A 456,312-nucleotide genomic window follows, 5' to 3' on the forward strand; every position below is an offset into this window, starting at 1 on the left:
AACTTAGAACTCCAGCCCAGCTTCACGAGCAGCATCAGCCAGCGCTTTAACGCGGCCGTGGTACTTGAAGCCAGAGCGGTCGAAAGCCACCTGCGAGACGCCAGCGGCCTTAGCACGCGTAGCGACCAGCTGGCCAACCTTAGTGGCCGCGTCGATGTTGCCAGTGGCGCCATCACGCAGTTCTTTATCCAAAGTCGAGGCGCTTGCCAGGACTTTGTTGCCGTCGGCCGAAATGACCTGGGCGTAGATGTGCTGCGAAGAGCGGAACACGCAGAGACGCACGACTTCGAGTTCGTGCATTTTCAGGCGTGCTTTGCGAGCGCGACGCAGTCGAGTAACTTTTTTGTCGGTCATTTGCTATGCCCTACTTCTTCTTGGCTTCTTTACGACGGACGACTTCGTCCGCGTAGCGCACACCTTTGCCTTTGTACGGCTCTGGTGGACGGAAGTCGCGGATCTCGGCGGCCACTTGACCTACCAGCTGCTTGTCGATGCCCTTGATCAGGATATCGGTCTGGCTAGGAGTCTCAGCGGTGATGCCTTCCGGCAGTTCGTAATCCACTGGGTGCGAGAAGCCAAGAGCCAGGTTCAGCACCTGACCTTTTGCTTGCGCTTTGTAACCAACACCGACCAGCTGGAGCTTGCGCTCGAAGCCTTGGCTTACGCCCTGGACCATGTTGTTTACCAACGCACGAGTGGTACCGGCCATTGCGCGAGTCTGTTGATCGCCATTGCGAGCAGCAAAACGCAGCTCACCGGCTTCTTCAACGACTTCAACGGACGAATGGACGTTCAGTTCAAGAGTACCCTTGGCACCCTTCACCGAAAGCTGTTGGCCTGCGAATTTTACTTCGACACCGGCTGGCAGCTTAACGGGGTTCTTAGCGACGCGAGACATGCTTATCCCCCCTTAGAACACAGTGCAAAGAACTTCGCCGCCGACACCGGCAGCGCGCGCAGCACGATCAGTCATCACACCTTTGTTGGTGGAGACGATAGACACACCGAGGCCGCCACGTACTTTTGGCAGATCTTCGACGGACTTGTACTGACGCAGGCCTGGACGGCTAACGCGCTTCACTTCCTCGATGACCGGACGGCCTTCGAAGTATTTCAGCTCGATGGACAGCAGCGGCTTGGTTTCGCTGCTGATCTGATAACCCGCGATGTAACCTTCGTCCTTCAGGACTTTTGCTACAGCCACCTTCAACGTGGAAGACGGCATGCTTACGACGGACTTTTCAGCCATCTGGGCATTACGGATTCGAGTTAGCATGTCCGCTAACGGGTCCTGCATACTCATGGGCTAGACGCTCCTAATACAGAAAAATTAGCCTTGCGGCTACTACTTGTCGCCGAGGAATTCCGGGCGTAAAAAACACGGGCTCAGGCGAGCCGATCATTCTAGACACACCCCAGAAATGAATCAAGCCCCAAAAGGGGCTTGATTCAAGTTCAAGGCCACCGATGGTCAGGTTCTTGCGACCCCGACCATCAAGGCTTTGACAGCAATTACCAGCTGGCTTTAACCAGACCTGGTACGTCACCACGCATTGCCGCTTCACGCAGTTTGTTACGGCCGAGGCCGAACTTGCGGTAAACGCCGTGCGGACGACCGGTCAGACGGCAACGGTTACGCATGCGCGAAGCGCTTGCGTCACGCGGTTGCTTCTGCAGAGCTACGGTAGCTTCCCAACGCGCTTCTGGACTTGCGTTCAGATCGACGATGATAGCTTTCAGCGCTGCACGCTTGACGGCGTATTTGGCAACAGTGAGCTGACGCTTCAGCTCACGGTTTTTCATGCTCTTCTTGGCCATTTTCCTACTCCAATCAGTTGCGGAACGGGAATTTGAAAGCACGCAGCAGAGCGCGGCCTTCGTCATCGTTCTTGGCAGTGGTGGTCAGGGTAATGTCCAGACCGCGGAGAGCATCGATCTTGTCGTAGTCGATTTCCGGGAAAATGATCTGCTCTTTCACGCCCATGCTGTAGTTGCCACGACCATCAAAGGACTTGGCATTCAGGCCGCGGAAGTCGCGAACCCGAGGCAGGGAGATCGACAGCAGACGATCCAGGAACTCATACATACGCTCACGGCGCAAGGTCACTTTGACGCCGATCGGCCAACCTTCACGGACTTTAAAGCCAGCGATGGATTTGCGAGCGTAGGTCACAACGACTTTCTGGCCGGTGATCTTTTCCAGGTCAGCAACAGCGTGCTCGATGACTTTTTTGTCGCCGATCGCTTCGCCCAGACCCATGTTCAGGGTGATCTTGGTAACGCGCGGAACTTCCATCACGTTCGAAAGCTTAAGTTCTTCCTTAAGTTTCGGAGCGATTTCCTTCCGGTAAATCTCTTTTAGTCGTGCCATGGTCTTCTACCTAGCAGTGTTCAAGCATCAACCGCTTTTTGGGTCGACTTGAAGACACGAATTTTCTTACCGTCTTCTACTTTGAAACCAACGCGGTCAGCCTTGTTGGTTTCGCCGTTGAAGATGGCGACGTTGGAAGCGTGCAGTGGCGCTTCTTTCTCGACGATACCGCCCTGTACGCCCGACATCGGGTTAGGCTTGGTATGACGCTTGACCAGGTTCAGACCACCAACAACCAGACGGTTGTCAGCAAGAACCTTCAGCACCTTACCGCGCTTACCTTTGTCTTTGCCGGCGATCACGATGATCTCGTCGTCACGACGAATCTTTTGCATGTCGGATCTCCTTACAGCACTTCTGGGGCGAGCGAGACGATCTTCATGAACTTCTCGGTACGAAGTTCACGGGTCACTGGCCCAAAGATACGGGTGCCGATCGGCTCTTGCTTGTTGTTCAGAAGAACAGCAGCGTTGCCATCAAAGCGGATAATGGAGCCATCAGCACGACGTACGCCGTGACGAGTGCGGACTACAACAGCAGTCATCACTTGGCCTTTTTTCACCTTACCGCGAGGAATTGCTTCCTTCACGGTAACTTTGATGATGTCACCGATACCAGCGTAACGACGATGGGAGCCACCCAGCACCTTGATGCACATAACACGGCGAGCGCCGCTGTTATCGGCCACATCGAGCATGGATTGAGTCTGAATCATATAATTTCTCCGACCCCTAGCCCTTAGACTTCCACAGCGCGTTCGAGAACATCAACCAGCGCCCAAGACTTGGTCTTGGCCATCGGACGAGTTTCACGAATAGTGACTTTGTCGCCGATGTGGCACTGATTGGTTTCGTCGTGCGCGTGCAGCTTAGTCGAACGCTTAACGTATTTACCGTAGATCGGGTGCTTAACGCGACGCTCGATCAGAACGGTGATGGTTTTGTCCATCTTGTCGCTGACAACACGGCCAGTCAGCGTACGGACAGTTTTTTCGGCTTCAGCCATGATCACTTACCTGCCTGCTGGTTGAGCACAGTCTTCACGCGAGCAATGTCACGCTTAACTTGCGAGAGCAGATGAGACTGCCCCAACTGGCCAGTTGCTTTCTGCATGCGCAGATTGAACTGGTCGCGCAGCAAGCCGAGCAGTTGCTCGTTCAGCTGCTGTGCGGATTTTTCACGAAGTTCATTCGCTTTCATCACATCACCGTCCGTTTAACAAAGGAGGTGGCGAGCGGCAGCTTTGCAGCAGCCAGGGCGAAAGCCTCACGCGCCAGCTCTTCAGAAACACCCTCGATTTCATACAGGACTTTGCCTGGCTGAATCTGGGCAACCCAGTACTCCACGTTACCCTTACCTTTACCCATACGAACCTCGAGAGGCTTCTTGGAGATCGGCTTGTCCGGGAATACACGGATCCAGATCTTGCCGCCACGTTTTACGTGACGGGTCAGTGCACGACGCGCTGACTCGATCTGACGAGCGGTGAGACGACCACGAGCTACAGACTTCAGCGCGAACTCGCCGAAGCTGACTTTGCTACCGCGCAGTGCCAGACCACGGTTGTGGCCGGTCATCTGCTTGCGGAACTTCGTACGCTTAGGTTGCAACATTTGGCGTACCCCTTACTTAGCAGCTTTTTTACGAGGCGCTGGTGCTTGTGGCTTCAGCTCTTCTTGGCGACCACCAATTACTTCGCCTTTGAAGATCCAAACCTTTACACCGATCACACCGTAAGTGGTGTGAGCTTCGTAGTTGGCATAGTCGATGTCGGCACGCAGGGTGTGCAGTGGCACACGACCTTCGCGATACCATTCAGTACGTGCAATTTCAGCACCGCCGAGACGACCGCTCACTTGGATTTTGATGCCTTTGGCACCAATGCGCATGGCGTTCTGTACAGCGCGCTTCATGGCGCGACGGAACATTACACGACGCTCCAGCTGCTGAGCTACGCTCTGCGCAACCAGCATACCGTCGAGCTCCGGCTTGCGGATCTCTTCGATATTGATGTGCACAGGCACACCCATTTGCTTGGTCAGGTCCTGACGCAGTTTCTCAACATCTTCACCTTTCTTCCCGATAACAATACCTGGACGAGCGGTGTGGATGGTGATGCGTGCAGTTTGAGCCGGACGATGGATATCGATACGGCTTACGGACGCGCTTTTTAGTTTGTCTTGGAGGTATTCACGCACCTTCAGATCAGCGAACAAGTAGTCCGCATAAGTCCGACCGTCTGCGTACCAGACGGAGGTGTGCTCCTTGACGATTCCCAGGCGAATGCCAATGGGATGTACTTTCTGACCCATCTCTTCGACTCCGTTACTTGTCAGCAACCTTGACAGTGATATGGCAAGACCGCTTGACGATGCGATCAGCACGGCCTTTGGCACGTGGCATGATGCGCTTCAGCGAACGCCCTTCGTTGACGAAAACGGTGCTGACCTTCAGGTCATCAACGTCTGCGCCTTCGTTATGCTCGGCGTTGGCTACGGCCGACTCCAGCACTTTTTTCATGATCTCGGCGGCTTTCTTACTGCTGAAAGCCAACAGGTTGAGCGCTTCGCCCACCTTCTTCCCGCGGATCTGGTCGGCGACCAAGCGGGCTTTCTGGGCGGAGATTCGAGCGCCCGACAACTTAGCGGCTACTTCCATTTCCTTACCCCTTAACGCTTGGCTTTCTTGTCTGCCACGTGCCCGCGATAGTTGCGGGTACCGGCGAACTCGCCCAGTTTGTGGCCGACCATGTCTTCGTTAACGAGAACTGGGACGTGCTGACGACCGTTGTGTACTGCGATGGTCAGACCGACCATTTGTGGCAGGATCATCGAACGACGCGACCAAGTCTTAATTGGTTTGCGATCGTTCTTTTCCGCCGCCACTTCGATCTTCTTCAGTAGGTGAAGATCAATAAAAGGACCTTTTTTCAGAGAACGTGGCACTGTCGTATCCCTCTATTTACTTGCGACGACGGACGATCATTTTGTCGGTACGCTTATTACCACGAGTCTTCGCGCCCTTAGTCGGGAAGCCCCATGGCGATACCGGATGACGACCACCAGAGGTACGACCTTCACCACCACCATGTGGGTGGTCAACCGGGTTCATGGCAACACCACGAACGGTTGGGCGAACGCCACGCCAGCGCTTGGCACCAGCTTTACCCAGCGAACGCAGGCTGTGCTCGGAGTTCGAGACTTCGCCCAGGGTCGCACGGCACTCAGCCAGTACTTTACGCATTTCACCGGAACGCAGACGCAGGGTCACGTAAACGCCTTCACGAGCGATCAGCTGAGCCGAAGCGCCAGCGGAACGAGCGATTTGCGCGCCTTTACCTGGCTTCAGTTCAATGCCGTGTACGGTGCTACCAACTGGAATGTTGCGCAGTTGCAGAGCGTTGCCCGGCTTGATCGGTGCCAGAGCACCTGCGATCAGCTGGTCGCCAGCGCTCACGCCTTTAGGGGCGATGATGTAGCGACGCTCGCCATCTGCGTACAGCAGCAGAGCGATGTGAGCAGTACGGTTTGGATCGTATTCGATACGCTCGACAGTGGCAGCGATGCCATCTTTGTCGTTGCGACGGAAGTCGACCAGACGATAATGCTGCTTATGACCACCACCGATGTGACGAGTGGTAATACGGCCATTGTTGTTACGACCACCAGACTTCGATTTTTTCTCGAGCAGCGGTGCGTGAGGAGCGCCTTTATGCAGCTCCTGGTTGACCACCTTGACCACAAAACGGCGGCCAGGGGAAGTCGGTTTGCATTTAACGATTGCCATGATGCACCCCTTCCTTACTCAGCACTGCTGCTGAAATCGAGATCTTGGCCTGGCTGAAGGGAGATAACTGCCTTCTTCCAGTCATTACGCTTGCCCAGACCGCGAGCGGTGCGCTTGCTCTTACCCAGAACATTCAGGGTAGTAACACGCTCAACTTTCACGCTGAACAGGCTTTCGACGGCCTTCTTGATTTCCAGCTTGGTTGCATCAGTAGCAACCTTGAAAACGAACTGGCCTTTCTTGTCTGCCAGAACCGTAGCCTTCTCGGAAACGTGCGGGCCAAGCAGAACTTTAAATACGCGTTCCTGGTTCATCCCAGCAGCTCCTCGAATTTCTTCACGGCCGACACGGTGATCAACACCTTGTCGTATGCGATCAGACTAACTGGATCGGAACCTTGCACGTCACGTACATCAACGTGTGGCAGGTTGCGAGCAGCCAGGTACAGGTTCTGATCAACAGCGTCCGACACGATCAGAACATCGGTCAGGCTCATGTTGTTCAGTTTGCCCAGCAGGTCTTTGGTTTTCGGAGTTTCAACTGCGAAATCCTGAACCACGACCAGACGATCAGTACGCACCAGCTCAGCAAGGATGGAACGCATTGCTGCGCGATACATCTTCTTGTTCAGCTTCTGGGAGTGATCCTGTGGACGAGCTGCAAAGGTGGTGCCGCCGCCGCGCCAGATTGGGCTGCGGATAGTACCGGCACGAGCACGGCCAGTACCTTTCTGACGCCATGGGCGCTTGCCGCCACCACGAACGTCGGAACGGGTCTTCTGCTGCTTGCTACCCTGACGGCCGCCTGCCATGTAGGCCACGACTGCTTGGTGAACCAGCGTCTCGTTGAACTCGCCGCCAAATGTCAGTTCGGAAACTTCGATCGCTTGAGCGTCATTTACATTTAATTGCATGTCAGCTTCCCCTTAACCGCGAGCCTTGGCTGCCGGACGTACAACCAGGTTGCCGCCAGTAGCGCCAGGTACAGCGCCCTTGACCAACAACAGATTGCGTTCAGCGTCCACGCGCACTACTTCCAGGGACTGCACGGTCACGCGCTCAGCGCCCATATGACCGGACATTTTTTTGCCCTTGAATACACGACCAGGAGTCTGGCACTGGCCGATAGAGCCTGGGACGCGGTGGGATACGGAGTTACCGTGGGTGTTATCTTGCCCGCGGAAGTTCCAACGCTTGATCGTACCCTGGAAGCCTTTACCTTTGGACTGACCGGTTACATCAACCAGTTGACCAGCAGCGAAGATTTCAGCGTTGATCAGATCGCCGGCCTGGTACTCGCCTTCTTCAAGACGGAATTCCATTACGGTACGACCAGCGGCAACGTTCGCCTTGGCGAAGTGGCCAGCTTGAGCAGCTGTAACACGGGAAGCACGACGCTCGCCGACAGTGACTTGCACTGCACGATAGCCATCGGTTTCTTCAGTTTTGAACTGGGTGACGCGATTCGGCTCGATCTCAATGACCGTGACCGGAATGGAGACACCTTCTTCGGTGAAAATACGGGTCATACCCGCTTTACGACCGACTACACCAATAGTCATGTTGTAAACCTCATGAGTGTACGGGGCTTTCACCCGCTATGGCCGCCCATTTCAGAGCGTTACACGACCAAGACCGAGTCTTAGCCGAGGCTGATCTGCACTTCCACACCGGCCGCAAGATCAAGCTTCATAAGTGCATCAACGGTTTTATCCGTTGGCTGGACGATGTCCAGAACGCGCTTATGAGTGCGGATCTCGTACTGGTCACGCGCGTCTTTGTTGACGTGCGGAGAAACCAGAACGGTGAACCGCTCTTTACGGGTAGGCAGTGGAATTGGACCACGCACTTGAGCACCAGTACGTTTCGCGGTTTCCACGATTTCCTGGGTTGATTGGTCGATCAGGCGATGGTCAAAAGCCTTCAACCTGATACGGATTTGCTGATTTTGCATTGGATTTCAGACTCCGGCTGCTATTCCCACCGGGCGCAATACGCCCGTTAAAAGGAGGCGCAATTCTATAGACGCCCCAGATAGGTGTCAACCCAATAAAAAAGCCCCCGCTAAGCGGGGGCTTTTTCAACTCATCAAAGCTGACTCAATAAAGAGATCACTCGATGATTTTAGCTACGACGCCAGCACCAACGGTACGGCCGCCTTCACGGATTGCGAAACGCAGACCGTCTTCCATCGCGATGGTTTTGATCAGGGTAACAGTCATCTGAATGTTGTCACCTGGCATTACCATTTCAACGCCTTCTGGCAGCTCGCAGTTACCAGTCACGTCAGTAGTACGGAAGTAGAACTGTGGACGGTAGCCTTTGAAGAACGGAGTGTGACGGCCGCCTTCTTCCTTGCTCAGAACGTAAACCTCTGCGGTGAACTTGGTGTGCGGCTTAACCGAACCCGGCTTAACCAGAACCTGACCACGCTCAACGTCGTCACGCTTGGTACCACGCAGCAGAACGCCGCAGTTCTCGCCAGCACGACCTTCGTCCAGCAGCTTGCGGAACATCTCAACACCAGTGCAGGTGGTGGTGGTGGTGTCACGCAGACCAACGATTTCCAGGGCGTCTTGCACGCGAACGATACCGCGCTCGATACGACCGGTCACAACAGTACCGCGACCCGAGATCGAGAACACGTCTTCGATTGGCATCAGGAACGGCTTGTCGATAGCACGCTCTGGCTCTGGGATGTAGCTGTCCAGAGTTTCCACCAGCTTCTTAACAGCGGTGGTGCCCATTTCGTTGTCGTCTTTGCCTTCCAGCGCCATACGAGCAGAACCGATGATGATCGGAGTGTCGTCGCCTGGGAAGTCATAGGTGGACAGCAGGTCGCGAACTTCCATCTCAACCAGTTCCAGCAGCTCAGCGTCGTCTACCAGGTCAGCCTTGTTCAGGAAAACCACGATGTACGGAACGCCTACCTGACGGGACAGCAGGATGTGCTCACGGGTTTGCGGCATCGGACCATCAGCGGCCGAGCAAACCAGGATCGCGCCGTCCATCTGCGCAGCACCAGTGATCATGTTCTTCACGTAGTCAGCGTGACCTGGGCAGTCAACGTGAGCGTAGTGACGAATGTTCGAGTTGTACTCAACGTGCGCGGTGTTGATGGTGATACCGCGAGCTTTTTCTTCTGGTGCGCTGTCGATCTTGTCGAATTCAACTACGGCCGAACCGAAAACTTCGGAGCAGACGCGAGTCAGAGCAGCGGTCAGAGTGGTTTTACCGTGGTCAACGTGGCCGATGGTGCCAACGTTTACGTGCGGTAGGGAACGATCAAATTTTTCTTTAGCCACGACAATTAACTCCTAGCCTAAAGGGGCTGAATCAGCCTTGTTTTTTGGTAACGGATTCGACGATGTGCGACGGAGCCGTATCGTATTTTTTGAATTCCATAGAGTAGCTTGCGCGACCCTGGGACATGGAACGAACGTCGGTCGCATAACCGAACATCTCACCCAGTGGAACCTCGGCACGGATAACCTTGCCGGACACTGTGTCTTCCATACCCTGGATCATGCCGCGACGACGGTTAAGGTCGCCCATCACATCACCCATATAGTCTTCAGGCGTAACAACCTCTACCGCCATGATCGGCTCGAGCAACTCACCACCGCCCTTCTGGGCCAGTTGCTTGGTCGCCATGGAAGCAGCCACTTTAAACGCCATCTCGTTGGAGTCGACGTCGTGGTAAGAACCATCGAACACGGTAGCCTTCAGGCCGATCAGCGGATAGCCGGCAACAACGCCGTTCTTCATCTGCTCTTCGATACCCTTCTGGATAGCCGGGATGTATTCCTTAGGAACCACACCACCCACTACTTCGTTCAGGAATTGCAGACCTTCCTGACCTTCGTCAGCAGGAGCAAAGCGAATCCAGCAGTGACCGAACTGGCCACGACCGCCGGACTGACGAACGAACTTGCCTTCGATTTCGCAGTTCTTCGTGATGCGCTCACGGTACGAAACCTGTGGCTTGCCGATGTTGGCTTCGACGTTGAACTCACGGCGCATCCGGTCAACCAGGATGTCCAGGTGCAGCTCGCCCATGCCGGAGATGATCGTTTGACCAGTCTCTTCATCAGTTTTAACGCGGAAAGACGGGTCTTCCTGAGCAAGCTTGCCCAGAGCGATACCCATTTTTTCCTGGTCATCCTTGGTCTTAGGCTCTACGGCAACCGAAATAACCGGCTCCGGGAAGTCCATGCGAACCAGGATGATTGGCTTGTCAGCGTTGCAGAGGGTTTCACCAGTGGTGACGTCCTTCATGCCGATCAGGGCCGCGATGTCGCCAGCGCGTACTTCCTTGATCTCTTCACGGGCGTTTGCGTGCATTTGCACCATACGACCCACGCGCTCTTTCTTGCCTTTAACCGAGTTGATCACGCCGTCGCCGGAGTTCAACACGCCCGAGTAAACGCGGACGAAGGTCAAGGTACCCACGAATGGGTCGGTAGCGATCTTGAACGCCAAGGCCGCGAACGGCTCGTCGTCGCTTGCATGACGCTCCATCTCTTCTTCCTCGTTATCAGGGTTGGAACCCTTGATAGCAGGAATGTCGGTCGGAGCAGGCAGGAAGTCGATAACGGCGTCGAGAACCAGGGGAACACCCTTGTTCTTGAACGAAGAACCGCAAACAGCCAGAACGATTTCGCCGGCGATAGTACGTGCACGCAAAGCAGCCTTGATCTCTTCGATCGACAGCTCTTCACCTTCCAGGTACTTGTTCATCAACTCTTCGCTGGCTTCGGCGGCGGCTTCAACCATGTTGTTGCGCCATTCTTCAGCCAGTTCAAGCATGTCCGCAGGGATTTCCTTGCGAACCGGAACCATACCCTTGTCAGAGTCGTTCCAGTAGACAGCTTGCATGTTGATCAGGTCGATCTGGCCCTGGAAGTTATCTTCCGAACCGATAGCCAGCTGGATCGGCACCGGAGTGTGACCCAGACGCTGTTTGATCTGACCGATCACGCGCAGGAAGTTGGCACCAGCACGGTCCATCTTGTTTACGTAAACAAGACGTGGAACGCCGTATTTGTTGGCCTGACGCCATACGGTTTCCGACTGAGGCTCAACACCCGAAGTACCGCAGAACACAACGACAGCGCCGTCGAGTACACGCAGGGAACGCTCTACTTCAATAGTGAAGTCTACGTGGCCCGGGGTATCGATTACGTTGAAGCGATGCTCGTGTGGGTACTGCTTCTCGGAACCTTTCCAGAAGGCGGTAATGGCAGCAGAAGTAATGGTAATACCACGCTCCTGCTCCTGAACCATCCAGTCTGTGGTCGCGGCGCCATCATGCACCTCGCCCATTTTGTGACTTTTGCCAGTGTAAAAAAGGACGCGCTCGGTGGTGGTGGTTTTACCAGCATCCACGTGAGCGACGATACCGATGTTACGGTAGCGACTAATCGGAGTAGTACGAGCCATAAAGCCCTCGCAAAATTAGTGAAGCTAAAATTAGAAGCGGTAGTGCGAGAAAGCTTTGTTAGCTTCGGCCATACGGTGCACGTCTTCACGCTTCTTAACAGCAGCACCTTTACCTTCAGCAGCATCCAGCAGCTCGCCAGCCAAGCGCAGAGCCATAGACTTCTCGCCACGCTTGCGGGCGAAGTCTACCAACCAGCGCATTGCCAGAGCGTTACGACGGGACGGACGAACCTCGACCGGAACCTGGTAAGTAGCACCACCAACGCGGCGCGACTTCACTTCGACCAGCGGAGCGATGGCGTCGAGTGCTTTTTCGAAGAGTTCCAGGGGATCGGTGCCGGTCTTGCGAGCCGCAACGGTTTCCAGGGCACCATAAACGATACGCTCGGCAACGGCTTTCTTGCCGCTTTCCATAACGTGGTTCATGAATTTGGCGAGGATTTGGCTTCCGTATTTCGGATCGTCCAGAATCTCACGCTTTGCTGCTACGCGACGTCTTGGCATTGATAAGCCCTCAAACGGTCTTCAGGTTAGCTCGGGACAGATCCAGTGGATGCGCGCCCGACCTTACTCTTATCGACTCAATAAAATGAAAATCTGCAAAACGGCCGATTACTTCGGACGCTTGGTACCGTACTTCGAACGACCCTGGTTACGGCCTTTAACGCCGGAAGTATCCAAGGAGCCGCGAACGGTGTGGTAACGAACACCTGGCAAGTCTTTTACACGACCGCCGCGGATCAGTACCACGCTGTGCTCTTGCAGGTTGTGGCCTTCACCACCGATGTACGAGGAAACCTCGAAACCGTTGGTCAGACGCACACGGCATACTTTACGCAGTGCCGAGTTAGGTTTTTTCGGCGTAGTGGTGTACACACGGGTGCACACGCCACGACGTTGCGGGCAGTTCTGCAGCGCAGGCACGTCGGATTTCTCGACGATACGCTTACGCGGCTGACGTACCAGCTGGTTGATAGTTGCCATCTACTAGCTCCACTGTTGTCTTGCGACGCTATTGTCTTGCAAGAAAAGCAAAATGGCAGGAACGAATTCCCGCCAAATTTAGGGGATCAAGAGTCTAAAGAGGATCTTGTCCCCAGTCAAGGCAAGGCCCCGACCTCCCCGCTCGTCGAACCTCGACAAATTGTCTCGATTCGATGAACGGCTTGATCAGGGCCTCAGCTCATTTTTCGCAGAACTCAGTTACCGCTCGAGTTCAGCGCTTCGGTCAGTGCAGCTTCCACTTCACTGGCGCTTACGCGCAACGGCTTGTCTGCATCACGACGACGCTTGCGCTCGCTGTGATAAGCCAGACCGGTACCGGCCGGGATCAGACGACCCACAACCACGTTTTCTTTCAGGCCGCGCAGGTAATCGCGCTTGCCGGTTACCGCTGCTTCGGTCAGTACGCGAGTGGTCTCCTGGAAGGAGGCCGCCGAGATGAACGATTCAGTCGACAACGACGCCTTGGTGATACCCAGCAGCACGCGAGTGAACTTGGACACGAATTTGTCTTCGGTCGCCAAGCGCTCGTTTTCAACCAGTACGTGAGTCAGTTCCATCTGGTCACCCTTGATGAAGCTGGAGTCGCCGGACTCGGAGATCTCAACTTTACGCAGCATCTGACGCAGGATGGTCTCGATGTGCTTGTCGTTGATCTTCACGCCTTGCAGGCGGTAAACGTCCTGGATCTCGTTGACGATGTACTTGGCCAACGCGCTTACACCCAGCAGACGCAGGATGTCGTGCGGATCGCTCGGACCGTCGGAGATAACTTCGCCGCGGTTTACCTGTTCGCCTTCGAACACGTTCAGGTGACGCCACTTCGGAATCAGCTCTTCGTACGGATCGCTACCGTCGTTCGGGGTAATGACCAGACGGCGCTTGCCCTTGGTCTCTTTACCGAACGCGATGGTGCCGCTGACCTCAGCCAGAATCGACGCTTCTTTCGGACGACGGGCTTCGAACAGGTCGGCAACACGCGGCAGACCACCGGTGATGTCACGGGTTTTCGAAGTTTCTTGCGGGATACGAGCGATAACGTCACCGATCGCAATCTTCGCACCGTCCGCAACACCGACCAGGGCGTTGGCTGGCAGGAAGTACTGAGCGATAACGTCAGTGCCTGGCAGCAACAGATCCTTGCCGTTGTCATCGACCATCTTCACCGCAGGACGGATGTCCTTGCCGGCGGCCGGACGGTCTTTGGCATCGAGTACTTCAATGTTGGTCATACCGGTCAATTCGTCAGTCTGACGCTTGATCGTGATGCCTTCTTCCATGCCCACGTAGGTCACGGTACCTTTCATTTCGGTAACGATCGGGTGAGTGTGCGGATCCCACTTGGCCACGATTGCGCCAGCGTCGACCTTGTCACCTTCTTTAACCGAAATCACGGCACCGTACGGCAGCTTGTAACGCTCGCGCTCACGACCGAAGTCGTCAGCGATTGCCAGCTCACCGGAACGAGACACGGCAACCAGGTTGCCATCCACACGCTCAACGTGTTTCAGGTTGTGCAGACGGACGGTACCGCCATTCTTCACCTGAACGCTGTCGGCTGCGGAAGTACGGCTTGCCGCACCACCGATGTGGAACGTACGCATCGTCAGCTGGGTACCCGGCTCACCGATGGACTGGGCAGCGATAACGCCGACCGCTTCACCGATGTTCACCTGGTGACCACGAGCCAGGTCACGGCCGTAGCACTTGGCGCAAATGCCATAGCGGGTTTCGCAGCTGATCGGCGAACGCACGATTACTTCGTCGATGCTGTTCAGCTCGATGAACTCAACCCACTTCTCGTCTACCAGAGTGCCTGCAGGAACGATAACGTCCTCGGTACCCGGCTTGAATACGTCACGGGCGATGACACGACCCAATACGCGCTCACCCAACGGTTCTACAACGTCACCGCCTTCAATGTGCGGAGTCATCAGCAGACCGTGTTCGGTGCCGCAATCGATCTCGGTCACGACCAGATCCTGCGCCACGTCTACCAGACGACGAGTCAGGTAACCGGAGTTCGCAGTTTTCAACGCGGTATCCGCCAGACCTTTACGAGCACCGTGAGTCGAGATGAAGTACTGGAGTACGCTCAGACCTTCACGGAAGTTCGCAGTAATCGGCGTTTCAATGATGGAACCGTCCGGCTTGGCCATCAGACCACGCATACCGGCCAGCTGACGAATCTGTGCTGCGGAACCCCGCGCACCCGAGTCGGCCATCATGTACATCGAGTTGAACGATTCTTGCTCGACTTCGTCGCCGTGACGGTCGATGACTTTCTCTTTCGAGAGATTGGCCATCATCGCCTTGGAGACTTCGTCGTTCGCTTTCGACCAAAGGTCGATCACTTTGTTGTACTTCTCGCCCTGGGTTACCAGGCCGGAGGCGTACTGGCTCTCGATCTCTTTCACTTCGTCGGTGGCAGCACCGATGATGCGGGCTTTTTCATCCGGGATAACGAAGTCGTTAACACCGATGGAAACGCCGGAGATGGTCGAGTAGGCAAAACCGGTGTACATCAACTGGTCAGCGAAGATCACGGTCTCTTTCAGACCAACCACGCGGTAGCACTGGTTGATCAGCTTGGAGATCGCCTTTTTCTTCATCGGCAGGTTGACGACGTCGAACGACAGACCTTTTGGCACAACCTGGAACAGCAGCGCACGGCCGACAGTGGTGTCGACGATACGGGTGTTGTTCACGCTGTTGCCGTCACGATCGTTCACGGTTTCGTTGATACGAACCTTGATCTTGGCGTGCAGTGCGGCTTCGCCGGCACGGAACACACGGTCAACTTCCTGCAGATCCGCGAACACACGACCTTCGCCCTTGGCGTTGATCGCTTCACGAGTCATGTAGTACAGACCCAATACAACGTCCTGCGACGGAACGATGATTGGCTCACCGTTGGCTGGCGACAGAATGTTGTTGGTCGACATCATCAACGCACGCGCTTCGAGCTGGGCTTCCAGCGTCAGCGGTACGTGCACGGCCATTTGGTCGCCGTCAAAGTCGGCGTTGTACGCGGCGCAGACCAGAGGGTGCAGCTGGATAGCCTTACCTTCGATCAGTACCGGTTCAAACGCCTGGATACCCAGACGGTGAAGGGTCGGTGCACGGTTGAGAAGAACCGGGTGTTCGCGAATCACTTCCGCGAGAACGTCCCAAACCTCTGGCAGTTCGCGCTCGACCATTTTCTTGGCCGCTTTGATGGTGGTCGCCAGACCACGCATTTCCAGCTTGCCGAAAATGAACGGCTTGAACAGCTCGAGAGCCATCTTCTTCGGCAGACCGCACTGGTGCAGACGCAGGGTCGGACCAACGGTAATTACCGAACGACCGGAGTAGTCAACACGCTTACCGAGCAAGTTCTGACGGAAACGACCTTGCTTACCCTTGATCATGTCAGCCAGGGATTTCAGAGGACGCTTGTTCGAACCGGTGATAGCGCGGCCACGACGACCGTTGTCGAGCAGTGCATCGACAGCTTCCTGCAACATACGCTTTTCGTTGCGCACGATGATGTCCGGAGCGGACAGATCCAGCAGGCGCTTCAAACGGTTGTTACGGTTGATCACTCGACGATACAGATCGTTGAGGTCGGAAGTCGCGAAACGACCGCCATCCAGCGGGACCAGTGGACGCAGATCTGGCGGCAGAACCGGCAGAACGGTCAGCACCATCCACTCTGGCAGGTTGCCGGAACCCTGGAAGGCTTCCATCAACTTCAGACGCTTGGACAGCTTCTTGATCTTGGTTTCGGAGTTGGTTTGCGGAATCTCTTCACGCAGACGGCCAATCTCGTGTTCCAGGTCGATAGCGTGCAGCAGTTCACGGACAGCTTCGGCACCCATGCGGGCGTCGAAATCGTCACCGAACTCTTCCAGCGCTTCGAAGTACTGCTCGTCGTTCAGCAGCTGACCTTTTTCAAGAGTGGTCATGCCCGGATCGATAACGACATAGCTCTCGAAGTAGAGAACGCGTTCGATATCACGCAGGGTCATATCCATCAGCAGGCCGATACGGGACGGCAGCGACTTCAGGAACCAGATGTGGGCAACTGGCGAAGCCAGTTCGATGTGCGCCATGCGCTCACGACGAACCTTGGCCAGTGCAACTTCAACGCCGCACTTCTCGCAGATCACACCACGGTGCTTCAAGCGCTTGTACTTACCGCACAGGCACTCGTAATCCTTTACCGGGCCAAAGATCTTGGCGCAGAACAGACCGTCACGCTCAGGTTTGAACGTACGGTAGTTGATGGTTTCCGGCTTTTTAACTTCACCGAACGACCACGAGCGGATCATCTCAGGCGAGGCCAATCCGATACGGATGGCGTCGAACTCTTCGACTTGACCCTGGTTTTTCAGCAAATTCAGTAGGTCTTTCAAGGCCTTTCCTCCTGGCGGAGCAGAGAGCGGGCAATCCTGCCCCGCTCTCGATCGCGTCACGTGTTATTCGGTTTCCAGATCGATATCGATGCCGAGGGAACGAATTTCCTTGATCAACACGTTGAAGGACTCGGGCATGCCCGGCTCCATACGGTGATCGCCGTCCACGATGTTTTTGTACATCTTGGTCCGGCCGTTCACATCGTCCGACTTCACTGTGAGCATTTCTTGCAGAGTGTAAGCAGCACCGTATGCTTCCAGTGCCCAGACCTCCATCTCCCCGAAACGCTGACCACCGAACTGCGCCTTACCACCCAGCGGCTGCTGGGTAACCAGGCTGTACGAACCGGTAGAACGCGCGTGCATCTTGTCGTCTACCAAGTGGTTCAGCTTCAGCATGTACATGTAGCCAACGGTAACTGGACGCTCGAACTTGTTGCCGGTACGGCCGTCGGTCAGCTGCATCTGGCCGCTTTCTGGCAGGTCTGCCAGTTTCAGCATGGCCTTGATTTCGCTTTCCTTGGCACCGTCGAACACTGGAGTGGCCATTGGAACACCGCCACGCAGGTTCTTCGCCAGATCCAGGATTTCCTGATCGGAGAAGCTGTCCAGATCTTCGTTACGACCGCCGATCTGGTTGTAGATCTCGTCCAAGAAAGTGCGCAGTTCAGCGACTTTACGCTGCTCTTCGACCATCCGGTTGATCTTCTCGCCCAGACCTTTGGCCGCGAGGCCGAGGTGGGTTTCAAGGATCTGACCAACGTTCATACGCGAAGGTACGCCCAGCGGGTTGAGGACGACGTCGACCGGTGTGCCATTAGCATCGTGCGGCATGTCTTCAACCGGCATGATCACGGAGACCACACCTTTGTTACCGTGACGACCGGCCATCTTGTCGCCCGGCTGGATGCGACGACGGATTGCCAGGTAAACCTTGACGATTTTCAGCACACCTGGAGCCAGGTCATCGCCCTGCTGCAGTTTGCGCTTCTTGTCTTCGAACTTGTCGTCCAGCAGACGGCGACGATCAACGATGTAGGCCTGGGCCTTCTCGAGCTGCTCGTTCAGAGCATCTTCAGCCATGCGCAGTTTGAACCACTGACCATGCTCAAGACCGTCGAGTACTTCGTCGGTGATGTCCTGACCTTTCTTCAGGCCCGCGCCGCCTTCAGCCTTGTGGCCTACCAGAGCGGAACGCAGACGCTCGAAGGTCGCGCCTTCAACGATGCGGAACTCTTCGTTCAGATCCTTGCGGATCTCGTCCAGCTGGGACTTCTCGATCGACAGTGCACGAGCATCACGCTCAACGCCGTCACGAGTGAAGACCTGTACGTCGATGACAGTACCTTTGGTGCCGGTTGGCACACGCAGGGAAGTGTCTTTAACGTCGCTGGCTTTCTCACCGAAGATTGCGCGCAGCAGTTTTTCTTCCGGAGTGAGTTGGGTCTCGCCTTTCGGAGTGACCTTACCTACCAGGATGTCGCCTGCGCCGACTTCAGCACCTACGTAAACGATACCGGCTTCGTCCAGCTTGTTCAGTGCAGCTTCACCCACGTTAGGGATGTCCGCAGTGATTTCCTCTGGGCCAAGCTTGGTGTCACGAGCCACACAGGTCAGTTCCTGAATGTGGATCGTGGTGAAACGGTCTTCCTGAACCACACGCTCGGACAGGCAGATGGAGTCTTCGAAGTTGAAGCCGTTCCATGCCATGAACGCGATGCGCATGTTCTGACCCAGAGCCAGTTCACCCATGTCGGTGGACGGACCGTCTGCCATGATGTCGCCACGCTGAACACGATCACCCTTGCTCACCAGCGGACGCTGGTTGATGCAGGTGTTCTGGTTCGAGCGGGTGTATTTGGTCAGGTTGTAGATGTCGACACCAGCTTCGCCGGTTTCAACTTCGTCATCGGCAACGCGAACCACGATACGGCTGGCATCAACAGAGTCGATCACGCCGCCACGACGAGCCACGACGCAAACGCCGGAGTCGCGAGCCACGTTACGCTCCATGCCGGTACCGACCAGGGGCTTGTCAGCGCGCAGGGTTGGTACAGCTTGACGCTGCATGTTCGAACCCATCAACGCACGGTTGGCGTCGTCGTGCTCGAGGAACGGAATCAGCGACGCTGCAACCGAAACTACCTGCTTCGGCGAAACGTCCATCAAGGTGACGTCTTCCGGCGCCTTGACGGTAAATTCGTTCAGGTGACGTACGGCTACCAGTTCGTCGATCAGGACTTTCTGCTCGTTCATGGTCGCCGAAGCCTGCGCGATCACGTGATCGGCTTCTTCAATGGCGGACAGGAACACGATGTCGTCGGTGACCACACCCTCTTTCACCACGCGGTACGGGCTCTCGAGGAAGCCGTACTGGTTGGTGCGAGCGTAAGCAGCCAGGGAGTTGATCAGACCGATGTTCGGACCTTCCGGCGTTTCGATCGGGCAGACACGACCGTAATGAGTCGGGTGTACGTCACGGACTTCGAAGCCCGCGCGCTCACGAGTCAGACCGCCAGGGCCGAGTGCAGAGACACGACGCTTGTGGGTGATCTCGGACAGCGGGTTGTTCTGGTCCATGAACTGCGACAGCTGGCTGGAACCGAAGAACTCTTTCACCGCCGCAGCCACTGGCTTGGCGTTGATCAGGTCTTGCGGCATCAGACCTTCGCTTTCAGCCATCGACAGACGCTCTTTGACCGCACGCTCAACACGTACCAGGCCAACGCGGAACTGGTTCTCTGCCATCTCGCCTACACAGCGAACACGACGGTTACCCAGGTGGTCGATGTCGTCGACGATGCCTTTACCGTTACGGATGTCGACCAGAGTCTTCAGTACCGCGACGATGTCTTCCTTGCACAGCACGCCCGAACCTTCGATCTCGGTACGACCGATACGACGGTTGAACTTCATCCGGCCGACCGCAGACAGGTCATAGCGCTCAGGGCTGAAGAACAGGTTGTTGAACAGGGTCTCGGCAGCGTCCTTGGTTGGCGGCTCGCCTGGACGCATCATGCGATAGATCTCGACCAGCGCTTCCAATTGGTTGCTGGTGGAGTCGATCTTCAGCGTGTCGGAGACGAACGGACCGCAGTCGATGTCGTTGGTGTACAGAGTTTCGATGCGTACGACGCCGGCCTTGGCGATTTTCGCCAGGATCTCGGTCGACAGCTCGGTGTTGCACTCTGCCAGGATCTCACCGGTAGCCGGGTGCACGATGGCCTTGGCGGTGGTACGACCCAGAACGTAATCCAGAGGCACGTCCAGCTCTTTGATCCCGGCTTTTTCCAGCTGGTTGATGTGGCGGGCAGTAATACGACGGCCCTGCTCAACGATCACCTTGCCTTTGTCATCCTGGATGTCGAGAACAGCAACTTCACCACGCAGGCGCTGAGGCACCAGCTCCAGGCTCAGGCCTTCGCCTTTCACGTGGAATACGTTGGTGGTGTAGAACGCGTCCAGCACTTCCTCGGTGGTATAACCGAGCGCGCGCAGCAGTACCGAGGCCGGCAGCTTGCGACGACGGTCGATACGCACGAATACGCAGTCTTTCGGGTCGAACTCGAAGTCCAGCCACGAACCGCGGTAAGGAATGATGCGCGCGGAGTACAGCAGCTTGCCGGAGCTGTGCGTCTTGCCACGGTCGTGGTCGAAGAACACGCCCGGGGAACGGTGCAGCTGGGAAACGATAACACGCTCGGTACCGTTGATTACGAAGGTACCGTTCTCAGTCATCAATGGGATTTCACCCATGTAGACTTCTTGCTCTTTGATGTCCTTGATCGCTTTGTTCGACGATTCTTTGTCGAAAATGATCAGGCGCACTTTTACCCGCAAAGGTACGGCGAAAGTTACACCGCGCAATACGCATTCTTTGACATCAAATGCCGGTTCGCCCAAGCGATAACCGACGTACTCCAGCGCAGCATTGCCGGAGTAGCTGATGATCGGGAAAACGGATTTGAAGGCCGCATGCAGGCCCACGTCGCGGAACTGATCTTTAGTCGCTCCCGCTTGCAAGAATTCACGATACGAATCCAGCTGGATGGCCAGGAGGTAAGGCACATCCATGACGTCCGGCAACTTGCTAAAGTCCTTGCGGATACGTTTTTTCTCAGTATATGAGTAAGCCATCAGCGTTCCCCAGCTTGGTCACCTGCTTGTTTGGCCCCTCCCGACGGGAGCAGCCAGAAAATCGTGCAAACCCCATGGTTTGCGCCACCGCATCGGGTGGTTGCAGCTCGCTATCGACACCGACCCAGTCGGCTGCCAATAACGGAAAAAGGCCGGTGGCAAGAGCCACCAGCCATCAGCCTGTCGCTTGACGCTCGGGCTGGAGGTGCAAAGTCGATGCTTACTTCAGCTCGACTTTAGCGCCTGCTTCTTCCAGCTTCTTCTTAGCGTCTTCAGCCGCTTCTTTCGAAACGCCTTCAGCTACAACCTGAGGAGCGCCGTCTACTTTCTCTTTGGCTTCTTTCAGGCCCAGACCGGTCAGTTCACGAACTGCCTTGATCACGTTTACTTTCTTCTCGCCGGCTTCAACCAGAACAACGTTGAACTCGGTTTGCTCTTCAACAACAGCGGCAGCAGCAGCTGGACCAGCAGCAGCAACAGCAGCGGTCACGCCGAAGGTTTCTTCCATTGCTTTGATCAGCTCAACAACTTCCAGAACGGTTTTCTGGCCGATTGCTTCGATGATTTGTTCGTTAGTCAGAGACATGACTCAATTCCTGATTTGGTGGACAGCCTGTACGGCCGTCGAAATAAACAAAAATACGCGAGAGTGGAAACGCTCAGCCTCAGGCTGCAGCAGCTTCTTTCTGATCGCGAATTGCCGCCAGAGTACGAGCCAGCTTGCTGGTAGCGCCTTGAATCACGCTCATCAGTTTCGCAATAGCTTCGTCGCGAGTTGGCAGGCTTGCCAGCACGTCGATCTCATTCGCTGCGAGGAACTTGCCCTCGAACGAAGCTGCCTTGATCTCGAACTTGTCCTGACCCTTGGCAAATTCCTTGAACAGACGAGCAGCAGCGCCCGGGTGTTCGTTGGAGAATGCGATCAGGGTCGGGCCGGTGAACGCGTCGTTCAGCACTTCGTACGAAGTGCCAGCAACAGCGCGCTTGAGCAGGGTGTTACGTACAACACGTACGTAAACGCCAGCTTCACGAGCCTCTTTACGGAGTCCGGTCATTGCGCCTACTGTTACGCCACGGGCATCAACCACGACAGCGGACAGAGCGACTTTGGCAGCCTCGTTGACTTCAGCGACGATGGCCTTCTTGTCTTCGAGATTAATTGCCACGGGTTTAACTCCTGCTTGTTACCGTTTCATTCGATCGAAACCGAATGTCGTTTTGGTGTCTGATTCGGTAAGGAACCGGGAGCACCATCTGCGTAGGCTTGAGGTTTAAGACTTGCGTCGCCTACGGTCTTGGATAGCCCCCGCCAGGCAGGGACCCCAATCTTTCAATTGGCGCAGTCAACTGCGCCAATTTTTGTCTTACGCGTCCAGCGAGCTCTGGTCGATAACCAGACCTGGGCCCATAGTGGTGCTCAGGGTAACGCGCTTGACGTAGATACCTTTCGAAGAAGCTGGCTTGATACGCTTCAGATCAGCGATCAGGGCTTCGACGTTTTCCTTCAGCTTGACGGCATCGAAGCCGATCTTGCCAACGGAAGTGTGGATGATGCCGTTTTTGTCGGTGCGATAACGAACCTGACCAGCCTTGGCATTTTTAACCGCGGTAGCGACGTCTGGGGTAACAGTGCCGACTTTCGGGTTAGGCATCAGACCACGTGGACCGAGGATCTGACCCAGTTGACCTACAACGCGCATGGCATCCGGGGATGCGATCACTACGTCATAGTTCAGGTCGCCGCCTTTCATTTCGGCAGCCAGGTCGTCCATACCTACACGGTCAGCGCCGGCAGCCAGAGCGGCCTCAGCAGCTGGACCCTGGGTGAACACAGCAACGCGAACAGTCTTGCCAGTGCCGTGTGGCAGCACAGTAGCGCTACGAACAACCTGGTCGGATTTACGCGGGTCTACGCCCAGGTTTACAGCTACGTCGAACGACTCGCTGAACTTGACAGTCGACAGCTCGGCCAGCAGTGCAGCGGCGTCTACAATGTTGTAGGCCTTGCCTGCTTCGATTTTGCCGGCGATAGCCTTTTGACGCTTGGTCAGCTTAGCCATTACACACCCTCCACGTTAAGGCCCATGCTACGAGCAGAACCGGCGATAGTACGCACGGCTGCATCCATATCAGCTGCAGTCAGATCCGCGTTTTTGGTTTTCGCGATTTCTTCCAGCTGAGCACGGGTAACAGTGCCAACCTTAACGGTGTTCGGACGAGCGGAACCGCTGGTCAGACCGGCCGCCTTCTTCAGCAGAACCGAAGCAGGGGTGGATTTGGTTTCGAAAGTGAAGCTACGGTCGCTGTAGACAGTGATGATCACTGGAGTCGGCAGACCAGCTTCCAGACCCTGGGTACGGGCGTTGAAAGCTTTGCAGAATTCCATGATGTTCACGCCGTGCTGACCCAGAGCAGGACCAACAGGTGGGCTTGGGTTAGCCTGAGCGGCCTTCACTTGCAGCTTGATGTAAGCGGTAATCTTCTTGGCCATGAGGCACTCCAATTACGGGTTCGAACGCCTCGAAAGGCTCCCCGGTTACTTGCGCGTTTATCCCAGTGACGACAAAACCCCACAGCCTAGGGCTGCGGGGTTGGGATGCTTGCTCAGCTAGACCTTTTCGACCTGACTGAACTCCAACTCTACCGGAGTAGAGCGTCCGAAAATGAGCACTGCCACTTGGATCCGGCTCTTTTCGTAGTTAACTTCTTCAACAACGCCGTTAAAGTCAGCGAACGGCCCGTCATTGACTCGAACGGTTTCGCCTGGCTCGAACAACGTCTTCGGCTTCGGCTTGTCGCTACCATCGGCAACGCGACGCAAAATCGCCTCAGCTTCTTTATCGGTGATTGGTGCCGGCTTATCAGCAGTACCGCCGATAAAACCCATCACCCGAGGAGTATCCTTGACCAAGTGCCAAGTACCCTCGTTCATATCCATCTGAACCAGCACATAACCTGGGAAGAATTTGCGCTCGCTTTTGCGTTTCTGGCCATTACGCATTTCAACCACTTCTTCAGTGGGAACCAGAATTTCGCCGAAGCCATCTTCCATGCCAGCCAGCTTTACACGCTCGATCAACGAACGCATGACATGCTTCTCGTAACCCGAGTAAGCATGCACAACGTACCAACGCTTAGCCACGGGACACCCTTAGCCGACAATCAAGGAAACAAGCCAACCGAGCAGGGAATCAAGCCCCCACAACAGCAACGCCATAACCAGGACAACAGCCACAACAATCAGTGTGGTCTGCGTGGTTTCTTGGCGAGTTGGCCATACGACTTTACGAATCTCGGTGCGAGCTTCCTTAACCAGTACAAAGAAAGACTTGCCCTTGGCAGTCTGCAGGCCTACAAAGGCAGCTACAGCAGCAATGACAAGCAATACGAGTACACGGTACAGGATCGGCGAAGCAGCGTAATACTGATTACCGACAACGCCAACAATTACCAAAGCGACTACTACAAGCCACTTGAGCAAATCGAAGCGAGAGCCTTGAGCTTCAGCTTTAGGAGTCATCTATGAAGATCCTGTGAAAAGAAAGCCAGACACACCAAGTTAATCTGGCAGGTCAGGAGGGAATCGAACCCCCAACCTACGGTTTTGGAGACCGTCGCTCTGCCAATTGAGCTACTGACCTAAAACAAAATCAGGCCGACCATTATGCCGGCCTAAAAAAGACATTACAACTGTTTACTCGATGATCTTGGCCACTACGCCAGCACCAACGGTACGACCGCCTTCACGGATTGCGAAACGCAGACCGTCTTCCATCGCGATGGTTTTGATCAGGGTAACAGTCATCTGAATGTTGTCACCTGGCATTACCATTTCAACGCCTTCTGGCAGCTCGCAGTTACCAGTCACGTCAGTAGTACGGAAGTAGAACTGCGGACGGTAGCCCTTGAAGAACGGAGTGTGACGACCGCCTTCTTCCTTGCTCAGAACGTAAACTTCTGCGGTGAACTTGGTGTGTGGCTTAACCGAACCCGGCTTAACCAGAACCTGACCACGCTCAACGTCGTCACGCTTGGTACCACGCAGCAGAACGCCGCAGTTCTCGCCAGCACGACCTTCGTCCAGCAGCTTGCGGAACATCTCAACACCAGTGCAGGTGGTGGTGGTGGTGTCACGCAGACCAACGATTTCCAGGGCGTCTTGCACGCGAACGATACCGCGCTCGATACGACCGGTCACAACAGTACCGCGACCCGAGATCGAGAACACGTCTTCGATTGGCATCAGGAACGGCTTGTCGATAGCACGCTCTGGCTCTGGGATGTAGCTGTCCAGAGTTTCCACCAGCTTCTTAACAGCGGTGGTGCCCATTTCGTTGTCGTCTTTGCCTTCCAGCGCCATACGAGCAGAACCGATGATGATCGGAGTGTCGTCGCCTGGGAAGTCATAGGTGGACAGCAGGTCGCGAACTTCCATCTCAACCAGTTCCAGCAGCTCAGCGTCGTCTACCAGGTCAGCCTTGTTCAGGAAAACCACGATGTACGGAACACCTACCTGACGGGACAGCAGGATGTGCTCACGGGTTTGCGGCATCGGACCATCAGCGGCCGAGCAAACCAGGATCGCGCCGTCCATCTGCGCAGCACCAGTGATCATGTTCTTCACGTAGTCAGCGTGACCTGGGCAGTCAACGTGAGCGTAGTGACGAATGTTCGAGTTGTACTCAACGTGCGCGGTGTTGATGGTGATACCGCGAGCTTTTTCTTCTGGTGCGCTGTCGATCTTGTCGAATTCAACTACGGCCGAACCGAAAACTTCGGAGCAGACGCGAGTCAGAGCAGCGGTCAGCGTGGTTTTACCGTGGTCTACGTGACCGATGGTGCCAACGTTGACGTGCGGCAGGGAACGATCAAATTTTTCCTTAGCCATCGATATCACCCCTAACAGAAGAAATTGAGCAAACAACACAAGCCATTAAAACAAAGGCAGATATTTTCATATCTGCCTTGTTATATGGAGCTCTTGAGCGGATTTGAACCGCTGACCTCACCCTTACCAAGGGTGTGCTCTACCAACTGAGCTACAAGAGCGTAACACTTTGCACAACCTGCAAACTTGGAGCGGGTAGCGGGAATCGAACCCGCATCATCAGCTTGGAAGGCTGAGGTTCTACCACTAAACTATACCCGCGGAGCCTGCAGCTCACGCTAAAATCTGGTGGAGGGAGAAGGATTCGAACCTTCGAAGTCGTAGACGTCAGATTTACAGTCTGATCCCTTTGGCCGCTCGGGAACCCCTCCTAATCAGGCCGGCATTCTATACTATGCCAAACCCCTGTCAAGCATTTTCTCATTTAAAAACCTGAGGTTAGCTGCATTGACACCACCCCGCTGCTGCTACCTTTTCAGGTCTTCGCTGTGGAGCGGGCGCCATTCTATGCAAACTATTCAGTAGGTGCAACCCCCTCGCACAGCATTATTTTATGTTTTAACTCATTGAATTCCTTGGAAAGGTTTTGCAGCTGAGCATCACCCAACAAACGCTGGGTTTCGGGCGTAACCTGGAACCAATATGAGCCGCCGGAAGACTCTTTTGACGAAGGAAGAACTTTTGCACCAAGCTCCGCCAAACGCTGCTCCAACGCCTGAGCGGACTCGGGGCGCGCCAAACCACCCACATAAAGGCACTGCCCATCAGGCTTTCCTCCAGTCCTTTTTTCACGGGAAGCATCACCACCAGCCTCACTCAGCAAGCGAATATCCTGTTGCGAGCCACGATAAAGACTGAGCGGCGTGACATCCTTTGCGCGTAGCGGGGCCTCCTGCTGATGCCAGACGTAATAAAAAACATTGAGTACCAGAAGCAGAAGGAACAACCAACGCATACAAACCTCAGGACAAAGGACACGCCATAGCCAAACCCACGAACACCAGATCGGAAACAACCCGAGCGTCAGGCGCAACATCCGAGACCAGTTCGGCATCACCACCCGTAATGAAGACACTGTAGTCATCACCCCAATAGGAATGCGCCATCTCCAGCTGCGTCAATACGAACCCTCTGAGCATCAACGAACAGCCACGCTCTACAGCCTCAGCCGTGTTGCGCCCAGGAGCCTGACTCGCCAATGCCCGCTCCGCCGCCAGATCCCCATAGCGAATTTTCCGAGTATGCGTACGCAACTGATTACGCATCAGCGGCATGCCAGGACAAATGAAGCCTCCCAGATGTTCACCGTCCGCGGAGACAAAGTCCGCGGTCACCGCCGTCCCGAAATCAAGAACCAGACAAGCACCTTTAGCCAGGTGAAAACCACCAAGCATCGCCAGCCAGCGATCGAGACCGAGGCGCTCATAGTCGTCGTAACCGTTCGTTACGCCAGACATCTCACGAGCGGGCGACGCACAGACAACGGAAATGCCGAACTCGCGCCTGAGCAAGCCAATAAGCAAATTGGTCTCATCTTCAGTTCTTACGCTGACAAGGCGACATTTACCGAGAGATATCTTCTCAAGCGACCGAAGACTATCGACCAAGGCGCCATCAGAGTCGACCACACCTTCTGCGACCAAGGCGCCCAACTCTGCACTCAGCACCCGCCATTTGATAAAACTGTTTCCACAATCGAGCTCAAGAATCATGACGCAACCTCAAGCTGAGCTCACCACCACTAAAGACCTTTTCCACACCATCTACCTTTAGCCGCAGCGCGCCTTGATTATCGATTCCCAGCACCACACCCTCTACCTGATTGACACCGGCAGTGAGAGAAACCTGCTGCCCCTGCCACAAATGGCTCGCCTCCCACTCCGCCTGAAGCGCAGAGAAGCCGTCTGACTGGTGACGTCGCAGATAGAGTTGCAGCTGCTTACTCAGCTCAACCGCCAGAATATTGCGATCACAAGATTTACCCGACTCTAGACGCAGTGAAGTCCATTGCTGATCGACTTCGTCTGTAGCCTGCATGTTCACATTAATGCCCACGCCCAACACTACATGACAAACGTCCGCTGGATCTCCGACGAGCTCCAGCAGGATGCCTGCAATTTTTTTTCGCCCGACCAAAACATCATTGGGCCATTTCAGTCCCGCACCTGGCACCCCAAACGCGCGCAGGGTCTGCATGACCGCGAGACCGACAACGAGACTTAACCCCTCGAGCTGACGCATCCCTCCATCGATACACAACACGAGGCTGTAATAAAGGTTTTCAGCAAACGGGCTTACCCATTTACGCCCCCTGCGCCCGCGCCCGGAACTCTGACGCTCAGCCAGTATTAGAAAAGGCGCAACCCGCCCTCGATCTACCGCTCGCAACGATTCAGCATTAGTTGAGTCGATGGAATCGAAGACACTGACAGACCAGCCGGCAAGACCTTCCTCTATTGCGAGCGAGTCAAGCAACGCCAGCGGCGAAGCCAATTGATAGCCCCGCCCTCGAACTTTATGTATGGATAACCCAAGCTCCGTCTCCAGATGCTGAAGCTGCTTCCACACCGCACTTCGACTAATTCCCAGAGCAACGCCCAGGGCCTGACCGGAATGGAATCGACCATCCTTCAGAAGGTTCAACAACGTCAGCATGCAGGTCTCGCCTCAGAATGAGGCCCGAATAATAGCCATGCACCGGGCCGCTGCATAGAATTCAAACAACCCATTTTCTTGCGGACAAAACAAAACCCCAACTGCTTTCGCAATTGGGGTTTCGGAATTTAATCTTGACGATGACCTACTCTCACATGGGGAAACCCCACACTACCATCGGCGATGCATCGTTTCACTTCTGAGTTCGGGATGGGATCAGGTGGTTCCAACGCTCTATGGTCGTCAAGAAATTCGGGTACTGACTCGTGACCAGATGGCCTCGCTTCAGCAAATTGGGTATGTGACAGCTAGGTGTTTTGTGAGCATCGAACTTTCGGTTCATTGCGTCTTCACACACCGCAATCTGGTCTCTTTCGAGTCTACAGATTGCTTGGGTGTTATATGGTCAAGCCTCACGGGCAATTAGTATTGGTTAGCTCAACGCCTCACAGCGCTTACACACCCAACCTATCAACGTCGTAGTCTTCGACGGCCCTTCAGGGAACTCAAGGTTCCAGTGAGATCTCATCTTGAGGCAAGTTTCCCGCTTAGATGCTTTCAGCGGTTATCTTTCCCGAACATAGCTACCCGGCAATGCCACTGGCGTGACAACCGGAACACCAGAGGTTCGTCCACTCCGGTCCTCTCGTACTAGGAGCAGCCCCTCTCAAATCTCAAACGTCCACGGCAGATAGGGACCGAACTGTCTCACGACGTTCTAAACCCAGCTCGCGTACCACTTTAAATGGCGAACAGCCATACCCTTGGGACCGGCTTCAGCCCCAGGATGTGATGAGCCGACATCGAGGTGCCAAACACCGCCGTCGATATGAACTCTTGGGCGGTATCAGCCTGTTATCCCCGGAGTACCTTTTATCCGTTGAGCGATGGCCCTTCCATACAGAACCACCGGATCACTAAGACCTACTTTCGTACCTGCTCGACGTGTCTGTCTCGCAGTCAAGCGCGCTTTTGCCTTTATACTCTACGACCGATTTCCGACCGGTCTGAGCGCACCTTCGTACTCCTCCGTTACTCTTTAGGAGGAGACCGCCCCAGTCAAACTACCCACCATACACTGTCCTCGATCCGGATGACGGACCTGAGTTAGAACCTCAAAGTTGCCAGGGTGGTATTTCAAGGATGGCTCCACGCGAACTGGCGTCCACGCTTCAAAGCCTCCCACCTATCCTACACAAGCAAATTCAAAGTCCAGTGCAAAGCTATAGTAAAGGTTCACGGGGTCTTTCCGTCTAGCCGCGGATACACTGCATCTTCACAGCGATTTCAATTTCACTGAGTCTCGGGTGGAGACAGCGCCGCCATCGTTACGCCATTCGTGCAGGTCGGAACTTACCCGACAAGGAATTTCGCTACCTTAGGACCGTTATAGTTACGGCCGCCGTTTACCGGGGCTTCGATCAAGAGCTTCGCGTTAGCTAACCCCATCAATTAACCTTCCGGCACCGGGCAGGCGTCACACCCTATACGTCCACTTTCGTGTTTGCAGAGTGCTGTGTTTTTAATAAACAGTCGCAGCGGCCTGGTATCTTCGACCGGCGTGGGCTTACGCAGCAAGTGCTTCACCCTCACCGGCGCACCTTCTCCCGAAGTTACGGTGCCATTTTGCCTAGTTCCTTCACCCGAGTTCTCTCAAGCGCCTTGGTATTCTCTACCCAACCACCTGTGTCGGTTTGGGGTACGGTTCCTGGTTATCTGAAGCTTAGAAGCTTTTCTTGGAAGCATGGCATCAACCACTTCGTCGCCTAAAGGCAACTCGTCATCAGCTCTCGGCCTTGAAACCCCGGATTTACCTAAGATTTCAGCCTACCACCTTAAACTTGGACAACCAACGCCAAGCTGGCCTAGCCTTCTCCGTCCCTCCATCGCAATAACCAGAAGTACAGGAATATTAACCTGTTTTCCATCGACTACGCTTTTCAGCCTCGCCTTAGGGACCGACTAACCCTGCGTCGATTAACGTTGCGCAGGAAACCTTGGTCTTTCGGCGTGGGTGTTTTTCACACCCATTGTCGTTACTCATGTCAGCATTCGCACTTCTGATACCTCCAGCAAGCTTCTCAACTCACCTTCACAGGCTTACAGAACGCTCCTCTACCGCATCACTTGCGTGATACCCGTAGCTTCGGTGTATGGTTTGAGCCCCGTTACATCTTCCGCGCAGGCCGACTCGACTAGTGAGCTATTACGCTTTCTTTAAAGGGTGGCTGCTTCTAAGCCAACCTCCTAGCTGTCTAAGCCTTCCCACATCGTTTCCCACTTAACCATAACTTTGGGACCTTAGCTGACGGTCTGGGTTGTTTCCCTTTTCACGACGGACGTTAGCACCCGCCGTGTGTCTCCCATGCTCGGCACTTGTAGGTATTCGGAGTTTGCATCGGTTTGGTAAGTCGGGATGACCCCCTAGCCGAAACAGTGCTCTACCCCCTACAGTGATACATGAGGCGCTACCTAAATAGCTTTCGAGGAGAACCAGCTATCTCCGAGCTTGATTAGCCTTTCACTCCGATCCACAGGTCATCCGCTAACTTTTCAACGGTAGTCGGTTCGGTCCTCCAGTCAGTGTTACCTAACCTTCAACCTGCCCATGGATAGATCGCCCGGTTTCGGGTCTATTCCCAGCGACTAGACGCCCTATTAAGACTCGCTTTCGCTACGCCTCCCCTATTCGGTTAAGCTCGCCACTGAAAATAAGTCGCTGACCCATTATACAAAAGGTACGCAGTCACAGAACAAAGTCTGCTCCCACTGCTTGTACGCATACGGTTTCAGGATCTATTTCACTCCCCTCTCCGGGGTTCTTTTCGCCTTTCCCTCACGGTACTAGTTCACTATCGGTCAGTCAGTAGTATTTAGCCTTGGAGGATGGTCCCCCCATATTCAGACAAAGTTTCTCGTGCTCCGTCCTACTCGATTTCATGACTAAGAGACTTTCGCGTACAGGGCTATCACCCACTATGGCCGCACTTTCCAGAGCGTTCCGCTAATCTCAAAGCCACTTAAGGGCTAGTCCCCGTTCGCTCGCCACTACTAAGGGAATCTCGGTTGATTTCTTTTCCTCAGGGTACTTAGATGTTTCAGTTCCCCTGGTTCGCCTCTTGCACCTATGTATTCAGTACAAGATAACCATCTTGTGATGGCTGGGTTCCCCCATTCAGACATCTCCGGATCAAAGTCTGTTTGCCGACTCCCCGAAGCTTTTCGCAGGCTACCACGTCTTTCATCGCCTCTGACTGCCAAGGCATCCACCGTATGCGCTTCTTCACTTGACCATATAACCCCAAGCAATCTGGTTATACTGTGAAGACGACATTCGCCGAAAATTCGAATTTCTCAACTAAGAGAACTCACAAATTTTACCTTAGCCTGATCACCACCAGTGAAAGTGGCCATCAGTCTATCTTTCTATCACATACCCAAATTTTTAAAGAACGATCTAATCAAAAGACTAGAAATCAATATTCAACTCGAATATTCATTTCTAAACTCTCAAACTTTCGAAGCAGTTTATGGTGGAGCCAAGCGGGATCGAACCGCTGACCTCCTGCGTGCAAGGCAGGCGCTCTCCCAGCTGAGCTATGGCCCCATAACAAAATTGGTGGGTCTGGGCAGATTCGAACTGCCGACCTCACCCTTATCAGGGGTGCGCTCTAACCAACTGAGCTACAGACCCAATTTCGAGCTTGTAACTGCTAGCTGTGAGCTATCAGCTTGGAGCTTAAAGCTGCTTCTATCGTCTTCTTCAATGAATCAAGCAATTCGTGTGGGAACTTATGGAGCAGCTGATGTCGTCGATTAAGGAGGTGATCCAGCCGCAGGTTCCCCTACGGCTACCTTGTTACGACTTCACCCCAGTCATGAATCACACCGTGGTAACCGTCCTCCCGAAGGTTAGACTAGCTACTTCTGGTGCAACCCACTCCCATGGTGTGACGGGCGGTGTGTACAAGGCCCGGGAACGTATTCACCGCGACATTCTGATTCGCGATTACTAGCGATTCCGACTTCACGCAGTCGAGTTGCAGACTGCGATCCGGACTACGATCGGTTTTATGGGATTAGCTCCACCTCGCGGCTTGGCAACCCTTTGTACCGACCATTGTAGCACGTGTGTAGCCCAGGCCGTAAGGGCCATGATGACTTGACGTCATCCCCACCTTCCTCCGGTTTGTCACCGGCAGTCTCCTTAGAGTGCCCACCATAACGTGCTGGTAACTAAGGACAAGGGTTGCGCTCGTTACGGGACTTAACCCAACATCTCACGACACGAGCTGACGACAGCCATGCAGCACCTGTCTCAATGTTCCCGAAGGCACCAATCCATCTCTGGAAAGTTCATTGGATGTCAAGGCCTGGTAAGGTTCTTCGCGTTGCTTCGAATTAAACCACATGCTCCACCGCTTGTGCGGGCCCCCGTCAATTCATTTGAGTTTTAACCTTGCGGCCGTACTCCCCAGGCGGTCAACTTAATGCGTTAGCTGCGCCACTAAGAGCTCAAGGCTCCCAACGGCTAGTTGACATCGTTTACGGCGTGGACTACCAGGGTATCTAATCCTGTTTGCTCCCCACGCTTTCGCACCTCAGTGTCAGTATCAGTCCAGGTGGTCGCCTTCGCCACTGGTGTTCCTTCCTATATCTACGCATTTCACCGCTACACAGGAAATTCCACCACCCTCTACCATACTCTAGCTCGCCAGTTTTGGATGCAGTTCCCAGGTTGAGCCCGGGGATTTCACATCCAACTTAACGAACCACCTACGCGCGCTTTACGCCCAGTAATTCCGATTAACGCTTGCACCCTCTGTATTACCGCGGCTGCTGGCACAGAGTTAGCCGGTGCTTATTCTGTCGGTAACGTCAAAATTGCAGAGTATTAATCTACAACCCTTCCTCCCAACTTAAAGTGCTTTACAATCCGAAGACCTTCTTCACACACGCGGCATGGCTGGATCAGGCTTTCGCCCATTGTCCAATATTCCCCACTGCTGCCTCCCGTAGGAGTCTGGACCGTGTCTCAGTTCCAGTGTGACTGATCATCCTCTCAGACCAGTTACGGATCGTCGCCTTGGTGAGCCATTACCTCACCAACTAGCTAATCCGACCTAGGCTCATCTGATAGCGCAAGGCCCGAAGGTCCCCTGCTTTCTCCCGTAGGACGTATGCGGTATTAGCGTTCCTTTCGAAACGTTGTCCCCCACTACCAGGCAGATTCCTAGGCATTACTCACCCGTCCGCCGCTGAATTCAGGAGCAAGCTCCCTTCATCCGCTCGACTTGCATGTGTTAGGCCTGCCGCCAGCGTTCAATCTGAGCCATGATCAAACTCTTCAGTTCAAACATCTTTGGGTTTTTAAGAAACCCTAAACTTGGCTCAGCAATCGTTGGTTACATCTTTGATTTCTCGCGGAGTAACTTGTGATGCTGATAATCTTTCTGACTATCAGTCTGACTCCACAAGCACCCACACGAATTGCTTGATTCAGTTGTTAAAGAGCGGTTGGTTAAGATCTTTCGTCTCAACCGAGGCGCGCATTCTACAGCAGCCTCATTTACTGTCAAGTGATTATTTTCAGAAGTTTTCGAAGATTTCTTCAACAACTTCAACCACTTGCGCTTCCGATCTCTCGTTAGCGGGAGGCGAATTCTACAGCGTTACACGCTGCTGTCAACACCTCTTTTTCTCCGCTTTCGACCGAGAAGATCGAACCGTTGAAAGCACCCAACAAACCGGCATCTCCAACTCCTTCCAGGCTTCGATGAACTGAAGCAATCCACTATCGAAACCTACTTAACTCATTGAATTTCAAAGAGTTTTCCGTTTCGACTGCGCCGGAAGTGGGGCGAATTATAGAGACTCAGAATTCGCCGTCAACCCCTTATTTCAACTTTACTCAGATTTCAGCGTAATCCGTGCAAAAGCCTTCTTGCCCGCCTGGCAAACGTGGGTTGCGCCCAGTACATATATAAAGGAACGATCAACCACCTCACCATCTACACGCACACCACCGGAAGCCAACAGATCACGAGCAGCCGCAGAGTTCTTCACCAGTCCTGCCTTATTAAGGACAGCAGCAATCGGCATATCCTCGGCAGCAGTCAGTTCGACCTCTGGGAGATCATCCGGCAACTCACCATCCTTCATACGGTTACCCGCACCACGGTGAGCATTGGCCGCAGCCTCTTCACCATGGAAGCGCGCAACAATCTCTTCGGCCAGCTTGATCTTGATATCACGCGGGTTGGCACCCGTTTCAACATCAGCACGGAAAGCATTGATCTCATCCATCGAACGGAAGCTGAGCAACTCGAAGTAGCGCCACATCAACGCATCAGGAATCGAGACCAGCTTACTGTACATGACGCCCGGCGCTTCCTGGATACCAACGTAGTTGCCCAGCGACTTGGACATCTTCTTCACGCCATCCAGACCTTCAAGCAACGGCATCGTCAGGATGCACTGCGCTTCCTGGCCATAACCTCGCTGCAGCTCACGCCCCATCAGTAGGTTGAACTTCTGATCGGTGCCACCCAGCTCAACGTCAGCGCGCAAAGCAACCGAGTCATAACCCTGCACCAGCGGATAGAGGAATTCGTGAATGGCAATCGGCTGATTGGTGGTGTAGCGCTTGTCGAAGTCATCACGCTCGAGCATACGAGCAACGGTGTACTGCGAAGTCAGACGAATAAAGTCCGCAGGCCCCATCTGATCCATCCAGGTAGAGTTGAACGCGACTTCGGTTTTCGCCGGATCAAGAATCTTGAACACCTGAGTCTTGTAGGTCTCGGCGTTTTCCAGAACCTGCTCACGAGTCAATGGAGGGCGAGTGGCGCTCTTGCCGCTCGGATCACCGATCATTCCGGTGAAATCACCAATAAGGAAGATCACCTGATGCCCCAACTCCTGGAACTGGCGCAGCTTATTAATAAGCACAGTGTGACCAAGGTGCAGGTCCGGCGCAGTTGGATCGAAGCCGGCCTTGATTCGCAGCGGCTGGCCACGCTTGAGCTTTTCGATCAGCTCGGACTCGACCAACAGTTCTTCCGCACCACGTTTAATCAGCGCTAGCTGCTCTTCAACCGACTTCATAACAGACCCGCAAGGCTCAGATTCAAAGGGAACCAACCATACAAGATCGCGCACCAAATACAAGTTTTGCCCGGCACACGGACACCAATCCACGGACAGGGCGTCCGCAGACTTGCTTCAGAGATGATTTGGTTATATTTTATACAGTTATTTCATCTTCATCATGTCATTCATCTTTTCCAATTCATCTTTTTCAAAGTCAAATTACTTATGACCACTGAGCCGTCTAAAGCGCCACCGCTTTACCCGAAGACCCACCTGCTCGCCGCAAGTGGTATCGCCGCCCTTCTCAGCCTGGCGCTCCTGGTGTTTCCATCCAGTGATGTTGAAGCCAAAAAGACAACGCTGAGCCTTGAACTGGAAAGTCCTGCTGAACAACTGACACAAGATCAAGACGCTGCCGACGCAGCTCAAGCCACAAATGAGTCCGTAGCTTCCCCTTTCGCGCAGATCGAAAACAGCGCCGAAGAGACGCAGGAAACCGCTCAGGCTGCACCAGCGCCGACACCGGTAGCTGAAGAAAAGAAGGCCCCAAATCACAGGGAAGTGATCGTCTCCAAGGGCGATACGCTTTCTACACTGTTCGAGAAAGTCGGCCTCCCGGCCGCGGCCGTCCATGAAGTGCTGGCCAGCGATAAACAAGCCAAGCAGTTCAGTCAGCTCAAACATGGCCAGAAACTCGAATTCGAATTGAATCCACAAGGTCATCTGACCAACCTGCACAGCAAGATCAGCGACGTTGAAACCATCACCCTGACCAAGAATGACAAGGGTTATGTGTTCAACCGCGTTACCGCTAAACCGACTGTTCGCACCGCTTATGTACACGGTGTGATCAACAGCTCGCTGTCGCAGTCCGCCGCCCGTGCAGGCCTGTCCCACAGCCTGACCATGGACATGGCCAGTGTCTTTGGCTACGACGTCGACTTCGCCCAGGATATCCGCCAGGGTGACGAGTTCGATGTGATCTATGAGCAGAAAGTGGTCAACGGCAAAGCCGTTGGCAACGGTCCGATCCTGTCCGCCCGCTTCACCAACCGCGGCAAGACTTACACCGCCGTGCGTTACACCAACAAGCAGGGCAACAGCAGCTACTACACCGCAGATGGCAACAGCATGCGCAAGGCGTTCATCCGTACACCGGTGGACTTCGCCCGCATCAGCTCTAAATTTTCCATGGGCCGCAAACACCCGATCCTCAACAAGATCCGTGCCCACAAAGGCGTCGACTACGCCGCCCCGCGCGGTACGCCGATCAAGGCTGCCGGCGACGGCAAAGTGCTGCTGGCCGGCCGTCGCGGCGGTTACGGCAACACCGTGATCATCCAGCACGGCAACACTTACCGTACGCTGTATGGACACATGCAGGGCTTCGCCAAGGGCGTGAAGACCGGCGGCACAGTTAAACAGGGCCAGGTGATCGGTTACATCGGCACCACCGGCCTGTCCACCGGCCCGCACCTGCACTATGAGTTCCAGGTCAACGGTGTCCACGTCGATCCATTGGGCCAGAAGCTGCCGATGGCCGACCCGATCGCCAAATCCGAACGCGCTCGCTTCCTGGCGCAGAGCCAGCCACTGATGGCTCGTATGGATCAGGAAAAAGCCACCATGCTGGCTTCGAGCAAACGTTAACCCATGGCTCTGTATATCGGCGTGATGTCCGGCACCAGTCTCGACGGGCTGGACATCGCCCTGATCGAGCAATCCTCGGCGATCAATCTGGTCGCCACGCACTACATCCCCATGCCTGACACCCTGCGCGCCGAGCTGCTTGGCTTGTGCGCCAGCGGCCCTGACGAAATCGCCCGCTCGGCGATTGCCCAGCAGAATTGGGTGAAGCTCGCCGCGCAAGGGATCCATACCCTCCTCGAACAGCAACAGCTCAAGCCTGAAGCCATTCGCGCGATCGGCAGCCACGGCCAGACCATTCGCCATGAACCGGCGCGCGGTTTCACCGTACAGATCGGTAACCCCGCCCTGCTCACTGAACTGACCGGCATCACCGTCGTCAGCGACTTCCGTAGCCGCGATGTAGCCGCCGGTGGCCAGGGGGCCCCGCTGGTTCCGGCCTTTCATGAAGCGTTGTTCGAAGAGCGTACCGGTAACCGTGCGGTCCTGAATGTCGGCGGTTTCAGCAATCTCAGTCTGATCGAGCCGAACAAGCCTGTAGCCGGTTTCGACTGTGGGCCGGGGAATGTGCTGATGGATGCCTGGATTCATCAGCGCCGGGGCGAGAACTACGACCGCAACGGGCAATGGGCAGCCAGCGGCAAAGCTGAGCCCACCCTGCTGAAAGCCCTGCTCAGCGATCCGTTTTTCGTGACGCAAGGCCCGAAGAGCACCGGTCGCGAAGTCTTCAACCTGCCCTGGCTGGAGCAACACCTTTCGCGCCTGCCAGTGTTCCCGGCGGAGAACGTGCAAGCGACGCTGCTGGAGCTCACCGCACTGACTATTGTCGACTCACTGCAAAGCGCTCAGTCCGACACTCGGGAACTGCTGGTCTGCGGCGGTGGCGCTCACAACGCCACACTGATGAATCGTCTGGCCGGGTTGCTGCCGAACGCCAAGGTCGCCAGTACGTCGACTCATGGCGTTGATCCGGACTGGGTCGAGGCCATGGCCTTCGCCTGGCTGGCTCACTGCTGTCTGGAAGGCATCGCCGCCAATCGCCCGAGCGTCACCGGCGCCAAAGGCCTGCGTGTACTCGGCGCCATCTACCCCAACTGACAAATTGCAGATAACAAAACGCCGCAGAACCGTGAGGCTCTGCGGCGTTTTATTGTGTTCGGTGAAACGCGATCAGATCGAGAACGAGGAGCCGCAACCACAAGTGGTGGTGGCATTCGGGTTCTTGATCACGAAACGCGAACCTTCCAGACCTTCCTGATAATCCACCTCGGCACCTGCCAGGTACTGGAAGCTCATCGGATCAACCACCAGACTGACGCCTTCGCGCTCGACGATGGTGTCGTCCTCGGCCACATCCTCATCGAAGGTGAAGCCGTACTGAAACCCTGAACAACCGCCGCCCGTAACGAATACGCGCAGCTTCAAGCGATCATTCCCCTCTTCATCGACCAGGCTCTTCACCTTGTGCGCGGCACCTTGAGTGAATTGCAAAGCCGTGGGGGTGAAGGATTCGACGCTCATGCTGACTATCTCCCGGCGTTACGCCGCCATAATGCGTGATGACGCGCATTATCCGCTTGTCCTAGAAAATCGGTCAACTATTGTTACGGTATATCAATAAAGCTGATCCACTCACCAGAATGCAAAAAGGCCCGTTAGACGGGCCTTTTTACCAAGCAAGATCGGTCGTTACGGCAGCATGCCAGCGTGGGACAGGCCCAGACGCTCATCCAGCCCGAACAGGATGTTCATGTTCTGCACGGCCTGACCCGACGCGCCCTTGACCAGATTGTCGATCACAGAAAGCACCACCACCAGATCGCCATCCTGCGGACGGTGAACCGCGATGCGGCAGACGTTGGCGCCACGCACGCTACGGGTTTCCGGGTGGCTGCCGGCCGGCATCACGTCGACGAACGGCTCATTGGCATAACGCTTCTCGAACAGCGCCTGCAGATCCACCGAGCGATCCACCACCGTCGCGTAGAGCGTGGAGTGAATGCCACGGATCATCGGCGTCAGGTGCGGCACAAAAGTCAGACCGACATCCTTGCCCGCCGCACGACGCAGCCCCTGACGAATTTCCGGCAGATGACGGTGACCTTTGACCGCATAGGCCTTCATGCTTTCCGACGTCTCGGAGTACAGCGAGCCTACGGCAGCACCACGACCGGCACCGCTGACACCGGATTTGCAGTCGGCGATCAGGTGCGAAGCATCGGCAATGCCCGCCTCAAGCAACGGCAGGAAACCCAGCTGCGTCGCGGTCGGATAGCAACCCGGCACCGCGATCAGGCGTGCTTTCTTGATTTGCTCACGATTGACTTCCGGCAAGCCGTAAACCGCCTCGTCCAGCAGCTCCGGCGCGCCGTGCGGCTGGCCGTACCACTTGGCCCATTCATCGGCGTCCTGCAGACGGAAATCAGCCGACAGGTCGATGACCTTGGTGCCGGCCGCCAGCAGTTCGCCAGCCAGTGCGTGGGCAACGCCGTGGGGAGTGGCGAAGAACACCACGTCGCAAGCGCCCAGGGTCTTGATGTCCGGCACGCTGAATGCCAGACCGTCGTAGTGACCGCGCAGGTTCGGGTACATGTCAGCCACGGCCAGACCGGCCTCGGATCGGGAAGTGATGACCACCACTTCTGCCTGCGGATGCTGTGCCAACAGACGCAGCAGTTCGACACCGGTGTAACCCGTGCCGCCGACGATACCGACCTTGACCATAAACCTGCCCTCAACGAACCCACTGGAAAGCCGTCGATAATAGGGGCCGCGCGCCCCTGCGACAACCGCCAAGGTGACGTGCGGACGCTCAAGCCTCTACTATCCGGCCTACCGTGAATCAGGGAATAACCAAAAATGCTCTATCTGTGGATCAAAGCGCTACATATCGTCAGCATCGTGTGCTGGTTTGCCGGGCTGTTCTATCTTCCGCGACTGTTCGTTTATCACGCGCAAAGTGAAGACACGATCAGCAAGGAACGCTTCAGCATCATGGAGCGCAAACTCTATCGCGGCATCATGGGCCCGGCGATGATCGCCGCGCTGATCTTCGGCGGCTGGCTGATCTACCTGAACCCGAGCATCTTCAGCAGCGGTGGCTGGATCCACGCCAAACTGACCCTGGTCGTGCTGCTGATCGGTTACCACCACATGTGCGGCGCGCAGGTAAAACGTTTTGCCCGTGGCGAGAACACCCGCAGCCATGTCTTTTATCGCTGGTTCAATGAAGTGCCGGTTCTGCTATTGCTGGCTATCGTAATTCTGGTCGTGGTCAAGCCGTTCTAACTTCAACAAATACAACTTTCCGGGGTACTTCCGATGTCGCTGCCCGCACTGCTCGAACAACGTCTGCGTCTGCCTGTGGTGGCGGCGCCGATGTTCCTGATCTCCAACCCCGAACTGGTGCTGGCGTGCTGTCGCAACGGCGTGGTCGGCAGCTTTCCGGCGCTGAATCAACGCGAAAGCAGCGGATTCAAGGCCTGGCTGGAGCAGATCGAAGCAGGACTGGCGACACTGGATAACCCGGCGCCGTATGCCGTGAACCTGATCGTCCACCACAGCAACCCGCGCCTGCAGGCGGATCTGAACATCTGCGTCGAGCACAAGGTGCCCATCGTCATCACCAGCCTCGGCGCAGTGAAGGAAGTGGTAGACGCCGTACACAGTTACGGCGGCCTGGTCTTCCACGACGTGACGACCCGCCGCCATGCCGAGAAAGCCGCCGAGGCCGGTGTCGATGGCTTGATCGCCGTCGCGGCCGGTGCCGGTGGGCACGCCGGGACCTGGAGCCCGTTCTCGCTGATCGCCGAGATCCGCGAGTTCTTCGAAAAGACCCTGTTGCTTGCAGGATGTTTGAACCATGGGCACGAGATTCTCGCCGCACAACTGCTCGGCGCGGATCTGGCCTACTTCGGCACGCGATTTATCGGCACCACTGAAAGTCATGCGCCTGACGCCTACAAGCAGATGCTGCTGACTGCCAAAGCCGCCGACATCATTCATACTCCTGCCGTGTCCGGTGTTCCGGCCAGTTTCATGCGTCAAAGCCTGGAGGCCGCCGGTTTCGACATGGCAGCCCTGCAGGGCAAGGGTGAGGTGAACTTCGGCGACAAACTCAAGCCGATCAATGACGAAGCCAAGGCCTGGAAAACCGTGTGGTCGGCGGGTCAAGGCGTCGGGCAGATCGACGATCTGCCAAGCGTGGATCAACTGGTGGCGCGTCTTGATGCGGAATATCGCCAAGCCCTGGAGCACGCAGCGCAACTGCCGAAACGCTGGCCGCGCTGAATGAAACCTGGCCGGTCGCTGTCTGACTGGCCTTAGACTCAATTTATCTCGCGACAAGGATGCCTCGGCCATGAGCGAACCCCGTTACAAGATCGTTTTCGACGGCGCGCTCCAGCCCGGCGTCGATGTCACCACGGCCAAGCTCAACCTGGCCGATCTGTTCAAAAGCGATGTCGCCGCCATCGAGCGTCTGTTCAATGGCCGCACCGTCGCACTCAAGCGTGATCTGTCCCACAGCGATGCGCAGACCTATCTGCAAGCGCTGGGCAAGACCGGAATCGATGCCCGGATCGAAACGGAAACACCCATCGAACTGAATCTTTCGGATGTCCACGAGCAAAGTGCCGCTGTGACGGAGCCCGACTCGCCTTACGCGCCTCCTCGCGCCGCCGTCGGTGAAAGCCTGCCGGCATTCGCGCCTCTTAAACCGTTCAGTGTTGAAGGCCGGATCGGCCGTTTGCGTTATCTGGCATGGTCGATGGTGTTGAGCCTGGTCGCCCTGCCAATCGTCAGCGTGTTCGCACTGATCGGTCTGGGCCTGGTGAGCGCCGACTCGACGACCGGCCTGATCATCGGCGGCCTCCTCGCCTTCTTCCTGTTTTTGGCCTTCGCGATTGTCGGGATCCTGTTCAGCATCCAGCGCCTTCACGATATTGGCTGGTCCGGCTGGCTCTGGCTGCTGACGCTGGTGCCTTTCGTGGGCAGCTTCTTCCCGCTGGTGATCATGGTCGTGCCGGGCAATACCGGCGCCAATCGCTACGGTCCACCCCCTCCGCCGAACAGTACGGCAGTCAAAGTGCTGTGCTCTTTGTGGATCGTGTTTATCGGGCTGTTTTTCATGGGCGGCATGCTGGGCGGGATTACCGCCATCCAGGAAGAGTACGAAAGCAATCTTGAAAGCAGCTATGAGAGCGGTTCGGTGACCACCGATGAAATCGAGGTCGAAGTCGAACCCGCCGCGAATTCGGCAGACGATGCAGCCGAAGCCGCCCTCGCCCCTGTAGACTCTGCGAAAGAATGAACAACGCTCCCCGCCGTGACACCTGCGTCGACGGCGCGGCGCTGTTGCGATGGAGATTTGCATGACCCGTTACGCTCTGATCACCGGCGCCTCCAGTGGCATCGGCCTGGCCATGGCCGAAGCCCTGGCGCGCCGTGGCCGCAGCCTGATTCTGGTGGCCCGCCAGCGTGATCAGCTGGAAAGCATTGCGATTGAACTGACCCAACGCTTCGGCGTGGAGGTGCTGTTCCGCGCCTGCGACCTCGGTGAGCCGCTGCGCCTGTCCGGTTTCCTGCTGGAGCTGGAAGAAGGCGACCGGCAGATCGATCTGCTGGTCAATTGCGCCGGCATCGGTACTTGCGGCCCGTTTCTGGCCCAGGACTGGATGACCGAACAGGACCTGATCGAAGTGAACATCCTCGCCCTCACCCGCCTCTGCCATGCCATCGGCAACAGCATGGCGTTGCAGGGCGGCGGGCAGATTCTCAATGTCGCGTCGGTGGCGGCCTTCAACCCCGGGCCCTGGATGAGCACCTACTACGCCAGCAAGGCGTATGTTCTGCACTTCTCGGAAGCACTGCGGGTGGAATTGAAGAAGTGTGCGGTCAAAGTGTCGGTGCTCTGCCCCGGTCCGACCCGCACCGCGTTCTTTCGCACCGCGCAACTGAACAACGACAAACTCAACGCCAGCAAATTGCTGATGAGCCCCGAGGAGGTCGCGCTGTATACCGTGCGCGCCCTGGAGAAAAACCGCGCAATCATCATTCCCGGACGCCGAAACCGTTGGTTCGCCTTTCTGCCACGGCTCGGTTCGCGCTGGCTCAATCGCACGATTATCGGCATGGTCAACAAGGCTTACTGCCCGCGCTGAAAAGTCCTACGGCAAAACACTGGGCGGCCTTATCACCCTATGAGTACACTCAGGCCAGCCCAAACAACGGAGAAAACAGCTGTGGATACTCTGTTCACCAAAATCATCAACCGGGAAATCCCGGCGAAGATCATTTACGAGGACGACCAGGTTCTGGCGTTCCACGATATCGCCCCACAGGCACCGGTGCATTTTCTGGTGATCCCGAAGAAACCGGTGCGCACCCTCAATGACCTGACCGAAGACGACAAGGCACTGGCCGGGCATATCCTGTTCACCGCCCAGCGTCTGGCGCTGGAGCTGGGCTGCGAGGAAGGCTTCCGGGTGGTGATGAACTGCAATGAAATGGGCGGGCAGACGGTCTACCACATTCACATGCACGTGCTCGGTCAACGCCAGATGAACTGGCCGCCGGGCTGATTGAACCCAGAGATCGGTGGGAGCGCCCCGCTCCCACATGACCCAGCGCAAACCTTCCCCGGCCGATTCGGTTAAACTGGCCGCCGAGATTCTTCCCGGAGGTCAGCATGACTACCCAACGTCACTACTCGCCCATTGATCGTCTTCTGCTGCAAGCCGATGCCGCGATGCGTACCTTGCTGCCCTTCAGCGGCCAGCCGTACCGTCCGTCGCCAGCGATCGTGCAGCCCGATGTGCAGATGAGCGATGAAGACACCCGCCACGTCGCCGGTCTGATGCGCATCAACCACACCGGCGAAGTCTGCGCCCAGGCGCTGTATCAGGGCCAGGCGCTGACCGCCAAGCTGCCGCAGGTGCGCGAGGCCATGGAGCATGCGGCTGAAGAAGAGATCGATCATCTGGTCTGGTGCGAACAGCGCATTCACCAGTTGGGCAGTCACACCAGCGTGCTCAACCCACTGTTCTACGGCATGTCGTTCGGGATCGGCGCAGTCGCCGGGCTGATCAGCGACAAGGTCAGCCTCGGATTTGTCGCGGCGACCGAGCATCAGGTCTGCAAGCATCTGAACGAGCATCTGGAGCAACTGCCGGCCGAGGACGAAAAATCCCGGGCGATTCTGGAACAGATGCGCATAGATGAAGAACATCACGCGGAAAGCGCACTGGAGGCCGGCGGCTTCCGCTTCCCGGCGCCGGTGAAGTTCGGCATGAGCCTGTTGGCCAAAGTGATGACCAAGAGCACTTACCGGATCTGAAAGACGCCCACAAAAAAGGCGACTGCCGCAAAGCAGTCGCCTTTTTTTGTGCCCGGATTTCTTAGCTCGGCATATTGCGCGCGTAGAAGATTTCCAGCATTTCGTGCTTCACACGCTCGGTCACCTGAGCGCGTTGCTCGGAAGACAGGTTGCTGGTGGCATCGCCGAACAGGTAGTTGTCCAGTTCGAAGTTCTTCAGCAGCATTTTGGTGTGGAACAGGTTTTCCTGGTACACGTTCACGTCGGTCATCTGGTACGCGTCGCGGGTGTCTTCGGAGAGGTAGTTCTGGATCGAGTTGATCTCGTGGTCAATGAAGTGCTTGTTACCTTCAACGTCACGGGTGAAGCCGCGCACACGGTAATCCACGGTCACGATGTCCGAATCGAACTGGTGAATGAGGAAGTTGAGCGCTTTGAGCGGTGAAATGACACCACAGGTCGACACATCGATGTCCACACGGAAGGTCGCAATACCGGCGTCCGGATGGATTTCCGGGTAGGTGTGCACCGTGATATGGCTCTTGTCGAGGTGGGCCAGGATGATTTCGGGCAATGGGCCCGGGGACTCTTCGATCTGGCTTTCGGTGGGGGTCACCGGCTCTTCCGAGATCAGAATCGTGACGCTGGCACCCTGAGGCTCATAGTTCTGACTCGCAATGTTCAGAATGTTGGCACCAATGATTTCGACAACTTCCGTGAGGATCTGCGTCAGGCGTTCGGCGTTGTACTCTTGATTGATGTACTCGACGTAAGCCTGCTGGTCTTGCGGGGTTTCCGCGTAGCAGATGTCATAGATGTTGAAGCTCAAGGTCTTTGTCAGGTTATTGAACCCGTGGAGCTTGAGTTTGCTTTTCACCGTTAAAAACTCTCTATGTATGCGGCACGGCCGCGTGATCAAGCATGCCCGTCAAGTGCGAACAACGCACCTGCGTAGGACGGTTAACACCTCTTCGCGATGGCGATTTTGGTTATCTGTTCAGGCGGATGACCCGTCGATTGACTGATCACGGCCCTGAAAAAAGTGGCGCATTATGCAGACGTCAGCGGGGGATCGCCAGAGTCTGCACTGCTTTTATGATAGTTGAATGTCGGCTCAGCCGAGTTCAACGATTTCGTAGTCGTGGGTGATCGCTACGCCAGCCGCGCCGAGCATGATCGAGGCCGAGCAATACTTCTCCGCAGACAGTTCGATGGCGCGTTTGACCTGGGCTTCTTTCAAACCCCGACCCTTGACCACGAAGTGCATGTGGATCTTGGTGAACACTTTCGGATCTTCGGTCGCGCGTTCGGCATCCAGAAAGGCTTCGCAGCTTTCAACGGCCTGACGGGACTTCTTCAAAATGCTGACCACGTCGAAATTGCTGCAACCGCCGACACCCAGCAGGAGCATTTCCATCGGGCGGACACCCAGGTTACGACCACCGGCGTCCGGCGGACCGTCCATGACCACGACATGACCGCTGCCGGATTCGCCGAGGAACATGGCTTCGCCAGCCCATTGGATGCGTGCCTTCATCGCCAAGACTCCACTGTAGAAAAAAGGGTCGCCAGCTTAGCACAGGGCCCTGCCCGGACAGCGAGCAGGTTCCTAGGACGAATGCACCTTTAACGTAGGTGATTTCTCGAAATTTCGACGAAGTGTCTGGTAAGCTGGCGCCAATTCACTGGCGCCTTCGCCAGACTGTGTAGCGACCGCCTCAGCGCCTCATATAAAAACCAAATATAACCGTGCAGTCTTTTCGGGATACAACCATGGTTGGTATTACCCCCACACCCAAAATCAAGAACCTCGACAAGCTGCTGATGCATTGCCAGCGCCGCCGTCACGCGGCCAAGAGCAACATCATCTGCGCCGGGGATCGTTCCGACACGCTGTACTTCATCATCCGCGGTTCGGTCACGATCCTGATCGAGGATGACGACGGCCGCGAGATGATCATCGCCTACCTGAATGCCGGGGACTTCTTCGGCGAGCTGGGTTTGTTCGAAGAAGCCGGCCAGGAACAGCAGCGCAGCGCCTGGGTGCGGGCAAAGGTTGAATGCGAAGTCGCGGAAATCAGCTACGCCAAGTTCCGAGAACTGTCGCAGCAGGATCCGGACATTCTTTACGTGCTCAGCGGACAAATCGCACAACGTCTGCGCAACACCACACGCAAGGTCGGCGACCTGGCATTCTTTGACGTCACCGGTCGTGTCGCTCGCTGCCTGCTGGAACTGTGCAAGCAACCCGACGCGATGACTCACCCGGACGGCATGCAGATCAAGGTGACCCGTCAGGAAATCGGCCGGATTGTCGGTTGTTCGCGAGAGATGGTCGGTCGCGTGCTCAAGGATCTTGAGGAACGCAACCTGGTGGATGTGAAAGGCAAGACCATGGTGGTCTTCGGCACTCGCTGAGTTCCAAAGCTCAGCCGGCGTAGACCTGCGCCAGCATCAAACGGAAGAGTTCATCGAGACGCGCCAGTGCATGGGGCGCCGGGAATTTTTCATGCAGAGCGATGTGGCTGGCGGCACGAACCCGCTGCTCCAGACCACACGCTTCGTTGAAGCGGTTGACCGCCGCGACCATCGACTCACGTTCGTCATCCACCAGCATCGCCCCGTGAACCAACCCCACCGGACGCTGACCACCCTGACTCTGGCGCCAGCGCTGCGCGGTGCCGACCATCTTGCGACCGTCGAGATTGACGTTGAAGCGACCGTCGCAGAACGCACCGTCGATTTCACCCAACGACGAAGTCCCACCCAACTCATCCAGCAACTCGCAGATCGGATCGCACAACCGCCGGTAGCCGGTTTCGATGCGGTTCAAATCGCCTTCGCTGCGAGGCGGTGCGTAGACCAGTGCAATGTTGATGGTGGAAGCCGATTGCGGAACCGGTTCGCCGCCGGTTTCACGCAGCAACACCGGCCAACCGGCAGCAGCGGAGACTTCGCAGGCGTGATCGAATCCGGGCAAGCGGTTCAAACGGCGCGGCATGACCAAAGCGCGATCGCTGGGCTGCCAGAACAGCAAGCCAAATTCGGCATCACCGGCGCAGACCGAGGCCAGCAGATCCTGTTCGGCTTGCAGGCCGGCTTCGATGGTCAGGGAAGTGGGGATCATAAGGTTTCCATAGGACGTTGAGTCTGAGGTGAATCTTATGCCGCCTTCGCGGGCAAGCCCGCTCCCACAAGGGGACGGGCGCCTGCGAAGACTCGATCAGTCGAGGGTCGAACCGCTCACCGGAACGCCGCGCTCCGGGAAGAACAGACGCTGCAGTTCAATGCCCGGGCTTTCGGCGCGCATGAACGCTTCGCCGACCAGGAACGCATAGACATCGCTGATTTCCATCAACTCGACATCGGCACGATTGAGGATGCCGCTCTCAGTGATGACCAGGCGATCACGCGGAATGCGCGGCAGCAAGTCGAGGGTGGTTTCCAGACTCACGTCAAAGGTGTGCAGATTGCGGTTGTTGACTCCGACCAGCGGCGTGTCGAGGGTTTTCAACGCGCGTTCCAGCTCATCGCCGTCGTGCACTTCCACCAGCACATCGAGGCCGACATCTTTGGCCACCGACGCCAGTTCGGCCATTTTCACGTCATCCAGCGCGGAGACGATCAACAACACGCAATCGGCGCCCAAGGCACGGGCTTCGACGATCTGGTACGGATCGATCATGAAATCCTTGCGGATCACCGGCAGCGAGCACGCAGCGCGGGCCTGTTGCAGGTAGGCATCGGCGCCCTGGAAATAGTCGATATCGGTCAGCACCGACAGGCAGGTCGCCCCGCCCTTCTCGTAGCTTTTGGCGATCTCGGCGGGAACGAAGTTCTCGCGGATCACGCCTTTGCTCGGCGACGCCTTCTTGATTTCGGCGATCACTGCCGGTTGTTTCTTCTTGGCCTGCGCCAGCAATGCCTGGGCAAAACCACGGGGTGCATCGGCCGCCTTGGCCAGACTTTCCAGCTCGCTCAGGCTCACACGAGCGCTACGCTCGGCGACTTCCTGAACCTTGCGGGCCAGAATGTTTTCCAGAACCGTCGGTACACTCATCCCTCATTCTCCACTTTGAATACCGCGGTAAAGGCACCCAACTCCTCGAGTTTTTCCCGAGCAAGACCGGTGTGCAGAGCGTCGTGGGCCAGTGCCACGCCCTCTTTCAGACTTGTCGCCAGGTCGGCGGCGTACAGCGCCGCACCGGCATTGAGCACGATCATTTCGGCAGCCTTCTGGCCGTTCTCGGTCTTGCGCTTGCCCAGTGCATCGCGGATCAGCGCCAGCGACGCTTCCGGGCCTTCGACCGACAGGCCATGCAGGCTCTGGCTCTTCATGCCCAGATCTTCCGGCTCGACCCAATACTCGGAGATCTGATCGTCTTTCAGCTCGGCGACAAAGGTCGGCGCCGCCAGGCTGAATTCGTCCAGACCGTCCTTCGAATGCACCACCAGCACGTGCTTGCTGCCCAGACGCTGCAAGACTTCAGCCAACGGCCGGCACAGCGCCGGGGTGAACACGCCCACCACCTGATGTTTCACACCGGCCGGATTCGTAAGCGGGCCGAGCATGTTGAACAGGGTGCGCAGACCGAGATCGCGACGCGGGCCGGCGGCGTACTTCATGGCTTTGTGGTGAGTCTGGGCAAACATAAAACCGATGCCGACGTTATCGATGCAGCGCGCCACCTGAACCGGGGTCAGGTTGAGGTAGATGCCGGCGGCTTCCAGCAGGTCGGCACTGCCGCTCTTGCCCGACACCGCACGGTTACCGTGCTTGGCCACGGTGCAACCGGCCGCAGCGACCACAAAGGAAGACGCGGTCGACACGTTGAAAATGTTTGCCCCGTCACCGCCGGTGCCGACCACATCGACCACGCCGTCGAGGGTCTTGAGTTCGACCTTGTCCGCCAGTTCGCGCATCACCGACACGGCGCCGACGATTTCGTCGATGCTCTCGCTCTTCATGCGCATGGCCATCATGAACGCGCCGATCTGCGCATCCGTGCATTGGCCGGTCATGATTTCGCGCATCACGTCGCGCATTTCATCGGTGCTGAGGTCGAGATGATCGACGATACGGCTCAGGGCTGTCTTGATATTCATGGAAAGTCCTTAGCGCGTGCCGCCGGTTTGTTTGAGGAAGTTGGCGAACAGTTCATGGCCCTGCTCGGTGAGGATCGATTCCGGGTGGAACTGTACGCCCTCGATGTTCAGGGTCTTGTGACGCAGGCCCATGATTTCGTCGACCGAACCGTCATCGTGCTGGGTCCACGCGGTCAGCTCCAGGCAATCGGGCAACGTTTCGTGTTTGACGATCAGGGAATGATAGCGGGTGACGGTCAGCGGACGGTTCAGACCGGCAAACACGCCCTTGTCCTCGTGGAATACCGGGCTAGTCTTACCGTGCATCACCTGGCGGGCGCGGACGACATCGCCGCCAAAAGCCTGGCCGATGGACTGATGGCCGAGGCAGACGCCGAGGATCGGCAGTTTGCCGGCGAAATGCTTGATGGCTTCGATGGAGATGCCGGCTTCGGTCGGTGTGCACGGGCCCGGGGAAACCACGATCCGCTCAGGGTTGAGCGCTTCGATTTCGGCGATGGTCAGTTCGTCGTTGCGCACCACCTTGACCTCGGCACCCAGCTCGCCGAGGTATTGCACAACGTTATAAGTAAAGGAGTCGTAGTTGTCGATCATCAGCAACATGGCGTTTCGAACCTCTTGAATTCTGACTTGAAGACAGCCTTCGGATGACTTGCCAGGGCGCTGCACACGGTCAGACGCGCAGGTCGCGTCGGCACAGCGGCATTTCAAACGGGCAAGGAAGGCAAAGCGATACAGATCCGGCGGGGCCGGCAGAATAGATTCAGGCGCGCCAACGCCAGCGGGCGTGTGCCTTGATGACTTGATCCAGAAGTTTGCTGGTGATCAACACGGGGAAGGTCTCGTTCATACGTTTCGGCACAGTAACTTAGCTGGGCGGAGCGTGCAATATGGCCGGGGCCGTGGGGGATAAAACAATGGGAGGGTTGACGACCGATGGCAAATCGCCGGAAGTTTTTGGTACTGTCGTTTCGTTCACTACAACAATAAATAAACGGACTTGCTCATGATCAAACAGACGTTGTTTGTACCGCTCGCCGGATGCCTGCTCGCGATGGCCTGCGCCCAGGCGAACGCCGCACCCAATCCTTATTCGAATTTCGTGGTCTTCGGTGACAGCCTGAGCGATGCCGGGACTTTCACTGACAGCGGCGGCCCGGCCGGCGCCACGCAGCGCTACACCAACCGCACCGGCCCGGTCTATCTGGACGGCAGCGGTGAACTCCGCTCGCTGAACTCGACGCAACTGCTCGGTGGCCGACTTGGCTTCACACCGGATCAAACCGCCTCCTCGTCCTCAGCGGTACGTGCCGGCCAAGGCCAGCCGGACGGTAACAACTGGGCCGTGGGCGGCTATCGTACCGACCAGATTCTCGACTCGATCACCAGCCAGTCCGCCACTGGTGAACGTACCCGCGCCGGTTATCTGCCGTCGAACGGTTTCCGTGCCGACCCGAATGCCCTGTATTACCTGACCGGGGGCGGCAACGATTTCCTCCAGGGCCGCGTCACCAGCCTGACTCAGGCGAATGCCGCCGCTGATCGACTGGTCGACAGCGTACGCACACTGCAAGGCGCCGGCGCCCGTTACATCATGGTCTGGCTGTTGCCGGACATCGGCCTGACGCCAGCCATCAACGGTTCGCCGCTGCAAGCGTTCACTTCGCAACTCAGCGCCCAGTTCAACACCGAACTGGTCAGCCAGTTGCAGAGCGTCAATGCCAACGTCATCCCGCTGAACGTCCCGGTTCTGCTCAAAGAGGCATTCGCCAATCCGGCGCAGTTCGGCCTGGCGACCGACCAGAATCTGGTCGGCACCTGCTTCAGCGGCAACAGCTGCACGGAGAACGCGCGGTACGGGATCAACAGCGCCACCCCGGATCCGACCAAGCTGATTTACAACGACGCCGTTCACCCAACGGAAGCCGGGCAACGCCTGATTGCCGATTACGCCTACTCGCTGCTGGCCGCACCATGGGAAGCGACCCTGTTGCCGCAAATGGCCCAAGGCACCCTGCGCTCGCATCAGGATGAACTGCGCAACCAGTGGCTGGCGGATTGGCAAAACTGGCAGGCCGTTGGCCAATGGCGGGCGATTGTCGCCGGTGGCGGCCAGCATCAGGACTTCGACAGCCAGCGCAGCGGCGCCAGCGCCGACGGCAACGGTTACAACCTGAACATCGGCGGCAGCTACCGCCTCAACGACGCATGGCGCGTGGGCGTGGCGGCCGGTTTCTACAATCAGAAACTCGAGGCCGGCGACAACGACTCGGACTACAAGCTGAACACTTATCTGGGCACCGCATTCGCCCAGTACCAGCAGAACCGCTGGTGGGGTGACGCCGCCGTGACCGCCGGGCATCTGGATTACGACAGCCTCAAACGCAAATTCCAGCTGGGAGTCAACGAACGCGGCGAGAAAGGCGATACCGACGGCTATGTTCTGGCCTTCAGCGGACGCGTGGGTTACGACATTGCGCCAGAAGCGAGCAGCCCATGGCACCTGTCGCCATTCGTCAGTGCCGACTTTGCCAAGGTTGAAGTCGATGGCTATTCGGAAAACGGCGCCGACTCCACCGCGCTGACGTTCGATGACCAGTCGCGCATTTCCCGCCGTCTCGGCCTCGGGATCCAGGGCAAGTACCAGATCACCTCGCAGACCCAGGTGTTCGGCGAACTGGCCCATGAGCGCGAGTACAACGACGACACCCAGCATGTGACGATGAACCTCAATAGCCTGCCGAACAACCGCTATACCCTGGCCGGCTATGCCCCTCAAACCAACCTCAACCGCCTGAACCTCGGCGTGAGCCACAACCTCACCAAGGATCTGGCATTGCGCGCCAGCTACGACATCCGCAAGGATGACGACTTCACCCAGCAAGGGATCAACGTCGGCGTAGCGCTCGACTTCTGATTCGCAGGCCATAAAAAAACGCGGCGCCCTCACAGGCGCCGCGTTTTTTTTGGCTGAATCAGCAATCACTCAGTCCGGGGTTTGCTCGGCCAGTGCAACAGCGCGGAACATCGCCCGGCGCTTGTTGATGGTTTCTTCCCATTCCAGCGCCGGCACCGAGTCGGCGACGATGCCGCCACCGGCCTGCACGTGCAGTTCGCCGTTCTTGATCACTGCGGTACGGATCGCAATCGCGGTGTCCATGTTGCCGTTCCAGGCGAAGTACCCGACCGCGCCGCCATACACGCCACGCTTGACCGGCTCCAGCTCGTCGATGATTTCCATCGCCCGGATCTTCGGCGCGCCGGACAAGGTGCCCGCCGGCAGAATCGCTCGCAGCGCATCCATCGCCGTCAGCCCGGCTTTCAACTGGCCGGTGACGTTGGACACGATGTGCATCACGTTGGAATAACGCTCGATGACCATTTTCTCGGTGAGCTTCACCGAGCCGATCTCCGATACGCGCCCGGTGTCGTTGCGACCGAGGTCGATCAGCATCAGGTGCTCGGCGATCTCCTTGTCGTCGGACAGCAGGTCTTCTTCCAGCGCCACGTCCGCCTCTTCGGTGGCCCCGCGAGGACGGGTGCCGGCAATCGGGCGCACGGTGATCAGGTTGTCTTCGACCCGCACCAGCACTTCGGGCGAACTGCCGACGACGTGGAAATCGCCGAAGTTGAAGAAGTACATGTACGGCGTCGGGTTGAAGCAACGCAGTGCGCGGTACAGATCGATCGGCGCCGCCTTGAAGTCGATCGACATGCGCTGGGACGGCACCACCTGCATGCAGTCACCGGCGAGGATGTATTCCTTGATGGTGTCGACGGCTTTTTCGTAGTCGTCCTGAGTGAAACTGGAGCGGAACAACGGCTCGGCCGCCTGCTGCTTGCTGAAATCCAGGCCACGGCGCGGGGTGATCGGCTGACGCAGTTTTTCCAGCAGTTGCTGCAATTGCGCCTGGCCCTGCTCGTAGGCATCGGCCTGTGCCGGGTCGGCCAGCACGATCGCGTGCATCTTGCCGGCGAGGTTGTCGAACACCACCACCGCATCGGAGACCATCAGCAGAATGTCCGGCACGCCCAGCGGATCCGGATTCGGGCATTTGCCGAGGCGCTTCTCTACATAACGCACGCAGTCGTAACCGAAGTAACCCACCAGACCGCCGTTGAAGCGCGGCAGACCGGCAATGGTCGGCACGTTGTAGCGGGCCTTGAAGGTTTCGACGAAGGCCAGCGGATCTTCGACGTCATGGCTTTCGGTCTCGACGCCATCGACGGTGATACTCACGTGATGGTCGTGAACCCGCAGCACGGTGCGGCACGGCAGGCCGATGATCGAGTAACGGCCCCATTTCTCGCCGCCCTGCACCGATTCGAGCAGGTAGGAGTTGGGCTGGTCGGCCAGTTTCAGGTAGATCGACAGCGGGGTGTCGAAGTCGGCCAGGGTTTCGCAGGCCAGCGGAATGCGGTTGTAGCCGTCAGCGGCCAGACGCAGGAATTCTTCGCGGATCATAGGGTGCCTCGTGGTGTGAGGGGCAAATCAGTCAGGTGTGCAAACGCGCCGGCAGGCCGGCCAGGAACAAGTCAGGCGCGCCAACGCCAGCGGGCCAGGGCCTTGATGACTTTCATCCAGAGTTTGCGGGTGACCACCACGATGGCGTTTCCAGAAGGGGATTGAGAAGCGTCGGGCAACGTTATCTCAGCGGCCGTATCCAGGCAACCGGGAATTAGCTTGCGCAGATCGTCGATTACCAGCGCCGGGGATTCCTCGGCAATCGGCCGGCCATGGTTGTAGCCATAACTGAGCCCAACGCATTTGACCCCCGCCGCTTTCGCCGCCAGCACGTCGCTGCGCGAATCGCCGACGAACAGCGATTGCGAGGCCGGAATGCCGGACATCTTCATGACGAAGAACAGCGCCGCCGGGTCAGGCTTCTTCTGCGGCAGGGTATCGCCGCCGATGATCCACTTGAAGTAGCGGCCGATCTTCATCTGATCCAGCAGCGGCGCGACGAAGCGCTCCGGCTTGTTGGTGATCAGCGCCATGGCCACGCCCTGCTTGTGCAGCCATTTCAGGGTGTCGCGCACGCCGGGATAGACCACGGTCAGCTCATGGCTGGCGCCGTAGGCTTCCATGAAAACCTCCAGCGCATGCTCGGCTTCGACGTCATCCACGGAGGAATGATCGATACCGCCGGCCAATGCGCGGCGCACCAGCACCGGCGCACCGTTGCCGACCCACTCGCGTACCGACTCGATACCGGCAGGCTTGCGCCCGAGCGAGAGCAGCATGTTATCCACAGCCGCCGCCAGGTCGGGTACCGAATCGATCAGCGTGCCATCCAGATCGAACATCACCAACCGCGGCAGTTGCCCCGGGAACAGCTGCTCAAAACCGCTCATGGGCGAGCCAGCGCCAATTCGGAACGCATCTTGTCGATGACGTCCTGATAGTTCGGCGCATTGAAGATCGCCGAGCCGGCCACGAAGGTGTCGGCGCCAGCGGCAGCGATTTCACGGATGTTGTTGACGTTGACGCCGCCGTCGATTTCCAGGCGGATGTCACGGCCCGAGGCATCGATGATCGCCCGCGCTTCGCGCAGCTTGTCGAGGGTGCCGGGGATGAATTTCTGCCCGCCGAAGCCCGGGTTGACGCTCATCAGCAAGACCATGTCGACCTTGTCGATCACGTACTTGAGCACGTCCAGCGGGGTCGCCGGGTTGAACACCAGGCCGGATTTGCAGCCGCCTTCACGGATCAGTTGCAGCGAACGATCGACATGCAGCGTAGCTTCCGGGTGGAAGGTGATGTAGGTGGCGCCGGCCTCGATGAAGTCGCCGACGATGCGATCCACCGGGCTGACCATCAGGTGGGCGTCGATCGGCGCGGTCACGCCGTACTTGCGCAGCGCGGCGCAGACCATCGGGCCGATGGTCAGGTTCGGCACATAGTGGTTGTCCATGACATCGAAGTGGACGAAGTCGGCACCGGCGGCCAGAACGTTGTCCACTTCCTCGCCCAGGCGGGCGAAGTCGGCGGAGAGAATCGACGGAGCAATAACGAAGGGCTGCATGACGCACCTTTTCTGAGCTAAATCACGATGGCGCGCATTGTATACCTCAAGTTTCCGCGCGCGCACCGTGACCGCGATGATTGGGTTGTGCCATGACCGATGACCGGCGGGTTCTCAGTACGCCGCCCGGTAGATCTTCTCGATGTCGGCGGCGCTGAGCTTGCGCGGGTTGTTGCGCATCAGGCGCTCGATTCCCGCGGCCTCTACGGCCATGGCCGGGATCGCTTCTTCAGGCACGCCGAAACTGCGCAGACCCAGCGGGATTTCCACCGCCGCGCACAGTTCGGTCATCGCCGCGACGGCGCTATCGGCGGCTTCATTGAGACTCAGATGAGCGGTCTTCACTCCCATGGCTTCGGCAATATCCTGCATCCGTTCGACGCAGGCCATCTTGTTCCAGGTCATGACATACGGCAGCAGCAAGGCGTTGCTGACACCATGGGCAATGTTGAAGCGCCCGCCCAGCGGATACGCCAACGCATGCACCGCGCCGACCCCGGCATTGCCGAACGCCATGCCGGCCATCAGGCTGGCGGTGGCCATGTCCTCTCGGGCTTGCAGGTTGGAGGGATTGGCGTAGGCCTTGGGCAAGGACCGGGCGATCAACTTGATCGCGCCGATGGCCAGCGAATCGGTGATCGGCGAGGCATTCAGCGACAGGTAGGACTCGATGGCATGCACCAGCGCATCGACGCCGCTGGCGGCGGTGACGCTGCGCGGACAGGTCAGGGTCATCTGCGGACTGACCAGCGCCACATCCGGCAACAGGTAGTTGCTGACGATGCCCTTCTTCAGTTGGGCGACCTTGTCCGAAAGAATCGCGACGTTGGTCACTTCAGAACCGGTGCCGGCCGTGGTCGGGATGGCGATCAGCGGCGGGCCTTTGCGCGGCACCTGATCGACGCCGAACAGATCCTCCAGCGCGCCGTGATAACCGGCGTACGCCGCGACGCTCTTGGCGATGTCGATGGCACTGCCGCCACCGAGGCCGATCAGCCCGTCATGCCCGCCTTCGCGGTAGACACGCATACAGTCCTCGACGATGGCGATTTCAGGATCGGGCAACACGCGGTCGAAGATTTCATATTCACGCTGGCCGATCTGCGCCAGCGCCAGCTCTACAGTCCCGGACTTGACCAGCGCGGCATCGGTGACGATCAGCGGGTTGTCTATATCCAGCCGCGTTAGCTCGGCCGCCAGTTGCTCGATGGCCCCGGCGCCGGTGATCAGTTTGTGAGCAATCTTGAACGAGGAAAGACTCATCGTGCGCAGCCTCTTATAGATGTGGGAGCTGAGCACAAGCGTAGCTGGGGAAATCGGGTTGTCTGGTATTCAGGGTGTGAATGACTGAAGCAGGATCAAGAGCGCCCTCACCCTAACCCTCCCGAAACGTCGGACCGCCCGTAGGGAGAGGGGACTGACCGTGGTGAGTTTTCGCTATAACCGACCTGAATTACCGAGTCGAACTCAGGTTTTGAAAAGCGTGTAGATCAGCTCCCTTCCTCAAGTCGAACACAGATTCTGAACTGCACGAATATCTGCTCCCTTTCCCCTCGCCCCCTTGGGGGAGAGGGTTGGGGTGAGGGGGTAACGATCTCAAGCCGAACACTAAACCTGAGCAGTACGCAGTTTTTCACTCCGCCCACGCAACCATTCCAGCGTCAGCAACAGAATCACCGAGAAGGCAATCAACAACGTCGCAGCCGCCGCAATCGTCGGACTCAGGTTCTCGCGAATCCCGCTGAACATCTGCCGTGGCAGCGTCGCCTGCTCGGGACCTGCAAGAAACAACGTCACCACCACTTCATCGAACGAGGTTGCGAAGGCAAACAGCGCCCCGGAAATTACCCCCGGCGCAATCAGCGGCAAAGTCACCCGGCGGAACGTGGTCAATGGCGAAGCACCAAGGCTGGCCGCCGCCCGCACCAGATTATGGTTGAAACCCTGCAACGTCGCCGACACCGTGATGATCACGAACGGCACACCGAGCACCGCGTGCACCACAATCAGCGAGAAGAAACTGTTGCCCAGGCCCAGCGGCGCGAAGAACAGGTAACTGGCCACACCGATGATCACCACCGGCACCACCATCGGTGAAATCACCAGCGCCATCACCAGCGGCTTGCCGGGGAAGTCGCCACGGGTCAGGCCGATGGCCGCCAGCGTGCCGAACACCATCGCCAGCACGGTCGCGGCCGGGGCGACGATGATGCTGTTCTTCAGCGAGCGCATCCATTCCGCCGAGGCGAAGAAGTCCTGATACCAGTGCAGCGAAAAGCCCTGCAGCGGGTACACCAGAAAACTGCCCGAGTTGAACGACAGCGGCACGATCACCAGCACCGGCAGGATCAGAAACAACAGGATCAAGCCGCAGAGGATCCGCAAGCTGTAGAACCACACCCGCTCGACGGGCGACATATAAGGACTCAGCATTTCAAATTCCCCTTAGCTCAGGCGCAGGCGACTGGCGCCTACCAGCCAGCTGTAGATCAGATAAAGCACCACAGTCGCCAGCAGCAACAGCCCGCCCAGTGCGGTGGCCATGCCCCAATTGATGCTGGTGTTGGTGTAGAACGCGACGAAGTAGCTGACCATCTGATCGTTCGGGCTGCCGAGCAGCGCCGGGGTGATGTAGTAGCCGATGGCGAGGATGAACACCAACAGGCAACCGGCGCCGACACCTGCGTAAGTCTGCGGGAAGTACACCCGCCAGAAACTGGCGAACGGATGGCAGCCGAGGGAAATCGCGGCACGCATGTAAGTCGGCGAGATGCCTTTCATCACGCTGTAGATCGGCAGGATCATGAACGGCAGCAGGATGTGCACCATCGAGATGTAAACCCCGGTGCGGTTAAACACCAGCTCCAGCGGTTTATCGATGATCCCCATCGCCATCAGCGCGCTGTTGATCAATCCGCCGGATTGCAGCAACACGATCCACGCGGCGACTCGCACCAGGATCGAGGTCCAGAACGGCAGCAACACCAGAATCATCAGCAGGTTGCTTTGACGCGACGGCAGGTTGGCCAGCAGGTACGCCAGCGGATAAGCGAGCACCAGGCAGATCACGGTGATGATCAGGCCCATCCAGAAAGTCCGGGCGAAGATGTCGAGGTAGATCGCCTGATCCGGGGTCGCCGGAGCAATTTCGCCGAGGTCGTCGATGCGATGATCCACCGCCGCCAGCAGATAGAACGGGGTGATGCTGCTGGTGTTGCGCTTCACCGCTTGCCAGTAGGCCGGATCGCCCCAACGCTCGTCGAGGCCTTCCAGTGCTTCTTTATAAGAGGCCGGTTCGCTGGCGAATGGCAGCGAGCGGGCGGTTTTGGTCAGCAGGCTGCGATAGCCGGCCAACTCCATGTTCAGGCGCTTGGACAGATCGCCCAGGGTCTGGTTTTTCCGCGCTTCGGCGAGGTCTTCGCTGGCAGCTTTATAGACCGGTTCGGCGGGCAGGCCTCGGCCGTCCCACGCAGCAATCGCGGTCACGGTGCGCGGCATGCCGCCGACCACTTCCGGGTTGCCGACGCTTTTATAGAGCAGCGCCACGATCGGCACCAGGAACACCAGCAACAGAAACAGCACCAGCGGCGCGATCAGCGCCTGGGCCTTCCAGCGGTTGACCCGCTCGGCGTGCTTGAGCCGCTGCTTCAAGGTGGGGCTGTTGCCCTCGTTCAGGGGAACGGCGATGGCCATGACGTACTCCGCAAATCTTTGATCGTTACAGAGGCGGCAAGCCACCTCGAACTTTTAATGTGGGAGCGGGCTTGCTCGCGAAGGCGGCGTGTCAGTCGACATCAAGGTGAATGTGCTGACGCTTTCGCGAGCAAGCTCGCTCCCACAGGAGGGCGAGCCCTCTGGTTACTTCGCAGCCCAGGAGTTGAAGCGCTGCTCCAGTTGCTCACCGTTGTCAGCCCAGAAGCTGACGTCGATCTGCACCTGGTTGGCGATGTTTTCCGGGGTGGTCGGCATGTCTTTCAGGATTGCCTTGTCCAGCAACGGCACAGCCTGGGAGTTGGCCGGGCCGTAGGCGATGTTTTCCGAGTAGGTCTTCTGCTGTTGCGGCTGCACCGAGAACGCGATGAATTTCTTCGCCGCTTCGGCACGCTTGGCGTCCAGACCTTTCGGGATGGCCCACGCATCGAAGTCGTAGATACCGCCGTTCCACACCACTTTCAGATTGGATTCTTTCTGCACGGCAGCAATACGACCGTTGTAGGCCGAGCTCATGACCACGTCACCGGAAGCGAGGTATTGCGGCGGCTGGGCGCCGGCTTCCCACCACTGGATGTTCGGTTTCAACTCATCCAGTTTCTTGAATGCGCGATCCTGACCGCCCTTGCTGGCCAGTTCCTTGTACACGTCTTTCGGCGCTACGCCGTCGGCCATCAGTGCGAATTCGAGGGTGTACTTGGCGCCTTTGCGCAGGCCGCGCTTGCCCGGGAATTTTTTCGTGTCCCAGAAATCCGCCCAGCTGGTCGGTGCGGTTTTCAGCTTGTCGGCGTTGTAGGCCAGCACGGTCGACCACACGAAGAAGCCCACGCCGCACGGCTGGATCGCGCCTTTGACGTAGTCTTCGGATTTGCCGAACAGCGCAGGATCGAGTTGCTCGAACATGTCTTCGTCGCAGCCACGGGACAGCTCCGGCGATTCAACCTCGACCAGATCCCAGGACACGCTCTTGGTGTCGACCATGGCTTTGACCTTGGCCATCTCGCCGTTGTACTCGCCGGCGACGATCTTGCCGTTGCCCGCCGCTTCCCACGGTGCGTAGAAGGCTTTGACTTGCGCCGCCTTGTTCGCCCCGCCAAACGACACCACGGTCAGATCCGGGCCGGCGGCCATTGCGCTTGCCGCACCCATCAGGCCCAGGGTCAGGGCTGTGAACTTCAGGGATCTCAACATTTATTGTTCTCTCCACGTGCAGGGTTGGTGTTGGTATTGCGGGGCGTTTCAGTGCGCCTCATGGGGACGCCCTCACTTAGTTTCCTCACCGCGTTGTCGCCTTAAAGCGGGCCAGGCAAGGCGCAGGCCGAAGGGAATGGTGTTCCCTTTCCAAGGCCTGCAACGCAGCATGGCCCGCTTTAAGGCACAACCCGAAGGGCCGGGCCTGCTGTTGTGCAGGGCTGCGTTGCTCGAAGCTTATTTGGAATGACCAAACCACGCTTCTCGCGCCTTGCCCTGCACAACAGCAGACCCGGCGCGGTGTGGAAACTAAGTGAGGGCGTCCCCTAGTGGATCGAGCGCGCGAACGTGCTCGACCTGCCAGCCAAGCGGAACCACGTCGCCGACCGCGAGCGCTGGATCGAGCTCGGCAATCGGTTGTTTCACGAAGAAGTCGGTCTTGCCGCAGACTTCCAGGCGCACCCGGACGTGGTCGCCCAGATAGATGAATTCGGCCACCCGCCCGGAGAAGCGGTTGACGCATTGGTCGCTCGAACCGTTGAGGCTGACGCGCTCGGGGCGGATCGACAGGGTGACCGGTTCGCCGGTCTGGCCGATGTTGACCGCCAGCGCCTCGACCTTTTCCCCGCGCCCCAGCTCGACCACGCAGCGCTCGCCGCTCTGGCTGAGCAGGCGACCGTTGAGGCGGTTGTTCTCGCCGATGAAGTTGGCGACGAAAGTGTTTTTCGGTTCTTCGTAGAGGGTGCGCGGCGGGGCGATCTGCTGGATCTCGCCCTGATGGAACACGGCAACGCGGTCGGACATGGTCAGGGCTTCGCCCTGGTCGTGGGTCACGTAGACCACGGTCACGCCAAGGCGCTGGTGCAGGTGTTTGATTTCCATCTGCATGTGTTCACGCAGTTGCTTGTCGAGGGCGCCGAGCGGTTCGTCCATCAGCACCAGTTGCGGCTCGAACACCAGCGCGCGGGCCAAGGCCACACGTTGTTGCTGACCGCCGGACAATTGCGCCGGATAACGCGATGCGAACGCATCAAGCTGGACCATGCTCAGGACTTTCTTGACCTTGTCGCTGACGTCGCTTTTGTTCAGGCCACGCACGGTCAGCGGAAACGCCAGGTTTTCAGCGACGGTCATGTGCGGGAACAGCGCGTAGTTCTGGAACACCATGCCGATGTCGCGTTTGTGCGGCGGCACGTTGTTGATCGCCCGCCCGGCGAGGAGGATTTCACCGGCGGTCGGCGTTTCGAAACCGGCGAGCATCATCAGGCTGGTGGTCTTGCCCGAGCCGGACGGCCCGAGCAAGGTGAGGAATTCGCCCTTGCGAATGTCCAGGTTGAGGTCTTTGACGATCAGGTTCTCGCCGTCGTAGCTCTTCTGCACTCCACGAAAGCTGACCAGCACATCGCTGGCCCCTGCGTTTGATTCGACCTGGCTCATACCCACACCTTTGTTATTGATGACTGCTGTGGGATTAAGCCTAGTGGCTGCTTGCAGTCACGCAAATCGGGGCGCAGGAGAGAATCGCCTCAGCCGGATGGAAGGCCGGGCGTAGGGATTGCCCTACAAGGATGGCGCGTTTTGGCAAACCCGCCGCATGGGTCGGGGCTCAAGCCGTCAGAACCGGCAAAAGCGCCTGTCGCTATTGGATATGTCGCTCAGAGGAGCTTGTGTTCCATCGCGTACTTCACCAGCTCGGCGAGCGAAGTGATGTTGAGTTTCTGCATCAGCCGCGCCTTGTGGGTGCTGATGGTCTTGCTGCTCAGGGCCAGTTGCTGGGCGATGTCGTTGACGTTAGCGCCTTGCGCCAGGCGTTCGAACACCGAGAATTCGCGCTCCGACAGCAACGAGTGCAGTGGTCGCGCATCGGTCAGGCCGACTTCGAAGACCATGCGGTCGGCCAGCTCCGGGTCGATGTAGCGCCCGCCCGCCGCCACTTTGCGAATGGCCGTCAGCAGCAGCGCCGGATCGCTGTCCTTGGTGGCATAACCGGCGGCGCCGACCTTCAGCGCCCGGGCGGCCATCTGTGCTTCGTCGTGCATCGACAGCACCAGAATCGCCGGCGGATGGTTCAGCGCGCGGATTCGTGGAATCGCTTCGAGCCCGTTGACGCCGGGCATCGAGATGTCCAGCAACACCACTTCGCAGGGCACATTGCGCAGGGTTTCCAGCAATTGCTCGCCGTTGCTCGCCTCCCCCACCACTTGCAGATCCTTGGCCAGGCCGATCAATTGCTTGATGCCTTCGCGAACGATGGTGTGGTCTTCGGCTACCAGTACACGGATCACTTACTTCTCCTCATCCAGTGGCACCCGCACGCTCAGCGTGGTGCCCTCGCCCGGCTCGCTGTCGAGTGACAGCTGCCCGCCCATGATCAACACCCGCTCGCGCATGCCCACCAGTCCAAAGGATGTCGGCCTGCCGGCAGCGGCGACAAATCCTACGCCATCATCGCTGACCGTCAGACACAATTCGTTGCCTTCCTGCGTCAGCGTCAGTTCCACAGTATGCGCCTGAGCATGGCGCATGACGTTGGTCAACGCCTCCTGAAGAATACGGAACAGGCCGATGGCCTTGGCGTCGCTGAGGGGCGCAAGGTTGTCCGGCACCTGCACCAGACACGGAATCTGCGTGCGCGCCTCGAACCGCCGCGCCTGCCACTCGATGGCCGAGGCGATCCCGGCATCGAGAATCGGCGGGCGCAGCGCCGTCGCCACATCCCGCACCAGCTGGAACAACTGGGCAATCAGGCGCTTCATGCTGTTCAAGCGCTCGTTCAGACCCGGGTCGAGTTGCGCGTAGGCCAGTTCGCACATCGACGTTTCCAGTTTCAGCACCGTCAGCATCTGCCCCAGTTCATCGTGAACCTCCCGGGCGATGCGCGCCTTTTCCTCTTCCCGCACGCTTTCCAGGTGCGCCGACAGTTCGCGCAGTTGTTCGCGGGAGGCCGCCAGCTCCAGTTCGATGCGTTTACTTTCGGTGATGTCCCAGACAATGCCGTCCCAGACATAGGCACCGCCCTCCAGCTGACGGGTGATGGCCTTGATCTCAGCCCAGCGCTGCTCGCCCTGGCGCGTGAGAATCCGGCCCTGCCACGACCAGTCGCTGTCGGTGTCCAGCGCCTGGTCCTGAGTCTGGTGATAAGCGGCCCGGTCATCCGGATGCACCAGACTGCGAAGTCCCATGTCGCGATGGGCGATGGCGGCCGGCGCGTAGCCGACCAGACTTTCGCTGCCCTCGCTGATGTAGGCAAAGTCGATCTGCCCGGTCACCGGTGCGCGCTCAAGGCGGAATACCAGCCCCGGCACGTTAGCCGCGATGCCTTGCAGCCGCGCCTCGCTTTCCTGCAACGCAGCCAAGGCACGACGACGCTCGGTGACATCGGTGAGATAGACCACCAGATACTCGCCATCGCGAAAACGCAGGAAGCTCAGCGACACGTCCGCCGGCAGCACACTGCCATCGGCCCGCACACAGTTGGCTTCAAAACTAAGTGGCCCTTCTTCGCTGGCTCGGGCGCGTTTCCACAGGTTGAGCCAGCGATCCATGTGCAGCCCCGGCTCAAAGTCGATCAACGGCCGGTCGATGATCGCGCCCTGTGGATAACCAAGCATGTTTTCTGCCGCGCGATTGGCGTAGCGCACATGGCTGTCCCAATTGACCCAGAGAATGCCGACGGTGCTCTGATCGATGGAAAACTGGGTCAGGCGCAAGGCCTCTTCGCTGGCGGCGCGCAGGGCGATGTCTTCACGCGCGTCGAGCAGGCGCTGTTCAAGACTGCGATGCTGGCGGCGCTGCCAGAACACGATGGCCACGCAACTGAGCAGCAGCACCGCGAACAACAGACTCAGGTTCTGCCAGAAGCCCGGCGATTCGGAGAGTCGCGGATATTTGGGTTGCAGCCATTGCGCATGCAGGCGCTCCAGATCCTTGGCCGGGATTGCGCGCAAGGCACTCTCGACGATCCCGGCCAGCTCCGGCCAGTCACGACGGGTGCCGATGCGCAGCAGTTGCGGCAGACCGATGTCGCCGACCACCACCAGCCCGGCAAACTCCGGTTCCGCCGACAGCCGCCCGAGCTGCGCCTCATCGACCACCGCGTAGGACGCCTGCTGACTCAGCAACAGTTGCAGCGCCTGACGCTCCATCGGTACGCCTTGCAGATTCAGGTGCGGATAGTTGCCGCGCAGATAATCGGCGGTTACGCCGGGCATACGCACGGCGACGCGGGTCTGGCTGTCGAGTTTTTCCAGCTCCACGGTCGCGCTGCTTTTCTGGTCGCTGACCACCAGTTGCGGCACGCGCATGTACGGATCGGAAAACTGCCACAGACGCAGCCCGCCCGGAGTCTGGGTCAGGCCTGGGGCGATGTCGATTTCGCCGTCCCGGGCAGCGGCCTCGAGTTGTGCCAGATCCTGAAAGTTGCGCCAGCTCAGCTCGACATTCAGCGCACGGGCCAAGGCTTTCATCACTTCGACGTTGGCCCCCGACAGCCGCTGCAACCGCCGGTCGTATTGCGCGTACGGCGCCTGCAGCACCAGGCCCACGCGCAATTCATTGTGCTGTGCGAGCCACTGTTGTTCGCTGGCCGACAACCGCGCGAGGTGGCTCGGTGGCGCAGGCGCCGCCCAGCCCATCAAGGGAAACGCCAGACAGCCGATAACCCACAGGCAGCAAAAACGCATCATTGAAGTCTCATACACTGACAAATTCTGACCAACCCATTAGGCTGCCGGGATAACTTCTGGCCTGGAATAACCGATGCCCCCTGTCTATCGCCTGGCAATGCCAGCATTGTGCCTGTCGCTGATCCTGCCTTGTGCGTTTTCCGTCGAAGCCGCGGATCCGGCACCCGCCCCCGCCGCAGAAAAAGCCGCCGAAGAAAAACCGGTCGAACGCCAGCCACTGCTTGAGCGTAGTCAGGAAGAAGCCGCGGCACTCGAACGCAAGGTTCCAGCCCAGGAACAACAGCAACTGCAAGCGGGCAGCGACACCTTCCTTGCCCTGTGGAAACCGGCCAACACCGCCGAACCCAAAGGCGCGGTGATCCTCATTCCCGGTGCCGGCGAAACCGCTGACTGGCCCCAGGCGATCGGCCCGTTGCGCCGCAAGTTGCCGGACGTCGAGTGGAGCAGCCTGAGTATCACCCTGCCCGATCTGCAAAGCGATGCCATCGCGCCGCGCGTGGTCGAAGCACCCGCCGCAGCGAAAACCGCCGACCCGGGCAGCAAGGATTCGACCACCGCCGAGCCGATCGAACAAGCCGCCGGCGGCGAAGCCGATGTGGCCGACAAGGTCGTTGCCGAATCCACCGAGGAACAGTCCAAGGCCGACGCCGAGCGAATTTTCGCCCGCATCGACGCCGCGCTGGCCTACGCCGAACAACAGAGCGCGCGCAGCATTGTCGTACTTGGTCATGGCACCGGTGCTTACTGGGCGGCGCGCTACATGAGCGAGCGACAAAACTCGCAGGTCGAGAAGCTGGTCCTGGTAGCCGCGCAGACCCCGGCCAAGGCCCAACCGCAACTGGTGGAACTGACGCCGACCCTGAAGCTGCCGACCGCGGACATTTTCTACATGGATAAAGCGCTGGACCGCAACGCGGCACTGGAGCGCATGCAGGCGAGCAAGCGACTGAAGACCTCCGCGTTCAGTCAGGTTGCACTCAAGGCTTTGCCGGACAACAAGGCCGAGCAGGAGCAGTTGTTCCGCCGGGTGCGTGGCTGGTTGAATCCGCAGAGCCCGGACTGACAAAGCGCAGAAAAAAAATCGCAGCCCAACGCTGCGATTTTTTTATGCCTAGCGAAAGTCCCGCCGTTCGCGAATCAACGTGTAGGCATTGTGCAATTCGCGGGTCCTCTCGGTGGCCTCGCGCACCTGCGCCGGCGTGGCCCCCGTCCCGGCCACCTTGTCCGGGTGATGCCGGCTGAGCAGACGCCGATAGGCGCGTTTGATCTGTGCCGGTTCGCTGGTGGCTGAGACGCCGAGCAGGCGCATCGCTTCCTGATAGCTCACCGCCGCGCTGACGATCGGACGCTTGTGTGGCTCGTAGTCCGCCGCCAGCGCCTGGATCTGCTGGGTCGTCCAGCCCAGCCACTTGCCCCACTGCGCCAGCAATTCCCGCTCGCTGACGCCGGCCCGACCATCGGCGAAGACCATTCGCCAGCAGGCGCGCAATACACCTTCAGCCGCGTGAGGTTGAGTGCTCAATCGACGCAGATAACCGCGCAGATTGTCGTTGCCGGACTTGCCACGATTGAACGCGGCAATCGCCCGGCGCTGCGCCGGCTCGCTCATTTCCAGCGCGCGCATCTCATGCCGCGCCTGCTGGATGTGACCGTCCGTGACCCGCCCGTCGCTCTTGGCCAGACGCCCGAGCAACACGAATAACAGTTCGTCGTTGCGCAGCATCGGCCGGCCGCCGAGTTTTTCCCGCAAATGCCCCCAGCTCTGCAAATGCAGGCGCCGATCCAGCGCCTGCCCCAACAAAGCCCCAAGCATGGCCCCCGGAATGCTCGCGATAGCAAAACCCGCTCCGGCTCCAATCAGAGTCCCTGGCCACAACATATCAGCGACTCGCTTCTATCAAGGCTTCGGCTTCGGCCAGACGCTCGTGGGTACCGACATCGACCCAGTGACCTTTCAGTCGCTCGCCGGTCACCTGCCCCTCCGCCATGGCTTTACGCAGCAGCGGCGCCAGTTTGAAGGCACCGTTGCTGCAGCCATCGAACAACTGCGGGTGCAGCACGGCGATGCCGCTATAGGTCAGGGTCGCCGCGTCGGCCTGGCCATCACGCACCTGGCCGTCGGTCAGGGTGAAGTCGCCTGACGGATGATGGGCCGGGTTGTCCGCCAGCACCAGATGCGCCAGCCCGGTGATCGGCTGATGCAGCACGCTGAAGTCGTAATCCGTCCAGATGTCACCGTTGACCACCAGAAACGCGTCGTCGCCCAACAGCGGCAAGGCGCGGAAAATGCCGCCGCCGGTTTCCAGTGGCTCGCCCTCCGGCGAGTACTGGATCGACACGCCGAACTGCGAACCATCACCCAGATGATCTTCGATCTGCTGGCCGAGCCAGGCATGGTTGATCACGATCTCATTGAAACCGGCTGCGGCCAGGGCACGCAGGTGATATTCAATCAGCGGCACCCCACCGGCTCGCACCAGCGGTTTGGGGGTGGTCAGGGTCAGCGGGCGCATGCGCTCGCCTTTGCCGGCCGCCAGAATCATTGCCTTCATGCCGTCACTCCACCACGCAGGCTGGCGAGCAGTGCCTGCAGATCCGCCAGCTCGGGACGGCGGGCGACGACCGCTTCTATATAAGAGAAGAAACGCGGCACATCACCGAGGTAACGCGGCTTGCCGTCGCGATGGCAGATACGGGCGAAGATGCCGATGACTTTCAGATGACGCTGCACGCCCATCAGATCGCTGGCGCGCAGAAACTCTTCGAAGTCCGGCTGCACCGGGATGTTCAGTGCTGACGCCTGCTGCCAGTAGCTTTCCAGCCAGCCGCGCACACGCTCTTCTGGCCAGCTGAGGAAGGCGTCCTTGAACAGGCAGGTCACGTCGTAGGTCACCGGGCCATACACCGCGTCCTGGAAATCCAGCACGCCGGGATTCGGCTCGCTGAGCATCAGGTTGCGCGGCATGTAGTCGCGGTGCACCAGCACTTTCGGCTGGGCCAGGGCGCTGTCGATCAGCAGCTCGCTGACCTTTTGCCACTGCTGCTGTTGGGTGGCATCGAACTCGACGCCCAACTCGCGTTTCACGTACCACTCGGGAAACAGTTCCAGCTCGCGGCGCAACAACGCGACGTCATAGCTCGGCAGCGGTGCCACCATCGGCAACTGCTGAAAAGCCAGCAGCGCTTGCAGGGCATCACTGAATAACGCGTCGGCATTTTCGCTGTCGATCACGTCCAGATAGGTCTGGTTGCCCAGGTCATTGAGCAAAAGAAAGCCACGTTCGAGGTCTTCGGCATAAATTTTCGGCACGTTGATACCGGATTTCGCCAGCAAAAAGGCGATATCCACGAACGGTTTGCAGTTTTCCTGAGGCGGCGGCGCATCCATCACGACGAAGCTGCGACCCGCGCCTTCCCAACGGAAATACCGGCGGAAACTCGCGTCGCTGCTGGCCGCGGTCAACGTGGCCGGGGGTACGGCTCCCCAGCCCTGATCTGCAAAAAGGGTTGCCAACTGTTCATCGAGCCAAACTTTCAGGTGTTGCAAGCGTACATCTTGATCAGGCATTGCAAGGGTCTCCGACGGCGCTAGCCGTCAAGCGGGTCATGCTTTATTATCCAGCATCTTTTTCAGACCATCGAGAGGCGTGCGGCCCACACCGCGGGCAGATGGCACGCAGGAAGCCCGGACTAATAAGATGGCATTGAAATCCCCCGCGTTTCGTAAAAAATTTCCGTTGTTGGTAACCGGCAGTCTGCTGGCTATGCAACCTCTGGCCAGTTCATTCGTTGTTGCCGCCGAGCAGTATGACTGCGCCGTCTCGGCAACGGGTGGCTGGGCCTGCTCGCCGAAGACGCCGGCCGCTGCCTTGCCGCCGCGTCCCGTGCATGACGGCAGTGCCGTCAGCGCCGCTGGCGAAGCCCCGGCCCAGAGCGGCTCCACTGCGGAGTCCGGGCCCAAGCCGGTACTGGTTACCGAGTCCAAGGGCCGCGGCCTGAAATCCCGTAGCGAAGACTACAGTCACCTCGACTGGGTTCCGCGCGAGAAGCTCACCGCCGCCCAACTGGCCGAGACCGGTCCTTACTGCTCTGGTTCCTATATCGAACCGATTCGTCCTGGCATGAATGACAAGACGAATAAAAGTGACGCCCCGACCTTCATCGGCGCCAAGGCATCGCGTTATCAGCAGGATTCGCAAGTCGCGAGTCTGGCCGGTGACGTGGTCATGCGTCAGGGAAGCATGCAGGTCGAAGCCGACGAGGCCAACCTGTATCAGGCCGAAAGCCGTGGCGAACTGGCGGGCAACGTGCGCATTCGCGACAACGGCGCGCTGATCGTCGGCGACCACGCCGACGTGCAGCTCGACACCGGTGAAGCCAAGGTCGACAACGCCGAATACGTGATGCACAAGTCGCGCATTCGCGGTAACGCGCTGTACGCCAAGCGTGCCGAAAACGCGATCATCCGTCTGAAGGACGGCACGTACACCACGTGCGAACCGAACAGCAACGCCTGGCAGCTCAAGGGCAACAACATCACCCTGAACCCTGCCACCGGCTTCGGTACCGCGACCAACGTGACGCTGCGGGTCAAGGACATTCCGGTCCTTTACACGCCGTACATCTATTTCCCGATCGACGATCGTCGTCAGTCGGGTTTCCTGCCGCCGACCATCGGCACCGGCAGCGACACCGGCTTCATGCTGGTCACCCCGTACTACTTCAACCTGGCGCCGAACTACGATGCCACGTTGTATCCACGTTACATGGCTAAACGCGGCCTGTTGATGGAAGGCGAATTCCGCTACCTCACCAAGTCCAGCGAAGGTCAGTTCGGTGCGGCGTACCTCAACGACGAGGAAACCGAGCGCAGCAAACAGACCGACTACCAAAAGAATCGCTACATGTACAACTGGCAACACAAGGGCGGTCTCGACTCCCGCGTGTTCACCCAGGTGGATTACACCAAGATCAGCGATCCGTATTACTTCCAGGATCTGCAGACCGACCAGATCGGCGTGAAAAGTGCCGACTACGTGAACCAGCAGGGCTCGGTCACTTATCGTGGCGACAGCTACACCGCCCGTTTGAATGCCCAGGCGTACCAGCTGGCAACCGTATCGAACATCACACCGTATGACCGCCTGCCGCAGATCACCTTCAATGGTCAGCTGCCGTATCACCCGCAAGGTCTGAAATTCGATTACGAAACCGAGATCGTACGGTTTGATCGCGACCTGAAAAACGGCGACTTTGTAAACGAAGACGGCACTGTCTCGCCACGTCTGGATAGCAACGTGGCCGGACTGGCCCGTGCCAACGGTGACCGCCTGAACCTGAAGCCAGGTGTCAGCCTGCCTATGAACTGGACTTACGGGTTCTTGAAGCCGTCGCTCAAGTACCAATACACCCAGTACCAGCTTGATCTGGATCAGCAAGGCAAAAACACTCTGCTGGCCGGCGAAAAATTCAGCAGCAGCCAAAACCGTGGTGTGCCAATCGCCAGTATCGACAGCGGCCTGTACTTTGACCGCAATACTCAATGGTTCGGCAAGAACTACCGTCAGACACTGGAACCGCGCCTTTTCTATCTCTATGTCCCCGAGAAAGACCAGTCGGACATTCCAGTCTTCGACACCAGCGAATACACCTTCAACTATGCATCGCTGTTCCGCGACAACCGCTTCTCCGGCTCCGACCGTGTCGGCGACGAGAACAAACTGTCGCTGGGCGTGACCAATCGCTGGATCGAAGACGACGGATTCGAGCGTCAACGCATCAGCGTTGGCCAGGCTCTGTACTTCAAGGACCGCAAGGTTCAGCTCCCGGGTATTGCGTTCAACGATCGGGATGATGCCAAGTCCGATGTTTCGCCTTACGCACTGGAATACGAATACCGCTGGAACCGCGACTGGCGCACCACGGCCGACTACAACTGGGATCCGGACAGCCGCAGCCCGCGTTCCGGTAGCGCCATGTTCCACTACCAGCCGGAAGACAACCCGAACAAGGTGGTCAACGTCGGCTATCGCTATCGCAACGACCAGGTCCGTTACGACCAGAACACCGGTAAATGGTCGGTGGGTGGTGGAGACTACGGCACCCCGGGCCAGCCTGGCTACGTGAAGGACTACTACAAGATCCAGCAGCATGACTTCTCGGTCATCTGGCCGATCGTTCCACAGTGGAGCGCGATCAGCCGCTGGCAGTACGACTACAACCGCAACCGTACACTGGAAGCCTTCGGTGGTTTCGAGTACGACAACTGCTGCTGGAAACTGCGCCTGATCAACCGTTACTGGGTTTCCTACGACGAATTCAGTCAGGAAGCTCCGCAAAACGAAAAAGGCGACCACGGCGTCTTCCTCCAAATTGTTCTGAAGGGACTCGGCGGCCTCACCGGCGCCAAGGTAGAGAGCTTCCTCGACAAAGGCATCCAAGGTTATCGTCAACGTGAAGACCAAGCTTTCTGATTGTCTGCGCCCGCTGATGCTGGGCGCGCTGTTCCTGGGTACCGCGGCCAACGCCGCGGTGCAGTCCATCGATAAAGTGGTGGCCATCGTCGACAACGACGTGGTCATGCAGAGCCAGCTGGATCAACGCGTCCACGAAGTTCAGCAAACCATCGCCAAGCGCGGCGGCGGCTTGCCGCCTCCGGGCGTACTGGATCAACAGGTGCTCGAGCGCCTGATCGTCGAAAACCTGCAATTGCAGATCGGCGAACGTTCCGGTATCCGCATCACCGATGAAGAGCTGAACCAGGCGGTCGGCACCATTGCCCAGCGCAACAACATGACCCCGGAGCAGTTCCGCATCGCCCTGTCCCGCGATGGCCTGTCCTATGAGGACGCTCGCGAGCAGATCCGTCGTGAAATGATCATCAGCCGTGTACGCCAGCGTCGTGTGGCCGAACGCATTCAGGTCTCGGAACAGGAAGTGAAGAACTTCCTCGCCTCCGATCTGGGCAAGATGCAACTGTCCGAAGAGCTGCATCTGGCCAACATCCTGATTCCGACCCCGGAAAGCGCCAATTCCGAAGCGATTCAGAGTGCTGCTCGCAAGGCAATGGACGTTTACCAGCAGCTCAAACAAGGTGCCGACTTCGGCCAGATGGCCGTGGCCAACTCCGCCAGTGACAACGCCCTGGAAGGCGGCGATATGGGCTGGCGTAAAGCCGCTCAACTGCCACCGCCGTTCGACCGTGAACTGAGCAGCATGACGGCTGGCGACATCACTCAACCGGCACGCACCCCAGGTGGTTTCATCATCCTGAAGCTGCTGGAAAAGCGTGGTGGCGAGAGCCAGATGCGCGACGAAGTGCATGTGCGCCACATCCTGGTCAAGCCGAGTCCGGTTCGCGACGAAGCCAAGACCAAGGAACTGGCTCAGTCGCTCTACAACCGCATCGAAGCCGGTGAAGATTTCGCCGAACTGGCCAAGAAGTATTCGGAAGACCCGGGCTCTGCCCTCAACGGCGGCGACCTGAACTGGATCGACCCGAACGCACTGGTACCGGAATTCCGCGCCGTGATGGCCAAGTCCCCGCAGGGTCAGCTGTCCAAGCCGTTCCAGACCCAGTACGGCTGGCACGTTCTGGAAGTCCTTGGCCGTCGCGCCACCGACAGCACCGAACAGGCCCGTGAGCAGCAAGCAATGACCGTACTGCGTAACCGTAAATACGACGAAGAGCTGCAAACCTGGCTGCGTCAGATCCGTGACGAAGCGTACGTAGAGATCAAACTCCCTGGTGCAGACCAGGCAGCGCAGTGAAACCCAAGCGTTTCGCGCTGACACCCGGCGAACCGGCCGGCATCGGTCCCGACCTGTGCCTGCTGCTCGCCTCGCAAGCCCAGCCACACCCCCTGATTGCCATCACCAGCCGCGACCTGCTCCAAGAGCGGGCCGCGCAGCTGAGGCTGGCCGTCAGTCTGCTGGAAGTCGCACCGGGCAATTGGCCGGACGCTCCGGCGCCCGCCAACAGCCTGTACGTCTGGGACACCCCGCTCAGCGCCCCGGTGGTCGCCGGGCAACTGGACAAGGCCAACGCCGCATTCGTCCTCGAAACCCTGACCCGCGCCGGCAATGGCTGCATGAGCGGCGACTTCGCCGGGATGATCACCGCTCCGGTTCACAAGGGCGTGATCAACGAATCGGGCATCGCGTTTTCCGGTCACACCGAATTTCTCGCCGACCTGACCCACACCGCCCAAGTGGTAATGATGCTCGCCACCCGCGGTTTGCGCGTGGCGCTGGTCACCACTCACCTGCCCTTGCGCGACATCGCCGATGCGATCACACCGGAGCGGCTGGAACGGGTCACGCGGATTCTGCACGCCGACCTGCAACAAAAATTCGGCATCGCCCAACCGCGCATCCTGGTCTGCGGGCTCAATCCGCACGCCGGTGAAGGCGGACACCTGGGCCATGAAGAAATCGACATCATCGAACCCACATTGGAGCGCCTGCGCGGCGAGGGCATGGACCTTCGTGGCCCGCTGCCTGCCGACACTCTGTTTACCCCCAAATATCTGGAGCACTGCGACGCGGTGCTGGCGATGTACCACGACCAGGGCCTGCCCGTGCTGAAATACAAAGGCTTCGGCGCTGCGGTCAACGTGACCCTGGGCCTGCCGATCATCCGCACATCGGTCGACCACGGCACCGCCCTGGATCTGGCCGGCAGCGGCAGGATCGACACCGGCAGCCTGCAAGTCGCCCTGGAAACCGCCTACCAGATGGCCGAGACCCGTTTATGACCGAGCAATACCAACACAAGGCGCGCAAACGCTTTGGCCAGAACTTCCTGCACGATGCCGGCGTCATCGACCGCATCCTGCGCTCCATCAGTGCCAAGGCCGGCGACCGCATGCTGGAGATCGGGCCGGGCCAGGGCGCATTGACCGCCGGCATCCTCAACTCCGGCGCACAGCTGGACGTGGTGGAGCTGGACAAGGACCTGATCCCGATCCTCAACCAGCAGTTCGCCGGCAAGAGCAATTTCAACCTGCATCAGGGCGATGCGCTGAAGTTCGACTTCAACAGCCTGAACGCTGCGCCGAACAGCCTGCGCGTGGTCGGCAACCTGCCGTACAACATCTCCACGCCGCTGATTTTCCACCTGCTGAACAACGCCGGCATCATTCGCGACATGCACTTCATGCTGCAGAAAGAAGTGGTCGAGCGTCTGGCCGCAGGTCCGGGTGGTGGTGACTGGGGTCGGTTGTCGATCATGGTTCAGTACCATTGCCGCGTAGAACATCTGTTCAACGTGGGGCCGGGCGCATTCAACCCGCCACCGAAAGTCGACTCGGCCATCGTTCGCCTGGTGCCACACGCGGTTCTGCCACACCCGGCCAAGGACCATCGCCTGCTCGAACGCGTGGTTCGCGAAGCTTTCAACCAGCGCCGCAAAACCCTGCGCAACACCCTCAAACAACTGCTCAGCAACGCTGAAATCGAAGCCGCCGGCGTTGATGGCAGTCTGCGTCCCGAGCAACTGGATCTGGCGGCATTCGTACGTCTGGCCGACCAGCTCGCGGTACAGGTCCCGGCAACCCCCGCCGCCGACTGACAGCCGATGAACGCTATCGGGCAGGACGCCACTCTGGTTTACTGCCCGATACTTGCCTAGACTGATTCCCCATCAGCTACGCCTCGCGTTCCGCTTCGTTTAAGGCCCTTTTGCATGTCCGATCCTCGTTATCAGGTCGATGTCAGCGTCGTTACCCACTATCTGGCAGACCAATCGCAACCCGAGCACGACCGCTTCGCCTTCGCCTACACCATCACCGTACAGAATAATGGCGAGCAGCCCGCACGCCTGATGTCGCGTCACTGGGTGATCACTGACGGCGACGGCCATGTCGAAGAAGTCCGCGGCGCCGGTGTCGTTGGCCAGCAACCACTGATCGACTCAGGCAAAAGCCACACCTACAGCAGCGGCACGGTCATGACTACCAAGGTCGGCACCATGCAAGGCACTTACGAAATGGTTGCCAGCGACGGCAAACATTTCGACGCAATCATCAAGCCCTTCCGCCTCGCCGTCCCCGGAGCCCTGCACTGATGGCGACGTATGCCGTGGGGGACCTGCAAGGCTGCCTCGAACCGCTGAAATGCCTGCTCAAGCAGGTTGCGTTCGATCCGGCGATCGATCGGCTGTGGCTGGTCGGCGACCTGGTCAACCGTGGCCCGCAATCGCTGGAAACCCTGCGTTTTCTATATGGCATGCGTGAATCGCTGGTTTGCGTGCTGGGCAATCACGACCTGCACCTGCTGGCGGCCGCTAAAAAGATCGAGCGCCTGAAAAAGTCCGACACCCTGCGAGAGATTATCGAAGCCCCCGACGGCCCGGTGCTGATGGAGTGGTTGCGTCAGCAAAAGCTGATGCACTACGACGAAGTGCGTGATGTCGCCATGGCCCACGCCGGCATCCCGCCGCAATGGTCGCTGCGGCGCGCTCTGAAGTGCGCCGCCGAAGTCGAAACCGCCCTGCGCGACGACAATCTGTTTCCCGCCTACCTCGACGGCATGTACGGCAACGAACCGGCGAAGTGGGACAACGATCTCAAAGGCGTCACCCGCCTGCGAGTCATCACCAACTATTTCACGCGCATGCGCTTCTGCACCGCCGAAGGCAAGCTTGACCTCAAGAGCAAGGAAGGCCTCGACACCGCGCCACCGGGGTATAAGCCCTGGTTCCAGCACAAGGAGCGCAAGACCAAAGGTCTGCGGATCATCTTCGGTCACTGGGCGGCGCTGGAAGGCAATGTCCATGAGCCAGGCATCTGCGCACTGGACACCGGTTGTGTCTGGGGCGGCAGTCTGACCCTGATGAACGTCGACAGCGGCGAACGCCTGTCATGCAAATGCGATGAGCATGGAGGCATTGCCCCAACCGTCGCACCACTTATCCCCGAAACTTCGCCAGTCAGCGTCCCGCGTTAGACTGCGCTATCAGCCGAGCAACAGGAACCCGCCATGAGCGAATTCAAACGTATTCCCCCGGAGCAGGCCCAGGCCCTGCGCGAGCAAGGTGCAGTCGTGGTCGACGTTCGCGACCCGGCGACCTTCGCCGCCCTGCACATCAGCGGCTCGAAGCATCTGGATAATCATTCCCTGCATGCGTTCATCCAGGGCGCCGACCTCGATGCTCCGACCGTCGTGGTCTGCTATCACGGCAACTCGAGCCAGGGTGCTGCGGCGTACCTGGTGAGCCAGGGCTTCTCCGACGTCTACAGCATGGACGGCGGCTTCGAACTGTGGCGTACGACTTTTCCTTCGGAAACCGCGCAAGGCACCTCCGAATAATTTTTTTGTAACGCGCAGGCCCCGGCTCCCGTGGGCCTGCGCCGGCAGACGAACGGTCTTGCCACAACTAATTACGTATCTCGCCTTTACCTCCCGAATTCCCAACTATCCTTAAGCCCAGGCCATCCAAAACAGGGGAGAGCCGGTACACCGGCGCACGGGTCATCGGGAGTGACTTTCAAGGTTGTCGACCGCGAAAGTGTTCTGGGGGGTAAACAATCAGCTGCCACAGCGGCTGCTTGCCAGCATCGACTGAGTGATCCGGCGTCGGCTCCACGTATCGAGCGAGGTGACGTCATGAGTATCTTTAGCCACTTCCAACAACGCTTCGAGTCCACACGCCAGGAAGAATTCTCCCTGCAGGAGTACCTGGAACTGTGCAAAAAGGATCGCAGTGCCTACGTTTCCGCCGCCGAGCGTCTGTTAATGGCCATCGGCGAACCGGAACTGCTCGACACCTCGACCAACTCGAGGCTGTCACGAATCTTTTCCAACAAGGTGATCCGCCGCTATCCGGCCTTTGAAGACTTCCACGGGATGGAAGAATGCATCGACCAGATCGTGTCGTATTTCCGGCATGCGGCCCAGGGCCTGGAAGAGAAGAAACAGATCCTTTACCTGCTCGGCCCCGTCGGCGGTGGTAAATCGTCCCTGGCCGAGAAGCTGAAACAACTGATGGAAAAAGTGCCCTTCTATGCCATCAAGGGCTCGCCGGTATTCGAATCGCCTCTGGGCCTGTTCAACGCCACCGAAGATGGCGCGATCCTCGAGGAAGACTTCGGCATTCCACGGCGCTACCTGAACACCATCATGTCGCCATGGGCCACCAAGCGCCTGGCCGAATTCGGCGGCGACATCAGCCAGTTCCGCGTGGTCAAGTTGTACCCGTCGATCCTCAACCAGATCGCCGTGGCCAAGACCGAACCGGGTGACGAAAACAACCAGGACATCTCCGCACTGGTGGGCAAGGTCGATATCCGCAAACTCGAAGAGTTTCCGCAGAACGACGCCGACGCCTACAGCTACTCAGGTGCGCTGTGCCGGGCCAACCAGGGCCTGATGGAATTCGTCGAGATGTTCAAGGCACCGATCAAGGTGCTGCATCCGTTGCTGACCGCCACCCAAGAAGGCAACTACAACAGTACCGAAGGCCTGGGAGCGATTCCTTTCACCGGGATTTTGCTGGCTCACTCCAACGAGTCGGAATGGCACACCTTCCGCAACAACAAGAACAACGAAGCCTTCATCGACCGGATCTACATCGTCAAGGTGCCGTACTGCCTGCGGGTCAGTGACGAAGTGAAGATCTACGACAAGCTGCTGTTCAACAGCTCCCTGTCCAAGGCCCATTGCGCGCCGGACACCCTGAAGATGCTGGCGCAGTTCACCGTGCTGTCACGCCTGAAAGAGCCGGAAAACTCCAACATCTACTCCAAGATGCGCGTGTATGACGGCGAAAACCTCAAGGACACCGATCCGAAGGCCAAGTCGATCCAGGAGTACCGCGATGCAGCGGGCGTCGACGAGGGCATGAACGGTCTGTCGACCCGGTTCGCGTTCAAGATCCTGTCCAAGGTCTTCAACTTCGACCCGCACGAAATCGCCGCCAACCCGGTGCACCTGCTCTATGTGCTGGAGCAGCAGATCGAACAGGAACAGTTCCAGGCAGAAACCCGCGAACGCTATCTGCGCTACCTGAAAGAGTACCTGGCACCGCGTTATATCGAATTCATCGGCAAGGAGATCCAGACCGCCTACCTCGAGTCTTACAGCGAGTACGGCCAGAACATCTTCGACCGCTACGTGCTGTATGCGGACTTCTGGATTCAGGATCAGGAATACCGCGATCCGGAAACCGGCGAGATCCTCAACCGCGTCGCCCTCAACGAGGAGCTGGAAAAGATCGAAAAACCGGCCGGCATCAGCAATCCGAAGGATTTCCGCAACGAGATCGTCAACTTCGTGTTGCGCGCCAGGGCCAACAACAACGGCAAGAACCCGACCTGGCTCAGCTACGAAAAACTGCGGGTGGTCATCGAGAAGAAAATGTTCTCGAACACCGAGGACCTGCTGCCAGTCATCAGCTTCAATGCCAAGGCCAGCAAAGAGGATCAACAGAAACATAACGACTTCGTTACACGAATGGTCGAACGCGGCTACACCGACAAACAGGTACGACTGCTCTCCGAGTGGTATCTGCGGGTCCGGAAATCGCAGTAAAGCAGCTGCAAGCTACAAGCTTCGAGCTGCAAGTAAAAAGCGCATGAGCCTGATGCCAGGGCATATGCCTGCACTTGCGGCTCGCAGCTCACTACTTGAAGCTGCCCGGAGGGCCTCCTATGAGCTATGTGATCGACCGACGTCTCAATGGCAAGAACAAGAGCACGGTGAACCGTCAGCGCTTCCTGCGGCGTTACCGTGACCACATCAAGAAGGCTGTCGAAGAGGCGGTCAGCCGGCGTTCCATTACCGATATGGAGCACGGTGAGCAGATCAGCATTCCCGGTCGCGATATCGACGAGCCGGTGCTTCACCATGGTCGCGGCGGCAAGCAGACCGTGGTCCATCCCGGCAACAAGGAGTTCACCGCCGGCGAACATATTGCCCGTCCGCCGGGAGGCGGAGGTGGCCGTGGGCCAGGCAAGGCCGGCAACTCCGGCGAAGGCATGGACGAGTTCGTCTTCCAGATCACCCAGGAAGAATTCCTCGAATTCATGTTCGAGGACCTCGAACTGCCCAACCTGGTCAAGCGCAACCTGACCGGCACCGACACCTTCAAGACGGTACGTGCGGGGATCAGCAACGAGGGCAACCCGTCGCGGATCAACATCATCCGTACCCTGCGTTCGGCTCATGCACGGCGCATTGCGTTGTCGGGCAGCAGCCGCGCCAAATTGCGGGAAGCCAAAGAGGAGTTGGCTCGGCTGAAACGGGAAGAGCCGGACAACTTCGGCGATATCCAGGATCTTGAAGCAGAAATCGAGCGACTCAGTGCGCGTATCCATCGCGTGCCTTTTCTCGATACCTTCGATTTGAAATACAACCTGCTGGTCAAGCAACCCAATCCCAGCTCCAAAGCCGTGATGTTCTGCCTGATGGACGTTTCCGGCTCCATGACCCAGGCGACCAAGGACATCGCCAAGCGCTTCTTCATCCTGTTGTACCTGTTCCTCAAGCGGAACTACGACAAGATCGACGTGGTGTTCATCCGCCACCACACCAGCGCCCGGGAAGTGGACGAAGAAGAGTTTTTCTATTCCCGCGAGACCGGCGGCACCATCGTTTCCAGTGCACTCAAGCTGATGCAGGAGATCATGGCCGAGCGCTACCCGAGCAACGAGTGGAACATTTACGCCGCCCAGGCTTCCGACGGCGACAACTGGAACGACGACTCGCCGATCTGCCGCGACATCCTGATCAACCAGATCATGCCATTCGTGCAGTACTACACTTACGTGGAGATCACCCCGCGCGAACATCAGGCCTTGTGGTACGAGTACGAGCGCATCGCCGAAGCCTTTTCCGACACTTTTGCCCAGCAACAACTGGTCTCGGCCGGGGATATCTATCCGGTCTTCCGTGAACTCTTCCAGCGCAGGTTAGTGACATGACCGCCAAAGAGCAGAAGCGCCAACCCATTTCCACCGGCTCGGAATGGACATTCGAGCTGATCCAGACGTACGACCGTGAAATCGCCCGTATCGCGGCCCGCTATGCCCTGGATACCTATCCCAACCAGATCGAAGTGATCACCGCCGAACAGATGATGGACGCCTATGCGTCGGTCGGCATGCCGCTGGGCTATCACCATTGGTCCTACGGCAAGCACTTCCTCAGCACCGAAAAATCCTACAGTCGCGGACAAATGGGGCTGGCGTACGAGATCGTGATCAACTCGGACCCGTGCATCGCCTACCTGATGGAAGAAAACACCATCTGCATGCAGGCGCTGGTGGTTGCGCATGCCTGCTACGGCCACAACAGCTTCTTCAAGGGCAACTATCTGTTCCGCACCTGGACCGACGCCAGTTCGATCATCGATTACCTGGTGTTCGCCAAGCAGTACATCATGCAGTGCGAAGAGCGCCACGGCATCGATGCCGTGGAGGATCTGCTCGACTCCTGCCATGCCCTGATGAACTACGGCGTCGACCGCTACAAGCGTCCGTATCCGATTTCCGCCGAGGAAGAGCGGCGCCGGCAGAAGGATCGCGAGGAGCACTTGCAGAAACAGATCAACGACCTGTGGCGCACCATCCCCAAAGGCGCGGACAAATATAGCGACAAGGACAACGCACGCTTCCCGGCCGAACCGCAGGAAAACATTCTGTATTTCATCGAGAAACACGCCCCGCTGCTGGAACCCTGGCAGCGCGAGATCGTGCGGATCGTGCGCAAGATCGCCCAGTATTTCTATCCACAGCGCCAGACCCAGGTGATGAACGAAGGCTGGGCGACGTTCTGGCACTACACGCTGATGAACGACCTGTACGACGAAGGCCTGGTGACGGACGGCTTCATGATGGAGTTCCTGACGTCCCACACCAGCGTGGTGTTCCAGCCGGGGTTCGACAGCCCGTATTACAACGGCATCAACCCCTATGCCCTGGGCTTTGCGATGTATCGAGACATTCGGCGCATGTGCGAAGAACCTACGGAAGAAGACCGTCGCTGGTTCCCGGACATCGCCGGCAGCGATTGGTTATCGACCATCAAGTTCGCCATGAGCAGCTTCAAGGATGAGAGTTTCATCCTGCAGTACCTGTCCCCGAAGGTGATCCGCGACCTGAAGCTGTTCAGCATCCTCGATGACGACCAGAAGGACGATCTGCTGGTACCGGCGATCCATGACGAGGGTGGTTACCGGATCATTCGCGAAACGCTCGCCGCGCAATACAACCTGGGTAACCGCGAGCCGAACGTGCAGATCTACAGCATCGATCGCCGCGGCGACCGCTCGCTGACCCTGCGCCACCAGCAACACGACCGCAAACCGCTGGGCGATTCCACCGAAGAGGTCCTCAAACACCTGCACCGACTGTGGGGCTTCGACATTCACCTGGAGACCCTGCAGGGCGACCAGATCATGAAGACCCATCATGTTCCGCCCCGCAGCGAGCACAGCGAGGGGGACTACGGTCGACTCGACCTGGCCGTCATTCATCTTTGATCCCGTTCAGGCCTCCGAAAGTCCGGCGCAAGGGTTATCCTGTCGGGCCAACGGAGGTTTTTTATGCAGATTTACAAGGTCGGCGGTGCGGTACGTGATCGCCTGCTGGGCAAACCGGTCACCGATATCGATTGGGTGGTGGTCGGCGCGACCACGGAAGAAATGCTTGCCAAGGGATTTCGCCCGGTCGGCGCGGATTTCCCGGTGTTTCTTCACCCGAAAAGCGGCGAGGAGTACGCCCTTGCCCGCACCGAGCGCAAGAGCGGTCGCGGTTATGGTGGCTTCACCTTTCACGCCAGCCCGGAGGTCACGCTTGAAGAAGACCTGATCCGCCGTGACCTTACGATCAACGCCATGGCCGAAGACGATCAGCAAAACCTGACGGATCCCTATCATGGCCAGCGCGATCTCGAAGAACGGATTCTGCGTCATATTTCCCCGGCGTTTGCCGAAGATCCACTCAGGGTTCTGCGTGTTGCGCGCTTTGCTGCCCGCTACGCGGAGCTCGGTTTCAAGGTGGCGCCCGAGACCCTGGAGCTGATGCGTCAGCTCAGCGAATCGGGCGAACTGGAAGCTCTTACCGCCGAACGCAGCTGGAAAGAGATTTCCCGCGCACTGATGGAAGATCAGCCCCAGGTATTCATTCAGGTACTGCGCGATTGCGGCGCCTTGAAGGTGCTGATGCCAGAAGTCGACGCCTTGTTCGGCGTACCACAGCCGGAAGCCCATCACCCGGAGATCGACAGCGGCATTCACACCCTGAGCGTGCTCGAGCAATCGGGCCTGCACAAGCAACCGCTGACCGTGCGCTGGGCCTGCCTGCTGCACGACCTCGGCAAAGGCCTGACGCCAGAGGCGGAATGGCCACGACATATCGCCCATGAGCACAAAGGCCTGATATTGATCAAAGCGGTCAACGAACGCTTCAAGGCACCGAAGGACTGTCAGGAGTTGGCCTTGCTGGTCGGCCAATATCACACCCACGGGCATCGCGCCCTGGAGTTGAAAGCGTCGACTTTGCTTGAGTTGCTGCAAAGCTTTGACATTTACCGTCGACCACAGCGTTTCGAAGAATTTATCGCCGCGTGCGAGATGGACGCCCGAGGCCGCAAAGGGCTTGAGCAGCGCAGTTATCCACAGGCCGATTACCTGCGCGGTGCGGCCAATGTGGCGCGCAGCGTGGCGGTACAGCCGTTGCTGGAGAAGGGATTCAAGGGCCCGGAACTGGGCGAGGCACTCAAGCGCGAACGGCTCAAGGCGTTGAAGGCTTACAAGGAGTCGGCAGCTTCTTGATATCAGGTGATCCGCCCTCGTGAGGACGGATCAGGCAGTTCAACGCATGCCCAAAGGCGTGAGCTGAGCACCGCGCCACTCAAATCCGACCGGTACAAGCACCTGATCGATCTGAGCCTCGGCCCACAATGTCGCAAAGCTTTTTCCCACACCAGGATGCACCCGATCCGGCGCAATCAAAGACAGCGGCCACAGCACAAAGGCATTTTTCAGGATTTCAGCCCGAGGCAGGACCAGTCCATCGAAGTTGCCCGCCAGATCGCCGTACAGCAGCACGTCGATATCCAGCGGCAAGCCCTTGCGATCCGGCGCATAACGGCCATTGTCCGCTTCAATGAATTTCAAGCGGCGATCCAGTTCGATCAACGGCAGATCCGTAAAAGCCGACACCACGAAGTTGAAGAACGGCCCGCTCTTGATCCCCACCGGCTGGCTTTCGAACACAGGCGAACAGCGGATATCCACCAGAAACGTGGACAAGGCATCCAGACCGGCCTGCAAATGGGTTTCGCGCTCGATATTGCTACCGAGCCCGAGATAGACCTGGGTCAGCGACATCCGCGCTCGATCTCCACACCCACGCCACCCTTGGCGGCCGGTACGGCACCTGGCTTGGTCAGCTTCAGGCGCACCCAGGTGATCTTGAATTCACTCATCAGCACTTCAACCAGACGTTCGGCGAAAGTCTCGACCAGTTGATACTGGGATTGCTCGGCAAAGGCCTGGATCCGCGTGGACACACTGGCGTAATCGAGCGCCAGGGTCAGGTCGTCACCGGCGGCGGCCGGCCGATTGTCCCAGGCGAAGCTCAGATCAAGACGCAGGCACTGTCGGATGCCGCGCTCCCAGTCGTAGGCACCGATCACGGTGTCGACTTCCAGGCCCTCGATAAACACTCTGTCCAAGCACTTCTCTCCGCTGCACGACAAGGGCGCAATGCGCCGTTAGAATCAGGGCGTCCTCGCCCGGAATAGTTAGCATGTTTTGGTTACTGGCGATCCTCGCCTACCTGCTCGGCTCTCTGTCCTTCGCCATTTTGCTCAGCCGCCTGACCGGAAATCCGGATCCGCGAATGAGTGGCTCGGGTAATGCCGGCGCCACCAACATGCTGCGCCTGGCCGGACGCAAACTCGCGATCCTGACCCTGCTGGGTGATCTGTGCAAAGGCCTGCTGCCGGTGCTGATCGCTTCGGCTGTAGGCCTTTCGCTGCAGGATCAGGCGTGGATCGGCGTCTGCGCCGTGATCGGTCACCTGTTCCCGTTGTACTTCCGTTTTCGCGGCGGCAAGGGCGTCGCTACAGCGGCCGGCATGTTGCTGGGCCTTTATCCACCCGCCGCGCTGTTGGCCGTGTGCGCCTGGCTGCTGACGTTCTATCTGACCCGCACCAGTTCGCTGGCGGCGCTGATCGCCACACCCCTGACTCTGCCACTGCTGGCGTGGCAGGAACCGGCAGCGTTGTTGCCGATGAGCACGCTGACACTGCTGATCGTCTGGCGCCACCGGGGCAATCTACGCGACCTGTTCGCCGGGCGCGAACGGCATTTTTAAATACCGCACGTGAGCGCCGCTCATTACAGCGCCGACAGTTGCTCCATTGGCCAGCGCGCCTGCACGCTGATCGCCAGGCTTTCCTGCTGACCGGCCTGCAAACGCTGGCAGCCGGCAAACGCGATCATCGCGCCGTTATCGGTGCAAAACTCGGGACGGGCATAAAACACATCGCCCTTCATGTCGCCGAGCATTTTCTCCAGCGACACACGCAGGGCCTTGTTGGCACTGACGCCGCCGGCGATCACCAGACGCTTCATGCCGGCCTGCTTCAAGGCCCGTTTGCACTTGATGGTCAAAGTCTCCACCACGGCCTGCTGGAACGCCAGCGCGATGTCGCAACGGGCTTGCTCGCTGTCGTCCCCGGCGCTGACGCATTGCTGCCAGGTGTTGAGAGCGAAGGTCTTCAGGCCGCTGAAGCTGAAATCCAGGCCCGGGCGATCACACATCGGACGCGGGAAGGTGAAACGTCCTGCGACGCCCTTCTCTGCGAGCTTGGCGATTTCCGGTCCGCCAGGATAATTCAGGCCCATCATTTTGGCAGTCTTGTCGAAAGCTTCGCCCGCCGCATCGTCCAGCGTCTCGCCGAGGAGGCTGTATTGGCCGATGCCATCGACCTGAACCAGCTGCGTATGACCACCGGACACCAACAAAGCGACGAACGGGAACTCCGGCGGTTTTGGCTCCAGCATCGGCGCCAGCAGGTGGCCTTCCATATGGTGCACGCCGAGCGCCGGAATGCCCCAGGCAAACGCCAGCGCCTGGGCGCAGGAAGCCCCCACCAGCAGCGCCCCAACCAGGCCGGGACCCGCGGTGTAGGCGATGGCGTCGATCTCGGTCGGTACGCAGTCAGCCTCGGCCAGCACCTGACGAATCAGGGGCAGCATGCGCTTGACGTGATCGCGCGAGGCGAGCTCCGGCACCACGCCGCCATAGACGCGGTGCAGGTCGATCTGGCTGAACAGCGCGTCGGCCAGCAGACCGCGCTCACTGTCGTACAAAGCGACGCCGGTTTCGTCGCAGGAAGTTTCTAATCCCAGTACTAGCATGGGTTTGCGCCTTGTTTAGGCTGAATTCGAAGGCGCGCATAATAGTCGCCGCGTGATGCCCCGACCAGCGGTTTTCGATCAGAGGCTTTGCATTCCGAGCGATGAGGGGTTAACATCCGCAACCCTTAAAAACCGACGTCTTCAAGTGCTCTTTTGCCGCGAGGATGTTGACCCCGGTAATGAATGAAGGTAGCTCTGGATGCCAGCCGTCAAAGTTAAAGAGAACGAACCCTTCGACGTAGCTCTGCGTCGTTTCAAGCGCTCCTGCGAAAAAGCCGGTGTACTGGCTGAAGTTCGTAGCCGCGAATTTTACGAGAAGCCAACTTCTGAGCGTAAGCGCAAGGCAGCTGCTGCTGTTAAGCGTCACGCCAAGAAAGTTCAGCGCGAACAGCGCCGCGCCGTTCGTCTGTACTAATACACAGACGATCGTAGCAAGCTTCTGCCAAGCCCGGCCCTCAGCCGGGCTAATGGCATTTGCGTAAAACGCTTGATGCTTCACCGTCGAAGCCGCAGATGCGACCGAGACAAACCCGCTTCACCGCGTCAGGCCTGGCTCTTTTGCCAGCGGTGCACGTCTTTTCTGACGAGCCTTTCAAGGCTACTGACGAGCACACCCACTGATTCCTCTTTCGACGATCAGCCCAAGGCACCTGCTTGCGTGCCCGCTTCATGAGCTATCCGAGGCCGATTACCAGCCGTCAGCGGATTCAGCGCAACATTTTCGAATAGTCGAAGACTGATGATTACTAACGTCAGTGGATTTTCGGCAGATACACTTCCCGACAGCGATTACGCAAACGACACCGGTCGAGCCGCCCCACGTGCGCGCATCACTCATTGACCCGCGTCTGGCCGCCTTTCGCATCGGATCCATTACAGCGCAGACGAGAACGCCATGGCCGGGCTGATTCCCCAGAGCTTCATTGACGACCTTCTGAACCGCACCGACATCGTCGACGTGGTCAGCTCGCGCGTGCAATTGAAGAAGGCCGGCAAAAACTACACCGCCTGCTGCCCGTTCCATAAAGAGAAAACCCCGTCGTTCAGCGTCAGCCCCGACAAACAGTTCTATTACTGTTTCGGCTGCGGCGCCGGCGGTAACGCCCTCGGTTTTCTGATGGATCACGATAACCTGGACTTCCCCCAGGCCGTCGAAGACCTCGCCAAAGCCGCCGGCATGGAAGTCCCACGGGAAGAAGGCGGTCGCACGAACAAACCGCGCCAGCCGACCGACTCGCCACTTTATCCACTGCTCACCGCCGCCGCCGACTTTTATCGACAGGCGCTCAAGAGCCATCCGGCACGCAAGGCGGCAGTGGATTACCTCAAGGGGCGCGGCCTGACCGGCGAAATCGCCCGGGACTTCGGCCTCGGATTCGCCCCACCGGGTTGGGACAACCTGTTCAAACACTTGAGCAGCGACACCTTGCAGCAGAAAGCCATGATCGATGCCGGCCTGCTGATCGAAAACGCCGAAACCGGCAAACGCTACGACCGCTTTCGCGATCGCGTGATGTTCCCGATCCGCGACACCCGTGGACGGATCATCGCTTTCGGTGGACGAGTGCTCGGTGACGACAAGCCGAAATACCTGAACTCGCCGGAAACCCCCGTGTTCCATAAAGGCCAGGAACTCTACGGCCTCTACGAAGCACGCAAGAACAATCGCAACCTCGACGAAATCATCGTCGTCGAGGGCTATATGGACGTCATCGCCCTGGCCCAGCAAGGCCTGCGCAATGCCGTCGCGACATTGGGCACCGCCACCAGCGAAGAACACCTCAAGCGCCTGTTTCGCGTCGTGCCGAACGTACTGTTTTGCTTTGACGGCGACCAGGCTGGCCGCAATGCCGCCTGGCGCGCACTGGAAGCCACACTGCCCTGCCTGCAGGACGGGCGCCGTGCACGCTTTCTGTTTCTGCCTGAAGGCGAAGACCCGGATACGTTGATTCGCGCCGAGGGCACTGACGCCTTCCGCGCCCGGATCAATCAGCATGCACAGCCGCTGGCGGACTACTTCTTCCAGCAACTGACCGAAGAAGCCGACCCGCGCTCGCTGGAGGGCAAGGCCCACATGGCCACCCTCGCAGCACCACTGATCGACAAGGTCCCCGGCGCCAATCTGCGCATCCTGATGCGCCAGCGCCTGAGCGAGATCACCGGCCTGAGCAGTGAAAGCGTCAGCCAGCTGGCCCAGAGCGCGCCGCAGGAAGCACCGCCCGCCTACGACCCGGGCATCGACTATGACGCCATGCCGGACTACAGCGACTACCATCAGCCGCAGGCACAGGACATGTATGTGCCGCAGCAGGAATGGACGCCGAAGAAACCCGGTGCCGGCGGCAAGAAATGGGACAAGAAACCGTGGGACAAGAATGGCAAGCGTGGCGGCGATCGCGACCAGCCCCGTGCCCCGCGCGTGCCGGCCGCCGTCGAACCACCGACCCTGGCCGCCCTGAGAACCTTGCTGCATCACCCGCAACTGGCGGAGAAAGTCGAGGACGCCGGGCACTTCGCGGACGAGAACCAGACCAACGCACAACTGCTGGTGGCACTGCTCGAAGCCGTACAGAAGAATCCCAAGCTAAACTCATTTCAGTTGATCGCGCGATGGCACGGAACCGAACAGGGCCGCTTGCTAAAGGCGCTGGCGGAAAAGGAATGGCTGATTGACGGAGACAACCTTGAACAACAGTTTTTCGACACCATTACTAGCTTGTCAGCCCGCCAACGCGAGCGAAATCTGGAACAACTGCTCAGGAAAGCGCGTCAAAGCGAACTGAGCGCCGAAGAGAAAAATCAACTGCGCGACCTTTTAAGTCGCAATGTTTCCGCATCAAACCCGACCTCAACTGGCGCGTGAGGTCATAGCTCAGGTATAATCCTCGGCTTGTTTTTTGCCCGCCAAGACCTTCAGTGGATAGGGTGTTATGTCCGGAAAAGCGCAACAGCAGTCTCGTATTATTGAGTTGATCAAACTGGGTCGTGAGCAGAAGTATCTGACTTACGCCGAGGTCAACGACCACCTGCCCGAGGATATTTCAGATCCGGAGCAGGTGGAAGACATCATCCGCATGATTAACGACATGGGGATCCCCGTACACGAGAGTGCTCCGGATGCGGACGCCCTTATGCTGGCCGACGCCGATACCGACGAGGCCGCTGCGGAAGAAGCAGCCGCTGCGTTGGCGGCGGTGGAGACCGATATCGGTCGCACCACCGACCCGGTGCGCATGTACATGCGTGAAATGGGTACGGTCGAGCTTCTGACTCGTGAAGGCGAAATCGAAATCGCCAAACGCATCGAGGAAGGCATCCGTGAAGTGATGAGCGCCATCGCGCACTTCCCTGGCACGGTTGACCATATTCTCTCCGAGTACACTCGCGTCACTACCGAGGGCGGTCGCCTGTCCGACGTTCTGAGCGGTTACATCGACCCGGACGACGGCATTGCGCCGCCTGCCGCCGAAGTGCCGCCGCCGATCGACGCGAAAGCGGCGAAAGCCGAAGAATCCGACGACGATGACGACGCCGAAGCTTCCGATGACGAAGAAGAAGCCGAAAGCGGTCCGGATCCGGTCATTGCCGCACAGCGCTTCGGTGCTGTCGCCGACCAGATGGAAATCACCCGCAAGGCCCTGAAAAAGCACGGTCGTCACAACAAGGCGGCAATTGCCGAACTGTTGGCCCTGGCCGAGCTGTTCATGCCGATCAAACTGGTGCCGAAGCAATTCGAAGCCCTGGTCGAGCGTGTTCGCAGTGCCCTGGATCGTCTGCGTCAGCAAGAGCGCGCGATCATGCAACTCTGCGTACGTGATGCACGTATGCCTCGCGCCGACTTCCTGCGCCAGTTCCCGGGCAACGAAGTCGACGAAAGCTGGTCCGACGCCCTGGCCAAAGGCAAGAGCAAGTACGCCGAAGCCATTGCTCGCGTGCAACCGGACATCATCCGTTGCCAGCAGAAGCTGACCGCGCTGGAAACCGAGACCGGTTTGACCATCGCCGAGATCAAGGACATCAACCGTCGCATGTCGATCGGTGAGGCAAAAGCCCGCCGCGCGAAGAAAGAAATGGTTGAAGCAAACTTGCGTCTGGTGATCTCCATCGCCAAGAAGTACACCAACCGTGGCCTGCAATTCCTCGATCTGATCCAGGAAGGCAACATCGGTCTGATGAAAGCGGTGGACAAGTTCGAATACCGTCGTGGTTACAAGTTCTCGACTTATGCCACCTGGTGGATCCGTCAGGCGATCACTCGCTCGATCGCCGACCAGGCCCGCACCATCCGTATTCCGGTGCACATGATCGAGACGATCAACAAGCTCAACCGCATTTCCCGCCAGATGCTGCAGGAAATGGGTCGCGAACCGACCCCGGAAGAGCTGGGTGAACGCATGGAAATGCCTGAGGACAAGATCCGCAAGGTATTGAAGATCGCCAAAGAGCCGATCTCCATGGAAACCCCGATCGGTGATGACGAAGACTCCCATCTGGGTGACTTCATCGAAGACTCGACCATGCAGTCGCCAATCGATGTCGCCACTGTTGAGAGCCTGAAAGAAGCGACCCGCGAAGTGCTGTCCGGCCTTACTGCCCGTGAAGCCAAGGTACTGCGCATGCGTTTCGGTATCGACATGAACACCGACCATACGCTCGAAGAAGTCGGCAAACAGTTTGACGTGACCCGCGAGCGGATCCGTCAGATCGAAGCCAAGGCGCTGCGCAAGCTGCGCCACCCGACGCGAAGCGAGCATCTGCGCTCCTTCCTCGACGAGTGATACCAGAACCCCCGGCCCAGGCCGGGGGTTTTGTTTATATGGCAGATTAAATACTCAGCTCCGCCCTCCCCCGCGCACAGCCCGTCTACACTCGAAACATTCCCCCCGAGCCATAACGAGACCGTTATGCCCAGACTGGCGTCCGTGCTTTTTTTGCTGCCACTGATGATCTGGACCGCAACGGCTGACGCGCTGACTCTGAACGATGAAGAACGTAGCTGGCTGGCGGCTCACCCGGACCTGCGCCTGGGTGTCGATGCATCGTGGCCACCCTTCGAGTTCCGCGACGACCAGAATCGCTACCAGGGCCTGGCGGCGGACTATATCGATGTGATTCGCCAACGCCTGGCGATCAAACTCACGCCCATTGAGCCGGTGAGCTGGACCGTAGTGCTCGAACAAGCGAAAAACGGCAAGATCGACCTGTTGCCGGGCATCATGTCCACCCCGGAACGCCAGAGCTACCTGTCGTTCACCCGCCCTTATCTTGACTTTCCGATCGTCATCCTCGCCCACGTCGGCGGCCCGCAACCGCGCAAGCTCGAGGAGCTTTACGGCCTGAAAATCGCCGTAGTGGAAAACTACGCGCCCCACGAACTGCTGCGCACCCATCATCCCGACCTGAACCTGGTGGCGATGCCCAATGTCAGCTCTGCGCTGCAGGCCCTGGCCACCGATGAAGTGGACGCCGTGGTCGGCGATCTGGCCTCCAGCGTCTGGAGCCTGCGCCAGCTCAAACTGGATGGTTTGTATGTCAGCGGCGAAACCCCTTATCGCTACCAACTGGCGATGGGCGTTCCTCGGGAAAACAAAATGCTGGTGGGGATTCTGGACAAGGTGCTTGCCGATATGTCCCCGGAGGAAATCAGCAGCATTCAGGAACATTGGGTGGGCAACGTCCTCGATCACCGGACATTCTGGTCGGATCTGCTGGTTTACGGTGTACCGGGGCTCTCGCTTCTGGTCATCGTGCTGGCGGTGGTGATCCGCATCAACCGCCGCCTCAGTTCGGAAATCGCCCGGCGTATCGACCTCGAACAGGAACTGCGCAGTAGCGAATACCACTATCGCGGACTGGTGGAGAGTCTTTCGGCCATCGCCTGGGAAGCGCGGATCAGTGACTTCACCTACAGCTATGTTTCGCCCCACGCCGAAGATCTGCTCGGTTATCCGCTGTCTCACTGGCTGATTCCGGGCTTCTGGCGCAACATCATTCACCCGGCGGATCTGACCCGCGCCCAGAGCTTCTGCGATCACGAAGTCTTGGCTGGACGCGACCACAGCCTCGATTACCGGGTGATCACCGCTGACGGCCGCTGCCTGTGGGTGCGCGACATCGTCAGCCTGATCGAACACGGCCACGAACCGGTGATGCGCGGTCTGATGATCGACATCAGTGAAACCAAACGCACTGAAGAGGCGCTGCGCCTGTCGGAACAGAAGTTCGCGTCGGTATTCCAGCAATGCCCGGACATCCTGGTCATTGCACGGCTCTCCGACGGCTGCCTGCTGGAGGTCAACGAAGCCTTTGAGGAGCAGATCGGGCTCAAGGCCGAAGAAGTCATCGGCCAGACCGCCACCGAACTCAACATCTGGGGCATTCCCGGTGTTGGTCCCGGCCTGCTTCAGCGGCTGCAGGCCGGTAGCATTCGCAACCTGGAGATGCCCTTTCGCCGCAACAATGGCCAGGTGTTCACCGGGCTGATTTCCGCTGAACCCTTCGAGCTCGACACCACACCGGCACTGGTCGTGGTGGTGCGCGACATCACCCAGCTCAAGGAAACCCAGCAGCAACTGCAAACCTCCGAAGAGAAGTTCGCCAAGGCCTTCCACGCCTCGCCGGACGGTCTGCTGCTGTCGCGCCAGAGCGATGGTCTGCTGCTGGAGGTCAACGAAGGTTTCAGTCGCATCACCGGTTTCAACAGCGCCATGTCGGTGGATCGCTCGGCGCTGGACCTGGGCATCTGGGTCAACCTCAACGAACGCAAGCAAATGCTCGATCTGCTGCACCGCGACGGGTTCGTTCGCGACTTCAGCTGCCACATCCGCCGCAGCGACGGGCAGATCCGGCTCTGCGAGGTGTCCAGCCGTCCACTGCCGATCGGCGACGAAGACTGCATGCTGACCATCGCCCGGGACATCACCGAACGCCACTTGATGCAGGAAAAACTGCAGCAAGCTGCGACCGTGTTCGAGAGCACTGCCGAAGGCGTGCTGATCACCGACACCCAGCAACATATCAGTGCCGTGAACCGCGCCTTCACCGAAATCACCGGTTACAGCGAAAGCGAAGCACTGGGTCACACTCCGCGCCTGCTGGCCTCCGGACTGCACGACAGCGCGTTTTACGCGGCGATGTGGCATCAATTGACCGACGAAGGCCACTGGCAGGGCGAAATCTCCAACCGGCGCAAGAACGGTGAGCTCTACCCGAGCTGGCTGACCATCAGCGCCGTGCGCAACCGCGACAAGTTCATCACCCACTTCGTCGCGGTGTTCGCCGATATCTCCAGCCTGAAGCACGCCCAGGCCAAACTCGACTACCAAGCCCATCACGACCCGCTCACAGGCCTGCCAAACCGCACGCTGTTCGAAAGCCGCCTGTTGATGGCACTCAACAGTCAGCAGGAAAACGGCGGCCAGGGCGCGGTGTTGTTCCTCGACCTCGACCGTTTCAAACACATCAACGACAGCCTCGGTCACCCGGTCGGCGATTTGCTGCTCAAGGGCATCGCCGTACGCCTCAAGGAGCAACTGCGAGACATCGACACCGTCGCGCGGCTGGGGGGCGACGAATTCATCATTCTGCTGCCCGGCCTGCAGCAACCCGGCGATGCCGACAACATCGCCACCAAACTGCTGAACTGCTTTGGCGCGCCGTTCCAGGCCGGCGAGCATGAGTTCTTCATCAGCGCCAGCATCGGCACCAGCCTTTACCCGCGCGACGGCTGCGATGTCGCGACCCTGATCAAGAACGCAGACGCGGCGATGTACCGCTCCAAGGCCAAGGGCCGCAACCGGGTCGAAAGCTACACCCGCGACCTCACCGCCCAGGCCAGCGAACGCGTAGCACTGGAACACGAACTTCGCCGGGCCATCGAGCGCGAGGAGTTGTACCTTTATTACCAGCCGAAAATCAGCCTCGACGATCACAATCTGGTCGGCGCCGAAGCCCTGATCCGCTGGCGCCACCCGAACTTCGGCGAAGTGCCGCCAGAGCATTTCATTCCGCTGGCAGAAGAGAACGGCATGATTCTGCAAATCGGCGACTGGGTGCTGGAAACCGCCTGCCGGCAAATGTTCGAGTGGGGCCAGATCTATGAATCCCTCGGCCCGCTGTCGGTGAACCTCGCCGGCGCACAACTGCGCCAACCGAACCTGCTGGGACGCATCGAGCAACTGCTCAAGGACAACCGCCTGCAACCGGAATTACTGCAACTGGAAATTACCGAAAACTTCATCATGAGCCAGGCTGAAGAGGCGCTGGCAGTGCTGCACCAGCTCAAACACCTCGGCGTGCAACTGGCCATTGATGACTTCGGCACCGGTTATTCCTCGCTGAGTTACCTCAAACGGCTGCCACTGGACATTCTCAAGATCGACCAGTCTTTTGTCCGCGGCCTGCCCGATGACCCGCACGACGCGGCGATTGTCCGCGCCATTATCGCTCTCGGCCGCAGCATGCAATTCACAGTAATTGCCGAAGGCGTGGAAACCCAGGCCCAGCAACAGTTCCTCGCCGTCGAAGGCTGCGAACAGATTCAGGGCTACATCGTCAGCCTGCCGCTGCCACCAGAAGAGTTCGCCGCGACGTTTCTTCGTATAGCCGTATCAGATTTTTCGGATAGCACAGCCGAGAAACCGTCGCTATAATCCGCGGCCTACTGAGGGCCTATAGCTCAGTTGGTTAGAGCAGAGGACTCATAATCCTTTGGTCCACGGTTCAAGTCCGTGTGGGCCCACCAAACATGAAAAAGCCGCGCATTCGCGCGGCTTTTTCGTTTCTGCCATTCCGGCCCGGGGGCAGTCGTTCCATCTCCCTCAAAACATGCGACTTCCGAAAGCGTGAACAGGGCTTGCCTCGTGCCTGTTTAAATCGACAACTAACCATTTCGTTACACTTTTGTCCTGGCACCCAAAGCCGAGGCACATCTGATGATTCGAAAAAGGAATTTTTATGGTTGATGTCACTCGCCGCTCGCTCATGGGAATCGCCGCAGCACTCCCCCTGCTCGCGCAGTCATCCTGGGGACAGGCGCAACGTCAGGATGTACCGGCACCGGTACCCGGCGATGAGGTACTGATCAATTTCAACGAGAGCCCCTGGGGACCGGCACTCACCGCCCGACAGGCGATGCAGGAAGGCATTGCACTGTGCGGGCGTTATCCCTACAAGATCCAGTACCGACTCAACGCTCTATTTGCCCGCCAACAAGGCATACCGGAGGAGTATGTTCAGACCTTCTGCGGCTCCAAAATGGCCTTGCAGCATGCGGTTCACGCCTTCACTCGACGGGGCAGTCTGGTCGTCGCGTCGCCCTCTTATGAAGACCCTGTCGAGGCGGCGCGTGGCAGCCAGGTCGCGGTCCACGAAATAGCGCTGAATCCTGATCACGCCCATGATCTGCCACGCATGCTGGCAGCCGACCCGCAGGCGGGACTGATCTACGTCTGCAATCCGAATAATCCGACCGGTACGGTGACGCCCCACGCAGATATCCTGCTCGCGCTGGCGAACAAGCCAAAGGGAACGATTCTGTTGGTGGACGAGGCCTATATCGACTTCTCGAATGCGCCAACCTGCATCCCGTTGGTCAAGGACCATCCCGAACTGATGGTGCTGCGAACCTTCTCGAAAATCTATGGCATGGCGGGCGCTCGCCTGGGTATCGCGATAGCCAACCCGACCCTGCTGGAGCAACTGGAGGTGTTCGGCAACTATAACGTGCCGGCGGCTCCGTCACTTTTGGGCGGCATAGCCAGTCTCGAGGACACGCAGTTGCTGCCACAACGCAAGCACACCAACACGAAGCTGCGTGACGAGACGATCACCTGGCTGGCCGCTCGTGGTTTTCGCTGCACGGCGTCGCAGGCCAACTGCTTCATGGTCGACGTGAAACGTCCTGCCACGGAAGTGGTGCAGGCGTTGGCCGATCGCCGGGTAAAGGTCGGCCGCGTATGGAAAGAGTGGCCGACCTGGATTCGGGTCAGCGTTGGCACGGAAGACGACATGCGACGGTTTCGCGAGGCATTTGCCAGCGTCTGATATCAAGACAGTCTCTATGGAAAACCGCGCGAGTGTCGCCCACAAGCTTACCGCCGGCCGAGCCTGTAACATGCGCAGCCAAAGATCCGCGCCCATGGAGACGCCCCTTGTCCGACATCCGCCCACCCGTGCTCGATGAAATCGACCGCCAGCTGATCGCTGCCCTGCAAATCAACGCCCGCGAAAGCGTGGCGATGCTGGCGCGGCAATTGGGGATTGCCCGCACCACCGTGACTTCGCGATTGGCGCGACTGGAAAAGGCCAAGGTCATCACCGGGTATGGTGTGCGTCTGGGACAGCGCGTGGTGGACGGTGGCTTGCAGGCCTACGTCGGGATCAAGGTGCAGCCACGCTCCGGCAAAGAGGTGCTGCGCCGGTTGAGCGCGATGGCCCAGGTGCAGCAATTGTGCGCGGTGAGTGGTGAATTTGATTACGTAGCCTGGCTGCGAACCGATTCCCCGGAGCAGCTCGATCAGCTTCTGGATCAGATCGGCAGCGTAGACGGCGTGGAGAAGACCACGACGTCGATCATCCTAAGCAGCAAGATTGATCGCGGACATCCAGTTTGATCATCACCATCGTCATATTGCAGCTCAAACACTCAAAACGACGGCACATTGCGTCTTATTAACGTGTTCTACGCTCCCTAGAATGGCTGGCATCTTTTCCTATACTCAGACGCGCATCCAGCGTCGGGTCGCCAGCAAGGTCAGCCATGAACAAGAACAATCGCCATCCTGCAGACGGTAAGAAACCCGTCACCATTTTCGGCCCGGACTTTCCTTTCGCCTTCGACGACTGGATCGAACACCCGGCCGGTCTGGGCAGCATTCCCGAGCACAACCACGGCGCCGAAGTGGCCATCGTCGGTGCCGGCATCGCCGGTCTGGTGGCGGCTTATGAGCTGATGAAACTCGGCTTGAAACCCGTCGTGTATGAGGCCTCGAAGCTTGGCGGTCGTCTGCGTTCGCAAGCGTTCAACGGTACCGACGGCATCGTCGCCGAGCTCGGCGGCATGCGCTTCCCGGTGTCCTCCACCGCGTTCTATCACTACGTCGACAAACTCGGACTCGAGACCAAGCCCTTCCCCAACCCGCTGACGCCGGCCTCCGGCAGCACCGTGATCGACCTGGAAGGCAAAACCCATTACGCACAGAGCCTGAAGGATCTTCCTGCGCTGTTCCAGGAAGTGGCTGACGCTTGGGCCGATGCTCTGGAGGCCGGCTCGCAGTTCGCCGATATCCAGCAGGCGATCCGCGACCGCGACGTGCCACGCCTCAAGGAACTGTGGAACACCCTCGTACCGCTGTGGGACGACCGCACGTTCTACGATTTCGTTGCCACATCGAAAGCCTTCGCCAAACTGTCGTTCCATCACCGTGAAGTGTTCGGTCAGGTCGGTTTTGGTACCGGCGGCTGGGACTCGGACTTCCCCAACTCGATGCTGGAAATCTTCCGTGTGGTGATGACCAACTGCGACGATCACCAGCATCTGGTGGTCGGCGGTGTGGAACAAGTGCCGCAAGGCATCTGGCGTCATGCGCCGGAACGCTGCGTACACTGGCCGCAAGGCACCAGCCTGAAATCGCTGCACCACGGCGCCCCGCGCTCCGGGGTGAAGAAAATCGCCCACGCGCCTGACGGACGTTTCGCAGTCACCGACAACAACGGCGACACCCGCGAATATGCCGCCGTGCTCACCACCTGCCAGAGCTGGCTGCTGACCACCCAGATCGAATGCGACGAAAGCCTGTTCTCGCAAAAGATGTGGATGGCGCTGGACCGTACGCGCTACATGCAATCGTCGAAAACTTTTGTGATGGTCGACCGTCCATTCTGGAAGGACAAGGATCCGGAAACCGGTCGCGACCTGATGAGCATGACCCTCACCGATCGCCTGACCCGGGGCACCTATCTGTTCGACAACGGCGACGACAAACCGGGCGTGATCTGCCTGTCGTACTCGTGGATGAGCGATGCGCTCAAGATGCTCCCGCACCCGGTGGAAAAACGCGTGAAACTGGCGCTGGATGCGTTGAAGAAGATCTACCCGAAGGTCGACATCGCCGCGCGGATCATCGGCGATCCGATCACCGTGTCCTGGGAAGCCGACCCGCACTTCCTCGGCGCGTTCAAGGGCGCCCTGCCCGGCCACTATCGCTACAACCAGCGCATGTACGCGCACTTCATGCAGGACGACATGCCGCCGGAGCAGCGCGGGATTTTCATCGCCGGCGACGACGTGTCGTGGACGCCGGCCTGGGTCGAAGGCGCGGTACAGACCTCGCTCAACGCGGTGTGGGGAATCATGAAGCACTTCGGCGGGTCCACACATAAAGAGAACCCCGGCCCGGGTGATGTGTTCAAAGACATCGGCCCGATCGCCCTGCCCGAGTAAGAGGAATCTTCGATGCGTGTAGCCCTTTACCAATGTCCGCCGCTGCCACTGGAACCCGCCGCCAACCTTCAGCGCTTGCATCAACTGGCGATGGAGGCCAAAGGCGCCGACCTGCTGGTGGTGCCGGAGATGTTCCTGACCGGCTACAACATCGGCAAGGAGGCGGTCGCGACATTGGCCGAGGTCTATAACGGCGAATGGGCGCAGCAGGTTGGACGAATCGCCAAAGCTGCCGGCCTGGCGATTCTCTACGGTTATCCTGAGCGCACCGCCGAAGGACAGATCTACAACGCTGTGCAGTTGATCGATTCGAACGGCGAGCGCCTGTGCAATTACCGCAAGACGCATCTGTTCGGCGATCTGGACCGTTCGATGTTCAGCCCCGGCGATGGCGAGTTTCCCATCGTCGAGCTCAACGGCTGGAAGCTCGGGTTCCTGGTCTGCTACGACCTGGAGTTCCCGGAAAACGCCCGGCGCCTGGCCCTTGAAGGTGCCGAACTGATTCTGGTGCCGACAGCGAACATGATTCCTTTCGATTTCATTGCCGACGTCTCCGTGCGCTCCCGGGCTTTCGAAAACCAGTGCTACGTGGCGTACGCCAACTACTGCGGCCACGAGGGCGACATCCATTACTGCGGGCAAAGCAGCATCGCCGCGCCGGATGGCAGCCGCATTGCTCAGGCCGGACTGGACGAAGCCTTGATCGTCGGTGAGCTGGATCGCCAGTTGATGGTCGACTCGCGCAACGCCAACCGCTACTTCAACGACCGCCGCCCCGAACTTTACGACGCGCTCAACAAGCGCTAATCCGCTAGCATTGGCACTTCACTGTTCTGGAAGTGCCCATGCCTGCGTCGACTCACCCCCGCCCCCACACCGAAACCCTGGCCAACGGCTTGCGCGTGACCCTGCGCCACATGCCCGGTCTGAAGCGCAACGCCGCCGCGTTGCGGGTGGCTGCCGGCAGTCATGACGTGCCGTTGGCGTGGCCGGGGCTGGCGCACTTCCTTGAGCATCTGCTGTTTCTCGGCACCGAGCGATTTCCTGCACAGCAAGGGCTGATGGCCTACGTGCAAGGTCACGGCGGCCAGGTGAATGCCAGCACCCGCGAGCGCACCACCGATTTCTTCTTTGAATTGCCGCCAGCGTCGTTCAGCGCCGGGCTGGAGCGTCTGTCAGACATGCTCGCCCATCCGCGTATGAATCCGGACGATCAGTTGCGGGAACGGGAAGTGTTGCAGGCGGAGTTTGTCGCGTGGACGCAGGATGCTGCGGCTCAGCAGAAAGAAGCGCTGTTCGAAGGGTTGTCAGCGGAACATCCGTTGCGCGGTTTCCACGCCGGAAACCGCGACAGCCTGCCGGTGGAGCAAGCGGACTTTCAACAGGCATTGAAAGACTTCCACCAGCAGTTCTACCGCACCGGGCAAATGACCCTGAGCCTGGTCGGGCCGCAGAGTGTTGAAGAGCTGCGCACGCTGGCCGAACAGTTTGCCGCCACGCTGACGCCTGGGGATAAAACTGCACAGACAGCCCCCGTTCGCTTGATGGGCAACGCTGAGGAGAGTTATCAACAGGCCGGCGAGCATCGCGGCAATCTGCTGTTTGCGTTGGAGGAGTTACCGGAGTCGTCAGCCGAAGCGCTGGCGTTTCTCTGCCACTGGTTGAACAGCGCCAAACCCGGTGGCTTGCTCGCCCATTTGCAGCAGCAGGGTCTGGCGGAAGGTTTGCAGGCCTGTGTCCTGTATCAGTTTGCCGAGCAAGCTTTGCTGCACCTTCAATTCACGACGCCATCCGGTCCACTCGACGCCATCCGCGCACAGTTTCTCGACTGGTTGAGCTTCTTCGCAGCCCAGCAGGACTGGCCGACTTTGCGGGAGGAATATTCGGCACAGCTTCAGCGCCAGCAGCAGGTCAGCGGCGCGCTGCAACGGGCGCGACTCGACAGCGAACAACTCGAGAGCGGCCTGCCCGATTCGGCCGTGATGGCGCTCAAAGTAATTCTCGGCAAAATCGGCACTGTGGATAACTTCAGCAGTCACTGGCATCTGCCCGCTGCCAACCCGCTTCTGCGCGCAGCCGAGCCGCTGGCCAACGCCGGTCTGATCCGCGGCCAGACCAGCGCCCACCGAGGCCTGCGCACGTTTGCTCAGGATCGCTCGCGCAGCCGTCGCGAACGCTCGCCGATGCAATTCAGCCAGGCGCTGCCGGATAACGGTGACGAAGGTGCGGTGTATGTGCGCTGGCAGACGGAAGCGGCGGCCACGGCCGAGCTGCAAGCGAAACTGCAACGCAGCCTGCGGGAGGTGTCTGACGACGCGCGTCAGGCCGGGGTGGAGTTGTCCTTCAGCACTAGGGGTAATCAGTGGCTGCTGAAATTGACCGGCCTGCAGGACACGCTGCCCGTAGTGCTGGAACATGCGCTGAAATATCTGACGCAGGTCGATGCCGACTCGCCAAGCGGTGAGCCGCCAGTGCCGTCGATGCTGATCCGTCAATTGCTCAAGGCATGGCCCGAGCGTTGCCTGCCCGTGGTTGCGCAATCCGATGATGCCAAGCAGCTGTGGACAACTTCCCGATGGGATGGTCTGGCGCTGGGTCTCGATGCCCACACCCAATCGGCCATGGGACTGGCCCTGAGCCGCATTCCCGGTAAGCCATCCAATGAATTACCAACCCTGCCGGCATTCCACGCACAACTTCGCTGGGATCAGTTCGACACCGCCTCCAGCGAACACGCATTACTGCTGTTCTGCCCGACCGCCAGACCGGACATTCCCAGCGAAGCCGCGTGGCGCTTCCTTGCGCACCTGTGCCACACGCCGTTCTATCAGCTGCTACGAGGTGAATTGCAACTGGGATACGCGGTGTTCAGTGCTTTCAGACAGGTACACGGTCAAGGTGGATGGCAGTTCGGCGTGCAATCGCCGACCGCCACTCCCGCGCAACTGCTCGATCACGTTCAACAGTTCATCGAAGGCATCCCCGCGCTGGTCGAAAACATTGACGATGCCTTCCTCGTCGAGCAGCGCCAGATCCTCGCCGTACACCTGGATGCCGGCATCCTGTCCGGCAAGGAGGCTGCCGAACTTCTGTGGCAGGCAAAACTCGCCGGCCACTCGTCGGATTACCTGATTCAACTGAGCAATGCCATAAGTCAGCTTGACCGCGAGGCATTGCTGGGCGCCGCACACTGTTTAATCCGCGCCGAAGGCGGCTGGCACGTCCTGGCCAACAGCCCTTCGCCGGGCGCACCGTGGCAAGCGGCAAATTGATCATTACCGGGGCTGCAAGGAGCTTTCTCAAAGATTCACGGGCAAACCCCCTGAAATTTTGAGTAACATAGCCACCTAACTATTTGGAACATCCCTGCGCTGCCGTGGACTATACCTATGGATAGCGCTATCCCACCCACCTGAAAAAGGAGTCACCCGATGGCCTGGACCAAACCTGCTTACACCGACCTGCGCATCGGCTTCGAAGTCACCATGTACTTCGCCAGCCGCTGAGTCCTGCCTTAAGCAGAACATTGCAGTGCAACGCCTCGGCTCGCCGGGGCGTTTTATTTTCAGCGTTGAAATGATGGAGCGTTCATGTTCGTCCAGATTCTGGGTTCGGCCGCCGGTGGCGGTTTTCCGCAGTGGAACTGCAACTGCGTCAACTGCGCAGGCTTTCGCGACGGCAGCCTGAATGCCAAGGCCCGCACCCAATCGTCCATCGCCATTTCCGATGACGGCGTGAACTGGGTGCTGTGCAACGCCTCGCCGGACATCCGCGCGCAGCTTCAGAGCTTCGCCCCGATGCAGCCGGGCCGTGCCCTGCGTGATACCGGCATCAGCGCGATCATTCTGATGGACAGCCAGATCGACCACACCACCGGCCTGCTCAGCCTGCGCGAAGGCTGCCCGCATCAGGTCTGGTGCACGGACATGGTCCACGAAGACCTGAGCACCGGTTTCCCGCTGTTTACCATGCTCAAGCACTGGAACGGCGGGCTGGACTGGAACCGCATCGAACTCGACCAGAGCTTCACCGTCGCCGCGTGCCCGAACCTGCGCTTCACCCCGCTGCCTCTGCGCAGCGCCGCACCGCCTTACTCGCCGCACCGCTTCGACCCGCACCCGGGCGACAACATCGGCCTGATCGTCGAAGACCTCAGCACCGGCGGCAAACTGTTCTATGCGCCAGGCCTGGGCAAGGTCGATGCGCCGTTGCTGGAAATCATGGCCGGCAGCGACTGCGTGCTGGTGGACGGGACGATGTGGGATGACGATGAAATGCAGCGTCGTGGCGTCGGCACACGCACCGGCCGCGAAATGGGCCACCTGGCGCAGAACGGCCCCGGCGGCATGCTCGAAGTGCTGGAACAGCTTCCCGAGCAGCGCAAGGTGCTTATCCACATCAACAACACCAATCCGATTCTCGATGAGGACTCGCCGGAGCGCGCGGAGCTGGTGCGGCGCAATGTTGAAGTGGCGTATGACGGCATGAGCATCGTCCTGTAACGAATGGCCCGGAGAACCGCAATGACCGACACCCCGCTGTCCCCCGCCGAATTCGAAGCGGCCCTGCGCGCCAAGGGCGCCTATTACCACATTCATCACCCGTATCACGTGGCGATGTATGAAGGCCGGGCCACCCGCGAGCAGATTCAGGGCTGGGTCGCCAACCGTTTCTACTATCAGGTGAACATTCCCCTGAAAGACGCGGCGATCCTCGCCAATTGCCCGGATCGCGAGATCCGCCGCGAATGGATTCAGCGCCTGCTCGACCACGACGGCGCGCCCGGTGAGGACGGCGGCATCGAAGCCTGGCTGCGTCTGGGCCAGGCCGTCGGTCTCGATCCGGATCAATTGCGCTCCCAGGAACTGGTGCTGCCCGGCGTGCGTTTCGCCGTCGATGCCTACGTCAACTTCGCCCGCCGCGCCAGTTGGCAGGAAGCTGCCAGCAGCTCTTTGACCGAACTGTTCGCGCCGCAGATCCACCAGTCGCGTCTCGACAGTTGGCCGCAGCATTACCCGTGGATCGACCCGGCCGGCTACGAATATTTCCGCACCCGTCTCGGTCAGGCCCGCCGCGATGTCGAGCATGGTCTGGCGATTACGCTGGAGCACTACAGGACCCGCGAAGGTCAGGAGCGCATGCTGGAAATTCTCCAGTTCAAACTGGACATTCTTTGGAGCATGCTCGATGCCATGAGCATGGCTTACGAACTGAACCGCCCGCCGTATCACAGCGTCACCGATCAACGGGTCTGGCATAAAGGAATCGCCTTATGAGTTTCGACCGCAGCAAGACCCCGACCTGGCGTCCCGGCTACCGTTTCCAGTACGAACCGGCCCAGAAAGGCCACGTGCTGCTGTACCCGGAAGGCATGATCAAGCTCAATGAAAGTGCCGCGCTGATCGGCGGCCTGATCGACGGTGAGCGGGACGTCGCGGCAATCATTGCCGAACTCGACAGACAGTTTCCCGGCGTGCCCGAGCTCGGTGACGACATCGAGCAATTCATGGAGGTTGCCCGTGCGCAACACTGGATCGAACTTGCCTGAGTCATCGGTGCAAGTCCCGGCCAAACCGGAAGTCGGCCTGCCGCTATGGCTGCTCGCCGAGCTGACCTACCGTTGCCCGCTGCAATGCCCGTACTGCTCCAATCCGCTGGATTTCGCCGAGCAGGGCAAAGAACTGAGCACCGAGCAGTGGATCAAGGTGTTCCGCGAAGCGCGGGAGATGGGCGCAGCGCAATTGGGCTTCTCAGGTGGCGAACCGCTGGTACGCCAGGACCTTGCCGAGCTGATCCACGAAGCGCGCCAGTTGGGTTTCTACACCAACCTGATCACCTCCGGCATCGGCCTGACCGAACAGAAGATCAGCGACTTCAAGAAGGCTGGCCTCGACCACATCCAGATCAGTTTCCAGGCCAGCGACGAGCAAGTGAATAACCTGCTCGCCGGCTCGACAAAGGCCTTCGCGCAGAAACTGGAAATGGCTCGCGCCGTAAAGGCCCACGGCTATCCGATGGTGCTGAACTTCGTCACCCATCGGCACAACATCGACAAGATCGACCGCATCATCGAGCTGTGCATCGCGCTGGAGGCCGACTTCGTAGAACTCGCCACCTGCCAGTTCTACGGTTGGGCGCAGCTCAATCGTGTCGGCCTGTTGCCGACCAAGGAACAACTGGTTCGCGCCGAACGCATCACCAACGAATACCGCGCCAAGCTGGAAGCCGAAGGGCATCCGTGCAAGCTGATTTTCGTCACCCCGGACTATTACGAAGAACGCCCGAAAGCCTGCATGAATGGCTGGGGCAGCCTGTTTCTGACAGTCACCCCGGACGGCACCGCCCTGCCCTGTCATGGCGCCCGACAGCTGCCGGTACAATTTCCCAATGTGCGCGACCACAGCATGCAGCACATCTGGTACGACTCGTTCGGCTTCAACCGCTTTCGCGGTTATGACTGGATGCCCGAGCCGTGCCGCTCCTGCGACGAAAAAGAACAGGATTTTGGCGGCTGCCGTTGCCAGGCCTTCATGCTCACGGGCGACGCGAGCAATGCCGACCCGGTGTGCAGCAAGTCCGATCATCACGGCGTGATCCTCAAGGCCCGCGAAGAAGCCGAGCACGCCACCCAGACCATCGAACAACTGGCCTTTCGCAATGAACGAAACTCGCGCCTCATCGCCAAAGGCTGAGCCTTTCAGCGCCACCGCCGCGGTTGCCGCCGGCGTGGACTTCGCCGAATTGCAGCTCGGCGCCCAGGGTTTGTTCTGGAATGAATATCGCCCGACAGACGCCGCCTGCCGGATCTGGCATTGGTGCGATGGCGTGGCGAAATGTCTGACACCTGCGGGTTTCAGCGTGCGCAGCCGGGTGTACGAATATGGCGGTGGGGCGTTTTGCCTGACGCCTGACGGGGTGGTTTTTGTCAACGAGGCGGATCAGCAGCTGTATCGCCAGACGCTGAATGGCGAGCCCGTGGCATTGTCGTCTGGCGAGTGTCGCTATGGCGATCTGAACTACGCCGACGGGCAGGTGCTGGCCGTTGAAGAGAACGGTGATCGCCATCGTCTGGTGGCTATCGATCTGGCGAATGGCGACCGCCAAATGCTGGTTGAAGGCGCGGATTTTTACGCGTCGCCGATCATCAGTCCGGACGGCCAGCGCCTGACGTGGATCGAGTGGAGCCGTCCGCATCAGCCGTGGACATCCACACGACTGATGCTCGCCGAGCGCTCGGATAACGGGATTTCCGTCCCACACTGTGTGGCGGGTGAAACCCTTGAAGAGTCGATCCAGCAACCGCGTTTCGATGCCGATGGCCGACTGGGCTGTCTGACCGATCGTGCTGGTTATTGGCAACCGTGGGTCGAATCGGCAAACGGCTTGCAACCGTTAGCCAGCGCCGAAGCCGATCACGCTCCAGCCCCATGGCAACTTGGCGGCTGCACCTGGCTGCCCACCGACGAAGGTTTCTTGGCGAGCTGGAGCGAAGGCGGTTTCGGTCGTCTGGCGCTCAACGGCGAAGACTTCACCGGTGATTACAGCCGCTTCCGTCATCTGGCTGTCGATGATCAGTTCATTTACTGCATTGCCGCCTCACCGATCAGCCCTTCAGCGGTGATCGCCATTGATCGCAAATCGCGTGAAGTGAATGTCCTGGCCGGCGGTGTCGCACCGCTGCCCGCCGAGCGCATCAGCCGCCCGCAAACCCTGCGCTACCCCAGCGGTTCGGGTGAAGCACACGGATTCTTTTACCCGGCCACGAATGGCGATGCGAAACCGCCGCTGGTGGTGTTCATCCACGGTGGCCCGACGTCGGCCTGCTACCCGATGCTCGACCCGCGCATTCAGTACTGGACACAACGCGGGTTCGCCGTCGCCGATCTCAACTACCGAGGCAGCAGCGGCTATGGCCGAGAGTATCGACAGGCCCTGCATCTGAGTTGGGGAGTGGTGGATGTAGAGGATGCTTGCGCAGTGGTGGCCTATCTGGCCGAACGCGGCATGATCGATGGCGACCGTGCGTTTGTCCGTGGCGGCAGCGCCGGCGGTTACACGACGCTGTGCGCACTGGCGTTCCATCAGGTATTCCGCGCTGGCGCCAGTCTTTACGGTGTCAGCGACCCGGTGGCCCTGGCCCGTGCTACGCACAAATTCGAAGGCGATTACCTGGATTGGCTGATCGGCGATCCAGAGAAGGACGCCGACCGCTACGCCGCCCGCACGCCGTTGCTGCATGCAGGCAACATCCGCGTACCGGTGATCTTCTTTCAAGGTGAGCTGGACGCCGTGGTCGTACCGCAACAGACCCGCGACATGGTCGCGGCCCTGGAGCAAAACGGCATTGAGGTCGAGGCGCATTACTACGCCGACGAACGCCACGGCTTCCGCCGGGCCGCCAATCAGGCCCATGCGCTGGAGCAGGAATGGCGGTTCTACCAGCGAGTGATGGGCCTGACGGATTGAGACTCAGCGCTTGGCGATGATGTACACCGCGTGCACGATTCCCGGGATGTAACCGCACAACGTCAGCAGAATGTTCAGCCAGAACGCGCCGCCGAACCCGACCTGCAGAAACACACCCAGTGGCGGCAACAGAATGGCGATGATGATGCGGATAAAGTCCATGGGGCAGCTCCTGATTGGGGGTTGGCTCACCTGAGCCATACAAGCTAATCGACCTGTGCCGTTTGTCAGGGTTCAGTGCAAACCGCAATCTCGCCATCTGATTGCCATTACCCGGCCACAAAAAAACGCCCCACGCCAAAAGAATCAGGCGTGGGGCGTGCGTTATACCGCGAGACGGTTCTTGAATTCGGGTGGGAAACTTCAGCTCAGACGGCAATCCCTTTGCGGCATTGCAGCTGCGCGGTGCGTACCCGGGAGAAGGCGCGGGCCAGACGCAGGAGCATTTCGTCGATGTTGGCCTTGCTGACGTTGAGCGCCGGGGTGAAACGCAGGCAGTTGGCTTGCGGGGCGTTGAGCAGCAAACCTTCGTGAAGTGCGGCTTTGACGACGGCCTCGGCGGAGTCTTCCGACAGGGTCAGTCCCCAGAACAGCCCTTGCCCGCGCAACTCGCCATGTTCATAACGATGGGCCAGACGGGCGAGCCCTTCGCGCAGATGCTGGCCGTTGTCCCGGATCTGTTCGAGGAAGGCGCGGTCCTGCACGCTGTCGAGCACCACCAGGCCGGCGGCGGTCATCAGTGCGTTGCCATGATGCGTACCGCCCAATTCCCCAGGTTCGAAACAGCAGGCCTTGCCTCGCGCCAGCAGCGCCGCCAGTGGAACACCGCCGCCGAGGCCTTTGCCGAGCACGACGATATCGGCGCGCACTCCGTAGGACTGTTCGGCGAGCAAGGTGCCGCAGCGGCCGATGCCGGTCTGCACCTCATCGAGAATCAGCAGAATCCCCAGCTCACGGCACAGACGTTCGACACCCTTGAGGTAATGCTCGGTCGCAGGGATTACTCCGGCATCGCTCTGGATCGGTTCGAGCATGATCGCCACGGTTTGTGCGTCGACCGCTGCATGCAACGCCGGCAGGTCGTTAAACGGCACCAGATCGAACCCCGGCAGCAATGGCGCGAAGCGGTTGTGCAGGTTGCAACTGTCCGACGCCGAAATCGTCGCCAGACTACGTCCGTGGCAGCCTTGTCTGGCGACAATGATCCGCGAAGCGCCACCGCGATGCAGTTGACCCCATTTGCGCGCCAGTTTGATCGCCGCTTCACAGGCCTCACTGCCGCTGTTGAGCAGGTACGCCTGATCGCTGGCAGTGCTGGCACACAGGCGCTCGGCAAGGCTGAGCATGCCACGGTTGTGCAGATTGAAGCCGGGATTGATCAGGGCCTGGGCCTGGCTGGCGATGGCCTTGACCAGCGCCGAAGGGCTGTGGCCAAGGCTGTTGGCGCCGCCGGCCTGGGAAAAGTCCAGGTAGGCGCGGTCATTGCTGTCCCATAGCCAGGAGCCTTGGCCGCGAACGAATACCTGCCGCGGGCGCTCGACGCTGGGCATCAGACGCTCGGCATTCAGGCCATCAGTGGCGTCCGATTCTTGGGTTTCAAAAGCCAGGTCATCGAGGCTCGGCGTCTGGCGCCGCAAACTGAACAGATTCATTGAAAAAAACCTCGATCGAGGTTTTTTGAACTGCCTATGTAAAGACTTTCGAAACAAACGCTGGTCATGGCGCTTTCCGGCCCTGTAAGCCTTGTGAATGCGGTTAGACTAGGCCGGTTCACGGCGTCGAGCCATTTCGATTTCTCAGCATTTTCGATAAGTGTTACTTATGGATTTCAAACAACTGCGTTATTTCGTCGCGGTCTACGAAGAAGGGCATGTCGGACGCGCCGCCGAGCGCCTGTCGATCTCTCAGCCCGCGCTGTCCCAGCAGATTCGCCACCTGGAACAAAACCTCGACGTCACCCTGTTCGAACGCAGCAGCAAACGCCTGTTGCCGACCCTCGCCGCCCATACCTTGTACAACCACGCCCTGCCGCTGCTCGACGGCATGCAGCGGGCGCGTGAGGCGCTGGGCAACTTCAAGGGTCAGGCACTGCGCACATTGGCGATAGGCGTGCTACAGACCGTGCACACCAGCCTGGTGCCGCAAATGCTCGAGCGGGTGCGCAAGGCCCAGCCGCATCTGGTGGTGCAGATTTATGAACTGACGGGGCTTGAGATCGAGCGGCGACTGCTCAACGGCTCGCTGGATATCGGCATCAGCTATTTGCCGCCACGTCAGCCGGGGCTGCACGGCGTAATGCTGTACGAAGATGAACTGACGCTGGTCATCCCGGCGGATCATCCGCTGCGGGAATTCAAGAAAGTCTCGATGAGTCAGGCGGCCGAATTGCCGATGTTGCTATTGGGCGAAGAATTTCAGATCCGTCAGATCTGGCAGGCGCAATTGGCCAGCCTCGGACGACGCCCGCAAGTGCAGGCCGAATTGAACAATATGGTCGGGATTCTAGACAGCCTGCCGCATACGCGTCTGGCGACGGTGCTACCCGGTCGTTCGCAAAAGGAGTACGACGATCAGGATCTGTTGTGGAAACCGTTGAGTGAGCCGCGTGTACCGTTGAAGGTCGGGCTGGTGTGTCGCGATGTGCAGCGCCAGCAGGCGCCATTGGCCTTGCTGCGAACGTTGCTGGAAGAGGTGATGCAGCGTGAGGACAAACCGCTGAAAGGTGCACCACCGCTGGACGCGCTGAGCTGAAAACTTTTCTGCGGGCAATAAGAAAACCCCGCCGAAGCGGGGCTTTGCAGACTGTTTCCCTGACATCCATTTCACTCCGCCACCCTGGCAGAATCCTACGTGTCCGTGTTGTTGCTTTGCGCTTCCTGCGCGACGTCCATGGAAAGTAGATTAGCTCTGGATCCAATCTACGCCTATGGGAGAACAGCAGCACGTCATGTAAGAGATCGCTTACATGACGTTACATCATCAGAACTGCGCAGCGTCCAGCAGGAACAGCGACTCGCTGCCGGCCTTGACCGACGCGCTCAACGAGTGAATCCGCGGCAGCAGACGGGCGAAATAGAACCGCGCCGTGCCGAGTTTGCTCGCGTAGAAATCGTCCTGCGCTTCTTTGCCCAGCGATGCCTTGGCCATCAGCGCCCACATGTAGGCGTAAGCGGTGTAGCCGAACGCTTGCAGATACTCGACCGATGCCGCACCGATTTCGTTCGGGTTGGTTTTCGCCCGGTCCAGCAGCCACGAGGTCAGCTCGTCGAGGGTGTCGACAGCATCATTCAGCGGCTTGGTGAACTCGCCCAGATCGGCACTGGCGGTCGCGGTGAAATGGCGGATCTCGTCGGCGAACAGCTTGTAGAACGCGCCGCCGCTGCCGACGATCTTGCGACCTACCAGGTCCAGCGCCTGAATGCCGTTGGTGCCTTCGTAGATCTGGGTGATGCGCACGTCGCGCACCAGCTGCTCCTGACCCCACTCGCGAATGTAGCCGTGGCCGCCAAAAATCTGCTGGCCGTGGACGGTGGTTTCCAGACCCAGATCGGTCAGGAACGCCTTGGCCACAGGTGTCAGCAAGGCCACCAGATCTTCCGCACGCTTGCGGGTCGCGGCGTCTTCGCTGAACTTGGCGGTGTCGAGTTGCATCGCCACGTAGGTGGAGAACGCACGGCCGCCTTCGTTCGAGGCTTTCATGGTCAGCAGCATGCGACGTACGTCCGGGTGGACGATGATCGGGTCGGCCACCTTGTCTTTGTTCTGCGCGCCGGTCGGCGAACGGCTCTGCAGGCGGTCGCGGGCGTATTCGATGGCGTTCTGGTACGAGCGCTCGCCGGTGGCCAGGCCCTGGATGCCGACGCCCAGACGCTCGTAGTTCATCATGGTGAACATCGCGGCCAGGCCCTTGTTCGGCTCGCCGACCAGATAACCCACCGCTTCGTCGAAGTTCATCACACAGGTGGCCGAGGCCTGGATGCCCATCTTGTGTTCGATCGAACCGCAATTCGCAGGGTTGCGTGCGCCCAGGCTGCCATCGGCATTGACCATGAACTTCGGCACCAGGAACAGCGAAATGCCCTTCGGCCCAGCCGGTGCGTCAGGCAGCTTGGCCAGCACCAGGTGAATGATGTTTTCGGTCAGGTCGTGCTCGCCACCGGTGATGAAGATCTTGGTGCCGCTGACCTTGTAGGAGCCGTCGGCCTGAGGCTCGGCCTTGGTGCGGATGATGCCCAGGTCGGTGCCAGCGTGCGGCTCGGTCAGGCACATGGAACCGGCCCAGATACCGGCGTACATGTTCGGCAGGTAAGCGGCTTTCAGCTCTTCGCTGGCGTGAGCGTTGATCGACAGGCAGGCGCCGGCGGTCAGCATCGGATAAAGACCGAAGGCCAAGCTGGCGGAGTTGACCATCTCTTCGACCTGGGCCGATACGGCTTTTGGCATGCCCATGCCGCCGTAAGCCGGATCACCGCCAACACCGACCCAGCCGCCTTCGGCGTAAGTCTGATAGGCCTGTGGGAAACCGGCCGGCGTGGTGACGGCACCGTCGGCCCAGTGACAGCCTTCTTCGTCGGCGGCACGGCTCAGGGGCGCGATGCTTTTGCTGGTGACCTTGCCGGCTTCTTCGAGAATGGCTTCGACGGTTTCCGCGTCCACGGTCTCAGCCAGCGCCGGCAGTTCGGCCCAGAGTTTGGCGACTTCGAACACTTCATTGAGGACGAAGCGCATATCGCGCAGCGGCGCTTTGTAGTCAGCCATGGCAAACCTCGCAAAGATCTAAACAGGTGATTCGTGGAAGGGTGTTTTCGTTGAGCTGGAGTGTAACCCAACAACTTTTGTGACACATAGGGTCAGGCAGTGACTGTTTTGTTATTTTTAGTCACCAGCCATCCAGCATAAAGAAGCCCGCAATCAGCGGGCTCTTTTGTTTAACAGGCGCGCGTTACAGCGCAAACAACTGGGCCGGCAGCTTCATCAGGCAATCGCTGCCCGCCTCGATCGCCGCACGATGCGCAGCGGTACGCGGCAACAGACGCTTGAAGTAAAACTCGCACGTCGCCAGTTTGCCCTGGCAGAAATCGCCATCACCCTCGCCCGACTCCAGCTGCGCCTGAGCGACCAGCGCCATGCGCAGCCACAGATAGCCGAGAACGATGTAACCGCTGTACATCAGGTAATCCACCGACGCGGCGCCGACTTCATCCGGGTTCTTCATCGCGGCCATACCGACCTTCATGGTCAGCTCGCCCCACTGCTGGTTGAGGCCATCAAGCTGCGCGACAAATTCACCCAGTTGCGCATGCCCGGCATTGGCCGCGCAGAACTTGTGGACGATTTTGGTGAAGTTTCGCAGCAGCTTGCCCTGGCTGCCGAGCACCTTGCGCCCGAGCAGATCCAGCGCCTGAATGCCGTTGGTGCCCTCGTAGATCGGCGCGATCCGGCAATCGCGAACCAGTTGCTCCATGCCCCACTCGCGGATAAATCCGTGGCCGCCGAACACCTGCATGCCGTGGTTGGTCACCTCCAGGCCGGTGTCGGTCATGAACGCTTTGCAGATCGGCGTCAGGAACGCCAACAGGTCTTCGGCTTCCTGACGCGCCTCGGCGTCCGGGCTCAGGTGCGCAACATCGAGCATTTGCGCGGTGAAATAGGTCAGCGCGCGGTTGCCTTCGTTGAAGGCTTTCATGGTCAGCAGCATGCGTCGCACGTCCGGGTGGACGATGATCGGGTCGGCGGGTTTGTCCGGAGCTTTGGCGCCGGTCAGGGCACGCATCTGCAAGCGATCGTTGGCGTATTTGATTGCGCCCTGGAAGCTTGCCTCGCCCAGACACAGGCCCTGCATTCCGGTGCCGAGACGCGCGTGGTTCATCATGGTGAACATGCAGTTCAGGCCCTTGTTCGGCTCGCCGATCAGGAAGCCTTTGGCGTCGTCAAAGTTCAGCACGCAGGTGGCCGAGGCCTTGATGCCCATCTTGTGCTCGATCGAGCCGCAGGAAACGCCGTTGCGCTCGCCCGCCTCACCGGATGCGTCCGGGAGAAATTTCGGCACGATGAACAGCGAAATCCCTTTGGTCCCGGCCGGTGCGTCCGGCAGTTTGGCCAGCACCAGATGAATGATGTTGTCGCTCATGTCGTGCTCGCCGGCGGAGATGAAAATCTTGCTGCCGGTCACTGCATAACTGCCGTCGGCCTGAGGCACCGCGCGGGTCTTGATGATGCCCAGGTCGGTGCCGCAATGGGCTTCGGTCAGGCACATGGTGCCGGTCCACTGGCCGGCGGTGAGTTTGCGCAGATAGGTGTTTTTCTGTTCCTCGGTGCCGTGGGCATGGATCGCCGACATGGCGCCGTGGGTCAGGCCCGGGTACATGCCCCACGAGGTGTTGCTGGAGGCGACCATTTCGCTGATCACCAGCCCCAGCGAACTCGGCAGGCCCTGGCCGCCGTAAGCCGGATCTGCCGCCAGACCGTGCCAGCCTCCTTCCACGTATTGTGCGAAGGCTTGCTTGAAGCCTGTAGGCGTTGTCACCACGCCATTGTCGAAATGGCAGCCCTCTTCGTCGCCGCTGCGATTGAGCGGTGCCAGCACGTTCTCACAGAACTTCGCGCCCTCGTCGAGGATCGCGTTGATCATGTCCGGGCTGGCGTCGTGGGCGCCGAGGGCCGCGTACTGAGTGTGGAAGTCAAAGACGTGGTCGATCAGAAAGCGCATGTCGCGCAAGGGAGCTTTGTACTCGGGCATGGTGGCTTCTCCTTCAGCAGATTGCTTCAACCTACTGCCGGCCACCCTGCCCCACAATCACTGTCCAGACGCTGAATGCGCCGTCATCACTCAACCTGCGGCGCTGTCCATGCGCACCGCGCCACGGCGGTTCTGCCCGAACGCCATCACGCAGTTACGGCCTGCGCCCTTGGCGCTGTAGAGCGCCTGGTCGGCGGATTTCAGTACCTCTTCCGGAGTGCGCTGTTCCAGACGTTCGGCCACGCCGATGCTGACCGTGACCGACACGCTGGACGCGCCCGAACCCGAACGCCGCTGGCGGCCCTGCTGATCATCCTGCGGGCGGCTTTCCTGATTACGCAGCTGAATGTTGTAGGACGCAATCGACTCGCGAATGACTTCCAGGTGCGGCATGCACTCTTCAAGAGTCTTACCCGCAAACACCAGGGCGAATTCCTCACCGCCATAGCGATATGCCCTACCGCCGCCGCTGATTTTGGACAGCTTGCTGGCGACCAGACGCAAGACCTGATCCCCAACGTCGTGGCCGTGGGTGTCGTTGAATTTCTTGAAGTGATCGACGTCGCTCATCGCCAGCACATAGTTGCGACCCAGACGCTGCATGCGCTCGTTTAGTGCGCGGCGGCCGGGCAGGCCGGTGAGCTCGTCGCGGAAGGCCATTTGGTACGCCTCGTGCGCTACCGCTGCAGCAATCATCAGCATCACCTGGCTGCACATGATGTTCAGGGTGAATGGCAGGATGAAGGTTTTCGGCAGCATCCAGAACACCCCGAGCAACCCCACCAGTTGCGCCGCGTGCAGCGGACGCGGGTTGCGCCAGTATTGCCAGGCCAGAAGCAGAAACGCCGAGATGAACACCGGATACGACAACTGGATCAGGCTCATCCACGCGCCGTGCAGCGCTGGCCAACGGATCTCGGAAAGCCACATCAGCAAGGCCTGCGGGTAGCTTTGCTCAAGCCCCAGCGCCACGCTGCCAAAGGCCAGCAGCACGGCAAAGCGCGCGACCATGTCCTGAAACAGGTGCGTGCGTTCCTGCCACGCGGCGAACAGACCGAACAGCAAGGGCAACAGCAGACAGACCAGATGGAACACCACAGCCGCGTCTTCGCGCACCTTGCCGTTGTCGCGGTAATAGTCGGTCTGGGTATCGAGCAGGAAGTAGGCGATGTACACCGTGACCATCAGAAACAGCTCGCGCTGGCGTCGGTAAACCGCACAGTACGAACCGCCCAACAGCAGCACCAAGGTTGGCAATACGTTAAACAGCGAGGTGAAGAACACGTTGAGGTCTTTGACGTACGCAGCCGCCAACCCCGCGAGCAACAACAGCAGTGAAGGCAGGAAATGACTGAAACGTACAGCGGAAGAACGCGGCAAGGGTAAAAGCTCCGACCCGTCATGGCAAAGAGATGGCATTGTGCCTGCAATGTGGCCAGTTAAGCACACATAATGTGATCCAGATCACAGGCTGTCTCTTTAACGGCCGAAATCTGAAGTTACTGAGGGATTTAGTAAGGTTTTTTGCGCAATGGCTGCTAGACGGCCACCATGGCCATCATTCTTGATGGCCATGGTGTGTTTTTCTGCTCAGAGATCGTTGTAGAACGGCTGCAACGCCCCCTCCGCCGCCGGCCGGCCTTCAGCACCGTAAGGCTTGAGATAGAGCGATGCGTCCATCGCCTGACGGGTCGTGACTTTCGGACTGGCCGGACGCTGGGTCACGGCGTTTTCATCGCCGATGTGGCCCTGCGGAATCACCAGCGACGGATGATCGAACGGTGCGCGCTCCCACGCCACGCGCGGATCGGTCAGGCCGACCTCCATGAATTTCACCAACGCGTCGATTTCATCGGGCGTCAGGTTCAGCGCTGTCATGTCCGGGTCGAGATTGGAGGTGTTGTGCTGATTCACCGCCGGATGCTCGAAACCGCTGGTGTTGTTGGCGTCTTCGCCGCGCCGGTCACCGCCACGGTTGTAGAACTCCATCACCTGTTTGAGCGTCGAGCGGCTGCCGTTGTGGAAGTACGGGCCGGTCAGGGCGATGTTGCGCAGGGTCGGGGTCTTGAACGCGCCGTCGACCGAATCGCGGAAACCGACGTTCGGCTTGAGCGTGGCATCGCATGGAATCGCCGCACTCAACGGCGCTTCGAACGTGCAGACATCGACATCCAGCGGATCGACCGAGCGGCCGCCCTGCAACACACTGTTGTACTGCCGGGTGAACGACCATGGATTGCCCCAAGCATCCGCGCCGCCGAGGGCCAGGTCTTCCGAGGTCGGGCGCACACCGGTGTTGTAGAAGCCGTTGTCGTAAAGAGTGGTCAGGTTGTCGGCCATTACCATGCGCTCGATGCGTTCACGCGGATGCATCAGCAGGCGGCTGGCGGCGTTGGTCAGCTCCGGACCGCCGTGGCAATTGACGCATTTGCCCTTGCCGAGAAACAGGTTCATGCCCTCCACCTGTTGCGCGTTCATTGCCGTGTGATCGCCTTGCAAATAGGCATCGATCGGCGCCTGATCGGACACCAGCGTGGCCTCATACATCTGGATCGCCAGGCCGAAGAACAGCGGGAAATTGGCCTCCATCTGGGTGTACGGCGCACCTCCCACCAGAACGTTTTGCGTGGCGTTCCACAGCCGGGGCTGGAAGGCGTTCTTGATCAGCTCGCGATAGGTCGGACGCCGTGCGCCGGACACTGGAGCCAGCACCGAGTCGGTGGACGAAATCCGCTGCTGCTTGAGCATCAACGTGTCGAGCATCCTGCGGCCAATGTCGGCAAACGTACGGCCACCGCAGGACATTTCCACCGGACTGCCGGGCGGGCCGACGGCTTGCGAGGCGGCAGACGCATCGTTGAGCGCCAGCCGCACTTTGGTCGCGACTGTGCTGCGTTCGCTGGTCACGTAGATCCCGGCATCCGGATCGCGATTACCGAACGGCGAGAAGCCGTTGAACACGTTGTTGGCCCGACCGTCCCAGAAGTTGCGCACGTTGAACGCGGCGTTGATTACCGACGGCGCGTTGCGTCCGGTGCTGCGGCGAACGTTGATGCCGCCGACCTGAAACAGGCCGTCCGGCTGCTGGGTACATTTATCGAAACGCGGCTGATTGGGCTTGACGAAGTTGGCGTCAAACACGCCTTGCGAGCCGACCACATCGTCCGTCGAGTACACGATGGGCGAGTTGCGCTCCAGCGGATTGCTCAGCACGTGGGTGGGGAAGTCGGTTTTCTTCAGCGTGTAGTTCGGGCCGCCCTTGCCACCGGACAATGTCGCGTAGGACGCCACGTCACCGGGAATGTCCGACGCCACAAACGGTTTGTTGAAGATCGACGCGACGTTGGCGTTGGTGTGCGCCTGGCCGGGGTTGAGTTGGTTGGTGATGCGGTGATCCACGCCAGCGTGGTAGTGGCAGGACGCGCAGGCCGTGGAGCCATCGCTGCCGATCTCCATGTCCCAGAAGAGCGCCTTGCCCAGCAGGATCGCAGCCTGGCGATTGAGCACGTAGTCGGTCATCAGGTCGACCTTGCGTCCGCCTTCGGTCCCGGACGGATCAGGGGGCACCATTCCGCGCAACGATTGCAGCGAGGGAACCTCCGGCACGGGAGGATCGACTTCGGCGGGGTCGGCGGCCCATGCGCTGTGGACTGATAGCGCGATGGGTAACCAGAAGGTCAAACGAGCGAGTCGACTGATGTTCATAGGCTTCACCCTGACTGTTGTTGTTAAGTGCCGGGCGTCTTGCTTCTTTGAGCAGGCAGTTCTGGTTAGCACCGGTAAATCGGGCAGTGCAATTAATTGGCCATTCTTCTGGAAACATTTTGAATCAATAAGCGCAGGGATTCGGCCGAGCAGTGGCTTCATCAATGCTGGGGAATCAGCCCCGGGATTGGGGAAATCCGGGCACAAAAAAACCGCTGCCCCCGAGGGAGCAGCGGTTTTTTGAAAGACCGCGTTAAGGCTTAGTAGCCCAGTGCGAAGTCTTCTTCTTTCATGTCCATCAGGTTGTTGGCGCCCGACAGCATGGTGGCCACGTGCGTACGGGTACGCGGCAGGATGCGCTGGAAGTAGAAGCGCGCGGTTTGCAGCTTGGCGGTGTAGAACGCCTCGTCGCTGGTGCCGGCAGCCAGTTTTTCAGCAGCCAGACGCGCCATGTCAGCCCAGAAGTAGGCCAGGCAGGCGTAACCGGAGTACATCAGGTAGTCCACGGAGGCCGCGCCGACTTCTTCGCGATCTTTCATGGCGGCCATACCGACCTTCATGGTCAGTTCGCCCCACTCTTTGTTCAGTGCAGCCAACGGTGCGACGAATTCTTTAACAGCTTCGTTGCCTTCGTTGTTCTGGCAGAACTTGTGGACGATCTTGGTGAAGCCTTTGAGCGCCTCGCCTTGAGTCATCAGCACTTTACGGCCCAGCAGGTCGAGAGCCTGGATGCCGGTGGTGCCTTCGTACAGCATCGAGATGCGGCTGTCGCGAACGTTCTGCTCCATGCCCCACTCGGCGATGAAGCCGTGGCCGCCGTAGATCTGTACGCCGTGGTTGGCGGATTCGAAACCGACTTCGGTCATGAACGCTTTGGCGATCGGAGTCATGAAGGCCAGCAATGCGTCGGCTTTCTTCTTCTCTTCTTCGTCCACGCCGTATTTGACGATGTCGACCTGTTTGGCGGTGAAGTACACCATCGCACGGTTGCCTTCGGCGAATGCCTTCATGGTCAACAGCATGCGGCGTACGTCTGGGTGAACGATGATCGGGTCAGCGGCCTTGTCCGGCGCTTTCGGGCCAGTCAGGGAACGCATCTGCAGGCGATCGCGAGCGTATTTCAGGCCGCCCTGGAAGCCGATTTCGGCGTGAGCCAGACCTTGCAGTGCGGTACCCAGACGTGCGGTGTTCATGAAGGTGAACATGCAGTTCAGGCCTTTGTTCGCCGGGCCGATCAGGAAACCGGTCGCGCCGTCGAAGTTCATCACGCAGGTCGCGTTGCCGTGGATGCCCATCTTGTGTTCGATCGAACCGCAGGTCACAGCGTTGCGTGCACCGACGGTGCCATCAGCATTCGGCATGAACTTGGGAACGATAAACAGCGAGATGCCTTTGGTGCCGGCCGGTGCGTCCGGCAGGCGGGCCAGTACGATGTGGACGATATTGTCGGCCATGTCGTGTTCACCGGCCGAGATGAAGATCTTGGTGCCGGAAACTTTGTAGGAACCGTCGGCCTGAGGTTCGGCCTTGGTGCGCAGCATGCCCAGGTCGGTGCCGCAGTGCGGTTCGGTCAGGCACATGGTGCCGGTCCATTCGCCGGAGACCAGTTTGGTCAGATAGGCTTCCTGCTGCTCTGGGGTGCCGTGCTCGGAGATGGTGTTCATCGCGCCGTGCGACAGGCCCGGGTACATGCCCCACGACCAGTTGGCTTCGCCGACCATCTCGCTGACAGCCAGACCCAGCGACTCAGGCAGACCCTGACCGCCGTGCTCGACGTCATGGGCGAGGCTCGGCCAGCCGCCTTCGACGAATTGCTTGTAGGCCTCTTTGAAGCCGGTCGGGGTTTTCACGCCGGACTCGCTCCAGGTGCAGCCTTCGGTGTCACCCACGCGGTTCAGCGGTGCCAGCACCTGCTCACAAAACTTGGCGCCCTCTTCGAGAATGGCGTCAACCATGTCCGGCGTTGCTTCTGCACACGCTGGAAGGCTCTGATAGTGCGCTTCATAGCCGAGCAGTTCGTCACGAACGAAGCGAATATCACGCAAGGGGGCCTTGTAGTCAGGCATAGCGATAAACCTCTGCTGATGTAACCGGGAATGAACGACCGCGTTGATTTGTTATGACGGTCAAACAGTTGTTTGAAACATACGTTTACGCCGAAATCTTGTCAAGCGTCGATCTTTTGCCGTTCGTCATGATGTTCCCTCCAGGCGCGCGCCTGCTGAGGGCTGGCCGCCAAGGTCAGTCATTTGGCTCGCAATGAACAAAGAACTGTCATTTCTGACAGGTGCGCAAAAAACGGCGCTTCTATGAAATGAAGGTGCAGAGCAGCGGACGAATTGTTCAACCGCATGTTTGGAGTGAAGCGCTATGAACCAGCAATCAGATAACAGCAATCTGCCCAGGACAGCAGGTTTTCCCGACCGCAGCTTTGGCGACGACGGTGCTATTTCCATTGGAGGAAGAGGCACTGCCAACGCAATTGCGTCTGACAAGGACGGTAATCTTTATGTGGCTTACGCGATTGATAAAAAAATGCGACTGGCTCGCTACCTTGTCGATGGGGCCAGGGACGAGTCATTCCAGGAAACGACCTGGCAATATGATCAATACGATGAAACGCGCCCTACGCGCCTTCTGCTGGAAGAAGGCAGCGGAAAAATCATCGTGATCGGGGAATCCTTCAAGAACAACTTGACCCGGCCCGCAGTCACCCGCTTCAATCAGAACGGTAGCCCGGACCTCGTGTTTGGAAATCGGGTCATGTCGATTGACGCAGAAACAGATATCAATTGGGTCAGAGTCAAACTAGTAGATGGGTGCCTGCAAAAGGATGGAAAAATCCTCATTGCCGCAAACTTCCAAATTATTAGCTCAAGTCCGCTGAACAGATTGTATCGGCTACAAAACAGCGGCCAACCGGACGAAACTTTTGGCGACGGTGCCGGGTTCATCGATATCAATCTGCAGGGTTTCCCGAGTAACGTCTGCAATGTTGCGACGCAGGCTGACGGGAAGATCGTGGTGGCGGGCCATCAGCACGTGAATTTACTCAGAAGGGTAGCACGCTACCACACCACCGGGACTTTGGACCTCACTTTCGGTCGGGGCGGTTATGCCGATATCGAACTGGCGGAAGAGCCGCTGCCCGAAAAACAAGAGCCCAACACGTTCACTGTAAGCCTTGTCAGCCGGATCGTCATACAGAGCGACGATAAAATCCTGGTCGCAGGCGTCGGCCGTGATGCCAATAAGAGGGAACGCGGGCTGCTTACCCGGCTCGAGGCCAACGGCGAAGCGCTGGACCCTGCATTCAATTCAGGTAAACCGCTACTGATTTCGCGCTCCGAGGACAGAATCAGTTTCAATTCAATCGCCGTTCAACCAGACCAGAAAATCGTCACGGTGGGTAGTTCCCTACTGGCCCACACCTGGATGGTGGAATATCAACGATTCAGTGAAAACGGGGTCATTGAACCTTTCTGGAGCGGGTACAGGGTAGGCGATTGCATTGACGTGGTGATTCAACCCAAAGGTCGGGTGGTCGTGGCCGGGAGTAGTAGCGATAAATTTGGCTCTCCACGCATCTGCGGTTTCCTCGGTTCCTGACAAGCGCTGACATCAATGCCGAAGTGCGCCGGGGCTCGCTCACCGGCGCTCTCCTGACCGTTCAGGCGTAGGTATCGATCAAGGTGCCCAATACTTCATCGGAGGCCTTGGCCACCTTCACACCCAGCTCTGCCTGGATCTTGCCCTGCGACAGCTCGACGATATTGCTCGTCAGATCCGACTCCTGCGCGCGGTCCACACCGCGCAGGCGATTGACCTGTACTTCCGAAGACTGGCTGGTGACCGAACGCTCGATGGTGTTGCTGGCGATCTGGCTGGCGGCCTGATCGACGCGGTTCTGCCCGGTCTGAATAGTGCTCAGACCTGCATAAAAAGCTGTGTTTCCGGAGATTTCCATGGGAGCTCTCATCCTTGGGAAGGATCAATGGGTGCCATTGAACCAGAGGCGTCAGAAAAACACCCGTCAAAAACACTAATGGCACAGTGCCTTGCCATAGCCAAAATCAGTCGAGCAGATCCAGTTGCAAATGATCGGCAACCGCTTCGGCGCTGACCGCCTTGAGTTTCGGCACCCGACCCAGGCAGGGAGCCGGAATCCGCTCGGCCAGTGTCGCGAGGTTTTCTTCGAGCCGCGACGTCTTCGGATCAATGATGTTCGCCACCCATCCGGCCAATTGCAGCCCGTCCCGGGCAATTGCCTCGGCAGTCAACAGCGCGTGGCTGATGCAACCCAGGCGCACACCGACCACCAGAATCACCGGCAGCTTCAGCGCAATCGCCAGATCCGACAGATTGTCCTGATCCGCCAACGGCACCCGCCAACCGCCCGCGCCTTCGATCAGCGTGAAGTCGGCGTTCATGGCCAGAATCTCGCGCATCGGCGCCAGCAACGATTGCACGGTCAGCGCCACACCCGCCTCACGCGCTGCCAGATGCGGCGCGATGGCCGGCTCGAACGCCACCGGGTTGACCTGTTGATAGGTCAACGGCAAGGAGCATTCGGCCTGCAACGCCAGCGCGTCGGAATTGCGCAAACCTCTGGGCGTCACCACACAACCGGACGCCACCGGTTTGCCCGCTGCCGTGCTCAATCCTGCCGACCGCGCAGCGTGCAGCAACCCGGCGGCAACGGTGGTCTTGCCGACGTCAGTGTCGGTTCCGGTGATGAAATAGGCTGCGCTCATAAGGGTTTCTCCAACACGGCGTAGACCACCTGATAGGTCGCTGGCAGCCCTTGAGGCTGACGGAACTGCTCGTAAGCCTCGACCAGCCCCAGAATCCGCGCCCGCCCGGTCAATCCACCCGGCCGGCCAGGGTTCAGGTTATGCGCGCCCAGTGCCTTGAGTTCGTGGGTCAGGCTGCGCACATCCGGGTAATGCAGCACATGCGGCCGATTCTCCAGACTGGCCGTACGCAAACCACTGGCCGCGCACAATTGCTCATAGCGGGCGAACTCGCGGAAGCGGTTGACGTGCACCAGGCCATCGACCTGACGCCAGCTGTCGCGCAATTCGTACAGCGTCCCTACACAAAGACTAGCAAACGCGAAAATCCCCCCCGGTTTCAGCACCCGAAACGCTTCACCGAGCACCGCTTCGAAGTCCGCGCACCACTGCACGGCGAGGCTGGAGAAGATCAGATCGCAGGTCGAATCCTGCAACGGCAATCGTTCGGCATCGCCAGCGATAAAGTGCGTGGCCCCGCCCAGCGGCCGCGCGTGATGGAGCATGCCTTCAGCGATATCCAGCGCCAGCCCCTCACCAAATCGCTCGGCCAGCGCCCGGGTGAAATACCCGGTGCCGCAGCCCAGATCCAGCCAGCGTGCCGGCCGAAACGCCATCGGCAAGCGATTCATCAACTGCGTACCGACATCGCGCTGCAACTCGGCGACGCTGTCGTAGCTGGCCGCTGCGCGAGAAAAAGAAGCTGCGACCTGGCGCTTGTCAGGCAAGCCGCCGGGCAACGCCGCAACAGACAAATCAGTCATCACCGCACTCACTCAAAAACGCCTGGATCGCACCCGCCACACCGTGGGGGTCTTCCAGAAGAAACGCATGGCTGGCCTGCTCGATCAGACCAACTTCGACATCTGCCAGCAAGGCGAACAACTCACCCGCGGCTTCCGCAGGCACCAACCCGTCCAGCCCGCCAAACAGATGCAATTGCGGGCCGCGAAACGCCTGCAAGGCTTCACGCGTATCGATCTGCGCCAACAATTCAAGACCGGCCATCAAAGCGGCCGGCGAGGTATTCGGCGCGCCGCCGAGCAAGAGCCGCGACAAGCCGCGCGCATCTTGCGCGCCCTGGGCGCACAGCAGCGAGAATCGCTTGAGGGTCGTGCGCGGGTCGGCGCTGCAGCCGGCCAGAAACGCATCGAAGGTTTCGCCGGGCATCGCGCTCGGCCATTGTTCATGGGCGACAAACGAAGGGTTGCTCGCCAGGGTCAGCAAGCCGCAGCAATGTTCGCCACGCCGGGCCGCCAGCTCGGACGCGAGCATGCCGCCCAGCGACCAGCCGCCAAGCCAGGCATCTTCGGGGACGCGCTCATCGAGCTCGTCGAGCCAGTCGTTCAGATCGCTGGAGTCCAGCTCCGGCAGCGGCTCGATGTCGACCTGCAGGTGCTCGTCGAGTCCGCGCAGTGCAGCGGCCAGCGGCTCCAGCGGCGAAACGCCGAGCCCCCAACCCGGTAACAGAATCAGGCGATCACGCATGGCTTGGCTCCGACGTCAGTTGAGCAAAGCAATCGGCCAGTCCTTCTAACAATAGCTGCACCTGTGCCTCGCTGTGGGCGGCGGTCAGCGTGACCCGCAACCGCGCACTGCCGGCAGGCACGGTCGGCGGCCGGATTGCGGTGACCATCAACCCACGCTCGCGCAGCATCTGCGATAGACGCACGGCGCGACCGGCATCGCCGATCAGGATCGGCTGGATCGGCGTGAAGCTGTCCATCAGCTCCAGACCGATCTGCTCAGCGCCGTGGCGGAACTGGCGGATCAGCGTCTGCAAATGCTCGCGACGCCAGTGCTCGCTGCGCAGCAGTTCCAGACTTTTCAAGGTTGCGCAGGCCAGCGCCGGCGGTTGGCTGGTGGTGTAGATGTACGGGCGGGCGAACTGGATCAGGCTTTCGATCAGCTCTTCACTCCCGGCCACAAAGGCGCCAGCCGTACCGAACGCTTTCCCGAGGGTGCCGACCAGCACCGGCACGTCCTCCTGGCTCAAACCGAAATGCTCGACGATCCCGCCACCGTTTGCCCCCAGCGGACCGAAACCGTGAGCGTCATCGACCATCAGCCACGCGCCTTTGGCCTTGGCTTCCCGGGCCAGCGCCGGCAGATCGGCAAGGTCGCCGTCCATGCTGAATACGCCGTCAGTGACCACCAGCGTATTGCCGGCGGCTTTTTCCAGACGTTTGGCGAGGCTGTCGGCGTCGTTGTGCAGATAACGATTGAAGCGCGCGCCGGACAACAATCCGGCATCCAGTAACGAGGCATGGTTGAGCCGGTCTTCCAGCACCGTGTCGCCCTGCCCGACCAGCGCCGTGACCGCGCCGAGGTTGGCCATGTAACCGGTGGTGAACAACAGCGCACGCGGCCGTCCGGTGAGGTCAGCCAGGGCTTCTTCCAATTCGTGATGCGGGCCGCTGTGGCCGATCACCAGATGCGAAGCACCGCCACCGACGCCCCACTTCGAGGCACCGGCGCGCCAGGCTTCGATCACTTGCGGATGGTTGGCCAGGCCCAGGTAATCGTTGTTGCAGAACGCCAGCAACGGCTGACCGTCGACCACTACTTCCGGCCCTTGTGAGCTTTCAAGCAGCGGTCGCTGGCGGTAGAGATTTTCGGCACGACGGGCAGCAAGGCGTGCGGCGAGATCAAAAGACATGCAAGCCTCGAACAGTCAAATCACATGAATCAGGATGGACACCGACCTTGTGGGAGCTGGCTTGCCAGCGATGGCGGCGCCACATTCAACATCAGTGTCGACTGTCAGTCCGCTATCGCTGGCAAGCCAGCTCCCACAGGGGAGTGTTCCTTCAGCAAATCGGGGCGAGTTTCAGACCGCCGCGTTGTAGAACTGCTCGCTGCTCTTCTGCTCCACCAGCGCCTGCTCGATGGCGGCCTGGTGGACTTCGTCGGCATGCTCTTCGCGGGCTTCCGGCTGAATGCCCAGGCGCGCGAACAGTTGCATGTCCTTGTCGGCCTGCGGGTTGGCCGTGGTCAGCAGTTTGTCGCCGTAGAAGATCGAGTTGGCGCCGGCGAAGAATGCCAGGGCCTGCATCTGCTCGTTCATCGCTTCGCGGCCGGCGGACAGGCGTACGTGGGATTGCGGCATGAGGATGCGCGCCACGGCGAGCATGCGGATGAAATCGAACGGATCTACGTCGTCGGCGTTTTCCAGCGGCGTGCCGGCCACTTTCACCAGCATGTTGATCGGCACCGATTCCGGATGCTCCGGCAGGTTGGCCAGCTGGATCAGCAGGTTGGCGCGGTCATCGAGGGACTCGCCCATGCCGAGAATGCCGCCGGAGCAGATTTTCATCCCCGCATCGCGCACATAGGCCAGGGTCTGCAGACGCTCGGCATAGGTGCGGGTGGTGATGATGCTGCCGTAGAACTCCGGCGAGGTATCGAGGTTATGGTTGTAGTAGTCGAGCCCGGCCTTGGCCAGGGCTTCGGTCTGGTCCTGATCGAGACGGCCGAGGGTCATGCAGGTTTCCAGGCCCATGGCCTTCACGCCTTCGACCATCTTCAGCACGTAAGGCATGTCCTTGGCCGACGGGTGCTTCCACGCCGCGCCCATGCAGAATCGGGTCGAACCGATGGCCCTGGCGCGGGCAGCCTCTTCGAGGACTTTCTGCACTTCCATGAGCTTTTCTTTTTCCAGCCCGGTGTTGTAGTGACCGGACTGCGGACAATATTTGCAATCTTCCGGACAGGCCCCGGTCTTGATCGACAACAGGGTGGAAACCTGAACGCGGTTGGCGTCGAAATGCGCGCGGTGCACCGTCTGCGCCTGGAACAGCAAGTCGTTGAATGGCTGAACGAAGAGTGCTTTGACTTCGGCCAAAGTCCAGTCGTGACGCAGGGTGGCAGTGGTGCTGGCGCTCATGGGCGTTTCCTTGGTTATGCTTGGCTGGCGCCTGGGGAAACGGAATACCCACAGGCACGACACGGATGTTCGGCATATTTAAGGAAGAGTCATGCGCTGTCAACCACACTACGAAAGGCCGGTTTACATCTGGTTAAAAAACAAACAGAACTGCTTGTTGTGCGACGAACCGGCAGACGCGCAAATCCCGATCTGCACCGCCTGCGAAACCGATTTGCCGTGGCTGGGCGATCAATGCCTGACCTGCGCCCTGCCCCTCGCAGCCGGCCTGACTTGTGGTGGCTGCCTGCAGGATCCACCGGCCTTCGAACAGGTGGCTGTGCCCTGGGTTTATGGCTTTCCGGTGGACACGCTGATCACCCGTTTCAAGCACAACGCCAAATGGCCGCTTGGCCACTTGCTCGCCGACGTTCTCGGCGAGTTTCTGCAACATCGCTTCGAAGAAGACCTGCCTCGCCCGGACGCCCTGCTACCGGTGCCGCTTGCGCCGAAACGCTTGCGCCAGCGCGGCTTCAACCAAGCGGCGATGCTCGCGCAGTGGCTGGGCAAGTCACTCGACCTGCCTTGCGAGGAACACTGTCTTTTGCGGGTGCAGGATACTGACGCCCAGCAGGCGCTGAACGCCAAGGCGCGGAAACACAATCTGCGTCACGCCTTCGCCTTGAGCCCCGATGCCCAGGTGAAAGGCCGGCACCTTGCCCTGGTCGACGACGTGCTGACCACCGGCGCCACCGCCCAGGCGCTGGCCCGTTTGCTGATGGACGCCGGCGCCGCGCGGGTGGATGTGTACTGCCTGGCCCGCACGCCAAAACCCGGCGACGCGGCTTGACGGATACGCCATGAGCCGCCAACGTCCTCCCTCAACCCTTCAGTACAAAGCGTCCGCCATGTCCCTGCCCAGTCTGTTGTCCCAGCACATCGTCCGCCGTCCGCAGCGCATCGCCTTGCTGCAACACATCGCCGAACAGGGTTCGATCACCCGCGCCGCGAAGAGCGCCGGCCTGAGTTACAAGGCGGCCTGGGATGCCATCGATGAGCTGAACAACCTCGCGCAAAAGCCGCTGGTCGAGCGCGCGGTCGGCGGCAAGGGTGGCGGTGGCGCCAGATTGTCGAGCGAAGGCGAGCGAGTGCTGCGCCTCTATCAAAAGCTGCAAGCCTTGCAGGCCCAGGTACTGGAGGCGGCCGAGGATGCCAGCGATCTGGATCTGCTCGGTCGGCTGATGCTCAGGACCAGCGCACGCAATCAGCTGCACGGCAAAGTCGTGCTGATCGAAGGTCAGGGCCGCAACGACCTGATCCGCCTCGAACTGGCCGAGGGCCTGTCGATCAACGCGCAGATCACCCACGACAGCACCGTCCATCTGGAACTGCAACCGGGCACCGAAGTGGTGGCGCTGATCAAGGCCGGCTGGCTCGAACTGCTCGCTCCACAGGCCACGCCTGCGGTCGGCCACAACCTGTTGAACGGTCGGATCGAGGCGATTCTCGACGCCGAAGACGGCCCGAGCGAAGTGCGCATCGCCCTGCCCAATGGCCAGACCCTGTGCGCGCTGGCCGAACCCCTGGATTTACGCACCCGTGGCCTGACGGTCGAGCAAGCGGTGCAGGTGCAGTTTTCCCCGTCCAATGTGCTGCTCGGAACACCGCTCTAAACAGCACTGCAACGAAAGCGTCATCGACCCGCATTAAGGTGGCTGCCAAAACCATGCAGGGAGCCTGATGTGAGCCTATTAGAAGAAAACCAATCCACAGACCTGGAAAAAATGGTCGGCCTGAGCCGTCGCGGTTTCATCAGCGCCGGCGCGCTGTGCGGCGCGGCGATGTTCCTCGGCGGCAACCTGCTGAGTCGCAGCGTGCTGGCCGCCAGTGTCAGCGCCGGCAACAGCCGTCTGCTCGGCTTCGACAGCATTCCAGCCGCCACCACTGACACCATCAGCCTGCCCAAAGGCTACAAGTCGTCGGTGCTGATCAGCTGGGGTCAACCGCTGCACAAGAACGGCCCGGCCTTCGACCCGAGCGGCAATGGCACCGCGGCTGCACAGGAGGTGCAATTCGGCGACAACAACGACGGCATGAGCCTGTTCGAATTCCCGGGCGAGAAAAACCGTGCGTTGATGGCGATCAACAACGAATACACCAACTACCGCTACCTCTATCCGCACGGCGGCATGCCGCAATCGGCCGAGGACGTGCGCAAGGCCCTGGCCTGCGAAGGCGTGTCGGTGATCGAAGTGCAGCGCAAGAACGGCCAGTGGCAGTTCGTCCAGGGCTCGCGCTACAACCGGCGCATTCACGGCAACTCGCCGCTGCGCATCAGCGGCCCGGCCGCCGGTCACGATCTGATGAAAACCAGCGCCGACAAGCACGGCAAAAAAGTCCTCGGCACTTTCCAGAACTGCGCCAACGGCAAGACACCGTGGGGCACTTATCTGACCTGCGAAGAGAACTTCACCGACTGCTTCGGCAGCAGCAACGCCCAGCAACAGTTCGACCCGGCGCAAAAGCGCTACGGCGTATCGGCCGCCAGCCGTGAGATCAACTGGCATCCGTTCGATCCGCGCTTCGACATGGCGAAGAACCCGAACGAGCTCAACCGTCACGGCTGGGTCGTGGAGATCGACCCGTTCGACCCGCAATCGACCCCGGTCAAACGCACTGCGCTGGGCCGCTTCAAACATGAAAACGCCGCGCTGGCCGAGACCGACGACGGTCGCGCCGTGGTGTACATGGGCGACGACGAACGCGGCGAGTTCATCTACAAATTCGTCAGCCGCGACAAGATCAATCACCGCAACGCCAAGGCCAACCGCGACATCCTCGATCACGGCACGCTGTACGTGGCCAAGTTCGATGCGGGCGACGGCAACCCGGACCACCCGAAAGGCCAAGGCCAGTGGATCGAACTGACCCACGGCAAGAACGGCATCGACGCCAGCAGCGGTTTCGCCGATCAGGCCGAAGTGCTGATTCACGCTCGTCTCGCCGCCAGTGTGGTCGGCGCCACGCGCATGGACCGTCCGGAGTGGATCGTGGTCAGCCCGAAAGACGGCCAGGTCTATTGCACCCTGACCAACAACGCCAAGCGCGGCGAAGACGGCCAACCGGTGGGCGGGCCGAACCCGCGCGAGAAGAACGTCTACGGGCAGATCCTGCGCTGGCGCACCGACCGCGACGATCACGCGGCGAAAACTTTCGCCTGGGATCTGTTCGTGGTCGCCGGCAACCCGGGCGTCCATGCCGGTACACCGAAGGGCGGTTCGTCGAATATCACCCCGCAGAACATGTTCAACAGCCCCGACGGCCTCGGCTTCGACAAGGCCGGACGGTTGTGGATTCTCACCGACGGCGACTCGAGCAACGCCGGTGATTTCGCCGGGATGGGCAACAACCAGATGCTCTGCGCCGATCCTGCCACCGGGGAAATTCGCCGGTTCATGGTCGGGCCGATCGGCTGTGAAGTCACCGGGATCAGCTTCTCGCCGGATCAGAAAACCCTGTTCGTCGGGATTCAGCACCCGGGCGAGAACGGCGGTTCGACCTTCCCCGAGCATTTGCCGAACGGCAAGCCGCGGTCATCGGTGATGGCGATTACCCGTGAGGATGGCGGGATCGTTGGCGCCTGATCGGGCGACACTCTGATCGTTCCCGTGCACTGCACGGGAACGATCCCACTCAAGACAGCCCGTCTGCGCTACCATGCTGAGCCGGACGCGGCAGCCTGCTGCGCGCAGGAGTCAGCATGGCCCACCCGTTTGAAACCCTCACCCCAGACCTCGTGCTCGATGCCGTCGAAAGCATCGGCTTCCTGAGCGACGCGCGCATTCTGGCGCTCAACAGTTATGAAAACCGCGTCTATCAGGTCGGCATCGAAGACTCGGAACCGCTGATCGCCAAGTTCTATCGCCCGCAGCGCTGGACCAACGAAGCCATTCTCGAAGAACACCAGTTCACCTTCGAACTGGCCGACGTCGAGATCCCGGTGGTGGCGCCACTGATCCACAACGGCGAAACCCTGCACGAACACGCCGGTTTTCGTTTCACCCTGTTTCCCCGTCGCGGTGGCCGGGCGCCGGAGCCGGGCAATCTCGACCAGTTGTATCGCCTCGGCCAGTTGCTCGGGCGCATGCACGCAGTCGGCGGGACCAAACCGTTCGAACACCGCGAAGCGCTGGCGGTGAAGAATTTCGGCCATGACTCGCTGGCCACCCTGCTGGAAGGCAACTTCATTCCCAAGAGCCTGCTGCCGGCCTACGAGTCCGTCGCCCGTGACCTGCTCAAGCGTGTGGAAGACGTCTACGCCAGCACGCCGCACCAGAACATCCGCATGCACGGCGACTGCCACCCCGGCAACATGATGTGCCGCGACGAGATGTTCCACATCGTCGACCTCGACGACTGCCGCATGGGTCCGGCGGTGCAGGACATCTGGATGATGCTCGCCGGCGACCGTCAGGATTGTCTGGGACAACTGTCGGAATTGATGGACGGCTACAACGAATTCCATGACTTCGACCCGCGCGAACTGGCGCTGATCGAACCGCTGCGCGCCCTGCGCCTGATGCATTACAGCGCCTGGCTGGCGCGGCGCTGGGACGATCCGGCATTCCCGCGCAGCTTTCCGTGGTTCGGCAGCGAGCGGTATTGGGGCGATCAGGTGCTGGCGCTACGTGAGCAACTGGCGGCACTGAACGAAGAGCCGTTGAAGCTTTTCTGACACGACACGTCTATACAACTGCCCGTACAATCGCTGCTTTGTTAGCTGCCTAAGCAAGGATTCTGCATGCAAGCCGCCAACCCGCGTCGCGGGTACATTCTGGGCCTGAGCGCCTACATCATCTGGGGACTGTTCCCGCTCTACTTCAAAGCCATCGCCGAAGTGCCGGCGGTGGAAATCATCATTCACCGGGTGCTGTGGTCAGCGCTGTTCGGCGCGCTGCTGTTGATGGTGTGGAAGCATCCCGGCTGGTGGCAGGAACTGCGCGACAACCCGAAACGCCTGGCGATTCTTGCGCTCAGCGGCACCTTGATCGCGGCCAACTGGCTGACCTACGTCTGGTCGGTGAACAACGGCCGGATGCTGGAGGCGAGCCTCGGTTACTACATCAACCCACTGGTGAACGTGCTGCTGGGCATGCTGATCCTCGGCGAACGCTTGCGGCGCATGCAGTGGCTGGCGGTTGGTCTGGCGGCGGTCGGTGTTGCGCAGCAGGTGTGGCAGGTCGGCAGTCTGCCGTGGGTATCGCTGGTGCTGGCGCTGACCTTCGGTTTCTACGGGCTGATCCGCAAGCAGGCGCCGGTCAAGGCGTTGCCGGGGCTGGTGGTGGAAACCTGGATGCTGGTGCCGATCGCCCTCGCGTGGCTGCTGATCAATCCGACCGCCACCAGCGCCCAGGCCGAGTTCTGGACCACCTCCGAAGCCTGGTGGCTGGTGGCGGCCGGCCCGGTGACGCTGGTGCCGCTGGTGTGCTTCAACGCGGCCGCGCGGTATCTGCCCTACACCACCCTCGGTTTCCTGCAATACCTGGCGCCGACGTTGGTACTGCTGCAAGCCGTGCTGCTGTTCGGCGAGCACTTGTCGTCCAGCACGCTGATCGCCTTCATGTTTATCTGGGCCGGTCTGGCGGTGTACAGCGTCGATGCATGGATGAGCTTGCGCCGGCGCAGCTGATCAAAAAACGCACAAACCTCCACAGGCCACGGTTCTCGTGGCCTGTATCGTTCCTTCCCAAGGTTATCCACAGCGTGATCCCCGCCGTTTGTGCGCAAGTCACTGAATGCTGGCGGTTTTTTGATCAATCTTCGCCAAGCCACAGCGGACGTGGCCTGGCGCTCAGTCTCTACAGGTTATCCACAGGCAGGTGCACGCTAAAACTGGATAACCCATTCCGCTCTCATGGATCAGTGCGCAGCACCAGTTCCACCATCAAGTCATCGGCCAGGGTTTCCAGGCGCGATTGCAGCACGTCCAGCGACAGGGTCAGCGGCACCGCCAGGATCGCCTCGGCGTGGAACAGCGGTTCACTGCTCATTGGCGCCGGGCGCACTTCGGTCACCAGCCGTTCGAGGTTGACGCCCTGCTCGCTCAGCAGTCGAGTAATGTCGCGCACGATGCCGGGACGATCATTGCCTACCAACTCCATGGCGATCGGTTTCCAGGTGCAGGCCTGTTCGATACCGCTTTCCGCCACCAACACGCGAATGCCCTGTGCCGACAGTGCTTGTAAGGCATCGACTAATTCGTCGTAAGCCTCCGCCGGCACGCCCACCCGCAGGATCCCGGCGAACTGCCCGGCCATCCGTGACAGGCGGCTTTCCAGCCAGTTGCCGCCGTGTTCGGCGATGCATTGGGCGATGCGCTCGGCCTGCCCGGGCTTGTCCGGTGCGAAGACGGTGAGTACGAGGTGATCCATGGCGCAGCCCTCTTGTCATGACTTTTGTTATAGAAAAGCAAGTATAGGCAAGCGTTCCACAGACGCCTCAGACGCTCGAAGTCACAAATCGTGTACAACTTTTTATATTTAACTGGAACAATCCATTGGTTTTCTGAGAACATCCCGTTCCGCGCCGTGACCGCAATGCGTCATGGGGTCGCAGAACGACGTAATTAGTCCGATTTTCACAACCGCAACTCATCATGTAGTATGCCGCAGCGCGCACTACATAACGCTGGATCGATGTCTGCCCAAGGCACGTTCGCAACCCTGAAAGCCCCGTCAGCAAGGCCCCCAAGCCGTTGATTGGTCCCAGCCCAGCCGCCAGCGATGGCATGTACTGGTCGAGGGGTTTGTGGTTTAAATGGCCAGAGGCTTCATTGTTAAATTGACGAGCTGAAAAGCGAAATAGCTGAGCAGAGTGAGGCAAGCAATGACTGAACACGTTCAAGTCGGTGGCCTGCAGGTCGCCAAAGTCCTGTTCGACTTCGTGAACAACGAAGCCATTCCCGGTACCGGCCTCACCGCCGACAAATTCTGGGAAGGTGCCGACAAGGTCATTCACGACCTGGCGCCGAAGAACAAAGCCCTACTCGCCAAACGCGATGACTTCCAGGCTCGTATCGATGGCTGGCACCAGAGCCGTGCCGGTCAGCCCCACGACGCCGTGGCCTATAAAGCCTTCCTGCAAGAGATCGGTTATCTGCTGCCAGAAGCGGCTGATTTCCAGGCAACGACGCAAAACGTCGATGACGAAATCGCCCGTACCGCCGGCCCGCAACTCGTGGTGCCGGTGATGAACGCCCGCTTCGCCCTCAACGCCTCGAACGCCCGCTGGGGTTCGCTGTACGACGCCCTGTATGGCACCGATGCCATCAGCGAAGCCGGCGGCGCGGAAAAAGGCAAAGGCTACAACAAGGTGCGTGGCGACAAAGTCATCGCCTTCGCCCGTGCATTTCTCGACGAAGCCGCGCCACTGGCGACCGGCTCTCACGTCGATTCCACCGGCTACAAGATCGCTGGCGGCAAACTGGTCGTCACCCTCAAGGGCGGCAGCACCAGCGGCCTGCGCAACGACGCTCAACTGATCGGTTTCCAGGGCGACGCCAATGCGCCGATCGCGATCCTGCTGAAGAACAACGGCCTGCACTTCGAAATCCAGATCGACGCCAGCACCCCGGTCGGCCAGACCGATGCCGCCGGCGTCAAAGACATCCTGATGGAAGCGGCCCTGACCACCATCATGGACTGCGAAGACTCCGTGGCTGCTGTCGATGCCGACGACAAAGTGGTGATTTACCGCAACTGGCTGGGCCTGATGAAAGGCGACCTGGCGGAATCCGTGTCCAAGGGCGGCCAGACCTTCACCCGCACCATGAACCCGGATCGCACCTACACCAAGGTCGACGGCAGCGAACTGACCCTGCACGGCCGCTCGCTGCTGTTCGTGCGCAACGTCGGTCACCTGATGACCATCGACGCGATCCTCGACAAGCACGGCAACGAAGTGCCAGAAGGCATCCTCGACGGTCTGGTGACTTGCCTCGCGGCGATGCACAACCTGAACGGCAACACTTCGCGCAAGAACACCCGCACCGGTTCCGTCTACATCGTCAAACCGAAGATGCACGGCCCGGAAGAAGCGGCGTTCACTAACGAGCTGTTCGGTCGCATCGAAGACGTACTGGGCCTCAAACGCAACACCCTGAAAGTCGGGATCATGGACGAGGAACGCCGTACCACGGTCAACCTCAAAGCCTGCATCCAGGCTGCCAGCGAGCGCGTGGTGTTCATCAACACCGGTTTCCTCGACCGCACCGGCGACGAAATCCACACCTCCATGGAAGCCGGCCCGGTGGTTCGCAAGGCTGACATGAAGGCCGAGAAGTGGATCGGCGCCTACGAAAACTGGAACGTCGATATCGGTCTGAGCACCGGCCTGCAAGGTCGTGCGCAAATCGGTAAAGGCATGTGGGCGATGCCCGACCTGATGGCGGCGATGCTCGAACAGAAAATCGCTCACCCGATGGCCGGCGCCAACACTGCCTGGGTTCCGTCGCCGACCGCCGCTGCGCTGCACGCGCTGCACTACCACAAGGTCGACGTGTTCGCCCGTCAGGCCGAGCTGGCCAAACGTGCCCGCGCTTCGGTCGATGACATCCTGACCATCCCGCTGGCGGTCAACCCGACCTGGACCCCGGAGCAGATCAAGAACGAACTGGACAACAACGCCCAGGGCATTCTCGGTTACGTGGTGCGCTGGATCGATCAGGGCGTGGGCTGCTCGAAAGTGCCGGACATCAACGACGTCGGCCTGATGGAAGACCGTGCGACGCTGCGTATCTCCAGCCAGCACATCGCCAACTGGCTGCGCCACGGCGTGGTGACCGAAGCGCAAGTGATGGAAAGCCTCAAGCGCATGGCGCCGGTGGTAGACCGTCAGAACGCCAACGACCCGCTGTACCGTCCGCTGGCCCCGAACTTCGACAGCAACATCGCCTTCCAGGCGGCGGTCGAACTGGTGATCGAGGGCACCAAACAGCCGAACGGCTACACCGAGCCGGTCCTGCACCGTCGTCGTCGCGAGTTCAAGGCTGCCAACGGCCTGTAACCTGCGCGGATGCCGGACATGAAAAAGCCCTGATCTTTCGATCAGGGCTTTTTTGTTTGTGATGTCTGCCTGAGTTTTGAGTAGGGCTTGAGATCCATCCCCCTCACCCCAGCCCTCCCGAAACGTCGGACCGCCCCCAAGGGGGGCGAGGGGAAAGGGAGCAGATAGGGGCTTTTCAGAACCTGAGTTCGACTCAATATTTCAGGTCGGTGTATCTCGAACATTCACCTCGGTCAGTCCCCTCTCCCTCCGGGAGAGGGTTAGGGTGAGGGGGCTTCGGCGTTAAGGTTCAATCCCCAACTCATGTCTGACGAGACCGAGCAACTTGGCGGTATCAATCGGTTTGAGCAGGAAATCCACCACGCTCAGATGCATCGCCGCAATCGCGTCCTTCACGTCGGCATCGCCCGAAACAATGATGATCGGCATCGCCGCCCGTACCGATTCACGCACCTGACGAATCAGGTCCAGGCCATCGACATTGCCCATCCGCAGATCGGTGATCACCAGGCCGATGGAGGGCCTTTCCTCGAGCATCTTCAGCGCGGACTCACCGCTGGCCGCGGTCATGCAACGAATACCGTCCAACCCGAGAATCTCCGACAACAGCTCCCGGGCGTCCTTGTCGTCATCGACGATCAATACACGCTGCGGTGGCAGATCGGGTTCGAGCATTACAGCGCTGAGCGCTTCGCGCTCGGCGTCGCTCAAAATATCGTGGTCGGACATGGCGTTCTCTACGTTTTCAATTCGATCCCCTGGCACAGTGGTCAGACATCGCTGGGCAGAGCTTCAATGTGCACTTCGTCGGATTTTTTTCCAAGGGGCGAACCGAAGAATTTCCGACTGATTTTGTAGGGCATATCCGAAAATTCCCCAACGGCATGCCCAACCTAGACTTACGTCCAATGGGCACCCCGCGCGATGGGGTCGACCATGGCTGCAACGATCCGACAACAACAATTCGAAAAAGACTGCGGTAATGGTTATGAGTAAAGCGGACGCCTTCACCCAGGCAGGGAAAACCGCGGTGTTGCAGAACATTCAGGGCACTTTGCAATTCCTCCAGCGCTTCCCCCCTTTCAATCAAATGGAACACGCCCACCTGGCCTACCTGGTGGAGCAATGCCAGCTGCGCTTCTACGGTCAGGGCGAAAGCATCATCAAACCCGCCGACGGGCCGGTCGAACACTTCTATATCGTCAAGCAGGGCCGAGTGGTCGGCGAGCGTCCGCACACGGCCAAGGGCGGCACCGAAACCACGTTTGAAATCACCACCGGCGAGTGTTTTCCCCTCGCTGCGCTGCTCGGCGAACGGGCGACCCGCACCGAACACCTGGCCGGCGAAGACACCTTCTGCCTGCAACTGAACAAACTGGCGTTCATCAAGCTGTTCGCCCTTTCCAGCACCTTCCGCGACTTCGCCCTGCGCGGAGTCAGCAGCCTGCTGGATCAGGTCAATCAGCAAGTCCAGCAGAAAGCCGTGGAAACCCTCGGCACCCAATACTCGCTGAACACCCGTCTCGGCGAATTGGCCATGCGCCATCCGGTGACCTGCAACCCCTCCACCCCACTGCGCGAAGCGGTGAAGTTGATGCACGAACAACAGGTCGGCAGCATCGTCGCGGTGGACGAACACAAGGCCCCGCTGGGGATTTTCACCCTGCGCGACCTGCGCCATGTCGTGGCTGAAGGGGTTGATGATTTCAGCGAGCCGATCGAACGGCACATGACCCGCTCGCCGTTCCATCTGTCGCCGGATCACAGCGCCTTCGACGCGGCGATTGCCATGACCGAGCGGCATATCGCCCACGTGTGTCTGGTCAAGGATCGACGCCTGTGCGGCGTGGTTTCCGAACGGGATCTGTTCTCGCTGCAACGGGTCGATCTGGTGCACCTGGCGCGGACCATTCGCAGCGCCCAGCGGGTCGAACAACTGGTGACCCTGCGCGGCGAGATCGGCCAACTGGTGGAGCGCATGCTGGCTCACGGTGCCTCGTCGACCCAGATCACCCACATCATCACCCTGCTCAACGATCACACCGTGTGCCGGGTAATCGAACTGACCCTTGCCGAAAAAGGCGATCCCGGCGTGCCGTTCAGCTGGCTGTGCTTCGGCAGCGAAGGCCGGCGCGAGCAGACCCTGCACACCGATCAGGACAACGGCATTCTGTTCGACGCGCGGGATGCGGCCCATGCGGCGGAGATTCGCGGCAAGCTGCTGCCCATCGCCCAGCAGATCAATACCAGCCTGGCGCAATGCGGTTTCACCCTGTGCAAGGGCAACGTCATGGCCGGCAATCCGCAGCTGTGCCTGTCCCGCGCCGAATGGGCCCGACGCTTTGCCGCGTTCATTCGCGAGGCGACGCCGGAGAACCTGCTGGGCTCCAGCATCTATTTCGACCTGCGCGTGGTCTGGGGTGATGAACAGGGCTGCGAGCAATTGCGCCGCGGGATTCTCGATCAGGTCGGCGACAATCGTCTGTTCCAGCGGATGATGGCCGAGAACGCCTTGCGCAACCGTCCGCCGGTTGGGCGATTCCGTGAGTTCGTGCTGACCCGCAAGAACGGCGAGAAAGCCACGCTGGACCTGAAAATCCAGGGCCTGACACCCTTTGTCGACGGCGCACGTTTGCTCGCACTGGCCCATGGCATCGACGCCAACAACACCCTCGAACGCTTTCGCCAACTGGTGGATAAAGAAGTCATCGACCGGCTGGATGGCGCAGCGTACGAAGAGGCCTACCACTTCATCCAGCAGACGCGCATGCAGCAGCATCAACTGCAGACCCGGGAAAACCAGCCGTACTCGAACCGGGTCGATCCCGACAGCCTCAATCATCTGGACCGGCGCATCCTGCGTGAATCCCTGCGCCAGGCCCAGCGCCTGCAAAGCAGCCTGACCTTGCGGTATCAGCTATGAGCCTGTTTTCGTGGCTGCGCCCGGCCAGCCCCGTTGTGCCGGACGACCTGCAACAGCGCCTGACGAAACTCCCGGCCATCGGCGAGCTGCGCGAGTGCAGCCTGCGCGAACAGCGTTGGGTGGTGCTGGATCTGGAAACCACCGGGCTGAACCTGAACAAGGACCGGGTGCTGTCGATCGGCGCGGTGGTGATCGAGGATGGAGCGATCGACTTCAGTCAGCAGTTCGAACGCACCCTGCAATGCCGCGAGCTGAAACTCGGCCCGAGCGTGTTGATTCACGGTCTGGCACCGAGCGCGATTGCCGCCGGCAGCGAGCCCACCGAAGCCCTGGTCGAGCTGCTGGAGTTTATCGGCGACAGTCCGGTGCTGGCGTTTCACGCCTCCTTCGACCAGCACATGCTCGGCCGCGCGCTGAAAGAACATCTGGGGCACAAGTTGCAGACGGTGTTCCTCGATGTGGCGCAGATCGCCCCGCTGGTTTGCCCCCAGGCGCACATTCGCGAGGCGGGGCTGGACGAGTGGATCGACTGGTTCAAGCTCGAAGTGTTCGAACGTCACCATGCGAGCGCCGATGCTCTGGCCACGGCGGAACTGGCGCTGATCCTGTTCAGCCGGGCACGCCAGCAGCAGATCCACAGCCCGCTGAATCTGCAGCAACGCTTGAGTCAGTGGAAACGCCGCCAGCAGACGCATTCGTTCTGAATCCGGGTTGTCGCCCGACAACCCGACCGGTGGCCAATTGCTAACCATTCCCACCTCTGCCACAATCGCGAACAATTCTCGTTAGTTAACACTTCCCAGTCGGTGTCGTCGTGTCTTCAGCCCAAAGCCCTCACAGTGAGCTCGTCGGTGCGTTGTATCGCGACCACCGCGGCTGGCTGCTGGCCTGGCTGCGGCGCAACGTGGCTTGCCCGCAACGCGCCGAAGACCTGAGCCAGGACACCTTCGTCCGCCTGCTCGGGCGCGACGAGTTGCTGACACCCCGCGAACCCCGGGCGTTTCTGGTGGCGATCGCCAAAGGGTTGCTGTTCGACTACTTCCGCAGGGCCGCGCTGGAACAGGCGTATCTGACCGAACTGATGCTGATCCCCGAGGGCGAACAGCCCTCGGTCGAAGAACAGCAACTGATCCTCGAAGACCTCAAGGCCATCGACCGCATGCTCGGCAAGCTGTCGACCAAGGCCCGCGCCGCTTTCCTCTATAACCGCCTCGATGGCCTGACCCACGCCGAGATCGCCGACAAACTCGGCGTGTCGGTCCCGCGCGTACGCCAGTATCTGGCCCAGGGTATCCGCCAGTGCTACATCGCGCTGTACGGTGAGCCAACATGAGCCCGGCCAGTTCTAGACCGGTCCCGGCCCATGTGCTGGACGCAGCGATTGCCTGGCAATTGACCCTCGATTCCAGCACGCCACTGGAGCGCGAAGAGTTCGCCAAGTGGCACGCGGCCAACGAAGAACACGCTCGCGCCTGGCGCCAGTTGGGCATGCTCGACCAGCGTTTCAGCGTGGCCAAGGGCCCGGCACGCAACGCGTTGCTGCAATCGCGCGAAGGTATCCGCCGCCGGGTGCGCAAGCTGGGCAGCGGGCTGGCCAGTGTCGTGGCGGTGGTCGGGCTGGCGTTGTTTGCCAGCGAACGTTATCTGCCGCTGGATTACTGGCTCGCCGATCAACGCACCGCCACCGGCGAACAGCGCACCGTGCGCCTGGCCGACGGCACCGTACTCAACCTCAACACCCACAGCGCGGTGGATGTCCGTTTCGATGAAAAACAACGCCTGATCGTGTTGCAGGAAGGCGAAATCCTTGTCGAAACCGGTCACGGCGATGCGCGGCCATTCATCGTCGAAACCGCCGAGGGCAGCATGCGCGCCCTGGGCACGCGGTTCCTGGTCAAACGCGAAGACGCCGGCACGCGCCTGAGCGTTCTGCAGTCGGCGGTGGCGGCGCATCCGCAATCCGATCCGCAGGAACAGATCCTGCGCGAAGGCCAGCAAGTGCTGATCCGCCACAACGGTCTGGATTCGGTGGTGGCGCTCAACCCCGGCGCCGATGCCTGGACCCGCGGCATGCTGGTGGTGGACAACGCGCGCCTGGAAGACCTGGTGCATGAACTTGGCCGCTATCGTCGCGGCCATCTGGGCATCGCGCCGGAAGTCGCCGACCTGCGCATCACCGGCAGCTTCCCGCTGCACGACACCGACAAGGCGTTGAATGCCCTGTTGCCGACCTTGCCGGTGCAGATCGAGCAGCACACGCCATGGTGGGTGACCGTGGCCAAGGCTGATCCGAAGCCCTGACATTCAGCACTGCCTGCCCACGACAGGCCGCCTGCCACACCCCTGAAAACGGACTTTCTGCTGACTTGCGCAGCCATGTCGTTCGTTAATCGAAATTATTTTCATCCAGCCCTATCACTTTTCGAATCTCGTCCGGCACACAGGCAATTGAGAAATATTTCCATTCAGGAGCCGCCGTATGTCCCGTTCGCTAGACACCTTGTTGCGCCCCAGTTTGCTGGCGGTCGCCATTGCCCTCTGCACCCCGCTGGCCAGCAGCCAACTGATCGCCGCTGAACAGGCGTCGAGCGTACGCGCCTACAACCTGCCGGCGGCTCCGTTGTCGACCACCCTGAACCAGATCGCCAGCCAGGGCGGCCTCACGCTGTCGCTGAACCCGTCGCTGGCGGCGGGCAAGACCTCGGCGCCGGTCAACGGCCAATATGACGCGGCCGGCGCCCTGCGCGCGGCGCTGCGTGGCACCGGTCTGCAACTGGAACAGAGCGGCGCCGGCACCTACACCCTGGTCGCCGTGCCGGAAGGCGCGATGGCCCTGCCGGAAACCTCGGTGATCGGCGTGGAAAACTTCGAAAGCGCCTGGGGCCCGGTCGAAGGCTACACCGCCACCCGCACCGCCGCCGGCACCAAGACCGACACCGCACTGGTCGAAGCGCCGCGTTCGATTTCGGTCGCCACGCGCCAGCAAATGGAAAACCGAGGCGTGCACAGCCTCGATGACGCCGTGCGCTACATGCCGGGCATTACCGCCAGCAGCTACGGCAGCGACACCCGCGCCGACTGGCTGCGCGTGCGCGGCTTCGAACCGACCCAGTTCCTCGACGGCCTGCCCCTGCCAAAAGGCGTGTACGCCAACCCGAAACAGGAAACCTGGAACCTCGACCGCCTCGCCCTGCTGCGCGGCCCGGCCTCGTCCGTCTACGGCCAGACCCCGCCGGGCGGCCTGCTGGACATGGTCAGCCGTCGTCCGAGCGATGTGCAGAGCAGCGAAATCCAGCTGCAATACGGCAGCGACAACCACCGCCAGATCAACTTCGCCAGCACCGGCAAGATCGACGACGCCGGCCAGTTTCTCTACGGCCTCAGCGGTGTGGTACGTGACAGCGGCACGCAGATCGACCACGTCGACAACAAGCGCTACAACATCGCGCCGAGCCTGACCTGGAACATCGACGACGACACAAAATTCACCCTGCTGACCCAATTCACCCGCGACGATACCGGCATCACCAGCCAGTTCCTGCCGGTGCAGGGCACCAAGATCGACATGCCGTTCGGCAAGGTTTCCCACCACAAGAACCTCGGCGATCCGGACTGGGAATACTACGACCGCACCTATTACGCGCTGGGCTATGCCTTCGAACATCGCCTGAACGATACCTGGCAGTTCAAGCAGAACCTGCGTTACACCAAGTCGGATCTGTCGTTCCAGGGCATCACCGTCGGCTCGTATCCGTTCACTCAAGTGGACAATGACGGTAACGTCGGCCGTACCACGACCATCGTCGACGAAGACATCAGCCAGTTCGCCGTGGACAACAACTTCCAGGCTGACTTCGCCACCGGCGACATCCGCCACACCCTGCTGCTGGGTCTGGACCACCAGCGCAGCAATACCAACTACACCTCGATCTTCGGCAGCGCGCCGGAGATCAACGTGAACAATCCGATCCATGGTCAGCCGATCGTGCGCCCGGCGCGTTCCACCGCCTTCTATGACTACAACCAGAAGACCTACCAGACCGGCCTCTACGTTCAGGACCAAATGGCCCTGGACCAATGGCGCCTGACCCTAGGCGGTCGTGAAGACTGGGTGCACACCAACACTCAATTCATCAACAAGGGCGACGCCACCAACACCCAGCGTGACAAGGCGTTCAGCGGTAACGCGGCGATCAGCTATGTCTTCGACTCCGGTTTCGTGCCGTACCTGTCCTACGCCGAATCGTTCCAGCCGACCACTGGCGCCGACGCCTCGTCGACCGAATCGCTCAAACCCACCGAAGGCAAGCAGTGGGAACTGGGCATCAAGTACCAGCCACCGGGCAGCAAGACCCTGCTGACTGCGGCCGTGTATGACCTGACCCAGAAAAACGTCTCGGTCAGCTCGTTCGTCAACGGCGTATCGATCACCAGCCAGACCGGTGAAGTCAAAGTCAAAGGCCTGGAGCTGGAAGCCGTCTCCGACGTTACCGACAACCTGAAGGTCATCGCCGCGTACACCCTGGCCAAGTCCGAAGTGCAGAACGGCGCCGACAAGGGCAACCGCCTGCAACTGATGCCGAATCAGCAAGCCTCACTGTGGGCCGATTACACCTGGCACAGCGGCGTGCTCGACGGCTTCGGCATCGGTGCCGGCGCGCGCTACACCGGCAACACTTACGGCGACAAAGCCAACACCTGGCTGGGCAAGGCGGACGCCTACACCGTGTTCGACGCCGCCGTGCATTACGACCTCGGCCGTCTGGACAACAGCCTCAAAGGCGCGTCGCTGGCACTCAACGCCACCAACCTGCTGGACAAGGATTACATTTCCACTTGCGACAGCTTCTACTGCTACTACGGCGACCAGCGCAGCGTCGTCGCCAGCGCCACTTACAAGTGGTAAGCGCCTGAGCTGAAACAGGCCCTGCAACCAGGCCGTCCCTCGTGGACGGCTTGGGTGTTTTTGAAGGTCATGAAATGAAAAGTAAAACAATTCGCCGCTGGTCCTTCGTCCACACCTGGACCAGCCTGATCTGCACCGTGTTTTTGCTGCTGCTGGCCCTGACCGGCCTGCCGCTGATTTTCCATCACGAGATCGACCACCTGCTGGGCGATGCGCCCGAGTTGCGGGTGATGCCGGCGGGCACGCCGCATCTGAACCTGGCGCAACTGGTCGAAGCGGCGGAAAAGCATCGGCCCGGCGAGGTGGTGCAGTATTTCGGCTTCGAAGACGACGAACCGAATGCCGTGCTGACGATCATGGCCAGGACCGCCGGTACCGAGCCCAACTCCTCGCACACCTTCATGCTCGACGCGCGCACCGGCGAAGCCCTGGAAATGCCGTCGGCCAACGGCGGGCTGATGCTGTTTATCCTGCGCCTGCACGTCGACATGTTCGCCGGGCTGCCGGGCAAGCTGCTGCTGGCGTTCATGGGTTTGCTGTTCGTGGTCGCGATCGTGTCCGGCACGGTGTTGTACCTGCCGTTCATGCGCCGCTTGAAGTTCGGCACGGTGCGCCAGGACAAATCCACCCGCCTGCGCTGGCTCGACCTGCATAACCTGATCGGCGTGGTGACCCTGACCTGGGCGCTGGTGGTCGGCGTGACCGGTGTCATCAGCGCCTGCGCCGATCTGCTGATCGCCGCGTGGCGGGCCGAAGCCCTGACGACCCTGATCGCGCCCTACCGCGATGCCCCGCCGCTGACGCAACTGGCCCCGGCGACCCGTGTGCTGGAGATTGCCAGTGACGTCACACCGGGGATGAAACCGGACTTCATCGCCTTCCCCGGCACGCGCTTCTCCAGCGAGCACCATTACTCGGTGTTCATGAAGGGCGGCACCCACCTGACCTCGCACCTGCTGACCCCGGTGCTGATCGACGCCAGCACCCTGCAAGTCACGGCGGTGGCAGAGCGACCGTGGTACATGGACGCCATGGGCATGTCGCAGCCGCTGCACTTTGGTGACTACGGCGGCATGCCGATGAAAATCCTCTGGGCCACGCTGGACGTGCTGACCATCATCGTCCTCGCCAGCGGCGTGTACCTGTGGGTGGTGCGGCGCAAGGCCGCGAAACCGGTGTTGGAAACGGCGGAGGCCGCTGCATGAAACCGCGTCAGTCGAATTTCTGGAAAGTCTTCAGCACGCCGCTGGTGATCGCGCTTCTGAGTGCGGCGGGCCTGTTCGCGGCGCTGCTGGGCGACGGGATCTGGGATGGATTGAGCTGGGTGGGGCTCGGAGTGCCGGCAATTCTGGGATTGAAGGGATTACTGCAGCGAAGCTGAAAACCTGTGGGAGCGAGCCTGCTCGCGATAGCGTCTGTTCATTCACAATCCAGTTGACTGACAGTCCGCTATCGCGAGCAGGCTCGCTCCCACAAAAGGCTTGAGCCAAGGCGCTGACAGGCTATGCTGCCCGTCTTGCCCCTGACCGAGACCCTGCCAATGTCCGCTCCCAGCATGACCCTGTTCCACAACACCCTGTCCCCGTTCGTGCGCAAAGTCATGGTGCTGTTGCACGAGACCGGCCAGCAGGATCGCGTCGCGCTGCAGGATTGCGTGCTCAGCCCTGTCAGCCCGGACGCCGCCCTCAACGAAGACAACCCGCTGGGCAAGATTCCGGCCCTGCGCCTGGCCGACGGCAATGTCATCCATGACAGCCGGGTGATCCTCGATTACCTCGACCACCAGCACGTCGGCAACCCGCTGATTCCCCGCGACGGCTCGGCCCGCTGGCGGCGCCTGACCCTGGCCTCGATGGCCGACGGGATCATGGACGCCTCGGTCATGGTGCGTTACGAGCAAGTGTTGCGCGCCCCGGAAAAACACTGGGACGAATGGCTCGAGGCCCAGCGCGAGAAGATCCGCCGCGCCCTCGCCCTGCTGGAACGCGACGCGATTGCCGAACTGACCTGCCACTTCGACGTCGCCGCGATCAGCGTGGCCTGTGCACTGGGTTATCTCGACCTGCGCTTCCCGGATCTGGGCTGGCGTGACGCCAATCCGCAACTGGCCAACTGGTTCTTTGAAGTGAGCCAGCGGCCGTCGATGATTGCGACGATGCCGAAGGTTTGATGTGCCGGGCGGGAGGCAGCGAGGCAAAGATCAGCGTCATCAACAACTCGGCCTCCCGCTGCTCCTCACGCAGCCCCACGAACCGGCTCATTGCACCGCTCCGATATCGAATTCCAGCGGTTTGGCCGGTTTCTGGCCGATCCCGTACCAGTCCAGATTGCGGGTCAGCACCATGAACACACCGAGCAGACCGAACAGCAGCAGCGAGCCCATCAGCAGCGCGTAATCCTCGGCGCTCAGCAGGCCGTAGAGCAAGCCATACAACGCCGCCAGCCCCGCCGAAAAACTCAAGCCATGACGTACGCTGCGCAGCACGTGGCAGACGTAGAACCCGATCAACAGCACACAACCGCTGGCCGACAACAGATACGCCAGGGCAAACCCGATGTGCTCCGACAACGACAGCAGCAACAGATAAAAGAACGCCAGCGCCACACCCACCAGCGCGTATTGCACAGGGTGCACCGCCAGGCTTTTCAGCACTTCGAACAGGAAGAAACCGGCGAACGTCAGAACGATGAACAGCAGCGCATATTTGATCGCCCGGTCGCTCTTCAGATACTGATCCACCGGATCGATGAAGCTCACGCCGAAACTGCGCCCGTTGAACGCCTCGCAATCATTGCCCGACACACAACGGCTCATCGCTTCTTGCAAATTGGTGGAGAAAAACGAGGTCTGCCAGTCAGCGGTAAAACCCTGATCGTTGATCTCGCGCCTGGCCGGCAGGAAGTTACCGATGAAGCTTGGGTGCGGCCAGTTGGCGGCGAGGTTTACCCGGCTGGTCTTGCCCACCGGCAGCACCTGCAACGAACCGGTGCCTTGCAGGCGCAAGTCGAAACCGAAGGCCAGTTCCGTGGTCTTGCCCGTGTCCAGCGCCGGCAGCGTCACTCGCACACCCTCGCCCAGCCAGCCAACCTGAGTACCGGGCACGAAGTCCAGGCGTTGCGCGCCCAGTTCCAGCTTCAGCGCATTTTCGATCCCGCGAATGTCACTGATGCCGACCGCCAGGAACGGCGCATCGAATGTGTAATCGGCAAAATCCTCCTTGATCCCCAACTGCGCCGGCAGCGAGAAATGCCCACTGATGCGGTTGTCGGCATGGAACAGCCGCGCCTCGTAAATGCCCCGGGCACGCAGCTCGGTCTGCACCTGGCCGTCGAGTTCAAAACGCTCCGGCAGGAAATACAAACGTCCGCGCTCCTCGCCGATTTCCTGGTAACGCTCGTCGCTCTTCTCTTTGGTTTTCCAGGTGCGCACCACCTTGCGATACGGCACAACCATCACCGGCCCGCTGAGTTGCTGGCTGTAGCTTGAGCTTCTGGCAATGTCTTCCAGCACACCGTCACGCAGTTGCTGGCGATCATCGATGATGCCGTCGATCATCAACAGCGGCACCAGCAACACCAGGATCAGCAGGGCAATGGCCCCGAGTTTTATCGTCAGACTTTTGTTCATGGGACTCTCCCTGTTTCGATGGGCAGAGTCTGCGAAGGGGATGTGGGGGTTTTGTGGGAGGAATGTGGAGTTTGTGTGGAGACTACAACTGCAGGACGACTTCCACCCCACGTTCGACGTTGCCGATGCGCATCGAACCACCGTGCAACTTGATCACCTCTTCGACAAAATTGAGCCCGAGACCGGTGCTTTTACGTCCGCTGTCCGGGCGTGGCAGGGAGTAGAAGCGCTCGCTCAAGCGCGGTAAGGCGTAGTCGGGAATCGGCGTGGTTTCGTTGAACAGGCGAAGCTCGACCTTCTCGCCGATCCGCTCGGCACTGAAGCGCAGCAAACCGTTTTGCGACGTGAAATCCAGCGCATTTTCCAGCAGATTGCCCAATGCCTGACGCAGCAGAAACGGCTCGCCGATCAACGCCAGATCCGGCGCGATGGTTTGTTCGATCCGCAGTTGCCGGCCTTCGATGCGCGCCATCTGTGCCTGTAGCAGCTCACTCAGCAGCGCCGCCAACGGCACGGCGACACGCTCCTCAAGGCCCTGCCGCTGTTCAACTTGTGCAAGGTTCAGCAGGCGTTCGATCAACTGCTGCATCCGGGCACCTTCACTGTCGATGTTGCCGGCAAAACGCAATCGCTGATCCGCCGGCATCTCGTCCTGCAGCAGCTCGGCCGCACCGCGAATCGCCGCCAGCGGGCTTTTCAGTTCGTGGGTCAAGGTGTGCACATAGCGCTCGACGTAGGCTTTGCCTTCGAGCTGGGTGCGCATCTGTTCTACGGCGGTCGCCAACTGCTCCAGCTCGCCGCCGCGATAGTGCGGCACCGCCACCCGACGGCCCTCGCTCACCGCCTGGGCGTACACGGTCAAGCGGTGCAACGCGCGGCTCAGCCACCACGACAGCACGGCGCCGAGCAGCAGGCCGAGGACGATCAATCCGGCGCCGTAACCGAGCAAGCGGCGCTCGGTGCGATCGACATAGGGCTGCAGTGAACTGTTGGGTTTGGCCACGGTGACCACGCCGATGATCGCGCCGTTGTCGCGGATCGGCGCACCGACGTGCATCACTGAAGAATTCGGATCATTAGGGTCACTGCGGCTGGAGCGTGCGCCGTATTCGCCGCGCAGGGTCAGGTAGACGTCGTTCCAGCGCGAGTAGTCCTGACCGACGGCCAGACCGCTGGAGTCCAGCACCACGATGCCCTTGGCGTCGGTAACGTAGATCCGGTGGTTGACCTGGTTTTTCGCCAGGCCCCAGATCGTTGCCTTCGGCTGGCGTTCGCCATAGGCGCGGAGCAGCTCCGGCCAGCGATTCTGGTTGAGGGTGCCGGCCTTGAAATCGTCCCGCAGGATTTCCGCCATCAGGTTGGCGGTGTCGACCAGGGTTTCTTCGGTGGACTGGCGCACGCCGGGGCGAATTTCTTCCATCACGGTGTTGAGCACGAAATACCCGGTGAGGCCGATGAACAGCACGTACACCAGGAAAATCCGCAGCCCCAGCGACATCAGCTGTGCCCCGGGCTGTAGCTGTAGCCGAGGCCGCGATGGGTCTGGATCGGCTCGGCCTCGGCGCGCACCAGACGCAATTTGGCGCGTACGCTTTTGATATGGCTGTCGATGCTGCGCTCGTAACCGGCATCCGCCGCCACGCCCAGCGCATCGAGCAATTGCTCGCGGCTGAACACCCGCTCGGGTTGTTCGAGCAGGCATTGCAGTAGCCGGAATTCGTGGCGGGTCAGGCTCAGGGGCTGGCCGCGATAGCTGATCTGTACGCGCTCGGGATCGATGCGAAACAGCGCCGAGGACGCCTCGATGACCGGACGTGGCGCCATGCGCTTGAGAATCGCCCGGACCCGCGCCGCCACTTCCCGTGGGCTGAACGGTTTGACCACATAATCATCGGCACCGATTTCCAGGCCCACCACCCGGTCGATCTCGGCGTTGCGCGCGCTGAGAAACAGCACCGGCACTTCACTGAAGCGACGCAGCTGCTTGCAGGTTTCGAAGCCGCTGATGTCCGGCAGACCGATGTCGAGGATGATCAGGTCCGCCGGGGTCTGGCGCTGATGCTCCAGCGCCGCCACGCCCAGGCTCAGCCAGGTCGTGGTGAAGCCCTCGCCCTGTAAGGCAAAAATCAGCGTGTCGGCAATCGCCGCTTCGTCTTCGACAATCAGGATATGAGGCATGGCGTCCGAGCCTGTGGGTTAAGTGCGCGAACGGTGCCCCAAGCCCGGCGTTACGTCAATGAGACCACTTGTTTCAGCAATCAGGTTTGTCAGCGGTGAAGCGTCGTGCCGGGTTCACCGCCGCGCCGAACTCGCGCAAGGCCTTGGCGCCGATCAGCAACGGATAATTGAAGTTGCTGCGGTCGGTCAGGTTGACCTCCACGGTACGCTTGACGTCGCCCAGGCACAGCTCCAGATCGACCACCGGGCGCTTGGCCACTTCGGTGCTTTCGCCCTCGTCTTCTTCATCCGAGCGACTCTTGATCTTGCTGATCCGCGCGACCTTGTGCTCGTACACCTTGTTGCTGGCGTCCTTGGTGGCCAGGCGGAAACGCACCCAGTCTTCGCCGTCGCGGGTGAAGGTCTCGATGTCCTTGGCCGACAGCGAGGCGGTCAGCGCGCCGGTGTCCATCTTGGCCTTGAGCACTTCTCCGCCGATTTCCGGCAGCGCGATGTATTCGTAACGACCGTACAGGGTCGGTTCGGCGGCGAGCACCGGCAGGGCGACGAGGGAAAGCAGTGCAAGGAGGGATTTCACGTAAGGGGCTTCCTTGGGAAATGGGGGCGTCAGACGCGAGATTTTAGACCGTTGTTCGCATGAACGTTCCCGGCAGGTTATCGCGCCACAGGTGAAACATTCGTCACCGGCGGATTTGGCCTGCCGGCCGAAGCCACTTATCATGGCGCGCCCATCCGTTTTCCAAGAGTTGCTTATGCGCCGCCTGCTCACCGGCTGTTTCGTCACCCTGCTGCTGTTGTCCAACACCCTGGTATTGTTCGGCCCGCTGATGGTGTTCGCCGTGCTCAAGCTGATCCTGCCCGGGCGCTTTCGCGACTATGCCTCGTGGGCGGTGATGTGGATCGCCGAAACCTGGGCGGAGATCGACAAACTGATATTCCGCCTGTGCATTCCCACGCAATGGGACATTCGCGGCGGCGAAGACCTGCGCAGCGACACTTCCTACCTGGTGATCAGCAACCATCAGTCCTGGGTCGATATCCCGGCGCTGATCCAGACTCTCAACCGGCGCACGCCGTTCTTCAAGTTCTTCCTCAAGAAAGAGCTGATCTGGGTGCCGTTCCTGGGCCTGGCCTGGTGGGCGCTGGATTACCCGTTCATGAAGCGCTACACCAAGGCTTTCCTGGCGAAGAACCCCGAGCTGGCCGGCAAGGATCTGGAAATCACCAAGGCCGCCTGCGAGCTGTTCAAGCGCCAGCCGGTGACGGTGGTGAATTATCTGGAAGGCACGCGTTACACCGCTGCCAAAAGCACTCAGCAGCAGTCACCGTTCAGCCATCTGCTCAAGCCCAAGGCCGGCGGCGTGGCGTTCGTACTGGCGGCGATGGGCGAACAGCTGGACGCGATTCTCGATGTGACCGTGGTTTATCCACAGCAGAAGATTCCGGGCTTCTGGGACCTGATCAGCGGCAACGTGCCACGCGTGATCGTCGACATCCAGACTCGCGAACTGGACCCGGCCCTGTGGCAGGGCGATTACGAAAACGATCCGGCGTTTCGCGAGAAGGTCCAGAACTGGGTCAACCAGCTCTGGACCCTCAAGGATCAGCGCATCGCCGAACTCAAGGGCGAGCGCCGCTGAGTCAACCGTTGGTGCCGGTGCCCCAGATGCTGCCCAGGCTTTGCAGCAGCGAACCACCGACACCCTGCTGACCGAGGTATTGCAATAGGATCGGGGCAAACTGGCCGACCATCCCGCTGTCCATGCCCAACGCACCGAAGGCGTTGTTCAGGTCATTGGTGTCCTTGACGTTGCCCAGCGCATTTTCCAGCCCGGCGGACTTGCCCGACGAGCCGAGCAAGCCGCTCAACGCCGCCAGATTACCGCTGCCGCCCGACAGTTTGTCGATGCCCGGCACTTCCTTGGCCAGCTCGGAATAATCCGTGTTGCTGAGCTGGTTTTTCGCCAACCCCAGCATGGCACTGGTGCCGCCGACCGCTTGCTGCGGCGTGACGTTCAGCGCGCTCAGGGCACTCAACAGACCGGCGGTTTCCGACGTCGGCGCCGCAGCGGCGGCCTTGTCCCCACCCTGCATGCCCGATACCGCACCGGCCACGTCATTCAAACTGAAACCGGCAAACACCGGCCCTGCCGCCAGGGTCAGGAGCGATGCCAGGGCAAAACCGCGTGAAATCTTCATTCAGACATCCTCTTGTGGCGTGAAAACCCTTCGTCGACGAAGGGTAAAACTGCCGGTTTGACCGAGTGACCGTCAGCATGTTCCAGCCGAAAAAATCAATTTTCTTTTATGAAACGTCAAAAGTTAAAAGCCTTTAGCACATTTGCCTCTGAACTCGAACACCGTTATTTCGAAACAAGCTCAACGACTGTCATTTATGACAGTTACCAAATAAATCATGAGCAGAGATTATTGCGACTCGCCCCCCCCCCCCCCTTAAAGGAGTACGGGTAATGTTGAAAAAATCCTTTGCTGCTGCGCTGATCACCGTTGCTCTCACGAGTGCTGCCTATGCCGATTGCCCCAACGCCACAGCCATTACAAAACAGCCGGACGGCAGTTTCATCGTGACAACCCCCGAAGGAAAGTTTCCGGTTGAAGTTGATCCTGACAATGCCAATCAAGCGGACGTCCAGAACCTTTTATTCACAGCTGTACGCCTGAAGGAAAAAGATCAGGCAACTGCCAGAGCCGTGTGCCAGTACGAAGATGGGAAGAAACCTTCCTTACTCGGGGCATCGTTGGTATGGAAATCCGGGAAAGCCATTACTTCTTCCGGTTCGAACTGGCAGGGCGATGATTGTGCGACCAAAAACGGGAACGTTAAGGACTGCCCGTTCCAGTAACGAGCAAAACAACTTGCCTTTTCCAAGCGCCTATAACGAAAAAGGGCAACCCGACGGGTTGCCCTTTTTTCATCTACGCAACTTACGCCGCACTGAACAACTTATGCGGATCAATCACAAACTTCTTCGGCACGCCTGCATCGAACTCGCCGTAACCTTCCGGCGCCTGGTCGAGGCTGATGACCTGCACGCCCACCACTTCGGCGATGTTGATGCGGTCCCACATGATCGCCTGCATCAGCTGGCGGTTGTACTTCATTACCGGGGTCTGGCCGGTGTGGAAGCTGTGGGATTTGGCCCAGCCCAGACCAAAGCGGATGCTCAGGCTGCCCATTTTCGCGGCGGCATCGACAGCACCCGGATCTTCGGTCACGTACAGGCCCGGAATACCGATCTTGCCGGCGACGCGCACCACGCCCATCAGCGAGTTGAGCACGGTGGCCGGGGCTTCGGATTTGACGCCGTCGTGACCATGACCACGGGCTTCGAAGCCGACGCAGTCCACCGCGCAATCCACTTCAGGCTCGCCCAGCAGCGCGGCGATCTGTTCGTGCAGCGGGGTGTCTTTCGACAGGTCGACAATTTCAAAACCCTGCGCCTTGGCGTGGGCCAGGCGGATGGTGTTGACGTCGCCGACGATCACCACCGCAGCGCCGAGCAAACGGGCGGAGGCGGCAGCGGCCAGACCGACCGGGCCTGCGCCGGCAATGTAAACGGTGCTGCCCGGACCAACGCCAGCGGTAACGGCGCCGTGGTAACCGGTCGGCAGAATGTCGGAGAGGCAGGTCAGGTCACGGATCTTCTCCATGGCCTTGTCGCGGTCCGGCAGTTTCAGCAGGTTGAAGTCGGCGTACGGCACCAGCACGTACTCGGCCTGGCCGCCGGTCCAGTCGCCCATGTCGACGTAACCGTAGGCACCGCCGGCACGGGCCGGGTTGACGGTCAGGCAGACGCCGGTGTGTTGCTCCTTGCAGGAACGGCAGCGCCCGCAAGCCACGTTGAACGGAACGGAGACCAGATCGCCGATTTTCAGGCTTTCGACGTCGCTGCCCTTCTCGATCACTTCACCGGTGATCTCGTGCCCCAGCACCAGACCGACCTGAGCGGTGGTTCGGCCGCGCACCATGTGCTGGTCGGAGCCGCAAATGTTGGTTGAAACCACACGCAGGATGACACCGTGCTCGATCTTCCTGCCGCGCGGATCCTGCATTTTCGGATAGTCGATTTTCTGTACTTCGACCTTGCCAGCGCCGAGATACACCACACCACGATTGCCAGACATGCTTTCACCTCGCTGTTGTTTTTATGGAACCGCGTTGCCCAGGCAGGCAGCGCGTAAATGCTCGGGTTATTGCTTGTTGGTTTTGCGTTGTCAGTTATGACTCTTTCGCGGGCAAGCCCGCTCCCACATTGGCTCTCTTGGGTGCATGCCATCTTGCTCAAACCACAAATCCCCTGTGGGAGCGGGCTTGCTCGCGAAAGCGATCTAAAGAACGACGGTTCTGTTGGCGTTCAAAAAAACCCTTCTTTCAATGTGATACCCGACAGCCCGGGCCAGGGTCAGGCCTTCGATGTCGCGGCCCTTGGCGATCAGGTCCTCGGGGTAATGACTGTGATCCACCGCCTCGACGCCCTGGGCGATGATCGGCCCTTCGTCGAGGTCGTTGTTGATGTAGTGCGCGGTGGCGCCCACCAGCTTCACGCCCTTGTTGTAGGCCTGGTGATACGGTTTTGCGCCCTTGAAGCCCGGCAGCAGCGAGTGGTGAATGTTGATCGCCTTGCCATCGAGCTTGCGGCACAGCTCCGGCGACAACACCTGCATGTAGCGAGCAAGGATCACCAGTTCGGCGCCGGCCTCCTCGATCACCTGCCACACCTGCCGCTCCTGGGCCGGTTTATCGTTCGGATCGAGGGGAAAATGGTAGTAGGGAATCTGGTGCCAGTCGGCCAGCGGCTTGAGGTCCGGGTGATTCGACACCACCGCCGCCACGTCCATCGACAACTGGCCGATGCGCTGGCGGTAGAGCAAGTCGTTGAGGCAGTGATCGGCCTTGGAGACCATGATCACCACTTTTGGCCGGTAGTTCGGCGCGGTCAGCTCGAAGATCATGCCGAACGCCTGTCCGCGTTCGGCGAGGCCGGCGCGGAAGGACTGCTCGTCAAAACCGTCGGGCTGACGGAATTCCACGCGAATGAAGAAACGCCCCGAGAGCCGGTCATCGAACGAGTGGTGCTCGGTGACGTAGCAACCCTGCTCGAACAGAAAACGCGTCACCGCGTCCACGGTGCCGAGAACGCTGGGGCAGTCGGCGGTCAGAATCCATGTGTCTGGGGCGCGGCTCATGGTGCGGTGACTCCTGTTCTTTGTGCGGGGTGTCAGGGAGTTTCCCCTCACCCTAGCCCTCTCCCCGAGGGAGAGGGGACTGACCGGGTTGTTCTTTCGAGCTACGCCGACGTGAGAAACCGAGTCGAACTCAGGCTTTGAAACCAACCGAGATCAGCTCCCTTTCCCCCTCGCCCCCTTGGGGGAGAGGGTTGGGGTGAGGGGGCAAAAATCTCAGGCCCTACACGCAAGCAAGATCGACGCAATTCACCTCAAGCCTGAACGCTAAGGCCGTATTCGGCGGACGCATCCTGCAACCACAACCACCAGTAATCCGAGAAGCTGCGACGAATAAGCAGCTCCCAGGTGTCTTCGGCGGTGTGGCGGATCATCAGCTGCGACTTGGCGAACACCGTGCCAACAGCCTTGCCGACCGGGAAGTTGTTCGGGTGCACGTCGTAGCTGGTGGATTTCATCAGCACCTGACGCACGTTCGGGCCGCTCAATTCCAGCACCTGCTGGCCGCCGCTGACGTTGACGATTGCGATGTGCAGATCGCCCAGCGCTTCGCGCAGTTTCTGCTCGGCGGCGAACTCTTCACCGCTCGGCACGATCAGCAGCCACTCGTCCGGGCCCATCCATTGCAGGCTGGTTTCACCTTTGACGATGACGCTCAGGGCGCCCGGCAACTCGATGCCCAGCGCTTTGTGCACACCGGCGGCGAACGCGGCATCGTGGCCGTCGCCGCGGATGGTCAGATGGCCGAGGAGTTTCTTTTCGCGCACGGTCACGCCGGCGGTCTTGCGGCCTTTGCCGACCAGGCTGGCGAGGTCGGCGTGATGCAGCGACGACTCGGCCTTGGCCCCGGTGGTCGGGCGTTGTTGGTAAACGTTGGCTGCGGTCATAAAGCACCCTTCCTGAATTCGGTGTCGCTCCCGCGCCAGGCGCGGGAGCGATCAGTTAGATGTTCTGGCGATCGCCTTTCGGATCGAAGAACACCGAAGAAACGATTTCCGCCTCGATCACGCTGCCATCCGCCAGCGGTGCGAACACCCGCTCGCCCATGCGCTTGAGACCGCCCTTCACCACGCCCATGGCAAACGAATAACCGAGGGAGTTGTGCGCGTAACTGGAGGTCACGTGGCCGACCATGGTCATCGGGATCGACTGCTTGGTGTTGAACACCAGTTGTGCACCTTCCGGCAGCCAGACGTTCGGATCGATCGGCTTCAGGCCCACCAGCTGTTTACGCTGGTCACGCACGCAGTCTTCACGGTTCATGCCGCGCTGGCCGATCCACGAGAACGGTTTGGTGCGACCGACACACCAGCCCATGTTCAGGTCGTCCGGGGTCATCGAGCCGTCGGTGTCCTGGCCGACGATGATGAAGCCCTTCTCCGCCCGCAGAACGTGCATGGTTTCGGTGCCGTACGGGGTCAGGTTGTACTGTTTGCCCGCCTCGACGATTTTTTCCAGCACGCCCATCGCGTAATCGGCCTGGACGTTGACTTCGTACGACAGCTCACCGGTGAACGAGATGCGGAACACCCGCGCCGGCACACCGCCGACCAGACCTTCTTTCCAGGTCATGAACGGAAACGCTTCGTTGGCCAGGTCGATGTCGGTCACGGCGCTGAGCAGCTTGCGGCTGTTCGGACCGGACAGGGTCATGGTCGCCCAGTGGTCGGTGACGGAAGTGAAGTAGACCTTCATCTCTGGCCATTCGGTCTGGTGGTACAGCTCCAGCCACTGCAGTACGCGAGCCGCGCCGCCGGTGGTGGTGGTCATGACGAAATGGTTGTCGGCCAGACACGCCGTCACCCCGTCGTCGAAGACCATGCCGTCTTCCTTGCACATCAGGCCGTAACGGGCCTTGCCCACGTCGAGCTTGGTCCAGGCGTTGGTGTACACGCGGTTGAGGAACTCACGGGCGTCCGGGCCCTGGATGTCGATCTTGCCCAGGGTCGAAGCGTCCAGCAGACCGACGCTGTCGCGCACAGCCTTGCATTCGCGTTTGACGGCGGCATGCATGTCTTCGCCGTTTTTCGGGAAGTACCACGGACGTTTCCACTGGCCGACGTCTTCGAACTCGGCGCCGTTTTTCAGGTGCCATTGATGCAGTGCGGTGTAACGCACCGGTTCAAAGATGTGCCCGCAGTGACGGCCGGCCACCGCGCCAAACGTCACCGGCGTGTAGTTCGGACGGAACATCGTGGTGCCCATCTGCGGGATGGTCACGTTCAGCGAGCGGGCGGCAATCGCCAGGCCGTTGACGTTGCCGAGCTTGCCCTGATCGGTGCCGAAGCCCAGCGCCGTGTAGCGTTTGACGTGCTCGACCGACTCGAAACCTTCGCGGGTCGCCAGTTCGATGGCGGCGGCGGTCACGTCGTTCTGCAGGTCGACGAATTGCTTCGGCGCCCGGGAAGTGCCCTTCTCGTGGGGCACCTGGAACAGCGCCAGGGTTGGTTCTTCGAGACGGCTCAGGGCTTTCGGCAACACGGCTTCAACGGCCTGGAAACCGGCTTCGGACGCAGCGCGCACGCCGCCTTCAAAACCGTCAGCCAGAGAATCGCCGAGACCGTAGACGCCGTTGATGCCACCGACGCACACGCGTTTCTGCGGTGCTTCGCCCGGTACGAAACCGAGGATGTCTTCGCGCCAGATCGGCTTGCCGCCCAGGTGCGACGCCAGGTGAACCACCGGACTGTAACCGCCGGAGCTGGCGATCAGGTCGCAGTCGAGCCATTCGCCCGGGCTGGTGACCTTGTGGCCTTTGACATCGATCGCCGCCACGCGGGCAGCGGTCACGTGCTTGCTGCCACGGGCCTCGATCACGGCGCTGCCGGTGAGGATGCGAATGCCTTTGGCGCGCGCCTCTTCAACCAGTGCGCCACGCGGATTGCTGCGGGCGTCGGCGATGGCGACCACTTGCAGGCTGGCGTCGAGCCAGTCCAGCGCCACGCGATAGGCGTGATCGTTGTTGGTCGACAGTACCAGCTTTTTGCCCGGTGCCACGCCGTAACGGCGCACGTAAGTCGAGACCGCGCCGGCGAGCATGTTGCCCGGCACGTCGTTGTTGCCGTAGACCAGCGGACGCTCGTGAGCGCCGGTCGCCAGCACCACACGCTTGGCGCGGACGCGGTGGATGCGCTGACGCACCTGGCCGATCGGCGCGCGGTCACCGAGGTGATCGGTGAGGCGTTCATGAATGGTCAGGAAGTTGTGGTCGTGGTAGCCGTTGACCGTGGCGCGCGGCAACAGCAGCACGTCCGGAGTGCTCTTCAATTCAGCGATGACGCCGGCCACCCATTCCATCGCCGGTTTGCCGTCGAGGCTTTCGCGGGAATCGAGCAGGCTGCCGCCGAACTCTTCCTGCTCGTCGGCGATGATCACCCGCGCACCGCTGCGCGCAGCCGCCAGTGCAGCGGCCAGACCGGCCGGGCCGGCGCCGACGATCAGCACGTCGCAGTGCTGGTTCATGTAGTCGTAGGTGTCCGGATCGACTTCGGTCGGCGAACGACCAAGACCTGCGGCCTTACGTATGTATTTCTCGTAAGTCATCCAGAACGATTGCGGGTACATGAAGGTTTTGTAGTAGAAACCCGGCGGCATCAGCTTGCCGCCGACCTTGCCGAGAATCCCCATCATGTCGTTGTTGACGCTCGGCCAGCCGTTGGTGCTGGTGGCGACCAGGCCCTGGTACAACGCCTGTTGCGTGGCGCGCACGTTAGGGATCTGGGTGGCTTCGGTAGCACCGATCTGCAGCACCGCGTTCGGCTCTTCGGCACCGGCGGCGAAGATGCCGCGCGGACGTGAATACTTGAAGCTGCGGCCAATGATGTCGACGCCGTTGGCCAGCAGAGCTGCGGCCAGCGAGTCGCCTTCAAACCCTTTGTAGGTCTGGCCGTTGAAGGTGAAGCTCAGCACTTTGTTGCGGTCGATCCGTCCACCGTTGGACAGGCGATTGGTCTGGCTCATACCTTCTCTCCCAGCGCCGTCGTGGCTGTTTTCGCAGTGTCAGCCTTGTCGGTGAATTGCGGCTTGGTGCCGATCTTGTAGGTTTCGAGAATCTCGTAGGTCACGGTGTCGCGGGTGACGTTGAAGTACTGGCGGCAACCGGCGACGTGATCCCACAACTCGTGGTGCAGACCGCGCGGGTTGTCGCGGAAGAACATGTAGTCGCCCCACTCCTCGTCGGTGCAGCTGTTCGGATCCAGCGGACGCGGGATGTGCGCCTGGCCGGATGCGTGGAATTCCTCTTCGGAGCGCAGTTCGCCGCAGTGAGGACAGAAGATGTGCAACATGGGGATTTCTCCTGTTAGTGGGCGACAGCCGCAGCGCCGTGTTCGTCGATCAACGCACCGTTGTGGAAACGGTCGATGGAGAAAGGTGCGGCCAGCGGGTGCATTTCACCCTTGGCCAGGCTTGCGGCAAACACGTTGCCCGAGCCAGGTGTGGCCTTGAAGCCACCAGTGCCCCAACCGCAGTTGAAGAACATGTTCGGGACCGGGGTTTTCGAAATGATCGGGCAGGCGTCCGGCGTGGTGTCGACGATGCCGCCCCACTGACGGTTCATGCGCACCCGCGACAGCACCGGGAACATCTCGACGATGGCCTGGATGGTGTGCTCGATCACCGGGTACGAACCGCGCTGGCCGTAGCCGTTGTAGCCGTCGATACCGGCGCCGATCACCAGGTCGCCCTTGTCGGACTGGCTGATGTAACCGTGCACGGCGTTGGACATGATCACGCTGTCGATGATCGGCTTGATCGGCTCGGACACCAGCGCCTGCAACGGGTGGGACTCGATCGGCAGACGGAAACCGGCGAGCTTGGCCATGTGCCCGGAGTTACCGGCGGTGACCACGCCGACGCGCTTGGCGCCGATGAAGCCCTTGTTGGTTTCAACACCGATGCACACGCCGTTTTCCTTGCGGAAACCGATCACTTCGGTCTGCTGGATCAAGTCCACGCCGAGGGCGTCGGCGGCACGGGCAAAGCCCCAGGCCACGGCATCGTGACGGGCCACGCCGCCGCGGCGCTGAACGGTTGCGCCCATCACCGGGTAGCGGGTGTTTTTCGAGCAGTCGAGGTACGGAATTTCATCCGCGACTTGCTTGGCGTTGAGCAGTTCGCCGTCGACGCCGTTGAGGCGGTTGGCGCTGACCCGACGCTCGGAATCACGGATGTCCTGCAGGGTGTGGCACAGGTTGTAGACACCGCGCTGGGAGAACATCACGTTGTAGTTCAGGTCTTGCGACAGGCCTTCCCACAGTTTCATCGCGTGTTCGTACAGGTGCGCCGACTCGTCCCACAGGTAGTTGGAGCGAACGATGGTGGTGTTGCGCGCGGTGTTACCGCCGCCCAGCCAGCCCTTCTCGACCACGGCCACGTTGGTGATACCGTGCTCCTTGGCCAGATAGTAGGCCGTCGCCAGACCGTGCCCGCCGCCGCCGACGATGACCACGTCGTAGACCTTTTTCGGGGTCGGCGTGCGCCACATGCGCTGCCAGTTTTCGTGGTGGCTGAGGGAGTGTTTGAAGAGGCCGAAGCCCGAATAGCGTTGCATAGTCATGTACTCCAGAACGCTCAGCGATAAACCGGGAAGTCAGCGCACAGGGCCGAAACCTGCTGGGCGACGTTGGCCTCGACATCGGCATCGCCGAGGTTGTCGAGGATGTCGCAGATCCAGCCGGCCAGCGTCACGCACTGGGTCACCTTGAAGCCGCGAGTGGTCACCGCCGGGGTGCCGATGCGCAGGCCCGAGGTCACGAACGGCGACTGCGGGTCGTTCGGTACGGCGTTCTTGTTGACGGTGATGTGCGCGCGACCGAGGGCAGCGTCGGCGTCCTTACCGGTGAGGCCCTGACGGATCAGGCTGACCAGGAACAGGTGGTTGTCGGTGCCGCCGGACACTACATCGTAGCCACGTTTGATAAAGACGCTCGCCATCGCCTGGGCGTTGTCGATCACTTGTTGCTGATAGGCCTTGAAGCCCGGCTCCAGCGCTTCCTTGAAGCACACGGCCTTGCCGGCGATGACGTGCATCAGCGGGCCGCCCTGGGCGCCGGGGAATACCGCCGCGTTGAGCTTCTTCTCGATTTCTTCGTTGGACTTGGCCAGGATCAGCCCGCCACGCGGACCGCGCAGGGTCTTGTGGGTGGTGGTGGTGACCACGTCGGCATACGGCAGCGGGTTCGGGTACAGACCGGCAGCCACCAGACCGGCAACGTGGGCCATGTCGACGAACAGCAGCGCACCGACCTTGTCGGCGATCTGACGGAAGCGCGGGAAGTCGAGGGTTTTCGAGTAGGCCGAGAAACCGGCGACGATCATTTTCGGTTTGCACTCGACGGCCAGACGCTCGACTTCGTCGTAATCGATCAGACCGGTCTTGGTGTCGATGCCGTACTGCACGGCGTTGTACAGCTTGCCCGAGGACGAAACCTTGGCGCCGTGGGTCAGGTGACCGCCGTGGGCCAGGCTCATGCCGAGAATGGTGTCGCCCGCTTGCAGCAGGGCCAGGTACACGGCGCTGTTGGCCGAGGAACCGGAGTGCGGCTGGACGTTGGCGTAATCGGCGCCGAACAGTTGCTTGGCGCGTTCGATGGCCAGCGCTTCGACCTTGTCGACGTGCTCGCAGCCACCGTAGTAGCGCTTGCCCGGATAGCCTTCGGCGTATTTGTTGGTCAGGCCGCTGCCTTGCGCTTGCATCACGCGTTTGCTGGTGTAGTTCTCCGACGCGATCAGCTCGATGTGATCTTCCTGACGTTGCTCCTCGGCATTCATCGCCGCCAGCAGTGCATCGTCGTAACCCTGGATCTGGTCTTGCTTGCTGAACATCGCGTCTCTCCCAGCGGCATCTGTGCGCCATTCGTCTCGGTAAGGCACGGCGTTCAGCCAGTGCCCTTTGATGCGATGGTATGGCCGGCGCAGGGAGGTCAAATGCCTACGGACGCCACGCAAAGGTGCGTTTACGACATGGCGGCGGCGACGGACTCAAACAAGCAGCTGGCGCAAGGCCAGAAGAACCATGAAATGCGCGGGATAGAGCGCATACGCCCAGCGCCGCATGGGTGGCGCGTGGAGGCAAGTGGCGTGTCGCAACAGGAACATTCCGAGCAGTGGCGCGATCAGACAGGTCGCAATCCCGAGGATGGCGACGATGTTGCCGAACTGCGCGGATTCGTAGAGCACCCGCCATTGATTAGCGGCCAGACACAGCAGGCCCGGCAACAGGCTGAAAAACCAGGGTTTGCGAAACACCAGCAACATCGCCAGCGGCAGCAGGACACCGAACAAACCGAACATCAGTCGCTCCGGGAACAGCGCGGCCACCAGCAAAGCACTGACGCCCAGCAGTCGCGAAATCAGCGCTCGATCCTGCCAGCCCCGCGACACCAGCAGGCCCAGCGCCAGCGTCGGCATCACGTTCAACGTGTCGGGCTCTGGAATGTACAAACGGTAGGGAATCTCGCTGAGCAGACTGAACAGCAACAACCAGCCCAGATAACGCCATTCGGTCTTGCGCGCGCCGTCTCGGGCCAGATTCGCCGCCATCGCCAGGCAGAACCACGGGAACGCCAGCCGTCCCGGCACATACAGCCAATCGGCGCTGATCCCGACATATCGCAGGTGATCGAGCAGCATGCTCAGCAACGCCAGCCACTTGAGCAGATCGAGTGCTCCGTCACGCTGGCTCAGGTGCATAATCGGCTCGCATCCTTGTAAAGTTCTGACAGCGACATCCCGTGTGCTCCCCGGATGATCTTCGGTACAGTGCGCACCATCATTGACCCCACGAAGCGCCACAAGCGCCTCGATCACGGAAGCCGGCCATGACCGACAAGAGCCAACAATTCGCCAGCGACAACTACTCCGGTATCTGCCCCGAAGCCTGGGCTGCCATGGAACAGGCCAACCACGGCCACCAGCGCGCCTATGGCGACGATGAGTGGACAGCCCGCGCCTCCGATTATTTCCGCAAGCTGTTCGAGACCGACTGCGAAGTGTTCTTCGCCTTCAACGGCACCGCCGCCAACTCCCTCGCGCTGTCGTCGCTGTGCCAGAGTTACCACAGCGTGATCTGCTCGGAAACCGCCCACGTCGAAACCGACGAATGCGGCGCGCCGGAATTCTTCTCCAACGGTTCGAAACTGCTGATCGCCGGCACCGAAAACGGCAAGATCACCCCGGCCTCGATCCGCGAAGTCGCACTCAAGCGCCAGGACATCCACTACCCGAAACCGCGCGTCGTGACCCTGACCCAGGCCACCGAAGTCGGCAGCGTCTACACCCCGGAAGAAGTCCGCGCCATCAGCGACACCTGCAAGGAGCTGGGCCTGAACCTGCACATGGACGGCGCGCGTTTCTCCAACGCCTGCGCCTTCCTCGGCTGCTCGCCGGCAGACCTGACCTGGAAGGCCGGCGTCGACGTGCTGTGCTTCGGCGGCACGAAAAACGGCATGGCGGTGGGTGAAGCGATCCTGTTCTTCAACCACAAACTGGCCGAAGACTTCGACTACCGCTGCAAACAGGCCGGGCAGCTGGCCTCGAAAATGCGCTTCCTGTCGGCCCCGTGGGTCGGCATTCTGGAAAATGACGCATGGCTCAAATACGCCCGCCACGCCAACCACTGCGCGCAACTGCTGGCCGAACTGGTCAGCGACATCCCGGGCGTGGAACTGATGTTTCCGGTCCAGGCCAACGGCGTGTTCCTGCAACTCTCGGAACCGGCCATCGCCGCCCTGACCGCCAGGAACTGGCGCTTCTACACCTTCATCGGCAAGGGCGGCGCCCGCTTCATGTGCTCGTGGGACACCGAAGAAGAACGCGTTCGTGAACTGGCGCGCGACATCCGCGAAGTCATGTCTCACTAAAGTCCCGGCTTATACAGCCCCCCCTGTGGGAGCGAGCCTGCTCGCGATGAGGCCAGCACATCCAACATGGATGCAAGCTGATATTCCGCCATCGCGAGCAGGCTCGCTCCCACCAAAGCCCACCTGATCGCCCCTCACCTTCTGCGCCTGAAGACTTGGTCTACATTGTCTGTCGAGCCATCGCTCACATAACAATAAGCAGGAGCTTGCGCATGTCGCTAAAAGGCAAAACCTTGTTCATCACCGGCGCCAGCCGTGGCATCGGGCGCGAGATTGCGCTGCGGGCTGCACAGGACGGGGCCAATATCGTGATCGCGGCCAAGAGCGCCGAGCCGCACGCCAAGTTGCCCGGCACCATCCACAGCGTCGCCGCTGAAGTCGAAGCGGCCGGCGGCAAGGCTTTGGCGCTGCAACTGGATGTGCGTGATGAAGACGCGGTGCGTCAGGCGCTGGCCCAGGCCAACGAACACTTCGGCGGAATCGACGCACTGGTGAACAACGCCGGGGCGATCAAGTTGACCGGTGTGCAGCACATCGAACTCAAGCGTTTCGACCTGATGCATCAGATCAACACCCGCGCGGTGTTGCTGTGCAGCCAGGCCGCCCTGCCCTACCTGAAGAAATCCTCCGGGCACATCCTTAACCTGTCACCGCCGCTGAATCTGGCCAGCAAATGGTTCGCGCAATACAGCCCCTACACCGTGACCAAGTACGGCATGAGCATGCTGACGGTCGGGATGAGCGAGGAGTTCGCCAACTACGGGATCAGCGTCAATTCGCTGTGGCCGCAAACCATGATCGCCACGGCGGCGATCGAGTTTCAGCTGGGCAATCGCGAGTCGTTCAAGCATGCGCGCACGCCAGCGATCATGGCGGATGCGGCGCATGTGATTTTGAGCAGCAGCGGGCGGCGGATTACCGGGCGGTTGTTGATTGATGAGGAGATTTTGCGGGAGAGCGGTGTGACCGAATTTGATCGTTACCGCTTTGAACCGGGGAGTGATGCGAGGTTGATGACGGATTTGTTTGTGGATTGATCAGTGTGTCTGTGAGCCCCCCCTCACCCTAGCCCTCTCCCGGAGGGAGAGGGGACTGATTGGGGGATGCTCAAGAAACACGCCGACCTGAATCTGCTTTGCCGAATCCATAATCGCCACGTTTCATCAGGTCGATGTATAGCGCAAGACACCTCGGTCAGCTCCCTCTCCCTCCGGGAGAGGGCTGGGGTGAGGGGCAAGCCTGGCGCAGGGGGCTGCCCCACCTCCGATCAGTAGTCGATCCGAACATCCCCCTTCGGCACACTGCAGCAAGAAAGAATGTACCCCTCCGCCTCGTCGTCCTCGGTGATCCCGCCGTTGTGATCCATCTCCACCTCGCCGCCCAGCTTAAGTACCTTGCACGTCCCGCAGATCCCCATGCCGCAGGCTTTCGGGATCATCAGGCCGACCTTGGCAGCCGCCGCATGCACGGTCTCGCCCGGCGCAACACGGATGCTCTTGTCCGAAGAGGTGAATTCCACCAGGTGCAGATCCGCCGCCGGGACTTCCGGTGCTTCCGCTGCTTGTTCGGCCTGTTCCACCGCGTCGGCACGAGCTTCCGGCGGCGTGGCGCCGAAGGATTCCTCGTGATAGCGCTTCATGTCATAGCCGGCGTTTTCCAGCAGGCGCTTGACCGCGGTCATGTACGGCGTCGGGCCGCAGCAGAAGACTTCGCGCTCGAGGAAGTCCGGCACCATCAGTTCCAGCATCTTGTGGTTGAGGTAGCCGCGATAGCCGGCCCACGGCTCACCCAAACCGTGCTTTTCGCAGATCAGGTGCAGGCTGAAGTTGTCGATCCGCGACGCCATGTGTTCCAGCTCGCGGTGGTAAATGATGTCTTTCGGCGAGCGGGCGCTGTGGATAAACGTCATGTCGACGTTGCCGTTGGTGTCGTAGAACCAGCGCGCCATCGACATCACTGGGGTGATACCGACGCCACCGCTCAGGTACAGCACTTTCGGGCTCGGGAAGTCGATGGCGTTGAACAGCCCGACCGGCCCGTGTACCGCCAGCTCCTGGCCTTCATGCAGCGTGTCGTGCAGCCAGTTGGAGACCTTGCCCCCCGGCACGCGTTTGATGGTCACCGAAAAGCTGTACGGCACCGATGGCGAGCTGGAGATGGTGTACGAACGCATGATCGGCTGGCCTTCGATCTCCAGCTCCAGGGTCACGAACTGTCCGGGCTTGAAGAAGAACAGGATCGGCTGGTCGGCCATGAAGCAGAAGGTGCGCACATCCCAGGTTTCCTGGATGACTTTGACGCAACGGACGATGTGTCGGCCATTGGCCCAGGTCTGGGTGGTGACCGGATTCAGGAAGCTGTTCGACATGCTGTTCTCCACGGCCGACTGTCGGCCTTCATGTGGCGATTCTGCGTATAGCGCGAACGCCCCGTTTACCTATCCGCGACATTCACATACTTATCGCGACCAGCCCCCAACCACCGGGGGTTGCGCGTCGGGAACAGATTGCACCATGTCGCCCATGGATAAGGTTCACGCCTGCGCCGGCCCCACACTCGCCCTCAACACAAACAGATTCTTTACACCTTGCGCTGCAACCCTGATCAGCCACTTTCGCGGCCACGCAGATGGCCTTGAGGAATTCATCGATGGACACCGCAAAAATCAGCCTGGGCGACCCGCTGGAACCCGCACGCAAGGCCACCGCACAAATGCTGCAGGAACGCGAGCGCACCTATTCGCTGCCGCAGCCGTTCTACAGTGACGAGCGCCTGTTCGATATCGACATGCAGGAGATCTTCCAGAAGGAGTGGTTGATCGCCGGCATGACCTGCGAAATCCCGGCCAAGGGCAACTACATCACCCTGCAGATCGGCAAGAACCCGATCATCGTCATTCGCGGTGCCGAAGGCGTGGTGCATGCGTTCCACAACGTCTGCCGCCACCGTGGCTCGCGCCTGTGCACCAGCGACAAGGGCAAGGTCGCCAAACTGGTCTGCCACTACCACCAGTGGACGTATGAGCTGGACGGTCGCCTGCTGTTCGCCGGCACCGAGATGGGCGCCGACTTCGACATGAAGCAGTACGGCCTCAAACCGGTGAACGTGAAGACTGCCGGCGGCTACATCTTCATCAGCCTGGCGGAGAACCCGCCGGCCATCGATGACTTCCTGTCGACGCTGAACCACTACATGGAACCGTACGACATGGAAAACACCAAGGTGGCGGTGCAAACCACCTTGATGGAAAAGGCCAACTGGAAACTGGTGCTGGAAAACAACCGCGAGTGCTACCACTGCAACGGCTCCCACCCTGAACTGCTGAAAACCCTGCTGGAATGGGACGACGTCACCGACCCGCGCGCCGATCAGGCGTTCAAGGATCACGTCGCCGCCTCCGCCGCTGCCTGGGAAGCCGAGAAAATCCCTTACGCCCACGCCAGTTTCGGCCTGCGCAACCGCATCGTGCGCATGCCGCTGCTCAAGGGCACCGTATCGATGACCATGGACGGCAAACAGGGCTGCGCCAAGCTGATGGGCCGGATCAAGAACCCCGATCTGGGCTCGATGCGCATCCTGCACCTGCCGCACTCGTGGAACCACTGCATGGGCGACCACATTATCGTGTTCACGGTGTGGCCGATCAGCGCTCAGGAAACCATGGTCACCACCAAGTGGCTGGTGCACAAGGATGCCGTCGAAGGCGTGGATTACGACGTCGAACGCATGCGCCAGGTGTGGGATGCGACCAACGATCAGGACCGTCGTCTGGCCGAAGAGAACCAGCGCGGGATCAACTCCACGGCGTACCAGCCGGGCCCGTACTCCAAGACCTATGAGTTCGGCGTGGTCAACTTCGTGGATTGGTACAGCGAGCGGATGCTGAGCAACCTCGGCGCCGAGCCTGCGCCGTACCTCAAAGGCGTGCCGGTCCAAGGCTAAAAGCAAAAGCATCGCCAGCAGGCTGGCTCCCACAGGGGATTTCTGTGCACCGGAGATCCAGTGTGGGAGCTAGCCTGCTAGCGATGGCGTCATCACTCTCATCACATCACTGGGATGACCACCTGACCGAGCCATCCTCACCAATAAACTCCTCGAAAATCTCCTCCCCCACCAACCTGATCTTGGCGTAGCCGTTCAACACCCGCAGCGGATAGTCCGGATCGTTGGCATCCTGCGTCTCCGAAAACAGTACCCGCGAATGTCCGTTCAGCTCGCTGGTAGTCCCGTAGGGAATCGCTCCATGCCCGGCACAGCGCGCGTGCAGCCCACCCTGCGGCGCATAGACGATGCCATTGTGCAGATGCCCCCAGTACCAGTAATCCGGCTCGCGCCCCAGTGCATCGCACACCGGTTGATACAGCGCGGTCTTGTTGTGTCCGGTGATGTCGAAGCCCTGATGGTGGCTGAGCACCATGAGCTTCTTGCGTTTGGGCAGGCTTTTCATCCAGTCGATCTGCGGTTTGTTGAGTGTGCCGTCCATGTACAAGTTCATGACGTCCGAGGCGTACGCGGTGTCCAGACCGACAATCAGCCAGTCGTCATTGATCAGGGCAAAGTAGCTGGTGCCCTGCTGCCCCGGAAAACGCGCGGCCAGTTCCTTGAAATAACCATGGGCGCCGCTGTACATCTCGTGATTGGAGTTGAGGGTGAACGAACCGTGGGTGCCCATCGGCCACCCGGCCATGTCGGTGTCCTCCTGGGAGTGGGTGCCGGCGTAATAAACGTCCCCCAGGTGAATGGTGAAATCGGCATTAGCCAATTGCATCTGGTTGGCCACCGACACCGCCGGCGCATGGCTGTTGAACGGCCCGGTGCCCCAGTCGCCGGCAATCGCCAGCGTCACCTCGCGCTCCATGGTCACCAGCGCCGGATCGGTGCCGAAGGTCGCGTGATGGCGCAGGTTCTCGATCCACTTCAGCAGCGCCTCGCTCCACAGCAGATCCAGCAGCTCCCATTTGCGGCAGCCCAGCAGCGTGCCGTCCTTGAGCACCTTGGTCTGCAGTTGATCGGGCGATTGCGGCAACGGCGTCGCATTGCCGATGCGCAGGATCGACAGGCCGTGGGACAACTCCCACGGCACCGCCGGTTCGTCGTCCGGCAGCTCGCCGTGCTTGAGCACGTATTGCGCCTGATCGTGACCGCGCTGGAGCAACTTGATGATGGCTTGAAACTCCTGCGGCTCCAGCTCGCTGATGAGCTTCATCCAGGCCATTTCGATGCGCGTGAACAAGCCGTGCAGGCGCAGCTTGACCTTGTCGTATTCGTGTTTCAGATGACCGACCGCTGACATGGCGTAATCCTCTATCCGTAGGGGTTCACAGGGTTTTCATGAATTCGATCAGCGCACGCTTGTCGTCGTCCGACAGCGTCGTGCCGTACAGGTGACCGCTGTTGTGGTTGCCCTCCAGGCGCGTGTCGTAGGTGAAATCCGCCGAGGCTTTGGCCTGGGCGCCACTGGTCACGAAGCCAACGTTGACCGGGTCGTAGACATCGGAGCCGGTGATGAACACCTGTGGACGTTTTTCCGGCGGTTGCAGCAAGTCCCACAGGGTCGGCACCGAGCCGTTGTGCAGATACGGCGCGCGCAGCCAGATGCCGTCGGTGGGCGTGTTGCTGTAGCTCTGGGTCTTGCGGTAGGCGCCGAAATCGAACGGCGGTTTCTTGAAGGTGTGGAACGCCGCCACCAGCCCGGTGGTGAACGAGTTCAGCCGGTGCGGATCGGTGCCGAGCTGGTCGATATTGGTGGTCACCTGCCCGGTGTCGACGCGACCGAAATCGTGACAACCCGCGCAGTTAGCCTCCCACACCGGTTTGCCCTGAGCGACCTTGGCCTGATCCAGTGCCCACGGCCACGCCGGCGCCTTGTGCCCGAGCAGCCAGTTGGTCACCCGATTGAAGCTCGGCGGCAGCACTGACTCCGGCGTCGCGCCCACGGCCATCGCGGCGGCGTAGTTGCGCTCGTGGATCTTGTTGTTATTGCCGTCCCAGTGCAGGTACATCGATTCCCGGGGTTTCTGGTTCCACACTTGCGGCAGGTCGACGGTGCCGATGGTCGAGTCATCCGGGAAGCCGAACACCACCATCTTCGTCGGGTTGAAGGTGTCGGTTCGCCCGGGTCCCTGTTGCGGGCGCAGCTTCTGCCAGGCGTAGGCCTGCTTCTGTTTGAGCAGCGCGCTCTTGGCCATCGGGATGATCAGGTAACGGTTGTAGAGCTTCTCGAAAAAGCCGAGCTGGAACTTGCTGTTGATCGCCACCATCACCGCGTCGGTGGTGAATTTCGGATCGCTGGCGCAATCGTAGGCGAACCACTGGAAGGCTTGCAGTTGCAGGGTGTTGGCCGGTGCGCTCGGCACATTCACCGCGACGTCGCTGGCATTCGCCCGGTAGGAACCGGTGTGGCACAGCGCGCAGTTCGGCTCGACGGTCGGGTAGCCGATCTGCCGCTTGGCCATGCCGATCGGCAGGTCCTTGCCGTTCTCGAACAGGAAACCGAAGACTTCCCAGCCACCGGGTTTCGGCAGCTTTTCCGGGCACATCTGCGGCAGCACCGAGAACAGGTAATAGGGAATCCGCGCTTCGATGCCCAGGCCAATCGCGGCGTATTTGTAGTGATCTTCGTCGGAGGCGTAGTCCTGCTCCGGCACCACGCGCAGCATCTGATACCAGGTCTGGTAACCGATGAACGCCAGCAGCGCCACCACGACCAGCGTGCCGACCTTGAACGCATGACTTTGCCAGTGCCGCGCCCACGCCGCCCGCCATTCGCGCCAGCCGTCACAGAGCAGCGCCAAGGGTCGGTTTTCAGGAGGGGTGCCGAGGTACAGCAGGATGCCGAGGATCAGGAAAAAGCTCAGGTCGCCCATCAGCATCGGCACGAACACCGAGCCCTGGCTGCTGGTGTTGATCAGGTAGATCCAGAACGCCACGGCGATCAACCGCGTCAGCACGCACAGCCAGGAATGCACCACATAGCGCGGCGCGTTGAAGCCCGACGGCATGTAGAACACGCTGATGCCCACCAGCAGCATCCCGGCGTTTTCCAGCCACGGGTCGGAGAGTTGCGGCGGCAGGCCGACCACCGATGTCAGCAACCCCGGCGCGAACAGCGCCGGGATCGCGAACACCATGTTCATCGCAATGCCGAGCCAGATGAAGCGTTGAAACCAGCGGATGTAGCTGTCCATGTCTTCCATTTCCTTGTGCAGACCGGAGAGATATAGCGCCCGACACCCCGCCATCGCTGGCAGGCCAGCTCCCACCAATGCGCATCGCATTCCAATGTGGGAGCGAGCCTGCTCGCGATTGCAGTCGACTCGGTTTCAAGTCAACCGAGGGCCGTTTTCTCCAGGTGTTCAAGGATGATCGGATACACATCGACCACCGCGTTCTTGCCGAACATGCAGTCGATGTGGCCGTAACCCGGCACCACATGCCGGCTGTAGCGTTCCGGCCCGTGCTTCTCGCAAACCCGCTGATAGGTCTTGAGCGTGCTTTCCGGCAGATAACACTGGTTGTCGGCACCGCTGATGAAGCAGATCGGCATGGTCAGCCGATCAAAGTGCGGCATGTACACGTCGTGCCCTTTGAAATCCACCAGATGCCCTTTGCGCACGATCAGCGCCAGGTGCTCGAAGGTCTCGATGTTCGACTCGCCGAACAGCTCGTGCAGGTTGTCGTGCAGCGTTTCATTGAGGGTGTCGTGGCGATACAGCGAGGCGTACATGAAGGTGATGCGGTGGCACACCGGATTGGTGCAATAGCCCTGGGCTTCGATTCGCGCGTAGCCGTTGAGCGCCTTGTCGTAGAGCCGGTTGAACCAGTTCTCCTTGCTGTCGGCGTAGGCGGTCATGGATTTGATGCCGATCGCGTCGAGCATTCCCGGCAAGTGCAGACCGGCCTTCAACCCCGTTGCGGTCGCGACCACCGTGTCGGCGGCAATCTGCGAGCAGACCACCGAACGCACGCCCTGCAAGCCGGCGAGCAATGACATGAAGAACGTGGTCGCGCCATAGCAATGCACCACGCACTGCACGTCCTTGGCTTTGGTTTCCTGCTGGATCTGCGCGATGGCGGCCTTGAAGTCGTACTGGGCGATCTGGTCGCCGTTCCATTCTTTCTTGCTTGCCGGCAGCAGGATGCTCACCCGGAAATCCAGCAGCCACACGTCGTAGTCGTGCTTGCACAGAAACTCCAAAAGGTTGGTCTGGATCGTATCGGTGGAAAAGATATTTGAGCCCACCCCCAGACCATGCACCAGCATCACCGGGCCTTTGCTGCCGGCCTGATAACGGGTCAGACGCAACTGCACGCCATCTTCGGTGGAGAAGAAATGCACGGCCGGCGTCGGCGCATCCAGCGGCCGTTTCAGCCGTGGCGGCGCGTCGGGGTTGAAGTATTTGTCACCGGCGAACACTCCGCCGTAACTCTCCCAGAGAATCCCGGCGAAGAACTTGCCGAACCGCGCCAGCCCTTCGATGCGCTCACGCTCGTTGCGCGCATTGAGGACTTTCATGGTGGTCATCTGCTTGGCGAAATCGGTCGGTTTGATGTGCATCACTCCGGAGCCGATCACCTCGCCGGTCTTGTCCGGCCCGCGATACAGCGTGACGTAGAGGGTGCTGGTGTCATGCCAGATATTCAGCACGCCGTTGTCTTCCGGCACGGTCTTGAAGGCGCTGAAGAAGTAGTCGTTGCCGTCCTCGGCGGTCAGTTTCATGTCGTACTTCATGTGGCGCGTATCGACCTGCTGTTCGAATTGCTCGAACAGGTTGAACACACCGTTGCTGGCGGTCAGCGGTTCTGGCGACAGCGCCGGAGCGATCACCGTGCCGACGATGGTCGCGGCGTGTTCCGGCTCCTTGATCATCCGGTTGAGGTCGTTGGCGGTGATGGTCAGGGTGAAGTCGATCGGCGAGTTGTCCGCCTCGCCGCGTTTGGCGGCCGCCTCGTAAACCTTCAGGTCGGTGCTTTGCGCGGCGGTGAAGGCGCGGGAGAAGTAGCCTTTCATGGTTTCAGTGAACTGCACGCCAAGGGTCGGCGGCGCGGTCTGTTTGCGCGGCGCCGACGGCAGCGTGTAGTCGATCGTCCAGCCTCGGTCTGCCGCCAGCAGGCCCATGTTGCGCTCGCTCACGGCGGAGATGGTCAGCAGCGGATTGACCGCCAGTGACGTCGGGATCACCGCGCCGTCGGTCACGTACAGGTTGGCGTAGACATCGGTGCCGCTGGCGCCGCTGAACACCTGGCCCTTGTGGTTGACCACGCCTTGCGCGGCGTCTTCACCCATCACGCAACCGCCCAGCGGATGCACCGAGACGATGCTGTGCTTGAGCAGCTTGGTCCAGATCGGATTCTCGACCCAGATCCCGCCCAGGGCCTTGGTGCTCTGGTACAGGCGTTGGTTGCCGATCTTGAAGTTTTCCTGCTCGCCGACGCCCGGCCAGTCGATGCGCAGTTGATCCTTGCTGTCGAGAACCATGCGTCCCTGACCGCTGTCGTGGCTCATGATCAGATAGGTCTGCATGTTGTGCAGCGCCCCGTGATACGGGCCGCGCAGGAAGCTTTCGGCTTCGCGCTCCTTGTACTTCACCTTGCCACTGAAGCTGTCGTCGGTGGGCTTGCCGATCATTTCGGCGAACCCGGCCATCGCCGGCACCATCGGCCGGCCGAGCGCGCCGGGGATCGAGCCTTCCTCGATGACCATGCGACTGCTGCGGTCACCCTCGGTGCGCATGTCGATGATCGAGGTGATGCACGGGCCGACCGGTTGCAGTTCCTTGGCCGAATGCGCGCCGAAACCGATGCCGTTGATGGTCTGCTCGCAGTTGTGGCCGAAGCCGAGGATGTCGCCGTTGCCGCTCATGTTCTCGCCGAGCTGGCCGGACATCGCCAGGCCTTTGTCCCGTGAGCGCAGCAGAATTTCGGTAGAGCCGAGGGTGCCGGCGGACACCACGACGATGTCAGCCTTCACGAACAAGGTCGGCGCGTCGAATTTCTCGCGACCGCTGTCCAGATACTGGAAGTGCACGATCCAGCCATTGCCGTCCCGCTCCAGATGCCGCACCTGGGCCTGACAGAAAATCTCCGCGCCGTGATTGGTGGCGTCCGGCAGGTAGTTCATCAGCGTGGTGTTCTTGGCCTTGTTGTTACAGCCCGAAACGCAGTCGCCACAGTGGTTGCACGGCAGTTGCTCGACGCCGACGTGGTTGAGGTTGTTCGGCAGTTTGTCGAAGGTCACGTTGATCGGCGGCTTGTAGAAATGCGCACCTTGCTTGAGGAAGTCCGCAGATTTTTTATTGGCATCGAGTTTCGGCAGGTTCGGCGCGGTGCGCGGGTAGGGATTGGGTTTGAGCATCTCCCGGGCCCTGGCGTAACCCGCCTTGAGCAAGCCGTCGTGGTCCTCGCGTACCGCCAGGGGCCAGCGCGGATCCTGAAACACATCGACAGTCGGCTCCAGGGAAACGTTGGCATTGATCAATGACGTGCCGCCGAGGCCGCAACCGACCACCACGTTCTGCTGCGCGTTGACGTGCAGGTCGAACAACCCGGTACGCGAGCCGATGTGGCCGTCCGGGTCGTGCACCTGCAATTCTTCGGTCGCGGCGATCATGGTGTTGGGGTATTCGCCGGGCTGGATCTCCCGACCGCGTTCCAGCAGACAGACCCTTTTACCGGCCCGGGACAGGCGCGAAGCGGCAATGCCGCCGCCGTACCCGGAGCCGATGACGATCACGTCGTAGTGTTCCTTGATTTCGCTGATGGGCGTTGCGATCCGTGTCATGAGGTGGTTCCTCTCTCAGGCAGATGGGGCAACTCTGCGGTTGCCTGCAATCGATGGGCGAACGGGCACCTGGCCTTCGGGTAATCCCGACGGCAGTACAGCGGTTTGGGCAGGAATCAGGCGCTACAGACGGGCGTGCTGATTGGCGGCACGACGCAACGTGCGCTTGCGCGGCGAAGGTGCCGGCAGAGCACGGAGCGTGCAGGGATTGAGGGGTAAGCGGTGGGGCCGGGTATCCATCACGCGTTCTCCCTGAACCAGATGTGGATAAGTGACAGCTGTCCTTGTGCCATTGCAGTGAAGACAGGCACCGAATCGAAGTCAAGGAAGCCTCTTAGAACTGTATGAAATCTGATCAATCGCCTTTTGGACTAAGCCCGCCGGGGGTTGCAGGGTTTAGCGAACAAGTTATCCACATAGCCACCCACAGCTAATGGGGACAACTGTGGATGACCTGGAAAAATAATCGAGGTTTTGTGAAGAAAAACCGTGACTTATCCAGAAGCAGGGTTTCCATTAGCGATTGACTGTTTTTTGATCAAGTCGCTACATGGCACGGATTACGTGGCTTGCAGAGGATGGCGAACACCTTATCCACAGAAGCGCCAACAGAGTTCGGGGGTAACTTGGCGGATGCTGTGGAAAAGCGCTGGGGGCGTTGATAAATCGGGGTTTGCGTGGGGATCGGTGGTTTAAAAAGCTGAATTGAACGTTTTTTGATCAGATCCTTGTAAGCCACGGTTTATAGGGCTCTTAGCGGATAGCGAACATCTTATCCACAGAAGCGCCAACAGAGATTGGGGGCAAGTCCGGGAGTTGTTCTGGAGAAAAACTCAGAAAAAACCGCTAGTTAGACTGGTTGTTTTTTGATCTGGGGGCTGGAGAGCTTGATTGGCGTGGGGTGCAGGGAGGGGCGAACACGTTATCCACAGATCCGCCAACAGAGATTGGGGGTAATTAACAGATTGTGGAGGGCCGCTGCCCTCACCCCAGCCCTCTCCCGAAGGGAGAGGGAGCCTACGGTGGTGATCTCGCGGGATACATCGACCTGAGCGTTTACCGCGACCTCAGGTTTAATCAAGCTAACGCCATATCAAGTGGTTAATGCTTGGCGAACCAAGGTCACCGCCGGGTCGCAGGTCGATGTAAATGGCCAATACTTCTCGGTCAGTCCCCTCTCCCCCCGGGAGAGGGCTAGGGTGAGGGGGCTTCTAGCGGACAACACCCTCTTCAATCAGCAACTTCAAAATCGCTTCCGCACCAGCCTGCGCCGTCACGCCCTTAAGCACTTGCCCACCACCGCCACTGGCCTTGGCCGTCGCCGCCTTCATCCGGTCCGCCCCGCTCTTGGCCTTGATCACCTTCAACCGTTTCGGCCGGGGCTTGGCCGGTTGCAGGGTCGCCACCGCGAGCAGTTCGTCATCCACCACTTCCACGTCTTTCGCCTGAAGAACACCACGCCGCGCCGGACCGTAAGCACTCTGCCGAGGCTTGGGCGCAGCGTTATCCACAGTCGCCAGAAACGGCAGGCGCACCTTCAACCGGCGCCGCTGCCCGCGAGGCAACGCTTGCAGCACCAGCGCCGAGCCGTCGTTGATCGACTCGACCTGCGCCAGACCCACCACCAGCGGCCAGCCCAGTCCTTCGGCCAGCAGAAACGGCAGCATCCCCGAACCTTCTCCGGTTTCCGCCTGACTGCCGGTCAATACGACCTGGGCGCCAGCATCACGCAGATAGTCGGTCAACGCCGGCAGCGCATCGGCGCCCGCCGGTTGTTCCAGCACATGCATCTGCGCAAGCCCCATGCCCAGATAGGCGCGCAGCGCCGGTTCCGCGATGTCGCCGGCGTGCAGCACTTGCAGGTTGTCCCCCGCCAGTTGCAGGCCGAGTTCTACCGCGCGAGCGTCCTGATCGGCGCGTCGCGGGCGGCCGGAGGTCGGGTGGGCGCCGATTGAAACCAGACTGATGATCTTTGTGCTCATAACCGTTCCTTAAGCCGCATCGCGCTTGGCTTCGTTGCGGTAAGCCTCTACCGCCGCGATCAAGGCCTGAAGAATTTCCGCGCTTTCGCCGATCACCGACAGGTCGGCACGCTTGATCATGTCGCAGCCCGGATCGAGGTTGATCGCCACGACCTTGTCGCAGGCACCGATGCCTTGCAGGTGCTGGATCGCCCCGGAAATCCCCACGGCCACGTAAACCCGCGCCGTCACCCAGGTGCCGGACGCGCCGACCTGGCGGTCGCGGGCCATGAAGCCGTCGTCCACTGCCACCCGCGAGGCGCCTTCGGTGGCGCCGAGAGCGGCGGCGGTCCTGTGGAAAAGCTCCCAGTCCTTGACCCCGTTACCACCTGAGAAGATGAACTCGGCTTCGGCCATCGGAATCGCCGCCGGATCCACCGCCACCGCACCCAGATCCTCGATCCGCGACAGGCTGCGTGCGACGGGTGTGGATAACTCCACCGGCAGCGCTTCGTGACGGGTTTCGCTGACCGGTTCGGCACATTCGGCGGACGCCAGAATCAACCGCGCCACCGGGCGGGCCAGATCCTGCAACCCGGCACCGGCGCGGCCGATGCACTCCTGATCCTTGACCTGCCACACCCGTGTCGCCGGGCGTTCACCCAGTGCAGCGGCAAAGCGCCGACCGAGTTCGCCGCCACCGCTGCGACTGTCCGGCAGCAGCCAGTGACGCGGGTTGAACTGGTTATCCACAGCCCGCAGACCCTGGATCCGTTGCTCCGGTGCATAACCGCTGAATTCTTCGCCTTCCAGCACCAGCAAGCGGTCAACGCCTGCGGTGGCGAAAGCGTTTTCCTTGTGCTCGCCGAACACCACGGCCAGCACCGCGCCGTCGCTGCCGGCCAGTTGATGAGCCAGACCAAGCAGGTCACGGTCGTGGCTGCTCAAGCGGCCGCCGACCATGTCCGGCACCACGCTGATATAGAACGCCGGGGCCGGCACCTGATGCAGCGGCAATTGCACTTCGACCGCGGCCGAGCGTTTGACCGCCCCGCCCTGTTGAGCGCCGCTGCGGTCGATGCGCTTGATGCCGTTCGGTCCGATGAAGCCGATGCCGTGCAGGTTCTTGCGGATGATCCCGTTGGGGCCCATCCAGCTGTGTTGCGCCGGTTGCATGGCCGCGTGCAGCGGGTGCAGGCGGTTGCGTGCGATCCATTCGGCGCGGGGGTCGCGGCGGATAATGTCGCTCATCAGTGGGCCTCCGCGGGTTCACGTTTGGCCGGAGTGGCAGGCTTGTTCGGCGCGGCGTCTTCGAGCAGCGCGTCGGCCACCAGTTCGGCGATGTCCTTGATCAGCGGGCGCGGTTCGACCACGCCTTCGAGCATCGCCGTGCACTGTGGACAACCCACGGCCACCAGTTCGGCACCGGTCTCGCGAATGTCTTCCATGCGCATGTCGGGGATCCGCTGCTTGCCCGGAATGTCAGTGATCGGCGCCCCGCCACCGCCGCCGCAGCAGCGCGAACGGAAGCCGGAACGTTGCATTTCCTTGATCTCGATGCCGAGGGCGCGCAGCACTTCGCGCGGCGCTTCGTACTCGCCGTTGTAGCGGCCGAGGTAGCACGGATCGTGATAGGTCACGCTGTTGCCTTTGTGCTGACCGAGGTTCAGCGCGCCGGCCTGAATGATTTCCGCCAGATAAGTGCTGTGGTGCTGCACGAGGTAGTTGCCATCGAACGCGCCGTACTCGTTTTTCAACACGTGGAAACTGTGCGGATCGCAGGTGACGATGCGGTTGAAGCTGTATTTGGCCAGGGTCTGGATATTGCGTTTGGCGAGCAACTGGAAAGTCGCTTCATCACCCAGACGGCGAGCCACGTCGCCGCTGTCGCGCTCTTCCAGCCCCAGTACCGCGAAGTCGACCTTGGCCGCTTTCAGCACTTTGACGAACGCACGCAGAGTGCGCTGGTTGCGCATGTCGAAGGCACCGTCGCCGACCCAGAACAGCACGTCGGTGGACTTCTTCTCGCTGAGCAGATTGAGGTTCAGGTCCGCCGCCCAGTTCATCCGCCCGCCCGGGGCGAAACCGCCCGGGTTGTCGGTGGCGATCAGGTTTTCCAGGACTTCGGCGCCCTTGTTCGGGGTCGCGCCTTTTTCCAGGGTCAGGTGCCGGCGCATGTCGACGATGGCATCGACGTGCTCGATCATCATCGGGCATTCCTCGACGCAGGCGCGGCAGGTGGTGCACGACCACAGGGTTTCGGCATCGACCAGACCGTTGACGATCGGTTGATGCGGATTGCCGCTGTGTTCGCCCACCGGTTTGCCCGGATACGGGCTGCCGGCAAACTTGGCATCGGTGCCGCCGGCGAGGCCGACCACCATGTCCTGAATCAGTTTTTTCGGGTTCAGCGGCTGGCCGGCGGCGAACGCCGGGCACGCCGCTTCGCACTTGCCGCACTGCACGCAGGCGTCGAAACCGAGCAATTGGTTCCAAGTGAAATCCTTGGGTTTCTCCACGCCCAATGGCGCGGTTGGATCACTCAGGTCCAGCGGTTTCAAACCAGTGGAACGGCCGCCACCAAAACGTTCGGCGCGGCGGTGCCAGGCCAGGTGCAACGCACCGGCGAAGGCGTGTTTCATCGGCCCGCCCCAGGTCATGCCGAAGAACAGTTCCGACACGCCCCACAACACACCGATGCCGAGAATCGCTGCAAGCACCCAGCCGCCGAAGTTCTCCGGCAGGATCCCGGCCACCGGCAAGGTCACCAGGAAGAACGAGGCCGAGAACGCCAGCAGGCTTTTCGGCAGGCGCATCCACGGGCCTTTCGACAGCCGCGCCGGCGGGTTGAGCCGGCGCCGATAAACGAAGACCGCCCCGACGAACATCACCGCCGTCATCAGCAGCAACGCGTAGCCGAGAATGCGGTTATGCAGGCCGAAACCGTGCACCAGAATCGCCAGCACGATCGACGCCACCGCACCGCCCGCCGTGGCGACGTGGGTGTTGGCGATGTATTTGTCCCGCGCCACCACGTGGTGCAGATCGACCATGTAACGCTTGGGCATGGCGAACAGGCCGCCGATCAGATCGACCTTCGAGGCCCGGCCCCGGCGCCACATGGCCACCCGCCGCAACGCTCCCAGCACCGCGAGGGCCAGGGCTGCGAACAACAGGATTGGAAGAAGGGTGTTCAACATGGTGAAGCTCCCACCAGTACAGCCTGGAGAAACACGTTCGGCGTGTTCCTGTGGGAGCGAGCTTGCTCGCGAAAGCGCCGGGTCAGTCGATGCAACGGTGACTGACAGAATGCATTCGCGGGCAAGCCCGCTCCCACAGGGTCTTGTGCAAGCTTTTAGAAATCCTTGCAGAGGCGCAGGGCGTCGTAGATGGCGGCGTGGGTATTACGCTGCGCCACGCAGTCACCGATGCGGAACAGCAAGTAACCGTCGCCGGTGCTGCTCAACGAAGGTTGCGGCTGGATCGCGAACAGCGCCTCGACGTCGATCTGGCCCTTGTTGCGCGAGCCGTCCTTGAGGGCGTAGTAGATTTCCTCGTCCGGGCGCACGCCGTTCTCGACGACCACCTGATCCACCACCCGCTCCTCTTTGGCGCCGGTGTATTCGTTCTCCAGCACCGCGACGAGCTTGTCGCCTTCGCGGTAGACCTTCTCCAGCATCATGTCGCCGGTCATGATCACTTCTTTCGGGTACATGCTGCGGTAGTAGGTCGGGAACGACGTACCGCCGATGGCCACGCCCGGCTTGATGTCGTCGGTGACGATCTCGACCTGGCTGCCCTTGTCGGCGAGGAAGTCGGCCACCGACATCCCGGTGAACTCGCAAATGGTGTCGTAGACCAGCACGTTCTTGCCCGGCGCAACCTTGCCGTCGAGCACGTCCCAACTGCTGACCACCAGCCCTTCGGCGGCGCCCCAGTGTTCGTTCTGTTCCAGGTACGGGTGACCGCCGACCGCCAGCACCACGATGTCCGGACGCAGGTCCATGATGGTGTCGGCGTCTGCGGCAGTGCCCAGGCGCAGATCGACTTTCAGGCGTGCCAGTTCCAGCTGGAACCAGCGGGTGATGCCGGCGATCTGGTCACGCTGCGGCGCTTTCGAAGCGGTGGTGATCTGGCCGCCGATGAATTCCTTCTTCTCGAACAGGGTCACGTCGTGGCCACGTTCGGCCGCCACACGGGCAGCTTCCATCCCCGCCGGGCCGGCACCGACGATCACCACCTTGCGTTTCGGCCCGGTGGATTTCTCGATGATGTGCGGCACGCCCATGTATTCACGGGAGGTCGCGGCGTTCTGGATGCACAGCACGTCCAGACCCTGGTACTGACGGTCGATGCAATAGTTGGCGCCGACGCACTGTTTGATCTGGTCGACCTGGCCCATCTTGATCTTGGCGATCAGGTGCGGGTCGGCGATGTGGGCGCGGGTCATGCCGACCATGTCGACGTAACCGCCCTCCAGAATCCGCGTGGCCTGGTTCGGGTCCTTGATGTTCTGCGCGTGCAGCACCGGAACCTTGACCACTTCCTTGATCCCGGCCGCCAGGTGCAGGAACGGCTCCGGCGGATAACTCATGTTCGGAATCACGTTGGCCAGGGTGTTGTGGGTATCGCAACCCGAGCCGACGACGCCGATGAAATCGAGCATGCCGGTGTCGTCGTAATACTTGGCGATCTGCTTCATGTCTTCGTGGGACAGACCGTCCGGGTGGAACTCGTCACCGCAGATGCGCATGCCGACGCAGAAGTCGTCACCGACTTCGGCACGCACGGCTTTCAGGACTTCCAGACCGAACTTCATCCGGCCCTCGAAAGTGCCGCCCCATTCGTCGGTCCGCTTGTTGACGCGCGGGCTCCAGAACTGGTCGATCATGTGCTGGTGCACGGCCGACAGTTCGACCCCGTCCAGGCCACCGGCCTTGGCGCGGCGCGCGGCTTGCGCGTAGTTGCCGATCACCCGCCAGATTTCTTCCGGCTCGATGGTCTTGCAGGTGGCGCGGTGCACCGGTTCGCGGATGCCCGACGGCGACATCAGGGTCGGCCAGTGGAAACCGTCCCAACGGGAGCGACGGCCCATGTGGGTAATCTGGATCATGATCTTGGCGCCATGCTTGTGCATGGCGTCGGCGAGATTCTGGAAGTGCGGGATGATCCGGTCGGTGGACAGGTTCACCGAACTCCACCATTGCTGCGGGCTGTCGATCGCCACCACGGACGAACCGCCACAGATCGCCAGGCCGATGCCGCCCTTGGCTTTCTCTTCGTAATACTTGACGTACCGCTCGGTGGTCATGCCGCCGTCGGTCGCGTAGACCTCGGCGTGCGCGGTGCTGAGCACGCGGTTGCGGATGGTCAGTTTGCCGATCTGGATCGGCTGGAACATTGCTTCGAAAGCCATGGCGGGTTCCTCGACTTACAACGGCTTGACGGTGAACAGGCCGTCGTCGTGGCCTTCTTCGGAGCCACCGTAAACCTGCTCGGCCACGGTGCGGATCTGGCTGCCGCGCGCGGCGAGGATCTGGTCCATGGCACCGGCAAACCAGCCGGTGAACATGTAGTCGACCTTGCGCCCGACCTTGCCGTAGACGTAGACGAACGCCGAGTGTTCGAGCTTGACGCTGGCGGTGCCTTTGTCGAGGTCGATGTCCTGGATCTTGAACAGGCCCCAGCCGCGCTGCGACAGGCGCTTCATGTAGTGTTCGAACACCGCGACGCCTTCGAGGCCGTGGCACTCGGCTTCTTTTTCACACCAATGCCAGGCGGACTTGTAGCCAGCCTTGTAGAGGATTTCGGCATAGGCGTCAGCGCCCAGCACTTCCTCGATGCCCATGTGGTTGTTGACGAAGAAATGGCGCGGCACGTACAGCATTGGCAGGGCGTCGGAGGTCCAGACACCGGTCTCGCTGTCGACTTCGATTGGCAATTGCGGGGCGATCTTGGCCATGGAAACTTAACTCCAGAAAAATTTTGGTGTTGCCCCCGGCGCGGACGGCCGGGGGAAAGTATTCGGGAAGCGGCGGCTTATTCGCCCCAGACGTCTTTCAGGACGTTCACCCAGTTTTCGCCCATGATCTTGCGTACCACGCGCTCGGAGTGGCCGCGCTTGAGCAGGGTTTCGGTCAGGTTCGGGAACTCGCCGACGGTGCGGATGCCCAGCGGGTTGATGATCTTGCCGAAGTTGGTCAGACGGCGGGCGTAGCCCTTGTCGTGGGTCAGGTATTCGAAGAAGTCCTGGCCGTGACCCTGGGTGAAGTCGGTGCCGATGCCGATGGCGTCTTCGCCGACCAGGTTCATGGTGTATTCGATGGCTTCGGCGTAGTCGTCGATGGTCGAATCGATGCCCTTGGCCAGGAACGGCGCGAACATGGTCACGCCGACGAAACCGCCGTGGTCAGCAATAAACTTAAGCTCTTCATCGGATTTGTTGCGCGGGTGCTCTTTCAGCCCCGACGGCAGGCAGTGGGAGTAGCAGACCGGTTTTTTCGATTCGAGGATGACTTCCTCGGAGGTCTTGGAGCCGACGTGGGACAGGTCGCACATGACACCGACGCGGTTCATCTCGGCGACGATTTCGCGACCGAAACCCGACAGGCCGCCGTCACGTTCGTAGCAACCGGTGCCCACCAGGTTCTGGGTGTTGTAGCACATCTGCACGATGCCGACGCCGAGCTGCTTGAACACCTCGACATAGCCGATCTGGTCTTCGAACGCGTGGGCGTTCTGGAAGCCGAAGAGGATGCCGGTCTTGCCCTGCTCCTTGGCCTTGCGGATGTCGGCGGTGGTGCGGACGGGGATCACCAGGTCGCTGTTTTCACGAATCAGTTTCTGGCTGGCGGCGATGTTGTTGACCGTGGCCTGAAAGCCCTCCCACACCGACACGGTGCAGTTGGCCGCCGTCAGACCGCCCTTGCGCATGTCTTCGAACAGCTCGCGGTTCCATTTGGCAATGATCAGACCGTCGATAACGATGCTGTCGGCGTGTAATTCGGCTGGGCTCATCAGGCGTCCCCTTATTGGCGATTCATGCGCCGAATCGTCTGCCGGCGCTTTGGGGCCAGCATATGCCTCGGTGCGCGACCAGCCGGGTGCAAAAACGACAGGGGAATTGCCGAAAGCGTCAATCCGCGACAAAGGGTCGCCAACCGGTCCGACCGGCCACCTGTTCAAGCCCGCGAGCTTGAGCCAGAATCTGCCGCATCCCGGAAACACCACTGGATTAGAGCGGCGACATCAATGAAATCGATCTTCCTGGCCCTGGCCCTGATTGCGACCGGCGTACACGCCGCCGAAGAGTCCGACAACAACCCGTGCGACGCGGTGGAAAACGACATCCAGACCCTGGAATGCTCGGCCTACAGCCGCACCACCGCCGAAGACCTGCTCAAGGACAACTACGCCAGCCTCAACGAACGCATGCAGACCGCCTACGGCAAGAACCCGGCGCAACTGGCGGACATCACCGCCAAACTCAAGACCGCCCAGCAACAATGGCTGAAAACCCGCGACGCCGACTGCGCCGTCGAAGCCTTCCCGGCGACGGACGGCAGCAAGGCGTTCAAGATTGCGCAGAATGACTGCGTGGCGCGGATGAGTGACGAGCGGTCGGAGTTTTTGGAGTCGATTGGACAGGAGTGAGGGCTTGAGCTGTAAGCTGCACCTCTTCAGCCAATCAAGGGATTCACATGAATATCTGCGGTATCGAAATCAAAGGCAGTGAAGCGATCATCGCCGTGGCGTCCCTCGACGGTTCGGTGTTGAGCCATGTCGCGCTGAACACCAAGAAAATCGCGCTGGACGATGACGACGAGGCGGCCAACGTCAAACTGTTCGCCGCTCAGGTGGCGTCGTTCGTGCGCGAGAACTCCATCGATCGCATCGCGATCAAGAAGCGCAGCAAGAAGGGCGAGTTTGCCGGTGGGCCGACCACGTTCAAGATCGAGGGCGTGTTTCAGTTGCTGGACGGTTGCGAGGTGACGCTGCTGTCGCCGCAGACGATCAATGCCCAGGCCAAGAAGCACAATTTCGAGCTGCCGGGCACGCTGAACAAGTATCAGCATGAAGCCTACAAGGCAGCGTGTTCGGCATTGGTGAAGAAGTAACTAGCCCTTTTTACGCGCGCTCAGCCAGTCGCCAAAGGACTTGTCTTCCAGCGCATAGCCACCACGGCTCGACTTCCACACCAGTTCCTTGTCGCGCAGGGCATCGATGCAGGCCTGAATGGTCTGGGTGCCCGGCACCACGTCGCTGCCCATGTTTTCCAGTGCCTTGCCGACTGCCATGAGTGTGCTGTCGGTGAAAGGGGCAAAAGGCTCGTTGTTCTGTGAGCGCTCCACCATCACCTCCAGCACGGCGCGCTGAGGGATGGTCAGAGCGTTCCAGGCGCTCTCGAACTCGGTCCACACGCCTGCGCGCAACAATTCGGCACGGCTCTGCAGCAACTGCCCCAGATTGCTGGCCTCGCCCAGCTCCAGTGCCACTTCGCCGATGATGGTGCGCAACATTTCCGGGCGCCGCCCCACCAATTCAAAGGCGTCGTCGATATCGGCCGCACTGAACTGGTTGGTCTCGGCCAGATGGGCGTTGAGGTGCAAGGTGTACGCCTGGGTGAACTCTTTTCCCAACAATGGAAAGGGCGTGATGCTCGAGCCGAAGAACGGTTGGCTCTTGCCCAGCACCAGATGGGCGAGTTTGTCGCGATTGGAACCGGTGAACACCAGATGCAAACCGCTGCCCTCGCCTTCACGTCCCTGATTGAGCTGGTCCCGTGCGGCCTTCAGGGCAAACATTGCGTTAATGCCTGCGGCGGTGGTGAGCGCGTGCTGGGCCTCGTCGATCACCAGCACTACGGATTTTTCGGCGGCGCTGTGAAGCAGCTCCAGCGCTTGCGTCAGGGTCGCGCCCGCCGGCAGTTGCGGCTTGGTGAAATCCCAGGACAAGGTGCGCAGAAAGCTGAGTTTTTCGATGCCGATATTCTTTGCCAGTTTGCGGATGCCCTTTTCAAAGGGGACCAACGCGCCTGCAATGGCGCTGGCGATCAAGTCAGCAGGGTCTTTTTCCTTGTCGGCCCACAGGTCGACGTAAACCGTCAGCCAGCCTCGGGCCTGGCATTCCGGGATCAGGTCCTCGCGCAGAAAGGTGCTTTTGCCGGTGCGGCGCGGCGCTGCCAGAAAAAGACCGGAGGTGAAATCCTGCAGACCTGCACCCACCAGACCATCGGCAACGCTGCGGGCCAGAGCGGGGCGGCGGAAAACGAAGCCGTTGTTTCGGGACATGGTTTTACACTCAATTATTCAAACGACTGTAATTTATACCTGAAAGTATAATTAACTATAATCGTCCGTCAAACGGCCTCCCGTCGCCGATCCTCCCGCGGACACCGGGCAAACTTCGCCCGGTAGCTGCGGGTGAAATACGACGGGGATTCAAACCCGCAGGCGATGCTGACTTCCAGCACGCTCATGTCGGTCTGGCGCAACAGCTGCCGGGCCTTTTCCAGTCTTAGGCGCAGATAGAAATTGCTCGGTGTGTCGTTCAGGTGCAGGCGGAACAGGCGCTCCAGTTGCCGCCTTGTCACCTTGATCGATTCCGCCAGTTCCAGGGTGGTCAGCGGCGGTTCGCTGTGCTGCTCCATCTCGCCAATCACATGCACCAGCTTCTTGTTGCTGATGCCGTAGCGCGTGGCGACTTCCATGCGCTGGTGGTCTTTGCGCGGACGAATCCGCCCCAATACAAACTGCTCGCTGACCTGGATCGCCAGCTGCGGGCCGTGGGCCTGGGCGATCAGGTCGAGCATCAGGTCGATGGACGCGGTGCCGCCGGCCGAAGTGATGCGCCGACGGTCGATCTCAAACAGCTCCTGGGTGACGCTGAGCTGTGGATAAGATTCCTTGAAGGCGTCGATGGCCTCCCAGTGCAGGGTCAGGCGATGACCATCGAGCAGGCCGGCCTCGGCGAGGACGAAGCTGCCAGTGTCGATGGCGCCGAGGGTCACGCCTTCGTTGTCCAGCCGTCGCAGCCAGTGCTCCAGCGCCGGGGTGGCGAACTTCAGCGGTTCAAAACCGGCGACCACCAGCAGCGTCGCCCCTTTCTTCAGCGGCTCCAGCGCCGCATCGGCGTTGACCGACATCCCGTTGCTCGCCAGCACCGCCCCGCCATCGGCGCTCAACACGTGCCAGCGGTACAGCTCGCCGCGAAAGCGGTTGGCCACCCGCAGCGGTTCGATCGCAGAGATGAAACCGATGGCGGAAAAACCCGGCATCAACAGAAAGTAGAAATCCTGGGACATGGCGCGCACTCGGTCAGCGGGTAGCGTGCAACGTTGATACGCCAGTTGTCGGCGGCATTCAAGAGCACAGGTCGCTGCAGTGCAAGAGCTGGTCGCCGCAGTGCGCTTTTACGGGGGCATTGCTGCGTAATTTGAGCATCACCGGCGCATCAGACACCGGAACCCACAATAACGACCTGCCGAGGAACCCGACATGAAACGACTGATCAGCAGCTGTGTTCTCGCACTCAGCGGTACCGCGTTTTTAAGCGCCAGTGTCATGGCGGCCGATTCCGCATCGTGTCAGAACGTGCGCATGGGCGTGGTGAACTGGACCGACGTGATCGCCACCAGCGCCATGGCCCAGGTTCTGCTCGACGGCCTCGGCTACAGCACCAAACAGACCAGCGCCTCCCAGCAGATCGTCTTCGCCGGCATCCGCGACCAGCGTCTGGATCTGTTCCTCGGCTACTGGAACCCGTTGATGACCCAGACCATCACCCCGTTCGTCGACGCCAACCAGGTCAAGGTGCTTGAAGCGCCAAGTCTCAAGGACGCCCGCGCCACCCTCGCCGTGCCGACCTATCTGGCGGACAAGGGCCTGAAAACCTTTGCCGACATCGCCAAGTTCGAGAAAGAGCTGGGCGGCAAGATCTACGGCATCGAGCCAGGCTCGGGCGCCAATACCCAGATCAAGGCGATGATCGCCAAGAACCAGTTTGGCCTCGGCAAGTTCCAGCTCGTGGAGTCGAGCGAGGCCGGCATGCTCGCCGCCGTCGATCGCGCGGTGCGCCGCAAGGAAGCCGTGGTGTTCTTCGGCTGGGCGCCGCACCCGATGAACGTCAACGTGCAGATGACCTATCTGACCGGCAGCGACGACGCCCTCGGCCCGAACGAAGGCATGGCCACCGTGTGGACCGTCACCGCACCGAAATACGCCGAACAATGCCCGAACGTCAGCCGCCTGCTGAGCAACCTGACGTTCACCGCCGAAGACGAGAGCCGGATGATGCAGCCGCTGCTCGATCACAAGGACGCTTTCGAATCGGCCAAACAATGGCTCAAGGATCACCCGCAGGACAAACAGCGCTGGCTCGAAGGCGTTACCACTTTCGATGGCAAACCGGCGGCTGAAAACCTCCAGCTCACCAGCAAATAAACCGCAACGAATGAACCACTTCGCAGCCCGCACGGGCTGCGAACAGACCCATCACGCCTGAAGGAAAACGCACCATGAATCACGACGTCATCATCACCTGCGCACTCACCGGTGCTGGCGACACGACCGCCAAAAGCCCACACGTGCCGGTCACCCCGAAACAGATCGCCGCAGCTGCGGTGGAAGCGGCCAAGGCCGGCGCCACGGTCGTGCACTGCCACGTTCGTGACCCGCAGACCGGCAAGTTCAGCCGTGACGTGGCGCTGTACCGCGAAGTCATGGAGCGCATCCGCGAATCCGACGTCGACATCATCGTCAACCTCACCGCCGGCATGGGCGGCGACCTGGAAATCGGCCCTGGCGAGAGCCCGATGGAGTTCGGCCCGAACACCGATCTGGTCGGCCCGCTGACCCGTCTGGCCCACGTCGAAGAACTGCTTCCGGAAATCTGCACCCTGGATTGCGGCACCCTGAACTTCGGCGACGGCGACACCATTTACGTTTCCACCCCGGCCCAACTGCGGGCCGGCGCCAAACGCATCACCGAGCTGGGCGTGAAGGCGGAGCTGGAGATTTTCGACACCGGTCACCTGTGGTTCGCCAAACAGATGATCAAGGAAGGCCTGCTCGACAATCCGCTGTTCCAGCTGTGCCTGGGCATCCCGTGGGGTGCGCCGGCCGACACCACCACCATGAAAGCCATGGTCGACAACCTGCCCGCCGACGCGGTGTGGGCCGGCTTCGGCATCGGCCGGATGCAGATGCCGATGGCCGCGCAAGCGGTACTGCTCGGCGGTAACGTGCGGGTCGGTCTGGAAGACAACCTGTGGCTGGACAAAGGCGTGCTGGCGACCAACGGCCAACTGGTCGAACGTGCCAGCGAGATCCTCAGCCGCCTCGGCGCCCGCGTGCTGACCCCGGCTGAAGGTCGCAAGAAGATGGGCCTGACCCAGCGCGGCTGAAATCACCCTTTCCCCCGGTGGGCGGGCCATTGACGCCCACCGTTTTTTTGCCTCATTCCAGGAAGTGACCATGAGCTTTATCACCGAAATCAAAACCTTCGCAGCACTGGGCAGCGGCGTCATCGGCAGCGGCTGGGTCGCCCGCGCCCTCGCCCACGGCCTCGACGTGGTGGCCTGGGATCCGGCGCCGGGTGCCGAAGCAGCGCTGCGCAAACGCGTGGCCAATGCCTGGGGCGCGCTGGAGAAAAACGGTCTGGCGCCGGGCGCGTCGCAGGATCGCCTACGCTTTGTGGCGACTATTGAGGAGTGCGTGCGCGATGCGGATTTCATTCAGGAAAGCGCCCCCGAACGCCTCGAACTGAAACTGGATCTGCACAGCAAAATCAGCGCGGCGGCCAAGCCGAATGCGTTGATCGGTTCCAGCACTTCCGGCCTGTTGCCAAGCGAGTTCTACGAGAGCTCGACCCACCCGGAACGCTGCGTGGTCGGTCACCCGTTCAACCCGGTTTACCTGCTGCCGCTGGTGGAAGTCGTCGGTGGCAAAAACACCGCGCCGGAAGCCGTGCAGGCCGCGATGAAAGTCTACGAATCCCTCGGCATGCGCCCGCTGCATGTGCGCAAGGAAGTGCCGGGATTCATCGCCGACCGCCTGCTCGAAGCGCTGTGGCGCGAGGCGCTGCATCTGGTCAACGACGGGGTGGCAACCACCGGTGAAATCGACGACGCGATCCGCTTTGGCGCCGGTCTGCGCTGGTCGTTCATGGGCACGTTCTTGACCTACACCCTGGCCGGTGGCGATGCCGGTATGCGCCACTTCATGTCGCAGTTCGGCCCGGCGCTGCAGTTGCCGTGGACGTACCTGCCGGCACCGGAACTGACCGACAAGTTGATCGACGATGTGGTGGACGGCACCAGCGATCAACTGGGCCGGCACAGTATTTCGGCGCTGGAGCGCTATCGTGATGATTGCTTGCTGGCGGTGCTTGAGGCGGTGAAGACCACCAAAGAGAAGCATGGGATGAGTTTCAGCGAGTGATGTGTCTGGCTTGAAACTGCTGCCCTCACCCTCGCCCTCTCCCGGGGGGAGAGGGGACTGACCGAGGTGAATGTACGAGCTACACCGACCTGAAAGTCCCAAGTCGAACTCAGCTCTCGAAAAGCTTGAAGATCGGCTCCCTTTCCCCCTCTCCCTGAGGGAGAGGGCTGGGGTGAGGGGGTAGCTTTTGATCTTGAACACCAACTTCCAGCGGAACCCAATCATGCCCACCCTCACCACCTACCAAACCCGCATCATCCCCGACTGGGTCGACTACAACGGCCACCTGCGCGACGCCTTCTATCTGCTGATTTTCAGCTACGCCACCGACGCCCTGATGGATCGCCTCGGTATGGACAGCAACAACCGCGAAGCCAGCGGTCACTCGCTGTTCACTCTCGAACTGCACCTCAACTACCTGCACGAAGTGAAGCTCGATGCCGAAGTCGAAGTGCGCACGCAGATCATCGGTCACGACCAGAAGCGCCTGCACCTCTATCACAGCCTGCATCTGGCCGGCGGTGACAAGGAGCTGGCCGGCAACGAACAGATGCTGCTGCACGTCGATCTGGCCGGGCCGCGTTCCGCGCCGTTTACCCCGGACACCCTGGGCCGTCTGCAAGCCATCGTCGCCGAGCAGGCCGACCTGCCCGCCCCGGCTTACATCGGCCGGGTCATCGCCCTGCCCCCAGCCCGGTAAACTCATCCATCGCAAGGAGCCACCATGCAAACCGCCGCCGCAGTTGCCGATTTTCGTACTTATCCGTTGATCAGCGCGCTGAACGGCGTGCAGAACCTGGCGGATCGCGTCCTGATTGAATGGGCCGACGGGCGCGTCAGCACCTTCCACCACGTGTGGCTGCGGGACAACTGTCCGTGTCCGCACTGCGTCTACAGCGTCACCCGTGAGCAGGTGTTCGAGATCATCGATGCGGCTCCCGACCTGACGCCATCCGCGGTGCACATCGACACCGATGGCTGCCTGCGTATCGACTGGCAGGACGGCCACCTCAGCCGCTTCGACGCAGGCTGGCTGCGGGCCCACGCCTATGACGACGAATCCCGCGCCGAACGCCTCGCCACCAAGCCGAAACCCTTCCTGTGGCGCAGCGATTTGCAGTTGCCGGTGTTCGACTATTCAGCCCTGATGAACGACAACGCCGCGTTGCTGCAATGGTTGCTGGCGGTACGCGACATCGGCCTGACCCAAGTGCGCGGCGTACCCACCGAACCCGGTTCGCTGAAGCTGGTCGCCCAGCGCATTTCGTTCATCCGCGAGAGCAACTTCGGCGTGCTGTTCAACGTGCAATCCAAGGCCGACGCCGACAGCAATGCCTACACCGCTTTCAACCTGCCATTGCACACCGACCTGCCGACCCGCGAGCTGCAACCGGGCCTGCAATTTCTGCATTGCCTGGTGAACGACGCCGAGGGTGGCGAGAGCATTTTCGTCGACGGCTTTGCGACAGCCGAAGCGTTGCGCCAGGAAGATCCCGCGTCGTTTCAGGCGCTGTGCGAAATCCCGGTGGAGTTTCGCAACAAGGACCGCCACAGCGACTATCGCTGCCTCGCACCGATCATCGCCCTGGATGCCTTGGGCCGGGTCGCGGAAATCCGCATGGCCAACTTCCTGCGCGGGGCGTTCGACACGTCCGTGGAGCAGATGCCCCTGCTGTATCGCGCTTATCGGCGCTTCATCGCCATGACCCGCGAGCCACGTTTCCGGGTCATGCAGCGGCTCAATCCGGGCGAGTTGTGGTGCTTCGACAACCGCCGCACTTTGCACGCGCGCAATGCGTTCGACCCGACCACCGGGGCCCGGCATTTTCAGGGCTGCTACATCGACCGGGATGAATTGCTGTCGCGGATTCTGGTGTTGCAGCGCTAGACCGCGTCATCGTTCATCGCCAGCAGGCTGGCTCCCACAAAGAGCGCATTTCAATGTGGGAGCCAGCCTGCTGGCGATGAATGCACCTCGATTTACCTGACACACAGGCAAAAAAAGCCCCGATACAAGCCGTGACAGGATCGGGGCGAGGGTACTGTTGAGGAGCTGCCGTGGCGAGGGTGACCAAACCTTCGTGAAGCGAGCTGAGGCCAGTGTGCCCACTCCCCTTGACGGCGAGTTAGCCGAAAACGACCTGTTCATAGCCGTCGCGGCCACTGCGACAAATCGCCCTTGCCGTGCCTGGGCAGGCCTACCAGAATCGAGCCACGACCTCCGTTGCCGAAGAAGGATTCGCGTCATGATGTATGCCGATTTGATCGATCAGGAAGACCTGTTGGGCCAACTCAAGTCGTTGGGTTTTCAAGTGCCGAGCGGTTCAACTGCCGAGCAGGCCTGTGAGTATGCGGTGCGCGGTCTGGATAACGTTCGCGCCTTTGAACTGCGCAAGATGGTCAAGGACATGTACACCAGCGGCGCCAGCATCCAGCCTGCAGTGCGTCAGGCCATCGACAAACAATTGTTGCCGGCATTGGCGCAATACCAACAAACCCATAGCGCCTGAAAAATTCATTCGCGAGCAGGCTCGCTCCCACATTGGAATGCATTTCTGTGTGGGAGCGAGCCTGCTCGCGAAAAACGATGACGCGGTCTACAGCCTTACACTGGCGAATGTGGATTCGTTGCGTGCCTGGCTCAGCGCCGACATTGGCCCGGACAGCGGCGACATCACAATGGCCTGCGGCAGCGGCATCATCGCCACCTGCTGGGTGGTGTTGGAGCCGACGCGCTCGTCACGCGGCGGAATGCCGAAGTACTCGCGATAGCACTTGGAGAAGTGCGGCGTCGACACAAACCCGCAGACCGACGCCACTTCGATGATCGACATCGGCGTCTGCTTGAGCAGTTGCCGCGCGCGGATCAGGCGCAGCTTGAGGTAGTAGCGCGACGGCGAGCAGTGCAGGTATTTCTGGAACAGGCGCTCGAGCTGGCGACGGGACACGGCGACGTACACCGCCAGTTCGTCGAGGTCGATCGGTTCTTCCAGGTTGGCTTCCATCAGCGCAACGATTTCCTGCAGTTTCGGCTGGTTGGTGCCGAGCATGTGCTTGAGCGGTACGCGCTGGTGATCCTGCTCGTTGCGGATGCGTTCGTAGACGAACATCTCGGAGATCGCGGCGGACAGTTCACGGCCGTGATCGCGGCTGATCAGGTGCAGCATCATGTCCAGCGGTGCGGTGCCGCCGGAGCTGGTGAAACGGTTGCGGTCGAGGGTGAACAGACGGGTGCTCATCGCAACGCGCGGGAAAGCTTCCTGCATCGCCGCCAGACATTCCCAGTGCACGCTGCAATCGAAGCCGTCGAGCAGGCCGGCGCAAGCCAGGGCCCAGCTGCCGGTGCACACGGCGCCGAGGCGGCGCGACTGGCGCGCCTGGCTTTGCAGCCACGACACGTGTTCACGGGTAACGGTGCGTTGAATGCCGATCCCGCCGCACACGATAACGGTGTCGAGGGCCGGGGCTTTGTGCATGGAAGCGTCGGGGGTGATCTGCAGACCGTCACTGGCCCAGACCTGGCCGCCGTCGACGGTGAGGGTGGTCCAGCGATACAGCTCGCGACCGGACAACTGGTTGGCCATGCGCAGGGGTTCGACTGCGGAAGCCAGGGAAATCAGCGTGAAATTGTCCAGCAGCAGAAAGCCGATGGATTGAGGCGCACGGTTCTGGGGTTGAGCCCCGGAGTTGAACGACGTCATCGCGGTATCTCCTCACACAAAGCGGGTGATGGCCTCAGGCGGAGGCTCTTGTTATTGCCATCGTTCTCTTGCGTGAGACGGGCTTTGTTATGACAGAGCAATTGCCATGCCTAAAATTGAATGGCTGTTCAATAACTCCTGAAAACGACGTCGCGACGCGTCTATACAAGCGCTCCGCCGGAGGGTAATTCGAAGTGCCATCAGCGGCCGCGAAAGCCCTGCCCCGGAGCGTGTGAGCAAATCGGTAGCACTTGTGGGAACTGGCCTGCGCGCGATTGTCCTACAGTGTCACCGCAGGCACGGGTGACGGACGGTAGCGCCTGCGAATCAGGCGCTGGAGGCAGGAAAGACTCTTATCCGATAGCGACGCGCCAAAAGGTGGCGCGTTTGATATCCGGTGCTCACTTGGTGCGCAGTTTTGACTGGTCCGGCCTCATCGCCAGCAGGCTGGCGATAGGAGGCAACTCGGAATCAGCACTCCACCGCGCTGACCGCCAACCCGCCCCGCGATGTCTCTTTATATTTGTCATGCATGTCGGCGCCGGTATCGCGCATGGTGCGGATCACCCGGTCCAGCGAGATGAAGTGCTGACCGTCCCCACGCAAGGCCATCTGCGCGGCATTGATCGCCTTCACCGCCGCAATCGCATTGCGTTCGATGCACGGCACTTGCACCAGGCCGCCCACCGGATCGCAGGTCAGACCCAGGTTGTGTTCCAGGCCGATTTCCGCCGCGTTGCACAATTGCTCCGGACTTGCGCCGAGAATTTCCGCCAGCCCTGCCGCCGCCATCGCACAGGCCGATCCAACCTCTCCCTGGCAACCCACTTCAGCACCGGAGATCGAGGCGTTCTTCTTGCACAGAATCCCCACCGCCGCCGCCCCGAGGAAGTAGTCGACCACGTTGGCGTCGGTCACTGCCTCGCTGAATTTCATGAAGTAATGCAGCACCGCCGGAATGATCCCCGCCGCGCCGTTGGTGGGCGCCGTGACCATGCGCCCGCCGGCGGCGTTTTCCTCGTTCACCGCCAGGGCGAACAGGTTGACCCACTCCATCGCGCTGAGGGTCGAGCCGATCACGTTGGGCTTGTTCAGTTCCTGAAGGCTGCGGTGCAACTTCGCCGCGCGGCGGCGCACGTTGAGACCGCCGGGCAGGATGCCTTCGTGCTTGAGGCCCTGCTCGACGCAATCCTGCATCGCCCGCCAGAGCTTCATCAGGCCGGCGCGAATTTCCTCTTCGCTGCGCCAGACCTTCTCGTTGGCCATCATCAATTCGGCCACGCGCAGGTTGTGGGTCTTGCACAGCTCCAGCAGCTCCACCGCGCTGGAAAAGTCGTAAGGCAACTCGGTGCGATCCAGATCCACCACGCCGCTGGAGGCCTGCGCCTCGTCCACCACAAAACCGCCGCCGACCGAATAGTAGGTGTCGCGATGCAACTCGCCGTGATCGCCTTCGGCAACCAGGGTCATGGCGTTGGGGTGGAACGGCAGGTTCTCGTCGATCAGGCGCATGTCGCGGGCCCATATAAAGGGCACCGACAAACGACTGTCGAGCAACAGCGTGTGGGTTTCACGCAAGGCCTGGATCCGCGGGCCGATCTGCGACGGGTCGATCGCGTCCGGCCACTCGCCCATCAGGCCCATGATCACCGCGTTGTCGCTGCCGTGACCGACACCGGTGGCCGACAGCGAACCGAACAGCTGCACCTCGATGCGACGCACCTGCTCCAGCAAATGTTTGTCGCGCAATGACTCGACAAACAGGGCGGCGGCGCGCATGGGCCCGACGGTGTGGGAACTGGAAGGGCCAATGCCGATTTTGAACAGGTCGAAAACGCTGATAGCCATTGCTGCAGAGCTCCTGAGAGTGCCGGTCCGGGGCGTGAAGCGCCCGCTGGCGGAGCTGCTACGCTCAAGCTGCGATCCGCCGGAATGCCCGCATCATCAGGCTTTTCCCCGGTCGCTCGGCGTCTGACACCGACGCACTCATGCCCACTAACGCCGTGCCGGTTTCAGCCCGTGTTTTCGCCGTTTTTATGCGGTTCAGATGGCCAGAAAGGGCAGAAAAAAGCTGTAAACGACGTCACTGACACTGGATGCGACCATCCCTGTACTGGATACGACGCACCCTGTAGGCGTCAGATTTTCACTGGTACATGATCGTATCGACTCGATTGCAAGGCGCTGCGGTAGAGCTGTCTCCAGAACGCCATCCAACCGCAACCCATAAGTGCGGTGGTCCAATCGGAACACTGCCAAAAAAAACACCAAGGAGTCCATTCATGAAAGGTTCCCCGTCGTTGTTGTTGGCCGCCATGCTGAGTCTGCCGTTACTGGCTCAAGCCGCAGAACCGGCGCAGTGCAGTACCGTGAACTTCTCCGATGTCGGCTGGACCGACATCACCGCAACCACCGCCACCACCTCCGTCGTGCTTCAGGCCCTCGGCTACAAGACCAAGACCACCATGATCTCCGTACCCGTGACCTACAAGTCGCTGGCCGACGGCAAGAACATGGACGTGTTCCTCGGCAACTGGATGCCGACCATGGAAAACGACATCAAGGCCTACCGCGACGCCGGCACCGTGGAAACCGTGCGCACCAACCTCAAGGGCGCCAAGTACACCCTCGCCGTTCCGCAAGCCTTGTATGACAAAGGCCTGCACGACTTCGCCGACATCGCCAAATTCAAGAAAGAACTCGACGGCAAGATCTACGGGATCGAGCCGGGCAACGACGGCAACCGCCTGATCCAGAGCATGATCGACAAGAACGCCTTCGGCCTGAAAGACGCCGGCTTCAAGGTCGTCGAATCCAGCGAGGCGGGCATGCTGTCGCAGGTCGACCGCGCGCAGAAACGCGACACCGCCGTGGTGTTCCTCGGCTGGGCGCCGCACCCGATGAACAAGCGCTTCAAGATTCAGTACCTGACCGGTGGTGACGATTTCTTCGGCCCGGATTTCGGCGCCGCCACCGTGGCGACCAACACCCGCAAGGGCTACGCCGAGGAATGCAGCAACGTTGGCCAACTGCTGAAAAACCTGGAGTTCACCGTCGACATGGAAAGCGAACTGATGGGCAACATCCTGGACGACAAGATGAAGCCTGACGCGGCCGCCAAGGCCTGGCTGAAAAAGAATCCACAGGTGCTCGATACCTGGCTCGCTGGCGTGACCACCATTGACGGTAAACCTGGCCTGGAGGCCGTGAAAGCCAAGCTTGCCCAGCCTTGAATTAAGGAGCATCGCTTATGCCGGGCGGCGTACGCCGTCCGGGCTGTTTATTTCCTTGCATGCGGACGTTCACTACCATGCTGATTGATCAGAAAATCCCTTTAGGCCAGTACATCGCGGGCTTCGTTGAATGGTTGACGCAACACGGCGCCAACACCTTCGACGCAATCGCCGTGACCCTGGAAACGATGATCCACGGCGTGACGTTTGCGCTGACCTGGTTCAACCCGCTGGTGCTGATCGGCCTCATCGCCCTGCTGGCCCACTTCATTCAACGCAAATGGGGCCTGACCGCGTTCGTGGTCGCCTCCTTCCTGCTGATCCTCAACCTGGGGTACTGGCAGGAAACCATGGAAACCCTCGCCCAGGTCATGTTCGCAACCCTGGTCTGCGTGGTCATCGGCGTGCCGCTGGGCATCGTCGCCGCGCACAAACCGATGTTCTACACTTTGATGAGACCGGTACTCGATCTGATGCAGACCGTACCGACCTTCGTTTACCTCATTCCTACCCTGACCCTCTTCGGGCTGGGTGTGGTGCCGGGCCTGATCTCGACAGTGGTGTTCGCCATCGCCGCGCCGATCCGCCTGACCTACCTGGGCATCCGCGATGTCCCGCAAGAACTGATGGACGCCGGCAAGGCCTTCGGCTGCTCGCGTCGCCAACTGCTTTCACGGATCGAACTGCCTCACGCCATGCCGAGCATCGCGGCCGGCATCACCCAGTGCATCATGCTGTCGCTGTCGATGGTGGTGATCGCGGCACTGGTGGGCGCCGACGGACTCGGCAAACCGGTGGTCAACGCACTGAACACTGCTGATATCGCCCTGGGCTTCGAAGCGGGCCTGGCGATCGTACTGCTGGCGATCATGCTCGACCGTATCTGCAAACAACCCGACGCCAAAGTAGGGGGTGACGCATGAGCATAATTCGCTTCGATAACGTTGACGTGATCTTCACCAAGGATCCGCGCGAAGCACTGAAACTTCTCGATCAGGGCCTGACCCGCAGTGAGATCCTGAAAAAGACCGGGCAGATCGTCGGCGTTGAAAAGGCCAGCCTGGACATCAACAAAGGCGAGATCTGCGTGCTGATGGGCCTGTCCGGCTCCGGCAAGTCGAGCCTGCTGCGCTGCATCAACGGCCTCAACACCGTGAGCCGCGGCAAGCTGTTCGTCGAACACGAAGGCAAGCAGATCGACATCGCCTCCTGCTCCCCGGCCGAGCTGAAAATGATGCGCACCAAACGCATCGCAATGGTGTTCCAGAAGTTCGCCCTGATGCCCTGGCTGACGGTGCGCGAGAACATCAGTTTCGGTCTGGAAATGCAGGGCCGTCCGGAGAAGGAACGGCGCAAACTGGTCGATGACAAACTCGAACTGGTGGGCCTGACCCAATGGCGCAACAAGAAGCCCGACGAACTGTCCGGCGGCATGCAGCAGCGTGTCGGCCTGGCCCGCGCGCTGGCGATGGACGCCGACATTCTGCTGATGGACGAACCCTTCTCCGCGCTCGACCCGCTGATCCGTCAGGGCCTGCAGGATGAACTGCTGGAACTGCAACGCAAGCTGAGCAAGACCATCGTATTCGTGAGCCACGACCTCGACGAGGCGCTGAAACTCGGTAGCCGCATCGCGATCATGAAGGACGGCCGGATCATCCAGTACAGCGTGCCGGAAGAGATCGTGCTCAACCCTGCGGACGATTACGTGCGCACCTTCGTCGCCCACACCAACCCGCTGAACGTGCTGTGCGGTCGCAGCCTGATGCGTACCCTGGACAACTGCAAACGCATCAACGGTTCGGTGTGCCTGGATCCGGGCGGCGATTCGTGGCTGGACCTGGCCGAGGGCAACACCATCAAGGGTGCGCGGCAGAACGGTTCGGTGCTGAACCTGCAGAATTGGGCACCGGGGCAAGCCGTGGAAGGGTTGGAGCGCAAACCAACGCTGGTGGACTCGAACATCGGCATGCGCGACGCCTTGCAGATCCGTTACCAGACCGGCAACAAACTGGTGCTGCATGACAACAATCATGTGGTGGGGATTCTTGGCGACAGCGAGCTGTATCACGCGCTGCTCGGCAAGAACCTGGGGTAAGGCGGGATGAAAAAAAGGGATCGCGGTGAGCGATCCCTTTTTTATTGGGTCAGGGAAAAGAGCCCCTCACCCTAGCCCTCTCCCGGAGGGAGAGGGAACTGATTGGGGGATGCTGCAGATATACGTCGACCTGATCTTGCTTCACCGAATCCATAATCGACTCGATTTTTCAGGTCGATGTACAACGCCAGACACCTCGGTCGGCTCCCTCTCCCCCCGGGAGAGGGCTGGGGTGAGGGAGCTTTTGACTTTAGCTATAAACCCGGCCAAGGAGCTGCCGATGGCTTTCAAACTGATCGAGCACATCACGCGTGATCTGATCCTGTGTGAAGCCCATCAGGTCGTAGTCCTGGCTGCCGTTGTGCAGGTACACCTCGGCGCGGTAGAAACGCTGACGCGCTTCATCGGACTGGACCGACTCGCTCGGGGTGGCCAGGTAGCCGTCCAGGCTCACTTCGTAAACAAAAGGGTTGCCCTCTTCCATCTCGACCCGCACGCCCATGCAGCGCTTGGATTTGCCCAGCAGCGTCTGCACTTCCAGACCCTGTGCACGCATTTGCGCCGCGGCATCTTCCAGCGCCGGGCTGACGTGTTTGTCCATGAAGCGCTGCACCACCGACTGGCTCGGTTGCAGATCCAGCTGGGTCAGGCGCTCGCTGAAACCACGACGACCGCGTTCAGCCAGTTGCGCCTGCTCCTGTTCGATCTGCATGTCCTGGCGCATCGCCTTGTGCAGGCCGAACATGAAGCACACCAGCACCACCGAGAACGGCAGACCGGCCAGCACCACCATGGTCTGCATGGCTTCGAAGTTACCGGCGAACAGCAGGCCGATGGTCACCAGCGTGATCACGACCGACCAGAAGATCCGCAGCCAGTGCGGGGCGTCTTCGTCGACGTTACCGCCCTTGCAGGACAGGTTCGCCATCATCACCGCACCGGAGTCGGCCGGGGTCAGGAACAGCACGAAACCAACGAAGATCGACACGCCGATCACGACTTTCGACGCCGGGTAGTGTTCCAGCAACTGATAGATCGCCATCGACGGCTGTTCCAGCGCCGTCTTGCCGAGTTCCACCGCGCCCTGGTTCATCACCAGATCCAGCGCCGAGTTACCGAAGATCGACAGCCACGCCAGGGTGAAACCCAGCGGAATCAGCAGCACTCCGGCCACCAGTTCACGCACGGTACGACCACGGGAAATACGCGCGATGAACATGCCGACGAATGGGGCCCAGGAAATCCACCAGGCCCAGTAGAACAGCGTCCACAGACCCAGCCAGCGGTCGGACTTCTCGCTGTCGCCTTCATAGACGTACAGGTCGAAAGTCTTCAGCACCACGCCGTTAAGGTAGTCGCCGATGTTCTGCACGAAGCCGTTGAGCAAGTGCAGGGTCGGGCCGAACAGCAGGACGAAAATCAGCAGGCCGCTGAACAGGATGATGTTGAGGTTGGACAGACGACGGATGCCATTTTCCACACCCGACACGGCAGCGATGGTCGCCACGGTGCTCATCACGATGATCACGATCAGCAGGTTGGTGTTGCTGTGTTCCATGCCGAACAGGTTTTCCAGGCCCGAAGACACTTGCAGCGAGCCGATCCCCAGGTTGGTCACCAGACCCAGCAGGGTCACGAACATGCCGAAACCGTCCACCGCATGACCGGCAGCGCCCTTGACCCAACGCTCGCCAACCAGCGGGTACAGTGCCGAACGCAGGGCCAGCGGCTGGTTATGACGGTAAGCGAAATAGGCCACGGCCAGACCGACCAGTGCGTAGATCGCCCAGCCGTGCAGGCCCCAGTGCAGGAAGGTCAGCTGAACAGCCTGACGTGCCGCCATGTTGGTAGCGGACGCGCCTTCCGGCGGATTGAAGTAGTGATCCAGCGGCTCGGAGGCGCCAAAGTACAGCAGCGAAATACCGATACCCGACGAGAACAGCATCCCCGCCCAGGCGCCGTAACTGAAATCCGGGGTGTCGTCCTTGCTGCCCAGTTTGAGTTTGCCGTACGAGGAAAACGCCAGGCCCACCACAAATACCAGGTAAGCGGCGATCACCACCATGTAGTACCAGCCGAAGCTGCGGGACAACCAGGCCTGAGCCACTCCCAGCATTCTGCCGGCCTCTTGCGGGGCGATGATCAGAATGGCGGTCAACAACAGAATCAGCGCGGTAGAGGTGTAGAACACCCAACCGTTGACCGTCACCTTCTCGGGCGGGGTCTTTATAAGCGAGGCAGAACTCATGGCACAAATGCTCCAGGCAGTGCGAGAGAAGAACACAAGGCAACACGGAACCCGACCAATCGGTTAGTTGGCAGCCGACCGGCGGGTGATATAAAGACACCCCGAAAAAAGCCCGAACCTGCAGAGATGGCAACGCGAATCGCCGTCGTGGCCGAGGCATGGACGTTCATCCGAAACCTGGCCTTGAGCGTCTTGCCCATTCAACACGTCCATCGAACGTCGAACCGCGCCTTGCCCCGCGCAGGTTTCGAGCCTTTTTGGATGTCGGTTTTATCGCCACTTACACGTAAGAAAATTCTGTAGGCAGCGACGATTTGTCGCAGATCTTATTCTTTGTTGATTGAACGTTCAATCAAAACAAAATAGACTGGCCCTCAATCCGATAGGCGTCATTCGCCCGTCGGAAGGCCTAAGGAGATGTGCAAGATGCCCAAGGTCGGTATGCAACCCATCCGCCGCCAACAACTGATCGAAGCCACTTTGCAGGCGGTTGATCAGGTCGGAATGGGGGACGCCAGCATTGCGCTGATCGCCCGTTTGGCCGGTGTCTCGAATGGCATCATCAGTCATTACTTTCAGGACAAGAACGGCCTGATCGCCGCCACGATGCGGTATCTGATGAGCGTCCTCAGCGAGAGCGTCACCGCGCGCCGTCAGGCGCTGGCAGACAGCAGCCCCCGGGCGCATCTGCAGGTGATCATCGAAGGCAACTTCGACGCCAGCCAGGTCAATGGCCCGGCAATGAAAACCTGGCTGGCCTTCTGGGCCACCAGCATGCACCAGCCGTCTTTGCACAGGTTGCAGCGGATCAACGATCACCGTCTGTATTCCAACCTGTGCTGCGAGTTCCGCCGTGTGTTGCCGCTCGAAGATGCGCGCACCGCCGCCCGTGGACTGGCAGCTCTGATCGACGGCTTGTGGTTGCGCGGCGCGCTGTCGGGAGACGCTTTCGACACTGCGCAGGCGCAACAGATCGCTTACGAATACATGGATTTCCAATTGGCCAAGCAGGTGAGCTAGAGCACAGAGAAAACGCTCGGCCCCTGAACTGTCACCGACCCGCGATGCCACAGCTACATGGCTCACCCGGTGATCAACGCCAACCACTAATGCACTTGCGAGGACACTATGGCCCGTTTCGAACTGCAAAAACTCTACATCGATGGCGCGTACTCCGACGCCGGCAGCGATGCCACCTTCGAAGCCATCAACCCGGCTAACGGTGAAGTCCTCGCACTGGTGCAACGTGCGACCAAGGAAGACGTCGAGCGTGCTGTGGTCAGCGCCGAAAAGGGCCAGAAGATCTGGGCCGCAATGACCGCCATGGAGCGTTCGCGCATCCTGCGTCGCGCCGTCGACATCCTGCGCGAGCGCAACGATGAACTGGCAGCCCTGGAAACCCTGGACACCGGTAAAGCCTTCTCCGAAACCAAGTACGTCGACATCGTCACCGGCGCCGACGTGCTGGAATACTACGCAGGCCTGGTACCCGCCATCGAAGGCGAACAGATCCCGCTGCGTGACACTTCCTTCGTTTACACCCGTCGCGAGCCGCTGGGCGTTGTCGCCGGTATCGGCGCGTGGAACTACCCGATCCAGATCGCCCTGTGGAAATCCGCGCCAGCCCTGGCGGCCGGTAACGCGATGATCTTCAAGCCAAGCGAAGTCACCTCGCTGACCACCCTGAAACTGGCCGAGATCTACACCGAAGCCGGCGTTCCGAACGGTGTGTTCAACGTACTGACCGGCAGCGGCCGTGAAGTCGGCACCTGGCTGACCGAGCACCCGCGCATCGAGAAGATCTCCTTCACCGGCGGCACCGACACTGGCAAGAAAGTCATGGCCAGCGCTTCGGCTTCGTCGCTCAAAGACGTGACCATGGAACTGGGCGGCAAGTCCCCGCTGATCATCTGCGACGACGCCGACCTGGATCGCGCCGCCGACACCGCCATGATGGCCAACTTCTACAGCTCCGGTCAGGTCTGCACCAACGGCACTCGCGTGTTTGTGCCGAGCCACCTGAAAGCCGCTTTCGAAGCCAAGATCGTCGAGCGCGTTGCGCGCATCCGCATCGGCAACCCGGAAGACGAAAACACCAACTTCGGCCCGCTGGTCAGCTTCCCGCACATGGAAAGCGTGCTGGGCTACATCGCCAAGGGTAAAGAAGAAGGCGCCCGCGTCCTGTGCGGCGGCGAACGTCTGACCGACGGCGAGTTCGCCAAAGGCGCGTTTGTGGCCCCGACCGTGTTCACCGACTGCACCGACGACATGACGATCGTCCGTGAAGAAATCTTCGGCCCGGTGATGGCGATCCTGAGCTACGAAACCGAAGAAGAAGTGATCCGCCGCGCCAACGACACCGACTTCGGCCTGGCCGCCGGCATCGTCACCCGCGACCTGAATCGCGCCCACCGCGTGATTCATCAACTGGAAGCCGGTATCTGCTGGATCAACGCCTGGGGCGAGTCCGACGCAAAAATGCCGGTTGGCGGTTACAAGCAGTCGGGCGTTGGCCGTGAGAACGGCATCAGCTCGCTGAACAACTTCACTCGCATCAAATCGGTACAGGTCGAGCTGGGCGATTACGTCTCGGTGTTCTAAGGCATCAATCGCTTCGCCTGCGAGGCCGTCATCGCCAGCAGGCTGGCTCCCACAGGTTTGGTGTCATCCACCAAGCCTGTGTCACCCCCGATTCACTGTGGGAGCGAGCCTGCTCGCGATTGAGTGCGCAGCACTCACCCAGGCCTGACCTGACCAACTTCAAAGAGGGTGCATTCAATGTCCCAAGAATTCGATTACATCATCGTCGGTGCCGGCTCTGCCGGTAACACCCTGGCGACCCGTCTGACTGAAGACGAAGGCGTCACCGTCCTGCTGCTCGAAGCCGGCGGCCCGGACTACCGTCTCGATTTCCGCACGCAGATGCCGGCCGCTCTGGCATTCCCGCTGCAAGGCCGTCGCTACAACTGGGCGTACGAAACCGATCCAGAGCCACACATGGACGGTCGCCGGATGGAATGCGGTCGCGGCAAGGGCCTCGGCGGCTCCTCGCTGATCAACGGCATGTGCTACATCCGCGGCAACGCAATGGACTACGACGGCTGGGCCAAACTGCCAGGTCTGGAAGACTGGTCGTACCTCGATTGCCTGCCGTATTTCCGCAAAGCGGAAACCCGCGACATCGGCCCGAACGACTACCACGGTGGCGACGGCCCGGTCAGCGTGACCACGCCGAAAGCGGGCAACAACCCGCTGTTCCACGCCATGGTTGAAGCCGGCGTGCAGGCCGGTTACCCGCGCACCGAAGACTTGAACGGCTACCAGCAGGAAGGCTTCGGCCCGATGGACCGCACCGTGACGCCGAACGGCCGTCGTGCTTCCACCGCCCGCGGTTACCTGGACGTGGCCAAGAAGCGTTCGACCCTGACCATCGTCACTCACGCCCTGACCGACAAGGTTCTGTTCGAAGGCAAGCGTGCGGTCGGCGTGCGTTACCTGGTCGGCGCGGCTGAAGAGCGCGTTGAAGCCCGCGCCCGCAAGGAAGTCATCGTCTGCTCCGGCGCGATCGCCTCGCCGCAACTGCTGCAACGCTCCGGCGTCGGCCCGGCGAAACTGCTGGAAAGCCTCGACATCCCGGTGGTTCACGATCTGCCGGGCGTTGGCGAAAACCTGCAGGATCACCTCGAGCTGTACCTGCAATACGCTTGCACCCAACCGGTCTCGCTGTACCCGTCGCTGCTCTGGTACAACCAGCCGGCCATCGGTGCCGAGTGGCTGTTCAACGGCACCGGCATCGGCGCCAGCAACCAGTTCGAAGCCGGCGGTTTCATCCGTACCCGTCCGGAATTCGAGTGGCCGAACATCCAGTACCACTTCCTGCCAGTGGCGATTAACTACAACGGCAGCAACGGTGTGAAAGAGCACGGCTTCCAGGCGCACATGGGTTCCATGCGTTCGCCGAGCCGCGGTCGCATCCAGGTCAAATCCAAGGATCCGCGCCAGCACCCGAGCATCCTGTTCAACTACATGGCCACCGAGCAGGACTGGCAGGAATTCCGCGACGGCATCCGCCTGACCCGTGAAATCATGCAACAGCCTGCACTGGACGCGTTCCGTGGCCGTGAAATCAGCCCGGGCATCGAAGTGCAAACCGATGAGCAGCTGGACAAGTTCATCCGCGAGCACGCCGAAACCGCGTTCCACCCGTCCTGCTCGTGCAAGATGGGCACCGACGACATGGCCGTAGTGGACGGCGAAGGCCGCGTGCATGGCATGCAGGGTCTGCGTGTGGTCGATGCGTCGATCATGCCGATCATCACCACCGGCAACCTGAACGCGCCGACGATCATGATCGCCGAGAAAATCGCCGACAAGATCCGTGGCCGCCAGCCGCTGCCGCGCAGCAAGGCGCCGTACTACGTCGCTGGCGATGCGCCGGTGAAAGGCAAGCCGATGCGTGATGTGAGTGCTGTTGCTCAGTAATTCAGCTACACCGCATCAAGGCTAATCGCGAGCAGGCTCGCTCCCACATTTGGAATGTATTTCAACTGTGGGAGCGAGCCTGCTCGCGATGAGGCCCTACTAATCACCACCTATCTCCCTGCTTCCTACAGTAAATCCCCCTACACCCCCTCTTCACTTGATCCTACACCCCACGCAGGCCTACTCTAGTCCTCGCCTGATCGCTTCATCCCTCCCCGCCGAATCCGCTCCGCCGCTGCTCCCATGACAAGGAGGTTCCCTGATGTTCGATTTCCACCCCCAGCTCAAGCAGCGCTTCGCTGCCTTGCGCACGGGCGCCGAATTTTTTTCCCTGCGGTATGTGCGCGAATCCGGGCAGTACCTGTCGGTGCGCAAGAACGTCGCCGAACCGCCGAGCCTGAGCCGCGACGAAGGCGCGATGCTGACTGTCCGGGTCAATGGCGTCGAGGCCTACGCAGCGACCAATGACCTGTCGCAACAAGGCCTGCAAGCCGCCCTCGAGCGCGCCGAGCAGCAGGCCCGGCGGCTCAAGCCCCATGCCCTGCTCGACCTGAGCCAGCAGCCGGTTTCCAGCGACCGCGCCGATTACTTTTCACCCAATCTCGAACAACCCTTCCCGTCGCTGAGCGAATGCTTCGAGCTGCTCGGCGCGGAATCCGCCTCGGTGCCAAAGGATGAGCGCCTGGTGAATTGGCAAGTGAGCATCGGCATCACCCACGTCGAACAGATCTACCTGAGCAGCGCCGGCGCCGAATTGCGCCAGGCCCAGCGCTTCGTCTACCCGGGCCTGGACGTCACCGCCTACGACGGCAACGACAGCCAGACCCGCAGCCTCGGCCGCGAGAACTTCGGCCAGCAGGGCGGCGCCGACGTAATCAGCCGCTGCGGCCTGATAGGCGCCGGCCCGCAAGTCGCCGATCAGGCGCTGCAACTGCTGCTCGCGCCGAACACTCCGCAAGGCCCGCGTGATTTGCTGCTGATGCCCGACCAGATGATGCTGCAGATCCACGAATCCATCGGCCACCCGCTGGAGCTCGACCGGATTCTCGGCGACGAGCGCAATTACGCCGGCACCAGTTTCGTCAAAGCCTCGGATTTCGGCAGCCTGCAATACGGCTCGAAACTGCTCAATGTGACGTTCGATCCGGACATTCCCGAAGAACTGGCGAGTTACGGTCACGATGACGACGGCTCCAAAGCCAGCAAACAATTCCTGATTCGCGAAGGCCTGCTGGTCCGGCCATTGGGCGGTGCCTTGTCGCAATTTCGCGCAGGTCTCGACGGCGTCGCCAACAGCCGCGCCTGCAGTTGGAACCGACCACCGATCGACCGCATGGCCAACCTCAACATCGAGCCGGGCGACCAGTCGCTGGAGCAACTGATCGGCGGCATCGAAAACGGCATCCTGATGAGCACCAACCGCTCATGGTCGATCGACGATGCGCGCAACAAATTCCAGTTCGGCTGCGAATGGGGCCAGTTGATTGAAAACGGCGAACTCAAGGGTGTGGTGAAAAACCCGAACTACCGGGGCATTTCCGCGCACTTCTGGAAGAGTCTGCGCGCCGTCGGCAACGCCGCCACCACCCAGGTGCTGGGCACGCCGAACTGCGGCAAGGGCGAACCGAACCAGGTGATCCGCGTCGGCCACGCTTCACCGGCCTGCGTGTTCAGCAATGTTGATGTGTTTGGGGGAGACGCCTGATGAGTATTTCCAAGAGCCAGTCCGAGGCGTTCAAGCTGCTGGTCAACTGGCTGCGCGATGCGGTGCGCGAGCCGGAACAGTTCACCCTGAGTTACGACGCCGAATCGTCGGCCTTCGTCCGTTTCAACCACGCCAAGGTGCGTCAGGCCGGGCAAGTTCAGCAAGCCGGTATCGGTCTGAAACTGATCGACGACGGTCGCCATGCCGATCTGCAGATCACCTTGTCCGGCGATCAGGAAGCCGACCTGCAACGCCTTGCCGAAGGCCTGCAACAGCTGCGTGAAACCCTGCCGCTGCTGCCGCAGGACCCGTACCTGCTGCTCAACCACAACGGCTGGCAGAGCAAGAATGTGCAGGAGCATCCGCTGCCGGACACCGAGCAAGTTGTCGCTGAAATCGCTCAAGCGGCCGAAGGTCTGGATCTGGTCGGTTTCTACGCTGCTGGCCCCATCAGCCGTGGCTTCGCCAGTTCTTCCGGCGCATTCGGCTGGCATCAGGCCAACAGCTTCAACTTCGACTTCAGCCTGTTCCACGAGAACGGCGAAGCGGTGAAGGCCAGCTACGCCGGACATGACTGGAACAGCGAAGACTTCGCCCGCCGCTTCCAGCAGGCCCGCGAGCAACTCGAATTTCTCGGTCGCCCGCTGCGCACCTTGCCGCCCGGCCAGTACCGCGCCTATCTGGCGCCGGCGGCGCTGGAAGAAATCATGGGCATGTTGTGCTGGGGCGGTTTCTCGGCGCAGTCGATTGCCAGCAAGAGCAGCCCGTTGCAGAAGCTGTATGCCGGCGATCAGGCGTTCAGCCCGCTGGTGTCCCTCGATGAAAAAGTCAGTGGTTCGCTAAGTCCGGCGTTTTCCGGCGAGGGTTACCCGCGCAGCGATCTGCGGCTGATCATCGAAGGCCAGGCCGGCGAGCAACTGGTCGGTTCGCGCAGCGCAGCCGAATACGGCCTCACCGCCAACGGCGCCGGCGGCGGTGAATCGCCCAGCGCGCTGAACATGGCCGCCGGCGACTTGTCCCAGGCCGAGATCCTCAAGCAGTTGGGTACCGGGTTGTATATCAGCAACCTTTGGTACCTGAACTTCTCGGACCAACCGGCGGCGCGCCTGACCGGCATGACCCGATTTGCCACGTTCTGGGTGGAAAACGGCGAGATTCAGGCGCCGGTCAGCACCATGCGTTTCGACGACAGCGCCTACAGCCTGCTGGGTTCGCAGCTGGAAGCGTTGACCGCCGAGCGTGAGTTGCTGCTGTCGGCGAGCACCTATAGCCAGCGCAGTACCTCGTCGGCGTTGTTGCCGGGGGCGCTGGTGAGCCGTTTGACCCTGACCTTGTAAAAGCATCGCGAGCAGGCTCGCTCCCACAGGTTCGCGCAGTCCATGTGGGAGCGAGCCTGCTCGCGATGAAGTCACCTCGGATTTACTGCGCTCATCACCAGAGGTTCCATGCCCAACCGCCCGCCTCTCGACGCCATCACCGCCCGCTGGTTGCCATGGGTCGTCGCCATCGCTTTCTTCATGCAGTCCCTCGACGGGACCATCCTCAACACCGCCCTGCCGGCCATGGCCCGGGACCTGGCCGAAGACCCGCTGCGCATGCAGGGCGTGATCATCGCCTACATGCTCACCGTGGCCCTGCTGATTCCGGCGTCGGGCTGGATCGCCGACCGCTTCGGCACCAAGAAGATCTTCTTCGGCGCGATCCTGCTGTTCAGCCTGGGCTCGCTGCTCTGCGCCTTGTCGAGCAGCCTGAGCATGCTGATCGGCGCGCGCGTGATCCAGGGCCTCGGTGGTGCGCTGATGCTGCCGGTCGGGCGTTTGGTGGTGCTGCGCGCCTACCCGCGTTCGGAACTGGTGCGGATCATGGGCTTCATCACCATTCCCGGCCTGCTCGGCCCGCTGATCGGCCCGACCATGGGCGGCTGGATGGTGGAATACCTGACGTGGCACTGGATCTTCCTGATCAACCTGCCGGTCGGCGTCATCGGATGCTACGCGGTGTGGAAGTTCATCCCCGACCTGCGCGGCACCGAGCGCACGCGTTTCGATAGCCTCGGTTTCCTGCTGTTCGGCGCAGCGATGGTGCTGATCACCATCGCCATGGAAGGCCTCGGCGAACTGCACCTGCCGCACCTGCGAGTCATGCTGTTGCTGTTCGGCGGCATGGCCTGTCTGGCGGCGTACTGGCTGCGCGCCGGGCACATTGAAAACCCGCTGTTCGCGCCGTCGCTGTTCAAGACCCGCACCTTCGCGGTCGGCATTCTCGGCAACCTGTTCGCCCGCCTGGGCAGCGGCGCCCTGCCGTTTCTGGTGCCGTTGCTGCTGCAAGTGGCGCTGGGTTATTCGCCGTCCCAGGCCGGGATGAGCATGCTGCCGCTGGCGGCTGCGGCGATGGTCGCCAAATGGGGCGCGCGGCCGCTGATCGAGCGCCTGGGCTATCGCATCGTGCTGACCGGCAACACCCTGTTTCTGGGGATCATGCTGGCGAGCATGGGGCTGGTCAGCGAGCAGACGCCGTACTGGCTGCTGCTGTGCCTGCTGGCGGTTCTCGGGGCGATCAACTCGCTGCAATTCACCGCGATGAACACCGTGACGCTGATCGACCTCGACGACGCCAGCGCCAGCAGCGGCAACAGTTTGCTGTCGGTGGTGGCGCAGTTGTCGCTGAGCCTTGGCGTGGCGTGTGCCGGTGCGCTGCTCGGCGGCTTTACGGCGGAGATCGGCAACGATGGCGTCGAGACCGTGTTGGGCGCTTTCCAGCTCACGTTCGTGACCGTCGGGATCATGGCGATGCTGGCGGCGACGATTTTCTCGCAGCTCTCGAAAGAGGACGGACGGCGCGCCAAGCGCCGGGAAGAACACATCGAGCATTGACCGGGGTCTGCGTGGCGAGGTTACCGGCCCTCGTCACAGGCTTTGCGTTCGTCCAGAACTTTCGAGGAAAGTGGCCAGAGGCTGCTACACTGCGCGACATTTTGTTTTGCAGGCCAGTCCCGTGACCACCATCGCCACCGCTTTTAATACTTTGCCGCTGTCCGCCGCCATGCTGGCTAACCTCGACTCCCTCGGTTATGCCCAGATGACGCCGATCCAGGCGCAAAGCTTGCCGGTGATCCTCAAGGGGATGGACCTGATCGCCCAGGCCAAGACCGGCAGCGGCAAGACCGCCGCGTTCGGCATCGGCCTGCTGAACCCGATCAATCCGCGCTACTTCGGTTGCCAGGCACTGGTGATTTGCCCGACCCGCGAGCTGGCCGACCAGGTCGCCAAGGAAATCCGTCGTCTGGCCCGTGCCGAAGACAACATCAAGGTCCTGACCCTGTGCGGCGGCGTGTCGTTCGGCCCGCAGATCGGCTCGCTGGAGCACGGCGCGCACATCATCGTCGGTACGCCGGGCCGCATCCAGCAGCACCTGCGCAAGGGTTCGCTGGTTCTCGACGGCCTCAACACGCTGATCCTCGACGAAGCCGACCGCATGCTCGACATGGGCTTCTACGACGCCATCGAAGACATCATCGAACAGACCCCGGCCCGCCGTCAGACCCTGCTGTTCTCGGCCACCTACCCGGTGGGCATCAAGCAGCTGGCGTCGAAGTTCATGCGCGATCCGCAAACGGTCAAGGCCGAAGCGTTCCACGACGACACCCAGATCGAACAGCGCTTCTACGAAATTTCCCCGGAAGAGCGCATGAGCGCGGTGACCAAGGTTTTGCACCACTTCCGGCCGGCCTCCACTGTGGCGTTCTGCTTCACCAAGCAGCAGGTGCAGGAAACCGTCGACCACCTGACCTCCAAAGGCATTTCCGCCGTCGGCCTGCACGGCGACCTGGAACAGCGCGACCGCGATCAAGTACTGGCGATGTTCGCCAACCGCAGTACTTCGGTACTGGTCGCCACTGACGTTGCCGCCCGTGGTCTGGACATCGATGCACTGGACATGGTGATCAACGTCGAACTGGCCCGCGACTCGGAAATCCACATTCACCGCGTCGGCCGTACCGGTCGTGCCGGCGAGAAAGGCATCGCGGTCAGCCTGGTGGCGCCGTCCGAAGCGCACCGCGCGCAAGCCATCGAACAATTGCAGAAAACCCCGCTGAACTGGGATCAGGTGGATAACCTCAAGTCCCAGGGCGGTGCCCCGCTGCAACCGCCGATGAGCACGCTGTGCATCGCTGGCGGCCGGAAAGACAAGGTACGTCCGGGCGACATTCTTGGCGCACTGACCGGTGAGGCCGGGATTCCGGGCGCCCAGGTCGGCAAGATCGCGATCTTCGACTTCCAGTCCTATGTAGCCGTTGAACGCACCGTGGTCATGCAGGCGCTGCAGCGTTTGAACAACGGCAAGATCAAGGGTCGTTCGCTGCGCGTTCGCGTTTTGTAAGCGATCTACCATCCAAAGTAGATCCTTGTGGGAGCGGGCTTGCTCGCGAAAGCGGTCACTCAGGCGACATATGTGTCAACTGACACACCGCCTTCGCGAGCAAGCCCGCTCCCACAGTTTGTTTTGTGGTGAACAACGTGAGGACACCGTTTTGCGCTCTACCGAAGTCGTGATCATTGGCGCTGGCGCCGCAGGGTTGATGTGTGCACTGACCGCCGCCGGGCGCGGGCGTCAGGTGTTGCTGCTCGACCACGCAAACAAGGCCGGCAAGAAAATCCTGATGTCCGGCGGTGGACGCTGCAACTTCACCAACATGTACACCGAACCGAGCAATTTCCTCTCGCAGAATGCGCACTTCTGCAAATCCGCGCTGGCCCGCTACACCCAGTGGGATTTCATCGGCATGGTCGCCAAGCACGGCGTGCCGTACCACGAGAAAAAACTCGGCCAACTGTTCTGCGATAACAAATCCAGCGACATCCTCGGCATGCTGCTGGACGAGTGCGATCAGGTCGGCGTCAACCTGCACCTCGACACCTCGATCCAGACCATCGAGAAAATCGAGGGCGGTTACTTGCTCGACACCACCCTCGGCCAGATCCAGTGCCAGTCGCTGGTGATCGCCACCGGCGGGCTGTCGATCCCGACGCTGGGCGCGACCGGTTTCGGTTATCAAGTCGCCAAGCAATTCGGCCACGACCTGCTGCCGACCCGCGCCGGTCTGGTGCCGTTCACCATCACCGATCAGCTCAAGGACTTGTGCACCGAACTGTCCGGCACCTCGGTGGATTGCCTGGTCAGCTGCAACGACCAGAGTTTTCGCGAGAACATCCTGTTCACTCACCGCGGCCTCAGCGGCCCGGCGATTCTGCAGATTTCCTCGTTCTGGGAGCCGGGCGACACGGTCGAAATCAACCTGCTGCCCGATCATGACGCCGCAAGCTGGCTGCAACAGCAGACCGCCGAGCGCCCGAACAGCGAACTGAAAACCCTGCTCGGCGAGATCTTCACCAAGAAGATGGCCAACCTGCTGGCGGACAACTGGTTCGTCTCCAAACCGATGAAGCAGTACACCCACGCCGAATTGGCGGAGATCGCCGAGAAGCTCGGCAGCTGGAAAGTCGTCCCGGCCGGCACCGAGGGCTACCGCACCGCCGAAGTGACGCTGGGCGGCGTCGACACCCGAGAAGTCTCGTCCAAGACCATGGAATCGCTGAAAAGCCCGGGCCTCTACTTCGTCGGCGAAGTGCTGGACGTCACCGGGCATCTGGGCGGGTTCAACTTCCAGTGGGCCTGGGCATCGGGTTACGCCGCCGCGCAGTACGTCTGACCCAAAGCCATACACAAAACCCTGTGGGAGCAAGCCCGCTCCCACAGTGGTGTGTGGTGCATGAAAGGAACACTTTTTGCTGTCAGATGTGATCGGCGCCATTGCGTCGGCGTCATTACTGGCTCAATTTAGCGGCATCGCCTCGGAAGGCCTTCGCACTTCATGTCCTCGACCTCGTTTCGTCAGTCTTTGCGGCGCCTGTGGGCGCTGGATAAATTCAGCTACAGCGTGCGGGTATTCATCGCCCTGACCGGCAGCATGGCGCTGTGCTGGTATCAGGATGAAATGGGGCTGCTGATCCCGCTGTTCCTCGGGATTATCGCCAGCGCCCTGGCCGAGACCGACGACAGTTGGCAGGGCCGCCTCAACGCACTGGCGGTGACGCTGGTGTGTTTCAGTGTCGCGGCGCTGTCCGTGGAATTGCTGTTCCCCTACCCCATCGTGTTCGTCATCGCGTTGGCACTGGCCAGTTTCAGCCTGACCATGCTCGGCGCGCTCGGCGAACGTTACGGGGCGATTGCTTCGGCGACCCTGATTCTTTCCGTCTACACCATGATCGGCGTGGATCAGCGCGGCGGCGCGGTCACGGATTTCTGGCATGAGCCGATGCTGCTGGTGGCGGGTGCCGCGTGGTACGGCCTGCTGTCGGTGCTGTGGCAGGCGATGTTTTCCAATCAGCCGGTGCAGCAGAGTCTGGCGCGGCTGTTCCGCGAACTCGGCTATTACCTGAAGCTGAAATCCTCGCTGTTCGAGCCGATCCGTCAGATGGACGTCGAAGCACGGCGACTGGAGCTGGCCCAGCAGAATGGCCGGGTCGTCGCAGCCCTGAACAGCGCCAAGGAAATCATCCTGCACCGGGTCGGCAACGGTCGTCCGGGCTCGAAAGTCAGCCGTTACTTGAAGCTGTACTTCCTGGCGCAGGACATTCACGAACGCGCCAGTTCTTCGCACTACCCGTACAACGCCCTGGCCGATGCGTTCTTCCACAGCGACGTGCTGTTCCGCTGCCAGCGCCTGCTGCGCCAGCAAGGCAAGGCCTGTCGGGCGCTGGCCGAATCGATCCAGATGCGCCAGCCGTTCACCTACGACTCGAGTTTCGCCGAAGCCCTGAGCGACCTGCACGCCTCCCTCGAACACCTGCGCATCCAGAGCAACCCGGCCTGGCGTGGCCTGCTGCGTTCACTGCGGGCACTGGCGGCCAACCTCGGCACCCTCGACCGTTTGCTCAGCGACGCCAGCAACCCCGATGCCCTGGCAGATGCCACCGACAGCAGTCTGCTTGACCGCTCGCCGCGCAACTTCAAGGACGTGTGGATTCGTCTGCGCACGCAGCTGACGCCGACCTCGCTGCTGTTCCGCCATGCCCTGCGCTTGCCGCTGGCGTTGAGCATCGGCTACGGCATGGTGCACCTGATACACCCGTCGCAAGGCTACTGGATCATCCTCACCACGCTGTTCGTCTGCCAGCCGAACTACGGCGCCACCCGGCGCAAACTCGGCCAGCGGATTTTCGGCACGGCGATCGGCCTGACGATTGCCTGGGCGCTGTTCGATCTGTTCCCAAGCCCGCTGGTGCAGTCGTGCTTCGCCATCGCCGCCGGCGTGGTGTTCTTTACCAACCGCACCACCCGCTACACCGTGGCGACCGCCGCGATCACGATCATGGTGCTGTTCTGCTTCAACCAGGTGGGCGACGGTTACGGGCTGTTCGTGCCGAGACTGTTCGATACCTTGCTCGGCAGCCTGATTGCGGGGCTTGCGGTATTCCTGTTCCTGCCGGACTGGCAAGGTCGGCGCCTGAACAAAGTGCTGGCCAACACCCTCACCTGCAACAGCATCTACCTGCGCCAGATCATGCAGCAATACGCCGCCGGCAAGAGCGACGACCTCGCCTATCGCCTGGCCCGGCGCAACGCGCACAACGCCGACGCCGCACTATCAACAACGCTGGCGAACATGCTGATGGAGCCGGGGCATTTCCGGAAGGAAGCCGATGTCGGCTTCCGCTTCCTGGTGCTGTCGCACACCTTGCTCAGCTATCTGTCAGGCCTCGGCGCGCACCGTGAAACCCAGTTGCCGGCCGAGGTGCGCGAACATTTGATCGACGGCGCCGGGGTGAGTCTGGCGTCGAGCATCGATGAGATCGCCCAGGGTCTGGCGAGCAAACAGCCGATTGCCATTCAAAGTGATGAGGAAGAAGCGCTGGCCAATGAACTTGAGCAGATGCCGGACGAAATCGACGAAGGCCAGCGGCTGGTGCAGACGCAACTGGCGCTAATCTGCCGCCAGCTCGGGCCGTTGCGCACGCTGGCGGCGCATCTGATCAAGGACACAGCCGAGGATTGAGCCGCCTCACATTCCGTGCTGCCTGAGCAGCTTTTCATAGCTGCCATCGGCCTTCATCGATGCAATCGCCTTGTCGAACCCGGCCACGATCTGTTCGTGCTGCGGGTTCTTCAGGCTGACCAGAATATGCAGGCTGTTCTCGCTCAGCGGCTTGGGCAGAAACTCCACCGCGTTACGTACCTTCTGTGATTCCCGGGCCAGGTAATAGCGGGCCACGTATTCGTCTTCCAGGGTCAGCTTTACCCGGTCCGCCGCGAGCATGCGCACGGCCATGGCGAAGTTATGCACAGGGACTTTCTGCAACGCGGTGTCGGCATCGAACGGCGCCGAATAGGCGTAGCCGCGCACTACCGCAACCGGATAGGTGTGCAGCTCCTGCAGGTTGTTGTATTCGATGGGCGCGTCTTTGCGCTTGAGGAAGCGCACGCGATTGAGCAGGTACTCGGCGGAAAACTGCCCGATCTTCGTGCGCTCGTCGTTGTACCAGGCGTTGACCAGCACGTCGTAACGTCCTTCGCCAACACCCAGCAACGCCCGCGCCCACGGCACCTGCTCATAACCGCTGGCATAACCGGCACGGGCCAGGGCCGTGCTGACGATGTCGGTCGCCAGCCCACCGTTGACCAGCGTGTCATCGGTAAAGGGCGGCCAGACGTCGAACACCAGACGCAATTTCTCCGCTGCCGCGCTTTGACCCAGCAACAGCAATCCGATCAAAGCAAAGGCTCGATGCAATCGCGGCATGCTTGAAAATCCTTAGCGGGCGGGCTGCCCGGCGTGTTTTCAGTCAAAACCCCAAGGCCCCTTACCGGCGAATCCCAGGCCCTAACCTTAGCTCATTGAAGCCATTGCACAGTGCTTCCCAGCAGATTACACAAAGTACGGCGAGCCGCGATATTGGAATGATGGCATTTTGGCCTTTGTCACAGATTTCTCAGCCATACAGACATATTTCGGCGGGGCGCTTAGTATCGGGCGACGTTGTTCAAGGAATCGGAAGATGACAATCGAGTGGGTCTGCAAACATCACAGCGATCTGGGACTGGAGCAGCTGTACGCCATTTTGAAATTGCGCTCGGAAGTGTTCGTGGTCGAACAGCGCTGCGCGTACCTGGATCCGGACGGTCAGGATCTGGACGGTGACACCTGCCATCTGATGGGCTGGGACGATGATCAACTGGTGGCGTACCTGCGCCTGCTGGACCCGGAATCCCAGGGTGGCGACGTGGTGATCGGCCGCGTGCTGACCGCGCCGGCCGGGCGTGGCAAAGGGTTGGGGCATGAAATGATGGAACAGGCGCTGAAACAGGCGCAGAAGCGTTGGCCTGAAGTGCCGATCTATCTGTCGGCCCAAGCGCATTTGCAGGGGTATTACGGGCGGTACGGGTTTGTGGTGGCCGGTGAGGAATATCTTGAGGATGACATTCCACACATAGGTATGCGGCGGTCCTGAAAAAGCCCCCTCACCCTAACCCTCTCCCGGAGGGAGAGGGGACTGATTGGGGAATATTCAGGAGATACAACGACCTGAACGAGCGTTGTTGAATCCATATTCGCCACACTTGATCAGGTCGATGTATGACGCAAGACACCTCGGTCAGCCCCCCCCTCTCCCTCCGGGCGGTCCGACGTTTCGGGAGGGCTGGGGTGAGGGCAACAATCCAGAGGCGAACACCCAACTCAGGGATATTCCAAAACCGCTTTTATCTGCCGCAAATTCCGCTCGATCCACCCCCGATCAATCGCCCCCCACTCCCGAATCCGGTAGCGCCCCGCATGATTGCGCGCGCCCTCTTCCTGTTCGAACTCACAGACGATATCCAGATCCGCCAGCGCCGCAATCGTGTCCTGCGCCGTACGCCGGGGCATGCCGGTGACCTCGGTCAACGCCGGCACGCTGCTGGCCAGGCCGCTGTCGATCAGGTACGCCACGTACAAGCGCCGGTAGAAACTGCTCTTGGTCTTGCTTACGTCCATGCATGCGCTCCGTTGTTTGATGTCTTATTGCATGTCCCGCCAGGTCAGATACACCCGCAGGTCGAACTCGACCTGGTGGTAGCCCGGCAGCATGTGCTCACATAACTTATAGAACGCCTTGTTGTGATCCGACTCCTTGAAGTGCGCCAGCTCGTGCACGACGATCATCTTCAAAAACTCCGGCGCGGCGTCCTTGAACAGCGAGGCGATGCGAATCTCTTTCTTGGCCTTGAGCTTGCCGCCCTGCACCCGCGACACCGTGGTGTGCAGGCCGAGGGCGCGATGAGTCAGATCGAGGCGGTTGTCGAACAGCACCTTGTCGATGGCCGGGGCGTTGCGCAGGTATTCCTGCTTCAAGTCCAGCGCGTAGCCGTACAGCGCCTTGTCGCTCTGCACATCGTGGCGGCCCGGGTAGCGTTGGCTCAGGTAATCACCGAGGCGGTTGTCGGCGATCAATTGGCGCACCTGATCCTGCAGATTCGCGGGATAGGCCTGGAGGTATTTCAACGCAGTCATGGGGCAGCACGGGTCATGAAAAGGCCGCCAGTGTAGCGAATTCAACCGGCCAACGCGCTCCAGTCGAACGGCTCGGTAAAGCGTGCGGTGTCCTCGGCGACCAACGGCCGCGCCACCAGAAAGCCTTGCACGTACTGACAACCATGGGCTTGCAGCCACTGGTATTGCTCGACGGTTTCCACGCCTTCGGCAATCACCAGCAAGCCGTATTCCTTGCACAGGTCGATGACCGTGCGCACCAGTGAAGCGTCGCGGGACGAGTCCGGCAATCGGGCGATCAGGTGGCGATCGAGCTTGAGAGTGTCCAGTTCCAGATCGCGCAGATGCGCCAGCGAGCAGGCTCCGGAACCGAAATCATCCAGCGCCACCCGCACCCCGAGATTGCGCAGCAGCTTCAGCTGCTTGCGGGTCTCGTCCGGGTTGACCGTCAGCGCCTCTTCGGTGACTTCCACTTCCATCTGGTGCGGCTGCAAACCATGGCGCTCCAGCACCTGGCGCAATTCAGTCACCAGATTCGGCAGGCCGAACTGAGTGTTGCTCAGGCTCACGCCGATCACCAGATCCTTGGAGAACTCGGCCTCCCACGCCTTACGCTGCCCGGCGCTGCGATGATAGATCCAGCTGCCGAGGCGACTGATCAACGTCGCCTCTTCCAGCAACGGCAGGAACAGCCCCGGCGGTACGTCGCCGACGCTCGGATGCTGCCAGCGCAGCAACGCCTCGAAACCACGAACGCGACCATCGCCAATGGCCACCTGCGGCTGATACACCAGATTGAAATCGCGGTTCTCGATGGCATTACGCACGCTTTCTTCCAGCATCAGCCGTGAGCGCGCGCGGCCGTTCATTTCATGATCGTAGAAGCGATATTGCTGACGCCCGGCACGCTTGGCCTCGTACATGGCGATGTCCGAGGCGCGCAGCAAACCGTCGAGATTGTTGCCGCAATCCGGGTAAGTGGCGATGCCGATACTCGCACCCAGCGCAATATCCAGCCCTTCAATCTGCTGACAGATCGACACCCGCTCGATGAGCTTCTCGGCGATCTTCGCCGCTTGCTCGGGGAATTCCAGATCCAGCAGCGCGGTGAACTCGTCACCGCCCATTCGCGCCAGAATGTCGAACGGCCGCAGGCAGGCTTTCAATTGTTCGGAGACCCAGCGCAACACCCGGTCCCCGGCATCATGGCCGAGGGAATCGTTGACCCTTTTGAAGCCGTCGAGATCGAGGTACATCAACACCCAACTGCTGTCCGTGCGCTCGCCGCGCAACAGCAGGTTTTCCACAGTCTGGTAAAAACCCCGGCGATTGAGCAGCCCGGTCAGCGGGTCGGTGACCGCCTGAAATTCCAGCTGTTGATGCAGATGACGCACCACCGACATGTCCAGCACCGTCACCACCATCGCGTGCTGTTCACTCGGCAGCGGCGCACAGGACAAGGCCACCGGCACCTGCTGCCCCGGCGCGGTGCGCAGCGACGCGTCGTGTAGACGCAGGGTCTCGCCACGTTTGTAACCGGCGTAAAACTCGGAATCGGCCCACAGCGGAATATGCGGTTTCTGCAGGTAATCGAGAAATTCCTGCCCTTCCAGCTCCTTCACCGGCGCATTGAGCAGCCGGGAAATCGCCGGGTTGGCGAAGCGGATCAAGCCATCCTCGCCCAACACCAGAATCCCTTCGGCGGCGTTATCCAGCACCGAGGCATTGAAGGCCCGCGCCGATTCCAGATCCTGACTCAAGCGCTGCAAGGCCCGGCGATTGCGCTGGTGTTCCAGCAGCGCCTGGACTTTGGGTTTGAGAATCTGCGGATCGAAGGGTTTGAACAGGTAATCCACCGCACCGCTGGCGTAACCCTTGATCACGGCGTCCTGGGACTGCTCGTTGGCGGTGAGGAAAATGATCGGGGTCAGGCGCGTGCGCTGACTGCCGCGCATCAGCCGCGCGACTTCGAAACCGTCCATGCCCGGCATCTGCACATCCAGCAGCACCAGGTCGATGTCGTGTTCGAGCAACAGGTTGAGCGCTTCGTAACCGGAAGCGGCGGTCAATACCTGCCAGTCCTGGCGCTGCAGCAACGCGCGCATGCTGATCAGGTTTTCAGGGTAATCATCGACGATCAAAAGGACTGAGCTGCCTTCACCTGGCTGGGGTTGCGCGCATTCCATGCTGCTTCTCTTGTCGGGACAACTCGTGTCGGGGCATCTCGGGTCAGTGTTCCGGGCGGCTTCTCGTGAAAACCGTACAGTCACCGAGTCTTCACTCTAGTCCGGGATCTGTAAAAGCAATAGCTGTCATCCAGCCATCATTTAAACAAACCAGCAGGCAGCCGACTAACGGTCACCGCTGAAGCCCCCGAAAACCGGGAAAGGTGGCATTTCGACAGGATGTTGACGCCAATCATCTGCCGGACGGCCATTAACAAAAAATCCCTCTACGCTTATAAAGGCCGCCCCCAAGAGGCGCGGGCTAGAGCTTCTGGCACGCGCGTGCAAGAGAAATAGAGTGGAAGAACCGACATGATCGACCTCGCAACCTGGAACCTCAGCGTTCCCGTTGGCAGCCCGCCCTACACCGTCGAAACCTCCAAACTGGTGAACGGCTTCAAGGATCAGTACTTCCATTCCGACACCGGCACCTTGTTCTTCTGGTCCCCGGTGACCGGCTCGAAAACCGAAAACGCCATCTACCCGCGCACCGAACTGCGCGAAACCTACAGCAACGGAACATTGCGCAACTGGTATTACCCCGACGCCGACAACCTGCTGCGCGCGACCCTGTCGGTCAACAAGGTGCCAAGCTCGGGCAAGATCGTCATCGGCCAGATCCACGCCTACGAAAGCCAGAAGCCGATGCTCAAGCTTGAGTACCAATACAAAGAAAAAACCGAGACCGGCAACCTGGTGATCAAACTGCGCACCCATCCGGATCAGGACGAAAGCCGCGTTATCACCCTCGCCACCGGGATCAAACTCAATCGCGAGTTCAACTACCTCATTCATCTGAGCCCCGGCGGTGCACTGGGCGTGAGTGCGGCCGGGTATCAGTGGGATTCGCAGATCAGCGCGACGTGGCGCAACAAACCGCTGTACTTCAAGGCGGGCGTGTATGTGCAGGACAACACCGGGTACACCAGCGAGGGTGGGCAGGTGACGTTCAGCAAGTTGGATATCGATCATGACAAATAACAGGACACTGACCTGAGCATCAATTATCGATGACATAGAATAAAAAACGGCAGACTTTCGAAAGTCTGCCGCATGAAACTGATATCGCACCGATGATGAAAAATTAATTATTTTTAAAGTCAAACATCGCAATCAAAGAAAATGCCTTTTCTTCCGCACAAAAGATCACCCCTTTCGGATAATCTCCGCCTCGTTCCAAACAAACAAAGCCCTTGGCCCTCCTGGAATTATCAATCCCGTCCAACTCCAGATGCACGCCGGCAACTGATCCAGGGCCTCCCAGTTCGTGCGGCACATTAAGCTGAAGGTTTTTGTAGAATGTGGAACCAACATAAAACTCATTACTGCCTAGATACTGGAAAAATTTAAAATGGAAATTTTCGCCAGAGTGTTGCAAAAACTCTCTTCCACGAATTGAGACGGTAAAGTGCTCCCCCCCCGGGAATCGCCAGAAACATTTGAACATCGCCAACACCAACACTAGTGACTCCTTTGTCCTTTTGCATTTTTTCCATCCTGAAAGATAATTGAGCCCTAACAATAATTCGCTAACGAACTCTCCACACCTGTAACATCTGACAGTTTTTTATATTTCAAAAGTATAGACAGAGCAGTTTTTACAACTAAACAAACAAATCCTAGTCATTTATCCAGTTAAAAGCTGGATAGTGGGTTGAACGCTCTCAAATTCGGAATGACATCAGCGCACTGATTGCGTACTGCAGATCCATCGGCATCAACAGCACGCTTCTCGAAGCCATCGTAAAGCGCAATAGAGAGCTACGTCTGGGGCCTTGACTCTATCGAGTGTGCAAAGCCGCCGAACGCGCCCTCGACCACTACCTCTGCTCCGGCGCCCGCATCATGGCCACGGTCAACGAACCCGACTGCATGTACTTCGCCAACCCCGCCTACAACACCGAATCCCTGCTGGCCAACGCCAGCGAAACCCTCGGCTCCGCCAGCGAAATGCACAACAACTTCGCCGCCTCCCTCACCCCCGCCGACCGCAAAACCGCGATTGGCATTGCGCAACCTGACATCATGAACAATTTACGGACTTGGTTGAACTGTCAGTTATGACAGTTGACCTACAAATTACTACAGCGATACTGAAAGCCCTCTTGGCAGGGCCATCGTAAAAATATCAAAAACTGGAGATACCGATATGAGCACCACAAATTTCAATGCCATTCTAACTACTGGCAGTGCCGACGTTGTCGTTTCGGTCAACGGCCCTTTCAAAGCTGACAATCTATTAATATTTGAGCAACACGACGAAAGCATTAAACTACTTTTCACGAATAATGGGACAACTAACGGTGACCTGGGAGTTTCTTTTACAATCCCAAAAAGAAATGGAAGATATTCGGGCCAGGTCGATCTCATCGGGTATACCGCTTACGCGGCCTATCTTTATAGAATGGGATCCGCAACAGGATTTCTTGATTCAATAGAAGGGCATTACGATGTGGAACATAACCCGGCGAACCAGGAATTAACCGGCAGATTTTATTTCATCGTATGGAACAATCAAGGTTACAAAGCCCCGATTGATGTAACTTTTACAGCTAAAGGCTATTCCCAACAATCCGCCCCAGCTATTTGACTGTCTACTCAGGTGGTGAGACCCGAGAGCTGACCCTGCCAAGTAATACCTACCGCCCAGATACGTTGATCCTCACCCCTACCTCCTTCACCGTTGCCCAACCTTAAACGTCAGCCGCTTAAAGACACTTCGCGTTACTTCATCCAGCCGTAAACTTGTGCCATTGCCTACCAGCACGCCAGACTCCACCGGTTTGGAGAACCAAAGAGAACCAGAGGCAACCGAAGGGGACGGAACCAAAGGCAACAGATTTATTTATCAGCTCTGTATTTCAAGGCGGCCGTGTATATGCAGGACAACACTGGGTACACCAGTGAGGGTGGGCAGGTGACGTTCAGCAAGCTGGATATCGATCACGATAGATAGCGGCGGCGCGCACGTTTAAGGCCGCTGTTTAAAAGCTGTGCGCGTAACGTCCCGAAGCCTACAACGGCTTGCGTCACGGCCTACCGGTACGCCAGAATCCGCCGGCTTGTGCGCCTGGAGGGCCATCGGTAACTTGATTCGGGTCACTGATTCGCAGTGATCGGGTTTAGTAGCCCGTGGTGTTTTCAGCTACGTGCAACGCGCTATCCATCAGACGTTCCCGTTTGATTGTGATGGCGGCTGTGTGCAGGGCGCTTCGGCGCGCCGGTCAATGCTGAATACTCCCCGGTCTACTAACCTGCGCACAGCTGCCACCCTTCTTTTAGTAGGGAAGGACCGGCAGCTCCTTACAGGAGTTTTCAGCATATGTTCAAAATTACACCGAATCCGCCAGAAACCGATCTGGCCTCCCCCTACGATCCCCTCGACCCCACCAAACTCAACGAAGCAGCCGAACGCGCCCTCGACCACTACCTCTGCCCCGGCGCCCGCATCATGGCCACGGTCAACGAACCCGACCGCATGTACTTCGCCAACCCCGCCTACAACACCGAATCCCTGCTGGCCAACGCCAGCGAAACCCTCGGCTCCGCCAGCGAAATGCTCAACAACTTCGCCGCCACCCTACCCCCCGCCGACCGCAAAACCGCGATAGGCATAGCGCAACTGGTGATGCTTGGGGAATTGGCGGTGAATCAGGCGCTGGATCATGTTGAGCTGACGCCGTAACCGGGAACCGGCTACACAAGGAAACCGCCTCTCGGCGGTTTTCTTTCAAATCTGAAGTCACTAGCTTTTGCTGCGTTTTCTCCACTCGAAATAAAAACCTGCTTTCTAATTCTCAATAAATCATCTCACCTGTAAAAACTGACAGTTGGCAATCCGCTTTCGCCCATCAACAATGATGGCGTACCCAAAAACTCCACAACAATAAGTTATCAAGCATTGGCCCGTTTCGATTCAAAAAAACTTCTGCATAAAACACTTGATAAACACTGGAGAAAAAAATGCCAACGTTAACGAGCATCCTTCAACCAGCGGTTTCCGGCATCAACCCCGGCTCACAACCAAAAATATACAATGCGCAACCGCCCGGCTCGTTTGCTACAGGCCCGCAAGTGATGCCAACCTTCAAATTTTCCAATAACTACATGGTGCTTTACCACCTGCTCGACCCCGACACCCGAGTAAATGACGTAATTACCTATTACACTTATCCGATCCCTTCGGCGGGCATCCCTACCGTCACGATTTGTACTGTAACGCTAACCCTGCAATATCTGACACCCTGCATTAACAACAAACGGGAACACTTTGAGTTCGAGGCATTTTATAAATTTCCTCGACCAGGGACCTACGACGTTTATTTTGAACAAGTAAATGCCAGCGGCACCTATAACGTAATTTCGCAAAACCTTCGCTTCATTGTTCAATAGAGAAAAAGACTCTCATCTAACGACGATGAAAGTGAGCCGGCTAAATCCCGACCATAAAAACCCGCCTCACGGCGGTTTTTTATGGTCGCGGTAAACGCTAAGACTTAGTTAACCTTCGCGTTCAACTCACCCTTCAGATAACGCTGATAGATCGACTCCAGCGAGATCGACTTGATCTTCGAAGCGTTGCCAGCGGTACCGAAAGCTTCGTAGCGAGCGATACATACATCGCGCATCGCCTTGACGGTTTCGCCGAAGAATTTACGCGGGTCGAACTCGCTCGGGTTGGTGGCCATCAAGCGACGCATGGCGCCGGCGGATGCCAGGCGCAGGTCGGTGTCGATGTTGACCTTGCGCACGCCGTGCTTGATGCCTTCGACGATCCGTCTGCGGTAAGCCTACGAAACACTACCCCTACGAGAATGTTGTGCTAACGTAACATACATATATTTATGTTCCGGTAGCAGCACATGGATTATTTTTTGTTGATCGCTCGCCTTGGCGACCAGTTGCGCGAAAAGCGTATTCGCCGAGGCCTGACCCAAGCTCAGCTTGCCGACCTCGCCGGGCTGACACGATACAAGGTCATCGCCGTAGAAAAAGGCACCCTTTCTGTTGGCATGATCGCCTATGCGCGCGTGCTCGGTGCACTGGATTGCGAACTCGCTGTCGTCCCAGCCGCCATGCCAACCCTTGAAGAGCTTGGGGATTTATTCGAATGAAAATGACCTCTCTCAAAGTCAGTACGCCTGAGGGGCATAGTGGCAGGCTTTTCAGCGATGGCGAGGACTTCACGTTCCGTTATCACGACGATGCATTGCCAGATGTGGCTATCAGCCTGTCGATGCCAGTGCGGCATGACGAGTTTCGCCGACGCGAGCTCCACCCTGTTTTTCAGATGAACCTGCCGGAAGGCTATGTGCTGGAGCAGCTGCGTAATCGCCTGGCCAAGACCGTGAATGTCGACCCGATGCTGTTGCTGGCGCTCTCCGGTAGCACCTCTCCCATTGGCAGGGTTCAAGTGCGCTCTGAAACGGTTGATGCCTTGCTGGAAGAACAACAATTTCCAGGAGAAAAACTTGAGGAGATTCTGACGTGGGACGGCACGGAAGATATTTTCGCCGGCCTGATGGATCGCTACATTCTGCGAGCAGGCATTTCGGGTGTTCAGCCAAAATTGCTGGTTCCGGAACAACAGGAAGCCGCGTTACACCGCGAGACCTCGAAAACCTCAGACTTGATTATCAAAAGTGGCCGAGACGAATTTCCCGGTCTGGCAGTCAACGAATTCCTTTGTATGTCCATGGCGAAAGAAGCGGGTATTCCCGTTCCGCCGTTTTACATTTCCGATAATGCCAAGCTGTTCGTCATGCGCCGCTTTGACCGCGACGATCAGCTCAACCCGATCGGTTTTGAAGACATGGCAGTGTTGATGGGGTTGTCGGCCAGCCAGAAGTACAGCAAAAGCTATGCGGCAATTGCCAAGGCCATCCGTGTGTACTGCCCGGCCGAGCATGTACGCGCATCACTTGATCAACTTTTCGATAGTGTTGCCTTGAGCTGCATTGTCGGGAATGGCGACGCTCATTTGAAAAACTTTGGATTGCTTTACTCCGAACCGACTCAGCGCGACGCGCGCCTGGCGCCGGCTTATGACATCGTCAACACCACGGCTTATATTCCGGAGGATGTGCTGGCTCTGGATCTGGCGGGCAACAAGTCGATGCTTGCCTCGCGACAGGGATTGCTGGAGTTTGCCCACACCTGTGAGATCGAGCAGCCGAGGGCGCGCATTCAGCGATTGCTTGCCTCGGTTGAAGCGGTACTTGCGCGCTATCCACAATATCGGGAACAGGCGCCTCATGTGGTGAGTGCCTTTGAGCGAGCAGCAGCGCCGTTTACTCTGACTTTTGGATAGCCTCATGACCCGAGGATATCGTCGCTCATAAAAAATCCGCCTCTCGGCGGATTTTTTATTCAGTCAGCTCAACACCCAGTCTCAATTGACCTTGGCGTTCAACTCACCCTTCAGATAACGCTGATACATGCTTTCCAGCGAGATCGGCTTGATCTTCGAAGCGTTGCCGGCGGTACCGAAAGCTTCGTAGCGAGCGATACATACATCGCGCATCGCCTTCACGGTTTCACCGAAGAATTTACGCGGGTCGAATTCGCTCGGGTTGGTGGCCATCAGGCGACGCATGGCGCCGGTGGATGCCAGACGCAGGTCGGTGTCGATGTTGACCTTGCGCACACCGTGCTTGATGCCTTCGACGATTTCTTCAACCGGTACGCCGTAGGTTTCTTTGATGTCGCCGCCGTACTGGTTGATGATCGCCAGCCACTCTTGTGGAACCGACGAGGAACCGTGCATCACCAGGTGGGTGTTGGGGATGCGTTTGTGGATTTCCTTGATGCGGTCGATCGCCAGCACGTCACCGGTAGGTGGCTTGGTGAACTTGTAGGCGCCGTGGCTGGTGCCGATGGCGATGGCCAGGGCATCAACTTGGGTCTTCTTGACGAAGTCAGCGGCTTCTTCCGGGTCGGTCAGCATCTGGCTGTGATCCAGAACGCCTTCGGCGCCGATGCCGTCTTCTTCACCGGCCATGCCGGTTTCCAGCGAACCCAGGCAGCCCAGCTCGCCTTCAACCGAAACGCCGCAGGCGTGAGCCATGGCCACGGTTTGTTGGGTAACGCGGACGTTGTATTCGTAGTCGGTCGGGGTCTTGCCGTCTTCGCCCAGGGAACCGTCCATCATGACCGAGCTGAAGCCCAGCTGGATCGAGCGTTGGCAGACGTCAGGGCTGGTGCCGTGGTCCTGGTGCATGCACACCGGGATGTGCGGGAATTCTTCGATTGCCGCCAGGATCAGGTGACGCAGGAACGGGGCGCCGGCGTATTTGCGGGCACCGGCCGAAGCCTGAACGATCACCGGGGAGTCAGTCTTGTCAGCGGCTTCCATGATCGCGCGCATCTGCTCAAGGTTGTTGACGTTGAAGGCTGGAACGCCGTAGCCGAACTCGGCTGCGTGGTCCAGCATCTGGCGCATGCTGATAAGTGCCATTGTGTGTGTCTCTCCCGGTTTGGGTCGTTAATCGTGCCAGCCTGCCGGAGCGGCGGCGGCTATTCAAGTGATTGCAGATCGGGGGTTGAGGCCCGGCCTGGTGATTCGATAAAGCAAATTCTGTTTTATTCGGCTTTGCAGCCCCGACCGATCAAATCATTGGTGGCGACCCAGTAGACCAGGCCTTCATTACCTTTGATGTGAAACGCCAGCATGTCGTCGCTGTACAGCGCGCCCGAGGCACCCGGCTCTTCTTTCAGGCGATAGACCTGATCGCCGCCGCCCAGACGCACATCGACTTCCTTGCGGGCGGCATCGGTGTAGCGCCACAGCACCCTGGCCTGGCTGTCGCAGGTCCAGGTGGTCCAGTTATCCACAGGGGCGGATGACTGGAACGGGTTCCACTGCGCACAACCACCCAACAATCCCAGTGCCGCAACGGCGATCAAGCCTTTCATCCGTGTTCCTCGACCGGCAGCGCACGCCGCCGGCCCTGAGTTAAAGAGTCAGACCGGTCAAGGACAACCATGTTCCTTGGCCGGGGTTTGCGTCTCGTATTTGTCCAGACCGTCCGGGCCCGAGCGCTTGTTCAGCACCGGGTTGGTTTCGGCCTGCCAGTCGGCCTGGTAGCAGCCTTTCTGGGCCTCGCCCGGTGCCGGTGTCGGCTCGGCCTTCGGGTTACTCCCGCAGGCCGCCAGCGTACCGGTCAGCAGCAACAGCGCTAACGACTTGACCATCTGAACACTCCTTTGCCTGGCCAATCGGGCGGCCTCAGGCCTTGGCCCGGCTTTCCAGGACTTCAACGGCCGGCAGCACCTTGCCTTCGACGAATTCGAGGAACGCGCCACCGCCGGTGGAAATGTAGGAGATCTTTTCAGCCACGCCATATTTATCGATGGCCGCCAGGGTGTCGCCACCGCCGGCAATCGAGAACGCCGCGCTTTCGGCGATGGCTTCGGCCAGCACTTTGGTGCCGTTGCCGAACTGGTCGAATTCGAACACGCCGACCGGGCCGTTCCACAGGATGGTTTTCGACGACTTCAGCAGTTCGGCGAAGTTGGCCGCGGTTTGCGGGCCGATGTCGAGGATCATGTCGTCGGCAGCCACGTCAGCGATCAGCTTGACGGTCGCTTCGGCGCTTTCAGCGAATTCCTTGGCAACCACCACGTCGACCGGCAGCGGCACGCTGACCTTGGCGGCGATGGCGCGCGCAGTGTCCAGCAGGTCCGGCTCGTACAGCGACTTGCCGACCGGGTGACCGGCCGCAGCGAGGAAGGTGTTGGCGATGCCGCCGCCGACGATCAGTTGATCGCAGATCTGGCTCAGGCTGTTCAGCACGTCGAGTTTGGTCGACACCTTGGAGCCGGCAACGATGGCCGCCATTGGCTTGGCCGGGGCGCCCAGGGCTTTGCCCAGTGCATCAAGCTCAGCAGCCAGCAGCGGGCCGGCAGCGGCGACCTTGGCGAACTTGGCCACGCCGTGGGTCGAACCTTCGGCGCGGTGAGCGGTGCCGAAAGCGTCCATCACGAACACGTCGCACAGGGCGGCGTATTGCTGGGCCAGTTCGTCGGCGTTCTTTTTCTCGCCCTTGTTGAAGCGCACGTTTTCGAACAGCACGATGTCGCCGGCCTTGACGTCAACGCCGCCCAGGTAGTCGGCCACCAGCGGCACTTCGCGGCCCAGGGCCTTGCTCAGGTAGTCAGCGACAGGCTTGAGGCTGTTCTCGGCGGAGAATTCGCCTTCGGTCGGACGACCCAGGTGCGAGCAGACCATCACGGCCGCGCCTTTTTCCAGGGCCAGCTTGATGGTCGGCAGCGAAGCCAGGATACGCGCATCGCTGGTGACAACACCGTCCTTGACTGGGACGTTGAGGTCTTCGCGGATCAATACGCGCTTACCTTGCAGATCGAGGTCGGACATCTTCAACACGGTCATGGGTCGCACTTCCTACGGTTTTTTTGAAGTCGCTGTTTGCAGATAGTGTTCTGCAACATCCAGCATTCGGTTGGCAAAACCCCATTCGTTGTCGAACCAGGCCAGGATGTTCACCAGCCGAGGGCCGGAAACGCGGGTCTGACTGGCATCGACGATGGCCGAATGTGGGTCATGGTTGAAATCACAACTGGCGTGAGGCAATTCGGTGTAGGCCAGCAGACCTTTGAGCGGGCCGCTGGTGGCGGCGTCGCGCAGGATCCGGTTGACCTCGCCGGCGTCGGTGTCGCTCGCGGTCTGCATCGTGATGTCGAGGCAGGACACGTTGACCGTCGGCACGCGTACGGCTTTGGCCTGAATTCGCCCGGCAAGTTCCGGCAGCAGGCGCTCGATACCACGCGCCAGACCGGTGGACACCGGGATCACCGACTGGAACGCAGAACGGGTGCGGCGCAGGTCTTCGTGGTGATAGGCGTCGATCACCGGCTGATCGTTCATCGCCGAGTGAATCGTGGTGATCGACACGTAATCCAGGCCGACCGCCTGATCCAGCAGACGCAACAGCGGCACGCCGCAGTTGGTGGTGCAGGAGGCGTTGGACACCAGCAGTTCGTCGCCGGTCAGGCAATCCTGATTGACGCCGTAGACGATGGTGGCGTCGACATCCGCCTCGCTGGCCATCGGCTGCGAAAACAGCACACGCGGCGCGCCGGCGTCGAGGAAACGCTGGCCGTCTGCGCGGGTGTGCCAGGCGCCGGAGCATTCGAGCACCAGATCGACGCCCAGCGACGCCCAATCGATGCCTTCGGGGGTGGCACTGCGCAGGACCTTCACGCAGTCGCCATTAATATGCAGACAATCGCCGTCGACCTTCACTTCGCCGGGGAACCGGCCGTGGGTGGAGTCGAAGCGTGTCAGGTATTCGATGCTGGCCATGTCGGCCAGATCGTTGATCGCGACAATCTCAAACCCTGCCGCCGGGCCTCGCTCGAACAACGCACGCAAGACGCAACGACCAATCCGGCCGTAGCCGTTGAGTGCAACTTTGTAGGGACGCGGTTGAGGCATGGGGTTCTCGATTACCGTGGTGAATCAGGCAGTGCGATGTTGCCCGAACCACCGCTTTCGCGGGCAAGCCCGCTCCCACAGTGTTCTAGGCTGGTCACACATTTTGTGTACACCAAAGAACCTGTGGGAGCGGGCTTGCCCGCGAAGGCGTCAGTTCAGGCGACACCTTTTCTGGATCAGTCTTCCAGCAGCTCTTCAGCCTGACCCAGGATGTTTTCCAGGGTGAAGCCGAACTCTTCGAACAGTGCCGAAGCCGGAGCCGATTCGCCGTAAGTGGTCATGCCGATCACGCGACCTTCCAGACCCACGTACTTGAACCAGAAGTCGGCGTGGGCCGCTTCGATCGCGATACGCGCGCTGACCTGCAACGGCAGGACCGATTGCTTGTAGCTGGCGTCCTGAGCGTCGAACGCGCTGGTGCATGGCATGGAAACCACGCGCACCTTGCGGCCCTGCTCGGTGAGTTTGTCGTAGGCCTGAACGGCCAGACCGACTTCCGAACCGGTGGCGATCAGGATCAGCTCAGGCTCGCCTGCGCAGTCCTTGAGCACGTAACCACCACGGCTGATGTCGGCGATCTGGCCGGCATCGCGGGTTTGGTGCTGCAGGTTCTGACGCGAGAAGATCAGCGCCGACGGGCCGTCCTTGCGCTCCAGAGCGTTTTTCCAGGCCACGGCCGATTCAACGGCATCGGCTGGACGCCAGGTGTCGAGGTTCGGCGTGCTGCGCAGGCTGGTCAGTTGCTCGATCGGCTGGTGCGTCGGGCCGTCTTCGCCCAGACCGATGGAGTCGTGGGTGTAGACGTGGATCACGCGCTGCTTCATCAGGGCGGACATGCGCACTGCGTTGCGGGCGTATTCCATGAACATCAGGAAGGTCGCGCCGTAAGGCACCAGACCGCCGTGCAGGGCAACGCCGTTCATGATCGCGGTCATGCCGAATTCGCGCACGCCGTAGTACATGTAGTTGCCGCTGGCGTCTTCGGCGCTGACGCCTTTGCAGCCTTTCCACAGGGTCAGGTTGGAACCGGCCAGGTCAGCCGAACCGCCCAGCACTTCCGGCAGCAGCGGACCAAACGCGTTCAGGGCGTTCTGGCTGGCTTTACGGCTGGCGATGGTTTCGCCTTTGGCCGCGACTTCAGCGATGTAGGCATCGGCCTTCTCGGAGAAGTCGGCCGGCAGTTCACCGCTCAGGCGACGGATCAGTTCGTTGGCTTCGGTCGGGAACGCGGCGGAGTAGGCAGCGAAACGCTGATCCCACTCGGCTTCGGCGGCGCGGCCTTTTTCCTTGGCATCCCACTCGGCATAGATGTCGGCCGGGATTTCGAACGGGCCGTGGTTCCAGTTCAGCGCCTGACGGGTCAGGGCGATTTCCGCGTCACCCAGCGGGGCGCCGTGGCAATCTTCTTTGCCTTGCTTGTTCGGCGAACCGAAACCGATGGTGGTCTTGCAGCAGATCAGGGTCGGCAGCGGGCTCTTGCGAGCGGTCTCGATGGCGGTCTTGATCTCTTCCGGGTCGTGACCGTCGACGTTGCGGATCACTTGCCAGTTGTACGATTCGAAACGCTTCGGCGTGTCATCGGTGAACCAGCCTTCGACTTCGCCGTCGATGGAGATGCCGTTGTCATCGTAGAAGGCGATCAGTTTGCCCAGGCCCAGAGTGCCGGCCAGGGAAGCGACTTCGTGGGAAATGCCTTCCATCATGCAGCCATCACCCAGGAACACGTAGGTGTGGTGGTCGACGATGTTGTGGCCGGGACGGTTGAACTGCGCGCCCAGTACTTTTTCTGCCAGGGCGAAGCCCACGGCGTTGGCCAGACCCTGACCCAGCGGGCCGGTGGTGGTTTCAACGCCCGGGGTGTAACCGAATTCCGGGTGACCCGGGGTACGGCTGTGCAGTTGACGGAATTGCTTGAGGTCGTCGATCGACAGGTCGTAGCCGGTCAGGTGCAGCAGCGAGTAGATCAACATCGAGCCGTGACCGTTGGAAAGCACGAAGCGGTCACGGTCGGCGAACGATGGATTGCTCGGGTTGTGCTTGAGGTAGTCGCGCCAAAGCACTTCGGCGATATCTGCCATACCCATAGGGGCACCGGGATGGCCGCTGTTGGCTTTTTGCACGGCATCCATGCTGAGGGCACGAATGGCGTTGGCACGCTCACGACGGCTAGGCATCGCTGATCTCCTGGGTGTGAATAGATTGAAACGGAAAAAAGGAGGGCATTTTCCCTCACCCGAGCGCCTCGGGGCAATGACAGATAGTCATCTGGAGGCGTTTTTCCCATGGATAACATCGGTTTCGGTTGGTGAAACCTTTCCGCTGTTGGTTTGTAGAGTTAGCCGGGCGGTGAGAAGTGCTATCGAATGCGCCATCCATCGAGCAATATCAAAACTTTTTGATATAGACCTTGCGATGCTTCCGGGCCGTCACTAGACTTCCAGCCCTATGAACCTACGCGTGCCTTCCATTCGCCATGACGATTGCGACGAGCTGGCGGCCCTGTGCAAGGCCGGCGGCGATCCGCTGCGGCTGAATGTATTGCGCGCTCTGGCCAACGACTCGTTCGGCGTACTGGAACTGGCGCAGATTTTCGATATCGGCCAGTCCGGCATGAGCCATCACCTTAAAGTGCTGGCGCAGGCGGATCTGGTGGCGACTCGCCGCGAAGGCAATGCGGTTTTCTATCGCCGTGCCCTGCCCCACACCGAGTTGCTGGGCGGCAAGTTGCACGCTGCATTGTTAGAAGAAGTCGACAATCTGCCGCTGCCGGCCGACGTGGAAGCCCGAATCGCACAGGTCCACGGGCAACGCGCGGCCAACAGCCAGGACTTTTTCGCCCGGGTCGCGGAGAAATTCCGCGCCCAGCAGGATTTGATTGCCGGTCTGCCGCAGTACCGTGAAAGCGTGCTGGCCCTGCTCGACAAACTGAATTTCAATGGCGCTGCCACGGCCATTGAAGTCGGCCCCGGCGATGGAGCTTTCCTGCCGGAACTGGCGCGTCGCTTCAGCACGGTAACCGCTCTGGACAACAGCGCGGCGATGCTCGAACTGGCTCGCCAGGTATGCGTTCGTGAACAGCTGGCTAACGTCAGCCTGCAATTGGCCGATGCATTGAATGGCACAAGCCTTCAGGCCGATTGCGTGGTGTTGAACATGGTGTTGCACCATTTCGCCGCGCCGGCCGAAGCGCTCAAGCACATGGCCAGCCTGCTGCAACCGGGCGGTAGCCTGCTCGTGACAGAGTTATGTAGCCACAACCAGAGTTGGGCCAGGGAGGCCTGCGGTGATCTGTGGTTGGGGTTTGAACAGGACGATCTGGCCCGTTGGGCCACCGCTGCGGGACTCGTTCCCGGGGAAAGCCTCTATGTAGGCTTACGTAATGGTTTCCAGATCCAGGTTCGCCATTTTCAGCGACCGGCTGGCGACACTCACCATCGGTAAATTCAGGAAAACATCGAGATGAGCGAATACTCCCTCTTCACCTCCGAGTCCGTGTCCGAAGGACATCCGGACAAAATCGCCGACCAGATTTCCGATGCAGTGCTGGACGCCATCATTGCCCAGGACAAGCACGCACGCGTTGCGGTGGAAACCCTGGTCAAGACTGGCGTGGCCATCGTTGCCGGTGAAGTGACCACCAGCGCCTGGGTCGACCTGGAGCAGATCGTTCGTGACGTGATTTGCGACATCGGCTACACCAGCTCCGACGTCGGCTTCGACGGCGCGACCTGCGGCGTGATGAACATCATCGGCAAACAGTCCCCTGACATCAACCAGGGTGTTGACCGTGCCAAGCCTGAAGATCAGGGCGCCGGCGACCAGGGCCTGATGTTCGGCTACGCCAGCAACGAAACCGACGTACTGATGCCGGCACCGATCACCTTCTCGCACCAACTGGTGCAGCGTCAGGCCGAAGCCCGCAAGTCGGGTCTGCTGCCCTGGCTGCGTCCGGACGCCAAGTCGCAAGTGACCTGCCGTTACGAAGGCGGCAAGGTTGTCGGTATCGACGCTGTGGTTCTGTCGACCCAGCACAACCCTGAAGTGTCGTACAACGACCTGCGCGAAGGCGTGATGGAGCTGATCGTCAAGCACGTGCTGCCTGCCGAACTGCTGAGCAAAGACACCCAGTTCCACATCAACCCGACCGGCCAGTTCATCATTGGCGGCCCGGTAGGTGACTGCGGTCTGACCGGTCGCAAGATCATCGTCGACAGCTATGGCGGCATGGCCCGTCACGGCGGCGGCGCGTTCTCCGGTAAAGATCCATCCAAGGTTGACCGTTCGGCGGCCTACGCTGGCCGTTACGTTGCCAAGAACATCGTGGCGGCCGGCCTGGCCGAGCGTTGCGAGATCCAGGTTTCCTACGCGATCGGTGTGGCCCAGCCTACCTCGATCTCGCTGAACACCTTCGGCACCGGCAAGATCAGCGATGACAAGATCATCAAACTGGTCCGCGAAGTGTTCGACCTGCGTCCATACGCGATCACCACCATGCTCGACCTGCTGCACCCGATGTACCAGGAAACCGCAGCCTACGGCCACTTCGGCCGCGCTCCGCAGACCAAGACCGTTGGCGAAGACACCTTCTCCACGTTCACCTGGGAAAAAACCGACCGCGCCGACGCTCTGCGTTCCGCTGCCGGCCTGTAATTTTCCTGGCGGTACAAGAAGCCCCGCACGGTTCGCCGTGCGGGGCTTTTTCATGGCCGCGAAACAACCGGCAAAACAGCCGCCCGGCCCGCTTCAAAATCCCGGCTAGCCTTCAGGTATCTCTCTGAGCAAGGACGCTCACGATGCTTGCCACACTGCGCCTGTTTTTGTTTTTCCTGCCGTTTTTCCACCTCAACACCTTCGCTGCCGACTGCCCCGACTGGGCCGCCGCCCGGGCTTCGAGCGAAGTCGCCGCCCTGCAACAACAGATCGACCGCTGGGACGACGCCTATCATCGCGAAGGTCGTTCGGTGATCGCCGATGAGCTCTACGATCAGTCCCGCCTGCGCCTGAGCCAATGGCGCCGGTGCTTCAAACTTCCCTCACCGCCCGAGCCGTTGCGCACCGCATCAGGCCCGGTTGCGCACCCGGTCGCTCACACTGGTCTGGACAAACTTCATGACGCGGCGGACATCGCCACCTGGCTGCGCGACCGCCAAAACGTCTGGGTGCAACCCAAGGTCGATGGCGTGGCGGTCACCCTGATCTATCGCAACGGCCGACTGCATCAGGCGATCAGTCGCGGGGATGGGGTTCGCGGGCAGGACTGGACCGTATCGGCAAAAAGAATCGGAGCCATTCCGCAACAGCTGACGCAACCGCAGGACCTGCTGGTGCAAGGCGAACTCTACTGGCGTTTGAACGACCATAAGCAGGCACGTGCCGGCAGCGCCAACGCCCGCGCCACCGTGGCCGGGCTGCTGGGGCGCAAGGATCTCGACGCGGAACACGCTGCAGGCATCGGGCTGTTTGTCTGGGACTGGCCGCAAGGGCCGAAGGACTTGCCGGAGCGAATCGCGGCCCTTACGCAGTTCGGTTTTCCTACCACGGAGCCCTACACCCAGGCCGTCGCCAGCCTGAACGAAGCGCAACACTGGCGCGATCACTGGTATCGCTCGCCACTGCCATTTGCCACGGACGGAGTGGTTCTGCGCCAAAGCCTGCGGCCACCGGCAGAGCGCTGGCAGGCTCGTCCGCCCTACTGGGCTGTCGCCTGGAAATACCCTTTTGCCCAGGCACTGGCCGATGTGCGCAAGGTGAACTTCAAGATCGGCCGCACCGGGCGCATTACGCCGGTGCTTGAACTGTCGCCGGTGATGCTCGATGACCGGCAGATCAAACGGGTCAGCGTCAGTTCGCTCAGGCGCTGGCAGGAACTGGACATTCGGCCCGGCGATCAGGTGGCAATCAGCCTGGCCGGGCTGACGATTCCGCGCCTCGACAGCTTGGTGCTGCGCAGCACTGAACGCGTGGATCTGAACGTTCCGCTCGCCCGCGACTTTCACGCCCTGAGCTGCTGGCAACCGACGCCGGGCTGCGAAAGCCAGTTCCTCGCCCGCCTGACCTGGCTCAGCGGCAAGCAGGGACTGGCCCTGCCCCATGTCGGTCGCGGCACCTGGGAGAAACTTCTGGAAACAGGCCGCCTGAACAGCCTGCTGGATTGGTTGACCCTCGACGGGCCGGAGCTTGCTAACATTGCCGGTCTCGGCGAGCGCAGCAGTGCCCGCCTGCTGCACAGTTTTCACAGCGCCCGCCAACGGCCGTTCCTGCAGTGGCTCAAAGCCCTGGGGCTGCCACCGACCGGTCAGGCAACACTCGCCGATTCATGGCAGACGCTGGCACAACGCAACACCGAACAATGGCAGGCAGAAGCCGGAATCGGCCCGGGTCGCGCGGCGCAATTGAGCGCCTTTTTTCGTGACCCGCAGGTACTGGCCCTGAGTAAAACCTTGCAAGCCGCCGGTGTCGACGGCTTCTGAACACGCAATCCCCGGCCCACCGGGAACCCAAGTCCGCCGGAGCGCTCCAACAGCGCAGTGCTTCACCGATACGATTGCCTTTGCACATGGAGCTTTTATGAAATTTCTCGCACCGCTCGCCCTGCTGTCTTTCTGCGCAGTCCTCGCCGCCCCCGTGATGGCCGACGAAGACGCGCCGGGCCTGACCGGTTGTGCTGCCAAGAAGCAGGGCATCATCAATCAGATCGAACAGGCCAAGTCCCGCGGCAATGCCGACCAGCAGGCCGGCCTCGAAACCGCCCTGCGCGAAGTCACCGAACACTGCACCGACGCCGGCCTGAAGAAAGAGCGGGAAAACAAGGTACTCGACGCCAAGCACGAAGTGAGCAGGCGTCAGGCTGATCTGGACAAGGCCATGAAGAAGGGCGATCCGGAGAAGATCGACAAGCGCAAGAACAAGCTCGCCGAATCGCGCAAGGAATTGCAGGACGCGCTGGACGAACTCGACAAGTAAGAAAGCCGGGGATCACGGCCAAAGGCTGTGATCCCTTGAACATCAGTGGTCGCGAAACTCTTTATGGCAGGCACTGCAGGCATCTTCGACTTTCTGCACCGCCGGCCCCAGGTTGCTGGCCTTGTAGGGTTGAACCTTGCTGGCGATCACCAGTTCACCGGTGGCCGCTTCAAGGGTGCGGGCCATTTCCTGGAAACGGGCCTGTTTCTGCCAGACATCGTCCTTGGCGCTGGTGTGATCTTCTTCGCGCACCTGCGGAAAATGTTTCCACGGCTCATGAGACAACGCATCGAGCTTGACCGCGCCTTCGGCGAATTTCGCTCCGTCGAACGGGATGCGCCCACGCAACATGCCACCCAGGTCTTCGCCGGTCCTGAGCATCTGCTTGAAGATCGCCTTGCGCTGACCCAGCGGGGAATTCGGGTCGACACCGCCACAGGCGGACAAGGTCAGACAGGCCAGCAATACAACAGAAATTCTTTTAAGAGTCATGGTGGCTTCAGGTCACGGAAATCGGCGGCCAGTATCCTCGCGTCACCGCCAAACACCAATAGCCCTATTAACAATAAGGGTTGCTTGAGCGCATGGAGCACTTCAGCAACCGGCACAGGAAATTCTCCATGAACAGCCGCTTCAAGGCCTGGCGTCATCCGCTCATCGTCACCCTGCCGCTGCTGGCGATCCTCGCCGGCTGCACCGGTGGCGACAGCGCCAAGCCGAAAACCCACGCCCTGGCCACCTACTCCAGCGCCACTTGGGAAGCGTTGCCTGCGGTGTCCGACAGCGATCTGGTGGCCGGATTCAGCTCGTGGCGCAGCGCCTGCACCCGGCTCAAGGCTGACCCGGTCTGGGGCCCGACCTGTGCAGCCGCCGCCAATGTCCCGCAAAAAGCCGGCGACATCCGCGCCTTCCTCAAGCAGAACCTCGACGTCTTCGGCCTGCGCGCCGAAAACGACAATCCCAACGGCCTGATCACCGGCTACTACGAACCGGTCTATCCCGGCAGCCTGACGCAAACCGCCACCGCCAACGTGCCGGTGTATGGCGTGCCCGAAGACATGATCATTGTCTCGCTGGAAAGTATTTACCCGGAACTCAAAGGCAAGCGCCTGCGCGGCCGCCTCGAAGGTCGCGTGCTCAAGCCTTACGACGACGCAGCGACCATCGAGACCAAAGGCGTCAAGGCGCCGGTCGTGGCGTGGCTGACCGACCCGATGAACCTGCAATTCCTGCAGATTCAGGGGTCGGGGCGAATTCAGACCGATGACGGCCGACAACTGCGCATCGCCTACGCCGACCAGAATGGTCACCCGTACCGACCGATCGGCCGCTGGCTGGTGGAACAGGGCGAGCTGAAAAAAGAAGAAGTCACCATGGGTGCGATCAGCAACTGGGCCAAGGCCAACCCATCGCGCATTCCGGAACTGCTGGCGAGCAATCCGAGCTACGTGTTTTTCACCCGCAACCCGGACAGCAACGAAGGGCCGCGCGGCTCGCTGAATGTGCCGCTGACCGCCGGTTACAGCGCGGCAGTGGACCGCAAGGTGATTCCGCTGGGCAGCCTGTTGTGGCTGTCGACCACTCGCCCCGACGGCACGCCGCTGGTACGCCCGGTGGCTGCGCAGGACACTGGCGGCGCGATTGCCGGTGAGGTTCGCGCGGATCTGTTCTGGGGCACCGGCGATGCCGCCGGGCAACTGGCGGGCGACATGAAACAGCAAGGACAGATCTGGATGCTCTGGCCAAAAGGCGCGGCGTTGCCGCAAGTGCCGCAGGTAGCCGACAAGCCGTAAGCACAATGCAAAAGATCGCAGGCCTCGTCAGCCTGCGATCTTTTCAGGTTCAGATCGAAACGAAGAAGAAGCTGGCAATCAGCACCATCCCGACAAACCAGACCAACGAGCGCAAAGCCGCCCAGTCCGCCAGATAGCAAATGATGTAGAGCAGGCGACTGGTAATGAACAGCACCGCCAGCACATTGACCGTCACCAGCTCTGCCGTGCCCACCAGGTGCGCGACGATCACCGCCGCCGCAAACGCCGGGGTCACTTCAAAACTGTTCAGTTGCGCCGCATGGGCACGGCGCGCCACGCCATCCACGCTGTCCAGAAAGTCCCGGGGATCATGATTGTCCCGCAGTCTGAAACCGCCCGAGGCCTTGGCCACGACGGTGCACAGATAGGGCAGAAAAATCGCGATCAACACACACCACAAAGCCACCGTCATAACACCGTCCTTCTTTCGAGTTTTAGAGTTGCCGGGCGGTCAGAACTTCATCACCAACATGCCGATCAGCACCAGCCCACAGGCTAAGAGCCGCGGCCGGCCGAAAGGTTCTTTCAGGTAACGCATGCCGAACAGCACCACCAGGATCACGCTGATTTCACGCAACGCCGCCGCTTCGGCAATCGAGCCCAACTGCATCGCCCACAGCACCAGAGCGTAGCTGAACAACACGCAGAACCCGACCGCCAGTCCCAGCTTCCATTGCTCGCGCCAGAACAGCTTGAACGCCGGACGCTTGGCCACCCACGCCAGCAGCGGGAACGGCCAGGCACTGAGCAGCGTGACCCAGACCAGGTAATCCAGCGGATGCGACCAGCGCCGCAACGCCTGACCGTCGATGTAGGTGTAGCAACCGATGCACAAGCCGATCAGCGCCACTACCGGCAGCATCGCCCACGGCAAATGTTTCCCGCCGCCGCCCTGCCAGAGCAGGCAAGCCATGCCCAGCGGGATCAGCAGGATCCCGAAGATTTGCTGGGTGGTCAGCACCTCGCCGGCAAAGATCAGAGTCAGCGCCAGCACCACCAGCGGCGACAGTCCGCGCATCAGCGGATAGACCAGCCCCAGGTCGCCGACCCGATAGGCCTGAATCAACAGGTAGCGATAAAGCAGCTCGAACGCCGCCGACGCCAGAATCCACGGCCAGATTTCCGCCGGCGGCAGGCTGATGAAAGGCATCGCCAGCGCCACGAACAACAGCGCCACGGTGTCCATGCAGGCCACCACCAGCAGCCGTTCGGCGCTGAACTTGATCAACGTGTTCCACGCTGCGTGCAACAGCGCCGCCACCAACACCAGAGCTGTCGCCAGCACGTGCCACTCCTTTGTTCTTGTTGTTGAACCTGAGCCAATTAGTCAGATTATTGATTCGCGATGTGTCAGCAGCTGTTTATACTGCAAGCGACCACGCCGCACTCAGTTGCGCACAGATAAATTCCAATAATTCCTGCCTGCCCCGTTCTCGCCCGAGACCGGTCGCCGGCCTGCGTATGCCTGATCAAAGCGTCAAGACTACCGACAGAGACCTTGCGCATGCCACTCGCTTTGCTTGCCCTCGCTGTTGCCGCTTTCGGCATCGGCACCACTGAATTCGTCATCATGGGCCTGCTGCCCGATGTCGCCCGCGACCTCGCGGTGAGCATTCCCCACGCTGGCCTGTTGATCACCGGCTACGCCCTGGGCGTGGTGTTCGGTGCGCCGATCCTCGCGATCGGCACCGCCAACATGCCGCGCAAGGCCACGCTGCTGGGCATGACGCTGATGTTCATCCTCGGCAACGTGCTGTGCGCACTGGCGCCGAACTACGCAACGCTGATGGCGGCGCGAGTGGTCACCGCGCTGTGCCACGGCGCGTTCTTCGGCATCGGTTCGGTGGTGGCCGCCGGGCTGGTCGCACCGAACAAGCGGGCGCAGGCGATTGCCATGATGTTCACCGGCCTGACCCTGGCCAACGTCCTCGGCGTACCGCTGGGCACCGCGCTCGGCCAATACGCCGGCTGGCGCTCGACCTTCTGGGCGGTCTCGGTGATCGGTGTGATCGCCGCCCTCGCCCAATGGCTGTGGTTGCCGAAACACATCCCGATGGACAAGGCCAACCTCGCCAGCGAGTTCAAGGTGCTGGGCAAGGTCAACGTGTTGCTGGCACTGGGCATGAGCGTGCTGGCGTCCACCAGTCTGTTCAGCGTGTTCACCTACATCGCGCCGATTCTGCAGGACATCACCGGCGTCAGCCCCCACGGCGTGACGGTGATGCTGCTGTTGTTCGGTGTCGGCCTGACCGGCGGCAGCATGCTCGGCGGGCGCCTGGCCGACAGTCGTCTGTTGCCGTCGCTGGTGGGTGTCGCGCTGGCGGTGGTGGTGATTCTGGCGGCGTTCAGCCAGACCAGTCGCTCGGTGGTTCCGGCGGCGATCACGCTGGTGCTGTGGGGAATTTTCGCCTTCGCCCTGTGCCCGATCCTGCAACTGCTGATCATCGATCAGGCTCACGAAGCACCGAACCTCGGCTCGACCCTGAACCAGAGCGCCTTCAACCTCGGCAATGCCGCCGGCGCATGGATCGGCGGGCTGGTGGTGGCCAGTGGCGCGGACCTCGCGGACTTGCCCTGGACCGGCGCACTGGTAGGTGTGCTGACCGTGCTGACGGCGCTGTTTTTCATCTACCTGCAACGTCGGGGTGTCGCTGCGGTCAATGTGTCCGGCTGATTTTCCCGGGGGACACAATTGTGTCCCCACCCGGCGTCAGCCCATCCAACCCTTGCGTCCATGAATGGCCGCGCTGTCTTTCACCCCCATCCAAAGGACCCCGGATGCTTGAACTCGTCGCCGCTTTCATCTGCCTCACCACCCTCCTCACCTTTGTGAATTTCCGCTTCATCGGACTGCCTCCGACCATCGGCGTGATGGTTACCGCACTGATGTTTTCCCTGTTGCTGCAAGGCTTGAGCCTGCTCGGTTACCCCGGTCTGGAAGAGCGCGTGCAGCAACTGATCGGCCAGATCGACTTCGGCGATCTGCTGATGAACTGGATGCTGTCGTTCCTGCTGTTCGCTGGCGCCTTGCACGTGAACCTGAACGACCTGCGCAGCTACCGTTGGCCCATCGGCCTGCTGGCGACCTTCGGCGTACTGATCGCCACCGCCGTGATCGGCAGCCTCGCCTATTACATTTTTGCCCTGTTCGGCTGGCACGTGAGCTTCCTCTACTGCCTGTTGTTCGGCGCGCTGATTTCCCCGACCGACCCGATTGCGGTCCTCGGCGTGCTGCGTACGGCCAATGCCTCGAAGCCGCTGAAGACCACCATCGTCGGCGAATCGCTGTTCAACGACGGCACCGCCGTAGTGGTGTTCACCGTGCTGCTGGGCATCGCGCAACTGGGCGAAACCCCGACTATCGGCGCCACGGCCATGCTGTTTGCTCACGAAGCCATCGGTGGCGTGCTGTTCGGCGGGCTGATCGGTTATCTGGTGTACCTGATGATCAAGAGCATCGAGCAGCACCAGATCGAAGTCATGCTGACCCTGGCGCTGGTGATTGGCGGTTCGGCGATGGCCACCGAGCTGCACGTCTCGGCACCGATTGCGATGGTGGTCGCCGGTCTGATCATCGGTAACCTGGGTCGCAACCTGGCGATGAACGACATGACGCGCAAATACCTCGACGGTTTCTGGGAATTGCTCGACGACATGCTCAACGCCCTGCTGTTCGCGCTGATCGGCATGGAGCTGTTGCTGCTGCCGTTCAACTGGCTGCACGTGGCGGCGGCTAGCCTGCTGGCGCTGGCGATTCTGCTGTCGCGCCTGCTCACCGTGGCCCCGGCCATCGTCTTGCTGCGGCGCTGGCGCACCGTGCCGCGCGGCACGATCCGGATCCTGACCTGGGGTGGTTTGCGCGGCGGTGTTTCGGTGGCATTGGCCCTGGCCCTACCGTTGGGCCCGGAGCGCGATCTGCTGCTGAGCATCACCTACATCGTGGTGCTGTCGTCGATCCTGTTGCAGGGCCTGACCATCGGCAAACTGGTCAAGCACGCAACACGCGACGAGCCGGCGACCGCTGCCGAGCCCGCGCACCATTGATCATTTCTTGATCCGCTGCGGATCGGGCTTTTCGGCCTGGTCCGCAGATTCCTTCGGCGCATCCGTTTCTTTCGGCGCACCGCTTTCACTGCGGATCTGCGCATGACTGATCAGGGCAAAGATGAAACTGCCGCCGATGATGTTCCCCGCCAGGGTCGGCCCGGCAAACACCGCCCAGAAATCACTCCACGGCAACTCGCCGGCAAACACCAGATACGACACCTCCGCCGATCCCACCACGATGTGCGTGAAATCGCCCAGTGCCATCAGATAGGTGATGAGGATGATGATCCACATCTTCGCGCTTTCCATGGACGGGATCATCCAGACCATGGTGGCGATCATCCAGCCCGAGACGATGCCCTTGGCGAACATCTGACTCGCGTGGTTCTCCATGACCTTGCGGCCGATTTCGAGGAAGGCCTCGTCGGTCTTGCTGTCGAAGATCGGCAGTTCGAGCATCACGTACGCCACCAGAATCGTCCCGCACAGGTTGCCGAACAGCACCACGGTCCAGAGCCGGATCAACCGGCCGAAATTGCCCAGGGTTGGCTTGGTCATCACCGGCAGCACGGCGGTCAGGGTGTTTTCGGTGAACAGTTGCTGGCGGGCGAGGATCACCGCGAGAAAACCCGCGCAGTAGCCGAAGCTGGCGATCACCTTGAATTCGTCGCCCTCGGGCAGACGCGAGTTGAGCAGGCCCATGCCCATCAGCGACAGGCCCATGGTCAGCCCGGCTGCCAGCGCCGACCACCACAGCGCGGCGATGCTGCGCTCCAGTTCCTGGTCGCCTTGTTTGCGGATGATTTCATGCAGGACCGCCGCCCGGGGCGGCTGGTTTTTCTCGACTTCGTGTTGTTCCTTGGCCGAGAGGTCGGGGGTCTTGCCGTCTGTTGGGGTGGTCATGGCGTGGGAACCGTAGAGGGGCTTTTAGCTACGACCCCTGCGGTTCATGGCTGTTCAGTAGCCAGATAAATCTTCGGTGACTGCACAACCGCTTTCGCGAGCAAGCCCGCTCCCACAGTTGACCGAGTTGCGGGGGAGCACGGGGTCTAATGTGGGAGCGGGCTTGCTCGCGATGGGGGCACCGCCGATATCATTCGGTAACGGGCACGTCATCCTTGAACTGGTCTTTTACGTACCTGATTTCGGTTCGCCCGTGCGGCGCCGGCAGGCCGTCTTCGCCGAGGTTGACGAAGACCATCTTCTCGACGGTCAGGATGCTCTTGCGGGTGATCTTGTTGCGCACTTCGCAGGTCAGGGTGATCGAGGTGCGGCCGAACTCGGTGGCGGTGATGCCCAGTTCGATGATGTCGCCCTGGCGCGAGGCGCTGACGAAGTTGATTTCGGAAATGTACTTGGTCACCACACGCTGGTTGCCCAGTTGAACGATGGCGTAGATCGCGGCTTCCTCGTCGATCCAGCGCAGCAGGCTGCCGCCGAACAGGGTGCCGTTGGGGTTGAGGTCTTCGGGTTTTACCCACTTGCGGGTGTGGAAATTCATCTTCACTCCTGAGCGTCTTGCCGAATGATGGCGCCATCTTGGCAGACTGAGCGGTCATGCTCCATGAGGCTTCTACTATGGTCGCGATTGGCGATCTTCATCTGGCCGACAGAAACCCTTTGGAAGATCAGTCTAGACGGCTATAATCGCCCCCGTTTCAAAACGGTAACCTTCACTTGATACCGTTTTCCCGCCACCTGTCCGAGGGGCGCTGCAGCAGGTTCAACCTGTCAGGCTCGGATGGGGCGTTGACCGGCTCAGGCCGGACACTAAACGCACAACGGCGCCCATTCGCATACATTACGAATGGAGGCTCTTCATGAGCGCTGTTATCACGCCTGCCGATTTTAACGATTACAAAGTTGCCGACATGTCCCTGGCTGCCTGGGGCCGTCGCGAAACCATCATCGCCGAGTCGGAAATGCCGGCCCTGATGGGTCTGCGCCGCAAGTACGCTTCCGAGCAGCCTTTGAAAGGCGCAAAAATCCTCGGCTGCATCCACATGACCATTCAGACTGCCGTGCTGATCGAAACCCTGGTTGCCCTGGGTGCCGAAGTACGCTGGTCGTCCTGCAACATTTTCTCGACTCAGGATCAGGCCGCTGCTTCCATCGCTGCTGCCGGCATCCCGGTTTTCGCCTGGAAAGGCGAGACTGAAGAAGAGTACGAGTGGTGCCTGGAGCAGACCATCCTGAAGGATGGCCAGCCATGGGACGCCAACATGATCCTCGACGACGGCGGCGACCTGACCGAGCTGTTGCACAAGAAATACCCACAGGTTCTGGACCGCGTTCACGGCGTGACCGAAGAAACCACCACCGGCGTGCACCGTCTGCTGGACATGCTGGCCAAGGGCGAGCTGAAAATCCCGGCCATCAACGTCAACGACTCGGTGACCAAGTCCAAGAACGACAACAAGTACGGCTGCCGTCACAGCCTGAACGATGCCATCAAGCGCGGTACCGACCACCTGCTGTCCGGCAAGCAAGCGCTGGTCATCGGCTACGGTGACGTGGGCAAGGGTTCGGCCCAGTCCCTGCGTCAGGAAGGCATGATCGTCAAAGTCTCCGAAGTCGACCCGATCTGCGCCATGCAAGCCTGCATGGACGGTTTCGAACTGGTTTCGCCGTTCATCGACGGTATCAACGACGGCACTGAAGCGAGCATCGACAAAGCGCTGCTGGGCAAGATCGACCTGATCGTGACCACCACCGGTAACGTCAACGTTTGCGACGCAAACATGCTCAAAGCCCTGAAGAAGCGCGCCGTTGTCTGCAACATCGGTCACTTCGACAACGAAATCGACACCGCTTTCATGCGCAAGAACTGGGCATGGGAAGAAGTGAAGCCACAGGTACACAAGATCCACCGTACCGGTGCTGGCTCGTTCGACCCACAGAACGACGACTACCTGATCCTGTTGGCCGAAGGCCGTCTGGTGAACCTGGGCAACGCCACCGGTCACCCGAGCCGCATCATGGACGGTTCGTTCGCCAACCAGGTGCTGGCGCAGATCTTCCTGTTCGGCCAGAAGTACGCCGACCTGTCGCCAGCCCAGAAAGCCGAGCGTCTGACCGTTGAAGTACTGCCGAAGAAACTCGACGAAGAAGTGGCCCTGGAAATGGTTCGCGGCTTCGGCGGCGTGGTCACTCAACTGACCAAGCAACAGGCTGACTACATCGGCGTGACCGTCGAAGGCCCGTTCAAGCCACACGCTTACCGCTACTAAGAGCAGCTGCGAGCTTCAAGCTTCAAGCGGCAAGCAAGGCCACAAGCCGGGCTTGCCGCGCGAAGCCCGAAAGCTCTGCCCCTATTTGTCAAAACAGTGTCAGGCCGCAAGCTTCAGGCACAAGAGACCAGCGCACCTCCGCTGCTCTTGCAGCTTGAAGCTTGCAGCTTGTAGCTGGAGGTCCCCTCCATGTCCCAAGACCGTCGCTACAGCTTCGAGTTCTTCCCGACCAAGACCGATGCTGGGCATGAAAAACTGCTCGCCACTGCCCGTCAGCTGGCCACCTACAACCCCGACTTCTTTTCCTGCACCTACGGCGCTGGCGGTTCGACCCGTGACCGCACGCTGAACACCGTGTTGCAGCTGGAAAGCGAAGTCAAAATCCCCGCCGCCCCGCACCTGTCGTGCGTCGGCGACAGCAAGGACGACCTGCGCGGCCTGCTGAACGAGTACAAGGCCGCCGGCATCAAGCGCATCGTCGCCCTGCGCGGTGACCTGCCGTCCGGCATGGGCATGACCAGCGGCGAGCTGCGTCACGCCAATGAACTGGTTGAATTCATTCGTGAAGAAACCGGCAATCATTTCCACATCGAAGTCGCCGCCTACCCGGAAATGCATCCGCAAGCGCGCAACTACGAGGACGATCTCGCCAACTTCGTGCGCAAAGCCCGTGCCGGCGCCGACAGCGCGATCACTCAGTACTTCTTCAACGCCGACAGCTACTTCTACTTTGTCGACCGTTTGCAGGCGCTGGGCGTGGACATTCCGGTCGTGCCGGGGATCATGCCGATCACCAACTACAGCAAACTCGCGCGTTTCTCCGATGCCTGCGGTGCGGAAATCCCGCGCTGGATCCGCAAGCAGCTGGAAGCCTACGGCGATGACAGCCAAAGCATTCAGCGTTTTGGCGAACAGGTCGTCACGGAAATGTGCGAGCGCCTGCTGCAAGGCGGCGCACCCGGCCTACACTTCTATTCCATGAACCAGGCCGAACCGAGCCTGGCGATCTGGAACAACCTGAAGCTGCCGCGCTAAAAAGACGTCACCGCAAGACCAGAAGATCGCAGCCACGACAGTGCCTACAGCGCTTTCGCCGCTGCGATTTTTTGCTTTTAACGCCCGAAACAGAGCTTCTGCGGCCAGTTTCTGGCTCTTTGCCGTTTCTCGTCGTAATCTCAAGCCATGCCTTTGATCACGCAGTTATTCGCCGTGCTGGTTTTTGCTTGCCTGAGCTTTGCCGCTCGGGGCGAGAAGCTGCGTATCGTCACCGAACCGTGGGCGCCGTACGTCTATGAACAAGACGGCAAGAACCTCGGACTGGACTACGAAACCACCGCCATCGTGTTCAAGCGCCTGGGCATCGAAGTCGAATGGCAGTTCCTGCCTTGGAAACGCTGCCTGTCGATGCTCGAAACCGGTCAGGCCGACGGCGCGCTGGACATCTTCCACAGCGACGAACGCGACGCCACCCTGCTCTATCCGAGCGAACCGCTGTCGGACGTCGAGTTCGTGATGTTTTACGCCAACGACCGCCCGCACCCTTTTCGCAGCCTCGAAGACCTCAAGGGCCTGACCATCGGTACGTCGCCGGGCTATCTGTACAGCCCCGATTTTCGCGAATCGACCCTGTTCACTCGGGAACCGGCCCCGACCCACGAAGCCAATTTCGGCAAACTGGTGCGCGGGCGCATCGACCTGCTGATCACCGACCGCCGCGTGGGCCAGCATTTGCTCGATGAATTGGATATCCGCAACCAGATCACTGAAAACCCCACGGTCATCAGCCGCCAGAGCCAGTTTCTGGCCGTGCGACGCAATGCCGGGATGGATTTGCTGGTACAGCGCTTCGGCGCCGAACTCAAGCGTTTCAAGCGCGAACCGGCCTATGCCGAGCTCAGCGCCCGCTACGGCGCAGCCCCCGCCCTGACGTCGCCACTGAGCAACGCCACCGCCAGCGGCAAAACCGTTGAGCAGCAGGAAAGCGGCGCGCAGTGATTGCTCTGTTATACTCCGGCGTTCCCGCCAGGCTCACGCCCGGACGCCCGGAACCGTAACAGGCCTCCCGACCCGCTACAGCGCAGCTTTTCAGCCCGCGCGAGCGCTCCGGACGTGCCTTCGGAACCGCAGCAGGACCGGACGGGATTGCGTCCTCTTAAACGCCATTCGCGCCAGGCAAGACTCCCATTGGGCCAAGCCCTAACTGAAACAGGATTACTCATGTCCTTTGCTTCCCTCGGTCTCTCCGAGGCTTTGGTCCGCGCTATCGAAGATGCGGGCTATACCGAGCCTACTCCGGTGCAACAGCGGGCCATTCCCGCCGTGTTGCAAGGTCGCGACCTGATGGTTGCGGCTCAGACAGGTACTGGTAAAACCGGCGGTTTCGCCCTTCCGATCCTGGAGCGGCTGTTTCCCAACGGTCACCCGGACAAATCCCAGCGTCACGGCCCGCGCCAACCGCGCGTGCTCGTGCTGACCCCTACCCGCGAACTCGCGGCGCAGGTTCACGACAGTTTCAAGATCTACGCCCGCGACCTGAAATTCGTCAGCGCGTGCATCTTCGGCGGCGTCGGCATGAACCCGCAGGTTCAGGCCATGTCCCGTGGCGTTGACGTGCTGGTGGCGTGCCCCGGTCGACTGCTCGACCTGTGCGGCCAGGGCAGCGTCGATCTGTCCCACGTCGAAATTCTCGTGCTCGACGAAGCCGACCGCATGCTCGACATGGGCTTCGTCCACGACGTGAAGAAAGTCCTCGCGCGCCTGCCGGCCAAACGCCAGAACCTGCTGTTCTCTGCGACCTTCTCCAAAGACATCACGGATCTTGCCGGCAAGCTGCTGCACAACCCGGAACGCATCGAAGTGACGCCGCCGAACACCACGGTCGAGCGCATCGAACAACGCGTCTTCCGTCTGCCGGCCAGCCACAAGCGTGCGCTGCTGGCCCACCTGATTACCGCCGGCGCGTGGGAACAGGTGCTGGTGTTCACCCGCACCAAGCATGGCGCCAACCGTCTGGCCGAGTACCTGGACAAACACGGCCTGCCGGCTGTGGCGATCCACGGCAACAAGAGCCAGAACGCCCGCACCAAAGCCCTGGCCGACTTCAAGGCCGGTGAAGTGCGCATCCTGGTTGCCACCGACATCGCCGCCCGTGGCCTGGACATCGACCAGTTGCCACACGTGGTCAACTTCGAACTGCCGAACGTCGATGAGGACTACGTCCACCGTATCGGCCGTACCGGCCGGGCCGGTCGTTCGGGCGAGGCGATCTCGCTGGTCGCGCCGGACGAAGAAAAACTGCTGAAAAGCATCGAACGCATGACCAAGCAGAAAATCGCCGACGGCGACCTGATGGGCTTCGATGCCAGCACCATCGAGGCCGAGAAGCCGGAAGCCCGTGAACGTCCGGACATGCGCAACCCGCGCAATGCCCGTGGCCCACGCGGCGACGGCCCGAATGGCGGCGGCGGTGGCGGCGGTCGTAAAGACAAAGGCAAAGACAAGGGCAAGGAAAAACCGGCCGGCGAACGTGGCGAGCGTCCAGCCCGTCAACAGAAGCCGCGTGAAGGCACCCCGGCCCGCGAACAACGCCAGCCAAGCCAGCCGCCACGCGCCGCTGCTGACCGTGCTCCGGACGAATTCCTCGACGACGATATCGATAACTTCGGTAACCGCGTTGATTACGTGCCGAAGCAGGCTCCGGCCGGAGGTCGCAACCGTCGCCCGGGCGCTCCGGCGCAAGGCGCAGGTTCGGGCGCACCCCGCGGCGGGCAGTCGCAAGGTCGCCAGAACGGCCCGCGCAACAGCAACGGTTCGAGCACCGGCACCCCGCCAGGCAAACGCAGTGGCCCACGCAATGGTGCACCGCGTGACGGTCAGGGTCGTCGCGACGAAAACCCGCGCAACCGCCGCCCGGCCCGTGACGATCAGCAGCGCGCTGAACCGGCCGTGCAGAACCCGCGCAGCAGTGGCCCGAAGATCATGCACAAGGAGTCGAAAGCCGACCGCTTCCCGACGCCTGAGCAGCTGGATCAACTGCCAAGCCGCCCACGCGGTGAAAAACCGGCCTTGCTGACCCGCAATCGCTGAGTTTTCGACTGCCATGAAAAATGCCCCGGCCTGAAAACCGGGGCATTTTTTTGCGCGCCTCTAAGGCGAAGTTTGCTGCAGGCAATAAAAAACGCCCTCGTTCGCTAGACCGAGGGCGTTTTTGTGAGACCGGCGAAAATTACTTCGCTTTGACACCTTCGAACGAGATGTACAGGTCGACTTTGTCAGACTGTGGACCCAGGTCCATCATCTTGCCGAAATCAGAACGCTTGATGCTGGTAGTGCCTTCGAAGCCGGCACGGTAGCCGCCCCATGGATCCTTGCCTTCACCCAGGAAAGTGGCCTTGACCACGATCGGCTTGGTCACGCCGTGCAGGGTCAGGTCACCCGTCACGTCGGCAGTGTCTTTGCCATCGGCGTTCTTGCCGGTGGACTTGACGCTGGTGGAGACGAACTTGGCATCAGCGTATTTGCCCACGTCCAGGAAGTCTTTGCTGGAGATGTGCTTGTCACGCTCGGCGTGGTTGGTGAACACGCTGGCGGTCTTCACGTCGAACTCGATCTTGCTGTCTTCAGGCTTGGCAGCATCGAAGCTGAACTTGCCGCTGATGTCCTTGAAGGTACCGGTGATGTAGCTGTAGCCCAGGTGGCTGATTTTGAAGTCGACGAAGGCGTGCTGGCCTTCTTTGTCGACTACGTAGTCAGCGGCCATCACATTGGCGGACAGGACGGCAGAGCCGATTGCCAGAGCGGCCAGAGTCTTTTTCAACATGCTTTGTTTTCCTTTGGAGTCGAGGTTGAACATCAGGCTTTGCGTCCCAGCATTCGTGTCAGGGTCGCATCACGATCGATAAAGTGGTGCTTCAATGCTGCCAACGCATGAAGGCCGGAAAAAATTACCAGCGCCCATGCCAGGTACAGATGAATCACACCGGCGGTATCTGCCTGATCCGGTAGTCCGGAAACCAGTGCAGGAACTTCAAACAGGCCAAACACCGGAATCCCGACACCGTCTGCGGTGGAAATCAGGTAACCGGCAATCATCACGGCGAACAGCGCAAGGTAGAGAAACCCATGGCCGAACTTGGCGCCGATGCGGGTCATGCGGCTGTAGCTTTGCAGCGTTGGCGGCGGTGGGCTGACAAAGCGCCACAACACCCGCAACACCATCACACCCAGCAGCACCAGACCGATGCTCTTGTGCAGATCCGGCGCGTCTTTGCGCCAGGTGCTGTAGTAATCCAGCCCCACCATCCACAGACCCAGCGCGAACAGTCCGAAGACCACCAGCGCCACGCCCCAGTGCATGAAGATGCTGACCCAACCGTAGCGCGAAGAAGAGTTACGTAGCTGCATTGCCCAAATCCTGTGAGAACTGCGAACCAAGACTAGCGAGTTATCTATCGAATTAAAGCGGAAAATTTTGCTTTGAAATATCGAGAAATACGATCAAGAGTCTTGAACAGGGGAGTTAAGGAAAGATTAAAGACAAAAGTGTGGCGGGATGTTGTGAATCCCACGCAAAAAAAAGCGCGGCCTGAAAGCCGCGCTTTTTCATTCACCGCAAAGCCTTACTGCGCTTTGGTCTCGGTGGTTGCCGCCGGTTTGGCCGCTGGCTTCTTCGCCGGTTCAGCTTTTTTCGCCGCAGGTTTCGCCGCAGGTTTTTTCGCTTCGGTCTTGGCCGCCGGTTTCTTCGCTGCTGGTTTGGCTGCCGCTTTCTTCGCCGGCTCGGCTTTCACCGGGGCCGCTGGCTTCGGTGCTTCCACCGGGGCTGGCGCAGGGGCCGGAGCCGGTGCAGGCGCTGGAGCGGCTGGAGCAGGTGCCGGCTCTGGCGCTTTCACTGGCTCTGGCTTCTTGTCGTCGTCCGAACCGCCGAACAGGTTGGTGAAGAAGTTGCCTTTCTTCGCCGCTACTGCCGCACCCGCACCCGCCGCTGCGGCGGTGGCCGCTGCCGGGCCGACCTTGACCGGTTCGAAGGATTTGCCCGCCGCCAGGTCTTCAACCTGACTGGCTGCACGCTGACCGGTGCGCAGTGCGCCTTCCAGCGTGCCCGGGTACAAGGTGTCGGTGTGTTCGCCGGCAAACGCTACGCGCTGCAGCGGACGCTCCCACAGGCGCCAGTATTTGCTGATCTGGCCAGGGCCGAAGGCCAGGTAGGAACCACCGGTCGACGGGTCGGTGCTGTAGCGACGGATTTCATAACCGGTAAACGAACCACGGGCCTGTGGATAAAACGCGTGCAGACGGATCAGCACCTGATCGACCATCTGCTTGTCGCCGAAGGCCTGCATGACGCGGGCGTTATCGCCGGACAGGTTGATCACCACGTTGGCGCCGCCCTTCAGGGCCGGCTCGATCCACAACATGCCAAGGCCGGTGTTGCTGTAGATCTCGCCGGACATCCGCGCCTTGCTTTCCCATACCGGCGTCTTGAACTTCAGCATGATCTGGTCGCGCCAGCCGTAGTTGGTGCCTTTGATCGCGGCCAGGTGCTGGGCGTCCAGCGCCGGAGTCAGCTGGATCTTGTTGAGGGCGCGCAACGGCACCGCCAGCACAACGTAATCGGCCTGGTAGCCGACGCTGCCGACCTTGACGGTCACGCCGTCCTTGTCCTGGGTGATGGCAGATACTGGCGAGTTGGTCTTGATGGTTTTCAGTTGTTTGACGAAGGCCTGGGCCAGCACCGGGCTGCCACCGACCAGACGCGAAGCGCGCAGGTCACGGTCGGACACGCCGCGATACACCCGGCTCTGCTGCGCGAAGTACAGCAGCGACAGGCGCGAAGGCTCGTCGTAGTGGGTGCGGATATCCTGGTTGATCAGCTGACGCGCGGTGGCCGGCAGGTTCTGCTTGTCGAGCCAGCTCGAGACGTTGATCTGGTCCAGGGCGTGCAGGGTGTTGGTGGCCGCCGGGTTCTGCGGATCGTCGATCGAGCGCGCCAGATCGTCACGGGTTTTCTCGTAGCGCTTCAGCGCTTCGGCCGTGGCAGGCTGTTTGGTGGTCAGGTCAGCGGCGGAGAAATACTCGCCATCGATCAGGTAACCCGGGGTCCGTACGAATTCAGGGGCCGGCGTGGTGCTCAGCTTGAACGTCGAAACGTACTTGTTCAGCACCGGTTGAGTCTTGTCGTTGCCGATCCACTCGCTGGTGGCCATGCCCGAGCGGCCGCCCAGGCTCGGCTTGGCTTCGAGCAGCGTGACCTGCCAGCCCTTGTTCTGCAGTTCGTAAGCCGCCGTCAGGCCCGACAGGCCGCCGCCGATCACGATCGCGGTTTTATCCTTGGCCAGCGCCGTAACGCTGAACAGCCCCAACACCACCAGCGCACAGGCGCGCAGCCAACCGACAGACATTCAGCGAACTCCGGAAATACACGTAGGAAAAAGCAGTTTTGCGGGTCAGACGACCCAAAGAACCGCGAAGAATACGTCAGCCATCAAAACGCCGCCAGCGACGTCTATCGGCCCATACAAAGTAGCTCAATCGACACAATGGGTTGTTCCGGCGCGATGCATTGCATAGGCTTGCGCGATTGTTTGCCCGCGCCTGACGCGAGCCGCCTCGAGGAGACTGAACATGGGCCTGAACAACCAGTGGATGCAACGCGATCTCGCGGTGCTGTGGCATCCCTGCACCCAGATGAAAGACCACGAACAGCTGCCGCTGATCCCGATCAAGCGCGGTGAAGGCGTCTGGCTCGAAGACTTCGAAGGCAAGCGTTATCTGGACGCGGTCAGCTCCTGGTGGGTCAACGTGTTCGGCCACGCCAACCCGCGCATCAACCAGCGCATCAAGGATCAGGTCGATCAGCTGGAACACGTGATTCTGGCCGGTTTCAGCCATCAGCCAGTGATCGAGCTGTCCGAGCGTCTGGTGAAGATGACGCCGGAAGGCCTGAACCGGGTGTTCTACGCCGATAACGGTTCGTCCTGCATCGAAGTCGCGCTGAAAATGAGCTTTCACTACTGGCTCAACCGCGGCCAGCCGAACAGGAAACGCTTCGTCACCCTGACCAACAGCTACCACGGCGAAACCATGGCGGCGATGTCAGTCGGTGACGTGCCGTTGTTCACCGAAACCTATAAAGCACTGCTGATGGACACCATCAAGGTGCCGAGCCCGGATTGCTACCTGCGCCCGCAGGGCATGAGCTGGGAAGAACACTCGCGCAATATGTTCGCGGCCATGGAACAGACGCTGGCGGAAAATCATGACAGCGTCGCTGCCGTAATCGTCGAGCCGCTGATCCAGGGCGCCGGCGGCATGCGCATGTATCACCCGGTGTACCTCAAGCTGTTGCGCGAGGCCTGCGACCGTTATGGCGTGCACCTGATCCACGACGAAATCGCCGTCGGCTTCGGCCGCACCGGGACCATGTTCGCCTGCGAACAGGCCGGCATCCGCCCGGACTTCCTGTGTCTGTCGAAAGCCCTGACCGGTGGCTATCTGCCGTTGGCCGCGTGCCTGACCACCGACGAGGTGTACAGCGCGTTCTACGACGATTACCCGACCCTGCGCGCCTTCCTGCATTCGCACAGCTACACCGGCAACCCGCTGGCCTGTGCGGCGGCGCTGGCGACTCTGGATATCTTCGAACAGGACAACGTGATCGAGAACAACCGGGCGCTGGCTCAACGCATGGCGTCGGCGACGGCGCATCTGGTGGATCATCCGAATGTTTCGGAAGTGCGGCAGACCGGCATGGTCCTGGCGATCGAGATGGTCAAGGACAAAGCCACAAAAGAGGCTTATCCGTGGCAGGAACGTCGCGGCCTGAAGGTGTTCCAGCATGCGCTGGAGCGTGGCGCGCTGCTGCGACCGCTGGGCAGCGTGGTGTATTTCCTGCCGCCGTACGTGATCACCCCGGAGCAGATCGACTTCCTCGCCGAAGTCGCCAGCGAAGGCATCGACATCGCCACTCGTGACAGCGTCAGCGTGGCGGTGCCGAAGGATTTCCATCCCGGGTTCCGCGATCCGGGCTAAGCATCACTCGCCACAACAGCGATCCTGATCCAATTTTCTAGAGAACCACCATGAGACTGTCCCGCTTCTTTATCGACGCCCCGCTCAGCACCGGCGAACACGAACTGCCGGAAGCCCAGGCGCACTACATCAGCCGCGTGCTGCGCATGGCCGAAGGCGATGCGGTGCAGTTGTTCGACGGCTCCGGCCATGAGTTTCGCGGATCGCTGGTGGAAGTCGGCAAGAAGCGCGTGGTGGTGCAGATCGACGAGCAGTTCGCCGGCCAGGTCGAATCGCCGCTGCACATCCACCTCGGCCAGGGCCTGTCCCGGGGCGAGCGGATGGACTGGGCGATCCAGAAAGCCACCGAACTGGGCGTGACCGAAATCACCCCGATCTTCAGCGAGCGCTGCGAAGTCCGCCTCAAGGACGAACGCGCCGACAAACGCCTGCTGCACTGGCGTCAGGTGGCGATCAGCGCCTGCGAGCAATGCGGTCGTTCGCGGGTGCCGGTGATTCATCCACCGCTGTTGCTGGCCGACTGGCTGAAACAGACGCAAGCCGAACTGAAACTGGTGCTGCACCCGGTGGCCGAGCCGCTGGTCAGCCATGCCAAGCCATCAACGCTGGCGTTCCTGATCGGCCCTGAAGGCGGTTTGTCCGACGCCGAAGTCGAGCAGGCCAAGGCCAACGGCTTCCACGCCGCCCGCCTCGGCCCGCGCGTGCTGCGCACCGAGACCGCGCCGGTTGTGGCACTGGCGGTAGCGCAGCAACTGTGGGGTGATTTCTAACCCGTCACTGCACCGGATCACTGGTTGGTCTGGCGATGATTGCCTTGAGTTCGCCGGTCATCGGGAATTCAAGGTTCAAGCCCTTCGGCGGGATCGGCTGCTCGAACCACTTGCGGTAAATCCCGTTGATCTCCCCCGAGCTGTACAGGTCGGCCAACACGCCGTTCACCAGCGCAAGAAACTGCGGATCATCCTTGCGCACCATGCAGCTGTAGATTTCCCGCGACTGCTCCTCCCCCACCACGACCCAGTTGTGCGGATCGCGTGCCTTGGCCCGCTCGCCGTAGAGCAACGCATCGTCCATGTAGAATGCCGCCGCGCGCCCCGATTGCAGCATCTGGAATGCCTCGCCGTGATCCTTGGCGCTGATGACGAACATGTTCAGTTTGTGGTCGAGGTTGTAGCTCTTCAGATAACGCTCGTTGGTGGTGCCGGCGGTGGTCACCACGTTCTTGCCGCGCAGGTCATCGAAGCTGTGGATGCCGCTGTCCTTGGCGGTCAGCAACTGACCTTTGACGTAGATGAAACCGTAGGAGAACGCGACCTGCTTCTGCCGTTCGGCGGTCACCCCGGTGGAGCCGCATTCAAGGTCGACCGTGCCGTTCTGCACCAGCGGAATCCGCGTCTGCGACGTCACCAGGTTGTACTTCACCTTCAGTTCCGGCAGCGCCAGTTGCTGCTGGATGCGCTCGACGATCTTGCCTGCCAGTTCCACCGAATACCCCATCGGCTGCCCGGTGTGATCGCCCACATACGAAAACGGCACCGACGCATCGCGATAACCCAGGGTGATGCTGTTGGCGCTGGCGATCTTGCCGAGCGTACCGGTCAGCGGCACTTCATTGGCCTGAGCCTGAGCACCGAAAACCAGCGCCAGAGTGCAGCCGAGCAACGTGATTTTTTGCATTGTTATTCTCCGTTGTGGGTGGGGTGTTTTAGCAGAAACCGTCACGCCGCACGGGGATTGAACCCGTGCAGATCAATGGATGTGCGCTGCTCGCCGATCAGTTCGCTGAGCAACTGTCCGCTGCCGCAGGCCAGGGTAAAACCCAGCGCGCCGTGGCCGAGGTTGAGCCACAGATTGCGATAGGAAGTGGCACCCAGCAGCGGAACGCCGGTGGGCGTGGCCGGGCGCATGCCGGCCCATTCGACGGCGGCGTCGTAGTGGCCGGCGTCGGGAAAGGTGTCGCGGGCCTGACGCTTGATCAGCGCCAGTCGCTCGGGGTCCACCGCCGGATCGAAACCGACGATGTCGACCATTGCCGCCACGCGCAGTTGTTCGCCGATACGCGCGTAGACGATCTTGCGGTCGTAGTCGGTGATGCTCACATCCGGTGCTCGATGCTCGTTACCGATCGGCACGGTCAGGCTGTAGCCCTTCAGCGGGTACAGCGGCAAGTGCAGGCCGGGCAGCGCGAGCAACGGGCTGCGATGGCCGGCGGCGATTACCAGTTGTTCGACCGGCAGGGTTTCGGCGCCAAGTTCAATGGCCGTTACCACGCCGTGGCTGTGGCGAATGCCGGTGACTGCCTGACCAAGGCGAAACTCGCAGCGACCCGACGCCTTCAAGCGCGCCGCCAACTGCTGGCAGAAGCCATGACAGTCGCCGACTTCTTCATCCGGCGTGTAGATCGCGCCTACGAACGGCGCATCGGTCAGTGCCGATTCCAGTTGCGCACATTCGGTGGCGGACAACACCTGCTGTTGCTGCGGATCGGCGAGGCCTTTGCGTGCATGCTCGAAGCTGGCGGCGTTGCGGAAGGTCACCAGTTTGCCGTTGCGCCGCCAATTGAAACCGGTGAGCCCGTCGTCCTCACGCCAGCGTTTCAGGGTGCTCTGGCTGAACAACGCCAGACGCAACAGGTGCGCGGCGTTTTCGCGGTTGACCGAGGAGCGGCACGCGGCGAGAAACGAGGCCATCCAGCGCCACTGCGCCGGGTCCAGGCGCGGGCGCAATTTCAGCGGTGAATCTCCGCGCAGCATCCAGCCGATTGCCTGCAACGGTACGCCGGCATCGGCCAGTGGCGCGACGTAGCGGTAGGACAACTGGCCGCCGTTGGCGAAACTGGTTTCGCTGCCCAGCGCCTGCCGCGCCTCGACCACCGTCACCTCGAAGCCGTCGCGCACCAGCGCCCAGGCCGTTGCCAACCCGATCACGCCGCCGCCGATGATGCACACACGCTGAGCCATGTCCGTCCTTAATCGTTCTTGAAGACGAGGCCGAGGTTAGGACGAGGTGACAGGCGCCGAACAATGAATAAAGATGCCAAACCTATAAACAAAGGTTATGGGATCGCCATGCGCCTTCGTCACATCGAGATTTTCCAGGCCATCCGCCAGACCGGCTCGATCAGCGCCGCTGCGCAATTGCTGCATGTCTCGCAGCCGGCGGTGACCAAGGTCTTGCAGCACGCCGAGCAGCAACTCGGTTTTCCGTTGTTTCTGCGGGTGCGCGGCAAGTTGCAGGCTACCCCGGAAGCGCTGGAGCTGGAGCGCGAAGTCGATAAGGTCACCGAAAGCCTGCAAGGCGTGCGGCGTCTGGCCCAGAGCCTGCGCCGCGAACCCGGCCACAGCCTGCGGATCGGCGCGACCCCGGCGCTGGCGCTGTCGTTGCTGCCGCCGGCGATCCGGCAGTGGACGGCGCAGTTCCCGGACATCGCCTGCGAACTGTCGAGCGCCCACAGCCGCGAGCTGATGCAGAACCTGCTGATGCGCGAAGTGGACGTGGCGCTGACGTTGCAGCTGCCGGACCATCCGGGGCTGAAGGCCCAGGCATTGGCCTCGGGAGTTCTGGTGGCATTGGCACCGAGAGGTTATTGGCCGGAGGAAGATGCCGGTCAGCCGTTGCCGCTGATGGCGTTGGCGGGAGCGCCGCTGATCGGGCTGTCCAGCGCCGACCCGCTGGCCGCCCGCCTCGATAGTTATCTCGAAGCGGTCGAGCCACCGCCGCGTGTGCGGATTGCCGTGCAGACGTATTCGCTGGCGCGGGCGATGGTGGAGTCCGGCGCCGGGGTCGCGGTGATCGATCCGTTCACCGCGCTGGGTGCCTCATCGGCCACCACCACTATCCGCCCTCTCGCCCCGCCGCTGCCGATCACGCTGTACGCGGTGACTCGCGCCACCGAACCACCGCCACATACGCTGAGTGATTTGCTGCAGATCTTCAGTCAGCGCGCCAGCGAACAACTCGGCCGACTGATAGGCGCTTAAAGGACGTAAAACAAAATCGCCACAAAATGCAGCAGGCTCCCGGCGATCACGAACAGATGCCAGATCCCGTGGGCATGTCGCAACCGATGGTCGAGGGCGAAGAAGATGATCCCCACGGTGTACAGCACGCCGCCCGACGCCAGCCAGGCAAACCCCGCCGTCCCGAGCGCTGCGATCAGCGGCTTGACCGCCACCAGCACGATCCAGCCCATCACCGCGTAAATCACGATCGACAGGATCCGCGCCTCCGAGCGTGGCTTGATCTCCTGCAGGATGCCGATCAGCGCCAGGCCCCAGACAATCCCGAACAGCGTCCAGCCCCACGGCCCACGCAGGGTCACCAGGCAGAACGGCGTGTAACTGCCGGCGATCAGCAGGTAGATCGAAAAGTGATCGACCTTCTTCATGATCGCTTTCTTGCGCCCGCGCACGCTGTGGTACACGGTGGACGCGCTGTAGAGCACCAGCAACGTAAAGGCATAAATCGCCACGCTGACGATCTTCCAAGGGCTGCCGTCGAGGCTGGCAATCACCAGCATCCACACGCCCCCGACAAACGCCGCTACCGCACCGACCAGATGCGTCCAGGCGTTCAGTTTTTCTCCGTGATACATGTGTCGCACACCTCGATTTCATTTACCGCAACGCGCAAGGCTCGGGCCTTGAGCGTAAAAGCGCAATGTTTCCGTTCAACGCGAGCCTGCACCTGTCCTGATATTTGGGCACAATCGAGCGATACCAAGAAGAGTCCGCGCCATGCTGATCGACGAAGAATTGACCCTGAAGAAACTCGAGGTGTTCCTCGCCTTCATGCGCACCGGCAACCTCGCCCGCGCCGCCGCCGAGTTGCAGACCAGCAACGTCAGCGTGCACCGCGCGATCCATTCGCTGGAAAGCGCCCTGCGCTGTCCGCTGTTCAAACACGAAGGGCGCAACCTGACACCGCTGGAAAGCGCCTACGTGCTCGAGGAGCGGGCGCAGAAGCTGATTCAGGACGTGGTCGAAAGCGTGCGCCTGACGCGCGAAGCCGCCGGGTTCTCGGCCGAGCGATTCAAGCTCGGCTCACTGTATTCGCTGACGGTGAAGACCGTGCCGCAATTGATCATGGGTTTGAAGATCCGCCGCAGCGAACTCAACATCGACCTGATCCTCGGCTCGAACATCGACCTGCTCTACAAGCTGAAAAACATGGAAGTCGACGCGATCCTGGTGTCGCTGGACGACACCGTCAACGACCCGGACTGCGAGCAGATTCCACTGTTTTCCGACGACATTTTCCTCGCCACCCCGGCGGATTCGCGATTCGCCCAACGCAGCGAAGTGGATCTGGCGGAGGTGCGCGACGAAACCTTCATCACCCTCACCCAAGGCTTCGCCACCCATCAGGACGGTATACGGGTGTTCAGGCAGGCGGGGTTCGAGCCGAAGGTGGCGATGCAGGTCAACGACATCTTCACCCTGCTGAGCATGGTCAGTTCCGGGGTCGGTTATGCGTTGCTGCCGGGAAGGATTGCGGCGGTGTACGAGAACCGGGTGAAGCTGATTCCGTTGCAGGAGAAGTACCGGTTGCAGCAGCACATTGGGGTGGTGTTTTTGAAGGCTAAAGAGCGGGATCCGAATTTGCTGGCGTTGTTGGCGGAGTGTCGGATGTATGCGAATCGCCAGTTGGCGGTGTGATTAAAAGCAGATCAAAAGCTTACCCCCTCACCCCAGCCCTCTCCCCCAAGGGGGCGAGGGGGAAAGGGAGCAGATCTCCATCGGTTTCGAGTCCTGAGTTCGATACGGAAATTTCAGGTCGATAAAGCTGACCCATCCAACTCGGTCAGTCCCCTCTCCCTCCGGGAGAGGGTTAGGGTGAGGGTGCTTTTGACTGTTAGCCAACAATCCCGCGAACAATGAAGAACAGCAGCGAAGGCCCAAGCAGGCACCCAAGTCCGGTGTGGAAGGTCGCGGTCAACGCCCCATAAGGCACCAACCGCCGATCCGTCGCCGCCAGCCCCGCCGTCACGCCACTCACCGTCCCGGCCAGCCCGCCGAACACCATTGCCGAGCGCGGATTGTCGAGGCCCATCCAGCGCGCCGCCACCGGCGTGCCGACCATCACCAGAATCGCCTTGATCAACCCGGTGGCAATCGACAGCGCCATCACATCCGACGTCGCGCCAATCGCTGCGCCGGTCACCGGCCCGACGATGTAAGTCACCGCACCGGCGCCGATGGTGGTCATGCTCACCGCATCGCGATAACCGAACGCGTAAGCCATGCACGCACCGACAATGAACGGCAGGATCGTGCCCAGCAGCAGCGCAATCACGCCGATCATCCCGGCCTTCTTCGCCTCGGTCGCCTGCACTTCAAACGCCGTGGCAACAATGGCGAAGTCCCGCAGCATCGCGCCACCCATCAGGCCGATGCCGGAGAACAGCGTCAGGTCCGCCAGGCCCTTCTGCCCGCCGGTCATGGTGCCGCCGACCCAGGCCAGCACCAGGCCGATGACGATGGCAATCGCTGAGCCGTGAATCCGTCCGAAGGTCAGGCGTTTGGAGAGGATCACCGAAACCCACATGATCACGCCGACGAAGGCGAACGCGGTGATCAGACCGTTGTGTTCCAGACCCTTTTCAATGAGATCCCACATATCAGCGACCTCCTACCGGTGTGCCGACCGGGGAGATTTCCGCCGGTTCGTCGGGCAAGGGCTCGCCCTTGTGGGTGCGGCTGATCAGGGCAATGGTGCAGCCACAGACCAGCACCGAACCGATCGCCGCCAGCACCGCCACCGGGCCGCCGTGCAGGGCGGTGACGACGTTCTGTTGCGCGGCCATCGCCACCACCACGGGAATGTACATGGCGCCCCAGAAGCCGACGCCCATCTCGCAATCCTTGGTCATGCCGCCGCGTTTCTGCATCCACAACCGCGCGCAGATCAACAGGATCATGGCGATGCCGACCCCGCCGACGTTGGATTTGACGCCCAGAAGAACACCGAGCAGGTCACCCATGATCACCCCTGCCAGCGTACAGATCGCCAGCAGCGCCACACCGTAAATAATCATTGTTGTAGTCCTCAAAGTGCATCGTCGAATTGTTTTTGTTGTTCGAAGCCTGAGTCGCAGCGGTCTAGAGTCGGCGGCCCTCCTCTTCACGCAACAGTGCCTGCAAGGTGTCGAGCCGGGCACTGTCGAAGGCAGTGACAGTCCCCTGTTCGAACACCCGGCGCGCCAGCCCGGTCAGCACCGCACCGGGCGGCAGTTCGATCTGTAGACGTACGCCGCGCTCGTAGGCGCTTTGTACGGTGCCGCGCCAGTCCACCACGCGGCACATGTTGAAGGCGAGATCGTCGCGCAGCGCTTCTACCTTGGTCACAGGCCTGGCGCGACTGCCGCTCAGGTAAGCGATGTTCGGTGTTTTCAGTTCTACCCTGGTGAACGCTTCGGCGAGGGTTTGCGCAGGCTGATCCAGCAACGGGCAGTGCGACGGCACGCTGACCGCCAGCCGTTTTGCCAGACCGGCGCCACGACTGCGCGCCAGCTCGGCGACCGCTTGCATCGCCTTGTCGCTGCCGGCAATCACCACCTGGTTATCGGCGTTGATATTGGCCAGGTACACCGGTGTTTCTGCGCCGTGCACCTGCGCCAGCAGCATTTCGACTGTGGATAATTGCAGGCCGATGATCGCGGTCATGCCGAAGCCCTGTGGATAAGCCTGCTGCATCAACTCGCCGCGCAGGCTGACCAGATGCAGCGCATCGCTGAAGCTCAACGCTCCGGCGACCACCGCTGCCGGATACGCTCCAATGGACAGGCCGGCGACGTAATCTGCGGTGAGTCCGTCCTGCAACAACTGCCGCGAGGCTGCAACGCCGGCGATCAGCAAGCAGAGCTGAACCGCCCGGGTGCTGCGCAGCGCTTCGCTGGAATCCAGCCGCAAGACATCTTCACCGAGCTCGTCGCTGGCCTCGATCAGCGTTTCCCGAGGCAAACGCTGAAGCATGCCGGGCTGTTGCGCGCCCTGGCCGGGAAACACCAGCAGGCTGCTCACGCTGCCTGCTCCTGCGGGTTCCACGGATCAGACACCAGACAGGCTTCATGGGCGTTTTTCAGCAGCACCCGTGAAGCATTCCCGGCCCATTCGCGCAGGGCGACGGCACCGAACGGCGTCTGCAATTGCAGGTCGACCCGGCAGATCGCCTGATCGAAATGCGCCACCAGTTTGCGCGCCTGGTTACGGGTAATGAGTTGCGGTGTACGCAGAATCAAGTCGAGATCGCTGCGCTCGTGCATTGCCGTAAATCCACTGGCCAGCTCAAACCCGACACTGCCACTGACACCCCAGATCCAACCGCAATCATCGAGCACCGGCCGCAGTTGCCGCAGCGCCTGCATGACCGGCAGATCACGCGCGCTCTCTACATGACAAAGCGCTTCCGGGCTGACCCGACAGGCAATCGAATCGACAGAGATAAACGCCGCCAGCCGCTGCTCGCGCAACCGACCGCGCACGCCCACTGCCACGAATCCGTCTTCACTCAACGCCCGCCGCACCACCACCGGTTGCCCGCCAGCCAGCGAATCAATCGCCCACTGCGGCGCATCCGCCGGCAACTGCGCCGGCGTCATGCCCCACAGCAGGTCGTGGGCCAGAGGCGTGTTCACCACTGCGCCCTCAGCAATTCACGTACGCGGCTGGAGGCTTCGCGATTTTTCGCGCCGAGACGATTGCTCAAATCAGTCGCACCAACATCTTCGATGGCTTGCTTCAGGCATTCGCCGACCCGCGCCAGATCCTCCGCCGTCGGCTGTTCGATCTGCTGCACCGACAAGGTTTCCCAGAGCAATCCGAGGCTGGCATAGCTGTCGATGTCATAGGCCATCGGCGGCACGCTGGACGCCAGAGCTTCCAATTCTTCGACGCTGCGCAAGGTCACCCGCGCCGCCGAAGCCTTGCCCATCGCGTGCACCATCACCCCCGGATCGCGCAGGGCGATCAAGCGATTGGCCTGATAACCGTGGGCCAGAAACGCCCCGGACATGGCCTTGCCCACCAGCAGCGCAATCACCGGATGCCCGGCCAGACGCGCGCGGGCATAAGCGTCCGCCGCGCCGGCCAGGGCCTGGTGAATGCCGAGGGTTTCTTCGCGGCGACCGTAGGCCTGGCTCGGCACATCGACGATGGCGATCAAAGGGCGTTTTTGCGTCTTGTCGCGGTCAGCGGTGATCGCGTCATCCACCGCCTTGGCCAGGCCCCAGCCTTCGAGCAATCCGACTTCGCCGTTGCGGGCGCGAGGGAAACGGTTTTGCGGATCGGCGACCACCGCGATAAAACGCCCGAGTGCCCCGTCAGCGACCTTCAGCGATGGCGGCAAACCTTCAACCGCATTCGCGCCAGCGCTCAAGGCGTTGAACCAGTTCAAACCGCGCACGGAATAACCACTCATGAGCGCTCTCCTTTATACAGATCGCGAACCACCGAAGGCTCGATTTGCTTGTCAGTGTCCAGGCTCGTCAGGCGTTGCAGGAACCACTCGGCCCGTTGACTGCGCGGTTGCGCTGGCAGGCCTTGGTGCAGCAACTCGCCGACCTGCCCGCGAATCTGCGCCACGTCATCGGCGACATAACGGTCCACCAGACCACTGGCGAAACGTTGCTCGCCACCGGTCAGGCTCCAGATGAAGGGCCGGTCGCGAGAGTCGTATTCCTCGATCCCGGCTTCCTGCTCGATCACCTGCGGGCCGTTCAGGCCGAGGCGTGCTTCCTGGGTCACCAGCAAATAGCTGCACAGCGCGGCGGCAATCGACATCCCGCCAAAGCAACCGACGCTGCCGGCCACCACGCCAACCACCGGTTGGTATTGCTGCAGATCGACAATCGCCGCGTGGATGTCGGCAATCGCCGCCAAGCCAAGGTTGGCTTCCTGCAGGCGCACGCCGCCGGTTTCCAGCAGCAGGATGGCGCGGGTCGGGATTCCTTTGCGGTTGTCTTCGGCGGCCAGTTCCAGCGCGCCGGCGATTTTTGCGCCGCCGACTTCACCGAGGCTACCGCCCTGAAACGCGCCTTCGATGGCGGCAATCACCACCGGCAAACCGTCGAGGCTGCCCTTGGCGATCACCACACCGTCATCGGCCTGGGGCACCACGCCCTGGCGTTCCAGCCACGGCGACATGACGCGTTGAAACGGATCGAGCAGTTCGCGGAAGGTGCCGGCGTCGAGCAAGGCTTTCGCCCGCTGCCGTGCGCCGAGTTCGACGAAGCTGTGTTTGTGTAGAAGTGCCGAGGTGTCAGTCATGGCCGATCTCCTCGAAGCCTTGTTCCAGCCGCAGGCGCACCACGCCAGGGGTCGCGCCGAAGTCGTGGATATCGATGGCCATCGCCGGTGGCGTGGTGCCGTCGAACATCCGCGCAAACAGATGCTGCCAGCGCTGCTGCGCGCCGTTGACCGAGGTCTGCACGTTGATCGTCAGCTTGCCGGCCAGGCCCGGTTCGATCAGCACTTCCAGATCGCCCGAACCGACACAACCGACCAGCGCCCGACCGCGTGGCGGCTGCCCGGCGGGGAATTCAAAGGATAAGGTTTCCATCAAAACGCTCCCTGAAGGATGCCGTCGCGCTCGATCCGGTCAAGCAGCAGGCTGGCGGCGAGCAAGTCGGCGGCGCCACCGGGCGAGGCATTCAATGCGATGAGTTGTTGATCGAGTTCGTGCAGGCGACGGCGACCGGTGAGGCTGGCGCTGCCACCGGCGTCGAGCACTGCCTGGGCGCCGTGTTGCATGGCGTGCAGACCCTGTTCGCCAGCGCGGTACAGCACGCAGGTGTCGGCCAGCTCAGTCATGATTGCGAGCAAGGCATCGAGCCGGGCGTTCTGCTCGCCATGGCCGGCGGCGCGGCTGCGTTTGAGCTGCGGCAGACCGCGTTGCACCACCGACGGGAAGCCAAGTTGCGCTTCTTCCCGGGCACCGCGAGCGCCGTAGCGTTGAGCGACCTGTGCGCCGTGGCTCAGCGGGCGCGGCGCATAACGGTCATCGAGCAATGCCAGACGCGCAGCGCGCAGAGTGACGGCACTGGCGCTGGTGGATTTCGTGTCCAGCGCAGCAGCCGTGACCAGCAGGCCCAACGCCCAGATTGCCCCGCGATGGGTGTTCACGCCATTGGTGGTGGCGAGCATCGCTTGCTCGCCTTCCCGGCCGATGCGGCCAATGGCTTCGCGCAGGGGAAAGCCGATCTCGCCGAACTCAAGTGCCGCTTCGGCCATTTTCTTGAACGCCGGCCACAGCGCCAGCGCCGAGGCATGCATCAATCCAAGGTGCAGATCGGTGTGGGCACCGTTGCCGCGACGGTCGACCAGCGCCGGTTTCGGCGACAGGTCGGCTTCGTCGATCAGGGCGTCCACGGCCAGATCCGCCAGCCGTTCCGCGAGGGTGATGGTTTTGGGTTGCAGGTTGAGTGCGTGCATTACCAACTCCTGAACTTGGCGGGCGGGTTGTAGAGGCCGCCGGACCACTCGACCAGATCGGCCACGCTTTTCGCCGCCAGCAATTCGCGGGTGGCGTCGGTGCGACGGATGCCGAGGTCTTCGGGCAAGGCAATCAAGCCTTCGCGGCGCATGCGTTCGGTGTCTTTCGGGTTGTGCCGCAGGCCGATGGCGGTGACGCCGGCCACCGCTGCGATCATCGCCTGACGCTCTTCCAGCGAACGCGCCTTGTACAGGTAGGCGATGCCCTCTTCGGTCAGCAGGTGGGTGACGTCGTCGCCGTAGATCATGATCGGCGCGAGCGGCATGCCGCTTTTCTTCGCCACCTCCACCGCGTCGAGGGTCTCGACGAAGGTCGGTTTGCCGCCCTCCTGGAACGTCTCGACCATCTGCACCACGAGTTTCTTGCCACGTTCGAGCATCGGTTGCTGCGAATCGTCATGGCGCATATCGAGCCAGGCCGGAGTGCCGTGACGACGGCCGCGCGGGTCGTGGCCCATGTTCGGCGCGCCACCGAAACCGGCGAGGCGGCCACGGGTCACGGTGGAGGAATGACCATCGCCATCGACTTGCAGGGTCGCACCGATGAACAGGTCCACCGCGTATTGCCCGGCCAGTTGGCAGAACATCCGGTTGGAACGCAGCGAGCCGTCACGGCCGGTGAAGAACACATCAGGCCGGGCGGCAATGTAGTTTTCCATGCCCAGTTCGGTGCCGAAGCAATGCACACTTTCGACCCAGCCACTCTCGATAGCCGGGATCAGGGTCGGGTGCGGGTTGAGCGTCCAGTTGCGACAGATCTTGCCCTTGAGGCCGAGGGATTCGCCGTAGGTCGGCAGGATCAGTTCGATGGCGGCGGTGTTGAAACCGATGCCGTGATTCAGCGACTGCACGTTGTGTTTTTCGTAGATCCCGCGGATCGCCATCATCGCCATCAGCACGTGCACTGGCTTGATGTGGCGAGGGTCACGAGTGAACAGCGGCTCGATGTAGAACGGTTTGTCCGCCACCACCACGAAATCGACCCACGACGCCGGAATATCCACCCTGGGCAGTTCGCTGACATCGTCCACCAGTTGATTGACCTGGACGATGACGATGCCGTCGCTGAACGCCGCCGGTTCGATCAGCGCCGGGGTGTCTTCGGTGCTCGGGCCGGTGTAGATGTTGCCGGCGCGGTCAGCCATGAACCCGGCCGAGAGCACGACGTTGGGGATCAGGTCCACCACCAGCCGGGCGTAGAGTTCGATGTAGGTGTGGATCGCGCCGATTTCCAGCAGACCGTCTTCGAGCAACTGGCTGATGCGCAGGCTCTGGGTGCCGGCGAAGGAGAAATCGAGCTTGCGGGCGATGCCGCGTTCGAACAGGTCCAGATGCTCGGAACGGCCGACGCTGGGCATGATCATGTGCAGGTCGTGGAGCTTTTCAGGATCGGCCTTGGCCAGAGAGCGCGAAAGGAAATCCGCCTGCTTCTGGTTGTTGCCCTCCAGCACCACACGGTCGCCCGGATGGATCAGCGCTTCGAGTGCCGCAACGATTTTGTCGGTGGGCAACACCGCACCGTCGGCCAGCCCGCGCACCTTGTCGAGGCGCCGCTGCTTCTCGTCACGCCGCCGCGTCCAGCGCGAGTCGGGGGAATTGGTTGTTGTCATGCTCACTCCACGGGGTTCGCTGTCGTGGAGCTACCTTAGGAGTGTCGGGTGGGGGCATCAATCAAGCGCGGTGGTGAATCATTACGGTCAGCGTAACGATCAAAAACGCCCTCACCCTAGCCCTCTCCCGGAGGGAGAGGGGACTGACCGTGGGATATTAGCGAGATGCACCGAAATGAACGATTTGCTCTGAATCCATAATCAACTCGGTGGCTCAGGTCGATGGATGATCCAAGACACCTCGGTCGGCCCCCTCTCCCTCCGGGAGAGGGCTGGGGTGAGGGGAATGGGGGAAGCGCAAAACTCAAGCGAGAATCAAACCAGCCCCGCATCCACCAACAACGTCTCCAACGCCAACAAATCCGGGACCTTCGCCACCTGCTCCCCCACCTGCACCGCCGCCTGCTCCAGCGCACACAACGGCACGTCGACATAACTCAACTGGCTGTCGAGCTTGTACGAGCGCGGAATCCCCTGCACCAGCAGCGCGATGAACTTCAACTCCGGCCGCCCGCCCAGGGCATTGAGGATGACAATCCGTGCCCGCTCGCCGATGACGATTTTGTTGCCGCACGCCGACTCGAAACTCAGCAGCGGAATCTGCCGCTCACGCCAGGTCACCCGACCGAGATACCACGGCGGTGTGTCGAGATCGAAGGCGCTGGACTGGTAGTCGATCAGCTCGGCGACGGCGACGTTGGGCAGGATCAGGTTGCGATCCGCCAGCGGCAGCAGCAGCCCGGTGAGCTGGCTGGCGCGTTGATTGTGCTGGCGTTCATGCATGTTTTTTGCTCCACAGGGCGATGCTTTCGAGCAGCACCGATTCCTGGTACGGCTTGCCGAGGTAGTCGTTGACGCCGATGGCCATCGCGCGGTCGCGGTGTTTCTGCCCGGTGCGCGAGGTGATCATGATGATCGGCAGATGCTGCAGGCGTTCATCTTGGCGTACCTGGGTCGCCACTTCGAAGCCATCCATGCGCGGCATTTCGATGTCGAGCAGCATCAGGTCCGGCATGTGTTCCTCCAGCAGCAGCATGGCATCGACCCCGTCCTTGGCGGTCAGCACGTTCATACCGTGGCGTTCGAGCAGACGGCTGGTGACCTTGCGTACCGTCACCGAGTCGTCGACCACCATCACCAGCAACGGCTTGTGCGGTTCGCTCTCGATGTCGTGACTGGCCGGGCGCTGCGGCAACCGCGCCTGCATCGCGCGGATCGGCGCCAGCAGATCGAGAATCAGCACCACCCGGCCATCGCCGAGAATCGTCGCCCCCGAAACGCCCTGCACCGAGGCGAACTGCGGGCCGAGGCTCTTGACCACGATCTCGCGGGTGCCGGCCATCGTGTCGACCTGCACCGCGATGTGCCGGTCGTTGCACTGCACCAGCAAGACCGGCACCGGCAGGCTCTGGCCGGACAGTTTCGGCCGTGGCGCGGTTTTCAGCAGCTCGCCCAGATAGCACAGTTCATAACGCTGGCCGCCGTACTGATAAGTCGGCGGGTCGAGACGGAAATGCCCGTCCAGTTCATTCGGCAGTACGCGGACGATGCCGTCGATGGTGTCCAGCGGAATCGCGTATTGATCCTCGCCGCACTGCACCATCAGCGCACGGTTGACCGACACGGTAAACGGCAGGCGAATGCGAAAATGCACGCCCTGCCCCGGCACCGAATCGATGCTCATGGTGCCGCCCAGTTGCCGCACTTCTTCGTGCACCACGTCCATGCCCACGCCGCGCCCGGAAATCTGGGTGATTTTCTCGGCCGTGGAAAAACCTGGATGGAGGATGAACTGCAACACCTCGCGGTCGCTGATCTCGGCGTCCGGCGCCAGCAGGCCGCGCTTGATCGCCTTGCGCCGCACGGCATCCAGCGGCACGCCGGCGCCATCGTCGCGGATGTCGAACACGATGTCGCCGCCCTCGCGGGACAGGTCGAGGCTGATCTGCCCCTGCGCCGGTTTGCCCGCCGCCAGCCGGACTTCGGCGGACTCCAGGCCATGGTCGACGGCATTGCGCAGCATGTGCTCCAGCGGCGCCGCCATGCGCTCGAGGACGTTGCGGTCCATCTCGCCTTCGGCGTTGCCGACGCTGAACGCCACGTCCTTGCCCAGCTCTTCGGCGACCTGGCGGACGATGCGTTTCAGACGCGGCAACATGCGCTCGAACGGCACCATGCGCGTGCGCATCAGGCCTTCCTGCAACTCGGTGTTGATCCGCCCCTGCTGCTGCAACAGGTTCTCCGCGTCGTGGGTGCGCCGGTCGAGGGTTTCCTTCAAGTCCAGCAAGTCGGAAGCAGACTCGAACAGCGCCCGTGACAACTGCTGCAACTGCGAATGGCGGTCCATTTCCAGCGGGTCGAAATCTTCGTAACCGAGGCGTTCGGCATCCACTTGCTGACGGCTGAGGATCCGCCCCTGGGTTTCGGTGTCGAGCCGGCGCAACTGGTCGCGCATGCGCTCGATGGTGGTTTCCATCTCGTGCAGGGCGGTCTGCGCATCGTTGACTTGCTGCTCGATGCGCCCACGGAAAATCGAGGTTTCGCCAGCGAGGTTGACCAGCTCGTCGAGCAGTTCGGCGGAGACCTTGACCATGTCCGCCCCGGTCTCGGGCGCCGGGGCCGCAGGCTCGGCCTTGACCGCAACCGGCGGCACGGGCGCCGGGGTTTGCACCAGCACGGGATGGCTGAAATTCTGGATCGCGCTGATCAGGCGGTCCGCCGGCGGACACGGCTGACCGGCGCGTACCCCGTCGAGCATCTGCGCCAAGCGGTCATGGCCACGCTGCAACAGCGCGAACAGTTCGGCGCTGCCCTGCAGGGTGCCGGCAGACAGGCTTTCGTAGAGGTTTTCCAGCTCATGAGCGAGGTCGCCGATCGGGCCGATTTCCACCATCCGCGCGCCGCCCTTGAGGGTGTGCAGATCGCGCAGCAGAGTTTCCACTTCCTGGCGATTACCGGGTTCGGCCTGCCAGCGCAGCAACGCGGCGCCGGAGTTTTCGATGATGTCGAAACCTTCCTCAAGGAAGATCTCCAGCAGCTCCGGATCGTGTGCGGGGCCATCCTGCGTGGCGGAAGCGGTCGGCGTCTCAGGACTGGCGCTCGAGCCCTGGCGAAAGCGGCGGATCGCCTCGATCAGGTCCTGCGCCGGATCCAGCGGCTGGTGCCGGTGCAACTGTTCGAGGAACAGCGCCAGGCGCTCGTGGCTCTGGCGCAGCAATCGATCCAGAGCTTCGCTGTGGCTGTACCGACGATCCACCAGCCCTTGGTAAAGGCCTTCCAGCTCATGGGCCAGATCACCGACGGCCGCCACCTCGGCCATCCGCGCGCCGCCCTTGAGCGTGTGCAAATCCCGTTGCAGCGACGACAGCGGTGCGCCGTTTTCCGGATCCTTCAGCCAGCGCTGCAAGGCTTGGCCGGCGCTGTCGAGAATGTCCACCGCCTCTTCGAGGAAGATCTCGACGATCTCGTCGTCCGGCCCGCTGTCGGCGCTGTGTTGTTGCAGTTCGGCGGTGGCGCTGCCCAGTTCGCGGATGCTCGTGGTGCGGCTGCCATCGCTGCGGATCAGGCCCATGGCCGACGGGTCGAGGCTCTCGTCGAGCAGTTCGTGCAAGGCGCGGATGCGTTGCGGTTGCGGGGTGATTTCCTGGCCGGCGGCCAGTTCGTCGAGCATGTTGATCAGCGCTTCATGGGCCTGCTGCGCCTCATGGAAAAACCGCTCGCTGACCGCCAGGCTGCTTTCCTCGACGGCGCCGTATAGATCGAGCAAGGCTTCACACAGCACATCCACCGGCAGCAGATCCGCCAGGTGCGCGCCCTCGCCCAGGGTGGTCAACTCATCCAGCAGCGCGCTGAGTTCCTGACGTTCGCCGGGGTGCTGCTGCCAGCGCTGCAAGAGGCTTTCGGCGTCGAGCAGGATGTCCATGCCTTGGGCCAGGAAGTTGTTGATCAGTTGCGGATCGCGCTTGACCCGCACCGCACTGCTCGGGGCATTGAGGATCGATTCCAGACGCTCGCCGAGCAGGGTTTCGGTGCGTTTGATCAGCGACTGCGCGCCGACAATCGGCGCCAGCGGATCGTGTTTGAGCTGACGCAGACCGACGCGGAACAGGCCCTCGGCTTCGAGCAGCAGTTCCACTTCGTCGAGGTCCAGCGCCAACTGATGGGCCTTGAATTCCCGGGCCAGTTTATCCAGCGGCGCCGCCAGTTCGGCAATCGGCGAAACTCCTGCCATCGAGGCGCTGCCCTTGAGGGTGTGCAGCGCGCGCTGCAACTCGTCGCTGGCCTGCAACGGCACATGTTCGGCGGCCTGATCGAGGAAGCGATTGAGGCTGGCGAGGTGAGTCTCGGCTTCGTTGCGGAAAATCTCCAGCAACAGCGGATCGAGGGCCGCGACATCTTCCACATCTTCGGCGGGCAGCGGTGTGTCACCCTTGGCCAGCGCATGGGCGCGGGCCGCCAGTTGATCGACATCGTAGCGCTGACGCTGACCGTTGGTGGCGAATTCGGCGATCAGGTCCGGCAACAGCAGCAGCGTGTCGGCCAACAACTGGCGCACCGCCGGGCCGGGTTCGACGCTGTGTTCCAGCACGCGGTTGAGCAGGTTTTCCACCGCCCAGGCCAGCTCGCCGAGGACCAGCGCGCGCACCATCCGGCCGCTGCCCTTCAGCGTATGGAAGCCGCGGCGCAGCTCACTGAGGGCGGCGCGGTCATCGGGCTCGGCAGACCAGCGCGGCAGGTAGTCGCTCAGCACCTCGAGCACTTCCCCGGTTTCTTCGAGGAACACTTCGCGCAGCTCGTCATCCACCGGTTCTTCATCGGCCGGTGGTGGCAGCAGGCTGCCCGGCGTGGTCAGCGCCGGCGGGTTGACCGCCGAGACCGGGCTGGCCAGCACTTCGGCCAACGACTGCACGATCTGCGGGTCGTCCAGCTCCTGTAAATCCTGCATCACCAGCGCTTCGCTGGGGCTGAGCACATCGTCGAGCACCGGCACATGCGGCTCGCCGGGCTGTTCGTCAGGAAAAAAACCGAGACTGGCGAGGCTTTTCTGCGCGATATCCAGCAAATGTTCGCTGGGTGCCTGCGGATCGTCGGTCAGGCGCTCGAGGTAATACTCGAGGCTAGTGATGGCGTCGGCGAGGCTGTCGAGTTGCTGCCAGCCCGGCTCGTGCGGGTCGAGCAACAGGTGCTCGCGGATAAATCCGTTACAGGCTTCGAGCAGGCTGGCCGCCCGCACCAGCGGAATCATCGCCAGCGCACCGCGCACCTGGGTCAGCAGCGCCGGCAGGCTTTGCAGTTGCTGGCGGTCCCAGTCGGCGTCGATGTAGTCGACGATCATGTCCTTGGCCTGTTGCAGACAGATGCGCGCTTCCTTGATCACGATCTGATGAATCTGCGTCAGGTCGGTGGTCGGCAGCCGCGAGTCATCCGGGCTCTCCGGCTCCACCGTACCGACCATCCCGGCCAGCGTCGCCTCGACGTAGAGCAAGGCGCCGGCGACGTCCATCAGCGTGGCGTCGTTCGGTTCGCGCTGGCCCTGCGCGAGGCTGAGCACCACCGCCAGTTGATCGATGATCACCTTGCGCGGCTGGCCGAAACCGAGCACCGCCAGGGTGTCGGCGATCTGGCGCAGCGGCGCCAGCAGGCTGTCCAGGTCCGAGGCGTGCTGGCGGTCGCTACGCACGAACAGGTCGAGGCGTTCCTTGACCCGCACCAGCTCTTCGCACAGCGCCGCGAGCACCGAGCGCATGGCATCGCGGTCAGGGCCGGCCAGACGCGCGCGTTCTTCGTCGACCATCGCGCTGTCGGGCAGCGCGTCGTCCAGGGAGTAGCGATCTTTCATGGTCAGCATCTGCCCGGTGGGATGTTCGGCTTTGGCGATATAAAACAGCAGGCTTTTCAGCAGTTCAGGCGGTGGCGGCTGGTTGAGGCCGGGCATGCCTTGTTCGAGCAGACGCTTGAGTTCCTTGTCGGCGTCCTTGAACAGGCTGCGCAGGGCCGGGCTGTTGGCGATCCGCCCTTCGCGCATGCCCTCGACCAGCGCCGACGCGACCTGCCACAACGGGCTCAGCGGCGAGTTACCGCTCAACGCTTCGAGGCGGGTGAAGACCTTGGCCAGATAACCGAGGTGCGTCTGGTCATCCTGTTCGCGGAGCAATCCGACCAGCGCCATTTGCAGCATCTGACGCAATTTGCGCAACACATTCGGCAGCTCTGCCGGCTCCAGCAGCGCCAGGGTTTCCTCGCCCAGCGGCGCCAGCTCGGGCAACTGCGGGCTGAACAGGCTGGTTTCCGACAACAGGCTTTCGCCCCGGGCGCTGCGCAAGTCGTTGATCAGCGGCAGCACCACCAGTGGCAGGTCGCGGCGGGCGCCCTGCACGCGGTCGAGGTAGATCGGCAATTGACCCAGCGCCTGCAACAGCAAGTGCAGCGCTTCGTCACGGTGGCTGACGCGGTCGTTCTGCAACGCTTCGACCAGGTGTTCCATTTCTTCGGCGAGCAATGCCGCGCCGTAGAACTCGACCATCTGCAGGCTGCCGTGTACCTGATGGATGCAGGCCAGGCATTCGTCCAGCCCGGGCACGGACTGCGGATCGTCGAGCACGGCTTCGATGGCCTGATGCGCCTGCCTCAGCGTCTCGGCGATTTCACCCTTGACCCATTCAAGGGCCACGTAATCGTGCCGGTCACCCATAACCACTCCGCTCGACATTGCCTCGCCCGCAGGCCTCACGCCTTGTCCGAGACGGGCGCAGACGCCGCCGGCAAGGTGAACCCGGACACCGAGCGACGCAACTGGCTGGCCATTTTCGCCAGGTTGCCGATGCTCTCGGCGGTGGCCGTGGAGCCGGACGAGGTCTGCGAAGTGATCTGCTGGATCACGTTCATCGTCAGGGAAATCTGCCCGGCCGAAGACGTCTGCTGCTGCGCCGCGTTGGAAATGCTCTGGATCAGCGCCGCGAGGGTCTTGGACACGCCTTCGATTTCTTCCAGGGCCACCCCGGCATCCTGCGCCAGCCGCGCGCCGCGCACCACTTCGGTGGTGGTCTGCTCCATGGAAATCACGGCTTCGTTGGTGTCGGTCTGGATCGCCCGCACCAGCGTCTCGATCTGCCGGGTCGCAGCGGACGAGCGCTCGGCCAGCCGCTGCACTTCGTCGGCCACCACGGCAAAACCGCGCCCGGCATCACCGGCCATCGACGCCTGAATCGCCGCGTTGAGGGCGAGGATGTTGGTCTGGTCAGCAATGTCATCGATCAGGCTGACGATGTCGCCGATTTCCTGGGACGACTCGCCCAGGCGCTTGATGCGCTTGGCGGTGTCCTGGATCTGTTCGCGGATGTTGTCCATGCCGTGGATGGTGTTGTGCACCACTTCGTTGCCCTTGTTGGCGATCTCCACCGAACGTTCGGCCACCGCCGAAGATTCGGCGGCGTTGGCCGATACCTGATCGATGGACTGGGCCATGTCGCTGATCGCGGTCGAGGCTTCGGAAATCTGCTGGGCCTGATGCTCCGAGGCCTGGGCCAGATGCATGGCGGTGGCCTGGGTTTCCTGCACCGCAGCGGCGACCTGGCCGGCGGTGAGGTTGATGGTGGCGACCAGATCGCGCAACTGGTCGACCGAATAGTTGATCGAGTCGGCGATGGTTCCGGTGAAGTCTTCGGTCACCGAGGCGGTCACGGTCAGGTCGCCGTCGGCGAGGTCTTCGATCTCGTCGAGCAGGCGCATGATCGCGTTCTGGTTGCGCTCGTTCTTCTCGGCGGTCTCGCGCAACTGACGGTTGGTTTCCCGGACCATGACCAGGCCGATCAGGATGATCGAGGCCAGCGCCAGCAGGCCCAGTACGTAGCCGCCGATGGTGTCGGTGTTACGCCCGCCGGCAAGGTTTTCGAAACGGCTGGCCAGGTGCGAGGCTTCGTCGAGCAGGGTCTGCGACAGGCTGAAGATATTGGTGGCCGACTCACGGACCTTGAACAGCTCCGGCGAGGTTTCGAGGATTTCATCCACGGAACCCGAGACGAACTGGAACAGCTCGGAAATCTCGCTCAAGCGAGCGCGGGCATCGCGGTCTTCGACCTGGCTGATCTTCAGCGCCGGGTTGCCTTGCAACATGCCGTTGAGCACCTGGCCGAAGCGTGCGGCATCGCGGCCGAACGCGTCGGCAGCCTGCTGGGAGTTTTCATCGCCCGAGAGCACGGTGTTCACCGCACCGAGAATCCGCTCGGCCAGCAGCGACTGACGCTGGGCCATCGCCACCTGCGCCGCCGGCGCACCGCGTTGCAGGAGGATTTCCACGACTTTTTCGTATTCGATCTGCAACTGCGGCACGGTTTCGGCCAGGGTCGCGGCCACTTGATGCAGGGACAGCACGGTCTGCTCGCTGGAGAGAATCGCGTCGGTGTTTTTCAGCAGGCGTTCCCAGTCCAACTGCACGGCGCGCATTTCCGGGCGCACGACGGATGGCGCCGGCGGCAGGCCGGTGCTCGGGTCGCCCTTCTTGAGGTAACCCCAGCGTTGGGCAAAATCGTTGCGCGCATCGCTGAGCAGCTTGAACGCGGCGGCTTTGCCGGCGGCGGCTTCGGTGGCGTTCTTGGCGATCCGCTGCGACAGCACCCGCAGCTCGCCGGCGTGGCCGATGTACTGCTTGTCGTAGTTGGCCTGGGTGTTGAGGTAAGCGAAGTTGGCGAACAGCAGCATGATGAACACGATCAGTGCGATAAACAGCACGATGATCTGCGAGCGGCTGCGCGAGCCTTCTGCGGGCTTGCCTGTTTTTGCTTTGATCATCGGTCCTCGCCTGTTAAACCGCGACGTGCATGAAACTCGGTGACTGCGCCAGCGCAAACAGGCTGAACACCCGCCAGTTCTGCTCGCGCCGGAAATAGCCCTTGATGAACTCGCCTTTGGAGCCTTGCCGTTTACTGATCGAGACAGATTCGAAACTGTCCTGCTCGAAGTGCTGCAGGCCAAAGACTTCATCGACCAGCAACCCGGCAAACACGTCCTGATGCTCTACCACCAAGACCCGCCGCTGTTTGCGCATCGGTGACAGCTCATGGCCGAAAAAGCCGCACAGGTCCATGACCGGCAGCAGCCGTCCGCGCAGATTGGCCACGCCCTTGACCCATGGCTTGACGCCCGGCAGCTGGGTGACACGCAGTTCGGGCAGCACTTCGCTGACTTCGCCCATCGGCGTGACGTACCAGTGCTCGCCCAGACGAAAGCCGATGCCGCTCCAGCGATCCTGGCGCGCCGGTTGCGACGGCAGGTCCGCCGCCAGCAGGCGACAGCGCTGGTCGATCTGCCACAACAGTTCGAACGCGGTCAGCGACTCGCTCATGGCGGCGCGATCAACCGGCCAGCACGTTGTTCAGGGTCTTGATCAGCGTGTCTTCGTCGACCGGTTTGGTCAGGTAGTCCTTGGCGCCCTGGCGGGTGCCCCAGACCTTGTCGGTCTCCTGATCCTTGGTGGTGATGATGATCACCGGGATGTGGCTGGTTTCCGCATCCTTGGTCAACTGGCGGGTAGCCTGAAAGCCGTTGAGGCCGGGCATGACGATGTCCATCAGCACCGCGTCGGGTTTTTCCTGGCGGGCCAGGGCCACGCCGTCGGCGCCGTTTTCGGCTTTCAGCACTTCGTGCCCGTGCTTTTCCAGCATGCCGGTGAGTTTGTACATTTCGGTCGGCGAGTCATCGACGATCAGGATACGTGCCATGGTCTTCCCCATTTTTCTTGTCGACACCGGGCCCGCTGGCCGAGCGTCTCTGTGCGTGTCTTACTGCGGCAAAGCGGCAGCGAAGCCCGGAACATGGGCCGAAATCGCGTCGAGCAGTTCTTCCTTGCTGAAAGGCTTGGTCAAAAATTGATCGGAACCGACAATCCGCCCCTTGGCCTTGTCGAACAGCCCGTCCCGGGACGACAGCATGATCACCGGCGTGCCCTTGAACGCATTGTTGTTCTTGATTAAAGCGCAGGTCTGATAACCATCCAGACGCGGCATCATGATGTCGACAAAGATGATCCCGGGATGGTGGTCGGCGATCTTCGCCAGGGCGTCAAAACCGTCGATCGCGGTGATGACTTCGCACCCTGCATTTTTCAACAGGGTCTCGGCGGTGCGACGAATCGTTTTCGAGTCGTCGATCACCATGACCTTCAAGGCGCTGGACTGCTGTTCCATAAGGGGGCTCTACCGTCGCCTTTGCGAATCAATTTGTCCGTTTTGCGATGACTGATGGCTGGAAACCCTTGATGCTCAAGGGCCAGCACGGCTGGGAGCCTTTTTAGCACAGTCTCCAGACGCAATCTATCGACGGGTTTTTCCTTGACCGAAAACCCGCCCGGCGCCACTCTGGCGGCACTTTTTTCATACCGATCCGGTAGCCAATTTTCGAGGAAAACCCAATGAGCGTTCGCGTCGGGATTGTCATGGACCCTATCGCCAGCATTTCCTATAAAAAGGATAGCTCGCTGGCCATGCTGCTGGCGGCGCAGAAGCGCGGCTGGGAACTGTTCTATATGGAACAGAAAGACCTTTACCAGGGTGAAGGCCAGGCACGGGCGCGAATGAAGCCGCTGAAAGTCTTCGCCAACCCGGAAAAATGGTTCGAACTGGGCGCCGAGCAGGATTCGCTGCTCAGCGATCTGAACGTGATCCTGATGCGCAAGGATCCACCGTTCGACATGGAGTTCGTCTACTCCACCTACCTGCTCGAACAGGCCGAGTCCGCCGGGGTGCTGGTGGTCAACAAACCGCAGAGCCTGCGCGACTGCAACGAAAAGCTGTTTGCCACGCTGTTCCCGCAGTGCACGCCGCCGACCGTGGTCAGCCGCCGCGCCGACGTGCTGCGTGAATTCGCCGCCAAACATGGCGACGTGATCCTCAAGCCGCTGGACGGCATGGGCGGTACTTCGATCTTCCGTCACCGCGCCGGCGACCCGAACCTGTCGGTGATTCTGGAAACCCTGACCGCCCTCGGCGCCCAGCAGATCATGGGCCAGGCCTACCTGCCGGCGATCAAGGACGGCGACAAGCGCATCCTGATGATCGACGGCGAGCCGGTGGATTACTGCCTGGCGCGGATTCCGGCCCAGGGCGAAACCCGTGGCAACCTCGCGGCTGGCGGTCGTGGCGAAGCCCGTCCGCTGACCGACAAGGATCGCTGGATCGCCGCTCAGGTCGGCCCGACCTTGCGCGAGAAGGGCCTGCTGTTCGTCGGCCTGGACGTGATCGGCGAGCACCTGACCGAAATCAACGTCACCAGCCCGACCTGCATCCGCGAAATCGACAATGCCTTCGGCACCGACATCGGCGGCCTGCTGATGGATGCCATCGAGAAAAAGCTGCAAGCTTGATGTGCATCACATGCAGCCTGTCGCTTGATGCTTGAAGCCCAAGGCGTGAAACCAACATTGCGTTATCATGCGCGGCCTGTGAAAAACGCGATGTTGGTTTTCTTGTCATGACACTTCCGTCCGATCTGCCCGCTGAACTCGCCCACAAAGGCGTGCGCCCGGTCGATCGCCTCGGATTTACCCTGTTTCTCGCGGCGCTGATCCACCTGGCGCTGCTGCTCGGCGTGGGTTTCACCATGGTCGAGCCCAAGCAGATCAGCAAAACCCTGGAAATCACCCTCGCCACCTTCAAGAGCGAAAAGAAGCCGACGAAGGCCGACTTTCTCGCCCAGGAAAACCAGGAAGGCAGCGGCACCCTCGACAAGAAGGCGATCCCCAAGACCACCGAGGTCGCGCCGTTCCAGGCAAATGAAGTCAAGAAAGTCACCCCGCCGCCCGCCGCCAAGCCGGAAGTGCAGGAAGCCGCGCCCAAGGCGGCCGTGACCACCGTCGCGCCGAAACCGAAAAAGGCGCCGACCAAGAAAGAAGAAGCCAGGACCGAGACCAAACCGACGGTCGACGCCCCGACTTTCGACAGCTCGCAGCTCTCCAGCGACATCGCCAGTCTTGAAGCCGAACTGGCCAACGAACAACAGCTGTATGCCAAGCGTCCGCGCATCCACCGCCTCAGCGCCGCGTCGACCATGCGCGACAAGGGCGCCTGGTACAAGGACGAATGGCGCAAGAAGGTCGAGCGCATCGGCAACCTCAATTACCCCGACGAAGCCCGGCGCAAGCAGATCTACGGCAATCTGCGCCTGATGGTGTCGATCAACCGCGACGGCTCGCTGTATGAAGTGCTGGTGCTGGAGTCTTCCGGCCAGCCGCTGCTGGATCAGGCGGCGCAACGTATCGTGCGACTGGCGGCACCGTTTGCACCGTTTACCGGGGACCTGTCGGACATCGACCGGCTGGAAATCATCCGCACCTGGAAATTCGCCCGGGGTGACCGGCTGTCCAGTAACTGAGTCGATCTTTTGCCCGCTCCAGCTTGTCAGTTCGCCCCCCGAACGCCACACTAGCGCACATGAAAAACGTCAGCCCCAGCTACCTCAAGCATCACTTCCTGATCGCCATGCCACACATGGCCGACCCGAACTTTGCCCACACCTTGACCTACATCGTCGAGCACACGGCCAATGGCGCCATGGGGCTGGTGGTCAACCGACCGCAAGAGCTGAATCTGGCCGACATCCTCGAACAACTGCGCCCTGACATCGACCCGCCAGCGCTGTGCCAGCATGTGCCGATCTTCATCGGTGGCCCGGTGCAGACCGATCGCGGTTTTGTCCTGCACCCGGCGGGCAAGACGTTCCAGGCGACCGTCGAGCTGGAGGGCGATCTGGCCCTGTCGACCTCGCAGGACGTGCTGTTCGCCATCGCCGACGGCGTGGGCCCGGCCAAAAGCGTGATCACCCTCGGTTATGCCGGCTGGGAAGCCGGGCAACTGGAGGCCGAGTTGGCCGACAATGCCTGGCTGACCTGCCCGTACGACGCCGACATCCTGTTCAACACCAGCAGTGAACTGCGCCTGGAAGCAGCGGCCAGGCACCTGGGGATCAACCTCAGCCTGCTGACCAGCCAGGCAGGACACGCCTGATGGCCCTGCGCCTGATCCTCGGCTTCGACTACGGCACCAAACAGATCGGCGTGGCGGTCGGCCAGGTGATTACCGGCCAGGCCCGCGAACTGTGCACCTTGAAGGCGCAAAACGGTGTGCCGGACTGGAATCAGGTCGAAGCCCTGATAAAGGAATGGAAACCCGACGCCGTGGTGGTCGGCCTGCCGCTGAACATGGACGGCACGCCCAGCGAGATGTGCGCCCGCGCCGAGAAATTCGCCCGCCGCCTCAACGGCCGTTTCAACCTGCCTTTCTATACCCACGACGAACGCCTGACCACCTTCGAAGCCAAGGGCGAGCGACTGGTGCGCGGCGGACAGAAAGGCAGCTACCGCGATAACCCGGTGGACGCCATCGCCGCCGCCCTGCTGCTGCAAGGCTGGCTCGACGAAAACACCGCACTATTTGAATCCTGACAAGCGCTACGGCGCTTTTCTTTTGGTTACAACCCGAGCCCCGGTTCGCGAGAGCCGGCTCGACCCCGAGAAGGAGCAACCATGAGCCTGCCCAATCCCGCCGATCTGATCAGCCAGATGGCGACCCGCCTCAAGGCGCACCTTGCCCAGCGTGATATCAGCGAACCGCGTTACATCGGCATCCGCACCGGCGGCGTCTGGGTCGCCCAGGCCCTGCTCAAAGAGCTGGGCAGCGATGCGCCATTGGGCACGCTGGATGTTTCCTTCTACCGCGACGACTTCAGCCAGAACGGCCTGCACCCGCAAGTGCGCCCTTCCGCCCTGCCCTTCGAAATCGAAGGCCAGCATCTGGTGCTGATCGACGACGTACTGATGAGCGGCCGGACCATCCGCGCTGCCATGAACGAACTGTTCGACTACGGCCGCCCGGCCAGCGTGACGCTGGTCTGCCTGCTGGACCTGGACGCCGGCGAACTGCCGATCCGCCCGAACGTGGTCGGCGCGACCCTGTCGCTGGCCGCCCACGAGCGGGTCAAGCTGTCCGGGCCGGAGCTGGCCCTCGAACTGCAAGACCTTGCCCTTTAATCCGCCCTATTGAGAGTCCCCCTCGCGATGACGCCTCTAGATACCAAGCGCCCGCTGCAGCTCAATGATCAGGGCCAGCTGCGCCACTTCCTCTCGCTCGACGGCCTGCGCCGCGAGTTGCTGACGGAAATCCTCGACACCGCCGACTCGTTCCTCGAAGTCGGTGCCCGGGCCGTGAAGAAGGTCCCGTTGCTGCGCGGCAAGACCGTGTGCAACGTGTTCTTCGAAAACTCGACCCGCACCCGCACCACCTTCGAACTGGCGGCCCAGCGCCTGTCGGCGGACGTGATCACCCTGAACGTGTCGACATCGTCGGCCAGCAAGGGCGAAACCCTGCTCGACACCCTGCGCAATCTGGAAGCCATGGCTGCCGACATGTTCGTCGTGCGCCACGGTGACTCGGGCGCCGCGCACTTCATCGCCGAACATGTCTGCCCGCAGGTGGCGATCATCAACGGCGGCGACGGCCGACACGCGCACCCGACCCAGGGCATGCTCGACATGCTGACCATCCGCCGCCACAAGGGCGGTTTCGAGAACCTCTCGGTGGCCATCGTCGGCGACATCCTGCACTCGCGGGTGGCGCGCTCGAACATGCTCGCCCTGAAGACCCTCGGCTGCCGGGACATCCGCGTGATCGCGCCGAAAACCCTGCTGCCGATCGGCATCGAGCAATACGGCGTGAAGGTCTACACCGACATGACCGAAGGCCTGAAAGACGTCGACGTGGTGATCATGCTGCGCCTGCAGCGTGAGCGCATGACCGGCGGCCTGCTGCCGAGCGAAGGCGAGTTCTACCGCCTGTTCGGCCTGACCACCGCGCGCCTGGCCGGCGCCAAGCCCGATTGCATCGTCATGCACCCGGGGCCGATCAACCGCGGCGTGGAGATCGAGTCGGCGGTGGCCGACGGCCCGCACTCGGTGATCCTCAATCAAGTCACCTACGGCATCGCAATCCGTATGGCCGTGCTGTCCATGGCCATGAGCGGGCAAACGGCGCAACGTCAATTCGAGCAGGAGAACGCCCAGTGAAGCTCAGCATTCTCGGCGCCCGCGTCATCGATCCAAGCAGCGGCCTGGATCAAATCACCGATATTCACGTTGAAGCCTGCAAGATCGTCGCCCTCGGCGCTGCACCGGCCGGTTTCACCGCCGTCGAAACCATCGACGCCCAAGGGCTTGTCGCCGCTCCTGGCCTCGTAGACCTCAACGTCGCCCTGCGCGAGCCGGGCTACAGTCGCAAAGGCACCATCGCCAGCGAAACCCGCGCTGCGGCGGCCGGTGGCGTGACCAGCCTGTGCTGCCCGCCGAAGACCAAACCGGTGCTCGACACCTCCGCCGTGGCCGAGCTGATCCTCGACCGCGCCCGCGAGGCCGGCAACACCAAGGTGTTCCCGATCGGCGCGCTGAGCAAAGGTCTGGATGGCGAACAGTTGGCCGAGCTGGTGGCCCTGCGCGACGCCGGTTGCGTAGCGTTCGGCAACGGCCTGGAAAGCTTCCGCAACACCCGCACCCTTTGCCGGGCGCTGGATTACGCGGCAACGTTCGACCTGACGGTGATTTTCAACTCGCAGGATCACGACCTCGCCGACGGCGGCCTGGCCCACGAAGGTGCCACCGCCAGCTTCCTCGGCCTGCCAGGCATCCCGGAAACAGCTGAAACCGTGGCCCTGGCCCGTGATCTGTTGCTGGTCGAGCAAACCGGCGTGCGTGCGCACTTCAGCCAGCTGACCAGTGCTCGCGGCGTGGCCTTGATCGCTCAGGCCCAGGCTCGTGGCTTGAAAGTCACGGCGGATGTCGCCCTGTATCAGCTGATCCTGACGGACGAAGCGCTGATCGACTTCAGCAGCCTGTATCACGTGCAACCGCCGCTGCGCACCCGCGCCGACCGCGAAGGCCTGCGTGAAGCGGTGAAGTCCGGCGTGGTTTCGGCGATTTCCAGCCATCACCAGCCCCATGAGCGTGATGCCAAACTGGCACCGTTCGGCGCGACCGAACCGGGCATCAGCAGCGTCGAACTGCTGCTGCCGCTGGCGATGACGCTGGTCGAGGATGGCCTGCTGGACCTGCCGACCCTGCTGGCCCGCCTGAGCGCCGGCCCGGCCGAGGCCCTGCGCCTGCCGGCGGGCAAACTGGCGGTGGGGGGTGCGGCGGATATCGTGCTGTTCGATCCGAAGGCCTCGACCGTTGCCGGCGAAACCTGGCTGTCGAAAGGCGAGAACTGCCCGTTCCTCGGCCATAGCCTGCCGGGTGTGGTGCGTTACACCTTGGTGGATGGCCGGATCAGTCACCAGGCGTAAAAAAATGGCGAGGGAGCCAGCTCCCTCGCCATCACTTACTGAAATGCGCCCCGCCCTTCGGCATTACGCACCGACACCTGATCGTTCAGCGTCCAGAAGTCATACAGCACCCCAAGAAAGAACAACCCGCCGGTCAGCAGATACACCAACCCGCTGATCCACTTGCCCTGATACATCCGGTGCACGCCGAGCGCGCCGAGGAAGGTCAGCAGAATCCACGCCACGTTGTACTCGATCGGGCCCGCGGCGAAACGCAGGTCAGCTTCGCGATCCATCGCCGGGATCAGGAACACGTCGATCAGCCAGCCGATCCCCAGCAACCCGAAAGTGAAAAACCAGATCGTGCCGGTCACCGGTTTGCCGTAATAGAAGCGGTGGGAGCCTGTGAAACCGAAAATCCACAACAGGTAACCGATCACCTTGCTGTGGGTGTCTTTTTCCTTCACACGGGGCAGCTGATAGCCGTTCATTAAGACCTCGATACACGCGATAGATAAATATTCTTTAATTCTTTGTGACTTTTTTACAGGTAGCCGACGTATGGCAAATGCTACCGTGTGTCCCGTCAAAGCCTTATAGCACCGGACTTCTGTCCGACAATTGCGTCTTTTTGCCGCTTATTTGGTTCCGTTGGCATCGGATTGAATCGACCAACGGCCTCGGAAGTGACAAAAAAGCTGTTATAAAGTTGCGCGCTAACACATCAAGAGCCCTGCCTAATGCGTCCATTTTTCAAGACATGGCTAACTATTTGCCTATTAATGCCACTGGCCGCCCACGCCACCAATCGTGAGCAACGTCTTCCCAACGTTAACGGTTTCACCCCTAAATCCCATGCCTCTGCTCCTTCGAACAAAGGCAAACAGGTCAAGCACACCACGCTGAGCAGCACCGGCCGAAGCAAGCTGGTGCCACCGATGGCGACCAAGGAAAGCAGCAACGTCCTCAGTCGCGCGGTAAACGTCCTCGGTACGCCATACCGTTGGGGCGGCAGCAGCCCGAGTAAAGGCTTCGACTGCAGCGGTCTGGTGAAATACGCGTTCAACGACGCCACGTTCGACCTGCCACGCACCTCGAACGCCATGGCCAGCGGTCACGGCGAGAAAGTCGAACGCAAGGACCTGAAGCCGGGCGACCTGATTTTCTTCAACATCAAGAGCCGTCGGGTCAATCACGTTGCCATCTACCTGGGCAACGACCGTTTCATCCATGCACCACGGCGCGGCAAAGCGGTGAGCATCGACACACTGAACAAGCCGTACTGGGAAAAGCATTACGTGGTGGCCAAACGCGTATTGCCGAAAGAACAGGGGCAGATGCGCGTCGTTCAGCGCTGATTGTTCAGGTACAAAAAAACGCAGCCCACGGGCTGCGTTTTTTTTGCCTAAAAGTTATCCGGCGTGCGCGCTTTCTCCCGCGCATGTTCACGGCTGATCAAGCCCTTGGTCACCAGATCCTTCAGGCACATGTCGAGTGTCTGCATTCCCAGCGAGCCACCGGTCTGTATCGCCGAATACATCTGCGCCACCTTGTCCTCGCGGATCAGGTTACGGATCGCCGACGTACCCAGCATGATCTCGTGCGCCGCCACCCGACCGCCGCCGATCTTCTTGATCAGCGTCTGCGACACCACCGCCAGCAACGACTCCGAGAGCATCGAGCGCACCATGGACTTTTCGTCCCCAGGGAACACGTCCACGACACGGTCGATGGTCTTGGCTGCCGACGTGGTGTGCAAGGTGCCGAACACCAGGTGCCCGGTCTCGGCGGCGGTCAGCGCCAGGCGGATGGTTTCCAGATCGCGCATCTCGCCCACCAGGATCACATCCGGGTCTTCGCGCAGCGCTGAGCGCAATGCGGTGGCGAAACTGCGGGTATCACGATGGACTTCGCGCTGATTGATCAGGCATTTACGCGATTCGTGGACAAATTCGATCGGATCTTCAATGGTCAGGATGTGGTGATGACGATGGGTGTTGAGGTAGTCGATCATCGCCGCCAGTGTCGTGGACTTGCCGGAGCCGGTCGGTCCGGTCACCAGCACCAGCCCGCGCGGCGCATCGGTGATCTTGCGAAAGACGTCGCCCATGGCGAGGTCTTCCATGCTCAGCACTTTCGACGGGATGGTCCGGAACACTGCGCCAGCGCCACGGTTCTGGTTGAAGGCATTGACCCGAAAGCGCGCCACACCGGGGACTTCGAAGGAAAAGTCGGTTTCCAGATGTTTCTCGAAGTCCACCCGCTGGGTGTCGTTCATGATGTCGTAGATCAGCTCGTGCACCTGCTTGTGATCCAGCGCCGGCAGATTGATCCGCCGCACATCGCCATCCACGCGGATCATCGGCGGCAGACCGGCCGACAGGTGCAGGTCGGAAGCGCCCTGTTTGGCGCTGAAGGCCAGCAGTTCAGTGATATCCATAGCGTCCCTCAATTCCAGTAGAATGCCGCGAACCTTCAGACCGCTGGCGCCAAATCCTGCCTGAAAAGTAGCCGAACGATGATCAGGCAAGGCAAAAGTCGGCGAAGAAGCGGAGTTGACGTCAGTCAATGAGCATTCTGAGGCGACTTTTAACGCCGCATGATCGAGTGCAGGCACTTTTCAGGCAGGATTTGATGTCCACGATAGCAGACAACATCCAACTGGTTAGTTCGCGTATTCAAGCAGCCGTCAAAGCGGCCGGACGCGATGAAAACAGCGTCCAGCTGCTGGCCGTGAGCAAGACCAAACCGGCACAAGCCCTGCGCGAAGCGTACGCCGCCGGCCTGCGCGACTTCGGCGAGAACTACCTGCAAGAGGCCTTGGGCAAGCAGCTCGAACTGGCCGACCTGCCCTTGATCTGGCACTTCATCGGCCCCATTCAGTCGAACAAGACCCGCTCGATTGCCGAGCATTTCGCCTGGGTGCACTCCGTGGATCGTCTGAAAATCGCCCAACGCCTGTCCGAACAACGCCCGGCGGATCTGCCGCCACTGAACATCTGCATTCAGGTCAACGTCAGCGGTGAAGCCAGCAAGTCCGGCTGCACCCCGCAAGACCTGCCGGCCCTGGCTCAGGCCATCAGCGCCCTGCCGCGCCTGAAACTGCGCGGGTTGATGGCGATTCCCGAGCCGACCGAAGATCGCGCCGAGCAAGACGCTGCATTCGCTGCCGTTCAGAGATTGCAAGCCGGCCTCGATCTGCCGCTCGACACACTTTCCATGGGTATGAGCCACGACCTCGAGTCGGCCATTGCCCAGGGCGCGACCTGGGTCCGTATCGGTACGGCCCTGTTCGGCGCCCGCGACTATTCCCAATCTTGACCATTTCCAGATAAGGACCTGACATGAGCAACACACGTATTGCCTTTATCGGTGCCGGCAACATGGCCGCCAGCCTGATCGGCGGCCTGCGGGCCAAGGGTCTGGAAGCTGCACACATTCGCGCCAGCGATCCGGGCGAAGAAACCCGCGCCAAAGTCAGCGCCGAACACGGCATCGAAACCTTCGCCGACAACGCCCAGGCTATCGACGGCGCTGACGTTGTCGTGCTGGCGGTCAAGCCACAGGCCATGAAAGCCGTGTGCGAAGCGATTCGCCCGAGCCTGAAACCGAATCAACTGGTGGTCTCGATCGCCGCCGGCATCACCTGCGCCAGCATGACGGCCTGGCTGGGCGAGCAGCCGATCGTGCGTTGCATGCCCAACACCCCGGCGCTGCTGCGTCAGGGCGTGAGCGGCCTGTACGCCACCGGCGCCGTGAGCGCCGAACAACGCCAACAGGCTGAAGAACTGCTGTCCGCCGTGGGCATCGCCCTGTGGCTGAACGAAGAGCAGCAACTGGACGCGGTCACCGCCGTCTCCGGTTCCGGCCCGGCGTACTTCTTCCTGCTGATCGAAGCCATGACCGCCGCCGGCGTCAAACTCGGCCTGCCGAAGGAAACCGCCGAGCAACTGACCCTGCAGACCGCTCTGGGCGCCGCGCATATGGCGGTGTCCAGTGACGTCGACGCTGCCGAACTGCGCCGCCGCGTGACCTCGCCGGCCGGCACCACGGAAGCTGCGATCAAATCGTTCCAGGCCGGCGGCTTCGAAGCCCTGGTGGAAAAAGCACTCGGCGCCGCCGCGCACCGCTCGGCCGAAATGGCCGAACAACTGGGCAAATAAGGAGCCTCACATGATTGGATTGAACACCGCAGCGGTCTACGTGCTGCAAACCCTCGGCAGCCTGTACCTGCTGATCGTGCTGCTGCGCTTCGTCCTGCAACTGGTGCGGGCGAACTTCTACAACCCGCTGTGCCAGTTCGTGGTCAAGGCCACCCAGCCGCTGCTCAAGCCACTGCGCCGGATCATTCCGAGCCTGTTCGGCCTCGACATGTCGTCGCTGGTACTGGCGATCCTCGTGCAACTGGCGCTGATGGCGCTGACCCTGCTGCTGACCTACGGCACCACCGGTAACCCGCTGCAACTGTTGATCTGGTCGCTGATCGGCGTGACGGCGCTGTTCCTGAAGATTTTCTTCTGGGCCATGATCATCAGCATCATCCTGTCCTGGGTCGCACCGGGCAGCCACAATCCGGGCGCCGAGCTGGTGAACCAGATCTGTGAACCGGCCCTGGCGCCGTTCCGCCGCATCCTGCCGAACCTCGGCGGTCTGGACCTGTCGCCGATCTTCGCCTTCCTCGTGCTGAAGCTGATCGACATGCTGGTGATCAACAACCTCGCGGCGATGACGATGATGCCGGAAATCCTGCGCCTGCTGATGTGAGCTGGTTTCGCTGGGACGGTGACGACCTGATTCTGGAGTGTCACCTGCAACCGGCCGCCCGCAGCGATGATTTCTGCGGGCTGCACGGCGATCGCCTGAAGATCCGCCTGACCGCGCCGCCGGTCGAGGGCAAGGCCAATGCCTACCTGATGGGGTTTCTGGCCAAGGCTTTTGGGGTTTCCAAGAGTCAGGTCAGTTTGCTCAGTGGTGAGCTGAACCGGCAGAAGCGAGTGCGCATCAGCGCACCGAAAAAGCTGCCGGATCTGCCGGGGCTCTGCCGCCCCTGATCGTTGCTTGCCGCTAACCCCACCGGTCTTTAGACTTACGCCTCATTTCAACGAGAGCAGGGTCGATGCCAGCTGCCTTTCCCCCCGATTCTGTTGGTCTGGTGACGCCGCAAACGGCGCACTTCAGCGAACCGCTGGCCCTGGCCTGCGGCCGTTCGCTGGCCGATTATGACCTGATCTACGAAACCTACGGCACGCTGAACGCGCAAGCGAGCAACGCCGTGCTGATCTGCCACGCCCTGTCCGGCCACCACCATGCCGCTGGTTATCACAGCGTCGACGACCGCAAGCCCGGTTGGTGGGACAGCTGCATCGGCCCCGGCAAGCCGATCGACACCAACAAGTTCTTCGTGGTCAGCCTGAACAACCTCGGCGGTTGCAACGGCTCCACCGGCCCGAGCAGCCTCAATCCGGAAACCGGCAAGCCGTTCGGCGCCGACTTCCCGGTGCTGACCGTGGAAGACTGGGTACACAGCCAGGCACGTCTGGCCGACCTGCTTGGCATCGGCCAATGGGCCGCGGTGATCGGTGGCAGCCTCGGCGGCATGCAGGCGCTGCAATGGACCATCACGTATCCGGATCGCGTGCGCCACTGCCTGGCCATCGCCTCGGCCCCCAAGCTGTCGGCGCAGAACATCGCCTTCAACGAAGTGGCGCGCCAGGCGATCCTCACCGACCCGGAATTCCACGGCGGCTCGTTCCAGGAACACGGCGTGATCCCCAAGCGCGGCCTGATGCTGGCGCGGATGGTCGGGCACATTACCTACCTGTCAGACGACTCCATGGGCGAGAAATTCGGCCGTGGCCTGAAGAGCGAAAAGCTCAACTACGACTTCCACAGTGTCGAGTTCCAGGTCGAAAGCTACCTGCGCTATCAGGGCGAAGAGTTCTCCGGGCGCTTCGATGCCAACACCTATCTGTTGATGACCAAGGCGCTGGACTACTTCGATCCGGCAGCGAACTTCAACGATAACCTGGCGAAAACCTTCGAAGGTGCAAAAGCCAGGTTCTGCGTGATGTCGTTCACCACCGACTGGCGCTTCTCCCCGGCCCGTTCGCGGGAACTGGTGGACGCGCTGATGGCCGCGCGCAAGGACGTCAGTTACCTGGAAATCGACGCACCCCAGGGCCACGACGCCTTCCTGATTCCGATCCCGCGTTATTTGCAGGCGTTCGGCAATTACATGAACCGCATTACGTTGTGAGAAAGCCATGAGAGCTGATCTGGAAATCATCCAGGAATGGATCCCCGCCGGCAGCCGCGTGCTCGACCTCGGCTGCGGTGACGGCGAGTTGCTGACCTGGCTGCGCGACCACAAGCAGGTCACCGGCTATGGCCTGGAAAACGACCCGGACAACATCGCCGAGTGCGTGGCCAAGGGCATCAACGTCATCGAGCAGGACCTGGACAAAGGCCTGGGCAACTTCGCCAGCAACAGCTTCGATATCGTGGTGATGACCCAGGCCCTGCAAGCCGTGCACTACCCGGACAAGATCCTCGACGAAATGCTGCGGGTCGGCCGCCAGTGCATCATCACCTTCCCCAACTTCGGTCACTGGCGCTGCCGCTGGTACCTGGCGAGCAAGGGCCGGATGCCGGTGTCGGAATTCCTGCCGTACACCTGGTACAACACGCCGAACATCCACTTCTGCACCTTCGAAGACTTTGAAGAACTTTGTCGCGAACGTGAGGCGAAGGTCATTGATCGGCTTGCCGTGGATCAACAGCACCGCCACGGGTGGGCCAGTAAGCTATGGCCTAATCTGTTAGGTGAGATCGGTATCTACCGCGTCAGCAGCCCGGGGCTTGCGGATCACAGAATCGCGGTCTGAACCACGACATTGCGAGGAGAACGAACATGGGACGCTTGATTACCGCGCTATTGGCCGCCTGCCTGAGCCTGTCGGCCGTGGCCGCCGATGCCATCAAGGGCGAACGCAAGGAAGTGTTCGGTGATGTCACCGTGCATTACAACACCTTCAACTCGACCTTCCTGACGCCGGACATCGCCAAGGCTGCCGAGCTGATCCGCAGCAAGAACCAGGGTGTGATCAATGTCTCGGTAATCAAGGACGGCAAGCCGCTGATCGCCCAGGTCACCGGCACCGTCAAGGACCTGACCAGCCAGAGCGTGCCGCTGACCTTCCGCCAGATCACCGAACAGGGCGCGATCTACTACATCGCCCAGTACCCGGTGGAGCAGCAGGAAACCCGCACCTTTGAAATCAAGGTGCAGACCGGCGACAAGATCAACACCCTCAATTTCAACCAAGAGCTTTTCCCTGGCCAATGATCAATCTCACGCAACTCGTACTGGCCAGCCATAACGCCGGCAAACTCAAGGAACTCCAGGCCATGCTCGGCGATTCGGTGCAACTGCGCTCGATCGGCGAATTCAGCAGCGTGGAGCCGGAAGAAACCGGTCTGTCGTTCGTCGAGAACGCGATCCTCAAGGCCCGCAATGCCGCGCGCATTTCCGGTCTGCCGGCGCTGGCCGACGATTCGGGCCTGGCGGTGGATTTCCTCGGCGGTGCGCCGGGCATCTACTCGGCGCGCTACGCCGACGGCAAGGGCGATGCGGCGAACAACGCCAAGCTGCTCGACGCTTTGAAGGATGTGCCTGAAGCCGAGCGCGGCGCGCAGTTCGTCTGCGTACTGGCACTGGTGCGTCATGCCGATGATCCGCTGCCGATCCTCTGTGAAGGTCTGTGGCACGGGCGCATCCTGACCGCTGCCAGCGGTGAGCACGGTTTCGGCTACGACCCGCTGTTCTGGGTGCCGGAGCGTAACGTGTCCAGCGCCGAGCTGAGCCCGGGCGACAAGAACCAGATCAGCCACCGCGCCCGTGCAATGGATCTGCTGCGCCAGCGTCTGGGCTTGAAATGACCGATAGCTCCCGTGCGTCGTCGCTGATTATCGGCGGCGCCGCCTCCTCGCCTCGGGCGCCGTTGCCGACGCTGCCGCCCCTGGCGCTGTACATCCACATCCCGTGGTGTGTGCGCAAATGCCCCTATTGCGACTTCAACTCCCACACCGCCAGCCCGGTGCTGCCGGAGCAGGAGTACGTCGACGCGATGCTGGCCGACCTCGATCAGGATCTGCACGCGGTGTACGGCCGTGAGTTGAGTTCGATCTTTTTTGGCGGCGGCACGCCGAGCCTGTTCAGCGCCGAAGCCCTTGGTCGCTTGCTGGAAGGCGTGAAACAACGCATTGCGTTTGCCGATGACATCGAAATCACCCTGGAAGCCAACCCTGGGACTTTCGAGCAAGAAAAGTTCGTCGCCTACCGCAAACTGGGGATCAATCGCCTGTCGATCGGCATCCAGAGCTTCCAGCAGGAAAAGCTCAAGGCCCTCGGCCGTATCCACAACGGCGACGAAGCGGTACGCGCAGCTGGCATGGCGCGCCAGGCCGGGTTCGATAACTTCAACCTCGACTTGATGCACGGCCTGCCGGACCAGTCGCTGGACGATGCCCTGAGCGATCTGCGCCAGGCCATCGCCCTGAAGCCGACGCACATTTCCTGGTATCAGTTGACGCTGGAGCCGAACACCGTGTTCTGGAACCAGCCGCCGGTGCTGCCGGAAGACGACACGCTGTGGGACATTCAAGAGGCCGGGCAGGCGCTGCTGGCCGAGCACGGTTACGCGCAGTACGAAGTTTCGGCGTATGCCCAACCGGGTCGCCCGGCGCGGCATAACCTCAATTACTGGAGCTTCGGAGACTTCATCGGCATCGGCGCCGGCGCTCACGGCAAGCTCAGCCATCCGGACGGGCGTATCGTGCGCACCTGGAAGACGCGCTTGCCGAAGGATTACCTCAACCCGGCCAAAAGCTTCCAGGCCGGCGAGAAAGCCCTGACCAATGACGAGATGCCGTTCGAGTTCCTGATGAACGCCCTGCGCCTGACCGCCGGCGTCGAATCGCGCCTGTACCCGGAGCGCACCGGCCTGCCGCTGGAGAGCCTCGACGAACACCGGCGCGAGGCCGAACAAAGCGGTCTGTTGCAGGTCGAACCGTCACGTCTGGCGGCCACCGAGCGCGGACAACTGTTCCTCAACGACTTGCTGCAGAAATTTCTGAGCTGATCGCTCTTAAGGAAACCGCATGGATTTGATACTCGACTTGCTCGCCACCGTGTCCCGCTGGAGCCGCAGCAACCTCTCGGAAATCGCTCTGGCCCTGGTGGGCTGTCTGCTGGTGCTGTTCGGCGCTGACTTCAAGGGCTGGGTCGAGCAACGCCTCGGCAGCATCGCCGGCGCCCTGCGCGTGCCGTTGATGGCCCTGCTGTGCATGATCGGCAGCGGCGCGGCGCTGATCTACGCCACACCCTGGGTGGTGAAGGGCTTGAGCCAGTTCAACAACTACAGCCTGGCGCCGGTGTTGTTGGTGGTGCTGGTGTTGATTGGCGTAGTGGCCGACCGCCGCTGATTTTCAGTACACACAGAACGCAAATGTGGGAGCGGGCTTGCTCGCGAAAGCGGTAGATCATTCGATATTGATATCGACTGAAATGACGCCTTCGCGAGCAAGCCCGCTCCCACATTTATTGTTGCGTGATATTCAGGACTGCTTTTCGAACTTCAAATCCCACACGCCATGCCCAAGACGTTCGCCGCGGCGTTCGAACTTGGTGATCGGCCGTTCGGCCGGGCGGGGTACGCACTTGCCGTCTTCGGCGAGGTTGCGATAGCCCGGGGCGACATTCATCACTTCCAGCATGTATTCGGCGTACGGCTCCCAGTCGGTGGCCATGTGCAGAATGCCGCCAACCTTCAGCTTGCTGCGCACCAGTTCAGCGAAGGACGCCTGAACGATACGGCGCTTGTGGTGACGGCTCTTGTGCCACGGATCCGGGAAAAACAGCATCAGGCGATCGAGGCTGTTGTCGGCGATGCAGCGGTTGAGCACTTCGATCGCGTCGCAATCGTAGACCCGCAGGTTGGTCAGGCCCTGAGTCAGCACGCCGTTGAGCAGTGCGCCGACACCCGGACGGTGAACCTCGACACCGATGAAATCCTGCTCCGGCGCCGCAGCGGCCATTTCCAGCAGCGAGTGGCCCATGCCGAAACCGATCTCCAGCGAACGCGGCGCGGAACGGCCGAACACCTGGTCGTAGTCCACCGGCGCATCGGCCAGCGGCAGGACGAACTTCGGCGCGCCCTGATCCAGGCCGCGCTGCTGGCCTTCGGTCATGCGCCCGGCGCGCATCACAAAACTCTTGATGCGGCGGTGTTGGCGCTCGTCGCCTTCTTCCGTCTGGATTGGCGTGTCGTTCGATTCAGTCATCAATAGCTCTTACTTGATCAGACCATCCAGCGGCGAAGAGGCGCTGGCATAGAGTTTTTTCGGCATGCGGCCGGCGAGGTAGGCCAGGCGGCCCGCGACGATCGCGTGTTTCATGGCTTCGGCCATCATGATCGGCTGCTGGGCGTGGGCGATGGCCGAGTTCATCAGCACGGCGTCACAGCCCAGTTCCATGGAGATGGTGGCGTCGGAAGCGGTGCCGACACCGGCATCCACCAGCACCGGGATTTTGGCTTCTTCGAGGATGATCTGCAGGTTGTACGGGTTGCAGATCCCCAGACCCGAACCGATCAGGCCAGCCAGCGGCATCACCGCGATGCAGCCGATTTCCGCCAGTTGCCGGGCGATGATCGGGTCGTCGCTGGTGTAAACCATCACGTCGAAGCCTTCCTTGACCAGCACTTCGGCGGCCTTGAGGGTTTCGATCACGTTGGGGAACAGGGTTTTCTGGTCAGCCAGCACTTCCAGCTTCACCAGGTTGTGGCCGTCGAGCAGCTCACGGGCCAGGCGGCAGGTGCGCACGGCCTCGACCGCGTCGTAGCAGCCGGCGGTGTTCGGCAGGAAGGTGTAGCGATCCGGCGACAGCACTTCGAGCAGGTTCGGCTCGCCTTCGATCTGGCCCAGGTTGGTGCGGCGCACCGCGAAGGTGACGATCTCGGCACCCGAGGCTTCGATGGCCAGGCGGGTTTCTTCCATGTCACGGTACTTGCCGGTACCGACCAGCAAACGCGACTGGTAAGTACGACCGGCCAGAACGAAAGGCTTGTCGCTACGAACGATGCTCATGGGGAATCCTCTGTTGGGGTGAGGGTCTTGCAGAATTCTCGGCCCATGCAGGCGTGGCCATCAGCCGCCGCCGATGGCGTGCACGACTTCGACGTTGTCGCCGTCGTTCAAAGTGGTGTCGGCATGCTGGCTGCGCGGGACGATATCCAGATTGAGTTCGACCGCGACGCGGCGCCCGGTCAGATCCAGACGGGTCAGCAGGGCCGCAACGGTTTCACCGTCGGGCAGTTCAAAGGATTCACCGTTCAACTGAATGCGCATGCGCAACGCCGCCATCACTTTTTAGGGGGTGGCATTCTAGCCCGATCATGACCTAAAGGTCAGCACCAAGCGTCAAGCGGTTGGATACAGGCGCCAGGCGGCCAGCCCCAGGCACAGCCAGCCAATCAGGAATGCCAGACCGCCGAACGGGGTGATGATGCCGAGCTTGCCGATGCCGAGGGTGGTCAGCAGGTACAGGCTGCCGGAGAACAACAGGATGCCGACGCTGAACGAGATGCCGGCCCAGGCGACCAGCCGCCCCTGAAGCTGCGTGGCCAGCAGCGCCACGCCAAACAGCGCCAGCGCATGCACCAGTTGATAGGTAACGCCGGTGTGGAAGATCGCCAGGTATTCGGGTGTCAGGCGGTTTTTCAAGCCATGGGCGGCGAATGCGCCGAGGCCGACACCGGTGAAACCAAAGAAGGCAGCCAGCATCAGAAAGCTACGCAGCATGTAGAACTCCAGTCAGACTCGATCGGCAGGGTCTGTATAATGGCCCGCTCAACCGGTTCGGCCAAGCCATCTCTATGCTGCGTATATTTCTCCGTCGTTTCACGAAGGCCCTGCTCTGGTTCGCGGGCGGCAGCGTATTGCTGGTGTTGGTGTTTCGCTTCGTGCCGCCACCGTTCACGGCGCTGATGGTCGAGCGCAAGATCGAATCCTGGGTCGACGGCGAGCCGATCGACCTGCAACGCACCTGGAAGCCGTGGGACGAGATTTCCGATGACCTGAAGGTCGCGGTGATTGCCGGCGAAGACCAGAAATTCCCCGAGCACTGGGGGTTTGACCTGAGTGCGATCAAGGCCGCACTGGCCCACAACGAGCTCGGCGGTTCGATCCGTGGTGCCAGCACCTTGAGCCAGCAAGTGTCGAAGAACCTGTTCTTGTGGTCCGGCCGCAGCTATCTGCGCAAGGGCCTGGAGGCGTGGTTCACCGCGCTGATCGAAGTGTTCTGGCCCAAGCAGCGGATTCTCGAGGTGTACCTGAACAGCGTCGAGTGGGATGACGGCGTGTTTGGTGCCGAAGCGGCGGCAAGGCATCACTTTGGCGCAGGCGCCAGGTCGCTGTCCCGGCAGCAGGCGAGTTATCTGGCGGCTGTGCTGCCGAATCCCCGGGTCTGGAGCGCCAGTCATCCGACCGCTTACGTGTCGCGCCGGGCCGGCTGGATTCGCCAGCAAATGAGCCAGCTGGGTGGCGACAGCTACCTGCTGACACTCAATGATTCGCGCCGCGCGCCCTGGGCCCAATGACTTGCTGACAGGCAAACAAAAACGCCCCGATCATCACTGATCGGGGCGTTTTTTTATTGCCGGACTACCGGTTATGCGGCAATCGACAACTTGAGCTTGTTCATCGCGCTCTTCTCGAGCTGACGGATCCGCTCGGCCGACACGTTGTACTTCTGCGCCAGGTCGTGCAGCGTGGCTTTCTCTTCTGCCAGCCAGCGCTGGTAGAGGATGTCGCGGCTGCGTTCGTCCAGCACTTCCAGCGCTTCGTGCAGGTTGTGATTGGAGTTGTCGCTCCAGTCGGCATCTTCCAGTTGACGCGCCGGGTCGTACCGGTGGTCTTCGAGGTAGTTGGCCGGCGACTGGAAAGCGCTGTCGTCGTCTGCTTCCGCAGCCGGGTCGAAGGCCATGTCATGGCCGGTCAGGCGACTTTCCATCTCACGCACTTCACGCGGCTCGACGCCGAGGCTTTCCGCCACACGGTGGACTTCCTCGTTGTTCAGCCAGGCCAGACGTTTCTTCTGGCTGCGCAGGTTGAAGAACAGCTTGCGCTGGGCCTTGGTGGTCGCGACTTTCACGATCCGCCAGTTGCGCAGGATGAACTCGTGAATCTCGGCCTTGATCCAGTGCACCGCGAAGGACACCAGACGCACGCCCATTTCCGGGTTGAAACGCTTCACGGCCTTCATCAGGCCGACGTTACCTTCCTGGATCAGGTCAGCCTGAGCCAGACCGTAGCCGGAATAGCTACGGGCGATGTGTACGACAAACCGCAGGTGGGCGAGCACCATCTGCCGAGCCGCCCCCAGATCCTGCTCATAGTAGAGACTCTCGGCCAGTTCACGCTCCTGCTCCGGCGTCAGCAATGGAATGCTGTTGACGGTGTGCACGTAGGCTTCCAGGTTTGCGCCTGGAACCAATGCATACGCAGGTTGCAAAGAATTGGACATACGGAAAAACCTCCGACTTACATACTCATGCTTTTCAGCATTGCGAAAAATTGACCGGAAACTCAAATGAAAGTTTCCTTAACCACTGAAAGGTCAATCACGCGCAAAAAAGATTCTACTTCGGCGCCAGCTCCCTGAGATGACGTGCGACTGCAATCCATGCACCGATATAACCCAACAGCACCGCGCCAAGCAAGAGCGACAGACCATCGGCAACTGGCACGCCGGCCAGTGCGAAATCGCTGCCGTACAAGCCGGCCAGCCCGACCACCGCATCGTTCAGCCAGTTCAGGCCGAACGCCAATACACCCCAGGACAGCAGCCCCGCACCGAAGCCATACAACGCGCCCATATAAAGGAAGGGACGACGCACATAGCTGTCGGTGCCGCCGACGAGTTTAATCACTTCTATCTCGGTGCGGCGGTTTTCAATATGAAGACGAATGGTATTGCCTATCACCAAAAGTAATGCGGAAACCAGCAACACCGTCAGACCGAACACGAAACGGTCACCGAGCTTGAGGATGGCGGCCAGACGCTCGACCCAGACTAGATCAAGTTGCGCCTGTTGTACCTTGGGCAGCTCGGAAAGTTTTTGTCTTAATGCTTCCAGGGTCGACTTGTCGACCTCGTTCGGCGTCACCAGCACCACGCCCGGCAACGGGTTTTCCGGCAGCTCGCGCAGGGCTTCGCCCAGGCCCGACTGCTGCTGGAACTCTTCCAGCGCCTGGTCGCGACCGACATATTCGGCATCAGCTACGCCCGGCATGGCTTTGATCTGATCACGCAACGCTTCGCCCTGAGCGGGACTGGCCTCGAGCTCCAGGTACAGCGAGATCTGCGCCGCGCGCTGCCACGAACCGCCGAGGCGCTCAACGTTGCTCAGCAACAGCGAAAGGCCCATCGGCAGACTCAGCGCAACCGCCATCACCATGCAGGTGAAGAAGCTGCCGATCGGCTGCTTGCCGAGACGCCGCAGGCTGTCGATCCAGCTGGCGCGATGGCTTTCGATCCAGGCACGGAACAACGTGGCAAAGTCCGGGCCATCGTCATCGTCGTGCTTTTTCTTCTTTGGCGGTTGCGGATCGGCGGCCTTCGGGGCCACACGCTCGGAAACCTTCGGACTACGTGTCGCACTCATACGCCGGCCTCCCCGTCGCCGATCAATCGGCCGCGTTGCAGGGTCAGCATGCGATGGCGCATGCGCGCAATCAGCGCCAGGTCGTGACTGGCGATCAGCACGCTGGTGCCCAGACGGTTGATGTCTTCGAAAACGCCCATGATCTCGGCCGCCAGACGCGGGTCGAGGTTACCGGTCGGTTCGTCCGCCAGCAGCAAAGCCGGACGGTGAACGATGGCGCGGGCAATGCCAACGCGCTGTTGCTGACCGGTGGACAGATCGCCCGGATACAGCTCGGCCTTGTCCGACAGCGCCACGCGCTCCAGCGCCGAATCGACGCGCTTGGCGATCTCGACCTTGGACAGCCCGAGAATCTGCAACGGCAGCGCGACGTTGTTGAACACCGTGCGATCGAACAGCAGTTGATGGTTCTGGAACACCACGCCGATCTGCCGACGCAGGAACGGAATCTGCGCATTGCTGATGGTGCTCAGGTCCTGCCCGGCCAACAGCAGCTTGCCACTGGTCGGACGCTCCATCGCCAGCAGCAGACGCAACAACGTGGATTTACCGGCACCGGAGTGGCCGGTGACAAACAGGAACTCGCCGCGACGGACTCGAAAGCTCAGCTCATGCAAGCCGACGTGACCGTTCGGGTAGCGCTTACCGACCTGTTCGAAACGAATCATGAACGCTCCCGCTCGGCAAACAGTGCCTGGACAAAGGGTTCGGCTTCAAAGGTACGCAGATCGTCGATGCCTTCACCGACGCCGATGTAGCGGATCGGCAGGCCGAATTGCTTGGCCAGGGCGAAAATCACCCCGCCCTTGGCGGTGCCGTCGAGCTTGGTCAGCGCCAGGCCGGTCAGTTCGACGGTCTGGTTGAATTGCTTGGCCTGGTTGATGGCGTTCTGGCCGGTGCCGGCGTCGAGTACCAGCAGCACTTCGTGCGGCGCATCGGCGTCGAGCTTGCCGATCACCCGGCGAACCTTTTTCAGTTCTTCCATCAGGTTGTCTTTGGTGTGCAGACGACCGGCGGTGTCGGCGATCAGCACATCGATGCCACGGGCCTTGGCGGCCTGCACGGCGTCGAAGATCACCGAAGCCGAGTCCGCGCCGGTGTGCTGGGCAATCACCGGGATCTTGTTGCGCTCACCCCAGACCTGCAACTGCTCGACAGCGGCGGCGCGGAAGGTGTCACCGGCGGCCAACATGACTTTCTTGCCTTCCAGCTGCAGTTTCTTCGCCAGTTTGCCGATGGTAGTGGTCTTGCCGGCGCCGTTGACGCCGACCACCAGAATCACGAACGGCTTGTTCTGGGAAACGATCTTCAGCGGCTGCTCGACCGGTTTGAGCATTGCCGCCAGCTCGGCCTGCAGGGATTTGTACAGGGCGTCGGAATCGGCCAGCTCTTTACGCGCGACCTTCTGGGTCAGGCGCTGGATGATCACCGAAGTCGCCTCGACGCCAACGTCGGCCGTCAGCAGGCGGGTTTCGAGATCGTCGAGCAGATCGTCATCGATGGCTTTCTTGCCGAGGAACAGGCTGGCCATGCCCTCGCCGATGCTGGCGCTGGTCTTGGACAGGCCTTGCTTGAGGCGGGCGAAGAAGCCGGCTTTGGTTTCTTCGGGGCGCGGGGCCTCGACCGGGGTTTCAACCTGGATTTCCACAGGAGCGAATGGCGCTACGGCGACCGGTGCAGGTGCAGGTGCAGGTGCAGGTGCAGGTGCAGGTGCAGGCTCGGGCGCTTCAACAATCGGAGCAACCGGAGCAACCGGGGCAGCAACCACAGGTTCTGGAATGACCGGAGCAGCTTCCACCACCGGCGCCTGAACAGGTTCGGGGGCGAACGCAACCGGCGCGGGAATCGTTGGCGTAACGTGCGGCGCGGCCTCTTCGACCAGCGCCACCGGCTCTTCTGCTACCGGCAAGGTCAGCCACGGTTCGCTGGCCGGGGTCAGCGGCAACTCGGCGGCAGCCGGCGCTTCTGGCTCGGCCTCGGCCACCGGTTGCAGCACCGGCTCGGCAATCGGCAGCACAACCGGCGCCGGCGCTTCTTCTATTACGGGAGCGGGCGCAGGGGCCGGCTCAGGAATGGCAGTCGGCTGTTCGACGACGGGTTCCTGCGGTTTCTTGCGCAGCCATCCGAACAGGCCTTTCTTCTCGCCAGCCGCAGCTGGGGTCTTCTTGTCGTCGTTGGAACCAAACATGGAGGACGGCTATCTCACGGTAGCGACGCGCCACAGGGGCGCCCCGGCAAATAAATATTCGATGCAGAACAGACTGTGTTTCACCCAGCTTGTTCACGCGCAACATTTTGTCGAGGTGCAAGCGGCACCTCAAAAGATTGATCAACACGAAGGACTGATAGGCCATCGTCGGGGAAAAAGCAGAGTTTAGCGGACAAAATTGAGATTAAATCCGCAAATAGCATCATCTGCCTGCCAATCAAAGGCCTTATAGGCGTGGCCCCCGGTAAAACGGATCAGTATCCTAGCACCCTCTCGCCCGCCGACGCTAAGACCAAGCGGGCAGCCCAACAGGTTTAAAAACGAATGAATGCTCTAGCCCGCCGCGCCGCAGGCCTGCTGCTCAGCACAGTCTGCCTGCCCCTTTCGGCCCTGGCGGCCGATCCGCAACCGACCCATGAATTCACTCTCGACAACGGTTTAAAGGTCGTCGTGCGCGAAGACCATCGCGCGCCGGTGGTGGTGTCGCAGGTCTGGTACAAGGTCGGTTCCAGCTACGAAACCCCGGGCCAGACCGGTCTGTCCCACGCCCTCGAGCACATGATGTTCAAGGGCAGCGAAAAAGTCGGCCCCGGCGAAGCCTCGCTGATCCTGCGCGACCTCGGCGCCGAAGAGAACGCCTTCACCAGCGACGACTTCACCGCTTATTACCAGGTCCTGGCCCGCGACCGTCTGGGCGTGGCCTTCGAACTGGAAGCCGACCGCATGGCCAACCTGCGCCTGCCGGCCGACGAGTTCGCCAAGGAAATCGAAGTCATCAAGGAAGAGCGCCGCCTGCGCACCGACGACAAGCCGATGGCCAAGGCCTTCGAGCGCTACAAGGCCATGGCCTACCCGGCCAGCGGTTATCACACGCCGACCATCGGCTGGATGGCTGACCTTGAGCGGATGAAGGTCGAAGAGCTGCGTCACTGGTATCAGTCCTGGTACGTGCCGAACAACGCCACGCTGGTGGTAGTCGGCGACGTGACCCCGGACGAGGTGAAGACCCTTGCTCAGCGCTACTTCGGGCCGATCCCGAAGCGTGACGTGCCGCCGGCGAAAAAACCGCTGGAACTGGCCGAGCCCGGTGAACGCCAGATCACCCTGCACGTGCAGACCCAACTGCCGAGCCTGATGCTCGGTTTCAACGTCCCGAGCATCGCCACTGCCGAAGACAAACGTTCGGTCAACGCCTTGCGACTGATTTCGGCGTTGCTGGACGGCGGCTACAGCGGCCGCATCCCGACTCAACTGGAACGCGGCGAGGAGCTGGTGTCCGGCGGTTCGTCGAGCTACGACGCCTACACTCGCGGTGACAGCCTGTTCACCCTGTCGGCCACGCCGAACACCCAGAAGAAAAAAACCATGGCCCAGGCTGAAGCCGGTCTGTGGAAACTGCTGGAACAGCTGAAAACCACCGCACCGTCCGCCGAAGAACTGGAGCGCGTACGCGCGCAGGTCATCGCCGGCCTGGTCTTCGAGCGCGATTCGATCACCAGCCAGGCCACCGCCATCGGCCAGCTGGAGACCGTCGGTCTGTCGTGGAAGCTGATGGACACCGAACTGGCCGATCTGGAAAGCGTCACCCCGCAAGACATCCAGAACGCCGCCAAGCTGTATTTCACCCGCGAACGTCTCAGCGTCGCCCACGTCCTGCCACTGGAGACGACTCATGAGTGAGCGCAAAACCCCACGCCTGCTGCTCGGCCTGATCGCCGTGGCCATCATCGGCTCCGCTGCGTTCTACCTGGTTCCAAGCGACAACACCAAGGCCAGCGAAGCGCTGGATAACGCCAAGTCCAGCCAGAAACTGCAATCGCTGGCCGAACTCGACGGCAAGGCCCCGGCCAGCCGCAAGCTCGACGTGCAGACCTGGAACACCGCCGAAGGCGCCAAAGTGCTGTTCGTCGAGGCTCGCGAACTGCCGATGTTCGACATGCGCCTGATCTTTTCCGCCGGCAGCAGCCAGGACGGCAACGCGCCGGGCCTGGCCCTGCTGACCAACGCCATGCTCAACGAAGGCGTGGCGGGCAAGGATGTCGGCGCCATCGCTCAGGGTTTCGAAGGGCTGGGCGCGGATTTCGGCAACGGCGCCTACAAGGACATGGCCATCGCGTCGCTGCGCAGCCTGAGTGCCGCCGACAAGCGCGAGCCGGCGCTGAAGCTGTTCTCGGAAGTGGTGGGCAAACCGACCTTCCCGGCCGACTCCTTCGCGCGCATCAAGAACCAGATGCTCGCCGGTTTCGAGTACCAGAAACAGAACCCCGGCAAACTCGCCAGCCTGGAGCTGATGAAGCGCCTGTACGGCGATCACCCGTACGCCCACGCCAGCGACGGCAATGCGCAAAGCGTGCCGAAGATCACGCTGGCGCAACTGCGTGAGTTCCACGCCAAGGCCTATGCAGCCGGCAACGTGGTGATCGCGCTGGTGGGCGATCTGTCCCGCAGCGAAGCCGAGGCGATTGCCAATCAGGTGTCCGCTGCGCTGCCAAAAGGCCCGGCGCTGGCGAAGGTCGAGCAACCGACCGAGCCGAAACCCGGCATCGGCCACATCGAGTTTCCGTCGAAGCAGACCAACCTGATGATCGCGCAACTGGGCATCGACCGTGATGACCCGGACTACGCCGCGCTGTCGATGGGCAACCAGATCCTCGGTGGCGGTGGCTTCGGCACTCGCTTGATGAGCGAAGTGCGCGAGAAGCGCGGCCTGACCTACGGCGTGTATTCGGCCTTCAGCCCGATGCAGGCGCGCGGCCCGTTCATGATCAACCTGCAGACCCGCGCGGAAATGAGCGAAGGCACCCTGAAACTGGTGCAGGACGTGCTCGCCGACTACCTCAAGACCGGCCCGACCCAGAAAGAACTCGACGACGCCAAGCGCGAACTGGCCGGCAGCTTCCCGCTGTCCACCGCGAGCAACGCCGATATCGTCGGTCAGCTCGGTGCCATGGGTTTCTACAACCTGCCGCTGAATTATCTGGACGACTTCATGCGTCAGTCCCAGAGCCTGACGGTCGAGCAGGTTCGCGACGTCCTGAACAAACACTTGAGCACGGATAAACTGGTCATCGTCAGCGCTGGCCCGACCGTGCCGCAAAAGCCGTTACCGGCCCCATCTGATAAACCTGCCGAGCAGCCGCTCGGGGTTCCGGAGCATTAATGGCCAGTCCAAAGAAACCTGTACAAAAACTGCACAACGGTGTGAACCAGTTGCGCATCATCGGCGGCGAATGGCGCAGCCGAAAGCTGAGCTTTCCTGATGCGCCGGGTCTGCGTCCGACCCCGGACCGGGTGCGCGAAACCCTGTTCAACTGGCTCGCGCCCTACGTTGCCGGGGCCAAGGTGCTCGACCCGTTCGCCGGCAGCGGCGCGCTGTTTCTCGAAGCACTGTCCCGTGGCGCGGCCATGGGTCAGGCGCTGGATGCCAGCCACGTCGCGGTCTCCAGCCTGAAAGAACACCTCGGCACCCTGCGCTGCACCAACGGCCACGTGCAGACCGCCGATGCCCTGCGATATCTGGAAACCCAGACTCCGACCGCGTTCGACCTGGTATTCCTCGACCCGCCGTTCAACCAGAACCTGCTGCCGACGGTGTGCACATTGCTGGAAGAGCGCCAATGGCTGGCCGACGATTCGTGGATCTACACTGAAAGTGAAACCGCGCCATCGACCCTCGGCCTGCCGGGCAACTGGCGCCTGCACCGCGAGCAAAAATCCGGGCGGGTGTACTACGCGTTGTGGCAACGTATGGCAGTGATCGCCGGTTAACCGACCGGCTTGAAAAAGCGGCGAGTCTCAGCCGAGGCTCGCTGCGCTGCATCGAGAGCAATCGTGTCCCCTTCGTCAAAACCGTTCATCCCCGCCTTCGGCCTCGGCAATCCGCACCTGCAAACCTTGTGGGGGCCGCTATGGCGTAAAACCGTGCACCTTGATCGCCAGCGCGAACGGCTGTGGCTGGACGACGGCGATTTCCTCGACCTCGACTGGTATGGCCCGCACAGCGCTGGAGCGCCACTGGTACTGGTGCTGCACGGGCTGACCGGGTCTTCCAACTCCCCCTACGTCGCCGGAATCCAGGCAGCGCTCGCCGCGCAAGGCTGGGCCAGTGTCGCGCTGAACTGGCGCGGCTGCTCCGGCGAGCCGAACCTGCTGCCGCGCAGCTACCACTCCGGGGCCAGCGAAGACCTCGCCGAAACCCTCCGCCATCTGAAAGCCAAGCGGCCACTGGCGCCGCTGTATGCGGTCGGCTACTCCCTTGGCGGTAACGTGCTGCTCAAGCACCTGGGGGAAACCGGCAGCGCCAGCGGCGTGCTCGGTGCGGTGGCGGTGTCGGTGCCGTTTCGCCTCGATCAATGCGCCGATCGTATTGGCCAGGGTTTCTCGAAGGTCTATCAGGCGCACTTCATGCGCGAGATGGTGGCCTACATCAAGAACAAGCAGCGTCAGTTCCAGCACGACGGGCGCGAGGATGGTCTCGCCGCACTGGCCGCCCTCGGTTCACTGGAAAACATGCGCACCTTCTGGGATTTCGATGGCCGGGTGACCGCGCCACTGCACGGCTTTGCCGATGCCGAGGATTACTATCGCCGGGCATCCAGCCGCTATTTTCTCGGCGAGATCCGCACGCCGACCCTGATCATTCAGGCAGCGGACGACCCGTTCGTGTTTCCCCACAGCCTGCCGCAGGCCAGTGAGTTGTCGGCAACGACGCAATTCGAATTGCAGAACAAGGGCGGGCACGTCGGCTTCGTCGACGGCACGCTCCGCCAGCCGGGTTATTACCTGGAACGACGTATTCCGCAGTGGCTGGCCGACGCGGGGCGCGGGTGAGGTCATGGCCGATCAGGGCGAGTCGATCCGCTTCTGGCAAGCCGCGCCCCTGGCCGGTGTCGAGCTGTTGACCGCGCGCTACATCGAGCATCGTTTCGCCCCGCACGTCCACGACGGTTATGTGATCGGCATGATCATGGCCGGCGCCCAGCGCTACCGTTATCGCGGTGCCGAACACCTGGCGGGCAGCGGCACGCTGGTGCTGATCAATCCGGACGAAGTGCATAACGGCCACAAGGGCACCGAGGACGGCTGGCTGTACCGGGCGTTTTATCCCGACACCGGGCAGATCGTCGCGCTGTTGAATGAACTGGAACTGCCGACCGCACCGATGCCGGCCTTCGGGGCGACGCTGTATCGCGATCCGGATCTGGTCAACGGTTTCTGTCAGTTGCACCGCTTGCTCGAAAGCCCCGCAACCGCGTTGCAACAGCAAACCGTGTGGCGGGAAATGATGATGCTGCTGTTGCAGCGTCACGCAGCGGTGCAGATCAGCGGCAACCCCGGCAAGGAGCATCGCGCGGTGGCGATGGCCAAGGAACTGTTGCACGCGCAACTGGCGGCGCCACCCTCACTGGAAGAACTGGCGGCGGCCGTGAACCTCTCGCCCTTCCACTTCGCCCGGGTGTTCCGCCGCGCCACCGGCATGCCGCCGCACAGCTGGCTCATGCAGCAGCGAATTGCCTGCGCGCGCGGCTTGTTGCAGAGCGGCTGCCTGCCGGTGGAAGTCGCCACGCAGCTGGGATTTGCCGACCAGAGCCATCTGAGCCGCCAGTTCAAACAGGTATACGGCGTGGGGCCGGCGGCCTATCGCAGTGCGCGGCTGGATCGCTGAGCGTTTACTCGCCGGTGGCGATACCGCGCGAAGGCTCGTTGATCCACTCGCTCCACGATCCGGCATACAGCGAACCCAATGGATAACCCGCCAGACACAGGGCAAACAGGTTGTGACACGCCGTCACCCCGGAGCCGCAGTAAGCCACCAGATCGTTCGGCGAGCGCCCGCCGAGTTTCGCGGCGAAACGCTGCTTGAGCTGATCGGCCGGCAGGAAACGCCCGTCGCTGCCCAGGTTGTCGGTAAACGCCGCGCATTGCGCGCCGGGAATGTGCCCGGCGATCGGGTCGATCGGCTCCACTTCGCCCTTGAAGCGCGGCAAGGCGCGGGCATCGAGCAGGGTCAGGGCCGGCTGGCCGAGGCGTTGCTGCAATTGCTCGGCGCTGAGCAGCAGGCGCATGTCCGGCTTGCCGCTGAAGTTGCCACGGGCCGCTGACGGTGGATCAAGACTCAACGGCAGCCCCGTCGCATGCCAGGCCTTGAGCCCGCCATCGAGAATGAACACGCCGTCACGCTTGCCCAGCCACGCCAGCAACCACCAGGCCCGCGCCGCATAGGCGCCCGGGCCGTCGTCATACAGAACCACGTCGCTGTCGTTATTGATGCCGAACGCTTGCAGGCGTTCGATCAGCGCCGCCGGCTCCGGCAGCGGATGGCGACCGGTCACGCCTTTGGTCACCGGGCCGCTGAGGTCGCGTTCAAGATCGGCGAAATGTGCCCCGGCAATGTGCCCCTCGGCGTAGCTGCGCTGGCCGTAATCCGGGTCTTCGAGGGCAAAGCGGCAATCGAGAATCACCAGCCCCGGTTGCGCCTTGCGGGCATCCAGTGCGGTCGGGCTGATCAGTTGCGCAATCGGCATAGCGAACGACTCCAGTGAGGAAATGGGCTTACGGTCTCTCTTCGAGGGCCTGGGCCAGCGGCACGTAGAACTCTTCGAACAAGGCGTTGACCTCATCGCGGGCCTGCTCGGTGACGAACCCTGCTTCCAGCACCAGCACCTGATACACGCCACGTTTGATGGCCTGTTCGCTGAGGTAGTTGGAATTCTCCCGGGTCGTGCACAGGAAGCGCACCCATGAGGTGAGGATGATCCACGCGTTGAGAGTCAAGGATTCGATCTGCACCCGATCCATTTTCAGGATGCCGGCGGCAACGAACCCTTCATAGATCGCCGCGCCCTGGATCACGCAGCGCTGGGAGAAGCGCCGGTAGCGCCCGGCCAGCTCAGGATCGCTGTCGAGCAGATGCTCGAGATCGCGGTGCAGGAAACGGTAGCGCCACATCGCCGACAGCAGCTCCTTGAGATAGAAGCGCTTGTCTTCGACCGTCGCGGCACGGCCCTGAGGCGGACGCAGGAAGCTGTCCACCAGGCTTTCGTACTCACTGAACAGCACGGCGATGATCGCCTGCTTGTTGGGGAAGTGGTAGTACAGATTGCCCGGAGATATCTCCATGTGGGCGGCGATGTGATTGGTGCTGATGCTGCGCTCGCCCTGCTGATTGAACAGCTCGAGGCTGTTCTGCACGATGCGCTCGCTGGTTTTGATCCGTGGGGCCATGGCTTGAGCTTTAATTCAGAGTGCGTTGGGGGGCATCTTACGGCCTAACCGGAACGGGATAAAACCAGGATGCGCAAGGAAGCCATTTGACTTTCTAGAGCATAGACTCTAAAAAGCTCCTCACAACAACAACTCCGGAGCCGCCGATGACTGCCGATATTGCCTACCTGCAAACGCTGCAACAGCCGCTGGAAGAGCTCAACCGGCTGTTTGACGCGCAGCGTGCCGCCTACGCCGCCAACCCGATGCCGCCTGCGGCCCAGCGCCAGCAATGGCTCAAGGCCCTGCGCGATTTGCTGAGCAGCGAGCGGCAGGCCTTGATCGACGCCATCAGCTCCGACTTCAGCCACCGCAGCGCCGATGAAACCCTGCTCGCCGAGCTGATGCCGAGCCTGCACGGCATTCACTACGCCAGTCGGCACATCAGCCAGTGGATGAAACCTTCAAAACGCAAAGTCGGCATTGCTTTCCAGCCCGCGTCGGCGAAAGTCGTGTACCAGCCGCTGGGCGTGGTGGGCGTCATCGTGCCGTGGAACTACCCGCTGTTCCTGGCCATCGGCCCGCTGACCGGCGCCCTTGCGGCCGGCAATCGGGTGATGCTCAAGCTCAGCGAATCGACCCCTGCCACCGGCCTGCTGCTCAAGGAACTGCTGGCGCGGATCTTCCCCGAGGATCTGGTGTGCGTGGTGCTCGGCGAGGCCGATGTCGGCGTGGCGTTTTCGAAAATGCGCTTCGACCACCTGCTGTTCACCGGCTCCACCAGCGTCGGCAGGCACGTGATGCGCGCAGCGGCAGAGAACCTGACGCCGGTGACCCTGGAGCTGGGCGGCAAGTCCCCGGCCATCGTCTCCCGCGACGTGCCGCTCAAGGACGCCGCCGAGCGCATCGCTTTCGGCAAGACCCTCAACGCCGGCCAGACCTGCGTGGCCCCGGACTACGTGCTGGTGCCGGAAGAGCGCATCGGCGGTTTCGTCGAAGCCTATCGCCAGGCCGTGCGCGGGTTTTATCCGACACTCGCCGACAACCCGGACTACACCGCCATCATCAACGAGCGCCAACTGGCGCGGCTCAACAGCTACCTCAGCGACGCCACCAGCAAGGGCGCGCTGCTGATTCCGCTGTTCGACCAAGGCCAGGGCCGACGCATGCCGCACAGCCTGCTGCTGAATGTCAGCGACGAGATGACGGTCATGCAGGACGAGATCTTCGGCCCGTTGCTGCCGATCGTGCCCTATCAGGATCTGGATCAGGCATTTGCTTACATCAATCAGCGGCCACGTCCTCTGGCTCTTTACTACTTCGGCTACGACAAGCGCGAACAGAAACGCGTGCTCAGCGAAACCCATTCCGGTGGCGTCTGCCTCAACGACACGCTGCTGCATGTGGCGCAGGACGACATGCCGTTCGGCGGCATCGGCCCGTCAGGCATGGGGCATTACCACGGTCACGAAGGTTTCCTGACGTTCAGCAAGGCCAAAGGTGTGCTGGTCAAACAACGCTTCAACGCGGCGAAGCTGATCTACCCGCCCTACGGCAAATCCATTCAGAAACTGATCCAGAAACTGTTCATTCGCTAACGTCACCGCCGGGTAATAACAACAATGCACCCAAGCCTGACCGAAACACCTGCCCTGTCGCGCCGCGGCCTGCTGAAATTCAGCCTGGGTGCCACGGCTTTCCTCGCCACCGCTGGCCTTGGTGCCAGCCTCAGCGGCTGTTCGTCGAGCGTTTCAGCCAACGGGTTCGCCACGCTGCGCAGCGCTGATCTGCTGTTTCTGCGTGCGTTGATTCCAGTGATGCTGGATGGCGCCGTTACTGTGGAAAAGATGCCCGCTGCTGTCGACGGAACGCTTAAGTCGCTGGACTACAGCCTCGATCACCTGTCGCCGGAAATGCTCAAGCTCACCCGGCAACTGTTCGACGTGCTGGGCATGGCCGTGACGCGCGGACCATTGACCGGGATCTGGGGCAGTTGGGAACACGCCAGCCCCGAGGCGATCCGTCACTTCCTCGAACGCTGGGAAAACAGCTCGCTGAGCCTGCTGCGCATGGGCCACAGCTCGTTGTTGCAAATGGTGATGATGGCCTGGTACACCCGCGCCGAATCCTGGGCCCATTGCGGTTACCCCGGCCCGCCCGCCGTTTGAGCCTGGCGACCCACGCAAAACAATAATAAGAGAACCTGATCGATGCCCGTACCCGACCCGTTTCGCGAAGGCCTCGCCCGTGGCTGGAAAACCTACAACGGCGCGCAACTCAGCGATGACCTGACCCTGGAAGCTGATGTCGCCATCATCGGCAGCGGCGCCGGCGGCGGCACCACGGCGGAAATCCTCAGCGCCGCCGGCTATAAAGTGCTGCTGATCGAAGAAGGCCCGCTCAAGACCAGCAGCGATTTCAAACTGCTGGAAGACCAGGCCTACAGCAGCCTCTATCAGGAAGGCATCGGCCGCATGAGCAAGGACGGCGCGATCACCATCCTTCAGGGCCGCGCGGTCGGCGGCACGACCCTGATCAACTGGACATCGAGTTTTCGCACCCCCGAACCGACCCTCGAACACTGGGCCAGGGAGCACAACGTCAAAGGCCACAGCCCCGCCGACATGGCGCCGTGGTTCGAAAAAATGGAGCAGCGTCTCGGCGTCGCCCCGTGGATGGTGCCGCCCAACGCCAACAACGACGTGATCCGCAAAGGCTGCGAACAACTCGGCTACAGCTGGCACGTGATCCCGCGAAACGTACGCGGCTGCTGGAATCTGGGCTACTGCGGCATGGGCTGCCCGACCAACGCCAAGCAATCGATGATGGTCACGACCATTCCGGCGACCCTGGAAAAGGGTGGCGAACTGCTCTATCTGGCCCGGGCCGAAAAGCTTTTGATCAGTGGCGACAAGGTCACCGGCCTGCAATGCGTGGCGATGGACGAACGCTGCGTCGAGCCGACTGGGCACGCCATTACCGTCAAGGCACGCCACTACGTGCTGGCCGGCGGCGGGATCAACAGCCCGGCGCTGCTGATGCGTTCCGACGCACCGGATCCGCACAAACGGCTGGGCAAGCGCACCTTCCTGCATCTGGTGAACATGTCCGCCGGACGTTTCGACGAGGTGATCAACCCGTTCTACGGTGCGCCGCAGTCGATCTACTCGGATCATTTCCAGTGGAAGGACGGCACCACTGGCCCGATGGCCTACAAACTCGAAGTGCCGCCGCTGCACCCGGCGCTGGCCGCCACGTTGCTCGGCGGTTTCGGCCAGGAAAGCGCGCAACACATGGCGGACCTGCCGCACACCCACGCGATGCTGGCCCTGCTGCGCGACGGTTTTCACCCGGACAGTCCGGGCGGCAGCGTCGAGTTGCGCGGTGACGGCTCGCCGGTGCTCGACTATCAGGTGTCGCCTTACACCTGGGAGGGTCTGCGCCGATCCTTCCACAGCATGGCCGAGATCCAGTTCGCCGGCGGCGCCAAAGCGGTGATGCCGATGCACGCCGATGCGCGCTACGTGAACAGCCTGGCCGAGGCCCGCTCGTTGATCGACAATCTGAGTCTGGAGCTGTATCGCACCCGCCTGGGCAGCGCCCACGTCATGGGCGGTTGCGCGATGGGCGAGGACCCGAAAACCGCGGTCAGCGACAGCCTCGGCCGCCATCATCAACTGCGCAATCTGTCGATTCATGACGGCTCTTTGTTCCCCACCAGCATCGGCGCCAACCCGCAGTTGTCGGTGTACGGTCTGACAGCGCAACTGGCGACATCCCTCGGCGAACGGTTGAGAAACCCGTGAAAAAGACGAAAATTCCGATCGTCTATAGTGCTTTCTTACCCAACAGGCGACTTTCCCGACCGGGACGGCTGCGATACCATCCGACTCCCCAACGGATTCCCGCCAGGACGACGCGATGAACCGAGTGTTGTACCCAGGTACCTTCGACCCTATTACCAAGGGCCATGGCGATCTGGTCGAACGCGCCTCGCGCCTGTTCGACCACGTGATCATAGCCGTCGCCGCCAGCCCAAAGAAGAATCCGCTGTTCCCGCTGGAACAACGGGTCGAGCTGGCCCGCGAGGTCACCAAACACCTGCCGAACGTGGAAGTGGTCGGCTTCTCGACGCTGCTGGCGCATTTCGCCAAAGAGCAGAACGCCAACGTGTTCCTGCGTGGCCTGCGCGCGGTATCGGACTTCGAATACGAATTCCAGCTGGCCAACATGAACCGCCAGTTGGCCCCGGATGTGGAGAGCCTGTTTCTCACCCCGTCCGAACGTTATTCGTTCATTTCCTCGACCCTGGTGCGGGAAATCGCGGCCCTGGGCGGCGATATCAGCAAGTTCGTCCACCCGGCGGTGGCCGAGGCCCTGACCCTGCGCTTCAAGAAGTAACGACCGTTCAAACGGCGCCCGCGTGCACTACGGGCGCCAATGCGGCACAATTGCGCGCATTGATTCATAGCGCCCGGGCTCCCCGCCCCGGCTGGAGTTAGCATGTCCCTGATCATCACCGACGATTGCATCAACTGCGACGTCTGCGAACCCGAGTGCCCGAACGCCGCCATCTCCCAGGGCGAAGAGATCTACGTGATCGACCCGAACCTGTGCACCCAGTGCGTCGGTCACTACGACGAGCCGCAGTGCCAGCAGGTCTGCCCGGTGGATTGCATTCCACTGGACGAAGCCCATCCGGAGACTGAAGAACAGTTGATGGAGAAGTACCGCAAGATCACCGGCAAGGCTTGAGTCCTTCAGCGCTCTCCTTCGCGAGCAGGCTCGCTCCCACATTTGAAATGCATTCCACTGTGGTAGCGACGGTGCGACGACTCGACCTGCTCGCGAAAGGGCCATCGGCAACACCGCAAAAAGCGGATCAGCTCACTCGCGCTGCTCGAATCCCTCCCCTGTGCAGCCCAGGCATCGCACGAACGCCGCTTTCGCCGGCGCCACCACCAGCGCCTCCCCCGCATCGCCAATTCCGCCACCCAGCGCGGTGAACGGCAACGACACGACAAACGCCCCGGCGCCGATCACCGTCGCCACCACCAGCAATGGTCGGGCAATCAGCAGGTCGCCGAGCATGGCGTAAGCCGGTGGATTCTGGATGGCGTAACGCGGATCACCGCTGCCGCCTTCCGTGGCCTGAACGGTCAGACTGAAGCACAGCAGCAGTGCGACGATGAGGGTTTGCAAGGACTTCATGGCACGATCCTTCGGGCTGAACAGTGAGACATCTCACTATAGACCGTAGGACTTTTTCGGATGCCCTGCTCAGCTCTGGCAGCGCGGACACCAGACGCTGGCGCGCTGGCCGAGCTTGATTTCCCGCAGGCCCGTGCCACAGACCTTGCAGTGCTCGCCACCGCGACCGTAGACAAACAGCTCCTGCTGGAAATACCCCGGCTGCCCGTCGCCACCGATGAAGTCGCGCAACGTGGTGCCGCCACGCTCGATGGCCGCGGCTAGGATGCGTTTGATCTCGATCGCCAGCTTCAAGTAGCGCGCCCGGGAAATGCCCTTGGCTTCGCGGCGCGGATCGATGCCGGCGGCGAACAGCGCTTCGGTCGCGTAGATATTGCCGACCCCCACCACCACCGCGTTGTCCATGATGAACGGCTTGACCGCCATCGACCGCCCGCGCGACAGCTGATACAGGCGCTCGCCATCGAACAGATCGGTCAACGGCTCCGGACCCAGACGGATCAGCAATTCGTGATTGAGCGGATCGTTGCTCCAGAGCATCGCCCCGAAGCGCCGTGGATCGGTGTAGCGCAGGGCCAGGCCCGACTCCAGTTCGATATCGACATGCTCATGCTTGGCCGCCGGCATCCCGACCTCAACCAGCCGCAAATTGCCCGACATGCCCAGATGGCTGATCAAGGTGCCGACTTCGGCGTTGATCAACAGATACTTGGCGCGCCGCTCGACCAGCACGATGCGCTGCCCGGACAGGCGCACATCGAGGTCGTCGGGAATCGGCCAGCGCAACCGCCGGTCACGCACGATCACCCGGCTGACACGCTGGCCTTCCAGGTGCGGGGCAATACCGCGGCGGGTGGTTTCGACTTCCGGCAATTCAGGCATGGGGGTCTCGAATCAGGTTGCTAAATCAGTGCGCGCCAAGTTCGCGGATGGTCTGCTTCAAGGTTTCGAAGTCGTAATCCGAGAGGCCGATGTACTCCAGCACCAGCGGCCCGACCGCCTGCCATTCGAAGTCTTCGGTCTGGTTACCCAAAACCCGGTACGACGCGCAGATGTGCTCGGCCATTTTGAGGATCGCCAGCAGGTTTTTCATCTGGCTGTTGCGCGAAGTTTCATCGCTGAAGATCGCCAAGGCATTGTGGTGGTTGGCGATCGCCGCGCTGACGTGTTCCGGGAGGCGCCACGACTTGGCGGTGTAATAACCGACCACCGAGTGGTTGGTGTTGTAGACGTCGTTCTCAGTGTCCACGACCCGGCGCTCGGCACTCGCGTTGGCGTAAGCCGTTTCGAGCGTCGCCATGTAATCCGGGAAACGCTGAAGCATCAGCGGAACGCCGCAGTCATGGAACAGGCCCAAGGCGTAAGCCTCGTCGCTCGCCTCGGTGCCGACGCGTTTGGCCAGGGTCAGGCAGGTCATGGCCACGTCCTGGGCGGTGTCCCAGAAACGGTTGAGGGTGACGATAGTGTCGTCGTTCATTTCACCCTTGATCGACATCGCGTTGATCAGATTGATGATCGAACGGCTGCCCAACAGGTTCACCGCGCGCTTGATCGAAGTGATCTTGTTGCTCAGGCCGTAATAGGGCGAATTGACGATTTTCAGCAGCGAGCCGGACAGGCCGGGATCCTGGGAGATCAGCTTGGCGATCGTCTCCAAGTCGGGGTCGGGCATGTACTGCTCCATTTGCAGATCCACCATGATCTGCGGCTGCGCGGGCACACTGATGCCTTGCAGGGACTGTTGAATCTGTTCGGTGGTCAGCTCTTGGGACATAAGTACACACTCTGGGACAGGCGGCGATTCTAACCTCTAAAAACCGACGCACGACACACCAGTGGGCAATTCGCAGGAACTTTCACTTTCCACCAGCCTTCGGAATCTGTAGTGCCCGGAGCAGTTCTCCATCTGTCTCGGGCAGTAATTCCAACAGACTCAGGAGCTTAACGATGGCTACTTCTCTCAGCGGCAAGCGCGTCGCTTTTCTCGTAACCGACGGTTTCGAGCAGGTTGAACTGACTGGCCCCAAACAGGCACTGGAGCAGGCGGGAGCGCAGGTTGACATCCTCTCCGCCGAAGCCGGCAGCGTCAAAGGCTGGAACCACGATAAACCTGCAGACGACTTCAAGGTCGACCAGACCTTCCAGGGCGCAAGCATCGAACAATACGACGCCGTGGTGCTTCCCGGCGGTGTGCAGAACTCTGACACCATCCGCATCGACCAGGACGCCCAGCACCTGGTCAAGACCGGCACCTCCGCCGGCAAACCGATCGCGGTGATCTGCCATGGCAGCTGGCTGCTGATTTCGGCAGGACTGGTCAATGGCAAGACCATGACCAGCTACAAGACGGTCAAGGACGATCTGGTCAACGCGGGGGCAAACTGGGTCGATCAGGAGGTGGTCAAGGACGGCAACCTGATCAGCAGCCGCCAACCGGACGATATTCCGGCGTTCAGCGACGCACTGATCGACGCGCTGTCGGCATAGGGCTCCGGCGCGTTTCATCGCACGCCAAACCCGGCATAAGGCGCAACACGGTATACTCCCGCTCTTTTTTCCGGAGCGACGTCATGTCCCTGCCTAGCTTGCGCCTCAAAGCCAACGCCGACCGTCGCCTGCGCGCCGGTCACCTGTGGATCTACAGCAACGAAATCGACGTGGCCGCAACCCCGTTGCACGGCTTCAAGGCCGGCGACCAGGCGATCCTCGAGGCCGCCGGCGGCAAGCCGCTGGGCATTGTCGCCATGAGCCCGAACAACCTGATCTGCGCGCGCCTGCTGTCGCGCGACATCAAGCTGCCGCTGGACAAGTCGCTGCTGGTGCATCGCCTGAACGTGGCCCTGTCGCTGCGCGAGCGCCTGTTCGACAAGCCGTTCTATCGTCTGGTCTACGGCGATTCCGACCTGCTGCCGGGTCTGGTGGTCGACCGTTTCGGCGACATCCTCGTGGTGCAACTCGCCTCCGCGACCATGGAAGCCCATAAAGATGACGTGATCGCGGCGCTGACCCAAGTACTCAGGCCAAGCGGCATCCTGTTCAAGAACGACTCCGCCGCCCGCGATGCCGAAGGCCTCGAGCGTTACACCGAAACCGTATTCGGCGTGGTGCCGGAGTGGGTGGCGCTGGAAGAGAACGGCGTGAAATTCGAAGCGCCGGTGGTTCAGGGTCAGAAAACCGGCTGGTTCTACGATCACCGCATGAACCGCGCACGCCTGGCCCCTTACGCCAAGGGCAAGCGCGTGCTGGACCTGTACAGCTACATCGGTGGCTGGGGTGTGCAGGCGGCCGCGTTCGGCGCCAGCGAAGTGTTCTGCGTCGACGCTTCGGGCTTCGCCCTCGATGGCGTTGAGCGCAACGCTGCACTGAACGGCTTTGCCGACAAGATGACCTGCATCGAAGGCGACGTCTTCGAAGCCCTCAAGGAACTCAAGGCCAGCGAAGAGCGCTTCGACGTGATCGTTGCCGACCCGCCTGCGTTCATCAAGCGCAAGAAAGACCTGAAAAACGGTGAAGGCGCCTACCGTCGCCTGAACGAGCAAGCCATGCGCCTGCTCAACAAGGACGGCATCCTGTTCAGTGCTTCGTGCTCGATGCACCTGCCGGAAGACGACTTGCAGAACATCCTGCTGACCAGCGCCCGTCACCTGGACCGCAACATCCAGCTGCTGGAGCGTGGCGGCCAGGGCCCGGATCACCCGGTACACCCGGCCATTCCGGAAACCCGCTACATCAAGAGCATCACCTGCCGCCTGCTGCCTAACAGCTGACAGACACACGGCACTGACGCTGTCGAAAGGGGAGCCCAGAGGCTCCCCTTCTTTTTGTCTTTAACTTTCCTTTCCTACATTTATCGTCCTGGCGACGTGCAGGATATTTCCGCGAATACTTTATTTACTGAAATTTAACTTACAAACTCACTCCCATCCAAAGATCACTCCGACAGAATTACTGGAATATTCCTACTTAATATTTGCTTGCGATTAACCCATTACAAACTATTATTAAGTCGTCACCAAGGAGGTGACACAAACTAACCACGAAGCACCAATGAACAAGGAGTTCAATCATGAAAGCAATTACTCTGGAATCCCGCACCCTCGCAAACCTGGCTTTTCTGGTCGCACCTAAAGTCCGTTAAGTAAGGTTGGCGCTGGGTATAGCCGGCTACCCAGCGCCTCTGACAAAGCATCCATCCAGAGCAACGTGCCCCGACATGCATATAAACCCTTACTTATTCATACTGCCACGAACACCCGGCCAGATAGTCTGGAATTACAAAGACCATACTCAACATGAACTTGACCTTGAGTATTCCACTCGATTGGCGCAACTTATTCACAACCCTGATTTATATGACAACAGCAACACAATAGACACACAACTTTTAGATAGCGGAATACTGATTTCTTCAAAAAAACCAGCGCCTGTCTGGGGCTGGGATGAACTGTCCAGGATCTACCATATCGGCACTCGGGATATTCCGTGCGAACAGACTCCCCGAAATATTCAGGAATGGTCCAGGCAATACCTCGAACACTGCAACACAGTGCTTGCCACTTCACCTCCGCCCGACATCCCTGCGGATACCGGTCCGAACGCGCTCATCACCCTGCCCGCACCGCTCGTACTGAATGACGACAGCCTGTTGAGTTCACTGACCCGACGAAAGACCTGCCGCTCCTTCACCGGTGCCGCCGTTTCGCTGGATGATGTCGGCACCTTGCTTTACCTGTCACTCGGCTACCTGCGAGAACGCGCAGCCGACCGCGACGACAGCATCGCCGACGGACTTGGAGCGCGACGCAGCAGCCCTTCCGGAGGCGGCCTCAATGCCTGCGCCGGGTTCGTGCTGGTGCAGAACGTCGACGCATTGGCCCCTGGCGTCTATGCCTACCACCCTGCCGAACACGCCCTGAGCTTCATCCGTCCCTTGCCCGACAGCGAATTTGGCAATCTGCTGGGGGGCCAGCACTTCATCAACAACCTGCCATTGGGCCTGTTCATCACCGCCCGCTTCGACCGGCTCTGGTGGAAATACCCGCATTCGCGCGCCTATCGAATGGCGTTCGTCGAAGCCGGGCACCTTTCGCAGACGTTTCAACTGGTGGCCACCGCGCTGGGCATGAACACCTGGCTCACGGGCGCGTTTTCCGATGAGCAGGTCGAAACATTGCTGAAGCTCGAGAACAGTGCGGAACAACCCTTGTTCTTCGTCGGTTGCGGGGAAAGCGATGGCCAAGCGATGTGTCAGGAAATGCGCGACCTGCTGCGTGAGGCACAGTCATGAGCGCCCTCGCCCCGAAGCCGGTCTTTCAGTTCACCCTGAGCGACTGGAACACCCGCGCCTCAGTCCGCACCAGCCCCCACGATTACCACTTGCCGGACAACGTGCAGGAACAACTGGAGACCCGGCACTGGTTTCCGCCGGCGTTCCTGCCCTATCTGGCCCACCCGTCTATTGAAGCAGCGGGCCGTTCGATGCTGCATCGGCTCACGGCCCGACATCTGGTGCATTTTCTCGACTACACCACGTTGCTCGAACACCGGATCGTCAATCGCGCCGTCGAAACCATCGTGCATGGCGAGCTTCCGGTCGCGGTGCCGGCGCCGATGAAAACCGCCGCGCTCCAGCTCTATACCGACGAGGGCTATCACGCGCTGTTTTCCAGTCAGGTGGCGGAGCAGATCGCCAGCCTCTACGCCATCACTGGGCGCCCGGTCATGCCCAGACGAATCACCCGGATGAACCTGCTGATTGCTCGCACCAGTCAGGAGCAGCGGCCGCTGGCGTGCTTTCTTCTGGGTTTCGTCTCGGAAACCATCATTGCCCGTGAACTGCTGGATGTCTGCCGCGACAGTCTGGTGTCCGGTGTCAACGACATGCTGCGCGATCACCTCACCGATGAAGCCCGCCACAGCCGGTATTTCACAGAAGTGTTCCACTACCTCTGGTTGCACCTGAACCCGCGACAGCGAACGTTTACCGCGACGACCTTGCTCGACATTCTGCAAATTTTCTTCGAAGTGGATGAGCACTGGCTGCAGGAAAGCCTCGGTGGCGCGGGCATTGCAAACACCACGGTGATGGACATTCTCGCCACGATGACAACGACCCAGGCCAGTCGGCGGCGGGCACGCGCCGGCAGCCTCGCCACACTGAGCGCGTTGAAGAAAGCCGGTTTTTTCGCCGAACCTCAAAACCAGACACTTTTTGCCAGGGCAGGACTGATCGATGGATGACGGACAATCTGTGGTGACTCCGCGACAGCGGCGCGGGGCTGTCAGCCTCCTGCTGGCAATGGTGTTGCTCGGCGTCTTCCCGCTGGATGTCCTGCTGCCTTCGTTCCCGGCGCTGGCCGAACACTTTGGCCGCACCCCGGCGGACATCGCCCTGTCGATCAGCCTGTTCGCTGTCGGGATTGCCTTCGCCCAGCTGTTGATCGGTCCATTGTCGGATGTGATCGGACGCAAAGGCCTGCTGCTCGCCGGCATGAGCGCTTCAATGATCGGCGCCTTGGGGTGCGTGATGACCTCGGACTATTCGCTGTTCCTGATGTTTCGGGTGGTGCAGGCGCTGGGTTGCGGTTGCTTCGTGCTATCACAAGCGCTGGTGCAGGACCTGTTCGAAGGCGAGGAGCGTAATCGCTTGCGGATCCTGATGGTCACCGCCACCGGAATTTTCATCTCGGTATCGCCTCTTGCCGGTACCTTTCTTCAGGCAACGCTGGGCTGGCGCGGCAGCTTCTGGGTGTTTACCGCGCTGTCCGCCATCGTGCTGCTAAAGGCCTGGTGGTTTCTGGACAACAGCCGGCCGGTAGCCCGGGGCACACCCACCCACTTTCTGAAGGCTTACCGACGGGTACTGGGAGATTTCGACTTCGTCGGTTACTGGCTGATTTCGGCCTTTGCCTTCGCCTGTCACTTTTCCTTCATCGTGATTTCGCCGCTGATTTTCATGGACCGCCTGCAACTGTCCGCTTATGACTTCTCGCTGTTCCTGCTGATCTACGGCGCGGCGTATATAGTCGGGGGCATCCTGGCCAGCGTGCTGAGCAGGCGGATCAACGGTGGCCAGCAGATTATCGTCGGGTTGAGCCTGATCCTGTTCGCCGGCCTGAGCATGCTCTATCTGTCATCGAACTTCGCGCTGACCCCGGCCACGGTATTGATCCCGATGCTGATCTGCACCGCCGGCACCACCATCGCCCGGCCCGCAGCTACCTCGCGGGCGATGAGTCTGTTTCCCGAAAATGCCGGCACGTCGGCATCCGCCGGCAGCACGCTGATCTTCATTTGCGGCGGGCTGATCAGTGCGCTGATCAGTCTGAGCCCTGCCAACCTGCAATCCACGCTGGGCTACAGCTTCGTGATGCTCAGTGGGGTGGCACTGGCATTGAACGCCCGAATCAGTCGGCGCAGCGATCTTGTGGGGCAACCGGACAGCGATTAACCCTGCCGGTCGTCATCCCGCACGCTTCGTCAGCACTGGAACAACGTTTTGCGCCATTCCCTCCTGACGCCAGCGGTGTAGAATCGCGAGATTCATCGCCATTCATCCCCGGCGGGTTTATGAGCTCAGGCTGAGACCAGCGGCGATCCCGCAACGTCATCGGCAACATCAGGACACACGGCCATTTCTGAGTGTTCCAGACGTCAATAGAAGCTCACTCCCCTTTGATACCTGATTAGCCGCCCGGAGTGCTCCATGCCAGATTACCGCTCGAAAACATCCACCCACGGCCGCAACATGGCCGGCGCCCGCGCATTGTGGCGCGCCACCGGGATGAAAGATGACGACTTCAAGAAGCCGATCATCGCCATTGCCAACTCCTTCACCCAGTTCGTACCGGGCCACGTTCACCTGAAGGACCTTGGCCAGCTGGTTGCCCGTGAGATCGAACGCGCTGGCGGCGTTGCAAAGGAATTCAACACCATCGCCGTGGACGACGGCATCGCCATGGGCCACGACGGCATGCTCTATTCGCTGCCGAGCCGCGAGATCATCGCCGACTCCGTCGAGTACATGGTCAACGCCCACTGCGCCGACGCCATCGTCTGCATCTCGAACTGCGACAAGATCACCCCGGGCATGCTGATGGCCGCTCTGCGCCTGAACATCCCGGTGATCTTCGTCTCCGGCGGCCCGATGGAAGCCGGCAAGACCAAACTGGCCAGCCACGGTCTCGACCTGGTCGACGCCATGGTGATCGCCGCCGACTCCAGTGCCTCTGACGAGAAGGTTGCCGAGTACGAGCGCAGCGCCTGCCCGACCTGCGGTTCGTGCTCCGGCATGTTCACCGCCAACTCGATGAACTGCCTGACCGAAGCCCTGGGCCTCGCATTGCCGGGCAACGGTTCGACCCTGGCCACCCACAGCGATCGCGAACAGCTGTTCCTGCAGGCCGGCCGCACCATCGTCGAGCTGTGCAAACGCTACTACGGCGAGAACGACGAGTCGGTACTGCCGCGCAACATCGCCAACTTCAAGGCGTTCGAGAACGCGATGATGCTCGACATCGCCATGGGCGGTTCGACCAACACCATCCTGCATTTGCTGGCCGCTGCCCAGGAAGCCGAGATCGACTTCGACCTGCGTGACATCGATCGTCTGTCGCGCAAGGTGCCGCAACTGTGCAAAGTTGCGCCGAACATCCAGAAGTACCACATGGAAGACGTTCACCGCGCCGGCGGCATCTTCAGCATCCTCGGTTCGCTGGCCCGTGGCGGCCTGCTGCACACCGACCTGCCGACCGTGCACAGCCGCAGCATGGAAGAAGCCATCGCCAAGTGGGACATCACCCAGACCGACGATGAAGCCGTGCACCATTTCTTCAAGGCAGGCCCGGCGGGCATTCCGACGCAAACCGCGTTCAGCCAGTCAACCCGCTGGGAAACCCTGGACGACGACCGTGAGAACGGCTGCATCCGCAGCTTCGAACACGCCTATTCGAAAGAAGGTGGCCTGGCCGTGCTGTACGGCAACATCGCCCTGGACGGCTGCGTGGTGAAAACCGCCGGCGTCGACGAGTCGATCCATGTGTTCGAGGGCAACGCGAAGATCTTCGAAAGCCAGGACAGCGCGGTACGTGGCATCCTCGCCGACGAAGTGAAGGAAGGCGACATCGTCATCATTCGCTACGAAGGCCCGAAAGGCGGCCCGGGCATGCAGGAAATGCTCTACCCGACCTCGTACCTGAAATCCAAAGGCCTGGGCAAAGCCTGCGCCCTGCTGACCGACGGCCGTTTCTCCGGCGGTACTTCCGGTCTGTCCATCGGCCACGCTTCGCCAGAGGCTGCAGCCGGTGGCGCGATCGGTCTGGTACAGGACGGCGACAAGGTGCTGATCGACATTCCAAACCGCTCGATCAACCTGTTGATCAGCGACGAAGAACTGGCGGCACGCCGTGTCGAGCAGGACAAGAAAGGCTGGAAACCGGTCGAACAGCGTCCACGCAAAGTGACCACTGCCCTCAAGGCCTACGCCCTGCTGGCGACCAGCGCCGACAAGGGTGCGGTGCGCAACAAGGCGATGCTCGACGGGCTGTAAGCGTCAAATCGCAGAAACAAAAATGCCCCGCCAAGTGCGGGGCATTTTTTTTTGCCTTCAGGTTTTGATCGTTCCCACGCTCCCGCGTGGGAATGCCTCAAGGGACGCTCTGCGTCCAGTGACGCAGAGCGTCACGGGCTGCACTCCCACGCGGACGGTTCGACGCCTCGACGTGGGAACGATCACCGTAGCAATTACTGGATTTCCTCAGGTTTGACGATCACCCAGTTCTTATCCGCTGTCACCGGCAAGCCTTCTTTCGCCTGGGCCGCCGCGTGCTTGGCCATCATGCCCTGAATCTGGGTCATGTATTTGTCCTTGCGGTTGACCCACAAGTGAATGCCGCCGTTCGCCACGTCCACATCGTGGAACAGCATGTAGCCGTCGCTGGTCGGCGTGTCGCCACCCACCAGTACCGGTTTTTTCCATTCGTCGATGTAGGTCAGGATCGCCGCGTGCTTGCCGGCCATCCAGGTCGCCGGGGTCCACAGGTACGGGGTCAGTTCGAGGCCGAGGTTGGCTTTCTCGTCATATTTGCCGGCAGTGATCTGCTTGCGCGCGGTGGTCAGCTCGCCGGTGTCGCGGTTCTTCAGCAAGGTGGTCACGCCGATCACGTTCTGCGGTTTGACGTTGTAGCCATACTTCGGATCGGCCGCGACCATGCGCACCAGTTCTTCGGAGGCGGCGGTCATCACGTAGACCTCGATGCCGTTCTCCATCAGTTTGTTGTACAGCTCTTTCTGGCCAGTGAAGATCTTCGGCGGATTCACATCCAGATTCTTGACCACGTCACCTTCGTAATAGGTCGCCGGCACCGGTTTGCCCGAGGCCATCAGCTCATCGACGTAGCCCTTGAGTTCCTTGAGGGTGAAGCCAGAAAACACCTGAGCCACCCATGGATAGCAGACCATGTCGTCGACTTCGCAGAGGCGGTAGTAGTAGCTGAACAGACTTTCCTTGTGGTCGGCGGTATCCTTGAACGGCATCAGTTTCAGGGAGGGGTCGAGCTTGTCGCGGGTGATCAGGCCCTTGTTTTCCATGAACGGCAGCAACGACTCTTCGAGGTCGTAGCGGTAACTGGTGTTGTCCATGTCGAACACCGCGTAGTTACCCTTGTTGGCGTTGGCGGCGATCATCGCGTCCAATGCCTTGGCCTGATCCGCCGGCCAGTGCTTCAGGTCGGTGGCGAATGCCTGAGTGGCCAGGCCCATCCCCACAGTCAGTGCGACAGCCAGAAATTTCGGTGTGAACTTCATTGGCGCTTTCTCCCTGGGTCAAAGAAATCGACGCTAACAAATATGTGTGACAGTCCTCGTCTGTCAGCGACCGTCCACGTCCGTTTCGCGCCAGCTGCATCCCCGAGAGCGACACCCGCTTATTCCAAAAACGACGGTTAACCTTTGATTTCGGTATTAAATCATTGGAAATCAAGCTGTTAGGCTTGCCGGTTCGCAGCAGCCCCGGAAGGCTGTTGGCACAGTCTTTTCTGGAGTCCTCATGAATCTGCCCCTGATTCTCAACCTGCTGGTGTTCCTCGCCCTGCTTTTTGGTCTGGCGCAAACCCGTCACACCACGTGGAGCCTGGCGAAAAAAGTCCTGCTCGCGCTGGTGCTGGGCGTGGCATTCGGCGTCGCGCTGCACACGATTTACGGCGCCGGCAACCCGGTACTGAAAGCCTCAATCGGCTGGTTCGATCTGGTCGGCAACGGTTATGTGCAACTGCTGCAAATGATCGTGATCCCGCTGGTATTCGCCTCGATCCTCAGCGCCGTGGCCCGTCTGCACAACGCTTCTTCGCTGGGCAAGATCAGCTTCCTGACCATCGGCACGCTGCTGTTCACCACCGCGATTGCGGCGCTGATCGGCATAGGCCTGACCAACCTGTTCGGCCTGACCGCCGAAGGCCTGGTCGCCGGCACTCAGGAAATGGCCCGTCTGCAAACCATTCAGACCGACTACGCCGGCAAGGTCGCCGACCTGAATGTGCCGCAACTGCTGCTGTCGTTCATCCCGCAGAACCCGTTCGCCGACCTGGCGCGGGCCAAACCGACCTCGATCATCAGCGTGGTGATCTTCGCCGCGTTCCTGGGGGTTGCCGCGCTGCAACTGCTCAAGGATGACGTCGAGAAAGGTCAGAAAGTGATCAACGCCATCGACACCCTGCAAGCCTGGGTGATGCGTCTGGTGCGTCTGGTGATGAAGCTGACCCCTTACGGCGTGCTGGCGCTGATGACCAAAGTGGTGGCCGGTTCCAACCTGCAGGACATCATCAAGCTCGGCAGTTTCGTCGTGGTGTCGTACCTCGGCCTGGGCCTGATGTTCGTGGTGCACGGCCTGCTGGTGTCGGCGGCCGGGATCAACCCGCTGCGTTTCTTCCGCAAGATCTGGCCGGTGCTGACCTTCGCGTTCACCAGCCGCTCCAGCGCCGCGAGCATCCCGCTAAGCATCGAAGCGCAGACCCGTCGTCTGGGCATTCCGCAATCGGTGGCAAGCTTCGCCGCTTCGTTCGGTGCGACCATCGGCCAGAACGGTTGCGCCGGCCTGTACCCGGCAATGCTGGCGGTGATGGTTGCGCCAACCGTCGGCATCAACCCGCTGGATCCGCTGTGGATCGCGACGCTGGTGGCGATTGTTACCTTAAGTTCGGCCGGTGTGGCGGGCGTGGGTGGCGGTGCGACCTTCGCCGCGCTGATCGTGCTGCCGGCCATGGGCTTGCCGGTTTCGCTGGTGGCGTTGCTGATTTCGGTCGAGCCGCTGATCGACATGGGTCGCACGGCGCTGAACGTGAGTGGTTCGATCACGGCCGGTGCGATTACCAGCCAGGTGATGCAGCAGACCGACAAGGCACTGCTGGATGCCGATGAGCATGCGGAACTGGCTCAGGCTTGAGTAGCGTCTGACAGACCGCTATCGCGAGCAGGCCCGCTCCCACAGGGATATGCATTCCAATGTGGGAGCTGGCCTGCCAGCGAGGCTCTTAGGCTTTTTCCCAGACTTCGAAGTTGTAAGCCGGTTTGTCGCCTTCAGCCGGGTTCGCCACATCCGACACCAGCTTCCACTGATTCGGATCGAACTCCGGAAACCACGCATCGCCTTCCGGGCTCAGTGCCACGCGAGTCAGATACAAACGATCCGCCTGCGCCAGCCCCTGCGCATACAATTGCGCCCCGCCAATCAGCATCAATTCGTCGACGCCCTGCTCTTTCGCCCACGCTTCGGCGCGAACCACGGCCGCTTCCAGCGACGGATAGACTTCCGCACCTTCCAGCACAAGATCCTGCTGACGGCTGACCACGATGTTCAAACGCCCCGGCAACGGGCGACCCAGCGAGTCCCAGGTCTTGCGGCCCATGATGATCGGCTTGCCGAGCGTCGTGGCCTTGAAGTATTTGAAGTCCCCCGGCAGGTGCCAGGGCATGCTGTTGTCGACGCCGATCACACGGTTTTCACCGAGGGCTGCGATCAGGCTGAGGGGGAGTGATTTAGTCATGCCGGCGAGGATACCAGAGCCGCCCTTACCCCGATAAGCGCCACAGCGGTTATGCTCACGGCTCAATCAAGCAACGGGATGCCGCGTGACTGAACTGACTTCACTGCAAAACCTCTGGCTCACCGAAACCGTGCGCCTGCGCGAAGAACACGCAGGCCCGCTGGACGATCTGGAAGCCAATCGCCTGGCCCGCGCGGCCGGCGGCGATCTGCCGGGACGCATTCAGCGCCGCGCCCTGTGGCTGGCCGAGCGCGACGGCCTGACCGCCGCGCTCAAGCACTGGTTGCAAGGCGCACGCCTCGCGCTGGTGTTGCTGGCGATCTTCGCGGTACTGAGCGGTGCCGGTCTGGCCTTCGCCGCACTGGGCCAGACGCCGGTCAATGTGTTCTGGGCCCTGGGCAGTCTGCTCGGGCTGAATCTGATTCTGCTGCTGAGCTGGGCGCTGGGGCTGATCTTCGCTGGCGAACATGGCGCCACCCTCGGCCGCTTGTGGCTGTGGCTCAGTGAAAAACTCGCCCGCGACGCCAAGGCGGCGCAACTGGCGCCGGCCCTGCTGCTGATGCTGCAACGCCAGAAACTCAATCGCTGGGCACTCGGCACGCTGGTCAACGGCCTGTGGTTGCTGGCGATGTTCAGCGCGCTGGTTTTGTTGCTGACCCTGATGGCGACCCGGCGCTACGGTTTCGTCTGGGAAACCACGATTCTCAGCGCCGACACGTTCATCAACATGACCCAGGCCCTCGGCGCCTTGCCCGCGCTGCTGGGCTTCAACGTGCCGACCGTGGACATGATCCGCGCCAGCGGCGACACCGCGCTGAACATCGAAAGCGCCCGTCAGGCCTGGGCGACCTGGCTGGTCGGCGTGCTGGTGGTGTACGGCGTGCTGCCGCGTCTGCTGTTGGCGCTTTTTTGCTTCTGGCGCTGGAACAGCGGCAAGGCTGCGTTGCGCCTGGACCTGAACCTGCCCGGCTACGCCCAACTGCGCGAACGCCTGATGCCGACCAGCGAACGCCTCGGCATCACCGACCCGGAGCCTGCGCAATTGCACCGCGTCGAAAGCACCGTGGGCGAACACGCCAGCGATGGCGCGCTGCTCGTGGCAATCGAACTCGACGACCAACACTCATGGCCGCCGACGCTGCCGAAAAACGTCAGCAACGCCGGCATCCTCGACAGTCGGGAATCGCGCAACAAACTGCTCGAACAGCTCAGCCGCTTCCCGCCGGCGCGCCTGGCGATTGCCTGCGACCCACGGCGTTCGCCGGATCGCGGCAGCCTGGCGCTGATCGCCGAGCTGGCGCGCAACGCCGCCGCAACCCGCGTCTGGCTGTTGCAGGCGCCGCAAGGACAAGCGCTGGACGCCGAACGCCTCGGTGACTGGCACGTGGCATTGCAACAGCTGGAACTGCCGTTCGCCGATTGCGCCCCGTTGAACTGGCTGGAGCACGGACATGACTGATGCCTGGAAAGCGCCGCTGAAACTGGCGGTGGTCGGCCACACCAACGTCGGCAAGACTTCGCTGTTGCGCACCCTGACCCGCGACGTCGGCTTCGGCGAAGTCTCCCATCGACCGAGCACCACGCGGCATGTCGAAGGCGCGCGGTTGTCGGTGGATGGCGAGCCGTTGCTCGACCTCTACGACACACCCGGTCTGGAAGATGCCATCGCCCTGCTGGATTTTCTCGAGCGTCTGGAACGCCCCGGCGAACGCCTCGACGCCCCGGCACGGCTGGCGCGGTTTCTCGACGGCAGCGAGGCGCGCCAGCGTTTCGAACAGGAAGCCAAGGTACTGCGGCAACTGCTTGATTCCGACGCCGGCCTGTATGTGATCGATGCACGCGAACCGGTGCTGGCCAAGTACCGCGACGAACTGGAAGTGCTGGCCAGTTGCGGCAAACCGTTGCTGCCGGTGCTGAATTTCGTCAGCAGCGCCAACCACCGCGAGCCGGACTGGCGTGAAGCACTGGCGCGTCTTGGCCTGCATGCGCTGGTGCGTTTCGACAGCGTCGCCCCGCCCGAAGATGGCGAGCGGCGGCTGTATGAAAGCCTCGCACTGTTGCTGGAAAACGCCCGCCCACAACTTGAACGGCTGATCGCCGATCAACAAGCGCAACGCCTTGCCCGCGAGCAAAGCGCCGCGCGCCTGATTGCCGAATTGTTGATCGACTGCGCCGCGTGCCGACGCAGTGTGGCGAGCAACGCCGAACAGGAACAACAGGCCATCAGTGAACTGCGCAAAGCCGTGCGCCAGCGGGAACAACGCTGCGTCGAAGCGCTGCTCAAGCTCTACGCCTTCCGCCCGCAGGACGCCGCCGCCAGCGATCTGCCGCTGCTCGACGGGCGTTGGGGCGATGACCTGTTCAACCCGGAAACCCTCAAGCAACTCGGCGTGCGGGTCGGCGGCGGGATTGCCGCCGGTGCCGCAGCCGGTGCGGGTGTGGACTTGCTGGTCGGCGGCATCACCCTCGGCGCCGCCGCTCTGGCCGGTGCCATTGCCGGCGGCGCCCTGCAAACCGCCCGCAGCTATGGCAACCGCCTGCTCGGCAAGATCAAAGGGCAGCGGGAACTGACGGTCGACGACAACGTGCTGCGCCTGCTGGCCCTGCGTCAGCGGCAACTGCTGCAAGCGCTGAACGCCCGTGGCCATGCGGCGCTGGACAGCATTCAGGTAGCGACGCCGCAGGACAAGACCTGGCGTGAGGGCAAGCTGCCGGAGGCGCTGAACATCGCCCGGGCCCACCCGCAGTGGTCGTCGCTCAATCCGCATTCGAAGCTGAATCAGGCCCAGCGTCAGGAACAGATCGATGAGCTGGTGAGCAAAGTGCTCGAACTCTAGAACCAGCCGAGCTTGAGGAACGGTTTGACCAGCGCCGTCACCCGGCTGCGATCGGTGCGATTGGCCCGCCCGTCGTTGTCGACGTCCGAGCACAGGACAACCTCGAAACCGCCATCGTTATCCAGGTCGTGGACGGCGGCCTTGTAAGCGATGGTTTCGCCTTGGTGAAAGTGCAGCCTCACTGATTCCGGCGTTCCATCGCGGCCGGGGTTCAAAGCAAAGATCCGCAGATGTCGCGTGTCCTCATCGGCCGCGTTGAACCAGGCACATTTCAGATAAGTTCGGGAGAAGCTGCGCAGTTGCGCCACTTCACGAGCCGACGCTTCACGCCAATCCTGTTCGCTGTCATGAAAGCGCAGCTGGACAGTGTCCCCTGCGCCGCTGCCGGATCGATCCCGGGCAATCACTTTCAAAAAACGCATCCGTGCGCTCCTTCGGCAAAAAAACCAGTCTTGGGCCGAAGGGGCAATACCTGCCATGCACCGTTTCCCGGTTTGGCGTAAGAAGGTTCAGCGCGTCTCGCCGGACAACACGGTGAAGGCCTTGTGCTTCAGCTCCGCAAGATCCATCACCGGCACGGCCATTTCCTTCGCCAGCTCATCCCACTGGCGCATCCGCAGACTGACGGCGCACAACGGATCCTGCTCGAACGCCTCGGCCTCGGCCTCGGTCATCACTCCGCCCTGATATTCCAGGGTGCGACGGCTGGCTTCGCTCAAGCGCTCGTAATAACCCGACTCCCTGAGCGTCAGGTAGCGCTTGGCCTGGACGTGATATTCAACCAGCCGCGCCAGACGTTCGCTGAAACCGGCCTCACGCAAGTAATCCGCGCCAAGGCGTTCGTGGCTGACCACGCCGTAACCGCCCATGTTTTCCGCGCCTTCGGCACACAGATGGCCGATATCGTGGAAGAACGCGGCGAGCACCACTTCGTCGTCGAAGCCTTCAGCGATGGCCAGTTGCGCCGCCTGGGACATGTGCTCGATCTGCGACACCGGTTCGCCAATGTAGTCGCTGGCGCCGAAGCGCTCATAGAGGCCGAACACCCGGTCGATGACTTGCTCATGACTCAACATCAGTGCTCTCCAAAAAGCTGTGCAACATTGCGCTCGGCCATGGCCGGGCCGACGCTCATGCCGACGCCGCTGTGCATCAACGCCACACTCAGCCCCGGCGCCGGACGCAGAAACGAAAACGGCCCCGGCCCCCGGGAACCATAGACACCCTGCCAGCGCTCGACCACTTGCACCTTGCAGCCGAGGGTCTGTTGGGCCAGCTCCAGCATCCAGTTGTCGACTTGCTCGGCGTTGAACGGCGATGGATCGCTGCCGTAATGGTGAGAATCGCCAATGATCAGTTCGCCATACGGCGTCGGGCTGATCAGCAGGTGAATGCCGTTTTCCTGCAGATGCGGTTGCTCGCGCAGGATTTGCGCCTGCACTGCGGTCGCTTCCGGCAAGTCAGCGAAGGCGCCGTAGTGCACGCAGCTGAGACCGGTGAGCAAGGCGTGTTGCAAGTTCAGGTCGATCTGCGGCCGGGCGCGGAGCATTTGCAGGCGGCAGATTTGCGGGTCGAGGGCGGCAATCGACTCTGCCAGCAAGGTCTGATAATCGTGGCCGGAGCAGACGATGATCTGCTTGGCGGAGAATGTGCCGGCAGTACTTTGCAGGCGCCCAGGCTCGACGTCGCGCACCAGCGTCGAGAAGTGAAACTCGACGTCGAGTTCGCGACGCAGGTATTCAATCAGCGCCGGAATCGCTTCCCGGGAATACAGCTGTTGATCGTCCATCCCGTGCAGCGCGGCGCGGTGATGGCTGAACTGGCCGCCGTACAGATCGCGCAGCGCGGCACCGCGCAGCAGTTCGACGCGGTAGTCGTGCTCCACGGCGCGCCCTGCGCAGAAGGCTTCGAGCAAGTGCTCTTCGGCCTCGGTGCGGGCGAACAGGTACGAGCCGTTGCGCTTGAGTTGCAGGCCGGCGAGCTGCACCCACTGGCCCCAGATGTCGCGGCTGGCCTTGGCCAGTTCAAGCATCGGACCCGGTGGCTGACCGGTGACCAGTGCCTGGCCGAAGTTGCGTACCGACGCGCCGAGTGGCGTGGTGGTGCGTTCGAAAACCGCGACCTTGAGACCACGCCGGGCAGCGGCATAGGCGTGGGACAGGCCCAGGATGCCGGCGCCGACGATCAGCAAGTCTTTGTGTTGTGTCATGGAGATTTTCCCTTAATGGGAGACCGCCTTCGCGAGCAAGCCCGCTCCCACAGGGATTTACGTTGTGAATGCGATCCAGTGTGGGAGCGGGCTTGCTCGCGAAGAGGCCCTGTCAGTCGATGAAGAACTTACTTGGCAGCGACTTTCTCGGACTTGCCGTCATAGCGCTTGCGCCATTCGGTCAGGATCTCGTCGCGGTTCTTCGAGGCCCAGGCGAAGTCGTTCTTGATCAGGCGCTGCTCGTAGTCGGCCGGCAGCTCGGTCTGCGGCTTGGCGATGCCCGGCTGGGCAAGGACAGCGAAGTTTTCCTTGTACAGGTCCATCGCCGGAGCGCTGGCGGAGAAGTCGGCCAGTTTTTTCGCGGCCTCTTCGTGCGGCGTGCCTTTGATCACGGCAGTCGCCTCGATCTCCCAGCCCAGGCCTTCCTTCGGCAGGATGATGTCCAGCGGTGCACCCTGGCGCTTGAGCTGAACGGCCGGGTATTCGAAGGAAATGCCGATCGGGAATTCGCCCGCCGCCGCCAGTTTGCAAGGCTTGGAGCCGGAGTGAACGTACTGGCCGATGTTCTGGTGCAGACCGTCCATGTAGGCCCAGCCCTGCTTCTCGCCGAAGGTTTGCAGCCAGGCGCTGACGTCGAGGAAACCGGTGCCGGACGAAGCCGGGTTCGGCATCACGATCTTGCCTTTGTACTCAGGCTTGGTCAGGTCCTGCCAGCTCACCGGTTTGGTCAGGCCCTGTTTCTCGGCCTCGACGGTGTTGAAGCAAATGGTCGCGGCCCAAACGTCCATGCCGACCCAGGCTGGCGGGTTGGCGGCGTCGCGGTAGTTCGCGCCGATCTTGCCCAGATCCTTCGGCGCATAGCTTTGCAGCATGCCTTGCTGATCGAGGATCGCCAGGCTGGACGCCGCCAGGCCCCACACCGCGTCAGCCTGCGGGCGATCCTTTTCGGCCAGCAGTTTGGCGGTGATGATCCCGGTGGAGTCGCGCACCCACTTGATCTCGACGTCCGGGTTGGCCTTTTCGAAGGCCTCTTTGTAGGACTTCAACTGCTCGGCTTCGAGGGCGGTGTACACCGTCAACTCGGTTTTTGCCGCGAAGGCATTCAGGCTGAAAGTCGCGAGCACAGCAGCGGCCAGGGCCATAGGCTTGAACATGATCGTTTTCCTGTCTTTTGAGTTGAGGGGGAGTTGAGCGGGATGGAATCAGTGGCCCGGCGCCGTTTGCCGCCAGGCCTGGGAACGGCGCAGCAAGCCGCGCGAAGCCCACGCCAGCAGCAAGGACACGCCCGCCGAGGTGAACAGAATCAGGGTCGACATCGCCGCCGCGCCGCCGACGTTGCCGGCGTCATCCATGTTCAACACCGCCACCGCCGCAAGGATGGTGTCGGGGCTGTAGAGGAAGATCGCGGCGGACACGGTGGTCATGGCCGAGACGAACAGGTAGCGCACGATGTCCAGCAGCGCCGGCAGGCAGATCGGCACGGTGACCCGCAGGTAATGCCGGTACAGCGGTGCTTTCAGCGACAGCGCGGCGGCTTCGAACTCGGTATCGAGCTGACGCAGCGCGGTGGTGGCGGTCATCTGCGCAGTGGTCAAATAGTGAGCAATGGTGCAGACGATCAGCAGGGTCATGGTTCCGTACAACACGTGCAGCGGGTTGCCGGTCAGGTTGAAGAAGAAGACGTAACCCAGACCGAGCACCAGCCCCGGCACCGCCATCGGTACGAAACTGAGCATGCGCAGTGTCAGATTCAGCCCGCGCTGGCTGCGGGTCTTTTCCATCAGATAGGCGCCGGTGAAGATCAGCATGCTGCCGATCAACGCCGTGCCCAGCGCCATCTTCAAACTGTTGCCGTAGGCCAGCCAGCCACCGCCAGCGGTCTCGTTGAACTGATAGTGGTTGAGCGACAGCGACAGGTTGTACGGCCAGAACTTCACCAGCGACGAGAACACCGCCATGCCGAATACCAGCAGCAACGCGGCGCTGATCAGCAGGACCACGCTGAGATAAAAGGCATCGCGCTTCTTCGACGGTGCCGGTTTGAACACCTGGGCGCGGCCGCTCATGGAATCACCGTGACGCCGACGCAGCCAGGCATCGACGCCGAAGCTGAACAGTGCCGGCAGCAACAGAACCATGCCGATCAGCGCGCCGCGCCCGAATTGCTGCTGGCCGACCACCGCTTTGTAGGCTTCCAGCGCCAGCACTTGATAGTCGCCACCGACCACCACCGGCACACCGAAATCGGTGATGGTCAGGGTGAACACCAGACAGAACGCGGCGAACACAGCCTGGCGGGTCGCGGGCCAGGTGATGCTGCGGAAGGCTTTCGCCGGACTGGCGCCCATGCTCGACGCAGCGTCGAACAATCGCGCATCCGCCAGCGACAGGGCTGACAGCAAAATCATCAAGGCGTGTGGGAAGGTGTAGATCACCTCGCCCAGAACAATCCCCCAGAAACCGTAGATGTTGTCCGACAGCAGCCCGCGCAACAGGCCCTGATTGCCGAACAGGTAAACCAGCGCAATCCCCGGTAGCATCGACGGCGCCATCAGCGGCAGCAGGGAGATCCCGCGCCAGATGCCTTTTGCCGGAATCAACGTGCGTTGCAAGGCGTAGGCAAACAGGTAGGCCAGCGGTACGACGATCGCCGCGACGCTGAGGGAAACCTTCAGGCTGTTGCCGAGCAGCCAGTGGAAATTGTCGCTGCTGACCAATTCCTTCGCAGCGAGCCAGCCACCGCCCTGCCCGGCTTCGCTGCTGAAGCCGCGCCAGAAGATCGCCAGCAGTGGCAGCAGCACCGCCACACCGAGCAGCACCAGCAGCAGAAGTTTGCCGCCGAGGACGAAGATCCGGTCGCCGACCTCGGCCTCGGACATCTGCCGCGCCTGCTTTTGCGGTAGCGGCAGTGCGAGGTTGCTGTTCATCAGGCAAACACCTGCAGGCTGCGTGGCGGCAAGGCAACCATGATCTGCTGGGCGCCGAGGCGCGGCATGGCTTCCGGTGCCAGTTCGGCGAGCAAGGCGTGACCGGGCAGTTGATCGAGCTCGAAGCTCATGCGGCAGCGGTTGCCGAGGAAGGTGATCTCACGGACTTTGGCCGGGAACAGGTTTTCTTCGTGCACCAGCGGATTGACGTTGATCGCTTCCGGACGGCAGAACAACCGGCCCGACGGACTATGGACGCTGCCGTCGGCCAGGCGCAGGTTCATCCCGCCGACCTTGGCGTGGCTGTCGCTGCTGCGCTGGAACGGCAGCCAGTTGCCCTGGCCGACAAACTCGGCCACGAACGGCGTGGCCGGGCGGTTGTAGATTTCCTGCGGGGTGGCGTACTGCTCGACCTTGCCGTTGTTCATCACGGCGATGCGGTCGGCCATCAGCATCGCTTCGTCCTGATTGTGGGTGACCATCAGAGTGGTGATGCCGAGGTTACGTTGCAGTTGGCGCAGCTCGGTGCACAGATGCTCGCGCACCCGGGCGTCGAGGGCCGACATCGGTTCGTCGAGCAACAACAGCGACGGTGCGGGGGCCAGGGCGCGGGCCAACGCCACCCGTTGCTGCTGGCCGCCGGACAACTGGCCGGGGTACTTTTTCTCACTGCCGGTGAGGCCGACCAGTTCCAGCATCTGACCGACGCGACGGCGCACTTCATCGCGACCGCTGCCGGCGAGGCCGTAGGCAATGTTCGCTTCGACGGTCAGATTGGGGAACAACGCGTAGGACTGGAACAGGATGCCGTAATCCCGAGCCTGCGGCGCGAGGTGGGAAACGTCGCGCTCGCCGAGGTACAACTCGCCGCTGTCCTGCTTTTCCAGACCGGCGATGCAACGCAACAACGTGGTCTTGCCACAGCCCGACGGGCCGAGCAGGCACACCAGCTCACCGGCCGCGACATCGAGGGAGACGTTATCCAGCGCCGTGAAAGCGCCGAAGCGCTTCTGCACGCCGCGCACTTTCATCGGTGCGCCGGGGTTGGTCAGGGCAGTTGCGATTGCAGGGTTCATGGACAGGCCTCATCAAGCAGATGAGACGAATCCTAGAGTTGTAATGCGTCGGTCATATGGCAACAAGGCAAAATCGACCGATAGTGGTATTCAGGGATTTTGGTTCACCGCGGATCGCGGATCGTTCCCACGCTCTGCGTGGGAACGATCATTGCGATCAAGCCGGGGACATTTCCTGCGCCAGGCCGAGAAACGCGGCCGGCAAGCGAGCGTTCTTGCGTTCCTTGAGGCAGTAAAGGTATTCGGGAATCTGCGGCGCATTTTCGAGGGTCAGCACCCTTAACTGCGGATCGTGCGGCACTTCCTGGCGGGCGATGATGCTGATGCCGATGTTGCGCAGCACCGCTTCGCGGATCGACTCACGGCTGCCGATCTCCAGCAGCGGGCCGAAACTGACGCCGGCACTGGCCAGCAATTCTTCGGTCAGGCGACGGGTGGTCGAGCCCGGCTCACGCATCAACAGGGTATGCCCGGCCAGTGCGCTCAGCGTCACATGGTCATGCGCCGCCAGCGGATGATTGCGATGCACCGCCAGCACCAGCGGGTCGCTGCCGAGCACCCGGCGGATCAGCCGCGCATCGTCGAGCAATTGCGACGACGCCGCGACATCTACCCGGTAATCCTCCAGCGCTTCGAGCACCTGCTGCGAATTGCCGATTTCCACCGACACTTCCACCTGCGGCAGGCGCTCGCGGAAGGTCTTCACCAGATCGAGGATGTAATACGGCGCGGTGGCGGCGATGCGCAGCGTGCCCTGGACCTGGCCGCTGTTGCGCAGGAAGAATTCGATATCGGCTTCCTGCTGCAACAGCGCCTTGACCATCGGCAACAGCCGCGCGCCTTCGTCGCTGACGCTCAGACGCCGGCCGCCACGGTAGAACAGCTCAACCGAGTACTGGCTTTCCAGATTGCGGATCTGGGTGGTCACGGTCGGTTGGCTGAGGCCGAGCTTTTTCGCCGCCAGCGTGATGCTGCCCAAACGGGCCACCATGTAAAACGCTTTCAGCTCGGCACTCAGCACAACCGCCCCTCTTCCTCTATTTGCGCAACAGGCGCAAACCGTTGAACACCACCAGCAGGCTCACGCCCATGTCGGCAAACACCGCCATCCACATGGTGGCGAGCCCCGCGAAGGTTACCCCAAGAAAGATCGCTTTGATCACCAGCGCCAGCGCGATGTTCTGTTTGAGGATAGCGGCGGTATGGCGCGACAGGCTGATGAACGCCGGAATCTTGCGCAGATCATCGTCCATCAGGGCGACATCGGCGGTTTCGATCGCCGTGTCGGTGCCTGCCGCCGCCATCGCAAAACCGATCTCCGCCCGCGCCAGTGCAGGCGCGTCGTTGATACCGTCGCCGACCATGCCGACCCGACGGCCCTGCGCGTACAGGTCTTCGATGGCTTGCAGTTTATCGGTGGGCAGCAAGTCGCCCTTGGCCTGGTCGATCCCGACCTGCGCCGCAATCGCCTGGGCGGTGTGGACGTTGTCGCCGGTGAGCATCAGGGTTTTCACGCCCAGTTCGTGCAGTTGGCGGATCGCCTCGCGGCTGGTTTCCTTGACCGTATCCGCCACGGCGAACAGCGCCAGCGGGCCGGAGCGGTCGAGCAGCAGCACCACGGACTTGCCCTGTTTCTCCAGCGCGAACAGTTTTTCTTCCAGTTGCGGCGAGCACAGGCCCAGTTCTTCCACCAGTCGGTGGTTGCCCAAGTGGTAGATCTGACCGTTGACCTCGCCTTTTACCCCACGGCCGGCCAGCGCTTCGAAGTTATCCACAACCAGCGCCGCGAAACCTTTATCCACAGCCGCATTGGCGATGGCCAGCGACACCGGGTGATCGGAGCGCCCGGCCAGCGCGGCGGCAATCGCCGGGGCCGTGGCGTCGGCAGTCGGGTCGAGGGACAGGAAATCGGTCTGCACCGGTTTGCCGTGGGTGAGGGTGCCGGTCTTGTCGAGGGCCAGATAGTCGAGCTTGAAACCGCCCTCCAGGTACACGCCGCCCTTGACCAGAATGCCTTTGCGCGCCGCTGCGGCGAGGCCACTGACGATGGTCACCGGGGTGGAAATCACCAATGCGCACGGGCACGCGACGACCAGCAGCACCAGCGCGCGGTAGATCCAGTCGAACCACGCGGCGCCCATGAACAGCGGCGGGATGATCGCCACGGCCAGGGCCAGGACGAAGACCACCGGTGTGTAGATTTTCGAGAATTGATCGACGAAGCGCTGGGTCGGCGCCCGCGCGCCTTGCGCCTGTTCCACGGCGTGGATGATCCGCGCCAGAGTGGAATTGTTGGCTGCGGCTGTCACTGCGTATTCCAACGAACCGGCCTGGTTGATGGTGCCCGCAAAGACTTTGTCGCCGACGGTTTTCTCCACCGGCAGGCTTTCACCGGTGATCGGCGCCTGATCGATGGTCGAACTGCCACTCACGACTTCGCCGTCCAGCGCGATGCGCTCGCCGGGTTTCACCCGCACGCGGGCGCCGAGATCGATGCTTTTGACATCCAGTTCGACCCAGTTGCCGTCCGCCTGCCACACAGTGGCTTGCTCCGGCGTCATCTGCATCAGGCCGCTGATGGCGTTGCGTGCGCGGTCCAGCGAGCGCGCTTCGATCAGCTCGGCCACGGTGAACAGGAACATCACCATCGCCGCTTCCGGCCACTGGCCAATCAACACGGCGCCGGTCACGGCGATGCTCATCAGTGCATTGATGTTGAGGTTGCGGTTCTTCAGGGCTATCCAGCCCTTCTTGTAGGTGGTCAGGCCGCCGCTGAGGATCGAGATCAGCGCGATGATCGCCACCACCCAGGTCGGCGCGGCGCTGGTGAAGTGGATCACTTCAGCGGCCAGTGCGCCGACGCCGGACAGCGCCAGCGGCCACCAGTGTTTTTTCACCGGCGCCGGCGTTGGCGCTTCGACGCCCGCCTGCAGCGGCTCGGCCTGCATGCCGAGGGATTTGATCGCGTCGATGATCGGCGCGGTGTCCGCCAGATTGTGGGTCACGCCGAGCACGCGGTTGATCAGGTTGAATTCCAGCTGCTGGATCCCGGCCAGTTTGCCGAGCTTGTTCTGGATCAGCGTCTGTTCGGTCGGGCAGTCCATTGCTTCGATGCGGAAACTGCTCAGCCGGGCGTCGGCGCTCGGCGCTTCACTCAGTTGCACCAGTGAAGGCGCGGCGGTTTTCGACGAGCAGCAAGAGTCTTCACTCGAATGAACCGGCGCGGCCGTAACGGTTTTCGACCCGCAGCAGGAATCACCGCCGTGGGAATGTTTATGCACAGGCTGCAGTTTGTGACTGTGATCGTGCCCGTCGCCGGGCTTGTGGGTGTGCAGGGAATCGCTCATTGGTCGCGTCCATGAAGGTGCCTGTTGCCAAGTAAAGACCCTGTAGCCACTATAGGGTCAAGCACCCTTTTGGAGATGGCCGTCATGAAGATCGGAGAACTGGCGAAACAGACCGATTGCGCCGTGGAAACCATCCGCTACTACGAGCGTGAAAACCTGCTGCCGGAACCGGCCCGCAGCGACGGCAACTACCGCGTCTACACCCAGGCCCACGCCGAGCGCCTGACCTTCATCCGCAACTGCCGCACCCTCGACATGACCCTCGAAGAAATCCGCAGCCTGCTCGCCTTGCGCGACAGCCCGCAGGATCAGTGCGAAAGCGTGAATGCGCTGATCGACGAGCACATCCAGCACGTCAAGGCGCGGATCGATGGCTTACTGGCGTTGCAGACGCAACTGCTCGACCTGCGCCAGCGCTGTGGCGAAGGGCCGGAGGCGGATCAGTGCGGGATTTTGCAGCGGCTGGAAGTCAGTGGCGGAGTGGTCGCAACCGAAGTCGAACACTCCCACGTGGGCCGCAGCCACGGACACTGACAAAACCACAAAACATTGTGGGAGCTGGCTTGCCAGCGATAGCGGTTTTACAGACACATCAATGTTGGATGTGCTGCCGTCATCGCTGGCAAGCCAGCTCCCACAGGTTTAATGGCAGGCTGTCAGACCGCCATCGGCGCGGTCATCGGCGCATGGTGCTCGTAGCCTTCCAGCGAGAAGTCGCTCGGCTCCACCAGCTCCAGCCACTCCGGCTGATAAACACCTGTCTTGGCAAACTCCGGCACGCGGTCCGAAATCTTCAGCTTCGGCATGGCGAACGGCTCGCGCTTGAGCTGTTCGTTGAGCATGTCCAGGTGGTTTTCGTAGACGTGGGCGTCACCGATGAAATAGGTGAACCAGCGCGGCGTGTAGCCGGTCAGGCGACCGATCAGGCTCAGCAGCGCGGCGCCTTCGGTGAGGTTGAACGGTGTGCCCAGGCCAAGGTCGTTGGAGCGGATGTAGAGGGTCAGAGAAATTTCCTTGGTCTCGACATTCGGGTGGAACTGGTACAGCAGATGGCACGGCGGCAAGGCCATTTCATCGAGCTGGGCGCAGTTCCAGCCGTGGAACAGGATGCGGCGGCTGCCCGGGTCCTTGATGATCGTGTCGACGCACTGGCGCACCTGATCGATGGCTTTGTACAGCACCACATAGGCCTGGCCGTCTTCTTCGCCCTGGGCAATCTGCTTGTAGCCGTTGCTCAGGGTTTGTTCGATGGCGGCGGCGTTGCTCAGCGGGATCTGCTTGTACGCCGGCCATTTGCGCCATTGCACGCCGTAGATCTCGCCGAGGTCGTCTTCGCCCTGGCGGAACGGGTTGGCCAGCCACTGAGCGTTTTCGTTGGCGTTCTGATCCCAGACCTTGCAGCCCAGCGCACGGAATTCGGCGGCGTTGTTCACGCCACGCAAAAAGCCGCACATCTCGCCGATGGCCGATTTGAAGGCCATCTTGCGGGTGGTGATCGCCGGGAAACCTTCCTGCAGATCGAAGCGCAGCATGGCGCCCGGAAAGCTGATGGTGTTCACGCCGGTACGGTTGGCCTGTTTGGTGCCGTTGTTGATAACGTGCGACACCAGATCGAGATATTGCTTCATGAGTTACCTGTGTCCTTGAGCCCCGGCAGACATCGCCGGGGTTCGAATATTTAAGCTGTCGGTGCAACCGGCGCCGCCGGGGCGCGGTGGTAGGCCAGCCAGATCAGGAACAGCCCGCCGATGATCATCGGTACGCAGAGCACCTGACCCATGGTCAGCCAGTTCCAGGCCAGATAGCCCAGTTGCGCGTCCGGCACGCGGACGAATTCGACGATGAAACGGAAGATGCCATAGAACAGTGCGAACATGCCCGAGACCGCCATGGTTGGTCGCGGCTTGCGCGAGAACAGCCAGAGGATCAGGAACAGCGCCACGCCTTCCAGTGCGAACTGATACAGCTGCGACGGGTGACGCGGCAGTTGCGCCGGGTCGCTGAACGGCGGGAACACCATGGCCCACGGCACGTCGGTGGCCTTGCCCCACAGCTCGGCGTTGATGAAGTTGCCGATACGCCCGGCGCCCAGGCCGATCGGCACCATCGGCGCGACGAAGTCCATCAGCTGGAAGAACGACTTGCCGTTACGCTTGCCGAACCACAACGCGGCCAGCATCACGCCGATGAAACCGCCGTGGAACGACATGCCGCCCTTCCACACTTCGAAAATCAGTGTCGGGTTGGCCAGGTAAGCGCTCAGGTCATAGAACAGCACATAACCCAGACGCCCGCCGACAATCACCCCCATCGACAGCCAGAACACCAGGTCGGACAGTTTTTCCTTGGTCCAGGTCGGGTCGAAACGGTTGAGCCGGCGCGATGCCAGCAGCCACGCGCCGCCGATGCCGACCAGGTACATCAGGCCGTACCAGTGGATTTTCAGCGGACCGATGGCCAAAGCCACCGGATCGATCTGCGGGTAAGGCAGCATTGCGACTCCTCGTTAGCGTTCAAATCTTCAAAAATTCCCGGGCGACGCTGTCACCTCAGGATTAAGCCAGGATTGCGACCTGCCAAAACACACGGCTCAGAACAGAAAGCTCAGGCCCACGCAAAACAGCAAAGCCGCGAACAGCCGTTTCAGCAACTTCGGCGACAACCTGTGCGCCAGCCGCGCGCCGAGACGGGCGAACACCATGCTGGTCAGGGCAATGCCCAAAAGCGCCGGCAAATACACAAAACCGAGACTATGGGCCGGCAGCAACGGATCATGCCAGCCCAGAATCATGAAACTTATTGCACTGGCGACGGCGATCGGCAGGCCACAGGCCGACGAGGTCGCCACCGCCTGCTGCATCGGCACGCTGCGCCATGTCAGGAACGGCACGGTCAGCGAGCCGCCGCCAATCCCGAAAATCGCCGACGCCCAGCCGATCACACTGCCGGCCACGGTCAGACCGAGTTTGCCCGGCACCGTTCGGCTGGCCTTGGGTTTGACGTCCAGCGCCAGCTGCGCGGCGATTATCAGGGCGAACACACCGATGATCTTTTGCAGGTTCGGGCCGGAGATCGCTTCGGCGGTCAATGCACCGAAACCGGCGCCGAGCAGAATGCCCACGGTCATCCAGCGGAAGATCGGCCAGCGCACCGCACCGCGCCGGTGATGCTCACGCACGGCGTTGATCGAGGTGAAGATGATCGTCGCCAGGGACGTGCCGACCGCCAGATGGGTCAGGATCGACGGATCGAAACCCTGCAAGGTGAAACTGAACACCAGCACCGGGACGATGATGATCCCGCCGCCCACCCCGAACAGCCCGGCCAGTACGCCCGCACAGGCGCCCAGCGCCAGATAGAGCAGAAATTCCATGACTGCCTCCCAAGGCGCGTCCCCAAAACCGGAGCGGCATGGTAACGGATGGATACCCTTCGGCTCCACTGGCGATGGATGCACGGACGATGTCTGCGTAGAGTGGGCAAAAAACACACAAGGACCACCTTATGTGCCTGATCGTTTTCGCCTGGCGGCCGGGGCATGCCCAGCCGCTGATCGTCGCGGCCAACCGTGACGAGTTCTACGCCAGGCCCAGCCTGCCGCTGGCCCAGTGGCCCGAGTCGCCGCAGGTTCACGCCGGTCGCGATCTCGAGGCTGGGGGAACCTGGCTCGGCCTGGGCGCCAACGGTCGCTTCGCAGCGCTGACCAACATTCGCGATCCACATCAGCCGCCGGCGCGACGTTCTCGGGGCGAGCTGGTGGCGGGATTTCTGACCGGAAACCTGTCGATCGATGACTATTTGTCCGACGTTGTCGCCCGTTCGCCGGACTATGCCGGCTTCAACCTGCTGCTGGGCAATGCCAACGAGCTGTGGCACTTCAATGCGCGGTCTTCGGAACCGGTGATGTTGCAGCCCGGCGTCTATGGTCTGTCCAACGCCGGGCTGGATACGCCGTGGCCGAAACTGCTCAAGGCGAAGGCGGCATTGAGTGCGGTGCTGGATGATCCGCAGCCCGAGCGGCTGCTGGCCTTATTGAGCGATGCCCAGACCGCGCCGTTTACCGAGCTGCCGGACACCGGCGTGGGGCTGGCGACCGAGTCGTTGTTGTCGAGTGTGTTTATTGCCAGCCAGAGCTATGGGACGCGGGCGAGTACGGCGTTGATTGTGCAGGCGGACGGGACGCGGCGGATGGTTGAGCGGAGTTTCGGGCCGTATGGCGGGCACTTGGGGGAAGTTGAGATTTACCTTTAAAAGCAAGCCCTCATCGGAACGCCGCCCGCCCAGCCCTCTCCCGGAGGGAGAGGGAGCCGACCGAGTTGTTCTTTCGAGGTACATCGACCTGATCTATTGAGTCGAACTCAGGTTTTGAACAGCGTGGAGATCTGCTCCCTTTCCCCCTCTCCCCTTTGGGGAGAGGGTTGGGGTGAGGGGTGGCTTTTGAATACGCCAATGATTCAGAGGGGTTTTACAGCCGCCGGATTGACCATCTTCGCCAACCCGAGGTTCTTCAGCGCCAGTTGCAGCGAGCTGTGGATCACCTGCGGGTTGTCGATGGTCATCAGTTCCGCCAGCAGATCCTTGGCCTTGCTCAGGTTGATCTGGCGCAGCATCCACTTCACCTTCGGCAGGTTGGTGGCGTTCATCGACAGGCTGTCGAAACCCATCGCCATCAACAGCACCGCGGCCGCCGGGTCACCGGCCATCTCGCCGCAGATGCTCACCGGCTTGCCTTCGGCATGGGCGTCGCGCACCACGGTTTGCAGGGCTTGCAGCACCGCCGGATGCAGGTAGTCGTAGAGATCGGCCACCCGTGGGTTGTTGCGGTCCACCGCCAGCAGGTACTGGGTCAGGTCGTTGGAGCCAACCGACAGGAAGTCCACCATCCGCGCCAGCTCTTTGGTCTGGTAAACCGCCGCAGGAATTTCGATCATCACGCCCACCGGCGGCATCGGCACGTCGGTGCCTTCGTCGCGCACTTCACCCCACGCCCTATGGATCAGGTGCAGCGCCTCTTCGAGCTCGTGGATGCCGGAGATCATCGGCAGCAGGATCCGCAGGTTGTTCAGGCCTTCGCTGGCCTTGAGCATCGCGCGGGTCTGCACCAGGAAGATTTCCGGGTGGTCGAGGGTCACGCGAATCCCGCGCCAGCCGAGGAACGGGTTGTCTTCCTTGATCGGGAAGTACGACAGCGACTTGTCACCGCCGATGTCCAGGCTGCGCATCGTCACCGGTTGCGGGTGGAACGCGGCAAGCTGCTCGCGGTAGATCGCCAGTTGTTCCTTCTCGCTCGGGAAGCGCTGGTTGATCATGAACGGCACTTCGGTGCGGTACAGGCCGACGCCTTCGGCGCCGCGCTTCTGCGCTCGCGCCACGTCCGCCAGCAGGCCGGTGTTGACCCACAGTGGCATGCGGTGGCCGTCCAGGGTCACACACGGCAGGTCGCGCAGGGTATCGAGCCCCAGCGCCAGTTGCTTCTCTTCCTCCACCACCTCGGTGAACTGCTTGCGCAGCACTTCGCTGGGGTTGGTGTAAACCTCGCCCCGGGTGCCGTCGACGATCATTTCGATGCCGTCGACCTTGGCGTACGGCAGATCGACCAGACCCATTACAGTCGGGATACCCATGGCCCGGGCAAGGATCGCGACGTGGGAGTTGCCCGAACCGAGTACCGACACCAGACCGACCAGCGTGCCTTCCGGCACCTCGCCGAGCATCGCCGGCGTCAGTTCTTCGCTGACCAGAATGGTTTTTTCCGGGTAGACCAGATTCTGCTGACGCTCCTCCTGCAAATAGGCGAGCAGCCGGCGGCCGAGGTCCTTGACGTCCGACGCCCGCTCCCGCAGGTACTCGTCGTCCATCAGATCGAAACGGTTGACGTGGTCGGTCACGACCTGGCGCAGTGCGCCCTGGGCCCACTGCCCGGTCTTGATCACGTTGGTGATTTCGCTGCCCAGCGAGGCATCGTCGAGCATCATCAGGTAGACGTCGAACAGCGCGCGCTCTTCCGGCCGCAGCTGGGTCGCCAGTTTGGCCGACAACGCACGCATGTCGGCGCGCACGCCTTCGATGGCGGTCTTGAACAGCGCCAGTTCCGCGTCGATGTCGGTGATGGTCTTGTCCGGCACCACGTCCAGATCCGCCGGTGGCAGCATGACCACCGCGGTACCGACCGCCGCACCCGGCGAACCCGGCACGCCGACGAACTTGGCTTCCTGGATGCCCTTGCCCTGACGGCCCAGACCACGGATCGAGCCGGTGGCCTCGGCGTGGGCGATTACGCCCGCGAGCTGCGCGCTCATGGTCACGAGGAAGGCTTCTTCACCCTCATCGAACTGGCGGCGTTCTTTCTGCTGGATGACCAACACGCCGACGACGCGGCGGTGGTGAATGATCGGCGCCCCGAGGAACGAGGCGTAGCGCTCCTCGCCGGTCTCGGCGAAGTAGCGGTAGCGCGGGTGATCCGCGGCGTTTTCGAGGTTCAGGGGTTCTTCACGCGTGCCGACCAGGCCGACCAGACCTTCGTTGGGTGCCATGCTGACCTTGCCGATCGAGCGCTTGTTCAAGCCCTCGGTGGCCATCAGCACGAAGCGGTTGGTCTCTGGATCAAGCAGGTAGACCGAGCAGACCTGGCTGCCCATGGCCTCTTTGACGCGCAATACAATAATCCCCAACGCCGCCTTGAGATCCTTGGCGGAGTTAACTTCCTGGACGATCTTGCGCAGCGTATTGAGCATGGCTCGGGGTCGAACTCCGTCGTCAGTCGCGCGCTAAAAGGCGCGGGGCAAGCTCTTTGAGAGCGCGGCGATACACTTCGCGCTTGAATGTCACCACCTGGCCCAACGGATACCAATAACTGACCCAGCGCCAGCCATCGAACTCCGGTTTACCGGTCAAATCCATCCGCACCCGCTGCTCGTTGGAGATCAGGCGCAGGAGAAACCATTTCTGTTTCTGGCCGATGCACAGCGGTTGGCTGTGGGTTCGCACCAGACGTTGCGGCAAACGATAGCGCAACCAGCCCCGGGTACAGGCGAGAATTTCAACATCTTCGCGTTCCAGGCCAACTTCTTCGTTCAGCTCGCGGTACAAGGCGTCTTCGGGCGTCTCCTCGGGGTTGATTCCCCCTTGCGGAAACTGCCAGGCATCCTGATTGATACGGCGAGCCCATAGCACCTGGCCGGCGTCATTCGTCAGAATGATCCCGACATTAGGGCGGAAACCATCGGGGTCGATCACGGCAACAACCTCGCAAACGCATGTCGCCGCATTGTTCCACAAAGGTTGTGAAGGCGGCAACGAAGGTTCCGAGCTTATGTGCACTCTTGTGAAAAGACCGTATTCTTGTGGCCTTTTTACTGACTTTTCAGCGGGTAACTGCAATGCGCCTGGCTTTATTCGATTTGGACAACACCCTTCTGGGCGGCGACAGCGATCACGCCTGGGGCGATTATCTGTGCGAACGCGGCTTCCTCGACCCGATCGCCTACAAGGCGCGCAACGACGAGTTCTATCAGGATTACCTGGCGGGCAAACTGGATAACGCGGCGTACCTGAACTTCTGCCTGGAAATCCTCGGCCGCACCGAGATGGCCGTGCTTGAGCAGTGGCACAGCGATTACATGCGCGACTGCATCGAGCCGATCATGTTGCCGAAAGCGCTTGAGTTGCTGCAAAAGCACCGCGACGCCGGCGACAAACTGGTGATCATCACCGCCACCAACCGCTTCGTCACCGCGCCGATTGCGGTGCGCCTGGGCGTCGAAACCCTGATCGCCACCGAGTGCGAGATGCAGGACGGTCGCTACACCGGACGCAGCACCGACGTGCCGTGCTTCCGCGAAGGCAAGGTGACGCGCCTGAACCGCTGGCTGGAAGAAACCGGATATTCGCTGGAAGGCAGCTACTTCTACAGCGACTCGATGAACGACTTGCCGCTGCTGGAGCAGGTGGCGAATCCGGTGGCAGTCGACCCGGATCCGAACCTGCTGGCCGAAGCCGAGAAACGTGGCTGGCCCGTCATCAGTCTGCGCGGCTGATATCGCCATCGCTGGCAAGGCCAGCTCCCACAAGGAATTTGTGAACGCATCAGATCAATGTGGGAGCGAGCCTGCTCGCGAACGGGTCGACACGGTGCCAAGCCTCAAACCGGCTTGGCCCCCATCAACGCCGCAATGGCCAGAAATCCGACGCCGCTGACAATCGCCAGCGCCAGATTGAATTTCCGGTTGCCGACCCCGCTTGTCCACAGCCGATTAAGCCGAACAAGCAGCCAGACCGCACTAAAGGTGGCCACGGCATAGATCACGCTGGACCCCAGAATCCAGAACTGCCCCAGTGGCCAGCCAACCAGGTGCACCAGCCACCAGCCGGTGAAAGGCATGCTGAGCACGCCGATCAGCATCAGACACCAGACGAACAGCCAGGGTCGCTGCATCGTGCTGGCCGGCCCTTCGCTGCGATTACGCCAGGAAGCAGCGGCGAGCCCGAGCCCGCTCGCCAGGATTACCACGGTCGCCGCGACGTGAAGGACTTTCAGGGTGGTCAGGGTTTCCATGTATTTCTCTTTCCTTGGGCCATACCCATCAGCGTAGCCGTTCAGCCAAGAAACAGCTGATAGGCCGGGTTGTCGCTTTCGTCCCAGTACGGGTAGCCGATTTCCTCAAGGGCTGCGGGCACCAGATGACGTTCGTCGTGGGGCACTTGCAGGCCCGCCACTACTCGTCCGTCTGCTGCTCCGTGGTTGCGGTAGTGGAACATCGAGATGTTCCAGCGACCACCTAGTTTGTTGAGGAAGTTGAACAGCGCGCCCGGACGCTCCGGGAACTCGAAGCGCAGCACCACTTCATCGACCACGTGCGCGGCGCGACCGCCGACCATGTGGCGGATGTGCAGTTTGGCCAGTTCGTTGTCGGTCAGGTCGAGCACCGGGAAACCCTGCTCGGTCAGGCTCGCCAGCAGTGCACTGCGCGGGTCGTTGTCCGGGTGGGTCTGCACGCCAACGAAGATGTGCGCTTCGCTGCCATTGTTATAGCGGTAGTTGAATTCGGTGATCTGGCGCTTGCCGATGGCCTCGCAGAACGCCTTGAAGCTGCCGGCCTTCTCCGGGATGGTCACGGCGATGATCGCTTCGCGGCCTTCACCCAGTTCGGCGCGCTCGGCGACGTGGCGCAAGCGGTCGAAGTTGACGTTGGCCCCGGAGTCGATGGCCACGAAGGTCTGGCCGCTGACGCCGCGCTGCTCGACATACTTCTTGATCCCGGCCACGCCCAGGGCGCCGGCCGGTTCGGTGATCGAACGGGTGTCGTCGTAGATGTCCTTGATCGCCGCGCAGATCTCGTCGGTGCTGACGGTGATCACCTCGTCGACGTAATCCTTGCAGATGTCGAAGGTGTGCTGGCCGATCTGCGCCACCGCCACGCCGTCGGCGAAGATGCCTACAGTCGGCAGCACCACGCGTTCGCCTGCCGCCATCGCCGCTTGCAGGCAGTTGGAGTCGTCGGGCTCGACGCCGATGACCTTGATGTCCGGACGCAGGTATTTCACGTAGGCCGCGATGCCGGCGATCAGACCGCCGCCGCCCACCGGAACGAAAATCGCATCCAGCGGCTGCGGGTGCTGGCGCAGGATTTCCATCGCCACGGTGCCCTGCCCGGCAATGGTGTGCGGATCATCGTACGGGTGGATGTAGACGTAGCCTTTTTCGTCGACCAGCTTCAGCGAGTAGGCCAGCGCTTCCGGGAAGGAATCGCCGTGCAGCACCACTTTGCCACCGCGCGAGCGCACGCCTTCGACCTTGATCTCCGGGGTGGTCTTGGGCATCACGATGGTCGCTTTCACGCCCAACACTTTCGCCGCCAGGGCCAGGCCCTGTGCATGGTTGCCCGCCGACGCGGTGACCACGCCGCGAGCGCGCTCTTCGTCGCTCAACTGGGTCAGCTTGTTGTAGGCGCCGCGAATCTTGAACGAGAACACCGGCTGCAAGTCTTCGCGCTTGAGCCAGATGTCGTTGCCCAGCCGCTCGGAGAGCTGGCGGGCGTTCTGCAGCGGGGTTTCTACGGCAACGTCATAAACGCGCGAGGTGAGGATCTTCTTGACGTACTGTTCGAGCATCGGAAAGCATCACTGAGCGGGTTGGGCAGGGCCAACGAGTCTAACCCGGCTTTCGGGCGCACGACCACACGAATCCCGAGGTTTTAGCCCGGCTTGAGGCTATAATGCCGGCCTTTCCGTTCTTACCTTGCCCGCTTCCGGAGCCCGCATGACCCAGGATCAACTCAAACAGGCCGTGGCCCAGGCTGCCGTCGACTTCATCCTTCCGAAACTCGACGACAAGAGCATCGTCGGCGTCGGCACCGGCTCCACCGCCAACTGCTTCATCGACGCCCTGGCCCAGCACAAGGGCGCGTTCGATGGCGCGGTCGCGAGCTCCGAAGCCACCGCCGCGCGCCTCAAGGGCCACGGGATTCCGGTGTACGAGCTGAACACCGTGAGCAACCTGGAGTTCTACGTCGACGGCGCCGATGAAAGCGACGAACACCTGAACCTGATCAAGGGCGGCGGCGCAGCCCTGACCCGCGAGAAAATCGTCGCGGCCGTCGCCCAGACCTTCATCTGCATCGCCGACGCCAGCAAACTGGTGCCGGTGCTGGGCGCGTTCCCGCTGCCGGTGGAAGTGATCCCGATGGCCCGCAGCCACGTGGCCCGCCAACTGGTGAAACTGGGCGGCGACCCGGTCTACCGCGAAGGCGTGCTGACCGACAACGGCAACATCATCCTCGACGTGCACAATCTGCAGATCACCAATCCGGTGGAGCTGGAAGCGCAGATCAATGCGATCGTCGGCGTGGTCACCAACGGCCTGTTCGCGGCGCGTCCGGCGGATCTGCTGTTGCTGGGTACTTCCGAAGGTGTGAAAACACTGAAGGCTGAGTAAGCCGAAACTGCCCGTATTTTGGTGGGCAGATGAAAAAACTGTGGGAGCCAGTTTGCTAGCTCCCACATTGTTAGATGGTGCTGGTTAGTTCTGCGCAGGCTTCCTGAAGACATAAAACAGATTCGGCTCGCTCACCAGATACAACGTCCCATCGTCATCCATCGCGATACCTTCCGCCTGCGGCACGGTTTTCTTCAGACCCTGCCGGCCACCGCTCAACGACATGGTGCTCAACGGGCGCCCGTCCACATCCAGTTCCAGAATCAGCCGCGACTCGTCGGACAGCGCCAGTAAATGACCGCTGCGCTCGTCGTATTGCAGGCTCGACAGATCGCGCACGAACATCCCGGCATCGCGCTTGGGATTGTTGATCACGTGTACTGCGTAGGATTTTTCCGGATTGAAGTGCGGGAAACCGTGCACTTCATAGATCAGCATCGGGTCCCGCTCCTTGGCCACGAACAGGCGCTTGCCCACCGAGTCGTACGCCAGGCCTTCAAACCCCTTGTTGCCGCTCATGTGCACACCGAGGGTCATTTGCTCGGCGTCCGCCGCATCAAGGAACGTGGTGTCGTGCTCCAGATGGATCTTGATCAGGCGCTGCTGGCGCTCGTCGGTGATCACATAGGTGTCGGCGCTGATGAACTCCACCGCCTCCGGATCGCCGAAGCCGATCAAGGCGACACGGCGCAGGATCGTGCCGTCCAGCGACAGCTCGATCAGTTCGGCATTCTTGTTGGTCACGGTGAACAGGCTCTTGCGCACCGGATCGTAGGTCAGCGCGGACACGTCGTCGTTCAGCCCATCGATGACTTTCGCTTCAATCTCTGCCCGATATTGATCCAGCCCGATGGACTGGCTGCTCATCGGCTGCCAGAGCGTATGCAGGTTGAACCAGGCACGCTCGAACAGGCGCATGTATTGGCCGATCGCAATCAACGCGATCAGGGCAATCACCGACAGGATGATGAACAGAGGCTTGGGACGGGCAAGTCGACGCATTCGGGCAGGCTCGGAGTCAAAACAGGCGGATGAAATATCACGCCTGTCTGAACTGAAGCTTAATGGCCACTTGCCTCAGGCCACAACTGCACAGATCTGCAATCTCTGTAGGAGTAATTACTTCTGTTTTTCGAAGCGGTAGAACAGGTTCGGCTCGCTGACCATGTACAGCGAGCCCGCCTCGTCCATGGTCACGCCTTCGGCGCGGGGAATGGTTTTCTTCAAACCGTTGAAACCGCCGAGCAGGGTCATGAAGCTGACTTGTTCGCCCTTTTCGTCCAGCTCCAGCAACAGGTGCGAATCGGCGGACAGCACGAGGGTGTGACCGGTGCGCGGGTCGATCGCCAGGGCCGACAGGTTACGAATATCGAGCTCGTCGCTGTCGAGTTTCTGCTTGTCACCCATTAGCTTCTGGCTGCCGTCGCTTTTCCAGGTGAACAGCGCGGGTGGACGCTCTTCGCCCAGCAGCAGTTGCTGGTTGCGGGCGTCCCAGGTGATGGCTTCGAAGGCCTTGTTCTGGTCTTTCGAGGGGCCGAGGTCGTATTTCGGGAAATCGTCGCGCTTCAGTTCGCGGGTGTCGGCATCGACCTTGACGATGGAGAGCAGGTGCTCGCGCTCATCGACAATCGCCATGAAGCCGTTTTCCATCACCGTCAGGCCTTCCGGATTGCTCCAGCCCACCAGGGGCATCTTGCGCAACACGTCGCCCTGCAGGGTCAGCTCGACCAGAAACGGATTCTTGCCCATCACCGAAAACAGGGTTTTGGTCTGGGGGTTATAGGACAGATCCGAAGCTTCGTCCTTTTCCATCCCCGGCAGCAGCTTGGCGTCGATGACCACCCGGTAGTCCGGGAGCCAGACGCTTTCCTGCTTCTCGGACGGGCTTTCGAAACGCTCCAGCAGCCACAGCACACCCCGGTCATCCCAATGCATGGCAAACGCCAGCCCGTACACAGCGGCGGCTGCCAGCAACAACCAGGAATACCAGCGCAGGGCGAAGCGTGAACGGCGGGCGGGTTTGAGCTGAGTTTGAGATGACATCAAAGGACGCGTTCCGAAAATTCAGGCTACGGGTAATAGCACAAAGAGGCCGGCTCAGACGCCAGAATGACCGGAATTATCCGGACAGAATGTGAAAAAAACGGCAAATGGCCGGAATGCCCTGCGTCTTTGCAGGCCGCATCACAAAACGAAAACGGGAGATTGCAGGCTTGAGGGCTGAGCTCAAACCTGCAATCTCCCGCTTGGGAACGCGACGTACGGATCAGCGAACGCTACTGGTGAAGCGACTGGCGCCCGGCAGTTCCAGCACGATCTCATCGCCAACGTTCAGCGGGCCGACACCCACCGGCGTACCGGTCAGGATCACGTCACCGGCCTGCAGCGAGAAGCAGCCGGCCATGTGCTGGATCATCGGCACGATCGGGTTGAGCATCGCGCTGCTGTTGCCGTCCTGGCGCACTTCGCCGTTGATGGTCAGGCGAATGCCGATGTCGGTCAGATCGGCGAAAGTGCTGCCGACCACGAACGGTGCAATCACCGCCGCGCCGTCGAACGACTTGGCGATTTCCCACGGCAGGCCCTTGGACTTGAGCTCGGCCTGCTTGTCACGCAGGGTCAGGTCCAGCGCCGGGGCGAAACCGGAGATCGCGTCCAGCACTTCTTCACGGCTCGGTTTGGTCGACAGCGGCTTGCCGATCAACACGGCGATTTCCGCCTCGTAATGCACCGAGCCACGCTCGGTCGGAATGCTGAAACCGCCTTCCAGCGGCACTACGCAACTGCCCGGCTTGATGAACAGCAACGGCTCGGTAGGCACCGGGTTGTCCAGTTCCTTGGCGTGTTCGGCGTAGTTACGGCCGATGCACACCACTTTCCCCAGCGGAAAATGAATCCGCGTACCGTCGACATACTGGTGCTGATAGCTCATTACCGACTCCTGCCTTTATTGATTCATCAGGGATTGCCAATCAAACCGCGAAAATCTTGCCCGGGTTCATGATGCCGTTAGGGTCGAACACCGCCTTGACCGCTTTCATGTATTCGATTTCCACCGGCGAGCGGCTGTAGGTCAAGTAGTCGCGCTTGGTCATGCCCACGCCGTGTTCGGCGGAAATCGAACCGTTGTACTTCTCGACGGTTTCGAACACCCACTTGTTGACGGTGGCGCACTTGGCGAAAAACTCGTCCTTGCTCAGGTTGTCCGGCTTGAGGATGTTCAGGTGCAGGTTGCCGTCGCCGATGTGGCCGAACCAGACGATTTCGAAGTCCGGGTAGTGTTCGCCGACGATCGCGTCGATTTCCTGCAGGAACGCCGGGACTTTCGAGACGGTGACCGAGATGTCGTTCTTGTACGGGGTCCAGTGGGAGATGGTTTCGGAGATGTACTCGCGCAGCTTCCACAGGTTCTGCAACTGGGTTTCGCTCTGGCTCATCACGCCGTCCAGCACCCAGCCCTGCTCCACGCAATGCTCGAAGGTTTCCAGGGCGGTGTTGGCCACTTCTTCGGTGGTCGCCTCGAATTCCAGCAACGCATAGAACGGGCAAGCGGTTTCGAACGGCGCCGGGACATCGCCACGGCCCATGACCTTGGCCAAGGCCTTGTCGGAGAAGAATTCGAACGCGGTCAGGTCGAGCCGGCCCTGGAAGGCGTGCAGCACCGGCATAATCGAATCGAAATCGGTGGTGCCGAGGACCATCGCGGTCAGGTTTTTCGGCGAACGATCCAGGCGCATGGTGGCCTCGACCACAAAACCGAGAGTACCTTCGGCGCCGATGAACAGCTGCCGCAGGTCATAACCGGTGGCGTTCTTGATCAGATCCTTGTTCAGTTCCAGCACATCGCCCTTGCCGGTCACGACTTTCATGCCCGCCACCCAGTTGCGGGTCATGCCGTAGCGAATGACCTTGATCCCGCCGGCATTGGTGCCGATATTGCCGCCAATCTGGCTGGAACCTGCCGAAGCGAAGTCCACCGGGTAGTACAAGTCATGTTCTTCGGCCGCGTTCTGCAATTGCTCGGTGACCACGCCCGGCTGACAGACGGCGGTGCGGTCGGTCAGGTTGATGTCGAGAATCTGATTCATGTAGTCGAACGACACGACCACTTCGCCATTGGCCGCCACGGCTGCGGCGGAGAGCCCCGTGCGCCCGCCCGACGGCACCAGCGCCACTTTGTGTTCGTTGGCCCAGCGGACGACGGCCTGCACCTGCTCGATGGTCTTGGGAAACACGATGGCGCTGGGCGCCGGGGCGAAGTGTTTGGTCCAGTCCTTGCCGTAAGCGTTCAGGGAGTCGGCATCGGTCAGGACCTTGCCAGGTTCGACCAGGGTCTTCAGTTCATCAATCAGGGCAGGATTGGTCATCGACGGAACTCTCGAACAATTCATGGTCATCCTGAGAACGCTTCACGTCGCAGGAATGAGTGTTTAGCGGGGTGGCTATGCTAGCATACCGACCCCGCAGGCCAGTGCCCAAGGCCGGTTCTGCGGTGACGGCTTTCTTGTCGTCCAGGTCAATGTCTGTTGACCATTTCCTGCCATTTTTCTCCGGGATACAGGTTTACGCAGATGAGCAAGACTTCTCTCGATAAGAGCAAGATCAAGTTCCTTCTTCTCGAAGGCGTCCACCAATCGGCTGTCGACGTCCTCAAGGCGGCGGGCTACACCAGCATCGAATACCTGACAGGCTCCCTGCCGGAAGCCCAGCTCAAGGAAAAGATCGCTGACGCTCACTTCATCGGCATTCGTTCGCGCACCCAGCTGACCGAAGAGATCTTCGATCACGCGAAGAAGCTGGTCGCGGTCGGCTGTTTCTGCATCGGCACCAACCAGGTTGACCTGGAAGCGGCCCGCGAGCGCGGCATCGCCGTGTTCAACGCGCCGTACTCCAACACCCGCTCCGTTGCCGAGCTGGTGCTGGCCGAAGCGATCCTGCTGCTGCGCGGCATCCCTGAGAAAAACGCTTCCTGCCACCGTGGCGGCTGGATCAAGTCCGCAGCCAACTCCTTCGAGATCCGTGGCAAGAAACTGGGCATCGTCGGCTACGGCTCGATCGGTACTCAGCTGTCGGTCCTGGCCGAAGGTCTGGGCATGCAGGTGTTCTTCTACGACACCGTGACCAAGCTGCCACTGGGCAACGCGACCCAGGTCGGCAACCTGCACGAGCTGCTGGGCATGTCCGACATCGTCACCCTGCACGTTCCGGAAACCGCTGCGACCCAGTGGATGATCGGCGAGAAGGAAATCCGCGCCATCAAGAAGGGCGGCATCCTGATCAACGCTGCACGCGGCACCGTGGTCGAGCTGGATCACCTGGCCGCTGCGATCAAGGACAAGCACCTGATCGGCGCCGCCATCGATGTGTTCCCGGTCGAGCCGCGTTCCAACGACGAAGAGTTCGAAAGCCCGCTGCGTGGCCTGGACAACGTGATCCTGACCCCGCACATCGGCGGTTCCACCGCTGAAGCGCAGGCCAACATCGGTCTGGAAGTGGCAGAAAAACTGGTCAAGTACAGCGACAACGGTACTTCGGTATCGTCCGTGAACTTCCCGGAAGTGGCCCTGCCGGCTCACCCTGGCAAGCACCGCCTGCTGCACATCCACGAGAACATCCCGGGTGTGATGAGCGAGATCAACAAGGTCTTCGCCGAAAACGGCATCAACATCTCCGGTCAGTTCCTGCAGACCAACGAGAAGGTCGGCTACGTGGTGATCGACGTCGACGCCGAGTACTCGGAGCTGGCGCAAGAGAAGCTGCAACACGTCAACGGCACCATCCGTAGCCGCGTGTTGTTCTGATCCGGCGTTGAGCGACAAAAAAGGGAGCCCTCGGGGCTCCCTTTTTCATGCTCGCGACAACGTCATTCGACGTTGACGGTGATCTTCTTCGACACGATCGGCGGATCGAACGCCATGTGGCCGCTGTCACCCAGCTCCAGTTGCAGGGTGTGCTTGCCCGGCGCGAGCTTGATGTCGGCCTGGGTCTGCGCCTTGCCGAAGTGCATGTGGTTGGCGTCGGTCGGTACGACGGAGCCGGCCGGAACGATTTCCTTGGCATCGATCAGCAGATGGTGATGGCCGGTGTTCTTGGTGACGTCACCGGCCGGTGCCAGCGCGATGTTCTTTACACCGAACTTGACCGTGAAGGTCTGCGGAACCGTGGCTCCGTCCTCGGGAGAAACGATGAACACTTCGGCGCCCTTCGGTGCCGGTGTGGCCGCACTGGCCAGTACCGAAACACCCATCAGCACACCGGCCAACGCTGCACGTGACATAAAGCTTTTCATTTTCTTCTCCAGTTTTTCCGTAAAATCCGCACGGTCATGACAACTTCATGACCATTCGTTGTCGAAGGCACTCGACAACCATAGCAAAGCGAGCCTGGAAAACAGGCCGATATCGATTTCAAAGGAGTGACCATGCGTTTTCTGCCTGGCCTGATCTGCCTGCTTCCCCTTCTGAGCCCTCTGGCTCACGCCGAACTGATTGATGACGTCAACGACCGTGGCGAGTTGCGCATAGCCCTTGAGGCTAATACACCGCCCTTCAATTTCAAGGACGGCGACACGCTCACGGGGTTCGAGGTCGAGCTTGGGCAACTGCTGGCCAACGAACTGGATGTACGCGCCGACTTCATCGTCACTGACGAAGCCGATCTGCTCCAGGGCGTCGAAAGCGGCAAGTACGACGTCGCGCTCAACCACATAGCACTGACCCCGGAGCTCAAGGATCGTTTCGACGTGAGCGAGCCTTACACCCAGGTGAATGCACAATTGCTGGCAAAAAAGGACGAGCAGCCCCGGCCGATGGTACTGGTGCAGACGCTGACAGAAGAGAAACCGAAGGTCGGTCCGCCGGTAGATCTGGCGATTCCGTTTCAGAAGGGCAACCCGGCGTTTCACGCGAGTCTGGAGAATGCCTTGCAGCGGATCAGGGCGGATGGGCGGCTGGAGGCGTTGTCGCAGAAGTGGTTGAGTGTGCAGGCTACGGAAAACTGAAGTGAGCGTGACTAGTCGAGCAAGCTTAGGGCCTGTGCGGCTTGCGGCAGTTCGAGTTCGCTGAAGACCTGCACCCCATGGCGCTTCAGCAACGCAGCGGTCACCCCCTCGCCACTCACCTTCACCCCGCTGAACGTGCCGTCATAGGTCAACAGATTCCCGCACGACGGGCTGTTGGCCTTGAGCACCGCCACCCGAATCCCGTGCTTTTGCACCAGCGCCAGCGCCTGGTGCGCGCCGTCGAGAAACTGCGCACTGACGTCTTCGCCGTCGGTGGTGATCACCGAGGCGAGCCCGTCCAGCACTTCGCTGCCCTGCCCGCCCGGAATCTCCGCTGCCGCGCGTGGCGTCGGCAAACCACCGGCGACTTCCGGGCACAGCGGCACTACGCGCCCTTCGGCAATCCACTGTTCCAGCAGATCGAACGGCCCGCTGGCCCCACCGTCGTAACGCACGCGATGGCCCAGCAGGCAGCGACTGACCAGAATCCTGTGCATCTCAGAACGGCTCGTTGCCACGGCGGCGGAACCAGCCTGTCAGCGACAGCCGCTCGCGGCTGGCTGGCAATACTTCGTGAGGGACTTCGCCGGAGAGAAACACCACCAGACAACCGCCCGTAGGCTGTACGTCATGAACGCGGTCATTCTCCAGGTACATACGCAGTTGCCCGCCATCCTCCGGCAGCCAACCGTCATTGAGGTAGATCACCGCCGAGACCATGCGCCGGTCATCGTCGCGGAAACGGTCGACATGCTTGCGATAGAAAGCACCCGGCGGGTACAGGGCGAAGTGGCACTCGAAGTCTTCCAGCCCGAGGAACAGGCCCCGGTTGAGCGCTTCACGCAAGCTGTCCATCAGGTTCAGGTAACGGTCACTGGCCTCGGCCTGACCGGGGTCGATCCATTGGATATGGTCGCCACGAATCCCCTCGCGGATCTCCGAAAACGGGCCACGTCCGACCCCCGCCGGCGCCAGTTCACCTTCGGCGTCACGTTTGCGGCACTCGGCCGCCAGTGCGCGGGTCAAATCCGCAGGCAGGAAAATGTTCTGCTGCGACCAGCCGCGCTCGGCCAGGTCGTCGACGATACGTAACAGCAGCGGGTGATCAGAGGATATTTGCATGGCGCGCATAGTATGCCTGCGGCAAGAAATCCGACAGAGCCACGCGGCGGCTTGATACGAATTCTCGACAAGTACTGGCACCGCACGGAGAATAGTCGGCTGCCGACAGGAGTCCTTATGCGCCGTTTGCTTTTTTCAATGTTGATGTTCTGCGTTTTGCCCGCCTGGGCGGACGGCCACGACCAGTTGTACAAGGTCGCCGGCTGGCCAGAACAACGCGCGCATTTCAACGACGCCCTGAGTGCCGCGCAGCAGCGTTACCAGAACAGCCTGCCGCCGGCGGTGTTTCAGGCGCTGGTGAACAACAGCAACCAGCGCTTCGCCCCCCAGGCCGTGGATCAACGCGCCGAAGCGCAGCTGCGCAAGAACCTCGCCGATCCGCAACCGGCCCTGTCGTTCTTTCAGTCTCCGTTGGGCAAGAAGATCGTCGCCGCCGAACTGCTGGCGACCCGTCGCGATCAATTGGCAAAGAACGCCAAGGGCCTGCCGAAGATGCCGGCCAGCGACAGCCGCCTGCTGATCATCGGCCACCTCGCCCAGGCCCTGCCCGCCCGTGAAGCCGGTGCCGAAGTCAGCCTGGCGATTGCCGGCGTGGCGGCGGACAGCCTGAGCTCGATGATCCCCGGCCTGCTCGGCGGCGGTCAGGCCCAGGGCATGTTGAATGGTCAACGCCAGCGTCTGATGGATCAGATCGGTGCCGATCTGAACAATACGCTGCTGTACGTCTATCGCGATCTGTCGGATGAAGAGCTGGAAGAGTTCGCGACCTTTGCCGAATCCACCGAAGGCAAGGCTTACTATCAGGCCGCGCTGGCCGCGATCCGCGCCGGGCTGGCCGTCGGTCAGAGCACCTCGAATCTCACCCAGTGATCTTTACGACCTGACAGACCGCCTTCGCGAGCAAGCCCGCTCCCACATTCGACCGAGTTGATGCTGGATGAGTACGGTTAAATGTGGGAGCGGGCTTGCTCGCGAAAGGGCCCTCAGGATCACGAGTGATTCCGCCCATTGATCCGCTTGCTCAAGAACTCGAAATACTCCTCGCGCATTTCCGCCGTCTCATTGGCCAGGTGATGCCGCGCCTCGGCCAGCAACAGAATCTGTGGTCGGTCGAACTTCCACTTCAACACCTGCAGGTTGTGCTGCCAGTCCACGGTCATGTCCGCCTGGCCCTGAACGATCAGTGGCCGGCGCGGACTTTTCTTCGCGTATTCAACCCGGTTGATCCAGCGTGACAACGCCCCGACCCATGCGGTCGGCAAGCGTTTTGGCTGCAACGGATCGGCCTGCAGAAACGGCAGGAAATCCGGGTCATTGGAGTTCTCGCTGAAACGCCGGGCGATACCCCTGACAAAAGGCCTGAGCAGGTAATAACTGAACTGCGACCAGCCCCAGGCACGCGGACGCACCAGCGGCGCCAGCAGAATCAACTGCCCCTGCGCCGGGCTGTTTTCACCATGATTGAGCACGTGATCGACAATGATCGCCCCGCCGGTGCTTTGCCCGCACAGGTGCCAAGGCTGCGGCAGGGCCATCGAGCGCGCCTCGGCGAACAGGCCTTGCAGCGCATCCTGATATTCCGAGAAGTCACGGATGCTCGCCCGCTCGCCGCTGGACAGACCATGCCCCGGCAGATCGCAGGCAATCACGGCGAAGCCCTGATCCAGCGCCCACTCGATCACATGCCGGTACAGGCCGGTGTGGTCATAAAAACCGTGCACCAGCAACAGCGTGGCCCTGGCCGTTTCCGCCGGCCACCAGCAATGGCTGACCAGCTGATAGCCATCGATGTCGAACCGGCCCATGCCGCGCCAGACATCACGTTCCGGAAAGTCGGTCTTGTAGAACCGCTGATACGCCTTCGCCTCCTCGGACAACGGCTGCCACTCGGCCAGAGGCTTGAGGCTCGCACGCAGATGATCGGGATCGAAAGCAACAGACATGGGCAATTCCAGAACGGTAAACGGACTTTATCGGCCTGCGATATTCATCTGTCGCGGCAAGCATGGCAAGCTAGCCGGCCTTCGAGGAATCAAAACCATGCGTTCGCCCTACCGCACCGCACTGTTTGCCAGCCTGCTCGCCATCGTGTGTGCCGGCGTGCTGTGGGCCGCGTACGACTGGTTTCAGGGCCGCTACCTGCGGGCGTTCAGCGAACACACTGCGGTATTTTCCGGTGACCCGCTGCGCTTGCCCGACGACCTCGCCGGCCCCGGCAATATCCGTCTGGTGCACTTCTGGGATCCCGCCTGCCCATGCAACGTCGGCAACCAACAGCACCTGACCGAGATGGTCGAACAGTTCGGCCCCAGAGGCGTGGAATTCTTTGCCGTGCAGAAGGCCGGCAGCCACGGCCAGTTGCCCGCCACCCTGAGCAATCTTAAAACCATCGCGGTGCTGCCCGGCTCGGAACAGATTCCCGCCAGCCCGGCCGTGGCGATCTGGGACCGCAGCGGCAGACTGGCGTACTTCGGCCCGTACAGCGAAGGCCTGACGTGCAACTCCAGCAACAGTTTTATCGAACCGATCCTGCAAGCGTTGAGTGATGATCGCCCGGTCAATGCGACTCATACGTTGGCGGTCGGTTGCTACTGCCCGTGGCCGGCTGAGGCGAAGTAAGGCATTCCGGACATTTCAAGGACGGCGATGCGCAGCACACGAGGCGTGTGCTAATTGTTTGCAGCCCGCACGGGCGGCAATCCCGAATGCACAAGGAGTCACCATGAAACGCGTCTTCACCGTTCTTGCCTTGCTCATCGTTGTCCTGCTCGCCGCCGGCGGCTGGTATGTCTACAGCAAGCAACCGACGCGTCAGGGCCAGGTGGAGCTGCGCAACCTGCAAGGTTCGGTGACCGTGCGTTACGACGAGCGCGGTGTGCCGCACATCCGCGCTGAAAACGAAACCGACCTCTATCGCGCCCTCGGCTATGTCCACGCCCAGGATCGCCTGTTTCAGATGGAAGCCATGCGCCGTCTCGCCCGAGGCGAGCTGGCCGAAGTGCTCGGGCCGAAACTGCTCGACACCGACAAGTTGTTCCGCAGCCTGCGCATCCGCGAGCGCGCCGCCAGTTACGTGGCCGGCCTCGACAAGCAGTCCCCGGCGTGGAAGGCCCTGCAAGCCTATCTGGACGGCATCAATCAATATCAGGACTCGCACGCCGCCCCTGTCGAGTTCGACGTGCTGGGCATCCCCAAGCGGCCGTTCACCGCCGAGGACAGCATCAGCGTCGCCGGCTACATGGCCTACAGCTTCGCCGCTGCGTTTCGCACCGAACCGCTGCTGACCTACGTGCGCGATCAACTGGGCGCCGACTACCTCAACGTCTTCGACCTCGACTGGCAGCCCAAGGGCGTGCTCGCCAAGGGCCACACCAGCAGCGCACCGGCCCTCGCCGCCGAAGACTGGAAAGACCTGAACACCCTAGCCCGCGTCAGCCAACAGGCGCTGATCGACAACGGCCTGCCGCAGTTCGAAGGCAGCAACGCCTGGGTGATCGCCGGCAGCCACAGCAAGAGCGCCAAGCCCTTGCTGGCCGGCGATCCGCACATTCGCTTTTCGGTGCCGTCGGTGTGGTACGAGGCGCAGCTGTCGGCGCCGGGCTTCGAACTCTACGGTCATCATCAGGCGCTGGTGCCGTTTGCCTTTCTCGGCCACAACCTGGATTTCGGCTGGAGCCTGACCATGTTCCAGAACGATGACCTCGATCTGATCGCCGAGAAGGTCAATCCGGACAACCCGGATCAGGTCTGGTATCGCGGCCAGTGGACCGACATGGTCAAGACCGAGCAGCAGATCGCGGTGAAAGGCCAGGCCCCGGTGTCCATCACGTTGCGCCAGTCGCCCCACGGGCCGATCGTCAACGACGCCCTCGGCAGCGCCGTCGGAAAAACCCCGATTGCGATGTGGTGGGCGTTTCTCGAAACACCTAACCCGATCCTCGAAGGCTTCTACCAGCTCAACCGCGCCGACACTCTGGCCAAGGCCCGCGCCGCAGCGGCCAAGGTGCAGGCACCGGGACTGAACATCGTCTACGCCAACGCCAAGGGCGATATAGCCTGGTGGGCCTCGGCGCTGCTGCCCAAGCGTCCGGCCGGGGTGAAGCCTGGCTTCATTCTCGACGGCAGCAGCAATCAGGCGGACAAGGACGGTTACTTCCCGTTCAGCGCCAACCCACAGGAAGAGAACCCGGCGCGAGGCTATATCGTCTCGGCCAACTTCCAGCCGGTGTCACCGACCGGCATGGAGATTCCCGGTTACTACAACCTCGCCGACCGTGGCCAGCAGCTCAACCGCCAGCTCGCCGACAAGAACGTGAAGTGGGACAACGAGGCCAACCAGAAGCTGCAACTGGGCACCGCCACCGGTTATGGCCCTCGTCTGCTGGCGCCGTTGCTGCCGGTGCTGCGTGAAGTGGCGGGCAATCCCGCCGAGCAGAAGCTGATCGAACAATTGGCCCAATGGCAAGGCGACTATCCACTGGATTCGGTCAGTGCGACGGTGTTCAACCAGTTCCTCTATGACCTGGCCGACTCGGCGATGCGCGATGAGCTGGGCAACGACATGTTCGAGACCTTGCTGTCGACCCGCGTGCTCGACGCAGCGCTGCCACGACTGGCCGCCAACGCCGACTCGCCGTGGTGGGACAACCGCAACACACCGGGCAAGGAAACCCGCGCCGACACTGTGCGCGCGGCGTGGCAGGCCAGCATGGCGCACTTGAAATCCACCCTCGGCGACGACGCTTCCGGCTGGCAATGGGGCAAGGCCCATACGCTGACCCATGGTCATCCACTGGGCCAGCAGAAGCCGCTGGATCGCATTTTCAACGTCGGCCCGTTCGCCGCACCGGGCTCCCATGAAGTGCCGAACAACCTCTCGGCGAAGATCGGCCCGGCGCCGTGGCCGGTGACCTACGGCCCGTCGACCCGGCGGCTGGTGGACTTCGCAGATCCCGCTCACAGCCTGACCATCAACCCGGTCGGCCAGAGCGGCGTGCCGTTCGACAGCCACTATGACGATCAGGCAGAGGCGTATGTGGACGGGATGTATGTGCAGGCGCATTTCAGTGATGAGGAGGTGACGGCGAATACGCGCAGTACCTTGAAGCTGTTGCCGGCGCGAGCGGCGCAATAGGTGTCGCTCAAACCATCGCCGCAAAATTCAACCGAAACTGCTGCGGCGTCACCCCCAGCCGCCGGTTGAACACGCTGCGCATATGTTGCGCATCGCGAAACCCGCACTGATACGCCACCGTCTTCAGCGGCGCCGTGGTGCTTTCGAGCATCACCCGCGCCGCATCCACCCGCGCCCGTTCGACGAATTCCGCCGGGGTGACTTTCGCTTCGCGAGCAAACACCCGAGAGAAATTCCGCGCACTCATGTTCGCGGCATTCGCCAGGTCGGCGATGGTCAGGTCGCCGGTGAGATTGGCCAGCACATACAGCTGCACCATCGCCACCGCCGACGTCGGCTCGGCATGGGGCGTGAGGAACGGACTGAATTGCGACTGCCCGCCGGAGCGCTGGGTGAACACCACCAGCCGCTTGGCCACGCTCAGCGCCACCTCGGCCCCGTGATCACGCGCCAGCAGGTACAGCGACAGATCGATCCCCGCCGTCACCCCCGCCGAGGTGTAGAGCTGACCGTCCTCGACGTACAACCGATCAGCCTCGACCCGGCTCGACGGGCACAACTGCGCCAGCGCCTCGGCGTCGTTCCAGTGGGTGGTGACCGTGCGCCCGTCCAGCAACCCGGCACGGGCGAGCATGAACGCGCCGTTGCAGATCGAGCCGAATCGCCGCGCCCGTCCACAGGCCTCGCGCAGCCAGGCATCGAACGTCTCGCCGAAATCCAGGAACGGCAACTGCGGCCCACCGGCCACCAGCAGCAGGTCGTAAGCGTCCTGCACGTCGCTGAAGTGCCGATGCGCACTCAGGGTCAGCCCGTTGGAACACGCCATCGGCCCGCGCTCGACGCCGATCACCTCGAGCCGGTAATGATCCTCCGGCACCAGGAAACGGTTAGCCTCGGCAAACACGTCCATCGGCCCGCTGACATCCAGCGCCTGCACGCCGGGAAACACCACGATGGCGACGGTTCTGTTCATGACGATGTCAGCTCCCGGGGAATGGCGGATCAGCGCCAACCCTAGCCAATCCTCGCCGCAGAAGCGAGCTGGCACGATTTGCAGGTGGATTGGCAAGGATCGCAGCCATGGATCGATTGTCCGGTCTGGCCACCGGGAACAGACTTTCTCCATCAGCGCCGTGACGGCGTTTTCGACGAGGAAGCTCAACATGACCACGACCATCGCCGGTATCCAGATCCCCGACAGCGCTCTCGCCCGGGCCACCACCGAGTACATCCGCGACATCGAATCCGACCTGCTTTACCACCACTCGCGCCGGGTGTTTCTGTTCGGGGCCTTGAGCGGCGAACGCAAGCAACTGGCCTACGATCCGGAGTTGCTGTACATCGGCGCGATGTTCCACGACCTGGGTCTGGTCGAAGGTCACCGCAGCGATGACGAGCGATTCGAAGTGGATGGAGCCAACGCAGCCGCCGCGTTTCTCAAGCCTTACGGGTTGAGCGACGACGACATCGAGCAGGTCTGGCTGTCGATCGCCCTGCACACCACGCCGGGAGTGCCGAAGCATCTGCGTCCGACCGTGGCGCTGGTGACCGCAGGCGTCGAGATGGACGTGCTGGGCATGGACTACGCGGCGTTCACCACGGTGCAGCGTGAGGCGGTGGTGCATGCGCATCCACGGGGCGAGGGCTTCAAGGAATGCATCATCTGCGCGTTCGCTGATGGCTTGCGTCATCGTCCGCAGACGACGTTCGGTAATGTGAAGACCGATGTGCTGAAGGATCAGGTGCCGGGGTTCAAGCCGATGAACTTCGTCGAGGTGATTCGCCAGTCGCCCTGGGTTTCCTGACCGGCATAAAAAAACCTCGCGACCGTTTCCGGTCGCGAGGTTTTTTGTGTCCGCAGACTTAAGCCGCTTCCGGCGTCGGCGCCCGGCGCACGTCCGGTTGCTTCCACGAATCCGCAGCACCTTCTTCGATGGCCTGCTGAATCGCTTTCTTGCGGGCTTCTTCGGCACGGCGGCTGAAGAACCAGACCAGGAAGGTCACCAGCGACACCGCCAGCAGAATCAGGCTGGCCACGGCGTTGATCTCAGGCTTCACGCCCAGGCGCACCGCCGAGAACACTTCCATCGGCAGGGTCGTCGAACCCGGGCCGGAGACGAAGCTCGCCAATACCAGGTCATCCAGCGACAGGGCGAACGACATCATGCCGCCCGCCGCCAGCGACGGCGCGATCATAGGAATGGTGATCAGGAAGAACACCTTCCACGGCCGCGCACCGAGGTCCATCGCCGCTTCTTCGATCGACAGGTCCAGCTCGCGCAGACGCGCCGACACCACCACCGCCACATAGGCCGCACAGAACGTGGTGTGAGCGATCCAGATGGTGACGATGCCACGCTCCTGCGGCCAGCCAATCATCTGCGCCATCGCCACGAACAGCAGCAACAGCGACAGACCGGTAATCACCTCAGGCATGACCAGCGGCGCGGTGACCAGGCCGCCGAACAGCGTGCGGCCCTTGAAGCGGGTGATACGGGTCAGCACGAAGGCTGCCAGCGTACCCAGCGCCACGGCGGCAATCGCGGTGTAGCAGGCGATTTCCAGCGAGCGCACCACCGAGCCCATCAGTTGTGAGTTGTCGAGCAGGCCGACGTACCACTTCACCGACCAGCCGCCCCACACCGTTACCAGTTTGGAGGCGTTGAACGAGTAGATCACCAGGATCAGCATCGGCAGGTAGATGAACAACAGGCCGAGCACCAGCATCAGGCTGGAGAAACGGAAGCGCTTCATTCTTTACCCTCCATTTCCTTGGCCTGACTGCGGTTGAACAGGATGATCGGCACGATCAGGATCGCCAGCATCACCACCGCCAGGGCGGACGCCACCGGCCAGTCACGGTTGTTGAAGAACTCTTGCCAGAGCACTTTACCGATCATCAGGGTTTCCGGACCGCCCAGCAGTTCCGGGATCACGAACTCGCCCACCACCGGGATGAACACCAGCATGCAGCCGGCGATGATGCCGTTCTTGGACAGCGGCACGGTGATTTTCCAGAAGCTGTTGAAGGTGCTCGAACCCAGGTCGGAAGCGGCCTCCAGCAGGCTGGTGTCGTGCTTCACCAGGTTGGCGTAGAGCGGCAGGATCATGAACGGCAGGTACGAGTAGACGACGCCGATGTACACCGCGAGGTTGGTGTTGAGGATCTGCAGCGGCTCGTCGATCAAACCCATGCTCATCAGGAAACCATTGAGCAGGCCGTTGTTGCTGAGGATGCCCATCCACGCATAGACGCGGATCAGGATCGCGGTCCAGGTCGGCATCATGATCAGCAGCACCAGCACCGTTTGCAGCTCTTTGCGGGCGCTGGCGATGGCGTAGGCCATCGGGTAGCCGATCAACAGGCACAACAACGTGCTGAAAAACGCCATCTTCAGCGAGCCGAGGTAGGCGGCGATGTACAGCTCGTCGTCGCCGAGCATCGCGTAGTTGCCCAGGTTCAGCAGCAGTTGCAGCTTCTGCTCGGCGTAGGTGTAGATCTCGGTGTACGGCGGGATGGCCACGTCCGCTTCGGCGAAGCTGATCTTCAGGACGATGAAGAACGGCAGCATGAAGAACAGGAACAGCCAGATGAACGGGACCCCGATGACCAGTTGGCGGCCACCGGGAATTATTCGATTGAGCCGGCGTTTGAATTTGCGCATGTTCATGAGCGAAGTACCACGCCGCTGTCGTCTTCCCACCACACGTAGACCTGATCGCCCCAGGTCGGACGTGCGCCACGGCGCTCGGCGTTGGCCACGAACGACTGCACCAGCTTGCCGCTCGGCAATTCGACGTAGAACACCGAGTGGCCGCCGAGGTAGGCGATGTCATGCACCTTGCCGCTCGACCAGTTGTATTCGCAGGTCGGCTGATCGGCGGTGACCAGCAGTTTTTCCGGACGGATCGCGTAGGTCACGGACTTGTCCTGCACCGAGGTGCTGATGCCGTGGCCGACGTAGATCTGCCGGTCGAGATCCTTGCAGGTGATGGTCGCGTGGCCTTCGGCGTCGTCGATCACTTCGCCTTCGAAGATGTTCACGTTACCGATGAATTCGCAGACCAGACGGCTGGTCGGGGTTTCGTAGATATCGATCGGGCTGCCGATCTGGGCGATCCAGCCCAGGTGCATGATCGCGATGCGCTCGGCCATGGTCATGGCCTCTTCCTGGTCGTGGGTCACCATCACGCAGGTCACGCCGACGCGCTCGATGATCTCCACCAGCTCCAGCTGCATCTGCGAACGCAGTTTTTTATCCAGTGCGCCCATCGGCTCGTCGAGCAGCAGCAGCTTCGGCCGCTTGGCCAGCGAACGGGCCAGCGCCACACGCTGACGCTGGCCGCCGGACAACTGGTGCGGCTTGCGCTTGGCGTACTGGCTCATCTGCACCAGCTTGAGCATCTCGGCCACGCGGGCGTCGATCTCGGCCTTGGGAATCTTGTCCTGTTGCAGGCCGAAGGCGATGTTCTGCGCCACGGTCATGTGCGGGAACAGGGCGTAGGACTGGAACATCATGTTGATCGGTCGCTCGTACGGCGGCATGTCGGTGATGTCGACGCCGTCGAGGAAAATGCGCCCCTCCGTGGGCCGTTCGAACCCTGCCAGCATCCGCAGCAGAGTGGATTTGCCCGATCCCGAACCGCCGAGCAGGGCAAAGATTTCGCCCTTCTTGATTTCCAGGGACACATCGTCCACGGCAACCGTCTCGTCGAACTTCTTCGTGACCCGGTCGATTTTGACCAGCACCTGTTTCGGTGTCTGGTCGCCCTCGAGGGCTTTCTTATAGGCGCCGGAGGCAACTGCCATTTACGAAACTCCCAGAAAAAAAGAGTGCAGTCCGCCCACGCAAGACGAACCCAGGATAGTTGGTACGTTGACGCTATTTACCCGACTTGACCTTGGTCCAGCTGCGGGTCATCAAACGCTGAATGTTCGGTGGCAGCTCGATCGACACGTAGGTCTTGTCGAGCACCGCCTGCGGTGGATAAACCGACTCGTCGGTGCGGATGGACTGCTCCATCAGCTTGTCCGAACCCGGGTTGGGGTTGGCGTAACCGACGTAATCACTGACCTGGGCGATCACCTCAGGTTTCAGCAAATAGTTGATGAAGGCGTGGGCCTCTTTGACGTTGGCCGAATCCTTCGGAATCGCCAGCATGTCGAACCACAGCGCGCCGCCCTCTTTCGGGATCGAGTAGGCGATGTTCACGCCTTTCTTGGCTTCCTCGGCACGATTCTTCGCCTGGAAGATGTCGCCGGAGAAACCGATGGCCACGCAGATGTCACCGTTGGCCAGGTCACCGATGTATTTCGAGGAATGGAAGTAGGTCACGTAAGGACGCACCGCCAGCAACTTGGCCGTGGCCTTCTCGTAATCCTTGGGATTGGTGCTGTTGGCGTTCAGGCCCATGTAGTTGAGCACGGTCGGCATCATTTCATCGGCCGAATCGAGGAACGCCACGCCGCAGCTGTGCAGCTTCTTGATGTTCTCCGGCTCGAACAGCACGCTCCAGGAGTCGATCTTGTCGACGCCCAGCACGGCCTTCACTTTATCGACGTTGTAGCCGATGCCGTTGGTGCCCCACAGGTACGGCACGGCGTACAGGTTGCCCGGATCGTTCTGTTCCAGACGCTTGAGCAGCACCGGATCGAGGTTGGAATAGTTCGGCAGTTGCGCCTTGTCGAGCTTCTGGAAAGCGCCCGCCTTGATCTGCTTGCCGAGGAAGTGGTTCGACGGCACAACCACGTCGTAACCGGTACGCCCGGCCAGCAGCTTGCCTTCCAGGGTTTCGTTGGAGTCGAACACGTCGTAGACCGGTTTGATCCCGGTTTCTTTCTGGAAATCGGCCAGGGTGGTCTCGCCGATGTAATCCGACCAGTTATAAATATGCACAGTACCGGCGGCGTGGGCACCGACAGCGAACGTCAGGCCGGCAGCGGCCAGCAGGGCATTGCGCAAAGAAGAAAAAATAGGCAAGTGGAGGTCCTCTGATTTAGTTGGGCCCAAGTTGCCCCGTGCTGCATGACAGTCACGGTTGCCCGGCAACAAAACCGGCGCGCAACTTACCTTCGAAAAACCGTTCCAGCAAAACTTTCTGTCATTTAATTGCACCACTAGCCGCCCCGGTGAAGGCGACGGCCAGCGGTGGCCGCTTCAAACCGGCTTATTTACCGGATTTGATCTTGGTCCAGCTGCGAGTGATCAGGCGCAGGGTGGCCGCGTCCAGATCGCTGATCGCATAGAGCTGCTTCTTCACTTCAGCCGAAGGGTAGATGCTCGGATCGCTGGTGATTTCCTTGTCCACCAGGGCGGTGGCCGCCTTGTTGCCGTTCGGGAAACGCACGGCGTTGGTGATTTCGGCCATCACTTTCGGCTCGAGCAGGTAGTTCATGAACTTGTAGGCGGCTTCGACGTTTTCGGCATCCTTTGGAATGGCGACCATGTCGTAGAAAGTACCGGCACCTTCTTTTGGAATGGTGTAGGCCAGTTTGACCTTGTCACCGGCTTCCTTGGCGCGGGTCTTGGATTGCTCCAGGTCACCCGAGTAGCCGACCGCTACGCAGATGTTGCCGTTGGCCAGGTCCGAGATGTACTTCGAGGAGTGGAAGTAAGCCACCGAAGGACGAATCTTGAGGAACAGGTCTTCGGCGGCTTTCAGGTCAGCCTTGTCCTTGCTGTTGGTCGGTTTGCCCAGGTAGTGCAAAGCCGCCGGAATCATTTCGGTCGGCGCGTCGAGGAAGCTCACGCCGCAGCTTTTCAGCTTCTCGATGTTTTCAGGCTTGAACACGATGTCCCAGGAATCGATCTTGTCGATGCCCAGCGCAGCCTTGACCTTGGCCGGGTTGTAGCCGATGCCGATCGAACCCCACATGTACGGGAACGCGTGTTTGTTGCCCGGGTCGCTGGCGTCGCCAACGGCCTTGAGCAGGTCTTCGTCGAGGTTCTTCCAGTTCGTCAGCTTGGACTTGTCCAGTTCCTGATAAACACCGGCCTTGATCTGCTTGGCCAGGAAGTTGTTGGAAGGCACCACGATGTCGTAACCGGATTTGCCGGCCAGCAGCTTGGCTTCCAGGGTTTCGTTGCTGTCGAAAACGTCATAGACGACCTTGATGCCCGTCTCTTTCTCGAAATTGGCAACCGTGTCCGGCGCGATGTAGTCGGACCAGTTGTAAACGTGCAACACCTTGTCGTCCGCCTGGACCGCACCCGCCATCACGCCCATCAGGGACATGGCGAGCAGAGTCTTGCCAGCGAGCTTTTTGCCTAATGCCTTCATGCGTTAATGCTCCAAATTTTTCTTTTTTGAACCACTTTGTTCAGCGGCCGAACCCGGACAACTGGAACCGCGGCTAGTCTGGCAAGATCCGAGGCGGTCTTTCAAGAAAAGACCAGCCTTTCTGACAGCTCCGAGCGACAGCGCAACAGCTCCATCGCTCAGAGCCTAGCACTTAGCCCTGCAACGCACTCAGGGTCAGGTCCAGGCACTTGCGTGCCTTTGTCACCAGCTCGTCGATCTCCGCCTTGCTGATCACCAGCGGCGGCGCGATGATCATGGTGTCGCCCACGGCACGCATGATCAGCCCGTTGTCGAAGCAGAACTGGCGGCAGATCATGCCCACACCCTTGCCTTCGTAACGCTTGCGAGTGGCCTTGTCCTGCACCAGCTCGATGGCCCCCAGCAGACCGACTCCGCGCACTTCACCCACCAACGGGTGATCGTTCAGTTCGCGCAGACGTTTCTGCAAATACGGTGCCGTTTCTTCATGGGCGCGTTCGATGATTTTCTCTTCGCGCAGAATCCGGATGTTTTCCAGACCCACCGCCGCCGCCACCGGGTGCCCGGAGTAGGTGAAGCCGTGGTTGAAGTCGCCGCCCTCGTTGAGCACCGCCACCACTTCGTCACGCACGATCAGGCCACCCATCGGGATGTAGCCGGACGTCAGGCCTTTGGCGATGGTCATCATGTGTGGCTTGAGGTCGTAGAAATCGCTGCCGAACCATTGGCCGGTACGGCCGAAACCGCAGATCACTTCGTCGGCCACGAACAGGATGTCGTACTTGGCGAGGATTTCCTTGATGCGCGGCCAGTAGGTGTCGGGCGGAATGATCACGCCGCCGGCGCCCTGGATCGGCTCGGCAATAAAGGCACCGACGTTGTCCACGCCGACTTCCAGAATCTTCTCTTCCAGCTGATTGGCCGCCCAGATCCCGAACTCTTCCGGAGTCATGTCGCCGCCTTCGGCGAACCAGTACGGCTGAGCGATGTGGACGATGCCCGGAATCGGCAGGTCGCCCTGTTCGTGCATATACGTCATGCCGCCCAGGCTCGCGCCGGCTACGGTGGAACCGTGATAACCATTCTTGCGGCTGATGATGACTTTCTTGTTCGGCTGGCCCTTGATCGCCCAATAGTGGCGAACCATGCGCAGCATGGTGTCGTTGCCTTCGGAGCCGGAGCCGGTGAAGAACACGTGGTTCATGCCTTCTGGCGCCACGTCGGCGATGGCCTTGGCCAGTTCCAGCGCCGGCGGGTGGGCGGTCTGGAAGAACAGGTTGTAGTAAGGCAGTTCGCGCATTTGTTTGGCGGCCGCATCGGCCAGCTCATCGCGCCCATAACCGATCGCCACACACCACAGACCCGCCATGCCATCGAGGATCTTGTTGCCCTCGCTGTCCCACAGGTACACGCCCTTGGCGTTGGTGATGATCCGTGGACCCTTTTCTTTCAGCTGCTTGAAGTCGCTGAACGGGGCCAGGTGGTGATCGCTGCTGAGGGCTTGCCACTCACGGGTTTGCGGGTTGTTGCTGGTCATGCCAATTCTCCTTGTTATCGGTGAAGGCGCGGCGGCTGGCCACCGCGCCCGGCGTATCAGACGGCGAAGAGCAGGTACTCACGCTCCCAGGAACTGATCACGCGCTTGAAGTTTTCATGCTCGGCCCGCTTGACCGCGACGTAGCCGGTGATAAAGGTCTTGCCCAGGTATTTCTCGATGGTCGCGCTGTTTTCCATGCGCTCCAGGGCATCCTCGATGGTCAGCGGCAGCCGCAGGTTGCGGCGCTCGTAACCACGGCCCACCACTGGCGCGCTCGGGTTGATGCCTTCGACCATGCCGATGTAGCCACAGAGCAGGCTCGCGGCAATCGCCAGGTACGGGTTGGCGTCGGCGCCCGGCAGACGGTTTTCCACCCGGCGGTTCTGCGGGCCGGCATCCGGGACGCGCAGGCCCACGGTGCGGTTTTCTTCGCCCCACTCCACGTTCACCGGCGCCGAGGTGTCCGGCAGGAAGCGGCGGAACGAGTTGACGTTCGGGGCGAACAGCGGCAGCAATTCCGGGATCAGTTTCTGCAGGCCGCCGATGTGGTGCAGGAACAGCTGGCTCATGGTCCCGTCTTCGTTGGAGAACACGTTCTTGCCGGTCTCGATGTCGATGATGCTCTGGTGCAGGTGCATTGCACTGCCCGGCTCACCGGTCATCGGCTTGGCCATGAAGGTCGCGGCCACGTTGTGCTTGAGCGCGGCCTCACGCATGGTGCGTTTGAACACCAGGATCTGGTCGGCCAGCGACAGGGCATCGCCGTGACGGAAGTTGATTTCCATCTGCGCCGTGCCGTCCTCGTGGATCAGCGTGTCGAGGTCCAGCTCCTGCAATTCGCACCAGTCGTAGACGTCTTCGAACAGCGGATCGAATTCGTTCGCCGCTTCGATGGAGAACGACTGACGCCCGATCTCCGGACGCCCGGAGCGGCCGACCGGCGGCTGCAACGGATAGTCGGGGTCGTCGCTGCGCTTGGTCAGGTAGAACTCCATTTCCGGCGCCACGATCGGCTGCCAGCCCTTGTCGGCATAGAGTTTCAGGACTTTCTTGAGCACGTTGCGCGGCGACAGCTCGATCGGGTTGCCTTGCTTGTCGTAGGTGTCGTGGATCACCTGGGCGGTCGGCTCGATGGCCCACGGCACCAGGTACACGGCGTTCTGGTCGGGACGGCAGATCATGTCGATGTCGGCCGGATCGAGCAGTTCGTAATAGATGTCGTCTTCGACGTAGTCGCCGGTCACGGTCTGCAACAGAACGCTCTCTGGCAGGCGCATGCCTTTTTCGGCGATGAACTTGTTGGTCGGCGAGATCTTGCCCCGGGTAATGCCGGTCAAGTCGCCGATCATGCATTCGACTTCTGTGATCTTGTGGTCTTTCAACCAATCGGTGAGCTGGTCGAGGTTGTTACTCATAAATGCCTCTGGGCTGAGTCTCCTGACAGATGTCAGGCAATGTTTGACGCACCAGGCGTCGCGTTAAAGGGCCTTGCTTGCGCGCAGTGCCGGCTTACGCCCGGCACCGCGCATAGACAATGAAGGAGGAGCTTACCTGCCCTTTACGCTGGCGTTGCATTTCCTGTGCACATCCCGGGCGTGCAGAATCACGGGCACGACGACGGACGCGGTGCAGGCCGGGAGAGGGAAAGAGATCTATATTGAAAGGAGAACCGCTAAAGAGGATGCCCTCGCACACGTCCAGAATATCGGACGCTGCCGCTCGATCTGCCACGGGCTGAGAGATCGCTGACACGTTGCAGGCCTTGCTGGCCGCGCTGCGGACGGACGTGTCGCCACTGATGTGATAAGCATGCAGACCGGACTGCAAAGAGCAGTCGGTGACGCCGATTAACGGCAGGCGAGACATGAAGCACCCCGGTATTATTGCTGTTATGGGTTTGATCGGAGCTTAGCCTTGTTCATTTTTTTACACAACACCCCCGTAAAAAATACAACACGGCCTGCTCAAGCCTGCGGGTGGCGCGTCCTTCACGGATAAAAAAATGCCCCAAAGTGCCCCATAAACGCCCTCGCGGCGCTTTTTCAGGGCACAAAAGGCCTCGCTTGACTTCGGCAGGCCGTTCGGGTTGACTGAAACCAGAAAAGATCAATGATTGATATTTTTAACAACAAAGGTGTTGCATCATGTCGGTACCCCCGCGTGCCGTTCAGCTTAACGAAGCGAACGCGTTCCTTAAGGAACATCCTGAGGTTCTGTACGTTGACCTTCTGATTGCGGATATGAATGGTGTGGTGCGCGGCAAGCGCATCGAACGCACCAGCCTCCACAAGGTTTACGAGAAAGGCATCAACCTGCCGGCCTCTCTATTTGCTCTGGATATCAATGGCTCCACGGTGGAAAGCACCGGCCTGGGCCTGGACATCGGCGACGCCGACCGTATCTGCTATCCAATCCCCGATACCCTGTGCAACGAGCCATGGCAGAAGCGCCCGACCGCGCAACTGTTGATGACCATGCACGAACTCGAAGGTGACCCTTTCTTCGCCGACCCGCGCGAAGTGCTCCGTCAAGTTGTCGCAAAGTTTGACGAGCTCGGCCTGACCATCTGCGCCGCGTTCGAACTCGAGTTCTACCTGATCGACCAGGAAAACGTGAACGGCCGCCCTCAGCCGCCACGCTCGCCGATCTCCGGCAAACGCCCGCATTCGACCCAGGTCTACCTGATCGACGACCTCGACGAATACGTCGACTGCCTCCAGGACATTCTGGAAGGCGCCAAAGAGCAAGGCATCCCGGCCGACGCCATCGTCAAGGAAAGTGCCCCGGCGCAGTTCGAAGTGAACCTGCACCACGTCGCCGACCCGATCAAGGCATGCGACTACGCGGTCCTGCTCAAGCGTCTGATCAAGAACATCGCCTACGACCATGAAATGGACACCACCTTCATGGCCAAGCCGTATCCGGGCCAGGCAGGCAACGGTCTGCACGTCCACATTTCGGTTCTCGACAAAGAAGGCAAAAACATTTTTGCCAGCGAGGATCCCGAGCAGAACGCCGCGCTGCGTCACGCGATCGGCGGTGTGCTCGAGACCCTGCCCGCGCAGATGGCTTTCCTCTGCCCGAACGTCAACTCCTACCGTCGTTTCGGCGCACAGTTCTACGTGCCGAACTCGCCGAGCTGGGGCCTGGACAACCGCACCGTGGCCCTGCGCGTACCGACCGGCTCCGCCGACGCGGTCCGTCTGGAACACCGCGTGGCCGGCGCTGACGCCAACCCGTACCTGCTGATGGCTTCGGTGCTGGCGGGCGTACATCACGGCCTGACCAACAAGATCGAGCCGCCGCCTCCCACCGAAGGCAACAGCTACGAGCAGAACGAGCAGAGCCTGCCGAACAACTTGCGCGATGCCCTGCGCGAGCTGGACGACAGCGAGGTGATGGCCAAGTACATCGATCCGAAATACATCGATATCTTCGTCGCCTGTAAAGAGAGCGAGCTGGAGGAGTTCGAACACTCCATCTCCGACCTCGAGTACAACTGGTACCTGCATACCGTTTAAGCGGATTGCAGCGCCAAAAAGAACGCCGTCGGCTATCGCAGCCAGCGGCGTTTTTTTATGGCCGCCTGCGGCGGTTCACGAGCAAGCCCGCTCCCACAATGAATCTCCTGCGAACAGAAAATTTCATCTCACAGGAGATACCCCGTGGGAGGGGGCTTGCTCCCGAAAGCGGCCGACAAGACAACACAAGAGCCGGCTCGTACAATGCCCGCTGCCCCGCAGGAGACTTTCATGACGCGTCCCGCCCCCGTTCGCAAACCCCGAGCCCGCAGTCAGGCGCGGATCGATTCGATACTCGACGCCGCGCGCACGCTGCTGGCCGCCGAGGGCGTGGCGAGCCTGTCGATCTATAGCGTGGCCGAGCGCGCGCAGATTCCGCCCTCCTCGGTCTACCACTTCTTCGCCAGCGTCCCGGCGCTGCTCGAAGCGCTGACGGCGGATGTGCACGCAGCCTTCCGCGCGTGCCTGCAGGCGCCAATCGATCACGATGCCCTGCGCGACTGGCGCGACCTGTCGCGGCTGGTCGAAGAGCGGATGCTGGAGATCTATGGCGAGGATGCCGCCGCCCGCCAGCTGATCCTCGCGCAACACGGCCTCACCGAAGTCACCCAGGCCGACCGCCAGCACGACCTCGAACTGGGCGACCTGATGCACAAGCTGTTCGACCATCACTTCGAACTGCCGCGCCTGCCGGATGACGTCGATGTGTTCGCGCTGGCCATGGAGCTGGGCGACCGCGTCTATGCCCGCTCGGTGCAGCAGCACGGCCAGATCACCCAGCGCATGGCCGAGGAAGGCATGCGGGTTTTCGATGCCTATATCGGGCTGTATCTGCCGCCGTATCTGCCCAAGAGAATTCTCTAGCGTCCTGCTCGCGAAGGCCGCACCGCCGATTTCCAGTCAGACACAAAAAACCCCGAAGGGCTCACACCCTTCGGGGTTGTTTTTTACTCACAGGCTTACAACTTGGCGATGGACACCTCGGTGGATTTCACGAAGGCGATCACTTCGCTGCCGACCTCCAGTTCCAGCTCCTTGACCGAACGGGTGGTGATCACCGACGTGACGATGCCGGAAGCGGTCTGCACGTCGATTTCCGACAGCACGTCGCCGAGAACGATCTCCTTGATCGCGCCTTTGAACTGGTTGCGTACGTTGATGGCTTTGATAGTCATGGCATTGATTCCTGTCGTTTGCTTGAGTTATTGAGCCCAACGCAGTTGCGTAGGCAAGGGTGAAACGGGTTCCGGCGCCGGCGGCTCGCCGGGCAGGGACAACACACGGTTGAGCACTTCGGTTTCCAGCGCGGCCAGGCGATGGGAGCCACGCACCCGAGGACGCGGCAGCTCCACTTGCAGGTCGAGACCGACTTCGCCGTCCTCGATCAGAATCACCCGGTCGGCAATCGCCACCGCTTCGCTGACGTCGTGGGTCACCAGCAACACGGTGAAACCATGCTGTTGCCAGAGACGTTCGATCAATTGCTGCATCTCGATCCGGGTCAGCGCATCCAGTGCGCCCAGCGGCTCGTCGAGCAACAGCAGACGCGGCTGATGGATCAAGGCTCGGGCCAGCGCCACGCGCTGCTTCTGCCCACCGGACAGTGCCGCCGGCCATTCATTGGCGCGATCGGCGAGGCCGACTGCATCCAGCGCCTGCAAGGCTTGCGCACGCCAGTTGCCCTTGAGGCCGAGACCGACGTTGTCGATGATCTTTTTCCACGGCAGCAGTCGCGCTTCCTGGAACATCAACCGGGTGTCATCCCGCGCATCGCTGAGCGGTGCGGCACCGGCGAGCAAATCGCCGCCAGTGGGTTGATCGAGGCCGGCAAGCAAGCGCAGAAATGTGCTCTTGCCGCATCCGCTGCGCCCGACCACGGCGACAAACTGCCCTGCCGGAATGTGCAGATCGATGTCACGCAGTACCTGCCGCGAGCCGAAAGTCTTTTGCAGGTTGCGCACCGCCAGCGGAATCCCGCGCAGCAGGCGTGGAGGTTGTTGAGCGGTCATGCCGCACCTCCTTTCGCCACTCGATACGCCGGATGCCAACGCAGCCACACACGTTCAAGTCCACGGGCCGCGAGGTCGGCCAGTTTGCCGAGTACCGCGTACAGTAGAATCGCCAGCACCACCACGTCGGTCTGCAAGAACTCGCGGGCATTCATCGCCAGATAACCGATGCCGGAGCTGGCGGAGATGGTTTCCGCGACGATCAGCGTCAGCCACATGAAGCCCAGGGCGAAGCGCACGCCGACCAGAATCGAAGGCAACGCGCCCGGCAGAATCACCTGCCAGAACAGGCTGAAGCCGGACAGGCCATAACTGCGTGCCATTTCCACCAGCGCCGGATCGACGTTGCGGATGCCGTGATAGGTGTTGAGGTAGATCGGGAACAAGGTGCCCAATGCCACCAGGAAAATCTTCGCCGACTCGTCGATGCCGAACCACAGGATCACCAGCGGAATCAGCGCCAGGTGCGGCACGTTGCGGATCATCTGCACCGAGCTGTCGAGCAGGCGTTCACCCCACTTCGACAGGCCGGTGATGAAGCCCAGCACCAGGCCGATGCTGCCACCGATGGTGAAGCCCAGCGCCGCGCGCCAGCCGCTGATTGCCAGGTGGGTCCAGATTTCGCCGCTGCGCACCAGGCTCACGCCGGCTTCGATCACCGCCACCGGCGCCGGCAGAATCCGCGTCGACAGCCAACCGGCCGACACCGACAACTGCCACACCGCCAGCAACAACACCGGCAACGCCCAGGGCGCGAGGCTGTGGATAAATTTCTTCATGTCGGCGCCTCAGCTCTGGGACGCGGCTTTGGGAAGAATGTCGTTGGCCACCATCTCGCCGAACGGGCTGACGTAACCGGCGCTTTTCGGCAGTTCCGGACGCTCGACGTCGAGGTGCGGGAACAGCAGTTCAGCCACCCGATACGATTCTTCGAGGTGTGGATAACCGGAGAAGATGAAGGTATCGATGCCCAGATCCGCGTATTCCTTCACCCGTGCAGCCACGGTCGGACCGTCGCCAACCAGCGCCGTACCGGCACCGCCGCGCACCAGACCGACGCCCGCCCACAGGTTCGGGCTGACTTCGAGGTTGTCGCGGCTGCCACCGTGCAGTGCGGCCATGCGCTGCTGGCCGACCGAATCGAACCGAGCCAGCGAAGCCTGGGCACGTTTGATGGTGTCGTCGTCCAGATGCGAGATCAGGCGATCCGCCGCTTGCCAGGCCTCAGCGTTGGTTTCCCGCACGATCACATGCAGACGAATGCCGAAGCGCACGGTGCGGCCGAGCTTGGCGGCCTTGGCGCGAACCTGCTCGATTTTCTCGGCAACGGCGGCGGGCGGCTCGCCCCAGGTCAGAACCATTTCCACTTGTTCGGCGGCCAGATCCTGCGCGGCTTCCGACGAACCGCCGAAGTACAGCGGCGGACGCGGTTGCTGGATTGGCGGATAGAGCAATTTGGCGCCCTTCACGCTGATGTGCTCGCCGTCGTAATCCACGGTTTCGCCTTCCAGCACGCGGCGCCAGATCCGGGTGAATTCCACCGAGGCCTGGTAGCGCGCTTCGTGATCGAGGAACAGACCGTCGCCGGCCAACTCTTCCGGATCGCCACCGGTCACCAGGTTGAACAGCGCACGACCGCCGGATAACCGATCCAGCGTTGCTGCCTGACGCGCTGCCACCGTCGGGGAAATGATCCCGGGGCGCAGGGCGACAAGGAACTTCAGACGCTGGGTCACCGGGATCAGCGAGGCCGCCACCAGCCACGAGTCTTCGCAGGAACGGCCGGTGGGAATCAGCACGCCGCCGAAACCCAGGCGATCCGCCGCTTGCGCGACCTGTTGCAGATAGCCGTGATCGACGGCGCGGGCGCCTTCGGCGGTGCCAAGGTAATGGCCGTCGCCGTGGGTAGGCAGGAACCAGAAGATGTTGAGGCTCATGGAGTGGTCTCCTTGGGGATTCGATTTACTGGGCTTGGGTGACCGAGCTTTGGGCCACTGCGGCCGGCGGGGTCCAGATCACGTCCTTGATGCTCAACGGCTTGGGAATCAGCTTGAGCTGGTAGAAGGTGTCGGCGATTTTCTGTTGCGCGGCGACCACTTCCGGGGTCAGGAACAGCGCGCCGTAGCCCTGGCGTTTCACCGAGGTCAGGGTGATGTCTGCCGGCAGGCCGAGCAACGGCGATACCTGTTGAGTCACGTCTTCCGGGTTGGCCTTGGACCACTCACCGACGGCGCGCACTTCTTCCACGAGGGTCTTGATCACCTCAGGATTTTTCTGTGCGTAGGGTTTGGTCGCCAGGTAGAACTGGTGGTTGTCGACGATGCCTTTACCGTCACGCAGGGTGTGCGCTTGCAGTTGCTTCTCGGCGGCGGCCTGGTACGGGTCCCAGATGACCCAGGCGTCGACGCTGCCACGTTCGAACGCGGCGCGGGCATCCGCCGGCGGCAGGAACACGGTTTGAATGTCGGTGTACTTGAGGCCGGCATCTTCCAGCGCACGCACCAGCAGGTAGTGAACGTTGGAGCCTTTGTTCAGCGCGACTTTCTTGCCCTTGAGATCCGCCACCGATTTGATCGGCGAATCTTTCGGCACGAGGATCGCTTCGCTGTTCGGCGCTGGTGGCTCGTAGGCGACGTAGAGCAGATCGGCACCGGCCGCCTGGGCAAAGACCGGCGGGGTTTCGCCAGTGACGCCGAAGTCGATCGAACCGACGTTCAGGCCTTCGAGCAGTTGCGGGCCGCCGGGGAATTCAGTCCATTGCACGTCGACGCCTTGGGCGGCGAGACGTTTTTCCAGGGTGCCCTTGGCTTTGAGCAGCACCAAAGTGCCGTACTTCTGGTAACCGATTCGTAACGTTTCAGCTTGAGCTTGAGTGATGGCGCCGAGGGACACAGCCGCAGCAAACAGAGCGACCAGACCACGACGCAAAAATACAGTGCGCATAGCGCTCTCCTTTTTGCTGTTGGGTTTTGGCTGCACCTGCTTGGCCGTTGGCGGCTGAGTAAGGTGAGTACTTCAAGTTTCGGTGTGGCTCAAATGCTCCAGCGAGCACTCAACAAACGTTCGTTCAGCAGCCCCGGCTCCAGCGGCTTCGGCCGGCGGGCCATGGCGCTGACAAACTGGTCCAGCGCTTCATGCAACCGCTGCTCCAGAGCCGGAGCCAACTGGGCCTGGGCACTGCCTTCGCCGTAGGCGATCTGGCTGTCCTCGGCAAAAATCCCTTGCAGCATTTCCTGGGCCTTCAACGCCGACAGCACCGGTTTGAGGGCGTAATCGACCACCAGCATGTGAGCGATGCTGCCGCCGGTAGCCATCGGCAAAACAATTTTGTGGTTCAGCGCACGCTCGGGCAGCAGATCCAGCACGGTCTTCAGGGCACCGGAAAACGACGCCTTGTACACCGGCGTAGCGATCAGCAGGCCATCGGCGTTTTCAATCTGTTGCAGCAAGTCGAGCACCTTCGGGCTGTCGAAGCGGGCGTGAAGCAGGTCTTCGGCCGGGAAGTCCCGCACCTGATAACTCACCACTTCCACCCCTTGCTGCTGCAACCAGCGTTGCGAGCGTTCCAGCAACACCCCTGAGCGGGAACGTTTACTGGGACTGCCACCGAGTGAGACGACCAGCATTCAGAAAATTCCTTGCGCGTTACAGGCGATTCGCGGGTTGCGATCTCGCTTCGATGTGAGTGACCTTACCAGCTGATTTATATATCCATAAATCATATTTATTCATTTGGTTATTCTTTATGGATATATGCATTTCCCTTTCCAGCGGGCAAAAAAACAGGCCGTGAAAACGGCCTGAAACCCTGCATCGTGGTTCCTAGTGACTGATCGTTCCCACGCTCCGCGTGGGAACGATCCGAGGTAGGTTATTTGTTCGGCTGTGGGGTCAGGCGCAGGTACGGTTTCACCGCGCGGTAACCCTTCGGAAAGCGCTGCTTGATTTCGTCTTCGTCCTTGAGCGACGGCACGATCACCACTTCTTCACCGTCCTGCCAGTTGGCCGGGGTGGCCACCTTGTAGTTGTCGGTGAGCTGCAGCGAGTCGATCACCCGCAGGATCTCGTGGAAGTTGCGCCCGGTGCTGGCCGGATAAGTGATGGTCAGGCGGATCTTCTTGTTCGGATCGATCACGAACAGCGAACGCACGGTCAGGGTGTCGTTGGCGTTCGGGTGAATCAGATCGTACAGATCGGACACCTTGCGATCGGCATCGGCCAGGATCGGGAAGTTGACGATGGTGTTCTGGGTTTCGTTGATGTCCTCGATCCACTTGTGGTGCGAGTCCACCGGGTCGACCGACAGTGCAATGGCCTTCACGCCGCGTTTGGTGAACTCGTCCTTGAGTTTGGCGGTGAAGCCCAGCTCGGTGGTGCAGACCGGGGTGAAGTCTGCCGGGTGGGAAAACAGCACGCCCCAGCTATCGCCCAGCCATTCGTGGAAACGAATCTTGCCGGCGCTGGAATCCTGTTCGAAATCGGGGGCGATATCGCCAAGTCTGAGGCTCATGGTGCGGCTCCTGATGAGTGGTTGGAGACCTCAACTGTAGCTTGTGATTCGTTCTTCTGAAAAAGAATAAATAACTAGATATCTATATCTTTATTGAATATTAAACATCTGTTCACTGGACGCTTCGCAGCATCGCGACGAACATCGCCCTCAAGGTTCGAGAAGGCCTTGAGTTGCTGTAAAGAGGGGACATCGGGGAAGGCTTACGGGGGTGAGCCGGACCCGAAAACGCAAAAGCCCCGTCCGGCGCGATGCCGGACGGGGCTTTTTTACATCAGTGCAGGAGCGCGCTATTACAGCAGCGGGATCGAGTAGCTGACGATCAGGCGGTTTTCGTCCTGCGAACGGGTGTTCGGCAGGTCGGTGCGCCATACAGCGTTTTTCCACATCAGGCCGACGTTCTTGAACGGACCTTCCGGTACGACGTAACCGATGGTGAAGTCGCGTTCCCACTCGGAACGGTTCGAAGCGTTTTCGCGGCCGTTGGTGCCAACGGTGTCGATCGAATCGCCTTTCAGGTAAACCACACCGGCGGTCAGGCCAGGTACGCCGACTTTAGCGAAGTCATACGAGTAGCGTGCCTGCCAGGTTTTCTCGCCGGCACGACCGAACTTCTGGATCTGCATGTCGGTGATGGTGTAGTTCGACGAACCGTCGCCCTGGTTCAGCCAAGGGAAGTCGGAGCTGCCGTTGGAAACCTGGTAACCGCCACCGAAGGTGTGACCTTCAACGGTGTACAGGAACAGGCCGCTGTACAGGTTGTTGTCGACTTCGCCACGACCGGAACGGAAACCGGTGTAGTTGCCGCTGCTGTAGTAGGCCGGATCAGTGCCGTTCTTGCCGTCGTCGGAGCTGTTGAAGTAACGGAAGTCAGACTTCAATACGCCCGGGCCGATGGCCCAGTTGTGTACCAGACCCAGGAAGTGCTGCTTGTAGAAGTCTTCCAGGTTGCCGTAGTAGTACTGGGCAGTCAGGTCTTTGGTGATCTTGTAGTCGCCACCGGCGTAGATGAACTTGTTGCTGTCACGGAAGCCAGCGCCACGGGTGTTTGCACCGCCGATGGACAGGTTTTCGTTGTTGCTGGAGTTACGGCCTTTCACGGCTTCGATCTGACCACCGACCAGGGTCAGGTCCTTGATTTCGCCGGAAGTGATCTGACCGCCCTGCCAGGTTTGTGGCAGCAGACGACCGTCGTTGGTCACGATCACCGGGTTTTTCGGTTGCAGGGTCCCCAGCTTCAGTTCGGTCTGGGAGATCTTGGCTTTGGCAGTCAGACCCAGGCTGGAGAAGTTGTCCACTGCTTTGCCGTTGGACTCGCTCGGGAACACAGTGCCGCCGTAAGCGGTGCCGCTGTTGCCGTTGGTGCCGCCGCCCGAATCCAGACGCACGCCCAGCAGGCCGATGGCATCAATACCGAAGCCTACGGTGCCTTGGGTGTAGCCGGAGATGAAACGCAGATCGAAGCCTTGGCCCCACTCTTCGTTCTTGTTGGCACCAGCGCCATCGCGGTTGTCAGTGTTGATGTAGAAGTTACGCAGACCCAGAGTGGCCTTGCTGTCTTCGATGAAACCGGCGGCGCCTGCCTGCTGCGCCAAAACCCCTACGGCCACGGCCAGGGCCAAGGTGGACTTGTTCATGTTTCGCTCCTCTCGTTTCTAATTCTTGTGTTCCTGGTCCGGGGTCTGATGCCCCTGGATCCTAAGATGCGCGATTAGCGCCAGACCGTGACTGACAAGTCAATCGTAACCTTGTATGTCTACGACCAAGGTCTAATCGCAGTGATTTGGTCCCTGCAGGGTAAAGACTTCCTGATAAACCGAAAAAGAATTTATTCATTCTTTTTCATACCATTCGGCTATATGGCCAGCCATTTGCCATCTTCACCGGGATACAGCGTATCGGCGACTAAGCTCATTACTAAATGGTATTTGTTAGCCTTTTTTTAGATCGATTAGCTTTGACGCAACCCCGATTCGTCAAACCCTATCGAAAAGGCGACGCCATGATGGCCAAACGCGCACTATCTAGTCAATTTGTTACAGTTTGTGTGTCGGCGCTGATTTCTTTTTCAGCCCATGCCGCCAACCTCACTGTGGGCTACCAGACCGGTATCGACCCGAGCAAAGTCCCCCAGGCCGACGGCGTCTACGAGAAGGCCATCGGCGAGAAAATCGACTGGCGTCGGTTCAACAGCGGCCCGGAAGTTGTGACAGCCATCGCCTCCGGCGATGTGCAGATCGGCAACCTCGGCTCCAGTCCGTTGGCGGCCGCCGCTTCGCGCAATCTGCCGATCGTGGCCTTTATCGTCTCGGCGCAGATCAATGCCGCAGAAGCGCTGGTGGTGCGCAACGGCAGCGGTATCAACAAGCCCGAAGACCTGATCGGCAAGACCATCGCCACCCCGTTCGTTTCCACCTCCCACTACAGCCTGCTCGGCGCGCTCAAGCACTGGGGCCTGGACACTTCGAAAGTCAAAGTGGTGAACCTGCAACCCGCAGAAATCGCGGCGGCCTGGAAACGTGGCGACATCGACGGCGCCTTTGTCTGGTCGCCGGCGCTGGGTGAAATCCGCAAGACCGGCAAGACCCTGACTGATGCCGCGCAGGTCGGCCAATGGGGCGCGCCGACCTTCGAAGTCTGGGTCGCGCGCAAGGACTTTGCCGAGAAGCATCCTGAAGTCGTGGCCAGGTTCGCCAAGGTGACCCTGGACTCGTTCGCTGATTACGCGGCCCATAAAGACAGCTGGACGGCCGACTCGGTGCCTGTACAGAAAATCGCCAAACTGACCGGTGCCAATCCTGCCGACGTTCCGGAATTGCTCGCGGGCTCGGCGTTCCCGGACGCCAAGGCGCAACAGACCACGGCGCTGCTGGACGGCGGCACAGCGAAGGCGATTGGTGAGACGGCGAAATTCTTGAAGGAACAGGGCAAGGTCGAAAGTGTTTTGCCTGACTACTCGCCGTACGTCAGTGCGAAGTTTGTAGCGGAGTAAAACAATTGCCCCCACGCATCCCGCGGGGGCAATCGCATCTCACAGAGACTTTTCGAAGATCTTCGAATTGCGCTGATAGTTATAAAGAGAAGCCCGAGCAGCCGGCAGACGTTCGACGCTGCTTGGTTCGAAGCCACGCTCGCGGAACCAGTGGGCGGTGCGGGTGGTGAGAACGAACAGGGTTTTCAGGCCTTGCGCCCGGGCACGGGTCTCGATGCGCTCGAGCAATTCGTCGCCGCGACCGCCATGGCGATACTCGGGATTCACCGCCAGACACGCCAGCTCGCCGGCATCCGAATCGGCAATCTGATACAGCGCCGCACAGGCGATGATCATCCCTTCACGCTCAACCACGCTGAACTGCTCGATCTCGCGCTCCAGCACTTCGCGCGAGCGACGCACCAGAATGCCCTGCTCTTCCAGCGGGCTGATCAGGTCGAGCAAGCCGCCGACGTCTTCAATCGCCGCCTCGCGCACCAGTTCGAATTGCTCCTGGGCCACCAGCGTACCGCCACCGTCACGGGTGAACAGTTCGGTCAGCAGCGCACCGTCCTCGGCATAACTGACGATATGACTGCGCGCCACGCCGCCACGACAGGCTTCGGCAGCGGCATCGAGCAATTCCGCCTGATAGTTGCTGCCCAGACGCTGCAAATGCGCCGGCACCTGTTGCGGACGCAGCTCGCGCACCAGTTTGCCGTTTTCGTCGATCAGACCGAGGTCGGCGCCGAACAGCAGCAGCTTGTCGGCGCCCAGATCGATGGCGGCGCGGGTGGCGACGTCTTCACAGGCCAGGTTGAAGATCTCACCGGTCGGCGAATACCCCAGCGGCGAGAGCAATACGATGGAGCGCTCGTCGAGCAGGCGGTTGATGCCTTTGCGGTCGACCCGGCGCACTTCGCCGGTGTGGTGATAGTCGACACCTTCCAGCACGCCGATCGGCCGCGCCGTCACGAGGTTGCCGCTGGCCACCCGCAGGCGCGAGCCCTGCATCGGCGATGAGGCCATGTCCATCGACAGCCGCGCTTCAATGGCGATGCGCAACTGGCCGACCGCATCGATCACGCACTCCAGCGTCGCGGCATCGGTGATGCGCATGCCGTGGTGGTAATGCGGGGTCAGGCCGCGTGCGGCAAGGCGGGTTTCGATTTGCGGACGGGAACCATGAACCAGTACCAGCCGCACGCCGAGGCTGTGCAGCAGCACGATGTCATGGACGATGTTGCCGAAATTCGGATGCTCCACGCCGTCGCCCGGAAGCATGACGACGAAGGTGCAATCGCGGTGAGCATTGATATAAGGAGACGCGTGGCGAAGCCAATTGACGTATTCGGGCATGAACCTGGGCCTGTAATAAATAGCAGCCGGAAAAAGGGCAGAACGGAAAACGCACAGCGGGCTGATGGTTATCGTCGGAACAGGCTTGGCGACACGCGCGCTCTCCTCATGAATACGGGTGGGTGTGTGGGCAATTTATACAGCTTTGAGACAGTAATGTTCGATCAACTGCCGCAATAGATGCACGGTAGGCTGCAAACGTGACATTTCGAGGTACTCGCCCGGTTGGTGCGCACAGGCGATGTCGCCGGGGCCGAGTACGATGGTTTCGCAGCCAAGGCGCTGAAGATAAGGCGCTTCGGTGCCGAACGCTACCGCTTCGGCCTTGTGGCCGGTGAGTTTTTCGGCAATTCGCACTAACTCCGCGTCTTCGGCCTGTTCGAACGGCGGCACTTCGGGAAACAGCGGCGCGTAATCGATCTTCACTTTATGCCGCTCGGCGACCGGGTTGAGTTTGCGCAGGATTTCGCTGCGCAAGACGTTCGGGTCCATCCCCGGCAACGGCCGCAGATCGAATTCCAGCGAACACTGGCCGCAGATGCGGTTCGGGTTGTCGCCCCCGTGGATACAGCCGAAGTTCATGGTCGGCTGCGGCACGCTGAACTGCGGGTTGTTGAATTCGCGCTGCCACAGCAGGCGCAGGCCGCGCAGCTCGCCAATGGCGTCGTGCATCGCTTCGAGGGCGCTGTGCCCCAGGCGTGGATCCGACGAATGGCCGCTCTGCCCGAGGATATCGATGCGCTCCATCATGATGCCCTTGTGCATGCGGATCGGCTTGAGCCCGGTCGGCTCGCCGATCACCGCCGCCCGGCCCAGCGGTCGCCCCGCTTCGGCCAGCGCCCGGGCACCGGACATCGAGCTTTCTTCATCGCAGGTGGCGAGGATCAGCAGCGGTTGTTTGAACGGCTGGTCGAGCAGCGGTTGCACGGCTTCGATGATCAGGGCGAAGAAGCCCTTCATGTCGCAACTGCCGAGGCCGACCCAGCGGCCGTCGACTTCGGTGAGTTTCAGCGGGTCGGTTTTCCACAGCGCATCGTCGTACGGCACCGTGTCGCTGTGTCCGGCCAGCACCAGCCCGCCGGGGCCGCTGCCGAAACTGGCGAGCAGATTGAATTTGCCGGGGTTGACCTGCTGGATGTCGCAACTGAAACCCAGGTCGCCAAGCCAACCCGCGAGCAGATCGATCACCGCCCGGTTGGACTGGTCGAGGCCCGGCTGGGTGCAACTGACCGACGGCGCGGCGATCAGTGCAGCGAACTGGTCTTGCATGGACGGCAAAGGCATCGCTGACTCCAACTCCCGGATTGAGGTTCATCATAGAACCATCCGGCGCCGAGAATAAACCGCCGCAAAGCGTAGGAAGGTTCAGTCCTGTACACTGCACGGCCTTGGCAGCCACACATTCCCCCGGCTGCGCTCCCGATCCTGGATTTTCCGGCCATGCAGAAAGAAACCGAAATCAAACTCCGCGTCAGCCGCGAAACCCTCGCCGCCCTGCGCGAGCACCCTCTCCTGAAAAAACGCAACAAAAGTGGCTGGGAACGCCGTGAGTTGATGAATCAGTATTTCGACACGCCCGAGCGTGACCTGGCCCGGGCCAAGGTTGCCCTGCGTCTGCGCAAGGACGGCGAAGAAGTCATTCAGACCCTCAAGACCCGTGGCCAGAGCGTCGCCGGCCTGTCCGAGCGTAACGAGTACGACTGGAACCTGCCCAAAGCCAAGCTCGACGTGAAAAAACTCGACGGTGAATGCTGGCCCGAGTCCCTCGCCGAGCTGGACAAGAAAACCCTGAAGCCGATTTTCACCACCGACTTCGTCCGCGAGCGTGCCGAAATCGCCTGGGGCCGTGGCAAGACCAAAGTGGTCATCGAAGCCGCGCTGGACCTGGGCCACGTGGTAGTCGGCAAACAGAAAGAAGAAATCTGCGAGCTGGAACTGGAGCTGCGCGAAGGCGAGCCTGCCGCGCTGCTGGAACTGGCCGCCGAACTGGCCGAAACCCTGGCCCTGATGCCGTGCGACATCAGCAAGGCCGAGCGCGGCTATCGCCTGTACGACGCCAACAGCTACTCGCTGAGCCTGCCGGCGCCGGCCATCACCGCCGAAACCCCGCTGGACGACGCCTTCGCCGCCCTGGCCTGGCACTTGCTCGGCAGCAGCCAGCGTCTGGCCGAACAGTATCGTTTCAACGGCCATTGGCGCCTGTTGCAGGACTGGGTCGAGAACCTTGCGGAAATGCGCGCCCTGCTCAGCAGCCTCGGCCAGGCCGCACCGCGTCCGTCGACCCACGACCTGCGCGTTGCCCTCGATGCCCTGCTGGAAGACTGGCGCCCGCTGGTACAGGTCGGCATCGAAGACGAAGACGTGCGCAAAGCCGCGCCGGAGCAGTTCCTCGAAGAACTGGAAGATCCGCGCTGGGGCCTGTTTTCGCTGAACGCTTCGCGCTGGTTGCTGGCCCGTACCTGGACGGCGGACCGTAACACCCGTGGCAATCGCCAGGGTGCCGCGCAGTTGCAAAGCTGGCTGCCGCGCCTGCTGGGCGAAGAAGCCACTTCGCTGCAATTGCAGCGTTATCAGCAGCAACCGGAAGATCTGGCCGAGCAATTGCCGCGCATCGAGCGCATCCAGGTCTGGCTGCACCACGCGCGCAACCTGCTGGAGATCCCGGAAATGGATCGTCTGTACGGCGAGCTGAACAAACTGGCGCAACTGGCCAACGAGCCGACCATCACCGACGAACTGCTCGATGCACGCAAGCATCAGGCGATTGCGGTGTATCAGAACCGCGCCTGGAAAATGCTGTTGCGTATGTAACATTCCTTTCGCGAGCAGGCTCGCTCCCACAGGGAAATGCTTTCCAACTGTGGGAGCGAGCCTGCTAGCGATGAGGCCAGCACATTCAGCGCAGTACCGGCAAACTCGTCGTGGACTTGATCTCCGACAACGCCACAATCGAGTTCACTTCCTGAATCCCCGGCACCAGCGACAGCTTCTCGAAAAAGAACCGCTCATACGCCTCGATGTCAGCCGCGACGATTCGCAGCAGGAAATCCACCGCTCCCATCAGCACGTAACACTCCAGCACTTCGGGAAAGCCGCGAATCGCCTCGGTGAACTCAGTGAAGTTCGAACGGCCGTGGGCGTTGAGTTTGATCTCGGCGAAAATCTGCGTGTTCAGGCCGATTTTCTTGCGATCGAGCAAGGTCACCTGGCCGCGAATGATCCCCTCCTCCTTCATCCGCTGAATCCGCCGCCAGCACGGCGATTGCGACAGACCCACCTGTTCGGCGATCTGTGCGCTGGACAAGGAAGCGTCCTCTTGCAGCAGGGCGAGAATGCGCCGGTCGTAGCTGTCCAACTCGCTGTGCATAAATAATCCTCAAAAGAAGCCAATAGCGAATTGATTCCCCCAATCAACCGCCTGATCAGCTCATCTTAGACAAGAAATGCCCGGCATCGGATGTAAAAATTCCCCCACTGATTCCGGAGACCTGCCATGCCACACCTCGAAGCCGTCAACACCCCTGCGCCCCGTGCCGATGTGTGGAACGCCAGCAACGCCCATTGCCTTGCGCAATATCAGATCCTGGCCGAGGCCGAGCCGGATTTGCTGGTGCGGGTGCTGAACCTGTTCGCCTTGCAGTGCCTCACCCCGGAACAGGTCAATGTCCAGCGGCTGGACGACTTGCTGTCGATCGACATCGTCATGGGTGGCCTGAGCTGGCACCGCGCCCAGGTGATCGCGGAAAAACTTCGTAACCTGATCAGCGTCTGCTCGGTGAACCTGCAAAATCCCGACGCGGCATGGGATGCACCGGCGCAGGCGGCCGGCTGACAAGAACCGAAACGTCTTCGTCGGGTAGTGGCCCAACGGTCGGCGGGGCCACGACTATCCTTTGCGCACTGTCGTTCAAAAGGAGCCCGCATGTCCGTTCAACTCGCCACTCAGGACCGCTGGCTGGATCTCAATGAGGTACTGCGGGAGCTGGTCGCCCAAGGCTTCATCTGCCAGGACTCGGCGGAGCAAGCGCTCAACGCCCGGCGTCGGCATGCCGCCCACAGCCAGAAGCACCCGCTGGAATTCATCGCCAGCCAGCAACTGGACGACCTCAGCCGTCCGGGCAAATACCTCGACCTGGAAAGCCTGACTCTGTGGCTGGCGCAGCAGGCCGGCCAGCCGTACCTGCGGATCGATCCGCTGAAGATCAACGTCGCCGCCATCACGCCGCTGATGTCCTATGCCTTTGCCCAGCGCCACAAGATCCTCGCGGTGTCGGTCGACCGCGACGCGGTGACCGTGGCCAGCGCCCAGCCCTACGTCAGCGGTTGGGAGGCCGATCTGACTCACGTGCTGAAACTGCCGATCAAACGGGTGGTGGCCAACCCGGCGGACATTCAGCGTTTCAGCGTCGAATTCTTCCGCCTCGCCAAATCGGTCAGCGGCGCCAGCAATGCCGATGCGCAGGGCGGCAACCTCGGCAACTTCGAACAACTGCTCAACCTCGGCGCCAGCGATCAGGAACCGGACGCCAACGACGCGCACATCGTCAACATCGTCGACTGGCTGTTCCAGTACGCCTTCCAGCAACGGGCCAGCGATATCCACATCGAACCCCGGCGCGAGCAAGGCACGGTGCGTTTTCGCATCGACGGCGTGCTGCACAACGTCTATCAATTCCCGCCGCAGGTGACGATGGCCATCGTCAGCCGCCTGAAAAGCCTTGGCCGGATGAACGTCGCCGAGAAGCGCAAACCTCAGGACGGCCGGGTCAAGACCAAGACTCCGGACGGCGGTAAAGTCGAGTTGCGGCTGTCGACCCTGCCCACCGCGTTCGGCGAAAAAATGGTCATGCGAATCTTCGACCCGGAGGTGCTGCTCAAGGATTTCGATCAACTTGGCTTTTCCGCCGACGACCTGCGGCGCTGGCAGGACATGACCCGCCAGCCCAACGGCATCATCCTGGTCACCGGCCCGACCGGTTCCGGCAAGACCACTACGCTGTACACCACGCTGAAAAAACTGGCGACGCCGGAGGTCAACCTCTGCACCATCGAGGACCCGATCGAGATGGTCGAGCCGGCCTTCAACCAGATGCAGGTCCAGCACAACATCGACCTGACGTTCGCCGCCGGCGTGCGGGCGCTGATGCGGCAAGACCCGGACATCATCATGATCGGCGAGATCCGCGACCTGGAAACCGCCGAAATGGCGATCCAGGCGGCGCTGACCGGGCACCTGGTGCTCTCGACCCTGCACACCAACGACGCGCCGAGCGCCATCAGCCGTCTGCTGGAACTCGGCGTGCCGCATTACCTGATCAAGGCCACCGTGCTTGGCGTCATGGCGCAACGCCTGGTGCGCACACTGTGTCCGCACTGCAAGGCGCCGCTGACCCTGGACGAAGAAGACTGGCAAACCCTGACCCGGCCGTGGCAGGCGCCGCTGCCGGGCAATGCGCAACGGGCCATCGGTTGCCTGGAGTGTCGCGACACCGGTTATCACGGGCGCGCCGGGGTCTACGAAATCATGCAACTGAGCGACAGCCTCAAGGCCTTGATCAGCCCCGACACCGATCTCACCGCGATCCGTCGCCAGGCATTCAAGGAAGGCATGCGCAGCCTGCGATTGTCCGGCGCGCAGAAAGTCGCGGCGGGGCTGACAACTCTTGAAGAAGTATTGCGGGTGACACCACAGAGCGAGCAGAAATAGCCTCTCACGGAACCGGATCGGCGTTACGACGATCCAACCCGTTATTCAACACCAGTGGAGTCACCCAACATGCGTCTCAAACTTGCTGTCGCCACCCTCGCCTTGCTGTCCCTCCCTGTTGGTTCAGCGATGGCCGACAGCTTTTGGCGTAACGTCATTTCGTCCGGTGCCACCACCGGCTCGACCTACCTGACCTTCAAGGATCACAAACTGATCGTTGCCGCCCAGGACGACGCCGGCAGCTTCGTCGCCAGCGACGGCGGTATCCGTGGCCCGTACCTGGAAGCGGCGATGCAGAAAGTCCGCGCCGACAACCCGGGCCTGCAGGCAACGGACATGGAACTGGCGAACGCGATCCTGGCGAAGAACGCCGTGGCGTCGGAATAACCTTCCGGACAAACAAAAATGCCGCTCACACGAGCGGCATTTTTTTGCCCGCTGATCAACGGTAATCGTCCACCGGCACGCAAGCGCAGAACAGGTTGCGGTCGCCGTAGACGTTATCCACCCGGTTCACCGCCGGCCAATATTTGTGCGCCTTGGTGTGTGCATCCGGCGTGATGCCCTGCTCGATGCTGTACGGCCGCTCCCACACGCCGGTGATATCGGCCAGGGTATGCGGCGCCCGTTTGAGCGGGTTGTCCTCGGCCGGCCAGTTGCCGTTTTGCACCTCGGTGATTTCTGCACGGATGCTCAACATCGCGCCGATGAAGCGATCCAGTTCGGCCTTGGACTCGCTTTCGGTCGGCTCGACCATCAAGGTGCCCGGCACCGGGAACGACATGGTCGGTGCATGAAAGCCGTAATCCATCAGGCGTTTGGCGACGTCTTCTTCGCTGATGCCGGTCTGCGCTTTCAGCGGCCGCAGATCCAGAATGCATTCGTGGGCGACTCGCTCGTTGCGCCCGGTGTAGAGCACCGGAAAGGCACCGGACAGATGCTGCGCCAGATAATTGGCCGCGAGGATCGCCACCTCGCTGGCATCCGCCAGTTGCGGCCCCATCATCGCGATGTACATCCAGCTGATTGGCAGAATGCTCGCACTGCCCCACGGCGCGGCACTGACCGCACCGTTCTGCGGTTGCGGTCCGTCAATCGGAATCACCGGATGGCTGGCAACGAATGGCGCCAGATGCGCACGCACACCAATCGGCCCCATGCCCGGCCCGCCTCCGCCGTGGGGTATGCAGAAGGTCTTGTGCAGGTTCATGTGTGACACGTCGGCGCCAATGTCCGCCGGCCGCGCCAACCCGACTTGGGCATTGAGGTTGGCGCCGTCCATGTACACCTGGCCGCCGTGCTGGTGGATAACTTCGCAGATTTCGCTGATGCCTTCCTCGTACACGCCGTGGGTCGACGGATAGGTCGCCATCAGGCACGACAGCTTGGCCCCGGCCTCGGACGCCTTGGCTTTCAAATCCTCCAGATCGACGTTGCCCGCCTCATCGCACTCGACGATCACCACGCGCATCCCGGCCATCTGCGCCGAGGCCGGGTTGGTGCCGTGGGCCGAAGAAGGAATCAGGCAGATATCCCGCCCGCCCTGCTGGCGGCTCTCGTGGTATTTGCGGATCGCCAGCAACCCGGCGTACTCGCCCTGAGCGCCGGAGTTGGGCTGCATGCAGATCGCATCGAACCCGGTGATCGCACACAGCCAGCGCTCCAGTTCCTCGATCATCAGCGTGTACCCGACTGCCTGCTTGCGGGGCACGAACGGGTGCAGATTGGCGAATTGCGGCCAGGTGATCGGGATCATTTCGCTGGTGGCGTTGAGTTTCATGGTGCAGGAGCCCAGCGGAATCATCGACTGGTTAAGCGCCAGATCCTTGTTCTCCAGTTGCTTGAGGTAGCGCAGCATCTCGGTTTCGCTGTGGTGGGCGTTGAACACCGGATGACGCAGGTACGGCGTGCTGCGTTGCAGCGTGTCGGGAATGCCGGAGGCCAGCGTTTCGGCGTCGAGATCAGCGACGTTCAACCCGTGATCGGCGCCCAGCAGCACATCGAACAGTCTGGCCACGGTGCTTTCATCACAGGTCTCGTCAAGGCTCAGACCCAGTCGACCACGACCGAGGATGCGCAGGTTGATCTGCGCGGCCCGAGCGCTTTCGATGATCGCGGTTTGCGCCCCGCCCACGTCCAGCGTGAGGGTGTCGAAGAAGTGTTGGTTGAGCCGCTGAATGCCATGGCGCTCAAGCCCGGCGGCGAGAATGCAGATCAGCCGGTGCACGCGCTGGGCGATTCGTTTCAGTCCTTCCGGGCCGTGATAGACCGCATAGAAACTGGCGATGTTGGCCAACAGGACCTGGGCAGTGCAGATGTTCGAATTGGCCTTCTCCCGACGAATATGCTGCTCGCGGGTTTGCAGGGCCATGCGCAGCGCGACGTTGCCACGGGCATCTTTCGATACGCCGATGATCCGCCCCGGTATCGCTCGTTTGTATTCCTCGCGGCTGGCGAAAAACGCCGCGTGCGGCCCGCCGTAACCCATCGGCACGCCAAAGCGCTGGGATGAACCGAACACCACATCGGCACCCAGTTCGCCCGGCGGGGTCAGCAGCAACAGACTCAACAGGTCGGTCGCCACGCAGGCCAGCGCCTGCTGCGCGTGCAGGTGATCGATCAAGGGTCGCAGGTCACGGATCTCGCCGTGGGTGTCGGGGTATTGCAGCAATGCGCCGAATACCTGGTGCTGCTTCAAGTTATCCACAGCGTCGACGATCAGCTCGAAGCCGAAGCCTTCGGCGCGGGTCTGCACCACGGAAATGGTCTGGGGATGACAGTTTTCGTCGACGAAGAACAGATCGCTCTTCGACTTCGCCACGCGCTTGGCCAGGGCCATGGCTTCCGCGGCGGCGGTGGCTTCATCGAGCAGCGAGGCGTTGGCCAGTTCAAGGCCGGTGAGGTCAATGGTCAATTGCTGAAAGTTGAGCAACGCTTCGAGCCGGCCCTGAGCGATTTCCGGTTGGTAAGGCGTGTAAGCCGTGTACCAACCGGGATTTTCCAGCACGTTGCGCAGGATGACGGTCGGGGTCAGGGTGCCGTGGTAGCCCATGCCGATCAGGCTGGTCCAGACCTGGTTCTGTTCGGCATAACCACGCAGTTTGGCCAGCGCTGCCTGCTCGTCCAGCGCCGGCGGCAGGTCCAGCTCGCGGTTGAGGCGAATGCCCGGCGGCACGGTCTGTTCGATCAGTTCGACCCGGCTGCCGAGGCCGAGGCTGTCGAGCATCGCCTGTTGCTCGGCGGCATCGGGGCCGAGGTGGCGGCGCAGAAAGGCATGGGGATCGCGTAACTGGCTCAGGGATGGCAACTGGGACATGACGGGCTCTCTCTTGGCTGGCGGCTCAGCGTCAATGCAACACGGTCAAACCAGCATAGCAGCCACCCCGACGGCAAAAGTCCCGGGCAGAAAAAAGCCCCGACGGGTCGGGGCTTTGGAGTCTCGCCTGCAGCTTACTCGCCGATGGCAGCCTTGTAGGCGGCAGCGTCGAGCAGCTTGTCCAGCTCGGCCTTGTCGCTTGGCTTGAGCTTGAAGATCCACGCGGCGTACGGATCGTTGTTCAGTTCTTCCGGCGAACCGGCCAGGTCTTCGTTGACGGCAATCACTTCGCCACCGACCGGGGAGTAGATGTCGGAAGCGGCCTTGACCGACTCGACGACACCGGCGGTATCACCGGCGGCGAACACCTTGCCCACTTCTGCCAGCTCGACAAACACCACATCACCCAACGCTTCCTGGGCGTGATCGCTGATGCCCACAGTGACGGTGCCGTCGGCTTCAAGGCGCGCCCATTCATGACTTTCGGCAAAACGCAGTTCAGCTGGGATGTTGCTCATGCTCGGTGTCCTCAAGAAATTGTCAGCGGTCGTGCCCGCCGGAAAAGGTTAGATCAAGGTTTTGCCATGGCGTACGAAGGTCGGTTTGACCACGCGTACCGGATACCACTTGCCACGGATTTCCACTTCGGCGCGGTCGGCAGTCGCCATCGGTACACGCGCCAGGGCAATCGACTTGCTAAGCGTAGGAGAGAAACTACCACTGGTGATCTCCCCTTCGCCAACATCAGCGATACGAACCACCTGATGAGCCCGCAAAACCCCGCGCTCCTCAAGCACCAGACCGACCAGTTTGTGCTGCACACCAACGGCTTTTTCCGCCTCCAGCGCATCGCGACCGATGAAGCGGCGCGTGGCCGGCTCCCAGGCGATGCTCCAGGCCATGTTCGAGGCCAGTGGCGAAATGTCCTGATGGATGTCCTGACCGTAGAGGTTCATGCCGGCTTCGACCCGCAGCGTGTCGCGAGCGCCGAGACCAATGGGGGAAATGCCGGCGCCCACCAGATCGTTGAAAAATCCGGGGGCCTGATCGGCTGGCAGGGCGATTTCCAGACCGTCCTCACCGGTGTAGCCGGTGCGTGCGATGAACCAGTCGCCGTCGATGTGGCCTTCGAAAGGCTTGAGCATCTGGATCAGGTTAGCGCGGGACTGGCTCACCAGTTCGGCAATCCTGTGCCGGGCATGGGGCCCTTGAATGGCGAGCATCGCCAGCTCGGAGCGTTCGGTCATCTGAACATCGAAGCTGCCCAACTGTGCCTGCATCCAGGCCAGGTCCTGATCGCGGGTGGAGGCATTGACCACCAGACGATAACCGTCTTCGAGGCGGTAGACGATCATGTCGTCGACGATGCCGCCGCGCTCGTTGAGCATGGTGCTGTACAACGCACGGCCGGGGCTGTGCAGGCGTTCGACGTCATTGGCCAGCAAATGCTGGAGCCAGGCCTTGGCCTGGGGGCCGGTGACATCGATCACGGTCATGTGGGAAACATCGAACACCCCGCAATCGCGACGCACCTCGTGGTGTTCCTCGACCTGCGAGCCGTAATGCAGGGGCATGTCCCAACCGCCAAAATCGACCATCTTCGCGCCGAGGGCGAGGTGCAGGTCATACAGAGGCGTACGCTGTCCCATGGGTTTCTCCTTCCGGGCGTGGCGAAGGTGCGGAGCGCTGCTGCACGGTTCGGAAAACCCTGTAAAAAAGGGCCTTCAGCCGATTTCAGCGACAGGGTCTGTCAGACGGACCGCACCGAATGCCGCGCATTGTAGCCGCATGATTCAGGACTGACGACTAAGTGTTTCTGTGCGCCGAGCGTCGGATCAAACCGATGACCGGCAACAGACCGACCAATACCAGGGTAAGCGCCGGCAACGACGCCCTCGCCCATTCGCCCTCACTGGTCATTTCGAAGATCCGCACCGCCAGCGTGTCCCAGCCAAACGGGCGCATCAGCAAGGTCGCGGGCATTTCCTTGAGCACATCGACAAACACCAGCAACGCCGCACTGAGCGTGCCGGGCAGCAACAGCGGCAGATACACTTTGAAAAACAGTCGCGGCCCACTGACACCCAGGCTACGTGCCGCTTCAGGCAGAGAGGGCCGTATACGCGCCAGACTGCTTTCCAGAGGCCCATAGGCCACCGCCACGAAACGCACCAGATACGCCAGCAGCAGCGCCGCCAGACTGCCCAGCAGCAACGGTTTGCCCGCCCCGCCGAGCCAGCCGGACAGCGGAATCACCAGCTCCCGGTCCAGATAACTGAACGCCAGCATGATCGACACCGCCAGCACCGAGCCCGGCAAGGCATAACCGAGATTGGCCAGACCGACTGCGGAGTTGATCGTCCGGGTCGGCGCCAGACGCCGGGCGAAGGCCAGCAACATCGCCACGCTGACCGTGATCAGCGCCGCCATGCCGCCCAAATACAACGTATGGAGAATCAGCCCGGCGTAGCGCTCATCCAGGTCGAAGCGCCCGCGCTGCCAGAACCACACCACCAGTTGCAGCACCGGAATGACAAATGCGCAGGCGAACACCAGACCGCACCAACCGGTCGCCGCCCAGGCCTTGGGCCCGCGCAGGTGATACAGCGCCTTGACCCGTGGCCGCTCGTTACTCGCCCGATTGGCGCCGCGCGCGCGACGTTCGCCGTACAACACCAGCATCACCACCAGCAGCAACAGGCTGGCCAGTTGCGCAGCGCTGGGCAGACTGAAAAAGCCGTACCAGGTCTTGTAGATGGCAGTGGTGAAGGTGTCGAAGTTGAACACCGACACCGCACCGAAATCCGCCAGCGTTTCCATCAGTGCCAGCGCCACACCAGCACCGATGGCCGGCCGCGCCATCGGCAATGCGACACGCCAGAACGCTTGCCACGGTGACTGACCGAGCACTCGCGCCGCTTCCATCAGGCCCTTGCCCTGAGCCAGGAACGCAGTACGCGCCAATAGATAAACGTAGGGATAAAACACCAGCACCAGCACCAGAATCACGCCACCGGTGGAGCGCACTCGCGGCAGGCGCAGGCCGCTGCCGAACCATTCGCGCAGCAGGGTTTGCACGGGGCCTGCGAAGTCCAGCAGTCCGACGAAGACGAATGCCAGCACGTAGGCCGGGATGGCGAACGGCAGCATCAGCGCCCAGTCGAGCCAGCGCCGCCCGGGGAACTCGCAGAGGCTGGTGAGCCAGGCGAGGCTTACGCCGATCAGCGTTACACCGATGCCTACGCCGAGGACCAGCGTCAGTGTGTTGCCCAGCAGGCGCGGCATCTGGGTTTCCCACAGGTGGGACCAGATCTGGTGATCGATGGTTTGCCACGAGAGCAGGAGCACGCTGAGGGGGAGCAGCACCAACGCGGCGATGGCGAAGACGATGGGGTACCAGCGGCGTTGGGCGGGGTGGGCCACTTTTAGAACTCTGGAGGGATGTAGGTGTTCTTGATTTCTTTGTTTCAGGTCAGGATTGCTGCCCTCACCCTAGCCCTCTCCCGGAGGGAGAGGGGACTGACCGTGGTGATCTTTCGATTTACGCCGACCTGGGCGATTGAGTCGAACTCAGGTTTTGAACTTGATGCAAATCGGCTCCCTCTCCCTCCGGGCGGTCCGACGTTTCGGGAGGGCTGGGGTGAGGGCAGCGATCTTAAGCGAACACAGCAACCGGCAACATACTCAGTTCCAACCCGCCCGATCCATCATCCGGATCGCTTCAGCCTGTCGCTTGCCCGCCACTTCAACCGGCAACGTATCAGCCACGAACTGCCCCCACGCCGCCACTTCTTCCGAAGGCTTCACCGCCGGATTCGCCGGAAACTCCTGGTTCACGTCGGCAAAGATCTTCTGCGCTTCAGGCGTGGTCATCCACTCGACCAAAGCCTTGGCCGCTTCCGGGTGCGGCGCATGTTTGGTCAGGCCGATGCCCGACAGGTTGACGTGTACACCACGATCCGCCTGATTCGGCCAGAACAGTTTCACCGGCAGTTCCGGCTTCTGCTTGTGCAGGCGACCGTAGTAGTAGGTGTTGACGATGCCGACGTCGCACTGGCCGGCATTGATCGCTTCCAGCACCGCGACGTCGTCGGAGAACACGTCGGTGGACAGGTTGTTGACCCAGCCCTTGAGGATCTGCTCGGTCTTCTCGGCGCCGTGGACTTCGATCATGGTGGCGGTCAGCGACTGGTTGTAGACCTTCTTCGCCGTGCGCAGGCACAGGCGACCTTCCCAGTTCTTGTCGGCCAATGCTTCGTAGGTGGTCAGTTCGCCCGGTTTCACCCGTTCGGTGGAGTAGGCGATGGTCCGCGCGCGCAGGCTCAGGCCGGTCCAGGCGTGGGTGGACGAGCGATATTGCAGGGGAATGTTGGTGTCGATGGTTTTCGAGGTGAACGGCTGGAGAATGCCCATCTGCTCGGCCTGCCAGAGGTTGCCGGCATCGACGGTCAGCAGCAGGTCGGCGGTGGCGTTCTCGCCTTCGGCCTTGATCCGCTGCATCAGCGGCGCTTCCTTGTCGGTGATGAACTTGATCTTCACCCCGGTCTTGGCGGTGTAGGCATCGAACACCGGCTTGATCAGCTCATCGATACGCGAGGAGTAGACCACCACCTCGTCGGCGGCCTGGGCGGCGGTGCTGCCGATCAGGGTCAGGGCCAGTGCGGTCAGAACACGCTTGGATGCCAACATGGGAGCGGTCTCTCGGTCGGGAAAAGTGGCCCAAATGATAAGGACTCACATTTACCAGCTCAATCGAACACTTTCCCAAGGAGTTACCAGATGTTGCACAACATTTGTCAGGCCTTGGCCAAGGCCGGCAAGTCGCCGGTCAGCCCCAATGCTTCACGCACGAACAACGCCTTGGCCTCAGGCATCTGCTCAACGATTTTCAGTCCGGTGTTGCGCAACCAGCGCAGCGGCAGCGGATCGGCCTGGAACAACCGCTCGAAGCCTTCCATCGCCGCCATCAGCGCCAGATTGTGCGGCATGCGCCGGCGTTCGTAGCGGCTCAGGACTTTCACGTCCGCCAGGCGTTCGCCGCGTTCGTTGGCCTGCAACAAGACTTCGGCCAGCACCGCGGCGTCAAGGAAGCCGAGATTCACGCCCTGCCCCGCCAACGGGTGAATGGTGTGCGCGGCATCGCCGATCAGCGCCAGGCCTTCGGCCACGTAGCGTTTGGCGTGGCGTTGACGCAGCGGCACACACAGGCGCGGGTCGGCGCTGATGACCTCGCCGAGGCAACCTTCGAACGCGCGCTCCAGCTCGCGGCAGAAATCCGCCTCATCCAGCGCCATCAGCAGTTCGGCTTCGCTCGGCGTGGTCGACCAGACGATCGAGCACCAGTCCTGCTGCCCACCACGCCCCAGCGGCAGAAACGCCAGCGGCCCGTGATCGGTGAAACGCTGCCACGCGGTCATGCGGTGCGGCTTGCTGCTGCGCACACTGGTGACGATGGCGTGGTGCAAGTAGTCCCATTCGCGGGTGGCGACGCCGGTCAGACGGCGCACGGCGGAGTTGGCGCCGTCCGCCGCGATCACCAGCGGCGCGCGCAAAGTGCGGCCGTCGGCCAGGGTCAGCAGCCAGTCGTCACCGGACCGGCGCATCTGCTCCAGCCGCGCGTTGGCCAGCAGACCCAGGTCGCAATCATGCAGACGGTCGAGCAAGGCATCCTGGACCACGCGGTTTTCGACAATGTGGCCGAGCACCTCGGCGTGCACGCTGCTGGCCGAGAAGTGAATCTGGCCGGTGCCGCTGCCGTCCCAGACGTGCATGTCGGTGTAAGGGCTGCTGCGTCGGTTGACGATGCCGTCCCACACGCCGAGGCGATCGAGGATCCGCTGGCTGGCCGCCGACAGCGCGCTCACCCGCGGCTCGAACGGCGCATCGCCGTCGAAGGGTTTGACGCTCAACGGGCTGCCGTCGAGCAGCAGGACTTCCAGCCCGCTGCCCTGCAACGCCAGCGCCAGGGCACTGCCGACCATTCCGGCTCCGACAATCAGCACATCCGCGCGCATTTCCATGCTTTAAGCCTGTCTCGCTGGCGGCTTGAGCCGCACGTAAAGGGTTTTACCGACCCGCGCCACCAGGTTGCCGGCGCCGTCATGAATGTCGACCTGCAACTGCGGCAGGTATTTCTCGCCACTGGCGGTCTGCCGACGGATCTCGTCGAGCAGGGTGTCGTCGATGTTGAACCGGGCGAACACCGGGCCTTTGCCCGGCGATATGAAATCAATGTCGGCGGCCTTGTCCCAGACGATGTACCGCGAGCCGAGGTTTTCCATGAGCATCAACATGAAGAACGGGTCGACCATCGAATACAGACTGCCGCCAAACTGGGTGCCGACGTAATTGCGGTTGTACCAGCCCAGGCCCATCGAGACACGGATGTCACGAAAGTCATCGCTGATGTGCTGCACCCGGACACCGGCGCCAAAGTACGGCGGGTAGAGCGTCATGATCCAGCGCATCAGCCGCGCCTTGCCAAACCGTCTGATCAGCCACTCACGCATCCGGCCGCGTCCCCAGCCCCATGGCCTGACGGGCGAACCAGCGTTTGGCCGGCGGCAGCAGATCAAGGCCGAGCAGGCCGATGTTGCGCCCCAGCGACACCAGCGGCTGAGTACTGCCGAACAGGCGCGTGACCTGATCGGAGAAACCGACGGTGAGGTCCTGATCGAGACGCTGACGCTCGCGATAGGCCTGCAACGTGGCGAAATCCCCCAGCGGTTTGTCGCTGGCCAGCAGCGCGGCGGCCAAGGCATCGGCATCGCGCAGGGACAGGTTGAAACCCTGCCCGGCAATTGGGTGCAGGCTGTGGGCGGCGTTGCCGAGGACGGCCAGATGCGAGCGCACCTGCTCTTCGGCCTCCACCAGCGCGAGCGGATACAAATGTCGCGCGCCGACCTGTTTCAGGGTGCCGAGGCGGTAACCGAATACGCCTTGCAGCTCACTGAGGAAATCCCGTTCGCTCAAGTCAGCCAGCCGTTGCGCGTCCATGCCCAGACGGGTCCAGACCAGCGCGCAGCGGTTTTCCGGCAGCGGCAACAGGGCCATCGGGCCTTCGTCGGTGAAGCGCTCGAAGGCCATGCCGTTGTGCGCTTCGCTCGGGGTGATGTTGGCGATCAGCGCGCTCTGGTTGTACGGGCGCTTGCGCACGTTGATGCCCAGTTGCTCGCGCAGACCGGAACGGCCGCCATCGGCGAGCACCGCCAGATCGCATTCGACCGTGGTTTCATCGTTGAGGGTCAGCCGATAGCCGTCGGGCAGCGGCTCCATGCGGGAAACTTCCGCCGGGCAGCGCCAACTGATCACGTCTTTGTCGAGGTGCTGCCACAGGCACTGGCCGAGCCAGGCGTTTTCCACCACATAGCCGAGCGCCGGGACGCCCTCTTCCATCGCCGACAGGCGAGCAGTGGAGAAACGACCACGGTCGGACACATGAATCTGCTTGATCGGCTCGGCGCGGCGGGAGATTTCCTGCCACACGCCCAGCCGCTGATAAATCTGCCGCGAACCGAAAGACAGCGCCGAGGAGCGCGCGTCATAGCTTGGCTGCCAGGTGTCACCGGGGGCGAACGGTTCGATCAGCACGATCTTCCAGCCACGGGCCTTGGCCCCGGCCTGCAAGGCCAACGCCAGACTGGCGCCGACCAGACCACCACCGATGATTGCCAGATTGACCCGACTCATGCCGCGCAGGTCCGTGCTTGCGCCATCAGGGCTTCGATCTCGGCGACGGTTTTCGGCACGCCGCCGGTCAGGATTTCACAACCGCTCTTGGTCACTACCACGTCATCCTCGATGCGCACGCCAATGCCGCGCCATTTCTTCGCTACGTTCTGATTGTCCGGGGCGATATAGATGCCCGGCTCCACCGTCAGCGCCATGCCGACTTCCAGCACCCGCCATTCGCCGCCGACCTTGTATTCGCCGACGTCATGCACATCCATCCCCAGCCAGTGGCCGGCGCGGTGCATGTAAAACGCCTTGTAGGCCTCGGAGGCGATCAATTCGTCGACTTCGCCCTGCAACAGCCCCAGCTTCACCAGCCCGGTGGTGATGACCCGAACCGTGGCTTCGTGCGCCTGGTTCCAGTGTTTGTTCGGAGCGATTTCGGCGAATGCCGCTTCCTGCGAGGCCAGCACCAATTCGTAGATCGCTTTCTGCTCGGCGGAAAACTTGCCGTTGACCGGCCAGGTGCGTGTGATGTCGCTGGCGTAGCAGTCGATCTCGCAACCGGCGTCGATCAGCACCAGATCGCCGTCCTTGAGCAACGCGTCATTCTGCTGGTAATGCAGGATGCAGCTGTTGCGCCCGGCAGCGACGATCGAACCATAAGCCGGCATCTTCGCCCCGCCCTTGCGGAACTCGTAATCCAGTTCGGCTTCGAGGCTGTACTCGTACAGCCCGGCACGACTGGCCTGCATCGCCCGGATGTGAGCCTGGGCGGAAATCCGCGCGGCCTCGCGCATCACCTTCACTTCTGCCGCCGATTTATACAGGCGCATGTCGTGCAGCAGGTGATCCAGGGCAACGAATTCGTTCGGCGGCTGGGCGCCGAGGTGCGCCTTGGAGCGGATCACGTTGATCCAGTCCATCAGGTGGCGGTCGAATTCCGGGTTGCTGCCCATGGCCGAATACACCCGGTCGCGGCCTTCGATCAGGCCCGGCAGGATGTCGTCGATGTCGGTGATGGGGAAAGCGTCATCGGCGCCGAAATCGCGGATCGCGCCTTCCTGGCCGGCGCGCAGGCCGTCCCAGAGTTCGCGTTCGGCGTTGCGTTCACGGCAGAACAGCACGTACTCGCCGTGTTCGCGACCGGGCATCAGGACGATGACCGCCTGTGGCTCGGGGAAACCGCTGAGGTACTGGAAGTCGCTGTCCTGGCGATAGACGTGCTCGACGTCGCGGTTGCGGATGGCGACCGCCGCGGCCGGCAGGATCGCGATACTGTTGGGTTCCATCTGCGCCATCAGCGCCTTGCGGCGCCGGGCGTATTCCGCTTTCGGGATATGGATCATGGGCAGATGGCTTTCCCTGGCACGCGATCAGTGCAGCGACGGCTTGGCCGCTGGCGGCACGTCGGCCTTTTTGGTTTCGGAGAACAGCAGCAGCGGAGCGACACGCAGGTACTCCATGACTTCCATATAGTCGCTTTCGCCGTCTTCGGATTCTTCCAGTGCGTCTTGCACCTGGGAGATCGCTGCAAGATCCTGCAACACTTCCGTGGCCTCGGTGCTCAGCATGCTGCTATCGCGGCAGTTCAGGCCGAACCCGGTGAGGAAGCCCTGACACCATTGGCCCAGCGCGGCGGCACGCTCGGCCAGAGGCGTGTCATCGTTCGGCAACAGCAGAACCACGGTGACGTCGTCGCCGGTGAGTTCGCTCTTGACCATCTCCTGCAGACCGATCAGCGCGTTGCGGACGTTGTCCTGCGGCTCGCTTTCGAGCAGCTCGGCGGCATCGATCAGCCACTCTTCGGCATTGAAGCCGGCGCCGGCGCAACTGCGCCCCAGCAACAGGCCGTGCAGTTCGGCAGGCGAAACGGAATGACCGCTGGATTTCAGCAGGGTGGCAAAGCCTTGGTACGGGGAATTCTGAATGGGCATGGGCAGCTAGGCGCCAGACGGCGCTATGTCTAGAATGAAGGCCTTGTATCCTACATCGACAGACTCGCCAAGACCATTAAAGGCTGTCCGCCAGCCAAACCCATCAGACCGAACCAGTGGACACAATGGAAGACACCGACCTGCAAGCGCTGATGGCCAGACTCGAACTGCTGATTACCCGAGTCGAGCAACTAAAGAGTCAAAATGCACTCTTACTTGCTCAGGAAAAGACCTGGCGCGAGGAACGCGCGCACCTCATTGAAAAAAACGAAATCGCCCGGCGTAAGGTCGAATCGATGATTTCGCGCCTCAAGGCCCTGGAGCAAGACTCATGAGTTCAAGCAATAGCGTTACCGTGCAGATCCTCGACAAAGAGTATTCGATCATCTGCCCCCAGGAAGAGCGCAGCAATCTGATCAGCGCCGCCCGCTACCTGGACGGCAAGATGCGCGAGATCCGCAGCAGCGGCAAAGTCATCGGCGCCGACCGCATCGCCGTGATGGCCGCGCTGAACATCACCCACGACCTCTTGCACAAAGAAGAGCGCCCGGACATCCAGGCCAGCGGTTCGACCCGTGAACAGGTGCGTGACTTGCTCGATCGTGTCGATCTGGTGCTGGCGACCGATCCGGACGTCACCAAGGGCTGATTCGCCAGGCCGCTTGAGTTATACTCGCCGCACTCCCTGGGGTGCTTGCCAGTTGACGATGTCCCTGAGCCGATTTGCACTACCCTGGGGGTTGCACGTTGGGCTGGTGTGCATGTCCGCCAGACGGAAAGCCTTAAAGCCTACTGCATCCTCCACCTTGAACTCTCGGGTTCAAGGGCTAAGTCGACAGCGGCTCATCCGGGGAGCCTGATTCGAATCCGATGCCGGTGCATGCCGGCATCGGATTTTTTATGCGTACGTTTTCGTCCCCACCCTGCCGAAGCCGAACCATGACCGAACCCGCGTTGCTGCCCCGCCCCCAACTGCGCCGCCTGCTGCGCAAGGCCCGTCGCTCGTTGACGCGAAGCGAGCAGCGCCAGGCCGCCGAAGGTCTGTACAGGCAACTGGCACAAGACCCGCACTTTCGCCGGGCGAGACACATTTCCCTGTACCTGCCCACCGACGGTGAAATCGACCCGCGCCTGTTGCTGCGCGCTGCCCAGCGTCGCGGCAAGAAAACCTACCTGCCGGTGCTCAGTGCCTGGCCACGAACCAAAATGGTCTTTCAGCAGATCCGCCCCGGCGAAAAGCTCAAACCCAACCGTTTCCGCATTCTTGAGCCGCGCGCCAATCTGGCCCGTCAGCGCAAGGTCTGGGCACTGGATCTGGTGTTGTTGCCACTGGTGGGATTCGACGATGTCGGCGGGCGCCTGGGCATGGGCGGCGGATTCTACGACCGTAGCCTGGCCTATCTGGCCCGACGCCAGAACTGGCGCAAGCCGACGCTGTTGGGCCTGGCCCATGAATGTCAGAAAGTCGAACGTCTCGCGCAAGCGAGCTGGGATGTACCGTTGCAGGGAACGGTGACAGACAAGGCGTGGTATTTCGCAGGATAGACGCCGCGCGGATCAGCGGCGTCGAAAAAGGCAGTTTTAGCGCTTGAAGGCTGTCGACTGTTGTACTTGTTGCGCCACTTCAATCGGTGCATCGGCCTTGTTGGCCCACAGACTTTGCGCATAACCGGTGGTCACGACGCCCAGACCGAACAAAATTACCAAAGTCCACAGCAAATCCGGTTTGCGTTTCATCGATTGCCCCCCTCAAGGCACATCATCACGATGACAGCAGCGGTTTCCATTCGTAGGCCGTGCAGCAGCGTCAAGCTTTAAAGGCCGGCATTTTGCGACAACGTGAACCGTCGCGCAAATGCTGACGTCAACCGACCGTCGGTTTGTCATAAAATTGCCGGACAACCTGCCCAATGACCGCTTGAGGAGCACACACCATGGCCTACTGGCTGATGAAATCCGAGCCCGACGAGCTCTCGATCAAGGGCCTGGAAAAGCTCGGCAAAGCGCGCTGGGACGGGGTTCGCAACTATCAGGCACGCAATTTCCTGCGCGCCATGGCCGTGGGGGACGAGTTCTTTTTCTACCATTCCAGCTGCCCGGAGCCGGGCATTGCCGGAATCGGCAAAATAATCGAAGCGGCGTACCCGGATCCCACCGCACTGGAACCGGAAAGCCATTACTTCGACCCGAAAGCCACGCCGGAGAAAAACGCCTGGAGCGCGATCGATGTCGCCCACGTAGAGACATTCAACCGAGTCTTGAAGCTGGATTATCTGAAGCAGCAGACCGCGCTGGCCGAGATGCCGCTGGTGCAAAAGGGTTCGCGGCTGTCGGTGATGCCGGTGACGGCCGAGCAGTGGGCGGCGGTTATCGCGTTGAGACCCTGAGTCATTTGTCGCCTGACAAAATGCCATCGCGAGCAAGCTCGGCCCCACAGGGTTCAGCGGCGATCACACAAATGTGTGGCACCACAAAACCACTATGGGAGCGAGCTTGCTCGCGATGAGGCCTGCCCGGACAACGAATGCCTTACTGAATGATCAGGTTATTGAACAACAGGTCTTCAACCACCGGCTTGCCGGTCTCGTCATTCATCACTTGCTGGGTCTGTTTCAAGGCTTCCTGACGCAGTTTTTCCTTGCCCTCGATGCTGCCCATCGCATCGGTGGTCTGCTGAGTGAACAGCGCCACCAGTTGATTGCGGATCAGCGGCTCGTTGGCCTTGACCAGTTTGGTCGCCTCTTCGCCAGTCACCCGCAGTGCCACGTCGGCCTTGTAGACCTTGAGCTTCGGAGTGCCATCGAGCCCGTAGTTGCCCACGAACGGCGGGCTCAGGGTGATGTAGTTGACCTTCGGCGCCTCGCCCTCTTTGGCTTCTTCGGCCAGCGCTGCCACAGGCAGAGACAGGGCCAGCAACAACATGATCCACGCTTTCACAATTCGCTCCTTATCCGGTTTGCGGCCTAGCATAACGACCCGCCGCGCAAGCACAAGCTTATGGCGGACTATCAGGGCCGGGCATGCTCGTTGACCCGTTGACTGCCACACCTACACTTATCGGCCATCACTCCCAAAGGAATAGCCCTGATGAAAGCCGTGCTGTGCAAAGCCTTCGGCCCTGCCGAATCGCTGGTGCTGGAAGACGTCGCCAGTCCTGTCGCCAAGAAAAACGAAATCCTGCTGGACGTGCACGCCGCCGGGGTCAACTTCCCGGACACGCTGATCATCGAGGGCAAGTACCAGTTCAAGCCGCCCTTCCCGTTCTCGCCGGGTGGCGAAGCCTCCGGCGTGGTCAGCGCGGTGGGGGAAAAGGTCAGTCACCTGAAAGTCGGTGACCGGGTCATGGCCCTGACCGGCTGGGGCAGCTTCGCCGAGCAGGTCGCGGTGCCGGGCTACAACGTGCTGCCGATCCCGCCATCGATGGATTTCAACACCGCCGCCGCCTTCAGCATGACCTACGGCACGTCGATGCACGCCCTCAAGCAGCGCGGCAATCTGCAACCGGGCGAAACCCTGCTGGTACTCGGCGCCTCCGGCGGCGTTGGCCTGGCCGCCGTGGAAATCGGCAAAGCCATGGGCGCCCGGGTGATCGCCGCCGCCAGCAGCGCGGAAAAACTCTCGGTGGCCAAGGCTGCCGGTGCCGACGAACTGATCAACTACAGCGAAACCAGCCTCAAGGACGAAATCAAGCGCCTGACCGACGGCCAGGGCGCGGATGTGATCTACGACCCTGTCGGCGGCGACCTGTTCGACCAGTCCATCCGCGCCATCGCCTGGAACGGCCGCCTGCTGGTGGTCGGCTTCGCCAGCGGACGCATTCCCGAACTGCCGGTCAACCTCGCCCTGCTCAAAGGCGCTGCGGTACTCGGCGTGTTCTGGGGCTCCTTCGCCCAGCGCCAGCCGCAGGACAACGCGGCGAATTTCCAGCAATTGTTCGGCTGGTTTGCCGAGGGCAAGCTCAAGCCGCTGGTGTCGCAGGTCTATCCGCTGGGCAATGCCGCGCAGGCGATCAATGATCTCGGGCAGCGCAAGGCCGTGGGCAAGGTGGTGGTCAGCGTGCGCTAAACAGAAAAAGCTGTCTGGTCATACACCTGACCAGACAGGCATGCGCTGTTCTCATAAAACCTTACGAATGTCTTCCGGCAGAAGGGTTACGTACTTAAGGCCTGGACTCTTTTGGCAACGCATCACAATGCCGGGAACACGCTTGTTCATTTTGGCTATCATCGCCAAACGTTGCTCCATTGGGATCTGCCTCTGGAAAAACGTACTTGCCAGATAGCCGCGCACGTAATGAAACGGTGCAGCATCCATCCAGGAATGTTTTGGGTAATGCGCCAGCAAACTGTTGAACTCACGACATTTGAGATCTTTTAGCCACAGGTTCACGCCTTCAGGAGAATCGAATCCGAACGTCATCGGCGCGATGATTTCCTGTTCTGGCGGGCGCTCTCCTTCAACAGTCCACGGTTTAAAGCGCCATTGCGCCAGAGCGTTTTTCACCGCATCGGACAGTTCGGCATGATCGCTTTTCAAAATTCCAACCTTACTCACTGCGCCGTCCGCACTGACGATGAAGCTTACTTTGACTCCTCCGGTAAACCCGGCCCGTTGCAGTCCCGGCGGGTAGATGGGTTTCGGATTATGTTCCGGAATCAAGAACACTTCAGCCGCCCTGGAACTGGCGGCCACCAACAGCAAAATCAACAACACACACCACGGCATAACCCCTCCCCTTGCGACCCGAATGCCCGATCAGGCATCTGCGAAAAGGTTAAGGTGCCGCCAGCCAAAACAGAACGTCGTCGCTTCTGCGTTGGAAGCAGGACATTTCCTCGAGTTCTGCCCTACAACGCACTGAAACCCCGCAGGAAGACGCCGAGGTAACCTTTCCCACAACGCCCTGCACTTATATCTGAGCGACATGTTCATAAAGGAACGCGCGACATCCAACATTTCCACTGTTTTGCCGATGGGAAGCGGTGCTATTTTCGGTAACGAAACTGTAACATTCGCATCCGCAGTCAAAACAAGAAATCTGGAGCTCTTGAATGTTTGCTTTCTTTCGTCCTGCCGCACATCAGGCTCCATTGCCTGAAGAAAAAATCGACAGCACCTACCGACGCCTGCGTTGGCAGATCTTCGCCGGCATCTTCTTTGGCTATGCGGGTTATTACCTGTTGCGCAAGAACTTCTCGCTGGCAATGCCGTACCTGATCGACGAAGGCTACAGCCGTGGCGACCTGGGCCTGGCGATGTCAGCCATCGCCATCGCCTACGGTCTGTCCAAGTTCCTCATGGGCCTGGTGTCCGACCGCTCCAACCCGCGTTACTTCCTGCCGTTCGGCCTGCTGGTCTCGGCCGGGGTGATGTTCATTTTCGGTTTCGCGCCCTGGGCAACCTCCAGCGTGACCATGATGTTCATCCTGCTGTTTATCAACGGCTGGGCCCAGGGCATGGGCTGGCCGCCGAGCGGACGCACGATGGTGCACTGGTGGTCGCAGAAGGAACGTGGCGGCGTGGTGTCTGTGTGGAACGTGGCGCATAACGTCGGTGGCGGCCTGATCGGCCCGCTGTTCCTGATCGGCATGGGCCTGTTCAACGACTGGCACGCAGCGTTCTACGTCCCGGCAGCCGTCGCCCTGGCGGTAGCAGTGTTCGCTTTCGTGACCATGCGCGACACCCCGCAATCGGTCGGCCTGCCGCCGATCGAGAAGTACAAGAACGACTACCCGGAAGGCTACGACGCCAGCCACGAAGACGAATTCAGCGCCAAGGAAATCTTCGTCAAATACGTGCTGCGCAACAAAATGCTCTGGTATATCGCCATGGCCAACGTCTTCGTCTACCTGCTGCGCTACGGCGTGCTGGACTGGGCGCCGACCTACCTGAAAGAAGCCAAGGGTTTCACCGTGGATAAAACCTCGTGGGCCTATTTCTTCTACGAGTGGGCGGGGATTCCGGGCACGCTGCTGTGCGGCTGGATGTCGGACAAGATCTTCCGTGGCAACCGTGGCCTGACGGGCATGGTGTTCATGGCATTGGTGACCGTCGCGACCCTGGTGTACTGGCTGAACCCGGCCGGCCACCCGACCATCGACATGATCGCGCTGTTCTCCATCGGCTTCCTGATCTACGGCCCGGTGATGCTGATCGGTCTGCAGGCGCTGGAACTGGCGCCGAAGAAAGCCGCCGGCACCGCTGCGGGCTTCACCGGTCTGTTCGGGTATCTGGGTGGTTCGGTCGCGGCCAGTGCAGCGATGGGCTACACCGTGGACCATTTCGGCTGGGATGGTGGTTTCGTGCTGCTGGTGGGCGCTTGCCTGCTGTCGATGGCCTTCCTGGCCCCGACCCTGTGGCACAAGCAAGTCGCCAGTCAGAGCCGCGAAGCAGTCGCCTGATCGGCCTTTGACTTACAGCGCTTGAGACGCGCCTCCAGATTCCGGTCTGGCATGGCGTGGCTGCGCAGGGCGTGAGCGGTCTGCTCGACATAATCGCGAGTCGTGCCGTACCGCCCGCAAGCGCTTTCGAACACCTGGCTCAGCACATGATCCGGCAAGTTGCCGGCATAGCTGGGCAGGTGTCGCTCCAATACGAATCCCAGCGCCTGAACCTGGCTGCCATCTTCGAGTCGGCAGTTGAGCCAGTGTGGCCGATAGGACGGGAACGGCATTTCGCGCTTCCACAACGCATACAGCGCGCTGTCCAGATTGTCTTCCGGCAACCGGTAGGCGAAGCCGCTGCACGAGCCGCCACGATCCAGACCAAAGACCAGACCGGGCATTTCCGGCGTGCCGCGATGCTCGTGGGACCACAAGTACAAGCCACGGTGATAGCCATGCACGCGCCCACGCACCCGCTCCACGGCTGTGCATTCCGGCCGCCAGATCAGCGAACCGTAGGCGAACAGCCACACCGGCCCGCCCTTGTGGCGTGCCATGGTCGATTGCATGGAAGCGAGAAGTTGTTCGTGCGTCAGCTGCGGCCCAAGATCGAGCCGCGGAGGGTAAGCCAGGTTCAGAAAAGCGTTTTCAATGGCGCTCATGGCGAATAGCGTTCAGCTCCCCGCGGGTGAAGAATTACTTAATAGAACGCACCGCTGTAACAATAAGGCACATATGTTTTAAGGCAATTTGAGTGCCATGGCACAGTTCTTAATTGATTGCCCAATGGATATATAACCTACCGGCATTTATGCAATTACATAAATACCGATCGGCTATATGGAGAGTTATAACGAACTTACGAGCGGGGCGCGTAAGCGAATACATCCGCGCGCATCTGATGAGCGTCCATCCCCGCTTCCACCAGCGCATCCAGCGTGCCGTAGACCATGGCCGGCGAGCCGCTGGCATAGACGTGCAGCGGCTTCAAATCGGGGAAATCCTCGCAGACGGCTTCGTGCAACATCCCGCAACGCCCTTCCCAGCCGCACTGGTCACTGACGACTTTGTGCAGGAACAGATTGGGCAATTTCAGCCATTCGTCCCAATGTTCGATTTCATAGAAGTCTTCCGGACGACGCACACCCCAGTACAAGTGCACCGGATGCTTGAAGCCGCTGGCCCGGCAATGTTCGATCAGGCTGTGGATCTGGCCCATACCGGTGCCAGCGGCGATCAGCACCAGCGGCCCGTCCGGCAGTTCCGCCAGGTGGGTGTCGCCGAACGGCAGCTCGACCCGCACCATCGGGTTGCGCCTGAGCTGATCGATCAGGCTCAGCGCACTGGATTCGCGCGCCAGCACATGGATTTCCAGATCGCGACCGCCGTGGGGCGCCGAAGCCATGGAGAACGCCGACTTCTCGCCGTTCTCGCGCTCGATCATCAAATACTGGCCAGCGTGGTAGCGCGGCGGCTTGCCGGCCGGCGCCCGCAGCCGCACACGAAAGGTATCGCCACCGACGTCCCGGCATTCGATGACCTGACACGACACGCTGCGCACCGGCAGTTCTCCCAGCGCGAGCACGCCATCCCACAGCACGATGCAGTCTTCCAGCGGCTCCGCTATGCAAGTGTAGAACTCGCCGTGGTCGTGCACCTTGCCGGCCTGTTCGACCCGGCCTTCCACCAGCAGCGCCGCACACACATGGCAATTGCCGTTGCGGCAGCTTTGCGGGCATTCGTAGCCCAGGCGCCGCGCACCATCGAGAATCCGCTCTCCGGGCCGTATCTCGAGCACCGCTCCGGAGGGCTGCAGGGTTACACGCATCAATCTATTCCTAACTGATTCCAGATGGCATCGATCCGTTGGGTGACGGCGTCATCCTTGACGATGACGCGGCCCCACTCGCGAGTGGTTTCGCCCGGCCACTTGTGGGTGGCGTCCAGGCCCATCTTCGAGCCGAGTCCCGACACCGGCGAGGCGAAGTCGAGGTAGTCGATCGGCGTGTTGTCGATCATCACTGTGTCGCGCTTGGGGTCCATGCGCGTGGTGATGGCCCAGATCACGTCGTTCCAGTCCCGCGCGTTGATGTCGTCGTCGGTGACGATAACGAACTTGGTGTACATGAACTGTCGCAAAAACGACCAGACACCCAGCATCACGCGCTTGGCGTGGCCCGGATACGACTTCTTCATCGTCACCACGGCCATGCGGTACGAGCAGCCTTCCGGCGGCAGGTAGAAATCGGTGATTTCCGGGAACTGCTTCTGCAGGATCGGCACGAACACTTCGTTCAGCGCCACGCCGAGAATCGCCGGCTCATCCGGCGGACGGCCGGTGTAGGTGCTGTGGTAGATCGGATTGATCCGGTGAGTGATGCGCTCGACGGTGAACACCGGGAAGCTGTCGACTTCGTTGTAGTAACCGGTGTGGTCGCCGTACGGGCCTTCATCGGCCATTTCGCCCGGATGGATCACGCCTTCGAGGATGATTTCGGCAGTGGCCGGCACTTGCAGGTCGTTGCCGCGGCACTTCACCAGCTCCGTGCGGCTGTCACGCAACAGGCCGGCGAAGGCGTATTCGGAGAGGCTGTCCGGGACCGGGGTGACCGCGCCGAGAATGGTCGCCGGATCCGCACCCAGGGCCACGGACACCGGGAACGGCTGGCCCGGATGCTTCTCGCACCACTCACGGAAATCCAGCGCACCGCCACGATGGCTGAGCCAGCGCATGATGACCTTGTTGCGGCCAATCACTTGCTGACGGTAGATGCCAAGATTCTGCCGATCCTTGTTCGGACCTTTGGTGACGGTCAGGCCCCAGGTGATCAGCGGTGCCACGTCGCCCGGCCAGCAGGTCTGCACCGGCAGCATCGCCAGATCGACGTCATCGCCTTCGATGACCACTTCCTGGCACGGCGCGTCTTTGATGACTTTCGGCGCCATCGCAATGATCTTGCGGAAGATCGGCAGCTTCGACCACGCGTCCTTCAAGCCCTTCGGCGGCTCCGGTTCCTTGAGGAACGCCAGCAGCTTGCCGATTTCGCGCAGCTCGCTGACCGACTCGGCACCCATGCCCATCGCCACCCGCTCGGGCGTGCCGAACAGGTTGCCAAGCACCGGGATGTCGTAACCGGTCGGCTTCTCGAACAGCAGCGCCGGGCCCTTGGCCCGCAGTGTGCGGTCGCACACCTCGGTCATTTCCAGCACCGGCGAAACGGGAATCTGGATGCGTTTCAACTCTCCGCGCTGCTCAAGCTGCTGCACGAAATCCCGAAGATCCTTGAATTTCATTGACGATGGCACCCTCAAAATAGGCGTACATCCTACCTGCTCTGACGGGCAAACAGCAGCCCGTCAGCATCAGGCCTCGCTCAATTGTGGCTCGTCCCCAGCAGCAGAGGTGCAAACAGCGGGCTCAGCCGGGAGCTCCCCGCGTCCGAAAGATGATCCTCATCCTTGTACTGCGAATGGCCGTTGACCTCGATGCCGCAGACGCCATTGCCGCACATCAGCGGGGTTGGATCGATCACGTGCACACCCGGATCAGCGGCGCTCATGGAGTCGAACAGGCTGCTGAGGAAATGCTGGCGCGCCAGATGTTCCTCAAGCGGACGACCCAGCCCTTCGGCGGACCTTCCGATCCGCGCCAGGCTGGTCAAGCGGTTGATGGTGCCTTTGCGTTGCAGCGGCACCTCCTTGAACAGCCAGACTTGCGCCCCCGTTGCCCTCAATGCGGCAACTCGCGCCTTCAGCGCTGCTGCCATGCGTTGCTCGGCCTGGACGGTATCGTCTTGCGAATTGAGCAGCACCTTCTTATCGCCGTCTTCGCGGCCATACACGTAAAGGCTCCAGTTGGACGCCAGCACCACATCCTTGATGCCGAGGCTGCGCACACGTTCCATGGTCTGTTCGTTGAAATCCTTGCAGCGCTGACGCGGATCGTCGCTGAGAATCGGCGGGCACGCGCTCATGCTGTACAGCCAAACCGGACGCCCCTCGCGACGGGCATTATTCTCGATGGCCGGCAGCAAGGCGGCGGCGTGGCTGTCGCCCCAGAACAATTGAGTGGCCGGAACATCCTCGTTGCCACCCACCAGACAGGCCTTGTCCAGCTCTTTATCCTGAGTCACCAGCATGCATTTCATCTGCCCTGCATGCCACTCACGGGACTGTGCATACTCCAGCGCTTTACCGGTCAGACGCTGAGGGACACCGTCGGCGGAACGGATCGCCGACCCCGTCGCCACGAGTGCAACGATGGCGGCCAGACCGCCTGCCAGCACTGCATTTCGCGAGGCGAGCAAGCGTTTTTCGCGAAACGGCAGCTCGATATAGCGCAGACTCAGCCAGGCCAGGCCCAGCGCCAAGGCTATCCAGCCGATTGCTTCAACAGGCTGAATGCCATCGATGGAAATCGCGTTGGCGTAGACAAACACCGGCCAATGCCAAAGATAGAGCGAATACGAAAGCAAGCCGACCCAGACCAACGGCCGCAGACTCAAGAGCCGCCCGGTGAGGCTCGCACCTTGCGCGCCCGACCAGATCAGCGCCGTCGTCCCCAACACCGGCAACAAGGCTGCCCAGCCCGGAAACACGGTGGATTTGTCAAAAGTGAACACCGCGACCAGCACTGCCGCCAGACCGGCCAGCCCCACGGCCTGATACAACCACGGACGCACCGCCTGCTTCGGCGCCGGAATTACCGCGAGCATCGCGCCGCAGAGCAACTCCCAGGCCCGGGTAGGCAGCGAGAAGAAGGTGAATTCCGGCTTGTGTTCGATGTTGGCGATGTTCAAGCCGAACGATACCAGCAACACGGCGAACAGCATCCAGCGCCAATGGCGGAAATAGCGGATCAGCACCGCCATCAACAGCGGAAAGAAGATGTAGTACTGCTCTTCCACCGCCAGCGACCAGGTATGCAGCAGCGGCTTCAGATCCGAGGCTGGCTGGAAGTAGCCGTCCTCGCGCATGAACAGAATGTTGGAGATGAACAGCGACTGATAGCGCACTGTTCGCCCGAGTTCGGCGAAGTCCTTGGCCGTCAGCAGCAACCAGCCCAATGCCAGCGTCACCAGCATGACCACGCTCAGGGCAGGAATGATGCGGCGGGCACGGCGTGCCCAGAAATCAATGAAGCTGAAGCGCTGAGCGCTGATTTCGCGGAACAGGATCGTTGTGATCAGGAAGCCGGAAATGACGAAAAAAACGTCAACCCCGACAAAGCCGCCACTGAATGTACTGAATCCAAAATGAAACAGTACGACGGGAATAACCGCCAGAGCTCGTAATCCGTCGATATCACGGCGATTGCCAAACGTGTGCATGACCTTTCTCGTTTCTGGATACAGAGTCCTTGGAAAGCGCGAAAGTTATCAGCCACGTGCATTTCAATCCAGATACAAATAATCCGTCGCGAAAAAAAAGCGCCCTTATGGGGCGCTTTTTTCAAACAACAGCGTATTACTTGCGCTTCATCGACAGGAAGAACTCGTCGTTGGTCTTGGTCGTCTTCAGCTTGTCGACCAGGAACTCGATGGCCGCCACTTCGTCCATCGGGTGCAGCAGTTTGCGCAGGATCCACATACGCTGCAGCTCATCGTCGGCAGTCAGCAGCTCTTCGCGACGAGTACCGGACTTGTTGATGTTGATCGCCGGGAACACACGCTTCTCGGCGATACGACGGTCCAGTGGCAGCTCCATGTTGCCGGTGCCCTTGAACTCTTCGTAGATCACTTCGTCCATCTTCGAGCCGGTTTCAACCAGCGCGGTGGCGATGATGGTCAGCGAGCCGCCTTCTTCGATGTTGCGCGCGGCGCCGAAGAAACGCTTCGGTTTCTCCAGGGCGTGGGCATCGACACCACCGGTCAGCACCTTGCCGGAGCTCGGAATCACGGTGTTGTAGGCACGGGCCAGACGGGTGATGGAGTCGAGCAGGATCACCACGTCCTTCTTGTGTTCGACCAGGCGCTTGGCCTTCTCGATCACCATTTCAGCCACTTGCACGTGACGGGTCGGTGGCTCGTCGAAAGTCGAGGCAACCACTTCGCCGCGCACGGTGCGCTGCATTTCGGTCACTTCTTCCGGACGCTCGTCGATCAACAGCACGATCAGGTGAACTTCAGGATTGTTACGGGCGATGTTCGCTGCAATGTTCTGCAGCATGATCGTTTTACCGGCTTTCGGCGGTGCAACGATCAGACCACGCTGGCCTTTGCCGATCGGAGCGCACAGGTCGATCACACGACCGGTCAGGTCTTCGGTGGAACCGTTGCCGGCTTCCATCTTCATGCGCACGGTCGGGAACAGCGGGGTCAGGTTCTCGAAGAGAATCTTGTTCTTCGCGTTCTCAGGACGATCGAAGTTGATCGTGTCGACCTTGAGCAGGGCGAAATAACGCTCGCCTTCCTTCGGAGGGCGGATCTTGCCAACGATGGTGTCACCGGTGCGCAAGTTGAAACGGCGGATCTGGCTCGGCGAGACGTAGATGTCGTCAGGACCGGCGAGGTAGGAAGCGTCAGCGGAGCGCAGGAAGCCGAAGCCGTCCTGGAGAATCTCCAGCACGCCATCACCGGAGATTTCCTCACCGCTTTTAGCGTGCTTTTTCAGCAGGGAGAAAATCACGTCCTGCTTGCGCGAACGGGCCATATTTTCTATGCCCATCTGTTCGGCCAATTCGAGCAGTTCGGTAATCGGCTTTTGCTTGAGTTCAGTCAGATTCATATAGGAATGACGTAATCATTTATGGAGGGGGGGAAATTAAGCTTTTGGCTTAATGAGGCCGCGCCGCGGAGAGGCGACAGGATCGCGTACTTATTCGAAAAGGAGTGCGTCGGCGACGGCTAGCAGGGGGCAGTGGAGAAACCAGTGCGGGGCCGAATGTACCACCTGAGTTTCGGAGCGTCTAGCCCTGAATACGCAAAAAGCCCCGCAATTTGCGGGGCTTTTTCAGGACAGTCTTTACCGCGACGCTTAGATGTTGGCGTCGAGGAAAGCAGCCAGTTGCGACTTCGACAGAGCGCCGACCTTGGTCGCTTCCACGTTGCCGTTCTTGAACAGCATCAGGGTCGGAATGCCACGTACGCCGTGCTTGGCAGGGGTTTCCTGGTTTTCGTCGATGTTCAGTTTGGCAACGGTCAGCTTGCCTTTGTAAGTCTCTGCAATCTCGTCCAGAACCGGAGCGATCATTTTGCAAGGGCCGCACCATTCAGCCCAGTAGTCGACCAGGACAGCGCCTTCGGCCTTGAGTACGTCGGCTTCGAAGCTAGCGTCGCTAACGTGTTTGATCAGATCGCTGCTCATGGAATTCTCCAGGTTGTAAGCAAAAAAACGTGGCCCATCATAGCCGCCCTTCCCTTGTTCAGGAAGCCGCAGATGATTGAGTCTTGCTATGGCACTCGATGAGTTTGGGTATAGCTCAAGTCACGCGCTGGCGGGGGCGATGAAGGAAATTCCGGTACGCAGGGCCGCGTTGCGCACGTGCTCCTGCATGGCTTTCTGCGCGGCGGCGGACGCCCGACGGGCCAGGGCGCGGAGGATCTTGCGGTGTTCCTGCCAGGTTTCCATGGCCCGCTCGGCGCGGATGAACGGTAGCTTCTGGCTCTCCAGAAAGATGTCGGCGCTGGCGGTGAGGATGCTCAGCATCGCCTGATTGCCGCTGGCCAGGAGGATCCGCCGGTGGAATTCGAAATCCAGTTTCGCCGCCGCCTCGAAGTCGCCGGCGCGCAGTTGCTCGCGCATGGCGGCGACGTTGTCTTCCAGTTCGTCCAGATCAAACGTGCTCAACGTCACCGCCGCCAGACCGGCCGCAAACCCTTCCAGCGCATAGCGCAACTGAAAGATTTCCAGCGGCGAAGCCTGGGCGGCGAACGGCCAGGCCGGTGCGCCCTCGCCACGAGGCAACTCGACCGGCGCCTGCACGAACACGCCTTTGCCCGGTTGAATGCTGACCACACCCAGCGCACTCAAGGACGACAACGCCTCACGCAACGAGGCGCGGCTGACGCCCAGCTGAACCGCCAGATCCCGCTGCGAGGGCAACGCATCGCCGGGGCCGAAGCCCTGCTCGGTAATCAGTTTGCGGATCGCTTGCAGCGCCACTTCGGGTACGGCGCGGGAGATCGAGTTCATGGTTTTCCAGACGGACCAGGCCAAGGTGCGGCCAGTTGTAAAGCTATTCGAGGCATCAGGCAAGTCGTGCCCCAGCGGGGTTCGACGGTGCGCGTCGATGCGCTATCGCAGTGCGAAATCCGACCTGACTGTTCAGACCAGTAAGACCGAACAAACCCGCCAAACCCGTGGCTTTGCGACGCCAAACCCCTGTCTTGGCACGGCCCGTGCTCTGTCCGATCGCAGAATTCACTTCCCGCCGATCCGGAGATTGTCCATGACGAAGCGTTACAGCGCCCTCCTCGCCGCCCTGTTTGCCGGTCTGATGCTGAGCCAGGCCCCCGCCCATGCCGACGGTCTGGATGACGTGGTCAAGCGCGGCACCTTGAAAGTCGCCGTGCCCCAGGACTTCCCGCCGTTCGGTTCGGTCGGCCCGGACATGAAGCCGCGCGGCCTCGATATCGACACCGCGAAACTGCTGGCCGAGCAGCTCAAGGTCAAACTCGAACTGACCCCGGTCAACAGCACCAACCGCATCCCGTTCCTGACCACCGGCAAGGTCGACCTGGTGATTTCCAGCCTCGGCAAGAACCCCGAGCGCGAGAAGGTCATCGATTTCTCTCGCGCCTACGCGCCGTTCTACCTCGCCGTGTTCGGCCCGCCGGATGCAGCGGTCAGCACCCTCGACGATCTCAAAGGCAAAACCATCAGCGTCACCCGTGGCGCCATCGAAGATATCGAGCTGACCAAGGTCGCCCCCGAAGGCGTGACCATCAAGCGCTTCGAAGACAACAACTCGACCATCGCCGCCTACCTCGCAGGTCAGGTCGACCTGATCGCCAGCGGCAACGTGGTAATGGTCGCGATCAGTGAAAAGAACCCCAAACGCGTCCCCGCGCTGAAAGTGAAGCTCAAGGATTCGCCGGTCTACGTCGGCGTGAACAAGAACGAGCCGGCGCTGCTGGGCAAGGTCAACGAGATCCTTACCACCGCCAAGGCTGACGGCGCGCTGGAAAAGAACGCGCAGACCTGGCTCAAAGAGCCGCTGCCGGCCGACCTCTGACCGGCGACGCGGGAGACCTTCATGGCCTATCAGTTCGATTTCTTGCCGGTGGTGGAAAACACCGACCTGCTCTTGCGCGGGGCGCTGTTCACCCTTGAGCTGACGGCCATCGGCGCACTCTTCGGGGTTGGCGTGGGCATCATCGGGGCGCTGGTGCGGGCGTGGAACATCCGCCCGTTCTCGGCGATCTTCGGCGTGTATGTGGAGTTGATCCGCAACACGCCGTTTCTGGTGCAGTTGTTCTTCATCTTCTTCGGCCTGCCGTCCCTCGGCGTGCAGATTTCCGAGTGGCAGGCGGCGGTGCTGGCGATGGTGATCAATCTCGGTGCGTACTCGACCGAAATCATCCGCGCCGGCATCCAGGCGATCCCGCGCGGGCAACTGGAAGCGGCGGCGGCATTGGCGATGAGCCGCTTCGAGGCGTTTCGTCACGTGGTGCTGCTGCCGGCGCTGGGCAAGGTCTGGCCGGCGCTGAGCAGCCAGATCATCATCGTCATGCTCGGTTCGGCGGTGTGTTCGCAGATTGCCACCGAAGAATTGAGCTTCGCCGCCAACTTCATTCAGTCGCGCAACTTCCGCGCCTTTGAAACCTATGCGCTGACCACCCTCATTTATCTGTGCATGGCGCTGCTGATCCGTCAGCTATTGAACTGGCTCGGTCGGCGTTATCTGTCTAAAAGCAGCGCAAGGAGCAGCCAATGAGCGACTTCACGTTCTGGGACATCCTGCGCAATCTGCTGACCGGCCTGCAATGGACGCTGGCGCTGTCGCTGGTGGCGTTCATCGGCGGCGGTATCGTCGGGTTGCTGATCCTGATCATGCGCATCTCGAAGAACCCGCTGCCCAGCAGCATCGCCCGCACCTGGATCGAACTGTTCCAGGGCACACCGCTGTTGATGCAGCTGTTTCTGGTGTTTTTCGGCGTGGCCCTGGCCGGGGTGGAAATTTCGCCGTGGATGGCGGCGGCGATTGCCCTGACCCTGTTCACCAGCGCTTATCTGGCGGAGATCTGGCGCGGCTGCGTCGAGGCGATTCCCAATGGTCAGTGGGAAGCTTCGTCGAGCCTGGCGCTGAATCCGCTGGAGCAATTGCGCTACGTGATCCTGCCGCAGGCGCTGCGAATTGCCGTGGCGCCGACGGTGGGTTTCTCGGTGCAAGTGGTCAAGGGCACCGCAGTGACTTCGATCATCGGCTTCACCGAGCTGACCAAGACCGGCGGCATGCTCGCCAACGCCACCTTCGAACCGTTCATGGTCTACGGCCTCGTTGCCTTGGGCTACTTCCTGCTCTGCTACCCCCTGTCCCTCAGTGCGCGCTACCTGGAAAGGAGACTGCATGCCTCTGCTTAGAATTTCTGCCCTGCATAAATATTACGGCGATCACCACGTGCTCAAAGGCATCGACCTGAGCGTCGAGGAAGGTCAGGTGGTGGCGATCATCGGCCGCAGCGGCTCAGGCAAGTCCACCCTGCTGCGCACCCTCAACGGTCTGGAGTCCATCAACGACGGTGTGATCGAAGTTGACGGCGAATACCTCGACGCCGCCCGCGCCGACCTGCGCAGCCTGCGGCAGAAAGTCGGCATGGTGTTTCAGCAGTTCAACCTGTTTCCGCACCTGACGGTGGGTGAAAACGTGATGCTCGCGCCGCAGGTGGTGCAGAAAGTGCCCAAGGCCAAGGCACAGGAGCTGGCGCGACAGATGCTGGAACGTGTGGGTCTGGGTGAGAAGTTCGATGCCTTCCCGGAGCGTCTCTCCGGTGGTCAGCAACAGCGCGTGGCGATTGCCCGGGCGCTGGCGATGTCGCCCAAGGTGCTGCTGTGCGACGAGATCACCTCGGCGCTGGACCCGGAGCTGGTCAACGAAGTGCTCAGCGTGGTCCGCCAGCTCGCGAAGGAAGGCATGACGCTGATCATGGTCACCCACGAAATGCGCTTCGCCCGGGAGGTCGGGGACAAACTGGTGTTCATGCATCAGGGCAAGGTGCACGAGGTAGGGGACCCGAAAGTGCTGTTTGCCGATCCGCAGACGCCGGAACTGGCGAACTTCATTGGCACCGTCGAGGCGACTGCCTGAAGGATTTTCAGGGACTTTTCTGACCTCATCGTCGGATCGCCACCCGGACCAAGCCCGCTCCCACAGGGTTCTCTAGCGGGATACGGTTTTGTGTTCGACACAAAACCTGTGGGAGCGGGCTTGCCCGCGAACGGCCGCGCCGCGGTCTTGAGACTTTATGCGCTGAATCAAGGGTTTGAACCATGCGCGTTGGCGGCAGCGTTTGATCGTGGCACGATGTCGGGGTTATCGACCGAGACCCCCAGACCATGCCGCAATCCCAAGCCAAGAATCTGTCCCTGATCGCCGCGATCGACCTGGGCTCCAACAGCTTCCATATGGTCGTGGCCAAGGCCCAGAACGGCGAAATCCGTATTCTCGAACGGCTCGGAGAAAAGGTTCAGCTGGCCGCCGGCATCGACGATGAGCGTCAGCTCAACGAAGAATCCATGCAGCGCGGGCTCGACTGCCTCAAGCGCTTTGCCCAACTGATCAACGGCATGCCACTGGGCGCCGTGCGGATCGTCGGCACCAACGCCCTGCGTGAGGCGCGCAACCGTGGCGAATTCATCCGCCGCGCCGAAGAAATCCTCGGCCATCCGGTGGAAGTCATCTCCGGCCGTGAAGAGGCCCGCCTGATCTACCTCGGCGTGTCCCACACCCTCGCCGACACCCCGGGCAAACGTCTGGTCGCCGACATCGGCGGCGGCAGTACCGAATTCATCATCGGCCAGCGTTTCGAACCGCTGCTGCGCGAAAGCCTGCAAATGGGCTGCGTGAGTTTCACCCAGCGCTATTTCAAGGACGGCAAGATCACCCCGGCCCGCTACGCCCAGGCCTACACGGCGGCGCGCCTGGAAATCATGAGCATCGAACACGCCCTGCATCGCCTGACCTGGGATGAAGCCATCGGCTCCTCGGGCACCATCCGCGCCATCGGCCTGGCGCTCAAGGCCGGCGGGCACGGCACCGGCGAAGTGAATGCCGAAGGCTTGGCGTGGCTCAAGCGCCGTCTGTTCAAGCTCGGCGATGTCGACAAGATCGATTTCGAAGGCATCAAGCCGGATCGCCGGGCGATCTTCCCGGCTGGCCTGGCGATTCTCGAAGCGATCTTCGACGCCCTCGAACTGCAACGCATGGATCACTGCGAAGGCGCGCTGCGTGAAGGCGTGCTCTACGACCTGCTCGGCCGCCATCACCACGAAGACGTGCGCGAACGCACCCTGACCTCGCTGATGGAGCGCTACCACGTCGATCAGGAACAGGCCGCACGGGTCGAGCGCAAAGCCTTGCACGCCTTCGATCAAGTGGCCGTGGATTGGGAGCTGGACGACGGCATCTGGCGCGAACTGCTGGGCTGGGCGGCGAAAGTGCACGAAGTCGGGCTCGACATCGCGCACTATCACTACCACAAGCACGGCGCCTACCTGATCGAACACTCGGACCTCGCCGGGTTCTCCCGCGAAGACCAGCAAATGCTCGCCCTGCTGGTGCGCGGCCACCGTCGCAACATCCCCAAGGACAAGTTCGCCGAGTTCGGCGACGACGGCGACAAGCTGATCCGCCTGTGCGTGCTGCTGCGTTTCGCCATCCTGTTCCACCACATCCGTGGCACCCAGGCGATGCCGCAAGTGACGCTGCATGCAAATGGCAACCACCTCGACGTGGAATTCCCGGAGAACTGGCTGGATGAAAATCAGCTGACCCAGGCGGATTTCGGGCTTGAGGCCGAATGGCTGACGCGGGTGGGGATTGTCCTGACCGTACATTGAGTAACGGGCGGGTACAAAAAAGGCGATCCTTCGGGATCGCCTTTTTATTGGGTGCTCGGCTGGATTCCGGTGGTGTGCTTACGATCGATCCCCCTCACCCCAACCCTCTCCCCCAAGGGGGCGAGGGGGGAAAGGGAGCCGATCTTCATGCTTTTCAAGACCTGAGTTCGACTCGATATTTCATGTCGATGTACCTCGAGCATCCAACTCGGTCAGTCCCCTCTCCCTCTGGGAGAGGGTTAGGGTGAGGGGGTGCTTTTAAGCTCTCAGCTGCTCACCGGCAGAATCGGACTGCCCAATCGCTCCAGCAACGTCGCCTGCGCACTGCGCGGGTTCTGGTTGCCGGTCGGCGTGTTGCGGATGTAGCGACCGTCCGATTGCAGGCTCCAGCTGTGGGTGTTGTCGGTCAGGTACAGCTCCAGCTCTTTCTTGACCCGGGTCAGCAGCTTCTTGCCTTCCACCGGGAAGCAAGTCTCGACGCGCTTGTCGAGGTTGCGCTCCATCCAGTCGGCGCTGGACAGGAACATCTGTTCCTCGCCACCGTTGAGGAAGTAGAACACTCGGGTGTGCTCAAGGAAGCGGCCGATGATCGAGCGCACGTGGATGTTGTGCGAAACCCCGGCGATGCCCGGACGCAGGCAGCACATGCCGCGCACCACCAGATCGATGCGCACGCCGGACTGGCTGGCCTTGTACAGCGCGCGAATGATCTTCGGATCGGTCAGCGAGTTGAACTTGGCGATGATGTGCGCCGGTTTACCGTCGAGCGCGAATTGCGTCTCGCGGGTGATCATGTCGAGCATGCCCTTCTTCAGAGTGAACGGCGCATGCAGCAGCTTCTTCATGCGCAGCGTCTTGCCCATGCCGATCAACTGGCTGAACAGTTTGCCGACGTCTTCGCACAAGGCATCGTCGGAGGTCAGCAGGCTGTAGTCGGTGTACAGACGGGCGTTACCGGCGTGGTAGTTACCGGTGCCGAGGTGCGCGTAACGCACGATCTCACCGGCCTCGCGGCGCAGGATCAGCATCATCTTGGCGTGAGTCTTGAAGCCGACCACGCCGTAGATCACCACCGCGCCCGCCGCTTGCAGACGGCTGGCCAGTTGCAGGTTGGACTCTTCGTCGAAGCGCGCTCGCAGCTCGATGACCGCCGTCACTTCCTTGCCGTTACGCGCGGCGTCCACCAGCGCATCGACGATTTCCGAGTTGGCGCCGGAGCGGTACAGGGTCTGGCGCACGGCGAGGACGTGCGGGTCCTTGGCGGCCTGGCGCAACAGGTCGACCACCGGGGTGAACGACTCGAACGGGTGCAGCAACAGGATGTCCTGCTTGCTGATCACGCTGAAAATGTTTTCGCTGTTCTGCAGCAGTTTCGGGATCTGCGGCGTGAACGGCGTGTATTGCAGCTCCGGATGGCTGTCCAGGCCGGTGATGCTGAACAGACGCGTCAGGTTCACCGGACCGTTGACCTGATACAGCTCGGTCTCGCTCAGGTTGAACTGCTTGAGCAGGTAGTCCGACAGGTGTTTCGGGCAGGTGTCGGCGACTTCCAGGCGCACGGCGTCACCGTATCGACGCGAAAACAGCTCGCCACGCAGCGCGCGGGCCAGGTCTTCGACGTCTTCGGAGTCAAGCGCCAGGTCAGCGTTTCGGGTCAGGCGGAACTGGTAGCAGCCTTTTACCTTCATGCCCTGGAACAGGTCATCGGCGTGGGCGTGGATCATCGACGACAGGAACACATAGTTGTCGCCAGGACCGCCGACTTCTTCCGGCACCTTGATGATTCGAGGCAACAGGCGCGGTGCCGGGATGATCGCCAGACCGGAATCGCGACCGAAGGCGTCGATACCTTCGAGCTCGACGATGAAGTTCAGGCTCTTGTTCACCAGCAACGGGAACGGGTGCGTCGGGTCGAGGCCGATCGGAGTGATGATCGGCGCGATCTCGTCGCGGAAATAGCGGCGGACCCAGGTTTTGATCTTGGTCGTCCAGTGGCGACGACGGATGAAGCGCACCTGATGTTTTTCCAGCTCTGGGAGCAGGATGTCGTTGAGGATCGCGTACTGGCGATCTACGTGACCGTGCACCAGCTCGCTGATCCGGGCCAGGGCCTGGTGCGGTTGCAGGCCGTCAGCGCCGGCCTGTTCACGGGCGAAGGTGATTTGTTTCTTGAGGCCGGCGACGCGGATTTCGAAGAATTCGTCGAGGTTGCTGGAGAAGATCAGCAGGAACTTCAGCCGCTCCAGCAACGGGTAGGACTCGTCCAGCGCCTGTTCCAGCACGCGGATGTTGAACTGCAGTTGCGACAATTCACGGTGGATGTACAGGCTGCTGTCATCCAGGCCGGGAATCGCGATCGCCGGAACCGCCGCGGCAGGCTCGGTTGCCGGCGCGGGTGGCGCAGGCTCCAGTTCCGGCGGGGTTTCGGTAATCTGCTCGACCACGGGTTGAGCTTCTTTTACGGCAACTTCAGTGAGTCCTTCGGTATTCATCGAATGTTCCTGGGAGGGCTATTTCTGCTCTCGTAACAATTGAGCGGCACGGACAGCAAAGTAAGTCAGGATGCCATCAGCGCCGGCACGTTTAAAGGCGGTCAGGGATTCGAGGATCACGCCTTCGCTCAACCAGCCATTCTGGATCGCCGCCATGTGCATGGCGTATTCGCCGCTGACCTGATAGACGAAGGTCGGCACTTTGAAGGCATCTTTTACCCGGAACAAAATGTCCAGGTACGGCATGCCGGGTTTGACCATGACCATGTCCGCGCCTTCAGACAAGTCCGCGCCCACTTCGTGCAGGGCTTCATCGCTGTTGGCCGGGTCCATCTGATAGGAGGCCTTGTTCGCCTTGCCCAGGTTCGCGGCCGAACCCACCGCATCGCGGAACGGGCCGTAATAGGCACTGGCGTACTTGGCCGAGTAGGCCATGATCCGCACGTTGACGTGACCGGCCAGCTCCAGCGCTTCGCGGATGGCCTGAATGCGGCCGTCCATCATGTCCGACGGGGCAACCACCTGGGCGCCCGCAGCAGCATGGGACAAGGCTTGCTTGACCAGTGCATCGACGGTGATGTCGTTCTGCACGTAGCCTTCTTCATCGAGAATGCCGTCCTGACCGTGAGTGGTGAACGGGTCGAGGGCGACGTCAGTGATAACGCCCAGTTCCGGGAACCGGTCACGCAGGGCGCGAGTAGCGCGCTGCGCGATACCTTCGGGATTCCAGGCTTCGGCGGCATCGAGGGATTTGAGTTCAGGCGGGGTGACCGGGAACAGCGCCAGCGCCGGAATCCCCAGCTCGACCCATGTGGCGGCTTCTTCAAGCAGCAGGTCGATGGTCAGGCGCTCGACACCCGGCATCGAGGCCACGGCTTCGCGGCGGTTTTCACCGTCGAGGACGAACACCGGCAGGATCAGGTCATCGACCGTCAGCACATTCTCACGCACCAGCCGCCGGGAAAAATCATCACGGCGATTGCGACGCAGGCGGGTGGCAGGGAACAGACGGTTGGCTGGGGTAAAGCTCACGGCAGACTCCTGAGCCCGCGCAAACGGGCGAGCGTGACAGTTATAGACGGCCATTATGACGAACAGATGACAGTTGTGTGAGACCTGTGACGTGTAGCCGCATTCCATTCTCAGCGTAGGAAATGTTCACGTCGAGACACATTTCGACACTTTCCTGAATGTGTCCGAAGGGTTAGGCTGCGCGTTCATTTCGCCAGCACCCAGACAATGCTCCAACAATTTCTGCATGACTTCGGCTACTTTGCCCTGTTTCTCGGGACGTTCTTCGAAGGCGAAACCATCCTGGTGCTCGCGGGCTTCCTCGCGTTCCGTGAATACATGGACATCAAACTGGTGGTGGTCGTGGCGTTCTTCGGCAGCTATGCCGGCGATCAGCTGTGGTACTTCCTGGGCCGCAAGCACGGGCGCAAGCTGCTGGCGCGCAAACCGCGCTGGCAGATGATGGGCGACCGCGCGCTGGAACACATCCGCAAGCACCCGGACATCTGGGTCCTGAGCTTTCGCTTCGTGTACGGACTGCGCACGGTGATGCCGGTGGCAATCGGCCTCTCGGGCTATCCGCCGGGACGTTATCTGCTGCTCAACGGTATCGGCGCCGCGATCTGGGCCACCGCCCTGGCCGCCGCTGCTTACCACTTCGGTGCCGTGCTCGAAGGCATGCTCGGCAGCATCAAGAAGTATGAGTTGTGGGTGCTGGGCGCTCTGCTGGTGCTCGGCCTGGGCCTATGGCTGCGCCGCCGGTTCAAGAATGCCCGGCTGGCGAAAAAGGTTTACGAGCAAGAACAGGCCGAGCTGCTGGCCAAGGCCGAACGGCACAAAGCCGAAATGGCCAAGGCTGCCGACCCTAAGACGCCAGCCGAGTAAGTCGCTGGCGACAGCAATACAGCCCGATGCCGCTGAGCAGGCTGTAACTGAGCAGGCCGACCCATATCCCCGGGCTGGCCGGCCAGAGTCCGACCAGCGGCGCCAGCCACACCAGCGGCAGGTTCGAAGCCAGCCGCAACACTTCCAGCTTGCCCGCCCACGGGCGATTCTCCAGGGCTACGCCCAACACGAACAAACCGAACGCCACCGCGCCCCAGCCGAGCAGCAATGCTCCGGTGGGCAGACTGTGTTCCAGATTCATCAGATAACTGCCCAGCGCCACATAGACGCCAAACTGCAACCCCACGTACCACTGCTGACGACTGTCCAGCGGCACTTCGAATTTGCGGAACTGACTCAGATCCGGCTTGTTCATCGGGTACTTCGCCGCGACGTCCGCCGGACGCCAGCCGGTGCGCATGAACCAGATCCTGATCTTGTCCCACACGCGTTCCGCCCGGCGCGCGTCATCCCATAGCTGCGCGTAAAACTGCAGGTTGGCCCACAACGGATTCCAGCTCGCCAGCGGCGTGGTCACGCCGAAAATCACCGGCTCGTTGTCGTCCTCCTCCTGGAAGGAGCCGAACAGTCGGTCCCAAATAATGAACACCCCGCCGTAGTTGCGATCCATGTAGAGAGCGTTCTGTGCATGGTGGGCCCGATGGTTGGACGGCGTGACGAAGCACCACTCGAACCAGCTGAGCTTGGGAATGTGCCGGGTATGGACCCAGAACTGATACAGCAGATTCAGCGCCGCAACGCTGACGAACACCAGCAGCGGCACCCCGAGCACGGCCATCGGCAGGTAGAAGATCCAGCTCAGCAGGAACCCGGTGCTGGTCTGGCGCAAGGCCGTGGAAAGGTTGTAGTCCTCGCTCTGGTGATGCACCGAATGCGCCGCCCAGAGGATGTTCCGTTCATGGCCCATGCGATGCAGCCAGTAATAGCAGAAGTCATAGAAGACAAAGGCAAACACCCAGACCCAGACGCTGTCCGCAGACAACCTGACCAGCGCCAGATGCTCCAGGGCAAACCCATAGGTCACCAGGCCCACACCCTTGGTCAACAGGCCGGTGGTGGTCGACAACACCCCAGTGCTGATGCTGTTCACCGCATCGGCCAGGCGATAGTTGCTCACCCCGCGCCAGCGGTCGGCGATGAGCTCCGCCGCAATCAACACGAAGAAAAACGGTACCGCATACAGGATGAAGTTCATGACGCGCCCTGGTCGGAAGCTGTAGCTCAGATCCTAGGTGTAGCCGCGGCTTGATCCTATGGCAACGAACGACAAATTAGAGGACATTTAGCGCCATGAATCTGGAGAGAAACCCATGAGCAAAAAAGTTGCAGTGATCCTGTCCGGTTGCGGCGTTTACGACGGCGCCGAGATCTACGAAAGCGTCATCACCCTGTTGCGCCTCGACCAGCGCGGCGCCCAGGTGCAGTGTTTCGCCCCGAACATCGCGCAATTGCATGTGATCAATCACCTGACCGGCGAAGAAATGCCCGAGTCGCGCAACGTGCTGGTGGAATCGGCTCGCATCGCCCGGGGCAACGTCAAGGATCTGCGTGAGGCCGATGTCGAGGACTTCGATGCGCTGATCGTGCCAGGCGGTTTCGGTGCGGCGAAGAACCTGTCGAACTTCGCCATCGAAGGCGCCGGCTGCACCGTGCAGCCGCAAGTACTGGCGCTAGCCGAAGCCTTTGCCGAAGCGGGCAAACCGGTGGGCCTGATCTGCATTTCGCCGGCGCTGGCCGCGAAGATCTACGGCCCGGGCGTGACCTGCACCATCGGCAACGACGCCGACACGGCCGCCGCCATGAACAAGATGGGCGCCAACCACGAAGACTGCGCGGTGACCGACATTATTGAAGACAAGACGCGCAAACTGGTGACCACTCCGGCTTACATGCTGGCGCAGTCGATCAGTGAGGCGGCTTCGGGGATCAACAAGCTGGTGGATCGGGTGCTAGAGCTGACCCACGAAAACGACGCCTGATCTCTTGGTCGAATACACACCCAATGTGGGAGCGGGCTTGCTCGCGAAGACGTCAGGTCAGACAACTATTCGTTGAATGACACACCGCCTTCGCGAGCAAGCCCGCTCCCACAGAGGATTTGTGTAATGTTCAGGTTTTGCGGGCGAGCCTGGTGAGGATCCGGTCCAGCGCATTGGCGAACGCCTGCTTCTCGCGGTCACCGAACGGCGCCGGGCCGCCAGTGACCTGGCCTTGCTCACGCAGGTCGGTGAACAGGTTGCGTGTCGCCAGCCGCTCACCCATGTTCTGCGCGTCGAACTCCTTGCCGCGCGGGTCCAGCGCTGCAACGCCCTTCTTCACCAGCCGGTCGGCCAGTGGAATGTCGCTGCAGATCACCAGTTCACCCGGCACCGCATGCTCCACCAGATAATCATCCGCCGCATCCGGGCCGCTCGGCACCACGATCAGCTTGACGAGCGCCAGCGCCGGCTTGCTCTGCGGCTGCCCCGCCACCAGCACCACTTCGAAGCGGCGTTTGAGGGCGAACTTCACCACCAACTCCTTGGCCATCTTCGGGCAGGCGTCGGCATCGATCCATACGCGCATCATCTCAAGCCGCCATGCGGCGCTTTTCAGCCACCCAACTGCGGCCATACAGCACGATGATCGCCGCGATCGCCACGGCCTGCGCCGTCAGCGAATAGGCGTCGGCATGAATCCCCAGCCAGTCGAAATCGAAGAACGCCACCGGCCGGGTGCCAAAGATCCCGGCTTCCTGCAGCGCCTTCACGCCGTGACCGGCGAACACCACCGACAACGCGCAGAGCAGCGCGGCGTTGATGCTGAAGAACAGCGCCAGCGGCAGTTTCGCCGAACCGCGCAGGATCACCCACGCCAGACCGAACAGCAGCACCAGCGCCGTCGCACCGCCCGCCAACACCGCGTTGTGCCCGGCAGGACCGGCCTGCAGCCACAGGGTTTCGTAGAACAGGATCACTTCGAACAGCTCGCGGTACACCGAGAAGAACGCCAGGATCGCGAAACCGAAACGGCCGCCTCCGCCAACCAGACTCTGCTTGATGTAGTCCTGCCAGGCTGCCGCGTGGCGACGGTCGTGCATCCACACCCCGAGCCACAACACCATGACGCTGGCGAACAGCGCCGTGGCGCCTTCGAGCAGTTCACGCTGGGAGCCGCTGACATCGATCACATACGCCGCCAGCGCCCAGGTGCCGAGGCCGGCCAGCAGCGCGAGCCCCCAGCCGACGTTGACGCTGCGCACCGCCGATTGCTGGCCGGTGTTGCGCAGGAACGCGAGGATCGCCGCCAGCACCAGAATCGCTTCCAGACCTTCGCGCAGCAGAATCAGCAGACCGGAAATGTAGCTCAGCGACCAGCTCAATCCATCGCTGCCCAACAGGCCGGCAGACTCCTTGAGTTTGGCCTTGGCCGCATCGAGACGCTGTTCGGCCTGCTCCACCGGCAAGCCGTCCTGCAGCGATTGCCGATAGGCCATCAGGGATTTTTCGGTGTCCTTGCGCACGTTGGCGTCGACGTTGTCCAGCGAGCTTTCCACCAGTTCGAAGCCTTCCAGATACGCCGCCACCGACAGGTCGTAAGCCTGATTGTGTTCACCGGCACGGTAGGCCGCCAGGCTCTTGTCCAGGGTCGCGGCGGTGTAGTCGAGCAACTGCGCCGGGCCGCGCTTGACCTGTGGCGGCTGCGCCCGTTGCACACGGAAGATCGCGGCGGCTTCAGCGCCCTCGGCAGCCTGCACCTCGGCCGGGGTCTGGCGGGCCAGATCGGCAATGTTGTAGGTCTTGTCGGCTTTGGCCGTGGCCGGATCGGCGCTGAACTGCGCGATATAGGTCGCCAGATCCCAGCGCTGACGGTCGTCCAGTTGATCGGCAAAGGCTGGCATGTCAGTGCCTTCGACGCCCTGGCCGAGGGTGCTGTAGATCGCATACAGGCTCAGGTGATCCATCCGCGCAGCATCGCGCAGATTGGCCGGCGCCGGCGTCATACCGAGACCTGCCGGGCCGTCGCCGGCACCCGCGTCGCCGTGGCACACCGAGCAGTTTTGCGCGTAGAGCGGCGCACCACGGGTCGGATCAGGCGTGATGATCGGGGCCTGGCTGACTTCATAAGCCACCGCCAGTTTCGCCCCCAGTTGTCGGGCCTGACGGGCCACGTCCGCACCGTCCTGTTTCGCCGTGATCGCGGCGTGCAAGGCGCTGACGCCCTGTTCCAGCGCCGCTTTCTCCGGTTTGGCCGGCAGGCCGGCGATCAGCCCCTGCAGCACCTGGGTGAATTCCAGTTGCTCGCGGTATTCGCCATCGTCGATGACCTTGCCTGCCGCTACCGTCGGCGGGTAATCGGCGCTGATGTAATCAAGCAGGTGCAACGCTTGCGGCGCGCCTTCCACGGTGTCGGCCAGCAGATTGAAGCTGCTCAGGGCGCACAGCGGGAACACCAGCCAGGCCAGAAATCGGGACGCGGCAGTCATGAATGAGTCTCAAGTGGAAATGCGAAGTTACATATTGTTCACTTCGAGCGCGATTCCCTCAAGCTTTCTCTCCAATACCCGGCACATGGCCACCGCCCACCCCTATAATCCTTCACCTTTCGCCTCTCTGCTCCAGGAAGAGCTGCACTCCATGCGCCAACGCCTGCTACTCCCGGTATTAATCAGCACGATCCTGCAACTGAGCGGCTGCGCGGCTTACCGCAATTACGACCTGGAAATGCAGCAAACCAACGACCGGCTGATGCTCGGCGACTATCAGGGTGCCCTGGATGTGCTGGAGTGGCACAACCCGTGGGAAGACAAGGACCTGCTCTACTACTTCGAGAAGGGTTCGATTCTCAGCTTCGCCAACGCCCGCCCGCAGAGCCAGAAAGCCTGGCGCAGCGCAGACCGGATGGTGTTCCAGCGCGAAGAAGCCGTGCCTTCCGCCCCCATGAAGCTGCTCAACCGGTTTGCCTATGAAATGGGCACCCTGCTGGTCAACGACAAGCTCAGCCGCTACGAAGGCTATGACTACGAAAAAGTCATGCTGACCACACAGATGGCCCTCAACCAATTGGGCGAAAGCGATTTCGACGGCGCCCGGGCAGACATCAAGAAGACCCACGAACGTGAAGCACTGATCGCCCGCCAGCGGGAGCGCCAGTATGAAGAGCTCGAGGAACAGGCCAAAGCTCAAGGCATCGTCGTGCAATACAAGGATCTGCGGGGCTATCCCGTCACCACCCTGGACGCGCCAGCGGTTATCGAACTGAAGAACGGCTACCAGAGTGCTTTCAGCCATTACCTGGCCGGGTTCACCTATGAAGCGCTGGGTGAACGGGATCTGGCCGCACCGGGTTATCGCCAGGCAATCGAGTTGCGCCCGAACACGCCCTTCCTCGAACAGGCGTTGCGCAATCTCGACAATCCGCCGGCCAAGGATGATGAAAGCGATGTTCTGATCGTCGTCCAGAGCGGTCTGGCGCCGGCCCGCAGCTCGGTAACGGTGCCGATCCCGGTGCGGCTCAATGAAAATCTGGTCATTACCGCGCCGATCTCGTTTCCCATCCTGGTGCCGGACACCGTCACACCAGCGTTCGACCACATCCTGGTGGATGGCCGCAAACGCCCGCTGACCGTGATCAACAGCGTCACCGACATGGCGTTTCGTACGCTGCGCGATGACATGCCGGCGATCATTTCCCGGGCAATGTTCCGCGCCAACATGGCCGCCATCTCGCAGGCTCAGGAAAACGAACGCAATCCGGCCAAGGCCTCGCTGGTCGTCACCGAGCACGACCCCTTTGAGGAGGCCGACACCCGAACGTGGCGCACGCTCCCCGACAAGACATTGGTGGCGCGCATACGGCTGAAGAAAGGCGATCACCAATTCAATGCGCCCAATGCACCCGGAGCGTCATCGGTCACCCTGCGCATCGATCGCGATCACCAATTGGTCAACCTGCGAGTTCTGAGAGATGTCGCCAACGTAATCGGCAATGCCAGACTGCCGGATAAGTAATGGCACCCAACCAACCAGTGCAATTAAAAAGCTATTACATAGCCAGCATCGCCCGCTTATAATGCCGCGCCCGCGCTATCGCGTTGCGGCATTAAAGCTCCTCTTTTTATGAGGAATTGGCAGGAGGCCAGTGCCACTGCCGATCGGTCCCAGCAGCCCGACCCGCACCCGAGGCTGTCGCTACTCATGGAAGAAGTAACCCCATGGCATTCCGCGCTCCCACTCTGATTGCGCTCAGCGCTGTCACCCTGCTGTCCGGCTGTTCGGCGTTTCGCAACTACGATTCCGAACTGGCCCAGACCAACCAGCAACTGGCCACCGGCAACGTCGACGCCGCCCTGACCCTGCTGGAAAAGAACAACACCGGCCCGGACAAAGACCTGCTCTATTACTTCGAGAAAGGTGAACTGCTGCGCGCCAAGGGCGATCTGTCCGGCAGCCAGAATGCCTGGACCAGCGCCGACCAGGTGGTGGGCAAGTGGGAAGACTCGGTCAAACTCGACACCGACAAGTACCTGGCCCAGTTCGGCAGTTTCCTGGTCAACGACAAGGTGCGCCGCTACGAAGGCTACGACTACGAAAAAGTCATGCTGACTACGCAGATGGCCCTGAACCTGCTGGCGGTCAACGACTTCGACGGCGCCCGCACCGCGATCAAGAAGACTCACGAACGTGAAGCGGTGATCGCCGACCTGCGCGACAAGGAATACCTCAAGAGCGAAGAGGAAGCCGAGAAGGAAGGCATCAAGACCGAATACAAGGACTTGCAGGGCTACCCGGTCGCCAGCCTCGACGCGCCGGAAGTGGTCGGCCTGAAAAACAGCTACCAGAGTGCGTTCAGCCATTACCTGGCCGGTTTCGTCTATGAAGCTCTGGGCGAAAAAGACCTCGCTGCGCCGGGCTATCGCAAGGCTGCCGAACTGCGCCCGAATACGCCGCTGCTGGAGCAGGCGTTGGTCAACCTCGACAAACCGGTCAAGAGCGATGACAGCGACATTCTGATCGTGGTGCAAAGCGGTCTGGCGCCGGCCCGCGATTCGATCCGCGTGCCGTTGCCGCTGCCAATCTCCAACAACGTAGTGATTACTCCGCTGTCGTTCCCGATCATCAAGCCCGACACCTCCACCGCAACGTTCGCGCAGATCGGTGTCGATGGCCAGCAGGTCGACCTGACCGCTCTGAACAGCACCACCGCCATGTCCCGCCGCGCCCTGCGCGATGACATGCCGGGGATCATCCTGCGCACCACCGTGCGCGCGATCACCAAAGGTGTGGCGCAGAAGAAGATCAACGAAACCAACCCGCTGGCGGGCCTGGCGGTGGGTATTTCTTCAGCTGTGCTCGAAGGTGCCGATACCCGTACGTGGCGCACCCTGCCGGACATGACTCAGGTTGTACGTCTGCGCTTGAAGAAAGGTGAGCACCAAGTCACTCTGCCGAGCGCCGTCGGTGGCTCTCAGGTCAAGGTCACCGTCGATCAGCGTTATCAGGTGATCACCCTGCGCGCCGTCGGCAATCAGGTGTTCGCCGCAGGCCTCGCCGCCCACGTGACCCCGAGCGCTGGCGCCACCGCCGTGGCCAGCCTCAAACAACCTTAAGAACGGAGTCTTTGCATGCGCTTCAAACTCATCGCCGTCGCCGCCCTCGCCCTGCTGGCGAGCGGCTGCGCCACCCCGCCACCACCGGAGCCGGGCAGTGCCGCGAGCAAGGTCGTGGCCATGGGCCCGCAGAAACACATCGTGGTCGGCGCGATGCGCGTGGCCCGCGAAAACGGCTTCATGACCGTCAACGTGCAGTTGAGCAACACCCTCAACAGCAACAAGACGTTCTACTACCGCTTCGCCTGGCTCGGGCCTGAAGGTTTCCCGATCGCCGAAGAAGAAGTCTGGAAGAGCCAGATGATGTACGGCGCCCAGACCAGCTTCATCCAGGGCATCGCCCCGACGCCCAAAGCCGTGGACTTCCGTCTGGAACTCAAGACGCCTTAAGCCCGACACCCTATTCCCGATTCAGAGAGCACTCCCATGTTTGCACGCTTTTCCTTCATCGCCGTCCTCGCCCTGCTGGCCAGCGGTTGCGCCAACACTTCGCCGACCCTGGGCAGCAAGAACATCAGCTACGGCGACACCAAGGCCGTTGAAACCGTGACCAACGAGTTCGGTTCGACCGACCTGCAGATGATCGCCGAGTCGATGACCCGTTCCCTGGCCCAGTCCGGCATTCTGCAGGGTCGCCCTGTGGTGCAGGTCTACGACGTGAAGAACAAGACCAGCGAATACATCGACACCCGCGAAATCACCACCAGCATCAAGACCCAGCTGATGAAGTCCGGCACTGCCCGTTTCGCCAGCGACAACACCGCGATGCAGAGCCAGGTCGACCAGCTCAAGCTGCAAAACCAGAGCGGCCTGTACAAGAAAAGCACCGTGGCCAAGACCGGCAACATGATCGCCGCCAAATACCGTCTTGAAGGTTCGATCAGCTCGATCGTCAAGCGCAGCAGCGACTACAAGGACGTCTTCTACAAATTCAGCCTGCAACTGATCGACGTTGAAAGCGGTCTGGCCGAGTGGATGGACGAGAAAGAGATCCGCAAAACCACGGAGCGTTAATCGATGCGCACATGGATTGGCATGATGGCCCTGGCTTGCGCGTTCAGCGTGCAGGCGGCCCCGAAAGTCGCGGTGACGGATCTGGCGTATCAGGAACGTGTAGAGCAATACATCCACATCGTTTCGGCCCAGAACAATTACCGCGAGGGCTACTACAGTTCCAGCGGTTCTTCGAGCTACAACGAGCTCGAAGCCACCACCAGCTACATCGAACAGACCGAGCTGCGCAAGTTCACCGGCGACATCAAGGGTGAAATCCTGCGCACCGGCATGTTCCAGCTGGTGCAGGGCACGCCGTACACGGCGTCGTCCAAGGGTGACGTCTACGACGTGATCAAGCGGATCAAGGCCGGCAACTTCAAGGGTGCCGACTACGTGCTGTTCGGCACGGTGTCGGACATCGACTTTACCCAGGACGTAAACGAGCTGGCGAACACCGACAGCTATTCCGCCGTGCTGGGCCTGACGCTGGTGGCCGATTTCAGCCTGATCAACACCAAGACCTTCGAAATCACCTCGGCCTTCACGGCGATGGGCGAAGCGCAGGACACCAAACTGGTGAACCACCGCGACATCAAGATCTCGCTGAACCGCCCACGGGTGGTGCGTGACGTGTCGAAGGCGCTGGGCGAAGACGTGGCCGGACAGCTGAGCATGCAGCTCGGCGGTGGCGGTTACGAGCAGCCGCGCGAACCGCAGCAGCGCAACAATCTGCCGCGTGATACGGCGCCAGTGATTCTTCACTGACCGACTGCCGGAAACGAAAAAGGCGACCTTCTCAGGTCGCCTTTTTTTGTGGCTGCACGCTTTATGCCGCCGCTTTGCGCAATGTCGCCATGAACGCCGCAGCGCCAATGAACAGCCCGGCAAACGTGCGGTTCATGCGTCGCTGCTGGGTCGGTGTGCGCAACAGGCGCAACACCTTCGACGCCAGACCGGTGTAGCCGGCCATGACGATCAGGTCGACCGCGATCATGGTCACGCCGATCACCACGTACTGGATCAGCAGCGGCGCATGCGGATTGATGAACTGCGGCAGCACCGCGAGCATGAACACCAGGGCCTTGGGGTTGCTGATGTTCACCAGAAAACCACGAAACACCAGCGCCAGCGGCTTGCCGATCGGCCGAACCGCCGCGTCATCACTCATGTCCATCGGCAGTGCGCGCCATTGTTTGATCGCGAGATAGACCAGGTAGGCGACACCGAACCATTTGATCGCATGGAACGCCGTGGCCGAAGCGGTGAGGATCGCGCCGACACCGGCGCCGACGATGGCAATCTGCACAGCCAGGCCGATCTGCAGGCCCAGGGCGTTCCAGTAACCGCGCCAGAAACCGTATTGCAGACCGCTGGACATCGACGCAATGGCGCCGGCACCCGGAGAAAGACTGATCACCCAGCAGGCGGCAAAAAACGCCAGCCATGTTTGAAGCTCCATCGCACACCTCGACTCGGACTCGTGACAATCCTCAAAGCTAATGCGGAATTGGCTGGATGACTACCGATTTTTTGCAGGATGTTGCGGGCGCCGACCAATGTGGCCGGCGCCCAATCACTTTTCGAAACCGCTGGAAGGGAAGACATCCGTGCCGCGCCAGCGGCGCACCGAACGCTGGAAGAACAGGCTGTTGGGCACCTGCACCATGGCGCTGCCGGTGCCGAGTTCTTCGGCTTCGATCAGCGTGGTGTAGAGCAGATTGATCGCCACCACCCGGCCTTTGACGCCGGGCTTATCGGTGGTGTCCACCAGTTCGACGACGTCGCCGAGACGGAACGGGCCAACGGTGAAGATAAGAATCGCGCAGAGTAGGTTCGACAGCACGCTCCACATGGCAAAGAACGCCACCGCCGCCACCGCGACGAAGCCCGACAGCGCGGTCCAGAGCACCGTGGCCGACACCCCGAGACGCTCCAGCACAAAGATCAGCGCACTGCCCATGATCAGCCAGCGCAGACCGCCGCGCAGCGGCATCAGCAACTGCGGCGGGAACGGATACTTCTCCCCCAGGCGAGTCAGGAATCGGGCGACGACGCGCTGGGCGAAGTAACCGGCCAGCAGGATCAGCAGAATCTGCACACCGAGCCAGATCGGCTCGGCCCACATCGCCGGCAATGGAAGTTTGAAAGCTTCCATCAAGACAACGCCTCCAGCTCCGCCTGCATGCTTTCCAGCGTTTCCAGCGCTTGCATCCATGCTTCTTCAAGTTCGCCTTCGCGGACTTTCAACTTGGCCTGTTCGGCCAGCAGGTCACGCAGTTCGTTCTTGCGCGCCGGCTCGTAGAGGTCGCTGTCGCCGAGGCTGGCATCGACCTTCGCCAGTTTCTCGTGCAGCTTGCCGAGCTCGGCTTCAAGCTTGTCGGCTTCGCGTTTGTGCGGCGCCAGTTGCTGACGCAACGCAGCGGCGGCCTGGCGCTGGGCCTTCTTGTCGGTCTTGTCCGGGTTGACCGGCGTGTTGCTGACCGGGGCGTTGCGCTGACGGTATTCGACCAGCCAACGGGCGTAGTCCTCAAGGTCGCCATCGAACTCCTCGACCTTGCCGTCCGCGACCAGGAAGAAGTTGTCGGTGGTGCTCTTGAGCAGATGCCGATCGTGGGAAACCACCAACACCGCGCCGCTGAATTCCTGCAACGCCATGGTCAGCGCCAGGCGCATTTCCAGGTCGAGGTGGTTGGTCGGTTCGTCGAGCAGCAGCAGGTTCGGCCGTTCCCATGCGATCAGCGCCAAAGCCAGACGAGCCTTTTCGCCACCGGAGAAATTCAGCACCGGTTCGTCGATCCGTGCGCCGCGGAAGTCGAAACCACCAAGGAAATCGCGCAGGGTCTGCTCGCGCTCGGTCGGCGCCAGACGCTGCAAGTGCAGCAACGGGCTGGCCTTGGAATCCAGCGAGTCGATCTGATGCTGGGCGAAGTAACCAACCACAGTGTTCTCACCGCGAGTCAGGCGCCCGGCCAGTGGTTCGAGTTCGCCGGCAAGGTTCTTGATCAGGGTCGACTTGCCCGCGCCGTTGGGGCCGAGCAAGCCGATCCGCGCGCCGGGGGTCAGTTGCAGCTTGACCTTCTCCAGCACGGTTTTCTCGCCGTACCCCAGGCGCGCATCGGACAGGTCGATCAGCGGGCTGGAGATCTTGGTCGACTCGCGGAACACGAAGTCGAACGGCGAATCGACGTGGGCCGCCGACAGCTCTTCCATGCGCTCCAGCGCCTTGATCCGGCTCTGGGCCTGACGGGCCTTGGTGGCTTGAGCCTTGAACCGGGCGATGTAGCTTTCCATGTGCGCACGCTGCGCCTGCTGCTTCTCGTAGGCCTGTTGCTGCTGGGCCAGACGCTCGGCACGGGCGCGTTCGAACGCGGTGTAGCCGCCACGGTAGAGCGTCAGCTTGCGCTGATCGACGTGGGCCACGTGATCGACGACTTCATCGAGGAAATCGCGGTCGTGGGAAATCAGCAGCAAGGTGCCGGGGTAACTTTTCAGCCACTCTTCGAGCCAGATGATGGCGTCGAGGTCCAAGTGGTTGGTCGGCTCGTCGAGCAGCAACAGGTCCGATGGGCACATCAAAGCCTGCGCAAGGTTCAGACGCATCCGCCAGCCACCGGAGAAATCTCCTACCTGACGATCCATCTGCTCGTTGGTGAAACCGAGGCCGGCGAGCAACTTGCGCGCCCGCGCATCGGCGGTGTAGCCGTCGGCGCTGTCGAGCTCGGCGTGCAGGCGGGCCAGCGCGGTGCCGTCGTGGGCCTCTTCGGCTGCCGCGAGCTCGCGCTGCACTTCGCGCAGGCGCAGGTCACCGTCGAGCACATAGTCGACCGCCAGGCGCTCGAGCGTGTCGACCTCCTGGCGCATGTGGGCGATACGCCAGTCGGCCGGCAGCAGGCAGTCGCCCGAGTCCGGGTGCAGCTCACCGCGGAGCAAGGCGAACAGGCTGGATTTGCCGGCGCCGTTGGCACCGATGAGGCCGGCTTTGTGGCCGGCGTGCAGGGTCAGCTCGGCGTCTTCTAGCAGACGTTGCGGGCCACGCTGTAAAGTCAGGTTCTGAAGTCGGATCATAATGGCGGCGGAGTCTACCAGCTTCCCCCGCAACTGGCGCGAGTAGCACGATGTCCTCTGACCTGTGGAGCTTTGCCCTTGCCGTCTACGCCCGTCCCGGCGTGGAGGATGCCTGCCTGCGCCTGCAATCGGCGGGGGCCAACGTGTGCCTGATGCTGTGCGGTTTATGGCTGGAACAACGCGATGCCACCTGCAACGAGGTGCGAGCCCGGCAACTTCTTGAACTGACAGAGCCTTGGGACCGGGAAGTGGTACAGCCATTGCGCGTATTGCGCATGCAGTGGAAAACCCTGGCCGACACCGATCCGGTGCTCAAGGGGATGCGCGAGCAGATCAAGGGATTGGAGCTGGAGGCGGAGCGTGCGCTGCTGTCACGACTTGAAGGCGCCGCACAAGGCTGGAAGCGGAATTCGAAGGAATCGAGTGACTGGCTGGAAGTGCTGGCCGGCCCTGCGGCCAACCTGAACCGCGACGCGCTGCAAGTGCTGCGCGTCGCGGCGACCGGCGCTTAGGAAGCGCTGGACGGGTTGCTGGCGACGCTCGACACCGGCGCCGACGATGGCGTGGTTGCGGTGGTCGAGGTAGTGGCGGCGGGTGCAGGTGCAGCGGTCGCAGCCGGAGTTGCCGGTGCGGCAGGTTTGGCAGCAGGAGCAGCGGTCGGTTTTGCTGCAGCGGGTTTCGCGGCAGCAGGCTTGGCAGCGGCAGGTTTTTTCACCGCAGGTTTCGCTGCTGGCTTGGCGGCCGGTTTAGCAGCGGTCGCTGGCTTGGCGGCGGTCGTTGCAGGCTTGGCGGCGACAGCCGGTTTGGCCGCTGGTTTTGCAGCGGGTTTGGCCGCAGCTTTTACCGCAGGCTTGGCCGCTGGTTTCGCTGCCGCTTTGGCCGCAGGTTTGGCAGCAACCGGTTTGGCAGCGGTTTTCGCCGCAGGCTTGGCAGCAGCTGTTTTGGCAGCTGGTTTAGCGGCGGCTTTAACGGCTGGTTTTGCTGTCGGCTTGGCGGCTGCTTTGGCAGCAGGTTTCGCAGCGGCAGTTCTCGCTGGAGCCGCTTTCGCAGCAGCAGTTCTCGCCGCAGGTTTGGCGGCTGGTTTTGCAGCAGCTGACTTGGCGGCAGCTGGTTTGGCTGCTGTAGTTTTGGCCGCAGGTTTGGCAGCGCTGGCGGCTGCGGGTTTCTTCGCGGCTGGTTTTGCAGCGGCTTTCACTGGCGCTTTTGCAGGGGCTTTTGCAGGAGCCTTGGCCGGTGCTTTTGCAGCAGGTTTGGCGGCTGCTTTTTTCGCAGGTACCGCTGCAGGTTTAGCCGAACGCAGGGACAGCGCCTTGCCGACGGCTTCTTGAACACGACCGACACCCTGGGCCAGCTTCAGGCTTTCCTGGGCATCGCGCTTGAGTTGCAGAATGTAGCTGCGGGTGTCGGACTGACGTTCCTTCAGCGCATCGAGCAGGTCTTCGAGTTCCTTCACGGCAGCCTTGGCCTTGGTCTGCGCCTTGGCTTTACCGGCTGCTGCTGCGTCCTGCAGTTTGGTGCGGGATTTGTGCAACTTTTCTTGCGCCTTGCCGCGTTGCTTTTCCAGTTTGGCGAGCAGTTTTTCAGCATCAGCCAAGGCTTGGGAGCAAGCGTTTTCCAGATGCTCGAGCAGGCTGCCCGAGAGTTGTTGGAGTAAATGCAACGGAGTGTTTACAGGCTTCTTGGTGGCCGACATGGTTTACCTCCTGGCTGACGTGAGTGCGGCTCATACTAGACCTCTGCTGCTACCGCCGCTAGGGCATGTTGACAGTATCGAAAGCACTCGGTTGCAGGCTTGCAAAAAACTTCTGCGCATTGGCAAAAGCAGTTCACCGTTGCAGACGTTCGCGCTGGCATAATCCACCGCAATTCAGGATGGAGAGTGCCCATGTCGCGCTACTTTTTTTTATCCCTCTGCATGATTTTTTCCGTGGCTCAGGCCGACGAAAAAACGACGGCGAATGACGCCCACGATCTGGCTTACAGCCTCGGTGCCAGCCTCGGCGAACGACTGCGTCAGGAAGTGCCGCAGCTGCAGATCCAGGCGTTGATCGAAGGCCTGCAACAAGCCTATCAAGGCAAGCCGCTGGCACTGAGCGAGGCTCGCATCGAGCAGATCCTCGCCGATCACGAATCGCAGACGGCCGAGCAGGCGGCGATGCCTTCGACTGAAGCCGCGATGGAAAACGAGCGACGCTTTCTCACCACCGAAAAAGCCAAACCGGGTGTGAAGGAGCTGGCCGACGGCATCCTGCTTACCGAGCTTGCGCCGGGGAATGGCACGAAGGCCGGCCCGGATGGAAAAGTGCAGGTGCTGTACATCGGCCGACTGCCGGATGGCACCGTGTTCGATCAGAACAGCCAGCCGCAGTGGTTCAATCTCGACAGCGTGATCGCCGGCTGGCGCACCGCGCTGCAGAACATGCCGGTCGGCGCGAAGTGGCGTCTGGTGATTCCATCGGATCAAGCGTACGGCGCCGACGGTGCCGGCGACTTGATCGCGCCATTCACACCACTCGTGTTCGAAGTGGAATTGCGCGGCGCGACCAGTTGATCGCCCAATAAAAAACGGTGCGTTTGTGGCGCACCGTTTCTGTGTCTTGCGAGGTTCGGTTCAGGCCTGAACCGAATCCTCTTCCTTGTGTGCGGTATGCAGCACTTCGATCAGGCAGTCTTCCAGTTCGAAGCGCTCGTGGAGCAGGCCGCCCAGCTCCTTGAATTTCTCCGCAACGCATTTGCCTTCATCGCAAAGGTCGTTGAACGCGAGCAGTTTTTCGGTGATGACATCGATCCGCGGATAGATCGTCTCGGCCAGTTCCAGGCCACGTTTGTCGTTGAAGGCCTTGGCCTCGCCCGTCAGCTGTTCGTAGATCTCGAAGTGCCCGGCCGAGACGTAATCGACCAGCACACCGCAGAATTCCTGCAAAGGCTTTCGATCCTCGGACAGCGCCTGAGGTTTGGCGCCCAGCTTGTCATAGGCAGCGATCAATTCTTCACGCTCCTGCAGCCAGCGGTCGATCAGCAGATGAACTCCACCCCAACGTTCCTGAGCATTCTGACAACTTTCGAGCATGGTGATCTCTCTTCCCTTGTGGGTCATGCTGCCCTACACCCGCGCCCCTTCTTGTGGCTATTGCTTTGAGAGGCGGCCAGGCAGAGCGTCATCGAGCAACACAATTCCAATGACACGTGCGGGCCAGATTATGCCCGCACGCCTATGGCTTCAAGGTACGCAGGAGAGAAAGTTCATACAAGTGTTTAATCCCTGACCAGCGCCGGGTGCGACGGTTGGCCGCTAAGTGGTCGCTGTAAAGCCATCCAGACCTGTCGCAGCAACTGGTAAGCGGCAAGGATCGACATCCCCACGAAGAACAGCAGGCTCCACTCCGGAATGCTCAAATCGAACAGTGTCCAGGACAACTCCGTGCAATCGGCAGTGTCGTTGAACATACGCATCAGTGCGCATAACCACGGCAGGCTGCTGAACATTTCCTCCGGCCCTGGCCCGCAATGCGCCAGCCTTTGCAGGGAATCACTTTGCAACAGCACCTGTCGCCAGGCCGCCGTCATCCCGCCAAGACTGGTCAGCAACGCCATCATCCAGTACAGCGACAGACCGACACGCTGCGGCCCATGGACCGCCGCCACACCACAAAAAATGGTGAGCACACACATGAACAGACGCTGGACCAGACACAGGCTGCAGGGCACCAGACCGACCGCGTATTCGAGGTAATAAGAAGCTCCCAGGGCCAGAATCCCCGCAGTGAAAGCCATAAAGAACAGGGAGCGTGAGCAGGCCAACGACATGGCTTATCCGTAACAATAAAGACAGGCAGTTACGGTAGAGGAAAGCGCCTCGGGCTTTCAAGGCAGGTCACTGGCGACACTTCATCAGAAGTGTAGGGAAATCCCGACAGGCACCGAAGGATTCGGTGTAGCCCACTGTAGGATTTTGCTCGGGAGGGGATTTACCGGTAACAATTCAGTCACCGGGAAAGAAATGGAGGAGCAACGCTCCCCCTTTCTGATCATGCTCGAGCGGCTACCGGCAATGGTGCAGCCAGCAGGCGCTCATCCAGCATACCGAGCCCTTCCTGGAACAGCAGATTGCTGCGTTCGGTGTCACCGAGCCGGGCCAGCAGCCGCGCCAACTCGGCGCACGCTTCCGGATTGCGCTGCACTCGCAGACTGCTTTCCAGGTAGTCCCGCGCCTTGCCCCACAGACTGGCTTGCAGGCACAGGCGCCCCAGCGTCAGCAACAGGCTGGCATCGCCCGGATGATCCTTGAGCCAGCCTTCGGCTGTCTGCAACTGACGCGCCGGATCACTGCCGCGCACCAGACCGTAAAGGCGCGCCAGATGGCTGTCGTACTTGCGCTTGAGCGCCGTGCGCAGCACTTCTTCCGCTTCGACCTGAGCACCCAGCTGGCGCAGCTGCTCGGCGTAGGCCAGCACCAGCGCCGGCTCCTGGCGCTGGGCAGAAGTCAGCTGCTGCCAGGCGCGGTTGAGCGACTGTAAACCGACGGCGCCATCCTCTTCACGCTGGGCCGCGAGGGACAGGTTTTCCCCCCAGGCGCGACGTTCGAGTTCGGTCAGTTCGGACGGTGGCAGGACTTTGTCCTTGCGCAGCTCCGGCAACAGCCTAATCACGGACGACCAGTCACCGCGCTGCTGATGCAGGCGCTGCAACTGGCGCAGGGTCTGGACGTTGTGCGGATGGCGTTCATGCATCGCCTGCAAAGTGACCAGCGCCCCATCGGTATCGCCACGATCGGTCTGCAACTGCGCATGGCTGAGGGCGATCGCCAGCTCGGCCTGCGGCTGACGCTCGAGGGCACGCTCCAGCAGGCGATCGCTTTCCTCGTAATGACCTTGTTCGTTGGCGGCGCGGGCGGCGCCCAGGTAATACAGCAACGGTTGACGCTCGGCTTCGGCGGCCCGGTAAAGATGACGCTGGGCGCTGGCCCAGCGTCCTTCGGCCAGGTCGAGCTGACCATGCTCGATCGCCACCTGCACACGACGGCTGCGGTTACGACGCGACCACGGATTGACCACTCCGCCTGAGGTCAGTACCAGCTCGACCAGCGCCTTGATGCCCCAGACCAGCAGCCACAGCACCGCCACCACCGCCAGGGTCGCCCACAGGCTCGATTCATAACGAAAGCTTTTGTAGGCGACCAGCACGTAACCGGAATGCTCGGCAATCGCCAGGCCCAGCGCCGCCGTCGCCGCGATCACCAGAAACACGATCACATACAGGCGCTTCATGGTGTCGCCTCCTGCGCGGTGCTGGCAGCCGGTTTGGCGAAGGGTTTCACCGAGTCTTCGGCGTTGACGTTGCGGCGCTCCAGGTAGGCCTGCACCGCACTTAAGGTTCCAGCGAGATCCGGCGTGTTGACGGTAACCGGTTGCTTGCTCAATTCCGCGACCTGCTCGAGCATGATTTTGCTCTGCGGGTTGTCCGGATTGAAGTTGCCCGTGAGGACGTCACGCGCTTCGGCCAGGGCCTGGGTGTACACCGGCGCCTGACCGTTGAGCGCAGCCCATTGCGCCTGTTCGAGCGTAAGGCTCAGGGCCAGACGCACCTGGCTCAGGCTCTGGCCAGCAAGCAGCGGCCGGACGTTTTTGTCGGCGTTGAAATCGATGCGGATGTAGCGCGAGATCTGATCCCACCACTGCGCCCAGCGACTGGCGCCGTCGCCATCGGAAGTCAGGCCAAGCAGTGAATCACCGCGATCCTTGTATTCCGGCGCCAGCTCGGTGAGGCCGACGACCTGATCGCGCAAGGCGCCCAGGCGCAGGAACAGCCCGGTGCGATCCGGCTGCTCGGTACTGCGCAGCGCCACCAGGGTTTTCGCCACTTGCTCGCGGGCGGCGAACGAACCGGGATCATTCTGCTCGCGCAGGATTTCATCGGCACCCTGGACCAGCGCCTGAGCGCTGCTGATGTCTTGCAGGGCGGAAAGACGCAGGCTGGCCAGACGCAGCAAGTGCTCGGCCTCGGCCAGCCGCCAGTCCTTGCGGCTGGCGCCGAGGACCGTTTCCAGACGCTGGTTGAGGCGTTGCTGATCGCCCTGAAGTTGCGACACCAGACGCTGGCGATCGGCAAGTTCATCGGCACCGGGCAGTTGCCCGAGGCGCTCGGTCAGTCGTTGCTCGTTGAGCTTCAGGGTCTGTGCCTGATCGCTCAATGCCTGAACCTGACTCAATTGATTTTGCGTGTTGGCCTGCAGGTGTCGCACCTGCCAGACACCCCAGCCACCCACCGCAACACCGGCAGCGCCGAGCAGCAGCGCGAGAATGGCCAATCCGTTGCCTCGGCGCGGTTCCGCGGCCGGTGGCGGTGCATCAACCGGTGCATCGATCACAGGTTGAACGTCATCTTTAGGCAAGGCTGTTTCGCTCACGTATCCATCCTTTGCATTAGAGAACGGGCACGGGATGCTCCCGTAACGCCGTCAGCAAGGCCGCGGCACTGGCGCCGCGACAATCCACAACTGTTCGGGCCCCGGCGGCACTGGCCTGCTCGGCAACCCTTGGGCTTGGAACAAACAACGGCAGCCGCGCAAGTGCAGGCCAGCTGTCGCCGGCCAGTTGGCGCAGGTGCTCGAAACCCTGTCCACTGCTGACCACCAGCCCGTTCAGGCGTTCCGCTGCAATCCTGCGGGGCAGCTCCTGCGGCGGATAGTCCGGCAGGTCGCGACGGTACACCTCCAAGTATTCGACACTAGCACCAAGCGCGCGCAGGCGCTCGGCCAGCAGCTCGCGTCCGCCCTCCCCGCGCAGGATCAATACCTGCGAACCGGGCACGGCCACCGCCTCAAGCAGACGCGGCAATTGCAGCAAGGCCTCGCTGTCGTCACCCGCGTCCGGGAAGCTCACATCCAGCCCCCGATCCCGAAGGATAGCGGCGGTCGCTGCACCCACACTGAACCACGGCATCGTAGGAGTCGCCAGGCCCAAAGAGTCGAGCAGATCCACCGCGATCCGCGCCGCTGGCTTGCTGACCACGATCACTGCGCTGTAACGCGGCAGTTGCGTGATCGTGCGACGCATTGTGTCAGAGACCGGCAGTGGGGCGATTTCCAAAAGCGGCAGACAGCTGCTGAAAAACCCTTGTTCGGCCAGCACGGCGGCGAGCGCCGAGCAGTCTTCCGCCGGGCGCGTCAGCAGCAGGCGCCAAGCGGTCACTCGTGACCTGCCTCGCCGTAGACTGCCTTGAGAATATCGTCGGCGCCCTGGCTCAGCAGGTCTTCGGCCACCTGCACACCCAGGGTCTCGGCTGCCGCACGCGGCGCACGGGCTTGCGCGCTGAGCAGCTTGCCGCCACTCGGATCGCCCACCAGACCGCGCAGCCACAACTGATCGCCTTCGAGCACGGCGTAGCAGGCAATCGGCACCTGGCAGCCGCCATTCAGATGTTTGTTGAGGGCACGCTCGGCGGTGACACGGTCAGCGGTGTCGGCGTGATGCAGGGGCGCGAGCAAGGCATGGATTTCGGTGTCGGCGCTGCGGCATTCGATACCGACGGCGCCCTGGCCACCGGCCGGCAGGCTGTCATCGACGCTGATGGCCGAGGTGATGCGATCTTCGAAACCGAGGCGGATCAGGCCCGCTGCCGCGAGGATGATCGCGTCGTATTCGCCGGCGTCGAGCTTGGCCAGACGGGTGTTGACGTTGCCACGCAGGAAACGGATCTCGAGATCCGGACGGCGTGTCAGCAACTGCGCCTGACGCCGCAGGCTGGAAGTGCCGACGATGCTACCGGCGGGTAATGCATCGAGGCTGGAATAAGTGTTGGAGACAAACGCGTCACGGGGATCTTCGCGCTCGCAGATGCAGAACAGACCGAGTCCTTCGGGGAAATCCATCGGCACGTCTTTCATCGAATGCACGGCGATGTCGGCTTCGTTTTCCAGCAGCGCGGTTTCCAGTTCCTTGACGAACAGGCCCTTGCCACCGATTTTCGACAGGGGCGAATCAAGCAGCTTGTCGCCGCGACTGACCATGGGCACCAGCGTCACCAGCAGGCCCGGGTGGGATGCTTCAAGACGGGCTTTGACGTATTCGGCCTGCCAGAGGGCCAGAGCACTTTTGCGGGTGGCGATGCGGATTTCGCGAGAGGACATGGATCAATCCGTACTGAATAGATACGGCGGATAATAACAGCTCAGCCAAATCCACTTTGACCTGAATCAGATACGGCGTGGCCTCCCTGGCCTGCAATGCCTGGTGAAATGAACAAAGAACCGCCCGGAGCCTGCGGACTAAAGCCCCTGCATCATTTTGCGCACACCCGCCACATGTCGACGGCTGACAATCAGCGCGTCACCGTTGAGGCCCTTGAGGAACAACTGGAAGTGGCCCAGCGGTGTGCGTTGCAGTCGCTCGATGCGGTCGCGGGCGACCAGCGCATTGCGGTGGATCCGCACGAAGCGCTCGCCGAATTCGTCTTCCAGCGCCTTGAGCGGCTCATCCAGAAGGACTTCGCCAGCTTCGTGGCGCAAGGTCACGTATTTGTGGTCGGCAATGAAGTACACCACCTGATCCAGCGGGATCAGTTCGATGCCTTTGCGGGTCCGGGCGCTGATGTGGCTGCGCGGGCCGTTACCGCTTTCGGCGGCAGGACGGGTCAGGGCCGAGAGTTGGGCCCGGTTGGGACGTTCAGCCCGTTTCAGGGCGTCATGCAGATGTTCGGTTCGCACGGGTTTCACCACATAGCCCACGGCGCTGGCCTGCAGGGCTTCCACGGCAAATTCATCGGGACCTGCGCAAAACACCACGGCCGGCGGGGTTTCGCGTTCGCACAGACGGGCAGCCACCTGCAGGCCATCGAGGCCCGGCATGCGGATATCGAGCAGTACGATATCCGGCTTGTGGCTGTCGATCAGTGCCAACGCCTCTTCGCCATTGGTGGCGCTGGGCTCCAGGATTGTGTAGCCCTCGAGCTCGCTCACCATTCGGCTGAGTCGCTCGCGGGCCAGTGGTTCGTCATCAACGATCAGGACATTCATATTGCGCTGGATTCCTGCGTGAGTCTCGCACAAGGATAGCGTAGACAAGTGGAGTGACGTCCGTCACCGCGATCCACGCTAAGACTAGCGCGAGCGCCAAAAAGTGCCGTACGTCGGCCGGCAATATTTGCCGACACCTGCAACGTACCGCCCGACGCCCGTCGCCGACTGCGTTTTACGCAGGGTATGCCAATGGCCAATACACCCACCCCTCTCTCTTCTTATAGTCGGTGGCCGGATCTTTGCCCGATCCGTGGTCACCCGACCCCTATGTCCTACTGTAGACGCTCGTCGGGCGGATATTGCTCAATCGAAAAATATCCTTGCGCAAATCCCCCGGGGACGCCGACAACTATGGCGGAGCGAATGAGAAAAAAACGTATCGACCAGTGTCAGCGACAGGATTGGCAACCCTGTTATTATCCGCGCCAGCGTTTCACGCCTTCTTTCTTCAAGCCGATACGAGCGAATTCATGAGCACTGACAAGACCAATCAGTCCTGGGGCGGCCGCTTCAGTGAACCCGTCGACGCCTTCGTCGCCCGCTTCACCGCCTCCGTCACTTTCGACCAGCGCCTGTATCGCCACGACATCATGGGCTCGATCGCCCACGCCACCATGCTGGCCAAGGTCGGTGTGCTGACGGATGCCGAGCGCGACAGCATCATCGATGGCCTGAAGACCATCCAGGGCGAAATCGAGGCCGGCCAGTTCGACTGGCGCGTCGACCTCGAAGACGTGCACATGAACATCGAGGCACGCCTGACCGACCGCATCGGCGTCACCGGCAAGAAGCTGCACACCGGCCGCAGCCGCAACGACCAGGTCGCCACCGACATCCGCCTGTGGCTGCGTGACGAAATTGACCTGATCCTGGCCGAGATCACCCGCCTGCAAAAAGGCCTGCTGGAGCAGGCCGAGCGTGAAGCCGCCAGCATCATGCCGGGCTTTACTCACCTGCAGACCGCTCAGCCGGTGACCTTCGGGCACCACATGCTGGCCTGGTTCGAAATGCTCAGCCGCGACTACGAGCGTCTGGTCGACTGCCGCAAGCGCACCAACCGCATGCCGCTGGGCAGCGCCGCACTGGCCGGCACCACTTACCCGATCGACCGCGAATACACTGCGCAACTGCTGGGCTTCGACGCCGTCGGCGGCAACTCGCTGGACAACGTGTCCGACCGCGACTTCGCCATCGAATTCTGCTCGGCCGCGAGCATCGCGATGATGCACATGTCGCGCTTCTCCGAAGAGCTGGTGCTGTGGACCAGCGCGCAGTTCCAGTTCATCGATCTGCCGGACCGGTTCTGCACCGGCAGCTCGATCATGCCGCAAAAGAAAAACCCGGATGTTCCGGAGCTGGTACGTGGCAAGACCGGTCGGGTATTCGGCGCCCTGATGGGCCTGTTGACCCTGATGAAAGGCCAGCCGCTGGCCTACAACAAGGACAACCAGGAAGACAAGGAACCGCTGTTCGACGCCGCCGACACCCTGCGCGACTCGCTGCGTGCCTTTGCCGACATGATCCCGGCGATCAAACCGAAACACGCGATCATGCGCGAAGCGGCGCTGCGCGGTTTCTCCACCGCTACCGATCTGGCCGACTACCTGGTTCGCCGTGGCCTGCCGTTCCGTGACTGCCACGAAATCGTCGGCCACGCCGTGAAGTACGGCGTCGACACCGGCAAGGATCTGGCGGAAATGAGCCTGGAAGAACTGCGCCAGTTCAGCGACCAGATCGAGCAGGACGTGTTTGCCGTGCTGACCCTGGAAGGTTCGGTAAATGCCCGTGACCACATCGGTGGCACTGCGCCGGCGCAGGTCAAGGCTGCCGTGGTTCGCGGTCAGGCGCTGATCGCCAGCCGCTAAAAGTCAAAGCTTCGCGAGCAAGCCCGCTCCCACATTTGATCTGCTGCGAACACCGAACAGGTGTCCAATCGAGATCAAGTGTGGGAGCGGGCTTGCTCGCGAAAGCTATCTCGAAAACTCCAAAAAATTACTTCTTCGCTGCGATCATCGCCAAAAACGCCGGCATCGCCGCATCCTTGTCCGCCGCAATCTTCTGCACGTGCGGATTCTGCTCAAGCCGCTCCAGCAGTGCCTTGGCCTTCGGCATCTGCGCCAGCAAATCCAGACCGAACAGCTTGTGCCCCACCGCAACTGCCAACGGCACGCTGTAGAGGAAGTACAAATCCGCAATAGTCAGGCTGTCGCCCGCCACATACGGAGCGAACTTGCCGTGACGTGCCAGCGCCGCAAAACCCAGCAGCAATTCAGCCTTGGTTTTCTCCTTGATCGCCTCCGGGAGTGCCATGCCAAAAAACGCCTCGCCATAGCAGGCACGGGCCGGCAGTTCGATATACAGCTCGATCTCCTTGGCCACTGCCAGCACCTGAGCACGGGCAAACGGCTCGGCCGGCAGCAGTGGAGCACCCTTCTGGGTGCTTTCGAGGTATTCGAGCATCACCATCGTTTCATTGATGTAGCCACCTTCGGCCCCCAGCACCGGCACCTTGCCGCGCGGGCTGATGGCCAGGGACTCCGGCGTTGGCGTCGGGTAGAACGTGACCTCTTCGAACGGCAGGTCTTTTTCCAGCAGCGCCAGCTTGACCATGTTGTAGTAGTTGCTGACGGAGAATCCATAGAGCTTGAACATCACATAGCCTCCAGGCCGTGCGGGGTGGGCAGTGCCTGTTTATAGATCGCCCCGGGTATTCGTGCCAGCAGCATCACGCCGCTGAATGCGGGTAAACTGGCGCCTTTCCTTGAGGAGCCTGCCATGAGCGAGCCGACTGACATCGACAATGATGAAGAAGAGTTCACCGAATCGACACTGATCGAAGCGATCGAGAACCAGATCGAAAGCGACAACCCGCCAGCGGCCAAGGCAACCTTCAACAAGCTGACGCTGGTCGGTTACGAACGCGATGACATCCTGAATCTGATGGCCCACGTGCTGGCCTGTGAAATCGACGCGATGCTCGACGAAGACCGCGCGTTCGATACCGAGTGGTACGAAACCGCGCTGCGCGCACTGCCCGAGCTGCCACCGGAAAAGCAGTAAACGGCCCCGCCCTGTGGGAGCCCGCCTGCTCCCACACAATTTGTCACCCATCTGCGCGGTCTTCTGCCGCTCCCTGACTACACTGGAATCCACCCCGGGACAAAAACCCTGACACGCGCACTGGACAGGCCACGCCGGCAGGTTCACCTTAGGGGCGCTGTCGTCCAATTCCTAGAAAGTCTGGAGTCCTTATGTCGCTTACCCCTGAGTTGGTTGCCGAACTGGAAGTCCTCGCACTCTTCAACCTGGACAGTTCCCAGGAAGGTCTGAAAATTCATCAGACCGCTGCCCCGAAGCACATTGCCGCCGCACAACGCCTGTTCGAAAAAGAACTGACAGACCAGCCTGATGGCGGTTACCTGACCAGCCTCGGTCGCGATGCCGCACAAAACGTGCAAACCGTACTGACGATTCTCAAAGAGCAGCAAACCGCCTGATCCTCCCGACTTTGCCCACGGAAACCCCTGTCACGGGATTTCCGCGGGCCAGCCATGAACGTCGTCCATCACCGCGCGATAGAAATCTGACGTCAAAAAACAAATTCAGCTTAAAACTCCTGCCGCTCAGGCGCTAAACTCCCGGACACCCGAGACCCCTTGCCTCCGAGCCCTGCGCGCCGGTTTGAGCCGACATGACCCGCACCCATGAAATCCGCCCCGACCTCGACGAAGGCATCGACCGCAAGGTACTCAGCCAGCTACGTGCACGCTTTCTGAAACTCAATGAAGGCCGCCTGAACCGGGCGCGGGAAGGACTGTCGACGCGCCAGCAAAGTGTGCTGACGCTGCTGCCGCTGTTTTTTCACGTTAATCATCCGCTGCTGCCGGGTTATGTCTCGGGCAGCACGCCAACCGGGCTGTCGAATTACGAGCCTGACGCCGAGGCGCTCGCCGAAGCCCAGCGCCTGACCCGCTCGTTCTCCTACAAACCGCGTCACGGCAGCAACCCGCCACGGCCGATTCACGGCCTGTTCCTGATGGGCAGCCTCGGCACCCTGGCCCAGGCCGACCAGAGCGACATGGACGTGTGGGTCTGCCACGCCCCCGACCTGAACGACGGTGAACTCGCCGAGCTGCGCAAGAAATGCCAGTTGCTCGAAACCTGGGCTGCCAGCCAGGGGGCCGAAGCGCACTTCTTCCTGATCGACCCGGTGCGTTTCGTCAAAGGCGAACGCGATACTCAACTCAGCTCCGAAGATTGCGGCACCACCCAGCATTACCTGCTGCTGGACGAGTTCTACCGCACCGCAATCTGGCTGGCCGGGCGCACACCGATCTGGTGGCTGGTGCCGGTCTATGAAGAACGCGCCTATGACGCGTACACCCACACCCTGATTTCCAAGCGCTTCATCCGCAACGATGAAACCCTCGACCTGGGGCCGATGGCGTACATTCCACCGGGCGAGTTCGTCGGCGCCGGGCTGTGGCAACTGTTCAAGGGCATCGAGTCACCTTACAAATCGGTGCTCAAGCTGCTGCTGACCGAGGTCTACGCCAGCGAGCATCCACATGTGCAGTGCCTGAGCCTGCGCTTCAAGCAGGCGGTGTTCGCCAACCGGCTGGATCTCGACGAGCTGGATCCGTACATGGTGGTCTACCGCCGGATCGAGGAATACCTCACTGCGCGCAATGAGCCGGAACGCCTTGAGCTGGTTCGACGGGCGCTGTACCTCAAGGTCAACCGCAAGCTCACCGGCAACAGCCGCACCCAGAGCTGGCAGCGTTCACTGCTGGAAAGACTGGCCAGCGAATGGCACTGGGATCAGCGGCAACTGGCGCTGCTCGACAGCCGCAGTCAGTGGAAAGTCCGCCAAGTCAGCGCCGAACGCCGGGCGCTGGTCAACGAACTCAATTACAGCTATCGCTTCCTGACCCAGTTCGCCCGCGCAGAGCAGACCGTCAGCCTGATCAACAAGCGCGACCTCAACGTTCTCGGACGGCGCCTGTATGCGGCGTTCGAGCGCAAGGCGGACAAGGTCGAGTTCATCAATCCCGGGATCGCCCCGGACCTGGCCGAAGACACGCTGACTCTGGTGCAATCGCCGAACAAAAAGGAACCGGGCCAGACCCAGTGGGGCCTTTACAACGGCAGCCTGACAGCGCTGGAGTGGGAACACTTCGCACCGATCAAGCGCAGCCGCGAGTTGCTGGAATTGTTGACTTGGTGCCACCGCAACGGCGTGATCGACAGCAGCACCCGACTGGCCCTGCACCCCGGCACCAGCGACATGAGCGAGTTCGAGCTGTTCAACCTGCTCGGCAGTCTGCAACAGAGCATCCCCCTACCCTTGCCGACCGTTGCCGAAGAACCGCTGCTGCGCGCCGCCGTACCGAACGAAGTCTTGATGCTGGTGAATGTCGGGGTCGATCCGCTCAAGCATCACCGCGACCTGAACATCCTGATGACCACCGAGCGTACCGATTCGCTGAGCTACGCCGGTGTGCGCGAGAACCTGGTGTTGACCTTGGATCAGGTCACGCTCAACAGCTGGAACGAAGTGCTGGTCAACCGCTTCGATGGCCCGCATGCCCTGATGGACTGCCTGCGCGATTACCTCAACAATCTGCCGCGCGGAGCGCAACAACCCTCGCTGCGAGTGCGCTGCTTCTGTCACAACCGCGCGCAATTCATCGCGCGCCGGGTGGAAGAAATCATCGACACCGCGCAGACCCTGTTGCTCAGCGACCTGAATCACCGCTACCTGATCCAGGTGCAGCAGCATTACCACGTGCTGGAACTGGTGCCGGGCCAGGTCAGCCATGTCGCCCTCGCCACCCTGCCGGCGCTGCTCGATTACCTGGGCGAGGAACAGCCGCGCTACAGCCCGCTGCACCTGGACCCGATGGCGCTGGAAGACCACGACCTGGCGTTGATCCTGCCGATGGGCCAGCCCGAATGCATTCAGGTGTTCTACCGGATCACCGAACAAACCGCCGAGCTGTACGTGCTCGATGAGTTCAACGCGCTGTGGCAACAGCACTTGCCCTTTCACGACGAGCAAAGCCTGTTGGTGCCATTGCAGCGGTTCCTGCAGTCGATCCAGTTCCGTCGCGAAGCGCTGCTGCCGATGGACTCGGGCCACT

The 456,312-nt window shown here is 61.0% G+C and carries 415 protein-coding genes, 7 tRNA genes, 3 rRNA genes, 1 other RNA gene, 3 pseudogenes and 1 riboswitch (1 of these 430 running past the window's edge); of the genes and pseudogenes, 184 read left to right on the forward strand and 245 right to left on the reverse strand.

All coding sequences use genetic code 11. The annotated features are described in order from the left end of the window. Positions 1-3: 3 nt before the first annotated feature. From rplR to tyrS, 44 genes are all read right to left on the reverse strand, one after another. Positions 4-354 (reverse strand): 50S ribosomal protein L18, encoded by a 351-nt coding sequence (gene rplR / locus PDR5_RS25740; RefSeq protein ID WP_003186037.1) that lies wholly within the window; start codon positions 352-354, stop codon positions 4-6. 10 nt (positions 355-364) lie between these two features. After that, entirely contained in the window at positions 365-898 is a 534-nt protein-coding gene (gene rplF, locus PDR5_RS25745) for a 50S ribosomal protein L6 (RefSeq protein ID WP_011336170.1), read from the reverse strand. Between the two features lie 12 nt (positions 899-910). Beyond that, positions 911-1,303, reverse strand: a complete 393-nt coding sequence (rpsH, locus tag PDR5_RS25750; RefSeq protein WP_003228724.1) for a 30S ribosomal protein S8 — start codon at positions 1,301-1,303, stop codon at positions 911-913. Positions 1,304-1,512: 209 nt separating this feature from the next. Continuing rightward, on the reverse strand, positions 1,513-1,818 hold the full coding sequence (gene rpsN, locus PDR5_RS25755; protein WP_007955639.1) for a 30S ribosomal protein S14: 306 nt from the start codon (positions 1,816-1,818) through the stop codon (positions 1,513-1,515). Positions 1,819-1,831: 13 nt separating this feature from the next. Beyond that, complete coding sequence (gene rplE / locus PDR5_RS25760) at positions 1,832-2,371, reverse strand: 50S ribosomal protein L5 (protein WP_003210069.1); 540 nt, start codon at positions 2,369-2,371, stop codon at positions 1,832-1,834. A 20-nt stretch (positions 2,372-2,391) separates the two neighbouring features. After that, positions 2,392-2,706, reverse strand: a complete 315-nt coding sequence (gene rplX / locus PDR5_RS25765) for a 50S ribosomal protein L24 (protein ID WP_003186046.1) — start codon at positions 2,704-2,706, stop codon at positions 2,392-2,394. An 11-nt stretch (positions 2,707-2,717) separates the two neighbouring features. Beyond that, positions 2,718-3,086 (reverse strand): 50S ribosomal protein L14, encoded by a 369-nt coding sequence (rplN, locus tag PDR5_RS25770; protein WP_002555479.1) that lies wholly within the window; start codon positions 3,084-3,086, stop codon positions 2,718-2,720. A 23-nt stretch (positions 3,087-3,109) separates the two neighbouring features. Continuing rightward, positions 3,110-3,376, reverse strand: a complete 267-nt coding sequence (rpsQ, locus tag PDR5_RS25775) for a 30S ribosomal protein S17 (RefSeq protein WP_003194644.1) — start codon at positions 3,374-3,376, stop codon at positions 3,110-3,112. A gap of 2 nt (positions 3,377-3,378) precedes the next feature. Then, positions 3,379-3,570 carry a 50S ribosomal protein L29 gene (gene rpmC / locus PDR5_RS25780; protein WP_002555481.1) on the reverse strand — a complete coding sequence of 64 codons (192 nt, stop codon included), beginning with the start codon at positions 3,568-3,570 and terminating at the stop codon, positions 3,379-3,381. After that, positions 3,570-3,983 carry a 50S ribosomal protein L16 gene (rplP, locus tag PDR5_RS25785; protein ID WP_003228729.1) on the reverse strand — a complete coding sequence of 138 codons (414 nt, stop codon included), beginning with the start codon at positions 3,981-3,983 and terminating at the stop codon, positions 3,570-3,572. The genes rpmC and rplP overlap by 1 nt, the downstream gene beginning before the upstream one ends. 12 nt (positions 3,984-3,995) lie before the next feature. Beyond that, the gene (rpsC, locus tag PDR5_RS25790; protein WP_003176422.1) at positions 3,996-4,682 is read right to left on the reverse strand and encodes a 30S ribosomal protein S3; all 687 of its coding nucleotides are present in this window, start codon (positions 4,680-4,682) and stop codon (positions 3,996-3,998) included. A 13-nt stretch (positions 4,683-4,695) separates the two neighbouring features. Continuing rightward, on the reverse strand, positions 4,696-5,028 hold the full coding sequence (rplV, locus tag PDR5_RS25795; protein ID WP_003103908.1) for a 50S ribosomal protein L22: 333 nt from the start codon (positions 5,026-5,028) through the stop codon (positions 4,696-4,698). An 11-nt stretch (positions 5,029-5,039) separates the two neighbouring features. Then, positions 5,040-5,315, reverse strand: coding sequence for a 30S ribosomal protein S19 (gene rpsS, locus PDR5_RS25800; RefSeq protein ID WP_011336172.1), 276 nt, complete (start codon positions 5,313-5,315; stop codon positions 5,040-5,042). Between the two features lie 16 nt (positions 5,316-5,331). Next, positions 5,332-6,156 carry a 50S ribosomal protein L2 gene (gene rplB, locus PDR5_RS25805; RefSeq protein WP_003186055.1) on the reverse strand — a complete coding sequence of 275 codons (825 nt, stop codon included), beginning with the start codon at positions 6,154-6,156 and terminating at the stop codon, positions 5,332-5,334. 14 nt (positions 6,157-6,170) lie between these two features. Then, the gene (rplW, locus tag PDR5_RS25810; protein WP_002555488.1) at positions 6,171-6,470 is read right to left on the reverse strand and encodes a 50S ribosomal protein L23; all 300 of its coding nucleotides are present in this window, start codon (positions 6,468-6,470) and stop codon (positions 6,171-6,173) included. After that, positions 6,467-7,069, reverse strand: a complete 603-nt coding sequence (rplD, locus tag PDR5_RS25815; RefSeq protein WP_003228735.1) for a 50S ribosomal protein L4 — start codon at positions 7,067-7,069, stop codon at positions 6,467-6,469. Before rplD ends, rplW begins: the two co-directional genes overlap by 4 nt. A gap of 12 nt (positions 7,070-7,081) precedes the next feature. Then, the gene (gene rplC, locus PDR5_RS25820; RefSeq protein WP_007955641.1) at positions 7,082-7,717 is read right to left on the reverse strand and encodes a 50S ribosomal protein L3; all 636 of its coding nucleotides are present in this window, start codon (positions 7,715-7,717) and stop codon (positions 7,082-7,084) included. Positions 7,718-7,797: 80 nt separating this feature from the next. After that, positions 7,798-8,109: a 30S ribosomal protein S10 gene (gene rpsJ / locus PDR5_RS25825; protein WP_003186070.1), complete on the reverse strand. Its 312-nt coding sequence runs from the start codon at positions 8,107-8,109 to the stop codon at positions 7,798-7,800. A 157-nt stretch (positions 8,110-8,266) separates the two neighbouring features. Beyond that, positions 8,267-9,460 carry an elongation factor Tu gene (tuf, locus tag PDR5_RS25830; RefSeq protein WP_010220303.1) on the reverse strand — a complete coding sequence of 398 codons (1,194 nt, stop codon included), beginning with the start codon at positions 9,458-9,460 and terminating at the stop codon, positions 8,267-8,269. Positions 9,461-9,491: 31 nt separating this feature from the next. After that, on the reverse strand, positions 9,492-11,597 hold the full coding sequence (fusA, locus tag PDR5_RS25835; RefSeq protein WP_064599781.1) for an elongation factor G: 2,106 nt from the start codon (positions 11,595-11,597) through the stop codon (positions 9,492-9,494). A 30-nt stretch (positions 11,598-11,627) separates the two neighbouring features. After that, complete coding sequence (rpsG, locus tag PDR5_RS25840) at positions 11,628-12,101, reverse strand: 30S ribosomal protein S7 (RefSeq protein WP_007957592.1); 474 nt, start codon at positions 12,099-12,101, stop codon at positions 11,628-11,630. A 108-nt stretch (positions 12,102-12,209) separates the two neighbouring features. Next, on the reverse strand, positions 12,210-12,581 hold the full coding sequence (gene rpsL / locus PDR5_RS25845) for a 30S ribosomal protein S12 (protein ID WP_003186084.1): 372 nt from the start codon (positions 12,579-12,581) through the stop codon (positions 12,210-12,212). A gap of 215 nt (positions 12,582-12,796) precedes the next feature. Continuing rightward, positions 12,797-16,996, reverse strand: a complete 4,200-nt coding sequence (gene rpoC, locus PDR5_RS25850) for a DNA-directed RNA polymerase subunit beta' (RefSeq protein WP_064599784.1) — start codon at positions 16,994-16,996, stop codon at positions 12,797-12,799. A 63-nt stretch (positions 16,997-17,059) separates the two neighbouring features. Then, positions 17,060-21,133, reverse strand: coding sequence for a DNA-directed RNA polymerase subunit beta (rpoB, locus tag PDR5_RS25855; RefSeq protein ID WP_039772428.1), 4,074 nt, complete (start codon positions 21,131-21,133; stop codon positions 17,060-17,062). Positions 21,134-21,353: 220 nt separating this feature from the next. Then, on the reverse strand, positions 21,354-21,719 hold the full coding sequence (gene rplL, locus PDR5_RS25860; RefSeq protein ID WP_007957596.1) for a 50S ribosomal protein L7/L12: 366 nt from the start codon (positions 21,717-21,719) through the stop codon (positions 21,354-21,356). A 79-nt stretch (positions 21,720-21,798) separates the two neighbouring features. Then, complete coding sequence (gene rplJ, locus PDR5_RS25865; RefSeq protein WP_011336174.1) at positions 21,799-22,299, reverse strand: 50S ribosomal protein L10; 501 nt, start codon at positions 22,297-22,299, stop codon at positions 21,799-21,801. A 198-nt stretch (positions 22,300-22,497) separates the two neighbouring features. Continuing rightward, a complete protein-coding gene (gene rplA / locus PDR5_RS25870) occupies positions 22,498-23,193 on the reverse strand; it encodes a 50S ribosomal protein L1 (protein WP_003228754.1) in 696 nt (231 codons plus the stop codon). After that, positions 23,193-23,624, reverse strand: a complete 432-nt coding sequence (gene rplK / locus PDR5_RS25875) for a 50S ribosomal protein L11 (protein ID WP_003228756.1) — start codon at positions 23,622-23,624, stop codon at positions 23,193-23,195. Before rplK ends, rplA begins: the two co-directional genes overlap by 1 nt. Before the next feature lie 117 nt (positions 23,625-23,741). Next, positions 23,742-24,275, reverse strand: coding sequence for a transcription termination/antitermination protein NusG (gene nusG / locus PDR5_RS25880; protein WP_007957598.1), 534 nt, complete (start codon positions 24,273-24,275; stop codon positions 23,742-23,744). A gap of 9 nt (positions 24,276-24,284) precedes the next feature. Further along, a complete protein-coding gene (gene secE / locus PDR5_RS25885) occupies positions 24,285-24,653 on the reverse strand; it encodes a preprotein translocase subunit SecE (RefSeq protein ID WP_064599786.1) in 369 nt (122 codons plus the stop codon). A gap of 45 nt (positions 24,654-24,698) precedes the next feature. Further along, positions 24,699-24,774 (reverse strand) — tRNA-Trp (locus PDR5_RS25890). Between the two features lie 53 nt (positions 24,775-24,827). Continuing rightward, positions 24,828-26,021 (reverse strand): elongation factor Tu, encoded by a 1,194-nt coding sequence (gene tuf / locus PDR5_RS25895; RefSeq protein WP_010220303.1) that lies wholly within the window; start codon positions 26,019-26,021, stop codon positions 24,828-24,830. An 85-nt stretch (positions 26,022-26,106) separates the two neighbouring features. Next, positions 26,107-26,182 (reverse strand) — tRNA-Thr (locus PDR5_RS25900). 26 nt (positions 26,183-26,208) lie between these two features. Further along, positions 26,209-26,282 (reverse strand) — tRNA-Gly (locus tag PDR5_RS25905). 25 nt (positions 26,283-26,307) lie between these two features. Continuing rightward, positions 26,308-26,392 (reverse strand) — tRNA-Tyr (locus PDR5_RS25910). Positions 26,393-26,535: 143 nt separating this feature from the next. After that, positions 26,536-26,976, reverse strand: coding sequence for a hypothetical protein (locus PDR5_RS25915; protein ID WP_064599788.1), 441 nt, complete (start codon positions 26,974-26,976; stop codon positions 26,536-26,538). Between the two features lie 7 nt (positions 26,977-26,983). Then, a complete protein-coding gene (locus PDR5_RS25920; protein ID WP_064599790.1) occupies positions 26,984-27,733 on the reverse strand; it encodes a pantothenate kinase in 750 nt (249 codons plus the stop codon). Further along, the gene (gene birA, locus PDR5_RS25925; protein WP_064599792.1) at positions 27,723-28,676 is read right to left on the reverse strand and encodes a bifunctional biotin--[acetyl-CoA-carboxylase] ligase/biotin operon repressor BirA; all 954 of its coding nucleotides are present in this window, start codon (positions 28,674-28,676) and stop codon (positions 27,723-27,725) included. The genes PDR5_RS25920 and birA overlap by 11 nt, the downstream gene beginning before the upstream one ends. Positions 28,677-28,808: 132 nt before the next feature. After that, positions 28,809-28,924 (reverse strand): 5S ribosomal RNA (rrf, locus tag PDR5_RS25930). A gap of 154 nt (positions 28,925-29,078) precedes the next feature. Next, positions 29,079-31,969, reverse strand: a 23S ribosomal RNA gene (locus PDR5_RS25935). Between the two features lie 238 nt (positions 31,970-32,207). Continuing rightward, positions 32,208-32,283: transfer RNA gene (locus PDR5_RS25940), tRNA-Ala, on the reverse strand. A 10-nt stretch (positions 32,284-32,293) separates the two neighbouring features. After that, positions 32,294-32,370: transfer RNA gene (locus PDR5_RS25945), tRNA-Ile, on the reverse strand. A 123-nt stretch (positions 32,371-32,493) separates the two neighbouring features. Beyond that, positions 32,494-34,030 (reverse strand): 16S ribosomal RNA (locus PDR5_RS25950). Together the 16S, 23S and 5S rRNA genes with 2 tRNA genes alongside form the textbook arrangement of a ribosomal RNA operon. A gap of 553 nt (positions 34,031-34,583) precedes the next feature. Next, positions 34,584-35,783, reverse strand: a complete 1,200-nt coding sequence (gene tyrS / locus PDR5_RS25955) for a tyrosine--tRNA ligase (protein ID WP_064599794.1) — start codon at positions 35,781-35,783, stop codon at positions 34,584-34,586. 210 nt (positions 35,784-35,993) lie between these two features. Between tyrS and PDR5_RS25960 the strand changes: the two genes are divergently transcribed. Together PDR5_RS25960 and PDR5_RS25965 are read left to right on the forward strand one after the other, a co-directional pair. Beyond that, positions 35,994-37,418, forward strand: a complete 1,425-nt coding sequence (locus PDR5_RS25960; RefSeq protein WP_064599796.1) for a peptidoglycan DD-metalloendopeptidase family protein — start codon at positions 35,994-35,996, stop codon at positions 37,416-37,418. A 3-nt stretch (positions 37,419-37,421) separates the two neighbouring features. Then, on the forward strand, positions 37,422-38,513 hold the full coding sequence (locus PDR5_RS25965) for an anhydro-N-acetylmuramic acid kinase (RefSeq protein WP_064599798.1): 1,092 nt from the start codon (positions 37,422-37,424) through the stop codon (positions 38,511-38,513). Positions 38,514-38,585: 72 nt separating this feature from the next. Here PDR5_RS25965 and erpA read toward each other — a convergent pair whose 3' ends face one another. Then, positions 38,586-38,936, reverse strand: a complete 351-nt coding sequence (erpA, locus tag PDR5_RS25970) for an iron-sulfur cluster insertion protein ErpA (RefSeq protein ID WP_003228776.1) — start codon at positions 38,934-38,936, stop codon at positions 38,586-38,588. Between the two features lie 168 nt (positions 38,937-39,104). Then, positions 39,105-40,139 carry an N-acetyl-gamma-glutamyl-phosphate reductase gene (argC, locus tag PDR5_RS25975; RefSeq protein WP_064599800.1) on the reverse strand — a complete coding sequence of 345 codons (1,035 nt, stop codon included), beginning with the start codon at positions 40,137-40,139 and terminating at the stop codon, positions 39,105-39,107. A gap of 135 nt (positions 40,140-40,274) precedes the next feature. Between argC and hemJ the strand changes: the two genes are divergently transcribed. From hemJ to coq7, 6 genes are all read left to right on the forward strand, one after another. Continuing rightward, a complete protein-coding gene (gene hemJ / locus PDR5_RS25980) occupies positions 40,275-40,703 on the forward strand; it encodes a protoporphyrinogen oxidase HemJ (RefSeq protein WP_011336184.1) in 429 nt (142 codons plus the stop codon). Positions 40,704-40,736: 33 nt separating this feature from the next. Then, the gene (locus tag PDR5_RS25985) at positions 40,737-41,705 is read left to right on the forward strand and encodes an NAD(P)H-dependent flavin oxidoreductase (RefSeq protein WP_064599802.1); all 969 of its coding nucleotides are present in this window, start codon (positions 40,737-40,739) and stop codon (positions 41,703-41,705) included. 70 nt (positions 41,706-41,775) lie between these two features. Next, complete coding sequence (locus PDR5_RS25990; RefSeq protein ID WP_064599804.1) at positions 41,776-42,726, forward strand: DUF805 domain-containing protein; 951 nt, start codon at positions 41,776-41,778, stop codon at positions 42,724-42,726. 61 nt (positions 42,727-42,787) lie between these two features. After that, on the forward strand, positions 42,788-43,576 hold the full coding sequence (locus tag PDR5_RS25995; protein ID WP_064599806.1) for an SDR family NAD(P)-dependent oxidoreductase: 789 nt from the start codon (positions 42,788-42,790) through the stop codon (positions 43,574-43,576). Positions 43,577-43,657: 81 nt separating this feature from the next. Further along, on the forward strand, positions 43,658-43,996 hold the full coding sequence (locus PDR5_RS26000) for a histidine triad nucleotide-binding protein (RefSeq protein WP_007956318.1): 339 nt from the start codon (positions 43,658-43,660) through the stop codon (positions 43,994-43,996). 107 nt (positions 43,997-44,103) lie between these two features. Then, positions 44,104-44,751, forward strand: coding sequence for a 2-polyprenyl-3-methyl-6-methoxy-1,4-benzoquinone monooxygenase (coq7, locus tag PDR5_RS26005; protein WP_007956317.1), 648 nt, complete (start codon positions 44,104-44,106; stop codon positions 44,749-44,751). 61 nt (positions 44,752-44,812) lie between these two features. Here coq7 and speD read toward each other — a convergent pair whose 3' ends face one another. After that, positions 44,813-45,607, reverse strand: a complete 795-nt coding sequence (speD, locus tag PDR5_RS26010) for an adenosylmethionine decarboxylase (RefSeq protein WP_007956315.1) — start codon at positions 45,605-45,607, stop codon at positions 44,813-44,815. A gap of 237 nt (positions 45,608-45,844) precedes the next feature. Continuing rightward, the gene (locus tag PDR5_RS26015) at positions 45,845-46,267 is read right to left on the reverse strand and encodes an OsmC family protein (RefSeq protein ID WP_016772921.1); all 423 of its coding nucleotides are present in this window, start codon (positions 46,265-46,267) and stop codon (positions 45,845-45,847) included. Between the two features lie 236 nt (positions 46,268-46,503). On the opposite strand from PDR5_RS26015, the gene crp reads away from it, so the two are divergent. Next, a complete protein-coding gene (crp, locus tag PDR5_RS26020; RefSeq protein WP_011336190.1) occupies positions 46,504-47,148 on the forward strand; it encodes a cAMP-activated global transcriptional regulator CRP in 645 nt (214 codons plus the stop codon). A gap of 10 nt (positions 47,149-47,158) precedes the next feature. Here crp and PDR5_RS26025 read toward each other — a convergent pair whose 3' ends face one another. The 4 genes from PDR5_RS26025 to PDR5_RS26040 all read right to left on the reverse strand — a co-directional run bounded on the left by PDR5_RS26025 (position 47,159) and on the right by PDR5_RS26040 (position 50,439). Beyond that, entirely contained in the window at positions 47,159-47,857 is a 699-nt protein-coding gene (locus tag PDR5_RS26025; protein ID WP_064599808.1) for a lipoate--protein ligase family protein, read from the reverse strand. Between the two features lie 96 nt (positions 47,858-47,953). Continuing rightward, positions 47,954-48,790 carry an indole-3-glycerol phosphate synthase TrpC gene (trpC, locus tag PDR5_RS26030; RefSeq protein WP_039768100.1) on the reverse strand — a complete coding sequence of 279 codons (837 nt, stop codon included), beginning with the start codon at positions 48,788-48,790 and terminating at the stop codon, positions 47,954-47,956. Continuing rightward, the gene (trpD, locus tag PDR5_RS26035) at positions 48,787-49,836 is read right to left on the reverse strand and encodes an anthranilate phosphoribosyltransferase (RefSeq protein ID WP_064599810.1); all 1,050 of its coding nucleotides are present in this window, start codon (positions 49,834-49,836) and stop codon (positions 48,787-48,789) included. The genes trpC and trpD overlap by 4 nt, the downstream gene beginning before the upstream one ends. A gap of 9 nt (positions 49,837-49,845) precedes the next feature. Continuing rightward, positions 49,846-50,439, reverse strand: a complete 594-nt coding sequence (locus PDR5_RS26040; RefSeq protein WP_007956309.1) for an aminodeoxychorismate/anthranilate synthase component II — start codon at positions 50,437-50,439, stop codon at positions 49,846-49,848. 403 nt (positions 50,440-50,842) lie between these two features. On the opposite strand from PDR5_RS26040, the gene estP reads away from it, so the two are divergent. After that, complete coding sequence (estP, locus tag PDR5_RS26045) at positions 50,843-52,753, forward strand: esterase EstP (RefSeq protein ID WP_064599811.1); 1,911 nt, start codon at positions 50,843-50,845, stop codon at positions 52,751-52,753. 69 nt (positions 52,754-52,822) lie between these two features. Here estP and trpE read toward each other — a convergent pair whose 3' ends face one another. The 10 genes from trpE to PDR5_RS26095 all read right to left on the reverse strand — a co-directional run bounded on the left by trpE (position 52,823) and on the right by PDR5_RS26095 (position 65,449). Beyond that, positions 52,823-54,301, reverse strand: a complete 1,479-nt coding sequence (gene trpE, locus PDR5_RS26050; RefSeq protein ID WP_064599813.1) for an anthranilate synthase component I — start codon at positions 54,299-54,301, stop codon at positions 52,823-52,825. Positions 54,302-54,372: 71 nt separating this feature from the next. Continuing rightward, the gene (locus tag PDR5_RS26055; protein ID WP_007956306.1) at positions 54,373-55,191 is read right to left on the reverse strand and encodes a phosphoglycolate phosphatase; all 819 of its coding nucleotides are present in this window, start codon (positions 55,189-55,191) and stop codon (positions 54,373-54,375) included. Continuing rightward, entirely contained in the window at positions 55,188-55,862 is a 675-nt protein-coding gene (gene rpe / locus PDR5_RS26060) for a ribulose-phosphate 3-epimerase (RefSeq protein ID WP_064599815.1), read from the reverse strand. Before rpe ends, PDR5_RS26055 begins: the two co-directional genes overlap by 4 nt. 114 nt (positions 55,863-55,976) lie before the next feature. After that, positions 55,977-57,125, reverse strand: coding sequence for an iron-containing alcohol dehydrogenase (locus tag PDR5_RS26065; protein WP_064599817.1), 1,149 nt, complete (start codon positions 57,123-57,125; stop codon positions 55,977-55,979). Between the two features lie 345 nt (positions 57,126-57,470). Beyond that, a complete protein-coding gene (locus PDR5_RS26070; RefSeq protein WP_011336198.1) occupies positions 57,471-58,295 on the reverse strand; it encodes an ABC transporter permease in 825 nt (274 codons plus the stop codon). A gap of 12 nt (positions 58,296-58,307) precedes the next feature. Beyond that, the gene (locus PDR5_RS26075; protein WP_007959935.1) at positions 58,308-59,555 is read right to left on the reverse strand and encodes an ABC transporter permease; all 1,248 of its coding nucleotides are present in this window, start codon (positions 59,553-59,555) and stop codon (positions 58,308-58,310) included. A gap of 165 nt (positions 59,556-59,720) precedes the next feature. Beyond that, complete coding sequence (locus PDR5_RS26080; protein ID WP_007959933.1) at positions 59,721-60,764, reverse strand: ABC transporter substrate-binding protein; 1,044 nt, start codon at positions 60,762-60,764, stop codon at positions 59,721-59,723. Between the two features lie 309 nt (positions 60,765-61,073). Continuing rightward, positions 61,074-62,201, reverse strand: a complete 1,128-nt coding sequence (locus tag PDR5_RS26085) for an ABC transporter ATP-binding protein (protein ID WP_064599820.1) — start codon at positions 62,199-62,201, stop codon at positions 61,074-61,076. A gap of 218 nt (positions 62,202-62,419) precedes the next feature. Beyond that, positions 62,420-63,049: a response regulator gene (locus PDR5_RS26090; protein WP_007959929.1), complete on the reverse strand. Its 630-nt coding sequence runs from the start codon at positions 63,047-63,049 to the stop codon at positions 62,420-62,422. Continuing rightward, the gene (locus PDR5_RS26095; RefSeq protein ID WP_064599821.1) at positions 63,050-65,449 is read right to left on the reverse strand and encodes a PAS domain-containing sensor histidine kinase; all 2,400 of its coding nucleotides are present in this window, start codon (positions 65,447-65,449) and stop codon (positions 63,050-63,052) included. Between the two features lie 73 nt (positions 65,450-65,522). On the opposite strand from PDR5_RS26095, the gene PDR5_RS26100 reads away from it, so the two are divergent. Beyond that, the gene (locus PDR5_RS26100) at positions 65,523-66,512 is read left to right on the forward strand and encodes an alpha/beta hydrolase family protein (protein ID WP_064599824.1); all 990 of its coding nucleotides are present in this window, start codon (positions 65,523-65,525) and stop codon (positions 66,510-66,512) included. Between the two features lie 48 nt (positions 66,513-66,560). Here PDR5_RS26100 and PDR5_RS26105 read toward each other — a convergent pair whose 3' ends face one another. Genes PDR5_RS26105 through PDR5_RS26115 form a run of 3 tightly spaced genes read right to left on the reverse strand, consistent with a single transcriptional unit; the run spans position 66,561 to position 69,017 of the window. After that, positions 66,561-67,328, reverse strand: a complete 768-nt coding sequence (locus tag PDR5_RS26105) for a TerB family tellurite resistance protein (protein ID WP_064599825.1) — start codon at positions 67,326-67,328, stop codon at positions 66,561-66,563. A 1-nt stretch (position 67,329) separates the two neighbouring features. Next, the gene (gene murU / locus PDR5_RS26110; protein WP_064599827.1) at positions 67,330-68,001 is read right to left on the reverse strand and encodes an N-acetylmuramate alpha-1-phosphate uridylyltransferase MurU; all 672 of its coding nucleotides are present in this window, start codon (positions 67,999-68,001) and stop codon (positions 67,330-67,332) included. Further along, complete coding sequence (locus tag PDR5_RS26115) at positions 67,998-69,017, reverse strand: aminoglycoside phosphotransferase family protein (protein WP_064599829.1); 1,020 nt, start codon at positions 69,015-69,017, stop codon at positions 67,998-68,000. The genes murU and PDR5_RS26115 overlap by 4 nt, the downstream gene beginning before the upstream one ends. A gap of 130 nt (positions 69,018-69,147) precedes the next feature. On the opposite strand from PDR5_RS26115, the gene PDR5_RS26120 reads away from it, so the two are divergent. The 11 genes from PDR5_RS26120 to PDR5_RS26170 all read left to right on the forward strand — a co-directional run bounded on the left by PDR5_RS26120 (position 69,148) and on the right by PDR5_RS26170 (position 83,222). Continuing rightward, positions 69,148-71,922 (forward strand): LPS-assembly protein LptD, encoded by a 2,775-nt coding sequence (locus PDR5_RS26120; protein ID WP_064599831.1) that lies wholly within the window; start codon positions 69,148-69,150, stop codon positions 71,920-71,922. Continuing rightward, positions 71,903-73,219, forward strand: coding sequence for a peptidylprolyl isomerase SurA (gene surA, locus PDR5_RS26125; protein WP_156669361.1), 1,317 nt, complete (start codon positions 71,903-71,905; stop codon positions 73,217-73,219). Before PDR5_RS26120 ends, surA begins: the two co-directional genes overlap by 20 nt. Then, positions 73,216-74,205 carry a 4-hydroxythreonine-4-phosphate dehydrogenase PdxA gene (pdxA, locus tag PDR5_RS26130; protein ID WP_064599833.1) on the forward strand — a complete coding sequence of 330 codons (990 nt, stop codon included), beginning with the start codon at positions 73,216-73,218 and terminating at the stop codon, positions 74,203-74,205. The genes surA and pdxA overlap by 4 nt, the downstream gene beginning before the upstream one ends. After that, entirely contained in the window at positions 74,202-75,020 is an 819-nt protein-coding gene (rsmA, locus tag PDR5_RS26135) for a 16S rRNA (adenine(1518)-N(6)/adenine(1519)-N(6))-dimethyltransferase RsmA (RefSeq protein WP_064599835.1), read from the forward strand. Before pdxA ends, rsmA begins: the two co-directional genes overlap by 4 nt. A 114-nt stretch (positions 75,021-75,134) precedes the next feature. Then, on the forward strand, positions 75,135-75,515 hold the full coding sequence (gene apaG, locus PDR5_RS26140; protein ID WP_039768081.1) for a Co2+/Mg2+ efflux protein ApaG: 381 nt from the start codon (positions 75,135-75,137) through the stop codon (positions 75,513-75,515). After that, complete coding sequence (locus PDR5_RS26145) at positions 75,515-76,396, forward strand: symmetrical bis(5'-nucleosyl)-tetraphosphatase (protein WP_064599837.1); 882 nt, start codon at positions 75,515-75,517, stop codon at positions 76,394-76,396. The genes apaG and PDR5_RS26145 overlap by 1 nt, the downstream gene beginning before the upstream one ends. Before the next feature lie 33 nt (positions 76,397-76,429). Further along, complete coding sequence (gene glpE, locus PDR5_RS26150; protein ID WP_007959911.1) at positions 76,430-76,759, forward strand: thiosulfate sulfurtransferase GlpE; 330 nt, start codon at positions 76,430-76,432, stop codon at positions 76,757-76,759. A gap of 297 nt (positions 76,760-77,056) precedes the next feature. Then, a complete protein-coding gene (locus PDR5_RS26155; protein ID WP_064599839.1) occupies positions 77,057-78,979 on the forward strand; it encodes a PrkA family serine protein kinase in 1,923 nt (640 codons plus the stop codon). Positions 78,980-79,098: 119 nt separating this feature from the next. Continuing rightward, positions 79,099-80,370, forward strand: a complete 1,272-nt coding sequence (locus PDR5_RS26160; protein ID WP_064599841.1) for a YeaH/YhbH family protein — start codon at positions 79,099-79,101, stop codon at positions 80,368-80,370. Then, positions 80,367-81,929, forward strand: a complete 1,563-nt coding sequence (locus tag PDR5_RS26165) for a SpoVR family protein (RefSeq protein ID WP_064599843.1) — start codon at positions 80,367-80,369, stop codon at positions 81,927-81,929. The genes PDR5_RS26160 and PDR5_RS26165 overlap by 4 nt, the downstream gene beginning before the upstream one ends. A 63-nt stretch (positions 81,930-81,992) precedes the next feature. Next, positions 81,993-83,222 (forward strand): multifunctional CCA addition/repair protein, encoded by a 1,230-nt coding sequence (locus PDR5_RS26170; RefSeq protein WP_064599845.1) that lies wholly within the window; start codon positions 81,993-81,995, stop codon positions 83,220-83,222. A gap of 39 nt (positions 83,223-83,261) precedes the next feature. On the opposite strand, the gene folK is transcribed toward PDR5_RS26170, so the two are convergent. Together folK and folB are read right to left on the reverse strand one after the other, a co-directional pair. Beyond that, positions 83,262-83,780, reverse strand: coding sequence for a 2-amino-4-hydroxy-6-hydroxymethyldihydropteridine diphosphokinase (gene folK / locus PDR5_RS26175; protein ID WP_064599847.1), 519 nt, complete (start codon positions 83,778-83,780; stop codon positions 83,262-83,264). Continuing rightward, positions 83,771-84,127, reverse strand: coding sequence for a dihydroneopterin aldolase (gene folB, locus PDR5_RS26180; RefSeq protein ID WP_064599849.1), 357 nt, complete (start codon positions 84,125-84,127; stop codon positions 83,771-83,773). Before folB ends, folK begins: the two co-directional genes overlap by 10 nt. A gap of 74 nt (positions 84,128-84,201) precedes the next feature. Between folB and plsY the strand changes: the two genes are divergently transcribed. Then, positions 84,202-84,771, forward strand: coding sequence for a glycerol-3-phosphate 1-O-acyltransferase PlsY (gene plsY / locus PDR5_RS26185; RefSeq protein WP_064599851.1), 570 nt, complete (start codon positions 84,202-84,204; stop codon positions 84,769-84,771). Between the two features lie 23 nt (positions 84,772-84,794). Here plsY and tsaD read toward each other — a convergent pair whose 3' ends face one another. Then, positions 84,795-85,820, reverse strand: coding sequence for a tRNA (adenosine(37)-N6)-threonylcarbamoyltransferase complex transferase subunit TsaD (gene tsaD / locus PDR5_RS26190; RefSeq protein WP_039768071.1), 1,026 nt, complete (start codon positions 85,818-85,820; stop codon positions 84,795-84,797). Between the two features lie 199 nt (positions 85,821-86,019). On the opposite strand from tsaD, the gene rpsU reads away from it, so the two are divergent. The 16 genes from rpsU (at position 86,020) to PDR5_RS26265 (ending at position 106,728) form a co-directional block, all read left to right on the forward strand. Further along, a complete protein-coding gene (gene rpsU / locus PDR5_RS29530; RefSeq protein WP_002551877.1) occupies positions 86,020-86,235 on the forward strand; it encodes a 30S ribosomal protein S21 in 216 nt (71 codons plus the stop codon). Positions 86,236-86,715: 480 nt separating this feature from the next. After that, complete coding sequence (dnaG, locus tag PDR5_RS26200; protein ID WP_064599853.1) at positions 86,716-88,683, forward strand: DNA primase; 1,968 nt, start codon at positions 86,716-86,718, stop codon at positions 88,681-88,683. A 67-nt stretch (positions 88,684-88,750) separates the two neighbouring features. Then, on the forward strand, positions 88,751-90,598 hold the full coding sequence (gene rpoD / locus PDR5_RS26205; RefSeq protein ID WP_039768067.1) for an RNA polymerase sigma factor RpoD: 1,848 nt from the start codon (positions 88,751-88,753) through the stop codon (positions 90,596-90,598). A 126-nt stretch (positions 90,599-90,724) separates the two neighbouring features. Continuing rightward, positions 90,725-94,471, forward strand: coding sequence for a bifunctional diguanylate cyclase/phosphodiesterase (locus PDR5_RS26210; RefSeq protein WP_064599855.1), 3,747 nt, complete (start codon positions 90,725-90,727; stop codon positions 94,469-94,471). Positions 94,472-94,486: 15 nt separating this feature from the next. Next, positions 94,487-94,563 (forward strand) — tRNA-Ile (locus PDR5_RS26215). A 212-nt stretch (positions 94,564-94,775) separates the two neighbouring features. Next, positions 94,776-95,864 (forward strand): pyoverdine biosynthesis transaminase PtaA, encoded by a 1,089-nt coding sequence (gene ptaA / locus PDR5_RS26220; RefSeq protein WP_064599858.1) that lies wholly within the window; start codon positions 94,776-94,778, stop codon positions 95,862-95,864. 107 nt (positions 95,865-95,971) lie between these two features. Continuing rightward, complete coding sequence (locus tag PDR5_RS26225; protein WP_064599860.1) at positions 95,972-96,433, forward strand: Lrp/AsnC family transcriptional regulator; 462 nt, start codon at positions 95,972-95,974, stop codon at positions 96,431-96,433. 146 nt (positions 96,434-96,579) lie between these two features. Next, on the forward strand, positions 96,580-98,262 hold the full coding sequence (locus tag PDR5_RS26230) for a flavin monoamine oxidase family protein (protein ID WP_064599862.1): 1,683 nt from the start codon (positions 96,580-96,582) through the stop codon (positions 98,260-98,262). Between the two features lie 12 nt (positions 98,263-98,274). Further along, positions 98,275-99,069, forward strand: a complete 795-nt coding sequence (locus PDR5_RS26235) for a carbon-nitrogen hydrolase family protein (RefSeq protein WP_064599863.1) — start codon at positions 98,275-98,277, stop codon at positions 99,067-99,069. Between the two features lie 38 nt (positions 99,070-99,107). After that, entirely contained in the window at positions 99,108-101,534 is a 2,427-nt protein-coding gene (gene pqqF / locus PDR5_RS26240; protein ID WP_064599865.1) for a pyrroloquinoline quinone biosynthesis protein PqqF, read from the forward strand. 159 nt (positions 101,535-101,693) lie between these two features. Further along, on the forward strand, positions 101,694-101,768 hold the full coding sequence (pqqA, locus tag PDR5_RS29535) for a pyrroloquinoline quinone precursor peptide PqqA (RefSeq protein ID WP_003444522.1): 75 nt from the start codon (positions 101,694-101,696) through the stop codon (positions 101,766-101,768). 84 nt (positions 101,769-101,852) lie between these two features. After that, entirely contained in the window at positions 101,853-102,764 is a 912-nt protein-coding gene (gene pqqB, locus PDR5_RS26245; protein ID WP_064599867.1) for a pyrroloquinoline quinone biosynthesis protein PqqB, read from the forward strand. A gap of 21 nt (positions 102,765-102,785) precedes the next feature. Beyond that, the gene (pqqC, locus tag PDR5_RS26250) at positions 102,786-103,538 is read left to right on the forward strand and encodes a pyrroloquinoline-quinone synthase PqqC (RefSeq protein ID WP_064599869.1); all 753 of its coding nucleotides are present in this window, start codon (positions 102,786-102,788) and stop codon (positions 103,536-103,538) included. After that, on the forward strand, positions 103,535-103,810 hold the full coding sequence (gene pqqD / locus PDR5_RS26255; RefSeq protein WP_007959876.1) for a pyrroloquinoline quinone biosynthesis peptide chaperone PqqD: 276 nt from the start codon (positions 103,535-103,537) through the stop codon (positions 103,808-103,810). The genes pqqC and pqqD overlap by 4 nt, the downstream gene beginning before the upstream one ends. Then, positions 103,782-104,954, forward strand: a complete 1,173-nt coding sequence (gene pqqE, locus PDR5_RS26260) for a pyrroloquinoline quinone biosynthesis protein PqqE (RefSeq protein ID WP_064599871.1) — start codon at positions 103,782-103,784, stop codon at positions 104,952-104,954. The genes pqqD and pqqE overlap by 29 nt, the downstream gene beginning before the upstream one ends. Beyond that, positions 104,920-106,728 carry an alpha/beta hydrolase family protein gene (locus PDR5_RS26265; RefSeq protein ID WP_064599873.1) on the forward strand — a complete coding sequence of 603 codons (1,809 nt, stop codon included), beginning with the start codon at positions 104,920-104,922 and terminating at the stop codon, positions 106,726-106,728. Before pqqE ends, PDR5_RS26265 begins: the two co-directional genes overlap by 35 nt. A 3-nt stretch (positions 106,729-106,731) precedes the next feature. On the opposite strand, the gene PDR5_RS26270 is transcribed toward PDR5_RS26265, so the two are convergent. Both PDR5_RS26270 and PDR5_RS26275 read right to left on the reverse strand, forming a co-directional pair. Continuing rightward, positions 106,732-106,890, reverse strand: coding sequence for a YqaE/Pmp3 family membrane protein (locus tag PDR5_RS26270; protein ID WP_003228885.1), 159 nt, complete (start codon positions 106,888-106,890; stop codon positions 106,732-106,734). 206 nt (positions 106,891-107,096) lie between these two features. After that, a complete protein-coding gene (locus PDR5_RS26275; RefSeq protein WP_064599875.1) occupies positions 107,097-108,380 on the reverse strand; it encodes an aspartate aminotransferase family protein in 1,284 nt (427 codons plus the stop codon). A gap of 169 nt (positions 108,381-108,549) precedes the next feature. Here PDR5_RS26275 and PDR5_RS26280 point away from each other — a divergent pair, with 169 nt between their 5' ends. Continuing rightward, positions 108,550-109,479, forward strand: coding sequence for a LysR family transcriptional regulator (locus PDR5_RS26280; RefSeq protein ID WP_064380308.1), 930 nt, complete (start codon positions 108,550-108,552; stop codon positions 109,477-109,479). A 228-nt stretch (positions 109,480-109,707) separates the two neighbouring features. On the opposite strand, the gene PDR5_RS26285 is transcribed toward PDR5_RS26280, so the two are convergent. The 5 genes from PDR5_RS26285 to PDR5_RS26305 all read right to left on the reverse strand — a co-directional run bounded on the left by PDR5_RS26285 (position 109,708) and on the right by PDR5_RS26305 (position 119,238). After that, entirely contained in the window at positions 109,708-111,486 is a 1,779-nt protein-coding gene (locus tag PDR5_RS26285; protein ID WP_064599877.1) for an acyl-CoA dehydrogenase C-terminal domain-containing protein, read from the reverse strand. Between the two features lie 184 nt (positions 111,487-111,670). Then, positions 111,671-113,467 (reverse strand): acyl-CoA dehydrogenase C-terminal domain-containing protein, encoded by a 1,797-nt coding sequence (locus PDR5_RS26290; RefSeq protein WP_064599878.1) that lies wholly within the window; start codon positions 113,465-113,467, stop codon positions 111,671-111,673. 90 nt (positions 113,468-113,557) lie between these two features. Continuing rightward, positions 113,558-114,847, reverse strand: coding sequence for a GGDEF domain-containing protein (locus PDR5_RS26295; RefSeq protein ID WP_064380305.1), 1,290 nt, complete (start codon positions 114,845-114,847; stop codon positions 113,558-113,560). Between the two features lie 210 nt (positions 114,848-115,057). Next, positions 115,058-117,172 (reverse strand): cytochrome-c peroxidase, encoded by a 2,115-nt coding sequence (locus PDR5_RS26300; protein WP_064599880.1) that lies wholly within the window; start codon positions 117,170-117,172, stop codon positions 115,058-115,060. A 260-nt stretch (positions 117,173-117,432) separates the two neighbouring features. Next, positions 117,433-119,238, reverse strand: a complete 1,806-nt coding sequence (locus PDR5_RS26305; RefSeq protein ID WP_064599882.1) for a phenylacyl-CoA dehydrogenase — start codon at positions 119,236-119,238, stop codon at positions 117,433-117,435. A gap of 304 nt (positions 119,239-119,542) precedes the next feature. Between PDR5_RS26305 and PDR5_RS26310 the strand changes: the two genes are divergently transcribed. Next, the gene (locus PDR5_RS26310) at positions 119,543-120,781 is read left to right on the forward strand and encodes a hypothetical protein (protein ID WP_064599884.1); all 1,239 of its coding nucleotides are present in this window, start codon (positions 119,543-119,545) and stop codon (positions 120,779-120,781) included. A gap of 61 nt (positions 120,782-120,842) precedes the next feature. Here the strand turns inward: PDR5_RS26310 and PDR5_RS26315 are convergent, their stop codons facing one another. The 6 genes from PDR5_RS26315 to bioB form a co-directional block, all read right to left on the reverse strand. Beyond that, positions 120,843-121,139, reverse strand: coding sequence for a hypothetical protein (locus PDR5_RS26315; RefSeq protein ID WP_064599887.1), 297 nt, complete (start codon positions 121,137-121,139; stop codon positions 120,843-120,845). 106 nt (positions 121,140-121,245) lie between these two features. Then, positions 121,246-121,926, reverse strand: a complete 681-nt coding sequence (gene bioD / locus PDR5_RS26320) for a dethiobiotin synthase (protein WP_007959854.1) — start codon at positions 121,924-121,926, stop codon at positions 121,246-121,248. Next, the gene (bioC, locus tag PDR5_RS26325) at positions 121,923-122,729 is read right to left on the reverse strand and encodes a malonyl-ACP O-methyltransferase BioC (protein ID WP_064599889.1); all 807 of its coding nucleotides are present in this window, start codon (positions 122,727-122,729) and stop codon (positions 121,923-121,925) included. Before bioC ends, bioD begins: the two co-directional genes overlap by 4 nt. After that, a complete protein-coding gene (locus PDR5_RS26330) occupies positions 122,722-123,453 on the reverse strand; it encodes an alpha/beta fold hydrolase (RefSeq protein ID WP_064599891.1) in 732 nt (243 codons plus the stop codon). Before PDR5_RS26330 ends, bioC begins: the two co-directional genes overlap by 8 nt. Beyond that, complete coding sequence (gene bioF, locus PDR5_RS26335; RefSeq protein WP_064599893.1) at positions 123,446-124,624, reverse strand: 8-amino-7-oxononanoate synthase; 1,179 nt, start codon at positions 124,622-124,624, stop codon at positions 123,446-123,448. Before bioF ends, PDR5_RS26330 begins: the two co-directional genes overlap by 8 nt. A 171-nt stretch (positions 124,625-124,795) precedes the next feature. Next, positions 124,796-125,851 carry a biotin synthase BioB gene (gene bioB, locus PDR5_RS26340; RefSeq protein ID WP_064599895.1) on the reverse strand — a complete coding sequence of 352 codons (1,056 nt, stop codon included), beginning with the start codon at positions 125,849-125,851 and terminating at the stop codon, positions 124,796-124,798. A gap of 91 nt (positions 125,852-125,942) precedes the next feature. Between bioB and PDR5_RS26345 the strand changes: the two genes are divergently transcribed. The 5 genes from PDR5_RS26345 to rarD all read left to right on the forward strand — a co-directional run bounded on the left by PDR5_RS26345 (position 125,943) and on the right by rarD (position 131,519). Then, positions 125,943-126,680 carry a ComF family protein gene (locus tag PDR5_RS26345; protein WP_064599897.1) on the forward strand — a complete coding sequence of 246 codons (738 nt, stop codon included), beginning with the start codon at positions 125,943-125,945 and terminating at the stop codon, positions 126,678-126,680. Positions 126,681-126,738: 58 nt separating this feature from the next. Beyond that, positions 126,739-127,503 (forward strand): TOBE domain-containing protein, encoded by a 765-nt coding sequence (locus tag PDR5_RS26350; RefSeq protein ID WP_064599899.1) that lies wholly within the window; start codon positions 126,739-126,741, stop codon positions 127,501-127,503. Positions 127,504-127,572: 69 nt separating this feature from the next. Further along, entirely contained in the window at positions 127,573-129,474 is a 1,902-nt protein-coding gene (locus tag PDR5_RS26355; RefSeq protein ID WP_064599901.1) for a PhoX family protein, read from the forward strand. Between the two features lie 116 nt (positions 129,475-129,590). Beyond that, a complete protein-coding gene (locus PDR5_RS26360) occupies positions 129,591-130,565 on the forward strand; it encodes a serine/threonine protein kinase (protein ID WP_064599903.1) in 975 nt (324 codons plus the stop codon). Between the two features lie 66 nt (positions 130,566-130,631). Beyond that, positions 130,632-131,519, forward strand: a complete 888-nt coding sequence (gene rarD, locus PDR5_RS26365) for an EamA family transporter RarD (RefSeq protein ID WP_064599905.1) — start codon at positions 130,632-130,634, stop codon at positions 131,517-131,519. A 223-nt stretch (positions 131,520-131,742) separates the two neighbouring features. Here the strand turns inward: rarD and PDR5_RS26370 are convergent, their stop codons facing one another. After that, complete coding sequence (locus PDR5_RS26370; RefSeq protein ID WP_064599907.1) at positions 131,743-132,261, reverse strand: glycine cleavage system protein R; 519 nt, start codon at positions 132,259-132,261, stop codon at positions 131,743-131,745. Positions 132,262-132,715: 454 nt separating this feature from the next. On the opposite strand from PDR5_RS26370, the gene PDR5_RS26375 reads away from it, so the two are divergent. Continuing rightward, positions 132,716-134,893: a malate synthase G gene (locus PDR5_RS26375; RefSeq protein ID WP_064599909.1), complete on the forward strand. Its 2,178-nt coding sequence runs from the start codon at positions 132,716-132,718 to the stop codon at positions 134,891-134,893. Between the two features lie 282 nt (positions 134,894-135,175). Here the strand turns inward: PDR5_RS26375 and PDR5_RS26380 are convergent, their stop codons facing one another. Next, on the reverse strand, positions 135,176-135,622 hold the full coding sequence (locus PDR5_RS26380) for a response regulator (protein WP_064599912.1): 447 nt from the start codon (positions 135,620-135,622) through the stop codon (positions 135,176-135,178). Positions 135,623-135,875: 253 nt separating this feature from the next. Between PDR5_RS26380 and PDR5_RS26385 the strand changes: the two genes are divergently transcribed. The 8 genes from PDR5_RS26385 (at position 135,876) to PDR5_RS26420 (ending at position 144,892) form a co-directional block, all read left to right on the forward strand. Continuing rightward, positions 135,876-137,816: a putative nucleotidyltransferase substrate binding domain-containing protein gene (locus tag PDR5_RS26385; RefSeq protein WP_064599914.1), complete on the forward strand. Its 1,941-nt coding sequence runs from the start codon at positions 135,876-135,878 to the stop codon at positions 137,814-137,816. Next, the gene (locus PDR5_RS26390) at positions 137,813-138,520 is read left to right on the forward strand and encodes a 3'-5' exonuclease (protein WP_064599916.1); all 708 of its coding nucleotides are present in this window, start codon (positions 137,813-137,815) and stop codon (positions 138,518-138,520) included. Before PDR5_RS26385 ends, PDR5_RS26390 begins: the two co-directional genes overlap by 4 nt. A gap of 110 nt (positions 138,521-138,630) precedes the next feature. Next, entirely contained in the window at positions 138,631-139,149 is a 519-nt protein-coding gene (locus tag PDR5_RS26395; protein ID WP_039768032.1) for an RNA polymerase sigma factor, read from the forward strand. Continuing rightward, on the forward strand, positions 139,146-140,117 hold the full coding sequence (locus PDR5_RS26400) for a FecR domain-containing protein (protein ID WP_064599917.1): 972 nt from the start codon (positions 139,146-139,148) through the stop codon (positions 140,115-140,117). The genes PDR5_RS26395 and PDR5_RS26400 overlap by 4 nt, the downstream gene beginning before the upstream one ends. Positions 140,118-140,295: 178 nt before the next feature. After that, positions 140,296-142,722, forward strand: coding sequence for a TonB-dependent siderophore receptor (locus PDR5_RS26405; RefSeq protein ID WP_064599919.1), 2,427 nt, complete (start codon positions 140,296-140,298; stop codon positions 142,720-142,722). A 74-nt stretch (positions 142,723-142,796) separates the two neighbouring features. After that, positions 142,797-143,927 (forward strand): PepSY-associated TM helix domain-containing protein, encoded by a 1,131-nt coding sequence (locus PDR5_RS26410; RefSeq protein ID WP_064599921.1) that lies wholly within the window; start codon positions 142,797-142,799, stop codon positions 143,925-143,927. Continuing rightward, positions 143,924-144,103, forward strand: a complete 180-nt coding sequence (locus tag PDR5_RS26415; protein ID WP_064599927.1) for a hypothetical protein — start codon at positions 143,924-143,926, stop codon at positions 144,101-144,103. Before PDR5_RS26410 ends, PDR5_RS26415 begins: the two co-directional genes overlap by 4 nt. A gap of 159 nt (positions 144,104-144,262) precedes the next feature. Continuing rightward, positions 144,263-144,892 (forward strand): glutathione S-transferase, encoded by a 630-nt coding sequence (locus tag PDR5_RS26420; protein ID WP_064600969.1) that lies wholly within the window; start codon positions 144,263-144,265, stop codon positions 144,890-144,892. An 87-nt stretch (positions 144,893-144,979) separates the two neighbouring features. Here PDR5_RS26420 and creD read toward each other — a convergent pair whose 3' ends face one another. The 4 genes from creD to rloA2 form a co-directional block, all read right to left on the reverse strand. Continuing rightward, positions 144,980-146,350 carry a cell envelope integrity protein CreD gene (gene creD, locus PDR5_RS26425; protein WP_064599929.1) on the reverse strand — a complete coding sequence of 457 codons (1,371 nt, stop codon included), beginning with the start codon at positions 146,348-146,350 and terminating at the stop codon, positions 144,980-144,982. An 82-nt stretch (positions 146,351-146,432) separates the two neighbouring features. After that, positions 146,433-147,848, reverse strand: a complete 1,416-nt coding sequence (gene creC / locus PDR5_RS26430) for a two-component system sensor histidine kinase CreC (protein WP_064599931.1) — start codon at positions 147,846-147,848, stop codon at positions 146,433-146,435. Further along, a complete protein-coding gene (creB, locus tag PDR5_RS26435; protein ID WP_064599933.1) occupies positions 147,848-148,528 on the reverse strand; it encodes a two-component system response regulator CreB in 681 nt (226 codons plus the stop codon). Before creB ends, creC begins: the two co-directional genes overlap by 1 nt. A 73-nt stretch (positions 148,529-148,601) precedes the next feature. Continuing rightward, on the reverse strand, positions 148,602-149,105 hold the full coding sequence (gene rloA2, locus PDR5_RS26440) for a retropepsin-like aspartic peptidase RloA2 (protein WP_064599935.1): 504 nt from the start codon (positions 149,103-149,105) through the stop codon (positions 148,602-148,604). A 175-nt stretch (positions 149,106-149,280) separates the two neighbouring features. Here rloA2 and PDR5_RS26445 point away from each other — a divergent pair, with 175 nt between their 5' ends. Further along, positions 149,281-150,168 (forward strand): acyltransferase, encoded by an 888-nt coding sequence (locus PDR5_RS26445; RefSeq protein ID WP_064599937.1) that lies wholly within the window; start codon positions 149,281-149,283, stop codon positions 150,166-150,168. Position 150,169: 1 nt separating this feature from the next. Here the strand turns inward: PDR5_RS26445 and PDR5_RS26450 are convergent, their stop codons facing one another. Further along, positions 150,170-150,727: a DUF2780 domain-containing protein gene (locus PDR5_RS26450; RefSeq protein ID WP_007959813.1), complete on the reverse strand. Its 558-nt coding sequence runs from the start codon at positions 150,725-150,727 to the stop codon at positions 150,170-150,172. A 272-nt stretch (positions 150,728-150,999) separates the two neighbouring features. Here PDR5_RS26450 and PDR5_RS26455 point away from each other — a divergent pair, with 272 nt between their 5' ends. Next, positions 151,000-151,392 (forward strand): hypothetical protein, encoded by a 393-nt coding sequence (locus PDR5_RS26455; RefSeq protein ID WP_064599939.1) that lies wholly within the window; start codon positions 151,000-151,002, stop codon positions 151,390-151,392. 82 nt (positions 151,393-151,474) lie between these two features. Here the strand turns inward: PDR5_RS26455 and fdhA are convergent, their stop codons facing one another. The 8 genes from fdhA to PDR5_RS26495 form a co-directional block, all read right to left on the reverse strand. Beyond that, the gene (gene fdhA, locus PDR5_RS26460; protein ID WP_011336270.1) at positions 151,475-152,674 is read right to left on the reverse strand and encodes a formaldehyde dehydrogenase, glutathione-independent; all 1,200 of its coding nucleotides are present in this window, start codon (positions 152,672-152,674) and stop codon (positions 151,475-151,477) included. 204 nt (positions 152,675-152,878) lie between these two features. Next, positions 152,879-153,736, reverse strand: coding sequence for a formyltetrahydrofolate deformylase (gene purU, locus PDR5_RS26465; protein WP_007959808.1), 858 nt, complete (start codon positions 153,734-153,736; stop codon positions 152,879-152,881). Between the two features lie 251 nt (positions 153,737-153,987). Next, positions 153,988-154,620, reverse strand: a complete 633-nt coding sequence (locus PDR5_RS26470; protein ID WP_064599941.1) for a sarcosine oxidase subunit gamma — start codon at positions 154,618-154,620, stop codon at positions 153,988-153,990. Between the two features lie 55 nt (positions 154,621-154,675). Then, positions 154,676-157,693, reverse strand: a complete 3,018-nt coding sequence (locus PDR5_RS26475) for a sarcosine oxidase subunit alpha (protein WP_039768017.1) — start codon at positions 157,691-157,693, stop codon at positions 154,676-154,678. After that, positions 157,690-158,019, reverse strand: a complete 330-nt coding sequence (locus PDR5_RS26480) for a sarcosine oxidase subunit delta (RefSeq protein WP_011336273.1) — start codon at positions 158,017-158,019, stop codon at positions 157,690-157,692. Before PDR5_RS26480 ends, PDR5_RS26475 begins: the two co-directional genes overlap by 4 nt. Before the next feature lie 14 nt (positions 158,020-158,033). Next, positions 158,034-159,284, reverse strand: coding sequence for a sarcosine oxidase subunit beta (locus PDR5_RS26485; RefSeq protein ID WP_003206307.1), 1,251 nt, complete (start codon positions 159,282-159,284; stop codon positions 158,034-158,036). A gap of 20 nt (positions 159,285-159,304) precedes the next feature. Continuing rightward, positions 159,305-160,558, reverse strand: coding sequence for a serine hydroxymethyltransferase (glyA, locus tag PDR5_RS26490; RefSeq protein WP_064599942.1), 1,254 nt, complete (start codon positions 160,556-160,558; stop codon positions 159,305-159,307). A gap of 156 nt (positions 160,559-160,714) precedes the next feature. Beyond that, complete coding sequence (locus PDR5_RS26495; RefSeq protein WP_064599944.1) at positions 160,715-161,425, reverse strand: TraX family protein; 711 nt, start codon at positions 161,423-161,425, stop codon at positions 160,715-160,717. A gap of 128 nt (positions 161,426-161,553) precedes the next feature. Between PDR5_RS26495 and PDR5_RS26500 the strand changes: the two genes are divergently transcribed. Both PDR5_RS26500 and PDR5_RS26505 read left to right on the forward strand, forming a co-directional pair. Beyond that, positions 161,554-162,594, forward strand: a complete 1,041-nt coding sequence (locus PDR5_RS26500) for a threonine aldolase family protein (protein ID WP_064599946.1) — start codon at positions 161,554-161,556, stop codon at positions 162,592-162,594. Between the two features lie 212 nt (positions 162,595-162,806). Continuing rightward, on the forward strand, positions 162,807-163,631 hold the full coding sequence (locus tag PDR5_RS26505) for an SDR family oxidoreductase (protein ID WP_064599948.1): 825 nt from the start codon (positions 162,807-162,809) through the stop codon (positions 163,629-163,631). 230 nt (positions 163,632-163,861) lie between these two features. Here the strand turns inward: PDR5_RS26505 and gbcB are convergent, their stop codons facing one another. Continuing rightward, entirely contained in the window at positions 163,862-164,962 is a 1,101-nt protein-coding gene (gbcB, locus tag PDR5_RS26510) for a glycine-betaine demethylase subunit GbcB (RefSeq protein ID WP_064599950.1), read from the reverse strand. A 281-nt stretch (positions 164,963-165,243) separates the two neighbouring features. On the opposite strand from gbcB, the gene gbcA reads away from it, so the two are divergent. Then, positions 165,244-166,536, forward strand: coding sequence for a glycine-betaine demethylase subunit GbcA (gbcA, locus tag PDR5_RS26515; protein WP_039768012.1), 1,293 nt, complete (start codon positions 165,244-165,246; stop codon positions 166,534-166,536). A gap of 106 nt (positions 166,537-166,642) precedes the next feature. Here the strand turns inward: gbcA and PDR5_RS26520 are convergent, their stop codons facing one another. The 9 genes from PDR5_RS26520 to PDR5_RS26560 form a co-directional block, all read right to left on the reverse strand. After that, positions 166,643-167,887 (reverse strand): metallophosphoesterase family protein, encoded by a 1,245-nt coding sequence (locus PDR5_RS26520; protein ID WP_064599952.1) that lies wholly within the window; start codon positions 167,885-167,887, stop codon positions 166,643-166,645. A gap of 25 nt (positions 167,888-167,912) precedes the next feature. Beyond that, positions 167,913-169,781, reverse strand: a complete 1,869-nt coding sequence (locus tag PDR5_RS26525; RefSeq protein ID WP_064599954.1) for a hypothetical protein — start codon at positions 169,779-169,781, stop codon at positions 167,913-167,915. A gap of 140 nt (positions 169,782-169,921) precedes the next feature. Next, complete coding sequence (locus PDR5_RS26530; RefSeq protein ID WP_064599956.1) at positions 169,922-173,374, reverse strand: GMC family oxidoreductase N-terminal domain-containing protein; 3,453 nt, start codon at positions 173,372-173,374, stop codon at positions 169,922-169,924. Positions 173,375-174,585: 1,211 nt separating this feature from the next. After that, complete coding sequence (gene etfB, locus PDR5_RS26535) at positions 174,586-175,356, reverse strand: electron transfer flavoprotein subunit beta (RefSeq protein WP_011336286.1); 771 nt, start codon at positions 175,354-175,356, stop codon at positions 174,586-174,588. A 9-nt stretch (positions 175,357-175,365) separates the two neighbouring features. Next, complete coding sequence (gene etfA / locus PDR5_RS26540; protein ID WP_007959785.1) at positions 175,366-176,586, reverse strand: electron transfer flavoprotein subunit alpha; 1,221 nt, start codon at positions 176,584-176,586, stop codon at positions 175,366-175,368. Next, on the reverse strand, positions 176,586-178,535 hold the full coding sequence (dgcB, locus tag PDR5_RS26545; RefSeq protein ID WP_064599958.1) for a dimethylglycine demethylation protein DgcB: 1,950 nt from the start codon (positions 178,533-178,535) through the stop codon (positions 176,586-176,588). Before dgcB ends, etfA begins: the two co-directional genes overlap by 1 nt. Before the next feature lie 155 nt (positions 178,536-178,690). Next, positions 178,691-180,751 carry a dimethylglycine demethylation protein DgcA gene (gene dgcA, locus PDR5_RS26550; RefSeq protein WP_064599960.1) on the reverse strand — a complete coding sequence of 687 codons (2,061 nt, stop codon included), beginning with the start codon at positions 180,749-180,751 and terminating at the stop codon, positions 178,691-178,693. A gap of 15 nt (positions 180,752-180,766) precedes the next feature. After that, positions 180,767-181,297: a DUF5943 domain-containing protein gene (locus PDR5_RS26555; protein ID WP_011336290.1), complete on the reverse strand. Its 531-nt coding sequence runs from the start codon at positions 181,295-181,297 to the stop codon at positions 180,767-180,769. 77 nt (positions 181,298-181,374) lie between these two features. Further along, entirely contained in the window at positions 181,375-182,352 is a 978-nt protein-coding gene (locus tag PDR5_RS26560) for a dipeptidase (RefSeq protein ID WP_039768004.1), read from the reverse strand. Positions 182,353-182,586: 234 nt separating this feature from the next. Here PDR5_RS26560 and PDR5_RS26565 point away from each other — a divergent pair, with 234 nt between their 5' ends. Beyond that, positions 182,587-182,988 carry a lysozyme inhibitor LprI family protein gene (locus PDR5_RS26565; protein WP_064599962.1) on the forward strand — a complete coding sequence of 134 codons (402 nt, stop codon included), beginning with the start codon at positions 182,587-182,589 and terminating at the stop codon, positions 182,986-182,988. Between the two features lie 47 nt (positions 182,989-183,035). Continuing rightward, complete coding sequence (locus PDR5_RS26570; protein ID WP_007959772.1) at positions 183,036-183,452, forward strand: DUF3010 family protein; 417 nt, start codon at positions 183,036-183,038, stop codon at positions 183,450-183,452. On the opposite strand, the gene PDR5_RS26575 is transcribed toward PDR5_RS26570, so the two are convergent. Together PDR5_RS26575 and PDR5_RS26580 are read right to left on the reverse strand one after the other, a co-directional pair. After that, positions 183,453-184,625, reverse strand: a complete 1,173-nt coding sequence (locus PDR5_RS26575; RefSeq protein ID WP_064599964.1) for a hypothetical protein — start codon at positions 184,623-184,625, stop codon at positions 183,453-183,455. 68 nt (positions 184,626-184,693) lie between these two features. Further along, positions 184,694-185,638, reverse strand: coding sequence for a GlxA family transcriptional regulator (locus PDR5_RS26580; protein WP_011336294.1), 945 nt, complete (start codon positions 185,636-185,638; stop codon positions 184,694-184,696). A gap of 193 nt (positions 185,639-185,831) precedes the next feature. On the opposite strand from PDR5_RS26580, the gene choX reads away from it, so the two are divergent. The 6 genes from choX to PDR5_RS26610 all read left to right on the forward strand — a co-directional run bounded on the left by choX (position 185,832) and on the right by PDR5_RS26610 (position 191,284). Continuing rightward, positions 185,832-186,776, forward strand: coding sequence for a choline ABC transporter substrate-binding protein (choX, locus tag PDR5_RS26585; protein ID WP_007959767.1), 945 nt, complete (start codon positions 185,832-185,834; stop codon positions 186,774-186,776). 74 nt (positions 186,777-186,850) lie between these two features. Continuing rightward, positions 186,851-187,738, forward strand: a complete 888-nt coding sequence (locus PDR5_RS26590) for a 3-keto-5-aminohexanoate cleavage protein (RefSeq protein WP_064599966.1) — start codon at positions 186,851-186,853, stop codon at positions 187,736-187,738. 70 nt (positions 187,739-187,808) lie between these two features. Beyond that, positions 187,809-188,774 (forward strand): L-carnitine dehydrogenase, encoded by a 966-nt coding sequence (locus tag PDR5_RS26595; protein WP_011336297.1) that lies wholly within the window; start codon positions 187,809-187,811, stop codon positions 188,772-188,774. Between the two features lie 223 nt (positions 188,775-188,997). Continuing rightward, positions 188,998-189,474, forward strand: a complete 477-nt coding sequence (locus tag PDR5_RS26600) for a thioesterase family protein (RefSeq protein ID WP_064380221.1) — start codon at positions 188,998-189,000, stop codon at positions 189,472-189,474. 24 nt (positions 189,475-189,498) lie between these two features. After that, on the forward strand, positions 189,499-190,662 hold the full coding sequence (locus tag PDR5_RS26605) for a gamma-butyrobetaine dioxygenase (RefSeq protein ID WP_064599968.1): 1,164 nt from the start codon (positions 189,499-189,501) through the stop codon (positions 190,660-190,662). 358 nt (positions 190,663-191,020) lie between these two features. Then, a complete protein-coding gene (locus tag PDR5_RS26610) occupies positions 191,021-191,284 on the forward strand; it encodes a hypothetical protein (RefSeq protein ID WP_039767996.1) in 264 nt (87 codons plus the stop codon). 87 nt (positions 191,285-191,371) lie between these two features. On the opposite strand, the gene PDR5_RS26615 is transcribed toward PDR5_RS26610, so the two are convergent. After that, positions 191,372-192,475 (reverse strand): GlxA family transcriptional regulator, encoded by a 1,104-nt coding sequence (locus PDR5_RS26615; protein WP_011336300.1) that lies wholly within the window; start codon positions 192,473-192,475, stop codon positions 191,372-191,374. A gap of 471 nt (positions 192,476-192,946) precedes the next feature. Continuing rightward, the gene (locus tag PDR5_RS26620; RefSeq protein WP_064599974.1) at positions 192,947-194,323 is read right to left on the reverse strand and encodes an L-serine ammonia-lyase; all 1,377 of its coding nucleotides are present in this window, start codon (positions 194,321-194,323) and stop codon (positions 192,947-192,949) included. 434 nt (positions 194,324-194,757) lie between these two features. Here PDR5_RS26620 and PDR5_RS26625 point away from each other — a divergent pair, with 434 nt between their 5' ends. The 3 genes from PDR5_RS26625 (at position 194,758) to choV (ending at position 197,806) form a co-directional block, all read left to right on the forward strand. Further along, positions 194,758-195,708, forward strand: coding sequence for a choline ABC transporter substrate-binding protein (locus PDR5_RS26625; RefSeq protein ID WP_039767994.1), 951 nt, complete (start codon positions 194,758-194,760; stop codon positions 195,706-195,708). A 77-nt stretch (positions 195,709-195,785) separates the two neighbouring features. Further along, positions 195,786-196,631, forward strand: coding sequence for a choline ABC transporter permease subunit (gene choW / locus PDR5_RS26630; RefSeq protein ID WP_007959749.1), 846 nt, complete (start codon positions 195,786-195,788; stop codon positions 196,629-196,631). Then, positions 196,628-197,806, forward strand: coding sequence for a choline ABC transporter ATP-binding protein (choV, locus tag PDR5_RS26635; RefSeq protein WP_011336304.1), 1,179 nt, complete (start codon positions 196,628-196,630; stop codon positions 197,804-197,806). Before choW ends, choV begins: the two co-directional genes overlap by 4 nt. Before the next feature lie 250 nt (positions 197,807-198,056). Here the strand turns inward: choV and PDR5_RS26640 are convergent, their stop codons facing one another. Then, positions 198,057-199,997, reverse strand: coding sequence for a BCCT family transporter (locus PDR5_RS26640; RefSeq protein ID WP_223290698.1), 1,941 nt, complete (start codon positions 199,995-199,997; stop codon positions 198,057-198,059). A 483-nt stretch (positions 199,998-200,480) separates the two neighbouring features. On the opposite strand from PDR5_RS26640, the gene betI reads away from it, so the two are divergent. From betI to yccS, 9 genes are all read left to right on the forward strand, one after another. Continuing rightward, a complete protein-coding gene (gene betI / locus PDR5_RS26645) occupies positions 200,481-201,074 on the forward strand; it encodes a transcriptional regulator BetI (RefSeq protein ID WP_064599977.1) in 594 nt (197 codons plus the stop codon). A 108-nt stretch (positions 201,075-201,182) separates the two neighbouring features. Further along, complete coding sequence (gene betB, locus PDR5_RS26650; protein WP_064599979.1) at positions 201,183-202,655, forward strand: betaine-aldehyde dehydrogenase; 1,473 nt, start codon at positions 201,183-201,185, stop codon at positions 202,653-202,655. 177 nt (positions 202,656-202,832) lie between these two features. Next, on the forward strand, positions 202,833-204,536 hold the full coding sequence (gene betA / locus PDR5_RS26655) for a choline dehydrogenase (protein WP_064599981.1): 1,704 nt from the start codon (positions 202,833-202,835) through the stop codon (positions 204,534-204,536). A 262-nt stretch (positions 204,537-204,798) separates the two neighbouring features. Further along, positions 204,799-206,241, forward strand: a complete 1,443-nt coding sequence (locus PDR5_RS26660) for a TldD/PmbA family protein (protein WP_064599983.1) — start codon at positions 204,799-204,801, stop codon at positions 206,239-206,241. Further along, the gene (locus PDR5_RS26665; RefSeq protein WP_064599985.1) at positions 206,241-207,578 is read left to right on the forward strand and encodes a TldD/PmbA family protein; all 1,338 of its coding nucleotides are present in this window, start codon (positions 206,241-206,243) and stop codon (positions 207,576-207,578) included. The genes PDR5_RS26660 and PDR5_RS26665 overlap by 1 nt, the downstream gene beginning before the upstream one ends. A 108-nt stretch (positions 207,579-207,686) precedes the next feature. Continuing rightward, positions 207,687-209,114 carry a multidrug transporter subunit MdtD gene (mdtD, locus tag PDR5_RS26670; protein WP_039767988.1) on the forward strand — a complete coding sequence of 476 codons (1,428 nt, stop codon included), beginning with the start codon at positions 207,687-207,689 and terminating at the stop codon, positions 209,112-209,114. A gap of 121 nt (positions 209,115-209,235) precedes the next feature. After that, positions 209,236-210,621, forward strand: a complete 1,386-nt coding sequence (gene dbpA, locus PDR5_RS26675; protein ID WP_007959732.1) for an ATP-dependent RNA helicase DbpA — start codon at positions 209,236-209,238, stop codon at positions 210,619-210,621. Positions 210,622-210,772: 151 nt separating this feature from the next. Further along, complete coding sequence (locus PDR5_RS26680; RefSeq protein WP_064600971.1) at positions 210,773-211,951, forward strand: NAD(P)/FAD-dependent oxidoreductase; 1,179 nt, start codon at positions 210,773-210,775, stop codon at positions 211,949-211,951. 162 nt (positions 211,952-212,113) lie between these two features. Next, positions 212,114-214,297 (forward strand): YccS family putative transporter, encoded by a 2,184-nt coding sequence (gene yccS, locus PDR5_RS26685; RefSeq protein WP_064599987.1) that lies wholly within the window; start codon positions 212,114-212,116, stop codon positions 214,295-214,297. Between the two features lie 6 nt (positions 214,298-214,303). Here the strand turns inward: yccS and PDR5_RS26690 are convergent, their stop codons facing one another. After that, entirely contained in the window at positions 214,304-215,041 is a 738-nt protein-coding gene (locus tag PDR5_RS26690; protein ID WP_064599988.1) for a substrate-binding periplasmic protein, read from the reverse strand. 256 nt (positions 215,042-215,297) lie between these two features. Here PDR5_RS26690 and PDR5_RS26695 point away from each other — a divergent pair, with 256 nt between their 5' ends. Beyond that, entirely contained in the window at positions 215,298-215,750 is a 453-nt protein-coding gene (locus PDR5_RS26695) for a GNAT family N-acetyltransferase (RefSeq protein WP_064599990.1), read from the forward strand. A 227-nt stretch (positions 215,751-215,977) separates the two neighbouring features. Here PDR5_RS26695 and PDR5_RS26700 read toward each other — a convergent pair whose 3' ends face one another. The 3 genes from PDR5_RS26700 to PDR5_RS26710 are packed head-to-tail and all read right to left on the reverse strand — an operon-like array spanning position 215,978 to position 218,955. Then, a complete protein-coding gene (locus PDR5_RS26700; protein WP_007894945.1) occupies positions 215,978-216,274 on the reverse strand; it encodes a winged helix-turn-helix domain-containing protein in 297 nt (98 codons plus the stop codon). A gap of 24 nt (positions 216,275-216,298) precedes the next feature. Then, on the reverse strand, positions 216,299-216,790 hold the full coding sequence (locus PDR5_RS26705; RefSeq protein ID WP_007959720.1) for a M48 metallopeptidase family protein: 492 nt from the start codon (positions 216,788-216,790) through the stop codon (positions 216,299-216,301). Positions 216,791-216,831: 41 nt separating this feature from the next. Beyond that, positions 216,832-218,955: a putative bifunctional diguanylate cyclase/phosphodiesterase gene (locus PDR5_RS26710; RefSeq protein WP_064599992.1), complete on the reverse strand. Its 2,124-nt coding sequence runs from the start codon at positions 218,953-218,955 to the stop codon at positions 216,832-216,834. Between the two features lie 351 nt (positions 218,956-219,306). On the opposite strand from PDR5_RS26710, the gene PDR5_RS26715 reads away from it, so the two are divergent. Further along, a complete protein-coding gene (locus PDR5_RS26715) occupies positions 219,307-219,975 on the forward strand; it encodes a polysaccharide lyase family 7 protein (RefSeq protein ID WP_011336318.1) in 669 nt (222 codons plus the stop codon). A 103-nt stretch (positions 219,976-220,078) separates the two neighbouring features. Here PDR5_RS26715 and PDR5_RS26720 read toward each other — a convergent pair whose 3' ends face one another. After that, complete coding sequence (locus PDR5_RS26720) at positions 220,079-220,456, reverse strand: hypothetical protein (protein WP_064599995.1); 378 nt, start codon at positions 220,454-220,456, stop codon at positions 220,079-220,081. A 332-nt stretch (positions 220,457-220,788) separates the two neighbouring features. On the opposite strand from PDR5_RS26720, the pseudogene PDR5_RS26725 reads away from it, so the two are divergent. From PDR5_RS26725 to PDR5_RS26740, 5 genes and pseudogenes are all read left to right on the forward strand, one after another. Continuing rightward, a pseudogene (locus PDR5_RS26725) lies at positions 220,789-221,058 on the forward strand (DUF6124 family protein); the annotation flags it as partial. A gap of 85 nt (positions 221,059-221,143) precedes the next feature. Then, positions 221,144-221,584, forward strand: a complete 441-nt coding sequence (locus tag PDR5_RS26730; protein WP_064599997.1) for a hypothetical protein — start codon at positions 221,144-221,146, stop codon at positions 221,582-221,584. Between the two features lie 264 nt (positions 221,585-221,848). Then, a pseudogene (locus PDR5_RS29785) lies at positions 221,849-221,950 on the forward strand (polysaccharide lyase family 7 protein); the annotation flags it as partial. Between the two features lie 366 nt (positions 221,951-222,316). Continuing rightward, the gene (locus PDR5_RS26735; RefSeq protein WP_064599999.1) at positions 222,317-222,679 is read left to right on the forward strand and encodes a DUF6124 family protein; all 363 of its coding nucleotides are present in this window, start codon (positions 222,317-222,319) and stop codon (positions 222,677-222,679) included. Between the two features lie 278 nt (positions 222,680-222,957). Then, the gene (locus PDR5_RS26740) at positions 222,958-223,386 is read left to right on the forward strand and encodes a hypothetical protein (RefSeq protein WP_064600001.1); all 429 of its coding nucleotides are present in this window, start codon (positions 222,958-222,960) and stop codon (positions 223,384-223,386) included. 104 nt (positions 223,387-223,490) lie between these two features. Here PDR5_RS26740 and PDR5_RS26745 read toward each other — a convergent pair. Beyond that, a pseudogene (locus PDR5_RS26745) lies at positions 223,491-223,769 on the reverse strand (class II fructose-bisphosphate aldolase); the annotation flags it as partial. An 87-nt stretch (positions 223,770-223,856) separates the two neighbouring features. Between PDR5_RS26745 and PDR5_RS26750 the strand changes: the two are divergent. Then, entirely contained in the window at positions 223,857-224,108 is a 252-nt protein-coding gene (locus PDR5_RS26750) for a helix-turn-helix domain-containing protein (protein WP_039767977.1), read from the forward strand. After that, on the forward strand, positions 224,105-225,304 hold the full coding sequence (locus tag PDR5_RS26755; protein WP_064600004.1) for a type II toxin-antitoxin system HipA family toxin: 1,200 nt from the start codon (positions 224,105-224,107) through the stop codon (positions 225,302-225,304). The genes PDR5_RS26750 and PDR5_RS26755 overlap by 4 nt, the downstream gene beginning before the upstream one ends. A gap of 81 nt (positions 225,305-225,385) precedes the next feature. Here the strand turns inward: PDR5_RS26755 and fba are convergent, their stop codons facing one another. From fba to tkt, 6 genes are all read right to left on the reverse strand, one after another. Then, positions 225,386-226,450 (reverse strand): class II fructose-bisphosphate aldolase, encoded by a 1,065-nt coding sequence (fba, locus tag PDR5_RS26760; RefSeq protein WP_007959708.1) that lies wholly within the window; start codon positions 226,448-226,450, stop codon positions 225,386-225,388. A gap of 125 nt (positions 226,451-226,575) precedes the next feature. Beyond that, positions 226,576-226,908, reverse strand: coding sequence for an MliC family protein (locus PDR5_RS26765; RefSeq protein WP_064600005.1), 333 nt, complete (start codon positions 226,906-226,908; stop codon positions 226,576-226,578). 57 nt (positions 226,909-226,965) lie between these two features. Then, positions 226,966-227,187, reverse strand: coding sequence for a hypothetical protein (locus PDR5_RS26770; protein ID WP_007959706.1), 222 nt, complete (start codon positions 227,185-227,187; stop codon positions 226,966-226,968). A gap of 34 nt (positions 227,188-227,221) precedes the next feature. Then, a complete protein-coding gene (locus PDR5_RS26775) occupies positions 227,222-228,385 on the reverse strand; it encodes a phosphoglycerate kinase (RefSeq protein ID WP_011336326.1) in 1,164 nt (387 codons plus the stop codon). Positions 228,386-228,397: 12 nt separating this feature from the next. Next, entirely contained in the window at positions 228,398-229,450 is a 1,053-nt protein-coding gene (gene epd, locus PDR5_RS26780) for an erythrose-4-phosphate dehydrogenase (protein WP_064600007.1), read from the reverse strand. A gap of 176 nt (positions 229,451-229,626) precedes the next feature. Next, a complete protein-coding gene (gene tkt, locus PDR5_RS26785) occupies positions 229,627-231,624 on the reverse strand; it encodes a transketolase (protein ID WP_064600009.1) in 1,998 nt (665 codons plus the stop codon). 271 nt (positions 231,625-231,895) lie between these two features. Here tkt and PDR5_RS26790 point away from each other — a divergent pair, with 271 nt between their 5' ends. From PDR5_RS26790 to PDR5_RS26805, 4 genes are all read left to right on the forward strand, one after another. Next, complete coding sequence (locus tag PDR5_RS26790) at positions 231,896-232,891, forward strand: ArsR/SmtB family transcription factor (RefSeq protein WP_064600010.1); 996 nt, start codon at positions 231,896-231,898, stop codon at positions 232,889-232,891. A gap of 18 nt (positions 232,892-232,909) precedes the next feature. Further along, positions 232,910-234,100, forward strand: a complete 1,191-nt coding sequence (metK, locus tag PDR5_RS26795; protein WP_011336330.1) for a methionine adenosyltransferase — start codon at positions 232,910-232,912, stop codon at positions 234,098-234,100. 143 nt (positions 234,101-234,243) lie between these two features. Then, entirely contained in the window at positions 234,244-235,920 is a 1,677-nt protein-coding gene (gene ligB, locus PDR5_RS26800) for an NAD-dependent DNA ligase LigB (protein ID WP_064600012.1), read from the forward strand. A gap of 97 nt (positions 235,921-236,017) precedes the next feature. Continuing rightward, the gene (locus PDR5_RS26805) at positions 236,018-236,413 is read left to right on the forward strand and encodes a DUF1090 domain-containing protein (RefSeq protein WP_039767970.1); all 396 of its coding nucleotides are present in this window, start codon (positions 236,018-236,020) and stop codon (positions 236,411-236,413) included. 42 nt (positions 236,414-236,455) lie between these two features. On the opposite strand, the gene PDR5_RS26810 is transcribed toward PDR5_RS26805, so the two are convergent. Further along, a complete protein-coding gene (locus tag PDR5_RS26810) occupies positions 236,456-236,905 on the reverse strand; it encodes a c-type cytochrome (protein ID WP_064600014.1) in 450 nt (149 codons plus the stop codon). A 128-nt stretch (positions 236,906-237,033) separates the two neighbouring features. Between PDR5_RS26810 and mltA the strand changes: the two genes are divergently transcribed. Then, positions 237,034-238,206, forward strand: a complete 1,173-nt coding sequence (gene mltA / locus PDR5_RS26815) for a murein transglycosylase A (RefSeq protein ID WP_064600016.1) — start codon at positions 237,034-237,036, stop codon at positions 238,204-238,206. Positions 238,207-238,255: 49 nt separating this feature from the next. Here the strand turns inward: mltA and PDR5_RS26820 are convergent, their stop codons facing one another. Both PDR5_RS26820 and PDR5_RS26825 read right to left on the reverse strand, forming a co-directional pair. Further along, entirely contained in the window at positions 238,256-238,639 is a 384-nt protein-coding gene (locus PDR5_RS26820; RefSeq protein WP_039767967.1) for an MAPEG family protein, read from the reverse strand. Positions 238,640-238,678: 39 nt separating this feature from the next. After that, positions 238,679-239,512, reverse strand: coding sequence for an EamA family transporter (locus PDR5_RS26825; protein WP_064600018.1), 834 nt, complete (start codon positions 239,510-239,512; stop codon positions 238,679-238,681). Between the two features lie 219 nt (positions 239,513-239,731). Here PDR5_RS26825 and PDR5_RS26830 point away from each other — a divergent pair, with 219 nt between their 5' ends. Continuing rightward, positions 239,732-240,901 carry an MFS transporter gene (locus tag PDR5_RS26830; RefSeq protein WP_007959692.1) on the forward strand — a complete coding sequence of 390 codons (1,170 nt, stop codon included), beginning with the start codon at positions 239,732-239,734 and terminating at the stop codon, positions 240,899-240,901. A gap of 104 nt (positions 240,902-241,005) precedes the next feature. Beyond that, positions 241,006-242,271, forward strand: coding sequence for a cation:proton antiporter (locus tag PDR5_RS26835; protein WP_064600020.1), 1,266 nt, complete (start codon positions 241,006-241,008; stop codon positions 242,269-242,271). Here the strand turns inward: PDR5_RS26835 and PDR5_RS26840 are convergent, their stop codons facing one another. Then, positions 242,272-243,177, reverse strand: coding sequence for a formate/nitrite transporter family protein (locus tag PDR5_RS26840; protein WP_064600022.1), 906 nt, complete (start codon positions 243,175-243,177; stop codon positions 242,272-242,274). It abuts the gene before it with no gap. A 190-nt stretch (positions 243,178-243,367) separates the two neighbouring features. Further along, a complete protein-coding gene (locus PDR5_RS26845; protein WP_011336338.1) occupies positions 243,368-243,775 on the reverse strand; it encodes an acyl-CoA thioesterase in 408 nt (135 codons plus the stop codon). 197 nt (positions 243,776-243,972) lie between these two features. After that, positions 243,973-244,071: riboswitch (S-adenosyl-L-homocysteine riboswitch) on the forward strand. 23 nt (positions 244,072-244,094) lie between these two features. Between PDR5_RS26845 and ahcY the strand changes: the two genes are divergently transcribed. From ahcY to PDR5_RS26865, 4 genes are all read left to right on the forward strand, one after another. Next, positions 244,095-245,504, forward strand: coding sequence for an adenosylhomocysteinase (ahcY, locus tag PDR5_RS26850; RefSeq protein WP_039767963.1), 1,410 nt, complete (start codon positions 244,095-244,097; stop codon positions 245,502-245,504). 189 nt (positions 245,505-245,693) lie between these two features. Then, positions 245,694-246,539, forward strand: a complete 846-nt coding sequence (metF, locus tag PDR5_RS26855; protein WP_007959683.1) for a methylenetetrahydrofolate reductase [NAD(P)H] — start codon at positions 245,694-245,696, stop codon at positions 246,537-246,539. 147 nt (positions 246,540-246,686) lie between these two features. Further along, complete coding sequence (locus tag PDR5_RS26860) at positions 246,687-247,499, forward strand: substrate-binding periplasmic protein (protein ID WP_064600023.1); 813 nt, start codon at positions 246,687-246,689, stop codon at positions 247,497-247,499. A gap of 222 nt (positions 247,500-247,721) precedes the next feature. After that, positions 247,722-249,590 carry a DEAD/DEAH box helicase gene (locus PDR5_RS26865; protein WP_064600025.1) on the forward strand — a complete coding sequence of 623 codons (1,869 nt, stop codon included), beginning with the start codon at positions 247,722-247,724 and terminating at the stop codon, positions 249,588-249,590. Between the two features lie 139 nt (positions 249,591-249,729). Here PDR5_RS26865 and PDR5_RS26870 read toward each other — a convergent pair whose 3' ends face one another. The 3 genes from PDR5_RS26870 to PDR5_RS26880 form a co-directional block, all read right to left on the reverse strand. Then, positions 249,730-250,323, reverse strand: a complete 594-nt coding sequence (locus PDR5_RS26870; RefSeq protein ID WP_039768113.1) for a YceI family protein — start codon at positions 250,321-250,323, stop codon at positions 249,730-249,732. 32 nt (positions 250,324-250,355) lie between these two features. Then, positions 250,356-250,907 (reverse strand): cytochrome b, encoded by a 552-nt coding sequence (locus PDR5_RS26875; RefSeq protein ID WP_064600029.1) that lies wholly within the window; start codon positions 250,905-250,907, stop codon positions 250,356-250,358. 215 nt (positions 250,908-251,122) lie between these two features. Next, positions 251,123-252,901, reverse strand: coding sequence for a flavin monoamine oxidase family protein (locus tag PDR5_RS26880; RefSeq protein WP_064600031.1), 1,779 nt, complete (start codon positions 252,899-252,901; stop codon positions 251,123-251,125). Positions 252,902-253,124: 223 nt separating this feature from the next. Here PDR5_RS26880 and PDR5_RS26885 point away from each other — a divergent pair, with 223 nt between their 5' ends. Together PDR5_RS26885 and PDR5_RS26890 are read left to right on the forward strand one after the other, a co-directional pair. After that, positions 253,125-254,531 (forward strand): adenosylmethionine--8-amino-7-oxononanoate transaminase, encoded by a 1,407-nt coding sequence (locus PDR5_RS26885; protein ID WP_064600033.1) that lies wholly within the window; start codon positions 253,125-253,127, stop codon positions 254,529-254,531. 50 nt (positions 254,532-254,581) lie between these two features. Further along, the gene (locus tag PDR5_RS26890) at positions 254,582-255,301 is read left to right on the forward strand and encodes a 16S rRNA (uracil(1498)-N(3))-methyltransferase (protein ID WP_064600035.1); all 720 of its coding nucleotides are present in this window, start codon (positions 254,582-254,584) and stop codon (positions 255,299-255,301) included. A 4-nt stretch (positions 255,302-255,305) separates the two neighbouring features. On the opposite strand, the gene PDR5_RS26895 is transcribed toward PDR5_RS26890, so the two are convergent. Together PDR5_RS26895 and PDR5_RS26900 are read right to left on the reverse strand one after the other, a co-directional pair. Further along, positions 255,306-256,208: a transporter substrate-binding domain-containing protein gene (locus PDR5_RS26895; protein WP_064600038.1), complete on the reverse strand. Its 903-nt coding sequence runs from the start codon at positions 256,206-256,208 to the stop codon at positions 255,306-255,308. A gap of 41 nt (positions 256,209-256,249) precedes the next feature. Further along, positions 256,250-257,491 carry a D-amino acid dehydrogenase gene (locus PDR5_RS26900; protein ID WP_064600039.1) on the reverse strand — a complete coding sequence of 414 codons (1,242 nt, stop codon included), beginning with the start codon at positions 257,489-257,491 and terminating at the stop codon, positions 256,250-256,252. Between the two features lie 108 nt (positions 257,492-257,599). Here PDR5_RS26900 and PDR5_RS26905 point away from each other — a divergent pair, with 108 nt between their 5' ends. Next, positions 257,600-258,511: a LysR family transcriptional regulator gene (locus PDR5_RS26905; RefSeq protein WP_064600972.1), complete on the forward strand. Its 912-nt coding sequence runs from the start codon at positions 257,600-257,602 to the stop codon at positions 258,509-258,511. Here PDR5_RS26905 and trhA read toward each other — a convergent pair. Continuing rightward, entirely contained in the window at positions 258,508-259,125 is a 618-nt protein-coding gene (gene trhA / locus PDR5_RS26910; RefSeq protein ID WP_011336351.1) for a PAQR family membrane homeostasis protein TrhA, read from the reverse strand. The two genes, PDR5_RS26905 and trhA, sit on opposite strands and share 4 nt — an antisense overlap. Before the next feature lie 142 nt (positions 259,126-259,267). Here trhA and PDR5_RS26915 point away from each other — a divergent pair, with 142 nt between their 5' ends. After that, positions 259,268-260,188 carry a LysR family transcriptional regulator gene (locus PDR5_RS26915; RefSeq protein ID WP_064600041.1) on the forward strand — a complete coding sequence of 307 codons (921 nt, stop codon included), beginning with the start codon at positions 259,268-259,270 and terminating at the stop codon, positions 260,186-260,188. 196 nt (positions 260,189-260,384) lie between these two features. Here the strand turns inward: PDR5_RS26915 and madM are convergent, their stop codons facing one another. The 15 genes from madM to pilG form a co-directional block, all read right to left on the reverse strand. Next, positions 260,385-261,149, reverse strand: coding sequence for a malonate transporter subunit MadM (gene madM / locus PDR5_RS26920; protein WP_007953314.1), 765 nt, complete (start codon positions 261,147-261,149; stop codon positions 260,385-260,387). A gap of 1 nt (position 261,150) precedes the next feature. Further along, on the reverse strand, positions 261,151-261,567 hold the full coding sequence (gene madL / locus PDR5_RS26925; protein ID WP_064600048.1) for a malonate transporter subunit MadL: 417 nt from the start codon (positions 261,565-261,567) through the stop codon (positions 261,151-261,153). Between the two features lie 64 nt (positions 261,568-261,631). After that, positions 261,632-262,552: a malonate decarboxylase subunit epsilon gene (gene mdcH, locus PDR5_RS26930; protein WP_064600049.1), complete on the reverse strand. Its 921-nt coding sequence runs from the start codon at positions 262,550-262,552 to the stop codon at positions 261,632-261,634. After that, positions 262,549-263,169, reverse strand: a complete 621-nt coding sequence (locus PDR5_RS26935) for a malonate decarboxylase holo-ACP synthase (protein ID WP_064600054.1) — start codon at positions 263,167-263,169, stop codon at positions 262,549-262,551. The genes mdcH and PDR5_RS26935 overlap by 4 nt, the downstream gene beginning before the upstream one ends. Continuing rightward, positions 263,163-263,948, reverse strand: a complete 786-nt coding sequence (gene mdcE / locus PDR5_RS26940) for a biotin-independent malonate decarboxylase subunit gamma (RefSeq protein ID WP_064600055.1) — start codon at positions 263,946-263,948, stop codon at positions 263,163-263,165. Before mdcE ends, PDR5_RS26935 begins: the two co-directional genes overlap by 7 nt. Beyond that, positions 263,945-264,796: a biotin-independent malonate decarboxylase subunit beta gene (locus PDR5_RS26945; protein ID WP_064600058.1), complete on the reverse strand. Its 852-nt coding sequence runs from the start codon at positions 264,794-264,796 to the stop codon at positions 263,945-263,947. The genes mdcE and PDR5_RS26945 overlap by 4 nt, the downstream gene beginning before the upstream one ends. After that, positions 264,789-265,088 (reverse strand): malonate decarboxylase subunit delta, encoded by a 300-nt coding sequence (locus PDR5_RS26950; RefSeq protein ID WP_003229075.1) that lies wholly within the window; start codon positions 265,086-265,088, stop codon positions 264,789-264,791. Before PDR5_RS26950 ends, PDR5_RS26945 begins: the two co-directional genes overlap by 8 nt. Next, on the reverse strand, positions 265,088-265,960 hold the full coding sequence (locus tag PDR5_RS26955; RefSeq protein WP_064600060.1) for a triphosphoribosyl-dephospho-CoA synthase: 873 nt from the start codon (positions 265,958-265,960) through the stop codon (positions 265,088-265,090). Before PDR5_RS26955 ends, PDR5_RS26950 begins: the two co-directional genes overlap by 1 nt. After that, entirely contained in the window at positions 265,960-267,630 is a 1,671-nt protein-coding gene (gene mdcA, locus PDR5_RS26960) for a malonate decarboxylase subunit alpha (protein ID WP_064600062.1), read from the reverse strand. The genes PDR5_RS26955 and mdcA overlap by 1 nt, the downstream gene beginning before the upstream one ends. A 315-nt stretch (positions 267,631-267,945) precedes the next feature. Then, a complete protein-coding gene (locus PDR5_RS26965; RefSeq protein WP_064600064.1) occupies positions 267,946-268,413 on the reverse strand; it encodes a chemotaxis protein CheW in 468 nt (155 codons plus the stop codon). Next, positions 268,406-274,321 carry an Hpt domain-containing protein gene (locus PDR5_RS26970; RefSeq protein WP_064600066.1) on the reverse strand — a complete coding sequence of 1,972 codons (5,916 nt, stop codon included), beginning with the start codon at positions 274,319-274,321 and terminating at the stop codon, positions 268,406-268,408. Before PDR5_RS26970 ends, PDR5_RS26965 begins: the two co-directional genes overlap by 8 nt. A 35-nt stretch (positions 274,322-274,356) precedes the next feature. Next, entirely contained in the window at positions 274,357-276,417 is a 2,061-nt protein-coding gene (locus PDR5_RS26975) for a methyl-accepting chemotaxis protein (RefSeq protein WP_064600068.1), read from the reverse strand. Positions 276,418-276,430: 13 nt separating this feature from the next. Next, positions 276,431-276,970: a chemotaxis protein CheW gene (locus tag PDR5_RS26980; protein ID WP_007953327.1), complete on the reverse strand. Its 540-nt coding sequence runs from the start codon at positions 276,968-276,970 to the stop codon at positions 276,431-276,433. 10 nt (positions 276,971-276,980) lie between these two features. Further along, positions 276,981-277,346, reverse strand: a complete 366-nt coding sequence (gene pilH / locus PDR5_RS26985; RefSeq protein WP_007953328.1) for a twitching motility response regulator PilH — start codon at positions 277,344-277,346, stop codon at positions 276,981-276,983. A 60-nt stretch (positions 277,347-277,406) separates the two neighbouring features. After that, the gene (gene pilG, locus PDR5_RS26990; RefSeq protein ID WP_007953330.1) at positions 277,407-277,811 is read right to left on the reverse strand and encodes a twitching motility response regulator PilG; all 405 of its coding nucleotides are present in this window, start codon (positions 277,809-277,811) and stop codon (positions 277,407-277,409) included. A gap of 224 nt (positions 277,812-278,035) precedes the next feature. On the opposite strand from pilG, the gene gshB reads away from it, so the two are divergent. The 7 genes from gshB (at position 278,036) to PDR5_RS27025 (ending at position 283,947) form a co-directional block, all read left to right on the forward strand. After that, entirely contained in the window at positions 278,036-278,986 is a 951-nt protein-coding gene (gene gshB, locus PDR5_RS26995) for a glutathione synthase (protein ID WP_064600070.1), read from the forward strand. Positions 278,987-279,093: 107 nt separating this feature from the next. After that, positions 279,094-279,993 carry an energy transducer TonB gene (locus PDR5_RS27000; protein WP_064600072.1) on the forward strand — a complete coding sequence of 300 codons (900 nt, stop codon included), beginning with the start codon at positions 279,094-279,096 and terminating at the stop codon, positions 279,991-279,993. Between the two features lie 59 nt (positions 279,994-280,052). Beyond that, the gene (locus PDR5_RS27005) at positions 280,053-280,625 is read left to right on the forward strand and encodes a YqgE/AlgH family protein (RefSeq protein ID WP_011336368.1); all 573 of its coding nucleotides are present in this window, start codon (positions 280,053-280,055) and stop codon (positions 280,623-280,625) included. After that, a complete protein-coding gene (gene ruvX / locus PDR5_RS27010; protein ID WP_007953334.1) occupies positions 280,625-281,062 on the forward strand; it encodes a Holliday junction resolvase RuvX in 438 nt (145 codons plus the stop codon). The genes PDR5_RS27005 and ruvX overlap by 1 nt, the downstream gene beginning before the upstream one ends. A gap of 81 nt (positions 281,063-281,143) precedes the next feature. Further along, a complete protein-coding gene (pyrR, locus tag PDR5_RS27015; RefSeq protein ID WP_039767937.1) occupies positions 281,144-281,647 on the forward strand; it encodes a bifunctional pyr operon transcriptional regulator/uracil phosphoribosyltransferase PyrR in 504 nt (167 codons plus the stop codon). A gap of 27 nt (positions 281,648-281,674) precedes the next feature. Continuing rightward, complete coding sequence (locus PDR5_RS27020; protein ID WP_064600074.1) at positions 281,675-282,679, forward strand: aspartate carbamoyltransferase catalytic subunit; 1,005 nt, start codon at positions 281,675-281,677, stop codon at positions 282,677-282,679. Further along, positions 282,676-283,947: a dihydroorotase gene (locus PDR5_RS27025; protein ID WP_064600076.1), complete on the forward strand. Its 1,272-nt coding sequence runs from the start codon at positions 282,676-282,678 to the stop codon at positions 283,945-283,947. The genes PDR5_RS27020 and PDR5_RS27025 overlap by 4 nt, the downstream gene beginning before the upstream one ends. A gap of 35 nt (positions 283,948-283,982) precedes the next feature. Here the strand turns inward: PDR5_RS27025 and PDR5_RS27030 are convergent, their stop codons facing one another. After that, complete coding sequence (locus PDR5_RS27030; RefSeq protein WP_064600078.1) at positions 283,983-284,417, reverse strand: NINE protein; 435 nt, start codon at positions 284,415-284,417, stop codon at positions 283,983-283,985. Positions 284,418-284,666: 249 nt separating this feature from the next. On the opposite strand from PDR5_RS27030, the gene PDR5_RS27035 reads away from it, so the two are divergent. Next, positions 284,667-285,284 (forward strand): C40 family peptidase, encoded by a 618-nt coding sequence (locus PDR5_RS27035; protein WP_039767935.1) that lies wholly within the window; start codon positions 284,667-284,669, stop codon positions 285,282-285,284. A 47-nt stretch (positions 285,285-285,331) separates the two neighbouring features. On the opposite strand, the gene PDR5_RS27040 is transcribed toward PDR5_RS27035, so the two are convergent. Then, positions 285,332-286,366: a type IV pilus twitching motility protein PilT gene (locus tag PDR5_RS27040; RefSeq protein WP_007953348.1), complete on the reverse strand. Its 1,035-nt coding sequence runs from the start codon at positions 286,364-286,366 to the stop codon at positions 285,332-285,334. A gap of 194 nt (positions 286,367-286,560) precedes the next feature. Here PDR5_RS27040 and PDR5_RS27045 point away from each other — a divergent pair, with 194 nt between their 5' ends. From PDR5_RS27045 to PDR5_RS27090, 10 genes are all read left to right on the forward strand, one after another. After that, complete coding sequence (locus PDR5_RS27045; RefSeq protein WP_064600083.1) at positions 286,561-287,247, forward strand: YggS family pyridoxal phosphate-dependent enzyme; 687 nt, start codon at positions 286,561-286,563, stop codon at positions 287,245-287,247. A 23-nt stretch (positions 287,248-287,270) separates the two neighbouring features. Further along, on the forward strand, positions 287,271-288,089 hold the full coding sequence (proC, locus tag PDR5_RS27050; protein ID WP_064600085.1) for a pyrroline-5-carboxylate reductase: 819 nt from the start codon (positions 287,271-287,273) through the stop codon (positions 288,087-288,089). 10 nt (positions 288,090-288,099) lie between these two features. Next, a complete protein-coding gene (locus PDR5_RS27055; RefSeq protein WP_011336374.1) occupies positions 288,100-288,690 on the forward strand; it encodes a YggT family protein in 591 nt (196 codons plus the stop codon). Continuing rightward, complete coding sequence (locus tag PDR5_RS27060; protein ID WP_064600087.1) at positions 288,687-288,977, forward strand: DUF167 domain-containing protein; 291 nt, start codon at positions 288,687-288,689, stop codon at positions 288,975-288,977. Before PDR5_RS27055 ends, PDR5_RS27060 begins: the two co-directional genes overlap by 4 nt. Before the next feature lie 65 nt (positions 288,978-289,042). Further along, entirely contained in the window at positions 289,043-290,182 is a 1,140-nt protein-coding gene (gene metX, locus PDR5_RS27065; RefSeq protein WP_039767930.1) for a homoserine O-succinyltransferase MetX, read from the forward strand. A gap of 7 nt (positions 290,183-290,189) precedes the next feature. After that, a complete protein-coding gene (gene metW, locus PDR5_RS27070) occupies positions 290,190-290,810 on the forward strand; it encodes a methionine biosynthesis protein MetW (RefSeq protein ID WP_011336377.1) in 621 nt (206 codons plus the stop codon). Positions 290,811-290,836: 26 nt separating this feature from the next. Further along, a complete protein-coding gene (locus PDR5_RS27075) occupies positions 290,837-291,271 on the forward strand; it encodes a DUF4426 domain-containing protein (RefSeq protein WP_011336378.1) in 435 nt (144 codons plus the stop codon). Continuing rightward, the gene (rdgB, locus tag PDR5_RS27080; protein WP_064600089.1) at positions 291,268-291,864 is read left to right on the forward strand and encodes an RdgB/HAM1 family non-canonical purine NTP pyrophosphatase; all 597 of its coding nucleotides are present in this window, start codon (positions 291,268-291,270) and stop codon (positions 291,862-291,864) included. Before PDR5_RS27075 ends, rdgB begins: the two co-directional genes overlap by 4 nt. Continuing rightward, on the forward strand, positions 291,861-293,066 hold the full coding sequence (gene hemW / locus PDR5_RS27085; protein WP_064600091.1) for a radical SAM family heme chaperone HemW: 1,206 nt from the start codon (positions 291,861-291,863) through the stop codon (positions 293,064-293,066). The genes rdgB and hemW overlap by 4 nt, the downstream gene beginning before the upstream one ends. 19 nt (positions 293,067-293,085) lie before the next feature. After that, the gene (locus PDR5_RS27090) at positions 293,086-293,409 is read left to right on the forward strand and encodes a DUF3392 domain-containing protein (protein ID WP_011336381.1); all 324 of its coding nucleotides are present in this window, start codon (positions 293,086-293,088) and stop codon (positions 293,407-293,409) included. A 132-nt stretch (positions 293,410-293,541) separates the two neighbouring features. On the opposite strand, the gene trmB is transcribed toward PDR5_RS27090, so the two are convergent. The 4 genes from trmB to PDR5_RS27110 form a co-directional block, all read right to left on the reverse strand. Beyond that, complete coding sequence (gene trmB / locus PDR5_RS27095) at positions 293,542-294,267, reverse strand: tRNA (guanosine(46)-N7)-methyltransferase TrmB (RefSeq protein ID WP_039767926.1); 726 nt, start codon at positions 294,265-294,267, stop codon at positions 293,542-293,544. A 9-nt stretch (positions 294,268-294,276) separates the two neighbouring features. Further along, the gene (locus PDR5_RS27100; RefSeq protein WP_007953385.1) at positions 294,277-295,071 is read right to left on the reverse strand and encodes a thiazole synthase; all 795 of its coding nucleotides are present in this window, start codon (positions 295,069-295,071) and stop codon (positions 294,277-294,279) included. Positions 295,072-295,131: 60 nt separating this feature from the next. Beyond that, the gene (gene thiS, locus PDR5_RS27105) at positions 295,132-295,332 is read right to left on the reverse strand and encodes a sulfur carrier protein ThiS (protein WP_007953386.1); all 201 of its coding nucleotides are present in this window, start codon (positions 295,330-295,332) and stop codon (positions 295,132-295,134) included. Between the two features lie 72 nt (positions 295,333-295,404). Then, a complete protein-coding gene (locus PDR5_RS27110; RefSeq protein WP_064600093.1) occupies positions 295,405-295,785 on the reverse strand; it encodes a DUF423 domain-containing protein in 381 nt (126 codons plus the stop codon). A 74-nt stretch (positions 295,786-295,859) separates the two neighbouring features. Here PDR5_RS27110 and mtgA point away from each other — a divergent pair, with 74 nt between their 5' ends. After that, positions 295,860-296,582 carry a monofunctional biosynthetic peptidoglycan transglycosylase gene (gene mtgA, locus PDR5_RS27115; RefSeq protein ID WP_064600095.1) on the forward strand — a complete coding sequence of 241 codons (723 nt, stop codon included), beginning with the start codon at positions 295,860-295,862 and terminating at the stop codon, positions 296,580-296,582. Positions 296,583-296,653: 71 nt separating this feature from the next. Here mtgA and rpoH read toward each other — a convergent pair whose 3' ends face one another. From rpoH to ftsY, 4 genes are all read right to left on the reverse strand, one after another. Next, positions 296,654-297,508 carry an RNA polymerase sigma factor RpoH gene (rpoH, locus tag PDR5_RS27120; protein WP_007953393.1) on the reverse strand — a complete coding sequence of 285 codons (855 nt, stop codon included), beginning with the start codon at positions 297,506-297,508 and terminating at the stop codon, positions 296,654-296,656. Positions 297,509-297,623: 115 nt separating this feature from the next. Next, positions 297,624-298,649, reverse strand: a complete 1,026-nt coding sequence (gene ftsX / locus PDR5_RS27125) for a permease-like cell division protein FtsX (protein WP_064600097.1) — start codon at positions 298,647-298,649, stop codon at positions 297,624-297,626. Beyond that, on the reverse strand, positions 298,646-299,317 hold the full coding sequence (gene ftsE / locus PDR5_RS27130; protein ID WP_007953396.1) for a cell division ATP-binding protein FtsE: 672 nt from the start codon (positions 299,315-299,317) through the stop codon (positions 298,646-298,648). The genes ftsX and ftsE overlap by 4 nt, the downstream gene beginning before the upstream one ends. Then, positions 299,314-300,837 (reverse strand): signal recognition particle-docking protein FtsY, encoded by a 1,524-nt coding sequence (gene ftsY / locus PDR5_RS27135; protein WP_064600100.1) that lies wholly within the window; start codon positions 300,835-300,837, stop codon positions 299,314-299,316. The genes ftsE and ftsY overlap by 4 nt, the downstream gene beginning before the upstream one ends. Before the next feature lie 345 nt (positions 300,838-301,182). On the opposite strand from ftsY, the gene PDR5_RS27140 reads away from it, so the two are divergent. The 5 genes from PDR5_RS27140 to PDR5_RS27160 all read left to right on the forward strand — a co-directional run bounded on the left by PDR5_RS27140 (position 301,183) and on the right by PDR5_RS27160 (position 306,523). After that, positions 301,183-302,538, forward strand: coding sequence for a M16 family metallopeptidase (locus tag PDR5_RS27140; RefSeq protein WP_064600101.1), 1,356 nt, complete (start codon positions 301,183-301,185; stop codon positions 302,536-302,538). Then, positions 302,531-304,018 (forward strand): M16 family metallopeptidase, encoded by a 1,488-nt coding sequence (locus PDR5_RS27145; protein ID WP_064600103.1) that lies wholly within the window; start codon positions 302,531-302,533, stop codon positions 304,016-304,018. The genes PDR5_RS27140 and PDR5_RS27145 overlap by 8 nt, the downstream gene beginning before the upstream one ends. Next, positions 304,018-304,626, forward strand: a complete 609-nt coding sequence (gene rsmD / locus PDR5_RS27150; RefSeq protein ID WP_064600105.1) for a 16S rRNA (guanine(966)-N(2))-methyltransferase RsmD — start codon at positions 304,018-304,020, stop codon at positions 304,624-304,626. Before PDR5_RS27145 ends, rsmD begins: the two co-directional genes overlap by 1 nt. A gap of 63 nt (positions 304,627-304,689) precedes the next feature. Continuing rightward, entirely contained in the window at positions 304,690-305,688 is a 999-nt protein-coding gene (locus PDR5_RS27155; protein ID WP_064600107.1) for a hydrolase, read from the forward strand. Positions 305,689-305,692: 4 nt separating this feature from the next. Next, complete coding sequence (locus tag PDR5_RS27160) at positions 305,693-306,523, forward strand: AraC family transcriptional regulator (protein ID WP_064600108.1); 831 nt, start codon at positions 305,693-305,695, stop codon at positions 306,521-306,523. A 4-nt stretch (positions 306,524-306,527) separates the two neighbouring features. Here the strand turns inward: PDR5_RS27160 and PDR5_RS27165 are convergent, their stop codons facing one another. After that, the gene (locus PDR5_RS27165) at positions 306,528-307,382 is read right to left on the reverse strand and encodes a sulfurtransferase (protein WP_064600110.1); all 855 of its coding nucleotides are present in this window, start codon (positions 307,380-307,382) and stop codon (positions 306,528-306,530) included. A 28-nt stretch (positions 307,383-307,410) separates the two neighbouring features. Next, positions 307,411-308,082: a TetR/AcrR family transcriptional regulator gene (locus PDR5_RS27170; protein ID WP_039767914.1), complete on the reverse strand. Its 672-nt coding sequence runs from the start codon at positions 308,080-308,082 to the stop codon at positions 307,411-307,413. Positions 308,083-308,228: 146 nt separating this feature from the next. Between PDR5_RS27170 and PDR5_RS27175 the strand changes: the two genes are divergently transcribed. From PDR5_RS27175 to PDR5_RS27195, 5 genes are all read left to right on the forward strand, one after another. Further along, a complete protein-coding gene (locus tag PDR5_RS27175) occupies positions 308,229-309,659 on the forward strand; it encodes a coniferyl aldehyde dehydrogenase (RefSeq protein ID WP_064600112.1) in 1,431 nt (476 codons plus the stop codon). Between the two features lie 24 nt (positions 309,660-309,683). Next, positions 309,684-310,229, forward strand: coding sequence for a hypothetical protein (locus PDR5_RS27180; RefSeq protein WP_064600117.1), 546 nt, complete (start codon positions 309,684-309,686; stop codon positions 310,227-310,229). Positions 310,230-310,271: 42 nt separating this feature from the next. Beyond that, positions 310,272-311,867: a GMC family oxidoreductase gene (locus tag PDR5_RS27185; protein WP_064600120.1), complete on the forward strand. Its 1,596-nt coding sequence runs from the start codon at positions 310,272-310,274 to the stop codon at positions 311,865-311,867. Positions 311,868-311,982: 115 nt separating this feature from the next. After that, positions 311,983-312,462 carry a pantetheine-phosphate adenylyltransferase gene (gene coaD / locus PDR5_RS27190; RefSeq protein ID WP_007953414.1) on the forward strand — a complete coding sequence of 160 codons (480 nt, stop codon included), beginning with the start codon at positions 311,983-311,985 and terminating at the stop codon, positions 312,460-312,462. 102 nt (positions 312,463-312,564) lie between these two features. Then, complete coding sequence (locus tag PDR5_RS27195; RefSeq protein ID WP_003195146.1) at positions 312,565-312,816, forward strand: YfhL family 4Fe-4S dicluster ferredoxin; 252 nt, start codon at positions 312,565-312,567, stop codon at positions 312,814-312,816. 132 nt (positions 312,817-312,948) lie between these two features. On the opposite strand, the gene PDR5_RS27200 is transcribed toward PDR5_RS27195, so the two are convergent. The 3 genes from PDR5_RS27200 to PDR5_RS27210 form a co-directional block, all read right to left on the reverse strand. Beyond that, a complete protein-coding gene (locus PDR5_RS27200) occupies positions 312,949-313,272 on the reverse strand; it encodes a hypothetical protein (RefSeq protein WP_007953415.1) in 324 nt (107 codons plus the stop codon). A 69-nt stretch (positions 313,273-313,341) separates the two neighbouring features. Further along, a complete protein-coding gene (gene mutM / locus PDR5_RS27205) occupies positions 313,342-314,154 on the reverse strand; it encodes a bifunctional DNA-formamidopyrimidine glycosylase/DNA-(apurinic or apyrimidinic site) lyase (RefSeq protein WP_064600123.1) in 813 nt (270 codons plus the stop codon). Between the two features lie 25 nt (positions 314,155-314,179). Continuing rightward, a complete protein-coding gene (locus PDR5_RS27210) occupies positions 314,180-314,992 on the reverse strand; it encodes an HDOD domain-containing protein (RefSeq protein WP_172829554.1) in 813 nt (270 codons plus the stop codon). Between the two features lie 227 nt (positions 314,993-315,219). On the opposite strand from PDR5_RS27210, the gene PDR5_RS27215 reads away from it, so the two are divergent. The 6 genes from PDR5_RS27215 (at position 315,220) to ilvD (ending at position 322,819) form a co-directional block, all read left to right on the forward strand. Beyond that, a complete protein-coding gene (locus PDR5_RS27215; RefSeq protein WP_064600129.1) occupies positions 315,220-315,759 on the forward strand; it encodes a type 1 glutamine amidotransferase domain-containing protein in 540 nt (179 codons plus the stop codon). Positions 315,760-315,842: 83 nt separating this feature from the next. Next, positions 315,843-317,039 carry a class I SAM-dependent rRNA methyltransferase gene (locus PDR5_RS27220; RefSeq protein WP_064600132.1) on the forward strand — a complete coding sequence of 399 codons (1,197 nt, stop codon included), beginning with the start codon at positions 315,843-315,845 and terminating at the stop codon, positions 317,037-317,039. Between the two features lie 446 nt (positions 317,040-317,485). Next, positions 317,486-318,559, forward strand: a complete 1,074-nt coding sequence (locus PDR5_RS27225) for a SagB family peptide dehydrogenase (protein ID WP_064600134.1) — start codon at positions 317,486-317,488, stop codon at positions 318,557-318,559. Beyond that, positions 318,556-319,512: a diiron oxygenase gene (locus PDR5_RS27230; protein WP_064600137.1), complete on the forward strand. Its 957-nt coding sequence runs from the start codon at positions 318,556-318,558 to the stop codon at positions 319,510-319,512. The genes PDR5_RS27225 and PDR5_RS27230 overlap by 4 nt, the downstream gene beginning before the upstream one ends. Continuing rightward, positions 319,505-320,722 carry a multidrug effflux MFS transporter gene (locus tag PDR5_RS27235; RefSeq protein ID WP_064600145.1) on the forward strand — a complete coding sequence of 406 codons (1,218 nt, stop codon included), beginning with the start codon at positions 319,505-319,507 and terminating at the stop codon, positions 320,720-320,722. The genes PDR5_RS27230 and PDR5_RS27235 overlap by 8 nt, the downstream gene beginning before the upstream one ends. A gap of 255 nt (positions 320,723-320,977) precedes the next feature. Further along, positions 320,978-322,819, forward strand: a complete 1,842-nt coding sequence (ilvD, locus tag PDR5_RS27240; protein ID WP_011336405.1) for a dihydroxy-acid dehydratase — start codon at positions 320,978-320,980, stop codon at positions 322,817-322,819. Between the two features lie 194 nt (positions 322,820-323,013). Here the strand turns inward: ilvD and PDR5_RS27245 are convergent, their stop codons facing one another. Next, positions 323,014-324,075 (reverse strand): hypothetical protein, encoded by a 1,062-nt coding sequence (locus PDR5_RS27245; protein WP_064600148.1) that lies wholly within the window; start codon positions 324,073-324,075, stop codon positions 323,014-323,016. 241 nt (positions 324,076-324,316) lie between these two features. Here PDR5_RS27245 and PDR5_RS27250 point away from each other — a divergent pair, with 241 nt between their 5' ends. Next, positions 324,317-325,708 (forward strand): L-cystine transporter, encoded by a 1,392-nt coding sequence (locus tag PDR5_RS27250; protein WP_064600151.1) that lies wholly within the window; start codon positions 324,317-324,319, stop codon positions 325,706-325,708. 88 nt (positions 325,709-325,796) lie between these two features. Here PDR5_RS27250 and PDR5_RS27255 read toward each other — a convergent pair whose 3' ends face one another. Then, positions 325,797-326,309: a dihydrofolate reductase gene (locus tag PDR5_RS27255; protein WP_082934450.1), complete on the reverse strand. Its 513-nt coding sequence runs from the start codon at positions 326,307-326,309 to the stop codon at positions 325,797-325,799. Between the two features lie 85 nt (positions 326,310-326,394). On the opposite strand from PDR5_RS27255, the gene PDR5_RS27260 reads away from it, so the two are divergent. Next, positions 326,395-327,768 carry a DUF2868 domain-containing protein gene (locus tag PDR5_RS27260; RefSeq protein WP_064600156.1) on the forward strand — a complete coding sequence of 458 codons (1,374 nt, stop codon included), beginning with the start codon at positions 326,395-326,397 and terminating at the stop codon, positions 327,766-327,768. Beyond that, positions 327,761-329,146, forward strand: a complete 1,386-nt coding sequence (locus tag PDR5_RS27265; protein ID WP_064600159.1) for a GTPase/DUF3482 domain-containing protein — start codon at positions 327,761-327,763, stop codon at positions 329,144-329,146. The genes PDR5_RS27260 and PDR5_RS27265 overlap by 8 nt, the downstream gene beginning before the upstream one ends. Here the strand turns inward: PDR5_RS27265 and PDR5_RS27270 are convergent. From PDR5_RS27270 to PDR5_RS27305, 8 genes are all read right to left on the reverse strand, one after another. Then, on the reverse strand, positions 329,143-329,568 hold the full coding sequence (locus PDR5_RS27270) for a hypothetical protein (RefSeq protein ID WP_064600162.1): 426 nt from the start codon (positions 329,566-329,568) through the stop codon (positions 329,143-329,145). The genes PDR5_RS27265 and PDR5_RS27270 overlap by 4 nt on opposite strands. 87 nt (positions 329,569-329,655) lie before the next feature. Further along, a complete protein-coding gene (locus PDR5_RS27275) occupies positions 329,656-330,222 on the reverse strand; it encodes a phosphonate degradation HD-domain oxygenase (protein ID WP_064600164.1) in 567 nt (188 codons plus the stop codon). After that, on the reverse strand, positions 330,222-331,355 hold the full coding sequence (locus PDR5_RS27280; protein WP_064600167.1) for a TIGR03364 family FAD-dependent oxidoreductase: 1,134 nt from the start codon (positions 331,353-331,355) through the stop codon (positions 330,222-330,224). The genes PDR5_RS27275 and PDR5_RS27280 overlap by 1 nt, the downstream gene beginning before the upstream one ends. 128 nt (positions 331,356-331,483) lie before the next feature. Further along, a complete protein-coding gene (locus tag PDR5_RS27285; protein WP_064600170.1) occupies positions 331,484-332,509 on the reverse strand; it encodes a putative 2-aminoethylphosphonate ABC transporter substrate-binding protein in 1,026 nt (341 codons plus the stop codon). A gap of 48 nt (positions 332,510-332,557) precedes the next feature. Beyond that, positions 332,558-334,282, reverse strand: a complete 1,725-nt coding sequence (locus PDR5_RS27290) for a putative 2-aminoethylphosphonate ABC transporter permease subunit (protein WP_064600174.1) — start codon at positions 334,280-334,282, stop codon at positions 332,558-332,560. Further along, positions 334,282-335,358 carry a putative 2-aminoethylphosphonate ABC transporter ATP-binding protein gene (locus PDR5_RS27295; RefSeq protein WP_007953451.1) on the reverse strand — a complete coding sequence of 359 codons (1,077 nt, stop codon included), beginning with the start codon at positions 335,356-335,358 and terminating at the stop codon, positions 334,282-334,284. The genes PDR5_RS27290 and PDR5_RS27295 overlap by 1 nt, the downstream gene beginning before the upstream one ends. A 157-nt stretch (positions 335,359-335,515) precedes the next feature. Next, positions 335,516-336,379 (reverse strand): LysR family transcriptional regulator, encoded by an 864-nt coding sequence (locus PDR5_RS27300; RefSeq protein ID WP_064600177.1) that lies wholly within the window; start codon positions 336,377-336,379, stop codon positions 335,516-335,518. Positions 336,380-336,395: 16 nt separating this feature from the next. Then, positions 336,396-338,705: a heavy metal translocating P-type ATPase gene (locus PDR5_RS27305; RefSeq protein ID WP_064600180.1), complete on the reverse strand. Its 2,310-nt coding sequence runs from the start codon at positions 338,703-338,705 to the stop codon at positions 336,396-336,398. Positions 338,706-338,789: 84 nt separating this feature from the next. Between PDR5_RS27305 and cadR the strand changes: the two genes are divergently transcribed. Continuing rightward, on the forward strand, positions 338,790-339,239 hold the full coding sequence (gene cadR, locus PDR5_RS27310; protein ID WP_064600182.1) for a Cd(II)/Pb(II)-responsive transcriptional regulator: 450 nt from the start codon (positions 338,790-338,792) through the stop codon (positions 339,237-339,239). Positions 339,240-339,361: 122 nt separating this feature from the next. Here the strand turns inward: cadR and PDR5_RS27315 are convergent, their stop codons facing one another. The 3 genes from PDR5_RS27315 to PDR5_RS27325 all read right to left on the reverse strand — a co-directional run bounded on the left by PDR5_RS27315 (position 339,362) and on the right by PDR5_RS27325 (position 342,078). Beyond that, positions 339,362-340,333 carry a thymidylate synthase gene (locus PDR5_RS27315; RefSeq protein WP_064600185.1) on the reverse strand — a complete coding sequence of 324 codons (972 nt, stop codon included), beginning with the start codon at positions 340,331-340,333 and terminating at the stop codon, positions 339,362-339,364. Positions 340,334-340,383: 50 nt separating this feature from the next. Then, complete coding sequence (gene lgt / locus PDR5_RS27320; protein ID WP_039767887.1) at positions 340,384-341,199, reverse strand: prolipoprotein diacylglyceryl transferase; 816 nt, start codon at positions 341,197-341,199, stop codon at positions 340,384-340,386. 96 nt (positions 341,200-341,295) lie between these two features. After that, positions 341,296-342,078 carry a sulfite exporter TauE/SafE family protein gene (locus tag PDR5_RS27325; protein ID WP_064600187.1) on the reverse strand — a complete coding sequence of 261 codons (783 nt, stop codon included), beginning with the start codon at positions 342,076-342,078 and terminating at the stop codon, positions 341,296-341,298. Positions 342,079-342,209: 131 nt separating this feature from the next. Between PDR5_RS27325 and PDR5_RS27330 the strand changes: the two genes are divergently transcribed. After that, positions 342,210-342,956: an NRDE family protein gene (locus PDR5_RS27330; RefSeq protein ID WP_064600189.1), complete on the forward strand. Its 747-nt coding sequence runs from the start codon at positions 342,210-342,212 to the stop codon at positions 342,954-342,956. Positions 342,957-343,159: 203 nt separating this feature from the next. Here the strand turns inward: PDR5_RS27330 and ptsP are convergent, their stop codons facing one another. Together ptsP and PDR5_RS27340 are read right to left on the reverse strand one after the other, a co-directional pair. Beyond that, on the reverse strand, positions 343,160-345,439 hold the full coding sequence (ptsP, locus tag PDR5_RS27335; RefSeq protein ID WP_064600191.1) for a phosphoenolpyruvate--protein phosphotransferase: 2,280 nt from the start codon (positions 345,437-345,439) through the stop codon (positions 343,160-343,162). A gap of 22 nt (positions 345,440-345,461) precedes the next feature. Then, positions 345,462-345,941, reverse strand: a complete 480-nt coding sequence (locus tag PDR5_RS27340; protein WP_003229203.1) for an RNA pyrophosphohydrolase — start codon at positions 345,939-345,941, stop codon at positions 345,462-345,464. Positions 345,942-346,084: 143 nt separating this feature from the next. Here PDR5_RS27340 and PDR5_RS27345 point away from each other — a divergent pair, with 143 nt between their 5' ends. Then, positions 346,085-346,741 carry an HAD family hydrolase gene (locus tag PDR5_RS27345; protein WP_064600192.1) on the forward strand — a complete coding sequence of 219 codons (657 nt, stop codon included), beginning with the start codon at positions 346,085-346,087 and terminating at the stop codon, positions 346,739-346,741. Between the two features lie 104 nt (positions 346,742-346,845). Here PDR5_RS27345 and PDR5_RS27350 read toward each other — a convergent pair whose 3' ends face one another. Further along, a complete protein-coding gene (locus PDR5_RS27350) occupies positions 346,846-347,259 on the reverse strand; it encodes a DUF2269 family protein (RefSeq protein WP_039767881.1) in 414 nt (137 codons plus the stop codon). Positions 347,260-347,300: 41 nt separating this feature from the next. Further along, positions 347,301-348,815 (reverse strand): threonine ammonia-lyase, biosynthetic, encoded by a 1,515-nt coding sequence (ilvA, locus tag PDR5_RS27355; protein WP_011336426.1) that lies wholly within the window; start codon positions 348,813-348,815, stop codon positions 347,301-347,303. 148 nt (positions 348,816-348,963) lie between these two features. Here ilvA and rpiA point away from each other — a divergent pair, with 148 nt between their 5' ends. Next, on the forward strand, positions 348,964-349,638 hold the full coding sequence (gene rpiA / locus PDR5_RS27360; protein ID WP_007953476.1) for a ribose-5-phosphate isomerase RpiA: 675 nt from the start codon (positions 348,964-348,966) through the stop codon (positions 349,636-349,638). 84 nt (positions 349,639-349,722) lie between these two features. On the opposite strand, the gene PDR5_RS27365 is transcribed toward rpiA, so the two are convergent. The 4 genes from PDR5_RS27365 to PDR5_RS27380 all read right to left on the reverse strand — a co-directional run bounded on the left by PDR5_RS27365 (position 349,723) and on the right by PDR5_RS27380 (position 354,005). Further along, positions 349,723-350,640 carry an SdiA-regulated domain-containing protein gene (locus tag PDR5_RS27365; RefSeq protein WP_064600195.1) on the reverse strand — a complete coding sequence of 306 codons (918 nt, stop codon included), beginning with the start codon at positions 350,638-350,640 and terminating at the stop codon, positions 349,723-349,725. 117 nt (positions 350,641-350,757) lie between these two features. Continuing rightward, positions 350,758-351,681, reverse strand: coding sequence for an SdiA-regulated domain-containing protein (locus PDR5_RS27370; RefSeq protein WP_064600197.1), 924 nt, complete (start codon positions 351,679-351,681; stop codon positions 350,758-350,760). A gap of 223 nt (positions 351,682-351,904) precedes the next feature. Beyond that, positions 351,905-352,570, reverse strand: a complete 666-nt coding sequence (locus PDR5_RS27375; protein WP_007953483.1) for a fumarylacetoacetate hydrolase family protein — start codon at positions 352,568-352,570, stop codon at positions 351,905-351,907. 40 nt (positions 352,571-352,610) lie between these two features. Continuing rightward, the gene (locus PDR5_RS27380; RefSeq protein ID WP_064600200.1) at positions 352,611-354,005 is read right to left on the reverse strand and encodes an FAD-binding oxidoreductase; all 1,395 of its coding nucleotides are present in this window, start codon (positions 354,003-354,005) and stop codon (positions 352,611-352,613) included. 204 nt (positions 354,006-354,209) lie between these two features. On the opposite strand from PDR5_RS27380, the gene serA reads away from it, so the two are divergent. Next, positions 354,210-355,439, forward strand: coding sequence for a phosphoglycerate dehydrogenase (gene serA / locus PDR5_RS27385; protein WP_007953487.1), 1,230 nt, complete (start codon positions 354,210-354,212; stop codon positions 355,437-355,439). A gap of 62 nt (positions 355,440-355,501) precedes the next feature. Here serA and PDR5_RS27390 read toward each other — a convergent pair whose 3' ends face one another. Continuing rightward, positions 355,502-355,927 carry a DUF4399 domain-containing protein gene (locus PDR5_RS27390; RefSeq protein WP_064600203.1) on the reverse strand — a complete coding sequence of 142 codons (426 nt, stop codon included), beginning with the start codon at positions 355,925-355,927 and terminating at the stop codon, positions 355,502-355,504. Positions 355,928-356,059: 132 nt separating this feature from the next. Here PDR5_RS27390 and PDR5_RS27395 point away from each other — a divergent pair, with 132 nt between their 5' ends. Continuing rightward, on the forward strand, positions 356,060-356,638 hold the full coding sequence (locus PDR5_RS27395; RefSeq protein ID WP_064600205.1) for a transporter substrate-binding domain-containing protein: 579 nt from the start codon (positions 356,060-356,062) through the stop codon (positions 356,636-356,638). An 11-nt stretch (positions 356,639-356,649) separates the two neighbouring features. Here the strand turns inward: PDR5_RS27395 and PDR5_RS27400 are convergent, their stop codons facing one another. Both PDR5_RS27400 and PDR5_RS27405 read right to left on the reverse strand, forming a co-directional pair. Then, positions 356,650-357,135, reverse strand: a complete 486-nt coding sequence (locus PDR5_RS27400) for a DUF523 domain-containing protein (RefSeq protein ID WP_064600208.1) — start codon at positions 357,133-357,135, stop codon at positions 356,650-356,652. 1 nt (position 357,136) lies between these two features. Beyond that, positions 357,137-357,769: a 2OG-Fe(II) oxygenase gene (locus PDR5_RS27405; protein WP_007953495.1), complete on the reverse strand. Its 633-nt coding sequence runs from the start codon at positions 357,767-357,769 to the stop codon at positions 357,137-357,139. A 108-nt stretch (positions 357,770-357,877) separates the two neighbouring features. Here PDR5_RS27405 and PDR5_RS27410 point away from each other — a divergent pair, with 108 nt between their 5' ends. Continuing rightward, entirely contained in the window at positions 357,878-358,630 is a 753-nt protein-coding gene (locus PDR5_RS27410) for a DUF2059 domain-containing protein (protein WP_064600211.1), read from the forward strand. Positions 358,631-358,749: 119 nt separating this feature from the next. On the opposite strand, the gene PDR5_RS27415 is transcribed toward PDR5_RS27410, so the two are convergent. Further along, positions 358,750-359,703 carry an alpha/beta hydrolase gene (locus tag PDR5_RS27415; protein ID WP_064600214.1) on the reverse strand — a complete coding sequence of 318 codons (954 nt, stop codon included), beginning with the start codon at positions 359,701-359,703 and terminating at the stop codon, positions 358,750-358,752. A 97-nt stretch (positions 359,704-359,800) separates the two neighbouring features. On the opposite strand from PDR5_RS27415, the gene PDR5_RS27420 reads away from it, so the two are divergent. Together PDR5_RS27420 and PDR5_RS27425 are read left to right on the forward strand one after the other, a co-directional pair. After that, complete coding sequence (locus PDR5_RS27420) at positions 359,801-360,379, forward strand: DUF6436 domain-containing protein (protein WP_064600217.1); 579 nt, start codon at positions 359,801-359,803, stop codon at positions 360,377-360,379. A 103-nt stretch (positions 360,380-360,482) separates the two neighbouring features. Next, complete coding sequence (locus tag PDR5_RS27425; protein WP_064600220.1) at positions 360,483-362,894, forward strand: penicillin acylase family protein; 2,412 nt, start codon at positions 360,483-360,485, stop codon at positions 362,892-362,894. A gap of 7 nt (positions 362,895-362,901) precedes the next feature. On the opposite strand, the gene PDR5_RS27430 is transcribed toward PDR5_RS27425, so the two are convergent. Further along, on the reverse strand, positions 362,902-363,867 hold the full coding sequence (locus tag PDR5_RS27430) for a GlxA family transcriptional regulator (RefSeq protein WP_064600223.1): 966 nt from the start codon (positions 363,865-363,867) through the stop codon (positions 362,902-362,904). A 190-nt stretch (positions 363,868-364,057) separates the two neighbouring features. Between PDR5_RS27430 and PDR5_RS27435 the strand changes: the two genes are divergently transcribed. Then, positions 364,058-364,699 (forward strand): HD domain-containing protein, encoded by a 642-nt coding sequence (locus tag PDR5_RS27435; protein ID WP_064600226.1) that lies wholly within the window; start codon positions 364,058-364,060, stop codon positions 364,697-364,699. A 58-nt stretch (positions 364,700-364,757) separates the two neighbouring features. Here the strand turns inward: PDR5_RS27435 and PDR5_RS27440 are convergent, their stop codons facing one another. The 7 genes from PDR5_RS27440 to PDR5_RS27470 all read right to left on the reverse strand — a co-directional run bounded on the left by PDR5_RS27440 (position 364,758) and on the right by PDR5_RS27470 (position 373,127). Then, positions 364,758-365,648 carry an ABC transporter permease subunit gene (locus PDR5_RS27440; RefSeq protein ID WP_007953503.1) on the reverse strand — a complete coding sequence of 297 codons (891 nt, stop codon included), beginning with the start codon at positions 365,646-365,648 and terminating at the stop codon, positions 364,758-364,760. Then, positions 365,645-366,526: an ABC transporter permease subunit gene (locus PDR5_RS27445; RefSeq protein ID WP_170844921.1), complete on the reverse strand. Its 882-nt coding sequence runs from the start codon at positions 366,524-366,526 to the stop codon at positions 365,645-365,647. The genes PDR5_RS27440 and PDR5_RS27445 overlap by 4 nt, the downstream gene beginning before the upstream one ends. Positions 366,527-366,561: 35 nt before the next feature. Next, positions 366,562-367,704, reverse strand: coding sequence for an ABC transporter ATP-binding protein (locus tag PDR5_RS27450; RefSeq protein WP_007953506.1), 1,143 nt, complete (start codon positions 367,702-367,704; stop codon positions 366,562-366,564). Between the two features lie 73 nt (positions 367,705-367,777). Beyond that, on the reverse strand, positions 367,778-368,875 hold the full coding sequence (locus PDR5_RS27455; RefSeq protein ID WP_064600232.1) for a polyamine ABC transporter substrate-binding protein: 1,098 nt from the start codon (positions 368,873-368,875) through the stop codon (positions 367,778-367,780). Between the two features lie 187 nt (positions 368,876-369,062). After that, a complete protein-coding gene (locus PDR5_RS27460) occupies positions 369,063-370,175 on the reverse strand; it encodes a polyamine ABC transporter substrate-binding protein (protein ID WP_011336446.1) in 1,113 nt (370 codons plus the stop codon). Positions 370,176-370,347: 172 nt separating this feature from the next. Further along, positions 370,348-371,712 (reverse strand): aspartate aminotransferase family protein, encoded by a 1,365-nt coding sequence (locus PDR5_RS27465; RefSeq protein WP_011336447.1) that lies wholly within the window; start codon positions 371,710-371,712, stop codon positions 370,348-370,350. Between the two features lie 56 nt (positions 371,713-371,768). Next, positions 371,769-373,127 (reverse strand): glutamine synthetase family protein, encoded by a 1,359-nt coding sequence (locus PDR5_RS27470; protein WP_007953514.1) that lies wholly within the window; start codon positions 373,125-373,127, stop codon positions 371,769-371,771. A gap of 729 nt (positions 373,128-373,856) precedes the next feature. Here PDR5_RS27470 and PDR5_RS27475 point away from each other — a divergent pair. Both PDR5_RS27475 and PDR5_RS27480 read left to right on the forward strand, forming a co-directional pair. Then, positions 373,857-375,233, forward strand: a complete 1,377-nt coding sequence (locus PDR5_RS27475) for a glutamine synthetase family protein (RefSeq protein ID WP_039765386.1) — start codon at positions 373,857-373,859, stop codon at positions 375,231-375,233. A 231-nt stretch (positions 375,234-375,464) separates the two neighbouring features. After that, a complete protein-coding gene (locus tag PDR5_RS27480) occupies positions 375,465-376,097 on the forward strand; it encodes a TetR/AcrR family transcriptional regulator (protein WP_064600235.1) in 633 nt (210 codons plus the stop codon). A 95-nt stretch (positions 376,098-376,192) separates the two neighbouring features. Here the strand turns inward: PDR5_RS27480 and PDR5_RS27485 are convergent, their stop codons facing one another. The 8 genes from PDR5_RS27485 to PDR5_RS27520 form a co-directional block, all read right to left on the reverse strand. Continuing rightward, a complete protein-coding gene (locus PDR5_RS27485) occupies positions 376,193-376,408 on the reverse strand; it encodes a TOBE domain-containing protein (RefSeq protein ID WP_007953520.1) in 216 nt (71 codons plus the stop codon). 27 nt (positions 376,409-376,435) lie between these two features. Then, a complete protein-coding gene (ssuB, locus tag PDR5_RS27490) occupies positions 376,436-377,242 on the reverse strand; it encodes an aliphatic sulfonates ABC transporter ATP-binding protein (RefSeq protein WP_064600238.1) in 807 nt (268 codons plus the stop codon). Further along, positions 377,239-378,021: an aliphatic sulfonate ABC transporter permease SsuC gene (ssuC, locus tag PDR5_RS27495; RefSeq protein ID WP_064600242.1), complete on the reverse strand. Its 783-nt coding sequence runs from the start codon at positions 378,019-378,021 to the stop codon at positions 377,239-377,241. The genes ssuB and ssuC overlap by 4 nt, the downstream gene beginning before the upstream one ends. A 9-nt stretch (positions 378,022-378,030) precedes the next feature. Further along, positions 378,031-379,179, reverse strand: coding sequence for an FMNH2-dependent alkanesulfonate monooxygenase (gene ssuD / locus PDR5_RS27500; RefSeq protein WP_011336452.1), 1,149 nt, complete (start codon positions 379,177-379,179; stop codon positions 378,031-378,033). A gap of 25 nt (positions 379,180-379,204) precedes the next feature. Continuing rightward, the gene (locus PDR5_RS27505) at positions 379,205-380,185 is read right to left on the reverse strand and encodes a sulfonate ABC transporter substrate-binding protein (RefSeq protein WP_064600245.1); all 981 of its coding nucleotides are present in this window, start codon (positions 380,183-380,185) and stop codon (positions 379,205-379,207) included. An 89-nt stretch (positions 380,186-380,274) separates the two neighbouring features. Then, positions 380,275-380,868, reverse strand: coding sequence for an NADPH-dependent FMN reductase (gene ssuE / locus PDR5_RS27510; protein ID WP_064600246.1), 594 nt, complete (start codon positions 380,866-380,868; stop codon positions 380,275-380,277). A 245-nt stretch (positions 380,869-381,113) separates the two neighbouring features. Next, positions 381,114-381,752: a peroxiredoxin gene (locus PDR5_RS27515; protein ID WP_011336455.1), complete on the reverse strand. Its 639-nt coding sequence runs from the start codon at positions 381,750-381,752 to the stop codon at positions 381,114-381,116. Between the two features lie 293 nt (positions 381,753-382,045). Further along, positions 382,046-383,389 carry an OprD family porin gene (locus PDR5_RS27520; RefSeq protein ID WP_064600252.1) on the reverse strand — a complete coding sequence of 448 codons (1,344 nt, stop codon included), beginning with the start codon at positions 383,387-383,389 and terminating at the stop codon, positions 382,046-382,048. A gap of 365 nt (positions 383,390-383,754) precedes the next feature. Between PDR5_RS27520 and tauA the strand changes: the two genes are divergently transcribed. Then, the gene (gene tauA, locus PDR5_RS27525) at positions 383,755-384,744 is read left to right on the forward strand and encodes a taurine ABC transporter substrate-binding protein (RefSeq protein WP_064600254.1); all 990 of its coding nucleotides are present in this window, start codon (positions 383,755-383,757) and stop codon (positions 384,742-384,744) included. A 39-nt stretch (positions 384,745-384,783) separates the two neighbouring features. On the opposite strand, the gene argA is transcribed toward tauA, so the two are convergent. Then, positions 384,784-386,082: an amino-acid N-acetyltransferase gene (gene argA, locus PDR5_RS27530; RefSeq protein WP_007951778.1), complete on the reverse strand. Its 1,299-nt coding sequence runs from the start codon at positions 386,080-386,082 to the stop codon at positions 384,784-384,786. A 135-nt stretch (positions 386,083-386,217) separates the two neighbouring features. Next, positions 386,218-387,366, reverse strand: a complete 1,149-nt coding sequence (gene argE, locus PDR5_RS27535; protein WP_064600257.1) for an acetylornithine deacetylase — start codon at positions 387,364-387,366, stop codon at positions 386,218-386,220. 156 nt (positions 387,367-387,522) lie between these two features. Between argE and PDR5_RS27540 the strand changes: the two genes are divergently transcribed. After that, on the forward strand, positions 387,523-388,893 hold the full coding sequence (locus PDR5_RS27540; RefSeq protein WP_064600260.1) for a CYTH domain-containing protein: 1,371 nt from the start codon (positions 387,523-387,525) through the stop codon (positions 388,891-388,893). 85 nt (positions 388,894-388,978) lie between these two features. On the opposite strand, the gene PDR5_RS27545 is transcribed toward PDR5_RS27540, so the two are convergent. Beyond that, a complete protein-coding gene (locus tag PDR5_RS27545) occupies positions 388,979-389,449 on the reverse strand; it encodes an Lrp/AsnC family transcriptional regulator (protein ID WP_007951785.1) in 471 nt (156 codons plus the stop codon). Between the two features lie 126 nt (positions 389,450-389,575). Here PDR5_RS27545 and PDR5_RS27550 point away from each other — a divergent pair, with 126 nt between their 5' ends. The 3 genes from PDR5_RS27550 (at position 389,576) to PDR5_RS27560 (ending at position 392,176) form a co-directional block, all read left to right on the forward strand. Beyond that, positions 389,576-389,914, forward strand: a complete 339-nt coding sequence (locus PDR5_RS27550; RefSeq protein WP_064600263.1) for a hypothetical protein — start codon at positions 389,576-389,578, stop codon at positions 389,912-389,914. 90 nt (positions 389,915-390,004) lie between these two features. Then, positions 390,005-391,789 (forward strand): GspE/PulE family protein, encoded by a 1,785-nt coding sequence (locus PDR5_RS27555; protein WP_064600264.1) that lies wholly within the window; start codon positions 390,005-390,007, stop codon positions 391,787-391,789. A gap of 69 nt (positions 391,790-391,858) precedes the next feature. Next, positions 391,859-392,176: a DUF2388 domain-containing protein gene (locus tag PDR5_RS27560; protein ID WP_007951791.1), complete on the forward strand. Its 318-nt coding sequence runs from the start codon at positions 391,859-391,861 to the stop codon at positions 392,174-392,176. Between the two features lie 55 nt (positions 392,177-392,231). Here the strand turns inward: PDR5_RS27560 and gcvP are convergent, their stop codons facing one another. From gcvP to PDR5_RS27610, 10 genes are all read right to left on the reverse strand, one after another. Further along, positions 392,232-395,105 carry an aminomethyl-transferring glycine dehydrogenase gene (gcvP, locus tag PDR5_RS27565; RefSeq protein ID WP_064600266.1) on the reverse strand — a complete coding sequence of 958 codons (2,874 nt, stop codon included), beginning with the start codon at positions 395,103-395,105 and terminating at the stop codon, positions 392,232-392,234. A 134-nt stretch (positions 395,106-395,239) separates the two neighbouring features. Then, on the reverse strand, positions 395,240-395,623 hold the full coding sequence (gene gcvH / locus PDR5_RS27570; RefSeq protein ID WP_011336464.1) for a glycine cleavage system protein GcvH: 384 nt from the start codon (positions 395,621-395,623) through the stop codon (positions 395,240-395,242). 48 nt (positions 395,624-395,671) lie between these two features. Continuing rightward, positions 395,672-396,754, reverse strand: a complete 1,083-nt coding sequence (gcvT, locus tag PDR5_RS27575; RefSeq protein WP_064600268.1) for a glycine cleavage system aminomethyltransferase GcvT — start codon at positions 396,752-396,754, stop codon at positions 395,672-395,674. 157 nt (positions 396,755-396,911) lie between these two features. Next, positions 396,912-398,528, reverse strand: a complete 1,617-nt coding sequence (locus tag PDR5_RS27580) for an ABC transporter permease (RefSeq protein WP_064600270.1) — start codon at positions 398,526-398,528, stop codon at positions 396,912-396,914. Positions 398,529-398,789: 261 nt separating this feature from the next. Further along, positions 398,790-399,794 (reverse strand): extracellular solute-binding protein, encoded by a 1,005-nt coding sequence (locus PDR5_RS27585; protein WP_064600272.1) that lies wholly within the window; start codon positions 399,792-399,794, stop codon positions 398,790-398,792. Positions 399,795-399,901: 107 nt separating this feature from the next. Further along, positions 399,902-401,119 (reverse strand): 2-octaprenyl-3-methyl-6-methoxy-1,4-benzoquinol hydroxylase, encoded by a 1,218-nt coding sequence (locus tag PDR5_RS27590; RefSeq protein ID WP_172829556.1) that lies wholly within the window; start codon positions 401,117-401,119, stop codon positions 399,902-399,904. A 9-nt stretch (positions 401,120-401,128) separates the two neighbouring features. Next, the gene (locus PDR5_RS27595; protein ID WP_064379962.1) at positions 401,129-401,614 is read right to left on the reverse strand and encodes a DUF4442 domain-containing protein; all 486 of its coding nucleotides are present in this window, start codon (positions 401,612-401,614) and stop codon (positions 401,129-401,131) included. Then, positions 401,607-402,794, reverse strand: a complete 1,188-nt coding sequence (gene ubiH / locus PDR5_RS27600; protein WP_064600276.1) for a 2-octaprenyl-6-methoxyphenyl hydroxylase — start codon at positions 402,792-402,794, stop codon at positions 401,607-401,609. Before ubiH ends, PDR5_RS27595 begins: the two co-directional genes overlap by 8 nt. Beyond that, complete coding sequence (gene pepP, locus PDR5_RS27605; RefSeq protein WP_039765352.1) at positions 402,791-404,125, reverse strand: Xaa-Pro aminopeptidase; 1,335 nt, start codon at positions 404,123-404,125, stop codon at positions 402,791-402,793. Before pepP ends, ubiH begins: the two co-directional genes overlap by 4 nt. 27 nt (positions 404,126-404,152) lie before the next feature. Continuing rightward, positions 404,153-404,713, reverse strand: coding sequence for a YecA/YgfB family protein (locus PDR5_RS27610; protein WP_064600279.1), 561 nt, complete (start codon positions 404,711-404,713; stop codon positions 404,153-404,155). 125 nt (positions 404,714-404,838) lie between these two features. On the opposite strand from PDR5_RS27610, the gene PDR5_RS27615 reads away from it, so the two are divergent. The 4 genes from PDR5_RS27615 to PDR5_RS27630 all read left to right on the forward strand — a co-directional run bounded on the left by PDR5_RS27615 (position 404,839) and on the right by PDR5_RS27630 (position 406,258). Then, complete coding sequence (locus PDR5_RS27615; RefSeq protein WP_007940359.1) at positions 404,839-405,048, forward strand: TIGR02449 family protein; 210 nt, start codon at positions 404,839-404,841, stop codon at positions 405,046-405,048. Continuing rightward, positions 405,045-405,362, forward strand: a complete 318-nt coding sequence (locus PDR5_RS27620; RefSeq protein WP_039765346.1) for a cell division protein ZapA — start codon at positions 405,045-405,047, stop codon at positions 405,360-405,362. The genes PDR5_RS27615 and PDR5_RS27620 overlap by 4 nt, the downstream gene beginning before the upstream one ends. A gap of 30 nt (positions 405,363-405,392) precedes the next feature. After that, a non-coding RNA gene (ssrS, locus tag PDR5_RS27625) (6S RNA) lies at positions 405,393-405,571 on the forward strand. An 81-nt stretch (positions 405,572-405,652) separates the two neighbouring features. Then, a complete protein-coding gene (locus PDR5_RS27630; protein ID WP_064600281.1) occupies positions 405,653-406,258 on the forward strand; it encodes a 5-formyltetrahydrofolate cyclo-ligase in 606 nt (201 codons plus the stop codon). A 36-nt stretch (positions 406,259-406,294) separates the two neighbouring features. Here the strand turns inward: PDR5_RS27630 and PDR5_RS29940 are convergent, their stop codons facing one another. Continuing rightward, complete coding sequence (locus PDR5_RS29940) at positions 406,295-406,450, reverse strand: hypothetical protein (RefSeq protein ID WP_007911192.1); 156 nt, start codon at positions 406,448-406,450, stop codon at positions 406,295-406,297. A 197-nt stretch (positions 406,451-406,647) separates the two neighbouring features. Here PDR5_RS29940 and PDR5_RS27635 point away from each other — a divergent pair, with 197 nt between their 5' ends. Beyond that, the gene (locus PDR5_RS27635) at positions 406,648-407,100 is read left to right on the forward strand and encodes an EVE domain-containing protein (protein WP_064600283.1); all 453 of its coding nucleotides are present in this window, start codon (positions 406,648-406,650) and stop codon (positions 407,098-407,100) included. Positions 407,101-407,242: 142 nt separating this feature from the next. On the opposite strand, the gene PDR5_RS27640 is transcribed toward PDR5_RS27635, so the two are convergent. Next, a complete protein-coding gene (locus PDR5_RS27640) occupies positions 407,243-407,650 on the reverse strand; it encodes a flagellar basal body-associated protein FliL (protein WP_007951814.1) in 408 nt (135 codons plus the stop codon). Positions 407,651-407,800: 150 nt separating this feature from the next. Between PDR5_RS27640 and PDR5_RS27645 the strand changes: the two genes are divergently transcribed. Further along, entirely contained in the window at positions 407,801-408,778 is a 978-nt protein-coding gene (locus tag PDR5_RS27645; RefSeq protein ID WP_064600285.1) for an NADPH:quinone oxidoreductase family protein, read from the forward strand. A gap of 51 nt (positions 408,779-408,829) precedes the next feature. Here PDR5_RS27645 and PDR5_RS27650 read toward each other — a convergent pair whose 3' ends face one another. Continuing rightward, on the reverse strand, positions 408,830-409,438 hold the full coding sequence (locus PDR5_RS27650; protein WP_064600287.1) for an energy transducer TonB: 609 nt from the start codon (positions 409,436-409,438) through the stop codon (positions 408,830-408,832). Between the two features lie 326 nt (positions 409,439-409,764). Between PDR5_RS27650 and glpT the strand changes: the two genes are divergently transcribed. Beyond that, positions 409,765-411,114: a glycerol-3-phosphate transporter gene (gene glpT / locus PDR5_RS27655; RefSeq protein WP_039765339.1), complete on the forward strand. Its 1,350-nt coding sequence runs from the start codon at positions 409,765-409,767 to the stop codon at positions 411,112-411,114. Here the strand turns inward: glpT and PDR5_RS27660 are convergent. The 7 genes from PDR5_RS27660 to PDR5_RS27690 form a co-directional block, all read right to left on the reverse strand. Next, positions 411,090-411,758, reverse strand: a complete 669-nt coding sequence (locus PDR5_RS27660; RefSeq protein ID WP_039765337.1) for a gamma-glutamylcyclotransferase — start codon at positions 411,756-411,758, stop codon at positions 411,090-411,092. The genes glpT and PDR5_RS27660 overlap by 25 nt on opposite strands. A gap of 197 nt (positions 411,759-411,955) precedes the next feature. Beyond that, positions 411,956-412,924 carry a CDP-6-deoxy-delta-3,4-glucoseen reductase gene (locus PDR5_RS27665; RefSeq protein ID WP_064600289.1) on the reverse strand — a complete coding sequence of 323 codons (969 nt, stop codon included), beginning with the start codon at positions 412,922-412,924 and terminating at the stop codon, positions 411,956-411,958. Next, positions 412,924-414,390: a 4-hydroxy-3-polyprenylbenzoate decarboxylase gene (gene ubiD, locus PDR5_RS27670; RefSeq protein ID WP_064600291.1), complete on the reverse strand. Its 1,467-nt coding sequence runs from the start codon at positions 414,388-414,390 to the stop codon at positions 412,924-412,926. Before ubiD ends, PDR5_RS27665 begins: the two co-directional genes overlap by 1 nt. A gap of 80 nt (positions 414,391-414,470) precedes the next feature. Further along, a complete protein-coding gene (locus PDR5_RS27675; protein WP_064600293.1) occupies positions 414,471-416,426 on the reverse strand; it encodes an acyltransferase family protein in 1,956 nt (651 codons plus the stop codon). A gap of 136 nt (positions 416,427-416,562) precedes the next feature. Beyond that, entirely contained in the window at positions 416,563-417,822 is a 1,260-nt protein-coding gene (gene rho / locus PDR5_RS27680) for a transcription termination factor Rho (protein WP_011336486.1), read from the reverse strand. Between the two features lie 249 nt (positions 417,823-418,071). After that, on the reverse strand, positions 418,072-418,401 hold the full coding sequence (trxA, locus tag PDR5_RS27685; protein WP_003206727.1) for a thioredoxin TrxA: 330 nt from the start codon (positions 418,399-418,401) through the stop codon (positions 418,072-418,074). Positions 418,402-418,521: 120 nt separating this feature from the next. After that, positions 418,522-419,229 (reverse strand): FadR/GntR family transcriptional regulator, encoded by a 708-nt coding sequence (locus PDR5_RS27690; protein WP_007951828.1) that lies wholly within the window; start codon positions 419,227-419,229, stop codon positions 418,522-418,524. A gap of 256 nt (positions 419,230-419,485) precedes the next feature. On the opposite strand from PDR5_RS27690, the gene PDR5_RS27695 reads away from it, so the two are divergent. The 5 genes from PDR5_RS27695 to ppx all read left to right on the forward strand — a co-directional run bounded on the left by PDR5_RS27695 (position 419,486) and on the right by ppx (position 424,095). Further along, positions 419,486-420,271, forward strand: coding sequence for a transporter substrate-binding domain-containing protein (locus tag PDR5_RS27695; RefSeq protein ID WP_011336488.1), 786 nt, complete (start codon positions 419,486-419,488; stop codon positions 420,269-420,271). A 21-nt stretch (positions 420,272-420,292) separates the two neighbouring features. Next, positions 420,293-420,973, forward strand: coding sequence for an amino acid ABC transporter permease (locus tag PDR5_RS27700; protein WP_064600295.1), 681 nt, complete (start codon positions 420,293-420,295; stop codon positions 420,971-420,973). Then, on the forward strand, positions 420,970-421,620 hold the full coding sequence (locus PDR5_RS27705; protein ID WP_007951832.1) for an amino acid ABC transporter permease: 651 nt from the start codon (positions 420,970-420,972) through the stop codon (positions 421,618-421,620). The genes PDR5_RS27700 and PDR5_RS27705 overlap by 4 nt, the downstream gene beginning before the upstream one ends. Continuing rightward, complete coding sequence (locus tag PDR5_RS27710; RefSeq protein ID WP_064600296.1) at positions 421,607-422,344, forward strand: amino acid ABC transporter ATP-binding protein; 738 nt, start codon at positions 421,607-421,609, stop codon at positions 422,342-422,344. Before PDR5_RS27705 ends, PDR5_RS27710 begins: the two co-directional genes overlap by 14 nt. A gap of 248 nt (positions 422,345-422,592) precedes the next feature. Continuing rightward, positions 422,593-424,095, forward strand: coding sequence for an exopolyphosphatase (ppx, locus tag PDR5_RS27715; RefSeq protein WP_039765323.1), 1,503 nt, complete (start codon positions 422,593-422,595; stop codon positions 424,093-424,095). 266 nt (positions 424,096-424,361) lie between these two features. Here ppx and ppk1 read toward each other — a convergent pair whose 3' ends face one another. Both ppk1 and hemB read right to left on the reverse strand, forming a co-directional pair. After that, entirely contained in the window at positions 424,362-426,587 is a 2,226-nt protein-coding gene (gene ppk1 / locus PDR5_RS27720) for a polyphosphate kinase 1 (RefSeq protein WP_064600299.1), read from the reverse strand. An 18-nt stretch (positions 426,588-426,605) separates the two neighbouring features. Continuing rightward, the gene (gene hemB / locus PDR5_RS27725; protein WP_064600301.1) at positions 426,606-427,619 is read right to left on the reverse strand and encodes a porphobilinogen synthase; all 1,014 of its coding nucleotides are present in this window, start codon (positions 427,617-427,619) and stop codon (positions 426,606-426,608) included. 207 nt (positions 427,620-427,826) lie between these two features. Between hemB and PDR5_RS27730 the strand changes: the two genes are divergently transcribed. Beyond that, positions 427,827-428,483, forward strand: coding sequence for a DedA family protein (locus tag PDR5_RS27730; RefSeq protein ID WP_064600303.1), 657 nt, complete (start codon positions 427,827-427,829; stop codon positions 428,481-428,483). Here the strand turns inward: PDR5_RS27730 and PDR5_RS27735 are convergent. Continuing rightward, positions 428,464-429,699 (reverse strand): sterol desaturase family protein, encoded by a 1,236-nt coding sequence (locus PDR5_RS27735; protein WP_064600305.1) that lies wholly within the window; start codon positions 429,697-429,699, stop codon positions 428,464-428,466. The two genes, PDR5_RS27730 and PDR5_RS27735, sit on opposite strands and share 20 nt — an antisense overlap. A gap of 115 nt (positions 429,700-429,814) precedes the next feature. On the opposite strand from PDR5_RS27735, the gene elbB reads away from it, so the two are divergent. Continuing rightward, a complete protein-coding gene (elbB, locus tag PDR5_RS27740) occupies positions 429,815-430,483 on the forward strand; it encodes an isoprenoid biosynthesis glyoxalase ElbB (protein WP_064600307.1) in 669 nt (222 codons plus the stop codon). Between the two features lie 130 nt (positions 430,484-430,613). On the opposite strand, the gene PDR5_RS27745 is transcribed toward elbB, so the two are convergent. Continuing rightward, entirely contained in the window at positions 430,614-431,069 is a 456-nt protein-coding gene (locus PDR5_RS27745) for a YaiI/YqxD family protein (protein WP_064600974.1), read from the reverse strand. A gap of 4 nt (positions 431,070-431,073) precedes the next feature. Beyond that, entirely contained in the window at positions 431,074-432,969 is a 1,896-nt protein-coding gene (locus tag PDR5_RS27750; protein ID WP_064600309.1) for an FTR1 family protein, read from the reverse strand. 151 nt (positions 432,970-433,120) lie between these two features. Between PDR5_RS27750 and PDR5_RS27755 the strand changes: the two genes are divergently transcribed. From PDR5_RS27755 to PDR5_RS27775, 5 genes are all read left to right on the forward strand, one after another. Continuing rightward, positions 433,121-434,494 (forward strand): COG3014 family protein, encoded by a 1,374-nt coding sequence (locus PDR5_RS27755; protein WP_064600311.1) that lies wholly within the window; start codon positions 433,121-433,123, stop codon positions 434,492-434,494. Positions 434,495-434,697: 203 nt separating this feature from the next. Next, positions 434,698-436,092 (forward strand): COG3014 family protein, encoded by a 1,395-nt coding sequence (locus tag PDR5_RS27760; protein WP_064600313.1) that lies wholly within the window; start codon positions 434,698-434,700, stop codon positions 436,090-436,092. A 15-nt stretch (positions 436,093-436,107) separates the two neighbouring features. After that, positions 436,108-436,482, forward strand: coding sequence for a YcfL family protein (locus tag PDR5_RS27765; protein ID WP_011336502.1), 375 nt, complete (start codon positions 436,108-436,110; stop codon positions 436,480-436,482). A gap of 36 nt (positions 436,483-436,518) precedes the next feature. Then, the gene (gene lpoB, locus PDR5_RS27770; protein WP_007951848.1) at positions 436,519-437,106 is read left to right on the forward strand and encodes a penicillin-binding protein activator LpoB; all 588 of its coding nucleotides are present in this window, start codon (positions 436,519-436,521) and stop codon (positions 437,104-437,106) included. Between the two features lie 3 nt (positions 437,107-437,109). Then, positions 437,110-437,853 carry a hypothetical protein gene (locus PDR5_RS27775; RefSeq protein ID WP_064600314.1) on the forward strand — a complete coding sequence of 248 codons (744 nt, stop codon included), beginning with the start codon at positions 437,110-437,112 and terminating at the stop codon, positions 437,851-437,853. Between the two features lie 61 nt (positions 437,854-437,914). On the opposite strand, the gene PDR5_RS27780 is transcribed toward PDR5_RS27775, so the two are convergent. From PDR5_RS27780 to PDR5_RS27790, 3 genes are all read right to left on the reverse strand, one after another. Beyond that, positions 437,915-438,547, reverse strand: a complete 633-nt coding sequence (locus PDR5_RS27780; protein ID WP_064600316.1) for a LysE family transporter — start codon at positions 438,545-438,547, stop codon at positions 437,915-437,917. A gap of 114 nt (positions 438,548-438,661) precedes the next feature. Next, entirely contained in the window at positions 438,662-439,243 is a 582-nt protein-coding gene (locus tag PDR5_RS27785) for a mechanosensitive ion channel family protein (RefSeq protein WP_039765304.1), read from the reverse strand. Beyond that, on the reverse strand, positions 439,243-441,153 hold the full coding sequence (locus PDR5_RS27790) for an ATP-binding cassette domain-containing protein (RefSeq protein WP_064600318.1): 1,911 nt from the start codon (positions 441,151-441,153) through the stop codon (positions 439,243-439,245). Before PDR5_RS27790 ends, PDR5_RS27785 begins: the two co-directional genes overlap by 1 nt. Before the next feature lie 50 nt (positions 441,154-441,203). Between PDR5_RS27790 and PDR5_RS27795 the strand changes: the two genes are divergently transcribed. Beyond that, entirely contained in the window at positions 441,204-441,665 is a 462-nt protein-coding gene (locus tag PDR5_RS27795; RefSeq protein ID WP_064600320.1) for a TIGR02444 family protein, read from the forward strand. Here the strand turns inward: PDR5_RS27795 and PDR5_RS27800 are convergent. Next, positions 441,662-442,846, reverse strand: a complete 1,185-nt coding sequence (locus tag PDR5_RS27800) for an AlgP family protein (RefSeq protein ID WP_064600322.1) — start codon at positions 442,844-442,846, stop codon at positions 441,662-441,664. The genes PDR5_RS27795 and PDR5_RS27800 overlap by 4 nt on opposite strands. A 192-nt stretch (positions 442,847-443,038) precedes the next feature. Here PDR5_RS27800 and PDR5_RS27805 point away from each other — a divergent pair, with 192 nt between their 5' ends. Next, positions 443,039-443,704, forward strand: a complete 666-nt coding sequence (locus PDR5_RS27805; protein ID WP_064600324.1) for an FKBP-type peptidyl-prolyl cis-trans isomerase — start codon at positions 443,039-443,041, stop codon at positions 443,702-443,704. Positions 443,705-443,764: 60 nt separating this feature from the next. On the opposite strand, the gene PDR5_RS27810 is transcribed toward PDR5_RS27805, so the two are convergent. The 7 genes from PDR5_RS27810 to PDR5_RS27840 all read right to left on the reverse strand — a co-directional run bounded on the left by PDR5_RS27810 (position 443,765) and on the right by PDR5_RS27840 (position 450,166). After that, complete coding sequence (locus PDR5_RS27810) at positions 443,765-444,223, reverse strand: Rsd/AlgQ family anti-sigma factor (RefSeq protein WP_007951863.1); 459 nt, start codon at positions 444,221-444,223, stop codon at positions 443,765-443,767. 185 nt (positions 444,224-444,408) lie between these two features. Next, on the reverse strand, positions 444,409-444,960 hold the full coding sequence (locus PDR5_RS27815; protein ID WP_064600326.1) for a disulfide bond formation protein B: 552 nt from the start codon (positions 444,958-444,960) through the stop codon (positions 444,409-444,411). A 221-nt stretch (positions 444,961-445,181) separates the two neighbouring features. Then, positions 445,182-446,420 (reverse strand): heme biosynthesis protein HemY, encoded by a 1,239-nt coding sequence (locus tag PDR5_RS27820; RefSeq protein ID WP_064600328.1) that lies wholly within the window; start codon positions 446,418-446,420, stop codon positions 445,182-445,184. Next, positions 446,417-447,559 carry a uroporphyrinogen-III C-methyltransferase gene (locus PDR5_RS27825; RefSeq protein WP_064600330.1) on the reverse strand — a complete coding sequence of 381 codons (1,143 nt, stop codon included), beginning with the start codon at positions 447,557-447,559 and terminating at the stop codon, positions 446,417-446,419. The genes PDR5_RS27820 and PDR5_RS27825 overlap by 4 nt, the downstream gene beginning before the upstream one ends. A 16-nt stretch (positions 447,560-447,575) precedes the next feature. Then, a complete protein-coding gene (locus PDR5_RS27830) occupies positions 447,576-448,343 on the reverse strand; it encodes a uroporphyrinogen-III synthase (protein WP_064600332.1) in 768 nt (255 codons plus the stop codon). Further along, the gene (gene hemC / locus PDR5_RS27835; RefSeq protein WP_064600334.1) at positions 448,340-449,281 is read right to left on the reverse strand and encodes a hydroxymethylbilane synthase; all 942 of its coding nucleotides are present in this window, start codon (positions 449,279-449,281) and stop codon (positions 448,340-448,342) included. The genes PDR5_RS27830 and hemC overlap by 4 nt, the downstream gene beginning before the upstream one ends. 138 nt (positions 449,282-449,419) lie before the next feature. Next, positions 449,420-450,166 carry a LytR/AlgR family response regulator transcription factor gene (locus PDR5_RS27840; protein ID WP_039765284.1) on the reverse strand — a complete coding sequence of 249 codons (747 nt, stop codon included), beginning with the start codon at positions 450,164-450,166 and terminating at the stop codon, positions 449,420-449,422. Between the two features lie 473 nt (positions 450,167-450,639). Here PDR5_RS27840 and argH point away from each other — a divergent pair, with 473 nt between their 5' ends. Next, positions 450,640-452,034, forward strand: coding sequence for an argininosuccinate lyase (argH, locus tag PDR5_RS27845; protein WP_064600337.1), 1,395 nt, complete (start codon positions 450,640-450,642; stop codon positions 452,032-452,034). 127 nt (positions 452,035-452,161) lie between these two features. On the opposite strand, the gene PDR5_RS27850 is transcribed toward argH, so the two are convergent. Continuing rightward, positions 452,162-452,821, reverse strand: coding sequence for a glutathione S-transferase family protein (locus PDR5_RS27850; protein WP_064600340.1), 660 nt, complete (start codon positions 452,819-452,821; stop codon positions 452,162-452,164). Between the two features lie 123 nt (positions 452,822-452,944). On the opposite strand from PDR5_RS27850, the gene PDR5_RS27855 reads away from it, so the two are divergent. The 3 genes from PDR5_RS27855 to PDR5_RS27865 all read left to right on the forward strand — a co-directional run. Then, positions 452,945-453,229, forward strand: a complete 285-nt coding sequence (locus PDR5_RS27855; RefSeq protein ID WP_007951881.1) for a hypothetical protein — start codon at positions 452,945-452,947, stop codon at positions 453,227-453,229. Positions 453,230-453,420: 191 nt separating this feature from the next. Further along, complete coding sequence (locus PDR5_RS27860; protein WP_007951883.1) at positions 453,421-453,666, forward strand: TIGR02647 family protein; 246 nt, start codon at positions 453,421-453,423, stop codon at positions 453,664-453,666. A gap of 194 nt (positions 453,667-453,860) precedes the next feature. After that, positions 453,861-456,312: the 5' portion of a class I adenylate cyclase gene (locus tag PDR5_RS27865; protein ID WP_064600341.1), read on the forward strand. It continues 392 nt past the right edge of the window; 2,452 of the gene's 2,844 nt are visible here — the first part of the coding sequence; the start codon lies at positions 453,861-453,863; its stop codon lies beyond the right edge, outside the window.

The organism is Pseudomonas sp. DR 5-09, from assembly GCF_001655595.1.
Taxonomy (GTDB): domain Bacteria; phylum Pseudomonadota; class Gammaproteobacteria; order Pseudomonadales; family Pseudomonadaceae; genus Aquipseudomonas; species Aquipseudomonas pharyngis.

Excerpts from the sequence above, each read along its gene's own strand:
- rplR (WP_003186037.1), bottom strand. The coding sequence starts at position 354 with ATGACCGACAAAAAAGTTACTCGACTGCGTCGCGCTCGCAAAGCACGC.
- rplF (WP_011336170.1), bottom strand. The coding sequence starts at position 898 with ATGTCTCGCGTCGCTAAGAACCCCGTTAAGCTGCCAGCCGGTGTCGAA.
- rpsH (WP_003228724.1), bottom strand. The coding sequence starts at position 1,303 with ATGAGTATGCAGGACCCGTTAGCGGACATGCTAACTCGAATCCGTAAT.
- rpsN (WP_007955639.1), bottom strand. The coding sequence starts at position 1,818 with ATGGCCAAGAAGAGCATGAAAAACCGTGAGCTGAAGCGTCAGCTCACT.
- rplE (WP_003210069.1), bottom strand. The coding sequence starts at position 2,371 with ATGGCACGACTAAAAGAGATTTACCGGAAGGAAATCGCTCCGAAACTT.
- rplX (WP_003186046.1), bottom strand. The coding sequence starts at position 2,706 with ATGCAAAAGATTCGTCGTGACGACGAGATCATCGTGATCGCCGGCAAA.
- rplN (WP_002555479.1), bottom strand. The coding sequence starts at position 3,086 with ATGATTCAGACTCAATCCATGCTCGATGTGGCCGATAACAGCGGCGCT.
- rpsQ (WP_003194644.1), bottom strand. The coding sequence starts at position 3,376 with ATGGCTGAAGCCGAAAAAACTGTCCGTACGCTGACTGGCCGTGTTGTC.
- rpmC (WP_002555481.1), bottom strand. The coding sequence starts at position 3,570 with ATGAAAGCGAATGAACTTCGTGAAAAATCCGCACAGCAGCTGAACGAG.
- rplP (WP_003228729.1), bottom strand. The coding sequence starts at position 3,983 with ATGTTGCAACCTAAGCGTACGAAGTTCCGCAAGCAGATGACCGGCCAC.
- rpsC (WP_003176422.1), bottom strand. The coding sequence starts at position 4,682 with ATGGGTCAGAAAGTACATCCCATTGGCATTCGCCTGGGAATCGTCAAG.
- rplV (WP_003103908.1), bottom strand. The coding sequence starts at position 5,028 with ATGGAAGTAGCCGCTAAGTTGTCGGGCGCTCGAATCTCCGCCCAGAAA.
- rplB (WP_003186055.1), bottom strand. The coding sequence starts at position 6,156 with ATGGCAATCGTTAAATGCAAACCGACTTCCCCTGGCCGCCGTTTTGTG.
- rplW (WP_002555488.1), bottom strand. The coding sequence starts at position 6,470 with ATGAACCAGGAACGCGTATTTAAAGTTCTGCTTGGCCCGCACGTTTCC.
- rplD (WP_003228735.1), bottom strand. The coding sequence starts at position 7,069 with ATGCAATTAAATGTAAATGACGCTCAAGCGATCGAAGTTTCCGAACTG.
- rplC (WP_007955641.1), bottom strand. The coding sequence starts at position 7,717 with ATGACTATTGGTGTAGTCGGTCGTAAAGCGGGTATGACCCGTATTTTC.
- rpsJ (WP_003186070.1), bottom strand. The coding sequence starts at position 8,109 with ATGCAAAATCAGCAAATCCGTATCAGGTTGAAGGCTTTTGACCATCGC.
- fusA (WP_064599781.1), bottom strand. The coding sequence starts at position 11,597 with ATGGCTCGTACTACTCCGATTAGTCGCTACCGTAACATCGGTATCGTC.
- rpsG (WP_007957592.1), bottom strand. The coding sequence starts at position 12,101 with ATGCCAAGACGTCGCGTAGCAGCAAAGCGTGAGATTCTGGACGATCCG.
- rpsL (WP_003186084.1), bottom strand. The coding sequence starts at position 12,581 with ATGGCAACTATCAACCAGCTGGTACGTCAGCCGCGTAAGCGTATCGTC.
- rpoB (WP_039772428.1), bottom strand. The coding sequence starts at position 21,133 with ATGGCTTACTCATATACTGAGAAAAAACGTATCCGCAAGGACTTTAGC.
- rplL (WP_007957596.1), bottom strand. The coding sequence starts at position 21,719 with ATGTCTCTGACTAACGAACAAATCATCGAAGCAATCGGCCAGAAAACC.
- rplA (WP_003228754.1), bottom strand. The coding sequence starts at position 23,193 with ATGGCTAAGCTGACCAAGCGTCAAAAGGCTATCGCCGGCAAAATCGAA.
- rplK (WP_003228756.1), bottom strand. The coding sequence starts at position 23,624 with ATGGCCAAGAAGATTACCGCTTACATCAAGCTGCAAGTGAAGGCCGCT.
- secE (WP_064599786.1), bottom strand. The coding sequence starts at position 24,653 with ATGACTCCTAAAGCTGAAGCTCAAGGCTCTCGCTTCGATTTGCTCAAG.
- tuf (WP_010220303.1), bottom strand. The coding sequence starts at position 26,021 with ATGGCTAAGGAAAAATTTGATCGTTCCCTGCCGCACGTCAACGTTGGC.
- PDR5_RS25915 (WP_064599788.1), bottom strand. The coding sequence starts at position 26,976 with ATGCGTTGGTTGTTCCTTCTGCTTCTGGTACTCAATGTTTTTTATTAC.
- PDR5_RS25920 (WP_064599790.1), bottom strand. The coding sequence starts at position 27,733 with ATGATTCTTGAGCTCGATTGTGGAAACAGTTTTATCAAATGGCGGGTG.
- birA (WP_064599792.1), bottom strand. The coding sequence starts at position 28,676 with ATGCTGACGTTGTTGAACCTTCTGAAGGATGGTCGATTCCATTCCGGT.
- tyrS (WP_064599794.1), bottom strand. The coding sequence starts at position 35,783 with ATGAAGTCGGTTGAAGAGCAGCTAGCGCTGATTAAACGTGGTGCGGAA.
- PDR5_RS25960 (WP_064599796.1), top strand. The coding sequence starts at position 35,994 with ATGACCACTGAGCCGTCTAAAGCGCCACCGCTTTACCCGAAGACCCAC.
- PDR5_RS25965 (WP_064599798.1), top strand. The coding sequence starts at position 37,422 with ATGGCTCTGTATATCGGCGTGATGTCCGGCACCAGTCTCGACGGGCTG.
- erpA (WP_003228776.1), bottom strand. The coding sequence starts at position 38,936 with ATGAGCGTCGAATCCTTCACCCCCACGGCTTTGCAATTCACTCAAGGT.
- argC (WP_064599800.1), bottom strand. The coding sequence starts at position 40,139 with ATGGTCAAGGTCGGTATCGTCGGCGGCACGGGTTACACCGGTGTCGAA.
- hemJ (WP_011336184.1), top strand. The coding sequence starts at position 40,275 with ATGCTCTATCTGTGGATCAAAGCGCTACATATCGTCAGCATCGTGTGC.
- PDR5_RS25985 (WP_064599802.1), top strand. The coding sequence starts at position 40,737 with ATGTCGCTGCCCGCACTGCTCGAACAACGTCTGCGTCTGCCTGTGGTG.
- PDR5_RS25990 (WP_064599804.1), top strand. The coding sequence starts at position 41,776 with ATGAGCGAACCCCGTTACAAGATCGTTTTCGACGGCGCGCTCCAGCCC.
- PDR5_RS25995 (WP_064599806.1), top strand. The coding sequence starts at position 42,788 with ATGACCCGTTACGCTCTGATCACCGGCGCCTCCAGTGGCATCGGCCTG.
- coq7 (WP_007956317.1), top strand. The coding sequence starts at position 44,104 with ATGACTACCCAACGTCACTACTCGCCCATTGATCGTCTTCTGCTGCAA.
- PDR5_RS26015 (WP_016772921.1), bottom strand. The coding sequence starts at position 46,267 with ATGAAGGCACGCATCCAATGGGCTGGCGAAGCCATGTTCCTCGGCGAA.
- crp (WP_011336190.1), top strand. The coding sequence starts at position 46,504 with ATGGTTGGTATTACCCCCACACCCAAAATCAAGAACCTCGACAAGCTG.
- PDR5_RS26025 (WP_064599808.1), bottom strand. The coding sequence starts at position 47,857 with ATGATCCCCACTTCCCTGACCATCGAAGCCGGCCTGCAAGCCGAACAG.
- trpC (WP_039768100.1), bottom strand. The coding sequence starts at position 48,790 with ATGAGTGTACCGACGGTTCTGGAAAACATTCTGGCCCGCAAGGTTCAG.
- trpD (WP_064599810.1), bottom strand. The coding sequence starts at position 49,836 with ATGAATATCAAGACAGCCCTGAGCCGTATCGTCGATCATCTCGACCTC.
- PDR5_RS26040 (WP_007956309.1), bottom strand. The coding sequence starts at position 50,439 with ATGTTGCTGATGATCGACAACTACGACTCCTTTACTTATAACGTTGTG.
- estP (WP_064599811.1), top strand. The coding sequence starts at position 50,843 with ATGATCAAACAGACGTTGTTTGTACCGCTCGCCGGATGCCTGCTCGCG.
- trpE (WP_064599813.1), bottom strand. The coding sequence starts at position 54,301 with ATGATCCGCGAAGAATTCCTGCGTCTGGCCGCTGACGGCTACAACCGC.
- PDR5_RS26055 (WP_007956306.1), bottom strand. The coding sequence starts at position 55,191 with ATGAGCGGTTTTGAGCAGCTGTTCCCGGGGCAACTGCCGCGGTTGGTG.
- rpe (WP_064599815.1), bottom strand. The coding sequence starts at position 55,862 with ATGCAGCCCTTCGTTATTGCTCCGTCGATTCTCTCCGCCGACTTCGCC.
- PDR5_RS26065 (WP_064599817.1), bottom strand. The coding sequence starts at position 57,125 with ATGAGTCTTTCCTCGTTCAAGATTGCTCACAAACTGATCACCGGCGCC.
- PDR5_RS26070 (WP_011336198.1), bottom strand. The coding sequence starts at position 58,295 with ATGCTGAGTCCTTATATGTCGCCCGTCGAGCGGGTGTGGTTCTACAGC.
- PDR5_RS26075 (WP_007959935.1), bottom strand. The coding sequence starts at position 59,555 with ATGGCCATCGCCGTTCCCCTGAACGAGGGCAACAGCCCCACCTTGAAG.
- PDR5_RS26080 (WP_007959933.1), bottom strand. The coding sequence starts at position 60,764 with ATGTTGAGATCCCTGAAGTTCACAGCCCTGACCCTGGGCCTGATGGGT.
- PDR5_RS26085 (WP_064599820.1), bottom strand. The coding sequence starts at position 62,201 with ATGAGCCAGGTCGAATCAAACGCAGGGGCCAGCGATGTGCTGGTCAGC.
- PDR5_RS26095 (WP_064599821.1), bottom strand. The coding sequence starts at position 65,449 with ATGATGCGTTTTTGCTGCCTGTGGGTTATCGGCTGTCTGGCGTTTCCC.
- PDR5_RS26100 (WP_064599824.1), top strand. The coding sequence starts at position 65,523 with ATGCCCCCTGTCTATCGCCTGGCAATGCCAGCATTGTGCCTGTCGCTG.
- PDR5_RS26105 (WP_064599825.1), bottom strand. The coding sequence starts at position 67,328 with ATGTTGTGGCCAGGGACTCTGATTGGAGCCGGAGCGGGTTTTGCTATC.
- murU (WP_064599827.1), bottom strand. The coding sequence starts at position 68,001 with ATGAAGGCAATGATTCTGGCGGCCGGCAAAGGCGAGCGCATGCGCCCG.
- PDR5_RS26115 (WP_064599829.1), bottom strand. The coding sequence starts at position 69,017 with ATGCCTGATCAAGATGTACGCTTGCAACACCTGAAAGTTTGGCTCGAT.
- PDR5_RS26120 (WP_064599831.1), top strand. The coding sequence starts at position 69,148 with ATGGCATTGAAATCCCCCGCGTTTCGTAAAAAATTTCCGTTGTTGGTA.
- rsmA (WP_064599835.1), top strand. The coding sequence starts at position 74,202 with ATGACCGAGCAATACCAACACAAGGCGCGCAAACGCTTTGGCCAGAAC.
- apaG (WP_039768081.1), top strand. The coding sequence starts at position 75,135 with ATGTCCGATCCTCGTTATCAGGTCGATGTCAGCGTCGTTACCCACTAT.
- PDR5_RS26145 (WP_064599837.1), top strand. The coding sequence starts at position 75,515 with ATGGCGACGTATGCCGTGGGGGACCTGCAAGGCTGCCTCGAACCGCTG.
- glpE (WP_007959911.1), top strand. The coding sequence starts at position 76,430 with ATGAGCGAATTCAAACGTATTCCCCCGGAGCAGGCCCAGGCCCTGCGC.
- PDR5_RS26155 (WP_064599839.1), top strand. The coding sequence starts at position 77,057 with ATGAGTATCTTTAGCCACTTCCAACAACGCTTCGAGTCCACACGCCAG.
- PDR5_RS26160 (WP_064599841.1), top strand. The coding sequence starts at position 79,099 with ATGAGCTATGTGATCGACCGACGTCTCAATGGCAAGAACAAGAGCACG.
- PDR5_RS26165 (WP_064599843.1), top strand. The coding sequence starts at position 80,367 with ATGACCGCCAAAGAGCAGAAGCGCCAACCCATTTCCACCGGCTCGGAA.
- PDR5_RS26170 (WP_064599845.1), top strand. The coding sequence starts at position 81,993 with ATGCAGATTTACAAGGTCGGCGGTGCGGTACGTGATCGCCTGCTGGGC.
- folK (WP_064599847.1), bottom strand. The coding sequence starts at position 83,780 with ATGTCGCTGACCCAGGTCTATCTCGGGCTCGGTAGCAATATCGAGCGC.
- plsY (WP_064599851.1), top strand. The coding sequence starts at position 84,202 with ATGTTTTGGTTACTGGCGATCCTCGCCTACCTGCTCGGCTCTCTGTCC.
- tsaD (WP_039768071.1), bottom strand. The coding sequence starts at position 85,820 with ATGCTAGTACTGGGATTAGAAACTTCCTGCGACGAAACCGGCGTCGCT.
- rpsU (WP_002551877.1), top strand. The coding sequence starts at position 86,020 with ATGCCAGCCGTCAAAGTTAAAGAGAACGAACCCTTCGACGTAGCTCTG.
- dnaG (WP_064599853.1), top strand. The coding sequence starts at position 86,716 with ATGGCCGGGCTGATTCCCCAGAGCTTCATTGACGACCTTCTGAACCGC.
- rpoD (WP_039768067.1), top strand. The coding sequence starts at position 88,751 with ATGTCCGGAAAAGCGCAACAGCAGTCTCGTATTATTGAGTTGATCAAA.
- PDR5_RS26210 (WP_064599855.1), top strand. The coding sequence starts at position 90,725 with ATGCCCAGACTGGCGTCCGTGCTTTTTTTGCTGCCACTGATGATCTGG.
- ptaA (WP_064599858.1), top strand. The coding sequence starts at position 94,776 with ATGGTTGATGTCACTCGCCGCTCGCTCATGGGAATCGCCGCAGCACTC.
- PDR5_RS26230 (WP_064599862.1), top strand. The coding sequence starts at position 96,580 with ATGAACAAGAACAATCGCCATCCTGCAGACGGTAAGAAACCCGTCACC.
- PDR5_RS26235 (WP_064599863.1), top strand. The coding sequence starts at position 98,275 with ATGCGTGTAGCCCTTTACCAATGTCCGCCGCTGCCACTGGAACCCGCC.
- pqqF (WP_064599865.1), top strand. The coding sequence starts at position 99,108 with ATGCCTGCGTCGACTCACCCCCGCCCCCACACCGAAACCCTGGCCAAC.
- pqqB (WP_064599867.1), top strand. The coding sequence starts at position 101,853 with ATGTTCGTCCAGATTCTGGGTTCGGCCGCCGGTGGCGGTTTTCCGCAG.
- pqqC (WP_064599869.1), top strand. The coding sequence starts at position 102,786 with ATGACCGACACCCCGCTGTCCCCCGCCGAATTCGAAGCGGCCCTGCGC.
- pqqD (WP_007959876.1), top strand. The coding sequence starts at position 103,535 with ATGAGTTTCGACCGCAGCAAGACCCCGACCTGGCGTCCCGGCTACCGT.
- PDR5_RS26265 (WP_064599873.1), top strand. The coding sequence starts at position 104,920 with ATGAACGAAACTCGCGCCTCATCGCCAAAGGCTGAGCCTTTCAGCGCC.
- PDR5_RS26270 (WP_003228885.1), bottom strand. The coding sequence starts at position 106,890 with ATGGACTTTATCCGCATCATCATCGCCATTCTGTTGCCGCCACTGGGT.
- PDR5_RS26275 (WP_064599875.1), bottom strand. The coding sequence starts at position 108,380 with ATGAATCTGTTCAGTTTGCGGCGCCAGACGCCGAGCCTCGATGACCTG.
- PDR5_RS26280 (WP_064380308.1), top strand. The coding sequence starts at position 108,550 with ATGGATTTCAAACAACTGCGTTATTTCGTCGCGGTCTACGAAGAAGGG.
- PDR5_RS26285 (WP_064599877.1), bottom strand. The coding sequence starts at position 111,486 with ATGGCTGACTACAAAGCGCCGCTGCGCGATATGCGCTTCGTCCTCAAT.
- PDR5_RS26290 (WP_064599878.1), bottom strand. The coding sequence starts at position 113,467 with ATGCCCGAGTACAAAGCTCCCTTGCGCGACATGCGCTTTCTGATCGAC.
- PDR5_RS26300 (WP_064599880.1), bottom strand. The coding sequence starts at position 117,172 with ATGAACATCAGTCGACTCGCTCGTTTGACCTTCTGGTTACCCATCGCG.
- PDR5_RS26305 (WP_064599882.1), bottom strand. The coding sequence starts at position 119,238 with ATGCCTGACTACAAGGCCCCCTTGCGTGATATTCGCTTCGTTCGTGAC.
- PDR5_RS26310 (WP_064599884.1), top strand. The coding sequence starts at position 119,543 with ATGAACCAGCAATCAGATAACAGCAATCTGCCCAGGACAGCAGGTTTT.
- PDR5_RS26315 (WP_064599887.1), bottom strand. The coding sequence starts at position 121,139 with ATGGAAATCTCCGGAAACACAGCTTTTTATGCAGGTCTGAGCACTATT.
- bioD (WP_007959854.1), bottom strand. The coding sequence starts at position 121,926 with ATGAGCGCAGCCTATTTCATCACCGGAACCGACACTGACGTCGGCAAG.
- bioC (WP_064599889.1), bottom strand. The coding sequence starts at position 122,729 with ATGACTGATTTGTCTGTTGCGGCGTTGCCCGGCGGCTTGCCTGACAAG.
- PDR5_RS26330 (WP_064599891.1), bottom strand. The coding sequence starts at position 123,453 with ATGCGTGATCGCCTGATTCTGTTACCGGGTTGGGGGCTCGGCGTTTCG.
- bioF (WP_064599893.1), bottom strand. The coding sequence starts at position 124,624 with ATGTCTTTTGATCTCGCCGCACGCCTTGCTGCCCGTCGTGCCGAAAAT.
- bioB (WP_064599895.1), bottom strand. The coding sequence starts at position 125,851 with ATGAGCGCCAGCACCACTGCCACCCTGCGTCACGACTGGACTTTGGCC.
- PDR5_RS26345 (WP_064599897.1), top strand. The coding sequence starts at position 125,943 with ATGCGCTGTCAACCACACTACGAAAGGCCGGTTTACATCTGGTTAAAA.
- PDR5_RS26350 (WP_064599899.1), top strand. The coding sequence starts at position 126,739 with ATGTCCCTGCCCAGTCTGTTGTCCCAGCACATCGTCCGCCGTCCGCAG.
- PDR5_RS26360 (WP_064599903.1), top strand. The coding sequence starts at position 129,591 with ATGGCCCACCCGTTTGAAACCCTCACCCCAGACCTCGTGCTCGATGCC.
- rarD (WP_064599905.1), top strand. The coding sequence starts at position 130,632 with ATGCAAGCCGCCAACCCGCGTCGCGGGTACATTCTGGGCCTGAGCGCC.
- PDR5_RS26370 (WP_064599907.1), bottom strand. The coding sequence starts at position 132,261 with ATGGATCACCTCGTACTCACCGTCTTCGCACCGGACAAGCCCGGGCAG.
- PDR5_RS26375 (WP_064599909.1), top strand. The coding sequence starts at position 132,716 with ATGACTGAACACGTTCAAGTCGGTGGCCTGCAGGTCGCCAAAGTCCTG.
- PDR5_RS26380 (WP_064599912.1), bottom strand. The coding sequence starts at position 135,622 with ATGTCCGACCACGATATTTTGAGCGACGCCGAGCGCGAAGCGCTCAGC.
- PDR5_RS26385 (WP_064599914.1), top strand. The coding sequence starts at position 135,876 with ATGGTTATGAGTAAAGCGGACGCCTTCACCCAGGCAGGGAAAACCGCG.
- PDR5_RS26390 (WP_064599916.1), top strand. The coding sequence starts at position 137,813 with ATGAGCCTGTTTTCGTGGCTGCGCCCGGCCAGCCCCGTTGTGCCGGAC.
- PDR5_RS26400 (WP_064599917.1), top strand. The coding sequence starts at position 139,146 with ATGAGCCCGGCCAGTTCTAGACCGGTCCCGGCCCATGTGCTGGACGCA.
- PDR5_RS26405 (WP_064599919.1), top strand. The coding sequence starts at position 140,296 with ATGTCCCGTTCGCTAGACACCTTGTTGCGCCCCAGTTTGCTGGCGGTC.
- PDR5_RS26410 (WP_064599921.1), top strand. The coding sequence starts at position 142,797 with ATGAAAAGTAAAACAATTCGCCGCTGGTCCTTCGTCCACACCTGGACC.
- PDR5_RS26415 (WP_064599927.1), top strand. The coding sequence starts at position 143,924 with ATGAAACCGCGTCAGTCGAATTTCTGGAAAGTCTTCAGCACGCCGCTG.
- PDR5_RS26420 (WP_064600969.1), top strand. The coding sequence starts at position 144,263 with ATGTCCGCTCCCAGCATGACCCTGTTCCACAACACCCTGTCCCCGTTC.
- creD (WP_064599929.1), bottom strand. The coding sequence starts at position 146,350 with ATGAACAAAAGTCTGACGATAAAACTCGGGGCCATTGCCCTGCTGATC.
- creC (WP_064599931.1), bottom strand. The coding sequence starts at position 147,848 with ATGTCGCTGGGGCTGCGGATTTTCCTGGTGTACGTGCTGTTCATCGGC.
- creB (WP_064599933.1), bottom strand. The coding sequence starts at position 148,528 with ATGCCTCATATCCTGATTGTCGAAGACGAAGCGGCGATTGCCGACACG.
- PDR5_RS26445 (WP_064599937.1), top strand. The coding sequence starts at position 149,281 with ATGCGCCGCCTGCTCACCGGCTGTTTCGTCACCCTGCTGCTGTTGTCC.
- PDR5_RS26450 (WP_007959813.1), bottom strand. The coding sequence starts at position 150,727 with ATGAAGATTTCACGCGGTTTTGCCCTGGCATCGCTCCTGACCCTGGCG.
- PDR5_RS26455 (WP_064599939.1), top strand. The coding sequence starts at position 151,000 with ATGTTGAAAAAATCCTTTGCTGCTGCGCTGATCACCGTTGCTCTCACG.
- fdhA (WP_011336270.1), bottom strand. The coding sequence starts at position 152,674 with ATGTCTGGCAATCGTGGTGTGGTGTATCTCGGCGCTGGCAAGGTCGAA.
- purU (WP_007959808.1), bottom strand. The coding sequence starts at position 153,736 with ATGAGCCGCGCCCCAGACACATGGATTCTGACCGCCGACTGCCCCAGC.
- PDR5_RS26470 (WP_064599941.1), bottom strand. The coding sequence starts at position 154,620 with ATGACCGCAGCCAACGTTTACCAACAACGCCCGACCACCGGGGCCAAG.
- PDR5_RS26475 (WP_039768017.1), bottom strand. The coding sequence starts at position 157,693 with ATGAGCCAGACCAATCGCCTGTCCAACGGTGGACGGATCGACCGCAAC.
- PDR5_RS26480 (WP_011336273.1), bottom strand. The coding sequence starts at position 158,019 with ATGTTGCACATCTTCTGTCCTCACTGCGGCGAACTGCGCTCCGAAGAG.
- PDR5_RS26485 (WP_003206307.1), bottom strand. The coding sequence starts at position 159,284 with ATGCAACGCTATTCGGGCTTCGGCCTCTTCAAACACTCCCTCAGCCAC.
- glyA (WP_064599942.1), bottom strand. The coding sequence starts at position 160,558 with ATGTTCAGCAAGCAAGACCAGATCCAGGGTTACGACGATGCACTGCTG.
- PDR5_RS26495 (WP_064599944.1), bottom strand. The coding sequence starts at position 161,425 with ATGCACCTGAGCCAGCGTGACGGAGCACTCGATCTGCTCAAGTGGCTG.
- PDR5_RS26500 (WP_064599946.1), top strand. The coding sequence starts at position 161,554 with ATGACCGACAAGAGCCAACAATTCGCCAGCGACAACTACTCCGGTATC.
- PDR5_RS26505 (WP_064599948.1), top strand. The coding sequence starts at position 162,807 with ATGTCGCTAAAAGGCAAAACCTTGTTCATCACCGGCGCCAGCCGTGGC.
- gbcB (WP_064599950.1), bottom strand. The coding sequence starts at position 164,962 with ATGTCGAACAGCTTCCTGAATCCGGTCACCACCCAGACCTGGGCCAAT.
- gbcA (WP_039768012.1), top strand. The coding sequence starts at position 165,244 with ATGGACACCGCAAAAATCAGCCTGGGCGACCCGCTGGAACCCGCACGC.
- PDR5_RS26520 (WP_064599952.1), bottom strand. The coding sequence starts at position 167,887 with ATGTCAGCGGTCGGTCATCTGAAACACGAATACGACAAGGTCAAGCTG.
- PDR5_RS26525 (WP_064599954.1), bottom strand. The coding sequence starts at position 169,781 with ATGGACAGCTACATCCGCTGGTTTCAACGCTTCATCTGGCTCGGCATT.
- PDR5_RS26530 (WP_064599956.1), bottom strand. The coding sequence starts at position 173,374 with ATGACACGGATCGCAACGCCCATCAGCGAAATCAAGGAACACTACGAC.
- etfB (WP_011336286.1), bottom strand. The coding sequence starts at position 175,356 with ATGAGCACAAAGATCATCAGTCTGGTTTCAATCGGCGCCCACCCGACC.
- etfA (WP_007959785.1), bottom strand. The coding sequence starts at position 176,586 with ATGAGCGACATTATCCGCCGCGACCCCCGCGCCGAATGGATCGCACGC.
- dgcB (WP_064599958.1), bottom strand. The coding sequence starts at position 178,535 with ATGTTGAACACCCTTCTTCCAATCCTGTTGTTCGCAGCCCTGGCCCTC.
- dgcA (WP_064599960.1), bottom strand. The coding sequence starts at position 180,751 with ATGGCTTTCGAAGCAATGTTCCAGCCGATCCAGATCGGCAAACTGACC.
- PDR5_RS26555 (WP_011336290.1), bottom strand. The coding sequence starts at position 181,297 with ATGGCCAAGATCGCCCCGCAATTGCCAATCGAAGTCGACAGCGAGACC.
- PDR5_RS26560 (WP_039768004.1), bottom strand. The coding sequence starts at position 182,352 with ATGAGCCCAGCCGAATTACACGCCGACAGCATCGTTATCGACGGTCTG.
- PDR5_RS26565 (WP_064599962.1), top strand. The coding sequence starts at position 182,587 with ATGAAATCGATCTTCCTGGCCCTGGCCCTGATTGCGACCGGCGTACAC.
- PDR5_RS26570 (WP_007959772.1), top strand. The coding sequence starts at position 183,036 with ATGAATATCTGCGGTATCGAAATCAAAGGCAGTGAAGCGATCATCGCC.
- PDR5_RS26575 (WP_064599964.1), bottom strand. The coding sequence starts at position 184,625 with ATGTCCCGAAACAACGGCTTCGTTTTCCGCCGCCCCGCTCTGGCCCGC.
- PDR5_RS26580 (WP_011336294.1), bottom strand. The coding sequence starts at position 185,638 with ATGTCCCAGGATTTCTACTTTCTGTTGATGCCGGGTTTTTCCGCCATC.
- choX (WP_007959767.1), top strand. The coding sequence starts at position 185,832 with ATGAAACGACTGATCAGCAGCTGTGTTCTCGCACTCAGCGGTACCGCG.
- PDR5_RS26590 (WP_064599966.1), top strand. The coding sequence starts at position 186,851 with ATGAATCACGACGTCATCATCACCTGCGCACTCACCGGTGCTGGCGAC.
- PDR5_RS26595 (WP_011336297.1), top strand. The coding sequence starts at position 187,809 with ATGAGCTTTATCACCGAAATCAAAACCTTCGCAGCACTGGGCAGCGGC.
- PDR5_RS26600 (WP_064380221.1), top strand. The coding sequence starts at position 188,998 with ATGCCCACCCTCACCACCTACCAAACCCGCATCATCCCCGACTGGGTC.
- PDR5_RS26605 (WP_064599968.1), top strand. The coding sequence starts at position 189,499 with ATGCAAACCGCCGCCGCAGTTGCCGATTTTCGTACTTATCCGTTGATC.
- PDR5_RS26610 (WP_039767996.1), top strand. The coding sequence starts at position 191,021 with ATGATGTATGCCGATTTGATCGATCAGGAAGACCTGTTGGGCCAACTC.
- PDR5_RS26615 (WP_011336300.1), bottom strand. The coding sequence starts at position 192,475 with ATGACGTCGTTCAACTCCGGGGCTCAACCCCAGAACCGTGCGCCTCAA.
- PDR5_RS26620 (WP_064599974.1), bottom strand. The coding sequence starts at position 194,323 with ATGGCTATCAGCGTTTTCGACCTGTTCAAAATCGGCATTGGCCCTTCC.
- PDR5_RS26625 (WP_039767994.1), top strand. The coding sequence starts at position 194,758 with ATGAAAGGTTCCCCGTCGTTGTTGTTGGCCGCCATGCTGAGTCTGCCG.
- choW (WP_007959749.1), top strand. The coding sequence starts at position 195,786 with ATGCTGATTGATCAGAAAATCCCTTTAGGCCAGTACATCGCGGGCTTC.
- choV (WP_011336304.1), top strand. The coding sequence starts at position 196,628 with ATGAGCATAATTCGCTTCGATAACGTTGACGTGATCTTCACCAAGGAT.
- betI (WP_064599977.1), top strand. The coding sequence starts at position 200,481 with ATGCCCAAGGTCGGTATGCAACCCATCCGCCGCCAACAACTGATCGAA.
- betB (WP_064599979.1), top strand. The coding sequence starts at position 201,183 with ATGGCCCGTTTCGAACTGCAAAAACTCTACATCGATGGCGCGTACTCC.
- betA (WP_064599981.1), top strand. The coding sequence starts at position 202,833 with ATGTCCCAAGAATTCGATTACATCATCGTCGGTGCCGGCTCTGCCGGT.
- PDR5_RS26660 (WP_064599983.1), top strand. The coding sequence starts at position 204,799 with ATGTTCGATTTCCACCCCCAGCTCAAGCAGCGCTTCGCTGCCTTGCGC.
- PDR5_RS26665 (WP_064599985.1), top strand. The coding sequence starts at position 206,241 with ATGAGTATTTCCAAGAGCCAGTCCGAGGCGTTCAAGCTGCTGGTCAAC.
- mdtD (WP_039767988.1), top strand. The coding sequence starts at position 207,687 with ATGCCCAACCGCCCGCCTCTCGACGCCATCACCGCCCGCTGGTTGCCA.
- yccS (WP_064599987.1), top strand. The coding sequence starts at position 212,114 with ATGTCCTCGACCTCGTTTCGTCAGTCTTTGCGGCGCCTGTGGGCGCTG.
- PDR5_RS26690 (WP_064599988.1), bottom strand. The coding sequence starts at position 215,041 with ATGCCGCGATTGCATCGAGCCTTTGCTTTGATCGGATTGCTGTTGCTG.
- PDR5_RS26695 (WP_064599990.1), top strand. The coding sequence starts at position 215,298 with ATGACAATCGAGTGGGTCTGCAAACATCACAGCGATCTGGGACTGGAG.
- PDR5_RS26700 (WP_007894945.1), bottom strand. The coding sequence starts at position 216,274 with ATGGACGTAAGCAAGACCAAGAGCAGTTTCTACCGGCGCTTGTACGTG.
- PDR5_RS26705 (WP_007959720.1), bottom strand. The coding sequence starts at position 216,790 with ATGACTGCGTTGAAATACCTCCAGGCCTATCCCGCGAATCTGCAGGAT.
- PDR5_RS26710 (WP_064599992.1), bottom strand. The coding sequence starts at position 218,955 with ATGGAATGCGCGCAACCCCAGCCAGGTGAAGGCAGCTCAGTCCTTTTG.
- PDR5_RS26715 (WP_011336318.1), top strand. The coding sequence starts at position 219,307 with ATGATCGACCTCGCAACCTGGAACCTCAGCGTTCCCGTTGGCAGCCCG.
- PDR5_RS26730 (WP_064599997.1), top strand. The coding sequence starts at position 221,144 with ATGAGCACCACAAATTTCAATGCCATTCTAACTACTGGCAGTGCCGAC.
- PDR5_RS26735 (WP_064599999.1), top strand. The coding sequence starts at position 222,317 with ATGTTCAAAATTACACCGAATCCGCCAGAAACCGATCTGGCCTCCCCC.
- PDR5_RS26740 (WP_064600001.1), top strand. The coding sequence starts at position 222,958 with ATGCCAACGTTAACGAGCATCCTTCAACCAGCGGTTTCCGGCATCAAC.
- PDR5_RS26750 (WP_039767977.1), top strand. The coding sequence starts at position 223,857 with ATGGATTATTTTTTGTTGATCGCTCGCCTTGGCGACCAGTTGCGCGAA.
- PDR5_RS26755 (WP_064600004.1), top strand. The coding sequence starts at position 224,105 with ATGAAAATGACCTCTCTCAAAGTCAGTACGCCTGAGGGGCATAGTGGC.
- fba (WP_007959708.1), bottom strand. The coding sequence starts at position 226,450 with ATGGCACTTATCAGCATGCGCCAGATGCTGGACCACGCAGCCGAGTTC.
- PDR5_RS26765 (WP_064600005.1), bottom strand. The coding sequence starts at position 226,908 with ATGAAAGGCTTGATCGCCGTTGCGGCACTGGGATTGTTGGGTGGTTGT.
- PDR5_RS26770 (WP_007959706.1), bottom strand. The coding sequence starts at position 227,187 with ATGGTCAAGTCGTTAGCGCTGTTGCTGCTGACCGGTACGCTGGCGGCC.
- PDR5_RS26775 (WP_011336326.1), bottom strand. The coding sequence starts at position 228,385 with ATGACCGTGTTGAAGATGTCCGACCTCGATCTGCAAGGTAAGCGCGTA.
- epd (WP_064600007.1), bottom strand. The coding sequence starts at position 229,450 with ATGCCTCAACCGCGTCCCTACAAAGTTGCACTCAACGGCTACGGCCGG.
- tkt (WP_064600009.1), bottom strand. The coding sequence starts at position 231,624 with ATGCCTAGCCGTCGTGAGCGTGCCAACGCCATTCGTGCCCTCAGCATG.
- PDR5_RS26790 (WP_064600010.1), top strand. The coding sequence starts at position 231,896 with ATGAACCTACGCGTGCCTTCCATTCGCCATGACGATTGCGACGAGCTG.
- metK (WP_011336330.1), top strand. The coding sequence starts at position 232,910 with ATGAGCGAATACTCCCTCTTCACCTCCGAGTCCGTGTCCGAAGGACAT.
- ligB (WP_064600012.1), top strand. The coding sequence starts at position 234,244 with ATGCTTGCCACACTGCGCCTGTTTTTGTTTTTCCTGCCGTTTTTCCAC.
- PDR5_RS26805 (WP_039767970.1), top strand. The coding sequence starts at position 236,018 with ATGAAATTTCTCGCACCGCTCGCCCTGCTGTCTTTCTGCGCAGTCCTC.
- PDR5_RS26810 (WP_064600014.1), bottom strand. The coding sequence starts at position 236,905 with ATGACTCTTAAAAGAATTTCTGTTGTATTGCTGGCCTGTCTGACCTTG.
- mltA (WP_064600016.1), top strand. The coding sequence starts at position 237,034 with ATGAACAGCCGCTTCAAGGCCTGGCGTCATCCGCTCATCGTCACCCTG.
- PDR5_RS26820 (WP_039767967.1), bottom strand. The coding sequence starts at position 238,639 with ATGACGGTGGCTTTGTGGTGTGTGTTGATCGCGATTTTTCTGCCCTAT.
- PDR5_RS26830 (WP_007959692.1), top strand. The coding sequence starts at position 239,732 with ATGCCACTCGCTTTGCTTGCCCTCGCTGTTGCCGCTTTCGGCATCGGC.
- PDR5_RS26835 (WP_064600020.1), top strand. The coding sequence starts at position 241,006 with ATGCTTGAACTCGTCGCCGCTTTCATCTGCCTCACCACCCTCCTCACC.
- PDR5_RS26840 (WP_064600022.1), bottom strand. The coding sequence starts at position 243,177 with ATGACCACCCCAACAGACGGCAAGACCCCCGACCTCTCGGCCAAGGAA.
- PDR5_RS26845 (WP_011336338.1), bottom strand. The coding sequence starts at position 243,775 with ATGAATTTCCACACCCGCAAGTGGGTAAAACCCGAAGACCTCAACCCC.
- ahcY (WP_039767963.1), top strand. The coding sequence starts at position 244,095 with ATGAGCGCTGTTATCACGCCTGCCGATTTTAACGATTACAAAGTTGCC.
- metF (WP_007959683.1), top strand. The coding sequence starts at position 245,694 with ATGTCCCAAGACCGTCGCTACAGCTTCGAGTTCTTCCCGACCAAGACC.
- PDR5_RS26860 (WP_064600023.1), top strand. The coding sequence starts at position 246,687 with ATGCCTTTGATCACGCAGTTATTCGCCGTGCTGGTTTTTGCTTGCCTG.
- PDR5_RS26865 (WP_064600025.1), top strand. The coding sequence starts at position 247,722 with ATGTCCTTTGCTTCCCTCGGTCTCTCCGAGGCTTTGGTCCGCGCTATC.
- PDR5_RS26870 (WP_039768113.1), bottom strand. The coding sequence starts at position 250,323 with ATGTTGAAAAAGACTCTGGCCGCTCTGGCAATCGGCTCTGCCGTCCTG.
- PDR5_RS26875 (WP_064600029.1), bottom strand. The coding sequence starts at position 250,907 with ATGCAGCTACGTAACTCTTCTTCGCGCTACGGTTGGGTCAGCATCTTC.
- PDR5_RS26880 (WP_064600031.1), bottom strand. The coding sequence starts at position 252,901 with ATGTCTGTCGGTTGGCTGCGCGCCTGTGCGCTGGTGGTGTTGGGGCTG.
- PDR5_RS26885 (WP_064600033.1), top strand. The coding sequence starts at position 253,125 with ATGGGCCTGAACAACCAGTGGATGCAACGCGATCTCGCGGTGCTGTGG.
- PDR5_RS26890 (WP_064600035.1), top strand. The coding sequence starts at position 254,582 with ATGAGACTGTCCCGCTTCTTTATCGACGCCCCGCTCAGCACCGGCGAA.
- PDR5_RS26895 (WP_064600038.1), bottom strand. The coding sequence starts at position 256,208 with ATGCAAAAAATCACGTTGCTCGGCTGCACTCTGGCGCTGGTTTTCGGT.
- PDR5_RS26900 (WP_064600039.1), bottom strand. The coding sequence starts at position 257,491 with ATGGCTCAGCGTGTGTGCATCATCGGCGGCGGCGTGATCGGGTTGGCA.
- PDR5_RS26905 (WP_064600972.1), top strand. The coding sequence starts at position 257,600 with ATGCGCCTTCGTCACATCGAGATTTTCCAGGCCATCCGCCAGACCGGC.
- trhA (WP_011336351.1), bottom strand. The coding sequence starts at position 259,125 with ATGTATCACGGAGAAAAACTGAACGCCTGGACGCATCTGGTCGGTGCG.
- PDR5_RS26915 (WP_064600041.1), top strand. The coding sequence starts at position 259,268 with ATGCTGATCGACGAAGAATTGACCCTGAAGAAACTCGAGGTGTTCCTC.
- madM (WP_007953314.1), bottom strand. The coding sequence starts at position 261,149 with ATGTGGGATCTCATTGAAAAGGGTCTGGAACACAACGGTCTGATCACC.
- madL (WP_064600048.1), bottom strand. The coding sequence starts at position 261,567 with ATGATTATTTACGGTGTGGCGCTGCTGGCGATCTGTACGCTGGCAGGG.
- mdcE (WP_064600055.1), bottom strand. The coding sequence starts at position 263,948 with ATGAGTGGTTATTCCGTGCGCGGTTTGAACTGGTTCAACGCCTTGAGC.
- PDR5_RS26945 (WP_064600058.1), bottom strand. The coding sequence starts at position 264,796 with ATGACTGACACCTCGGCACTTCTACACAAACACAGCTTCGTCGAACTC.
- PDR5_RS26950 (WP_003229075.1), bottom strand. The coding sequence starts at position 265,088 with ATGGAAACCTTATCCTTTGAATTCCCCGCCGGGCAGCCGCCACGCGGT.
- PDR5_RS26955 (WP_064600060.1), bottom strand. The coding sequence starts at position 265,960 with ATGCACGCACTCAACCTGCAACCCAAAACCATCACCCTCGCGGAACGG.
- mdcA (WP_064600062.1), bottom strand. The coding sequence starts at position 267,630 with ATGACAACAACCAATTCCCCCGACTCGCGCTGGACGCGGCGGCGTGAC.
- PDR5_RS26965 (WP_064600064.1), bottom strand. The coding sequence starts at position 268,413 with ATGCATGAACGCCAGCACAATCAACGCGCCAGCCAGCTCACCGGGCTG.
- PDR5_RS26970 (WP_064600066.1), bottom strand. The coding sequence starts at position 274,321 with ATGGGTGACCGGCACGATTACGTGGCCCTTGAATGGGTCAAGGGTGAA.
- PDR5_RS26975 (WP_064600068.1), bottom strand. The coding sequence starts at position 276,417 with ATGATCAAAGCAAAAACAGGCAAGCCCGCAGAAGGCTCGCGCAGCCGC.
- PDR5_RS26980 (WP_007953327.1), bottom strand. The coding sequence starts at position 276,970 with ATGAGCGAGTCGCTGACCGCGTTCGAACTGTTGTGGCAGATCGACCAG.
- pilH (WP_007953328.1), bottom strand. The coding sequence starts at position 277,346 with ATGGCACGTATCCTGATCGTCGATGACTCGCCGACCGAAATGTACAAA.
- pilG (WP_007953330.1), bottom strand. The coding sequence starts at position 277,811 with ATGGAACAGCAGTCCAGCGCCTTGAAGGTCATGGTGATCGACGACTCG.
- gshB (WP_064600070.1), top strand. The coding sequence starts at position 278,036 with ATGAGCGTTCGCGTCGGGATTGTCATGGACCCTATCGCCAGCATTTCC.
- PDR5_RS27000 (WP_064600072.1), top strand. The coding sequence starts at position 279,094 with ATGACACTTCCGTCCGATCTGCCCGCTGAACTCGCCCACAAAGGCGTG.
- PDR5_RS27005 (WP_011336368.1), top strand. The coding sequence starts at position 280,053 with ATGAAAAACGTCAGCCCCAGCTACCTCAAGCATCACTTCCTGATCGCC.
- ruvX (WP_007953334.1), top strand. The coding sequence starts at position 280,625 with ATGGCCCTGCGCCTGATCCTCGGCTTCGACTACGGCACCAAACAGATC.
- pyrR (WP_039767937.1), top strand. The coding sequence starts at position 281,144 with ATGAGCCTGCCCAATCCCGCCGATCTGATCAGCCAGATGGCGACCCGC.
- PDR5_RS27020 (WP_064600074.1), top strand. The coding sequence starts at position 281,675 with ATGACGCCTCTAGATACCAAGCGCCCGCTGCAGCTCAATGATCAGGGC.
- PDR5_RS27030 (WP_064600078.1), bottom strand. The coding sequence starts at position 284,417 with ATGAACGGCTATCAGCTGCCCCGTGTGAAGGAAAAAGACACCCACAGC.
- PDR5_RS27035 (WP_039767935.1), top strand. The coding sequence starts at position 284,667 with ATGCGTCCATTTTTCAAGACATGGCTAACTATTTGCCTATTAATGCCA.
- PDR5_RS27040 (WP_007953348.1), bottom strand. The coding sequence starts at position 286,366 with ATGGATATCACTGAACTGCTGGCCTTCAGCGCCAAACAGGGCGCTTCC.
- PDR5_RS27045 (WP_064600083.1), top strand. The coding sequence starts at position 286,561 with ATGTCCACGATAGCAGACAACATCCAACTGGTTAGTTCGCGTATTCAA.
- proC (WP_064600085.1), top strand. The coding sequence starts at position 287,271 with ATGAGCAACACACGTATTGCCTTTATCGGTGCCGGCAACATGGCCGCC.
- PDR5_RS27055 (WP_011336374.1), top strand. The coding sequence starts at position 288,100 with ATGATTGGATTGAACACCGCAGCGGTCTACGTGCTGCAAACCCTCGGC.
- metX (WP_039767930.1), top strand. The coding sequence starts at position 289,043 with ATGCCAGCTGCCTTTCCCCCCGATTCTGTTGGTCTGGTGACGCCGCAA.
- metW (WP_011336377.1), top strand. The coding sequence starts at position 290,190 with ATGAGAGCTGATCTGGAAATCATCCAGGAATGGATCCCCGCCGGCAGC.
- PDR5_RS27075 (WP_011336378.1), top strand. The coding sequence starts at position 290,837 with ATGGGACGCTTGATTACCGCGCTATTGGCCGCCTGCCTGAGCCTGTCG.
- rdgB (WP_064600089.1), top strand. The coding sequence starts at position 291,268 with ATGATCAATCTCACGCAACTCGTACTGGCCAGCCATAACGCCGGCAAA.
- hemW (WP_064600091.1), top strand. The coding sequence starts at position 291,861 with ATGACCGATAGCTCCCGTGCGTCGTCGCTGATTATCGGCGGCGCCGCC.
- PDR5_RS27090 (WP_011336381.1), top strand. The coding sequence starts at position 293,086 with ATGGATTTGATACTCGACTTGCTCGCCACCGTGTCCCGCTGGAGCCGC.
- trmB (WP_039767926.1), bottom strand. The coding sequence starts at position 294,267 with ATGACTGAATCGAACGACACGCCAATCCAGACGGAAGAAGGCGACGAG.
- PDR5_RS27100 (WP_007953385.1), bottom strand. The coding sequence starts at position 295,071 with ATGAGCATCGTTCGTAGCGACAAGCCTTTCGTTCTGGCCGGTCGTACT.
- thiS (WP_007953386.1), bottom strand. The coding sequence starts at position 295,332 with ATGCGCATTCAGTTGAACGGTGAATCCTTTGAACTGCCCGACGGTGAA.
- PDR5_RS27110 (WP_064600093.1), bottom strand. The coding sequence starts at position 295,785 with ATGCTGCGTAGCTTTCTGATGCTGGCTGCCTTCTTTGGTTTCACCGGT.
- mtgA (WP_064600095.1), top strand. The coding sequence starts at position 295,860 with ATGCTGCGTATATTTCTCCGTCGTTTCACGAAGGCCCTGCTCTGGTTC.
- rpoH (WP_007953393.1), bottom strand. The coding sequence starts at position 297,508 with ATGTCCAATTCTTTGCAACCTGCGTATGCATTGGTTCCAGGCGCAAAC.
- ftsX (WP_064600097.1), bottom strand. The coding sequence starts at position 298,649 with ATGAGTGCGACACGTAGTCCGAAGGTTTCCGAGCGTGTGGCCCCGAAG.
- ftsE (WP_007953396.1), bottom strand. The coding sequence starts at position 299,317 with ATGATTCGTTTCGAACAGGTCGGTAAGCGCTACCCGAACGGTCACGTC.
- ftsY (WP_064600100.1), bottom strand. The coding sequence starts at position 300,837 with ATGTTTGGTTCCAACGACGACAAGAAGACCCCAGCTGCGGCTGGCGAG.
- PDR5_RS27140 (WP_064600101.1), top strand. The coding sequence starts at position 301,183 with ATGAATGCTCTAGCCCGCCGCGCCGCAGGCCTGCTGCTCAGCACAGTC.
- PDR5_RS27145 (WP_064600103.1), top strand. The coding sequence starts at position 302,531 with ATGAGTGAGCGCAAAACCCCACGCCTGCTGCTCGGCCTGATCGCCGTG.
- rsmD (WP_064600105.1), top strand. The coding sequence starts at position 304,018 with ATGGCCAGTCCAAAGAAACCTGTACAAAAACTGCACAACGGTGTGAAC.
- PDR5_RS27160 (WP_064600108.1), top strand. The coding sequence starts at position 305,693 with ATGGCCGATCAGGGCGAGTCGATCCGCTTCTGGCAAGCCGCGCCCCTG.
- PDR5_RS27165 (WP_064600110.1), bottom strand. The coding sequence starts at position 307,382 with ATGCCGATTGCGCAACTGATCAGCCCGACCGCACTGGATGCCCGCAAG.
- PDR5_RS27170 (WP_039767914.1), bottom strand. The coding sequence starts at position 308,082 with ATGGCCCCACGGATCAAAACCAGCGAGCGCATCGTGCAGAACAGCCTC.
- PDR5_RS27175 (WP_064600112.1), top strand. The coding sequence starts at position 308,229 with ATGACTGCCGATATTGCCTACCTGCAAACGCTGCAACAGCCGCTGGAA.
- PDR5_RS27180 (WP_064600117.1), top strand. The coding sequence starts at position 309,684 with ATGCACCCAAGCCTGACCGAAACACCTGCCCTGTCGCGCCGCGGCCTG.
- PDR5_RS27185 (WP_064600120.1), top strand. The coding sequence starts at position 310,272 with ATGCCCGTACCCGACCCGTTTCGCGAAGGCCTCGCCCGTGGCTGGAAA.
- coaD (WP_007953414.1), top strand. The coding sequence starts at position 311,983 with ATGAACCGAGTGTTGTACCCAGGTACCTTCGACCCTATTACCAAGGGC.
- PDR5_RS27195 (WP_003195146.1), top strand. The coding sequence starts at position 312,565 with ATGTCCCTGATCATCACCGACGATTGCATCAACTGCGACGTCTGCGAA.
- PDR5_RS27200 (WP_007953415.1), bottom strand. The coding sequence starts at position 313,272 with ATGAAGTCCTTGCAAACCCTCATCGTCGCACTGCTGCTGTGCTTCAGT.
- mutM (WP_064600123.1), bottom strand. The coding sequence starts at position 314,154 with ATGCCTGAATTGCCGGAAGTCGAAACCACCCGCCGCGGTATTGCCCCG.
- PDR5_RS27215 (WP_064600129.1), top strand. The coding sequence starts at position 315,220 with ATGGCTACTTCTCTCAGCGGCAAGCGCGTCGCTTTTCTCGTAACCGAC.
- PDR5_RS27220 (WP_064600132.1), top strand. The coding sequence starts at position 315,843 with ATGTCCCTGCCTAGCTTGCGCCTCAAAGCCAACGCCGACCGTCGCCTG.
- PDR5_RS27225 (WP_064600134.1), top strand. The coding sequence starts at position 317,486 with ATGCATATAAACCCTTACTTATTCATACTGCCACGAACACCCGGCCAG.
- PDR5_RS27230 (WP_064600137.1), top strand. The coding sequence starts at position 318,556 with ATGAGCGCCCTCGCCCCGAAGCCGGTCTTTCAGTTCACCCTGAGCGAC.
- PDR5_RS27235 (WP_064600145.1), top strand. The coding sequence starts at position 319,505 with ATGGATGACGGACAATCTGTGGTGACTCCGCGACAGCGGCGCGGGGCT.
- ilvD (WP_011336405.1), top strand. The coding sequence starts at position 320,978 with ATGCCAGATTACCGCTCGAAAACATCCACCCACGGCCGCAACATGGCC.
- PDR5_RS27245 (WP_064600148.1), bottom strand. The coding sequence starts at position 324,075 with ATGAAGTTCACACCGAAATTTCTGGCTGTCGCACTGACTGTGGGGATG.
- PDR5_RS27250 (WP_064600151.1), top strand. The coding sequence starts at position 324,317 with ATGAATCTGCCCCTGATTCTCAACCTGCTGGTGTTCCTCGCCCTGCTT.
- PDR5_RS27255 (WP_082934450.1), bottom strand. The coding sequence starts at position 326,309 with ATGACTAAATCACTCCCCCTCAGCCTGATCGCAGCCCTCGGTGAAAAC.
- PDR5_RS27265 (WP_064600159.1), top strand. The coding sequence starts at position 327,761 with ATGACTGATGCCTGGAAAGCGCCGCTGAAACTGGCGGTGGTCGGCCAC.
- PDR5_RS27270 (WP_064600162.1), bottom strand. The coding sequence starts at position 329,568 with ATGCGTTTTTTGAAAGTGATTGCCCGGGATCGATCCGGCAGCGGCGCA.
- PDR5_RS27275 (WP_064600164.1), bottom strand. The coding sequence starts at position 330,222 with ATGTTGAGTCATGAGCAAGTCATCGACCGGGTGTTCGGCCTCTATGAG.
- PDR5_RS27280 (WP_064600167.1), bottom strand. The coding sequence starts at position 331,355 with ATGACACAACACAAAGACTTGCTGATCGTCGGCGCCGGCATCCTGGGC.
- PDR5_RS27285 (WP_064600170.1), bottom strand. The coding sequence starts at position 332,509 with ATGTTCAAGCCTATGGCCCTGGCCGCTGCTGTGCTCGCGACTTTCAGC.
- PDR5_RS27290 (WP_064600174.1), bottom strand. The coding sequence starts at position 334,282 with ATGAACAGCAACCTCGCACTGCCGCTACCGCAAAAGCAGGCGCGGCAG.
- PDR5_RS27295 (WP_007953451.1), bottom strand. The coding sequence starts at position 335,358 with ATGAACCCTGCAATCGCAACTGCCCTGACCAACCCCGGCGCACCGATG.
- PDR5_RS27305 (WP_064600180.1), bottom strand. The coding sequence starts at position 338,705 with ATGAGCGATTCCCTGCACACCCACAAGCCCGGCGACGGGCACGATCAC.
- cadR (WP_064600182.1), top strand. The coding sequence starts at position 338,790 with ATGAAGATCGGAGAACTGGCGAAACAGACCGATTGCGCCGTGGAAACC.
- PDR5_RS27315 (WP_064600185.1), bottom strand. The coding sequence starts at position 340,333 with ATGAAGCAATATCTCGATCTGGTGTCGCACGTTATCAACAACGGCACC.
- lgt (WP_039767887.1), bottom strand. The coding sequence starts at position 341,199 with ATGCTGCCTTACCCGCAGATCGATCCGGTGGCTTTGGCCATCGGTCCG.
- PDR5_RS27325 (WP_064600187.1), bottom strand. The coding sequence starts at position 342,078 with ATGGAATTTCTGCTCTATCTGGCGCTGGGCGCCTGTGCGGGCGTACTG.
- PDR5_RS27330 (WP_064600189.1), top strand. The coding sequence starts at position 342,210 with ATGTGCCTGATCGTTTTCGCCTGGCGGCCGGGGCATGCCCAGCCGCTG.
- ptsP (WP_064600191.1), bottom strand. The coding sequence starts at position 345,439 with ATGCTCAATACGCTGCGCAAGATCGTCCAGGAAGTTAACTCCGCCAAG.
- PDR5_RS27345 (WP_064600192.1), top strand. The coding sequence starts at position 346,085 with ATGCGCCTGGCTTTATTCGATTTGGACAACACCCTTCTGGGCGGCGAC.
- PDR5_RS27350 (WP_039767881.1), bottom strand. The coding sequence starts at position 347,259 with ATGGAAACCCTGACCACCCTGAAAGTCCTTCACGTCGCGGCGACCGTG.
- ilvA (WP_011336426.1), bottom strand. The coding sequence starts at position 348,815 with ATGCTCGAACAGTACGTCAAGAAGATCCTCACCTCGCGCGTTTATGAC.
- rpiA (WP_007953476.1), top strand. The coding sequence starts at position 348,964 with ATGACCCAGGATCAACTCAAACAGGCCGTGGCCCAGGCTGCCGTCGAC.
- PDR5_RS27365 (WP_064600195.1), bottom strand. The coding sequence starts at position 350,640 with ATGCGTCGACTTGCCCGTCCCAAGCCTCTGTTCATCATCCTGTCGGTG.
- PDR5_RS27370 (WP_064600197.1), bottom strand. The coding sequence starts at position 351,681 with ATGTCATCTCAAACTCAGCTCAAACCCGCCCGCCGTTCACGCTTCGCC.
- PDR5_RS27375 (WP_007953483.1), bottom strand. The coding sequence starts at position 352,570 with ATGAGCTATCAGCACCAGTATGTCGACGGTACGCGGATTCATTTTCCG.
- PDR5_RS27380 (WP_064600200.1), bottom strand. The coding sequence starts at position 354,005 with ATGACCAATCCTGCCCTGATTGATGAACTGAAGACCCTGGTCGAACCT.
- serA (WP_007953487.1), top strand. The coding sequence starts at position 354,210 with ATGAGCAAGACTTCTCTCGATAAGAGCAAGATCAAGTTCCTTCTTCTC.
- PDR5_RS27390 (WP_064600203.1), bottom strand. The coding sequence starts at position 355,927 with ATGAAAAGCTTTATGTCACGTGCAGCGTTGGCCGGTGTGCTGATGGGT.
- PDR5_RS27395 (WP_064600205.1), top strand. The coding sequence starts at position 356,060 with ATGCGTTTTCTGCCTGGCCTGATCTGCCTGCTTCCCCTTCTGAGCCCT.
- PDR5_RS27400 (WP_064600208.1), bottom strand. The coding sequence starts at position 357,135 with ATGCACAGGATTCTGGTCAGTCGCTGCCTGCTGGGCCATCGCGTGCGT.
- PDR5_RS27405 (WP_007953495.1), bottom strand. The coding sequence starts at position 357,769 with ATGCGCGCCATGCAAATATCCTCTGATCACCCGCTGCTGTTACGTATC.
- PDR5_RS27410 (WP_064600211.1), top strand. The coding sequence starts at position 357,878 with ATGCGCCGTTTGCTTTTTTCAATGTTGATGTTCTGCGTTTTGCCCGCC.
- PDR5_RS27415 (WP_064600214.1), bottom strand. The coding sequence starts at position 359,703 with ATGTCTGTTGCTTTCGATCCCGATCATCTGCGTGCGAGCCTCAAGCCT.
- PDR5_RS27420 (WP_064600217.1), top strand. The coding sequence starts at position 359,801 with ATGCGTTCGCCCTACCGCACCGCACTGTTTGCCAGCCTGCTCGCCATC.
- PDR5_RS27425 (WP_064600220.1), top strand. The coding sequence starts at position 360,483 with ATGAAACGCGTCTTCACCGTTCTTGCCTTGCTCATCGTTGTCCTGCTC.
- PDR5_RS27430 (WP_064600223.1), bottom strand. The coding sequence starts at position 363,867 with ATGAACAGAACCGTCGCCATCGTGGTGTTTCCCGGCGTGCAGGCGCTG.
- PDR5_RS27435 (WP_064600226.1), top strand. The coding sequence starts at position 364,058 with ATGACCACGACCATCGCCGGTATCCAGATCCCCGACAGCGCTCTCGCC.
- PDR5_RS27440 (WP_007953503.1), bottom strand. The coding sequence starts at position 365,648 with ATGAAGCGCTTCCGTTTCTCCAGCCTGATGCTGGTGCTCGGCCTGTTG.
- PDR5_RS27450 (WP_007953506.1), bottom strand. The coding sequence starts at position 367,704 with ATGGCAGTTGCCTCCGGCGCCTATAAGAAAGCCCTCGAGGGCGACCAG.
- PDR5_RS27460 (WP_011336446.1), bottom strand. The coding sequence starts at position 370,175 with ATGAAGGCATTAGGCAAAAAGCTCGCTGGCAAGACTCTGCTCGCCATG.
- PDR5_RS27465 (WP_011336447.1), bottom strand. The coding sequence starts at position 371,712 with ATGACCAGCAACAACCCGCAAACCCGTGAGTGGCAAGCCCTCAGCAGC.
- PDR5_RS27470 (WP_007953514.1), bottom strand. The coding sequence starts at position 373,127 with ATGAGTAACAACCTCGACCAGCTCACCGATTGGTTGAAAGACCACAAG.
- PDR5_RS27475 (WP_039765386.1), top strand. The coding sequence starts at position 373,857 with ATGTCGGTACCCCCGCGTGCCGTTCAGCTTAACGAAGCGAACGCGTTC.
- PDR5_RS27480 (WP_064600235.1), top strand. The coding sequence starts at position 375,465 with ATGACGCGTCCCGCCCCCGTTCGCAAACCCCGAGCCCGCAGTCAGGCG.
- PDR5_RS27485 (WP_007953520.1), bottom strand. The coding sequence starts at position 376,408 with ATGACTATCAAAGCCATCAACGTACGCAACCAGTTCAAAGGCGCGATC.
- ssuB (WP_064600238.1), bottom strand. The coding sequence starts at position 377,242 with ATGACCGCTCAACAACCTCCACGCCTGCTGCGCGGGATTCCGCTGGCG.
- ssuC (WP_064600242.1), bottom strand. The coding sequence starts at position 378,021 with ATGAAGAAATTTATCCACAGCCTCGCGCCCTGGGCGTTGCCGGTGTTG.
- ssuD (WP_011336452.1), bottom strand. The coding sequence starts at position 379,179 with ATGAGCCTCAACATCTTCTGGTTCCTGCCTACCCACGGCGACGGCCAT.
- PDR5_RS27505 (WP_064600245.1), bottom strand. The coding sequence starts at position 380,185 with ATGCGCACTGTATTTTTGCGTCGTGGTCTGGTCGCTCTGTTTGCTGCG.
- ssuE (WP_064600246.1), bottom strand. The coding sequence starts at position 380,868 with ATGCTGGTCGTCTCACTCGGTGGCAGTCCCAGTAAACGTTCCCGCTCA.
- PDR5_RS27515 (WP_011336455.1), bottom strand. The coding sequence starts at position 381,752 with ATGAGCCTCAGACTTGGCGATATCGCCCCCGATTTCGAACAGGATTCC.
- PDR5_RS27520 (WP_064600252.1), bottom strand. The coding sequence starts at position 383,389 with ATGAACAAGTCCACCTTGGCCCTGGCCGTGGCCGTAGGGGTTTTGGCG.
- tauA (WP_064600254.1), top strand. The coding sequence starts at position 383,755 with ATGATGGCCAAACGCGCACTATCTAGTCAATTTGTTACAGTTTGTGTG.
- argA (WP_007951778.1), bottom strand. The coding sequence starts at position 386,082 with ATGCCCGAATACGTCAATTGGCTTCGCCACGCGTCTCCTTATATCAAT.
- argE (WP_064600257.1), bottom strand. The coding sequence starts at position 387,366 with ATGCCTTTGCCGTCCATGCAAGACCAGTTCGCTGCACTGATCGCCGCG.
- PDR5_RS27540 (WP_064600260.1), top strand. The coding sequence starts at position 387,523 with ATGCAGAAAGAAACCGAAATCAAACTCCGCGTCAGCCGCGAAACCCTC.
- PDR5_RS27545 (WP_007951785.1), bottom strand. The coding sequence starts at position 389,449 with ATGCACAGCGAGTTGGACAGCTACGACCGGCGCATTCTCGCCCTGCTG.
- PDR5_RS27550 (WP_064600263.1), top strand. The coding sequence starts at position 389,576 with ATGCCACACCTCGAAGCCGTCAACACCCCTGCGCCCCGTGCCGATGTG.
- PDR5_RS27555 (WP_064600264.1), top strand. The coding sequence starts at position 390,005 with ATGTCCGTTCAACTCGCCACTCAGGACCGCTGGCTGGATCTCAATGAG.
- PDR5_RS27560 (WP_007951791.1), top strand. The coding sequence starts at position 391,859 with ATGCGTCTCAAACTTGCTGTCGCCACCCTCGCCTTGCTGTCCCTCCCT.
- gcvP (WP_064600266.1), bottom strand. The coding sequence starts at position 395,105 with ATGTCCCAGTTGCCATCCCTGAGCCAGTTACGCGATCCCCATGCCTTT.
- gcvH (WP_011336464.1), bottom strand. The coding sequence starts at position 395,623 with ATGAGCAACATCCCAGCTGAACTGCGTTTTGCCGAAAGTCATGAATGG.
- gcvT (WP_064600268.1), bottom strand. The coding sequence starts at position 396,754 with ATGGGACAGCGTACGCCTCTGTATGACCTGCACCTCGCCCTCGGCGCG.
- PDR5_RS27585 (WP_064600272.1), bottom strand. The coding sequence starts at position 399,794 with ATGTTGGCATCCAAGCGTGTTCTGACCGCACTGGCCCTGACCCTGATC.
- PDR5_RS27590 (WP_172829556.1), bottom strand. The coding sequence starts at position 401,119 with ATGCGCGCGGATGTGCTGATTGTCGGAGCCGGAATGGTCGGCAGTGCC.
- PDR5_RS27595 (WP_064379962.1), bottom strand. The coding sequence starts at position 401,614 with ATGCGTGAGTGGCTGATCAGACGGTTTGGCAAGGCGCGGCTGATGCGC.
- ubiH (WP_064600276.1), bottom strand. The coding sequence starts at position 402,794 with ATGAGTCGGGTCAATCTGGCAATCATCGGTGGTGGTCTGGTCGGCGCC.
- pepP (WP_039765352.1), bottom strand. The coding sequence starts at position 404,125 with ATGATCCATATCCCGAAAGCGGAATACGCCCGGCGCCGCAAGGCGCTG.
- PDR5_RS27610 (WP_064600279.1), bottom strand. The coding sequence starts at position 404,713 with ATGCCCATTCAGAATTCCCCGTACCAAGGCTTTGCCACCCTGCTGAAA.
- PDR5_RS27615 (WP_007940359.1), top strand. The coding sequence starts at position 404,839 with ATGGAAGACACCGACCTGCAAGCGCTGATGGCCAGACTCGAACTGCTG.
- PDR5_RS27620 (WP_039765346.1), top strand. The coding sequence starts at position 405,045 with ATGAGTTCAAGCAATAGCGTTACCGTGCAGATCCTCGACAAAGAGTAT.
- PDR5_RS27630 (WP_064600281.1), top strand. The coding sequence starts at position 405,653 with ATGACCGAACCCGCGTTGCTGCCCCGCCCCCAACTGCGCCGCCTGCTG.
- PDR5_RS29940 (WP_007911192.1), bottom strand. The coding sequence starts at position 406,450 with ATGAAACGCAAACCGGATTTGCTGTGGACTTTGGTAATTTTGTTCGGT.
- PDR5_RS27635 (WP_064600283.1), top strand. The coding sequence starts at position 406,648 with ATGGCCTACTGGCTGATGAAATCCGAGCCCGACGAGCTCTCGATCAAG.
- PDR5_RS27645 (WP_064600285.1), top strand. The coding sequence starts at position 407,801 with ATGAAAGCCGTGCTGTGCAAAGCCTTCGGCCCTGCCGAATCGCTGGTG.
- PDR5_RS27650 (WP_064600287.1), bottom strand. The coding sequence starts at position 409,438 with ATGCCGTGGTGTGTGTTGTTGATTTTGCTGTTGGTGGCCGCCAGTTCC.
- glpT (WP_039765339.1), top strand. The coding sequence starts at position 409,765 with ATGTTTGCTTTCTTTCGTCCTGCCGCACATCAGGCTCCATTGCCTGAA.
- PDR5_RS27660 (WP_039765337.1), bottom strand. The coding sequence starts at position 411,758 with ATGAGCGCCATTGAAAACGCTTTTCTGAACCTGGCTTACCCTCCGCGG.
- PDR5_RS27665 (WP_064600289.1), bottom strand. The coding sequence starts at position 412,924 with ATGCGTGTAACCCTGCAGCCCTCCGGAGCGGTGCTCGAGATACGGCCC.
- ubiD (WP_064600291.1), bottom strand. The coding sequence starts at position 414,390 with ATGAAATTCAAGGATCTTCGGGATTTCGTGCAGCAGCTTGAGCAGCGC.
- PDR5_RS27675 (WP_064600293.1), bottom strand. The coding sequence starts at position 416,426 with ATGCACACGTTTGGCAATCGCCGTGATATCGACGGATTACGAGCTCTG.
- rho (WP_011336486.1), bottom strand. The coding sequence starts at position 417,822 with ATGAATCTGACTGAACTCAAGCAAAAGCCGATTACCGAACTGCTCGAA.
- trxA (WP_003206727.1), bottom strand. The coding sequence starts at position 418,401 with ATGAGCAGCGATCTGATCAAACACGTTAGCGACGCTAGCTTCGAAGCC.
- PDR5_RS27690 (WP_007951828.1), bottom strand. The coding sequence starts at position 419,229 with ATGAACTCGATCTCCCGCGCCGTACCCGAAGTGGCGCTGCAAGCGATC.
- PDR5_RS27695 (WP_011336488.1), top strand. The coding sequence starts at position 419,486 with ATGACGAAGCGTTACAGCGCCCTCCTCGCCGCCCTGTTTGCCGGTCTG.
- PDR5_RS27700 (WP_064600295.1), top strand. The coding sequence starts at position 420,293 with ATGGCCTATCAGTTCGATTTCTTGCCGGTGGTGGAAAACACCGACCTG.
- PDR5_RS27705 (WP_007951832.1), top strand. The coding sequence starts at position 420,970 with ATGAGCGACTTCACGTTCTGGGACATCCTGCGCAATCTGCTGACCGGC.
- PDR5_RS27710 (WP_064600296.1), top strand. The coding sequence starts at position 421,607 with ATGCCTCTGCTTAGAATTTCTGCCCTGCATAAATATTACGGCGATCAC.
- ppx (WP_039765323.1), top strand. The coding sequence starts at position 422,593 with ATGCCGCAATCCCAAGCCAAGAATCTGTCCCTGATCGCCGCGATCGAC.
- ppk1 (WP_064600299.1), bottom strand. The coding sequence starts at position 426,587 with ATGAATACCGAAGGACTCACTGAAGTTGCCGTAAAAGAAGCTCAACCC.
- PDR5_RS27730 (WP_064600303.1), top strand. The coding sequence starts at position 427,827 with ATGCTCCAACAATTTCTGCATGACTTCGGCTACTTTGCCCTGTTTCTC.
- PDR5_RS27735 (WP_064600305.1), bottom strand. The coding sequence starts at position 429,699 with ATGAACTTCATCCTGTATGCGGTACCGTTTTTCTTCGTGTTGATTGCG.
- elbB (WP_064600307.1), top strand. The coding sequence starts at position 429,815 with ATGAGCAAAAAAGTTGCAGTGATCCTGTCCGGTTGCGGCGTTTACGAC.
- PDR5_RS27745 (WP_064600974.1), bottom strand. The coding sequence starts at position 431,069 with ATGCGCGTATGGATCGATGCCGACGCCTGCCCGAAGATGGCCAAGGAG.
- PDR5_RS27750 (WP_064600309.1), bottom strand. The coding sequence starts at position 432,969 with ATGACTGCCGCGTCCCGATTTCTGGCCTGGCTGGTGTTCCCGCTGTGC.
- PDR5_RS27755 (WP_064600311.1), top strand. The coding sequence starts at position 433,121 with ATGCGCCAACGCCTGCTACTCCCGGTATTAATCAGCACGATCCTGCAA.
- PDR5_RS27760 (WP_064600313.1), top strand. The coding sequence starts at position 434,698 with ATGGCATTCCGCGCTCCCACTCTGATTGCGCTCAGCGCTGTCACCCTG.
- PDR5_RS27765 (WP_011336502.1), top strand. The coding sequence starts at position 436,108 with ATGCGCTTCAAACTCATCGCCGTCGCCGCCCTCGCCCTGCTGGCGAGC.
- lpoB (WP_007951848.1), top strand. The coding sequence starts at position 436,519 with ATGTTTGCACGCTTTTCCTTCATCGCCGTCCTCGCCCTGCTGGCCAGC.
- PDR5_RS27775 (WP_064600314.1), top strand. The coding sequence starts at position 437,110 with ATGCGCACATGGATTGGCATGATGGCCCTGGCTTGCGCGTTCAGCGTG.
- PDR5_RS27780 (WP_064600316.1), bottom strand. The coding sequence starts at position 438,547 with ATGGAGCTTCAAACATGGCTGGCGTTTTTTGCCGCCTGCTGGGTGATC.
- PDR5_RS27785 (WP_039765304.1), bottom strand. The coding sequence starts at position 439,243 with ATGGAAGCTTTCAAACTTCCATTGCCGGCGATGTGGGCCGAGCCGATC.
- PDR5_RS27790 (WP_064600318.1), bottom strand. The coding sequence starts at position 441,153 with ATGATCCGACTTCAGAACCTGACTTTACAGCGTGGCCCGCAACGTCTG.
- PDR5_RS27795 (WP_064600320.1), top strand. The coding sequence starts at position 441,204 with ATGTCCTCTGACCTGTGGAGCTTTGCCCTTGCCGTCTACGCCCGTCCC.
- PDR5_RS27800 (WP_064600322.1), bottom strand. The coding sequence starts at position 442,846 with ATGTCGGCCACCAAGAAGCCTGTAAACACTCCGTTGCATTTACTCCAA.
- PDR5_RS27805 (WP_064600324.1), top strand. The coding sequence starts at position 443,039 with ATGTCGCGCTACTTTTTTTTATCCCTCTGCATGATTTTTTCCGTGGCT.
- PDR5_RS27810 (WP_007951863.1), bottom strand. The coding sequence starts at position 444,223 with ATGCTCGAAAGTTGTCAGAATGCTCAGGAACGTTGGGGTGGAGTTCAT.
- PDR5_RS27815 (WP_064600326.1), bottom strand. The coding sequence starts at position 444,960 with ATGTCGTTGGCCTGCTCACGCTCCCTGTTCTTTATGGCTTTCACTGCG.
- PDR5_RS27820 (WP_064600328.1), bottom strand. The coding sequence starts at position 446,420 with ATGAAGCGCCTGTATGTGATCGTGTTTCTGGTGATCGCGGCGACGGCG.
- hemC (WP_064600334.1), bottom strand. The coding sequence starts at position 449,281 with ATGTCCTCTCGCGAAATCCGCATCGCCACCCGCAAAAGTGCTCTGGCC.
- PDR5_RS27840 (WP_039765284.1), bottom strand. The coding sequence starts at position 450,166 with ATGAATGTCCTGATCGTTGATGACGAACCACTGGCCCGCGAGCGACTC.
- argH (WP_064600337.1), top strand. The coding sequence starts at position 450,640 with ATGAGCACTGACAAGACCAATCAGTCCTGGGGCGGCCGCTTCAGTGAA.
- PDR5_RS27850 (WP_064600340.1), bottom strand. The coding sequence starts at position 452,821 with ATGTTCAAGCTCTATGGATTCTCCGTCAGCAACTACTACAACATGGTC.
- PDR5_RS27855 (WP_007951881.1), top strand. The coding sequence starts at position 452,945 with ATGAGCGAGCCGACTGACATCGACAATGATGAAGAAGAGTTCACCGAA.
- PDR5_RS27860 (WP_007951883.1), top strand. The coding sequence starts at position 453,421 with ATGTCGCTTACCCCTGAGTTGGTTGCCGAACTGGAAGTCCTCGCACTC.